Source organism: Halobacterium jilantaiense (assembly GCF_900110535.1).
Lineage (GTDB): Archaea > Halobacteriota > Halobacteria > Halobacteriales > Halobacteriaceae > Halobacterium > Halobacterium jilantaiense.
The window spans coordinates 1-437,621 of the sequence record NZ_FOJA01000001.1 but is presented as its reverse complement, the minus strand read 5'-3'; the positions used below and the strand labels follow the sequence as shown (position 1 = coordinate 437,621).

At 67.9% G+C, this 437,621-nt stretch carries 471 protein-coding genes, 7 tRNA genes and 4 pseudogenes (1 of these 482 running past the window's edge); 243 read left to right on the top strand and 239 right to left on the bottom strand.

Annotated features, from left to right (window positions below):
• The 9 genes from flaJ to BMW35_RS02290 form a co-directional block, all read right to left on the bottom strand.
• On the bottom strand, nt 1–1,066 hold the 5' portion of the coding sequence (flaJ, locus tag BMW35_RS02330) for an archaellar assembly protein FlaJ (protein WP_089667688.1). Its footprint begins 680 nt before the window's first position; the window shows 1,066 of its 1,746 coding nt (coding positions 1–1,066); its start codon is at nt 1,064–1,066; its stop codon lies off the left edge, out of view.
• A 2-nt stretch (nt 1,067–1,068) separates the two neighbouring features.
• Nucleotides 1,069–2,790 (bottom strand): type II/IV secretion system ATPase subunit, encoded by a 1,722-nt coding sequence (locus BMW35_RS02325; RefSeq protein WP_394327259.1) that lies wholly within the window; start codon nt 2,788–2,790, stop codon nt 1,069–1,071.
• A gap of 186 nt (nt 2,791–2,976) precedes the next feature.
• Entirely contained in the window at nt 2,977–3,747 is a 771-nt protein-coding gene (locus BMW35_RS02320; RefSeq protein ID WP_089667684.1) for an archaellum protein ArlH, read from the bottom strand.
• Nucleotides 3,744–4,196 (bottom strand): archaellum stator protein ArlG, encoded by a 453-nt coding sequence (locus tag BMW35_RS02315; RefSeq protein ID WP_089667683.1) that lies wholly within the window; start codon nt 4,194–4,196, stop codon nt 3,744–3,746. Before BMW35_RS02315 ends, BMW35_RS02320 begins: the two co-directional genes overlap by 4 nt.
• Complete coding sequence (locus BMW35_RS02310) at nt 4,197–4,646, bottom strand: archaellum stator protein ArlF (protein WP_089667680.1); 450 nt, start codon at nt 4,644–4,646, stop codon at nt 4,197–4,199. It abuts the gene before it with no gap.
• A complete protein-coding gene (locus tag BMW35_RS02305; protein ID WP_089667678.1) occupies nt 4,630–6,099 on the bottom strand; it encodes a FlaD/FlaE family flagellar protein in 1,470 nt (489 codons plus the stop codon). Before BMW35_RS02305 ends, BMW35_RS02310 begins: the two co-directional genes overlap by 17 nt.
• 101 nt (nt 6,100–6,200) lie before the next feature.
• A complete protein-coding gene (locus BMW35_RS02300) occupies nt 6,201–6,671 on the bottom strand; it encodes a FlaD/FlaE family flagellar protein (protein WP_089667677.1) in 471 nt (156 codons plus the stop codon).
• Nucleotides 6,668–8,551, bottom strand: coding sequence for a methyl-accepting chemotaxis protein (locus BMW35_RS02295; RefSeq protein ID WP_089667675.1), 1,884 nt, complete (start codon nt 8,549–8,551; stop codon nt 6,668–6,670). Before BMW35_RS02295 ends, BMW35_RS02300 begins: the two co-directional genes overlap by 4 nt.
• Nucleotides 8,552–8,605: 54 nt before the next feature.
• Nucleotides 8,606–8,845: a DUF7385 family protein gene (locus BMW35_RS02290; RefSeq protein ID WP_089667673.1), complete on the bottom strand. Its 240-nt coding sequence runs from the start codon at nt 8,843–8,845 to the stop codon at nt 8,606–8,608.
• 161 nt (nt 8,846–9,006) lie between these two features.
• Here BMW35_RS02290 and BMW35_RS02285 point away from each other — a divergent pair, with 161 nt between their 5' ends.
• The 5 genes from BMW35_RS02285 to cheF1 all read left to right on the top strand — a co-directional run bounded on the left by BMW35_RS02285 (nt 9,007) and on the right by cheF1 (nt 13,098).
• Complete coding sequence (locus BMW35_RS02285; protein WP_089667671.1) at nt 9,007–9,591, top strand: archaellin/type IV pilin N-terminal domain-containing protein; 585 nt, start codon at nt 9,007–9,009, stop codon at nt 9,589–9,591.
• Nucleotides 9,592–9,595: 4 nt separating this feature from the next.
• On the top strand, nt 9,596–10,183 hold the full coding sequence (locus BMW35_RS02280; protein ID WP_089667668.1) for an archaellin/type IV pilin N-terminal domain-containing protein: 588 nt from the start codon (nt 9,596–9,598) through the stop codon (nt 10,181–10,183).
• A 4-nt stretch (nt 10,184–10,187) separates the two neighbouring features.
• Nucleotides 10,188–10,790: an archaellin/type IV pilin N-terminal domain-containing protein gene (locus BMW35_RS02275; protein ID WP_089667666.1), complete on the top strand. Its 603-nt coding sequence runs from the start codon at nt 10,188–10,190 to the stop codon at nt 10,788–10,790.
• Between the two features lie 70 nt (nt 10,791–10,860).
• Entirely contained in the window at nt 10,861–12,081 is a 1,221-nt protein-coding gene (locus BMW35_RS02270; protein WP_089667665.1) for a HEAT repeat domain-containing protein, read from the top strand.
• Nucleotides 12,082–12,225: 144 nt separating this feature from the next.
• Nucleotides 12,226–13,098 (top strand): chemotaxis protein CheF1, encoded by an 873-nt coding sequence (cheF1, locus tag BMW35_RS02265; protein WP_089667662.1) that lies wholly within the window; start codon nt 12,226–12,228, stop codon nt 13,096–13,098.
• 30 nt (nt 13,099–13,128) lie between these two features.
• On the opposite strand, the gene cheF2 is transcribed toward cheF1, so the two are convergent.
• The 10 genes from cheF2 to BMW35_RS02215 all read right to left on the bottom strand — a co-directional run bounded on the left by cheF2 (nt 13,129) and on the right by BMW35_RS02215 (nt 21,891).
• Entirely contained in the window at nt 13,129–13,989 is an 861-nt protein-coding gene (gene cheF2, locus BMW35_RS02260) for a chemotaxis protein CheF2 (RefSeq protein ID WP_089667660.1), read from the bottom strand.
• Nucleotides 13,990–14,079: 90 nt separating this feature from the next.
• Nucleotides 14,080–14,886, bottom strand: coding sequence for a protein-glutamate O-methyltransferase CheR (cheR, locus tag BMW35_RS02255; RefSeq protein ID WP_089667658.1), 807 nt, complete (start codon nt 14,884–14,886; stop codon nt 14,080–14,082).
• Nucleotides 14,883–15,347, bottom strand: a complete 465-nt coding sequence (locus BMW35_RS02250) for a chemotaxis protein CheD (RefSeq protein WP_089667657.1) — start codon at nt 15,345–15,347, stop codon at nt 14,883–14,885. Before BMW35_RS02250 ends, cheR begins: the two co-directional genes overlap by 4 nt.
• Nucleotides 15,344–16,543: a chemotaxis protein CheC gene (locus tag BMW35_RS02245; protein WP_089667654.1), complete on the bottom strand. Its 1,200-nt coding sequence runs from the start codon at nt 16,541–16,543 to the stop codon at nt 15,344–15,346. Before BMW35_RS02245 ends, BMW35_RS02250 begins: the two co-directional genes overlap by 4 nt.
• Nucleotides 16,543–17,130, bottom strand: coding sequence for a chemotaxis protein CheC (locus tag BMW35_RS02240; RefSeq protein WP_089667652.1), 588 nt, complete (start codon nt 17,128–17,130; stop codon nt 16,543–16,545). Before BMW35_RS02240 ends, BMW35_RS02245 begins: the two co-directional genes overlap by 1 nt.
• Before the next feature lie 2 nt (nt 17,131–17,132).
• A complete protein-coding gene (gene cheA, locus BMW35_RS02235) occupies nt 17,133–19,157 on the bottom strand; it encodes a chemotaxis protein CheA (RefSeq protein ID WP_089667650.1) in 2,025 nt (674 codons plus the stop codon).
• A gap of 1 nt (nt 19,158) precedes the next feature.
• The gene (gene cheB / locus BMW35_RS02230) at nt 19,159–20,199 is read right to left on the bottom strand and encodes a protein-glutamate methylesterase CheB (RefSeq protein WP_089667648.1); all 1,041 of its coding nucleotides are present in this window, start codon (nt 20,197–20,199) and stop codon (nt 19,159–19,161) included.
• Nucleotides 20,196–20,558: a chemotaxis protein CheY gene (cheY, locus tag BMW35_RS02225; RefSeq protein ID WP_089667647.1), complete on the bottom strand. Its 363-nt coding sequence runs from the start codon at nt 20,556–20,558 to the stop codon at nt 20,196–20,198. Before cheY ends, cheB begins: the two co-directional genes overlap by 4 nt.
• Nucleotides 20,559–20,604: 46 nt before the next feature.
• Nucleotides 20,605–21,141, bottom strand: coding sequence for a chemotaxis protein CheW (locus tag BMW35_RS02220; protein WP_089667645.1), 537 nt, complete (start codon nt 21,139–21,141; stop codon nt 20,605–20,607).
• 99 nt (nt 21,142–21,240) lie between these two features.
• On the bottom strand, nt 21,241–21,891 hold the full coding sequence (locus tag BMW35_RS02215) for a DUF7500 family protein (RefSeq protein ID WP_089667643.1): 651 nt from the start codon (nt 21,889–21,891) through the stop codon (nt 21,241–21,243).
• Nucleotides 21,892–22,052: 161 nt separating this feature from the next.
• On the opposite strand from BMW35_RS02215, the gene BMW35_RS02210 reads away from it, so the two are divergent.
• Both BMW35_RS02210 and BMW35_RS02205 read left to right on the top strand, forming a co-directional pair.
• Entirely contained in the window at nt 22,053–23,528 is a 1,476-nt protein-coding gene (locus BMW35_RS02210) for a S8 family peptidase (protein ID WP_089667641.1), read from the top strand.
• 52 nt (nt 23,529–23,580) lie between these two features.
• On the top strand, nt 23,581–24,486 hold the full coding sequence (locus BMW35_RS02205; protein ID WP_089667639.1) for a DUF7544 domain-containing protein: 906 nt from the start codon (nt 23,581–23,583) through the stop codon (nt 24,484–24,486).
• Here the strand turns inward: BMW35_RS02205 and BMW35_RS02200 are convergent.
• Nucleotides 24,473–26,773 carry a DEAD/DEAH box helicase gene (locus BMW35_RS02200; protein ID WP_089667637.1) on the bottom strand — a complete coding sequence of 767 codons (2,301 nt, stop codon included), beginning with the start codon at nt 26,771–26,773 and terminating at the stop codon, nt 24,473–24,475. The two genes, BMW35_RS02205 and BMW35_RS02200, sit on opposite strands and share 14 nt — an antisense overlap.
• 165 nt (nt 26,774–26,938) lie before the next feature.
• Between BMW35_RS02200 and dps the strand changes: the two genes are divergently transcribed.
• From dps to BMW35_RS02180, 4 genes are all read left to right on the top strand, one after another.
• Nucleotides 26,939–27,565: a DNA protection during starvation protein gene (dps, locus tag BMW35_RS02195; protein WP_089667635.1), complete on the top strand. Its 627-nt coding sequence runs from the start codon at nt 26,939–26,941 to the stop codon at nt 27,563–27,565.
• 37 nt (nt 27,566–27,602) lie between these two features.
• Entirely contained in the window at nt 27,603–27,962 is a 360-nt protein-coding gene (locus tag BMW35_RS02190; RefSeq protein ID WP_089667633.1) for a 2Fe-2S iron-sulfur cluster-binding protein, read from the top strand.
• Between the two features lie 32 nt (nt 27,963–27,994).
• Nucleotides 27,995–29,131, top strand: coding sequence for a pyridoxal phosphate-dependent aminotransferase (locus BMW35_RS02185; RefSeq protein WP_089667631.1), 1,137 nt, complete (start codon nt 27,995–27,997; stop codon nt 29,129–29,131).
• A 90-nt stretch (nt 29,132–29,221) separates the two neighbouring features.
• Nucleotides 29,222–29,512: a PRC-barrel domain-containing protein gene (locus BMW35_RS02180; RefSeq protein ID WP_089667629.1), complete on the top strand. Its 291-nt coding sequence runs from the start codon at nt 29,222–29,224 to the stop codon at nt 29,510–29,512.
• A gap of 21 nt (nt 29,513–29,533) precedes the next feature.
• Here the strand turns inward: BMW35_RS02180 and BMW35_RS02175 are convergent, their stop codons facing one another.
• Together BMW35_RS02175 and BMW35_RS02170 are read right to left on the bottom strand one after the other, a co-directional pair.
• Nucleotides 29,534–30,019: a dual specificity protein phosphatase family protein gene (locus BMW35_RS02175; protein WP_089667627.1), complete on the bottom strand. Its 486-nt coding sequence runs from the start codon at nt 30,017–30,019 to the stop codon at nt 29,534–29,536.
• 32 nt (nt 30,020–30,051) lie between these two features.
• Nucleotides 30,052–31,503 carry a DHH family phosphoesterase gene (locus BMW35_RS02170; RefSeq protein ID WP_089667625.1) on the bottom strand — a complete coding sequence of 484 codons (1,452 nt, stop codon included), beginning with the start codon at nt 31,501–31,503 and terminating at the stop codon, nt 30,052–30,054.
• Nucleotides 31,504–31,728: 225 nt separating this feature from the next.
• Between BMW35_RS02170 and BMW35_RS02165 the strand changes: the two genes are divergently transcribed.
• Nucleotides 31,729–31,802, top strand: a tRNA-Lys gene (locus BMW35_RS02165).
• A gap of 123 nt (nt 31,803–31,925) precedes the next feature.
• Here BMW35_RS02165 and BMW35_RS15240 read toward each other — a convergent pair.
• The gene (locus BMW35_RS15240) at nt 31,926–32,528 is read right to left on the bottom strand and encodes a hypothetical protein (protein WP_143052132.1); all 603 of its coding nucleotides are present in this window, start codon (nt 32,526–32,528) and stop codon (nt 31,926–31,928) included.
• Between the two features lie 464 nt (nt 32,529–32,992).
• On the opposite strand from BMW35_RS15240, the gene BMW35_RS02155 reads away from it, so the two are divergent.
• From BMW35_RS02155 to BMW35_RS02145, 3 genes are all read left to right on the top strand, one after another.
• Entirely contained in the window at nt 32,993–33,313 is a 321-nt protein-coding gene (locus tag BMW35_RS02155; RefSeq protein ID WP_143052131.1) for a hypothetical protein, read from the top strand.
• Between the two features lie 188 nt (nt 33,314–33,501).
• Nucleotides 33,502–35,193 carry an ATP-binding protein gene (locus BMW35_RS02150; protein WP_089667620.1) on the top strand — a complete coding sequence of 564 codons (1,692 nt, stop codon included), beginning with the start codon at nt 33,502–33,504 and terminating at the stop codon, nt 35,191–35,193.
• A 103-nt stretch (nt 35,194–35,296) separates the two neighbouring features.
• Complete coding sequence (locus BMW35_RS02145) at nt 35,297–36,586, top strand: glycosyltransferase family 87 protein (RefSeq protein ID WP_089667618.1); 1,290 nt, start codon at nt 35,297–35,299, stop codon at nt 36,584–36,586.
• Between the two features lie 18 nt (nt 36,587–36,604).
• Here the strand turns inward: BMW35_RS02145 and BMW35_RS02140 are convergent, their stop codons facing one another.
• A complete protein-coding gene (locus BMW35_RS02140) occupies nt 36,605–38,260 on the bottom strand; it encodes an ATP-binding protein (RefSeq protein ID WP_089667616.1) in 1,656 nt (551 codons plus the stop codon).
• A gap of 148 nt (nt 38,261–38,408) precedes the next feature.
• On the opposite strand from BMW35_RS02140, the gene BMW35_RS02135 reads away from it, so the two are divergent.
• From BMW35_RS02135 to BMW35_RS02125, 3 genes are all read left to right on the top strand, one after another.
• A complete protein-coding gene (locus BMW35_RS02135) occupies nt 38,409–39,062 on the top strand; it encodes an AIM24 family protein (protein ID WP_089667614.1) in 654 nt (217 codons plus the stop codon).
• A gap of 221 nt (nt 39,063–39,283) precedes the next feature.
• Complete coding sequence (locus tag BMW35_RS02130; protein WP_089667613.1) at nt 39,284–40,366, top strand: sensor histidine kinase; 1,083 nt, start codon at nt 39,284–39,286, stop codon at nt 40,364–40,366.
• 48 nt (nt 40,367–40,414) lie between these two features.
• Nucleotides 40,415–41,944 carry a bacterio-opsin activator domain-containing protein gene (locus tag BMW35_RS02125; RefSeq protein ID WP_089667611.1) on the top strand — a complete coding sequence of 510 codons (1,530 nt, stop codon included), beginning with the start codon at nt 40,415–40,417 and terminating at the stop codon, nt 41,942–41,944.
• A gap of 1 nt (nt 41,945) precedes the next feature.
• Here the strand turns inward: BMW35_RS02125 and BMW35_RS02120 are convergent, their stop codons facing one another.
• A complete protein-coding gene (locus BMW35_RS02120) occupies nt 41,946–42,524 on the bottom strand; it encodes a response regulator transcription factor (RefSeq protein ID WP_089667609.1) in 579 nt (192 codons plus the stop codon).
• Nucleotides 42,525–42,678: 154 nt separating this feature from the next.
• On the opposite strand from BMW35_RS02120, the gene BMW35_RS02115 reads away from it, so the two are divergent.
• The 3 genes from BMW35_RS02115 (at nt 42,679) to BMW35_RS02105 (ending at nt 46,567) form a co-directional block, all read left to right on the top strand.
• Entirely contained in the window at nt 42,679–43,023 is a 345-nt protein-coding gene (locus BMW35_RS02115) for a winged helix-turn-helix domain-containing protein (RefSeq protein ID WP_089667607.1), read from the top strand.
• 462 nt (nt 43,024–43,485) lie between these two features.
• The gene (locus BMW35_RS02110; RefSeq protein ID WP_089667605.1) at nt 43,486–45,111 is read left to right on the top strand and encodes a hypothetical protein; all 1,626 of its coding nucleotides are present in this window, start codon (nt 43,486–43,488) and stop codon (nt 45,109–45,111) included.
• A 205-nt stretch (nt 45,112–45,316) separates the two neighbouring features.
• Nucleotides 45,317–46,567, top strand: a complete 1,251-nt coding sequence (locus tag BMW35_RS02105) for an outer membrane protein assembly factor BamB family protein (RefSeq protein ID WP_089667603.1) — start codon at nt 45,317–45,319, stop codon at nt 46,565–46,567.
• A 168-nt stretch (nt 46,568–46,735) separates the two neighbouring features.
• Here the strand turns inward: BMW35_RS02105 and BMW35_RS15235 are convergent, their stop codons facing one another.
• The 5 genes from BMW35_RS15235 to BMW35_RS02085 all read right to left on the bottom strand — a co-directional run bounded on the left by BMW35_RS15235 (nt 46,736) and on the right by BMW35_RS02085 (nt 50,012).
• A complete protein-coding gene (locus BMW35_RS15235) occupies nt 46,736–47,146 on the bottom strand; it encodes a hypothetical protein (RefSeq protein ID WP_143052130.1) in 411 nt (136 codons plus the stop codon).
• 197 nt (nt 47,147–47,343) lie between these two features.
• A complete protein-coding gene (locus BMW35_RS02100; protein ID WP_089667601.1) occupies nt 47,344–47,706 on the bottom strand; it encodes a hypothetical protein in 363 nt (120 codons plus the stop codon).
• Nucleotides 47,707–48,078: 372 nt separating this feature from the next.
• A complete protein-coding gene (locus tag BMW35_RS02095) occupies nt 48,079–48,864 on the bottom strand; it encodes a helix-turn-helix domain-containing protein (protein ID WP_089667598.1) in 786 nt (261 codons plus the stop codon).
• A 256-nt stretch (nt 48,865–49,120) separates the two neighbouring features.
• Nucleotides 49,121–49,525: a hypothetical protein gene (locus tag BMW35_RS02090; protein WP_218138583.1), complete on the bottom strand. Its 405-nt coding sequence runs from the start codon at nt 49,523–49,525 to the stop codon at nt 49,121–49,123.
• 4 nt (nt 49,526–49,529) lie between these two features.
• The gene (locus BMW35_RS02085; protein WP_089667596.1) at nt 49,530–50,012 is read right to left on the bottom strand and encodes a hypothetical protein; all 483 of its coding nucleotides are present in this window, start codon (nt 50,010–50,012) and stop codon (nt 49,530–49,532) included.
• 382 nt (nt 50,013–50,394) lie between these two features.
• On the opposite strand from BMW35_RS02085, the gene BMW35_RS02080 reads away from it, so the two are divergent.
• Together BMW35_RS02080 and BMW35_RS02075 are read left to right on the top strand one after the other, a co-directional pair.
• Nucleotides 50,395–51,195 (top strand): helix-turn-helix transcriptional regulator, encoded by an 801-nt coding sequence (locus tag BMW35_RS02080; RefSeq protein WP_089667594.1) that lies wholly within the window; start codon nt 50,395–50,397, stop codon nt 51,193–51,195.
• A gap of 71 nt (nt 51,196–51,266) precedes the next feature.
• Nucleotides 51,267–53,141, top strand: a complete 1,875-nt coding sequence (locus BMW35_RS02075) for an ABC transporter permease (protein ID WP_089667592.1) — start codon at nt 51,267–51,269, stop codon at nt 53,139–53,141.
• Here the strand turns inward: BMW35_RS02075 and BMW35_RS02070 are convergent.
• The 3 genes from BMW35_RS02070 to BMW35_RS15230 form a co-directional block, all read right to left on the bottom strand.
• Entirely contained in the window at nt 53,138–54,046 is a 909-nt protein-coding gene (locus BMW35_RS02070; RefSeq protein WP_089667590.1) for an ABC transporter ATP-binding protein, read from the bottom strand. The genes BMW35_RS02075 and BMW35_RS02070 overlap by 4 nt on opposite strands.
• Nucleotides 54,047–54,233: 187 nt before the next feature.
• Nucleotides 54,234–54,917 carry a hypothetical protein gene (locus tag BMW35_RS15805; RefSeq protein WP_218138582.1) on the bottom strand — a complete coding sequence of 228 codons (684 nt, stop codon included), beginning with the start codon at nt 54,915–54,917 and terminating at the stop codon, nt 54,234–54,236.
• Between the two features lie 226 nt (nt 54,918–55,143).
• Nucleotides 55,144–56,124, bottom strand: a complete 981-nt coding sequence (locus BMW35_RS15230) for a hypothetical protein (RefSeq protein WP_143052129.1) — start codon at nt 56,122–56,124, stop codon at nt 55,144–55,146.
• A gap of 425 nt (nt 56,125–56,549) precedes the next feature.
• Here BMW35_RS15230 and BMW35_RS02055 point away from each other — a divergent pair, with 425 nt between their 5' ends.
• Nucleotides 56,550–57,080 (top strand): ArsR/SmtB family transcription factor, encoded by a 531-nt coding sequence (locus BMW35_RS02055; RefSeq protein WP_177170758.1) that lies wholly within the window; start codon nt 56,550–56,552, stop codon nt 57,078–57,080.
• 239 nt (nt 57,081–57,319) lie between these two features.
• Here BMW35_RS02055 and BMW35_RS15465 read toward each other — a convergent pair whose 3' ends face one another.
• Nucleotides 57,320–57,586, bottom strand: a complete 267-nt coding sequence (locus BMW35_RS15465; protein ID WP_177170757.1) for a hypothetical protein — start codon at nt 57,584–57,586, stop codon at nt 57,320–57,322.
• A gap of 592 nt (nt 57,587–58,178) precedes the next feature.
• On the opposite strand from BMW35_RS15465, the gene BMW35_RS02050 reads away from it, so the two are divergent.
• From BMW35_RS02050 to BMW35_RS02015, 8 genes are all read left to right on the top strand, one after another.
• On the top strand, nt 58,179–58,706 hold the full coding sequence (locus BMW35_RS02050; protein WP_089667582.1) for a metal-dependent hydrolase: 528 nt from the start codon (nt 58,179–58,181) through the stop codon (nt 58,704–58,706).
• Between the two features lie 71 nt (nt 58,707–58,777).
• A complete protein-coding gene (gene acs, locus BMW35_RS02045) occupies nt 58,778–60,742 on the top strand; it encodes an acetate--CoA ligase (RefSeq protein ID WP_089667580.1) in 1,965 nt (654 codons plus the stop codon).
• Nucleotides 60,743–60,865: 123 nt separating this feature from the next.
• Nucleotides 60,866–62,677, top strand: a complete 1,812-nt coding sequence (locus BMW35_RS02040; RefSeq protein WP_089667578.1) for a bacterio-opsin activator domain-containing protein — start codon at nt 60,866–60,868, stop codon at nt 62,675–62,677.
• 205 nt (nt 62,678–62,882) lie between these two features.
• Nucleotides 62,883–64,886, top strand: coding sequence for an acetate--CoA ligase (gene acs, locus BMW35_RS02035; protein WP_089667576.1), 2,004 nt, complete (start codon nt 62,883–62,885; stop codon nt 64,884–64,886).
• 102 nt (nt 64,887–64,988) lie between these two features.
• On the top strand, nt 64,989–65,435 hold the full coding sequence (locus tag BMW35_RS02030; RefSeq protein ID WP_089667574.1) for a DUF4212 domain-containing protein: 447 nt from the start codon (nt 64,989–64,991) through the stop codon (nt 65,433–65,435).
• On the top strand, nt 65,432–67,150 hold the full coding sequence (locus BMW35_RS02025) for a sodium:solute symporter family transporter (RefSeq protein ID WP_177170756.1): 1,719 nt from the start codon (nt 65,432–65,434) through the stop codon (nt 67,148–67,150). Before BMW35_RS02030 ends, BMW35_RS02025 begins: the two co-directional genes overlap by 4 nt.
• Nucleotides 67,151–67,152: 2 nt before the next feature.
• Nucleotides 67,153–67,617: a universal stress protein gene (locus BMW35_RS02020; protein ID WP_089667571.1), complete on the top strand. Its 465-nt coding sequence runs from the start codon at nt 67,153–67,155 to the stop codon at nt 67,615–67,617.
• Between the two features lie 61 nt (nt 67,618–67,678).
• Entirely contained in the window at nt 67,679–67,900 is a 222-nt protein-coding gene (locus BMW35_RS02015; RefSeq protein WP_089667569.1) for a DUF8119 family protein, read from the top strand.
• A gap of 37 nt (nt 67,901–67,937) precedes the next feature.
• On the opposite strand, the gene BMW35_RS02010 is transcribed toward BMW35_RS02015, so the two are convergent.
• Together BMW35_RS02010 and BMW35_RS02005 are read right to left on the bottom strand one after the other, a co-directional pair.
• Nucleotides 67,938–68,948, bottom strand: a complete 1,011-nt coding sequence (locus BMW35_RS02010; protein WP_089670319.1) for an aldo/keto reductase — start codon at nt 68,946–68,948, stop codon at nt 67,938–67,940.
• Nucleotides 68,949–69,018: 70 nt separating this feature from the next.
• Complete coding sequence (locus BMW35_RS02005) at nt 69,019–70,080, bottom strand: zinc-dependent alcohol dehydrogenase family protein (RefSeq protein WP_089667568.1); 1,062 nt, start codon at nt 70,078–70,080, stop codon at nt 69,019–69,021.
• 132 nt (nt 70,081–70,212) lie between these two features.
• Between BMW35_RS02005 and BMW35_RS02000 the strand changes: the two genes are divergently transcribed.
• The 5 genes from BMW35_RS02000 to BMW35_RS01980 all read left to right on the top strand — a co-directional run bounded on the left by BMW35_RS02000 (nt 70,213) and on the right by BMW35_RS01980 (nt 72,732).
• On the top strand, nt 70,213–71,178 hold the full coding sequence (locus tag BMW35_RS02000; protein WP_089667565.1) for an NADPH:quinone reductase: 966 nt from the start codon (nt 70,213–70,215) through the stop codon (nt 71,176–71,178).
• A gap of 69 nt (nt 71,179–71,247) precedes the next feature.
• The gene (locus BMW35_RS01995; protein WP_089667563.1) at nt 71,248–71,448 is read left to right on the top strand and encodes a hypothetical protein; all 201 of its coding nucleotides are present in this window, start codon (nt 71,248–71,250) and stop codon (nt 71,446–71,448) included.
• Nucleotides 71,449–71,455: 7 nt separating this feature from the next.
• A complete protein-coding gene (locus BMW35_RS01990) occupies nt 71,456–71,665 on the top strand; it encodes a DUF2061 domain-containing protein (RefSeq protein ID WP_089667561.1) in 210 nt (69 codons plus the stop codon).
• A gap of 65 nt (nt 71,666–71,730) precedes the next feature.
• On the top strand, nt 71,731–72,150 hold the full coding sequence (locus BMW35_RS01985; protein WP_089667559.1) for a universal stress protein: 420 nt from the start codon (nt 71,731–71,733) through the stop codon (nt 72,148–72,150).
• Between the two features lie 249 nt (nt 72,151–72,399).
• Complete coding sequence (locus BMW35_RS01980; RefSeq protein WP_089667557.1) at nt 72,400–72,732, top strand: DUF8000 family membrane protein; 333 nt, start codon at nt 72,400–72,402, stop codon at nt 72,730–72,732.
• A 27-nt stretch (nt 72,733–72,759) separates the two neighbouring features.
• Here BMW35_RS01980 and guaB read toward each other — a convergent pair whose 3' ends face one another.
• Complete coding sequence (gene guaB / locus BMW35_RS01975) at nt 72,760–74,259, bottom strand: IMP dehydrogenase (protein WP_089667555.1); 1,500 nt, start codon at nt 74,257–74,259, stop codon at nt 72,760–72,762.
• Nucleotides 74,260–74,769: 510 nt separating this feature from the next.
• Here guaB and BMW35_RS01970 point away from each other — a divergent pair.
• Together BMW35_RS01970 and BMW35_RS01965 are read left to right on the top strand one after the other, a co-directional pair.
• A complete protein-coding gene (locus tag BMW35_RS01970) occupies nt 74,770–75,705 on the top strand; it encodes a DUF5794 domain-containing protein (RefSeq protein ID WP_089667553.1) in 936 nt (311 codons plus the stop codon).
• A 56-nt stretch (nt 75,706–75,761) separates the two neighbouring features.
• Complete coding sequence (locus tag BMW35_RS01965; RefSeq protein WP_089667551.1) at nt 75,762–75,986, top strand: DUF5795 family protein; 225 nt, start codon at nt 75,762–75,764, stop codon at nt 75,984–75,986.
• Between the two features lie 22 nt (nt 75,987–76,008).
• Here the strand turns inward: BMW35_RS01965 and BMW35_RS01960 are convergent, their stop codons facing one another.
• Nucleotides 76,009–76,215 (bottom strand): hypothetical protein, encoded by a 207-nt coding sequence (locus tag BMW35_RS01960; protein ID WP_089667549.1) that lies wholly within the window; start codon nt 76,213–76,215, stop codon nt 76,009–76,011.
• 37 nt (nt 76,216–76,252) lie between these two features.
• A complete protein-coding gene (locus tag BMW35_RS01955) occupies nt 76,253–76,579 on the bottom strand; it encodes an antibiotic biosynthesis monooxygenase (protein WP_143052127.1) in 327 nt (108 codons plus the stop codon).
• An 86-nt stretch (nt 76,580–76,665) separates the two neighbouring features.
• Here BMW35_RS01955 and BMW35_RS15460 point away from each other — a divergent pair.
• Nucleotides 76,666–76,842 (top strand) — tRNA-Trp (locus BMW35_RS15460).
• 52 nt (nt 76,843–76,894) lie between these two features.
• On the opposite strand, the gene BMW35_RS01950 is transcribed toward BMW35_RS15460, so the two are convergent.
• The 10 genes and pseudogenes from BMW35_RS01950 to BMW35_RS01905 all read right to left on the bottom strand — a co-directional run.
• Entirely contained in the window at nt 76,895–77,239 is a 345-nt protein-coding gene (locus tag BMW35_RS01950) for a DUF7522 family protein (protein WP_089667546.1), read from the bottom strand.
• A gap of 53 nt (nt 77,240–77,292) precedes the next feature.
• Entirely contained in the window at nt 77,293–79,005 is a 1,713-nt protein-coding gene (ilvD, locus tag BMW35_RS01945; protein WP_089667545.1) for a dihydroxy-acid dehydratase, read from the bottom strand.
• Between the two features lie 67 nt (nt 79,006–79,072).
• Nucleotides 79,073–80,041 (bottom strand): isocitrate/isopropylmalate dehydrogenase family protein, encoded by a 969-nt coding sequence (locus BMW35_RS01940; RefSeq protein ID WP_089667544.1) that lies wholly within the window; start codon nt 80,039–80,041, stop codon nt 79,073–79,075.
• Nucleotides 80,034–80,720 carry a 3-isopropylmalate dehydratase small subunit gene (gene leuD, locus BMW35_RS01935; RefSeq protein ID WP_089667541.1) on the bottom strand — a complete coding sequence of 229 codons (687 nt, stop codon included), beginning with the start codon at nt 80,718–80,720 and terminating at the stop codon, nt 80,034–80,036. Before leuD ends, BMW35_RS01940 begins: the two co-directional genes overlap by 8 nt.
• The gene (leuC, locus tag BMW35_RS01930; protein ID WP_089667539.1) at nt 80,717–82,141 is read right to left on the bottom strand and encodes a 3-isopropylmalate dehydratase large subunit; all 1,425 of its coding nucleotides are present in this window, start codon (nt 82,139–82,141) and stop codon (nt 80,717–80,719) included. The genes leuD and leuC overlap by 4 nt, the downstream gene beginning before the upstream one ends.
• Nucleotides 82,134–82,445 carry a DUF7989 family protein gene (locus BMW35_RS01925; RefSeq protein ID WP_177170755.1) on the bottom strand — a complete coding sequence of 104 codons (312 nt, stop codon included), beginning with the start codon at nt 82,443–82,445 and terminating at the stop codon, nt 82,134–82,136. The genes leuC and BMW35_RS01925 overlap by 8 nt, the downstream gene beginning before the upstream one ends.
• Complete coding sequence (gene ilvC / locus BMW35_RS01920) at nt 82,438–83,514, bottom strand: ketol-acid reductoisomerase (protein WP_089667537.1); 1,077 nt, start codon at nt 83,512–83,514, stop codon at nt 82,438–82,440. The genes BMW35_RS01925 and ilvC overlap by 8 nt, the downstream gene beginning before the upstream one ends.
• Nucleotides 83,511–84,137 (bottom strand): acetolactate synthase small subunit, encoded by a 627-nt coding sequence (gene ilvN / locus BMW35_RS01915; protein WP_089667535.1) that lies wholly within the window; start codon nt 84,135–84,137, stop codon nt 83,511–83,513. The genes ilvC and ilvN overlap by 4 nt, the downstream gene beginning before the upstream one ends.
• Complete coding sequence (gene ilvB, locus BMW35_RS01910) at nt 84,134–86,008, bottom strand: biosynthetic-type acetolactate synthase large subunit (RefSeq protein ID WP_089667534.1); 1,875 nt, start codon at nt 86,006–86,008, stop codon at nt 84,134–84,136. The genes ilvN and ilvB overlap by 4 nt, the downstream gene beginning before the upstream one ends.
• Nucleotides 86,009–86,275: 267 nt before the next feature.
• Nucleotides 86,276–87,454, bottom strand: a pseudogene (locus BMW35_RS01905) (LeuA family protein); the annotation flags it as partial.
• A gap of 208 nt (nt 87,455–87,662) precedes the next feature.
• Here BMW35_RS01905 and BMW35_RS01900 point away from each other — a divergent pair.
• From BMW35_RS01900 to BMW35_RS01885, 4 genes are all read left to right on the top strand, one after another.
• Nucleotides 87,663–89,084, top strand: coding sequence for a lamin tail domain-containing protein (locus tag BMW35_RS01900; RefSeq protein WP_089667532.1), 1,422 nt, complete (start codon nt 87,663–87,665; stop codon nt 89,082–89,084).
• On the top strand, nt 89,084–89,380 hold the full coding sequence (locus BMW35_RS01895; RefSeq protein WP_089667528.1) for a DUF3006 family protein: 297 nt from the start codon (nt 89,084–89,086) through the stop codon (nt 89,378–89,380). The genes BMW35_RS01900 and BMW35_RS01895 overlap by 1 nt, the downstream gene beginning before the upstream one ends.
• Nucleotides 89,381–89,449: 69 nt before the next feature.
• Complete coding sequence (locus BMW35_RS01890; RefSeq protein ID WP_089667527.1) at nt 89,450–89,809, top strand: hypothetical protein; 360 nt, start codon at nt 89,450–89,452, stop codon at nt 89,807–89,809.
• A 167-nt stretch (nt 89,810–89,976) separates the two neighbouring features.
• On the top strand, nt 89,977–90,570 hold the full coding sequence (locus BMW35_RS01885; protein WP_089670318.1) for an archaellin/type IV pilin N-terminal domain-containing protein: 594 nt from the start codon (nt 89,977–89,979) through the stop codon (nt 90,568–90,570).
• A 105-nt stretch (nt 90,571–90,675) separates the two neighbouring features.
• Here BMW35_RS01885 and BMW35_RS16025 read toward each other — a convergent pair whose 3' ends face one another.
• Both BMW35_RS16025 and BMW35_RS01875 read right to left on the bottom strand, forming a co-directional pair.
• Nucleotides 90,676–90,888, bottom strand: a complete 213-nt coding sequence (locus BMW35_RS16025; protein ID WP_089667525.1) for a hypothetical protein — start codon at nt 90,886–90,888, stop codon at nt 90,676–90,678.
• A gap of 65 nt (nt 90,889–90,953) precedes the next feature.
• Nucleotides 90,954–92,346 (bottom strand): annotated as a pseudogene (locus BMW35_RS01875) (PQQ-dependent sugar dehydrogenase).
• Between the two features lie 273 nt (nt 92,347–92,619).
• Here BMW35_RS01875 and BMW35_RS01870 point away from each other — a divergent pair.
• On the top strand, nt 92,620–93,384 hold the full coding sequence (locus BMW35_RS01870; protein ID WP_089667523.1) for a GTP cyclohydrolase III: 765 nt from the start codon (nt 92,620–92,622) through the stop codon (nt 93,382–93,384).
• 18 nt (nt 93,385–93,402) lie between these two features.
• Here the strand turns inward: BMW35_RS01870 and BMW35_RS01865 are convergent, their stop codons facing one another.
• Both BMW35_RS01865 and BMW35_RS15455 read right to left on the bottom strand, forming a co-directional pair.
• Complete coding sequence (locus BMW35_RS01865) at nt 93,403–94,854, bottom strand: RtcB family protein (protein WP_089667521.1); 1,452 nt, start codon at nt 94,852–94,854, stop codon at nt 93,403–93,405.
• Between the two features lie 135 nt (nt 94,855–94,989).
• On the bottom strand, nt 94,990–95,127 hold the full coding sequence (locus tag BMW35_RS15455) for a hypothetical protein (protein WP_177170754.1): 138 nt from the start codon (nt 95,125–95,127) through the stop codon (nt 94,990–94,992).
• A gap of 280 nt (nt 95,128–95,407) precedes the next feature.
• Here BMW35_RS15455 and dinB point away from each other — a divergent pair, with 280 nt between their 5' ends.
• Nucleotides 95,408–96,586, top strand: a complete 1,179-nt coding sequence (dinB, locus tag BMW35_RS01860) for a DNA polymerase IV (protein ID WP_089670317.1) — start codon at nt 95,408–95,410, stop codon at nt 96,584–96,586.
• 30 nt (nt 96,587–96,616) lie between these two features.
• Nucleotides 96,617–96,892, top strand: coding sequence for a hypothetical protein (locus BMW35_RS01855; RefSeq protein ID WP_089667518.1), 276 nt, complete (start codon nt 96,617–96,619; stop codon nt 96,890–96,892).
• Between the two features lie 76 nt (nt 96,893–96,968).
• Here the strand turns inward: BMW35_RS01855 and BMW35_RS15220 are convergent, their stop codons facing one another.
• Genes BMW35_RS15220 through hisC form a run of 6 tightly spaced genes read right to left on the bottom strand, consistent with a single transcriptional unit; the run spans nt 96,969 to nt 100,653 of the window.
• On the bottom strand, nt 96,969–97,148 hold the full coding sequence (locus BMW35_RS15220) for a hypothetical protein (RefSeq protein WP_143052126.1): 180 nt from the start codon (nt 97,146–97,148) through the stop codon (nt 96,969–96,971).
• 43 nt (nt 97,149–97,191) lie between these two features.
• Nucleotides 97,192–97,839 carry a triose-phosphate isomerase gene (gene tpiA, locus BMW35_RS01850; RefSeq protein ID WP_089667516.1) on the bottom strand — a complete coding sequence of 216 codons (648 nt, stop codon included), beginning with the start codon at nt 97,837–97,839 and terminating at the stop codon, nt 97,192–97,194.
• 54 nt (nt 97,840–97,893) lie between these two features.
• Nucleotides 97,894–98,433 (bottom strand): multiprotein bridging factor aMBF1, encoded by a 540-nt coding sequence (locus BMW35_RS01845; protein ID WP_089667514.1) that lies wholly within the window; start codon nt 98,431–98,433, stop codon nt 97,894–97,896.
• Between the two features lie 41 nt (nt 98,434–98,474).
• Entirely contained in the window at nt 98,475–99,074 is a 600-nt protein-coding gene (locus tag BMW35_RS01840; RefSeq protein ID WP_089667512.1) for a CDP-alcohol phosphatidyltransferase family protein, read from the bottom strand.
• Nucleotides 99,071–99,580 carry an adenylate kinase family protein gene (locus BMW35_RS01835; protein ID WP_089667510.1) on the bottom strand — a complete coding sequence of 170 codons (510 nt, stop codon included), beginning with the start codon at nt 99,578–99,580 and terminating at the stop codon, nt 99,071–99,073. Before BMW35_RS01835 ends, BMW35_RS01840 begins: the two co-directional genes overlap by 4 nt.
• Nucleotides 99,577–100,653, bottom strand: a complete 1,077-nt coding sequence (gene hisC / locus BMW35_RS01830; RefSeq protein ID WP_089667509.1) for a histidinol-phosphate transaminase — start codon at nt 100,651–100,653, stop codon at nt 99,577–99,579. Before hisC ends, BMW35_RS01835 begins: the two co-directional genes overlap by 4 nt.
• 101 nt (nt 100,654–100,754) lie before the next feature.
• On the opposite strand from hisC, the gene BMW35_RS01825 reads away from it, so the two are divergent.
• From BMW35_RS01825 to BMW35_RS01815, 3 genes are read left to right on the top strand one after another with little or no spacing between them, the layout of a single operon-like run.
• On the top strand, nt 100,755–101,174 hold the full coding sequence (locus BMW35_RS01825) for a hypothetical protein (RefSeq protein WP_089667508.1): 420 nt from the start codon (nt 100,755–100,757) through the stop codon (nt 101,172–101,174).
• Between the two features lie 46 nt (nt 101,175–101,220).
• The gene (locus BMW35_RS01820) at nt 101,221–101,646 is read left to right on the top strand and encodes a hypothetical protein (RefSeq protein ID WP_089667507.1); all 426 of its coding nucleotides are present in this window, start codon (nt 101,221–101,223) and stop codon (nt 101,644–101,646) included.
• A 39-nt stretch (nt 101,647–101,685) separates the two neighbouring features.
• Complete coding sequence (locus tag BMW35_RS01815) at nt 101,686–102,120, top strand: Rieske (2Fe-2S) protein (RefSeq protein ID WP_089667504.1); 435 nt, start codon at nt 101,686–101,688, stop codon at nt 102,118–102,120.
• Between the two features lie 17 nt (nt 102,121–102,137).
• On the opposite strand, the gene BMW35_RS01810 is transcribed toward BMW35_RS01815, so the two are convergent.
• From BMW35_RS01810 to BMW35_RS01795, 4 genes are all read right to left on the bottom strand, one after another.
• Entirely contained in the window at nt 102,138–103,736 is a 1,599-nt protein-coding gene (locus BMW35_RS01810) for a GMC family oxidoreductase (RefSeq protein ID WP_089667502.1), read from the bottom strand.
• The gene (locus BMW35_RS01805; protein ID WP_089667499.1) at nt 103,733–104,251 is read right to left on the bottom strand and encodes a gluconate 2-dehydrogenase subunit 3 family protein; all 519 of its coding nucleotides are present in this window, start codon (nt 104,249–104,251) and stop codon (nt 103,733–103,735) included. Before BMW35_RS01805 ends, BMW35_RS01810 begins: the two co-directional genes overlap by 4 nt.
• 59 nt (nt 104,252–104,310) lie before the next feature.
• Nucleotides 104,311–105,045, bottom strand: a complete 735-nt coding sequence (locus BMW35_RS01800; protein WP_089667497.1) for a fumarylacetoacetate hydrolase family protein — start codon at nt 105,043–105,045, stop codon at nt 104,311–104,313.
• Between the two features lie 61 nt (nt 105,046–105,106).
• The gene (locus BMW35_RS01795) at nt 105,107–106,090 is read right to left on the bottom strand and encodes an aldo/keto reductase (protein WP_089667495.1); all 984 of its coding nucleotides are present in this window, start codon (nt 106,088–106,090) and stop codon (nt 105,107–105,109) included.
• A gap of 99 nt (nt 106,091–106,189) precedes the next feature.
• Here BMW35_RS01795 and BMW35_RS01790 point away from each other — a divergent pair, with 99 nt between their 5' ends.
• The 6 genes from BMW35_RS01790 to BMW35_RS01770 all read left to right on the top strand — a co-directional run bounded on the left by BMW35_RS01790 (nt 106,190) and on the right by BMW35_RS01770 (nt 109,534).
• Nucleotides 106,190–106,912 carry a metal-dependent hydrolase gene (locus BMW35_RS01790; RefSeq protein WP_089667494.1) on the top strand — a complete coding sequence of 241 codons (723 nt, stop codon included), beginning with the start codon at nt 106,190–106,192 and terminating at the stop codon, nt 106,910–106,912.
• Nucleotides 106,913–107,062: 150 nt separating this feature from the next.
• On the top strand, nt 107,063–107,611 hold the full coding sequence (locus BMW35_RS01785) for a hypothetical protein (RefSeq protein ID WP_089667493.1): 549 nt from the start codon (nt 107,063–107,065) through the stop codon (nt 107,609–107,611).
• A 136-nt stretch (nt 107,612–107,747) separates the two neighbouring features.
• Nucleotides 107,748–107,906, top strand: a complete 159-nt coding sequence (locus tag BMW35_RS15450; RefSeq protein ID WP_177170753.1) for a hypothetical protein — start codon at nt 107,748–107,750, stop codon at nt 107,904–107,906.
• A gap of 130 nt (nt 107,907–108,036) precedes the next feature.
• Entirely contained in the window at nt 108,037–108,435 is a 399-nt protein-coding gene (locus tag BMW35_RS01780) for a hypothetical protein (RefSeq protein ID WP_089667490.1), read from the top strand.
• A 174-nt stretch (nt 108,436–108,609) separates the two neighbouring features.
• Nucleotides 108,610–109,005 carry an OsmC family protein gene (locus BMW35_RS01775; protein WP_089667489.1) on the top strand — a complete coding sequence of 132 codons (396 nt, stop codon included), beginning with the start codon at nt 108,610–108,612 and terminating at the stop codon, nt 109,003–109,005.
• 82 nt (nt 109,006–109,087) lie between these two features.
• Nucleotides 109,088–109,534, top strand: a complete 447-nt coding sequence (locus BMW35_RS01770; protein ID WP_089667487.1) for a DUF5799 family protein — start codon at nt 109,088–109,090, stop codon at nt 109,532–109,534.
• A 42-nt stretch (nt 109,535–109,576) separates the two neighbouring features.
• On the opposite strand, the gene BMW35_RS15445 is transcribed toward BMW35_RS01770, so the two are convergent.
• Nucleotides 109,577–109,723, bottom strand: a complete 147-nt coding sequence (locus tag BMW35_RS15445) for a DUF7557 family protein (protein WP_177170752.1) — start codon at nt 109,721–109,723, stop codon at nt 109,577–109,579.
• A 76-nt stretch (nt 109,724–109,799) separates the two neighbouring features.
• Here BMW35_RS15445 and BMW35_RS01765 point away from each other — a divergent pair, with 76 nt between their 5' ends.
• Nucleotides 109,800–110,093, top strand: coding sequence for a DUF5779 family protein (locus tag BMW35_RS01765; RefSeq protein ID WP_089667485.1), 294 nt, complete (start codon nt 109,800–109,802; stop codon nt 110,091–110,093).
• A 36-nt stretch (nt 110,094–110,129) separates the two neighbouring features.
• Here BMW35_RS01765 and aglM read toward each other — a convergent pair whose 3' ends face one another.
• The 3 genes from aglM to BMW35_RS01750 all read right to left on the bottom strand — a co-directional run bounded on the left by aglM (nt 110,130) and on the right by BMW35_RS01750 (nt 112,619).
• Nucleotides 110,130–111,431 (bottom strand): UDP-glucose 6-dehydrogenase AglM, encoded by a 1,302-nt coding sequence (aglM, locus tag BMW35_RS01760; RefSeq protein WP_089667483.1) that lies wholly within the window; start codon nt 111,429–111,431, stop codon nt 110,130–110,132.
• A gap of 75 nt (nt 111,432–111,506) precedes the next feature.
• Nucleotides 111,507–111,857 carry a TRAM domain-containing protein gene (locus BMW35_RS01755; protein WP_089667481.1) on the bottom strand — a complete coding sequence of 117 codons (351 nt, stop codon included), beginning with the start codon at nt 111,855–111,857 and terminating at the stop codon, nt 111,507–111,509.
• A 57-nt stretch (nt 111,858–111,914) separates the two neighbouring features.
• A complete protein-coding gene (locus BMW35_RS01750) occupies nt 111,915–112,619 on the bottom strand; it encodes a VOC family protein (RefSeq protein ID WP_089667479.1) in 705 nt (234 codons plus the stop codon).
• Between the two features lie 68 nt (nt 112,620–112,687).
• Here BMW35_RS01750 and BMW35_RS01745 point away from each other — a divergent pair, with 68 nt between their 5' ends.
• Complete coding sequence (locus BMW35_RS01745) at nt 112,688–113,368, top strand: hypothetical protein (RefSeq protein ID WP_089667476.1); 681 nt, start codon at nt 112,688–112,690, stop codon at nt 113,366–113,368.
• Nucleotides 113,369–113,385: 17 nt separating this feature from the next.
• Here the strand turns inward: BMW35_RS01745 and aglJ are convergent, their stop codons facing one another.
• Nucleotides 113,386–114,306 carry an S-layer glycoprotein N-glycosyltransferase AglJ gene (gene aglJ / locus BMW35_RS01740; protein WP_089667474.1) on the bottom strand — a complete coding sequence of 307 codons (921 nt, stop codon included), beginning with the start codon at nt 114,304–114,306 and terminating at the stop codon, nt 113,386–113,388.
• A 136-nt stretch (nt 114,307–114,442) separates the two neighbouring features.
• Between aglJ and BMW35_RS01735 the strand changes: the two genes are divergently transcribed.
• The 9 genes from BMW35_RS01735 to BMW35_RS01695 all read left to right on the top strand — a co-directional run bounded on the left by BMW35_RS01735 (nt 114,443) and on the right by BMW35_RS01695 (nt 124,409).
• The gene (locus BMW35_RS01735) at nt 114,443–115,849 is read left to right on the top strand and encodes an oligosaccharide flippase family protein (RefSeq protein WP_089670316.1); all 1,407 of its coding nucleotides are present in this window, start codon (nt 114,443–114,445) and stop codon (nt 115,847–115,849) included.
• A 641-nt stretch (nt 115,850–116,490) separates the two neighbouring features.
• Entirely contained in the window at nt 116,491–117,210 is a 720-nt protein-coding gene (aglF, locus tag BMW35_RS01730) for a UTP--glucose-1-phosphate uridylyltransferase AglF (RefSeq protein WP_089667472.1), read from the top strand.
• A complete protein-coding gene (glmU, locus tag BMW35_RS01725; protein WP_089667470.1) occupies nt 117,207–118,403 on the top strand; it encodes a bifunctional sugar-1-phosphate nucleotidylyltransferase/acetyltransferase in 1,197 nt (398 codons plus the stop codon). Before aglF ends, glmU begins: the two co-directional genes overlap by 4 nt.
• On the top strand, nt 118,400–119,548 hold the full coding sequence (locus BMW35_RS01720; RefSeq protein ID WP_089667468.1) for a sugar phosphate nucleotidyltransferase: 1,149 nt from the start codon (nt 118,400–118,402) through the stop codon (nt 119,546–119,548). The genes glmU and BMW35_RS01720 overlap by 4 nt, the downstream gene beginning before the upstream one ends.
• A 2-nt stretch (nt 119,549–119,550) precedes the next feature.
• Complete coding sequence (gene glmS, locus BMW35_RS01715; protein ID WP_089667466.1) at nt 119,551–121,353, top strand: glutamine--fructose-6-phosphate transaminase (isomerizing); 1,803 nt, start codon at nt 119,551–119,553, stop codon at nt 121,351–121,353.
• Nucleotide 121,354: 1 nt separating this feature from the next.
• Nucleotides 121,355–122,296: a Gfo/Idh/MocA family protein gene (locus BMW35_RS01710; RefSeq protein WP_177170751.1), complete on the top strand. Its 942-nt coding sequence runs from the start codon at nt 121,355–121,357 to the stop codon at nt 122,294–122,296.
• A complete protein-coding gene (locus BMW35_RS01705; RefSeq protein ID WP_089667461.1) occupies nt 122,293–122,994 on the top strand; it encodes an acylneuraminate cytidylyltransferase family protein in 702 nt (233 codons plus the stop codon). The genes BMW35_RS01710 and BMW35_RS01705 overlap by 4 nt, the downstream gene beginning before the upstream one ends.
• A complete protein-coding gene (locus tag BMW35_RS01700; protein ID WP_089667460.1) occupies nt 122,987–123,763 on the top strand; it encodes an oxidoreductase in 777 nt (258 codons plus the stop codon). Before BMW35_RS01705 ends, BMW35_RS01700 begins: the two co-directional genes overlap by 8 nt.
• Nucleotides 123,764–123,797: 34 nt before the next feature.
• The gene (locus tag BMW35_RS01695; protein WP_089667458.1) at nt 123,798–124,409 is read left to right on the top strand and encodes a NeuD/PglB/VioB family sugar acetyltransferase; all 612 of its coding nucleotides are present in this window, start codon (nt 123,798–123,800) and stop codon (nt 124,407–124,409) included.
• 1 nt (nt 124,410) lies between these two features.
• Here the strand turns inward: BMW35_RS01695 and neuC are convergent, their stop codons facing one another.
• The gene (neuC, locus tag BMW35_RS01690; protein WP_089667456.1) at nt 124,411–125,571 is read right to left on the bottom strand and encodes a UDP-N-acetylglucosamine 2-epimerase; all 1,161 of its coding nucleotides are present in this window, start codon (nt 125,569–125,571) and stop codon (nt 124,411–124,413) included.
• Nucleotides 125,568–126,611, bottom strand: a complete 1,044-nt coding sequence (neuB, locus tag BMW35_RS01685; protein WP_089667454.1) for an N-acetylneuraminate synthase — start codon at nt 126,609–126,611, stop codon at nt 125,568–125,570. Before neuB ends, neuC begins: the two co-directional genes overlap by 4 nt.
• A gap of 103 nt (nt 126,612–126,714) precedes the next feature.
• Here neuB and BMW35_RS01680 point away from each other — a divergent pair, with 103 nt between their 5' ends.
• Genes BMW35_RS01680 through BMW35_RS15210 form a run of 5 tightly spaced genes read left to right on the top strand, consistent with a single transcriptional unit; the run spans nt 126,715 to nt 132,164 of the window.
• Nucleotides 126,715–127,758, top strand: coding sequence for an SDR family NAD(P)-dependent oxidoreductase (locus BMW35_RS01680; protein ID WP_089667452.1), 1,044 nt, complete (start codon nt 126,715–126,717; stop codon nt 127,756–127,758).
• Nucleotides 127,755–128,888 (top strand): DegT/DnrJ/EryC1/StrS family aminotransferase, encoded by a 1,134-nt coding sequence (locus BMW35_RS01675; RefSeq protein WP_089667449.1) that lies wholly within the window; start codon nt 127,755–127,757, stop codon nt 128,886–128,888. Before BMW35_RS01680 ends, BMW35_RS01675 begins: the two co-directional genes overlap by 4 nt.
• A 57-nt stretch (nt 128,889–128,945) precedes the next feature.
• Nucleotides 128,946–129,650, top strand: coding sequence for a phytanoyl-CoA dioxygenase family protein (locus BMW35_RS15215; protein WP_143052125.1), 705 nt, complete (start codon nt 128,946–128,948; stop codon nt 129,648–129,650).
• 50 nt (nt 129,651–129,700) lie between these two features.
• Entirely contained in the window at nt 129,701–130,873 is a 1,173-nt protein-coding gene (rffA, locus tag BMW35_RS01670; protein WP_089667447.1) for a dTDP-4-amino-4,6-dideoxygalactose transaminase, read from the top strand.
• Between the two features lie 25 nt (nt 130,874–130,898).
• Complete coding sequence (locus tag BMW35_RS15210) at nt 130,899–132,164, top strand: glycosyltransferase (protein WP_143052124.1); 1,266 nt, start codon at nt 130,899–130,901, stop codon at nt 132,162–132,164.
• A 30-nt stretch (nt 132,165–132,194) separates the two neighbouring features.
• Here the strand turns inward: BMW35_RS15210 and BMW35_RS01660 are convergent, their stop codons facing one another.
• Both BMW35_RS01660 and BMW35_RS01655 read right to left on the bottom strand, forming a co-directional pair.
• Nucleotides 132,195–134,009, bottom strand: a complete 1,815-nt coding sequence (locus BMW35_RS01660) for a sulfatase-like hydrolase/transferase (protein WP_089667443.1) — start codon at nt 134,007–134,009, stop codon at nt 132,195–132,197.
• Nucleotides 134,010–134,095: 86 nt separating this feature from the next.
• Complete coding sequence (locus BMW35_RS01655) at nt 134,096–134,959, bottom strand: class I SAM-dependent methyltransferase (protein ID WP_089667441.1); 864 nt, start codon at nt 134,957–134,959, stop codon at nt 134,096–134,098.
• A gap of 304 nt (nt 134,960–135,263) precedes the next feature.
• On the opposite strand from BMW35_RS01655, the gene BMW35_RS01650 reads away from it, so the two are divergent.
• Nucleotides 135,264–135,980 (top strand): methionyl-tRNA formyltransferase, encoded by a 717-nt coding sequence (locus BMW35_RS01650; protein ID WP_089667440.1) that lies wholly within the window; start codon nt 135,264–135,266, stop codon nt 135,978–135,980.
• Nucleotides 135,981–136,007: 27 nt separating this feature from the next.
• Here BMW35_RS01650 and BMW35_RS01645 read toward each other — a convergent pair whose 3' ends face one another.
• Nucleotides 136,008–136,724, bottom strand: coding sequence for a sugar nucleotidyltransferase (locus tag BMW35_RS01645; protein WP_089667438.1), 717 nt, complete (start codon nt 136,722–136,724; stop codon nt 136,008–136,010).
• Between the two features lie 137 nt (nt 136,725–136,861).
• Here BMW35_RS01645 and rfbB point away from each other — a divergent pair, with 137 nt between their 5' ends.
• A complete protein-coding gene (gene rfbB / locus BMW35_RS01640; RefSeq protein ID WP_089667436.1) occupies nt 136,862–137,809 on the top strand; it encodes a dTDP-glucose 4,6-dehydratase in 948 nt (315 codons plus the stop codon).
• Nucleotides 137,810–137,892: 83 nt separating this feature from the next.
• On the opposite strand, the gene BMW35_RS01635 is transcribed toward rfbB, so the two are convergent.
• Nucleotides 137,893–139,281, bottom strand: a complete 1,389-nt coding sequence (locus BMW35_RS01635) for a hypothetical protein (RefSeq protein WP_089667435.1) — start codon at nt 139,279–139,281, stop codon at nt 137,893–137,895.
• 224 nt (nt 139,282–139,505) lie between these two features.
• Here BMW35_RS01635 and BMW35_RS01630 point away from each other — a divergent pair, with 224 nt between their 5' ends.
• Entirely contained in the window at nt 139,506–140,390 is an 885-nt protein-coding gene (locus tag BMW35_RS01630; RefSeq protein ID WP_245708113.1) for a glycosyltransferase family 2 protein, read from the top strand.
• On the opposite strand, the gene aglG is transcribed toward BMW35_RS01630, so the two are convergent.
• The gene (aglG, locus tag BMW35_RS01625; RefSeq protein WP_089667431.1) at nt 140,380–141,318 is read right to left on the bottom strand and encodes a glucosyl-dolichyl phosphate glucuronosyltransferase; all 939 of its coding nucleotides are present in this window, start codon (nt 141,316–141,318) and stop codon (nt 140,380–140,382) included. The two genes, BMW35_RS01630 and aglG, sit on opposite strands and share 11 nt — an antisense overlap.
• A gap of 108 nt (nt 141,319–141,426) precedes the next feature.
• On the opposite strand from aglG, the gene BMW35_RS01620 reads away from it, so the two are divergent.
• From BMW35_RS01620 to BMW35_RS01610, 3 genes are read left to right on the top strand one after another with little or no spacing between them, the layout of a single operon-like run.
• Nucleotides 141,427–144,708 carry an oligosaccharyl transferase, archaeosortase A system-associated gene (locus BMW35_RS01620; RefSeq protein ID WP_089667429.1) on the top strand — a complete coding sequence of 1,094 codons (3,282 nt, stop codon included), beginning with the start codon at nt 141,427–141,429 and terminating at the stop codon, nt 144,706–144,708.
• Nucleotides 144,708–145,643: a DUF368 domain-containing protein gene (locus BMW35_RS01615; RefSeq protein WP_089667427.1), complete on the top strand. Its 936-nt coding sequence runs from the start codon at nt 144,708–144,710 to the stop codon at nt 145,641–145,643. The genes BMW35_RS01620 and BMW35_RS01615 overlap by 1 nt, the downstream gene beginning before the upstream one ends.
• A 31-nt stretch (nt 145,644–145,674) precedes the next feature.
• Nucleotides 145,675–146,049: a DUF8048 family protein gene (locus tag BMW35_RS01610; RefSeq protein ID WP_089667425.1), complete on the top strand. Its 375-nt coding sequence runs from the start codon at nt 145,675–145,677 to the stop codon at nt 146,047–146,049.
• A 10-nt stretch (nt 146,050–146,059) separates the two neighbouring features.
• On the opposite strand, the gene BMW35_RS01605 is transcribed toward BMW35_RS01610, so the two are convergent.
• On the bottom strand, nt 146,060–147,271 hold the full coding sequence (locus BMW35_RS01605; RefSeq protein ID WP_089667424.1) for an FAD-dependent oxidoreductase: 1,212 nt from the start codon (nt 147,269–147,271) through the stop codon (nt 146,060–146,062).
• Between the two features lie 192 nt (nt 147,272–147,463).
• Here BMW35_RS01605 and BMW35_RS15205 point away from each other — a divergent pair, with 192 nt between their 5' ends.
• Nucleotides 147,464–147,604, top strand: a complete 141-nt coding sequence (locus BMW35_RS15205; protein WP_143052122.1) for a rubrerythrin-like domain-containing protein — start codon at nt 147,464–147,466, stop codon at nt 147,602–147,604.
• 76 nt (nt 147,605–147,680) lie between these two features.
• On the opposite strand, the gene BMW35_RS01600 is transcribed toward BMW35_RS15205, so the two are convergent.
• The 6 genes from BMW35_RS01600 to BMW35_RS01575 all read right to left on the bottom strand — a co-directional run bounded on the left by BMW35_RS01600 (nt 147,681) and on the right by BMW35_RS01575 (nt 152,507).
• A complete protein-coding gene (locus BMW35_RS01600) occupies nt 147,681–148,073 on the bottom strand; it encodes a helix-turn-helix transcriptional regulator (RefSeq protein ID WP_089667422.1) in 393 nt (130 codons plus the stop codon).
• Nucleotides 148,074–148,098: 25 nt separating this feature from the next.
• Nucleotides 148,099–148,788, bottom strand: a complete 690-nt coding sequence (locus tag BMW35_RS01595) for an NRDE family protein (RefSeq protein ID WP_089667419.1) — start codon at nt 148,786–148,788, stop codon at nt 148,099–148,101.
• A gap of 25 nt (nt 148,789–148,813) precedes the next feature.
• The gene (locus tag BMW35_RS01590) at nt 148,814–150,298 is read right to left on the bottom strand and encodes a class I adenylate-forming enzyme family protein (RefSeq protein WP_089667418.1); all 1,485 of its coding nucleotides are present in this window, start codon (nt 150,296–150,298) and stop codon (nt 148,814–148,816) included.
• The gene (locus tag BMW35_RS01585) at nt 150,291–151,277 is read right to left on the bottom strand and encodes a mandelate racemase/muconate lactonizing enzyme family protein (protein ID WP_089667417.1); all 987 of its coding nucleotides are present in this window, start codon (nt 151,275–151,277) and stop codon (nt 150,291–150,293) included. Before BMW35_RS01585 ends, BMW35_RS01590 begins: the two co-directional genes overlap by 8 nt.
• Nucleotides 151,274–152,209 (bottom strand): 1,4-dihydroxy-2-naphthoate polyprenyltransferase, encoded by a 936-nt coding sequence (locus BMW35_RS01580; protein ID WP_089667416.1) that lies wholly within the window; start codon nt 152,207–152,209, stop codon nt 151,274–151,276. Before BMW35_RS01580 ends, BMW35_RS01585 begins: the two co-directional genes overlap by 4 nt.
• A gap of 73 nt (nt 152,210–152,282) precedes the next feature.
• Complete coding sequence (locus BMW35_RS01575) at nt 152,283–152,507, bottom strand: hypothetical protein (protein ID WP_089670315.1); 225 nt, start codon at nt 152,505–152,507, stop codon at nt 152,283–152,285.
• A gap of 116 nt (nt 152,508–152,623) precedes the next feature.
• Between BMW35_RS01575 and BMW35_RS01570 the strand changes: the two genes are divergently transcribed.
• Nucleotides 152,624–153,787 (top strand): sensor histidine kinase, encoded by a 1,164-nt coding sequence (locus BMW35_RS01570; protein WP_177170750.1) that lies wholly within the window; start codon nt 152,624–152,626, stop codon nt 153,785–153,787.
• Nucleotides 153,788–154,000: 213 nt separating this feature from the next.
• Complete coding sequence (locus BMW35_RS01565) at nt 154,001–154,843, top strand: twin-arginine translocation signal domain-containing protein (RefSeq protein WP_089667411.1); 843 nt, start codon at nt 154,001–154,003, stop codon at nt 154,841–154,843.
• A gap of 99 nt (nt 154,844–154,942) precedes the next feature.
• Here BMW35_RS01565 and BMW35_RS01560 read toward each other — a convergent pair whose 3' ends face one another.
• Nucleotides 154,943–155,857 (bottom strand): 1,4-dihydroxy-2-naphthoyl-CoA synthase, encoded by a 915-nt coding sequence (locus BMW35_RS01560; protein ID WP_089667409.1) that lies wholly within the window; start codon nt 155,855–155,857, stop codon nt 154,943–154,945.
• A 75-nt stretch (nt 155,858–155,932) separates the two neighbouring features.
• Between BMW35_RS01560 and BMW35_RS01555 the strand changes: the two genes are divergently transcribed.
• Complete coding sequence (locus BMW35_RS01555) at nt 155,933–156,595, top strand: DUF7978 family protein (RefSeq protein ID WP_089667407.1); 663 nt, start codon at nt 155,933–155,935, stop codon at nt 156,593–156,595.
• On the opposite strand, the gene menD is transcribed toward BMW35_RS01555, so the two are convergent.
• From menD to BMW35_RS01540, 3 genes are read right to left on the bottom strand one after another with little or no spacing between them, the layout of a single operon-like run.
• Entirely contained in the window at nt 156,575–158,326 is a 1,752-nt protein-coding gene (menD, locus tag BMW35_RS01550) for a 2-succinyl-5-enolpyruvyl-6-hydroxy-3-cyclohexene-1-carboxylic-acid synthase (RefSeq protein ID WP_089667404.1), read from the bottom strand. The two genes, BMW35_RS01555 and menD, sit on opposite strands and share 21 nt — an antisense overlap.
• On the bottom strand, nt 158,323–159,648 hold the full coding sequence (locus BMW35_RS01545) for an isochorismate synthase (protein WP_089667401.1): 1,326 nt from the start codon (nt 159,646–159,648) through the stop codon (nt 158,323–158,325). The genes menD and BMW35_RS01545 overlap by 4 nt, the downstream gene beginning before the upstream one ends.
• A gap of 44 nt (nt 159,649–159,692) precedes the next feature.
• On the bottom strand, nt 159,693–160,289 hold the full coding sequence (locus BMW35_RS01540; protein WP_089667400.1) for a sulfite oxidase-like oxidoreductase: 597 nt from the start codon (nt 160,287–160,289) through the stop codon (nt 159,693–159,695).
• 164 nt (nt 160,290–160,453) lie between these two features.
• Between BMW35_RS01540 and BMW35_RS01535 the strand changes: the two genes are divergently transcribed.
• The 3 genes from BMW35_RS01535 (at nt 160,454) to BMW35_RS01525 (ending at nt 163,221) form a co-directional block, all read left to right on the top strand.
• Nucleotides 160,454–160,675 carry a DUF7120 family protein gene (locus BMW35_RS01535; protein ID WP_089667397.1) on the top strand — a complete coding sequence of 74 codons (222 nt, stop codon included), beginning with the start codon at nt 160,454–160,456 and terminating at the stop codon, nt 160,673–160,675.
• 55 nt (nt 160,676–160,730) lie between these two features.
• Nucleotides 160,731–161,009, top strand: coding sequence for a UPF0058 family protein (locus tag BMW35_RS01530; protein ID WP_089667395.1), 279 nt, complete (start codon nt 160,731–160,733; stop codon nt 161,007–161,009).
• Between the two features lie 100 nt (nt 161,010–161,109).
• Nucleotides 161,110–163,221 carry a DUF7527 domain-containing protein gene (locus BMW35_RS01525; protein WP_089667394.1) on the top strand — a complete coding sequence of 704 codons (2,112 nt, stop codon included), beginning with the start codon at nt 161,110–161,112 and terminating at the stop codon, nt 163,219–163,221.
• Between the two features lie 51 nt (nt 163,222–163,272).
• Here BMW35_RS01525 and BMW35_RS01520 read toward each other — a convergent pair whose 3' ends face one another.
• Nucleotides 163,273–163,575 (bottom strand): hypothetical protein, encoded by a 303-nt coding sequence (locus tag BMW35_RS01520; RefSeq protein WP_089667391.1) that lies wholly within the window; start codon nt 163,573–163,575, stop codon nt 163,273–163,275.
• A gap of 207 nt (nt 163,576–163,782) precedes the next feature.
• Between BMW35_RS01520 and BMW35_RS01515 the strand changes: the two genes are divergently transcribed.
• From BMW35_RS01515 to BMW35_RS01505, 3 genes are all read left to right on the top strand, one after another.
• The gene (locus BMW35_RS01515; protein WP_089667389.1) at nt 163,783–165,105 is read left to right on the top strand and encodes an adenylosuccinate synthase; all 1,323 of its coding nucleotides are present in this window, start codon (nt 163,783–163,785) and stop codon (nt 165,103–165,105) included.
• Between the two features lie 83 nt (nt 165,106–165,188).
• Complete coding sequence (locus BMW35_RS01510; protein WP_089667387.1) at nt 165,189–165,383, top strand: methytransferase partner Trm112; 195 nt, start codon at nt 165,189–165,191, stop codon at nt 165,381–165,383.
• A 41-nt stretch (nt 165,384–165,424) separates the two neighbouring features.
• On the top strand, nt 165,425–165,982 hold the full coding sequence (locus BMW35_RS01505) for a DUF7524 family protein (protein WP_089667384.1): 558 nt from the start codon (nt 165,425–165,427) through the stop codon (nt 165,980–165,982).
• Nucleotides 165,983–166,033: 51 nt separating this feature from the next.
• Here the strand turns inward: BMW35_RS01505 and BMW35_RS01500 are convergent, their stop codons facing one another.
• Nucleotides 166,034–167,137 carry a DR2241 family protein gene (locus tag BMW35_RS01500; protein WP_089667383.1) on the bottom strand — a complete coding sequence of 368 codons (1,104 nt, stop codon included), beginning with the start codon at nt 167,135–167,137 and terminating at the stop codon, nt 166,034–166,036.
• Nucleotides 167,138–168,016, bottom strand: a complete 879-nt coding sequence (locus BMW35_RS01495; RefSeq protein WP_089670314.1) for a CbiX/SirB N-terminal domain-containing protein — start codon at nt 168,014–168,016, stop codon at nt 167,138–167,140.
• A 126-nt stretch (nt 168,017–168,142) separates the two neighbouring features.
• Here BMW35_RS01495 and BMW35_RS01490 point away from each other — a divergent pair, with 126 nt between their 5' ends.
• Nucleotides 168,143–169,327 (top strand): LolA family protein, encoded by a 1,185-nt coding sequence (locus tag BMW35_RS01490; RefSeq protein ID WP_089667382.1) that lies wholly within the window; start codon nt 168,143–168,145, stop codon nt 169,325–169,327.
• A gap of 6 nt (nt 169,328–169,333) precedes the next feature.
• On the opposite strand, the gene BMW35_RS01485 is transcribed toward BMW35_RS01490, so the two are convergent.
• Together BMW35_RS01485 and BMW35_RS01480 are read right to left on the bottom strand one after the other, a co-directional pair.
• On the bottom strand, nt 169,334–169,630 hold the full coding sequence (locus tag BMW35_RS01485; protein ID WP_089667381.1) for a DUF7521 family protein: 297 nt from the start codon (nt 169,628–169,630) through the stop codon (nt 169,334–169,336).
• Complete coding sequence (locus BMW35_RS01480; protein ID WP_089667380.1) at nt 169,627–169,971, bottom strand: ArsR/SmtB family transcription factor; 345 nt, start codon at nt 169,969–169,971, stop codon at nt 169,627–169,629. Before BMW35_RS01480 ends, BMW35_RS01485 begins: the two co-directional genes overlap by 4 nt.
• Before the next feature lie 87 nt (nt 169,972–170,058).
• Here BMW35_RS01480 and BMW35_RS01475 point away from each other — a divergent pair, with 87 nt between their 5' ends.
• The 4 genes from BMW35_RS01475 (at nt 170,059) to BMW35_RS01460 (ending at nt 173,336) form a co-directional block, all read left to right on the top strand.
• Nucleotides 170,059–170,553, top strand: a complete 495-nt coding sequence (locus BMW35_RS01475; protein ID WP_089667379.1) for a DUF7523 family protein — start codon at nt 170,059–170,061, stop codon at nt 170,551–170,553.
• 43 nt (nt 170,554–170,596) lie between these two features.
• The gene (gene cysS / locus BMW35_RS01470; protein ID WP_089667378.1) at nt 170,597–172,081 is read left to right on the top strand and encodes a cysteine--tRNA ligase; all 1,485 of its coding nucleotides are present in this window, start codon (nt 170,597–170,599) and stop codon (nt 172,079–172,081) included.
• Between the two features lie 75 nt (nt 172,082–172,156).
• On the top strand, nt 172,157–172,783 hold the full coding sequence (locus BMW35_RS01465; RefSeq protein WP_089667377.1) for a DUF6517 family protein: 627 nt from the start codon (nt 172,157–172,159) through the stop codon (nt 172,781–172,783).
• A gap of 55 nt (nt 172,784–172,838) precedes the next feature.
• Nucleotides 172,839–173,336, top strand: a complete 498-nt coding sequence (locus tag BMW35_RS01460; RefSeq protein WP_089667376.1) for a peroxiredoxin family protein — start codon at nt 172,839–172,841, stop codon at nt 173,334–173,336.
• A 40-nt stretch (nt 173,337–173,376) separates the two neighbouring features.
• Here BMW35_RS01460 and BMW35_RS01455 read toward each other — a convergent pair whose 3' ends face one another.
• Together BMW35_RS01455 and BMW35_RS01450 are read right to left on the bottom strand one after the other, a co-directional pair.
• Nucleotides 173,377–174,294, bottom strand: a complete 918-nt coding sequence (locus BMW35_RS01455) for a prenyltransferase (RefSeq protein WP_245708112.1) — start codon at nt 174,292–174,294, stop codon at nt 173,377–173,379.
• Nucleotides 174,291–175,121: a DUF547 domain-containing protein gene (locus tag BMW35_RS01450; protein ID WP_245708111.1), complete on the bottom strand. Its 831-nt coding sequence runs from the start codon at nt 175,119–175,121 to the stop codon at nt 174,291–174,293. The genes BMW35_RS01455 and BMW35_RS01450 overlap by 4 nt, the downstream gene beginning before the upstream one ends.
• A gap of 47 nt (nt 175,122–175,168) precedes the next feature.
• Here BMW35_RS01450 and BMW35_RS01445 point away from each other — a divergent pair, with 47 nt between their 5' ends.
• The 3 genes from BMW35_RS01445 (at nt 175,169) to BMW35_RS01435 (ending at nt 177,609) form a co-directional block, all read left to right on the top strand.
• A complete protein-coding gene (locus BMW35_RS01445) occupies nt 175,169–176,008 on the top strand; it encodes a YqcI/YcgG family protein (RefSeq protein WP_089667374.1) in 840 nt (279 codons plus the stop codon).
• Nucleotides 176,001–176,549, top strand: coding sequence for a cysteine hydrolase family protein (locus tag BMW35_RS01440; RefSeq protein WP_089667373.1), 549 nt, complete (start codon nt 176,001–176,003; stop codon nt 176,547–176,549). Before BMW35_RS01445 ends, BMW35_RS01440 begins: the two co-directional genes overlap by 8 nt.
• Nucleotides 176,550–177,246: 697 nt before the next feature.
• Entirely contained in the window at nt 177,247–177,609 is a 363-nt protein-coding gene (locus tag BMW35_RS01435; RefSeq protein ID WP_143052121.1) for a DUF5658 family protein, read from the top strand.
• 133 nt (nt 177,610–177,742) lie between these two features.
• On the opposite strand, the gene BMW35_RS01430 is transcribed toward BMW35_RS01435, so the two are convergent.
• The 3 genes from BMW35_RS01430 to glmS (BMW35_RS01420) form a co-directional block, all read right to left on the bottom strand.
• Nucleotides 177,743–178,021, bottom strand: coding sequence for a winged helix-turn-helix domain-containing protein (locus BMW35_RS01430; RefSeq protein ID WP_089667371.1), 279 nt, complete (start codon nt 178,019–178,021; stop codon nt 177,743–177,745).
• 25 nt (nt 178,022–178,046) lie between these two features.
• Nucleotides 178,047–178,562 (bottom strand): DUF7344 domain-containing protein, encoded by a 516-nt coding sequence (locus tag BMW35_RS01425; protein ID WP_089667370.1) that lies wholly within the window; start codon nt 178,560–178,562, stop codon nt 178,047–178,049.
• Nucleotides 178,563–178,677: 115 nt separating this feature from the next.
• Nucleotides 178,678–180,492, bottom strand: a complete 1,815-nt coding sequence (gene glmS, locus BMW35_RS01420) for a glutamine--fructose-6-phosphate transaminase (isomerizing) (protein ID WP_089667369.1) — start codon at nt 180,490–180,492, stop codon at nt 178,678–178,680.
• A gap of 367 nt (nt 180,493–180,859) precedes the next feature.
• Between glmS (BMW35_RS01420) and BMW35_RS15800 the strand changes: the two genes are divergently transcribed.
• Complete coding sequence (locus BMW35_RS15800; protein ID WP_245708110.1) at nt 180,860–181,906, top strand: glucose-1-phosphate thymidylyltransferase; 1,047 nt, start codon at nt 180,860–180,862, stop codon at nt 181,904–181,906.
• A 66-nt stretch (nt 181,907–181,972) separates the two neighbouring features.
• On the top strand, nt 181,973–182,590 hold the full coding sequence (locus BMW35_RS01410; RefSeq protein ID WP_143052120.1) for a DUF7344 domain-containing protein: 618 nt from the start codon (nt 181,973–181,975) through the stop codon (nt 182,588–182,590).
• Here BMW35_RS01410 and BMW35_RS01405 read toward each other — a convergent pair.
• Genes BMW35_RS01405 through BMW35_RS16005 form a run of 3 tightly spaced genes read right to left on the bottom strand, consistent with a single transcriptional unit; the run spans nt 182,587 to nt 186,295 of the window.
• Nucleotides 182,587–183,606, bottom strand: coding sequence for a sugar phosphate nucleotidyltransferase (locus BMW35_RS01405; protein WP_089667366.1), 1,020 nt, complete (start codon nt 183,604–183,606; stop codon nt 182,587–182,589). The two genes, BMW35_RS01410 and BMW35_RS01405, sit on opposite strands and share 4 nt — an antisense overlap.
• Nucleotides 183,607–183,649: 43 nt before the next feature.
• Nucleotides 183,650–184,990 carry a phosphoglucosamine mutase gene (gene glmM, locus BMW35_RS01400; RefSeq protein WP_089667365.1) on the bottom strand — a complete coding sequence of 447 codons (1,341 nt, stop codon included), beginning with the start codon at nt 184,988–184,990 and terminating at the stop codon, nt 183,650–183,652.
• Between the two features lie 45 nt (nt 184,991–185,035).
• The gene (locus tag BMW35_RS16005) at nt 185,036–186,295 is read right to left on the bottom strand and encodes a glycosyltransferase family 2 protein (RefSeq protein ID WP_089667364.1); all 1,260 of its coding nucleotides are present in this window, start codon (nt 186,293–186,295) and stop codon (nt 185,036–185,038) included.
• 209 nt (nt 186,296–186,504) lie between these two features.
• On the opposite strand from BMW35_RS16005, the gene BMW35_RS01390 reads away from it, so the two are divergent.
• The gene (locus BMW35_RS01390; protein WP_143052212.1) at nt 186,505–187,407 is read left to right on the top strand and encodes a CARDB domain-containing protein; all 903 of its coding nucleotides are present in this window, start codon (nt 186,505–186,507) and stop codon (nt 187,405–187,407) included.
• Between the two features lie 25 nt (nt 187,408–187,432).
• On the opposite strand, the gene BMW35_RS01385 is transcribed toward BMW35_RS01390, so the two are convergent.
• Nucleotides 187,433–188,863, bottom strand: coding sequence for a right-handed parallel beta-helix repeat-containing protein (locus BMW35_RS01385; RefSeq protein ID WP_089667362.1), 1,431 nt, complete (start codon nt 188,861–188,863; stop codon nt 187,433–187,435).
• Nucleotides 188,864–189,147: 284 nt separating this feature from the next.
• Here BMW35_RS01385 and BMW35_RS01380 point away from each other — a divergent pair, with 284 nt between their 5' ends.
• The 5 genes from BMW35_RS01380 (at nt 189,148) to BMW35_RS01360 (ending at nt 194,403) form a co-directional block, all read left to right on the top strand.
• Nucleotides 189,148–190,179 carry a DUF1616 domain-containing protein gene (locus tag BMW35_RS01380; protein WP_089667361.1) on the top strand — a complete coding sequence of 344 codons (1,032 nt, stop codon included), beginning with the start codon at nt 189,148–189,150 and terminating at the stop codon, nt 190,177–190,179.
• A 1-nt stretch (nt 190,180) separates the two neighbouring features.
• The gene (locus BMW35_RS01375; protein WP_089667360.1) at nt 190,181–190,759 is read left to right on the top strand and encodes a metal-dependent hydrolase; all 579 of its coding nucleotides are present in this window, start codon (nt 190,181–190,183) and stop codon (nt 190,757–190,759) included.
• A gap of 62 nt (nt 190,760–190,821) precedes the next feature.
• Nucleotides 190,822–191,937, top strand: a complete 1,116-nt coding sequence (locus BMW35_RS01370; RefSeq protein ID WP_089667359.1) for a Gfo/Idh/MocA family protein — start codon at nt 190,822–190,824, stop codon at nt 191,935–191,937.
• Nucleotides 191,938–191,940: 3 nt separating this feature from the next.
• On the top strand, nt 191,941–192,759 hold the full coding sequence (locus BMW35_RS01365; RefSeq protein ID WP_089667358.1) for a ParB N-terminal domain-containing protein: 819 nt from the start codon (nt 191,941–191,943) through the stop codon (nt 192,757–192,759).
• Between the two features lie 30 nt (nt 192,760–192,789).
• Nucleotides 192,790–194,403: an alkaline phosphatase family protein gene (locus BMW35_RS01360; RefSeq protein WP_089667357.1), complete on the top strand. Its 1,614-nt coding sequence runs from the start codon at nt 192,790–192,792 to the stop codon at nt 194,401–194,403.
• 42 nt (nt 194,404–194,445) lie between these two features.
• On the opposite strand, the gene BMW35_RS01355 is transcribed toward BMW35_RS01360, so the two are convergent.
• The 14 genes from BMW35_RS01355 to BMW35_RS01290 form a co-directional block, all read right to left on the bottom strand.
• Nucleotides 194,446–195,627, bottom strand: coding sequence for a carboxylate--amine ligase (locus tag BMW35_RS01355; protein ID WP_089667356.1), 1,182 nt, complete (start codon nt 195,625–195,627; stop codon nt 194,446–194,448).
• 58 nt (nt 195,628–195,685) lie between these two features.
• The gene (locus BMW35_RS01350; protein WP_089667355.1) at nt 195,686–196,645 is read right to left on the bottom strand and encodes an NAD-dependent epimerase/dehydratase family protein; all 960 of its coding nucleotides are present in this window, start codon (nt 196,643–196,645) and stop codon (nt 195,686–195,688) included.
• 40 nt (nt 196,646–196,685) lie between these two features.
• The gene (locus BMW35_RS01345) at nt 196,686–198,155 is read right to left on the bottom strand and encodes an oligosaccharide flippase family protein (protein ID WP_089667354.1); all 1,470 of its coding nucleotides are present in this window, start codon (nt 198,153–198,155) and stop codon (nt 196,686–196,688) included.
• Nucleotides 198,152–199,981 carry a hypothetical protein gene (locus BMW35_RS01340; RefSeq protein WP_089667353.1) on the bottom strand — a complete coding sequence of 610 codons (1,830 nt, stop codon included), beginning with the start codon at nt 199,979–199,981 and terminating at the stop codon, nt 198,152–198,154. The genes BMW35_RS01345 and BMW35_RS01340 overlap by 4 nt, the downstream gene beginning before the upstream one ends.
• 101 nt (nt 199,982–200,082) lie before the next feature.
• Nucleotides 200,083–201,018, bottom strand: a complete 936-nt coding sequence (locus tag BMW35_RS01335) for a glycosyltransferase family 4 protein (RefSeq protein ID WP_089667352.1) — start codon at nt 201,016–201,018, stop codon at nt 200,083–200,085.
• 2 nt (nt 201,019–201,020) lie between these two features.
• Nucleotides 201,021–202,028 (bottom strand): lipid II:glycine glycyltransferase FemX, encoded by a 1,008-nt coding sequence (locus BMW35_RS01330; protein ID WP_089667351.1) that lies wholly within the window; start codon nt 202,026–202,028, stop codon nt 201,021–201,023.
• A 41-nt stretch (nt 202,029–202,069) separates the two neighbouring features.
• Nucleotides 202,070–203,008 carry a polysaccharide deacetylase family protein gene (locus BMW35_RS01325; RefSeq protein WP_089667350.1) on the bottom strand — a complete coding sequence of 313 codons (939 nt, stop codon included), beginning with the start codon at nt 203,006–203,008 and terminating at the stop codon, nt 202,070–202,072.
• Nucleotides 203,005–204,048, bottom strand: coding sequence for a DUF354 domain-containing protein (locus BMW35_RS01320; protein ID WP_245708109.1), 1,044 nt, complete (start codon nt 204,046–204,048; stop codon nt 203,005–203,007). The genes BMW35_RS01325 and BMW35_RS01320 overlap by 4 nt, the downstream gene beginning before the upstream one ends.
• Complete coding sequence (locus tag BMW35_RS01315) at nt 204,045–204,821, bottom strand: hypothetical protein (protein WP_089670311.1); 777 nt, start codon at nt 204,819–204,821, stop codon at nt 204,045–204,047. Before BMW35_RS01315 ends, BMW35_RS01320 begins: the two co-directional genes overlap by 4 nt.
• Nucleotides 204,818–206,209, bottom strand: coding sequence for a nucleotide sugar dehydrogenase (locus BMW35_RS01310; protein ID WP_089667349.1), 1,392 nt, complete (start codon nt 206,207–206,209; stop codon nt 204,818–204,820). Before BMW35_RS01310 ends, BMW35_RS01315 begins: the two co-directional genes overlap by 4 nt.
• Nucleotides 206,206–207,174 carry a Gfo/Idh/MocA family protein gene (locus tag BMW35_RS01305; protein WP_218138578.1) on the bottom strand — a complete coding sequence of 323 codons (969 nt, stop codon included), beginning with the start codon at nt 207,172–207,174 and terminating at the stop codon, nt 206,206–206,208. The genes BMW35_RS01310 and BMW35_RS01305 overlap by 4 nt, the downstream gene beginning before the upstream one ends.
• Nucleotides 207,171–208,286, bottom strand: a complete 1,116-nt coding sequence (locus BMW35_RS01300) for a DegT/DnrJ/EryC1/StrS family aminotransferase (protein WP_089667348.1) — start codon at nt 208,284–208,286, stop codon at nt 207,171–207,173. Before BMW35_RS01300 ends, BMW35_RS01305 begins: the two co-directional genes overlap by 4 nt.
• The gene (locus BMW35_RS01295) at nt 208,283–208,852 is read right to left on the bottom strand and encodes an acyltransferase (RefSeq protein ID WP_089667347.1); all 570 of its coding nucleotides are present in this window, start codon (nt 208,850–208,852) and stop codon (nt 208,283–208,285) included. The genes BMW35_RS01300 and BMW35_RS01295 overlap by 4 nt, the downstream gene beginning before the upstream one ends.
• Nucleotides 208,853–209,009: 157 nt before the next feature.
• Nucleotides 209,010–210,431: a hypothetical protein gene (locus BMW35_RS01290; RefSeq protein WP_089667346.1), complete on the bottom strand. Its 1,422-nt coding sequence runs from the start codon at nt 210,429–210,431 to the stop codon at nt 209,010–209,012.
• A gap of 135 nt (nt 210,432–210,566) precedes the next feature.
• Here BMW35_RS01290 and BMW35_RS01285 point away from each other — a divergent pair, with 135 nt between their 5' ends.
• A complete protein-coding gene (locus BMW35_RS01285) occupies nt 210,567–211,313 on the top strand; it encodes a hypothetical protein (RefSeq protein WP_089667345.1) in 747 nt (248 codons plus the stop codon).
• Nucleotides 211,314–211,423: 110 nt separating this feature from the next.
• Here the strand turns inward: BMW35_RS01285 and BMW35_RS01280 are convergent, their stop codons facing one another.
• Nucleotides 211,424–211,660: a PRC-barrel domain-containing protein gene (locus tag BMW35_RS01280; RefSeq protein WP_089667344.1), complete on the bottom strand. Its 237-nt coding sequence runs from the start codon at nt 211,658–211,660 to the stop codon at nt 211,424–211,426.
• A 349-nt stretch (nt 211,661–212,009) separates the two neighbouring features.
• Between BMW35_RS01280 and BMW35_RS15440 the strand changes: the two genes are divergently transcribed.
• Nucleotides 212,010–212,186 carry a DUF7563 family protein gene (locus BMW35_RS15440; protein ID WP_449404977.1) on the top strand — a complete coding sequence of 59 codons (177 nt, stop codon included), beginning with the start codon at nt 212,010–212,012 and terminating at the stop codon, nt 212,184–212,186.
• 73 nt (nt 212,187–212,259) lie between these two features.
• Nucleotides 212,260–212,544, top strand: coding sequence for a HalOD1 output domain-containing protein (locus tag BMW35_RS01275; RefSeq protein WP_089667343.1), 285 nt, complete (start codon nt 212,260–212,262; stop codon nt 212,542–212,544).
• A gap of 21 nt (nt 212,545–212,565) precedes the next feature.
• Here the strand turns inward: BMW35_RS01275 and BMW35_RS01270 are convergent, their stop codons facing one another.
• Nucleotides 212,566–214,197 carry an alkaline phosphatase family protein gene (locus BMW35_RS01270; RefSeq protein ID WP_089667342.1) on the bottom strand — a complete coding sequence of 544 codons (1,632 nt, stop codon included), beginning with the start codon at nt 214,195–214,197 and terminating at the stop codon, nt 212,566–212,568.
• A 339-nt stretch (nt 214,198–214,536) separates the two neighbouring features.
• On the opposite strand from BMW35_RS01270, the gene BMW35_RS01265 reads away from it, so the two are divergent.
• A complete protein-coding gene (locus BMW35_RS01265) occupies nt 214,537–216,324 on the top strand; it encodes a right-handed parallel beta-helix repeat-containing protein (RefSeq protein ID WP_089667341.1) in 1,788 nt (595 codons plus the stop codon).
• Between the two features lie 2 nt (nt 216,325–216,326).
• Complete coding sequence (locus BMW35_RS01260; protein ID WP_089667340.1) at nt 216,327–216,563, top strand: hypothetical protein; 237 nt, start codon at nt 216,327–216,329, stop codon at nt 216,561–216,563.
• A gap of 120 nt (nt 216,564–216,683) precedes the next feature.
• Here BMW35_RS01260 and BMW35_RS01255 read toward each other — a convergent pair whose 3' ends face one another.
• From BMW35_RS01255 to BMW35_RS01230, 6 genes are all read right to left on the bottom strand, one after another.
• Entirely contained in the window at nt 216,684–217,925 is a 1,242-nt protein-coding gene (locus tag BMW35_RS01255; protein ID WP_089667339.1) for a tripartite tricarboxylate transporter permease, read from the bottom strand.
• Between the two features lie 108 nt (nt 217,926–218,033).
• Nucleotides 218,034–218,375: a 50S ribosomal protein P1 gene (gene rpl12p, locus BMW35_RS01250; RefSeq protein ID WP_089667338.1), complete on the bottom strand. Its 342-nt coding sequence runs from the start codon at nt 218,373–218,375 to the stop codon at nt 218,034–218,036.
• Nucleotides 218,376–218,377: 2 nt separating this feature from the next.
• Nucleotides 218,378–219,424 (bottom strand): 50S ribosomal protein L10, encoded by a 1,047-nt coding sequence (locus BMW35_RS01245; RefSeq protein WP_089667337.1) that lies wholly within the window; start codon nt 219,422–219,424, stop codon nt 218,378–218,380.
• The gene (locus BMW35_RS01240; protein ID WP_089667336.1) at nt 219,424–220,062 is read right to left on the bottom strand and encodes a 50S ribosomal protein L1; all 639 of its coding nucleotides are present in this window, start codon (nt 220,060–220,062) and stop codon (nt 219,424–219,426) included. The genes BMW35_RS01245 and BMW35_RS01240 overlap by 1 nt, the downstream gene beginning before the upstream one ends.
• Before the next feature lie 213 nt (nt 220,063–220,275).
• Entirely contained in the window at nt 220,276–220,767 is a 492-nt protein-coding gene (locus BMW35_RS01235) for a 50S ribosomal protein L11 (RefSeq protein WP_089667335.1), read from the bottom strand.
• An 83-nt stretch (nt 220,768–220,850) separates the two neighbouring features.
• A complete protein-coding gene (locus BMW35_RS01230) occupies nt 220,851–221,057 on the bottom strand; it encodes a VNG_1110C family protein (RefSeq protein ID WP_089667334.1) in 207 nt (68 codons plus the stop codon).
• A gap of 100 nt (nt 221,058–221,157) precedes the next feature.
• On the opposite strand from BMW35_RS01230, the gene BMW35_RS01225 reads away from it, so the two are divergent.
• The 5 genes from BMW35_RS01225 (at nt 221,158) to BMW35_RS01205 (ending at nt 224,221) form a co-directional block, all read left to right on the top strand.
• The gene (locus BMW35_RS01225) at nt 221,158–222,270 is read left to right on the top strand and encodes an OBG GTPase family GTP-binding protein (RefSeq protein WP_089667333.1); all 1,113 of its coding nucleotides are present in this window, start codon (nt 221,158–221,160) and stop codon (nt 222,268–222,270) included.
• 45 nt (nt 222,271–222,315) lie between these two features.
• Nucleotides 222,316–222,693 carry a DUF8050 family protein gene (locus tag BMW35_RS01220; protein ID WP_245708108.1) on the top strand — a complete coding sequence of 126 codons (378 nt, stop codon included), beginning with the start codon at nt 222,316–222,318 and terminating at the stop codon, nt 222,691–222,693.
• A 56-nt stretch (nt 222,694–222,749) separates the two neighbouring features.
• Nucleotides 222,750–223,532, top strand: a complete 783-nt coding sequence (locus BMW35_RS01215) for a VOC family protein (protein ID WP_089667332.1) — start codon at nt 222,750–222,752, stop codon at nt 223,530–223,532.
• A gap of 93 nt (nt 223,533–223,625) precedes the next feature.
• A complete protein-coding gene (locus tag BMW35_RS01210) occupies nt 223,626–223,844 on the top strand; it encodes a hypothetical protein (RefSeq protein WP_089667331.1) in 219 nt (72 codons plus the stop codon).
• The gene (locus tag BMW35_RS01205) at nt 223,841–224,221 is read left to right on the top strand and encodes an SAM-dependent methyltransferase (protein ID WP_089667330.1); all 381 of its coding nucleotides are present in this window, start codon (nt 223,841–223,843) and stop codon (nt 224,219–224,221) included. Before BMW35_RS01210 ends, BMW35_RS01205 begins: the two co-directional genes overlap by 4 nt.
• A gap of 6 nt (nt 224,222–224,227) precedes the next feature.
• Here the strand turns inward: BMW35_RS01205 and dph5 are convergent, their stop codons facing one another.
• Nucleotides 224,228–225,010, bottom strand: a complete 783-nt coding sequence (dph5, locus tag BMW35_RS01200; RefSeq protein WP_089667329.1) for a diphthine synthase — start codon at nt 225,008–225,010, stop codon at nt 224,228–224,230.
• A 96-nt stretch (nt 225,011–225,106) separates the two neighbouring features.
• Between dph5 and BMW35_RS01195 the strand changes: the two genes are divergently transcribed.
• The 3 genes from BMW35_RS01195 (at nt 225,107) to BMW35_RS01185 (ending at nt 227,309) form a co-directional block, all read left to right on the top strand.
• Nucleotides 225,107–226,138 carry a class I SAM-dependent methyltransferase gene (locus BMW35_RS01195; RefSeq protein ID WP_089667328.1) on the top strand — a complete coding sequence of 344 codons (1,032 nt, stop codon included), beginning with the start codon at nt 225,107–225,109 and terminating at the stop codon, nt 226,136–226,138.
• 77 nt (nt 226,139–226,215) lie between these two features.
• A tRNA-Thr gene (locus BMW35_RS01190) sits at nt 226,216–226,287 on the top strand.
• Nucleotides 226,288–226,535: 248 nt separating this feature from the next.
• Entirely contained in the window at nt 226,536–227,309 is a 774-nt protein-coding gene (locus BMW35_RS01185; protein ID WP_089667327.1) for a hypothetical protein, read from the top strand.
• 12 nt (nt 227,310–227,321) lie between these two features.
• On the opposite strand, the gene BMW35_RS01180 is transcribed toward BMW35_RS01185, so the two are convergent.
• From BMW35_RS01180 to btuC, 5 genes are all read right to left on the bottom strand, one after another.
• Nucleotides 227,322–228,959, bottom strand: a complete 1,638-nt coding sequence (locus BMW35_RS01180; RefSeq protein ID WP_245708107.1) for a sensor histidine kinase — start codon at nt 228,957–228,959, stop codon at nt 227,322–227,324.
• A gap of 2 nt (nt 228,960–228,961) precedes the next feature.
• Complete coding sequence (locus BMW35_RS01175) at nt 228,962–230,713, bottom strand: PAS domain S-box protein (RefSeq protein WP_089667326.1); 1,752 nt, start codon at nt 230,711–230,713, stop codon at nt 228,962–228,964.
• A gap of 222 nt (nt 230,714–230,935) precedes the next feature.
• A complete protein-coding gene (locus tag BMW35_RS01170; RefSeq protein WP_089667325.1) occupies nt 230,936–232,957 on the bottom strand; it encodes a hypothetical protein in 2,022 nt (673 codons plus the stop codon).
• A 43-nt stretch (nt 232,958–233,000) separates the two neighbouring features.
• Nucleotides 233,001–234,215, bottom strand: coding sequence for a heme ABC transporter ATP-binding protein (locus tag BMW35_RS01165; protein WP_089667324.1), 1,215 nt, complete (start codon nt 234,213–234,215; stop codon nt 233,001–233,003).
• Nucleotides 234,212–235,315 (bottom strand): vitamin B12 ABC transporter permease BtuC, encoded by a 1,104-nt coding sequence (gene btuC / locus BMW35_RS01160; RefSeq protein WP_089667323.1) that lies wholly within the window; start codon nt 235,313–235,315, stop codon nt 234,212–234,214. Before btuC ends, BMW35_RS01165 begins: the two co-directional genes overlap by 4 nt.
• A gap of 60 nt (nt 235,316–235,375) precedes the next feature.
• Between btuC and BMW35_RS01155 the strand changes: the two genes are divergently transcribed.
• The 5 genes from BMW35_RS01155 to BMW35_RS01135 are packed head-to-tail and all read left to right on the top strand — an operon-like array spanning nt 235,376 to nt 238,272.
• Entirely contained in the window at nt 235,376–236,503 is a 1,128-nt protein-coding gene (locus BMW35_RS01155; RefSeq protein ID WP_089667322.1) for a PGF-CTERM-anchored ABC transporter substrate-binding protein, read from the top strand.
• 39 nt (nt 236,504–236,542) lie between these two features.
• Nucleotides 236,543–236,821, top strand: a complete 279-nt coding sequence (gene srp19 / locus BMW35_RS01150; protein WP_089667321.1) for a signal recognition particle subunit SRP19 — start codon at nt 236,543–236,545, stop codon at nt 236,819–236,821.
• Nucleotides 236,821–237,048, top strand: a complete 228-nt coding sequence (locus BMW35_RS01145) for an H/ACA ribonucleoprotein complex subunit GAR1 (protein ID WP_245708106.1) — start codon at nt 236,821–236,823, stop codon at nt 237,046–237,048. The genes srp19 and BMW35_RS01145 overlap by 1 nt, the downstream gene beginning before the upstream one ends.
• A gap of 39 nt (nt 237,049–237,087) precedes the next feature.
• Entirely contained in the window at nt 237,088–238,044 is a 957-nt protein-coding gene (locus BMW35_RS01140) for a presenilin family intramembrane aspartyl protease PSH (protein WP_089667319.1), read from the top strand.
• Between the two features lie 48 nt (nt 238,045–238,092).
• The gene (locus BMW35_RS01135) at nt 238,093–238,272 is read left to right on the top strand and encodes a hypothetical protein (RefSeq protein WP_089667318.1); all 180 of its coding nucleotides are present in this window, start codon (nt 238,093–238,095) and stop codon (nt 238,270–238,272) included.
• A gap of 18 nt (nt 238,273–238,290) precedes the next feature.
• On the opposite strand, the gene BMW35_RS01130 is transcribed toward BMW35_RS01135, so the two are convergent.
• The 3 genes from BMW35_RS01130 to BMW35_RS01120 form a co-directional block, all read right to left on the bottom strand.
• The gene (locus tag BMW35_RS01130) at nt 238,291–239,289 is read right to left on the bottom strand and encodes an ornithine cyclodeaminase family protein (RefSeq protein WP_089667317.1); all 999 of its coding nucleotides are present in this window, start codon (nt 239,287–239,289) and stop codon (nt 238,291–238,293) included.
• A 168-nt stretch (nt 239,290–239,457) separates the two neighbouring features.
• Complete coding sequence (locus tag BMW35_RS01125) at nt 239,458–239,859, bottom strand: DUF3054 domain-containing protein (RefSeq protein ID WP_089667316.1); 402 nt, start codon at nt 239,857–239,859, stop codon at nt 239,458–239,460.
• 22 nt (nt 239,860–239,881) lie between these two features.
• Entirely contained in the window at nt 239,882–240,451 is a 570-nt protein-coding gene (locus BMW35_RS01120) for a class I SAM-dependent methyltransferase (RefSeq protein WP_089667315.1), read from the bottom strand.
• A 58-nt stretch (nt 240,452–240,509) separates the two neighbouring features.
• Between BMW35_RS01120 and BMW35_RS01115 the strand changes: the two genes are divergently transcribed.
• The 5 genes from BMW35_RS01115 to BMW35_RS01095 all read left to right on the top strand — a co-directional run bounded on the left by BMW35_RS01115 (nt 240,510) and on the right by BMW35_RS01095 (nt 244,172).
• Entirely contained in the window at nt 240,510–241,088 is a 579-nt protein-coding gene (locus BMW35_RS01115) for a GNAT family N-acetyltransferase (protein WP_089667314.1), read from the top strand.
• A gap of 31 nt (nt 241,089–241,119) precedes the next feature.
• A complete protein-coding gene (locus BMW35_RS01110; RefSeq protein WP_089667313.1) occupies nt 241,120–241,344 on the top strand; it encodes a hypothetical protein in 225 nt (74 codons plus the stop codon).
• A 25-nt stretch (nt 241,345–241,369) separates the two neighbouring features.
• Nucleotides 241,370–242,353: a flap endonuclease-1 gene (gene fen / locus BMW35_RS01105; protein WP_089667312.1), complete on the top strand. Its 984-nt coding sequence runs from the start codon at nt 241,370–241,372 to the stop codon at nt 242,351–242,353.
• Between the two features lie 244 nt (nt 242,354–242,597).
• Complete coding sequence (locus BMW35_RS01100; RefSeq protein WP_089667311.1) at nt 242,598–242,855, top strand: BolA/IbaG family iron-sulfur metabolism protein; 258 nt, start codon at nt 242,598–242,600, stop codon at nt 242,853–242,855.
• A gap of 48 nt (nt 242,856–242,903) precedes the next feature.
• The gene (locus BMW35_RS01095; protein WP_089667310.1) at nt 242,904–244,172 is read left to right on the top strand and encodes an AGE family epimerase/isomerase; all 1,269 of its coding nucleotides are present in this window, start codon (nt 242,904–242,906) and stop codon (nt 244,170–244,172) included.
• On the opposite strand, the gene BMW35_RS01090 is transcribed toward BMW35_RS01095, so the two are convergent.
• From BMW35_RS01090 to BMW35_RS01070, 5 genes are read right to left on the bottom strand one after another with little or no spacing between them, the layout of a single operon-like run.
• The gene (locus BMW35_RS01090; protein ID WP_089667309.1) at nt 244,173–244,859 is read right to left on the bottom strand and encodes a DUF4013 domain-containing protein; all 687 of its coding nucleotides are present in this window, start codon (nt 244,857–244,859) and stop codon (nt 244,173–244,175) included.
• Between the two features lie 56 nt (nt 244,860–244,915).
• The gene (locus BMW35_RS01085) at nt 244,916–246,061 is read right to left on the bottom strand and encodes an ABC transporter ATP-binding protein (protein WP_089667308.1); all 1,146 of its coding nucleotides are present in this window, start codon (nt 246,059–246,061) and stop codon (nt 244,916–244,918) included.
• A 1-nt stretch (nt 246,062) separates the two neighbouring features.
• Nucleotides 246,063–246,938 (bottom strand): carbohydrate ABC transporter permease, encoded by an 876-nt coding sequence (locus tag BMW35_RS01080; RefSeq protein ID WP_089667307.1) that lies wholly within the window; start codon nt 246,936–246,938, stop codon nt 246,063–246,065.
• A complete protein-coding gene (locus tag BMW35_RS01075) occupies nt 246,938–247,984 on the bottom strand; it encodes a carbohydrate ABC transporter permease (protein ID WP_089667306.1) in 1,047 nt (348 codons plus the stop codon). The genes BMW35_RS01080 and BMW35_RS01075 overlap by 1 nt, the downstream gene beginning before the upstream one ends.
• Nucleotides 247,985–247,993: 9 nt before the next feature.
• Complete coding sequence (locus BMW35_RS01070; protein ID WP_089667305.1) at nt 247,994–249,316, bottom strand: ABC transporter substrate-binding protein; 1,323 nt, start codon at nt 249,314–249,316, stop codon at nt 247,994–247,996.
• Between the two features lie 178 nt (nt 249,317–249,494).
• On the opposite strand from BMW35_RS01070, the gene BMW35_RS01065 reads away from it, so the two are divergent.
• The 4 genes from BMW35_RS01065 (at nt 249,495) to gatE (ending at nt 254,911) form a co-directional block, all read left to right on the top strand.
• Nucleotides 249,495–250,907: a class II fumarate hydratase gene (locus tag BMW35_RS01065; protein WP_089667304.1), complete on the top strand. Its 1,413-nt coding sequence runs from the start codon at nt 249,495–249,497 to the stop codon at nt 250,905–250,907.
• 66 nt (nt 250,908–250,973) lie between these two features.
• The gene (locus BMW35_RS01060; protein ID WP_089667303.1) at nt 250,974–251,453 is read left to right on the top strand and encodes a PH domain-containing protein; all 480 of its coding nucleotides are present in this window, start codon (nt 250,974–250,976) and stop codon (nt 251,451–251,453) included.
• Entirely contained in the window at nt 251,450–253,006 is a 1,557-nt protein-coding gene (locus tag BMW35_RS01055; protein ID WP_089667302.1) for a PH domain-containing protein, read from the top strand. Before BMW35_RS01060 ends, BMW35_RS01055 begins: the two co-directional genes overlap by 4 nt.
• A 36-nt stretch (nt 253,007–253,042) precedes the next feature.
• The gene (gene gatE / locus BMW35_RS01050; protein WP_089667301.1) at nt 253,043–254,911 is read left to right on the top strand and encodes a Glu-tRNA(Gln) amidotransferase subunit GatE; all 1,869 of its coding nucleotides are present in this window, start codon (nt 253,043–253,045) and stop codon (nt 254,909–254,911) included.
• Nucleotide 254,912: 1 nt separating this feature from the next.
• On the opposite strand, the gene BMW35_RS01045 is transcribed toward gatE, so the two are convergent.
• The gene (locus BMW35_RS01045) at nt 254,913–255,398 is read right to left on the bottom strand and encodes an Lrp/AsnC family transcriptional regulator (protein WP_089667300.1); all 486 of its coding nucleotides are present in this window, start codon (nt 255,396–255,398) and stop codon (nt 254,913–254,915) included.
• Nucleotides 255,399–255,542: 144 nt separating this feature from the next.
• On the opposite strand from BMW35_RS01045, the gene BMW35_RS01040 reads away from it, so the two are divergent.
• From BMW35_RS01040 to BMW35_RS01030, 3 genes are all read left to right on the top strand, one after another.
• Nucleotides 255,543–256,481, top strand: coding sequence for a DMT family transporter (locus tag BMW35_RS01040; protein WP_089667299.1), 939 nt, complete (start codon nt 255,543–255,545; stop codon nt 256,479–256,481).
• A gap of 63 nt (nt 256,482–256,544) precedes the next feature.
• Nucleotides 256,545–257,000, top strand: coding sequence for a MaoC family dehydratase (locus BMW35_RS01035; protein WP_089667298.1), 456 nt, complete (start codon nt 256,545–256,547; stop codon nt 256,998–257,000).
• A 120-nt stretch (nt 257,001–257,120) separates the two neighbouring features.
• Nucleotides 257,121–257,840 carry a helix-turn-helix domain-containing protein gene (locus tag BMW35_RS01030; protein WP_089667297.1) on the top strand — a complete coding sequence of 240 codons (720 nt, stop codon included), beginning with the start codon at nt 257,121–257,123 and terminating at the stop codon, nt 257,838–257,840.
• A gap of 21 nt (nt 257,841–257,861) precedes the next feature.
• On the opposite strand, the gene BMW35_RS01025 is transcribed toward BMW35_RS01030, so the two are convergent.
• From BMW35_RS01025 to BMW35_RS01015, 3 genes are all read right to left on the bottom strand, one after another.
• Complete coding sequence (locus BMW35_RS01025; RefSeq protein ID WP_177170749.1) at nt 257,862–258,158, bottom strand: HalOD1 output domain-containing protein; 297 nt, start codon at nt 258,156–258,158, stop codon at nt 257,862–257,864.
• Nucleotides 258,159–258,280: 122 nt separating this feature from the next.
• A complete protein-coding gene (locus BMW35_RS01020; protein WP_089667295.1) occupies nt 258,281–259,027 on the bottom strand; it encodes an RNA methyltransferase in 747 nt (248 codons plus the stop codon).
• A complete protein-coding gene (locus tag BMW35_RS01015; RefSeq protein WP_089667294.1) occupies nt 259,020–259,583 on the bottom strand; it encodes a DUF8114 family protein in 564 nt (187 codons plus the stop codon). Before BMW35_RS01015 ends, BMW35_RS01020 begins: the two co-directional genes overlap by 8 nt.
• A gap of 90 nt (nt 259,584–259,673) precedes the next feature.
• Here BMW35_RS01015 and folP point away from each other — a divergent pair, with 90 nt between their 5' ends.
• Together folP and BMW35_RS01005 are read left to right on the top strand one after the other, a co-directional pair.
• Nucleotides 259,674–260,789: a dihydropteroate synthase gene (folP, locus tag BMW35_RS01010; RefSeq protein WP_089667293.1), complete on the top strand. Its 1,116-nt coding sequence runs from the start codon at nt 259,674–259,676 to the stop codon at nt 260,787–260,789.
• Nucleotides 260,790–260,920: 131 nt separating this feature from the next.
• Nucleotides 260,921–261,598 carry a 6-hydroxymethylpterin diphosphokinase MptE-like protein gene (locus BMW35_RS01005; protein WP_089667292.1) on the top strand — a complete coding sequence of 226 codons (678 nt, stop codon included), beginning with the start codon at nt 260,921–260,923 and terminating at the stop codon, nt 261,596–261,598.
• Between the two features lie 6 nt (nt 261,599–261,604).
• Here BMW35_RS01005 and BMW35_RS01000 read toward each other — a convergent pair whose 3' ends face one another.
• From BMW35_RS01000 to BMW35_RS00990, 3 genes are all read right to left on the bottom strand, one after another.
• Nucleotides 261,605–262,576 (bottom strand): quinone oxidoreductase family protein, encoded by a 972-nt coding sequence (locus BMW35_RS01000; RefSeq protein WP_089667291.1) that lies wholly within the window; start codon nt 262,574–262,576, stop codon nt 261,605–261,607.
• A gap of 102 nt (nt 262,577–262,678) precedes the next feature.
• Nucleotides 262,679–263,683 carry a TIGR04024 family LLM class F420-dependent oxidoreductase gene (locus BMW35_RS00995; protein ID WP_089667290.1) on the bottom strand — a complete coding sequence of 335 codons (1,005 nt, stop codon included), beginning with the start codon at nt 263,681–263,683 and terminating at the stop codon, nt 262,679–262,681.
• Complete coding sequence (locus tag BMW35_RS00990) at nt 263,680–264,444, bottom strand: SDR family NAD(P)-dependent oxidoreductase (RefSeq protein WP_089667289.1); 765 nt, start codon at nt 264,442–264,444, stop codon at nt 263,680–263,682. The genes BMW35_RS00995 and BMW35_RS00990 overlap by 4 nt, the downstream gene beginning before the upstream one ends.
• Before the next feature lie 111 nt (nt 264,445–264,555).
• Between BMW35_RS00990 and BMW35_RS00985 the strand changes: the two genes are divergently transcribed.
• A complete protein-coding gene (locus BMW35_RS00985) occupies nt 264,556–265,452 on the top strand; it encodes a winged helix-turn-helix domain-containing protein (RefSeq protein WP_089667288.1) in 897 nt (298 codons plus the stop codon).
• A gap of 52 nt (nt 265,453–265,504) precedes the next feature.
• Here the strand turns inward: BMW35_RS00985 and BMW35_RS15200 are convergent, their stop codons facing one another.
• Nucleotides 265,505–265,924: a hypothetical protein gene (locus tag BMW35_RS15200; protein ID WP_143052119.1), complete on the bottom strand. Its 420-nt coding sequence runs from the start codon at nt 265,922–265,924 to the stop codon at nt 265,505–265,507.
• Between BMW35_RS15200 and BMW35_RS00975 the strand changes: the two are divergent.
• Both BMW35_RS00975 and BMW35_RS00970 read left to right on the top strand, forming a co-directional pair.
• Nucleotides 265,814–266,374: pseudogene (locus BMW35_RS00975) on the top strand (DUF5694 domain-containing protein); the annotation flags it as partial. The gene BMW35_RS15200 and the pseudogene BMW35_RS00975 sit on opposite strands and share 111 nt — an antisense overlap.
• A 53-nt stretch (nt 266,375–266,427) precedes the next feature.
• Nucleotides 266,428–267,219 carry an N-acyl homoserine lactonase family protein gene (locus BMW35_RS00970; RefSeq protein WP_089667285.1) on the top strand — a complete coding sequence of 264 codons (792 nt, stop codon included), beginning with the start codon at nt 266,428–266,430 and terminating at the stop codon, nt 267,217–267,219.
• A gap of 8 nt (nt 267,220–267,227) precedes the next feature.
• Here the strand turns inward: BMW35_RS00970 and BMW35_RS00965 are convergent, their stop codons facing one another.
• The 3 genes from BMW35_RS00965 to BMW35_RS00955 form a co-directional block, all read right to left on the bottom strand.
• Nucleotides 267,228–268,787 (bottom strand): long-chain-fatty-acid--CoA ligase, encoded by a 1,560-nt coding sequence (locus BMW35_RS00965; RefSeq protein WP_089667284.1) that lies wholly within the window; start codon nt 268,785–268,787, stop codon nt 267,228–267,230.
• 138 nt (nt 268,788–268,925) lie between these two features.
• A complete protein-coding gene (locus BMW35_RS00960; RefSeq protein WP_089667283.1) occupies nt 268,926–270,482 on the bottom strand; it encodes a long-chain-fatty-acid--CoA ligase in 1,557 nt (518 codons plus the stop codon).
• Between the two features lie 107 nt (nt 270,483–270,589).
• The gene (locus BMW35_RS00955) at nt 270,590–271,957 is read right to left on the bottom strand and encodes a sulfatase (protein ID WP_089667282.1); all 1,368 of its coding nucleotides are present in this window, start codon (nt 271,955–271,957) and stop codon (nt 270,590–270,592) included.
• A 136-nt stretch (nt 271,958–272,093) separates the two neighbouring features.
• Between BMW35_RS00955 and BMW35_RS00950 the strand changes: the two genes are divergently transcribed.
• From BMW35_RS00950 to sod (BMW35_RS00935), 4 genes are all read left to right on the top strand, one after another.
• Entirely contained in the window at nt 272,094–272,555 is a 462-nt protein-coding gene (locus BMW35_RS00950; protein WP_089667281.1) for a PaaI family thioesterase, read from the top strand.
• Between the two features lie 66 nt (nt 272,556–272,621).
• A complete protein-coding gene (locus BMW35_RS00945) occupies nt 272,622–273,335 on the top strand; it encodes a DUF2270 domain-containing protein (protein WP_089667280.1) in 714 nt (237 codons plus the stop codon).
• A 75-nt stretch (nt 273,336–273,410) separates the two neighbouring features.
• Nucleotides 273,411–274,838, top strand: a complete 1,428-nt coding sequence (locus tag BMW35_RS00940) for a cryptochrome/photolyase family protein (protein WP_089667279.1) — start codon at nt 273,411–273,413, stop codon at nt 274,836–274,838.
• Between the two features lie 381 nt (nt 274,839–275,219).
• On the top strand, nt 275,220–275,822 hold the full coding sequence (sod, locus tag BMW35_RS00935; RefSeq protein WP_089667278.1) for a superoxide dismutase: 603 nt from the start codon (nt 275,220–275,222) through the stop codon (nt 275,820–275,822).
• A gap of 32 nt (nt 275,823–275,854) precedes the next feature.
• Here sod (BMW35_RS00935) and BMW35_RS00930 read toward each other — a convergent pair whose 3' ends face one another.
• Entirely contained in the window at nt 275,855–276,307 is a 453-nt protein-coding gene (locus BMW35_RS00930) for a DUF7522 family protein (RefSeq protein ID WP_089667277.1), read from the bottom strand.
• A gap of 90 nt (nt 276,308–276,397) precedes the next feature.
• Between BMW35_RS00930 and BMW35_RS00925 the strand changes: the two genes are divergently transcribed.
• Nucleotides 276,398–276,670 carry a DUF5827 family protein gene (locus BMW35_RS00925; RefSeq protein ID WP_089667276.1) on the top strand — a complete coding sequence of 91 codons (273 nt, stop codon included), beginning with the start codon at nt 276,398–276,400 and terminating at the stop codon, nt 276,668–276,670.
• A 67-nt stretch (nt 276,671–276,737) separates the two neighbouring features.
• Here BMW35_RS00925 and BMW35_RS00920 read toward each other — a convergent pair whose 3' ends face one another.
• Together BMW35_RS00920 and BMW35_RS00915 are read right to left on the bottom strand one after the other, a co-directional pair.
• A complete protein-coding gene (locus tag BMW35_RS00920; protein WP_089667275.1) occupies nt 276,738–277,313 on the bottom strand; it encodes an MBL fold metallo-hydrolase in 576 nt (191 codons plus the stop codon).
• A gap of 61 nt (nt 277,314–277,374) precedes the next feature.
• The gene (locus BMW35_RS00915) at nt 277,375–277,713 is read right to left on the bottom strand and encodes a cupin domain-containing protein (protein WP_089667274.1); all 339 of its coding nucleotides are present in this window, start codon (nt 277,711–277,713) and stop codon (nt 277,375–277,377) included.
• 109 nt (nt 277,714–277,822) lie between these two features.
• Between BMW35_RS00915 and thyX the strand changes: the two genes are divergently transcribed.
• Nucleotides 277,823–278,566, top strand: a complete 744-nt coding sequence (thyX, locus tag BMW35_RS00910) for an FAD-dependent thymidylate synthase (RefSeq protein ID WP_089667273.1) — start codon at nt 277,823–277,825, stop codon at nt 278,564–278,566.
• A gap of 21 nt (nt 278,567–278,587) precedes the next feature.
• Here the strand turns inward: thyX and BMW35_RS00905 are convergent, their stop codons facing one another.
• Nucleotides 278,588–278,869, bottom strand: coding sequence for a hypothetical protein (locus BMW35_RS00905; protein WP_089667272.1), 282 nt, complete (start codon nt 278,867–278,869; stop codon nt 278,588–278,590).
• An 84-nt stretch (nt 278,870–278,953) separates the two neighbouring features.
• Complete coding sequence (locus BMW35_RS00900) at nt 278,954–279,223, bottom strand: hypothetical protein (RefSeq protein WP_089667271.1); 270 nt, start codon at nt 279,221–279,223, stop codon at nt 278,954–278,956.
• A gap of 140 nt (nt 279,224–279,363) precedes the next feature.
• On the opposite strand from BMW35_RS00900, the gene BMW35_RS00895 reads away from it, so the two are divergent.
• Nucleotides 279,364–279,438, top strand: a tRNA-Glu gene (locus BMW35_RS00895).
• 144 nt (nt 279,439–279,582) lie between these two features.
• On the opposite strand, the gene BMW35_RS00890 is transcribed toward BMW35_RS00895, so the two are convergent.
• Nucleotides 279,583–280,155 carry a type IV pilin domain-containing protein gene (locus BMW35_RS00890; RefSeq protein ID WP_245708105.1) on the bottom strand — a complete coding sequence of 191 codons (573 nt, stop codon included), beginning with the start codon at nt 280,153–280,155 and terminating at the stop codon, nt 279,583–279,585.
• A 45-nt stretch (nt 280,156–280,200) separates the two neighbouring features.
• Between BMW35_RS00890 and BMW35_RS00885 the strand changes: the two genes are divergently transcribed.
• Both BMW35_RS00885 and BMW35_RS00880 read left to right on the top strand, forming a co-directional pair.
• On the top strand, nt 280,201–280,557 hold the full coding sequence (locus BMW35_RS00885; protein WP_177170748.1) for a DUF1616 domain-containing protein: 357 nt from the start codon (nt 280,201–280,203) through the stop codon (nt 280,555–280,557).
• 167 nt (nt 280,558–280,724) lie between these two features.
• Nucleotides 280,725–281,147, top strand: coding sequence for a GtrA family protein (locus BMW35_RS00880; RefSeq protein ID WP_089667268.1), 423 nt, complete (start codon nt 280,725–280,727; stop codon nt 281,145–281,147).
• Nucleotides 281,148–281,349: 202 nt separating this feature from the next.
• Here BMW35_RS00880 and BMW35_RS00875 read toward each other — a convergent pair whose 3' ends face one another.
• The 3 genes from BMW35_RS00875 to BMW35_RS00865 form a co-directional block, all read right to left on the bottom strand.
• Nucleotides 281,350–281,571, bottom strand: coding sequence for a hypothetical protein (locus BMW35_RS00875; RefSeq protein ID WP_089667267.1), 222 nt, complete (start codon nt 281,569–281,571; stop codon nt 281,350–281,352).
• 62 nt (nt 281,572–281,633) lie between these two features.
• Nucleotides 281,634–284,132, bottom strand: coding sequence for a right-handed parallel beta-helix repeat-containing protein (locus tag BMW35_RS00870; protein ID WP_089667266.1), 2,499 nt, complete (start codon nt 284,130–284,132; stop codon nt 281,634–281,636).
• Nucleotides 284,129–285,280, bottom strand: coding sequence for a calcium-binding protein (locus tag BMW35_RS00865; RefSeq protein WP_143052117.1), 1,152 nt, complete (start codon nt 285,278–285,280; stop codon nt 284,129–284,131). Before BMW35_RS00865 ends, BMW35_RS00870 begins: the two co-directional genes overlap by 4 nt.
• 125 nt (nt 285,281–285,405) lie before the next feature.
• Here BMW35_RS00865 and BMW35_RS00860 point away from each other — a divergent pair, with 125 nt between their 5' ends.
• The 3 genes from BMW35_RS00860 to BMW35_RS00850 all read left to right on the top strand — a co-directional run bounded on the left by BMW35_RS00860 (nt 285,406) and on the right by BMW35_RS00850 (nt 289,859).
• Complete coding sequence (locus BMW35_RS00860) at nt 285,406–287,220, top strand: S9 family peptidase (protein WP_089667264.1); 1,815 nt, start codon at nt 285,406–285,408, stop codon at nt 287,218–287,220.
• Nucleotides 287,221–287,287: 67 nt separating this feature from the next.
• Complete coding sequence (locus tag BMW35_RS00855) at nt 287,288–288,097, top strand: hypothetical protein (RefSeq protein ID WP_089667263.1); 810 nt, start codon at nt 287,288–287,290, stop codon at nt 288,095–288,097.
• Nucleotides 288,098–288,146: 49 nt separating this feature from the next.
• Nucleotides 288,147–289,859: a hypothetical protein gene (locus BMW35_RS00850; RefSeq protein WP_089667262.1), complete on the top strand. Its 1,713-nt coding sequence runs from the start codon at nt 288,147–288,149 to the stop codon at nt 289,857–289,859.
• Here the strand turns inward: BMW35_RS00850 and BMW35_RS00845 are convergent.
• From BMW35_RS00845 to BMW35_RS00830, 4 genes are all read right to left on the bottom strand, one after another.
• The gene (locus BMW35_RS00845; RefSeq protein WP_089667261.1) at nt 289,856–290,353 is read right to left on the bottom strand and encodes a GNAT family N-acetyltransferase; all 498 of its coding nucleotides are present in this window, start codon (nt 290,351–290,353) and stop codon (nt 289,856–289,858) included. The two genes, BMW35_RS00850 and BMW35_RS00845, sit on opposite strands and share 4 nt — an antisense overlap.
• 84 nt (nt 290,354–290,437) lie before the next feature.
• The gene (locus tag BMW35_RS00840; RefSeq protein ID WP_089670307.1) at nt 290,438–290,779 is read right to left on the bottom strand and encodes a hypothetical protein; all 342 of its coding nucleotides are present in this window, start codon (nt 290,777–290,779) and stop codon (nt 290,438–290,440) included.
• 447 nt (nt 290,780–291,226) lie between these two features.
• On the bottom strand, nt 291,227–291,616 hold the full coding sequence (locus BMW35_RS00835) for a hypothetical protein (RefSeq protein WP_089667260.1): 390 nt from the start codon (nt 291,614–291,616) through the stop codon (nt 291,227–291,229).
• Nucleotides 291,603–291,824, bottom strand: coding sequence for a hypothetical protein (locus BMW35_RS00830; RefSeq protein WP_089667259.1), 222 nt, complete (start codon nt 291,822–291,824; stop codon nt 291,603–291,605). The genes BMW35_RS00835 and BMW35_RS00830 overlap by 14 nt, the downstream gene beginning before the upstream one ends.
• Before the next feature lie 174 nt (nt 291,825–291,998).
• Between BMW35_RS00830 and BMW35_RS00825 the strand changes: the two genes are divergently transcribed.
• Genes BMW35_RS00825 through BMW35_RS00815 form a run of 3 tightly spaced genes read left to right on the top strand, consistent with a single transcriptional unit; the run spans nt 291,999 to nt 295,575 of the window.
• Nucleotides 291,999–293,636, top strand: a complete 1,638-nt coding sequence (locus tag BMW35_RS00825; RefSeq protein ID WP_089667258.1) for an acetate--CoA ligase — start codon at nt 291,999–292,001, stop codon at nt 293,634–293,636.
• A gap of 44 nt (nt 293,637–293,680) precedes the next feature.
• Nucleotides 293,681–294,262: a hypothetical protein gene (locus BMW35_RS00820; protein WP_089667257.1), complete on the top strand. Its 582-nt coding sequence runs from the start codon at nt 293,681–293,683 to the stop codon at nt 294,260–294,262.
• Nucleotides 294,259–295,575 carry a hypothetical protein gene (locus BMW35_RS00815; protein WP_089667256.1) on the top strand — a complete coding sequence of 439 codons (1,317 nt, stop codon included), beginning with the start codon at nt 294,259–294,261 and terminating at the stop codon, nt 295,573–295,575. Before BMW35_RS00820 ends, BMW35_RS00815 begins: the two co-directional genes overlap by 4 nt.
• A gap of 35 nt (nt 295,576–295,610) precedes the next feature.
• On the opposite strand, the gene BMW35_RS00810 is transcribed toward BMW35_RS00815, so the two are convergent.
• Together BMW35_RS00810 and BMW35_RS00805 are read right to left on the bottom strand one after the other, a co-directional pair.
• Nucleotides 295,611–295,685 (bottom strand) — tRNA-Glu (locus BMW35_RS00810).
• Between the two features lie 193 nt (nt 295,686–295,878).
• The gene (locus BMW35_RS00805) at nt 295,879–297,852 is read right to left on the bottom strand and encodes a 3-hydroxyacyl-CoA dehydrogenase/enoyl-CoA hydratase family protein (protein ID WP_089667255.1); all 1,974 of its coding nucleotides are present in this window, start codon (nt 297,850–297,852) and stop codon (nt 295,879–295,881) included.
• Between the two features lie 216 nt (nt 297,853–298,068).
• On the opposite strand from BMW35_RS00805, the gene BMW35_RS00800 reads away from it, so the two are divergent.
• On the top strand, nt 298,069–298,497 hold the full coding sequence (locus BMW35_RS00800; protein WP_089667254.1) for a hypothetical protein: 429 nt from the start codon (nt 298,069–298,071) through the stop codon (nt 298,495–298,497).
• Nucleotides 298,498–298,522: 25 nt separating this feature from the next.
• Entirely contained in the window at nt 298,523–299,098 is a 576-nt protein-coding gene (locus tag BMW35_RS00795) for a DNA-3-methyladenine glycosylase family protein (RefSeq protein WP_089667253.1), read from the top strand.
• A gap of 9 nt (nt 299,099–299,107) precedes the next feature.
• Here BMW35_RS00795 and BMW35_RS00790 read toward each other — a convergent pair whose 3' ends face one another.
• Nucleotides 299,108–300,442, bottom strand: coding sequence for a putative ATP-dependent zinc protease (locus tag BMW35_RS00790; protein ID WP_089667252.1), 1,335 nt, complete (start codon nt 300,440–300,442; stop codon nt 299,108–299,110).
• Nucleotides 300,443–300,544: 102 nt separating this feature from the next.
• On the opposite strand from BMW35_RS00790, the gene BMW35_RS00785 reads away from it, so the two are divergent.
• Genes BMW35_RS00785 through BMW35_RS00765 form a run of 5 tightly spaced genes read left to right on the top strand, consistent with a single transcriptional unit; the run spans nt 300,545 to nt 305,100 of the window.
• On the top strand, nt 300,545–301,567 hold the full coding sequence (locus BMW35_RS00785; RefSeq protein WP_089667251.1) for a succinylglutamate desuccinylase/aspartoacylase family protein: 1,023 nt from the start codon (nt 300,545–300,547) through the stop codon (nt 301,565–301,567).
• A 53-nt stretch (nt 301,568–301,620) separates the two neighbouring features.
• Nucleotides 301,621–302,013: a succinate dehydrogenase, cytochrome b556 subunit gene (gene sdhC / locus BMW35_RS00780; RefSeq protein ID WP_089667250.1), complete on the top strand. Its 393-nt coding sequence runs from the start codon at nt 301,621–301,623 to the stop codon at nt 302,011–302,013.
• 1 nt (nt 302,014) lies between these two features.
• Nucleotides 302,015–302,377: a succinate dehydrogenase hydrophobic membrane anchor subunit gene (locus BMW35_RS00775; RefSeq protein WP_089667249.1), complete on the top strand. Its 363-nt coding sequence runs from the start codon at nt 302,015–302,017 to the stop codon at nt 302,375–302,377.
• 1 nt (nt 302,378) lies between these two features.
• On the top strand, nt 302,379–303,260 hold the full coding sequence (locus BMW35_RS00770; protein WP_089667248.1) for a succinate dehydrogenase/fumarate reductase iron-sulfur subunit: 882 nt from the start codon (nt 302,379–302,381) through the stop codon (nt 303,258–303,260).
• 1 nt (nt 303,261) lies between these two features.
• Nucleotides 303,262–305,100 carry an FAD-binding protein gene (locus BMW35_RS00765; protein ID WP_089667247.1) on the top strand — a complete coding sequence of 613 codons (1,839 nt, stop codon included), beginning with the start codon at nt 303,262–303,264 and terminating at the stop codon, nt 305,098–305,100.
• Nucleotides 305,101–305,139: 39 nt separating this feature from the next.
• Here the strand turns inward: BMW35_RS00765 and BMW35_RS00760 are convergent, their stop codons facing one another.
• Together BMW35_RS00760 and BMW35_RS00755 are read right to left on the bottom strand one after the other, a co-directional pair.
• Complete coding sequence (locus tag BMW35_RS00760) at nt 305,140–305,334, bottom strand: XapX domain-containing protein (RefSeq protein WP_089667246.1); 195 nt, start codon at nt 305,332–305,334, stop codon at nt 305,140–305,142.
• 53 nt (nt 305,335–305,387) lie between these two features.
• Complete coding sequence (locus tag BMW35_RS00755; protein ID WP_089667245.1) at nt 305,388–305,843, bottom strand: ferritin-like domain-containing protein; 456 nt, start codon at nt 305,841–305,843, stop codon at nt 305,388–305,390.
• Nucleotides 305,844–305,942: 99 nt separating this feature from the next.
• Here BMW35_RS00755 and BMW35_RS00750 point away from each other — a divergent pair, with 99 nt between their 5' ends.
• From BMW35_RS00750 to BMW35_RS00740, 3 genes are all read left to right on the top strand, one after another.
• Nucleotides 305,943–306,830: a mechanosensitive ion channel family protein gene (locus BMW35_RS00750; RefSeq protein ID WP_089667244.1), complete on the top strand. Its 888-nt coding sequence runs from the start codon at nt 305,943–305,945 to the stop codon at nt 306,828–306,830.
• A 61-nt stretch (nt 306,831–306,891) separates the two neighbouring features.
• Nucleotides 306,892–307,113: a DUF1328 family protein gene (locus BMW35_RS00745; RefSeq protein WP_089667243.1), complete on the top strand. Its 222-nt coding sequence runs from the start codon at nt 306,892–306,894 to the stop codon at nt 307,111–307,113.
• Entirely contained in the window at nt 307,110–307,964 is an 855-nt protein-coding gene (locus BMW35_RS00740) for a M14 family metallopeptidase (RefSeq protein ID WP_089667242.1), read from the top strand. Before BMW35_RS00745 ends, BMW35_RS00740 begins: the two co-directional genes overlap by 4 nt.
• Nucleotides 307,965–307,975: 11 nt before the next feature.
• Here the strand turns inward: BMW35_RS00740 and BMW35_RS00735 are convergent, their stop codons facing one another.
• Entirely contained in the window at nt 307,976–308,764 is a 789-nt protein-coding gene (locus tag BMW35_RS00735; RefSeq protein ID WP_089667241.1) for a formate/nitrite transporter family protein, read from the bottom strand.
• 198 nt (nt 308,765–308,962) lie between these two features.
• Here BMW35_RS00735 and BMW35_RS00730 point away from each other — a divergent pair, with 198 nt between their 5' ends.
• Together BMW35_RS00730 and BMW35_RS00725 are read left to right on the top strand one after the other, a co-directional pair.
• Nucleotides 308,963–309,889: a diacylglycerol/lipid kinase family protein gene (locus tag BMW35_RS00730; protein ID WP_089667240.1), complete on the top strand. Its 927-nt coding sequence runs from the start codon at nt 308,963–308,965 to the stop codon at nt 309,887–309,889.
• Nucleotides 309,890–309,929: 40 nt separating this feature from the next.
• Nucleotides 309,930–310,616, top strand: coding sequence for a PHP domain-containing protein (locus BMW35_RS00725; RefSeq protein WP_089667239.1), 687 nt, complete (start codon nt 309,930–309,932; stop codon nt 310,614–310,616).
• Between the two features lie 55 nt (nt 310,617–310,671).
• Here the strand turns inward: BMW35_RS00725 and BMW35_RS00720 are convergent, their stop codons facing one another.
• Both BMW35_RS00720 and BMW35_RS00715 read right to left on the bottom strand, forming a co-directional pair.
• Nucleotides 310,672–311,019 (bottom strand): DUF7130 family rubredoxin-like protein, encoded by a 348-nt coding sequence (locus BMW35_RS00720; RefSeq protein ID WP_089667238.1) that lies wholly within the window; start codon nt 311,017–311,019, stop codon nt 310,672–310,674.
• A 60-nt stretch (nt 311,020–311,079) separates the two neighbouring features.
• The gene (locus BMW35_RS00715; protein ID WP_089667237.1) at nt 311,080–311,436 is read right to left on the bottom strand and encodes a DUF5789 family protein; all 357 of its coding nucleotides are present in this window, start codon (nt 311,434–311,436) and stop codon (nt 311,080–311,082) included.
• A gap of 401 nt (nt 311,437–311,837) precedes the next feature.
• Here BMW35_RS00715 and BMW35_RS00710 point away from each other — a divergent pair, with 401 nt between their 5' ends.
• The 4 genes from BMW35_RS00710 to BMW35_RS00695 all read left to right on the top strand — a co-directional run bounded on the left by BMW35_RS00710 (nt 311,838) and on the right by BMW35_RS00695 (nt 315,426).
• On the top strand, nt 311,838–312,503 hold the full coding sequence (locus tag BMW35_RS00710; protein ID WP_143052115.1) for a helix-turn-helix domain-containing protein: 666 nt from the start codon (nt 311,838–311,840) through the stop codon (nt 312,501–312,503).
• Nucleotides 312,504–312,635: 132 nt separating this feature from the next.
• The gene (locus BMW35_RS00705; protein ID WP_089667235.1) at nt 312,636–313,739 is read left to right on the top strand and encodes a glutamate-cysteine ligase family protein; all 1,104 of its coding nucleotides are present in this window, start codon (nt 312,636–312,638) and stop codon (nt 313,737–313,739) included.
• Between the two features lie 144 nt (nt 313,740–313,883).
• Nucleotides 313,884–314,885 (top strand): potassium channel family protein, encoded by a 1,002-nt coding sequence (locus BMW35_RS00700; protein ID WP_089667234.1) that lies wholly within the window; start codon nt 313,884–313,886, stop codon nt 314,883–314,885.
• Nucleotides 314,878–315,426 carry a DUF421 domain-containing protein gene (locus BMW35_RS00695; RefSeq protein ID WP_089667233.1) on the top strand — a complete coding sequence of 183 codons (549 nt, stop codon included), beginning with the start codon at nt 314,878–314,880 and terminating at the stop codon, nt 315,424–315,426. The genes BMW35_RS00700 and BMW35_RS00695 overlap by 8 nt, the downstream gene beginning before the upstream one ends.
• 9 nt (nt 315,427–315,435) lie before the next feature.
• Here the strand turns inward: BMW35_RS00695 and BMW35_RS00690 are convergent, their stop codons facing one another.
• Nucleotides 315,436–316,455, bottom strand: coding sequence for a DUF7972 family membrane protein (locus BMW35_RS00690; RefSeq protein ID WP_089667232.1), 1,020 nt, complete (start codon nt 316,453–316,455; stop codon nt 315,436–315,438).
• Nucleotides 316,456–316,587: 132 nt separating this feature from the next.
• Entirely contained in the window at nt 316,588–316,944 is a 357-nt protein-coding gene (locus BMW35_RS00685) for a four-helix bundle copper-binding protein (protein ID WP_089667231.1), read from the bottom strand.
• Nucleotides 316,945–317,105: 161 nt separating this feature from the next.
• On the opposite strand from BMW35_RS00685, the gene BMW35_RS00680 reads away from it, so the two are divergent.
• Entirely contained in the window at nt 317,106–317,375 is a 270-nt protein-coding gene (locus BMW35_RS00680) for a hypothetical protein (protein ID WP_089667230.1), read from the top strand.
• A 47-nt stretch (nt 317,376–317,422) separates the two neighbouring features.
• Here the strand turns inward: BMW35_RS00680 and BMW35_RS00675 are convergent, their stop codons facing one another.
• Nucleotides 317,423–317,686: a hypothetical protein gene (locus tag BMW35_RS00675; protein ID WP_245708104.1), complete on the bottom strand. Its 264-nt coding sequence runs from the start codon at nt 317,684–317,686 to the stop codon at nt 317,423–317,425.
• Between the two features lie 455 nt (nt 317,687–318,141).
• On the opposite strand from BMW35_RS00675, the gene BMW35_RS00670 reads away from it, so the two are divergent.
• The 4 genes from BMW35_RS00670 to BMW35_RS00655 are packed head-to-tail and all read left to right on the top strand — an operon-like array spanning nt 318,142 to nt 320,336.
• The gene (locus BMW35_RS00670; RefSeq protein ID WP_089667229.1) at nt 318,142–318,501 is read left to right on the top strand and encodes a hypothetical protein; all 360 of its coding nucleotides are present in this window, start codon (nt 318,142–318,144) and stop codon (nt 318,499–318,501) included.
• Between the two features lie 33 nt (nt 318,502–318,534).
• Nucleotides 318,535–319,095: an Ntn hydrolase family protein gene (locus BMW35_RS00665; protein ID WP_089667228.1), complete on the top strand. Its 561-nt coding sequence runs from the start codon at nt 318,535–318,537 to the stop codon at nt 319,093–319,095.
• Nucleotides 319,096–319,134: 39 nt separating this feature from the next.
• A complete protein-coding gene (locus BMW35_RS00660; protein ID WP_089667227.1) occupies nt 319,135–319,719 on the top strand; it encodes a hypothetical protein in 585 nt (194 codons plus the stop codon).
• Nucleotides 319,716–320,336: a DUF2238 domain-containing protein gene (locus BMW35_RS00655; protein WP_245708103.1), complete on the top strand. Its 621-nt coding sequence runs from the start codon at nt 319,716–319,718 to the stop codon at nt 320,334–320,336. The genes BMW35_RS00660 and BMW35_RS00655 overlap by 4 nt, the downstream gene beginning before the upstream one ends.
• A 1-nt stretch (nt 320,337) precedes the next feature.
• Here the strand turns inward: BMW35_RS00655 and purD are convergent, their stop codons facing one another.
• Nucleotides 320,338–321,624, bottom strand: coding sequence for a phosphoribosylamine--glycine ligase (gene purD, locus BMW35_RS00650; protein ID WP_089667225.1), 1,287 nt, complete (start codon nt 321,622–321,624; stop codon nt 320,338–320,340).
• A gap of 179 nt (nt 321,625–321,803) precedes the next feature.
• On the opposite strand from purD, the gene BMW35_RS00645 reads away from it, so the two are divergent.
• Nucleotides 321,804–324,005, top strand: coding sequence for a thioredoxin domain-containing protein (locus BMW35_RS00645; protein ID WP_089667224.1), 2,202 nt, complete (start codon nt 321,804–321,806; stop codon nt 324,003–324,005).
• Here the strand turns inward: BMW35_RS00645 and BMW35_RS00640 are convergent.
• Nucleotides 323,995–324,360, bottom strand: a complete 366-nt coding sequence (locus tag BMW35_RS00640; protein ID WP_089667223.1) for a TlpA family protein disulfide reductase — start codon at nt 324,358–324,360, stop codon at nt 323,995–323,997. The two genes, BMW35_RS00645 and BMW35_RS00640, sit on opposite strands and share 11 nt — an antisense overlap.
• A gap of 107 nt (nt 324,361–324,467) precedes the next feature.
• On the opposite strand from BMW35_RS00640, the gene BMW35_RS00635 reads away from it, so the two are divergent.
• Nucleotides 324,468–325,457 carry a PLP-dependent cysteine synthase family protein gene (locus BMW35_RS00635; RefSeq protein WP_089667222.1) on the top strand — a complete coding sequence of 330 codons (990 nt, stop codon included), beginning with the start codon at nt 324,468–324,470 and terminating at the stop codon, nt 325,455–325,457.
• A 3-nt stretch (nt 325,458–325,460) separates the two neighbouring features.
• Here the strand turns inward: BMW35_RS00635 and BMW35_RS00630 are convergent, their stop codons facing one another.
• The 4 genes from BMW35_RS00630 to cyaB all read right to left on the bottom strand — a co-directional run bounded on the left by BMW35_RS00630 (nt 325,461) and on the right by cyaB (nt 329,471).
• The gene (locus BMW35_RS00630) at nt 325,461–325,910 is read right to left on the bottom strand and encodes a DUF5804 family protein (protein ID WP_089667221.1); all 450 of its coding nucleotides are present in this window, start codon (nt 325,908–325,910) and stop codon (nt 325,461–325,463) included.
• Nucleotides 325,907–327,085, bottom strand: coding sequence for a tRNA sulfurtransferase (locus BMW35_RS00625; RefSeq protein ID WP_089667220.1), 1,179 nt, complete (start codon nt 327,083–327,085; stop codon nt 325,907–325,909). The genes BMW35_RS00630 and BMW35_RS00625 overlap by 4 nt, the downstream gene beginning before the upstream one ends.
• 467 nt (nt 327,086–327,552) lie before the next feature.
• Nucleotides 327,553–328,773 carry a methionine adenosyltransferase gene (locus BMW35_RS00620; protein ID WP_089667219.1) on the bottom strand — a complete coding sequence of 407 codons (1,221 nt, stop codon included), beginning with the start codon at nt 328,771–328,773 and terminating at the stop codon, nt 327,553–327,555.
• 65 nt (nt 328,774–328,838) lie between these two features.
• Nucleotides 328,839–329,471, bottom strand: coding sequence for a class IV adenylate cyclase (gene cyaB / locus BMW35_RS00615; RefSeq protein ID WP_089667218.1), 633 nt, complete (start codon nt 329,469–329,471; stop codon nt 328,839–328,841).
• A 110-nt stretch (nt 329,472–329,581) separates the two neighbouring features.
• On the opposite strand from cyaB, the gene BMW35_RS00610 reads away from it, so the two are divergent.
• Nucleotides 329,582–329,779, top strand: coding sequence for a DUF7511 domain-containing protein (locus tag BMW35_RS00610; protein ID WP_089667217.1), 198 nt, complete (start codon nt 329,582–329,584; stop codon nt 329,777–329,779).
• A gap of 60 nt (nt 329,780–329,839) precedes the next feature.
• Nucleotides 329,840–330,772 (top strand): FKBP-type peptidyl-prolyl cis-trans isomerase, encoded by a 933-nt coding sequence (locus BMW35_RS00605; RefSeq protein WP_089667216.1) that lies wholly within the window; start codon nt 329,840–329,842, stop codon nt 330,770–330,772.
• Between the two features lie 75 nt (nt 330,773–330,847).
• On the opposite strand, the gene BMW35_RS00600 is transcribed toward BMW35_RS00605, so the two are convergent.
• Nucleotides 330,848–331,474: an RAD55 family ATPase gene (locus tag BMW35_RS00600; RefSeq protein ID WP_089667215.1), complete on the bottom strand. Its 627-nt coding sequence runs from the start codon at nt 331,472–331,474 to the stop codon at nt 330,848–330,850.
• Between the two features lie 463 nt (nt 331,475–331,937).
• Here BMW35_RS00600 and BMW35_RS00595 point away from each other — a divergent pair, with 463 nt between their 5' ends.
• Entirely contained in the window at nt 331,938–332,201 is a 264-nt protein-coding gene (locus BMW35_RS00595) for a hypothetical protein (RefSeq protein ID WP_143052114.1), read from the top strand.
• A 28-nt stretch (nt 332,202–332,229) separates the two neighbouring features.
• Here the strand turns inward: BMW35_RS00595 and BMW35_RS00590 are convergent, their stop codons facing one another.
• Nucleotides 332,230–332,865 carry a MinD/ParA family ATP-binding protein gene (locus tag BMW35_RS00590; protein WP_089667213.1) on the bottom strand — a complete coding sequence of 212 codons (636 nt, stop codon included), beginning with the start codon at nt 332,863–332,865 and terminating at the stop codon, nt 332,230–332,232.
• 82 nt (nt 332,866–332,947) lie between these two features.
• Between BMW35_RS00590 and pyrB the strand changes: the two genes are divergently transcribed.
• From pyrB to BMW35_RS00575, 3 genes are all read left to right on the top strand, one after another.
• Nucleotides 332,948–333,853 (top strand): aspartate carbamoyltransferase, encoded by a 906-nt coding sequence (pyrB, locus tag BMW35_RS00585; RefSeq protein ID WP_089667212.1) that lies wholly within the window; start codon nt 332,948–332,950, stop codon nt 333,851–333,853.
• Complete coding sequence (gene pyrI / locus BMW35_RS00580; RefSeq protein ID WP_089667211.1) at nt 333,850–334,323, top strand: aspartate carbamoyltransferase regulatory subunit; 474 nt, start codon at nt 333,850–333,852, stop codon at nt 334,321–334,323. The genes pyrB and pyrI overlap by 4 nt, the downstream gene beginning before the upstream one ends.
• A gap of 177 nt (nt 334,324–334,500) precedes the next feature.
• Nucleotides 334,501–335,331 carry a hypothetical protein gene (locus BMW35_RS00575; protein ID WP_089667210.1) on the top strand — a complete coding sequence of 277 codons (831 nt, stop codon included), beginning with the start codon at nt 334,501–334,503 and terminating at the stop codon, nt 335,329–335,331.
• Nucleotides 335,332–335,334: 3 nt separating this feature from the next.
• Here BMW35_RS00575 and BMW35_RS00570 read toward each other — a convergent pair whose 3' ends face one another.
• Nucleotides 335,335–336,138 (bottom strand): hypothetical protein, encoded by an 804-nt coding sequence (locus BMW35_RS00570; protein WP_089667209.1) that lies wholly within the window; start codon nt 336,136–336,138, stop codon nt 335,335–335,337.
• 87 nt (nt 336,139–336,225) lie between these two features.
• The gene (locus BMW35_RS00565; RefSeq protein WP_089667208.1) at nt 336,226–336,801 is read right to left on the bottom strand and encodes an NUDIX hydrolase; all 576 of its coding nucleotides are present in this window, start codon (nt 336,799–336,801) and stop codon (nt 336,226–336,228) included.
• Nucleotides 336,802–337,008: 207 nt separating this feature from the next.
• Here BMW35_RS00565 and BMW35_RS00560 point away from each other — a divergent pair, with 207 nt between their 5' ends.
• The 7 genes from BMW35_RS00560 (at nt 337,009) to BMW35_RS00530 (ending at nt 341,097) form a co-directional block, all read left to right on the top strand.
• Complete coding sequence (locus BMW35_RS00560; RefSeq protein ID WP_089667207.1) at nt 337,009–337,248, top strand: DUF1918 domain-containing protein; 240 nt, start codon at nt 337,009–337,011, stop codon at nt 337,246–337,248.
• Nucleotides 337,249–337,284: 36 nt separating this feature from the next.
• Nucleotides 337,285–337,704 carry an RNA-binding protein gene (locus tag BMW35_RS00555; protein ID WP_089667206.1) on the top strand — a complete coding sequence of 140 codons (420 nt, stop codon included), beginning with the start codon at nt 337,285–337,287 and terminating at the stop codon, nt 337,702–337,704.
• Between the two features lie 96 nt (nt 337,705–337,800).
• A complete protein-coding gene (locus BMW35_RS00550; RefSeq protein ID WP_089667205.1) occupies nt 337,801–338,484 on the top strand; it encodes a hypothetical protein in 684 nt (227 codons plus the stop codon).
• 46 nt (nt 338,485–338,530) lie between these two features.
• Nucleotides 338,531–339,235 carry an RNase P subunit p30 family protein gene (locus BMW35_RS00545; protein ID WP_089667204.1) on the top strand — a complete coding sequence of 235 codons (705 nt, stop codon included), beginning with the start codon at nt 338,531–338,533 and terminating at the stop codon, nt 339,233–339,235.
• Nucleotides 339,219–339,821 carry a class I SAM-dependent methyltransferase gene (locus BMW35_RS00540; RefSeq protein WP_089667203.1) on the top strand — a complete coding sequence of 201 codons (603 nt, stop codon included), beginning with the start codon at nt 339,219–339,221 and terminating at the stop codon, nt 339,819–339,821. Before BMW35_RS00545 ends, BMW35_RS00540 begins: the two co-directional genes overlap by 17 nt.
• The gene (locus BMW35_RS00535) at nt 339,818–340,294 is read left to right on the top strand and encodes an Rpp14/Pop5 family protein (RefSeq protein ID WP_089667202.1); all 477 of its coding nucleotides are present in this window, start codon (nt 339,818–339,820) and stop codon (nt 340,292–340,294) included. Before BMW35_RS00540 ends, BMW35_RS00535 begins: the two co-directional genes overlap by 4 nt.
• Before the next feature lie 77 nt (nt 340,295–340,371).
• On the top strand, nt 340,372–341,097 hold the full coding sequence (locus tag BMW35_RS00530) for a ribosome assembly factor SBDS (protein WP_089667201.1): 726 nt from the start codon (nt 340,372–340,374) through the stop codon (nt 341,095–341,097).
• Here the strand turns inward: BMW35_RS00530 and BMW35_RS00525 are convergent, their stop codons facing one another.
• A complete protein-coding gene (locus tag BMW35_RS00525) occupies nt 341,098–341,415 on the bottom strand; it encodes an FUN14 domain-containing protein (protein WP_089667200.1) in 318 nt (105 codons plus the stop codon).
• A gap of 94 nt (nt 341,416–341,509) precedes the next feature.
• Here BMW35_RS00525 and hflX point away from each other — a divergent pair, with 94 nt between their 5' ends.
• Complete coding sequence (hflX, locus tag BMW35_RS00520) at nt 341,510–342,817, top strand: GTPase HflX (protein WP_089667199.1); 1,308 nt, start codon at nt 341,510–341,512, stop codon at nt 342,815–342,817.
• Here hflX and moaC read toward each other — a convergent pair whose 3' ends face one another.
• The 4 genes and pseudogenes from moaC to BMW35_RS15190 form a co-directional block, all read right to left on the bottom strand.
• Nucleotides 342,818–343,375 carry a cyclic pyranopterin monophosphate synthase MoaC gene (moaC, locus tag BMW35_RS00515; RefSeq protein WP_281242459.1) on the bottom strand — a complete coding sequence of 186 codons (558 nt, stop codon included), beginning with the start codon at nt 343,373–343,375 and terminating at the stop codon, nt 342,818–342,820.
• Complete coding sequence (locus tag BMW35_RS00510; RefSeq protein ID WP_089667198.1) at nt 343,368–344,804, bottom strand: NAD(P)H-hydrate dehydratase; 1,437 nt, start codon at nt 344,802–344,804, stop codon at nt 343,368–343,370. Before BMW35_RS00510 ends, moaC begins: the two co-directional genes overlap by 8 nt.
• A 114-nt stretch (nt 344,805–344,918) precedes the next feature.
• Nucleotides 344,919–345,232, bottom strand: a pseudogene (locus BMW35_RS00505) (acylphosphatase).
• 561 nt (nt 345,233–345,793) lie between these two features.
• Nucleotides 345,794–346,882: a hypothetical protein gene (locus BMW35_RS15190; RefSeq protein ID WP_143052113.1), complete on the bottom strand. Its 1,089-nt coding sequence runs from the start codon at nt 346,880–346,882 to the stop codon at nt 345,794–345,796.
• A 227-nt stretch (nt 346,883–347,109) separates the two neighbouring features.
• Here BMW35_RS15190 and BMW35_RS00500 point away from each other — a divergent pair, with 227 nt between their 5' ends.
• Nucleotides 347,110–347,463: a hypothetical protein gene (locus BMW35_RS00500; RefSeq protein WP_089667197.1), complete on the top strand. Its 354-nt coding sequence runs from the start codon at nt 347,110–347,112 to the stop codon at nt 347,461–347,463.
• 156 nt (nt 347,464–347,619) lie between these two features.
• Here BMW35_RS00500 and BMW35_RS15435 read toward each other — a convergent pair whose 3' ends face one another.
• The 3 genes from BMW35_RS15435 to BMW35_RS00490 form a co-directional block, all read right to left on the bottom strand.
• On the bottom strand, nt 347,620–347,760 hold the full coding sequence (locus tag BMW35_RS15435) for a hypothetical protein (RefSeq protein ID WP_177170747.1): 141 nt from the start codon (nt 347,758–347,760) through the stop codon (nt 347,620–347,622).
• 377 nt (nt 347,761–348,137) lie between these two features.
• Nucleotides 348,138–348,560: a hypothetical protein gene (locus tag BMW35_RS00495; RefSeq protein ID WP_089667196.1), complete on the bottom strand. Its 423-nt coding sequence runs from the start codon at nt 348,558–348,560 to the stop codon at nt 348,138–348,140.
• A 219-nt stretch (nt 348,561–348,779) separates the two neighbouring features.
• Nucleotides 348,780–349,673: a DNA-3-methyladenine glycosylase family protein gene (locus BMW35_RS00490; RefSeq protein WP_089667195.1), complete on the bottom strand. Its 894-nt coding sequence runs from the start codon at nt 349,671–349,673 to the stop codon at nt 348,780–348,782.
• A gap of 87 nt (nt 349,674–349,760) precedes the next feature.
• Here BMW35_RS00490 and BMW35_RS00485 point away from each other — a divergent pair, with 87 nt between their 5' ends.
• On the top strand, nt 349,761–350,138 hold the full coding sequence (locus BMW35_RS00485; RefSeq protein ID WP_089667194.1) for a DUF555 domain-containing protein: 378 nt from the start codon (nt 349,761–349,763) through the stop codon (nt 350,136–350,138).
• 105 nt (nt 350,139–350,243) lie between these two features.
• On the opposite strand, the gene BMW35_RS00480 is transcribed toward BMW35_RS00485, so the two are convergent.
• Complete coding sequence (locus tag BMW35_RS00480; RefSeq protein ID WP_089667193.1) at nt 350,244–350,489, bottom strand: UPF0058 family protein; 246 nt, start codon at nt 350,487–350,489, stop codon at nt 350,244–350,246.
• Between the two features lie 143 nt (nt 350,490–350,632).
• On the opposite strand from BMW35_RS00480, the gene BMW35_RS00475 reads away from it, so the two are divergent.
• Nucleotides 350,633–351,031, top strand: a complete 399-nt coding sequence (locus tag BMW35_RS00475) for a translation initiation factor IF-2 subunit beta (RefSeq protein ID WP_089667192.1) — start codon at nt 350,633–350,635, stop codon at nt 351,029–351,031.
• 18 nt (nt 351,032–351,049) lie between these two features.
• On the opposite strand, the gene BMW35_RS00470 is transcribed toward BMW35_RS00475, so the two are convergent.
• The 4 genes from BMW35_RS00470 to BMW35_RS00455 all read right to left on the bottom strand — a co-directional run bounded on the left by BMW35_RS00470 (nt 351,050) and on the right by BMW35_RS00455 (nt 352,382).
• Nucleotides 351,050–351,232: a DUF7836 family putative zinc-binding protein gene (locus BMW35_RS00470; RefSeq protein ID WP_089667191.1), complete on the bottom strand. Its 183-nt coding sequence runs from the start codon at nt 351,230–351,232 to the stop codon at nt 351,050–351,052.
• A 120-nt stretch (nt 351,233–351,352) separates the two neighbouring features.
• The gene (locus BMW35_RS00465; RefSeq protein WP_089667190.1) at nt 351,353–351,655 is read right to left on the bottom strand and encodes a DUF8036 family membrane protein; all 303 of its coding nucleotides are present in this window, start codon (nt 351,653–351,655) and stop codon (nt 351,353–351,355) included.
• A gap of 85 nt (nt 351,656–351,740) precedes the next feature.
• Nucleotides 351,741–352,034: an ArsR/SmtB family transcription factor gene (locus tag BMW35_RS00460; RefSeq protein ID WP_089667189.1), complete on the bottom strand. Its 294-nt coding sequence runs from the start codon at nt 352,032–352,034 to the stop codon at nt 351,741–351,743.
• A 63-nt stretch (nt 352,035–352,097) separates the two neighbouring features.
• A complete protein-coding gene (locus BMW35_RS00455) occupies nt 352,098–352,382 on the bottom strand; it encodes a DUF357 domain-containing protein (RefSeq protein ID WP_089667188.1) in 285 nt (94 codons plus the stop codon).
• A 139-nt stretch (nt 352,383–352,521) separates the two neighbouring features.
• Here BMW35_RS00455 and BMW35_RS00450 point away from each other — a divergent pair, with 139 nt between their 5' ends.
• From BMW35_RS00450 to BMW35_RS15185, 3 genes are all read left to right on the top strand, one after another.
• Nucleotides 352,522–353,625, top strand: coding sequence for an NAD(P)/FAD-dependent oxidoreductase (locus BMW35_RS00450; protein ID WP_089667187.1), 1,104 nt, complete (start codon nt 352,522–352,524; stop codon nt 353,623–353,625).
• A gap of 71 nt (nt 353,626–353,696) precedes the next feature.
• On the top strand, nt 353,697–353,981 hold the full coding sequence (locus tag BMW35_RS00445; protein WP_089667186.1) for a DUF7545 family protein: 285 nt from the start codon (nt 353,697–353,699) through the stop codon (nt 353,979–353,981).
• A gap of 158 nt (nt 353,982–354,139) precedes the next feature.
• Nucleotides 354,140–354,343, top strand: coding sequence for a hypothetical protein (locus tag BMW35_RS15185; protein WP_143052112.1), 204 nt, complete (start codon nt 354,140–354,142; stop codon nt 354,341–354,343).
• Between the two features lie 93 nt (nt 354,344–354,436).
• On the opposite strand, the gene BMW35_RS00440 is transcribed toward BMW35_RS15185, so the two are convergent.
• The 3 genes from BMW35_RS00440 to BMW35_RS00430 are packed head-to-tail and all read right to left on the bottom strand — an operon-like array spanning nt 354,437 to nt 356,165.
• On the bottom strand, nt 354,437–355,096 hold the full coding sequence (locus BMW35_RS00440; protein ID WP_089667185.1) for a 2,5-diamino-6-(ribosylamino)-4(3H)-pyrimidinone 5'-phosphate reductase: 660 nt from the start codon (nt 355,094–355,096) through the stop codon (nt 354,437–354,439).
• Nucleotides 355,081–355,362 (bottom strand): hypothetical protein, encoded by a 282-nt coding sequence (locus BMW35_RS00435; protein ID WP_089667184.1) that lies wholly within the window; start codon nt 355,360–355,362, stop codon nt 355,081–355,083. The genes BMW35_RS00440 and BMW35_RS00435 overlap by 16 nt, the downstream gene beginning before the upstream one ends.
• Nucleotides 355,363–355,421: 59 nt before the next feature.
• A complete protein-coding gene (locus tag BMW35_RS00430) occupies nt 355,422–356,165 on the bottom strand; it encodes an SDR family NAD(P)-dependent oxidoreductase (protein WP_177170746.1) in 744 nt (247 codons plus the stop codon).
• A 109-nt stretch (nt 356,166–356,274) separates the two neighbouring features.
• On the opposite strand from BMW35_RS00430, the gene BMW35_RS00425 reads away from it, so the two are divergent.
• The 7 genes from BMW35_RS00425 to BMW35_RS15965 all read left to right on the top strand — a co-directional run bounded on the left by BMW35_RS00425 (nt 356,275) and on the right by BMW35_RS15965 (nt 364,847).
• Nucleotides 356,275–357,543, top strand: coding sequence for a Single-stranded DNA binding protein (locus tag BMW35_RS00425; protein WP_089667182.1), 1,269 nt, complete (start codon nt 356,275–356,277; stop codon nt 357,541–357,543).
• Complete coding sequence (locus BMW35_RS00420) at nt 357,540–359,177, top strand: hypothetical protein (protein WP_089667181.1); 1,638 nt, start codon at nt 357,540–357,542, stop codon at nt 359,175–359,177. Before BMW35_RS00425 ends, BMW35_RS00420 begins: the two co-directional genes overlap by 4 nt.
• Nucleotides 359,177–359,917: a metallophosphoesterase gene (locus BMW35_RS00415; RefSeq protein ID WP_089667180.1), complete on the top strand. Its 741-nt coding sequence runs from the start codon at nt 359,177–359,179 to the stop codon at nt 359,915–359,917. The genes BMW35_RS00420 and BMW35_RS00415 overlap by 1 nt, the downstream gene beginning before the upstream one ends.
• 84 nt (nt 359,918–360,001) lie before the next feature.
• A complete protein-coding gene (locus BMW35_RS00410; protein WP_089667179.1) occupies nt 360,002–362,833 on the top strand; it encodes a DEAD/DEAH box helicase in 2,832 nt (943 codons plus the stop codon).
• A gap of 67 nt (nt 362,834–362,900) precedes the next feature.
• Entirely contained in the window at nt 362,901–363,473 is a 573-nt protein-coding gene (locus BMW35_RS00405) for a DUF7978 family protein (protein ID WP_089667178.1), read from the top strand.
• 70 nt (nt 363,474–363,543) lie between these two features.
• A complete protein-coding gene (locus BMW35_RS00400) occupies nt 363,544–364,641 on the top strand; it encodes a hypothetical protein (RefSeq protein ID WP_089667177.1) in 1,098 nt (365 codons plus the stop codon).
• A 71-nt stretch (nt 364,642–364,712) separates the two neighbouring features.
• Nucleotides 364,713–364,847, top strand: a complete 135-nt coding sequence (locus tag BMW35_RS15965) for a DUF7128 family protein (RefSeq protein ID WP_281242458.1) — start codon at nt 364,713–364,715, stop codon at nt 364,845–364,847.
• Here the strand turns inward: BMW35_RS15965 and BMW35_RS00395 are convergent, their stop codons facing one another.
• A complete protein-coding gene (locus BMW35_RS00395; protein ID WP_089667176.1) occupies nt 364,848–365,273 on the bottom strand; it encodes a DUF5796 family protein in 426 nt (141 codons plus the stop codon). It abuts the gene before it with no gap.
• A gap of 123 nt (nt 365,274–365,396) precedes the next feature.
• On the opposite strand from BMW35_RS00395, the gene BMW35_RS00390 reads away from it, so the two are divergent.
• Together BMW35_RS00390 and BMW35_RS00385 are read left to right on the top strand one after the other, a co-directional pair.
• A complete protein-coding gene (locus BMW35_RS00390; protein ID WP_089667175.1) occupies nt 365,397–366,251 on the top strand; it encodes a shikimate kinase in 855 nt (284 codons plus the stop codon).
• Nucleotides 366,185–366,514 carry a chorismate mutase gene (locus tag BMW35_RS00385; RefSeq protein ID WP_089667174.1) on the top strand — a complete coding sequence of 110 codons (330 nt, stop codon included), beginning with the start codon at nt 366,185–366,187 and terminating at the stop codon, nt 366,512–366,514. The genes BMW35_RS00390 and BMW35_RS00385 overlap by 67 nt, the downstream gene beginning before the upstream one ends.
• A gap of 25 nt (nt 366,515–366,539) precedes the next feature.
• On the opposite strand, the gene BMW35_RS00380 is transcribed toward BMW35_RS00385, so the two are convergent.
• From BMW35_RS00380 to BMW35_RS00370, 3 genes are all read right to left on the bottom strand, one after another.
• A complete protein-coding gene (locus tag BMW35_RS00380; RefSeq protein ID WP_089667173.1) occupies nt 366,540–366,977 on the bottom strand; it encodes a hypothetical protein in 438 nt (145 codons plus the stop codon).
• Nucleotides 366,978–367,060: 83 nt separating this feature from the next.
• Entirely contained in the window at nt 367,061–367,783 is a 723-nt protein-coding gene (locus BMW35_RS00375; protein WP_089667172.1) for a cohesin domain-containing protein, read from the bottom strand.
• Nucleotides 367,784–367,886: 103 nt separating this feature from the next.
• Nucleotides 367,887–371,180 carry a S8 family serine peptidase gene (locus BMW35_RS00370; protein ID WP_218138576.1) on the bottom strand — a complete coding sequence of 1,098 codons (3,294 nt, stop codon included), beginning with the start codon at nt 371,178–371,180 and terminating at the stop codon, nt 367,887–367,889.
• A 430-nt stretch (nt 371,181–371,610) separates the two neighbouring features.
• Between BMW35_RS00370 and BMW35_RS00365 the strand changes: the two genes are divergently transcribed.
• Together BMW35_RS00365 and BMW35_RS00360 are read left to right on the top strand one after the other, a co-directional pair.
• Nucleotides 371,611–372,219: a DUF7344 domain-containing protein gene (locus tag BMW35_RS00365; protein ID WP_143052111.1), complete on the top strand. Its 609-nt coding sequence runs from the start codon at nt 371,611–371,613 to the stop codon at nt 372,217–372,219.
• A gap of 134 nt (nt 372,220–372,353) precedes the next feature.
• Nucleotides 372,354–372,851, top strand: coding sequence for an NUDIX hydrolase (locus BMW35_RS00360; protein WP_089667170.1), 498 nt, complete (start codon nt 372,354–372,356; stop codon nt 372,849–372,851).
• Between the two features lie 5 nt (nt 372,852–372,856).
• Here BMW35_RS00360 and surE read toward each other — a convergent pair whose 3' ends face one another.
• Nucleotides 372,857–373,630 (bottom strand): 5'/3'-nucleotidase SurE, encoded by a 774-nt coding sequence (gene surE, locus BMW35_RS00355; protein WP_089667169.1) that lies wholly within the window; start codon nt 373,628–373,630, stop codon nt 372,857–372,859.
• A gap of 93 nt (nt 373,631–373,723) precedes the next feature.
• On the opposite strand from surE, the gene BMW35_RS00350 reads away from it, so the two are divergent.
• A complete protein-coding gene (locus BMW35_RS00350) occupies nt 373,724–374,308 on the top strand; it encodes an NUDIX hydrolase (RefSeq protein WP_143052110.1) in 585 nt (194 codons plus the stop codon).
• A 28-nt stretch (nt 374,309–374,336) separates the two neighbouring features.
• Here BMW35_RS00350 and BMW35_RS00345 read toward each other — a convergent pair whose 3' ends face one another.
• From BMW35_RS00345 to BMW35_RS00325, 5 genes are all read right to left on the bottom strand, one after another.
• Complete coding sequence (locus tag BMW35_RS00345; RefSeq protein ID WP_089667167.1) at nt 374,337–376,526, bottom strand: amino acid permease; 2,190 nt, start codon at nt 376,524–376,526, stop codon at nt 374,337–374,339.
• Nucleotides 376,527–376,599: 73 nt separating this feature from the next.
• Complete coding sequence (locus BMW35_RS00340; protein ID WP_143052109.1) at nt 376,600–377,028, bottom strand: NAD-binding protein; 429 nt, start codon at nt 377,026–377,028, stop codon at nt 376,600–376,602.
• 111 nt (nt 377,029–377,139) lie between these two features.
• Nucleotides 377,140–377,613, bottom strand: coding sequence for an Lrp/AsnC family transcriptional regulator (locus BMW35_RS00335; protein WP_089667165.1), 474 nt, complete (start codon nt 377,611–377,613; stop codon nt 377,140–377,142).
• Nucleotides 377,614–377,684: 71 nt separating this feature from the next.
• On the bottom strand, nt 377,685–379,079 hold the full coding sequence (locus tag BMW35_RS00330) for a small ribosomal subunit Rsm22 family protein (RefSeq protein WP_089667164.1): 1,395 nt from the start codon (nt 379,077–379,079) through the stop codon (nt 377,685–377,687).
• Nucleotides 379,066–379,800, bottom strand: coding sequence for an NAD(P)-binding domain-containing protein (locus BMW35_RS00325; RefSeq protein WP_089667163.1), 735 nt, complete (start codon nt 379,798–379,800; stop codon nt 379,066–379,068). The genes BMW35_RS00330 and BMW35_RS00325 overlap by 14 nt, the downstream gene beginning before the upstream one ends.
• A gap of 127 nt (nt 379,801–379,927) precedes the next feature.
• On the opposite strand from BMW35_RS00325, the gene BMW35_RS00320 reads away from it, so the two are divergent.
• Both BMW35_RS00320 and BMW35_RS00315 read left to right on the top strand, forming a co-directional pair.
• Nucleotides 379,928–380,512 (top strand): response regulator transcription factor, encoded by a 585-nt coding sequence (locus tag BMW35_RS00320; RefSeq protein WP_089667162.1) that lies wholly within the window; start codon nt 379,928–379,930, stop codon nt 380,510–380,512.
• A gap of 24 nt (nt 380,513–380,536) precedes the next feature.
• A complete protein-coding gene (locus tag BMW35_RS00315; protein ID WP_089667161.1) occupies nt 380,537–381,520 on the top strand; it encodes a PAS domain-containing protein in 984 nt (327 codons plus the stop codon).
• Between the two features lie 13 nt (nt 381,521–381,533).
• Here the strand turns inward: BMW35_RS00315 and BMW35_RS00310 are convergent, their stop codons facing one another.
• The gene (locus BMW35_RS00310; RefSeq protein ID WP_089667160.1) at nt 381,534–382,706 is read right to left on the bottom strand and encodes a M24 family metallopeptidase; all 1,173 of its coding nucleotides are present in this window, start codon (nt 382,704–382,706) and stop codon (nt 381,534–381,536) included.
• Nucleotides 382,707–382,831: 125 nt separating this feature from the next.
• Here BMW35_RS00310 and BMW35_RS00305 point away from each other — a divergent pair, with 125 nt between their 5' ends.
• From BMW35_RS00305 to BMW35_RS00290, 4 genes are all read left to right on the top strand, one after another.
• The gene (locus BMW35_RS00305) at nt 382,832–383,461 is read left to right on the top strand and encodes a hypothetical protein (RefSeq protein WP_089667159.1); all 630 of its coding nucleotides are present in this window, start codon (nt 382,832–382,834) and stop codon (nt 383,459–383,461) included.
• A 139-nt stretch (nt 383,462–383,600) separates the two neighbouring features.
• Nucleotides 383,601–384,890 carry a 3-phosphoshikimate 1-carboxyvinyltransferase gene (gene aroA / locus BMW35_RS00300; protein ID WP_089667158.1) on the top strand — a complete coding sequence of 430 codons (1,290 nt, stop codon included), beginning with the start codon at nt 383,601–383,603 and terminating at the stop codon, nt 384,888–384,890.
• Nucleotides 384,891–384,935: 45 nt separating this feature from the next.
• Nucleotides 384,936–386,165 carry an alkaline phosphatase family protein gene (locus tag BMW35_RS00295; protein WP_089667157.1) on the top strand — a complete coding sequence of 410 codons (1,230 nt, stop codon included), beginning with the start codon at nt 384,936–384,938 and terminating at the stop codon, nt 386,163–386,165.
• Nucleotides 386,166–386,249: 84 nt separating this feature from the next.
• On the top strand, nt 386,250–387,737 hold the full coding sequence (locus tag BMW35_RS00290) for a sensor histidine kinase (protein ID WP_089667156.1): 1,488 nt from the start codon (nt 386,250–386,252) through the stop codon (nt 387,735–387,737).
• Between the two features lie 81 nt (nt 387,738–387,818).
• Here the strand turns inward: BMW35_RS00290 and BMW35_RS00285 are convergent, their stop codons facing one another.
• The gene (locus BMW35_RS00285; RefSeq protein WP_089667155.1) at nt 387,819–388,886 is read right to left on the bottom strand and encodes a guanosine monophosphate reductase; all 1,068 of its coding nucleotides are present in this window, start codon (nt 388,884–388,886) and stop codon (nt 387,819–387,821) included.
• 158 nt (nt 388,887–389,044) lie between these two features.
• Between BMW35_RS00285 and aroC the strand changes: the two genes are divergently transcribed.
• The gene (gene aroC, locus BMW35_RS00280; RefSeq protein ID WP_089667154.1) at nt 389,045–390,232 is read left to right on the top strand and encodes a chorismate synthase; all 1,188 of its coding nucleotides are present in this window, start codon (nt 389,045–389,047) and stop codon (nt 390,230–390,232) included.
• 69 nt (nt 390,233–390,301) lie between these two features.
• Nucleotides 390,302–390,934, top strand: coding sequence for a uracil-DNA glycosylase (locus tag BMW35_RS00275; protein WP_089667153.1), 633 nt, complete (start codon nt 390,302–390,304; stop codon nt 390,932–390,934).
• A gap of 21 nt (nt 390,935–390,955) precedes the next feature.
• Here BMW35_RS00275 and BMW35_RS00270 read toward each other — a convergent pair whose 3' ends face one another.
• Nucleotides 390,956–391,165 (bottom strand): hypothetical protein, encoded by a 210-nt coding sequence (locus BMW35_RS00270; RefSeq protein WP_089667152.1) that lies wholly within the window; start codon nt 391,163–391,165, stop codon nt 390,956–390,958.
• 153 nt (nt 391,166–391,318) lie between these two features.
• Here BMW35_RS00270 and BMW35_RS00265 point away from each other — a divergent pair, with 153 nt between their 5' ends.
• Entirely contained in the window at nt 391,319–392,086 is a 768-nt protein-coding gene (locus BMW35_RS00265; RefSeq protein ID WP_089667151.1) for a DUF2064 domain-containing protein, read from the top strand.
• 235 nt (nt 392,087–392,321) lie between these two features.
• On the opposite strand, the gene orc8 is transcribed toward BMW35_RS00265, so the two are convergent.
• The gene (gene orc8 / locus BMW35_RS00260; protein WP_089667150.1) at nt 392,322–393,515 is read right to left on the bottom strand and encodes a DNA replication protein Orc8; all 1,194 of its coding nucleotides are present in this window, start codon (nt 393,513–393,515) and stop codon (nt 392,322–392,324) included.
• Between the two features lie 348 nt (nt 393,516–393,863).
• On the opposite strand from orc8, the gene BMW35_RS00255 reads away from it, so the two are divergent.
• A tRNA-Ser gene (locus BMW35_RS00255) sits at nt 393,864–393,946 on the top strand.
• Nucleotides 393,947–393,971: 25 nt separating this feature from the next.
• Here BMW35_RS00255 and BMW35_RS00250 read toward each other — a convergent pair.
• On the bottom strand, nt 393,972–394,592 hold the full coding sequence (locus BMW35_RS00250) for a class I SAM-dependent methyltransferase (protein ID WP_245708102.1): 621 nt from the start codon (nt 394,590–394,592) through the stop codon (nt 393,972–393,974).
• A 365-nt stretch (nt 394,593–394,957) separates the two neighbouring features.
• Here BMW35_RS00250 and BMW35_RS00245 point away from each other — a divergent pair, with 365 nt between their 5' ends.
• Both BMW35_RS00245 and BMW35_RS00240 read left to right on the top strand, forming a co-directional pair.
• Complete coding sequence (locus BMW35_RS00245; RefSeq protein ID WP_089667149.1) at nt 394,958–395,986, top strand: arsenic resistance protein; 1,029 nt, start codon at nt 394,958–394,960, stop codon at nt 395,984–395,986.
• Between the two features lie 52 nt (nt 395,987–396,038).
• The gene (locus BMW35_RS00240) at nt 396,039–396,362 is read left to right on the top strand and encodes a DUF5785 family protein (RefSeq protein WP_089667148.1); all 324 of its coding nucleotides are present in this window, start codon (nt 396,039–396,041) and stop codon (nt 396,360–396,362) included.
• Nucleotides 396,363–396,411: 49 nt separating this feature from the next.
• Here BMW35_RS00240 and udk read toward each other — a convergent pair whose 3' ends face one another.
• Nucleotides 396,412–397,074, bottom strand: coding sequence for a uridine kinase (udk, locus tag BMW35_RS00235; RefSeq protein WP_089667147.1), 663 nt, complete (start codon nt 397,072–397,074; stop codon nt 396,412–396,414).
• 153 nt (nt 397,075–397,227) lie between these two features.
• On the opposite strand from udk, the gene BMW35_RS00230 reads away from it, so the two are divergent.
• The 5 genes from BMW35_RS00230 to BMW35_RS00210 all read left to right on the top strand — a co-directional run bounded on the left by BMW35_RS00230 (nt 397,228) and on the right by BMW35_RS00210 (nt 401,198).
• A complete protein-coding gene (locus BMW35_RS00230) occupies nt 397,228–397,857 on the top strand; it encodes a CBS domain-containing protein (RefSeq protein ID WP_177170745.1) in 630 nt (209 codons plus the stop codon).
• A 147-nt stretch (nt 397,858–398,004) separates the two neighbouring features.
• Nucleotides 398,005–399,201 carry a phosphoglycerate kinase gene (locus BMW35_RS00225; protein WP_089667145.1) on the top strand — a complete coding sequence of 399 codons (1,197 nt, stop codon included), beginning with the start codon at nt 398,005–398,007 and terminating at the stop codon, nt 399,199–399,201.
• A 2-nt stretch (nt 399,202–399,203) separates the two neighbouring features.
• Nucleotides 399,204–399,695: a GNAT family N-acetyltransferase gene (locus BMW35_RS00220; RefSeq protein ID WP_089667144.1), complete on the top strand. Its 492-nt coding sequence runs from the start codon at nt 399,204–399,206 to the stop codon at nt 399,693–399,695.
• An 11-nt stretch (nt 399,696–399,706) separates the two neighbouring features.
• Nucleotides 399,707–399,780: transfer RNA gene (locus BMW35_RS00215), tRNA-Thr, on the top strand.
• A gap of 185 nt (nt 399,781–399,965) precedes the next feature.
• On the top strand, nt 399,966–401,198 hold the full coding sequence (locus tag BMW35_RS00210) for a sensor histidine kinase (RefSeq protein WP_089667143.1): 1,233 nt from the start codon (nt 399,966–399,968) through the stop codon (nt 401,196–401,198).
• Nucleotides 401,199–401,221: 23 nt separating this feature from the next.
• On the opposite strand, the gene BMW35_RS00205 is transcribed toward BMW35_RS00210, so the two are convergent.
• Entirely contained in the window at nt 401,222–402,367 is a 1,146-nt protein-coding gene (locus BMW35_RS00205; RefSeq protein ID WP_089667142.1) for an acyl-CoA dehydrogenase family protein, read from the bottom strand.
• A gap of 150 nt (nt 402,368–402,517) precedes the next feature.
• Here BMW35_RS00205 and sod (BMW35_RS00200) point away from each other — a divergent pair, with 150 nt between their 5' ends.
• Both sod (BMW35_RS00200) and BMW35_RS00195 read left to right on the top strand, forming a co-directional pair.
• Nucleotides 402,518–403,120, top strand: a complete 603-nt coding sequence (gene sod, locus BMW35_RS00200) for a superoxide dismutase (RefSeq protein ID WP_089667141.1) — start codon at nt 402,518–402,520, stop codon at nt 403,118–403,120.
• 145 nt (nt 403,121–403,265) lie between these two features.
• The gene (locus BMW35_RS00195) at nt 403,266–403,646 is read left to right on the top strand and encodes a hypothetical protein (protein ID WP_089667140.1); all 381 of its coding nucleotides are present in this window, start codon (nt 403,266–403,268) and stop codon (nt 403,644–403,646) included.
• A 32-nt stretch (nt 403,647–403,678) separates the two neighbouring features.
• Here BMW35_RS00195 and BMW35_RS00190 read toward each other — a convergent pair whose 3' ends face one another.
• From BMW35_RS00190 to BMW35_RS00180, 3 genes are all read right to left on the bottom strand, one after another.
• Entirely contained in the window at nt 403,679–404,224 is a 546-nt protein-coding gene (locus BMW35_RS00190) for a halocyanin domain-containing protein (protein ID WP_245708101.1), read from the bottom strand.
• A gap of 78 nt (nt 404,225–404,302) precedes the next feature.
• Nucleotides 404,303–405,457 (bottom strand): multicopper oxidase domain-containing protein, encoded by a 1,155-nt coding sequence (locus BMW35_RS00185; protein WP_089667138.1) that lies wholly within the window; start codon nt 405,455–405,457, stop codon nt 404,303–404,305.
• A 242-nt stretch (nt 405,458–405,699) separates the two neighbouring features.
• Nucleotides 405,700–406,782: a radical SAM protein gene (locus BMW35_RS00180; protein ID WP_089667137.1), complete on the bottom strand. Its 1,083-nt coding sequence runs from the start codon at nt 406,780–406,782 to the stop codon at nt 405,700–405,702.
• Nucleotides 406,783–406,932: 150 nt separating this feature from the next.
• On the opposite strand from BMW35_RS00180, the gene BMW35_RS00175 reads away from it, so the two are divergent.
• Both BMW35_RS00175 and BMW35_RS00170 read left to right on the top strand, forming a co-directional pair.
• Nucleotides 406,933–407,184 carry an Htur_1727 family rSAM-partnered candidate RiPP gene (locus tag BMW35_RS00175; RefSeq protein WP_089667136.1) on the top strand — a complete coding sequence of 84 codons (252 nt, stop codon included), beginning with the start codon at nt 406,933–406,935 and terminating at the stop codon, nt 407,182–407,184.
• Nucleotides 407,181–408,398, top strand: coding sequence for a TIGR04347 family pseudo-SAM/SPASM protein (locus BMW35_RS00170; protein ID WP_089667135.1), 1,218 nt, complete (start codon nt 407,181–407,183; stop codon nt 408,396–408,398). The genes BMW35_RS00175 and BMW35_RS00170 overlap by 4 nt, the downstream gene beginning before the upstream one ends.
• Before the next feature lie 40 nt (nt 408,399–408,438).
• On the opposite strand, the gene BMW35_RS00165 is transcribed toward BMW35_RS00170, so the two are convergent.
• The 5 genes from BMW35_RS00165 to BMW35_RS00145 all read right to left on the bottom strand — a co-directional run bounded on the left by BMW35_RS00165 (nt 408,439) and on the right by BMW35_RS00145 (nt 412,849).
• Complete coding sequence (locus BMW35_RS00165; protein WP_089667134.1) at nt 408,439–408,660, bottom strand: DUF2249 domain-containing protein; 222 nt, start codon at nt 408,658–408,660, stop codon at nt 408,439–408,441.
• Nucleotides 408,661–408,712: 52 nt separating this feature from the next.
• A complete protein-coding gene (locus BMW35_RS00160) occupies nt 408,713–409,267 on the bottom strand; it encodes a DUF7998 family protein (protein ID WP_089667133.1) in 555 nt (184 codons plus the stop codon).
• A 181-nt stretch (nt 409,268–409,448) separates the two neighbouring features.
• On the bottom strand, nt 409,449–410,537 hold the full coding sequence (gene nirK, locus BMW35_RS00155) for a copper-containing nitrite reductase (protein WP_089667132.1): 1,089 nt from the start codon (nt 410,535–410,537) through the stop codon (nt 409,449–409,451).
• Nucleotides 410,538–410,817: 280 nt separating this feature from the next.
• On the bottom strand, nt 410,818–412,140 hold the full coding sequence (locus BMW35_RS00150; protein WP_089667131.1) for a hypothetical protein: 1,323 nt from the start codon (nt 412,138–412,140) through the stop codon (nt 410,818–410,820).
• Nucleotides 412,141–412,192: 52 nt separating this feature from the next.
• On the bottom strand, nt 412,193–412,849 hold the full coding sequence (locus tag BMW35_RS00145) for a helix-turn-helix domain-containing protein (protein WP_089667130.1): 657 nt from the start codon (nt 412,847–412,849) through the stop codon (nt 412,193–412,195).
• 96 nt (nt 412,850–412,945) lie between these two features.
• Here BMW35_RS00145 and BMW35_RS00140 point away from each other — a divergent pair, with 96 nt between their 5' ends.
• Nucleotides 412,946–413,218, top strand: a complete 273-nt coding sequence (locus BMW35_RS00140) for a DUF2249 domain-containing protein (RefSeq protein WP_089667129.1) — start codon at nt 412,946–412,948, stop codon at nt 413,216–413,218.
• Nucleotides 413,219–413,235: 17 nt separating this feature from the next.
• Here BMW35_RS00140 and BMW35_RS00135 read toward each other — a convergent pair whose 3' ends face one another.
• The 4 genes from BMW35_RS00135 to msrA all read right to left on the bottom strand — a co-directional run bounded on the left by BMW35_RS00135 (nt 413,236) and on the right by msrA (nt 414,925).
• Nucleotides 413,236–413,541 (bottom strand): cupin domain-containing protein, encoded by a 306-nt coding sequence (locus BMW35_RS00135; RefSeq protein ID WP_089667128.1) that lies wholly within the window; start codon nt 413,539–413,541, stop codon nt 413,236–413,238.
• Nucleotides 413,538–413,765 (bottom strand): DUF2249 domain-containing protein, encoded by a 228-nt coding sequence (locus BMW35_RS00130; RefSeq protein ID WP_089667127.1) that lies wholly within the window; start codon nt 413,763–413,765, stop codon nt 413,538–413,540. Before BMW35_RS00130 ends, BMW35_RS00135 begins: the two co-directional genes overlap by 4 nt.
• Nucleotides 413,766–413,789: 24 nt before the next feature.
• The gene (locus BMW35_RS00125; protein WP_177170744.1) at nt 413,790–414,233 is read right to left on the bottom strand and encodes a pyridoxamine 5'-phosphate oxidase family protein; all 444 of its coding nucleotides are present in this window, start codon (nt 414,231–414,233) and stop codon (nt 413,790–413,792) included.
• Between the two features lie 158 nt (nt 414,234–414,391).
• Entirely contained in the window at nt 414,392–414,925 is a 534-nt protein-coding gene (msrA, locus tag BMW35_RS00120; RefSeq protein ID WP_089667125.1) for a peptide-methionine (S)-S-oxide reductase MsrA, read from the bottom strand.
• A gap of 211 nt (nt 414,926–415,136) precedes the next feature.
• On the opposite strand from msrA, the gene BMW35_RS00115 reads away from it, so the two are divergent.
• The 8 genes from BMW35_RS00115 (at nt 415,137) to BMW35_RS00085 (ending at nt 423,827) form a co-directional block, all read left to right on the top strand.
• On the top strand, nt 415,137–416,342 hold the full coding sequence (locus BMW35_RS00115; RefSeq protein WP_089667124.1) for a serine hydrolase domain-containing protein: 1,206 nt from the start codon (nt 415,137–415,139) through the stop codon (nt 416,340–416,342).
• A 197-nt stretch (nt 416,343–416,539) separates the two neighbouring features.
• Nucleotides 416,540–417,130, top strand: a complete 591-nt coding sequence (locus tag BMW35_RS00110) for an AsnC family transcriptional regulator (protein WP_089667123.1) — start codon at nt 416,540–416,542, stop codon at nt 417,128–417,130.
• Entirely contained in the window at nt 417,130–417,339 is a 210-nt protein-coding gene (locus BMW35_RS00105; protein ID WP_089667122.1) for a hypothetical protein, read from the top strand. Before BMW35_RS00110 ends, BMW35_RS00105 begins: the two co-directional genes overlap by 1 nt.
• A gap of 58 nt (nt 417,340–417,397) precedes the next feature.
• The gene (locus BMW35_RS00100) at nt 417,398–419,926 is read left to right on the top strand and encodes a transglutaminase family protein (protein WP_143052108.1); all 2,529 of its coding nucleotides are present in this window, start codon (nt 417,398–417,400) and stop codon (nt 419,924–419,926) included.
• Entirely contained in the window at nt 419,923–420,513 is a 591-nt protein-coding gene (locus BMW35_RS15430; protein WP_177170743.1) for a DUF7269 family protein, read from the top strand. Before BMW35_RS00100 ends, BMW35_RS15430 begins: the two co-directional genes overlap by 4 nt.
• Complete coding sequence (locus tag BMW35_RS00095; RefSeq protein WP_177170742.1) at nt 420,510–421,895, top strand: DUF58 domain-containing protein; 1,386 nt, start codon at nt 420,510–420,512, stop codon at nt 421,893–421,895. The genes BMW35_RS15430 and BMW35_RS00095 overlap by 4 nt, the downstream gene beginning before the upstream one ends.
• Complete coding sequence (locus BMW35_RS00090; RefSeq protein ID WP_089667119.1) at nt 421,892–423,412, top strand: DUF7519 family protein; 1,521 nt, start codon at nt 421,892–421,894, stop codon at nt 423,410–423,412. The genes BMW35_RS00095 and BMW35_RS00090 overlap by 4 nt, the downstream gene beginning before the upstream one ends.
• A 37-nt stretch (nt 423,413–423,449) precedes the next feature.
• Nucleotides 423,450–423,827: a DUF7522 family protein gene (locus tag BMW35_RS00085; RefSeq protein WP_089667118.1), complete on the top strand. Its 378-nt coding sequence runs from the start codon at nt 423,450–423,452 to the stop codon at nt 423,825–423,827.
• Here BMW35_RS00085 and BMW35_RS00080 read toward each other — a convergent pair whose 3' ends face one another.
• The 5 genes from BMW35_RS00080 to BMW35_RS00060 form a co-directional block, all read right to left on the bottom strand.
• Nucleotides 423,828–424,778: an AAA family ATPase gene (locus BMW35_RS00080; RefSeq protein ID WP_089667117.1), complete on the bottom strand. Its 951-nt coding sequence runs from the start codon at nt 424,776–424,778 to the stop codon at nt 423,828–423,830. It abuts the gene before it with no gap.
• 158 nt (nt 424,779–424,936) lie between these two features.
• Nucleotides 424,937–425,359 (bottom strand): GNAT family N-acetyltransferase, encoded by a 423-nt coding sequence (locus BMW35_RS00075; RefSeq protein WP_089667116.1) that lies wholly within the window; start codon nt 425,357–425,359, stop codon nt 424,937–424,939.
• Between the two features lie 31 nt (nt 425,360–425,390).
• Complete coding sequence (locus BMW35_RS00070; protein ID WP_089667115.1) at nt 425,391–426,146, bottom strand: TrmB family transcriptional regulator; 756 nt, start codon at nt 426,144–426,146, stop codon at nt 425,391–425,393.
• Entirely contained in the window at nt 426,143–429,643 is a 3,501-nt protein-coding gene (locus tag BMW35_RS00065; protein ID WP_089670304.1) for an efflux RND transporter permease subunit, read from the bottom strand. Before BMW35_RS00065 ends, BMW35_RS00070 begins: the two co-directional genes overlap by 4 nt.
• A 514-nt stretch (nt 429,644–430,157) precedes the next feature.
• The gene (locus BMW35_RS00060) at nt 430,158–430,640 is read right to left on the bottom strand and encodes a DUF309 domain-containing protein (RefSeq protein ID WP_089667114.1); all 483 of its coding nucleotides are present in this window, start codon (nt 430,638–430,640) and stop codon (nt 430,158–430,160) included.
• A 109-nt stretch (nt 430,641–430,749) separates the two neighbouring features.
• Here BMW35_RS00060 and BMW35_RS00055 point away from each other — a divergent pair, with 109 nt between their 5' ends.
• Complete coding sequence (locus BMW35_RS00055; protein ID WP_089667113.1) at nt 430,750–431,583, top strand: M14 family metallopeptidase; 834 nt, start codon at nt 430,750–430,752, stop codon at nt 431,581–431,583.
• On the opposite strand, the gene BMW35_RS00050 is transcribed toward BMW35_RS00055, so the two are convergent.
• The 4 genes from BMW35_RS00050 to BMW35_RS00035 form a co-directional block, all read right to left on the bottom strand.
• Nucleotides 431,526–431,972 carry a UPF0179 family protein gene (locus BMW35_RS00050; RefSeq protein WP_089667112.1) on the bottom strand — a complete coding sequence of 149 codons (447 nt, stop codon included), beginning with the start codon at nt 431,970–431,972 and terminating at the stop codon, nt 431,526–431,528. The two genes, BMW35_RS00055 and BMW35_RS00050, sit on opposite strands and share 58 nt — an antisense overlap.
• A 25-nt stretch (nt 431,973–431,997) precedes the next feature.
• Nucleotides 431,998–432,393, bottom strand: coding sequence for a DUF5820 family protein (locus BMW35_RS00045; protein WP_089667111.1), 396 nt, complete (start codon nt 432,391–432,393; stop codon nt 431,998–432,000).
• A gap of 185 nt (nt 432,394–432,578) precedes the next feature.
• Nucleotides 432,579–433,253, bottom strand: coding sequence for a DUF2270 domain-containing protein (locus tag BMW35_RS00040; RefSeq protein WP_089667110.1), 675 nt, complete (start codon nt 433,251–433,253; stop codon nt 432,579–432,581).
• 75 nt (nt 433,254–433,328) lie between these two features.
• Nucleotides 433,329–433,706 (bottom strand): winged helix-turn-helix transcriptional regulator, encoded by a 378-nt coding sequence (locus tag BMW35_RS00035; protein ID WP_089667109.1) that lies wholly within the window; start codon nt 433,704–433,706, stop codon nt 433,329–433,331.
• 147 nt (nt 433,707–433,853) lie between these two features.
• On the opposite strand from BMW35_RS00035, the gene BMW35_RS00030 reads away from it, so the two are divergent.
• Nucleotides 433,854–434,492 carry an alpha/beta hydrolase gene (locus BMW35_RS00030; RefSeq protein ID WP_089667108.1) on the top strand — a complete coding sequence of 213 codons (639 nt, stop codon included), beginning with the start codon at nt 433,854–433,856 and terminating at the stop codon, nt 434,490–434,492.
• A 30-nt stretch (nt 434,493–434,522) separates the two neighbouring features.
• Nucleotides 434,523–434,924 carry a peptide-methionine (R)-S-oxide reductase MsrB gene (gene msrB / locus BMW35_RS00025; protein WP_089667107.1) on the top strand — a complete coding sequence of 134 codons (402 nt, stop codon included), beginning with the start codon at nt 434,523–434,525 and terminating at the stop codon, nt 434,922–434,924.
• A 2-nt stretch (nt 434,925–434,926) separates the two neighbouring features.
• On the opposite strand, the gene BMW35_RS15425 is transcribed toward msrB, so the two are convergent.
• Nucleotides 434,927–435,070 (bottom strand): hypothetical protein, encoded by a 144-nt coding sequence (locus BMW35_RS15425; protein WP_177170741.1) that lies wholly within the window; start codon nt 435,068–435,070, stop codon nt 434,927–434,929.
• A 105-nt stretch (nt 435,071–435,175) separates the two neighbouring features.
• On the opposite strand from BMW35_RS15425, the gene BMW35_RS00020 reads away from it, so the two are divergent.
• Entirely contained in the window at nt 435,176–435,433 is a 258-nt protein-coding gene (locus BMW35_RS00020; RefSeq protein WP_218138575.1) for a M48 family metallopeptidase, read from the top strand.
• 58 nt (nt 435,434–435,491) lie between these two features.
• On the opposite strand, the gene BMW35_RS00015 is transcribed toward BMW35_RS00020, so the two are convergent.
• From BMW35_RS00015 to BMW35_RS00005, 3 genes are all read right to left on the bottom strand, one after another.
• Nucleotides 435,492–435,698 carry a hypothetical protein gene (locus BMW35_RS00015; protein WP_089667106.1) on the bottom strand — a complete coding sequence of 69 codons (207 nt, stop codon included), beginning with the start codon at nt 435,696–435,698 and terminating at the stop codon, nt 435,492–435,494.
• Between the two features lie 130 nt (nt 435,699–435,828).
• On the bottom strand, nt 435,829–436,431 hold the full coding sequence (locus BMW35_RS00010; protein ID WP_089667105.1) for a TetR/AcrR family transcriptional regulator: 603 nt from the start codon (nt 436,429–436,431) through the stop codon (nt 435,829–435,831).
• A gap of 236 nt (nt 436,432–436,667) precedes the next feature.
• Nucleotides 436,668–437,441 carry a TrmB family transcriptional regulator gene (locus BMW35_RS00005; RefSeq protein ID WP_089667104.1) on the bottom strand — a complete coding sequence of 258 codons (774 nt, stop codon included), beginning with the start codon at nt 437,439–437,441 and terminating at the stop codon, nt 436,668–436,670.
• Nucleotides 437,442–437,621 lie beyond the last annotated feature (180 nt).

Below are 437,621 nucleotides of genomic sequence, written 5' to 3'. Positions count from 1 at the left end.
CGCGGTCCTTCACGCGCTCCTCCTCGGCGTGCGCCACCAGCCCCGGAATGAGCAGCGGCGTCGTCGGGACCGCTGCGTACATCGGCAGCGGCAGCACGTCGGCCGCCAGCGGCGTCCACTCCATCTGGATAGCAACCACGACCAGCGCCAGCACCACCGCCAGCCCGCCGCCGATGGCCGTCGCGATGCGCAGCCGCCACTCAGCGGACGTCGTTCTGTCTTCCGGGAAGTACCACAGCGGGTCGCTCGGCGCGAGCGTGTACATCGTGTACAGGAACCCGACCTGGATGAAGGTGTACAGCACGACGACCGCAGAGACAGTCATCGTCGGGTCCGTCCCCGACAGGATGGGGAGGACGGTCGCGAACACGAGCGCGAACGTCACGGACAGGACCATCGACAGGTAGAGGTCCTTCATGACCTCGATGTTCTCCAGTTGCCCCTCGTAGGTCGTCGCGTAGTTCCGGATGATGGCCTCCTGCTCGCTCACCAGGTAGGACTCCAGGCTCTCACCGGAGTTGATGGTGTACGCGAGCCGGTCGAGGAAGTCCGCCACGAGGTCGCTTGGCACCCGGTTCGCGCGCATCCGGCACGCGTCGTCGAGGCTCTGGTTCCACGCGTCGATGAGCTGGACGATGCGCCGCGCCTCCTCCGCGAGCGGCCCGTACTCCTCCTCCGCGCCGATGCGGCGGAACACCTCCACGCGGTCGATGTTCGTCGTCGACAACACCGTCATGTGCGTGATGAACAAGTGGAAGCGATTCTCCATGCGCGTGCGGCGCTGGTCCTGTCGAATCTTCGGGTAGAGCACCGCCGCGACGAGCGCCAGCAGCCCCAGCATCGGAATCGGGAAGACTAGGAACGTCGGCAGGTCGAGGACGACCACCGTGACGACGCACGTCAGGAGGAACAGCACCGACGGCACGACGATGAAGGCGATGTACTTGAACGTCGGCATCGGCATCGCCCGGTAGGAGTCAACGACTGAGTCGACGAACTCCCCCCAGTCGATGTCCCTCACCGAGCCCTCGGCCTCGACGCCCTCCGTCTCGGCTTCGGCCGCCATGATCAGAACCCGCGCGAGATGGTGAACGGGAGCCCCTCGACGCCGTCCCGCTGGAACGCCGCGATGGTGTCGTTGAAGTCGTGGTACCCGATGAGGTCCTCCTGAATGATGCGTTCGATGATCTCCGCGCGGAAGTCCATCTCGTCGTAGATCTCCCTCGTGTCCGCGTACCCCAGCAGCGTCGCGATTTGCTCTTCGAGGACGTAGGAGTTGTTCCGGCCCTGGAAGACGATCTCGTCCTCAACGGGGTCCCAGTAGAACGCCTGGCGGGTGACGACACCGCCCATCTCCTTCGAGTACCCCTCGATCTCCTGGACGGACGTGACGCGGCGCAGCACGTCGTCGCCCTGCTTCACGCGGTTCTGGAACAGCGCCACGTCGGCGTTGTCCATGAACGTCTCCGGGACGTTGATTGGCTCCCCGGTGAAGCGCTGAATCATCGAGACGATGTCGCTGGCGTGGAACGTCAGCATCACCGGGTGGCCGGTCTGGGCCGCCTGGAACGCCATCCGACCCTCCTCACCACGCACCTCACCGACGATGATGTAGTCGGGGCGGGAACGCAGCGCGGCCGCGACCAGGTCGAACATGTCCACGTCCGCGGAGTTCTCGCCCTGCCCCTCCCGGGTGAGGAGCTGCTGCCAGGTGTCGTGGGGGGGAATGACCTCCGCGGTGTCCTCCGCGGTGTAGATCTTCGAGTCCCGGGGGATGAACGCCATGATGGAGTTCAGCGTCGTCGTCTTCCCGGACGCCGTCTCCCCGACCACGAACACCGTCTGCTCGTTCTCCAGGCAGAGCCAGAGGTACGCAGACAGTTCGGGGGAGAGCGTCCCCCACTTCGTAATCTGGCCGACGGACAGCGGCACGTCGTCGCCCTGACGGATGGTGAGCGACGGCCCCTTCAGCGACACGTCGTCGCTGTAGATGATGTTGATACGGGAGCCGTCGGGCAGCGTCGAGTCAACAATCGGGTCGCTGTCGGAGACCGGGTCGCCCATCCGCTCGCCCATGTTCCGAAGCCAACCGTCGAACTCCTGGGGCGTCCCGAAGTCCACGGTCGTCTCCAGCATCCCGTACGTCCCGTGGTCCACGTAACAGCCGTTCGGGCCGATGACGTGAATGTCCTCGTTGTACGGGTCACGCATCACCGGTTCCAGCGGTCCGAACCCGACGATGTCGCGGTTCAGCTGGTAGCGGATGTTCTCGTAGGTCGTCTCCGACACCGGGATGCGACCGAACCCGAACGCCTCTTCGAGAGCTTCCCGCACCATCGGCACGGCCGCCCGGAACTGGTTCGCGAAGTTCCGGGGCTTCGACGCGACCTTCCGCGCTCCGGCCGCCACCTGCTCGGTGGAGAGGTCGCCCGAATCCAGCGACATCTGTCCCCTGTCGTCGTCCGTCCCCACCATCTGGTCGGCGACCGACGACGCGTCGAAGTTCTTCACCAGCGACCCGAGGTTGTTCGGCAACTGCCGGACGCGGTGGAAGACGTCCTCGGACTTGTCGTCCGAAATCCGTACCGTCTCCTCCAGGAGCTCCTCGATACGGTCGTCGTACTCCGCCTCCGCCTCAGGTGCCGGCTTGTTCACCGACTTCTCCAGGATGCGCTCCTGGACGTTCTTGAAGACGGTCGCCTCCGGGCCGGAGAGCTCCGGCTCGATGGTGTAGTACTTCGTGTCCTTGCCTAGGTCGCCGTACACGTGACAGTAAATCGGGCCACCCACGGGGTAGACGACGTTCGGCTTGTCGGCTTCCCAGTCGTCGGTCGGTTCGTCGATCAGCTCCGGGAACTCGCCCGTGAACTGCTTGAACCGCTGGAGGTACTCCCGGAGGTGCGTGTAGCGGGTCGCTGTCTCCCGGAGTTCGTGACCGATTTGCCGATTCCCGTGATCTGCCATGGTAGGTTCTCCTTACGCCACACTACGGCTCTCGATGACGATACCTGTACCGGACCGAACCGAGTACCCGATTGTGTCACCGACCTGCTCGCCCATCCCCGCGAACCGCCTGACGGCGATGGACCGACGGACGTCGTTCCCGACTTCCACCATCTGTAGCTCTAGGTAGACGTCGGCAATCGACCGGAACGGCCCGATTGCCTCCTCGTCAACAGTAGAGGGGTCCACAGTCAAAACGATGACCTTTCCTTGCGAGACCAGATCCCTAAAGAAAGAGATAATTTCGAGGGCGGCTTGCCGCTCCTCGTTCTGGCGGACTAGCGCCTCGAAGTTCGGGTCGTTCCGGAGGATGGCGTCGAACGTGTCGACGACCACCACGTCCGCGTCCCACATCTTGTCTGCCTCCATCAGGCGCTTCAGGAGCTTCCGACGGCTGCTGTCGTCCTCTTCGGTGCCGGCGCCACCGCGCAGTGCGCTCCCGCCGGTGTCCACGTCTGCCTCCAAGAACAGCAGGTCCTCGTTCAGGAGGTGTTCTTCGACGTCGTAACTCAGTGAGTGCATCTGGTCGATGAACCCCCTGACGGTCAACTCCGTCGACACGAGCGTCACCGAGTTCCCCTCCTCACAGAGCCCGTAGGAGAACCGCTGGCTCATCGCGGACTTCCCAGCGCCGTAGTCGCCCTCGATGAGGACGATACTGCCGCCCGGGATGCCGCCACCTAGCTCGTTGTTCAACCGGTCGTGCTCGTCGAGTCCGAGCGAGTAGAGAGTACGAGTGCTCATGTTCTCAGCTCCAGCACCTCGCGATCGTCGTTCACGATGACCACCACACGGTGGTCGCCATTCGACAGGCTCACGCCCGACGCGTCCACGCGCACGACGTTGCCGGGGCTCCAGCTGGACCCGTCGACGACCGTCACCGTCAGATTCGTGGCGTACTCGCCGTCGACGATGATGTCGAAGGTCCCCGGCGCAGCCGGCAGGGACTTCGAGCCCGTGTTCTTCACCAGCAGCGTCAGTTCGGAGTCGGTCTCGTTGTACACCGATCCCGGACTCCCCGGATCGCTGATGATCTCGACGTCCGTCTCGATGTTCGTACTGACGTCGACGCTCCGGTCGCTCAACGCACCGCTCAGCCGCTGCACGCCGCTCGTCATCGTCCCCGCAACTGACGCGGCCACCAGAATCGACGCGATGAATATGATTAGCGTCGACGAGGACACGCTAGCCACTCACACCACCTCCGTCGCCGCCACGCCGTTCGACGTGACAACCTTGACTCGGCTCGGTTCGGGTTCCTGGTAGACGGTCATCGAGTACGTCTCCCCCGGCAGCCAGAGGTCGGTCTCGCTGTTCCCGTCGACCGAACTCTCCGCCTGAATGTACGCACCGTCGGAAACGTAGCTCCCGTCAGTAATCAGGTCTGTGCCCGACACCGACAATGTCGTCGACCCGTTGTTCGTCACGTTCACGGTCAACTTTCCGTTCCCGCTCGAATCATTGTAGCTGACGTTCGCAACCTCGATGGCGGTGTTCTTCGCTTCCAGCACTCTGTCGTTGCGAGCGCTCTCCGCATCCTGGACCTGCTCGTAGCCGTTGAACGCAGCCGAGTACAGGATACCGACGCTGACGAACGCGGCGATGAACAGAATCGCCGCGGAGCCACTAACGCTGAATCCCATTCCTGTGGAGGTCCTCGCACCGGTCGACTATGACCCGCTCGATGTCTTCGCTGGTCAGCTCCTCGATGTAGTCGAGGCTCTTCAGGTGGTCGTCCATCGTCAACTCGGTGCTCCCGAACTCCTCTCGGTAGAGGTAGTCCGAGTCGGTGAGCCCCTCCAGGAAGTCAAAGAGCTGATCGCGAACTGGCTCTCCGATCCAGCCGATGCGCTCGTAGTAGTTGATGGTGCGGACGGTGTTCTTCGGCCCGAACTCGGTCAGCAAGTAGTCGAGCCACTCCAGACAAATCACGTCCGAGAGGTATCCCTTCGGCGGCTCCGCCAGGTGCGGGCCGTCGTCGCCACCGAGTGCCAGCCCCGGGCCGGGCGCTGCGCCCGCCGCCTCGTCGATAGACGGTTCGGGCTCAGGTTCCGGCTCTGGCTCAGGCTCAGGTTCCGGCTCTGGTTCGGGCTCGAGGTCAGTTGGCTCAGCGTCGTCCTCGGCGTCGGCCTCCAAGTCCGAGTCGTCGAACCCGATATCGGGCTTGTTCTCGGCCTCGATGCCCTCGTCCTCCGGCGCTTCGCCCTCGGCCCAGTCAGCGTCCCCGGACTCGTACTCCTCTTTGAGCTCCTCGAAGGACGTTCCGCCACCGTCTCCGGCGGCCTCTTCGCCCTCGTCCCCGAGGTCGTCGCCCATCATCTCGTCTTCGTCTTCCTCCGACTCCTCGAAGTCATCGTCGAAACCGCCCATGTCGTCGTCCATCATGTCGTCGCCCTCCTCGAAGTCATCGTCGAAACCGCCCATATCGTCGTCCATCATCCCGTCGTCTGCGTCCTCCTCGAAGTCGTCGTCGAAGCCACCCATGTCGTCGCCTTCCTCTTCCTCGAAGTCGTCGTCGAAGGCGTCGTCCTCGAAGAACTCCTCGGCCTCCGCGTCCGCGACATCGGAGTCGAGGTCGTCGTCGGCAGCTCCGTCGTCCTCGTCCTCGTCGAACAGCCCGAAGCTCTGGTCTCCCGCGCCCGGACCGCCCCCAGCCGCGTTCGGGTCGACGTCGTCGACGAACGGGTTCACGCCGCGCGTGACCATCTCGTAGATCTCCAGAAGCTTTCGGACGTTCTCCTCGACGTCCTCGACGCTCTCGCTTATCTGTTCGTTCTCGCTCCGGACGGTGTTGGCCTTCGACGCGACGTTCGAGACTTCGGTTTCGAGTTCCTCGATGCGGTTCTCGAGCTCGTTGACAGACGAATCCGCGGCACCCGCACCATCGCCACCACCGCCGCTGTCCATGTCGTCGAACGACCCGAAGTCGTCGTCGAAGTCGTCGTCGAAGTCGTCGTCAACGTCGAAGTCGTCGCCCTCACCGCCACCGCCGGAGTCCCCTGACCCCTCGTCGTCGAGCCAACTGGCCATCCCGACGGCCAGTGCCCCGAACTGCAGGAAGACAGCCACAGTCGGGGTGAGGTCGATAATCGTCATCGGGTGAGATAACGAGGGCCCCACGTAATTAATGTTCTCCCCCAGTTCTCAGATAGATGAATCGGGCACGGGGAAGTTAATCGAACGTGAACAGCTACTGCTCACTCCATCGACGACAGCCGGGCGATGTACACCAGGCTCAGCACGTGGTCCGCCATCTCCAGGTCGGTGTGTGAGTTGTCGTCTGCAGGCCCCGAGAAGCCGCGAACGTGACTCTGCAGGCGTTCGGCGGCGCTCTCGCTCACCCACCCGATGGTCTCGTAGTACTCAATTGCCTTCAGCGCGCGCTTCACGCCGCCCCGTTCCAGCAGGAAGTCCAGCCACTCGAACAGCGTGATTTCGGCCGCGTACTTCCCCGGCATCGACTCCAAGTACGGGCGCTCGAGCTCAGCCTCGGACGCGCTCGAATGCATGAACAACAGCTGTTTCAGCTGTTCCGAACGCACCGACTCCTCGGTGGTCTGCTCGTGCTCTTTCAGGCGTTCTTTCAGCTCCCGGATGTTCTCGTCCCCGCCAGCTCTGGCCGCACTGCGCAACTCCTCGGGATCGTACTCGCGTGGGTTCAGCGTCATTGGCTATCGTTGGTGAGTCTGTCGACGCGATCGCTCAGCTCCGCGACCGCCTCCGACTGGTTTCTCGTCGCGGAGACGATGCGCTCGGACGCGTCGGCGGCTTCGCGGGCCTGCCCCTGCACTTCTTCGATTGTGACGATGACGTCCTCGACGGTCGACGCCTGCTCGTCGTTCGCCCGTGCGACCTCGGTGATGCCGGTCGCCGCCTCGTCGACCGACTCAGCGATTTCCTCGAGTGCAGTCAGCGCGTCGTCGATCTCGTCGCCAGCCCGGTGAATCTGCTCGTGGGATTCCTCGACGGCCAACACGGTCTCGTTGGCCTGCTGCTGGACGTCGTCGATGCGCTCAGCGATACGTTCCGTGTGTTCACGCGTTTCGTTCGCGAGCTCCTTGACCTCGTCGGCGACGACGGCGAACCCGCTGCCGGCCTCACCTGCACGCGCCGCTTCGATATTCGCGTTCAGTGCGAGGAGATTCGTCTGGTCGGCGACTTCCGCGATGACCTCGACGACGCCCTCGATTTCCTCCATCTTCGACTCCAGCTCGGAGACGCTGTCCACGAGGTCGTCGCTGATGTCGATGACCTCGTTAGTCGCCCGGCTCGCTCCCTCACTGGCGTCCAATCCGCTCTTGGCGGCGGCCTGGGCCTGCTCTGCTGCGGACGCTACCTGGTCGGAGCTCGCCGCGACCTCTTCCATGCTCGCCGAGAAGTTCTCCATCTCGCTGGCCGCACCCGACAGCATGTCGTTCTGCTCGTTCACGGTCTCCGCGATCTCGTTGGCGTCGTCGGTCGCGCGCCGGATGGATTCGGCGAGCTCCTGAGTCTGTCCGTCGACCTGCCCGACGAGACGCTCGAACTGATCCGCCATTCCATTCAGGTCGTCGACGACGTTCACGAGCCGCTTGTCGATGATGCCCTGGTGTTCGAACGACGCGCGGCGCTCCAGGTGACCGTTCGATAGCGCGTCGATGGTCGAACTCAGCTCGGTGACGAGCCCCTCGACCGCATCCGCCCGACGGATGTCTTCAGTGCGGTCTTCGACGGTCTCGACGACAGCCATCAGCTCGCCGTCGTCGTCGAAGATGGGGCTGGCCTTGAACCGGATGTCGCGCTCCTCGCCGTCCGCGGTCACCATCGTACTCGAGTCCACGTACAGTGCGTTCGTCGCGTCGGCACGCTCGACGTCGAACTCGGTGTCGGCGGTCTCCGGTGCCTCGACGACCTTGTCCGCGAGAGTCATAGCCCGGCGGCCGTCCGGGTAGAATCCTTCGCTCGCGTGCTGCAGGCCGAGGGCTTCCTTGGCCGAACACTTCGTGAGCTCCGCGAGGGCCTGGTTCCACGCCACGACCTCGCCGTCGGCATCGAGCATGAACACGGGCATCCCGACGCCGTCGAGGAGTTCGTCGTCTTCGACGTTCAGTTCTTCTTCATCCTCCTCGCCCGTGTCGAAAGCTGCGACGCCATCAGCGGCGTCCTCGACGACCTTGTGCATCCCGAAGCGAATCTGGCTCTCAGCGCGCGCGATCGCGGCCTCGTCGACGCCCTCTTCACGGAGTTGGTCGAACGCCGCATCGACGACGCCGTCGACGGCTGCACGGTGGGCCGATACGAACTCACTCGGGGAGACCGCGGCAGCCTGATAGGCGGGAACGTACGATTCGGTGCTCGGGCTCTGATCCTCGAACAGCGACCCGAGGTGATCGTTCGCCTCTTCGGGTAGTTCGGGGTCGAGGTGTACTGCGTCGACATCGTAGCGCTCCCGGAGCGCTGACCCGCCACGGCCGGGTTCGTCGATAGACACGGCACCGACTTCGGTGCCGCCGTCCGGTGCCGGCGTCGTGGACTGCCGGCGAAGCAATTTGCGAAGGATGCTCAACATTCGTCGGTAGTTGGCAGCAACCACGTATAAAATGTTTCCCACCCGGTATCATCTCTAAGAATCGGTCGCGTGCGTGAATAGGATTATTTTGTCCGTTCCGTTGACGAGGCAGAACGACAGGTCGCTCTGCGGGCTCAACTGTTCTGTTCGCCGCTCTGTCTCGAGCGCTTCGTCGAAGGGGCGCTCGCAGACGGGGCACTGAACGTCGTCTCGGTTGTCGAACAGGCGAGAATCACCCGTATCTTCGAGTAGTTTCACTCTGTGGCGGATTGCGTCGAAGTCCACGTTCTCCATATTTCTCCCGAACACCAACAGCCGCTTAACGGTTCGGTACGCGCCGATTTCGTGGTTTTCACTGGTGATAACCGCACCCCTACCTTTTTGTAGAGATACCCGATTTGTGGTGGTAAGCCCCAGATGCCCGGACCGGGTGGGGGCAGATAACAACCGAAACAATGTTCGAATTCATCAACGACGAGGACGAGCGCGGTCAGGTCGGGATTGGCACACTCATCGTGTTCATCGCGATGGTGCTGGTCGCGGCAATCGCCGCCGGCGTCCTCATCAACACGGCCGGCTTCCTCCAGTCCAAAGGCGCAGCGACTGGCGAGGAAGCCAGTGCACAGGTCTCTAACCGTATCGACGTCGTCTCCGCCTACGGCAACGTCACCAGCGAGTCGGTCGACTTCGCGAACCTGACGGTGCGTCAGGCCGCAGGGGCTGACAACATCAACCTCAGCAAGTCCACTATCCAGTGGATCGGCCCGAACACGGCCACGACGCTGACGCACACCGACGCTACGGTCGCAAACATGAGTGGTGACTCGTTCAACACGACGGCAATCAAGGGCAACAACGACAACGTGCTGGTCCAGCAGTCCGACCGCATCAAGATTGTCATCCAGCCTAGCACCTTTGCGTCCAACCTCTCCGCCGGTGACGAGGTTCAGCTGACGATTACGACCCAGTACGGTTCGAAAACGTCCTACTGGGCGAACGTTCCCGAGTCCCTGAAGGACAAGAACGCGGTGAACCTCTAAACCAATGTTCGAATTTATCAACGACGAGGACGAGCGCGGTCAGGTCGGGATTGGCACACTCATCGTGTTCATCGCGATGGTGCTGGTCGCGGCGATCGCCGCCGGCGTCCTCATTAATACTGCTGGGTTCCTCCAGTCAAAGGGTGCAGCGACTGGCGAGGAAGCCTCCGCACAGGTCTCCAATCGCATCAACGTCGTCTCCGCATACGGCAACGTTAATTCAACTGACGGCGAGACTGTGGACTACGTGAACCTGACGGTTCGGCAGGCTGCAGGTGCCGACAACATCAACCTCAGCAAGTCCACCATCCAGTGGATCGGCCCGGACACCGCCACCACCCTCGTCTACGACAGCGGTGCGGCCAACGCTGAGAACTTCACGACCGAGCAGATCAAGGGCAACAACAACCCCGTGCTCGTCGACCAGTCCGACCGCCTGAAAGTCGTCATGGATTCGGCATCCATCACGACGGACGGGCTGAAGGCGGGCGAGGAGGTCCAGCTCACGCTGACCACCCAGTACGGTTCGAAAACGTCCTACTGGGCGAACGTTCCCGAGTCCCTCAAAGACAAGAACGCGGTGAACCTCTAAACTAATGTTCGAGTTCATCAACGACGAGGACGAGCGGGGTCAGGTCGGGATCGGCACGCTCATCGTGTTCATCGCGATGGTGCTGGTCGCAGCGATCGCCGCTGGCGTCCTCATTAATACTGCTGGGTTCCTCCAGTCGAAGGGTGCAGCGACTGGCGAGGAAGCCTCCGCACAGGTCTCTAATCGTATCGACGTCGTCTCCGCCTACGGCAACGTCACCAGCGAGACGGTCGACTACGCGAACCTGACGGTGCGTCAGGCCGCAGGTGCCGACAACATCAACCTCAGCAAGTCCACAATCCAATGGATCGGCCCAGACAAGGCTCTCACACTGACTCACGGGTCGTTGGGCGATGCACAGAGTGCTGACAGTGACACGTTCAACACGACGGCAATCAAGGGCAACAACGACAACGTGCTGGTCCAGCAGTCCGACCGCATCAAGGTCATCATGTTCGCTGGCAACGGCTCAACATCCGGTATCACGAGCGGTCTCGGAGCCGGCGACGAGGTCCAGCTGACCGTCACGACGCAGTACGGTTCGAAAACGTCCTACTGGGCGAACGTTCCCGAGTCCCTGAAGGACAAGAACGCCGTCAACCTGTAAGACGGATCGCCCCTTCCCGGACCGCTTTCTGAACGTCATCATTTTGTAGTCGCGTCGCGTTCCACTAGTCGTGCCATCGCTGTACGGACTGGAGCGCTCCGGCGACGTCGAGAAGCTCGTGGAGTTGCTCCAGGAGAGCGAGAAGGAGACGGTGCGTCGACGCGCCGCCGAAATCCTGGGGAACCTCGACGAGCCGGGGTCCGAGGGGTTAGAGGCGCTGGTCGACGCGATGAGCGACGACCACGAGACCGTGCGGGCGGCGGCCATCGACGCGTTGACACAGCAGGAGGCGGTCGACGCGCTGATGCGGGGGCTGGGGAAAGAAGTCCCCGAGTCGGGTGCGACGTGGGCGCAGGCAGAAGCGTTCGTGGAGAGCCTGGGCTCCGAGACCCCCGAACTACGGATGGCGTCTGCGAACGTGCTCGGGCTGCTCGGCGTGGAGGACTCCGCGAGGCCACTCGCGCAGCGGCTGCAACGCGAGGAGCACCCCGGCGTGCGGGCCCGGATTGCTCGCGCACTGGGTCGCGTGGAGCAGCCGGCAGCGACCGGCGTGCTGGTGGACTGCCTGCACGGCGAGCCCCTGAAGGTCCGCCGGGAGGCCGCCGAGTCACTGGGCCGGCTGACGACGGATGAGGCCTTGAGTGGGCTGCTGTCCGTCGTCGAGGACGACAGCGAGGCGATGCGTCGGACGGCAGTCAGCTCGCTGGGGAAGTTCGGGACGGCCGAGCCGGTGGACGCGCTCGTGGAGCGCCTCGGCGACCAGAGCGACCTGGTGCGGCGGGCGGCCGTGTTCTCTCTGATCGAGATTCTCTCGAACGTTCCGCCGGACCAGAGCCACGAACTCCGGGAGACCATCGTCGACCGGATGGCGGCGCGGTCGGACCCGAGCATCGTGGAGTCGCTCATCGAGATCATCGAGGAGGGAACGCAGCTCCACCAGCGCCGGAATGCGACGTGGATGCTGGGTCGCGTGGCTGGCGACCAGCGGACGAAGATGGACGCTATCGAGGCGCTTCGGGATCTGCTCGGAGAGGACGACGACCTCATCGCACAGTTCGCGGCGACCGGGCTCTCCGAAATCGGCGGGGCGTCCGTGGAGACGTCGCTGCTGGAGGTCGTGGAGACCGACGAGTACGGGGAAGACGCGGTCGCGATGGCGGCGTTCGCGCTCGGGAAAGTCGGCGGTGACCGGTCACGCCAGCGGCTGGAGCGACTCGTGGAGGAGACTGAGAGCGAGGAAGTCCGGCGGCGGTCGTTCTCGGCGATATCGAAACTCGGTGGGCACACGTAGCTCACGCTGGCGGTTTCAGAGGCGAGAATTGCACGCAAAGCATTAAATACGCCAGTTGAAAAGGGATGTGTGAATGAGTACGGCTGGGTCGTGTCGGCGTAGAGCCAACGGGGGCATCTCGGCGGTTGCGGCCGCAGGTGAGGAATGAGCGAGTCCGAGTACAAGATAGCCGACGGGTCAGGAAAGTTCCTGCAGGCGGTGAAGGACGGCCGGCGCATGAAGGACGCCCAGTGGACGAACGGGCGCATCCTCCTCTCGAACAAGCGCATCGTGCTCGCCGGCAACGACGGGAAGCGAAACCTTCCACTGTCGGAGGTGCAGGGCCTGAGCGGCCGCTACGACGTGAACCAGACCGTCGCAGAGGTCGGTGACTACGTGAGCATCCGGATGAGTTCGGAGAGCGTCGTGCTGGTTTCGCTCGGCAGCAACACGGAGACGTTCGAGAGCAAGCTCTACGGCGCGTTACTCGACCAGACCGAGCTACAGGTGAAACACCCGGCGGTGAAGGGCGGTGTGGTGACAGACGAGCAGTTCGAGCGCGCTCGCATCAAGGTCGACGAGGAAGAGTTGAGCGTCGCGATGTCGAACGGGTCGTTCGTCTCCGTCGAGCTCGACGACGTGGGGTCGGCGGAGGCGGCGTCGCTCGACGTGAACGGCCAGAAGAAGCCCGTGTTGAAGGTCGAGCATACCGTCGACCAGGACACGAGCGTGCAGACGTACTTCGCGACCGATACGCACACGGCGTCCATTCTGGAGTCACTGCTGACGAAAGAGGCACAGAAGAGCCAGGGGTCCGTGGAGCTCTCCGAGACGGAGAAGCGCGTGCTGATGGCGCTGTACTCGGGCGTGTCGTCGTTCGAGATTCCGGATTTCCTGGGGATGGACGTCGACGAAGTCGAGAGCATTTTCGAGCGCCTCATCGAGGTCGACGTCCTCGAGGAGGTACGCAAGCGACGCGAGGTGACGATGAAGACGCGCGGCCGGAACATCGCGAGCGAAGCGATCAACGAAGAGTAGCGCCCGCGTGATGCGGTCCGCGGCTCGGTCTCAGAAGTTGACGTCTTCGATGTGTTCGCTGACGGCGGCTCGGCCGAGCGAGGTGAGCGTGATGCCGTCGTCGTCGGCGACGAGGTCTTTCTCGATGAGGTCGTTGAGCAGCATCGTGACTCGTGACGCGTCGACGCCGAGGACGCCGGCGAGGCTCGCGTCGGGGCCACTGGAGTAGGTTGCGACCAGCGCCTCGATCTCTTCGTCCGTGAGCGAGACGTCCTTGAGCTCCTGCTTGAGGTGGGTGTACTGCAGGCGGATGTAGCGACCGAGGAGATTCATCTTCCGCCCGGAGTCCAGCGCGAGTTCGGTGGTGATGGGTCCGGCGTCACCCATGTGGCGGACGGACAGTAGCTGGCGATTCGTGCCGTTCAGGTCGCGCTCGACTCGTTCGAAGTCCGAGACCGTCGACAGGTCGACGGTCGCGCCGGTGCCCTTGATGACGAGTTTCCCGGGCGCGAGCGCGAGATTACCCGCTTGGAACGACTGGTCGGTGACGCGGCCGCCCCGGCGCGCGGGGTGCTTGACGTAGACGGACGTGCCGTGCAGGAGGCCCTTGAAGACGAGCGTGACGAAACGGTCGACCGTGTCGCCGCCGCCCTCGACGACGGCGACGTGGCGCTGGTCGTCGCGCTCGTAGGCGATTGTGACGGTGTCCTCGAAGAAGCGCGCGAGGTCGCCGGGAGCTGTCTCGTGTTGGACGTCGAAGACGCCTTGCAGGGGGATGGTGGTTTTCGCGTCGTCTGTCGCGAGCACGATGCGGCGTTTGCTCATCACGACACGGCCACGCACCGGCTCGGCGTGCGTGGCGGTGTCCGGAATGAACGACGAGACGAAGTCCGCGATAGCTGATTCCGACATGTCCCCCGAGGTTCAGTTACCTGTCGTCGTGGCGAGCGAATAAGCGTTACTCCTCTGCCCTGACGACGGTGGGGGTGACGCCCGGTTCGTTCAGGTGTCGGGCACCCGACGGTAGATGCGGATGCGTGGGTCGGCCGCCTCGAACCGTTCTTTGACTTCACCGGGGAGGGTCTCGGTCTGTCCGAGGACGAGGTGGCCGCCCTCCCGGATGGACTGGCTGACCGTGTCGAGGATGGGGAGTTTGTACTGCTTGTCGATGTAGATGCAGACGTTCCGGCACGCGACGAGGTCGAACCCGGATTTCGGGTCGTCCGTGATGAGGTCGTGGCGCTCGAACGTGACGAGGTCCTTGACGTGGTCGGCGACCTGGAAGCCGCGGTCGCCGTCGCGGTCCACGTACTCGCCGGGGTTATCGAGGAAGCTCAGTTGGTCGCTGATGTCCGCGGTGCGCGTACTCTCGTACCAGCCCGCGCGTGCACGGGAGAGCGCGTCTTCGTCGATGTCAGTCGCGAGGATGTTCACGTTCCGTGGGTCGAGGCCGGCGTCGAGGGCGAGCATCGCGATGGAGTACGGTTCGCGGCCGTCGGCGCACGCCGCGCTCCAGATGTCGACCGTGCGGACGTCGTCGGCGGTCTCGACAAGTACGTCCCGGAGCGCGGCCCAGACCTTCTCGTCGCGGAAGAACTGGGTGACGTTCACGGAGAGCGTGTCGAGGAGCTCGGCGCGTTCGCCGGCGTCGTCTTCGCGGAGGAGGTCGAGGTACTCGCCGTAGGTGTCGACGCCCCGTCGACGCATGCGGGCCGATATCCGCCGGTCGAGGTAGGATTCGTCGTAGTAGCTGGTGGCGAAGCCGGTTTCGTTCTCGACGAAGTCGAGTAAGTCTCCAAATTCTGTCAAATTACGAGCACCTCTGCATCCACTCTATCTATCGTCACGTCGCCGCTCGTCGGACTAAAGGACACCGACCGACCACTGTCCCCACCGGTCTCGGACGAGAGCAAGTCGATGCCCGCGTCCGCGAGCGCTCGCTCCGCCGCGGCGACGTTGCGTGCACCTACGCTGTCCCCGATGGAGAGGTCGAGCATCGAGGAGCCGCCCGCCAGCTTCGCGATGAGGTTGCCCGGAGACGCACCCAGTCGCATCATCGCCGACAGCATCTCGTCGAGGCCGGAGTCCACGTACTTCGCGGGGTTTTCGACCGGGCCGTCGGCCTCCGGGAGCATCGCGTGCAGGAGGCCGCCGACTTCGGCGTCCGCGTCGTGGACAGCGACCGCGACACAGGAGCCGAGCCCGCTCGTGACCAGCAGGGAATCGTCGTCGGTCACCCGCCAGTCCGCGACACCGACTCGGATAGTCACGCGTCTTCACCTGCGTCGTCGTCACCGGTGTCGTCGCCGAACACGGCGTCGATAGCGTCCTCGTCACTCGTGTCCTCGGCGAGGCCGTCGGCGATGTCCCCGAGCTGGTCGGCGTCCTCTGGGCTGGGGAACGTGCAGACGCGGCAGGTCACGTCCGGCCCGAGTTCGATGCTCGCGTTCACGACGGCGATGGTGTCCGCGAGCTCGCCGTACGCCGCCGCGACGGTGTCGAGGACGGCCGTACCCGCGTCCCGGACGTGCGAGGGGGTGGAGATGTCGATGGTCGTCTCGAGCGCGTTCGCCCACTCGTCGAGGAAGCCGCTCGCGGTGATGTTTCCGAGTTCGGTGATCGCGCTCTCGGCCATCGCGGAGCCGGCGTCCGGGTCGTCGAGCAGGAGCGCCGCCACTGCCCCGGGTTCGGCCTCGTCGAAGAGGATGGCGACGACGCTGTCGACGACGCCTTCGCTCTCGAAGATGGCTCCCTCGTAGGCGGCGTCGTCGAGCAGCGACGGCACCCGTTCGACCGGCACGAAGTCGACGTGTGACTCGACGAGCGTGGCGTCGACGCCGGTCATCGCTTCGAGATGCGAGGCGACGGCGTCCGCGCTGACCGACGCCACCCGGATGTGGGCCGCGAGGTCGGCCAGCGAGAACTCGGCGTCCGACTCGGCGACGTACGACTCGAAGGAGTCCACGTCCGGCAGCACCGCGAACCGGCACGTCCCGCGGGTCCCCGAGAGCACCACTCGGCTCTCGAAGACGAACGCGCAGTCGTCGAGGACCGCTGCTTCCTGAACGACGTCCTGCTCGCTGCTGATGCGCTCAGGCGGCTGGATTTCGATGGTGTCCTCGCCGTCTGCCGCCCACGCGTCGACGAAGCCGCTCGTGAGGATGTTCGCGACTTCCGGGAGTGCCAGTTCGGCACCGACGCCGAGCTCGTCGGCGACGTGGTCGGCGAACGTCTCGTCGAACGACAGCACCGCGCGCCCCGCCAGCGCACCGTCGAACGAGACGGTGACGCGCTCGCTCGTCGTGCCGAGGAACACCGAGAGACCGTCCGCGTCCACGAGCGTCGTCCGGGTCAGTTCGCAGGTCGCGGGGATGCCAGTCAGGCCTTCCAGCGAGTCCGCGGCCCGCTGGCCACCCTCGTCGCCCGTCTGACTGAAGGACGCGACTGCGTCGAGGTCTACGCGCATCAGATGTTATTGATCATCGACACGAACGCCTCGATGTCTGGGAACGAGTAGATTTTCGCCTCGACGTCCGCGTCCGGGGCGTGCAGTGTCGCGTCGAACACCATCGCGATCTCGTGCTCGCCGGGGTCGACGCAGTGCGCGGCGATGTCCTCGCCGGACGCCCGGATGAGCTGCGGCGTCGAGATGTCGATGGTGCGGCCGAGCACGTTCGCCCAGCCGTCGATGAAGCCGCTGGTCATGATGTTCCCGACCTCCCGGATGGCGGAACGCTCCATGTCACTGTACCCGCCGCCGTCGCTCTCGATGCCGCCCATCATGGTGCCTGCGACCCGGCGCGCGCTCTCGTCGTCGAAGAGCACGAGCACGGAGCCGTAGGGCTGCTCTTTCAGGGGGACGTTCACACCGACCTGTTTGGCCGACCCCAGGTGCGCGCCGAGGTCCTCGACGTCGATGACGTTGATCTTCGTGATCTGCATCTCCGTCTCGACGCCGGTCAGCTGACTCATGTTCTCAGCGACCGTCGACGCCCCCTCCTGGGCGAGTTCGTTCACCGTCTGCAGCCGTCGTATGTCGATCATCGTACTCATAGTTACAGCGTCGCCACGTCCAGGATGGTCACCACGTCGCCCTCACCGAGCACCGCGGCACCCGACAGTCCGGGAATGCCCGAGAGGATGCCCTCGAAGGGCTTGACGACGACCTCCTCCTGGCCGCGGACGTCGTCGCAGTGGACGGCGACTTGGCGCTCCGAGTCCCGGATGCGGACGAGCATCCCGTCGCCGTTCTTCGTCTCCCCGGGGACGTTCAGCGCGTTCCCAAGCCGGACGAGCGGGTAGACCGTCTCGTCGTAGGTGATGACCTCCTCCCCGTCGACGCGTTTGACCGGCTTCATCCGCGAAATCTCGTCGACGGTCTTGATAGGGATGCCGTACTCCTCGCCGCCGCTCTCCACGAACAACACCTTCACGATGGCCACCGTCACCGGCAGCGTCATCGTGAACGTCGTCCCCTCGCCGGGGACGCTGTCGACCGAGACGCTGCCGTCCAGGCGCGTCACCGTGTCCCGGACGACGTCCATGCCGACGCCGCGTCCCGAGACGTCCGTCACCTCGTCGTTCGTGGAGAAGCCGGGGTGGAAGACGAGGTCTTCGACGGCGTCGTCGCTCATCTCCTGAACTTCCTCCTGGGACTTGACGCCCTTCTCGACGGCTTTCTCCCGCATCGTCTCGTGGTCGATGCCGGCACCGTCGTCCCGGACCTGAATGAGCACGCGGTCGCGGTCGCGCTCCGCGGACAGCGTGATGGTGCCCTCGGGGTCCTTGCCGTTCTCCTCGCGCACCTCGGGCTGCTCGATGCCGTGGTCGACGGCGTTCCGCAGCAGGTGCATCAGCGGGTCGCTGATCTCCGTGAGGATGGTGCGGTCGAGTTCGACATCGTCGCCCTCAACGACGAAGTCGATGTCCTTGCTCTGCTCGCGGGCGAGGTCCCGGACGAGCCGCGGGAACTTCCCGACGATCTTCTTCATCGGGACGAGCCGCATGTCCATCACGGTGTCTTGGAGGCTCCCCGATATCTTGTCGAGTTCGTCGAGCTCGTCGAACACCTGCCGGTCGCTGTCCTCGACGCCCCGCCGGAGCTTGATGCGCGTGGTGACGAGTTGTTCGACGAGCCCGTGGAGTTCGTCGAGCTGGTCGACGTCCACGCGCACGGACTGGATTTCGGTGTCCGTGTTGTCGATGGCCGAGGAGCCGTCGTCTCCGTCGTCGCCGCCCCCGCCACTGCTGGACGCGCCGGAATCGTCGTCGGCGTCGTCTGCCGCGTCGGCTTCGGTGGCTTCGTCCGCGTCGGCGGTCGCAGACTCGTCGTCGCCGGCCGCGTCGTCGCCGTCGATTTCGGTGACGGTCGCGTCCGTGAGCTTCGGGAACGAGTGGACCGTCTCCTCGATGTCGGTCTGCTCGGTCGCCACGACGAGGTCGAAGCCGTCCTCGTAGTCGCCGTCGTTGATGGCGTCCGGGGACGGCTCAGACCCGAGCAGGTCGAACGTCTCGGTCGCCTCCTCCAGGACGAACATCCCGTCGACGCCCTTCATCTGGGAGTCGCTCATGTCCACGCGGACGTGATAGACGGGACGGTCGCTGTCCTCGATGACGTCGGCGTCGACGATCGTCGTCGGGTCGACGCTCGCGGTCGGCGCGGACGCCTCGGCGTCCGCCGCATCGGCGCCGTCACTGTCCTCGTCGGCGGCTTCGAGGACGCCCCGGACGGCCTCGATGGTGTCAGTCACGTCGCGGGTGACCTCGCCGTTGGCCTCGATGTCGTCGAGGCAGGCCTCGATGTCGTCGATGCCCGCGAACACGACGTCCATCCGGTCGCCGGTCACGCTGAGGTCTCCCTGTCGCATCTCGTCGAGGAGGTCCTCGACGGCGTGCGCGAGGTCGCTGGCGTCCTCGAATCCCATCGCGCCGAAGTTCCCTTTCAGCGTGTGGGCAGTCCGGAAGATTTCGTCCATCGCCTCCTCGTTGCCCGGGTCGGACTCCAGTTCCAGCAGGGCGTTGTTGAGGCTGGTTACGTGCTCTTCTCCTTCGCGAACGAACGCTTCGAGGTAGTCGTCCATGTCACGTACTCCTCCGTACTGAATCCGCGATGCCCTCGGTCAGGCGGTCCGCCGGCAGCACCTCGTCGACGCAGCCGGTCTCGATGGCGCGCTCCGGGATGCCGAACACGGCGCTGGTCGCCTCGTCCTGCGCCAGGGTCGTGCCGCCGGCCTCCTTGACGGCCCGGATGCCGTCCGCGCCGTCGCTTCCCATCCCCGTCAGCACGACGCCGACGAGCGGGTCCGTGACCCGTTCGGCCGCGCTCTCGAAGGTCACGTCGATTGCGGGCCGGACGCTGTGGCGGCGCTCGCTCTGGTCCAGCCGAACCCGCAGACGGCCGTTTGAGTAGCCCGAGACGCGCATGTGGTAGTCGCCGGCCGCGACCAGCCCCTCGCCACCACCGATTCGCGAGCCGTCCTCGGCCTCGCTGATGTCGTACTCGCTCGCGCTGTCCAGCCGGTCCGCGAACCGGGTCGTGAACTGGTCCGGCATGTGCTGGACGACCAGCACCCGGAAGTCAGCCTCCCGCGGGAGCGACGCCAGAATCGACTCGACGACGTTCGGCCCGCCCGTCGACGCCCCGATGAGTAGCGTGGGGTTGTTAACGTACTCGGTGGCCGTCTCCGGAGACGCCGCCGGTTCCATGTCGACGTCGTGGCCCGCAGTCGGGTCGGCTGCCGCGACGCGCTCGACGGCCGCGACCAGTTCCTCGCTGTGGCCGGAGAGCTCCGTGGAGATTGTCCCGCCGGGCTTCGCGAACGTGTCGATAGCGCCCTTCTGCATCGCCTCCAGACTCGCTTCGGCGTCCTCCGTCGTCAGCGCCGACACCATCAACACTGGCGTCGGCTGCCGGTCCATAATCTCCTCGACGGCCTCGATGCCGTTCATCTCCGGCATCTCCACGTCCATCGTCACCACGTCGGGCTCGACAGACTCGACCTGCTCGACGGCTCGAACGCCGTTCTCTGCGGTGGCGACGACCTCGACGCCCCCGTCTTCGAGGATGTCGCTGATGACGGTTCGCATGAAGTGCGAGTCGTCGACCACCAGCGCCCGCGTCATGCCGTGAGCACGTCGGAGATGGCGTCCATCACACTGGGCTTCTGGAAGGGCTTCGTGATGTAGCCGTCGGCCCCCGCCTTCACGGCCTTCTTCATCTTCTCCTCTTGGCCGATGCTGGTACACATGATGACGTGGGCGCTCGAGTCGAACTCCTTGATCTCGGATGTCGCCTCGATGCCGTCCCGGATGGGCATCACGATGTCCATCATGACGAGGTCGGGCTCGTACTCTTTGTACATCTCGACTGCCTCGACCCCGTTCTCGGCTTCGTCTGCGATTTCGAACTCCTCTTCGAGAATCTCTCGGAGGAGATTCCGCATAAATTCGGAGTCGTCTACCAGTAAGACCTGCTTCGCCATGCCCAGCCTTTGAGCGAAGGGGCTAATAAACCCAACTGACCGATTATCAGACCTGATTGTCCGCGTTCTCGTCCGCCGACACAGCGTCGATGAGTTTGTCGATGTCCAGCCACAGCACGAGCTGGACCTCGTCGTCCGGAGCGTCTTCCTCGCCGGGCGGCGTCGCGCCTTTCCGGATGACGCCGCGGACGAGTTCGCTCTCGATTGCGGACGTGCCGATGCGTTCCAGCCGGTCGCCGCGGTCGATCTGGTGTTCGGCGTACCCCGAGACCTCCGTGACCTCCGCGACACGCAGGCCGATCTTCTGCTTGTCGTCGGCGCGGTCCAGCACGAGGATGTTGTCCGAGGAGAGGTCGCCCTCGATGGCGAGGAACTCCCGTGGGTCGACGATGGCGGTGGTCTCTCCGCGCAGGTCCATCACGCCCTCGACGGCATCGGGTGCCCGGGGCACGCGAGTGACCTGCTTGGATTCGACGATGCTGTCGACTGCGCCGATGTCGATGGCGCAGACCTCGTCGCCGAGCTGGAACTCCACGACGTGTGCGGCGTCCTCGACCACCTGGTCGGCGTCTTCGAGGTTCATCAGTGGCTGAAACAGGGGAGAGCAGACTCAAAACTGTTTCGTGGGTACGGCCGACAGGAATCGGCGTTCGCCTCGCTCGAGCGCGCGCGACGGCCGGCGCTACCGGGGGAACGACAGGCCGTCCTGTTCGTCGACGGTCTCGACGAGCTCCCGGATGGAGTCCTCGGGGCCGAGGTCGTTGGCTTCCAGATAGGCGACGAGTCGCTTCGTCGGGTACTTCACCTGGACGCTGGACTCCCCGAGAAGGATGCCGAGCGCGCGGTCGATGGACGTGGACCCCGCGAGCTGGCGGGCGTACCACACGAGGAGGCCGTCGAACGCGGCACCGACGTCGTCGGTCGCGAGCTGCTGGTGGGCGACGCTGTCGCCGTACTTCGCGGCGATGTGGTAGGCGTACTGTGCGTCGTGGCTCTCCAGTTCCTCGCCGAGCCACTCTTTGACGTCTCGGCCCGTCACCTGTGGTTCGGGCGGCGTCTGGGTCTGCGGTGGCGCTCTGGACTGTGATTGGGTCTGTGGTTCGGACGCCTCCTGGCTCGCGGCTGGCTCCGGCGCGCCGGCGTTCCCCTGGCTCTCGGCGTCGGAGCCGTCGTCGGTGTCCTCGCGTTCGCTCTCCGCGGGTGCGTTCGGCGGGCCGTCGGGACCGATGACGTAGCGGCCCTCCCCGATTGCCGCGACCTCCTCCTGTTCCTCGATGTCGAGTTCCTCGGGGGAGAGTACGCGGTCGTCGTCCTGGTCGCCACCGGATACCATGCACTGGGGTTAGCTGTGCGCCGTCTAAAGTCTTGTCGCGGTCGCCGGTCGACGTACTCAGACCCCCCTCTCGAAGCCAGCGGTCACCTGTCACTAAAATTTAAGTTTCTATTTTCAGTCGGAACGTATTTTGTAGGTCAAAAGAAACGGAAACAGTAGCCATGGCAGGCTATCACAGGCGGACGTTTCTGAAGGGCACGGGCGTAGCACTGAGCGGGCTCGCGGTCGGGGCGGGGGGCGCGTCGGCGACGAGCGCCGACGAGCGATTCCTCATCAATCTCCGGAAAGTAGATCGGGGTGACGTTCCCGAGGACGTGGAAGTCATCCACGACCTCTCGGCGGCCGACGTGCTGGTCGCTCGCGGCGACCAGTCCCGGGTCGGGAGCGCGACGGCGACCGCGCCAGACGTGAAAATCGACCGCAGCGACGACGAAGCCGGTGCGGTCGTCGACGCCGCTGGCCCGACTGCCGCGGGTGACTCCGCGAGCCACAACCACGACGGGCCGGCGAGCAACACCGAGTACCAGTGGGACAAACGCGAGCAGGACCTCAGCGGCGAACTCACCGACAAGCCCGGCGGCGGCAACTTCGTCCACGACACGGCGACAGGCGAGGGGACCCGCGTCGCCGTCGTCGACTCCGGCGTGTACGACGACCACCCCGACCTGGCGGGCGTGGTGAACGCGGACCTCTCGAAGAACATCACGGGCGACGGCTTCGACTTCCGTCCGAACGGCGCGGGGAGCCACGGCACCCACGTCGCGGGCACGATCGCCGCGACGAACGACAACGACGGCCCCGGTGGCGGTGTCCTCGGAACGGCCCCGGACACCGAAATCGTCGCCGTCCGGATGTTCTCCGGACTGCAGGGCTACGCAGGCGACGGTCTCGCCGGCTGGCAGTACGCCGCCCAGGTCGGCTGTGACGCGATCAACTACAGCGTCGGGTACACGGTCGCCGACACCGTCGAGTATCCGAGCCTGATCGCGCTGGAGCAGATCATCAGTCAGGTCGCGGCGTACGTCCGCTCGCAGGGGACGGTAATCGTCAACTCCGCGGGCAACGCGTCGCTGGACATGGACGCCGAGAACACGCTCAGCCTCCCGACGGAGGCCGACGGCGTCTTCGGCGTGAGCGCGACCGGCCCCATCGGCTACGGCTGGGGCGGCAAGCACAGCGACAACGAGGCCAAGTGGCTCACCGGCAACCGCCTCGACGAGCCGACGACCGACCCGGCACCGTACACGAACTACGGGTCTGCGGTCGACGTGAGCGCGGGCGGCGGGAACTACGACGTCGACGCCATCAGCGCCGGGAACGCCGACGCGTACAACGACCTCGTGTACTCGACGGTCAACGAGACCACTCCGGACGGGGAGGTCGTCGCGGGCTACGGCTGGAAAGCCGGCACCTCGATGGCCGCGCCGCAGGTCACCGGTGCGGTCGCACTCGTCCGGTCACTGCGGCCGGACGCCAGCGTCGAGGCGGTCGAGTCACTCGTCCGAGAAACCGCGAGCCTGCCGGACGAGGGCGAGACCTACCACGGTGCCGGCCACCTCGACCTCGAAGCGCTCGTGGAAGCCGCCAGCGACGGCGGCAACGGCGAGAAGAAGGGGAAGAAGAAGAAGCGGAAGTAGGCGCACGGCTCTCTCCTGCACTTTTTTCGCGGCCGGCGGTGAACGCGTCTGCATGAGGTGGTACGCCGTCGACGCGCTCGACGAGGCGTTCGCGGAGACCCGCGACCTCCTGTTGCCGTTCGACCTGGGGGCGTGGCTCCGGCTTGCGGTCATCACGGCGTTCGCGGGGCTGTCCGCGCCCCAGACCCCGACGTTCTCCGCCGAAGCCCCGCCGGAAGCGGTCGTGGAGTTCACGCGAGAGTACACGGTCGGGGAGTTCGTCGCCGCGTTCGCCCTGCTCGGCGCGGCCTTGGTCGCCGCTGCGGCCGTCGTCGCGGCCGTCGGCGCAGTCATGGAGTTCGTCCTCGTGGACGTCGCACGCTCCCGTGACGTGCGGGTCGCGACACCGTTCCGTCGGTGGCTGGGGGCGGGACTGCGGCTGCTCGGTTTCCGGCTCGCCGTGGTGTTCGCGGGCCTCCTCGCGGTGGCGCTCGTCGTCGCCCCCGTCGCCGCAGCCCTGCTCGTCGGACCGGTGGCCTGGCTCGCGCTGCTGGTCGTCACGGTGCCGCTGGCGGCGGTCGTCGGCGCTGCGTCCGCGGTCGCTTCGGAGTTCACGACGGCGTTCGTGGTGCCGCTGATGGTCGACGACGGCGTCGGTGTCGTCGCGGGCTGGCGGCGGCTCTGGCCCGAGGTCCGCGCTGACTGGCGGCAGTTCGGCGTCTACGTGCTCGTGAAGGCCGTGTTGCTGTTCGGCGCGAGTCTCGCGCTGGGCTTCGCGGTGGCCGTCGTCGCCGTGCCGTTCGGCCTCGGCGGTCTGTTCGTCGGCGCGGTGTCGCCGCTCGGCGCGCTGTCACTCGCGGTGGCGGCTGTCGTCGGCCTGCTCGCCGTCGGCGCGGTGAGCGTGCCGACGATGACGTTCCTCCGGTACCACTCTCTGGCCGTCCTCGACCGGTCGGCCGTCGCGTTCAGTCTCCGGTGAGCGCAGCCAGACAGTCGACTGCGAGGTCCTTGTCCAGTGGGTCGTTGGCGTTCCCGCACTGCGGGGACTGCACGCACGCCGGACAGCCGTCCGCGCAGTCACACGCTCGGAGCATCGAGAGCGTGCTGTCGGCCAGACTCCCCATCGCCCGGAAGCCCTCGCGGGTGAGGCCGACGCCGCCCGGGTAGCCGTCGTAGACGAAGATGGTCGGCCGACCCGTGTGGGGGTGGACCGGCGTCGACAGGCCGCCGATGTCGCCGCGGTCGCAGAGGAACTCCGTCGGGAACATCGAGATGAGCGCGTGTTCGGCGGCGTGGATGCCGCCCGGGAGGTCGCCGCCGGCGAGCAACTGCTGCTCTATGTCGGGGGGCAGCGCGAAGTACAGCGCCTTCGTCTCCAGTTCCTGGGGCGGCATGTCGAGCGAGATGGTGTCGAGGGCTTCGCCGCGCTTGGCGTCCCGGCGCTGGTAGCCCGTGACCTGCGTCGTGAGTGTGATGTCCGCGAACCCGACCGGAACGTCGTCTCTGCCGAACGGCGTGCGTTCGTCGAGGTCTGCGTGCACCTCGATGTCCTTCTCGGTGAGCACCCGCGTGTAGTGGTCGGCCCACGTCGGGGAGAGCTTCGCCACGCCCCGGTCGAGGTCGAGGTCCGAGACCTCGTAGCGCTGGCCCTGGTGGTGGTAGATTGCGCCCGGGTGGGCGTCCCGCACCGCGTCCGCCTGTTCCAGGGTGGCGAGCGTGTCGTTGCTCGGGTCGAGCAACTGGACCTCGGCGTCGTCGATGGTGCGCAGGCTCATCTCGTGCTGGGGGCTGCCGTCGGTGTCGTCGACCCACCGCAGTCCGTACTTCGTCGCGCGCTGTTCGAGGTCCCCCGCAGATTCGAGGCGCTTCACTCGCTCCTCGAACCGCGGGAAGTACTCGCGGTCCTCGGGCTTCAGCCAGTTCTCGCTGGCCGCACACCGCAGGTGGTCGTCGAGCAGGAACTCGTTTGCGGGGTCGACCACCGCGCGCTCCGGGTCGCCGTCGAACAGCGCCCCCGGGTTGGCGGCGACGTACTGGTCGAGCTGGTCCTCGCCCGCGACGAGGACGACGGCGGCGTCGTCGGTGCCGCGGCCCGCCCGGCCGGCGCGCTGGAACGTGTTCATCCGGGTGCCGGGGTAGCCGTCCAGCAGGACGGCGTCGAGGCCGCCCACGTCGACGCCGAGTTCGAGCGCGTTCGTGCTCCAGACGCCCCGGAGGCTGCCGTCGTGGAGCCCGGCTTCGAGGCTGCGGCGGCGGTCGTCGGTCAGGGAGCCCTGATAGGCGGCGATGTCGTCTGCGAGGTCGTGTTCGCCGCGCTCGCGGAGGTCGTCGCTCGTCGCGGTGGCGTTGCGTTCGGCCCCCTGCCGGGAGCGCGTGAAGGCGAGCGTCTGGTAGCCCTCGGAGACGAAGTCCGCCATCAGGTGGCGGGTTTCGACGTGTGAGGAGCGCCGCCGTCCCTCCCCACCGTCCTGCTTCGGGGGGTTCCAGACGAACCAGTGCGTGTCGCCCGTGGCGCTGGTGTCCTCGTCGACGAGCCGGAACCCCGACTCGTCCTTGCCGGTGACGCGGCTGGCGTGCTCGACTGGGTTGCCGATGGTCGCCGAGCAGCAGACGAACTGGGGATCGGCGTCGAACCGCTCGCAGACCCTGCGGAGCCGCCGCAGCAACAGCGAGACGTGGCCGCCGAAGACGCCGCGGTACTCGTGGACCTCGTCTATCACGACCGTCTCCAGCCCCGAGAAGAACCACTCCCAGAGCCGGTGGGCGTGCGGGAGCAGGGCGTAGTGCAGCATGTCGGGATTCGACAGCAGGACCGTCGGCTGTCTGTCGCGGACGCTCCGCTTCTCGGATTTCGACAGCCGGCCGGTGTAGGTGTCGACCTGCACGCGGCTGCCGAACCCGAGGTCTCTCGCGAGGCCCGAGAGGGTGTCTGACTGGTCCGCGACGAGCGCGTTCTGCGGGCCGAGGTAGAGCGTGCGGCCGCCGTGGTCCATCGCGCGCTCGAACGCCGGCACCGTGTACGCGAGGCTCTTCCCGCTCGCCGTCGGGGTTGCGATGACCACGTCACGGCCGTCCCTGACCGCCTCGACAGCGTCTGCCTGATGTTCGTAGAGGGCGTCGATGCCCCGGTCGGCGAGCGCCGAGTCGAGGCGGCCTTCGACGTCGATGTCCCGCGTTCGGGCGTCGCGACCCGGGCGCGTTCGCTCGTCGACAATCTGGTCGACGTACCACGGCCGTCCCCGGAGCCAGTCGGCGAGGTCGTCCACAACTCGGGTAGGGAGCGCCGTCGGCAAACGGTTTCCGGTGGTCTCGTCTTCCGGGCGAGTCGCCGCTGTGCGTAGGCTGCCACCGTCCGGGAACCGTCTGGCCGCCAACGCGAATTCTGTCGGCTGAAGGCCACTAAGGGGCCGCTCCGAGTACGTGTGAGTGCCATGTCCGACGAGAAACGCCACGGCAGCGGCAGCGTCCAGCCCGGCGACACGTCCAAGCGCGTCGGGGCTGAGGTCGTGCGCGAGCGCGGCGGCGACCCAGAGGAGATTCGAGAGACGCTCATCGACGCCATCGGAGCCGAGTTCACGACGTACTACTACTACACGAACCTCCGGTGTTTCCTCGCCGGAGAAGAGGACCTCAAGGAGATTACCGAGGACGCGCGCCTGGAGGACCGCGCGCACTTCGAACTCGTGATGCCCCGAGTGTTCGAACTCGGCGGCAAACTCCCGAACGACATCCGGGATTTCGCCGACCGCGCGTCCTGCCCGGACGCCTACCTCCCCGACGACCCGACGCCGGCGAACATCCTGGAGACGCTGCTGGAGGCCGAGCGCTGTGCCATCCGGACGTGGGCGGAGGTCTGTGACATGACCCGCGACTGCGACCCCCGCACGTACGACATGGCCCAGCGCATCTACAACGAGGAGGTCGACCACGAGGCGTGGTTCATCGAACTCCTCAGCCGGGAGCGCGACGGCGAAGCCAACCCCGCCGGCCACTTCGCGCGCGGCGAACCCGGGGACGCGCCGTACTCCACGAACAACCGCATGAACGACTCGGCGTGACGGCGGCGACCCACGGGCAGACGCCGCCGAACGCGGCGTGACCTACACCGTCGAACTCGTCGTGCCCGAGGGCTGTGGCACCGACGCGGACGGCCAGTCAGTCGCCGTCGACGTTCGGGACGGCGAGTACGTGCTGTGGGCGGCCCGGAACGCCGGCGTCTGGCTGCCGGCGGACTGCCAGCAGGGCTGGTGCTGTCGCTGCGCGGGCTACCTGCTGTCCGGGTCCCTCGACCAGTCCGACTCGCGGCGGTACTACGACAGCGACCGGGACGCCGAACTCCACCTGCTCTGCACCGCGGTTCCGCAGTCGGACTGCCGCATCCTCGTCTGCCAGTACGAGGCGATGCTCGACGAGCGCGCGAGCCACGACCTCCCGCCCGGCCGGTCGAAGCGATAACTTCTTTCCCGCCAGCCGCCGGACTGCGAGACATGTTCCCGCGGCTGGACTACATCGAGTGGATCGCCGGCCGGCCGGAGGTCGCGCTCTACGACCTCGGGTCGAGTGACCTGCGCGGCGACCGCGACCACGAACCCACGGTCGTCCCAGCGCCCCTGGAGGGGCTCTCCGACCCGCCCGCCGGTGCCACGCTGGAGACACAGATTGCCGGCGAGTACGGCGTCCACCCGGAGCGCGTGCTGGTGACGCCCGGGGCGTCGACAGCGAACTTCGTCGCGACCGCCGCGGCGCTCTACCCCGACGCGGGCACGAACGGCGACGGTGAGCCGGACGACGGCGACAGCGACGAGGACGCAGCGCCGACCGCACTCGTCGAGAAGCCGGGGTACGAGCCGCTCGTCGAAGCGCCGCGCGCCATCGGAGGAACGACGAACCGCTTCCTGCGCCCGGAGGACGAGGACTACCTTCTCGACCCCGACCGGGTCGCCGCCGCCATCGACGAGCACACGAAGCTCGTTACGGTGACCAACCGCCACAACCCCAGCGGTCGGCTCGCCGACCACGACGCGCTCGCCGAGGCCGCTGCCGCCGCCGCCGACGCCGACGCGCGCCTCCTCGTCGACGAAGTGTACGCGCCGTTCGGTTCGGACACGGACGACGGCCCGTTCGGCGGACCGACCGCCGCAGACCTCGACGCCGCAGTCGTCACCGGGTCGCTCACGAAGCTCTTCGGGCTCGGCGACCTCTCCGTCGGCTGGCTGATCGCCGACCCCGAGTTCGTGGAACGCGCCCGCTCGGTCCTCTACCACCTCCCCGGGAACGCCGGCCCGAGTCGCGCGCTCGGGATGCGAGCGTTCCACAACGTCGACGCGCTCACGGAGCGCGCCCACGGACTCATCGCGGAGAACCACGCGCTCCTCGCGTCGTTCGTCGACGCCCACGACACGGTCGACGCAGTCGTCCCGGACGGCTCGACGTACGCGTTCCTCGACGTCGACGGCGTGGACGGCGACGAACTCGCGACTGCCGCCTGGGACGAGGGTGTGCTCGTCGCCCCCGGCCGGTTCTTCGACGACCGCGAGCGGGTCCGAGTGAGCCTCGGCCGCACCCCCGACCACTCCGCCGCCGCCCTCGACGCACTCGGCGGCGTCATCGCGGACCTCGACTGACCCTGCCCGCGCGGAGGCCAGTTGCGGGCGTCTGACGCCGGTCATCCGCGGCTTCAAGACTTAAGGTTCCCCCCGCGCAATCCACGTAGCATGGACGCAGACGCAGACGAGATTACGTCTCTGGTCGGCCGCGAGGTGTACTCCAACAACGGCGTGTTCGTCGGCGAAGTCGAGGACATCCAGCTGAATCTGGACGCCGAAACCGTCACCGGACTGGCGCTCTCCGAACTCAACCGCGACCTGTTCTCGCCCGAGATGACCGGCAAGAAGGGTGTCATTGTCCCCTACCGCTGGGTGCGCGCGGTCGGCGACGTCGTCCTCATCAACGACGTCGTCGAGCGCTACGACACGGGCGAACCGGAAGACGAAGTCGCGGTCTGAACCGTCGACGCCGCTGCTCTCTCACTGCTGTGCTGCGACGTACTCGACGCCGAGTTCGTGCAGCGCCGGGTGCGGCACGGCGTGCGGGCGAGCGTCCTGGACCTCGTGGAGGGCGTCCACGAACGGACGGCTCTCGGCGACCGCGAGCGCCGCCGCGGCGACCGCGCTGCTCCGCGAGACGCCGGCTTCACAGTGCACGAGCAGCGACCCGTCCCGCGCGAGCAGTCGACGTGCGGTGTCGACCGCGGCCGCGAACGCGGCCCAGTCGTTGTTCGCGTCGTCCGTCAGCGGCCGGTGGTGTGTCGTCGCCGGCTGTGGCGTCTCGGTCAGCGACAGCACGTGCTCGAAGGTACGCTCGCAGTCGGGTGACGCCGCGGTGGCGTTCCCGAGGAAGCAGTTTCTGTCGCCGAGCCGCCGCACGACCGGCGTATCGTTGACGTAGCCGAAGGGACGGACGAACAGTTCAGCTCGGGGGTCGTCGCCGTCAGGTGTCGAGTCGTCGCTCATCGAGAGGCGGTGCCGACGACCGCAACGCGCCGTCAGTTCCCGTTGCTCCCGCTCTCGGACTCGACGCCCATCGCGTCGAAGAGCTTCCGCGTGACCGCCTCCTCGGTGAGTTCCAGCAGCGTGTTGCGGTTGTCCTCGGTCGTCTCGATGCCGGTGAAGATGCCGAGCGGAATCTCCGCGCTGGCCTGCGTCGAGTGACCGGCGGACTCCCCGATGTCGACGAACGCGTCGGCGAGCACGCGCCCGATGTTCAGTCGGATGTCCTTCGAGCGCGCGGCGAGGTAGATGGTGTCCTCGACGATGCCGAACACCGCGGTGGTCGTGATGCCCTCCAGATTCAGGAGCTGGCTGGCGGCCTGCGAGAGCGCGTCCCGGTCGCTGATGAACCCCGCGTTCGACACGAGGTGGCTGCCCTGAACCTCGCGGCTCGCGATGGCCTCGGCGAGCACGTCGAGGGTCTCCGGGCTCATGTTCGGGGACTCCACCTGTTCGAGGGTGTCGTGGTCCGCGAACGGGTAGAGGTACGCCGCCGCCGTGAGGTCCGCCGGCGTCGTGTCCCGGCGGAAGTCCAGCGTCTCCGCGCGGATGCCGTACAGCAGCGCGGTCGCGACCGCCTGGCTGACGGAGAGGTCGAACTCCTGGATGTACTTCGTGAGGATGGTGGAGGTCGCGGAGACGTTCGGGCGGACGTCTGCGAACTCCGCCTCGATGTCGCCCTCGAACTCGAAGTGGTCGATGAAGATGTCGACGTCGCGGTCTACCTCGACCTCGCCGGCCTTCGCCGGGTCCACGAGCGCGACGGTCTCGTAGTCGTCGATGTCCACGTCGCCGTAGTGCGTCAACTCGATGTCCAGCAGATTCACGAACGCGCGGTTCTCCTGGTGGCCGATGTCCCCGAAGTAGAGGATGTCCGCCTCCACGCCGAGGTGGCCGGCGATGGCCTGCAGCGCGGCCGCGGCCGCAATCGAGTCCGGGTCAGGGTTGTCGTGTGTGACGATTGCAAGCCGGCCCTCAGTCGCCGACACCACGTCGCCGAGCTGGCGGGCCTTGTATTCGAGCTCGCCGGACTCCAGCGCGCGCAGCGCCGCGTCCGAGATGACCGACGACGGATTGATGACGACGTCCGCCCCGAGCTCGGTGAGCTCGTCACTCGTCACTGGGTCGCTCGCACGCACCACCACGAACTGGTCGTCGTTCCGGCCGCGGATGTTCTCCACCGCGGCCTCGTTGGCGTCGACGTCCGACGCCATGATGAGGACGACGTCGCGGTCCTCGACGAGTCCCGCAACCGCCTCGTCCCGGACGTCCGCGACCTGTGCGTTCAGGTCTTGATCGCGGAGCGCCTCCACCCGCGACTCGTCCTTGTCGACGATGAGGACGTCTTTCCCCCGTTCGACCAACTCCTCTGCGACGGCGTGCCCCACGCTGCCACAGCCAAGAATGGCGTACGTGGACATCGAGGAGATGGTGGCCCGGCTGCTCATGTTGTGCCCGAATTGCGGAGGCCGTCACTTACCCTTTCCGACCTCCCGCAGTCACGCGGCACGCAACGCTCAACTGTCGGGCATCAGTGTCACTGAGCGCGTGTCCGTGCTGACGGGCTGGTTGGCCAACCACATCATCTCAACGCACCTACTGGTACCGTCGGCCGGTGATTGTTCCGAATCAGAACGTATTTTAGTATCACCCGGCAAGGACTGGATGCGTTCGGGCCGGTAGCTCAGTCTGGCAGAGCGACGGACTCTTAATCCGTCGGTCGCGTGTTCAAATCGCGCCCGGCCCGCTTTCTCGAAGACGGATACTGAGTCAGGCTGCTAGCGGCTTGGCTGTTACTTTGTAGGGTTTCGGGATTAGACGGTACAGATACGCTCGTTTTTCGACGTTAGTTCGTTTCGAGGTACAGGAGTTATTGCTTTGTTCGCTCAATTACCACGACCGGATACGTATGTGTATATTCTCTTCCGTCAACAATGAGGGACACATCGACGGTGTCTGGGAGATAAGTGCGTAGCGCGTCTTGTGGAATCCTCGGTGTTTCGGTAACGTCAGCGACCGCATATCGCTCCCATACGACTGCTATTTGTAGCGTTGAGTTCTCATAGGAGGCCGTAGAAATGTGCTCCAGAGACTGGTTCTGGAAGTGAGTATTGAGGGCACCATTAACTTGGCTCGCTCCAACTGATGGGGCTGTATATTTGAGCCACGTGTCCGCATCCGCAGTCCCGTACACTGGCTCCGTCACCCTCTCTCCTGACGTGGTATTCTCCTCAACCCGATACTCCTCTATGTATTCGATGGTGTCGTTCTTCTCGTGGTACGTGTACGTCTCGTTCAGTGTCTTTGTTACGGTAAGCGTGCTATTCATCGGTTCGGCTGGCAATTCCGACTCAGCCGTAGTGTGGGCACTTGTCGTCTGTGGGCCATCCCCGATTGGGGTTCCAAGACACCCGGCCGTCACCAAGATAACAAAGAGGGCGACCAACAATTTTGACCGCGAGGACGTGTGCATATTCCACCTCGATGACAGTAAGTGAAACGCTTTGTGGGGAGTCAGAAAACTAACCCTACGCACACCCACCTAGATCGTGTTCCATACACGAAGATGTGAAACGAACCTGTCCATAGACATTCTTGTCGACTTCTGTCACATACCACTAAGCTTCCGTAGAGAGTGTGACGCGTGGGAGAAAAGACACGCAACAACGGGATGCCGGACTTGCCGATTATTTGCGGTAATCTTTGCTGACTACAGAGGACGACACAAAACTTTCATCTTAGCTGCAACAATCACGCAATATGGCTTCTTCATCCCGATTGGTCCCCATGCTGCTGGCGGTGGTATTCCTGACTGCTGGTTGTCTATCGCCGGCCGCGGCACCTCAAGACTCGCCATCGACGACCGACACTGTTCCAACGACGACTGAACCGACGACAAGCCGAACAGTAACCACGACGGTCTGTGGATGGAGTTGTTTGGACGACCAACCCGACCCACACCACTCTGTGCAGTTGGAGAATAACTGGAACCAGCGTGTAGATGTCCACGTGCGAGTCATCCGTAGCGGCACGAACACGACAGTCCACAACGAGACCTACGCTCTCGAACCCGGTTCGGAACGCACTGCATACGACGTTGCGGAGATTGAGCCGGAGGGAATCGAGACCTTCGACGTTGCCATCACAGCGCTGAATACTACCGAGAATACCGAAATCCGAACCACCAAATGCTTCGGCAACGCGTTCGCACGAATCCGAGATGATGGAGCACTCTTCGCTTCGTACTCCATCTGCTAGCTGCCGTTGCGGACAGCTCGCAGACGGTACTGACCAAGTTCGGCCGTTCGATTACCGGTCCACTACGTGCTAGGTTCGCAGCTCGTATTCAGACGGGATTCGAGGGCTTGCTTCTATCACCGTTCCTGCTGGATGCCCTGTTCGGTACCGTCAAGTGCTTCTTCGACCACTCTTCGGGATGAACACTGATGCCGCTGGGCGAGACAGTCAGCGCGATTGCGCTCGACGCGACGGCAGCAGGCCTGCTGGGCTGGACGACTCTGACGGTCTACCGGAACCGGAATCGTCCGAACGCCTCCATGTTCGCGTGGACCATCGGTGCGCTGACTGCGTGGGCTGTCGCGGCTCTCGGTGGCGAGTTCGGCGGATTGCTCTGGGGGCAGCAGGCGGCCGACGCGATCGAGTTCACGAGTCTCTTCCCGGCGTTGTTCGCTCCCGTCGCGTGGACTGTCTACGTCCTCGGGTATGCTGGTCGAGGCACGAAGTTGACGCGTCGGCGACTGCTCATCCTCTCCGGTGCGGCCCTCCCCGTCGTCTTCGGCATCGCGATAATGGCTGTCATCGTCTCGGACCCGGCCGAAGCTAAGGGGAGTTTGATACTGGCTGTGTTGCTGTCGCTGCTCGCCGCCGCGCTCTTCTACATACTCGCGTCACTGGTCTACGGCTCGTTCGTGCTCGCTCGGCTCGGCTACCGGCATGCGGCGCTTCCGACGGCGCAGGTCGTGGCGCTACTGGGCGCGATAAGCGGACCGTATCTGGATACCGTGCTCGGGAGACAGGGCATCGTCGACAGCGGCGCGACCACCGGGCTGCTGGTGTCTGGTGTGCTGTTCACGCTTGCGGTGCGCCGATATCCGGTGCTGACTGGGTTTCCAGCGTCCGAGTCCGTCGCACGGACCCGCGTCGTCGAATCGCTTCAGGAGGCCGTCGTGGTACTCAGCTGGGAGGGGAAAGTGGTCGACGCCAACGAGTCGATGGCGCAACTCTTCGGCGCGTCGACAGAGGACGTAGTGGGGGAGCCGGTTCAGTCCGTTGCGGACGGTCTGGCGGACGCTGACCTCTCATCGGGTGAGACCGGACTCGTGACACTCACTACAGTGGACGGTCGCCGCCGGTTCCAGTACAGCGTGTCGGCTGTCGATGCGCAGAACGAAGACCCAGACGAGGCCGACCCGGTGGCTCGCGCAGTCGTTCTTCGAGATGTGACCGAGCGGCAGACGAGGGAGCAGCGCCTCACCGTCCTCAATCGTATTCTACGCCACAACGTCCGGAACCAGCTCGACGTCGTCCTCGCGAACGCCGGGCACGTCAGCGAGGAGCCATTACGGACCGGAATTCGTGACAGCGCGACCGAGCTCGTCGAACTCAGTGACAAAGCCAGAGAGGCAGAGCGGATAATGGACACGAGTACGGGGAGGCCGGAGCGCGTCGATCTCGTCGCTGTTGTCAACGATGTCGCGGACGAATACCGGTCGGAAGCGACCGACCGTGAGGTAACCGTCGACAGTCCGAGTGAGGTATCGATTCTGTCGCATCGAACGGTCGTCCGCACGCTGATTTCGGAGGTCGTCGAGAACGCAGTGACACACACGGAGGAGCCGCCAGCTCGTGTCGAAATCACTGTCCGAGCGAGCGGAGAGCAGATGGTAGCGGTGGTCGTCGCGGACGACGGTCCGGGTATCCCCGACCACGAGCGGGAGGTGCTGTTCGAGGAGACGGAAGCACAGCTCAAACACGGCCACGGCATCGGGCTCTGGCTCGTCAAATGGAGCGTGACGCGACTCGGCGGCGAGATCTCCATCGAAGCGAACGACTCCGAAGGCAGTGTCGTCCGTGTGCGTCTCCCCCGTGGTGAGACTCCGCGTCGAACACGGCGGTGAAACGCGCCAGATTGGGGCGGGCGAGGCCGGCGTGTCTACCAAATTCTCTACCCCTGCAACACCACGTCGCTTCTTAACCCCCTGGGGGTCGCAGCGCCACAAGATGCCCAACCGCCGCCTGATCGGCTCCTCCACTATTCGCCGTCTCTCCCGGCTGGACCCGAGACGAGCCCTCCTGTTCGCGAGTATCGCAGGCGGGCTGCTGGTGCCGCTGTACTTCTTCGTGCTTGCACCGACCACGTACCTCGGCTGGGATTTCCACGCCTACTACGCCGCTGCGTCGGCAGCACTAACTGGCAGCTCCTTCGTCGGCGTCGACACCGGCATCACGGGCGTGACGTACGTCTATCCGCCGCCGTCTGTGCTCGTGTTCCTCCCGCTGGCCCCAGTCGAGAACTGGCTGGTGGCGTTCGCGCTCCAGTCAGTGGTCAACGTCGCTGCTGCGCTCGGCGTCGCGGCTCTCGTCGTCCACGTCGTCGAGCGCCAGCGGGGTCGGCTTCCGAGTTCGGACCGCCTCCTGATTACCGGATGTTGTGTCGGCAGCGCGCCGGTCGCCGCCTCGCTCGGCCTCGGCCAAGTCGACACACTCGTCGCACTGGCCCTAGCGTCCGCGTTCCTCGCTCTCGAGTACGGCCGGGAGTCAGCCGCTGGGACCCTGCTCGGAGCCGCAGCACTCGTGAAAATGTTCCCCGCGGCTCTGGGCGTGTGGCTCCTCTATCGGCGTGCTTGGCGGGCGCTTGCCGCCGCGACTGCGACGGGCGTGACTGGGCTCGCGGTCGGTGCCGTCCTCTTCGGCGTCGACTCCTACCGGCGCTTCCTGACGGTACTTGCCTCCCGGAGCCGCCTCGACGCCTTCGCCGAGACGGTCTCCCCGAACTTCTTCGCGATGTCCCTGTCGCGGCCGCTCTCACAGCTGTTACCGCCCGTCCCGCCGGTGACGTACATCGTGGTTTCGGTGCTGCTAGTGACACCAGTTCTGTGGCGCGCCGCGAACAGCGGAGCGACGGTCGCCGACCGCCTCGCGACGTTTCTCGCGTTCCTCACCGCGATACTGGTCGTGTCCCCGGCGTCGAACACGACGTACGTTCTCTACCTGTACTTCCCCGTGCTCTGTCTGTTCTACCTCGACACTGGTCGTCACCAGCCGCTGCTCTTCGCCGGGTTCGCTGCGCTCTCGTTCCCGATACAGCCAGCCCAGGTCAGCGCGGTGCTGGCCGCGGCCGGGACGCCGACGGCCGTCCAGCAGTCCGTCTCGGCGGTCGCAACGTCGTCGCTCACGGTGGTCTCTGTCCCGCTGCTCGGCTGCCTCTCGATACTCGCGTGGTGTGGGGCGCGCGGGTTCGACACCGCGCAGACGCGCCACTCGGGTGCCGTGTCGAAGGCGGACGACTGACGAGCGAGACGGCCCGCGTCACGCCGACTGACGGTTCCCAGACGCAGTGAGACGAACGGTGACGACGCTCCCCGACGGGTCGTTCTCCTCGAAGTCGACTGTGCCGCCCAGCCGTGTGACGGCCCACGTCACGAACCAGAGCCCGATACCGTGGCCGTGTTCGAGTTGCGTTTCGGTCCCGGACGCGAGCACTGCGCGCTCCTCCTCGGGGATTCCCGGACCGTCGTCGGCGACGACGATTTCCGCCCACTCGCCGTCACAGTCACGGACGACGACCTCGACTGCGACCGAATCGCTGCTGTGGACGAACGCGTTCTCGACGAGTTCGACGAGAACGCGCCGAACCACCGACCGGTGTGACTGGACGACGGGCTCGTCGACAGACGTGACCGAGACTGTGCCCGCGTACTCACCGGTCCGAAACTGGTCGGCGACTGTGGCTGCCACGTCGGCCAGCCGAACCGGCTCCGAGTCGTCGGTCACCGAGTTCATCACTTCCTCCGCGTCCCGGGCTTTCGACGCGACGTCCAGCGTCTCCCGCACGTTGTCCGTAATTCCTTCGCGCATCTCGTCGTCGGTCACGCGGTCGGCGTACGCCAGCGCGGCATCCAGATTGTTTCTGACGTTGTGTCGCAGGATTCGATTGAGCACCGTCAATCGCTGCTGGCGGGTCACGCTCCCCGTCACGTCCCGCAGCAGCAGCGTTCGCGCGACCTCTCCCGCGTCGCCGTCTGACGCGTCGGTGACGGCGGAGACGCTGTACTGGAAGCGGCGGCGGCCCCGCGCCGTCTGCAGTGACACTCGCCCTGTCGCGCCCGCCGCGAGGTCGGTGTCGGCGAGCCCGCCGACGACCCCGTGGACGGACTCGCCGACCATCGCGTCCGCGGTGGTTCCGAACCACTCGGCTGTCGTGTCGTTCACGTCGAGCACGTGGTCGTCCCAGTCGAGGACGAGGACGGCTTCCTGGAGCGTTTCGACGACTCGGGTCCGGGCGACGTGGTCGGCTTCCGGGAAGCCCGACGCGACCGGGTAGCGGCGGACTGCGGCGACCAACAGCAGGCCCGAGGCGAGCAGCCCGATGTCCGTACCCCTGAGAACCGACCCGTCCCACAGCACGACGAGGAGATAGGGTGCAGTGATGCCCCCGGTCACGACAGCCACCTGTCGCTCGGCGATTCGCGGGTGGCTCCACCCGAATCTGACGAGACGGTACACCCCGTATACGAGGAGGGCAACGGCGTGGAACAGTATCGTTCCGAACAGCGGGGCGAGCAGCACCTCGGCCGACTCTCCCGGTTCCATGACGGCGAGAACGACCCCACTCAACACGGCCGGAACCACCAGCGGGACGAACAGCGCGACCCGCCACACGTTCAGTCCGCTCCCGCGACCGGTGTAGCTGAGCGCGTACACGACCCAGACGCCGGGGAAGACAATCCCGGCACCGAGATGACCGAGGGAGAACACAGTCGAGACGACGTCGAGTTCGGACAGGACGGGGAGTACACTCCCGAGTGCGAAGAGCGCCCACACCGTTAGCAGGCCGAGCACTGCGAGCAGCGGGCCCGCGCTCGGTCGCTCGCGGTTCTGGGCCGTCCGCCACGTGCCGTACCCGAACAGCGCACTGGCTGTCGCGAGTGCAGTGACCGACGCGAGCGTCGAGAGGAGGGCCATCGCTTCTGGTTCGAGTCAGAACTGACTCGCAGTGCCGACAAGAAGCTGGTGGTTAGGGACAACTCTGAACGGAGTGGCTCACGGGCTCGCTCGCTGGCGCTGAAACAGCGGGTCTGGATTTATCCGGCGGCCCGCAGTGCGATAGCGTATGGACGTCTCACAGTTCACGTCCGAACACGGACCGACGGAGAGCGACGAGCAGTTCCAGCTCGAGAACCAGTACCTGCTCGACGTCGCCGTCGACGGGAGCTTGGTGGCAAAAGCAGGGTCGATGGTGGCGTTCACGGGAGACCTCTCGTTTACCGGCTCGGCCTCAGCCGAAGGCGGAATCAAGGGATTCCTCAAGGAAGCCGCGAGCGGCGAAGGGACGCCGGTCATGACTGTCGAGGGGCAGGGAGACGTCTATCTCGCGGACCAGCAGAAGAAGATACAGGTCCTGCAGCTCGACGCCGGTGAGGCCATCACAGTCAACGGCGAAGACGTACTCGCGTTCGAGGACGGCGTCGATTACGAGATCAGCACCATCGACAGTCTGGCCGGCTCGTTCGCAGGCGGCTTCACCAACGTCTATCTCGAAGGCCCCGGGACAGTCGCGATTACCACGCACGGTGACCCGGTCGTTCTCGAACCGCCGGTGTCGACCGACCCGAGCGCGACGGTCGCGTGGAGTGGCGTCTCACCCGAGGTCGAGGTGAACACGAACCTCTCGGACATGGTCGGTCAGGAGTCCGGTGAGCGCTTCCAGATGGACTTCGACGGTGCCAGCGGGTTCGTCGTGGTCCAGCCGCACGAGGAACTGTAGCCTGTCGGCCGTCGAGGCTCTGCTCTCCGCGAACGTAGGAGAGACAGAGACGCGTTTCCACCCCGGTCTGGTGTCGTCGCGGTTCGTTTCCGGGGCTGTTGCAGACTCGGAATCATGGAGTAACGTTAAATGAGGCTCCCCGTTCAACGCTGACGTATGCCGAGTGGCGCTCTCGTGCCGCAGCGGACGGCGGCGGTCGATACCGAGGGAGGGACTGCGTGATGACCGCCGACGAGCGCGTCTCGATTCCCATCGACGCGCTTCCGCAGCCAGTCGTGCGCTACACCGAGGCAGACGACCGACTGACGGTCACAGCGACCAACGACGCGTTCGGGGACGCGTTCGGAGACGCTGCGGCTGGAACGCCGATTGAGGACCTGCTTGCGACACTGAGCGCGAGTGACAGCCCCCCAGTCGACCGAGTCGTCCGCGGGGACAGCGTGGAGACGACGCTCAGCACGCAGGACGGGACGCAGACGTACCACCTGCAGCGGTCTGTCGGCGAGCAATCCGGCCCGTTTCTGGTGTTCTCACCGGTGGAACGCGAGCGAGCAAGCGGTGATTCGGTGGGTATCGGGACCGTTGCGAGCGCACTCACGCACGACCTCCGGAACCCGCTGGACGTGGCGAAGGCGCGGCTTCGAGCGGCCGAAGAGACGGGAGACAGCGAGCACTTCGACGCCGCGGCCCGGGCTCACGACCGAATGGAGCAACTTATTCAGGATGTTCTGACGCTCGCACGCGGGGACGCGGTCGTGCAGCCGGAACCGGACGTCGACGTGGCCGAAGCAGTCGCCGACGCGTGGGAGTCGGTCGATACGCAGTCGGCCGAACTCGACAGCACCGACGCGCTCCCACGAGTGACTGCCGACCCGGGACGCGTCCGCCGAGTGTTCGAGAACCTGTTCCGGAACGCTGTCGAACATGGTTCGACACGCAATCGGACTGCAGAGCAGTCCGATGACGCCGTAGAGCACGGCTCGACGAGTCCTGACTCGCAGGCTCGGCAGGACGCTGTCGAACACGGTCACCGCGACGGGGCCCGCGAGCGACAGACCGACGACGGGAGCGCGGCGATTACGGTGACCGTCGGCGCGCTCGAGAACGGCGTCTACGTCGCCGACGACGGCAACGGGATTCCACCGTCCGAACGGGAGACGGTCTTCGAACCGGGGTACACGCGAACGGAACAGGGAACCGGGCTGGGCCTGGCAATTGTCGAACGCATCGTCGAGGCGCACGACTGGCAGGTCTCGGTCACCGAATCCGAACACGGCGGTGCGCGCTTCGAAATCCGATGCTGAACGCTAGCACGACTGACACGGGTCGACTGCTCACAGAGGCCGGTTGCGATGGATGACCACCTTCGCGGTGCGCCAGTCGGCGTTCTCGAAGTGAACGAGGACGGCATCATCGCAGCGGCCAACGACGCCGTCCGGGACACCCTCGTTACGGATAGTCCAGTCGGGGACGCCCTCTCGGACGCGTTTCCGCAATCCGTCGAAGACCCCCTACGCGCCGCGTTCGCCGACGAATCCATCGACGAGACCGACTTCGAGCAGTACTATCCCGGACCCGACAAGTGGCTCTCGGTGACGGTGGTGCCGGGCGAAACGACTGCGGCCGTCTACGTGGCCGACGTGACCGACCGGCGGCGTCGCGAACAAGCGATGAGCCGCCTCCGGGCGGAACGCGACCGCACCGCCGTCGTCGAGGGGGTGCTCGCAGACGTGCTCCGGGGGCTCGTCGGTGCGCAGTCCCGTGACGAGATTGCGGACGCAATCTGTGCGGCATTCGGTGCGGCCGAACTGTTCACGGTCGCGTGGGTCGGCGAGCGCGCGGTCGATGGCGACGAACTCGAAGTCCGTGCTGCTGCGGACGACACCGAGAGAACGTTCGACGCCGTCCGTGACGCGCTCGCGGACAGCGAGCAGACCCCGGAGGAGGTCGCCGTCGACACGGGACAACTGGAAGTCCGACAGGAACTCCCCGAGAACCCCGAGGTGCCGAGACCGGTACGGCGAGCGGCGTTCGCAGACGGCGTCCAGTCGGCGCTGGCCATCCCGCTCCGATACGGGTCGAACGTCCACGGCGTCGTCGGCGTCTACACGGACGAGTTCGACACGGTGTCCGAGCGCGAGCGCACCAGCTTCGAGACGCTGGGGGAGGTCGCTGGGTTCGCCGTGACCGCAGCGCGGAACCGGAGTCTCTTGCTCTCGGACACGGTGACAGAGGTCGTCTTCGACGTGAGTGACACGGCATTGGCGTCGCTGAGTCGACGTGCCGACACGACGCTTAGTCTCGATGGGCTCGTCGCCGAGCAGGCGGACGAACTCCTGTGCTACGTCTCGGCGGACGACGCGAACGCGGCCGCGGTGGCGGCCGCTGCCGAAGAGACGGCGGGTATCACTCGCGGCCGCGTCGTCGGAGCCGACCCCAGCAGCCGACTAGAACTCGCGGTGACCGGGAAGACCCCGCTGGTGACAGTCACCTCGCTCGGGGGCACGGTCCGAGCCGCGGAATTCGAGTCCGGGAGTGGCCGCCTCGTCGTCGAGCTACCGGCGAGCAGTGACGTTCGACGGATGGTGCACGCGGTCACCCGAGAGTACGACGTGAGCGTCACAGCGAAACGCGAACGGGAACACTCGGTGTCGACGAGCAGGGAGTTCCGCGACGAGGTCGGTGACGAGCTGACTGAACGCCAGGAGACGGTGCTCCGGACGGCGTACTTCGCCGACTACTTCGAGTCACCGCGTGGCAGCACCGCCGAGGAGGTCGGTGATTCGCTGGACATCACGGGGTCGACGCTGCTCCACCATCTCCGTACCGGACAGCGGAAGCTCCTCGACGCGTACTTCGAGGCTGACGGCGAACGCCAGTGATTCAGAGTTTGCCGCGGTCGATACTCTCGAACGCGTCGAGCGCACTGGTGTCGTTGAGGAGTCGGCCCACGCGTTCTCGCAGCGTGTCCGCGCGTGTCGACACCGACTGGTAGCCTTCGTGGTTCGTGCGTGTCTCCGGCGGCAGTTCGGCTTCGATGACCTCGCGTTTCGATTGCGCGCTGAAGTACTCGCCGAGCAGGTCGTACGCGAGCACGCGCCGCTGCTGGTCGACTGCGTCCCGGAGGTCTTCCTGGTCGACCGGCTTGCAGAGGTAGTCGTCGAACGGCAGTTCCAGGACGTCGAGCTCCGGGTCGATCGCGGTGACCATGATGACGCGACCCCGGTAGTCGCGGTCGTCGAGTTCGGCGAGCACCTCGTCGCCCGACAACCCCGGCATGCGACGGTCCAGCAACACGACGTCTATCGTTTCGTCCTCGACGACGGCGAGGGCGTCTCTGCCGTCGTACGCGGTCTCGAACGAGCAGAACCCACGGAGGCGGAGCGCGTACGCGTCGGCCACTTCTTTCTCGTCGTCGACGACGAGAGCGCGCACGTCCGCGGAGGATTCGGAGTCCGTCATGCTGGCAGGGCTGTTGTCGTACTGTCGACTCTCTGTGACTATAACTGGTTGGCTTTTCCTCACAGGGGCCGTCTGCATAACTAGAGTGCGCTGCGTTCCGCAGTCTGGATAGCTGGCAGCAGAACCCAACTCGATCTCCGCCGTCCAACGTAGTATGTCGACTCACGCTACGCTGCGCGGTCCGAGTCAGGAGACGCAGGCCACCCAACCAGACCCGTCGACCGAGGAGCTCCTCGACCTCTTCGGCGACGAACACACGCGCCAGACGCTCGAAGCCATCGCTGCCGCACCCAAGTGCGGGCAGTCGATTGCCGAGGAACTCGACGTCTCCCGCGCGACCGTGTACCGTCGCCTCAACACGCTCGTCGATGCCGGACTCGCCACAGCCGAACTCACTGTCGCCGAGGACGGCAACCACCGAAATCGCTACGAAGCGACTGTGAACAGCGTCTCGGTCACGGTCGACGACGGGGAACTCGAAGCGACGGTCGACGGGTAGCGGCGGTGTTCTTCTGGCCGAGTCTTCTCGTCGACCCGGCTGGGTCACCTCGGCCTCGGTGTCCACCGATTAGAGGACGACGAGCATCACGTACCCCGCGACGACCGCGACCGCGGTCCAGAAGAGATACTGCGTTACGATGTCTTTCTGTTCGGCGCTGAGGTCGTCTATCGACACTACCCGGGACTTGTCCTCGACGCGATTCAATCTTCCCCCGACGACGTTCCTCCTCGTCTACCGGCGAGTGATACTCCCACGCTCGACGCGGCCGAGAGAACCCTGACAAGCTGTGTCCGTCGCTGTTGCTGGGTCTGAAACCACGCTCGGGAGCTTGTTATCCAGCATACCCTACCCTCTCGTGTGACCGGCTCCCCAGACACGTCTCCGCGTTCGACCAGCGACAGTGGCGAGACGCAACCCAACCAGAGTCGACGCCGGTTCGTACTCGGTGTCGGTGCTGCGATGGCAGCAGCGGCCGGCTGTCTCGGCCGTGAGGACACCGACGGCGACAGCACAACCGATAACGCCACGACAGCGTCGTTCGACCCGGCGACTGACCTCCCGTACGGCGAGTGGCTGAGGACCGCCGCCGACGACTTGTTGTTCGCGTACGCCGACCTCGACGCCGTCCCGACCATCGGGTCCGATGCAGCGCTCGACGAGTCACTCGAAGACCCGCTGGTCACGTACCCGCTGCGACTGAATCAGGCAGTGATCGGTCTCGGCCAGCTCCAGCTCTCGTTCGCCGGGCTCACGTCTGCGATCTCCTCCGAGACCGAATCAGAATCGACGGTCAGTGAGGTGACTGTACTCGACCGGACAATCGTCGCTGAGGGGGCGTTCGCCACCGATACCCTCGACGAACGGTTGGTCGAACCCACAGACCAGACGTGGGGTATCGCCTACGAGCAGACCGACCAGGTGCAGGGCTACGACCAGTACGAGCCCGCCGAGATTCCGGATTCGTTCGACGACGACCCGCCGGTGGTCGCCGTCTCACCTGAGGCGGTCGTTGTCGGTCCAGACGCCAACCGCGTCCAGGCGCTGATCACTGGTCGGAACGGACGAGACGCTGGCTTCTTCGAGGCCGACGAGACCCTCGCGCAGTTATTCGAACTCGCGGGCGCTGGTGACCTCGTGGTCGGTGAAATCGGGGCGCGCAGCGACCGTTCGCTCGGTGTCAGAGAGACGTTCGATGGCGAGCTCCACTTCGAGCCGCGTGCGGGCGAGGACAGCCTCGCGTCACTCGCCTTCGGCGACAGCGGGGACACCGTCTCCTCGCAGTTCGCGCTCAGTGCCGACGACCGCACCGAGGACAGACGGGACACGATCGAGTCGCGCTTCGGGACGGCAGCCGTCGAAGACTCGGTGTCTGTCAGTGCAACCGACGGCCGAATCACGGTGGACGGCACGTACACGCTTCAGCGCCTGGGGCTGACGAACGGCCAGCGTTCCGAATCTGGGGCGCTCTCGCAGGAGGACGCTGCTGAACTGGTCTCTCCGGACGCGCTGGCCTTCCAGTACGAACCGCCCGGTGAACAGCAGTTCGGCGAGCTCTGGGTGTCAGTCACCGAAGAGACCGACGCTGCGGCGCTCCGGGTCGACGCTGCGTCGGGCGGCTACACTGAGATTCAGCCGCAGGACCGCCCCATCGGGACCGGGGACAGTGTCGCCGTTCAGGTCGACCCCAACGGAGACTCGGTGACCGTCTCCGTGGTCGACGACGACGGGGCCGCAGGGGAACTCACGTCACAGTCCGTTCCGACCGACGAACTGTCCGAGACGGCAGCCAGCCGGGCGGTTCCGACAGACGCCCTGTCGTTCAGCTACGAATCGCCCAATTCCGGTGAGTACGGCTCACTGACTGTCGAGGTCGTCGCAGACGTCAGTGCCGAGACGCTCGTCGCACGGCCACAGAACGCACCGGGTGTCTTCACCGACCGCACAGGGTCGCTGGCCAGCGACAGCCCCGTCGAAACCGGCACCACGCTCGAGACGGCAGTGAGCCCGGACGGCGACGAGGTGACCGTCTACGCGACAGTCGACGACGCTACCGGCGTCGTCGCTCGGTGGCAGGGGCCCGAGTGAGCACCGGTGCATCGAGGCTCGCAGAGACTCCCTAAATCGGCGCTATTCCACCGACAATACTGGCTAGTGGCGGAACCCGGACAATACCCCCCATTATCGGTGAGAACGGCTACCACGAAGAAAGCGAGTACGGAACCGGCTACTGGTCCGTCTGAACAGTATCCGGCATAAAGTTCTTTTCGTCGTTTGGTTTCATGATTGTATAATGCCCCTCCAACTATCACGCAGAGAGCTGCTTGGTGTCGCCGCAGGTGGGATAACCACCCTTGCAGGCTGTGCTCGTTTCGGTAACGAGACAGACACAGCAACGCTATCGGAACCCGAATTTGGCACTACTGACTCGGTTTGGCCGATGTTAAGCCAGAACCCGGCAAATACGGCATTCGCTGACATACAGTTTCCTGAAACAGACTTCCAGAGTCAACAGCTCTGCACCGCAGGAAACGCCGACCGTACTGACGCACCAATCCTCGCAGGTCAGAACCTCCTCATATCCCGAACAAGCGATGGCGACGGGTCGGGTGGGGTCTTCGGGATCGACCCCGAAACAGGAGACGAAAACTGGCAGAATTCAGACCACGTTAGCTACACGACGCCATCTGTCTATGGCCAGACAGCCATCTTCTCTGGGAGCGGAACGACCGCTGCACTGGACGTAAATTCGGGTGAACTCCACTGGGAACAGTCAGTCGGCGGTAGTGGGTTTTACAAGACACACCTGAAAGTTGAAGACAGTATCATCGTCAGTACCGGGTCAGGGCAGAATCTTGTCGCCTTGGACGCATACACGGGTGATAAACAGTGGTCGTCTCCTGAGCTCGGTGTCGTCTTCGGACTAGCAACCCTCGGAAGCAAAGTGGTTGCCGCCCGGTCGTCCAACGACGAATCTGGCTTGGTTGCCATCGATACCAGCTCAGGTGAAATCGACTGGACAAACAACACAACGTCAGCTGTTAGTCAACCAGTCGCAGCAAGTGGCTTGGTTCTCCATACCGACGTTGTGACCGGCGTGCTGCACGCCTTCGATATAGAGACCGGAGAACAGGAGTGGCAGTATTCGACTGATAGTGATGCTAGTGCTCCTCCTGCTGGTGATGCTAATGCTCCTCCTGCTGGTGATGCTAATGCTCCTCCTGCGGTTGATACTGATGCTGGCCGTGTATTCCTCCCTGTGTCGAACATCGGACTGCACGTGCTGGATTTACAGACAGGCGAACGGCGGTGGTCTGCGGAAGCATTTGGATCATCGAAACAACCAGTTGTCACGGAAAATTCGGTCCTGGTTTGTGCAGCGGTGGAAATTTCCCAAGTGTCGCGTTCCGACCGGACGACAACAGCAGTCACAACACCGAGAAAGTCGATTTCATCCCCACTTGCGATCGGGTCGGACCAGATTTTCTTCACCGCTCGAAGCACCAAAGGCAGTGGTGCTCTCATGTACACAGTCACCCCCTAGAGGAGCGTTCTCCTCTCTTCTGTGGGATACACTACAGCCGCTTTGACGCCCTGCTAGTGCATTCTACACCGGCAGAGAGTTCCATCACACTCTGATTATTCTCCGCGTCGTGGACGCCCAATCCAGTCCACCTGATTCGGGCAGTATATCGTGGTCGGGTAGGGCCGCTCAAGTGGTAACCAGATATTCGATGACAGCGTCTGCGAGGACAGCAAACGCCAGTATCGTACCAGCGACGAGTGTTAGCAACCCACCCCAGTAGATACCGGGAGTCGCGAGAACGTGCTGGTAGAGTGCGAAGAGACCGGCAAGCAGGCATGGCACTGCGAGAGCCCCAAGAACGATGTCTGTCGGTGCTCGTGTGGCTGCGCGTGCGATCGCGGAGAGAGTGAGGGCAATCGGGAGAACGACAAACGCAACAATCGAGAGGTCCACCTGAACTGGGATTGGGGCCACGTTGGGGAGTGGAACTCCATTGAGGAGACCACTAACAAGTGCGGTGACGAAGAGTACACAGTCCGCCAAGATATAGGAAGTGACTCGAACACTCCGATATCGAGTTGCGTTTTGTGCGTTCATTTGGTAGGAGTGGGACGTGTAGCGTGTTAAAATTGGGCCGTGAGTGAGCGTTCAACAAGCGGGTTGTATCGACTCTAGTACGCTTCACGCTCGCTGTGGCTCTGCCAGCGAAGCAGTACAGAACACCGTCGCAGAGTGGTTCTCTAGATTCTGCTTGAAACTGGTGTATTGCCTACCGCCGCCGATACGTGGTCAGCTCAGTCCTGTGCCCAGTCGACTGCCTCGTCGACCGTCTCGAAGTGTCCGGTCTCGAAGTCGCCGGTGTCGAGGTTGGACTGAACTGCCATCGCTTTGATTCTGTCCGAGACGACGGCGCTCTTTTCGAGCGACGCCCCCTCGGCGAGGTCTGTCCAGATCTCTGCAATGTGTGACTGTGTGTCGCTCCCGAGGTCAAGACTGCCACCGATCTTCGTGACGGTCGCAGTGATGTGGGACTTGTTTGCAGCCCGTACCCACTGCTCTTTGATATCTGCGATCTCGTCGGGGTCTCCCGTCCAATCCGAAAGGTCCCATATCACGACGTTGTCCTGAACCTCATACTGGAATTGTGCCTGTGACATATTTGGGGTTGTAGTCGTCGAGGAAAGCGAGTTTCCGCTCTGAGACATCTTTCCTCACTGCATCGTAGTGACTGCACGAGCAAAGATTCGTTCTTGGCATGTACCAACTGACGAGATCGCCCCAGTACGGACACTCCGTACTCGCCTGCTCTCACCTCTAGTTCGGGTATATCACAGCCCACGTACCGTCTGTGTTCGCGTTCGAGACTGTCGTCTACTCGCTACTCTGGACCACAATCAATCTCATTCTCAATTACCACCTCTCCCTGTCTCGGGACCGATCCACTCACCGTGTTGGCACATAGTGGACGCCTCAGACGGCATCAACTGGCGTCTGACTGCATCTCGTCGTCACATATCAGCTAGGTTGCTTCAGGCCGCACCTTCTGATTCGAGTGGGATGTCTTCTGGTTCGCGCTGATCATCTGGTTGGGCACCGAGCGAACCCGAGACGAACTCCGTCGCGAGCCACGCTTCGGCGCGCGTGATGCGGTACTGGAGGGTCGACGTCGGAACGTCAATCATGTCTGCGATCGACTGGAGAGAGTTGCGTCGTGGCGTCTCGTAGTAGCCGTGCTCGGCTGCGGCTTCGAGGGCGGCCTGTTGCTTGGGCGGCAGTTCGTCCTCGCGGACCCCGTTGTCAATCCCACACTCCGGTTCACTCAACCGCTGAACGTTGATGGAGAGCCCGTCACAGAGCCCGCGCTCGACCTCGTCGTAGATGGCTCCCACCGTCTCCTCGTCGTCCATGAGCAGCCGCCACTGATACTGATTTCCGCGGCGTTCCGCTTGCATCAGCAATCCGTCACCGATGTGTTTTGCAGCGACGTGGGGAATCGAGTGGACGCCGGTCCCCTCCTTCTGAGACGTATAGACGAGGCGGTGGGTCTGTGAACTCGAGAGGATTTCGTAGTCCCACTCTACGAGGGGCGACCCACACATCCCGGTGGTTTGGTTATCGCGGGTGACGCGACCGAGCAAGTCGTCGAAGGCTTCGAGAACTTCTTTCGAACCAGTAACGTGGTCGAGACGCCACATCGATTCACTCGTCGCGTGAACCGCTGTCGTTCTGGCATGGAGCTCTGGATTTTCCATGAACAGGTCCATGACCTCGTCGACTCCCCTCTCGTATTCGATTGTGAAGACGAACTCCCGCATACGGGACTGATTAGGAACTGGACTCCTATAGGTTCGGTTGGTATGTACCAACTACCGGCGGTCCCGTTGGGTAAACTAAACAGACCGGTGAGGCCAGTCCGAGCCAGCTACCGTGTTCAGTAGCTGTCTCAACCGAGAGACCTGCCAAGTGCCGTGGTCAGTCCGGATTCAGATGCAGTCCCTCGCGCGTGACGTACTCCGAGACGCTTCGGTCGAAGCTACCCTTGGCGTCCGCATTGAGTAATTCTGCCTGCTGCTATGAGAACGTAATCTCGCCACCGTCGAGTTCTATCGAGTGGCTATCCGAGTCATCGTCCGTCCCTGTCACGTCCAGTTCTTCGGTAGCTGAAGGCCCATCTGTGACATCGACGGAGACGGTGTACTGACCATCGCTCTCGAAGACGTCGTCGATCGACGCATTTGGTTCCGTGTTCCGTTCGACGACTGGGACTTCAAGCTCCGTGGAGGTGAGAGTCTCTCCGTTGCTGTTGGTCACGGAGACGGTGGCTGTGACTGGATTCTCGTTGTGATTGATGAGTACCAAGTCGGGTGAGCCTTCGGGGGACGCGGAGAGACAGCCGGCGATTCCTCCGAGCAGTCCGGTAGCCGCACCGGCGAGTACTGTTCGTCGAACAAAAGTTGGTGGTTGTCTGTCACTCATCGGTCTACGTGATGATAGGGACGAGCAGGGCAGAGAGGCTGAATGCGATGAACTGTGTCACTGGAGCTAACAGTACGGCCGCGCGGGAGTTATACGACCCAGCGGCGGCGTACAGCCCAGAGAGCGTAACCACACCGAGCACGAAGTTAGTAATCGTGCTCGCGAACAGCGACGAGCTCAGCGGGGCGTCCGAAACGGTAGCTGGGTTATCCATGACAACGAAGAAAGTGCCGAACAGGGCAATCGCACCGGCGACAACGCCCCAGATTCCGAGGGCGACAGTGATGGCGGGTTCTTCGTCCCGGTTGTAGTGGAGGTACGCGAGTGTCGCGATTACGGCAGGGAAGCCTATCGCGATAACGAAGTCCAGATTCCCCATTTTGAGGATTCGCAGCCCCCTCACGACCGCTAGGAGGCTGCCGATGATGGCAAATCCAGTAATTGCTCCGTCGATACTTCTGCGGCCGGTTGCGGCGGGACTACTCATAGGGAGGAAATGATTTTGGTCTGATAAAAGTTTTCGGGCGGTGCTTCCTCAGAAGATTTCCTTCAGGAAGCCCTTGTTGTAGTAGTCCGTCTTTAGAGAGCGTTCCCAGTCGCGTCGATGACATCGTCGTCCTTCCACGAGTCAGGGTTGTTGTTGATCGTATCGAAGACCGCGACGTAGTCGCGGGAGACCCCAGCCGGGGCGTTCGGATTACGGAGGTGTTAGTTCAGAATCCCGGACCCAGTCTCTTTGTGGCTGCTCTCGTTGTGAGTCTCGGACGCGTCGCGTTCGTGTGGCTCCAGAGTCGGTAGGCCGGTGGGACGTTCAAATCGCGATTTGAGCTTACACACGCTTCATTTGATTCTGTTTTGAACTACAAACTATGTCTAGCGGGGCTGAAGAGCTAGTCGAGGTCGTATACAAACGATTCGAGGTCCTGCAGTTGGTCTGTGAGGATTCCCCTGAAAAGCGAGCGTTAGTCGAGAGCGTGTCGAAATCGCGTCCGACAGTGGACCGTGCGATTCGAGAGCTCGAGAGCCACGGGCTCGTCCATCGAGAGAGTGGCGTCTGTAAACCGACCTACACCGGGCGAGTGGCATACGACCTATATTCGGGGTTAGCGGAGTCTTTCGCTACGCTCGAAGACACGAGAGGTGAGTTGTTGTCGTTGCCACGGGACGCCGATTTAGACGAAGTCGTGTTTCAGGGCGGAACTGTCCTCGAACCGCCAGAACACGCTCCGTATACGCGAATTGAGCCGATGTACGAGGACGTTTCGAGCTGTGACGAACTCGTCGGGGTTACGCGAGTCGTCCTCCCGCCGTATATCGACCGAATCATCGAATATGGCGCCAGAGACGTCGCCGACACTGAGTTAGTCGTTAACACCGATATCCTGGACGTTCTCCTGGAAAATCAACAGGACCGAACTCTGGACTGCATCGAATCAGGTAACACAATCTATACAGCGGAGCGCCTCCCGAACTACTGTCTCTTTCTCGTCGATGACACCATTCTCTATATCGCACTGTACTCCGGTTCGAATCACTTGTCCACAGTCATCCGGAACACCGATTCCCAGGCCGTCCAGTGGGCGGAAAACAAAATATCGAAAATTAAATCGGAAGCGTCGCCAGTGAAACGGACAGACCACGAAAGACAGCTCGAACGGCACAGTCCCTGACTCGCGCTCGAATTGCAGCCGGTCTGCGAAGACAGTCCCCGAACCAGACGCCCGCAAGCAGAATCCCACACATGCCCTCCACGACAATCGCACGAACTGAATGCCGGCGGCATCTGCGCGGGAAAGGCCCGTGGCTCGTCGCCCTGTGTGTCATCGCTTTCAGTCGACTAACGACTCAACCAGACCCAGCAGGCACACGAATCATCGGTAACGCGATGCCGCTGATTCACGCACAGCCCGCAGTCGCATTCGTCGTTCCCTTCGCTGCTGCCATCATCAACGTTCGGTCAATCACTCGGGAACGCGAATCCGGGACCGCTCGAATCCTCCTCGGCACCAAGACGACCCGCCCCCGCCTGGTCCTGGGGATGGTTCTCGGACGCGGGATGGCACTCCTCGCGCCAGTCTTGGTAGCTGTCGTACTCGTAGTTGGGTACGATACGTTCCAGTACGGCCACTTTTCTCCGCTGTTGTCCCTCGGATTTCTCGCACTCACAGCGGCGTACGTGTTCGCGTGGACCGGACTAATCGTCGCGCTTTCGGCCGCCAGCTCGTCGACGACCCGCGCAGTCATTCTCGGGACCGTGGTGACCATTGCGTTCACCCTCTGGAATGGCATTACGCTCCCCGTTCTGTGGCAGTTCGCGACTGGTAGTACTCTTGGGACCGACCTCACGCACCCCAGGGCGTTCGCGATAGCAGGCTGGCTCTCACCTGTAAGCGCCTTCCAAGTCCTCACAAACTGGCTGTTCAGTGTCCCGATTGGCGCTGATGGAGCCATCACACAGGTCGCCGACGCGCTACGTGAGTCCGGGGAGTTCGCCCCGACGCCCCCGCCGATTTCCCCGTGGTGGGCGTTGGGATTCCTACTAGCGTGGCCAGCGCTCGCACTCGTCGCCGGGACTGCGCTATTCCAGCGGGGAGACCTCGCCCCTCGAAGTCGGTCCGAACCGTTCCGTCGCCTCGTCGACGCCGTGCCATCGCTGCCCCGACTCGGTGGACGAACTTCCGGTTGGCTGCCCGGATGCGGTCGCGTCGCCGAGTCGCTGCCCGGCTCGTGGCAGCCACTCGCCCGTCGCGAATTTCATCGGCTCGCCCGCAGTCCGCTCGTCTGGGTGGCCGGCGCGCTCGTATTCGTCGCCGCGTTCCTCAGTCTCTCACAGCCCACGTACGTCCGGCAGGCGCTCGGCTCCCGCGTTCCGCTGGCCGTCCTTCAGACACCGCTGGCGTTCATCGGTGGAATCAGTGTGCTCTTCGGGACGTTCCGGGCTGTGATTCACGACAGAGACACGGGCGCGATTCGGTTCACCGCCGGCACCGCGACCTCACGCATGGAAACCCTCGTTGGCTTCACTCTCGGCCGGGCGGTCGCATTCGCTGTTCCGATGGTTCTCGCGGTCGTGCTCACCTGCCTCGTCGCAATCCCACAGTACGGCGTCGTTCCCCTCGGTACACTCGCTGCCTTCCTCTCGTACACCGTCCTGTTCGTCGCCGTGATTGCTGGAATCGGCGTGTCGCTGTCAACGATACTGCGGAGTCAAGCGGTCGCCGGATTCGCGGTTCTCGTCTTCACCGCAGTCCACGTCACGTGGCTCCAACTCTCGAACACGCTTTACGGAGCGATGTCGGGAGCGAGTGTCTCTGGGTTCTCCCCGCCGAGCAATCCCCTCTACATGGTCGTCCGGTGGCTCGCACCGTTCCAGCTCTCGAACGTCGTGACGAATGCGATTATCGACGTTCCGAACTCCGCAGCTCCCGCCACCGCAGTTATCAGTAACCTCCAGCCGAATCACTTCTCGAATCAGGTAGTCGTACAATTAGAGTATGGCTCCGACGTGCCGGTCTGGTACCTGCATCCGTCCGTCGCCCTTGTCGAATTACTCCTCTGGGTACTCGTTCCGTTCGCGGTCGCCGTCGTTATCTATCGCAGCCGAAGCATCGATTAATCCGCTCGGGCGTCGGCCAGTTCGACGAACGCATCCTCAGTCGTTCCGTGGTCGATGTCGAACGACTGGATGCCGACCCCTGCGTCTTCCAGTTGCCGCAGGATTTCGTTGCCGGCAGTTCGTGGACACGTGACCACGAGTTCGCCGCCCTGATAAGTGACATCCGTGACGCCGTCGAGGTCGCGGATACCGTCTACCGCCGGGTCGTGGTCGGTCGTTTCGATGCGGAGGCGGGTCTGGACACCTGCTATGTCACGGAGTTCCGTCGGCGTGCCTTCGGCAATCAGGTGGCCGTCGGCGAGCAAGCCAACTTGGTCACAGACCCGTTCGACTTGGTCGAGGACGTGACTGGAGAAGAAGACAGTCGCGCCCCGGTCACGTTCCTCCTCGACGACTTCCCTGACCAGTCGGACGCCGTACGGGTCGAGGCCGGAGAACGGTTCGTCGAGAACGAGAAGCTCGGGCTCGCCGGCGATTGCCATTGCGAGCCCGAGTCGTTGTTCCATGCCCTTCGAGTAACCGCCGGCACGCTGGTCGATTGCGTCTCCGAGGCCGACGCGGTCGAGGACTGCTTCAGGGTCTCCGATGGCGTCGTTAGCGTCGAGGACGTATTTGACGTGTTCGCGTCCGGTGAGGGTGCGATAGACGCCGAATCGGTCAGGCAGGATGCCGGTTCGAGCGTGAATGCGGCTGGCGTCTTCTTGGGCGTCCAGTCCGAGAACGGTAATACTGCCCGTGGACGGGCGTGTGTAGTTCATCAGCATGTCGATGGTGGTGGACTTTCCCGCACCGTTTGGCCCGAGGAACCCGTAGACGATGCCGTCGTCGACTGTGAGGTCGAGGTCCACGACGGCTGGCTCGCCACCGTAGCGTTTGGTGACCTCGGCCATCTGAATCGCAGTCATTGCAGTCCCTCCTGCGGGGTGTCGAGACCACGAATCGGGTGTGGGCGGTCTGCTTGGAGGACCATATTCTCGATATGGCGGATGAATGTAAAATATTTGCCGTTTAGTGGGCTACAAGTAGCGGACACCACCACAGAAACAGCTCGGACTAAAAACAAGACGGGGGTGTTCGTGGACTCCGGTGCAGTCAGCTGGTCGGCGCGTCTTTCTCTATCACTTCGTAGTCGCCATTCTCCTTCCCTTCGGTGACAATCGTGGCCTCGCCACCACGCTCGATTCCGAAGAGCTTGAAGGCGTACTCGGCGGACAGAGATCCGACGAACGAAGAGGAATTCTCGTCGATGTCGTCTTCGGTCTTCCCCTGAAACGTCGCGTACGGACCAGGAAGCGAGTACTCGAGATCCTGAGAGGGGTCTTTGTAGTCGTCCCCGTTGTAGTCCCAACTGAGAACCTGCTTGTGAACGTAGACCGTGCCGAAGCCTGCAACTTTCCCTTTCGCTTCGATGGCTTCGGTCGCAGTCGTGTAACTGTTCGTGGCCTGGAGGTCACGCGGTTCAGAGTGCATGGTGATCTCCACGTTGGCGTTCATATAGAGGTCCGCGATCGCCTCTTTCTGGGCCTTGGACAGTTCTTTCGCGTACCGGTTCTGCTTCTGTTCGGAGAGTCCGTCGACGTCGTTGAGGAACCCAACAACTTCGTCACGAGTGTCGGGGTCGAAGTCGGTATCGACATCGTCGCCGGCGAGTGCCGAGCTCGCGCCCGCACCACCGATTCCGGCGAGGGATGCGAGTGCGACACCGCCGACTTTCAGGGCACTTCTCCGGCTGCTCTTCGGCTGCTCGCTCTGTCGATTGGGACGCTTCCCTGTCATATCTATCTCGTGTTCGGTTGCCCGAACACATCTACCCACACAAGTCATAATCCAATACCATTATCTAGTGAAATATTGCACACAGGGTGGGTCTACGGTCACTACACGAACAAACTCCGATGTCCTGAACAACTGAACTCCTCTGAACGAAACCAGCCCGTGAAATCCCAGAAGAAATCAGTCTGATGGTTCCGATTACCGTTCTGTATTCAGATAGTAATTATGCTCAGATGGTGATGTCGTACTCATTGTTCTTGTGGAACCAAGCGTGGCCAGCCGCCTTCCGGCCGATATCACGGTCCTCTCCGATACAGGACGCGGTATCATTGATGTTCGTCGCGTGAGTTGTGTGGCCGACGAGAACGGCGTGTTTGGTCCCGAGGACGTCCTCGATGCGGTACATCGGACCACCTGAATCTCCCTCGCCAACTTCGATGCCGTTGACGACCACTCCCCGATTCTCGAGGTTGCCACAACCGTTCCCGAGTGACTGGTTCATCGCGTCAATCGTTCCCGTCGTCTTCCCAGTCGTGACTCCCATTTTGTGAACGGATTTCCCCTCAGAGACGAGTTCACTAATGGCCTCTTCCGGGAACCATCCAGAGACAGATAGCGTGCGATTCTCTTCGTGGATTCCATCCGATAGGCTCAAAGAGCTATTCGTTTTCTCTACGAGAGCAAAATCCGGTTCGGCCTGTGATTCTGCCACCTTCCCGAAGTCCTGCGTGTACTGTGTGGCTTCCTCACCTTCACTGGACTGACAGGGTTTGTTCTCCCAGAGATGATCAGCCGTGAGTAGTCGTTCATTCCCATTACTGTCTTTTACAGGCAAGCCCGCAGTCCCCCAACCAGTGTACGACTGGCCACCCTCTTCCCACCGAGCTTCGATGGGGAGACCGCCAGTAATGTTATCCGGAGTATCGTAGTAGCAGGCCGTCCGCCAGTCCTCTTTTTCCACGGCCTCGACTTCGACACCTCTGACATCCGACGGCACGACAGATTGGGCGCGAGCGTCAGTTGCTACCTGAATTTTGAGTCCAGGCTTGCCGCCGTACGTTTCCGACGACCGAGCGACACCAACTGACTGACTACCGGACGTTGGCTCGACCGGGTCCTCGAGATCGGCTCTCGCGTGGAGAACGTGTCGGGTATGCTCCAGCCACGGCTGAGGGACCTTTTTGTGCTTGAGCACCTCGTCATCTGTCACGACGTATGGAATTTCCGTGGTGTCATCTCTCTTGGCGACAGCCGGGGTTGCAGAGAGAGTGAGTGCAGTACCGACACTCGCGATTACTCCTCGACGAGACACAGTAAGCGTCTCTGTACTATCGTTCCCGCCGTTGGACGACATGTTCGTTTTCGTAGTGCCAATATATTGTACTTACATTATCTAGTGAGTACCTGAAGGCCGACAATTATTTTTAAAACTAGTTGATTAAATGTGGAGTCTTGCTACACCGTTCACATTGCGATTTTTAGTGTGGGCTCGCTGAGAAACTGGCAATGAGATCGTGCGGTTGTGATAAGTGAGGTGAGCATGACATAATCCAGTACACGAGAATGGCTTCACCCCGTGACCTCGCACAAAACGACCGCCCACTCGGTCGTAATGAGCCACTCCGAATCGTCGATATGAACGAGAAGGATGCAATCTCACTGTTCGAGACACTAGGCGACGAGACGACGCTCAAAATCTACACGGCGATCCAGCAGGACCCACAGACACCGTCCGAATTACGGGAGGTTACGGACACGTCACTTCAGAATACACACTATCATCTGAACAAACTGGAGGATGCAGGTCTCGTTGAGCCTGTTGACACATGGGTATCCAAACGAGGGAAAGACATGGACGTCTACGGTCCAACGAACAGCCCACTGATTCTGAGCTTCGCTGCTGAAGAGCGTACGTCGCGTATCCGATCCCGGATCAAGAATGCTCTCAGTATCCTTGGTGTCATCTCGTTCTTCAGCTTGCTCGTCGAGTACGCTGTTGCCGTCTTCGCGGAGCCAGCGTCCGATTGGCAGCAGGTTGGAGCAGGTGGGTATGGTGAGCAGCGTTCGCTGACTGAGCTGTTCTTCCAATATCCGGGCCTCTGCGTGTTTGTCGTGGGTCTCTTGGTTGTTCTCGCTTACGTGGCTTTTGTTTCGTCAAGGAGGTGAAGATTTTACTTTGTGAATGTCAAATCTGCTTTGAAGTGCCTCAGCGTTTTTTCTATACACTATCACGAGTACGATATGGCATCCGGGATCTCTGAGGTCCTCGATGTTGTCCTCGAACGGGGGCAGACGAGAACGCTAATATCAGCCTGTTCGTGAACGACGGAGAACATCAGATCCGGTTCGCAATCGCGGCCGGCCCCTATTCAGCTTCTACCGACTACGCGTGACTTCCGTGGCACTCACGCCGTGTCACTATTGGTGGCGTTCACGCCCATCGACCACCAGTCCCCGAGTTGGTCGTAGGATTCCCAGTGGGCCAGATAAATCGACGACGGTCGTTCCCGGAACGACACCGCTGCCTCGTATTGGTAGTATCGGGTGCAATTGGGACAGCTTACCGTATCAACTGGAGTTACATCGACAACCACGTGCTTCGATTCCTCGAAGTAGTTTGATTCGACCGAGAGATCCCCGCATCGCTGCGTTCCGGACAGCGTGCCAGTCATCTGGAGACGATTCTCGGTATCATCGTAGTCGAGTGACGCGGTGTGCTGTCGTTCTTCGCAGCCGCGGTCGAGTACGTCGATTGACTGGTCCCGAATCGGAGATGGAGGGGTCCCGAAACCGAGGCAGCCAGCCGTGGCAGTGACGCCACTGGCGGCCGCCGCTCTGAGGAACGTTCGACGGTTCATCGATTGCGGGCGCTGGTAGTTCGTGCCATGTCGCTTGGCTGTTCAACGATTTGAGGGCTGGTTCCGTCACACGTGCTGCTTCTGGGGCCGAAGCCGATTACCCATGCGGGACCATGTGGGTGTTGCTGCGGACGTCGAACGCGGGTCGGGTAAGTCTACCGGCAGTAGTTCTACGACCCGTTATCTCGACGGAGGGGCAGGGACGAACTGGGGCGTTCTGCCCGACGCGGTGGCGTCGCGTTTCGGTGTCGCTGCTGGCCGCAGTACTGTCCGAATCTGGTGTTGGCCTCTGCATGTGGACGGGACTCCGCCAGCGCGGTATCTGTCGGCGGTGCAAGCATCTACGGGTCCGTGGACCGATTCCGAACCGAACTGGTTTTGCTCGCGGTTTGCGTCCTTGCAGACGATGTGGCCCTGGGGACACCTCGGTCTCGGCTACCTGCTCGCGCTCCCGCTTCTGACGAGGGTGGACCTCGACGACGACTACGCGGCGCTCGCCGCGCTCGCGGTGGGCACGCAGCTCCCCGACCTCGTGGACAAGCCGCTGGCGTGGACGTTCGAAGTCATGCCCTATGGGCGCGCCGCGGCGCACTCGCTGCTCGTGCTCGCTGCGGCCGCCGTCGTGCTTGCGGTCCTGCGGTCGGTCAGCGTGGGGGTACCGCTGCTCGTCGGGTGGGCGGCGCACATCCTCGGTGACGTGGTCTACCCGCTGGCCGAGGGAGCGGTCGGCGACGTGACGTTCCTCGCGTGGCCGCTGCTCGCGCTCCCGGAGCCGGCGGGCGACCACGGCATCCTCGCGTACTTCCGGACGCTCTCGCTGACCGGCGAGACCGCGCTGGAAGTCGGGCTCTTCGCGTTCGCTGCCGGGATATTCCTCGTTCGCGAGTGGCGGACGCGGCGGCCGGCGGCTGGGGCTGTCGGGCGGACGGACTGAGGGAGATAGAGCCCCCGAGCGTCGGCGCAGGCCGAACGTTTATTCGCGTTCCGCGCCGAGTTGGGAGTCGAATGCCGGACGACGAGCGCGACGGCGCACGGGGGGCGCTCAGCGACGAGCGCGTGTCCCCGCCGGCGTCGTTCGTCGAGCAGGCGAACGTCGCCGAACCGGACGTCAGGGAGGCCTTCGACGCTGACTGGCCCGAGTGCTGGGCGCGCGCGGCCGACCTCCTCGACTGGGACAGCGACTACGACCGAGTGCTGGGCGGCGGCGGGCCGCCGTTCCGGTGGTTCGAGGGCGGCAGCCTGAACGCGAGCGCGAACTGTCTCGACCGACACCTCGACGAGCGGAAGAATCAGGTCGCGCTCCAGTGGGAAGGCCGACTGGGGGAGTCGCGGACGTACTCCTATCTCGACCTCCACCGGGAAGTCAACGAGTTCGCGGCCGCCCTCCGCGACCTAGGTGTCGAGGAGGACGACGTGGTGACACTCTACCTCCCAGTCGTGCCAGAGCTCCCGATAGCGATGCTGGCGTGTGCCCGTATCGGCGCGCCCCACTCCGTGGTGTTCGCGGGGTTCTCCGCGGACGCGCTCGCGACGCGGATGGACGCCGCGGACTCGGAGTACCTCGTGACCTGCGACGGCTACTATCGCCGCGGGGCACCCATCCACCAGAAGAACAAGGCCGACAACGCCGCCATCGAGCGCGACGGCGACGTCGAGGCGACGGTGGTCGTCGATCGCCTCGGGGGCGAGACGCCGCTCGGAGAGGGCGAACACGACTACGACGACCTGGTCACCGAGCACAGGGGCGCAGACGTGGAGCCCGTCCCCCGGGCGGCGAGCGACCAGTTGTTCCTCATCTACACGTCGGGGACGACTGGCGAGCCGACTGGCGTGCGGCACACGACCGGCGGCTACCTCGCGCACGCGGCGTGGACGAGCCACGCTGTCCTCGATTTGCGGCCGGAGGACACGCACTGGTGTTCGGCGGACATCGGCTGGATTACGGGCCACACGTACACCGTCTACGGGCCGCTCGCGCTCGGCGCGACCACGATGCTGTACGAGGGCACGCCGGACCACCCCGAGAAGGACCGCGTCTGGGACCTCATCGAGCGCAACGCAGTCGACGTGTTCTACACGGCCCCGACGGCGGTGCGGGCGTTCATGAAGTGGGGCGAGGAACACCCCGAGGCGCACGACCTCTCGAGTCTGCGCTTGCTGGGAACGGTCGGCGAGCCGATCAATCCGCGCGCCTGGAAGTGGTACCACGACCACATCGGGGACGGCGAGTGCCCCGTCGTGGACACGTGGTGGCAGACCGAGACCGGCGGCATGATGGTGTCGACGCTGCCGGGCGTCGACGACATGAAGCCCGGGTCGGCGGGCCGAAGGCTCCCGGGCGTCGGGGCCGAAGTCGTGGACGCCGACGGCGAGCCCGTGGAACCCGGTGAGTCGGGCTATCTCGTGCTCACGCGGCCGTGGCCGGGGATGCCGCTGTCGATGGCCGAGAACGAGGGCTGGTTCGCCGACCACGGCCCCGTCCGGCCGTCGCTAGAGCGCTTCGACTGGGCGTACTTCACGGAGGACGGCGCGACCGTCGACGAGGACGGCTACGTCACGCTGCTCGGGCGCGTGGACGACGTGGTGAACGTCGCCGGCCACCGCTTCGGGACGATGGAAATCGAGAGCGTGCTCGCGGACGTGGAGGGCGTCGCGGAGGCCGCAGTGGTCAGCGGCCCCGACGACACGAAGGGCGAAGCCGTCTACGCGTACGTCAGCGCGGCGGGCGGCGTCGACGAGGAGCGGCTCCGGGCGGCGGTCAACGACGCCGTCGAGGACGCAATCGGTGGCATCGCGGCCCCGGACGTGGTGGTGTTCACGCCGGACCTCCCGAAGACGCGCTCCGGGAAAGTGATGCGACGCCTGCTGGAAGCCGTCACACACGACGACGACTTGGGCGACACGAGCGCGCTCCGAAACCCCGAGGTCGTGGGGGAACTGGAGTCGGCGCTCGACGGCCTCCGGCAGTAGTTTCGGAAACTACGGCGAACTCGAAACTATTTGCCGGAAATCGGTACGGCGCGACTGGAATAGGCCTGTCTCGGGCCTGCAAACACAATTTTGATTGTTCGGGGCTAGAAACTACCGCGAAACGTGACTGCGCGAGGCGACGACCAGACCGAGCTGTCGGCCGCGGACTACCGTCGGCTGCGGCGCGCGACCGAGACTCACCGCGAGGAGCTCGTGCTCCGGCTCGCCGCCGAAGTCGGACTCACACCCGCGGAGGTGGCTCGGGTGCGACCGGGCGACGCCGCGAGCCACGAGCGCGACGGCGTCGACCACCACTTCCTCGCCGTGCCGGACGCCGAGGAGGGCGTCGACCGCCATGCCTACCTGCCGCCGGACGTCGAACACGACCTCCGGCAGTACGCGCGGACGGCCGACCTGACGGCCGACGACCGGCTCGTCGACGTGTCGGCGCGCCGCGTCCAGATGCTCGTCTCGGACGTCGCCGACCGCGCCGCCGACCGGACCGACACCCCTCGGCTGCGGGCGGTTTCGACCCGCACGCTCCGCGCGTTCTTCGCGCGGCGGCTGCTCGCCGACGAGGGCGTCGACCCCCGCGTCGTGGCGGCCGTCGGCGGCTGGTCGCGGCTCGCCAGCCTCGACCCCTACGTCGACCCGACGACACTCGGCCGGGACGCCGTCGCCGCGGCGTTCAGCGGAACGGAGCCCGCGCCCGAACAGCCGTCGAGAGCGACGGAACCGGACGGCTCGCGCTTCGGTGACGTCTTCGACGCCGTGCACACCGTGACCGACGTGCTGGGGGAGACCGCGACGCGCGAGGACATCGAGACGGCGGTCTGTGACGCGCTCGTCGACGGCGACGCCTACGAGGCGGCGTGGGTCGCGCGACCGGCCGCCGACTCCCCCGACGTGGTGGCCTCTGGCGACCAGCCGCCGGCCCTCGGCGAGGGCGGCGCAGAGGCCGTCGCCGCCGTCGTGGACACCGGCGAACCGCGCGTGGTGGAGGACGCCCGCGCGGCCCCCGAGTTCGAGGGGCTCCGGGAGCACGTGAGCGCAGCCGGCTACCGGGCGGCCGCTGTCGTTCCGCTGTCGGACGGCGACACGCAGCGGGGCGTGCTCGGCGTCGGCGCGGCCGCCGAGGGCTTCGGAGAGCGCGAGCGCGCCCTGCTGGCGGACCTCGGGCGGCACGTCGGGCAGGCCATCGCGCTCGCGGAGCAGCGCCGCCTCCTGCTCGCGGACACCGTCGTCGAGGTCGCCTTCGAGGTCGGTGGGGCGTCGCTGTTCGCGCGCGCCGCGGCCGAACACGGCTGCTCGTTCTCGTTCGAGGGCGTCGTCCCCGGCGAGGACCGCTCGCTCGTGTTCTTCGTCACTCTCGACGGCGCGACCCCCGACGCCGTGCTGTCGTGGGCAGGGGAACGCGACGCGGTCGTGGACTCCCGGCTGGTCCGCGACCACGGCGACGAGGCGCTGGTCGAACTCGTGCTGTCGGGCGGCGACCTCGCGACCGAACTCGCCGCCCACGGCGCGACCGTCCGGGACCTCTCGGCGGACCCGTCCGGGGAGCGCGTCGTCGCCGAGGTGTCTCCGGAGGCGGACGTGCGCGCGCTCGCTGACGACCTCGCCGCCGAGTTCCCCGGCGTCGAATTCGCGTCGAAGCGCGAGCGCGAGCGCGCCGGCCAGACTTCGACCGCGTTCCGCGCGTCTCTCCACGAGTCCCTGACGGACAAGCAGGCCGCCGTCCTGCGGGCGGCGTTCCACGCGGGGTACTTCGAGTGGCCGCGCGGGTCGACCGCCGAGGAGCTCGCGGACGCCATCGGCGTCACGTCGCCAACGCTGCACAACCACCTGCGGCGCGCCCAGCAGAAGCTGCTCTCGGAGTTCGTCGACGACGACGCGGCCGGTCGGGCTGCCGAATCCCCGTGGGACGACAGAGACTAACTATCTAGGGAGTCGGCCGCGGCGTTCCCCTCTCGGCGACGTTTGCTGGACGCCGTCTCTCGGCGCGTCGGCGGCGGAGACGCCGCGCCGTCTCCGGATTCGGTGGTTACCAGCTGTCGTCGCGGTGCCGCCGGGCCGCGTGCGTCTGGTTGGCATAATTAGCGCCCGTTCTTAACACGGTTCTCGGGGTGTATCGAACTGGACAATGACAGACGAGGCCGAATCCACCGAACTGGAGGCCAGACTGGAGGAACAGGACGAGTTCGACCCGCCAGCGGAGTTCGTCGACCAGGCCAACGTCTCGGACTCCGGCATCTACGAGGAGTTCGAGCAGAACTGGCCCGAGTGCTGGACGGGGGCGGCGGACCTGCTGGACTGGTCCTCGGAGTACGACCAGGTGCTCGACGACTCGAACCCGCCGTTCTACGAGTGGTTCGAGGGCGGCAGCCTGAACGCGAGCGCGAACTGCCTCGACCGACACCTCGACGAGCGCGGCGACGAGGCCGCCATCGAGTGGGTCGGCGAGCCGGTCGACGAGGACGACCGGACGTTCACCTACGAGGAGCTCCACCGAGAGGTCAACGAGTTCGCGGCCGCGCTCCGGGACATGGGCGTCGGCGAGGACGACGTCGTCACGATGTACATGCCGATGGTACCCGAGCTCCCCATTGCCATGCTGGCGTGCGCCCGCATCGGTGCGCCGCACTCGGTCGTGTTCGCGGGGTTCTCCGCGGACGCGCTCGCGACCCGGATGAACGCCGCGGACTCGGAGTACCTCGTGACCTGCGACGGCTACTACCGGCGCGGTGATCCCCTCGACCACTACGAGAAGGCCGACGAGGGTCTCGGCGGCGTCGACCACGATGTCAGCGACGTGGTCGTCGTCGACCGACTCGGGAAGAACGGCGACAGCTTCGGGCACGACCTGCCCGAGGGCCGCCACGACTACGACGACCTCGTCGCCGACCACGAGGGCGCGACGGTCGAGCCGGTCGAGCGCGACGCGACGGACATGCTGTTCCTGATGTACACGTCGGGGACGACCGGCGAGCCGAAGGGCGTGAAACACTCCACGGGCGGGTACCTCTCCTGGGCGGCCTGGACGAGTCAGGCGGTCCTGGACATCAAGCCCGAGGACACGTACTTCTGCTCGGCCGACATCGGCTGGATTACCGGCCACTCCTACATCGTCTACGGGCCGCTGGCGCTCGGTACGACGACGATGATGTACGAGGGCACGCCGGACCACCCCGAGAAGGACCGGCTCTGGGAGATCGTCGAGGAGTACGAGGCCACGCAACTCTACACCGCGCCCACGGCGATTCGCGCGTTCATGAAGTGGGGCACGGAGTACCCCGAGGCGCACGACCTCTCCAGCCTGCGCTTGCTGGGGACGGTCGGCGAGCCCATCAATCCGCGCGCCTGGAAGTGGTACTACCAGCACATCGGCGACGAGTCCGCGCCCATCGTGGACACGTGGTGGCAGACCGAGACCGGCGGCATGATGGTCACCGGACTGCCCGGCGTCTCCACGATGAAGCCCGGGTCGGCGGGCCGGCCGCTGCCCGGCGTCGACGCACGCGTCGTCGACGTGTCCGGCGAGGAGGTCGAGGCCGGCCGCGCCGGCTATCTCACAGTCGACAAGCCGTGGCCGGGGATGCTCCAGACGCTGTACAAGAACGACGAGCGGTTCGTGAACGAGTACTGGGCGGAGTACTCGGACACGGACAGCGACGACCCCGACGACTGGGTGTACTTCCCGGAGGACGGCGCGAAAATCGACGGCGACGGCTACATCACGGTGCTCGGGCGCGTCGACGACGTGCTGAACGTCTCTGGGCACCGCCTCGGCACGATGGAGATCGAGTCCGCCATCGTCGACGTGGCGGGCGTCGCCGAGGCCGCCGTCGTCGGCGGCGACCACGACGTGAAAGGAGAAGCCGTCTACGCGTACGTCCTCACCGAGGACGGTCAGGACGGCACCGACGAGCTCCGCGACCGCATCGTGGAGAGCGTGGAGGACGCAATCGGCCCCATCGCGCGGCCGGAGGCGGTCGTGTTCTCGCCGGAGTTGCCGAAGACGCGCTCCGGGAAGATCATGCGGCGGCTCCTCGAGGACATCGCGAACGGCGAAGAGCTGGGTGACACGTCGACGCTCCGCAACCCGGACGTCGTCGAGGACATCCAGGCGAAGGTCGGCGAGGAGTAGCGGCTCCTCGTTCTCGGCAGTCACAGACACGCAGACAACCCTGCGGGACGCGAGAACCGTGACAGAAAACGACACGTACGCGGCTCGACTACGACAACGACAATGACAGACAACGACACGCACGATTCGACGGACGAACCGACGGCTGCGGCCGACGGCGTCCCCGGGAGCGAAGCGACCGGGGGCTCGTCAGACTTAAAGTCTGACGGCGGCGTCGCGAGCGCCGGCCAGACCCACGCCGACACCGACTACCTCAGCTCGGAAGTGAACCTCTTGAACCCGAGCACGCCGTTCATGCGCGACCACCTCCGCATCATCTGGACGGGGTTCGCCATCTGGGCGGTCGTCGTCTTCGTCCCGGTGACGGCGACGATGCTCGCGCCCGACGCGATGACGGCGACGATGCCCGTCATCGGCTTCCCGCTGCACTACTTCCTGGTCGCCATCGGCGCGCCGGGCGGCGCACTGATTCTCGCGTTCTGGTACGCCAGGAAGCGCGACCAACTCGACGAGAAGTACGGCATCACCCACGGAGGTGACGGCGCGTGACCCCCGGCGTCGCCGCGGCTGCCGGGCTTGTTCCGGCGCAGGCCGGCATCCTCCCGGAAGGACTGAACGTCTCGTTCAAGCTGCTGCCAGCCATTCTCGTCTCGGGGATGCTCGGCATCTTCCTCGTCATCGGCTACGTGTTCAAGGTCGCCGACACCGAGGGCATGTGGGTCGCCGGGCGCTCCATCGGGAACGTCGAGAACGGCATGGCCATCGGCGCGAACTGGATGTCCGCCGCGAGCTACCTCGGGATGGCGGCGCTCATCGCCACCTCCGGGTTCTACGGCCTCTCCTTCGTCGTCGGCTGGTCGACGGGGTACTTCATCCTCCTCATCTTCATGGCCGCCCAGATGCGGCGGTTCGGGAAGTACACCGCGCCGGACTTCGTCGGCGACCGCTTCAACTCCGACACCGCACGCGCAATCGGCGCGATTACGACCTTCCTCATCGGGTTCGTGTACGCCATCGGGCAGGCCCGCGGCATGGGACTGGTCGGCCTCTACATCTTCGGCGACCTCGGCCTCCTCGGCCTGTCGGGCTACCAGTCGATGGTCGTCGCGATGATGGCCATCACGGTCGGCTACCTCACCCTCTCCGGGATGCTCGGCGCGACGAAGAACATGGCCGTCCAGTACGTCATCCTCATCGTCGCGTTCCTCGCCGGCCTCTACGTCGTCGGCTTCTCGAACGGCTACTCGACCGTGCTCCCCCACATCGAGTACGGCGCGCTGTTCAGCGAACTCGGCCGCGAGTTCAGCGAGCCGTTCGTGAACGGCGGCTACTACCTCTGGATCGCCACCGCCTTCTCGCTCGTGGTCGGGACCTGTGGACTCCCGCACGTGCTCGTCCGGTTCTACACCGTCGAGAACGAGCGCACGGCGCGCTGGTCGACGGTCTGGGGGCTCGGCTTCATCTGTCTGCTGTACTTCAGTGCGCCCGCATTCGCCGCGTTCGGCACCGACCTCTACGCCAGCGAAATCGGGCCCGTGTACGGCGACCCCGGCATGACGACGGCGGCCGGTGACGTCATCGTCGTGCTCGCCGCGCAGCTCTCGAACCTCCCGACGTGGTTCGTCGGGTTCGTCGCGGCGGGCGGCATCGCGGCCGCCATCGCGACCACCGCCGGCCTGTTCATCACCGGGTCGTCGGCCATCTCCCACGACATCTACAAGAACCTCATCAACGAGGACGCGACGCAGCGCCAGCAGGTCCTCGTCGGTCGGCTCAGCATCGTCGCGCTCGGGGTCATCACGACGCTCGCCGCGCTCGACCCCGCCGCGCCCATCGCGGCGCTCGTCTCCTACGCGTTCTCGCTGGCCGGAGCCGTGCTGTTCCCGATGTTCTTCCTCGGGCTCTGGTGGGAGAACACGAACCGCCAGGGCGCGCTCGCCGGCATGACCACCGGCCTGATCGTCTGGACGATTCCGATGATCAACGAGGTCGTGCCGTCGTACGGCATCCTCTCGGGTGCCGCCGGCAGCGACGGCGTGATTTCGCCGCTGCTCGCGCAGTGGGTGCCCGCCATCGGGTCGGCGCTCGTCGCGGTGCCGCTCGTGTTCGCGGTCACCATCGGCGTCTCCCTCGCCACTCCGGAACCCCCGGAGAAGACCAAGCAGATGGTCCGGCAGTGCCACAGCCCCGAGCCGATGGGCCAGCAGCAGACCGCGGAAGAGGCGATCACCGGTGACGACGGTCCGAGCCCGGCAGACGACTGACAATGTACGACAACATCCTCATTCCGACAGACGGCAGCGAGGCGGCCCAGAACGCGGTCGCGCAGGCGGTCGACCTCGCGGAGCAGTACGACGCGACCGTCCACGCGCTCTACGTCGTGGACGTGGACGCGACCAACCTCACCCTCGGCACCGAGCAGGTCGACCGCATCCGGCAGGGCCGCATCGACGAGATGCCGGAGGTCAAAGCCGAAGCCGACGACGCGACCGGCTACGTCGCGGACGCCGCGGCGGCGCGGGGCGTCTCCGTCGAGGAGCACGTCACCGCCGGGTCGCCGTCGCGGGCCATCCGGAACTTCGTCGAGAGCAACGACATCGACCTCGTCGTCATGGGGAGCCACGGCCGCTCGGGGCTCTCCCGGGTGGTGCTCGGCAGCGTCGCCGAGAAGGTGCTGCGGCGCACCCGCGTCCCGGTGCTCGTGGTCGACCTGCACGAGGCGGACGAATAATCGAGCAGCCGCTACAGGACACAATGACACACACTGCACCGGCGACTGGCGGAGGGCGGCGATGAGCCTCGTCGATACCGTCGTCGACCACGTCGCCGAACACCACGACGGCATGCTGTTCGACATGGTGTTCGCCATCGCGTGGGTCACCGTCGTCACCCTGCTGTTCCGCGGGTTCGGCGCGCCCCAAGTGGTCTACTACGGCGCGCTCGCGGCCGGCGTCGTCGCGTACTACGGGTTCGTGACGTCCCTGGAGTACGCGCGAGAATCGAGCGGCGAGTAGCCGCGGTCGCCGTCCTATTCTTCGACGCGCTGCGACTTCACAGCCCGGCGTACGGGCCGCCTTTCGCGTCCGTCAGACGGTCGACCTGCTCGTCGCTGAGGTCGATGGCCGCGGCGGCGAGGTTCTCTTCGAGCTGGTCGACCGTGCGCGCGCCGACGATGGGCGCGGTGACGCCGTCCCGGTGGACGAGCCACGCCAGCGCGACCTGCGCGGGCGACGCGTCGACCTCGTCGGCGACGGCGTCCAGTTCGTCGTGAACGTCGAAGTTCGCCTCGGTGAGGTAGTTGTCCTCCCAGCGCGTGGAGTCGCTGGCCTTCGACTCCCCCGTGAGGCCGTCCTCGCGGTCGTACTTCCCGGTGAGGAAGCCCTGGCCGAGCGGACTCCACGGACACACGGCGAGCCCCTCCTCGCGGGCGAACTCCAGGTAGTCTCCCTCGATTTCGCGGTCGACGAGGTTGTACCGCGGCTGGAGCACGGTGAACGGCTCCCAGCCCTCGTTGCGCGCGAGTTCGTTGGCTTTCGCGACCTTCCAGGCGTTCGGCCGGAACGTCGACGCGCCGAGGTAGTGGACCTTCCCGTCCTCGACGAGGCCGTTCAGGGTCTTCATCATCTCGCGGGTCGGCGTCTCGTCGTCCCACCGGTGGATGTACAGCACGTCGATGTAGTCCGTGCCGAGGCGGTCGAGCAGCGCGTCGATGCGGTTCCGGAGCGTCTTCCGGTTCGTGCCGCGGCTGTTCGGGTCGCCGTCCCGAATCTGCCAGTAGATTTTCGACGCGATGGTGTAGCGCTCGCGGTCGCGGTTCGACAGCCAGTCGCCGATCCACTCCTCGCTGTCGCCGCCGCCGTACACGTCCGCGGTGTCGATGTATCGGCCGCCGGCGTCGGCGTACGCGTCGAGGAGGTCGTGGGCGCGGTCCTCGCCGATTTCGATGTCGCCGGATTCGGTCTGTTTGCCGAAGCGCCACGTCCCGAACTGGAGTTCACTCGTCTGGATGCCCGTCTGCCCGAGTCGCACGAAGTCCACGGGCGTCTCGTCGCTGTCACTCATTGTCGTCTCCGAGTACACCCGACCCACGCAAAGGCGTTCAGCAACCGGCAAGTCCCATGTCGGTCGCACCTCAGACGTCCGTCGCGAGTTCGATGCCGCTGGTCTCGTACTCAGTCATCGCCGCGAGCCGACCGGAGACGTCGTCGAGGCCGACGCGCTGCGTGACGAGCGCGCCGGGGTCGAGGCGACCGGAGGCGACCAGCCGCAGCAGTTCGTCGTACCGCGACGGCGGCATCCCCCGGGACCCGAGCACGGAGACATCCCAGCGCGTGATTTCGTCGACGGGCAGCGAGATTTCGCCCTGCTCGGCCTCGGTTGTCAGCCCGACCTGCACGTGCTTGCCTCTGGCGCGGAGGCTGTCGACGCTGTTCCGACAGGTCTCCGCGCGGCCGAGCGCGTCCACGGAGACGTGCGCGCCGCCGTCCGTGAGCGCCCGGACCGCGCCCGGCACGTCGTCGGTCTGGTCGGCCCGGACGGTCTCGACGGCTCCGACCTGCTCGGCGAGGTCGAGGGGGTCGTCGCGGACGTCGACCGCGACGACGCTGCCGCCGAGCGCGGTCGCAATCTGGACGGCGGCGAGGCCGAGGCCGCCGCAGCCGTGGACCGCCACCCAGTCGCCGCCGGCGACGTCGGCGCGGTGGGCGAGCGCGTGGAACGCGGTCGCGTACCGGCAGCCGAGCGCCGCGACGGCGTCCAGGGCGACGCCGTCCGGGACCCGAGCGACGTTGAACGCCGCGTGCGGGACGTGGACTTGCTCGGCGAACGCGCCCTGTGCGGCCTGCTCGAAGCCGAGCGCGTAGCCGTCCTCGCAGACGTTCCCGTGGCCGCGCCGGCACGCCGGACACGACCCCTCCCCGAGATTGAACGGGACCGCCACGCGGTCGCCGACCGAGAGGGCGTCGACGTCCTCGCTGACCGCCGCGACCGTGCCGGCCGGCTCGTGACCGAGAATCTGGCCGGGGTCGACGCGGTCGTCCGCCCACTCGCCGTGCCCCATCCAGGCGTGCCAGTCGCTCCGGCAGATGCCACAGGCCGCGACGTCGACGACGACGCCGTGGCTTGCCGGCTCGGGTCTGGCTACGTCCTCGACGGACAGCGGTTCCCCGTACTCCCGCAGAACTGCCGCGCGCATACCCGAAGCTCACCCCAGGCACCCGTAACTGTACCGCAGGCGGCGACCAGCCGGGGGCACTGGTCGCCGAGTGCGGGGGCGACGACTGCAGGGACGCCCACGCTTATTCCCGAGTACGGTGATGACTCGCACATGCGCGCAGTCCGACTCCACGAGCACGGCGGACCGGACGTACTGACAGTCGAGGACGTCGAACGCCCCGAACCGGGCGACGGTGAGGTCCTCGTCGCGGTCGAGGCGGCTGGCGTCAACCCCGTGGACACGTACTTCCGGGACGGCTCCTACGAGCCGGTCGGGCTGCCGTTCACGCCGGGCGTCGACTACGCCGGCACGGTCGCGGCGGTCGGCGACGGCGTCGAGGCGTTCGCGGAGGGCGACCGGGTGTTCGGTACCGGCATCGGGAACGCCGGCTCTCAGGGCGCGTACGCCGAGTACGCGACCGTGCCGACCGACCGCACCGTCCACCTGCCGGACGGAGCTGACTTCACTGAGGCCGGGGCGGCGGGCGTCGTAGCGGTGACCGCGTGGCGCGCGCTCGTGGACCACGCCGACCTGAACCCGGCCGAGGACGTGCTCGTCCACGGCGGCTCCGGCGGCGTCGGGCACGCCGCCGTCCAGATTGCGGACGCCGTCAGCGCGAGGGTCCACACGACTGCCGGGCCCGACTACCACGACCACGTCGCCGACCTCGGTGCCGACACGGTCTTGGACTACGGTCGCGACGACCTCGCGGACGCGGTCCGGGACGCTGCGGGCGGCGGCGTCGACGCGGTCCTCGACCACCGCCTCGACGACTACCTCCAGTTCGACGCGGACGTGGCCGCGCAGGGCGCTCGGGTCGTCGGCATCGGGGAGAACAGCCCGGACCCGGGGTTCTCGAACGACGGCGCGGCGCGCTCGAAGGACGTCTCCTACCAGTTCATGAGCATGTTTAACACGCCGGACCTGCGCGTGCCGCTCCGCGGCGTCGCGCACCTGCTGGCCGAGGACCGACTCTCCATCGAACTCGCGGAGACCTACGACCTCGACGAGGCCGGCGAGGCGCAGCGCGCCGTCCTGGAGGACTCGTTCCTCGGGAAACTCGCCGTCACGCCGTAAGCCGGCGGGACCGCGGCTGGTTAATTACATGTAACAACTATTAATGCAGTGGGCGTCGACAGTCGTGCTGTGTCCGACTACACCACCATCTCCCTGAAAAAGGAGTTCGTGCGCGACGTCGAGGCGTACATCGAAGACGAGCCGTTCTCCTCCCCGAAGGAGTTCGTCAAACACCTCGTGGTCAGGGAGATGGAGGACGACGACGAAATCACCGAGGCGGAAGCCCGCGAACTCGGCCGGAAGCTCGCCGAACTGGGCTACGTGGAGTGAGTCGCCGATGGCCGACTCCCGCTACCGCTCCGTCGTGAAGGCGGCGTCCTACCGCGTGTTCGCGACCGGGATGGTGTTCACCATCGCGTTCCTCTACACGGGCGAGTTCGGCTCCGCCGCGAAAATCGGGGTCTCCGCAGCAGTCGGAAAGACGGCGCTGTACTACGTCTGGGAGCGCCTCTGGAGCAACATCGAGTGGGGCCGCCGGCCCGCCTGAGACCGGTGGTCCAGCGCCCGGAACCGGGGCGTGGTTTTATGACCCGTAGCGGCCTGTCTACGCGTATGTACCGCGTACTCGTGCCGGTCGACGACGACGTCGACCGCGCGCTCACCCAGGCCCGATACGTCGCCGACATGCCCGCAGCCGGCGAGGCGGTCGAGGCCACGCTGCTGTTCGTGTTCACGGGCGACAGCGACGACATCCCCTCGGAGTACCGGCAGTTCAAGACCGCCGACCGCATCCAGTCGGTGCGTCGCGCACGCGACTTCTTGGAGGACGAAGGCGTCGCCGTCGAGGTGCGGGACGACTCCGGGGACACCACCGACGACATCATCCGGGTCGCCGACGACATCGACGCCGACGCCGTCGTCCTCGGCGGCCGGAAGCGGTCGCCAGCGGGGAAGGCAATCTTCGGGTCGACGACGCAGTCGGTCATCCTCAACACCGACCGGCCCGTCGTCGTCACCGGCGACGGCTCCTAACTGGACGAAACGGACGCCTAGTTCGAAACCCAACTGTTTGCTATGCCCCTCGAAGACTACGAGTGCCGACAATGCGAGCGGTGGTCCCGCGCGGAAGCGGATTCGAACGCGGCGGGGAACAGCTACTGCAGTCCGCGCTGTGAGACGTCCGGGACGGGTCTACGACACGTCAGCCACAGTGCCGGAGAGCGATCGCCGGAGGCGAGGCAGGACATAAGTATCACCGTCGAATGAGTCCCCGGTACGGAGATGCGACGCACAGTCGAGATGTCCGGCAGTTCGCTCCTGTACGTCTTCTACGCCGTCTCGGTAGCCGGGCTCGTGGGGGTGTTAGCCGTCGCGGTGTGGCCGCTCGACGACGCCGCCAGCGTCGCGTTCGCCGTCCTCATCTCGGGGCTCGTGGGCTCGTTCGCGGTCGGCGCGTGGCGACAGCACACCGGCCGGGACAGCGAACACCTCGGCACGGCCGAGGACATCGCGTACGATCCGATTGCGTACCCCGGACACGCGGCCAAGGACCGGTGGCTGAAGGCAGTCCGGCGACTACCGGGTAGAGCGGACGACGAAAGCGACGACGACTGACACCTGCTCGGTCAGTCGCGAAGAACGCTACTCGTTCTGCGGGCTGTAGTTCGGCGCTTCGTCCGTAATCATCACGTCGTGGGGGTGGCCTTCGGTCTGACCGGCCGAGGACACGCGGACGAACTCGGCGTCCCGCTTGAACGCCGGAATCGTCTCCGCGCCGACGTAGCCCATCCCGGACTGGATGCCGCCGACGAGCTGGTGGAGCTCCGAGGCCAGCGACCCCTTGTACGGAGTGGCCGCCTCGACGCCCTCGGGCACGTACTCCTCGTCTTCCTCGTCTTCCTTGAGGTAGCGGTCGCCGCCGCCGGACTGCATCGCGCCGACGGAGCCCATGCCACGGTACTGCTTGTACTTCTTGCCGTTCATCGTGATGACGCGGCCCGGGGCCTCGTCGGTCCCCGCGAAGTACGACCCGAGCATCACGGCGTCGGCTCCCGCGGCGATGGCCTTCGCGGCGTCGCCGGAGTACCGGATGCCGCCGTCCGCGATGACCGGGACGCCCTCGGGCGCGGCGACGTCGGCGACCTCTGAGACGGCCGTGATCTGGGGCATACCGGCACCGGTGACGACCCGGGTCGTGCAGATAGAGCCCGGGCCGATGCCGACCTTGATGCCGTCCGCGAAGTCGACGACGGCCTCTGCGGCCTCACGGGTGCCGACGTTCCCGACGACGACGTCCGCGTCGACAGACGCCGTGATGTCGCGCGCGGAGTCGATGACGTTCATGTTGTGGGCGTGCGCGCAGTCGATGAAGACGACGTCAGCGCCGGCCTCGTCGACGGCGGTCGCGCGCTCGGTCTCGAACGGACCGACCGCGACGCCGACGCGGAGGCGGCCGTCGTCGTCGCGGGCAGCGTTGCCGTGTTCGCGCCGCGCGAGGATGCCCTGCATCGTGACGAGCCCGACGAGGTGGTCGTCGCCGTCCACGATGGGCACGCGCTCGATTTTGTGCTCGTACATGAGTTCGAGCGCGTCACGAGCGGTGACGTCCTCGGGCGCGGTGATGACTTCGTCGGTCATCGCCTCGCGGACGGCGTCGGACTCGCCGACCTCGATGTAGGGGCGGATGTCGGTGCCGGAGATGATACCGAGCACCGTGTCGTCGTCGTCGACGACGGGTGCGCCGGAGACGTCGGCGCGGTTCATCATCGCGTCGACCTCGTCGACCGTCTGGTCGGGGTCGGCGGTGACGACGTTCTCGCGGCCGATGACGAGCTCGTCGGCGTGCTTGACGCGCTCGACTTCGGTGACGACCGTCTCGGTGTCCATGTTCTGGTGGAGGACGCCGAGGCCGCCCTCGCGCGCCATCGCGATGGCGAGGTCGGACTCGGTGACGGTGTCCATCGCCGCCGAGAGGACGGGGACTTCGAGTTCGACGTTCGTGGAGACGCGCGTCGCCACGTCGGCCTCGTCGGGCTCGACCCGGCTCTCTGCGGGCCGCAGCAGCACGTCGTCGAACGTCAGCGCTTCCGGTACGCGGAGCTTCTCGGAGAATCGGCCGTCCGTCGAGGAATCGTTCGCCATGTCAATCGGTGTTGCCCGGCTTCCAAAAACGTTGCGAGATTGGGCGAACGTGACCGATTCGGAACTGTGGGACAGCGAGACAATCACGGTCGTGCATTCACTTGGGGTTCGACACCGGTGTGGCCTCGGGGCCCAACGCGCGTCCAATCGACAGCCGCCTTCCGCCCCTCGGGCCGCACAGCCGTCGAAATTACCACCGATTTATCGCCGAACGGCAAAACTCCCCGACAATCCCAAACCCAGTACTTAAAGTAGGGCGTCGTTCCGACACCATTTGTGGTCGCTTGTCACACAATCTTTATACTTCCAACCGTTGTCGTTGCGTGTATGGACTCCACCAGTCCGCAGACGACGCGTACGGCAGGCGACCAGACGACGCTCGCCCCATCCGTACCGAAATTTATGCTTGGACTGGTGGCCCGATTTACACGCTGGCTCGGACACAATACGCTCCACGACGCGTATCGCCGCTCCGACCAGACCCCGTCACCCGCGTTGGCCCCGTAGTACATGAGTAGCTCACGTCACCCCGTCGCGCTCCGCCTCGAGCAGCAGGTGGGCGGCGCTACGAAGCTCCTGGCCACCGTCATGCTGCTGCCGCTCGTCGACGGCATCTTCGCCGCCCTCGTGCTCGCCGGCCAGCTCGACACCTGGGCCGGCGTCCTTCAGGTCGGCCTGCTCGTCTTCGGCGGGAGCGCGACCCTCGCCGTCATCCTCGCCGAGATGGGTGGCAGCCGCCGCCAGCAGGCGACCAGCGTCCTGCTCGTCGGGCTCCCCCTCATCGTCATCGCCACCGTCGAAGCGGCGCTCGCGCCCACCGTCGCGACCGTCCTCGACATCCCGACCTTCGAGCGGTTCGCCGCGCTGGTCATCCTCGCCATCGCCGCGAAGACCGCCAGCGCCACCATCGGCGAGTACCTCCCCTCGCCGGGTGTCATCATCGGTCTGGGCTTCCTCGCGAGCATCCGCCCCGACGGCGCAGCGCTCGTCACCAACTACGACGTCAGCCTGCTGTTGCACGCCGTCGCCGCAGCCGGCGTCGCCGTCACGTTCGCGCTCGGCGTCGTCGCGCTCGCCCCAATCCTGCGCGGCGTCGTCGACATCGACCGGTTCCGGTTCGGCTCCGCTGTCGCGCTCGCCACGCTCGCGCTGTCGGTGTTCCACCTCGTCCCCTCGCAGGCACCGCTGATGGTGTTCGCCGTCGCCGGCGTGCTCGCGTTCGACCCCGACCAAGCAGGAGACGCTGACGCCGCCAGCGACGACCACGGAGACGACGCCACCGGCTCCAGCCACCCCGACGACGTCACCGTCGACGCGGACGACGGCCCCGACCCGCAGCCGAACACGCCGGCCGCGACCGACGGCGGTAACGGCACGGACCCCGACGAGGCCGCCTACGGCTACCCCGGCGAGGACGCCGCAGAGGAGCGCGCCCCCTGGCTGTAGCGACGGCAGTTCTCCCGCGACGACAGGCTTTCCCGTCCCCGAGACGAGGCTCCGGTATGGCTGACAACCGGGTCGTGCAGGGCCGCATGGTCACCCCGAAGAAACTCGCAGAACTCGTCGAAGGCGAGTCCGTCATGGACGCCGAACCCATCGAGGACACGGACCGCGACTGCCCCGACTGCGGCAGCGACGTCATCTCCGTCGGCTACATGCCCTCGGTCACCGAATTCGTCACTGGCTACAAGTGCCAGGACTGCGACTGGAGCGAACGCGACGCCTGACGACGGACTACTGACAGACTCGTTACTGCCAGCGGACGTCCTCGATTTCGGTCTCCGACGCAGCGACGACCGTTCCGACGACCTCGCCGTCCTCGCAGCTCTCGACGTCCACGCGCTCGTAGCCCTCCACGACCACGTCACGCAGGTCGCCCTCGAACTCGTCGGCCTCCTCGACGCCCAGCCGGTTCTCCCCGCCGAGCTCCCGCACGACTATCGGGTACTCCGTCATGCTCGGTCGTTTGCTCTCAGCCCGGAAAATCCAATCGCTACCCGAACGCACCGTCGCGGCTCCCGCCCCGACTCTCGTAGTGTCGCACCGCCTCCTCGTAGTCCGCGAGCAGTTCCTCGGCCCGGTCGGGAACGTGAGCCTGTTCGTAGTCTGGGCCCGCGAACGCCTCGACAGCCGCCCACGACTCGAAGCGTGCGACAGTCACGAACTCCACCCGCGAACCGTCCTCCCGCCGGAGCACCTCCCAGTCCGCCAGCCCCGGAATCTCGGCTCCAGCGTCCGGAAACACCGTCTCCGTCGCGAACGACTCGTACTCGTCGGCGTCCGATTCCTCGGTCCAGCCCCGCCACACGCGTACAATCACGGCGACGGCTTCGGCCCCTATCGACTTCACTCCCGGCCCCCGAACCGAAACGCTCTTGAAGAAAATCGCCTAACGATGGAACGCGAGGGGCTGTGGCCAAGCCAGGGATGGCGACTGACTCCAGAGGCCACGCGCCCGGGACGACACTCCAGACTGGTATACCGAGCGGCAGGCTGATCACCGCGCCGCGTTGACGACCCTCTGGAGTTCCGAGGCGCACCGGAGATATCAGTCGATCGGGGGTTCAAATCCCTCCGGCCCCACTTCTTCAAGATTACATCACGGAGCGACGCGTGCGTCGCGCGGTGGTCCCGTTCAGACGTGGTCGCAGGCCTTGGCGACGGCTTCCAGGTCCACGCCGGCGTCGGTGTCGACGCTCACGAGGATGCCCTTGTAGTCGCCGGTGGCGTGGTGGATGCAGATGGCGTGCTCGAAGCGGTGCATCGTGCAGTGCCACTTGGCGACCCGGAAGAGCTGTTCGAGGCGGCCGATGCCGATGTCGTTGAGGATGAGTTCCTCGTGGATGTCGTCGACGACGCGGTCTTTGGTGGAGACGTCGTCGCGTTCGTACACGAGTTCGACGTCCTCGCGGTCGTAGGCCGCGAGTGACCGGAGTGCTGGCCCGGCGGCGTCCCGGAACGGGGGTACGCGGACCTCCATATCTGGAGGTACTCACAGCAGCTTGAAAAAAGTGCCAGGTGGTTTTCACCGGGTCAGGGGTCGCGTTTCGCGCCGGGGTCGGTGACCGCACCGTCGGCGGCCGAGGCGAAGAGGTCGCCGTACTTCCGGAGGACGCCGGCGTCGTAACGGGGGTCGGGTTCGCTCCAGTCCTCACGGCGGGCCGCGAGCTCGTCGTCGGGGACTGCCACTGAGAGCTCTCGGTTGGGGACGTCGACGGTCACTTCGTCGCCGTCTTCGAGGAGCGCGATCGGGCCGCCGACCGCGGCTTCGGGCGCGACGTGGCCGACCATGGGGCCGCGAGTGGCACCCGAGAACCGCCCGTCGGTCAGCAGCGCGACGTCGTCCTCGTGGCCCTGGCCGACGACGGCGGCAGTGACCCCTAGCATCTCGCGCATCCCGGGGCCGCCCCTCGGGCCCTCGTTCCGAATGGCGATGACGTCGCCGGACTCGATGTGGCCATCCTGGACGTACGCCATGGCGTCCTCTTCGGATTCGAAGACGCGGGCCGGGCCGGTGTGCTGGGTCTCGTCTTTGCCGGTGACTTTGAGAACTGCGCCGTCTGGCGCGAGATTCCCGGTGAGGACGGTGATTGCGCCGGTCTCGTGGAACGGGTCGTCGACCGGGCGGAGGAAGTCCACGTCACCGTCCACGCTGCCGTCTTCACCGAGGTGTTCGAGTTCCTCGGTGATAGTGCGGCCGGTCACGGTCATCGCGTCGCCGTGAATCAGGCCGGCGTCGAGCAGGCGCGCGAGGACGACCGGAACGCCGCCGACCTCGTGGAGGTCGTTCATGACGCGCGTGCCGCCGGGCTGGAGGTTCGCAATCTTCGGGGTGCGGTCGCTGATGTCGTTGAAGTCCTCGACGTCGAGGTCGACGCCCGCCTCGGCGGCGAGCGCGAGCAGGTGCAGCACGGCGTTCGTCGAGCCGCCGAGCGCGACCTGGACGGCGATGGCGTTCTCGAAGCTCTCTCTGGTGAGGATATCCGAAGGTCGGCGGTCCTCGCGGACGCACTCCGCCGCGAGACGGCCGGCGCGCTCGGCGACATCGTACCGGCCATTGCTCTCTGCGGGCGGGCTCGCAGAGCCGAGCGGTGCGAGTCCGATGGCTTCCGAGATGGACGCCATCGTGTTCGCGGTGAACATCCCGCCGCAAGCGCCCGCGCCGGGGCAGGCGTCGCGCTCCATCGACTCGAGTTCGTCCTCGGTCATGTCACCGGAGGCGACGGCTCCGACGCCCTCGAAGACGTTCTGGACGGTTATCTCGCGGCCGTCGTGTTCGCCGGGCATGATGGAGCCGCCGTAGAGGAACACCGACGGGAGGTCGGTGCGGATGGCGGCCATCATCATCCCGGGGAGGTTCTTGTCGCAGCCCGCGACTGTGACGAGCGCGTCCATGCGCTCGCCGAACGCCACGAGCTCGACGGAGTCGGCGATGACCTCTCGGGAGACGAGGGAGGCCCGCATCCCCTCGGTCCCCATCGAGATGGCGTCCGAGATGGTGATTGTGCCGAACTCGATTGGCATCCCGTCGCCGGCCTCGACGCCGTCGACGGCCGACTCGGCCACGTCGTCGAGGTGGACGTTGCAGGGCGTGATGTCGGCGGCGGGGTTCGCGACCCCGACCATCGGCGAGGAGAAGTCGGCGTCGTCGTAGCCCATCGCGCGGAACATCGCGCGGTGCGGGGCGCGCTCGGGCCCCTCGGTCACGTCCGCGCTCGGCAGGTCCGGGTCCTTCTGTCCGGTCATGGTGCCACCTCGCACCGCGCAGCGGTAAATGTCGCGGACCGCGCAGTCGCTGCCAGCGAGCGCCCCGTCATCGGACCACCTCCCGGATGGCGTCGCCGACCGCGCGGGTTGTCGCCTCGCCACCGAGGTCGGGCGTCGTCGGCCCGTCTTCCAGTACGTCCTCGACCGCGCTGCGGACGCGCTCGCCAGCGGCGTCGTGGCCGAGGAACTCCAAGAGCATCGCCGCCGACAGCACGGCGGCTGCGGGGTTCGCGACGCCGTCGCCCGCGATGTCCGGCGCGGTGCCGTGGACGGGCTCGAAGACGCCGCGCTCCGGGCCGATGTTCGCGGACGGCAGCAGACCGAGGCCGCCGACGAGCCCCGCCGCGAGGTCCGAGAGCACGTCCCCGGCGAGGTTCGGGCAGACGACTACGTCGTAGTCCGCCGGATTCTCCACGAGGTGCATGGCGAGCGCGTCCATCAGCGCCGCGTCCGTCTCGACGCCGTGCTCGGCCGCCACGTTCTCGACAGTCTCGCGGAAGAGGCCGTCCGTCACGCGCATCACGTTCGCCTTGTGCGCGACGGTGAACCCCTCGGGCGCGTACTCGCAGGCGTACTCCGCGAGCCGTCGGCTCGCCTCCTCGGTGACGACGCGCGTGCAGGTCGTCACGCCGTCCGCGAGTTCGGCCTCGTGGCCGGCGTAGACGCCCTCCGTGTTCTCCCGGAGGAAGACGAGGTCCGTCTCCGGCTGGACCGCGTCCACGCCGGGGTACGTCCGCGCGGGCCGGACGTTCACGAAGGAGTCGACGGCCGCCCGCAGCGGGAGGATGACGTCCGCGGCCGTCTCGCCCGCCGCGCCGAACAGCGTCGCGTCCGCCGTCTCGACCGCCTCCCGAGTCTCCGCCGGGAGCGGCGTCCCCTGCTCGTCGGCGACCTCGTCGCCCGCCTCGGCGTGGACGAACTCGAAGTCGCCGACGGCGTCCAGCACGTCGACGGCGACCGGTGTGACCTCGCGACCGATGCCGTCCCCGGGAACAACCGCAATTTCCTCAGTCATCGGTGTAGGGGAGGCTGGCAGCGGTCGCTTCGACGCTGTCGGCGTTCGCGGCCATCAGCGCGGTGGTGTCCCAGACGCCGTCGACGAGCGCCCGCCGCTGAGCGTCGTCCACCGAGGCGTCGATGGTAGTGTCGCCGTAGCGGACCTCCTCGGCGGCGACGTCTACTTCGATTTCGGCGTCGGGGTGCTCGTCGACGTAGTCCTGGAGCGCCTCGACGTCTTCCTGCGAGGCCGTGACCGTGGGGATGCCGAGTGCGAGGCAGTTCCCCGCGAAGATCTCGGCGAACGACTCGCCCACGATTGCGTCGATGCCCCACCGCATCAGCGCCTGCGGCGCGTGCTCGCGTGACGAGCCACAGCCGAAGTTCGCGTTCACGGCGAGCACGGACGCCCCTCGGAAGCACTCGGCGTTGAACGGGTGGTCCAGCGGCTCGTCTGCTCTGACGGCTCCGCCGTCTCCGTCTCGCGACTCCTCCGGAGTCGCGCTGTCGAACCGCTCGTCGAAGAACGCGAACTGCCCGAGGCCGTCGAACGTGACGACCTTGAGGAAGCGCGCCGGGATGATTTCGTCCGTGTCCACGTCGTTCCCCCGGACTGGAACGCCCGTGCCGGTGACTCGGCGGACCGTATCAGCCGGACCGGAGCTGCTCGTCGCGTCACCCCCGGCGTTCGGGCTCACGCTCGCACCTCCCTGACCGCCTCCAGTTCGCGCACGTCGGTTACTTCCCCCTCGACGGCCGCGGCGGCGACCATCGGGGGACTCATCAGGACCGTTCGGCCGTCCTTCGAGCCCTGTCGGCCGACGAAGTTGCGGTTCGACGAGGAAGCGCAGCGCTCGTCGCCGACCAGCTGGTCCTCGTTCATGCCGAGGCACATCGAGCAGCCCGCGCCCCGCCAGTCGAAGCCCGCCTCGGTGAACACCTCGTCGAGACCCTCCGCTTCGGCGGCGGCCTTCACGCGCTGGCTGCCGGGAACGACCATCGCCCGGACATCGTCGTGGACCTCGCGGCCGGCGACCACGTCGGCGGCCTCGCGGAGGTCCGGGAGCCGGGCGTTCGTACAACTCCCGAGGAACGCCACGTCGATTGGGTAGCCCGCCATCGTGTCGCCCGGTTCGACGCCCATGTGTTTCTGGGCACTGCGCGCGGACTCCCGTTTGTCCGCCGGGAGGTCCTCGGGTGCGGGAATCTCCTCCGAGATGCCGACGCCCTGCCCCGGCGTCGTCCCCCAGGTCACGACCGGTTCGAGGGCGTTGCCGTCGACGGTGACAACATCGTCGTACTCGGCGTTCGGGTCGCTGGCGACCGACTCCCAGTACGCCCGCAGTTCCTCGAAGGCGTCGCCCTGGGGGACTGCGTCGCGGGCCCGCAGGTACTCGTAGGTGGTCCCGTCTGGGTTCACGTATCCCGCGCGAGCGCCGCCCTCGATGCTCATGTTGCAGATGCTCATCCGGCCCGCCATGTCCATCGCCTCGACGGCCTCGCCGCCGTACTCGTAGACGTAGCCGACGCCGCCGTCGGTGCCCAGCTTCCGGATGACGGTCAGAATGACGTCCTTGGGCGTGACGCCGTCGCCCAGTTCGCCGGTGACCTCGATGCGGCGGACCTGTTTCTTCTCCATCGCGACGCAGCCAGTCGCCAGCACGTCCCGAATCTGGGAGGTGCCGATACCGAACGCCAGCGCGCCGAACGCGCCGTGGGTGGCCGTGTGGGAGTCACCGCAGACGATGGTCATCCCGGGCTGGGTGAGCCCCTGTTCCGGCCCGACCACGTGAACGATGCCCTGCCGGCCGGTCGTCGGGTCGTCGAAGTCGATGCCGGCCTCGCCGACGTTCGCCTCCAGTTCCGCCATCATCTCCTCGGCGGCGTCGTCGCTGTACGGCCGGGACTGGTCGGCGGTCGGGACGATGTGGTCGACGGTCGCGTGGGTCCGCTCCGGGTACGCCACGTCCAGCCCGCGCTCCCGCAGCGTCCCGAACGCCTGCGGGCTCGTCACCTCGTGGACGAGGTGGAGCCCGACGAACAGCTGGGTCTGGCCCGTCGGCAGTTCGGTGACCGCGTGGCGGTCCCAGACGTGGTCGTACAGCGTCCCCTCACTCATCGTCTACGGAGTCGTCCTCGTCGCCGTCGGCGGCGGTCTCATCGTCGCCGGCGGGCGGTTCGCCGCCGCGCTCCCAGACGCGGTTCGCGCTCGCGTCCTCGTCCGGCGGCGTCTGGTCGACGTCCTTCATCTTCGGGTCGCCGTCGGCGTCCTCGTCGCCGCCGTCGGGGCGCTGGGTCGCGGCCGCGCCGCGCTCGCCGCCGTCCGCGACGACCGCCGGCCCGCGTCGGAACACCGTGCCGACGGCGTGGTCGGGGTCGGCGGGGTTGCGCTGGCTGACCGACCGCATCGTGCGCTCAGTCATCGGCGGACACCTCCGGCTCCCGCTCGGCCTCGGACGCGGTCTCGTCGGCCCACGCGAACAGGCTGCGGAGCCGCTCCCCGACGTCCTCGATGTCGTGTTCCTGCTCCGCTTTGCGGCGCTGCTTGTACGACGGCCGGCCGGCCTGATTCTCCGCGACCCACTCGGTCGCGAACGCGCCGTTCTGGACCTCTTCGAGGACTTCCTCCATGTTCTCGCGGACCGACTCGTCGACGACCGCGTCGCCGCGCGTCAGCCCGCCGTACTCGGCCGTGTCGGAGACCGAATCCCACATCGCGCCGATACCGCCCTCGTACATCAGGTCCACGATGAGTTTGAGCTCGTTCAGACACTCGAAGTACGCCATCTCGGGGCTGTACCCGGCGTCCACGAGCGTCTCGTAGCCCGCCTTCGTGAGTTCGGCGACGCCGCCACAGAGCACGGCCTGCTCGCCGAACAGGTCGGTCTCGGTCTCCTCGCGGAACGTCGTCTCCACGACGCCAGCACGCGCGCAGCCGATGGCGTCGGCGTACGCTAGGGCCTCCTGCCGCGCCTCGCCGGTGGCGTTCTGGTAGACCGCCAGCAGCGCGGGCGTGCCCTCGCCTGCCTCGTAGTTCCGGCGGACGAGGTGGCCGGGAGACTTCGGCGCAATCATCGTCACGTCGACGCGCTCCGGCGGCTCTATCTGGCCGTAGTGGACGTTGAACCCGTGCGCGAACTGGAGCGTGTCGCCCGCGTCGAGTTCGGGCTCGATGGCGTCGAACACGTCCGGCTGCACGGTGTCCGGCACGAGCACGGAGACGACGTCGGCCTCGCTGGCTGCCTCGACTGGGGTCGCTACGCGCAGCCCGTCGGCTTCGGCCGCCCTCCGGGAGTCGGAGGTCTCCCGCAGGCCGACGACCACGTCGACGTCGCTGTCGGCGAGGTTCTGGGCGTGCGCGTGCCCCTGACTGCCGTAGCCGAGGACGGCGACCGTCTTGTCGTCGACGTGTCGTCGGTCCGCGTCGGACTCGTGGTACACTGGTTGCGTGAACTGCTCGTCTCCGCTCGGACTGCTGTCTGTCTCTGTCATTTGAGGTGGTCTGGAACGACTGCTGTTTTCGTCTCGCCACGGGCCAGTGCCGTCTGGCCGGTGCGGGCGATCTCGCGGATACCGAACTGGCGGAACGCGTCGATGGCGTCGTCGATTTTCTGTTCGTCACCGGTGAGTTCGACCGTCACCGTCCGCGGGCCGGCGTCGAGGGTGGTCCCGCCGTACATCTCGGTGATTGCGTGGACCGCCTCCGGGCGGTCGGCGTCCACTTTCACGACGACGAGTTCGCGGGCGAGCGCGTCGGCTTCGAGTTCCCGGACGTGGATGACGGGGACGACCTTCGCGAGCTGCTTCTCGACCTGGTCGATGCCCGGGTCCGGCTCCTCCACGACGACGGTGATGCGCGCCCAGTCGTCGTTCTGCGTGTCCGCCACGGTCAGCGACTCGATGTTGAACTGCCGGCGGCTGAACAGCCCGGAGACCCGCGCCAGCACGCCCGGCTCGTGTTCGACGAGCGCGGAGATGACCGTGCGCCGCGCCGGATGCTCGGCTTCCGCCTCCGGGTCGACGCGGACGCCCTGGGCCGTCCGCCGGCCCCGCGGCCGCTGGCGGTCCTCGGGCGCGGGACCCGGGAGCCCCCGCTGTTCGTTCCGGCCGCTCATAGGTGGGCCTCCGAGAGCGCGAACTGGCCGTTGTCGCCGCCAGACGGGACCATCGGGTAGACCTCCTCGGTCGGGTCGATGTAGACGTCCACGACCGCCGGTCCGTCGGTGGCGAGCGCCGCCCCGACGGTGTCAGCGACGTCGTCGTAGCGCTCGATGCGGAAGCCGTCGGCACCGAACGCCTCGGCGAGCGCGTCGAACTCCGGCACCCAGGGGTACTCCGAGGCCATCCGCCGGCCGTCGAAGAAGGCGTCCTGCCACTGCTTGACCATCCCGATGGCCTCGTTGTTCAGCACGAAGACGGTGATGTCGAGGTTCTCGCGGGCCGCGACGACGAGTTCCTGACACGTCATCAGGAACGAGCCGTCGCCGTCGAAGCAGACGACGGACTGGTCGTCGTCTGCGGCCAGCCGTGCGCCGATGGCGGACGGCAGTCCGTACCCCATCGCGCCGAGGCCGTGGCTCGACACCCACGTCCGGGGCTCGGTGTACGTCCAGTACTGGCAGGCCCACATCTGGTGCTGGCCGACGCCGGTCGTGACGACGGTGTCGTCGTCGGTCGCGGCGTCGACGGCCTCGACGACGAACTGCGGTTTCACCGGCTCGTCGTCGGGGAACGCCGACGCGTCGGGCGCGCCGTCGTCGGTATCGGCCGCGGGCACCGCGTAGTCCATCGGGTACTCCGTCTGCCAGTCGCGACACTGCGACAACCACTCGTCCGTGTCCGGCGAGCCGTCCATCGCGGCCGCGAGCTGGTCGAGGACGGTACCAGCGTCCCCGACCAGCGGGTGGTCGGCCTCGACGTTCTTCGAAATCTCTGCCGGGTCGATGTCGACGTGGACGACGGTCGCCTCCGGCGCGAACGAGTCGACGCCGCCGGTCAGCCGGTCGTCGAATCTGGTGCCGACCGCCAGCAGGCAGTCGGTCATCGTCGTCGCCATGTTCGCGTACCCGGTGCCGTGCATCCCCGCCATCTCCAGTGCGAGGTCGTGGTCTTCCGGGAACGCGCCGATGCCGGGCATCGTCGTCGCCACCGGAATCTCGTGGTCTTTCGCGAACGCCCGCAGTTCGTCTGTGGCGTCGCCCTTCACGACGCCGCCGCCCGCGAGAATCACGGGTCGGTCGGCGGCAGCGATGGTAGCTGCGGCGGCGTCGACTGCGGCCTCGTCGGCTCGCTCAGGGACCGAGACGGTGCCGGGAACCGTCGGCTCGGTCGGTTCGGCGTCCGTCTCGTCGGTCGTCACGTCTTTCGGGAGGTCGACGAGGGTCGGCCCCTGTCGACCGCTGGCCGCCAGCGCGAACGCCGTCGACACGTCCTCGCCGACCTCGTCGGCGCTCGACGCGAACGTGTTGGACTTCGTGATGGGGGTCGTGACGCCGACCGTGTCCGTCTCCTGGAACGCGTCGTTGCCGACCAAATCGGAAGGGACCTGCCCGGTGAGCGCGACGACCGGCTCGGAGTCCATGTCGGCGTCCGCGATGCCAGTCACGAGGTTCGTCGCGCCGGGCCCCGAGGTCGCCATGCAGACGCCCGGCTCGCCCGTGACTGCGCCGTACGCGTCCGCGGCGTGGGCCGCGCCCTGCTCGTGGGCCATCGTCACGTGGGACACGTCGTCGGCGTCGTACAGCGCGTCGTAGACCGGCATGATAGCGCCGCCCTGCACGCCGAACACCGTCTCTGCACCGGCTGCTTCGAGCGCGGCGACGACCGCGTCAGCGCCGGTCGGTGTCGTCTCGTCGGTGCTGTCCTCCCGCTCCGGGTCGCGGCCGTCGTTCGTCTCCCCCTCGGGAGTCGGCGCGTCCGCGTCGGGCGTCGGTTCGCCCGGCGCGTCCGCGTCGTCGAACTCCGGCACTGCGCCGTGGTCTGTCATCGATACCCCTCGGTCGCTGTCGTGTCTCGGGTGTCTGCTGCGTGTGTCATTGCGGATGCTGCGGTGGCTATCGGTCTGGAAATTCGGTACCGGTCGGGTCGGTGAGAAGTGTAGGTAGGGAGCTTACGCCCCTACAATACCGAGTCCGACAGCCACACCGCTGCCCGCGAGAACGGCCGAGCGTGCGGTGTGAGACTGCATCGTACACCCCGCTATCGCGCGGCCACGTATAGATGTGACTGGTGGCGCAAGGCTTGCCGGCCGGCGTCACGCCGTCACCTCACCCCGTTCGCGTCGGACGCCCACCTCGCCGGCGAACGCCCGTAGCATGGTTTCGGTGACGGCCCTGTCGTCGGCGGCGTGCGCTTTCACCTTCCGGGTGACCGCACGCACCTCCTCGTCGGTCGGCTCGAAGCCGGCGTCCTCCAGGTGCTGGCGGACGGCGTGTGTCCCCGAGTGCTTCCCGAGCACGACTTCGCGCTCCGCGCCCACCATCTCCGGCGTCATCACGCCGGGCTCGAAGGTCTCGCTGTTCTCGATGACGCCCGCGGCGTGGATGCCGGACTCGTGGGCGAACGCGTTCGTGCCCACCACCGGCTTGTTCACCGGCACCGGGACCGACGACCGGTCGGCGACGGTCGCCGCGATGTCGGCGATGGCGGTCGTATCGACGCCGGAGTCGGCACCGTAGACGCTCTCGGCGGACATCACGACCTCCTCGAACGCCGCGTTGCCGGCGCGCTCGCCGATGCCGTTGACCGACACCTGGACCTGGTCTGCGCCCGCCTCCACGCCCGCGAGGGCGTTCGCGGTGGCGAGTCCGAAGTCGTCGTGCGTGTGCACGTCGACTCGGGCGTCGGTGTGGTCGCCGACGAACTCGACCAGTTCACCGAACCGGCGCGGGGTCGCGACCCCGCACGTGTCCGGGACGTTCACCCAGTCCACGCCGGCGTCGTCGACGGCCTCGACGACCTCGGCGAGGTACTCGGGGTCGGTCCGAGTGGCGTCCATCGGCGAGAACATCACCTCGACGCCCGCCGCCTCGGCGCGCTCGACGGCCGCCACGGACTGGTCGACGACCTCGGTGCGCGTGCTGTGCATCGAGTCCTCGATCTGGACGTCGCTGGTGGACGCGAACACGTGGACCATGTCCACGCCGGCGTCCACCGCCGCGTCCACGTCCGAGGCGACGACGCGGGCGAGCCCGCAGGTCGTCGCCTCGGTCGCGTCGGCGACGTCCGCCACGGCCTCCGCTTCCGCCTCGCCGTTGGCCGGGAACCCGGCCTCGACGACGTCGACGTTCGCGTCGTCGAGCGCGGCGGCTATGTCGCGCTTGTCGTCGTAGCTGAACGACGTGCGTGGCGTCTGCTCGCCGTCGCGGAGCGTGGTGTCGAAAACTCGGACTGACTCGAACTCGTTACGCTGGGCTAACGTGCCCTCGAAGAACCCGTTCCCCCGGACTTACACCGGGCGTCTCGTTGTGAGACATCGTATCGCTCCCCAGTCCGCGGTTGCACTTACGTCTTCCCCCGCTGGCAGACGTTGCCAAAGGACGCACCCTCTCGTTGGTGCCGCGACTGCGGCCTGCTCGCCCGAGAATCGGACGCGAGTGCGCCCAGAACACCTATTCGCGCGGGGAGTGTTGGAATAACACATGGACCGGCGTCGAGTCATCGTCGTTCTCGGTGTGGTCGCCCTCGTCGCCCTCGCGGGGTGTACGGGCGCGGTCAGCGACGGGGCCGTCGCGCCGAGCGAGCAGACCGACGCACCGCCCGATTCCCAGTCCGCGTCGGGGAGCCAGCCAACCGTCGACTCGCCGAACGGCACGCTGTCTGTCCACTTTCTCGACGTCGGCCAGGGGTCGAGTGTCTTCGTCGAGGGTCCGACGGGCGAGACGATGCTCATGGACTCGGGGGACTGGCGCGACGACGGCGAGGACGTCCTCGCGTACCTCGACGCCCGGGGCGTGGAGCGCCTCGACTACCTCGTGACGAGTCACGCCGACGCCGACCACATCGGCGGCCACGCCGCGGTCATCGAACACTTCGAGACCGAGAGCGAGGGCGTCGGTGCCGTCTACGACCCCGGCATCACGGCGTCATCCCAGACCTACGATAACTACCTCGACGCCGTCGAAGCCCACGACGTGCCCCTGTACGAGACGCGCGCCGGCGACCCGATTCCGATGGCCGGCGTCGACATCGAAGTGCTCGCGCCGCCGCGCCGCCACCTCGCGGGCGGCGACCGCAACGAGAACAGCGTCGTCCTCCGACTCGGGTTCGGGAACACGACGCTGTTGCTGCCGGGCGACGGCGAAGACGAAAGCGAAGCGTTCCTCGTCGACGAGTACGGCGACGGACTGAACGCGACCGTGCTGAGCGCGGGCCACCACGGCAGCGCGTCGAGTTCGGGCGCGACGTTCCTCGACGCCGCGACGCCGCGGGTCGCCGTCGTCTCCAGCGCGTACGACTCCCAGTACGGCCACCCCCACGAGGCGGTGCTCTCGCGGCTCGCCGAGCGCGGCGTTCGGACGTACTGGACGGCCACCCACGGCGCGGTGCGCGTGACCAGTAACGGGTCCGCCGTCACCGTCGCGACACAGCGCGACGCGCCGACGGGCCCGCTGGCCCTCCGAGACGGAGCCCCGAGCGACGCCGAACCGGCGGACGACCTCGCGGTCCGGGCCGTGATTCCGGTGGCGGGGCCGGTGGCGGACGTGCCGCCGACCACCACCGAGCAGATGGACGGTTCGCTCTCGGTCGTGGACGTCCACGAAGACGCACCCGGCGACGACAACGAGAACCCGAACGGCGAGTACGTCGTCTTCGAGAACGACGGCGCGGAGCCACTGAACCTCGGCGGGTGGACTGTCACCGACAAGGCCGGCCACGAGTACGTGTTCCCGACCGGGCTCGAACTCGGACCCGGCGAGCGCGTGACGCTGTACACGGGCACCGGAACGGACACACGGACGGCGGTCTACTGGGGACTGGACCGCGCGGTGTGGAACAACGCTGGGGACATCGTTACGGTGCAGGACGACGACGGGTCGACTGTGACCCGGGAGGCGTACTGATGCCGGCAGACGGAACCTACACGGGCGTCGTGGACCGCTTCGAGGGGGATCTGGCGGTCGTGCTGCTGGAAGTCGACGGCGAGACAGTCGGCGAGCGCGCGCTGGATAGGGCTCGGCTACCCGAAGCCGGCCGCAGCGTGGACGCCGTCCTGCGCGTCGAGGTCGAGGACGGCCGGGTAGCTGCGGTGTCGTACGACCCCGACGAGTCCGAGCGGCGCTCCGGGCGTGCACGCCGGCGATTCGGCGAGCTGTCCAGCCGACCGCCGGCAGCCGACGACGACCCGGACTCGGACTGACCCGGGATCCCACCGGCGGGTCGCGAAACGCGGAACTAACAATCAGTGCGTCCGTCGACGGTAGCCGGTATGGCGCTCCTCGACTCTCTGGTCGTCTTCGTCGTCAGCCTCCTGGTCGGCGCGCTCGGCATCTACGTCGGCGCGCGGGTCGTCACCGACCGCGAGGACTACACGTACGCCATCGTGACGGCGCTGCTCGGTGCCATCATCTGGGCAGTCGTCGGCTTCCTGTTGGGCTGGATTCCGCTGCTCGGACCGTTGCTGGTGTTGCTCGCGTACGTCGCCGTCATCAACTCCCGGTATCCCGGCGGCTGGGGGAGCGCCGTCCTCATCGCGTTCGTCGCCTGGCTCACCGTCCTCGTCGTGCTCTACGCGCTCGCGTTCCTCGGCCTCTCGACGTTCGATGCGGTGGGCGTCCCCGGCGTCTGAACCGGAACTCTGAGAAGAACGAGCGCGGGAGACACCGCGATGGTAGTGTCTGACCCGAGCGCCCGCCATACCGTGGTTTTCACGCCAGATAATCGGAGCGAACGTTTATGAGTGCCCTGCGACTCCAGTCGAGTACTCGCGTCGGTATCCGCGCGGGCACTACGCACATGTTCGAATTCATCAACGACGAGGACGAGCGCGGTCAGGTCGGGATCGGCACGCTCATCGTGTTCATCGCGATGGTGCTGGTCGCAGCGATCGCCGCCGGCGTCCTCATCAACACGGCCGGCTTCCTCCAGTCCAAAGGCGCAGCCACGGGCGAGGAAGCCAGTGCACAGGTCTCTAACCGCATCGACGTCGTCTCCGCCTACGGCAACGTCAACGACTCCGCGCTCTCGAGCGAGGTCGTCGACTACGTGAACCTGACGGTTCGGCAGGCTGCAGGTGCCGACAACATCAACCTCAGCAAGTCCACCATCCAGTGGATCGGCCCGGACACCGCCACCACCCTCGTCTACAACAGCAGTGCGGCCAACGCTGAGAACTTCACGACCGAGCAGATCAAGGGCAACAACAACCCCGTGCTCGTCGACCAGTCCGACCGCGTCAAAGTCGTCATGAGTTCCTACGACATCACGGAGGACGGGCTGAAGGCCGGCGAGGAGGTCCAGCTCACGCTGACCACCCAGTACGGCTCGAAAACGTCCTACTGGGCGAACGTTCCCGAGTCCCTCAAGGACAAGAACGCCGTCAATCTGTAACGGTCCCTCTCCTCTGTCGTTTTTCGGACTCGACAGACACAGCCCGGTCCAGCGTCGGTTTCCGGCGCGTCGTACTGACGCTTTCCAGTGGCCGCTGCGACTGCGCTAGTTGGTGAACGCCCAGTGCCCGGACGGCGTCCGTTCGACCGTGCCGATTTCGCTGGCGGCTTCGAGGACGCGCCGCACTTCCTCGTCGCTAGGGCGGTGGTCGAAGTGGATGTCGTTGCGGACGTTCGAGATAGAGAGCGGGTCGTCTCGCTGAGCGTGCCGCAGTACCGACGCCCAGATGCGGTCTCTCGTGGTGACGTCGCGGTCCATGGACTGTGCTGGAAGCCCGTCGTCTTTGGTGTTCGGTACCCGGACCGGGTTGCCGGGACGACCCGTCACGCGGTCGAGACGAGTCGGTGCACCGCACCCGACTGCCCCGTCGGCGTCCCGGAGTCGGTGGTGGCGACGTACAGTTCGTCGTCGGCGTCCCGGCCGAACGCGAGCAGGTACTGGCCCAAGCCGGTGTCGCTGCCCGCGAGGTCGACCGTCTCGGTCTCCCAGAGGCCGTCGTCCGGTCGTGCGAGGAAGAGGCGGCCGTCGGCCTGCCAGTCGCCGGAAGACGTATGCGCCGGCGAGCCCCGGGAGCGCGTCGCCGGTGTAGCGGTAGCCGCCGATGACCGAGACGCCGGAGAGGTCGTCCCCGTCGTGGGCGTACTCGACGATGGGGTCGCGGAGCGGGTCGCCGTCGGCTGTCTCTGTGGGGCAGTCGTCGGGGGGCGACCCGGGTGTCTCCGGGTCGAAGCAGTGGGTGCCCTCCCGGACGTTCCAGCCGTAGTTTCCGCCGGCCTCGACGACGCTCACCTCCTCGAAGCGGTTCTGACCGACGTCCGCGACGAAGAGGTCGCCGTCGGTGAACGAGAACCGCCAGGGGTTCCGGAACCCCCAGGCGTACTGCTCGTCGAGCCCCGGCCGGCCGACGAGTGGGTTGTCCTCGGGAATGCCGTAGGGCTGGTCGCCGTCGGTGTCGACGTCGATGCGGAGAACACTCCCCAGGAGGTTCTCCGTGACGTCTTGGCCGTTCCCGCCGTCGGTAGCGTCGTACCAGTCCGCGACGTGGCCGGTCCCGACGTCGTTCGCGCCGCCGCCGTCGCCGGTGCCGACGTGGAGGAAGCCGTCCGGACCGAAGGCGACGCTCCCGGCGTTGTGGTTCGCCTGAGGCTGTGGGAGTTCCAGGAGGCGTGTCTCGCTGTCGGGGTCGGCGCTGCCTTCGGTGACTCGGAACGACGACAGGACGAAGCGGTGGCTGTAGTTCGGCGGCGTGTCGGCGGTCGCTGGCGCGCTGTATCGCGCGAAGACGCGTCTGTCGGCCTCGAAGTCGGGGTGGAAGGCGAGGCCGAGCAGGCCGCGCTCCTCGTAGCCCGAGAGGTCGACCAGCCGGTCGCGCACGTCGAGGAACGGCTCCTCGCGGACGCCGTCGCGACCGACTGCGTACACGACGCCGGGCTGGTCGACGACGTACGGCGTCCCCGTGTCGCCTGGTGCGAACTCGACGCCGAGCGGGTTCGCGAAGCCGCCGGCGACGAACTCGGTGCCGACGGCGTCGGGCGTCTCGCTTCGACTACCCGTCGGCGTCGTCCCGCCGTCCCGGACGGTCGTCGTTCGGCTGGGCTGGTCGGACGACCCGAAGCCGGTGTCGAGTGTCAGGCAGCCTGCGAGCGCGCTGCCCGCGCCGAGGGCGAACCCCGCGCGGAGGACCTGGCGGCGGGTGTGCCGACGGTCGTCAGTCATCAGTCCACCCCGGGAGCGTGTCGGACGACGCGAGTGCGCGGCTGAGTGGTCGCATACCATCCACGAGGGCCGCAACCATGTTAGGTTTTGACGGGGCGTGTCTGGACCCGGTCGGAAACCGGCCGACAGCCGGGGCGTAACCCCAGCTGGCGTTCGACGCGCACGTGGAGATCGGCACCGGTGAGGAACAGGTCTCGGTCTCCACCCCACGTACCCAAATATGGAACGCAATCCAAAACCGATATATCCGGCGCGCGGTGAGTGTCCGGTATCGTGACGAACACGCAGGTCACTCTCGTCCAACTCGACAACTACGGACCGTGGACCGTGACGCCGTCCCCCCGGCGGGAAGTCGACCTCCAGACGCTCCAGTCGCGGCTGTACGCCGACCTCTCGCAGGCCATCGGGATGCGTGACGGCTACACCTTCTTCACGCGCTTCGACAACATGGTCGCGGTCACGAACGGCCTCGACCTCGAAGACCACGCCCGCATCCAGGAGTCGATTCGGAACCGCTACCCCGTCACCGTCAGCCTCTCCATCGGGACGGGAGCCACCCCCGCAGACGCGCTCGTCGAAGCCACCGCGGCCATCCAAGACGAGGGCAGCGCCCAAGACGCCGACCGCAGCGAACTCCTGCTCGGCCAGCCGGTCCCCGAGTCCGAGCGCAGCGACGACGACGTCCAGATCGCGCACTTCGACGTCGTCGACGCCACGGGCAAGTACACCGACGAACTGGACGCGTTCTCCTCGTTCATCCACATCGAGCAGGGGTACGCCGAACTCATGAAGCACATGCACGTCGCCCACGACTCGCTGTCGTTCTTCGTCGGCGGCGACAACATCATCGCCGTCTGCCCCGGTCTCTCCGAGGACGACTACGCCGAGGCCGTCGAACACGTGCGCGAGACCGCCGGCGTCGACCTCCGGGTGGGTGTCGGAACGGGCGCGTCACCCCACGACGCCGGCATGGGAGCCAAGCACGCGCTCGAACTCGCACGCGAGGACGAGACCGACGTCGAAGGCGACCTGCACTGACCGCGACCGGCCGCCAGACTACTCCTCGGCTTTCACGTTCAGCACCGGCGTCAGCGTCTCCTCGACGGTCGCCGTCGCCTCCAGCGCGGACAGGATGCCGTCGGTGTCCTTGTACGCCATCGGAGCCTCGTCGAGCGTCGCCTCGGTCACGCTCGACGAGTACACGTCCCGCATCTCCTCGCGGAACGTCTTCACGTCGAACTCGTCGAACGCCCACCGGCGGCTCCCCCGGCGACCCGCGCCGTGTGGCGCGCTCCGGTGCCAGTCCTCGTTGCCGAGCCCTCGGACGAGGACGGCTCCGTCCCGCATGTTGAACGGGATGACCCCGCGCTCGCCCTCGTGGACGCGCGTCGCGCCCTTCCGAATCACGAGGTCCTCGAAGTCGACGTAGTTGTGCGTCGACACGACGCTGTCCAGCACCTCGGCGTCCAGCACGTCGGCGACGGCCTCGGCCATCCGACGCCGAGACACCGCCGCGTACGTCTGCGCGAACACCATGTCGCGGAGGTACCCCTCGCGGGCCGCCCCGGAGAGGTAGTCGAGGTCGTCGCCGTCGTCGTCGCCGGCGGCCTCGACCATCCGCCCGATGTCGCGGAGGTCGTCCACGAGGTCACTGATTTCCTCGCCGTTGAGTCGCGTCCGAATCTCGTCGGTTGCCTTCCAGTCCTCGCCCCGGCCGCCGAGCAGCCACGTGACGAGCGTCGCGTCCGAGACCGAGTCGAGGTCGAACTTGTACGCGAACTCGGGGACCTCCGCCAGCGCCTCGCGAGCGCGGTCGGCGCGGTCGTCACAGAGCTCCGTCGCCCGGTCCTGCCAGTACTGGGCGATGGTCAGCCCGATGCCGCGCGAGCCGCTGTGGACGACGACCCAGTAGTGGCCGGTCTCCTCGCTGCGCGCGACCTCCACGAAGTGGTTGCCGCCGCCGAGCGTCCCGACGGAGTTGATGGCCCGCCGCTGGCTGTACCCGACTCGCTCGCAGAGGTCGGTGAAGTACTCGCCGCCGAACTCCGCGTCGACGCTGATGCCGACGTCGTTGTGCTCGGTGAGCTGGCGCACCTTCCGCTCGCACTCGTCCCACGGGAAGTCGTCTATCATGTGGAAGTCGACGGCTTCGTCGACGTCCCCGAACGTGTCCGCGCCGAGGGGCACCCGCTCCCGGATGGCCCGGTCTACGGCTGCCGGGTCGTCCTGGAGCCGGTCGTGTGGCTGCTCGCCGAGGTCGAACGCGGTCATCCCGCAGCCGATGTCGACGCCGACCGTGTTCGGGCAGATGCGCTCGCCGAGCGGCATCGTGAACCCGATGACGGCACCAGCGCCAGCGTGCGCGTCGGGCATCACGCGGATGTCGTTCCGGAACGCCTCGTGGTCGGCGATCGACTCGACCTGGTCGAGCGTGGCCTCGTCGACGTTCGTCGCCTTGATTTCGACTGTCGCGTACTCTCCGTCGATCGTGATTGTGTCTTCGGGCATCGTCTCACCAACTGGGGTCGTCGCCCGCAGTGCGGACGCGACTACAGGTACTGCGACGGGCTACTGGAACTTGAACACTCGCGTCGTGTGACAGAAATTAACGTCGGTGGCCGTGGTCCGTCCGCGACGCCAGAGCTACGCTTCGCCGGTCGTGCCGGCGTCGGCCGGCGCAACGGGGTCGGAGTGGTCTACAGTGTCGTCCAGTCCCTTCTTGAGAACGTAGGCGATGCTGGCGATGCCGAGCAGGAAGCCGAGTTGTCGGAGTCGACCCATGCGTGGGCGTAGCTGGTGCCGGCAGTAACCAGTTCTGGTGTCGGCCCGGCCACCGCGAGCACGGTCGTCAACGTCTTTTCGGTGTGGGCCGAACCTCTCCGCGTCACGTGACCGCTGCGACGCACACTGCGGGCAGCCGTTCGAGCGCTCGGACAGTGGCCGGAACGCGCAGTGGACCGGGCTCGGGTGACCGGAGCCGGGGTGAGAGGCGCTGACGCTGGACGAGTACACGCAGGACGCGAGTTCGACACGCGAGGAGCGCATCGTCCTCCACGTGGACATGGACTGCTTCTACGCGTCCTGCGAGCGCCGCCGCGAACCCGAGCTCGCGGGCGAGCCGCTCGTCGTCGGCATGGGCTACGAGGCGGGCAAGACCGTCGGCGCGGTCGCCACCGCGAGCTACGAGGCCCGGGAGTACGGCGTGGAGAGCGCGCAAGCCATCTCGGCCGCCCTCGACCGGCTCCCCCGGAAGGCCAACGACCCCGACAACCCCGAGGCGGGCTACTACCGGCCGGTCGACATCGACTACTACCAGAACGTGGCGAGCGAGGTCAAGGAGATTCTGTACGAACTCGGGGACACCGTCCGGGAGGTGAGCATCGACGAGGCCTACCTGGATGTCACCGAGCGGACCGCGTGGGAGGTCGCCGAGGGGTTCGGCCGCCACGTCAAACAGCGCATCTCGCGGGAGGTCGGCGTCCCCGCGAGCGTCGGCGTCGCCCCCGACATGAGCACGGCGAAGCTCGCGAGCGACTACGACAAGCCCGACGGCCTCGTCGTCGTCCAGCCCGAGGAGGTCCGGAAGTTCCTCGCGCCCATCGACATCGCGGACGTCCACGGCGTCGGTCCCGTCCGCGCGAGGGAACTCCGCGCGCTCGACATCGAGACGGCCGGCGACCTTGCCGACGCCGACCCCTACGAGCTCGAAGCCGAGTTCGGCGACCGCGGCCGGGAGCTCCGCCGGCGCGCCCGCGGCGAGGACGACCGACCGGTCGAGCCACGGGGCGACCCGAAGAGCCTCTCCCGGGAGTCCTCCTTCGACGGTGCCACCCAGGACTTCGACGCGGTCCGCGAGCAGGCCGCCGCGCTCGGCGAGGCGGTCGCCGACCGCGCCAGCCGCAAGAACGCCTTCTACCGCACCATCGGCGTGAAAGTCGTCACGCCCCCCTACGACGTCCACACGCGCGCCGAGTCGCTGCCCGGACCCGTCGACGACCCGGACCTCGTTCACGACGTGTCACAGGGCCTCCTCGACGAGTTCGCGGACGAGGCCGTCCGGAAGGTCGGCGTCCGCGTCTCGAATCTGGACTTCTCCGAGCGCGACCAGACCAGCCTCACCGGGTTCGGCGGCGACGAGCCGTCGACCGGAGGCGAGGACGGCGACGCCGACGAGGGCGACCGCGACTGGAGCCGTGACGACGAGCGCGAGGGGCAGGCGAGTCTCGGCGAGTTCGAGTAGGCTTTTGTCTGGGCGGGCGTAGCCAGCGGTGTGAACAAGCTCCCGAGCGCGGGCGAAGACACCTGGACGCTGGCCCGCCACGCCCACGTCGTGGTCTACGAGGCGCTGGACGGCGGTGAACTGCTGACCATCTACGACTGCGGCGCGGCCCAGGCCCCGCCGAGCGCACAGATTGTCGGCCACCTCGTGCGCACGACGGCCGACCACGAGACCGAACAGCAGCCCACGGGCCACATCGTCAAACTGCGGGAGGACAGCGTGCTTCGCGAGCAAACTGAGGGCCACTACGTCATCGAACCCGCCTGATTCTCGAACTGATCTCGTGACCCCGCCATCGATGCCGACAGTGCGGTCACTGGCCGTAGTCACAAGCAGTGTGCTCTCAGCTCGGTTCCTCGGGGAGGCCCGCCACTGCCCCGAGGAACGAGACGACGAGCCCGCCGAGCACGCCGTAGACAGAGAGCGACGTCGGATTGCCTCGTTGAATCAGGTCGTTCACCATGAAGAACCCGGCAGCGAGTATCAGAGCGATACCGAATAGAGTCGCATCTCTGGCGGCCATACCGGTGGGTCGCTGCGACCGCACTTCGGCGTTGTGACTGTTCTCAGTCCAGCGGCGCGACGAGGTCTTCGAGCGCCGTGCGCGGGTCGTCGGCTTTCGCGACGCCCGACGCGAGCAGGACGCCGCTCGCGCCCAGTTCCTCTGCGGCGACGACGTCATCGCCCGTGCTGATGCCGGCACCGCAGTAGACGTCGACGCTCGGGTCGACGGCCGCCGCGGCGTCGACAGCGTCCTCCACGACGTCCGGGTCGGCCTGCGAGACCGGTGTCCCGGTGCCGATGAGCTCCGGCGGCTCGACGGCGACGGCGTCCGGGCCGAGCGCCGCGGCGGCCGCCACCTGCTCGGGGTTGTTCGCGCAGACGACCGTGTCGAGGTCGGCGCGCGCCGCTGCGTCGAGGCTGCCGTCGATGTCCGCGAGCTTCCGGCGGGCCTCGGAGTGGTTCAGGAGCGTGCCGACGGCACCGTTGTCGGCGACGGACTCGGCGAGCGTGCTGCCGGTGTGGCTGCCGTGGCCGTTCGGGCTGACGTGCTGTGCGTACGTGGTGACGCCGGTGTCGGCGACCCGCGCGAGGTCGGCGGCCTGCGGGGCGACCGCGACCGTCGCCTCGGTGTCGCCGGCGACGTCCGCTGCGGCCTCGGCGACCGCGACCGGGTCACAGGGGTACGCCTTCAGATTGACGAGTACGAACACAGGCGTTTCGGGGATCGCACGCGGCAAAAAGGTAGCTATCGCGTCGGTCCGCGCTCAGCCGTCGTCGCCCTTGCGCCGGACCTTGTCGCCGAGCGTTAGGCCGGCGCTGCCGCCGCTCGACGACCAGTCCTCGTCGGCGTCCGCGTCGCCGCTCTCGGTGAGCGAGATGCCGAGGTGGTTCTCCAGCTTCTCCCGCACGTCGTCGCTCGGGAGGCTGTCGCCGCGCTCCAGCTTCCGGATGACGCTGGCCTTCTCGTTGAGTTCGTCGGCGAGCTCCTCCTGGCTCAGCCCCTCCTGCTCGCGGGCGTTCCGCAGCCGGTCGTCGTAGTCGCCGGCCAGTTCCTCCATCTCGTCGAACATGTCCCGGCGTCGTCGGCCGCCCGAGGACCCTCCGGAGGACTGCGAGCTACCGGAGGACCCGGAGGACTGGCTGGACGAGGACGTCGAGTACTTCGTGCTGGTGGACGAGGACGAGTCCGTCTTGACTTCCGTGCCGAAGTCGGCACAGTCGTCGCAGACGTCGATCTCTGCTCCCTCGACCTTCACGGTCTTCGGGTTCGAGACCTCCTTGCCACACATCTCGCACTGGGCCATGGAGAAGGGTAGCCGTGGCCGACGCTTAAAATGCACGCCCGTCAGGCGAGCTGCCGCCACGCCGAGACGAACCGCTGGACCGCCGTGAGGTGGCCGACGACCGCGAACACGACCAGCAGCGCCGCCACCGGCGAGTAGCCCGCGACGGTCGGGACGAGCGCGGTCACGGCGGTCGTCGCGCCGACGAGCGCGAGGCGGTCCGCGCGCCCGAGCAGCCCGCCGTACACCCTGTCGAGGCCGACTGCCTGCGCCTGCGTGCCGAGGTAGGAGGTGAGCAGCACGCCCGTGACGGCCGCCAGCCCGAGCCCGAACTGGTCGAGGCCCGCGGCGAGCCCCGACACCACGACCACGTCGGCGTACCGGTCGAGGACGTGGTCGAGCATGTCCCCGGCCTCCGATTCCGTGCCGAGTTCCCGGGCGAGCGCGCCGTCCAGCAGGTCCAGCCAGCCGTTCAGGAACACCAGCAGCGCGCCACCGGCGTACGCCAGCGGCGTCGCCACCCAGAACGCGGCACCCGCCCCGACTGCGAGCCCGAACGCGACGACGCTCACGGCGTTCGGCGTCGCGCCGACGGCCTTCGCGGCGCGCACCCAGGGCGCGAGCAGTCGGTCGGCGATGTCCCGGTACTGGTCGAGTGTCATAGGTAGTCGGTGAAGTCCACGTCGCCGGCCGACGGGTCCCGGTCGCCGTCCAAGACGGCCTGCACGTCGCTCGCGACCGCCTCCGGGTCGCGGCCGGTCGTGTCTATCTCGTACACCGTCTCCCGGCCGTGGTCGCGGACGGCCTCCGAGAGGATGACGTCGAGCGCCTCGCTCTCGGCGTTCTCGCCCGCTTTCTCGGGTGGTTCGCCGCGGTCCTGGAGCCGGTCGTCCAGTTCGCCGGGCTCGCACCGCAACACGACCACGCGGTCCAGGTCGTCGAGGTGGTGTGCGAGGTGGGACTCCACGAGCAGGTCGTCGCGCCCTTCGAAGTACGCACGGGCGGCGTCGACGTCCACGACCTTGCTGCCCCGGGCGTCGTCGACCTCGTTGTAGAGGCCCTCCGAGGCGACCAGGTCGTTGAGGTGTTCGACATCGAGGTCGGTGTCGAGTAGCTCTGTGGCGGTCGTCTTCCCGGTGCCCGGGGTGCCCGTGACCGCGACTCTCACTCGCCCAGCACCTCGTTCAGCGTGTCGACGGCGCGATCCGTCTCCGCGCGGGTGCCGACCGTGACGCGGACGTGTTCGGGCAGCCCGAAGCTCGTGCAGTCCCGAATCAGGACGCCATCGCGTTTCGCCGCCTCGGTGACGCTCGCCGCGTCGCCGACGTTCGCGAGCACGAAGTTCCCGTGGCTCTCGTAGGTGCGGGCGTCGAGTTCATCGTGGATGTACTCGCGGCCCCACTCGACGCTCTCGGTCGTCTTCGCCACGTGCTCGTCGTCGCCCAGTGCGGCGAGCCCGGCCTCGCAGGCGACCACGCTCGCCGCGAACGGCGTCTGCACGCGAGCGTACGCGTCGCCCCACGACCCGGGGACGACCGCGTAGCCGAGCCGGGTGCCGGCCAGCCCGTACGCCTTCGAGAACGTCCGGAGGACGGCGACGTCATCGCGCTCGTCCAGCAGCGAGACGGCGGAGGGCGCGTCCGCGAACTCGCCGTAGGCCTCGTCGACGACCACGAGCGTGTCCTCGTCGGTCTCGTCGGCGACCGTCTCGACTTCGTCGAGCGTGAACCGAGCGCCCGTCGGATTGTGCGGGCTCGTGAGGTAGACGACGCGCTCGCCGTCGTACGCGTCGAGGACGGCCTCGGGCGTCATCTCGAAGCCATCACCCCCCTCTTCGACGGCGTACTCCGACACCCTGCCGTGGTGGAAGCGCGCGCTCATACCATAGTACGTGAACCCCGGCGTGGGGACGAGCACCTCGTCGTCCGGGTCGAGGGTGGCTCGCGCGAGGTAGTCCAGCGCGCCGTCGCCGCCGTTCGCCAGCCAGACCTGTTCGTCGGTGACGCCCCACTGCTCGGCGAGCGCGGCCGTCAGGTCCGCGTGGACGGCTTTCGGGTAGCGGTGGACCTCCGTCGCGGCCTCCCGGATTGCGACCGCCGCCTTCGGGCTCGGGCCGTGGGGGTTCTCGTTCGACGAGAGCTTCACGAAGTCCGAGGGGTCGCGCCCGAGTTCGCGCGCGACTTCCTCGATGCCCCGACCCGCCCGGTACTCGACGTGGTCGGAGAGGTCCCGTAGTTCCATGTCCGAGGGGAGTGGCGGACGGGCCTTAAGCGTGCCTTCACGGGATGACGGGCGGCCGCGGTGTGAAGCTATATTTCCCCCCAGTCCGACACGTCTGTACGATGCGAGCGCGGCTGGAACTGCTCGGGAGTATCGCAGTGCTCTGGGTCGTCGGTGTCGCTCTCGGAACGGCCGCGAAGGCGGTCGCAAGCGGAATCCCCCCGAAGACGGTCGTCGTCTTCGCCAGCGCGGTCGCGCCGACGTACGCGCTGCGAGTCGGGCTGCGATCCGCGCCCGAGCGGTTCGACTTCGAGCAGTTCGCCGACGAGGTCGAGCGGAGTACGCAGGTCGTCCGGCACGCGAATGCCGCTGCGCTCGGAGTTGCTGCCGGCACGGCCACCGGGCTCGTCGTCGGAGGCGTGGTGGCGGGGACAGTCGAGAGTCTCAGTCCGACGCCCGAGATGCTGGCGGCGATAGCGGTCTCCTGGGTCGTCGGCCTCCGCGCGCTGGTCTCGCTGAACGCCGCGTACCGAGTGTCGTGATTCCGCCATCACCGCTTTTAGGAGCGTGCCGTCCCTCGGCCAGCACATGACAGTCATCGAGACAGCAGTCTACGCGACGCACATGGTGTTCGCCGGGCTCCTCACCGGCAGCGTGCTGTTCGCTGCGCTCACGGTGCCCGGTATCGCCGCGAACGTCTCCACGAGCGTTCGGGAGTCCATCGCGGGCACGCTCCGCAACGTCTCCCGGGCCTCCGCGGTCCTGCTCGTCCTGACGGGCGGCTACATGCTCACGCTCGGCGGGTACACCGACAGCGGCGTTCTGACCGGCTCGGGCCGCGGGCACGCCGTCCTCGGCATGGTCGTGCTCTGGTTCCTGCTCACGGGCATCACGGAGGTCGCCGGCAGCCGCATCGAGTCCGGCGACGACGCGACGACGTTCCTCTACGGCGGTGCGGTGCTCGCCGTCGCGCTCCTGCTGGACGCCGGCTACCTCGTCTCGCTGGCGCTCTGAGCGGGAGGACTAACTGACAGGCGCGCACTCGCTTCTCCTATGGCCGACCGCTACCGACTGACGAGTGTCGACACCGTCACCGAGGAGGGCGCGTGGGCGTTCACCGTGCGGGACGAACACGACGACACGGCGAGCTACTTCCTCGTGCCCTGCGAGGACGACGACCGGCCGCCAGTGCAGGCATGGGTGAACCGCTGCACGCACGAGGCACAGCGACTCTACCGTGAGGACGTCGGTGCCGTTACGCGCGAGGGCGGTGTCGTCTGCCCGAAACACGGGTCGATGTTCGACACGTGTTCGGGGCACTGCGACAACGGGGACGCCGCGGACACGACGCTGCCCTCGGTGGACGTCGACGTCGAGGACGGGCAGGTGTACCTTGTCGACGACGACGTCCGGTACCTCTACGACGGCCTCCCGAACGACGACGGGGACGACGACGGCTCGAGTTCGACGAGCCACCTCCAGTTCTGAGCTGCCGCGGGTCCCACTCAGAGCCGGTCGTCGACGTGGTCGGCGGCCTTCAGCGCGAGCGCCGCGATGGTGAGCGTCGGGTTCATCGCGCCGCCCGTCGGGAAGACACTCGACGACGCGACGGTGAGGTTCCCGAGGTCGTGGGTCCGGAGCTCTGCGTCCACCACGCTCGACTCGGGGTCGTCGCCCATCCGGGTCGTGCCCATGTGGTGGTACGCCGGGCCCGTGTTCTCGGGGCCGACGGTCCACTCGACGTCCGCGCCGAGTTCGCCGAGAATCGAACGCTGAATCTCGTTCGCGCGCTCGATGGCCCGCCGCTCGTAGTCGGACAGCGACCACACCACGTCCGGCACGGGGTTGCCGTGGTCGTCGGTGCGCTCGGGGTGGAGCCGAACCCGGTTCTCCGCCCGGGGCTGCTGCTCGACGAGCGCGCCGACTGCGACGTGCGTTCCGTAGTCGTCCCGAATCCGGTCGAGCATCGCGTCCCCCCAGTCCTCGCCACCGAGCGCCATCTCGACGGGGCTCGGGCCGGCGTAGTTCAGGAACTCCAGTTTGATGGCTCCGCGCGAGCCGTCCGCCGGCTGGTCGTAGAACTGGTGGCTCTCGGTCGTGTTGAAGCCCACGTGGTTCTGGCGGGTCGGCTCGTCGAGTGTGCCGCCGACGCCCGCGAACAGGTGGTCGTGGAAGAACCGCCCCACGAGTCCCGAGGAGTTCGCGAGGCCGTCGGGGTACTGCTCGCTCTCCGAGAGCAGGAGCAGCCGGGGGTTCTCCACGCCGCCCGCCGCGAGCACGAACTCGCGGGCTTCCTGGCGGTGCTCGTCGCCGTCCGGCGTGGCGTAGACGGCAGCCGTCACGCGGTCACCCGCGTCGCCGTGAACGAGGCGCTGCACGGGCGCTCGGTCGAGGACTCGCGCCCCGGCGTCCTCGGCGCGCTCGACGTGGATCGTCGCGTCGTACTTCGCGCCCGACGGACAGACCGGCTGGCAGGTGCCGTAGCCGACGCACGCGCTGCGGTCCTCGCGGCCCGCAGACAGCCTGGCGTTCGGCACGGAGTGCGTCGAAATTCCGAGGTCCTCGCAGGCGTCGGCGAACAGCGAGTCGGAGTAGCTCGGCTCGAACGCCGGCTGCGGGTGGGGCTGCTCGCGGGGCGGCGCGAAGGGGTTGTCGCTGGCCCCCGCCACCCCGAGTTCGTCTTCGGCGTCGGCGTAGTAGGACTGCAGGTCCCCGTAGCCGATGGGCCAATCCGAACCGACGCCGGCCGCCGATTCGAGCCGGAAGTCCCGCTCGTGGAGCCGCATCACCATCCCCTGCCAGTGGAGCGTCGACCCGCCGACGCCCTTCACGCGGGCCGCGTTCAGGGGGTAGTGACGCTCGCCGGTCGACGCGTAAGCGTCGCGGTCGCCGCCCATCCCCCACACCGAGTTCGGGCCGTGGGCGGGCCGAATCGAGCGCTCCATCCGACGCTCGCGGTCGTCGCGGTCGGCGTCGAACCGCGGGCCCGCTTCCAGCACGACCACGTCGTGGCCGCGGCTGGCGAGCCTGTGCGCCATCAGTCCGCCGGCGGGGCCCGCACCGACGATGCAGACGTCGACGCGCTCCGAGGGCTGGCGGTTCATTCGGGCCCCCGCTGGTAGGAGGCGCTGCCGCCGGGGTGGCCCTGCGGGTTCTCGATGCCCGCCAGTCTGCCGCCGGTCGGCGTCGAGAACAGCGCGTACAGCAGTTCGTTCACGAGGTAGTACCGGACGCGCTCGCGGTCACTGCCGTCCGGGTCGGGGTCGGCAGTGTCGACCTCGAACCCCGAGAGCGTGCGGTCCGCGCGCTCGGTGTCGAGGTCGGCGAAGTCGGCGTCAGACCACGTCCGACTGTACTCGTCGAGGACGGCGACGGCGTCCGCCACGCCCGCTGCGTACTCGGGTCGGTCGCGGGCGCGCTCGACGCTGTACTGTCGGACGAACGACTCGACGCCGGCGACCTCGGTCGGGTAGACGACGCGGGCGACGGCGACGAGCGTGTCGATCTCGTGGTCGCCGACCGGGCCCTCGCCGGGGCCACTGGACAGCGAGACACCGGCACCAGCGGCCGCACCACCGGCGGCGAGCGCGGCCAGCACGTCGCGGCGCGTCAGCTCCATCTACCCGCGGCTTAGGCGAGCCTAAACTTCAGGGTTGCGTTCGCAGCGAAAGCCCGGACTCAGGCGCGCTCGACAGTGTGTTCGAGCGTCCCGACGCCCTCGACTTCGACCGTCACGCTGTCGCCGTCGGTGAGTTCGTCAACGCCCTCGGGCGTCCCCGTGAGCACCACGTCACCGGGTTCGAGCGTCAGGTACCCCGTAATCTCGGCCAGCAGTGCGGGAACATCGAAAACAAAGTGCTCAGTGGACGACGACTGCCGCGTCTCGCCGTTCACGCGGAGTTCGACGGCGGCGTCCTCGGGCACCTCATCGGGCGTCGCCAGCACCGGTCCCAGCGGGCACGCCCCGTCGAAGGCCTTGCCGCGCACCCAGTTCTGCTCGCGGTCCTGATCGGTGCGGTTCGACACGTCGTTGGCGACCGTGTAGCCCGCAACGGCGTCCAGCGCATCCGCCTCGTCGAGGTTCCGGGCCTGCTCGCCGACGACGACGGCGAGTTCGGCCTCGTGCTCGACGTACCGGTCCGCCGGCAGCGGTGTGGTGTCGCCGTGGCCGGCGACGGCGTTCGGCGGCTTCAGGAACAGCAGCGGGCGGTCGGGGACATCCTCGTCGCGCTCGTCGGCGTGCTTGACGTAGTTCCGGCCGACGCAGACGACCTTCGACGGCTCGCAGGGCGGCAGCACGTCTACGTCGTCGACATCGTAGGTGCGGCCGGCCGCGGTGACGGCGTCGGACTCCTCGTCGTACTCGCCCGTCCGGACGGCACCGGCGGGGTCTCTGAAGCGCATCTGGTGCATGACCGCCGATTCCCCCGGTGGCCGCTTGAGGGTTCCGGGAGCGGCAGCCCGCTCGGGCGTGTTACCAGCGCTGGTGGACGTGCTCCTCGACAGTGAGCTCGTAGACGTCCCGGACTGCGCCGTGGGTCTGGTGGGTGAGCGGTGCGGCGTTGGAGGCGGCGACGTTGCTCTCGATGTGCTCGGGTGTCGTCGACCCCGGGATGACCGTGGAGACGGCGTCGAAGTCGAGAATCCAGCGGAGCGCGAACTGCGCCATCGTGAGGTGGTCGGGGACGTGCTCGCGCAGCGCCTCGACGGCCCGCACGCCGTCGTCGAGGGGGACACCAGCGAACGTCTCACCGACGTCGAAGGCATCGCCGTCGCGGTTGAAGTTCCGGTGGTCGTTCTCCGGGAACTCCGCGTCCGCGTCGATGTTCCCCGTGAGCAGGCCGGAGGCCAGTGGGACGCGTACGATGACGCCCACGTCGTTCCGGTAGGCGGCGTCGAGGAACGCCTCGGCGGGCCGCTGGCGGAACGGATTGAAGATTATCTGGACGGTCTCCACGCCCGGGTACTCCATTGCCTTCATCCCCTCCTCGACGCGTTCGACGCTCACACCGTAGTGGTCGAGTTTGCCCGCTGCCTTCAGGTCGGCGAGCGCGTCGAACGTCTCGGGCTGGTAGTAGACGTCCGTCGGCGGACAGTGCAACTGGAGCAGGTCGAGGCTGTCCACGCCGAGATTCTCGCGAGAGCGGTCGACGAACTGTTCGAGATTCTCTCGGTTGTACCGGTCGGCGTCGTGCGGGTCGAGTCGGCGACCCGCCTTCGTGGCGACCACGGGGTCCTCGTCGGGCTCAGAGAGGACCTCGCTGATGAGGCGTTCGCTGCGGCCGTCGCCGTAGACGTCCGCCGTGTCGAGGACGTTCACGCCCGCGTCGAGCGCGGCGCGGACGGCGTGCTTGGCTTCGTCCTCGCCGACCTCGCCCCATTCGCCGCCGATCTCCCACGTGCCCAGGCCGACCTCGGTCACGTCGAAGCCGGTCGAGCCGAGTGGTCGCGTGTCCATACTGGAACGTCTCCGTCCCCGCACGTAACGGTGTGGGAAGCGGTCCAGCCGACCCCGCCGCCACCTTTTAAGTGTTCTTCAGGAGAACAGTGAATCGGCATGGAACTCACCTGGTACGGTCACTCGACGTGGGGCGTAACGGTCGGCGAGACGGACTTCCTCATCGACCCGTTCTTCGACAATCCGCACACGGACACGGACCCCGAGGAGCTCGACCCCGACCACGTCCTGCTCACGCACGGCCACGCGGACCACATCGCGCACGTCGGTGCGTTCGCCGACGTTCACACGGTCGGCACACCCGAACTCACGGGCTACGTCGCCGACGAGTACGGCGTCGAGGACACCACCGGCATGAACCTCGGCGGCACCGTCGAACTCGGCGACGCGTTCGTCACGATGGTGCGCGCGGACCACACCAACGGCCTGGACACCGGCTACGAGCACTCCGCTGGGACGCCCGCCGGCTACGTCGTCTCGGACACCAAGCCGACGCAGGTCGCCGACGAGGACTCGACGACGTTCTACCACGCCGGCGACACCAGCCTCCAGACCGAGATGCGGGACGTCACCGCGACCTTCCTCGAACCGGACGCCGCCGCGGTCCCGGTCGGTGACCACTTCACCATGGGGCCGATGCAGGCCGCCGTCGCTGTCGACTGGCTCGACGTCGACGTCGCGTTCCCGATGCACTACGACACCTTCCCGCCAATCGAGGTCGACATCGAGGACTTCGAGCGCGAAGTGGCGGCCACCGGCAGTCAGGCCGACGTCCGCGTCCTCGACGGCGACGAGACGGTCGACCTCTCGGACGCGCGATAGCACCGAGAACACAGGCCGAGTAGCGAATTCCGGCTTTCGAGCATCGAGCCAGTCGCAGCGCCGATTCTAGCAGGGTACAGGCTCACGGTCCCGTCTAGCTTCGCTACCGGAACCAGCCGTTATTTTAACCTATTGATTCTGCGTCGGAACATGCGCCACACTACCCGTCGAACGGTCCTCGCTGCCGTTGGCGCGAGCGTCTCGCTGTCCGGTTGTGCCGGACTGATTCCCTCCTCGCCAGCGGGAGCCGAGCCCACCACTGAAGCGCCGAGTGAACGCAATTCCAAAGTCGAGACTCGCTCTGAGCCCGCATTCGTCGGCGAGGGGTTCCCACTCTCACTGGAACCAGATGCAAACACCGTCGACGAGCTAGCGGACGCCACGCTCGTGCTCGTGGCCGCTGAGACATCGTCGAGGGACAGGAAGCTCGTCGACGCCGTCTGTGGCGGGTCGCTACTCGTTTTCGTTGGCCCCGACGCTGGCGGGAAAATGGAGACCGCGCTCGCCGAAGGGAATGCCCGCCGGTGTCTCCCGTACGCCACAGAAGGTCGAAGCGGAGCCGTTGTCGCGGGCGTCCATCCGGCGTCCGGGGAGCTGGTGACACACTACTACGGCTCTTCCGGGGAGAACACCCAGCAGTACAGATACAGCTCGGCAAACGACCTGATATCGTACTACACGGAAAACAGCCAGCGGTGAAACGTCCGTTCAGCACGTCTGTAGAACGCCGAATATCTGGGTTCGCCGCTCTTGGTACCAGCCACGGCGACCGAACGAGGACAAACAGCGGTCGCAACCCCCAAGCACTATCCTAAATCAAGAACGCAATAGTTCTATGAATAAACAAATCGAAGTTGAACTGGGGATTCTGCTCGTATTGTTCGGTGGATTCATTCTCGTTAGCAGTAGCTCACTCCCGATGGACTTTGAGTTCGGAATCATGCTGATTGGATTAGCGGTGGGCGTCGTCGGCGCGCTCCGTCCCGGCGAGTGAGTTCAGCGTCGCCTCTGCGAATCTCCCCTCGGAAAATCCCGATTCCTTGGCACGGCGCATCACTCGCTCGTTCCGTCTGAGTGGCTCAGTCTGGGATATGATTACGGACTCGTGGGACTGATGACCACGTATGGCTGGCCTCCGCTCGCTCCGGCTCGTCGTCACGGCTTCCGTGTACTTCACGGCAGTCTCTCTCGGTGCTGGTATCTTCGTGGTGGACCCCGTTCGACCCCTCCTCTTCGTGCCAGTCTGTACCGGTGCAGTGCTTCTCGGGCACGCAGTAACGACTGCCAATCTCGACGAGCTCGGATACGCAATTATGGGGTTGTGGACCGGTGTCCTCTCCCTCAGCGTGCTCGGGGCGGTGACTGACGCGTTCCTCAGTCAGAGAGCTGTTCCACCAGTGGTTACACTCCCTGCTGCTCGTGTTCTCGGTACCGTCGGTCTCGTTGCCATCCTTGTCGCGGCCTACGTACATCGCGTACGGAGAGACAGACCAGTGGAGCACCAGCGTTCTCCCGGAGCCTGAATACAGTCAGGTCTCTGAACCGTCGGAGTTGCACAGCCCACGCTGGTGGCGATGGACGCCGAGGCCGTGAGGAATCAGACAGTCGGACCGATTCCATTTGCCGGTGACGGCACTCGAAATAACCCCACCGGAAGAACAACGCTTACACCGCGGGCGGGCGACTATCCGGACGCAATGACCATCGAAGTTACCAGCACATCCGAGGAAGGCTACACCACGCGGTCCCGCGTCGGGGACTTCGAACTGACCATCGACGCCACGGACGAGGACGGTCCGAACCCGAACGCGACGCTGCTCGCGGACTACGCGTCCTGTTTCATCCCGGCGTTCCGCGTCGGCGGCCAGCAGGAGGGCTTCGACGACCTCGGCCGCATCGACATCGACGTGGAGGGTGACCTCGACGACGACGACGACCTCACCGCCATCCGCTTCCACCTGCTCGTGGAAGCCGACCTCGACGACGACGAGTTCGACGCAGTCGTCGACCGCGCCGAGGACATCTGCCACGTCCACAGCGCGCTCCGCGAGGCCCTTCACGCCGAGATTTCCGGCGAGACCGGCGCGTTCTAACGGGACACGGGCCCGCAGCGGCCCAGACACACACTGTTCTTTGGTCGCAGCATACAAGCCAGCGCCCCGCGTAGCCGTGGGTATGACTGACGGATGGCAGGACCTCATCGTCGGCGCGCGAATGAGCGTCGACCAGCAGTTCGCGGACCGCGTGCAGGCGTCGGGACTCTCCCGGCCCCAGTGGGGACTCGTGATGACCGCCGTCGAGTTCGAGTTCGAGGACGCCGACGACCCCGAGGCGGCCCGCATCGTCGCGAACACGTCCAGCCTGGAGCACGTGCTGCCGGAGATGGACAACGTCGACCAGCAGATGGGCGGGATGGGGCCCGGCGGCGACTCCTCGGGCGGCAGCGGCGTCGTCGGCGGTATCAAGGACGCGCTCGGCATCGGCGGTGACGACGACGACCACGAGGAGCTGGCGGACGAATCACAGGAGCTCGCCCAGGCCTACGCCGACGAACTGCAGGCGTTCCTCGAGGAGGAGGGCCGCTTCGAAGAAGTCCGGCGCGCCGCTGCCGGCGAGTCGTAGCCGCGCCGACCGCCGGTCTCGGGCAGCGTCGCCGGTGCGTTCTCAGCCGTCGCCGGACCGGAACATCGTGAGTTCCTCGGCCTCGTAGATGTTCAACAGCTCCGCGACGAGCTCGTCGTAGGACTCGTCGTCGGTCCGGAGGCCGTCGAGCCGTTCGACCGTCTCCTCGCTGAGCATGATCTTCGGCATACGAGACGCTACGCTACCGGACGGCATAAGCGCGGGGGCGGGAAGGTTTTTGCCGGCGAAGCGCCCACACCCGGACATGAGCGACGGCTTCAACCTCGACCTGCGGCGCGCCGAGGAGGAGATCGACATCCCCGACGACTTCGAGGGCGGCGTCACACTCGGCGTACTGGACGGCGACACGTCCGACTCGGAGTGGCTGGACGAGATTCAGCGCGGGTGCGTGCTCTTCCTCGCCGTCGAGGGCGACCTGAACGAACTCGCTGCCGGGTTCGCGGGCGACGTGAAGGACGCCGGCGGGTCGCTCGTCCACTTCCGGGAATTCCTCGTTGTCGCACCGCCCGGCGTCGACGTCGACGCCGGGCGGCTGTGACCACCGCCGAGTGCTGCCGCGAGCAGTCGACTCCCGTTACCAGGTGAGGCCTTCGTAGGTGAGGCCGTCCCGCGGCTCGACGATGCGCCGCCCGTCGACGACGACGCGTTCGGCCATCGCCTCGAACTCGTCGTCGAGCGCCGCGAACTCGTCCCAGTCAGTGACGACGACCGCACCGGACGCGCCGTCGAGTGCGTCGCGTGCGCTGTCGGCGTACGCGACGTCCGGACGTTTCTCGGCCATCTTCTCCGCCGCCACCGGGTCGTAGGCGACGACGTCCGCGCCGCGCTCCTGGAGGCCGTCGATGACCGGAATCGCTCGCGTGCCCCGGATGTCGTCGGTCCCCGGCTTGAACGACAGCCCGAGCACGGCGACGCGCTCGCCGGACACGTCCACGTGGTCGTCCAGCAGCGACAGGAGGCGTTCGGGCTGCCCGTCGTTGACCTCGACGGCCGCCTCCAGCATCGCCGGGTCGTAGCCCTCGGCCTTCGCCGCGGCCGTGATGGCGGCGACGTCTTTCGGGAAGCAGCTGCCGCCCCAGCCGACGCCCGAGCGCAGGAACCGGCCGCTGATTCGGTCGTCGTGGGCGATGGCGTCTGCGACCTCGTAGGCGTCGACGCCGAACTCCTTGCAGACGTTCCCGAGGTCGTTGACGAGACTGACCTTCGACGCGAGGAAGGCGTTGTTCGCGTACTTTATCATCTCGGCCTCCCGAAGCCCGGTCTCGACGACGGCCGCGTCGGGTGCCTCGTCCAGCAGTGGTGCGTACACCTCGCGGAGCACCTCGTAGGCCGCCTCGCCGTCGGTGTCGTCGCCCTCAGTGCGCGCGCCGAACACGACCTTGTCGGGGTCGAGGAAGTCCTCGACGGCCGACCCCATCCGGAGGAACTCCGGGTTCATCGCGAGCGTCGCGCCGTCGAACCCGCCGCGTTCGAGCGCGGGCTCGACGACATCTTCGGTCGTCCCGGGGACGACAGTGCTCTTGACGACGACTGTGTGGTCGTCCTTCCCGGCGAGCGCTTCCCCGAGGGACTCCGAGCCGGACTCCATGATTGACGTGTCGATGCTGCCGTCCTCGCGGGACGGCGTCGGGAGCGCGAGGAACGTCACGTCCGTCTCCCGCACCTCGTCGTAGTCGGTGGTCGCGCGCAGCCGACCGCCGGCGTGCGCGGCGATGCGTTCTTCGAGCCCCGGCTCGTGGATCGGGGCCTCGCCGTCGTTGATAGTCGCCACCAAGTCCTCGTCGACGTCCACGTTCACAACCTCGTGGCCGAGCTCGGCGAAACACGCCGCGATTGTCGTGCCGACGTAGCCGCTGCCGACGATGCTCACGCGCACAGGGAAGTCACCTTGCCTCCGAGTAGACCGGGACCCTACAAATGTCGTTCGTCACTCCCGAACGGCCCGCGAGAGCTACGCCGTGCCCTCGAAGATGGCGTCTGCGGACGTCTCGTCCCGATTGAACGACGTGACCGTCGCGCGGATGACGTCGCCCTCGGAGACTCGCGTCGGAACGTCCTCCGTGAAGACGACGAACCCCTCGACCTTCCCGACGGCCACCCGGTCCCCGGAGTGGTGGTCCGCGAACTCGGTCACGCCGAACTCGTAGGTCTCACCGAGCGCCACGGGCGGCTCGCGCTTCTGGGCGGCGTCGTGTGCGCGCTTCGACTGGCGTGCCCCCGACGACCGCCGCCGCACCAGCACGACGACGACGAGCAGCAGGACGGCGACCCCGGCACCTGCGCCGACGACTGTGTAATCCATGTCCGCCCCATGATGGCCGGGGTCCTACAACCCATCGGCTCCGGCGCGCGCTCGCGCCTACTCCGCGTGGAACGTCAGGTAGTGCCCGTCCGGGTCGCGGACGCGGCGCGCTTCCGGTCCGCTGGCTCCGTCGCCACCGACCGTCTCGACGCTGCACGCCCGGTCAGCGACGGCGTCGACGGCCGCGTCGGGGTCCGGCGTCTCGAACCGGAGGTCGGCGTGGACGCCGCCCCGGGCGTCCGCGATGCCGCGCTGGGGCTCCCAGAGCTCCAGCGCCATCGGGCCGGCGAGCCGCGTTCGCTCGCGGCCCTCCCCGCGGTCCACGACATCGAAGCCCAGCGCCTCGTAGCACGCCTCGGCGCGCGCCAGGTCCTCGACCTCCAGTGCGACCTCGAAGACCCCCGTCAGGGGAGCGTCGCCGTCCCGCCCGCCGGTCCCGATTTCGACGCAGTGGTCGTCCGGGTCGTCGACGTAGAGGCTGCGCGCGCTCCCGAAGTCGAACTCCACCACGTCGAACTCCCGCTGCAGGTCGGCGAGCCACTCCCCGTATCGGTCCTCGGGCGTCGCCAGCGCGTAGTGGACATGCAGGCCGCCGCGCGGGACAGTCGACGGCTCCCGGAGGACGAGCGCGGTCTCTCCCACCCGGTAGCGTGCCTCGTGGTCGCTGCGGACCCCGTCCAGCCCGAGGTGGGTCTCGTACCAGTCGGCCGCCGGTTCCAGGTGGTGGACTTCGAGGGCGAGTTCGGAGAGCGACGAGAGCATACCGGACAGAAGGCGGCAACGACCATAGGCGTAGCCCGTTTTAAGTTCGTGGTCCCACTATCGGGTGTATGCCCATGAAGCAGTCCGGCCGGGCGACCGACATCCGAGTCATCGACCGATTCGACCGCGGCGTCGGCTGGATCGCGTACCCCGAGGAAGGAATGCAGCGCGCGAGCCACGCCGTGGCAGTGCCAAGCGAGGACGGCGACGAAGACGACGTCTGGGTCGTCGACCCCGTGGACGGCGAGGGCGTCGACGACCTCCTCGACGACCTCGGTGACGTCCGCGGCGTCGTCGTGTTGATGGACCGCCACGCCCGGGACGCCAAAGCAGTCGCCGACCGCCACGACGTCCCCGTCTTCGTCCCGTCGTTCGTCGACCCCGGGATGGACGCACCGACACAGCCCCTCGGCGACACGCTCCCCGGCAGCGACTTCCGAGTGGTCCGCACTGTCGACTGGCCCATCTGGGACGAAGCCGCGCTCTACGACGGCGAAACCCTCGTCGTCGGCGACCTCGTCGGCACCGTCGACTACTTCCGAACCGACCGCGAGCGTGTCGGCGTCCACCCGATGCTCCGGGTCTCACCGCCGGACGCCCTCCGGCAGTTCACGCCGGACCGCATCCTCTCCGGCCACGGAGAAGGCATCATGACGGACGCCACGCGGAAGCTCGAAGCCGCCACCGACGGCACCCGCCGGCGAGCCCCGAAACTCTGGCTGAAAAGCGCGACCTCCTTCCTCTCGTAGCGCCACCTGGCTCTCCGTCAGTCCTCTTCGTTCAGGCGCTCGATACGGCGGGTCTGCTCGCGATGCAGCGTCACCACCAGATCCGAAAGCACCCCGAAGATGAGTAGCTGGACGCCCAGCAGCAACACGACGCCCGCGACCACTGTGAGCGCCTCGTGGGAGATACCCCGGCCGAACCACTCGTAGCCGATCCAGACGGCGAGCGCGGTACCGACCGCACCGAATCCCGCGCCAATGCTCCCGAAGTAGAACAGGGGATTCGACGTCTTCGCCAGACTGTACAGCGTGACGATGATGCGCGCGCCGTCCGATATCGGGTGGAGGTTCGTCTCCGACCCCTCGGGGCGCGGGCGGTACGTCGTCGGGACGACCTCGACCGGAATCTCGTGGCGCGCGCACTCCACGGCCATCTCCGTCTCGATGCCGAACCCCTCCGCCGAGAGGAACATCCGGTCGAACGACTCGGCCGTGAACGCCCGATACCCCGAGAGAATGTCGCCGTAGTCCTCGCCGTGGATGCGCCGGAAGGCGCGGTTGATGAGTCGATTGCCGAACTGGTTGAGCCCCGACATCGCACCCGGCTGCATGTCCGCCGTCCGGTCGCCGACGACGTGCTCGGCGTCCCCGCCGACCAGCGGGCCGAGGAGACGCGGGGCTTGCTCCGGCGGGTTCGTCCCGTCACCGTCCAGGAGGAGAATGTAGGATTCGTCGATTCGTTCGACGCCCTGTCGGACCGCCTGCCCCTTCCCGTCGCCCGTCTGCTGGACGACCTCTGCGCCGTGCGCCTCGGCGATCTGGGGCGTGTCGTCTCTGGAGTTCCCATCCACGACGAGGACGTGGCCGATACCGACGTCGTACAGGCCATCCACGACGTCGGCGATGGTCGCCGCCTCGTTCCGCGTCGGAACGAGCGCACACACGTCCTCGTACTCGCTCATTGGGATTGGGTGGACGGGGGGAGCGCAAAAGCGTTTTCTTCGACTGCGAGGAAACGAGGTATTGATACGTGGTCGACCAGAAAGCGGCTACTCACGAACACGCTGTGAGCTATCAATGAGATACGGTCGTACCTCGATGGTCAACTTCCTGTCGAACCTCGTTATGTCGTTCTCCGGATTCGTCGCGACCATCTTCCTGACACGGACTCTCGGCCAGGAGCAGTACGGGGCCTACGTGGTCGTGTTGTCGGTCCTTTCCTGGGTTGCTATTGCTGGAACACTCGGCCTTCCGCAGGCTGTTCGGAAGCGGGTCAGCGAGTCAGACGATGGAAATTACGTCGTTTCCGGAGCATTGGCGCAGCTCGGCCTGTACGCTGTGGTGGCTGTCTTCCTCTGGATTGCGCGACCCTACCTGAACGCCTTCATGGGCCTCGACGCCACCTGGATACTCATCCTGATGCTCGCAGTTCGGCTCGGACTCGGGTTCGTACGAAACGTTCTCGATGGACAACACCTCGTTCACGTCACGAGTGTCCTCTCGCCCATCGAATGGACGAGTCGTAGTATCGTTCAGGTCGCACTCGTTCTCTCTGGCTTCGGTATTGCTGGTGCGTTTGCTGGATACATTGTCGGTGCTATCGTGGGATCCATCATCGGCATGTACTTCGTCTCCATTCCAGATAGACTCCCGTCTCGGCACGAATTCTATCGGCTGAAATCATACGCGCAGTTCTCTTGGCTCAGCTCAGTCAAGGGGCGGACGTTCCTCTCGATGGACACTATCATTCTCGCTGTGTTCGTCTCCAACAGCCTCATCGCCGTCTACGAAGTGGCGTGGAACCTGGCTTCGCTGTTCGCAATTTTCGGCGCTTCGATCTCGAAAACGCTATTTCCCGAGATGAGCAAAATTTCGTCCGATGAGGGGACGGTTGACGAGATTGCTGGACTGCTTCAAGTCAGTCTTGCGTATTCTGGGCTTTTCATCATTCCCGGATTGGTCGGGGCCGCCCTCCTCGGCGACATCGTTCTCACTATCTACGGTCCCGATTTCGACGTTGGTTACTACATCCTCCTCGTTCTTACCTTCGCCCGGCTCTTGTACGGATATATGGGCCAATTCCTCTCCACGATTAATGCGCTAAATTATCCGGACTTAACCTTCTACATCAACGTCATCTTCATCGTCGTAAACCTCACACTGAACGTTATCCTGACGTGGCAATTCGGCTGGTATGGAGCAGCAGCAGCGACAATGATGTCAGCTGGCATTGGCCTAATTTTGGGTTACTACTTTGCGAAGCAGGTAATCAACGTGAGTATTCCCTTCTCCGAGGTTGGAAAGCAGTGTCTGTCAGCTGGAATTATGGCTACTGTCGTGATCATCGGCCGATTCAATACTGCCGACTCACTCCCCGTAGTCGTCGTCCTCGTCGGGATTGGTGCCGCAGTCTACTTCGCTTCGTTACTCGTTCTCTCCGAAGAGTTCCGTACGACTGTGGCGGATAACCTCCCGTTCCAGCTCCCCTCCATTGTATCGAAGTAGACCAGCTGTTTGACTATTCCCGCTCCTGCTAGCCAGGGGTTCGTGGAACTCTTGACGTGTGGTATCCGCCAGATGGTGTGGCAGGACCACTACGACGACGCGTACGAAGTCGTCCCCCTCCCCCCACGACGCGTAAGCGACTACACGATTCTGGGTTCAGGAAAGAGAGTACAAGGCCTCTGCTGACCCACCATCTGTAGTCCTCACTACCGATATCGAGCACGCGGTCTGGGAGGGGGGCCACCAACTTGTCTTGGAACTAGCAGTCCGAACATCTCGTTGGTGGCCTTCTGTGGACATGTGCCTATCCGTCGAAGATAACCGCCTCCAGCCCTACCTAGGTGGTATTGAGCGACTGCTGAGAGCATAATGCAGAGCCTATTGGTTCCGGCAGTTCTCGTGGAGATGTACGGGGAGTTTCGAACTGCGCAACCCAGAAGCGTCTCCCCCACCGTGGAGAGAGTCTTCGGACGGAGATAGCCCCAACGGACCAGATAGAGAATAGAACAGGGAACCTGATACGACTGCTCAGAACGGTGGTGAAGTACTCCGTCAGGACCACGGGATACCGCTAATTCGGCCGACAACACTATCGAATCGGCGTACGAACGTATTTAACCGTTCGTCTGTAACCGCGGTTTATGCAAGCAGTCGTACTCGCTGCAGGCGAGGGGACTCGTCTCCGCCCTCTCACAGAAAATAAACCGAAGGGTATGGTCGAAGTAGCAGGGAAACCCATTCTCACCCACTGCTTCGAACAACTCGTCGAACTCGGTGCTGAAAAGCTCGTCGTCATTGTGGGGTACCGGAAGCAGAACATCATCAGCCACTACGGCGACGAGTTCGAGGGAGCGCCCATCACGTACGCTCACCAGCGCGAGCAGAAGGGACTCGCTGATGCGCTCCTCAAGGCCGAAGAGCACGTCGACGACGACTTCATGCTGATGCTCGGGGACAATATCTTTCAGGCGAACCTCGAGGACGTAGTCAGCCGACAACAGGAGGCGCGGGCAGACGCGGCGTTCCTCGTCGAGGAAGTCGACTGGGAGGAAGCGAGCCGATACGGCGTCTGTGACACGAACGACTACGGTGAGATAGAGGAAGTGGTGGAGAAGCCCGACGACCCGCCGAGCAACCTCGTGATGACTGGTTTCTACACGTTCTCACCTGCGATTTTCCACGCCTGCAAACTAGTTCAGCCGTCTGACCGGGGCGAGTACGAACTCTCCGACGCGGTGGATCTGCTCATCAAGAGTGGTCGGACCATCGACGCAATTCCGATGGACGGTTGGCGGATCGACATTGGGTATCCGGAGGACAGGGACGAAGCAGAGCGTCGGTTGCAGGAGGCCGAGGCGTGAAAGCGGTTGTTCTCGCGGCGGGCGAAGGGACGCGGCTCCGACCACTGACAGTGACGCGACCGAAACCGCTCGTTCCAGTGGCTGGCCGGCCACTTGTGGAGCACGTCATGGACGCGAGCAGCGATGTCGTCGACGAGTTCGTCCTCGTCGTTGGGTACGGTGCAGAAAACGTGCAGTCACGAATCGGGAGCGAGTTCGGCGATACACCCGTCTCCTACGTCGAGCAGCGCGAGCAGCGGGGGACTGCACACGCGATAGCGTGCGTGAGGGAGGAAATAAACGGACAGTTTCTGGTGTTGAACGGCGACGTCGTCGTCGACCAGTCGCTGGTCTCGAAGTTAGCGACCTCAAGCGGCCACGCAGTGGCGACGATGCCAGTCGACGACCCCTCGAATTACGGCGTGGTGTCGGTCGACGACGAAGCGTTGTCGGGCCTTGTAGAGAAGCCTGATAATCCACCGAGCTCACTAGCAAATCTCGGCCTCTACGCCTTTGAGCCGGCAATCTTCGAGGCTATCGACGCCGTGGACGAGAGTGAGCGTGGCGAGTACGAAGTGACAGATGCTGTCACGACTCTCTTGGAGTGGGGAGAGACGGTATCTGTCGTAGAACACGACGGAACGTGGCTCGATGTCGGTCGCCCCTGGGAGATCATCGAAGCGACCGAACGGTTGCTCTCAGAGCTCGGCCAGTCGATCGAGGGGATCGTTGAGGACAGAGTGACTCTGGAAGGCCCAGTGGTCGTCGAGGAGGGAGCGCGCGTCCGTGACGGGACGTACATCGAGGGCCCGGTCGTCGTGAAGGCCGGTGCCGACGTCGGTCCGAACGCCTACGTTCGTGGGGCGACAGTGCTCGGCGAGGACAGCCGGGTCGGGAACGCGGTGGAGGTCAAGAACTCGGTGCTGTTCCCGGAAGCGACTGTCGGCCACCTCTCGTACGTGGGTGACAGTGTTCTAGGGGCGGGAGTGAACTTCGGTGCCGGGACCAAAGTAGCGAACCTCCGGCACGACGACGCGAACATCCGGATGCGCGTCAAGGGTTCGTCGGTCGACACCGGCCGGCGGAAACTCGGCGTGGTGTGTGGCGACGACGTAAAGACTGGTATTAACACGAGCCTAAATGCAGGCGTGAAACTGGCCCGCGGTGCAACAACGACGCCAGGGGAGACAATCATGGAGGATGACAACGAATGAAGGCAGTAATACTCGCAGCAGGTGAGGGGAATCGACTCCGTCCGTTGACCGAGCGCAGACCGAAGCCGATGCTCCCGGTCGGGAATCGGCCGGTGCTTGAACACGTCTTGGAAGCGGTCGTCGACGCGGGAATCCAAGAAATAGTCTTCGTGGTCGGCTACGAGCGAAATCGCATTCAGACGCACTTCGGAGACGGTGACGACTGGGGTGTGGAAATCGAGTACGCTGTCCAAGACACGCAGCTCGGGACCGGCCACGCAGTCCTACAGGCCGAGGAGTTCGTGTCGGATTCATTCGTCGTGCTGAACGGCGACCGAGTCATCGACGATTCGCTCGTTTCTGTTGTCGTAGACCGCGTCCGTACTGGTGAGTCTCCAGTGGTCAGTGTCACGCGAGTGGACAACGCACGGAACTACGGCGTCGTGGAGTTGGATGGCGATCTGGTCCATGCGATTTACGAAAAGCCCGGGGTCGGCGGATCTCGCTCGGACGTCATCAACGCCGGCGTGTACGGATTCGAGCAGGGCATCTTCGACGAGATTCGCGACACAGAAACGTCACCGTCCGGCGAGCTCGAGTTGACCAGCACGCTCGACACAATGGCGCGAGACGGTGGCGTCGGAGCTGTCCGCTATGGCGACTACTGGCTGGACATCTCCTACCTTTGGGACCTCCTGTCGGTGAACGCGGCCGTGGTGTCGCAAGTGGGCGAGCGGGCGACCGGCGAGCGCATTCCGAATCAATCTGTGGCCGCGGATTCGGCGCAAGTCGCCGAGAGCGCGACTGTTCAGCCCAGAGTCGCACTCGGCGAGAACGTCTCGGTTGGCCCGAACGCCGTCGTCTCGAACGCCGTTGTCCTGCCAGACGCAACTATCGAGGCAGGAACCGTCGTCAAAGACTGCATCGTCGGCGAGAATGCCACTATCGGGCCGAACTCGACTGTCGTAGGGGGTAACGCTCGCGTAGTCGTCGAGGACGAAGTCCATCGAGACGTCAGACTCGGCGGGGTTATCGGGGACAACGCCGTGCTCGGCGGCGGCGTCGTGCTAGACCCCGGTACCGTGGTCGGGAATCACGCGAGGGTCGCCTCTAGCGTTTCAGTCAGTGATCGGGTGCCGTCCGGTGCGGAGGTGCGGAGGGGATAACGATGTGTGGAATCGTCGGATACGCAGGCGACAATGAGGCGCTTCCAGTGGTCGCGAGCGGCCTGAAGAACCTCGAGTACCGCGGCTACGACTCCGCGGGTGTGGCCTTGCTCGACGGCGACATCGACGTGTTCAAGAGTTCGGGTGAAATCGACGATCTGACGCTGCCGGACAACCACGATGCCTCGGTCGGCGTCGGTCACACCCGCTGGAGCACGCACGGGAAGCCGACTGACGCGAACGCCCACCCGCACACGGCCTGCTCAGGTGACATCGCTGTCGTCCACAACGGTATCATCGACAACTATGAGGCCCTGAAGGCGGCCCTCGTCGAGGACGGCCACGAGTTTCTCAGTGAGACCGACACGGAGGTTGTCCCGCACTTGCTCGAAGAACGCTACGACGACGAGAATCTAATTGCGGCCGTCGAAGACGTCGTGAATCAACTTGACGGGAGCTTCGCACTCGCGGTCACCGCCGTCGGATACGACGGTATTGTGGTCGCGCGAAAGGACAGCCCGCTCGTCGTGGGCGTCTCGCCGACCCGGAACTTCGTGGCCAGCGACGTCACTGCGTTCCTTGAGCACACTCAGGACGTGGTCTTCTTGGAGGACGGCGACGTCGCCGCAGTGACGAGAGACAGCGTCGATGTTCGCAACGGTGGCGAGCAGGTGACCAGAGAGACGCGGACGGTCGACTGGGAGGCTGATAGCGCTGGGAAGGCGGGCTACGATCACTACATGCTGAAAGAGATCCACGAGCAGCCCCAGGCGCTCCGACAGACGATTTCGGGGCGACTGGACGTCGCGCGCGGAACTGTGGACCTCGACCTCGACCTCCCCGAGAACTACCTGAAGAGCCTGGAAGAGATCCAGATTGTCGCCTGTGGGACGTCGTATCACGCGGGGCTCTACGCGAGACGGCTCCTCGAAGAGTACGCCGATGTCCGGTGTTCAGTCGAAGTCGCGAGCGAGTACGAGTTCACGGGCGGCCGTGACCCGTGGCGGACGCTCGTCGTTGCCGTCACGCAGAGCGGCGAGACTGCAGATACGCTGAGAGCGATGCGAAAGGCCGACGCGGCCGGTGCACGCACGCTTGCCGTGACGAACACGGTTGGCAGCACGGCCGCCCGCGAGGCGAATGACGTCGTCTACATCAGGGCGGGTCCAGAGATTGGCGTGGCTGCGACGAAGACGTTCGCCGCGCAGGTTACGACTCTCTCGATGTTGACGGTCGCAATCGGGCTTGAGCGCGGAGCACTTGCAGGGGACCGGGCGAGCACACTCTTGCATAACGTCAGAGGGCTCCCCGGGGCGGTCCAGCAAGCGCTGGACGACGCCGACCGTGTCCGAGAGACGGCGAGCGAGTTGGCGGACAGTGAGGCATTTTTCTTCATCGGTCGCCGCCTCGGCATGCCAGTCTCTCTGGAGGGCGCACTCAAGCTCAAGGAGATTAGCTACGTGCACGCCGAGGGCTTCGCTGGCGGTGAACTGAAACACGGGACGCTTGCTCTGGTAACCGAGGATACCCCAGTGCTCGCCACACTAACCGACGGTGCGAACCCGCAAGAGACGCTCAACAACGTCAAAGAGGTCCAGTCGCGGGGCGCACCTGTTGTCGGAATTTCCTCAATAGACGCTGCTGAATCGTACCTCGATGTTGGCTTTGCTGTCCCAGAGTTAGGTGAACTGGAGCCGCTAGTTGCGAATGTCTACCTCCAGTTGTTCGCGTACCATGTTGCGGACACGCTGGGACGGGACATCGACAAACCGCGTAACTTGGCGAAGAGCGTCACGGTGGAGTAACATGCGAGTGCTCGTAGCGGGCGTGGGATCTATCGGACGCCGTCATCTTCGTCTCCTCAGAGAGCATCAAGAAGTAACGGACATCGTCGCGTACCGCCGCTCTGTAGTAGGGGATATCGATGGAGTCAACGAGTTCGACGATATTGATGAGGTTCTCGATTTAGATCCAGATGTAGCTTTCATAACTAACCCGACTCACCTTCACGTCAAAACCGCAATTAGGTGTGCCCGTGCGGGGTGTGATATATTCATCGAGAAACCGCTATCGAACGACCGCGAAGGGGTTGACGAACTCTGCTCTCTGGCGGTGGAACGGGATTTAGTAACGATGGTTGGGTGCCAACTTCGGTTTACGCCAATTCTCGACTTTGTCAACGAGCTCATCGCCAACAAAGAGTTGGGCAGTGTCCTATCTTTTGAGGCGTACTCCGGTTCGTACCTTCCGGATTGGCGTCCAAACCAAGATTATCGTGAGTCGTACAGCGCCGACCCAGACGCTGGGGGTGGAGCGGTTCTGGATTTAATCCACGAAATTGACTACACTCACTGGTTGTTTGGTCCCTTTGACGAAATTTGTGGCCGGGTCGGACGAGTTAGTTCGCTAAAAATAGACTCCGAGGACACTGCCCTGATGACACTTCGTTCCAACCAAGTCCTCGGTTCAATTCATGTAGACTATTGTCGGCCGGTCCCTCGGCGAACACTTGAGGTGGTTTTCGATGAGGGCGTCGTGACTGCGGACTTCATCGAACAGACAGTAACGGTAGAAGGCCGAGATGGAGGTAAGAAAGAATCCTTCAACTACGAGAGAGACGAGATATTTCGCCGGCAACTGAACCACTTCTTCAAATCGGTTGACCAACGTAAATCGACGTTCAACGATGTACAGGAAGGAAAAGAGGTATTGAACTTGGCACTCAAGGCGAAGTCAAGTCACAGATGACAGACGTACTCTGCACTATCTGCGCTCGCAGTGGATCTAAAGGCGTCCCGCGGAAAAACATCCGCGAGGTTGGTGGAAAACCCTTAATTGCTCATTCTATCGAACAGGCCCTCGCATGGGACCGTGCTAACGAAGTCGTTGTTTCTACTGATGACGACGAGATTCGAACCATCGCCAATGAATATGGCGCTTCTGCACCGTTTCTCCGGCCCGAGAAGCTTTCAACGGACGAAGCTGCAAAAGTCCCGGTCATCCAACACGCACTTACGGAGACAGAAAAGCGAGAAAGAAAAGAGTACGACTACATCGTTGACATCGACGCGACTGCACCACTTCGGGATGTTACGGATATCGAGGATTGTTTTCAGGTGGCCCTCGAAGACAGTGTTTCAAACGCGTACACGGTGACCGATGCGGACAAGAATCCGTACTTCAACTTGGTGGAACTCGACGAAGATGACTACGCCCACCTCTCTAAGGAACTACCGGACGACGTAATTCGGCGTCAGGAAGCTCCCCCTGTGTACGCGATGAACGCGTCCGTATACGTTTACGAACGCGACTTCTTAGTGCGTACAGACACCGTTCACGGAGAACGCACAAAAGTGTCAATAATGCCGCGGGAACGGTCTGTTGATATCGATACACCACTTGACTTACGTTTCGTCGAATTCCTCATGGAGTGCAAGGATGTGTGACCGCTTCACCCTGAACGGGCAGACAGCAATCGTCACTGGAGGTGCCGGCTTGCTTGGCGCGGAGACGTGTGCTGTGCTCGGAGAATACGGTGCGAACGTGATTGTCGCGGATAACAACCGGGGGCGTGGTACGGCTGTAGAAGAGCGTCTCGGAGACTGGGCTGAATTTCGGCATCTCGACATAACCGACGAGGACTCAATAAAGAATCTTGTGCACGAAGTGGACGCAGATTTCGAGGGTATCGACGCACTCGTAAACTGTGCGTACCCACGGACGGAAACGTACGGCCAGCAGTTTGAGGACGTGACGTTGCGTGAGTGGAACGAGAACCTCTCAATGCACCTTGGCGGGTATTATGCCACCTGCCATCATGTCGCGAAAGAGATGATCGAACGAGATGCAGGAGGATGCATCGTGAACCTCGGTTCGATTTACGGCGTTCGTGCACCCGACTTCTCAGTGTATGACGGAACAGATATGACTACCCCCGTCGAATACGCGGGAATCAAAGGCGGCGTAATCAACCTCACCCGATATCTCGCCTCATACCTCGGCGACCATGGTATTCGAGCGAACACAGTCAGTCCTGGCGGTGTGTTCAACGATCAAAAGGAACGATTCGTCAGAAACTACGAGGAACGCACACCCCTTGGACGGATGGCGGAACCAGAAGACGTGGCGAACACAATCCTCTACTTAGTGTCTGATGCTGCCTCGTACGTCACCGGACAAAATATCGTCGTAGATGGGGGGTTTAGCATACAGTGAACGAGTTAAAATTTCAATCCGAAAGTATTGAGCGATGAAAGTAATTTACTGCGCGGGTGAACTTGGTCGAACGATTCTGGACTCTATCAGACGAACTACAGGATTGGAGGACATCGCCTTCATCGACGACGATGAATCGCTACACGGGGATGTCGTCGCTGGTATCCCGGTCCTCGGCAGCATGAGTGGGGTCCGCAGTGATGGAACGCTCATTATCGGCTATGGAGCGAACACGGAGACACGGGCGGGGCTCGTTGAGAACGCCGAGGAAGAAGGATGGGGGTTTTTTTCGCTAGTAGACCGCGACACGACGACTGCAGCGTCCGTTTCTGTCGGCGAAGGAGTTTACGTTAATGGCCAGTGCTATCTTGGACCCGGGGCAAAGCTTGGAGATCACTCTCTCGTGGATAGTTGCGTGAACATTTCGCACGACGTGGTCATCAGTGAAGGTGCTGTCGTTACGCCGGGCGCCACACTTGCTGGGAACGTCACCGTCGGAGAGAAGGCGTACATCGGTCCGAACGCGACGGTATTGAAGCAACGAACAGTCGGAGAGAACGCAGTTGTCGGGGCTGGTGCGGTCGTCACTGACGACGTGGCACCTGGCGAGACAGTCGTTGGAGTACCTGCGCGCCCGATTAGTTGAATCAGTATGTTATCTGTTTCTCAAGTAGACGAGCACCTAGTTCGACTGAGGAGAGTCGGTCAGCGATAGTGTCTCCCGCACCGCCGTAGTCGTACGGGTTCGAAGTCCGCTCTGCACGCGCCTGCGCCGATTCATCCAACGCGTTGGCAACCGCATCTCGAATTGCTTTCTCGTCGTGTTTGCAGGAGACCGTGTTCTCCGCACGTTCTCTTTCGGCTTGCCTCGGGCCGACGTCGACGACAGGTAAACCGAGAGACGGTGCTTCGATGATTCCCGAACTGGAATTTCCAACCAGGACATCCGCCAAGTCTAGAAGAGCGAGATATTCACACCGCGGCAAGTTTTCGAACACCCACACGTTCTCCTGGTCCTCGACTGACTCGATTTCAGAGACTATGTCTGCTCTACCCGCGTCGGAGTTCGGGTGAATGAATATGAGCTGTGCGTCGAAAGATTGGATTGCCTGCAGCGTCTGACGCATCTGTCGACCGGCATCTCCCGGAGCGCGGGTGAGTGGATGCTGGACGACCAGAATCGTGGACTGTTCGGTGTCTAATCCGTACCCCTTTGCGAGTGCCTCTGGGTCTTCGTACCGATCATCGGTTATCCGGTCTAATCCTGGCGCCCCAACGGTTGTTACACGCCACGGCTCCTCACCTAGCCGCTCAATTCGGGTGGCGCTCGCTTTCGAGGCGGGGAAGTGCAAGTGGGAAAATTTCGTGAGGGCGTGCCGAATACTCTCGTCGATGGTCGCACCTTTCGCCGCGTCACCACCGTGAATATGGGCGACGGGCGTGTTCATGTGAGCACTTGCCAGTGCAGCGGCTAGTGGTTCGTCTCGGTCGCCCAACACCAACACGATGTCGGGGTCCAATAATTCGAATGTGTCGACGAACGCTTGCACGCCGACACCGAGCGATTTCGCCATCGCGGCACCGGTATCTCCCTCAACGAGCATTCTCGGCGTTGCATTCACCTCGAAGCCGTCAGCTCGTATCTCGTCGATGGTGGAACCGTAGCGGTCCGATAGGTGCATGCCCGTGGCGACCACCTGTAACTCGAGGTCGGCGTGGTCCCGGATGGCCTGCATCGACGACCTCAGCAGACCATATTCTGCACGCGTTCCCGTGACGACCGCTATGCGACGTTGATTCTCACTCATTGCTTCCCGAAATGTGCTCCGGTGAGCGGGTCGTCTGGAGAAGCTGGTTTCACGAGCCTGCGTCCGACTACCCACTCAAACTCTGTCGGCGGAAGTCCCGTCGGTGGCCGTTTAATCGCTACGTCTGATTTCGTAATTCTGTCCCCCGCCTCCAGTCGGTTCGCTGCGAACAAGCCTTTTCGCGAGACGTTCCGCGTCTCCTCCTCTGCAGGTGTCGGCTGTTTGGTGCCATCACCAAGTACGTCAGTCGCATCACGAACTAAGCTCACAGCACGAGTCAGCTCGTCGGGTTCGAGTGATGTTGTTTGGTCGGGGCCAGAGAGCGCCCGGTCCAGAGTGAAGTGCTTCTCCACGATGCGTGCACCTGCGGTGACCGAGAGTGCCGGCATCTCAACCGCAGTTGTGTGGTCGGAGAACCCAATCGGTACTCCGAATTCGTCGGCTAGCGTATCGATCGCTCTGAGGTTCACCTCCGCTAATGGTGTCGGGTACGCCGAGACACAGTGGAGCAGGGCAACTGGAACGTCTGGGTTTACGTCTTTAATCGTCTGAAACGCACTCCGGACCTCGTCAATCGAGCTCATGCCAGTGCTGACAATCATCGGTCGTCCGTAGGACGCGATTTGCCGGAGGAGTGGATGATTCGTCAGATCGCCAGAACCGACCTTGTAGGCGCCGACTTCGAGTGATTCCAGGAACGAGGCAGTCTCGAACCCGAACGGCGTGGAGAGAAATTCGATGCCTCGTTCTCCGCAATACTTCATCAGAGACTCGTGCGCTTCCGTGTCTAACTCTAAATCCGCGAGCAGTTCGTGTTGGCTCTGTCCTTCAGTTGCGTCCTCTTGGTATTCGGCAGTGGGGGCGGAATCTGTGACGATTTCGTCTGCCCGAAACGTTTGGAACTTCACGGCGTCTGCACCCGCATCCGCCGCTGCGTCTACCAATCTGCGTGCGAGAGACAAGTCACCGTTGTGGTTGACGCCAGCCTCGGCGATGAAGTAGGCCGAGTCTGATTCTGAAGACCAATCCCCGATTTCCATACAGTAAGTAACACCGTCACATGTAATTAGTCTGTTCACGCGAACAGGACGCCGATTCGAACACTATAACAGCCTTCGAGTGTGTTAACCCGCGTATAAACCAATGAGCGAGACTACCAATCGTTCACTCGCCGGAAATCAGGTGCTCGTCACCGGCGGTTGTGGATCTATCGGGTCAAAGATCGTCTCGAAGCTGTTGGAGACCGAGGCTGAGACGGTGAGGGTCCTCGATACCGACGAGGAGGCACTGTTCGCTCTCAAGCAGGAACATACGGACAACCGTCTCCGGTTTTTATTGGGGGACATCCGGGACAGAAACCGCCTCAAGATGGCCATTGAGGATATTGATGTTGTGTTTCACGCCGCGGCGTTAAAACATGTTGAGTTGAACGAATACAATCCGTTCGAAACGGTTCAAACGAACGTTCAGGGCACGCAGAACCTCATCCGCGCAGCCCTCGAAGAGTCGGTCGACTCGTTCGTCGCAGTAAGCACCGATAAAGCCTCCAATCCGGCCTCTGTGATGGGGGCAACGAAACTACTGTCCGAACGACTCGTTACCGCCGCAAACACGTACAAGGGGGAACGGAACACGTCTTTCGCGTGCGTCAGGTTCGGGAACGTCCTCGGTTCCAGCGGGTCAGTGATTCCGGTGTTCATGGAACAGATCGAGGACGGTGGCCCCGTCACAGTTACCGACCCCGAGATGACGAGGTTCATCATGCCGACGGAGAAAGCCGTCGAGTTGGTCTTCCGAGCACAGGAGCGCATGCGAGGGGGAGAAGTGTTCGTACTGAAGATGCCGGGAATCCGCGTTGGAACTCTTGCAGATGCCATGATAGCGGAATACGCGCCCCGAGCAGGCTACGAACCTGGTGAGATTGAGCGCGAGATCATCGGGGCCCGACCGGGTGAACGAACCCACGAAAAACTGATCTCAGAGGACGAACTCCAGTACGCCAGAGAATTAGAGGAGATGTACGTGATTTTCCCTCAAATCGACCTCCCGAGCTATCGCCAGGAAGACTACGAAAAGGAACCCCCCGTAGACGAAGAGTACACCTCAGAGAACTCCAACCTGTTAGGTGAATCCGAGATTGTCGAGCTTATCGAAGAAATGGATACCATCGCTACGATAGGAACATGAGTGACATCCCTCTCTTCGAGATACCCTGGGACGAGAACGACATTAGCAACGTCGTGGAGTCGGTGAGTCGCGGTAGTTACTGGGCGAAGGGCCCGTACGTGGATGAGTTTGAGTCCAAACTTGCCGAGTATTTTGACGTCGAACATGCACTGGTCGTGAATTCGGGAACGACTGCACTCGAATGTCTCCTTCGTGCGTACGACATCGGAGAGGGGGACGAAGTTCTCGTTCCCTCGTTCACCTTCATCGCAACCGCAAACGTGGTAGAACTATTGGGGGCAGAACCAGTGTTTGTCGACATCGAACGTGAGACCCTGGGTATGGACCCCAAGGACGCACGTAAGAAACTCACGGACGACACTGCCATGATTCTCCCGATACATTGCTACGGGAGTGCGTGCCTCGTTGAAGACCTAACTGACTTGGCAAACGAAGCGGGTGTGCCGCTCGTTGAGGATGCGGCCGAAGCCTTCGGTGCCATCGCCGGCGGGCAGAAAGTAGGCACATTTGGCGACGCAGCGGCCCTCAGCTTCTGTCAGAACAAAATCCTTCCGACCGGTGAAGGTGGCGCAATACTCACGGAAGATGACACCATCGCGAGACGGGTCGCACAGTATCGGTCCCACGGTCGCGAGCCGAATTCGAACTACTTCCAATCTGCTGATAGCGGCCAGTACACTACAACAGGTTCGAACTATCGAATGCCTGACGTAGTGGCTGCCCTCGGTTGTTCGCAGTTCGAGAAGGTAGGCGAACTCGTAGACTCGCGCCGTGAAGTCGCAGAGACCTACAACAACAGTTTAGGCGAGCTAGACGGGGTTGTGCCTGTTCGGGGGAGAAATTCCGGTAGTAACCAGCACGTCTTCCAACTGTACTCTGTACTATTCGATAATGAGTCAGTTCGAACCTCTGTCGTCGACGAGTTAGAACGTAGGGGCATAGCATGCAAGATATATTGGGATCCGCCAGTGCACCAGACAGAAGTGTACAAAAACGGAGAACATCCTGCACTCCCGACTACCGAGGATGTGTCCAGCCGTGTGCTCTCGCTCCCCATGTACGCAGGGCTACCAGAGCGACAGATACTCCGAGTCGTTGACGGCGTAGAAGCGGCCGTGAAAACAGCCTAAGGGATAGGGGTGCGTTCAGCACAACGGTTATGTAGAGTGGCTGTGTAGCAACTCCAAATGTCGGTTCCCACTTCGCAATTGGCAACTCAGCTCAGGAAAGACGGTGTCGTTTCGTACGAAGGGTTCTGGGATGCGGAACGGTGTGACCGTGTCCGTAAGGAGATCGAATCGGTTCTGGGAGGAGACGGATTGACAGTTTCAAACGAACACGACTCCTACGAGGAACTGGCGAGCGCAGAAGAAGCCATTCTGTTGGACCGGTCGGGTACAGCTGACGAGGGGATGATTGACATTTTCAATATTGATTACGCTGTGGACGACGTGCGAGAGTACAAGACAAACCCAGACATTCTCGAAATCATCAATCGAGCAACTGGAAACGAGTACAGTGTGGACAATTCTAATGCGTACGTCAACAAGTCTGTCACAAGCACCCGTGGATTCCATGCAGACACATACAGTGGGAAATTCAAGTCATTCGTCTACTTGACAGATGTTCCCGATGAGAGTTACGGTCCGTTCTCGTACGTGAAGGGGAGCCACGACAAGTCGAAGCTACAGCAAACGACTAATTCACTAATCAACCGTGTCAAAGGGAACCGGTCTACCGATGCTCGGAACGTTGAAGAATCCGAAATTACGAAATTCACAGCTGAGAAAGGAACGTTGATTATCGGCAACCAAGCTGGATATCACCGCGGCTGGCCACAGGAGGAGGGGTACGAGCGTATGTTAATAACGAACTCGTACACATCGGCCTAATCGCTCCTTGGGCGGCGTCAAGTCGTAAAGTAGCAATTTCAACACTATAAATGAAAATTCCCCTACACAATCCATCCATCGGTGAGACAGAAGTAAGCAACGTTGTGTCAGTTCTTGAGTCCGCCGAAATAAAAGGCGGTGGCAAATTTGACTCGGAGTGTGCACGATTTCTTGAAGACCGCTTTGGGACAGCGCGCGCGATGATGACGACTTCGTGTACCCACTCGCTGGAGATGGCAGCGATTTTGATGGATATTGGACCCCAAGATACGGTCGTCGTCCCTTCGTACACATTCACTTCGACTGCGACTGCCTTCGCCCTCCACGGCGCAAATATAGAGTTCTGTGACGTGGACCCAGATTCGTTAAATATGGATCCCGATTCGCTACGTGAGACGATTACTGAGGACACAGCGGCAGTCGTTCCAGTTCACTATGGAGGGGTGGCGTGCGAGATGGATGAGATCACAGCTATCGCAGATGACCACGACGCTCTCGTAGTCGAAGACGCCGCACAGGCACTCAACGCCTCGTACAAAGGAGAGCCGCTCGGGACGGTCGGCGATATTGGTTGTTTCAGCTTCCACGGGACCAAGAGTTACGTCGCAGGGGAAGGCGGCGCGATATTTTTGAACGACGAGTCGTTCATCGATAGAGCCGAAAAAATTCGGCAGAAGGGAACGAACTACGAGGCATTCAGACGTGGAGAGGTGGACCGATACACGTGGGTCGATGCTGGATCAAGTTACGTCCCGTCTGAGCTCCAAACGGCATTGCTTCGAGCGCAACTTGAGCGAATAGACGAGATAACAAGCGTGCAGAAAGGCGTTCACGATAGGTACGTTTCTGAACTGAAACCTCTGGAGAGAGAAGGACTACTTGAACTGCCGACAATTCCGGCGCACGCCGACCCGAACTACCATCTGTTCCCGGTTCTGGCCCGGACCGAGAGCGAGAGAGAGGCACTCGTCACCCACTTGCGAGAAGAGGGCGTTGAAGCAGCGTCACACTACGAACCCCTTCATACCTCACCGTACGGGCGAGAGTACGGTTACCAGAAAGGTGATTTGCCAGAAACCGAGTCCGTATCGAAGCGTCTACTCAGGCTCCCGATTCACACGGCCGTCTCGGACACAGATGTAGACGCTATTGGTGAGTCTATCTACGAGTTCTACGAAAGTGCGACGCCGGAACTGGAGGGGCCAACAGACGGAATCGATTAATACCCCACGACGCCACATGTGATTGATGGCATGTATTCTGAAACTTCCGGATGATTCTAAGGGCGTCCTCGTCTTCACCACGGTCGAACATGACAGTGTGTACCATCCAAAACAACATAGGCAGCTACTGGAGTCACTGAAGGACGACTGGATACTCGGGCTACACTACAATGGACCGAAAAAGAATCACCCCGAGATTTACGATTTTGCGGTTACCGGACTGAACTTCGTTGAGGACCTGAACGGTGCTCCACTTGTTAATGTTGACGCGGGAAAACTCGCGCCGCCGTGCTTCAAGTCAGACGGCCGTGAGAAACACTGGGATGTTTTGTACGTCGGTCGATGTACGCGAAGGAAGAACGTCGAATTCTTCTTCAACGTAGTCAAGAAATTATTTGAACAGGGGTACGACTATCGGATTCTCTTGATAGTGACTGTGCCGGAGAAGAAGCGTGAACGGGTCCCATCTAATCCTAGCGATATGTACCTAGATATGTTTACTGAAGAAGAACGCAATATTTTCACTTACCTGCCGCTGTACCACGACTCCCCGTTCCCGTTTGACCGCGAGACGCTGGCCGAGTTCTACAAAAGCTCCAGGGTCTACGTCCATCCTTCCGATGCCGAGGGGGGTCGTGCTCGGAACATCGGGTACGCTTGGGCGTCTGAGATGCCAGTCGTTGGGCTGAACATGTACCACCCAGATCTCGACGAGAAGGGATTGAGGGCTCCTCCGTACTACTACGAGGCCGAAGATTACACCGATATTCCGGAGAAGGTTGTGGGTGCGGTCGAAATGTGTAGAGAAGGAGACCCCGACCTCAGTGCGGCCAGAGAATCATTCTCGGTAGTGCATTCAACAGAGAACCTGAAAGCGGATCTAAGGGACGTATTTCGGAGACTCGACGAACCGTTCAGCGATAACGGGTTCTTCTTCGATAATCTCGACATCAGAATCGCTCGTCACCACGGGATGGAAACTGCAAACAAGAACCGGTTCGAGTGCTCGTTTGGAGCGTTCTTGAAGCAGTTACGGGCGACCGATGAGGTCGCTCAAGTGATTACGAGCGAAGACCCAGAAGTAGACGTTGCCGAAGAACTGTTCGGACGAACTAACAGTATCGCCGACGAGGGTGAAGATAGCGGTGACGTTACACTTCCGACACCCGCGTCGGAGAGGACCACGCCAGTTGTCTCTCTCCTGAAAGCGAGTAACCTCTACGGCACCGCGAGAAGGATACATGACAATTCCCGACTTGTCAAACGATTGTACCGGTACTTCTACCCCTAATCACGCTAGCCGTTGGTGTCAAAGATACTACTACTCGATGTATCCCAAATCCTGCAATTGACTCCGCGTTTCGTCTGACATCCGGGTGAGATGTGATCCCTCGTTCGCAGTGCCTGTGCTCAGGAACTCTCGGGCAGTCGCGAGCAACTCTGTTCTCCGCTCGTCACCAATGGAATCTACTTGGTTGATGTAAGTGCCACTCCTGACCGATTGGATCTCGTAGTACTCCTCGCAAACCAAGTTTTCGAGTGCTTCGGGGTCGGGACGGTCAGGATGGTTCTCCTCACACGTGAATATACCCTTCCACCCGCCGATTTCGACGCTGACGTTGTAGTAGTCGGACCCGATTCGTTCAGCTATTCGCGGCCGATTAGACTCACCGCGCTGGATCGGCAGACCCTCGCACTCGTCTGGTACGTCTGAACCGACGAATTTCGCGATAGTCGGCAGTATATCGATGAAATCGACATCGTCCCGTACTGGCCAAGATTCTGTCTCTGGCGGTTTGACTGCCATGAACGGGCGAATATTGTCGTCGTTCAGACTATTGTGGCCGTAGAAGCCACGCTCCCCGAACTCTTCGCCGTGGTCTCCGAGAATGATGACAAGAGCATCCTCAAAGAGACCACGATTCTTCAAGGTTCGAAGGAAGGTCGAAACCTGCGCGTCAACGAACTCAACACAGGCATCGTACATTTCGAGCACGCGTTGGTATTCCGCATCGTGGTCCCGTGGTTCTCTGTGAATCCAGTCCAGATAGTCGCCTGTTGTGTCCCTGAAACTGCTGCTTAGGTCAATGTTCTCTGGCCGGTTCTCGGCCGGGGGAACATACGGCCAGTGCGGCGGGAATATGTGCCAAAAGTAGAATAGGTTCGTGAACCCCTTGGCCGCGTCTTCGTTGACCCACCGGTTGACTGTCGATGTCGCATCTCGAAGGCCGTTGTCAGCACTGAGGTAGTGAGTCTCATTAGCTGTACACTCGAATCGGTCGAAGCCGTCCCCGAAGCCGAGTTCTGGACGGAGGTAACGGGAGGTGGTGATTGCGGAAGACTTGTATCCCTGTTCGGACATAATCTTCCCGATAGTTGGCAACGAGGGATCAATTTTCGCGATCTGTGACCCAGTGCTTCCGATGTTCGAGTGGACTCCAGGATAGGTCCCAGTGAACATCGAAGCGTGCGACGGCGGTGTCCAACACCCCTGTGTCCTGGGCTCTTCCGGAAAGTACGCAGACCCGCCGAGCTCGTCAATCAGATTTGGGAGGTTTTCGCGCGCATCGTGACGAAGGGAGTCGATTGAGATTAGGAAGACCGGCGTAGCGTTCGCGTTCGGGATAGCCGGTTTGGTGAGCCTAGGGCAATGCTCATTCGGAGAAATCCGCTTTAGCGTGTCTGAGAGTGGATTGGTATTGTAGTCAACTTCGACTTTGGCTCTCGTCGTCGGGTCCTCCAGTTGAATCGAAACTGGGACAGTCGGTTCTTGTTTGACCCCTGTATCGATGGTACAGACTTTCTCCCCCGAATCGTACTTACAGGTAATGGTCAGTGATTTTACGTTATCGGTGCCTATAATCTTGAATTCGAGGGATTCGAAGTCACTCTTGGACTCAACTTCGAATTCGTCTCCCGACACCGAGGGATAGTGAACTCGATCGTCGTCGTTCAGCGTAATATACTCGATTTCCGGGGCCTGGGTCAACCCAGATGGGGAATACGAGTACCGTGCGTTGATACTCGGTGGTAGCGAGGCGTTCCGCCGATAGTTGGATATGTAATCAGTGACTTTTCCATACTCTCCCTGAGAGAGGTAGTATAACGCTTTTCGGATTTTCGAGGAAGATTGCATATGCCACCCTTAAGGAATTGGCGTACTTAGCTAACCGGGTGTTCAGTGAACTCAGGTGAGAAGATTCGTACGAGGTACCAGAAATATCAACGGGATGTCATCGAGTGGAGCCGGCGAGCGGTATCTAAGACCCCGAGACGTCGCGCGACCAGACCACCATAGTACTCGATTTGGTCTTTCTTTACCTGAATATCGAAACTGAGTTCGGCTGAATATTCAATGTCGTCGTCGTCGTGTCGTGACCGCCAGTAACTCTGAACGGGCGCACGCGCGTGCTGTGAGTCTGGACATTTTTGTGCGCAGTAGTGAATGTTCGCACGCGGATGTTCGGTGAGGACGTGTTCAATACCGTCCGTACGGTAAATGTCGTGGTCGTAGTCCCTGACACGGACGTTGTATCGGGAGCGTGGGTTTGTGTCTGCGATGCCCGCACCAATGACGTTGTAGCCGCTCGCTCTGTAGTAGTCGTGATAGAACGTCGGGGAAATCTGGTAGAACCCGTGATCGAGCATCCCGTTCGTGGGATTCACGTGGTAGGCGATGCCGCCATCGGAGAGGAGGCGGTGAATGTTCTTGAGGGCACTGTCAAGGTTGTAGACGTGTTCAAGCGTCCCCGTGTCGTAAACGAGGTCAGCCACACCACAGTGTTCGTCGTCTAACGAGTCCTCACTGAGGTTTTGAACAATGCCCGCGCCCTGATAGTCGTCGATATCGAGGACGCGAAAGTCCGGAAAGCCGATAGCCTCAAAGAACGCTCGTACTTCGAGTTCGCCGTCCGGGTGGTTCCTAATCGTGTCAGGAACTTCGATATCGAGGGCAGCTGCTTTCCTAGTGTAGTCTTCGTATGTGACGAGGGTGTGGGGGTTGCCGAGGCACACCACCGTCTCGGTGTCTTCAAGCTCATTGGCAACTCGGGTGAGTAGAAGTGCACACGTGGTAGTAAGGCCCATACACGGTACTGTGCGGCACCCGGTATACACTTTCGCAGATTGGACAGCGGTAGTGTCGGCCCCCAGACATCAGGGCATTTTCGATTCCGCCCTTGCACACGTTTCAGGCACTGTGCTTGAAGTTGGCGTCCTCACTCTCGGAAACTAGACAATCTCTAGAATTTGGGCGTGGAGTCAAATATAATAAATATTATTATTTCAAGTTTGTATCCACGGGCGATTCAGGCGTCGGTTGTTGTATGATTGGGGTAGTTCGACTCGGTCCGTCGGATAGCTTTTGTGCCCACGACTATTCCGGGCGAGTATGCCGTCTGTAGCCGTTCTTGGAATGAATCGGTTCGGTGAGCAGGTGTACAATTACCTCATCGAACACGAGGACACGACTGTGCTGGGGGCGTTTACTGAGCCGAGCCAGTACGAGTGTATCGAGAAGCTAGAGCCGGATTTTCTAGTGTCTGCAGGCTTTGACCACATTATTCCGCCAGAAGTCCTCCAAATCCCGGACTCAGGAGCTATCAACCTTCACCCCTCTTACTTACCGCACAACAAGGGGGTCAACCCCGATGTTTGGAGCATCATCGAAGACCGGCCAGCCGGCGTCTCGATACACTATATGACCCCCGAGGTAGATGCAGGAGACCTCATCGCTCGGGAGCGAGTCGACGTGGAACCAAGTGACACGGGAAGGTCGCTCCGGAAGCGCCTCGACCGCCGAATTGTCGAATTGTTCGAAGAATCCTGGGAGGACATTTACAACGAGACCGTTCAAGCGGAGCCACAGGACTACGAGAAGGGGAACATCAACACCAGCGACGAATTCGGGGCGGTCTGTGAACTCAACCTCAGTGAGGAGGCCCGAATCGGTGATGTCATAGATACGCTTCGTGCACTCACGTTCCCCCCTTACTACAATGCGTACTTCGAACAGGACGGTGAACGGTACTATGTCCGGGTCTCAATTGAGCCAGAGAGCGAGATATCGACACAGGACCAGGAGTGGGACACGCCGACGCTGTTCTAGTCACGCCGCTGCGGGTCGTCCCGTGAGTCACTCCTTGTCGCGATGGTCATCGCGCACGTGCTTCGACGCTTGAAAAACGCCTTCAGGAGTCCCAGCGTCGAACCACTCGCTGGATATCATCTCGTAATCGAGCGTGCCTTCAACGGCGTACTGGTTATTGATATCCGAGATCTCATATTCCCCGCGCTCGGAGGGTTCAAGCGATTCGATACGGTCGAAGACCTCAGTGGTGTAAACGTAGAGGCCGATAACCGCGAGATTGGATTCGGGCGAATCTGGCTTCTCTCGGATTTCAGTCACCTCGCCATCTGCTGTAGATGCGACGCCGTAAGCTGCGGGACGATCAACTTCTTTGACGAAGATTTTCGCATCGGCGTCCGAGGTAGGGAATGACTGAATCTCGTCGGACAAATCGTCGAATAAGATGTTGTCGCCGAGAACGACGGCAAACGAATCGTCCACGAAGCCTTTTGCCAGTTGAACGGCGTCTGCAATCCCTTTCGCCTCCGTTTGAACTTTGTAGCTAAAGTCCGCATCGAAGTCTCGTTCGAGGAGCTGTATATACTTGCCAATGTGCTCGGAGTTGCTTATGACGAGAATCTCGTCGATCTCACTCTCGACGAGCGTTTCGACGGGGTAGTAAATCATTGGCTTGTCGTATATTGGGATGACGTGTTTGTTGACCACGTGCGTCATCGGTCGTAGTCGAGTACCGGAACCCCCAGCGAGGATAACGCCTTTCATGAGTTGGGGTTTCTTGGGAGCCACTCTTTAGCATTTCGCTCTCCTCACCGTCGATGCTTGGCCCAAACGTACTGCTCCTACCGCTAATCAAATTTCCCGACGAAAACCTCATGGCCACCCACTGAGTTGCTCAAACCGTGCAAACCAAATCGGTACTCCTGACCGGTGGTGCTGGGTTCATCGGCTCGAATTTCGCCCACCAGGCAGTAGCGGCGTTCGACGAGGTTCACGTGCTGGACAAGTTAACATATGCTGGCTCTCCAGACAACCTGACTTCGATACGAGACGAGATTAACTTCGTTGAAGGAGACATTTCCGACCGGGAGATGTTAGGGCAGTTGTACGAGAAAGTTGATTACGTGATTAACTTCGCGGCTGAATCTCACGTCGATCGTAGTATATCGGGTGGTGAGAAGTTTATCGAGACAAACACTCTCGGGGCGTACGTCGCCATGGACGCGCTTCGGGACGCGAGCGTCGAGCGTTTCATTCAGATATCGACAGACGAGGTTTATGGCAGTATCGCGGACGGGGCGTTCACTGAAGGTGATAGATTAAATCCGAGCTCCCCCTATTCGGCGAGTAAAGCGAGTACAGACCTGTTCGTGAACGCGATGTGGGAAACCTACGGGCTCCCGATCACAATAGTTCGCCCAACTAACGTGTTTGGTCCGAGACAGCACCCCGAGAAGTTGATTCCCAAGTTCACGCTCCGCGCGATGGAAGGGAAGCAACTCCCCGTGTATGGGGACGGACAGAACGTTCGCCAGTGGCTCTACGTCACGGACTTGTGCGATGCATTGCTCGACGTTCTAGACAGTGGCCGCGATACAGTGTACAACGTAGCCGGCATGAGCAAAGAGTCCAATCTGGATGTTGTCGAGGCTATCCTAGACCGAACCAGTGCGTCCCAGGACCTGGTTGAATTCGTGGAGGACCGCAAAGGGCACGACTATCGGTACGCACTATCTGGAACCAAAATCAGTGAGGAGTTCGACTTCGAACCAACAGTGAATTTTCAAGAAGGGATGACGCAGACGGTCTCTTGGTATCGTGAGAATGCCGACCGCTTCGAGTCTACGTAGACTAGAACACTCACCGACATTGTTCGGATACACTATGACCAGAACTCAGTCGTGACTGTTGTGGACAGCGTTCTCAGGTTCGGTTACTTCCTGAGGTCGTCGAAGACTTCACAAGCTTTTTCGACTGAGTTGCTCTCGAAGTAGTAGCTTTGGTCGAACTGAGGACTTGCGGTACCGAGGCTGCTCGCGAGCTCATCAGTTGTTGAAATTTTTGTTGCGGCGTTTTCATCGACGAGTGGCTCCATCACCTCTGCGTCCGGACAGTCGTATATGAACGTTTGCAGGTCAAATGCCAGCCCTTCATAGATAGCCGTCGACCCAACACCGATCTGCGCAGACGCTTCTGAGAATAGCCGATAGAGGTTCTTTCCATCCTCTACCACTTCAAGTTCCGTGGTTTCGAGCCACGGATATTCGGTCCGCCACCGGTCGTACTCCCCTGGATGTAACTTATAAATTATATCGTAATCGGCATTTGGATGCTGGTTTAGTTCAACTGCGAACTTCGACAGAGTCCGTCCGACCGTGCCCTGGGAGATGAAAATTAACTTGTCGGTTGCTTCTGCATCGGAGTATTTTCCGATAGATTGTTCCAAGAAGGGGTATCCAACCGGGATAACGTGGCTCTCAGGAACCGGGAAGTCAACTGACTGTTTCCAGAAATCACCGAACGCCAAGAAGTAGTCTGGGAACGTCGTTTTCGTCCGCGGCCCCGGGAACGAGTACCCGAAGTGGTGTTTAGAGACCACACCGTGCTGGAGCTCCGCGACTGGCACGTCTTGTGACTTGCAGGCTTCGATGAGCGTCTCACGACCGTAGCTCACGACTACAACCACAAGTTCGGGGTCGACTCGCTTCACCAGTCGCTTGTAGAGCGGGAGTTTTGCACGTCGCTCGTGGAGGACTTTTTTGACTTTTGCCACCAAATCGATGTCCGCATCAAACCGGGAAAGAAGAGCTTTTCTGGCACGCTCTAACGTATCCTTCGTCTTCGGTGGGATCACCGGAGAGTTGATCTTCAGTACGCGTTGAATGTTGCTCACTTGCTCAATGAGGTCGAGATATCGGAGATTCGCCGTTCGTGGCGGTGAAGCGTGAGATAGCATATGATCTTTCTCAAAGTGGGTGAAATCGTAGCTACCCGCCTCGTGAATTGGGTCACAGTATATGTCCCACCAGTACCCGTCGTCCAACTGTTTCCTCCTGTGGTGCCCGACGAACAACAAGTCCGATTCCTCAGAGAAGTATGGGTTCTTGATTACGAGATTTCGTAGTAAGAGACTGGTTCCTCGCGCGTAGTCCCGCCAATCATTACCAACAGCCGTATGTGCCCGCCCGGTTCCATTTTGCCTCCGAATCTCTTGGAAAACTTCGAAGCGAATCCGCTCCCAGACTGGTACCTCACGAACCTGTAGGTCGAACAGAGATTGTTCGAGTTCGAACTTCTCGAAGGCTGTTGGGGCAGCTTTCATGTGAACCAGATACCACTACCGGTGATTCAGAGTTCCGCTCATCAGGCGCTCTGAGAACTGATGGTTGATGGAAAGATATTGGTGTTTCGAATTACGTTACAAACTCTGTCTCCGTCTGTGAGTTCTCAACCGCGTACACAGGAGCAGAAGTGATTTGCTCCTGTCGGTTTGAGGGCATCACGGAACCAACAGCTATGACTGAGGTAGGAAACCAGCCCACATCAGTGGACCTGATAATTCCCGTTTACAACGATTCCACAGGAATTCGTGAAACCTTGAGCTCAGTCACTGAGTTGTCTTCTAAGGCGGTGGAGTTGCGAGTGTTTGTGGTGGACAACGGGTCTAGCGACGAGACACCAACCGTGTCGATGGAATTAGCTGAAGACCACGAGTTCGTAAATGTGCTTATAGAGGACGAGATTCAGGGCTCCTACGCTGCTCGGAATGCGGGTATCAGAAACTCGAATGGTGAGGTGATTGTGTTTCTTGACGCTGACGAACGCGTCCCGCCGAACTTCGTGGAGAACGTTCTTTCTACGGTAGAAACCCAGAACGTTTCGTATCTGGGCTGTAACGTCGAAGTCTGTAATTCAGCGCCAGGTATTACTGCAAAATACAACCAGCAAAATGCATTCCCCGTTGAACAGTACCTGAGCCAAGAGCACTACGCTCCAACCTGTGCGTTGGTAGTGCGACGCGAAGTTTTTGAGGACGTCGGACTGTTCGACGCTCGACTGATCTCTGGCGGCGACCGGGAGTTCGGTGAGCGCGTCCACGAGGCAGGCTACAAACAGGGCTACGCGGAGGACGCAACCGTCTACCACCCAGCCCGAACATCCTTCGAGTCGCTCGCGAAGAAGAACTTCCGCGTCGGGCGCGGATTCTGCCAAAAACAACGGTACTACCCGGAGCGTTACGGCAATCCGGGCATCCCGCCGAAGCCCAATGGTCCGAGTGGCGGCGACGACGGGGACGAACCGGATTCCATCTTCACTCGGCTCGCGTTCATGTTCCTCTCGGTCGCGATGCTGGCCTGCAGAGGGGTGGGCTACTACTACGAGTTCTTCTTCGGCGAGGGGCGGGACGACATCCCAGCGCCTACGAGTTAGCCTTCTCGACGAGGTCCGGTGTTGCCATGGCGTATACGTACCCGAGTCCCACAGCCGCCGTGAACACAAAAATTGCCACGAGCTGCTGCAACCGCACCAGCGACGGCGACCGAGCCAGATTCTTCACACGTTTCGGCACGAATCTAGTCAACAGCTGCCTCAGGTAGCTGCTCTTGTTGTCCTCTGCATCGGGATACAGCAGGTCCATGACGCGCTTGGAGTACCCCTGCCAGAACGATCGGAACACCAGCCAGCCGAATTCGCCGCGGTAGTCGAATAGTTTGTGGTGGACTCGTGCGTCCCGCGTGAACACCATCCCGCGACCGTACTCCTCTCGCAGTCGGATGCCAACAGGCGCTTCGTGTGCCTGCAGGTGCTTGTCGCCCTTCCGGCCGGTGTTCGGGTCGTACCCGCCGACTTCCAGGAACTGCTCCCGTCGGTACGAGATGTTCGAGCCGTACGTGTTCCGAACTTCCTCGCCGTCCTCCGCGAAGCCGAGTTCGACACACCCGACGAGCCAGTAGAACTCGGCGGGGAAGAAGTCGGGTTTCTCGGTCTGCCAGTCGGGGACGACGTCGCCGCCGACGGCGATAGCGTCTGTCTCCTCGTACACCTTGACGAGCCGTGCCACCCACTCTTCTTCGGCAGTCGCGTCGTCGTCGATGAACGCGACGACATCTCCGCTCGCGAGTTCGGCACCCTTCGTGCGGCTATACGAGATGCCCTGATTTTCGTCGTTACAGTGGAGGACGACGTTCTCCTCGTCACCGAAGTCCTCGCGGACGCGCTCGAAGACGTCGTCGTTGCCGTCGACGACGAGGACGACTTCGAGGTCGCCGTGAGTCTGGGCGAGCACGCTCTCGACGGCTTCGGAGAAGGGACCGTAGCGGTCCATCGAGTACGTGCAGACGACGACTGAGACCTTCATCACCGGGAGTGCGCTCGTGTCGCGAATAAGGATTGTGCTTTCGGGGGCGTGCGGCCGTGGCGGGTGCTTTCACAAGGCTTATTCGCGTTCTTTTTGTCCCTACCATCAATGAGCGAGAAGACCGAAGCGTCGGGGCTCTCCTCCGTTTCCGTCGACGCAGCCCTCGACGCACTCGAAGACTGGTACCACGTGCCCGCCCTGGGCGCGGTGCTCGCGTTCATGTTCTGGGTGCGCGTGCAAGCATGGGAGAACTTCACCCGGGACGGTCAGGTGTATCTCTCCGGGAACGACGCGTACTACCACCTCCGGCAGGTGACGTACACGGTCCGGAACTTCCCGGACACCATGCCGTTCGACGTCTGGACGAACTTCCCGAACGGCACGCTCGCGGGCCAGTTCGGTACGCTGTTCGACCAGCTCCTGGCGACAGTCGCACTGATTGTCGGTCTGGGGAGTCCGTCGGAGCAGACGATCGGGATGGTTCTCGTGATCGCGCCGCCCGTCTTCGGCGCACTGCTCGCGATCCCGGTCTACTTCATGGGGAAGCGCCTCGGCGGTCGGCTCGGTGGCGTCTTCTCGGCGGTCATCCTCGGGCTACTGCCCGGCTACTTCCTGCAGCGAACGCTGGCGGGTGCCGCAGACCACAACGGTGCGGAGCCGCTATTCATGGCGCTGGCCGTCCTCGCGATGATGGTCGCGCTGACGGTCGCAGAGCGCGAGAAGCCGGTGTTCGAGCAGTTCCTCGACCGCGATGTCGCGGGGCTTCGCCGGGTCGTCGGCTGGAGCGTTCTCGCCGGCGTCGCCACCGCAGTCTACATGTGGGTGTGGCCGCCGGGCGTGCTGCTTGTCGGTATCTTCGGTGCGTTCTTCCTCGTGAAGCTCGTCGGCGACTACGTCACCGGCACGAGCCCGGACCACGTCGCGGTCGTCGGTGCCGTTTCGATGGCGACGACCGGCCTCATGATGTTCGTGAAGATCGCGGAGAGCGGCTTCGGCGTCTCCGGGTTCTCATTCCTCCAGCCGCTGTTCTCGTTCGCGGTGGCGTTCGGCTGTGTGTTCCTCGCGTGGCTCGCCCGTGAGTTCGACGACCGAGAGCTCTCGACGTCCGGCTACGTCGGTGCTGTCGTCGGCATCCTCGTGGTGGCTGTCGGCATCATCGCCGTCGTCCTTCCGGACTTCTGGTCGATGCTTCAGGACCAGCTCCTGAACTATCTCGGCCTGAGTGCGAACGCGAGCAGGCGAACCATCGGCGAGGCGCAGCCCTTCCTGGCTCGGGAGGCCCAGTACGGTCTCGGGATGTTCGGCGTCATCTTCCTCGAGTACGGGCTGGCGTTCTTCTCGGCGCTCGTCGGCGCGGTCGCCATCCTCCTGAAGCCCCACGTCACGAGCGGGAGCCCCCGCCGCATCGCCGGTGCTGCGGCCGCTGTCGGGTTCGTCGCGTTGCTGTTCGTGTCGCCGCCGCTCGCGTCGTCCATCGGCGGCATCTTCGGACTGGGTGGACAGTTGACCGCGCTGCTACTGGTCGCCGGGACGCTGGCCGCGGTCGCGATGACCGGCGACTACGAGGCGGAGCAGCTTCTGGTCGTCGTCTGGGGGGCCTTCATCACGTCGGCGGCGTTCACGCAGGTGCGGTTCAACTACTACCTCATCGTGCCAGTCGTCGTGTTGAACGCGTACGTCCTGAAGGGCGTGCTCGGGCTGGTCAACCTCGACAAGCCGGCGTCGACGATCGAGGACGTGCGCTGGCATCAGGTGGCGACGGTGACGATGGTCGCCCTCCTGATTCTCGTGCCGGTCGCGGCACCGGCCGTCGCAGAAGCGACGAACAACGACTCGCAGCGAGGGTCGGCGACGCCGATTACGCTGACGAACAGTCAGGACCAGCAAGTGCCACTTCAGTCGGCTATCACGGTCGGGCAGAACAACGGTCCCGGTGGCGTCACCGAGTGGGCTGACGTGATGGAGTGGTACGACGAGCACACGCCGACCCAGGGGACGTACGACGGTGCAGACAACGCCGACGAGATGCGGTATTACGGGACGTACGCCCAGACCGACGACTTCGACTATCCCGAGGGCGCGTTCGGCGTGATGTCCTGGTGGGACTACGGTCACTGGATGACCGTCGAGGGCAACGCTGTGCCACACGCGAATCCGTTCCAGCAGGGTGCCACGACGGCGGCGAACTTCCTCCTGGCTGACAACGAGAGCCGGGCGCAGGCCGTCCTCGAAGGCATCGAGGAGGACGACGCGAAGAATCGGTACGTCGCAGTCGACTGGAAGATGATCATGCCGCCGCGGCCTGGTCTTCAGGCCGGCCAATCGAAGTTCGGTGCGCCGCTCGTGTTCTACGACGGCCCGCGAGACCTCTCCACGGGAGAGTTCTACCAGCAGGCGTACAACGCGCAGTGGGAGGACGGCCAGATCACGAACGCACAGTACCTCCAGCAGTCGCCGCTGCTGAAGAAGCAGGCGTACTTCGAGTCGATGATGGTCCGGCTGTACCGTTACCACGGCTCCGCGAAGCAGGCGCAGCCCGTCGTGCTGGACTGGCGGGAGACGCTGACCCGCCTGCGTGGGCAGCCGGCGGCGTTCGACGCGGCGACGAACAACACCCGCCAGTTCGATTCGATGGCCGAAGCCGAGGCGTACGTCCAGAACGACTCGACGTCCCAGATCGGCGGGTTCCAGGACCTGCCCCAGGAGGACATCGCGGCGCTCGAGCACTACCGGCTGGTGGGTGTGAGCGACGACCACACCGCGCCGGCGAACCTCTGGTACTTCGGCGGGGAGCTGAACCCGGCGTACTACCCGACCTCCGTGAAGATGTTCGAGCGGGTCGAGGGCGCTGAGGTCACGGGCACCGGCCCGGCGAACACGACGGTTCGGGCGTCGGTGGAGATGAACATCTCCCAGATGGTCAACGATCAGGGCCAGAGCCCCACGTTCACCTACACGCAGTACGCGGAGACGGGGGCGGACGGCGAGTTCACGATGACCCTGCCGTACTCGACGACCGGCTACGAGAACTACGGGCCGGAGAACGGGCACACGAACGTCTCGGTGCGTGCTGCAGGCTCCTACGAGTTCACGACGGGGAACCAGACCGCCGACGACGGGCTGACCGTCGTGGAGTACGCGAACTCCGCTGACGTCTCCGAGGCGCAGGTGCTCGGCGAGGGCGACGAGCCTGTGGCGGTGAACCTGGAGCGCCAGATTGTCGACGAGCCCGAGGGCGCGAACACCTCCGCGAGCGAGTCGCTGACGGCACCGTCGGAACTGGCTGACGCTGCCGACGGGAGCGAGGACTCGCAGTCCGGCGGCGTCGACCTGACGACCGGCGCGGTGCCGGCGCTCGCGGGCGCTGTGGCGCTCGGACGGCTGCGGTGATGGCGGTGCGGGAGTGGGCCGCGGTCTACCTGAAGGGCGCGGCGATGGGCGCGGCAGACGCCGTTCCCGGCGTTTCCGGCGGGACGATTGCGCTCATCACGGGCATCTACGAGCGCCTCGTTGGTGCCATCGCGTCCCTCGACCCAGGGGAGGCGCTGGCGCTACTCCCGTTGCTCCCGCGACTCGGCGATGCGAGCGCGCGCCGGGAGTTCGGCGACGCGCTGACGGACATGGAAGTGCCGTTTCTGGTCGTCCTCGGCGTCGGCGTGCTGACGGCTGTTGTCACGGTGGCGAACGTCGTCGACGTGGCCTACCACGAGTACCCCGGCCTGACGTTCGCGTTCTTCTTCGGCCTCATCGCGGCGTCCGTCGTCGTGTTGCTCGGTGAGGTGTCCGCAGACACGCCCGGCCGAATCCTGGCGGGCGTCGCGGGGTTCGCGCTCGCGTTCCTGCTCAGCGGGCAGGCCAGCGCGGACGTCCTCCCGGGGGGACTGGCGATGATGTTCGTCACGGGCGCGTTCGCCATCTGTGCGATGGTGCTGCCGGGCGTGTCCGGGTCGCTCATACTGTTGACGCTCGGGAAGTACGAGACGATGACGGGCGCGGTCAGCGAGGCGACGGACGCCCTGTTCGCTGGCGCACTCGGTGACGCCGTCGACCCGCTGTCGACGCTCGTGGTGTTCTCGGGCGGTGCGCTCGTCGGTATTCTGACGTTCGCACGCGCCGTGGAGTGGGCGCTCGACCACTACCGGGCCGCCACGCTCACGTTCCTCGTGGCGCTGATGGCGGGTGCGCTCCGGGCCCCGGCAATCAAGATCTCGGACGCGACGAGCGCGTGGACGGCAGCGTCGGTCGCACCGTTGCTCGTCGCGGGCGTACTCGGCGCGGGCGCGGTGCTGGCGCTGGACGCGACGACCGACGACCTCGACTACTGAACTTTTCTCGGCGGCCGTCGTAGCACCCGGTATGCAGGGCCCGTTCGACGACCAGACAGTCACGCGAGTGGCGGACACGCTGGGCGTGCGCGAATCGGTGCTGGCCGAGGCCGCCGAGTCGGTGCAGGCCGCGGTGTCGGAGTACCCGGGTGTGAGCGTCGACGGCCTCGTCTACGAGTGGCGGCAGGCGTTCGCGGACGACCCGCTCGTCGAGCGCACGCCGACCGCGTGGGTGCTTCGGGTGCCCGAGCGCGTCTGGCGGGACGTGACGGAGCGTGCGGGCGTCAGGGACGACGTGGAGCCGGCGTTGCGGGCGCTCCACGGCACCGAGACGCCCGACAATATCGAGGAGACCGAACCGGACGACACCGAACGGGTGGCACTCGTTCTGTCGCGCGTCGAGTGAGGCGGTCGAGTCAGCGGAGGTCGGCGTCCGCCGGATGGTCTGCGTCGAACTCGGCGACGAGTCCGTCGAGGCGTTCGGGGTCGTCGTGGGCGACGAGTGGCTGGTCATCGGTCTGACAGGGCGCGTCGACGCCGAGGCGCTCGGCGACCAGGTCGGCAGTCGCTTCGGCCATCAGCCGGTAAGTCGTGAGCTTCCCGCCGACGACCGTGGTGAGGCCGGCGACGCCGTCGCGGTCGGCGTGGTCGAGCACGTAGAACCCCCGGGAGATGCCGCGGGCGTCCTCGCCGTAGTCGCTCGGACTGTACAGCGGTCGGACGCCCGAGTACGTGCGCACCACTCGGGCGTCGGCAGCGCCGGGGAGGAGTGCGCTGCACTCGTCGACGACCGTCTCGACCTCCACGGGCGTGGCGGTCGCGTCGTCCGGGCTGTCGATATCGACGCTCGTCGTCCCGAGGACGGCCGTATCGGCGTGGGGGACGACGATGTCGCCGTCGCTCGCGGGCCGACACCTGTTCAGGACGGTGTCGACGCCGGGGGCGTCGACCGTGACCATCGCGCCCTTGGCGGGATGCATGTCGACGTCGACGCCGGCGGTCGCGGCGAGATCGCCGGCCCACGCGCCCGCGGCGTTCACGGCGTGGTCGGCTTCGAGAGCCGTGCCGTCGGCGAGACGCGCACCGGTCACGCGGTCGCCGTCGGTCGTCAGCGAGTCGACCGGCGTGTGGGTCCGGACGGTCGCGCCGTGTTCGCGGGCGTCGGCCGCAGTCGCGGCGACGAGTCGGGACGGGTAGACGACGCCGTCCGGGACGGCGGCGACGCGCTCGGCGTCCGCAGCGAGTGTCGGCTCTCGCTCGCGAGCGGTCTCCCCGTCGGCGACGGAGACGGGGACGCCGGCGTCCTCGCAGGCGGACACTTTCTCGTCGAAGTAGTCGGGGTCGTCGTCGGCGAACTGGACGAAGAAACCGCCGGTGTCGCGGATGCACGCGCCCGCGACCGCACGGAGAGTCTCGTTCTCCCGGACGCACTCTCGGGCGTCCTCGGGGCTGGTGTCGGCGTAGCGCGCGCCGCTGTGCAGGAGGCCGTGCGAGCGCCCGGTCGTGCCGCTTCCGAGGCCGCCGCGGTCCACGAGTGTCACGTCGACGCCCCGGAGCGCGAGGTCGCGGGCGACGCCGGTACCGGTCGCGCCGCCACCGACCACCAGAACGCTGGTGTGTTCCGTCACGGCTGGCGCTTGGTCGGGTGTCTACTTGGGCGTACCGAGGTGTCACTGGGCACGGTGGTGACGATAGTCGATACGACCGCACGCGGCTCCGGAGGCCGAAACGGTCCGGTCCTTAGACGTCCTAGAACAGTCGATACGTCCTTGGTGTGTGGTGACGTAACACACTTCAGTCGGGGCGAGGTAACGTCTCATATGGGAGCGAGTACAGCCCACGGCCGACGGACGTACGAGTGCGTGAACTGCGCGGAGCGAACGACCAGCGACGAGTACGTCGGCGAGTGCCCGTCGTGTGGCGGCCGCATGCGCAACATCGCCGTGCCGCGAGCCCAGTAGCGACCGACGGCCCAGCCAGCCACCGCCCTCCACCACACTCCTGTCGCCAGAAGTAGTACCGCAGTCTCGTCGTTCGTTACTGCTCGGGCTCGGGCTCGGGTTCGGGACTCGGCATGTCCTCGTACGCGAGGTTCATAATCCACTGCGAGAAGGCGTCGCCCTGCGGGTCGACCTCTTCCTCGCCGACGAACGGCGACAGCATCTCGCCGGCCATCAGCAGCATGAAGTCGAGGTCGCGCTCGTCGACGACCGGCGTGATGTAGTACGTCGTGTTCCCGCCGTGGACGGTCTCCTCGCGTTCCACGAACCCCTTCTCCTCCAGCTTGGAGGCGATGCGGCTGCCCTTCCGGGAGGAGACGTCGAGGGCCTTCCAGAACTCGCTCTGGTGGATGCCGAGTTCCTCGCGGACGAGTTCCAGGGCGCGGCGTTCGTCCTCGGAGAGGTCGGCCTCCGTGACTTCGGCGCTCATGTACGCCACACGGTCCGCGACCCGTTTAAAGCTGGTCGTTCACGGGTTCGTACGCCGCTTCGCACGGCGGCCCGTCTGCGAACTCGTAGGCGACGCTGCCGTCGGCCGCCAGCGTCACGAGCGACGACGACCGCGTCCCGTAGCCGTCCCGGTGGACGCACGCGCCGGTCTCGTGACTCCGGAGCGCCGACTTCGCGGCCGACAGCCACTCGGCGGTCGACTCGTGGCCAGTGAGGGGTGCCCGGACGTCGCGGGACTTCTCCGTCCCCTCGTCGAAGCCGGCGTTCACGACGACGTGGACACCGGGGTCGAGCTCGTGGCGTTCGAGGCTGCCGTCCCAGACGGACAGCAGGCAGTCCTCGCTGTCGGCCAGCACCAGATTGAACCCCGAGTACGGCCGCTCGTCCAACTCGCGCGCCACCAGCTCGGCCGCTTCGGTGGCGCTCTCGGCCCCGAGCGCGTCCCGCACGAGCAGCCCCCGAGACCGGTCGCCCTCGACGTCAGCCCGCCGGTTCGTGATGCCGACGAACAGCCCGTCGTCCGTGACCCCCATCCACGTGCCGCCGGCTTCCCCGTCCCGCGGCATCAGGATTCCGGGGTGGTCGGGCCGGACGGCCGGCGGCTCCGCCGGTCGACCGAGCGCCTCGTCGCGGTTGGCCGCCACGACGAGCGGCGCGTCCTCGAACTCTCGCCAGGCGAACGCGAGCGTACACACGTCCGGGAGTAGACGGCGGCCGCACTTAGGTGTCGCCGACCAGGCAGTCTCTGGCCGCCGCCCGGTCGACCGTCCCCGACGGCGTCCGCGGGAGTTCGTCGACGACGGCGACCACGCGCGGGTGCTTGTAGCCCGCGAGTCGCCCCTCGCAGACTGACCGGAGTGCGTCGACCGACAGTGCCGCCCGGCCACTTTCAGGAGCCGGGACGACGAGCGCGCCGACCGTCTCCCCCCACTCGTCGTCCGGCACGCCGACGACGGCCACGTCGCCGACATCGGGGTGGTCGCGGAGCACGTCGGCGACCTCGGCGGGGTGGACGTTCTCCCCGCCCGTGACAATCTGGTCGGACTGCCGGCCGCCGACGTGCAGGAAGCCCTCGTCGTCCAGCCAGCCGCGGTCCCCGGTCAGGAGCCCGTACTCGCAGAACCGATCGGTCGTCGCGTCCGCTGATACGTATCCGGGCGTCACCGTCGGCCCCGAGACGGCGAGTGCACCGGTCTCTCCCGGTTCGACCGGCTCGCCGTCCTCGTCGAGGGCCGTGACCGTGGTGCCGAGCAGCGGCCGCCCGACGCTGTCCGAGCGGACAGGCACCTGCTCGGGCCGGAGCGTCGCCACCTGGGACGCGGTCTCGGTCGCGCCGTACGTCGGGCAGACCGGGACGCCGGCGTCCAGTGCGCGCTCGGCCAGCTCGGGCGGCGTCGGCGCGCCGCCGACGAGCGCGAACCGCAGCGTCTCGGGACAGCCCCCGGCCTCCAGCAGCCTATCGAGCATCGTCGGCACCAGCGAAACACCGGTGCAGTCGTAGTCGCCGAGGGCGTCCCGAACCGCCGCCGGGTCGAACCCCGGTGTCCGCACGAGCACTGCCGTCGTTCCGTACAGCGCCGATCGCAGGACGACCGAGAGCCCGCCCGTGTGGTACATCGACAGCGGGCACAGCCAGCGGTCGTCCGGGAGCACGCCGAGGCGGAACGCGGACGCGACGGCGCTCGCGCCGAAGTTCCCGTACGTCAGCCGGACCGCCTTCGGCGCGCCCGTGGTCCCCGACGTGAACAGCAGGAGCCGGGTGTCGGTCCACGCCGACGCGACGGGGTCGACGGGAGCGGGGTCGACGCCCGCGAGGCTCCGCACCTGCTGGCTGTCGTCGACGCTGACCGCTGGCGGCGACAGCGCGTCCGCGTTCGCGTCGGTGTCGGCCCCGCAGACGACCAGCACCGGGCTCACTGCGTCCGCCTGCTGGACGAGTTCTTCCCGAGAGAGGCGGGCGTTCAGCGGGACGAGGACGGCCCCGAGCCGCGCAGCCGCGAACACCAGCCGGACGAACGCCGGCCGCGTCTCCAGCAGCACCGCGACGCGGTCGCCGGCTTCGACGCCGAGTGCGGCGAGCCGTCCGGCGGTCTCCGCGACGGCGTCGTCGAGGTCGGCGTACGTCCACGCGCGGTCCGTCTCGGCGTCCACGAGCGCGGTCCGGTCGGGGTTCGCGGCCGCCTGCAGGTGGACCTCGTCACGCATCGCGTTCGACCTCCACGCCGTGCCCCGGACCGTCAGGGACCCGAATGTGGCCGTCGGCGACCGGCGTCGGGTCGGCCGCGAGGTCGTCGGCCAGTCGGTCCGCCGTGGCGAGCCCGCAGGTCGGAACGTCCGGGACGCTGGCGGCGAGGTGGACGGCCGCGGCGCGCGCGACGGCCGCGTCGATGGTCGTCGTAAACACTGGCTCGACGCCGGCGTCCCGGGCGCGGACGGCGGCCTCGCGGGCGCGGTCGACGCCGCCGAGCGCCATCGGCTTGAGGACGACGTAGTCCGCAACGTCGAGGACGGCGTCGAGGTCGTGGTGGACGAGTGCCTCGTCGAGGGCGACGTCGACGGCGTCGATGCCGCGGTAGCCGTCGAGCGTCGACGCCGAGATTGGCTGTTCGAGGTACTCCAAGTCGATTTCGGCCAGGTCGTCCGCGATTCGCCGGGTCTGCTTCGCGCTCCACGCGCCGTTCGCGTCCGCGCGCAGCGTCACGTCCGCCGCCTCGCTGGCGGCCCGAAGCCGGGCGACGTCCTCTTCGACCGGGCGCGCACCGACTTTCACCTTCACCGTCTCGAAGCCGGCGTCGGCCGCGTCTGCCACCGCGTCTCCGGTGGCTTCGACGCTACCGTCGCCGACCGTCGCGTTCACCGGGACGGCGTCGGCGGGGTCGTCACCGAGTTCGCGCGCCAGCGACCGGTCTGTGCGTCTCGCGCTGGCGTCGAGTCGGGCGAGGGAGACGCCGTGACGGGCGGCAGGCGTACCCTCGCAGGCGGCGAGTGCTGCGTCCCAGTCGGCGGCGTCGGCGGCCTCGCGGAGCGCCTCGCCGCACGCCCCGTGGGGCTCCGTCCAGCCGGGGAGCGGCGTCGACTCGCCGAGGCCACCCTCGCGGTCGAAGAGGAACCCCGTACGGGCGTCGATGGTCCCCGAGGCCGTCGACAGCGGCCGAGACAGGTCCAGAGAGAACGGCCGTATCATAGCGCCAGCCCCACGGCGAACAGCCCCGAGTACGCCGCCAGCAGCTGACCGGTCCGGGTGAGCGCGGGGTTCAGGGCGTCCCCGTCAGTCCGCTCGAAGATCGTCTGCGTGACCGAGGCGGCGAGCGGGAGCGTGAGCAGCGGGAGGAACACCGCCGGGCTGTATCCCTCGAGGTAGAACCAGACTGGCGTGACGTACGCGAGGCCGAGCAGGCCCGCGTACTCCAGCCGCGAGAACCGGTAGCCGAACCGGACTGCGAGCGTGCGCTTGCCGGTCGTCTCGTCCTCGTCCTTGTCCCGGACGTTGTTCACGACGATGATGTTCGTGGAGATGGCTGCCACAGGGAGGCTGGCGACGACCGCGGCCAGCGGGAGCGTCCCTGTCGGAATCGCCGTCGCCAGCGGGTCGGCGAGCACGGCGGCGGCCTGCACGTAGAACGTTCCCGTGACGGCGATGACGCCAAAGAACAGGAACACGAACAGGTCGCCGAGGCCGTGGTACCCCAGCGGGTAGGGGCCGCCGGTGTACGCGAACCCGGACGCGACGGACAGCAGGCCGATGACGAGAATCGGCAGGCCGCCGACGTAGACGAGGTAGACGCCGACGAGGACGGCGAGGGCGAACGTCGCATACGTCGCCTGCTTGACGCGCTCCGGCTCGATGAGGCCGCCGGCCGTGACGCGCGTGAACCCCTCGCGGTCCTCGGTGTCAGCGCCCTGCACGGCGTCGTAGTAGTCGTTCGCAAAGTTCGTCCCGACCTGGATGAGCGCCGCGCCGACGAACGCCGCGAGCGCGGGCAACACGGCGAGCACCTCGGCGTGGACCGCAAGCCCCGTTCCGACGGCGACGGGGGCGGCGGCGGCCGGTAGCGTGTGCGGGCGTGCGGCGATGAGCCACGCCTCCCGCCGAGAGACGTCAGCTGTCTCGGTCATGTCCCCAGATTGGGCGAGCGCGCCCATAGCGGTGGTGGTCCCGGCGCTCGCAGAGTGGTTTCGTCGCTCCGCTTCAGAGCCCGAGTTTCACGAGGGCGTACCACGTGGCCGTCGGTACGACGCCAGCCGCGGCGATAGCTCCCGTGACCGCGACGGACTCGGGCATCCCCGCCGAGAGGAGTGTCTCGCCTGCTCCCCACACGCCGAGCCCGGTGGTCACGCCGAGCAGGGCGTAGCCGAGACGCTGGTGCTGGAGGTCAGTTTCGAGTACGTCCCGGATGTCGGCTGCCGCTATCATTGCCAGCACGTAGAGACACGGGCGGCAAAGCAGTGGCGGTCACAGCGGTTCCGCGGCTGGTCGGACGGGTGAATCGGCCGGACGACATATGTAGGTCCAGTGCATCGGTCGTTGTCGTGACACTGCTCGGGGGGGTGTCGTCGAGCCGGCCCGCTTGGCGGCTCGTCGAATTCGCCGTTGTGCTGGCGGCAGCGGTCGTCGTCGAGGCCGTGGTTCGGGTAGCTACGGGAGTCGGCCTCACCCTCCCGTTCCTCGCAGGGCTCGTGACGTTGCTGCCGTTTCTGGCCGGAATCGCGTACGCCGGCCAGTGGCTGGCGGACTCGAAGGTGGACGCCGCCCGCCACGGTCGCGTGCTCCGGTGGACGACCAGTTCGGCAGCCGCGTCGGTCGTGGTGAACGTCGTGTTGATGGCCGTGCTGCCGGTCGCGTCGACGATGCAGGCGGTCGCGTGGCTGCGGTGGGCGCTAGTCATCGGCGCTGGCGTCGGCGCGCTCATCGGCGTCACCGAGGCCCGAGCCGTCCAGCACGCCAGCGACGCCGCGCGCAGCGAGACGCGCGCGGCGCACTTCGAGCGCGAACGGGACCGCCTCGACTACCTGAACAGCCTGCTCCGCCACGAGATTCTCAACGCCACCAACGAAATCTCGGGGTACGCCAGACTGCTCCACGAGAGCCACGAGCCGGGCAGTCGCGTCCACGAGTTCAGCGGCCGCATCGACAGCCGAACGAGCGCGCTCACGTCCGTCATCGACGACGTCAGCGTGCTCCTGCAGGCGTCCCGGGAGCCGGACGACGTCGGCACCGTGGACGCGGTGGCCGTCGTCCTCGACGAGACCGCGCGGCTGGAGGACACCTACGACGCCGCGGACGTCTCCGTGGACGCGCCGGCCACGGCGACGGTGGCGGCCGACTGCCTCGTCTCCCGGGCAGTCCGCGCTCTGCTGGAGAACGCCGTGGTCCACGACGACGCGACCGAAACCAGCGTCTCGGTCACGGTCGACGCGAGCGTGGACTGGGTGACAGTCCGGGTGCGAGACGACAGCGGCGGTATCTCCGAGGACGCAGTCGAGTCGCTGTTCGAGCGCCCGTCGCGACGGACCGCCGACCACCAGCTCGGGCTCTACACCGCCACGAAACTCGTGGAGGGATACGGCGGTGACCTCGAACTGGTCGAGACCGGCGACGACGGGTCGACGTTCGAGGTGCGGCTACCGGCTGCAGGTTCGAACCCCACGGTCGAGCCACAGCACGGCCCGAAACAGCCGGTCGACCTCGGCTGACCGGTTCGGCGAGTAGCCGCCGACCCGAGCGTCGAAGAGCGTCGGTCGGGCGCGTAGGGCCTCTGTATCTCCGGCTCGACTCCGAGAAAGCCGAGCTTAGCTCCGTCGCCACGCCTCGGACCCGCAGCGAACCGGCAGTACGGCAAATACGAGTTCCGAAACCCGCGAAACCCGGCGTTACTCGCTTAAGTATCTCCCCGACTTTTCCGTCTCATGAGCGAACACTGGCCCGTGGTGTTCGAACGAATGTCCGGAAACGACAGTGCAGAGGACGGTCCACAGAGTTCGCGTCGAAGCGTGCTGAAAGCCGGCGGTGCCGCGACAGTCGCCTCCCTGTTCGGAGTCTCCGGGAGCGCCGTCGCCCGGCAGAACGGCGACACCCAGGGCGGGATGTCCGCCTGGGTGTTCAACGACGAGGTACGCCCGGGTGCCGCCTTCCGCGTCGCGTCCCCGGAGCTCGCCGACCAGCCGAACGTGAACGAAGCTGTTGCCGGCGCGCTCCCCTCGGGGTCGACGACCCGGATAATCGAGTACTTCAACACGCAGGAAGAGGCGACTCTGCTGTTGCCAGAGGACGCCGACGTCGAAGCGGGACAACGCTACCAGTTCACCGAGACGATGACGTTCGTCGAGGGCGCGAGCGGCGAGGGGCTCGTCCGGGTCGAGTTCCAGCCGATCGAGAACGACGAGTTCTCCTTCGACCTCGTCGAGAGTGACGAGATCGAACTCCTCGACGAGGGCGGAGAGGGAGCCGTTCGCCCGCGGAACTTCTCCGCCGGGTCGATTTTTCGCGTGACCTCGGGGCCACAGGGCTGGGTGCCTGACGACATCGAGCAGAGCGGCTACTTCACCGAGTACAACACGCTGCACGGCGAGTACCTCGGGACCGACGACGAGTTCCTGTTCTTCCCGCAGGAGGACGCCGAGGTGGAGACCGACGCGCTCTACACCGTGGAGCAGGAGTGGGAGATGTTCGACCCAGTGGGGAACCTCGTCGCCGTAGAGTTCGACCGCGTCGAGGAGGACAGCGTCCCCGTCGACGAGGAGTACCTCTGACCGAGACCGGTCCGACCTACTGACTCCGGGGCTGGCGGCGGCCTGCCGTGACGGTCGCCGGTTCCCGCGACACGCGACGGAGGGGTCGGGCGCGCTCGCTCAGTAGTGCCAGGGGTAGTCGTCGAAGTCCGGGTCCCGTCCTTCGAGGAAGGCGTCCCGGCCCTCCTGGGCTTCGTCAGTCATGTACGCGAGCCGCGTGGCCTCACCGGCGAACGTCTGCTGGCCGACCATGCCGTCGTCGGTCATGTTGAACGCGTACTTCAGCATCCGCATCGCCGTGGGGGACTTCCCGGTCATCTCGTCGGCCCACTCCAGGGCCGTCGCCTCCAGTTCGTCGTGCGGCACGGCCTCGTTGATCATCCCCATGTCGGCGGCCTCTTCGGCGTCGTAGGTCTTCCCGAGGAAGAATATCTCGCGGGCCTTCTTCTGGCCGACCTGCTTGGCGAGGTACGCCGACCCGAAGCCGCCGTCGAAGCTCGCGACGTCCGGGTCGGTCTGCTTGAACTTGGCGTGCTCGCGGCTCGCGAGCGTCATGTCACAGACGACGTGGAGACTGTGGCCGCCGCCGACCGCCCACCCGGGGACGACAGCGACCACTGGCTTCGGCATCGTACGGATGAGCCGCTGGACTTCGAGGATGTGCAGCCGACCGGCCTTCGCTTCCCGGACCTGGGGGTCGTCGTCGCTGGCGGCTTCGTCGTCGCCGCGGTACTCGTAGCCCGAGTCGCCCCGCACGGACTGGTCGCCGCCCGCGCAGAACGCCCAGCCGCCGTCCTTCGAGGACGGGCCGTTGCCAGTCAGGAGGACACACCCGACGTTGGCCTGCTTGCGCGCGTGGTCGAGGGCCGTGTACAGTTCGTCGACCGTGCCCGGCCGGAACGCGTTCCGGACGTCGGGGCGGTCGAAGGCGATGCGGACGGCCGGCACGTCGACCCCGCGGTGGTACGTGATGTCGTCGAAGTCGAAGCCGTCGACGGTCGTCCACGCGTCGGCGTCGAAGGTGTCCGAGACCATACCGGAGCGGTCGGCCGGCGCGCGCAAAAGGGTTCCCACCCGCAGCCTGAAGTGGGCCGGCAACGACCCGAGCGTATGGACGCTGACCGGGCGACGGCGGACGGGTCGAGTGGGACAGACGGCTGGCTCGCGGCGGCCGCCGGCCTCGTCGCCGGCGCGCTCGGCTTCGCCGCGGTGTTCGGCGTGACGGCCCTCCAGCAGCGCGACCGGGCCGCCCGCGAGCCCGACTTCGCGGACGCGCTCGCCGCGGCGTTCGGCTCTGACGCCGGCCGCGTGCTCTCGGGCATCGCTGACTGGCTGGAGCCCGACCCGACACAGGTCGTCGCGTGGGTCACGTACGCGAGCCACCGGATTCCGCTCCGGGTCGACGCCGAGGCGTTCGGGAACACCGCCCGGCGGACCGTCGACGTCCAGTCGCTGTCCGTCTGGAGTGACTTCCTCGCGTACCTGCCACCGGTCGTCCTCTTCGCGGCCGGCGTTGCTGTCGTCGGACTCGCCGGCGTCGACCGGCTCTCCCGGGCGTGGCAGCCGGGCGTCGCGGTCGCCGCGGGCTACGTGGCGGCCGCCCTCGTCGCGTTCCGCGCCGCCAGCTACGAGCGCAGCCTCGGCGTCGCCGCACTGGCGGTCGCACCGGACCCCGTCACGGTCGCCCTCCACACCGCCGCCTACGCCGTCGTGTTCGGGCTCGGGGGCGCGCTCGCGGCCGCCATCGTGCGGTCAGCGCTCGCCGACGGCTGACTGGAGGCGCTCGCGCTCCCGGTGGCTCGCGGCGGCGTCGGTCTCCACCTCGATGACCTGCGTCCCGGGCGCGCCCACGGAGTCCCGGTACGCCGTGCGGAAGCCGTCGACTGACTCGACGCGCGCGAACTCCAAGTCGTAGGTGTCGCCGGTCGGCGCGAAGTCCAGGCCGTGAGGGGTCTTGAACTGGCCCGTGAACGGCGGGTCGAAGGACTCGATTGGGAGCATGTGGAAGATGCCGCCCCCGTCGTTGTTCACGAGCACGACCGTCGCGTCGACGCCGCAGCGCTCCAGTGCGAGCAGGCCGTTCGAGTCGTGGTAGTACGCGAGGTCGCCGGTCAGCACGACCAGCGGCTCGTCGGTCGCGCTGCCGGCACCCAGCGCCGAGGAGACGACGCCGTCGATGCCCGACGCGCCGCGGTTCCCGAGCACGGTGAGGTCGGCGCTGCGGGGCTCGGCGAAGCGGTCGAAGTCCCGGACCGGCATGCTGTTCGAGACGAACACCGTCGCCGGGTCGGGCGCGTCAGCGGCGACCACGCGGGACACGTCGCCTTCGAGGAACGCGTCGGGTTCGAACGCCGCGACCGTCTGCCAGTAGTCGGCCTCCCGGTCGAGGACGCGCTCGGTCCAGGCTCCGGGCCCAGATTCGACGCGGTCGGCGAGTGCGCGGGCCGTCTCGTCCGGGTCGGCGACGACGAGGTCGGCGGCCGTGAACTCGGCCTCCCGCCACTCACCGGCCGGGTCCACGACGACCTGCCGGGCGTCGCTGGCCGCGAGGGCCTTCCGGAGCGGCTTCGAGGTCGGAGAGGCTCCGAACCGCAGGACGAACTCCGGCTCCGGGTCGAGCGCGGGCGCGTCCGTCGCGAGCAGGCCGTCGTAGCCGCCGACGACCGGCGCGTCCGCGACGTGCGGGCCGAATCGCAGGTCCGAGAGCGGGTCGGCGAACAGGGGGAAGCCGGTCGCGTCAGCAAGCGCGCTCGCGGCGTCGGCAGAGAGCCCGCCGTCATCGGGGCCGGCGACGAGCAGGCCGCGGTCGGCGTTCCCGGCCGCGTCGGCCAGCGCGTCGAGCGTCGACGCTCGCGGGGTGGCCAGTGCGTGGTCGACCGACACGAACGGCCGACCGTCCCGCCCGCTCGCAGCGAGCGGGTGGTCGTCGGCGAAACCCTCGGGCACGTCGCCCGGCACCTCGGTCGGCTCCAGGGGCTTCCGGAACGGGGCGTTCAGGTGGACCGGGCCGGGGTTCGCGCCCGTCGTCTCGCCGACGGCCCGACAGACGGCCGTCCGCAGCGAGCGCAGCTTCCGGTCGTCGGCCTCGGGCTCTGGGAGGTCCCGGTAGTGCCGGACAGCGTCCCCGTAGAGCTTCTGCTGGTCGACGGTCTGGTTCGCGCCCGAATCCCGGAGTTCCGGCGGGCGGTCGGCGGTCAACACGAGCAGCGGGACGCGGGCCTGATTCGCTTCCATCACAGCCGGGTGGAGGTTCGCGGTGGCGGTCCCAGACGTGGTGACGACGGCCGTCGGTTCGCCAGTGCGCTTCCCGCGGCCGAGCGCGAAGAACGCCGCCGAGCGCTCGTCGAGGTGCGAGTACACCGTGAGGTCGTCGTGGGCGTCGACGGCGACCGTCAGCGGCGTCGACCGGCTGCCCGGGCAGACGCAGACGCCGTCGACGCCGGCTCGCGCGAGCTCCTCGGCGACGGCGCGCCCCCAGAGGGTGTTCCGGTTCGGGACCGTCATTCCAGCTCGTCGAGGACGGGTCGGTACTTGAGCTGGACTTCGTCCCACTCGTCGTCGGGGTCGCTGTCGGCGACGATGCCGTTGCCCGCGAACAGCGTCACCGAGTCGCCGCTCGCGACGGCCGACCGCAGTCCCACACCGAACGTGCCGTCGCCGTCGGCGTCGAACCAGCCCACGGGCGCGGCGTACCAGCCGCGCTCGAACGCCTCCGTCTCCCGGATGGTGTCGAGCGCGGCCGCGGGCGGCAGGCCGTTGACGGCGGGCGTCGGGTGCAGCGTCGCCACCACGTCGAGAACGTGCGTTTCCTCGCCGACGGCGGCCGAGATGGGCGTCTCCAGGTGCTGGATGTTCGACAGCGTGCGGACGCCGCGGTCGCCGACGGCGACCTCGCCGAGTTCCTCCAGCCGGCGCGCGATGGTGTCGACGACGACGCCCTGCTCGTGGCGGAGTTTGTCGCTCTCGCGGAGCCGTTCGGCGAGCCGGGCGTCCTCGGCCGGCGAGTCGCCGCGGCCGACGGAGCCGGCCAGCGCCACTGTCTCCACGCGGCCGTCGCGGAGCGTGGCGAGGCGCTCCGGGGTCGCGCCGAGGAACGCCGCGGACTCGGTCGGGGCGACGAGGAACCGGAAGCACTGCGAGTACCGCTGTCGCAGGCGTTCGAGCAGGTCGCGGGGGTCGACCGGCGCGTCGAGGTCGGCGCGCAGCGCCGTCGCCAACACGACCTTCCGGAGGTCGCCGGCCTCGATGCGGGCGAGCGCGTCACGCACCCCGGTCGTCCACTCGTCTCTGCCCGGCGTCGGCGTGGTCCCCGAGACCCCGGGACGGGGGCCGCTCGGCCGCATCGCGGGCAGCGACTCGACGGCCTCTCGTGCGTCGGCGAGCGCGCGCTCGACGCCCGCCGCGGTCGCGTCCTCGCCGGCGCGAGCCACCGTCAGCCACGTCTCGTCGCCGACGCTCGCGAGCTGGCACTCCGGCAGCACGAACTGGGCGGCCGGGAACCCGGTCCAGGGTGCGCCCGGCTCGTGGTCGTCGAAGAACGCGAACCCGCCGAGGAGACGGGGACGAGCGGCCTCCGGGCCGTCGTAGTCGACGGCGTCGAAGAGGTCGTCGGCCCACGCCCGCACGGTCGCGAAGCGGTCCTCGCCAGACGCCGTCACGGCGGCCGCGGTGCCGGCCCCCGACACCTCGAGGCCGTCGGGGTCGGCCCAGTGGAATCCGGGCGCGTCCCGCGCAGCGAGGAACGCCCGGTAGGAGACGTCGGCGACCCGGCAGCTCCTGGCGACGACCGGCCCGTCAGCGGTCGTCTCCCCGGCAAGCGAACTCATTACCGCCCGTTAGGACTGCCGCGCCAAATAGCCTGTTCTTCGGGCTAGCTGTACCGCTGCTCGTCCCACGGGTCGGCCGTGTTCGAGTAGCCGCGCTTCTCCCAGTAGCCGCGCTCGGGTTCAGTGAGGAACTCGACGCCGTCCACCCACTTCGCGCCCTTGTAGGCGTACTTGTGCGGGGTGACGACCCGCAGCGGACCGCCGTGTTCGGGCGCGAGGTCGTCGCCGTCGAACGCCCACGTGAACAGCACCTCGTCGCGCATGCAGTCCTCCAGCGGGAGGTTCGTCGTGTACCCGTCGAGCGCGTGGAACATGACGTGGACGGCGTCGGGCTCGACGCCTGCGAGTTCCGCGAGGTGTGTGAACGAGACGCCCGTGAACTCGCAGTCGAGTTTCGACCAGCCGGTGACGCAGTGGAAGTCCTGACGCTGCGTGACGGTGTCGAGGTCCCGGAACTCGTCGTAGGACAGCGAGAGCTCGTCTTCGACGGCCCCCGTGACGGTGAACTCCCACGTCTCCGGGTCCCAGCTCGGGGTGTCGCCCTTCGAGAGCACGGGGAACTTCGAGGTCTCTCGCTGGCCGGGCGGCAGTCGGTCGTCGCCGAACTCCCGGTAGAGGTCGGTTACGTCGTCGACAGTCATAGCCGACTGTAGCGCCCCCGGACACGTATTCCTGCCGGAACGCCGACTCCAGACTCGCGAAACGCCAACGGGAGTTCGCGGTTCGCGTAGTTCACTTTTGCTTACCTGAAGAATGTCCCCCCGTCAGGCTTATCAATGGAGGCGTCGAAGCCTCTCCCGTTACGATGCCCACCGTCGAAATCAACATCCCCGACCAGATCGAGATGCAGATCGCCCAGCTCGTCGAGCAGGGCGAGTTCGTGAGCCGGGAGGAGGCTGTCGAACAGCTGCTGTCCTCGGGGATTCGTGCCTACAAGACCAGCGGCCCCAGCGACGAGGAGGAGGAGGGCGTCGGCTTCGAGAACGAAGGCGGCATGATGGGGCACGACGACGAGTACGTCTTCTAGCGTGTGAACCGGTCCCGGAGAACGCTTAAAACCACGAATTCCTTACGCTGACCCAATGCACAAGGACGAGCTCCTCGAACTGCACGAACAGATGGTCGACATCAAAGACCAGTTCCTCGGTTTCGACCACGTCGGCGAAGACGCGTTCGCCGCCTACGAGGAACTCGAAGTCGAACCCTCGCACGTCCACAAGTCCAAGAGCGAGCACAAACACGCAGTCTTCCTGCTCGGGAACGCGCTTGCCGCGGCCATGAGCGAAGACGAGTTCTCCAGCGCCGGCCGTATCAGCAAGCGGATGGAGGAGCTCGCAGACGACGCCTCGAACCAGCTGTAGCCGGCCCCGAACTGCGGTCGTCGCTGTTACTGCGAGACACGTTCTGAGCCGCTCGTCCGGCCCGAAAAGGCTTATACGCGCCCCTCGCATTCTCCCGCACATGCAGGCACGAATTGTCGAGCGAGTGGAGAACTGGGGCTCCCGGCCGTTCACGGGCGGAGTCCGGGAACTCCACGAGCTCGCGGACGCGGACTTCTCGGGCGCGGTGTCCGTCGGGGCGACGTGGCTGTTCCTGTTGAACGGCCGCGTCGTCGGGGTCTTCGGGGGCGAGGTCGAGGACGTCGTCGACGCCGACGGCACGGTCTACGAGGCACCCCACGAGTCGCTCGTGTTGCTGTACTCGATGCAGGAACGCGGCGGGGAGACGCAGGCGAAGTACTACACGAACGACACGCCGCTGTCGGAGGCGAGCGAGACGCTCTCCGACGCGAACTTCACGGGCTACATCGAACTCTCGGAGAACGTCCTCTCCGGCGACTACTACGTGGTGTACTACGGCGGCCGGTCGATGAGCGCGGCGTTCGTCGGTGCCAGCGAGGAGCTGATCACCGGCGACGAGGCCTTCGAGCGGGCCGACGACGAGGTGGGCGTCTACGAAGTGTTGAAGACACCGGTGAGCGTCACCGAACTCCCGCCGCTCGACGACGAGCGCGGAGACGAGTCGGAGGGTCAGAGCGACGCGGAGACGCCGTCCGCGACCGACGCGGACGACGAGGCCGCCGGCGAGGCGGACGCCAGTACGGCGCTGTCCACTGGAGACACGGAGGAGGGCCAAGACGACGAGCCACGCGAGGACGCTGCCGGCGACGAGTCCGCGACCCGGAGCCAGCCGCGCGCGGAGGCCGAGGCGTCCAACTCGGAGCCCCGGGCGTCCGGTAGTCCGAACAGTCGTTCGACCGACGCGTCCGAGCCGACCCGCCAGCCGTCTTCGTCCCGAGAGTCGACCGCCAACGCGGAGCAGACGCGCGCTGCCGGGTCGCGCGGAGCTACCGCCGAGAGCGAGGCCCGTGGGGCCGCCACCGAGAGCGAGTCAGTCGCCGCCAACGACGGCGGAACGGCGACCCAGGAGGGCGAACAGGCCTTCGACGAGGAACGAGAGTGGCGGAAGACGACATCGGTGCCGACTATCGACCCCGGCGACAGCGAGGGCGGCAGCGACGGCGACGACGCGAGCAGTGCGTCGTCCTCGGGGTCGAGTCGCTCCCGGAGCGCGAACACGTCCGCCGGGGCGCGGACGAAGCGCTCGCAGTCCCGGACTGGCGGCAAGTCCACCGTCGAGAAGCTGAAGCAGGCGGTCAAGCAGCGCGAGCAGAAACTCCAGGCGGCCAGCGAGCGCATCGACGCTCTGGAGGGGGAACGAGACGACCTGCAGGAACGCGTCGAAGCGCTGGAGTCCGAGCGCGGCGACCTGCAGGCGGAAATCGAGGACCTCGAAGCCGAACTGTCCGCGATGGAAGCCGCCGACGCGAGCAGCGACACGGAGCCGTCGGCGACGGACCTGAACGCGGTGGACGCGCTCTCGGGCACGAACCTCTTCGTGCGCTACGACTCGAAGGGGCAGCCGACGCTGGACGAACTCGACCGGTCGACGGACCCCGACGCGGTCAACGAGAACCTCCGCATCGACCATCACACGCAGTTCGACGCCGAGTCGGCGACCGTCGACGGCGAGCCGTTCGAGTCCTACCTCCACGACACGACCGTCTACCAATTCGTGTCGTGGGCAGTGCGCGCGCTCCCCTACGAGGTCAGGGACTCCGGCCACCAGTCGGGGCTCTCGGACCTCTACGAGGCGCTGCCGCGGGTCGACCGCGCGGAGCTCAACGGCACCGTCGACGTCGAACCCGACGAGGAGACGTCGGTCTCGCGGACGTTCGACGTGGTGCTTCGGGACCGCATGGGGAATCCGCTCGTGGTCGCGGACGTGAACACGGGCCGCGACCCGGTGACGGGCGACCAGATGGACGCGCTCGTCTCGGACGCGACTGCCATCCGGGAGGGCAGCGACGACCTCTCGGCGGCGATGTACGTCACGGGGTCGTTCTTCGAGCCGGCTGCGCTCGAAACCGCAGACGAGGAGACCAGCGGCGGCGGCTTCCTCTCGCGGAGCGACAGAGAGAGCTTCGTGAAGGTGGGCCGGAAGGCCGGCTACCACCTGTGTCTGGTCGAGGACCGGAACGACGCGTTCCACCTCACCGTCCCGGAGCTCTGAACAGCGACGCCCGCACTGGGCGGTTCACGAACGCAGAAAGCAGAAAGCGAGTTACTCGGCTTCCGCGGCGGCGTCGATCTTCATCGACTCCATCTTGTCGATGATCTCGTCGACTTTCCCGTCGAGTTCTTCGACGAACTCGTGGGTGCGTTCGGTGGTGATGGCACCCTGGCTGGACGGCTCGATGAGGTTCTCCTCTTCGAGGACGCGCAGCGAGTACCGGACCTTGTGGTGCGGGTAGCCCGTCTCGTTGGACATCTTGACGATGCCGATGGGCTCGTTCTCGATGACCATCCGGAGGACCTGCAGATGCCGCTCCAGCATGTCGACTTCCTTCTCAAGCCGGTCTATCATGACGTTTGTTAACTTGTCAGGGCGGGCCTTTAAAGGTTGTCACACCAGCGGGCGAGAATCGCGTCGCATCGGACTATGCGGGTGCTAGCAATTAACGATTGCGCTCCGGCACGAGACGCGGGATTCGCCGTCCGAGTGTGCGTGTTCGTGGACACTTTGAGCGGGGAGACCGTAACCGGTATCACGACTGTGGGTGAATCGTCGGGTATGACCGTCACTATCGTCGGCGCTCAGTTGGGTGACGAAGGCAAGGGCGGAGTCGTCGACCTGTTCGGCGACGCCGCCGACGTCGTCGTCCGGTATCAGGGCGGCGACAACGCCGGGCACACCGTTGTCGCCGGCGGCGAGGAGTACAAGCTCTCGCTGGTCCCCTCCGGAGTCGTGCGCGGGAAGACCGGCGTGCTCGGCAACGGCTGCGTCGTGAACCCCGAGACGCTGTTCGAGGAGGTCGACGCGCTCCGCGAGCGCGGCCTCGACCCGGACGTCCGCCTCGCGAAGCGCGCCCACGTCATCCTGCCGTTCCACCGCGAGCTCGACGGTGCCGAGGAGGCCGCGAAGGCTGACTCCGACCAAGAAATCGGGACGACGGGCCGCGGCATCGGGCCGACGTACGAGGACAAGGTCGGCCGCCGCGGCGTCCGCGTCGGCGACCTCCTGAACGAGGACGCGCTGCGCGAGCGCCTGGAGTACCTCGTGGACGCCAAGCGCGCCATCTACGAGGACGTCTACGGCTTCGACGCCGAGGACGCGGACGGCGCGTTCGACTTCGACGAGGTCTTCGAGCAGTGTCTGGCGTACGCCGACCGCATCCGCGAGGAGGACCTCGCGGTGAACGCCGGCGACTACCTCGCCGACCGCATCGCGGACGGCGACGAAGTGATGCTGGAAGGCGCACAGGGCACCAGCCTCGACATCGACCACGGGAACTTCCCGTACGTCACGTCCTCGAACCCGACGGCGGGCTACGCCGCCACTGGGTCCGGCCTCGGCCCGACGACCGTCGGGCAGGGCGAGGTCGTCGGCATCGTGAAGGGGTACCTCTCCCGCGTCGGAAGCGGCCCGATGCCGACCGAGCTGGACGGCGACCTCGCCGAGTACATCCGCGACGAGGGCGGCGAGTACGGCACCGTCACCGGCCGGCCGCGCCGCGTCGGCTGGCTCGACATCCCGATGCTCCGGCACGCCGCGCGCGTCAGCGGCTTCACCGGCATCGCCATCAACCACCTCGACGTGCTCGCGGGCATCGACGAGGTGAAAGTCGGGCACGCTTACGAGCGCGACGGCGAGACCATCGAGACGCTGCCCGCGACGACCGAGGACTGGGGCGAGTGCGAGCCCGTCCTGAAGACGTTCGACGGCTGGGCGGAGTTCGACCCGGAGACGGTCTCAGAGCAGGGCTACGACGCCCTCCCGAGCGAAGCACAGGCGTACGTCGAGTACGTCGAGGACGAACTCGACACCCCCGCCTACGTGCTGGGCGTCGGCCCCGGCCGCGAGGAGTCCATCGTTCGGCACAACCCCTTCGAGTAACTGCGACCCCAACTCGTTCCCGGAACGGTCACCACCGGCCCGGAACCCGCACGTTTTTGCCGGGCGGCCGCTACGCACGAGGTATGAAAGAGGACCTGATGGACATCATCTGCTGTCCGCTGGACAAACACGACCTGGAACTGGACGTGGACGCGGAGGAGGACGGTGAGGTGATGGCGGGGACGCTGACGTGTACGGACTGCGGGGAGACCTACCCCGTCGAGGACGGCATCCCGAACCTCCTGCCGCCGGACATGCGGGAGGAAGCGTCAGCCTGACGCAGGGAACCTTTTTGTCGCGACGGCGGGATGCTTCGACCGTGCCGGAGACGCTGTCGGTCCACCTCAACCGCGAGGGTCCGCGCGAGCTTGACGTGGAGCGAGCAGCGCTTGAGACCGACCGGTCGTTCGTTCTGGAGTTCGTGAACCACGGCCAGCCGCTGCACGTCCACCTCCACCCGAGCGAGACGCTGGACGGCGTCGTGACGCCGGCGGAGACACAGGTGTACGTCGACGAGGGGGAGACACGGCCCGTCGACGTCTCGGTCCCCCGGCAGTCGGGCCCCGTCGAGGGGACGCTGGACGTGGTGACCGGCTACGGTGCCGAGGAAGCGACCGTCGCGGTTTCGGTGACGAGCGAGCGGAAGGACGGCGGGCCGGACGTCGCCGTCGACGACACGCTGGCAGAGAAGACGGGGGCGGAGTCCGAGGCGACGACCTCGATGACGGCGGTGGTGACGCCCGTAGTGCTCGCGGCGACGGTCGTCGTGGTCGCCGCGGCTGTCGCCATCGCGGTGCCGGACGCGGGCGCGCTCGCAGTCGGGGTCGCAGGCGTCCTCGCGGGCGTCGCGGTGGCGGCGTACGAGCTGTTCCGGTGACGCGTCGGTAGGACGAACAGCACGGGAAAACCGCGAGCAGCGCCGCTGCCGTCAGTGGTGGTCGTCGTGGTCGTCGTGGTCGTGGTCTTCGGGGTACGTCGGCGTCCCGGAGAGGCCGTGGTCGTCCATGCGTTTCGCGCGCAGGAACCGGGCGCGGTAGCGGTTCGCGCCCTCGTAGACGTCGGCCTCCCTGATGTCGTCGGTGCGGCCGTCGGCGACTGCGTCGATGATGTCCTCGACCTGTTCTTTCTCCTCGGGCGTGAGTTCGAACGTGTACTCCCGGGACTCCTCGCGTTCGAGGGTCGTGAACTTCCGGGCGGCGGCGACGAACAGCGAGCAGGGTTCGCGACACGGGAACTCGCCGTCGCCGCGCGGCACGTCGAGTTCCTCGTCGCCGTTCTCGTCCCACTCGCGGCGCTTCAGGCACTGGGAGTCCACACAACAGGCCTCGGCGGCCCACTCCAGGGCCTCGTCGTCGAGTTCGGAGACGATGCCGTAGATGCCGGTCTGGCGGCCGGCGGCGTCCTCCCAGTGGTCGACGTCGAGGTCGCCCTCGCGCTCGCGGTGCCAGTTCGCGACCGTCGCCGGGTAGATGTACTCCACCGTCTCGACGAGGTCCCGGCCGTCGAGGTCGACGAACGCCCAGCCGTGGGGGAGCGACGGAGCCGTCGAGAGCGGTCGGTACCGGCCGTCGTCGTCGTGTTTGACGAGTTCGCGCGCGTCGAGGGGGTCGGTGTAGGCGTCCACGTTCTCGCCGACATCGTCCTCGTGGCGGACCTCGTACCGGCGCTGACCCTCACTGTCGAGGACGACCGTGACGGCAAGTTCGCCCCAGTGGCGGGTGTGGCCGCCCCGGAGCGCGTCGTAGCGCTCGGGGACCGGGAGACGGTCCTCGTCAGCACCGCCGGCGGCGGTGCCCTCCAGCCACCGGAGGAAGGCTCGGCGGGCGGTGCCGTGCCCCTCGACCTCGTGCTCCCAGTAGTACCAGTTCGTCGCGAACGGGTCGTCCGCGCGTTCGCGCAGTTCCTCGCTCGCGAGGACGGCTTCGTCGTCGGGCGTCGCGAAGCGGTAGGCGTCTCGGTGCGGTTCGACGGTGAGACCGTCGAATTCGATGCCGTCGTCGGCGGCGTCGACGAGCGCGTCGGCGACGGACATCTAGTCCCCCGCGGCGGCGTCGGCCCCGCCGGTGCGCTCTCGGACTGCTTCGACGGCGTCGTCGACCGGTGCGCCGGCGTCCGCTGCGCGTTCGAGGACGACGTCCGCGACCAGCGGCTCGGTGCCGACCGCGCCCGAGTACCAGATGTGGTGGCCGTCGACCTCGCTGGGAATGTCGTAGCCGGTGCGGTAGTCGTCGGTGAGCCCCATGTCCTCGGGGATGTCCTCCTGCGTGTGGAAGCCGTCGGAGACGAACAGCGGCACGACGACGATGTCCTCGGTCTCGAAGAAGTCAGTGACGTCGTCGACCTCCGGGTCTTCGTCCATGAACACGGCCTGTACCTCGCCGAAGACGCCCATCTCGCGGATGCGGTCGGCGTGGTAGTGGATGGCCTTCGCGGAGTTCTCGTTGCGCTCGGTGCCGTGACCGACGACGGCGAGCCCGAAGTCGTCGCCGAACTCCTCGCGGTCGGTGACGGACTTCGCGCGCTGGACGATGACGTCGCTCATCGAATCGTGGGTGCCGACGGGGCCGCAGTAGTGGATGGTCTTCTCGACGTCGTCGGCGTCGAGGGTGACGTGGTCGGCGTCGGTGCCGTCGGAGTCCCAGTCCTCGGGGTCCCAGTCGTCGAGCCGCAGTTCGCGGGGGATGACCTGTTCGGTGAAGTACCCCTCCGAGATGAACAGCGGCACGACGTACACCTCGTCCGATTCGAGGGTGCGGAGGACGTTCCGGAACGACGGTTCCTCCTTCCAGAACGCCTCGCGGACCTCGTCGAACGCGCCCGACTCTCGGATGGTGTCGGCGTGCGAGTACGCCGGCTCCGAGGAACCGGGGTTGAGGTGCGAGCCGTGTCCGACGATGACCAGCGCTTGCATGCCCATCGGTTGGAACGACACGTCCTTAGGGACTTCGGGAGGGGCGGCGTCTTCGGCGAGTCGACCGGCAATTCCGAGATGTTTCGTCTCTTTTATCATCACCGAAGTCACAGGTTAGTGGTACTAATGCGTACGTCGCCCTGGCTCCCGCTGGCGTTCGCCGCCCTGGTCGCCGCCAGCGGCTGCGCCGCCCTCCCCGGTCTCGACAGTGGCGCTGACACGCCCCCCACGGAGGACGTCGCCGCGGCGTTCGGTGACCTCGAAACGGTGTCTACGACGCAGGTGTCGAGTACCGAATTGAACAGCACGACCAGCGAGACGCGGATGGAGATTCGTCTCGCAGTCGACGAGAACCGCGTCCGGCGGTTCAGCCGCGTACTCGAACCCGAGTCGCAGGCCGGCGACGTTACCGTCGCCACAGGCGGGGAGTCGCTGATGTACGACGCCAGCGAGAACACCGTCACGCGAGTCGAGCAAACCGAGACCGCGATGACGTTCGCGGACCGCGGCGAGTACTACGCGAGCGTCGTCGCGGCTGCCCGTAACGGTTCGACTATTTCGCTGCCGGACCGCGGCGTGTCGCCGCTGCCGGTGGTTCCGGCCGAGTCGACCGGAACGGGCGTGGAGAGCGACGACATCCAGGGCTACGCGGTCGAGTACCTGGGCACCGACGAGGTCGCGGACCGGCGCGTACACGGCTTCCGGATGACCGCCGTGGCGGACGCCGCCATCGACATGAACCAGACCGTGTGGTTGGACGCCGAGTTCTACTACCCGCTGCGCAGCGAGCAGACGGTCACGCTCGATAACCAGACCTACGAGTTCGATACCCGCATGGAGAGCGTCGAGTTCAACGCCGACCTCCCGTCGGACACATTCGACTGGACGCCGCCCGCGAACGCCACCGAGGAGACAATCAGCGTCGACACGGAGCGCTTCGACTCGCTGGACGCGCTGGCCGAGGCCGCACCGCTGTCCGTCCCCGAGCCCGACCTGCCCGAGGACTACGCGTTCGACTCGGGGCGGCTGGCCGGCGAGAACGTCACGCAGGTCACGGCCGAGTACGGGAACGGCGACGGCGACACGGTCACCGTCTCGAAGTTCCTGAGCGGTCAGAACGGGTCCTCTGGCGGCTTCAGCCCCGATATCGGCGAGAACGTCACGGTCGCCGGGCAGAACGGGACCTATCTGGTCACCGGTCGGTCGTCGATGGTGTCCTGGGGCTGTGGGGACATCCAGTACAGCGTGCTGGCGACGGATCTCGACCGCGAGGCGCTGCTGGCGGCCGCCGAGTCGCTCGCCTGCCGGTAGCCGAACCTACGGCCGCCGGTACAGCGAGTACGCGATGCAGACCAGGCCCGCGAACTGGAGCAGGCGGACCGCGAGCGTCAGCGGCGACTGGAGGCCGCCGTCGATGACGCCGAGCCGCAGCAGCCCCGTCCCGACGAACGCTGCCGTGTTCGTGACCGCCGTGACGAGGATGAGCCCGGCAGAGAGGTACTGCATCGCCGTGCTCTGGTGTCGACGGAAGCCCCGGTAGGCCTGGTAGCCGATGAAGAGCCCGACGATGGTCGACGCCATCGACACCACGACAATCGCTACGAACCAGGTCATAGTCCCTCCCACATGCGCGTGAATCGGTCGGCGACGTCCTCTGTTTCGACCTCCACCTCGGTCGTGAACTCGCCGTCTTCGAGTTCGATGCTGAACCGCGTGAGCGTCGCCCGGTAGACGCTGTGGTGGTTGCCGTCCGGGCGGACGTTTATCGACTCCTCCAGGAGGCCGAGGTCGGTCAGGTCGTCGATGCGCCTGTAGACGGTCGCTGTCGACGCGTCGCAGGCCTCGCTGAGTTGGCTCGCGGACATTGGTTCTCTGCTTGCCGCGGCGAGGATGGCTCGGGCGTGCTCGTCGTCGAGCACGGAGAGCACCGCCGTCGGGTCGCTGTCCTCGCTCACAGCACCGATTCACACGCCCGTCATTTAAACGCAGGCTCTGAGTCGCAGACACTGAGAGTTAAGCCCGTCGGGCGTGGAGTCGCCGGTATGACGCTGGCTGGTGAGACGCGGGCGGCAGTCGACGACCACCCGTTCCTGCGGCGGGCGCTGCGCGCGGGTGTCGTGAACCACGCCGCTGCTGCGCGCTTTCTTGACATCGACGGCGACGAGGAGGCGGTGGCGGCGGCCGTCCGCCGGTACGCCGAGGACCTCCCCGCGTTCACCACCGAGGACGCCGGAGCGCGGGTCTCCATGGAGTCCGGGCTCTCCCGCGTCGAGGGGGGCGACGAGGGACTGCTCGCCGTCGGCGACGAGGCGTTCAGCGCGAACGGCGGCGACCTGACCGCGCTCGTCGCCGCCGGCGACGTGGACACCCGCGCGCTCGCGGTCGCCCTGGAGCGCCTGCACGTCGCCGGCGTCGACCCCGTCGCGGCGGGCGTCGCGGACTCGCTCGCCGTCGTGGTCGAGCGGCGGGACGGCGCGGACGCGCTGCGACTCCTCGAAGACGCGCTCGCCTCGGTCCCGCAGCGCAGCGACGGGTGACGATTCCGACGCCTTGAAGCGCTGGCCGCCGTAGGTTCGGGGGATGACGCAGTACGTGACGAACACCCTCTCCGGCGAGCGAGAGTCCTTCGAGCCACGCGACCCCGAGAACGTCCTCGTGTACACGTGTGGCCTGACGGTCTCCGACGACGCCCACCTGGGCCACGCTCGCCTCTGGGTGCAGTCGGACGTCGTGGCGCGGTGGCTCTCGCACGCGGGGTACGGCGTGCGACACGTGCAGAACTTCACCGACGTGAACGAGAAGATCGTCGCGCGCGTCGGCGAGGACGACCTCGGCGACACCGAGGCCGAGGTCGCCGCCCACTACACGCAGTCGGTCATCGACGACATGCGCGCGCTGAACCTCGAACGCGCCGACGTCTACCCGCGTGTCTCCGAGCACGTCCCCGAAATCGTCGCGCTCGTCGAGGACCTCATCGACGCGGGCTACGCCTACGAGGCGAACGGTTCGGTCTACTTCGACGTGACGAGCTTCGAGGACTACGGGAAGCTCTCGGGCCAGCAGGTCGACGAACTGGACGCGCAGGGCCCCGAGGACGAGCAGGCCGAGAAGCGCCACCCGGCGGACTTCGCGCTCTGGAAGGCCGGCGGCGTCAGTCCCGAAGACGCCAACGAGCACCGCGGCGACGACCTCCCGGCCCTCGACCACGAGTGCGGTCAGACGTGGGACTCGCCGTGGAGCGAGGGGCGGCCGGGCTGGCACATCGAGTGCTCCGCGATGGCGACCACGCACCTCGACGAGCACATCGACGTCCACGTCGGCGGTCAGGACCTCGTGTTCCCCCACCACGAGAACGAAATCGCGCAGAGCGAGGCGGCGTCCGGCGAGCAGTTCGCGGACTACTGGCTGCACGTCCGCCTGCTGGAGACCGACGGCGAGAAGATGTCCTCCAGCCTCGGGAACTTCTTCACTGCGAAGAACGCCGTCGCGGAGTTCGGCGCGAACGTCGTCCGGATGTTCCTCGTCTCCACCTCGTACACGCAGCGCCAGACGTACTCCGAGGCCACCGTCTCGGAGGCCGAGGAGCGCTGGGACCGACTGGAGCGCGCCTACGACCGCGCGACTGACGCCGCCGACGACGTGGCGGCGTACGCGAAGGGCGAAGACGGAGACCTGCGCGCGGCGGTCGCCGACGCCCGCGCGGACTTCGAAACCGCGATGCAGGACGACTTCAACACCCGTGGAGCGGTGTCCGCGCTGCTGGAACTCGCGACCGCCGTGAACCGCCACGTCGACGGCCACGACGACTACGACTACCGCGGGCTCGTCGACGCCATCGAGACCTTCGAGGAGCTGGGCGGCGGCGTGCTCGGCTTCCAGTTCGGAGACGAGGAGGTCGGCGGCGACGTCTCCATCGCCGAGGACGTCGTCGACCTCGTGCTGGACGTCCGCGAGGAGGAGCGCGACGCCGGCAACTACGACCGCGCCGACGACCTCCGGGACCGGCTGGAGGCCCTCGGCGTCACCGTCGAGGACACCGACGACGGCGCGACGTTCCGGCTGTAGCGCGCCGGGACCGGCCGGTTCTGAGCGGATAGGATTGCCATAAGGGTTATTCTCGGTGGGCGGCTCCGGACGGGTATGCAACGACACACCCTCACGGCGGCGGCACTCGCCGTCCTCGTCGCGCTCGCCGGCTGCGGGATGCTCACCGGCGACCTCTCGTACGCCGCGTCCCCGGCGACCGTCGACGACGCGACCCTCGACGAGACGGGCTACGAGGAGGCGAACGTCGCCGAGCAGGAGGTCACTCGGGAGTTCGAGGCGGCGGGGCAGTCCCGGAACGTCACGGTGACGAACCACGTCGCGATGTACGAGCGCAGCGTCGACGTGCCCGTCGTGGGCGAGCAGCGCGCGGCCGTCTTCGGCGCGTTCGCCAGCCCCGAGGTGAGCGTACTCGGCCAGTCGTTCAACCCCATCGAGGACTACAGCAACCGGGAGCTGGTGTCGCTCGCCCAGCAGCAGTACAGCGGCCTCGCGGTCGGCGACGAGGTCGGCACTCGGAGCGTCACCGTGCTGGGCGAGTCGGCGAACGTGACGATGTTCGACGGCGAGGCGTCCATCGGCGGCACGAGCGTGGACGTCTTCGTCCACGTCACGAAGGTGAAACACGACGGCGACTACGTCGTCGGCGTCGCCATCCACCCGCAGGCCCTCGACGGCGAACGGGCGACCGTCGACGACCTGCTCGCGGGCCTCGACCACTAGGGCGAGTCCCGGTCGCTCCCGAACTGTTAGGGCCGTCGCGCCCCTCAGTCTGTGTATGACTCCCACGCTCGCGCCCGACTTCGAGCTGCCGAACGCCGGAGCCGGCCCGGACCCTTACCGGCTCGCCGACCGGGCGGCAGCCGACGACGTGGATTTCGTCGTGTTGCTGTTCCAGCGGGACTACCACTGCGGGAACTGCAGGGAACAGGTCCAGCAGGTCGCCGAGCGGTACGAGGAGTTCGTCGCTCGGAACGCCGAGGTCGCGTCCGTGCTCCCGGAGCCACGGGAGCGCGCCGCCTCCTGGCAGGACAGCTACGGGCTGCCGTTCGCGCTGCTGGCCGACGAGTCGAAGGCCGTCGGCGACGACTACGACCAGCCGACCCGGTTCGGCGTGCTGGGCAGCCTCCACGACCTCGTCGGCCGGATGCCGGAGACCGTGGTGCTGGACGTGCGCGGCGACGAACCGACCGTCGCCTACGAACACCGCGGGTCGTCGCCGAGCGACCGCCCGAGCGTCGACGAGCTGCTCGCCGAAATCGACGCCCTCGCGTAGCTCGTACGCCTACGGCCGCCTCGGCTCTGTGACCCTCGATTCAGGCAGCGGCGACGGCCAGCCACGCCGCTGTCTGCGCGACCGCGAGTGCGACCATCGCCGCCACGGTGGGGGCCGGCGACCGGGCGGTGGTGTACCGGCTGCCGGCGTACGCCAGCACCGGCAGAACGCCGACAGTCGCCAGCCAGACGGCCGACGGCAGGGTATCCGCGAGCGCGACGGTCGCCGCGGCGAAGGCGACGACCCCGGACCAGTACGTCCCGCGCAGTCGGTTCGTCGACCAGCGCGTCGCCAGCGTGCGCTTGCCCACGGCTGCGTCGGCCCGGCGGTCGGGCCACGTGGTGTCGAGGAGGTTCAGAAACACCACGACGGCGAACGGCAGACAGGCCGCGACCGCCGGGAGCGTGACGCGGCCGGTCGCCACTGAGACGGCGTACACCGGCAACAGCAGCCCGCCGAGTACGGCGTTGACGAGTTCGCCGAGGCCGCGCCACGCGAACGCCAGCGGGCCGACGGAGTACTGCCAGCCCAGCACTGCGACGGCGGCGAGCAGGCAGACCGACAGCCACGGGAGCACCGAGCCGGCCGTCGCGGCGACGAGGCCGACCCCGGCAGCGAGTGCGACTGCGCCGGCCGCCAGCGCGACGCGCCGGGAGAGCCCGGTCCGCGGCAGCGCGCCGCTCCCGCCGGAGAACGGCGTCCGGTCGGTCAGCCGGTCGGTCTCGGCGTCGGCGTACTCGTTGGCGTAGTGGACGCTCGCGGCGACCAGCGCCATCGCCGCGAGGCCGACCGCGTGCGCTCGAACGGGGAACCGGCCGGTCTCGGCGAACGCGAGGCTCGCGCCCATGGCGTAGACGAGCCCGATCAGCAGCAGCTGTGCGGGCCGCGCCGCCTTCCAGACGACCCAGGCCACGGTCCGGGCGTCGGTCGTCGGCCGGCCGGAGTCCGTCTCGTTCACGGCTCGGGGTCCTCCGCGTGCGCCGTTTCTGCCGCGTCCGACCCAGACTCACTGTCGGCGAAGTACCCGAGCTTGCGGGACCAGTCGTAGGGCTGGTACGTGACCCGCGGTCGCTCCCCGTTCTCGAGGACGCCGTGTTCGCGGAGGAACGCGTAGATGCCCGACCGGCCGCCGAAGTCCCCGCGGTGGTAGAGAAACAACCGGGAGACTGCCAGTCGGCCGCGGTCGTCGTACTCGCAGTCGCTGGCGAGGAACGACGCGGTGCTGCGGTCCAGCTCGTCGTCGACGCCGTCCGCGGTGTAGGCCGCTATCGGGGGACAGGAGGCGGCCGCGCAGTTCAGCGCGAAGTGGATTCGGGGGTCGGCGTCGGACAGCCGGTGGCGGCGCTGGAAGTCGTCGAACCGGACTCGCGGCAGGTAGCCGAGGCCGTACTTCGACTTCGACCCGCGGAGGATGCCGTGTTCCACGTCGTCGAGGCTCAGGTCGTGGCCGGCGACGGTCAGCCGTCGCTCGCCGAACAGCCGGCGCTGATCCTCGAAGATGTCGGGGTTCCGCTGGAGGTCGTCCTGCACAGCGGCGTTGTAGACGTTCAGCCAGAACGCAGTGGCTGGCCCCCGGGCGAGCGCCGCGAGCCGTGACTCGTCGAGGGCCGCGAGTGCCGTCCGGAACGGCTCGGTGGGGTCGCCGCGTCTGGTCGCGAGGACGTACTCGCGGGCGCAAGCGACCGGCGCGGACGGGGGCGCTGTCGGCGACACGCTCACCGCTACGGGCGCGAGAGACTCGAAGGTTCGGGCGACGACAGCGTGCGCTCCGAGTGGTGCTCGCACTGACGCAACCGCAACACTCAATCCGAACACGTTCGCTAGCTAGCGGTATGAACGAGGGGGAGCTGCAGGCACTCGTGGACCAGGAGACGCTGGCCGACCGCGTCGACGCCGGCGAGTACCCCGAGTGGGTGGGCCGGCACTGGGAGAGCTTCTACGAGGGCGTCACGGGCGAGCGCGACGGGTCGCCGTTCCCGTGTTACTTCGGCGTGGAGTCCGTGGAGAACGGCGACCCCGTCTACACGGCGGTGCCGTCGCTCACCGACCCGGACGCGCTGCTGTCGTTCCGCGACGCGCTGCTGGAGTACCTCGACACGTACGAGGAGAAGGACGGCGACGTGTCGTTCGTGACGTTCTGGAGGCCGCCGGAGGGATCGTTCTCGGAGGGGGACTACCACGAGGCGCTGTGGCACGTCCTGAACTTCCTGCACGTCCACGACCCCGAGCCGTGGCCGGAGGACATCCCGACGGACACCGACGACCCGCGCTGGGAGTTCTGCTTCGGCGGCGAACCGCTGTTCCCGACGTGTCGCGCGCCGTTCTACGACGAACACGACCGAATGTCCCGGTACTGTCCGGTCGGGCTGGAGATTACGTTCCAGCCGCGCTCGCTGTTCGAGGGCATCACCGCAGACACGGAGGCCGGCCAGCACGCCCGGGAGGTCATCCAGGACCGGGTCGAGGACTACGACGGCGTCTGTCCGCACGCCGACCTCGGGGACTGGGGCGTCGAGGGCGACCGCGAGTGGGTGCAGTACCTCTTCCGCGAGGACGAGGACCAGGCACCCGACGAGTGCCCGGTGACGTTCACGCGCGACCACCCGAAGGCGACGGCGGGCGTGGACGCGCTCGTCGCCGAGCAGGCCTCCGAGGAGCGCGCCAGTGACTGACGCGGCGCTCGTCCTCGTCGACTTCCAGGTCGGGTTCGGCGACCCGTCGTGGGGCGACCGGAACAACCCCGAGGCCGAAGCCCGCGCCCGCGACCTGCTGGCGTCGTGGCGGGAGCGCGGCGCGCCCGTCGCGCACGTCCGCCACGACTCGACGGAGCCGGAGTCGCCACTGCGCAGCGGCGAACCCGGGTTCGCGTTCGTCGAGGGGCTGGAACCGGACGCGGACGCGCCGAGCGAGCGCGAGTTCGTGAAGTCGGTCAACGGCGCGTTCGTCGACACCGGTCTGGCGTCGTGGCTCCGGGACCGGGACGCGACCGAGGTGGTGGTCTGCGGGCTGACGACCGACCACTGCGTGTCGACGACGGTCCGGATGGCCGAGAACAGGGGGTTCGACGTGACGCTCGTGCGGGACGCGACGGCCACCCACGACCGGGCGTTCGACGGCGAGGTGCTGCCCGCCGGCGAGGTCCATCGGACGGCGCTGGCACACCTCGACGGCGAGTTCGCCACCGTCGCGACGACGGCCGACGTTCGCCGGTAGTCGGGCTGGTGTGTCGCGCGGTCGAAGAAGAGAAGGGCGGGCTCGGGGCCGAGGTTACTGCGTCCTGTCCACCGACTAGCGCCGGTTTGCGTGTCGTTACTGGTTGCTCTCTGCGTCGTCGTCTTCGCTCGAAGCGGGCTGCAGGAGGTGGGGGCCCCGACGGTACTTCGGCGTACTGGCGAACTCTTCCATCCGCCGCTGTTCCGACTCGGTGATTCGGTGTGACATCAGCGCCTACTATACACAGGCAGGGTATAGTAATAATTCAGGTAATTCGCCGGTGGTAACGTTATGAAGCCGCTTCGCGGGTAGTCTGCGTCTCAACCGGGGCGTCGGAGACCGGGCTCGATAGTGGCGGCGGCACGCTAGCGCGGGCCGCGGTAAGCTGGCGTTACGCGCTCCTGGGAGCCGTGCTGCCTGCGCAGGCGACTCCTGACGCCCGTACGCTCCGAAAGAAGGTCGGCGGGCCCTCGACGGCGTCAGTCGCCGTGTTCGTCTGCGAGCGTCGGGCGGGTGCGGCGTTCGGCGAACAGTGCCATCACGAGTGCGACCGCGGCGAGCGTCGACATCGCTGCGAGCTTGAGGCGCATTGCAGTCACCACCAGACGGGCGCGGGGCTTCGTTATACCGCGACTTCCGGCGGCGCTCCGCGCCAGTCGGCTCCATAACAATCGCCGGCGCGCACCCAAATGGTAGCGTGCCACACGATTACTGGGGCCGGGCGGCGTCCCCGTTCCTCGCAGTGCTGGCCGCCACGAAGCTCGCCGACGCAGCCACCACGTACGCCGGCCTCGAAGTGGTGGCTGGCGTCCGGGAGGCCAACCCCTTCGTCGCCGCGCTCGTCAGCACGCACGGCACGCTCCCGGCGCTCGTCGCAGTCACGGTTGCGGTCGTCTGCGTCATCGGCGTCGTCACGGAGTCCGCGGTGCTGGTCGTCGGGCGGTTCGACGACGCCACACGGGAGTCGCGGCTGGCGCTCCGGCTGGTCGGATACGGACTGCCGTCGCTGTTCCACGTCGCCGTCGCAGCCCAGAACACCGCTGTCCTCGCGGGGTCGTGACAGCTACCCACTAACAATGACGTGGGGACACGAACGAACGAGTGGGGAGCATCCCCGTTCCGTTCTCCCCCGGAACACTCCCCATCCGCCCCCGACCGGACCCACCGCTCTCTCCCATCCCCGTTCTTTTCCGCTACTTGGAGAGGTCCTTCGTCTTGATCGTCTCCCAGGCCTCCGTCCCCTCGGCCGTGATGCCGTACACTCGTCCCTTCCGCCGGTCCTCGGGGACCAGCAACTCGACGAGGTCGCGGTCCCGCAGCGAACTCAGCGCCCGGGAGACGTGTGTCACCGAGAGGTCGACGTCGCTCGCAATCTGTGTCGGTGTCGCCGGCCCCTCTGCGAGCCGCCCGAGCACCATCGTTCGGTGGTCGGAGCTGATGACGTACCCGACCACGTCCCAGTCTGGACTCATTCGTTCCTCCGTTGTGTTGTGGTGTTCACGATGGACCTCCGTACAGGTAGTGTGCGGTGGCGACCGCGGCGAACGCCACCATCAGCGCCGCGCCGAGCCACGCCAGCGACACCCAGGCGAACGCCGCCGGGAGCAGCGACACCGCCGCGTACGCGGCGAGGCCGACCACCGCGATGGCCGCGTACACGAACTGCCACGGCCGACCGGCCCCGCCGCTGTCGGGGAGGTAGGTGTCCAGCGTGCTGACGTTCGACGTCAACACGACCTCGCCCGAGTCCTGGTCGTACTCGACGATGCCGGACTCGCTGAGCTTCGGCACGTGTGTCTGGTACAGCGAGACGTACACGCGCTTGATCTGCTGGTCGGTGAGGTTCTCGACGTCGGTGTCGTTCTCCCACGCCGCGACGTCCCGGGAGAGGTCGTTCAACTCCACGGGCTCGTCGCAGTCCCGCAGGTACGAGATGACGAACCGCCGGCGTGCGTTGCTCAGGAGGTCGTAGACCTCGCCTTGAGTCAACGAGTCTTGGTCTTGCTTTGACATCGGTTGGGTCGGCGGGTCGGCGGACACTGAGGCGGCCGCTTGACTCCCGGGGGCCGGCCCGGCTCCACGCCGGCGGGCTGCCGGCGGCGCGGCGTCGCTGGCGGTCCTGGTCGCATCACTCTACAGTCACGCTCTTCGCGAGGTTGCGGGGTTTGTCGATCGAACGACCGAGCAGGTCGGCGACGTGGTACGAGACCAGCTGGAGCTGGACGTTCGCGAGCACGCCCGCGGCGGCCGGGTGGGTGTCCGGAATCGGCAGGAAGTCGTCGACGGTCGCGGCGACCTCCGGGGTCGCCTCGCTGCCGACGCCGACCACCGTCGCGCCCCGGGACTGGACTTCCTCGACGTTGTGCAGGGTCTTCTCGTCGTGGCGGCCCGTGAACACCGCGAACACGGGCGTGTCCGGCGTGACGAGCGCGAGCGGGCCGTGTTTGAGTTCGCCGGCCGCGAACCCCTCGGCGTGCTCGTAGGTGATCTCCTTGAACTTCAGCGCGCCCTCCAGCGCGACCGGGAAGCCGACGCCCCGCCCGATAAAGAAGTGGCCTTCGCGGTCCCGGAAGCGGTCGGCGAGTCCGGCGGGCCCGGACTGGTCGATGACCTGCTGCACGTCGCCCGGCAGCCGGTCGAGCGCCCGCAGCAGGCCGGCGCGGTCCTCGCCGGGCGACCCGGTGATGTCCTCGGTGAGCCGCTCGACGAGCAGCGACAGCACGGCGACCTGCGAGGAGAACGTCTTGGTCGCGGCCACGCCGATTTCTGGGCCGGCGCGGATGAACAGCGCGTCGTCGCACTCGCGGGCTGCCGTCGACCCGACGACGTTCGTGACGGCGAGTGTGCGAGCGCCAGCCGCGTCCGCTTGCCGCACGGACGCCAGCGTGTCCGCCGTCTCACCGCTCTGCGTGACGGCGACGACAAGCGTGTTCTCGTCGACGGGCGCGGGCGTCGTGGCGTACTCGCCCGCGCTGAACACCTGGGCCGGGACGCCGCGCTCGGCGAGCAGCTGGCGGGCGTACAGCGCCGCGTGATAGGAGGTCCCGCACGCGACGAACTGGACGTCGTCGACGCCCGCGAAGCTGCCGCTGGGGAAGTCCTCTAAGTGCACGTCGCCCTCGGCCGTCACCCGGCCGTTGACCGCGCGTTCGAGCGCCGACGGCTGCTCGTGAATCTCCTTGAGCATGTAGTGCTCGAAGCCGTCGCGTTCGGCGTCCTCGGCCTGCCAGTCGACGGACTCGACGGCGCGCTCGACCGGCCGGCCCTCGCGGTCGGTGACCTCGTGGCTGTCCGCTGTCGCCCGCACCACGTCGCCGTCTTCGAGGTAGACCACGTCGCGCGTGTGTTCGAGGAACGACGGCACGTCGCTGGCGAGGAACCGGCAGCCGTCCGCGACGCCGACCACGAGGGGCGACCCCTGGCGGACGGCGTAGACGGCGTCCTCGCCGCGGACCACCATCGCGATTGCGAAGCTCCCGTCGAGGCGGTCGGCGGCCGCGCGGAGCGCCGCGCTCGGGTCTGCTCCGCCGGCCAGCTCCTCGGCGACGAGGTGCGGGACGACCTCGGTGTCCGTCTCGCTCGTGAACGCGTGGCCGTCCGCGCCGAGTTCGTCCTTGAGCGCCTGATAGTTCTCGATGATGCCGTTGTGGACGACGGCAACCCGGTTCCCGCAGTCGGTGTGCGGGTGGGCGTTCGCGTCCGTGGGCGCGCCGTGCGTACTCCAGCGGGTGTGACCGACGCCAGCGACTCCGCTCGGCCCGACCGCGTCGACGGCGTCCGCGAGCTCGTCGATGCCCCCCTCGCGTTTGATGACGGTGACGCCGGTCCCGGTTCGGGTGGCGATGCCGGCCGAGTCGTACCCCCGGTACTCGAGGTTCCGGAGGCCGTCGAGGAGCGTGTCGACCACGTCGCGCTCGGCGATGCAGGCCGTTATTCCGCACATGCTGTGCCTCCCTGACGGTGGGCCGGCACGTGCAGCGGCGCGTCCGCTTCGGGGCTCGGTCCGGGAACGAGCGCGTCAGTCAACGGCCGAGGCGTCGTCGCACGCGGGTTCGGTGTGTTCCAGGTCATGGTAGGATGGGGTCGCGTTCGCCGTGTCAGACAACACTCTGGAATCACGGCTTCCGCGCATTGTTATTCGGAGATTGCGGGGAGTTGGCTGACAGCTACCGCCCTCGTTCGGCATCGTGAGCCCCCGACACCCCGGAAATCCCTCGTGTCAACCAACCGTTTGTGAGACACTACCCCGCGTAAACCGACGGATAACTAAGTAGGTAGTCTGACCTTTGTCTGACGAGATGTTGGGTGTGATGCGACTGACGCGGAACACAGGCCCCGCCTTCGCTCCGTCCACGCCGGCTGCGCTCTGCCCCGTTGCGGGCGCGCCGGTCGTGGAACGAGCGGCGATGCGGCTGGCGCGAGCCGGGGCCGACGAGGTGTTGGTAGTGTCCGGCGACACGCGAATCGAGTCGTGGGCGGACGGAGCGGACGCGCCGGTCGACGGCGTGACACGCGACCCGGAAGTGGTCCGAGAGTGCGCCGCCGGACACGACCGCGTGGTCGTCGTGGACGGCGCGACGCTCGTTCCGTCGGTCGCGCTCGCGACGGCAGCGGACGCCGTTCCGGCGGCCGATGGAGCAGCGACCGACGGCGGGAGCAAGACAGTCCCTGCGGCCTTCGCCGTGCCGGCGGCCGCCCTCGCGGATGCGGCGTCCGAGGACGCCCTCGACGACCTCGGTCGGAGCGCACCGACATCCGCTCGCGTCGCACCCGCATCCGTCTCAGACGTGCGGCGTCCGTGGGAACTGCTAGCAGCGAACGAGTCGGTCCTCCGTGACGTCGACCGCGCCATCGAGGGCGAGGTCCACCCGGACGCCGAGTGCCGGGGCGCGGTCGTCGTCGAGGACGGCGCTGAAATCGACGCCGGCGTCGTGGTCGAGGGACCCGCATTCGTCTCGTCAGGGACGACAATCGGGCCAAACGCTTATGTCAGGGGACGCACGTTCTTCGACACGAACGTTCACGTGGGACATAGTGTCGAAATAAAGAACAGTGTCGTGCTGCGGGACGCCGACGTCCCCCACCTCTCGTACGTCGGAGACAGCGTCGTCGGGCCGGACGCCAACTTCGGAGCCGGAACCATCGTGGCGAACGTTCGCCACGACGACGCCGACGTGCAGGTCGCCTACGACGGTGACAGAGTGTCGACGGGTCGACGGAAGTTCGGTGCCGTCGTCGGCGAGGGCGCGAAGCTCGGCATCGGCACACACCTCAACGCGGGGGTGACAGTCGGGCCGGACGCCACCACCCACCCCGGCGAAGTACTCACCAGAGACAGACGCGCCGAGGGGGGCTGACCGATGGCCACCCACCAGGAACGGAAGCACAGTGCGACGACAGTCACGGACGACACCAACTCAACCATGCTCGAGGGAACTCACGAAACGGTCGATTCGGGGAGTCAGGCGGAACCAGCGACGCAGTCACCGGACTCGCCTGACACTCCGAACGTCGACGACAGTCACGAGGAGGAGGAGGAAGCCGAACAGACCACCGAACTGCCGCTCGACGTGACGTTCGAGGTGCTGAAGAACAAGCGTCGGCGGCTCGTACTCGAGTACCTTCGAGACACCGAGGAGACCGTGACCATCGGCGAACTCGCCGAACACATCGCGGCCATCGAGAACGACACCACGGTGAAGCAGCTGAACGCCCAGCAGCGCAAGCGCGTCTACATCGGACTCTACCAGTGCCACCTCCCGAAGATGGACGACGCGGGCGTCGTGGCGTTCGACCAGAACCGCGGTCGCATCGAGCCCGGCGACAACGTCGACGGCCTCTACGACTACCTGGACGTCGGCGAGGAGATGGAGTCGGAGTCGATGAACCGGGTCTACCTCGGGAGTTCCCTCGGTTTCGGCGTTCTGTTCCTCGGCGCGCAGGCGGCCGGCGCGGCGACGCTCGCGACCGCACTCGTGGTCGTCTTCCTCGCGTTCGCCCTCTGTCTCTCCGGCTGGCAGCGGCTCTTCGAGGAGGACTAGTACCGGAGCGGGCCTGCTCCCGGTTCGCCCGCCACCACTGACGCCGCGCCGCGGCCGTTCTCTCTGGTCACGCCGGCGATGCAGTTGCCCGTGAGCCGGCAGTCCGGCCCGACGACGACTCCGCGGAGCGTCACCTCCGGCGCGACGCTCGCACCCGCCAGCAGCACCGAGCGCTCCACCGACGCGCCGCCCGAGACCGCGGCGTCAGGGCCGACGACGGCCGGCCCGGTCACGGTGGCGTTGGCTCCGATTGTCGCACCCTGCCGGACGACGACCGGCCCCTCGATGGTGGCGTCCGGGTGGACGACCGCGCCGGCAGCGACACCTGTGCAGCCCTCGTCACCGAGCACGAGCTCCGTCGCGGACAGCAGGTCGCCGGGTCGAGCGACGTCGAGCCACCGGTCGACCTCGACGGCCGCCACGTCCTCGCGGTCGATGACTCTCGTGAGCACGTCGGTGAGTTCGCGTTCGCCGCGCTCGCTCTCCGGGACGTCGAGGTCGTCGACGGTCGACGCCGGGAAGACGTACGCGCCGGCGTTCGCGAGCGTCGACGGCGGGTCGTCCGGCTTCTCCACGACCCGCGTCACGCGCCCGTCCTCGGTCGACAGCACGCCGTACTCGGAGGGGTCAGCGACCTGGTGGGCCGCGACGGCGGCGTCCTCCTCGAAGAGGGCGGCGACGCTCTCCCGGTCGAAGAGGTTGTCCCCGTTCAGGACGGCGAACCGGCCGTCGAGGAACTCGCGGGCGGCGCGCACGGCGTCCGCGGTCCCCTCCGCCGACGCCTGCGTGGCGTAGCGGACGGGGACGCCCCGGTACTCGCGGCCGAAGTGCGCGCGGACGTGGCTCGCCCGGTAGCCGACGACGAACAGCAGTTCGTCTGTGCCGGCGGCGACGGCGGCGTCGGCCGCGTGCGCGGCCAGCGGTCGGTCGCCGACCGGCAGCATCGGTTTCGGTGTGACGTCCGAGAGCGGACGCATCCGCGTCCCGCACCCCGCAGCGAGGATGACTGTCTGCATGACGACGGACGCGACGCCCGGAACGCTCCTCGTTATTCGCGCGCTATCGCTTCACGCCGGCGTCGAGGTCGTCGATGGCGGCCTCGACGAGTTCGCTGGCGGTGTCGAACAGCGACGTCATCCGCGCGTCGTCGTCGGCCTGGGCCGTGATGCGGACGAGCGGCTGGGTGCCGCTGGCGCGCACCAGGAACCAGCCGTCGTCGTGGTCGACGCGCACGCCGTCGACGTTCGTGACGTTCTCGTAGCGGTCGGCGATGCGGCTGCGCACGCGCTCGACGACGGCGTCGTTGTCGGCTGCGGGGACGTTCTCGCGGCGGATGGGGACGGACGGGACGCCCGCGACCAGGTCGGACAGCGGGCCGCGGTCGGCGACCAGCGCGGCGAGCTTGGCGGCGGCGAGCGTGCCGTCGGGGCACAGCGAGAGCGCCGGCCAGATCCAGGCACCGCTGGGTTCGCCGCCGAACGCGACGCCGTCGTCGCTGGCGCGGTCCGCGACGAAGCCGTCCCCGACGCGGGTGAACGTCACCGTCGCGCCGACGCCGGCGAGCGCCTCTCTGACGGCCATGCTGGTGTCGATCGGGACGGCGACCTGCTCGCCGGGGCTGGCCTCCCGGCGCGCGAACAGCGCGAGCAGGACGTCCCCGGAGACGAACGCGCCGTCGCCCGTGACCGCGAGCATCCGGTCGGCGTCGCCGTCGTGGGCGACCCCGAAGTCCGCGTCGCCGTCCGCGACGACCTCGCAGAGCGCCTCGCAGTGGTCGGCGGTCGGTTCGCTGGGCCGCGCCGGGAAGGAGCCGTCGGGCCTGGCGTGCAGCGCCGTCACCTCGCAGCCGAGCCGCCGGAGTGCGTCCGTCGTCAGCCGGCCGCTGCCGTGCCCGACGTCCACGACCACCTCCGGGCGGCCGTCCACGTCGACCGCGTCGACGACGGCATCGACGTGTCGGCGGCGGGCGTCGGGTTCGGTCCACCGGTCGCCGACGTCCCGCCACCCAACGGACTCGTAGTCGTCGCGCTCGACGCGCTCGACGACCGCGGTCTGGTCGCCGCTCGTGAACGCCGCCCCGTCGGCGTCCCAGAGCTTGATGCCGTTGTCCTCGGGCGGGTTGTGGGAGGCAGTGACGGCGACGCCGGCGTCGGCGTCGAGCCAGCCGACCGCCCTCGCGACTGTCGGCGTCGGTACCTCGCCGAGGTCCGCCACGTCCGCGCCGCACTCCCGGAGTCCCGCAGCGAGTGCGTCCACGAGGGGCGCGCCGGTCTCTCTCGGGTCCCGGCCGACGACGACCCGGGACCGGCCCGTGGAGGCGAGCGCGCGCCCGACGTCGACCGCGAGCGCCGCCGTCACGTCGGTGCCGAACTCGCCGCGGATACCGCTGGTTCCGAACATGCCCGAACTGCCACCGGGGACGGAGTTAGTTAGTCCCCGCGTAGGTCACTCTGCGGCCCGTTCCTCGTCGCGGAGGCGGTCTCTGACGCGTTCTCTGACTCGCCTGGCGGCCGCCGCCTCGTCGGCGTCCCCGCCGTCCGTCACGGCGGCGTCGAGCAGCGACGACCACTCGTCGGGTGCCAGCTCGACCGCGACCGTCCCGTCGTCGTTCGCCGACACGGACCCGGGGTCGGCGGTCCCCCCGCCGGTCTCCGTGCCGGTGTCTGCGGTCGCCGCCGACTCGGGGCGCTCGGGCTTCGAGGCCACCGGCTCCGGGTCGTTCGGCAGCACGGTGCCGCCGAGGTGGTCGTTCGCTCGCATGTCCATCCACATCGCCGCGACGAACGCCAGCGCGCCGACCAGCAGGACGGAGACGGCGGCACCGAACCTCGCCAGCGGGGACGCGACGCTGCCGACGCCGGGCAGCGCCCACGCCAGCCCCGCCAGCCCCACGGCGGAGGCGGCAGCACCGGCGGCGTACGCGCCGACGAGCGGGTGGAAGTCGAAGACGAGGTACTTCGTCTTCAGCCGCCAGAGGAAGTTCCGCGCGAGCATCCCCGACACCTTCGGGACGTACGTGTGGTACCTGATGTGGCTCTCCTCGTCGCCGTACACCGGCGGGTGGGGGACGTCGAGGACGCGCATCCCGGCGACGTTCAGCTTCACGAGGAGGTCGTTGCAGTAGCCGTAGAACTCGTACATGTCCTCGATGGGCACGGCGTCCAGGGCGTCGCCCGAGATGACGGTGTAGCCGCTCTGCGGGTCGCCCGTCTTCCAGTACCCGCTCGCGACCTTCGTGAGCGCACCCAGCATCGCGTTCCCGACGAACCGCAGCCTCGGCATGTCGCCCCGCGAGGTCCGGCCGAGGAAGCGGTTGGCCTTCACGTAGTCGGCGCGGTCGTCAACGACGGGGTCGAGGAGGTCGGCGAGCGCGTCCGGCTCCATCTGGCCGTCCGCGCCCATCACCGCCACGAGGTCGACGTCCTCCTCGCGGGCCCGGAGGTACCCCGTCTTGATAGCACCCCCGACGCCGCGGTTCTCGTCGTGCCTGATGGGGACCACGCGGTCCGGGAAGACGCCGGCGTCGTGGTGGTCGTTCTCGGCGCGCGCCGCCGCCCGAATCTCGCGCCACGTGCCGTCAGTAGAGCCGTCCTCGACGACGTACACGCGGTCCACGAACGCCGGGACGGACGCGATGGTGTCGCCGACGAACCCCGCCTCGTTGTACGCCGGGACGACGACCCCGACGGTGTGTGCTCGGTACATTCCGCGTTCGGCGCGAGGTAGGCCCGGCCAGCGTATTGTTATCGAGCGCTTGGCGGCCCGAGCCGGGGGTTCGGCGGCTGCTACTCGCGGTGACTGGCGAGCCCCCGAGACAGCCAAATCGGATTTCTCAGCGGTCAAGAGACCGTTTCCGGGATAGGCTCGGCGAAACGCACTCATAACAAAGCCGCGCTCGCCGGGAGTGGAACGGCATGCATCCCCGCGCTCGTTCAGTCCTCGTGGTCGCCGCCGTCGTGCTGGTACTCGCCGCGCCCGTGGCCGGGCTCGCTCCAGCGGCCGCCGCGGCCGGCGACGCCGCGGAGACACTCGGTCCCGGCGACGACGGTGCCACGAGTGGCGACGCGCCGATGGGCGTCGACGCCCAGGAGGACGACGACGGCGAGCGGAACGCGACCAGCGACGAGCCCGGACCGGACGTCGGCAGCGCGAACGTGACAGTGTTGCAGACGCCCGAGGTGGTCGGACAGCCGCTGGTCGTGGAGGCGACGACGACCAACGAGGGGACGGAGGCCGGGCGGAAGGTCGTGCAGTTCGAGGTCGAGCACGAGATCGTCGACCGGGCGGTGTTCGTGCTCCAGCCGAACGAGACGAAGACGGTGACGTTCAGGCACGTCTTCGAGACGCCCGGGAACAAGACCTTCGAGGTCGACTCGGGCGTCAACCGCTTCGTGACCGTCGAGGAGCGTCGGCCGGAGCTCTCCGTGTCCAGCGTCAGGGTCGAGCCGGCGTCCGTCGAGGCCGGCGGGGACGTGACCGTCACGGCGCTCGTGCGCAACACCGGGTACGCGAACGGCAGCCTCCCGGTCGCGCTGGAGCTGTTCGGAGAGGTGGCGGGCGTGAAGAACGTGACGCTGGCGACCGGCGAGTCCGCCGAGGTGACGTTCACGCGGAGCGTCCACACGCCCGGCAGCTACGAGGCGACGGTCGCGAACGCGTCAGCCGAGTTCCGGGTGACGGGCGCGGAGTCGACCGCGTCGGCGAGGACGACCGACTCGGTGCTGGAGTCGGCCTCCGAGACGCCGGGATTCGGACCGGTCGTGGCGCTCGCCGCGATGCTGGCCGCGGCCCTCCTCATCGTCGGCCGGCGAGCGTAGGACTGCCCGCCGGGGCCGCCACCGGTCAGCAGCCGACGGTGGTGTTCGCGACCGTGTTGTTGGCGGCACCGCGGCGCTGGACGACCGGAACGTCGACCGCGTCACAGACTCGGTTCTCCACGACGCTGCTGTTCGTGACGCCGCGGAGGTCGACGCCGTCGTCGCCGCTGTCCGCGAGGACGTTCCCCGCGATGGTGGCGTTGTGCGCGTTCCGCAGGAACAGCGCGTCGTCGCCGCTGTCGGTGACGTGGTTGTCGACGAGCGCGGCGAGCGCGCCGTTCTGGACGTCGACGCCGTCGTCGGTCGCGTTCGCGAGCGTGTTGTTCGCGACCCGGTTTCGGTCGCCGACGACGTAGACGCCGTCGTCGCCGGTGCCGTCGATGGTGTTCCACGCGAACACGGTGCCGTCGGCGTTCGCGAGGTGGACGCCGTCGTCGCCGACGGCCGTCACCGAGTTGTTCGCGACGCGGACGCCCTCGGTGTGTCCGAGCCCGATGCCGTCCTCGGTGTCGGTCACGTCGTTCCCGGTGATTTCGGCGTCCACCGCGTCGACGACGAGCACGCCGTAGTCGTTGCCGCCGGCGACCGTGTTGTTCGTCACCTCGTGGCCGACGCGATTCGGCTGGAACGCCGTCGCGTGGAACACCTGGCTGCCGTCGGGTGCGCGCGGCGGTTCGACGTACCTGGGCGACAGGTCGCCGCCGACGAAGATGGCGCGCCCGCCGACGTAGGTCACCTCGTTGCTCTCGACGTCGACGCCGCCGGCCTCCTCGACGGCGATACCGGTTGTCGCGTTCGCGACGGTGTTCCGAGTGACGGCCGCGTCGTACGCAGTCGTCACGCGGACGCCAGTGCTGGCGTTCGCGACAGTGGTCGCGACGACCGTCGACGCATCGCTGTGGACGGCGACGCCCGTGCCGTTCGGGGCGTCGACGCTGCTCCGAGAGAGGACGCTGTCGCCGTCGCCAGCGAGCCGGACGCCCGTCGACGCGTTCGTGACCGTGGCGGAGTCGACGGTGACGTCCGCCGTGGCGTCGGTGAGGCCGACACCCGTAGTGCTGTTCCGGACCGTCACGTCGAGGACCCCGCCACCGGAGACGTTCCGGTAGGCCACGCCGGTCGCCCAGCCGTCGAGGACGAGCCCGTCGACGCTCACGCGGCTGGCGTCACGCACGAGGACGCCCGGTCCGGTGCCGTTCGCGGTGGCGACGCGGTGGCCGTTCCCGGCGAGGACGACGTCGTCCGCGGTGACGACGATGCAGCCGTCGGTGGGCGCGTCCGTGACGTTCGCGGTGATCTCGTAGACGCCGGGTGAGTCGATGGTCCCGCAGGCCGAGACCTGAGTCGCCGTGGTGGTGCTGGTGGCGGTCGCGACCGGGATGCCGGCGGTTGCGACGAGCGCTGCGACGACCAGCGCCGTCACACCGCGGCCCCCGGAGGTGTGTACGTCGAGCATACGACACCGGTCAGATGTAGTAAGCACACATTGTAAGCCGGAGCTTTCGCCGTCTGACGGCCTCTGCTTTCCGAACTGTCGAAGGTAGTGCTTACGCGGCCCAGTGACGCCGGCGTGTCACGCCGCGCTGCAGGCGCGCAGCGACGGCAGCGCGGGCGCACGGATTCGGGACCGCTGGCGGACGGTCGACGCGATACCCGCTCCATAACAAACCACCCGGTCGGCGTGCACTCCGACGTTCAGATGCTTCGGTACGCGACCGAGCCGACGATGGGGGAACCGCGATGAGGCGTGCGACGGCGACCGAGAACGCGCACGGCCCGGCGCGGGGCTTCCTCCGCGAGTTCGGCGACCTCGGCGCGGTGCTAGCGTACGCCCTGACTGGCGGCTTCCTCGTGCTGTCCGGGGTCGTCGAGGGGCCGATGCGAGTGCTGGTCGCAGGTCCGTTGTTGTTCTTCCTGCCCGGCTACGCGGTCGTCGCCGCGCTGTTCCCCGCCGAGCCGCCGGACGGCGGCGGGGACGGGACGGTGCTGTCCGCGGCGGTGCTGCGGCGGCCGGGCGTTGAGTGGGTCGAGCGCGTCGCGCTCTCGCTGGCCGTCTCCGTCGTCGTCCTGGTGTTGCTCGCGCTCGCGCTCTCGCTGGCCGGGTCGTCGTTCGCCACCGCGCCGCTGGTGACAGTCGTCGTCGCGCTGACGGCCGTCGCCGCGCTGGCCGCCGGCGGCCTGCGAGCCCGGCTGGCCCCCGGCGACCGCGCGACCGCGCCGGTCGACCGCTGGCACGACGAAGCCCGGGCGGCGACTGTCGACGCGGGCTCCGGCGTGGACGCGGCGCTGAACGTCGCGCTCGCCGTCGCGGTGGTCGCCGCGGTGGCCGCGCTCGCGGTCGGGCTGGCCGCCCCGCAGTCCGGAGAGGCCTACACCGAGGCCGCGCTGCTCACGGAGTCGGACGGCAAGCTGGTCGCGGGCGACTACCCGACGGACCTGACCGCGGGCGAGCCCGCGTCGTTCACGCTCGTCGTCGAGAACCACGAGGGGGCGGCCACCGACTACACGACGGTGGTGGTCCTCCAGCGCGTGCAGACGGACGGCGAGTCTGTGAGCGTCCTCGAACAGCAGGAGCTCGGCCGCGAGTCGCTGTCGCTCGGAGACGGCGAGCGCGCCCAGCAGGCCGTCTCCGTGACGCCGGACCTGCTCGGGGAGGACCTCCGGCTGCGCGTGCTCGTCTACGCAGGCGACCCGCCGGCGGAGCCCACCGGGGCGTCCGCGACCGAGCACCTCACGCTCTGGGTCGACGTCTCGCCCGCCGACGGGGCCTGAGATGTGGCCGTGGGAACACGTCGCCGTGGGCTACCTCGCGTACTCGGCGTGCAGCCGTCTGGTCTGGGGTGAGCCGCCGTCGACCCGGGGCGCGCTCGTCGTGGGCGTCGCGGCGGTCGCGCCCGACCTCGTCGACAAGCCGCTGGCGTGGATCCTCGACGTGCTGCCGGCCGGGAAGTCCCTGGCGCACTCGCTGTTCGCGCTGCTCCCGCTGGCCGCCGTCGCCACGGCACTGGGCGTCCGCCGCGGGTCACTGCGCGGTACCGCCGCGTTCGTCGTCGGCTGGGCCGGCCACCTCGCTGGCGACGTCCTCTACCCGCTCGCGGTCCGCGGTGACCTCCGAGCCGGGTTCCTGTTCTGGCCGCTCGTCCCCGTCGGCGGCGGCGCGGACGGCGCGCTGCCGCACGTCCGCGAACTCCTGGGCTCGTTCGCCGCCTTCCTCTCGACGCCCCGTGGTGCGGTCTATCTGGCGGCCGAACTGGGGCTGCTGGCGGTCGCACTCGCCGTCTGGGTCGCGGACGGCACCCCCGTGTTGGGCGCGCTGCGGCGGCGTCTCCGCCGGCCGACCGCCAACTCGTGAGCCCCGTCCGGCCGCCGGATAGCGGCTCTATAACAATGCCTCGACGCCGGGTGCATCCGACGATGACACTGCGAACTGCTGTCGCCGGTGGCGGTACGGTCTCGGGGAAACACCTCGCTGCGCTCGACGACAACCCCCGGACTGACCTTGTCGCCATCTGCGACCTCGACGAGGAGACGGCCGACGACATCGCGGCCGACTGGGACGTCGACGCCTACTACGACACCGAGACGCTGCTCGACGAGGCCGACCTCGACTGGCTGCACGTCTGCACGCCCGTCCAGAGCCACCTCGCAATCGCGAAACTCGCCATCGAGGCGGGCGTCCCGGTCCAGATAGAGAAGCCGATTACGGAGACCGTCGCGGAGTTCGAGGAGCTGGCCGCCCACAGCGAGCGCCACGGCGTCCCCGTCACGGAGGTCCACAACCACAACTTCGTGCCGGTGATGCGGGCGGCGATGGCGCAGAAACGCGCCGGCGAACTCGGCGAGGTTCGGGGCGTCGACGTGGTGTACACGGCGTCCAGCCGGCCGGACGACCCGAACCGCGGTCCGTGGAACTTCGAGCTGGCGGGCGGCGAGTTCGAGGAGGGGCTCCCGCACCCGTTCTACCTCGCGCTGCGGGCGGCGGGCTACCCGCGCGGCGAGGGCGACATCCAGGCGATGACCGCCCTCCAGGACGACTACGAGCGGGACTTCTCGTACGACGCCACCCAGCTCCAGTTCGTGACCGACGAGGACGTGCTGTGTTCGGTGCAGGTCCTCGGAGACACGCAGCCGGTGCGCATGGTGCTGATTCACGGCTCGGAGAAGTCCCTGACCGTGGACCTCATCTCCCAGACCCTCATCGAGCACGACCGGGACTACAAGGCGTCGGCGGCGGCCCGCGCCCTGAACAACGTCGACCAGGCCGTCGACCGGGTGGCCGGCACGGTCCAGAACGCCCGCGCCGTGTTGCGCCGCAAGCGCGACGACACCTGGGAGTCCAAGCGCCTCCTGAACCCCCACTACTACCAGACCGACACGGAGGCCCGCGCCCTGCTGGGCGACGGCGAGATGCCGGTGCCCCTAGAGGAGTCCCGCTGGATGGTCCAGTTGATGGCCGCGGTGCGCTCCGCGGCCGACCGGGACGCGGGCGCGGTCGAGGAGAACGTCGGCGCGGCCGCCGACGACGACTGACCGATGGCGCTCGGGTCGGTCCAGCGGACGGTCGATGCGCTGGTCACCGGGGCTGGTCGCCGGCTCGCAGCGACCACGCCGGCGGCCGAACGCTGGCTGCTGGTCGCCCGCGACCGCTACGCTCGCGCCTACGTCGCCGCCACGCGCCTGCGGAACCGGCTGCGGTACGACGCGCCGCCCGACCCGTACCGCCTTGTTCACGTTGACCCCGCCGACGTGCAGGGGATGGTGGGTCGGGACCGGCCGATGTACCGGGCCGCGGGCGTGGTCGAGGACGGTGACTGGGACCGCGTCGACGAGCGGTTCGACGACACCGACGTCTACCGAGCCTACCGGGCGCACTTCGAGGACGGCGTCCCGTGGCGGGACACGGCCTTCTACGACCGGATTCTGGACGAACTCGACTCGGGGCGCGTCCGGTGGGGCTGTTCCACTCGCGCGGAGTTCGACGCGCGCTGCGAGCGCCTCGACGACCTCTACGAGGCCATCGCCAGCGACGGCTTCCGCTCGCAGGCGGCGCTCGCTGGCGACGGCGGCGGCACACTCGGCGAGCCGTCGCGGCTGCCGACGGAGCGCCGCAAACGCGAGGTCGCCGTCCACGTCGGCCGGGACGGCGCGGTGCTGTTCGCGGACGGCCGGAACCGGCTCTCGATCGCGAAGCTGCTGGGTCTGGACTCGGTTCCGGTCCGGGTGTTGCGACGGCACGCCGACTGGCAGGCCACCCGGGACGCGGTCGCCCGGGGGGAGGCCGTCGACGCCGACTCGGACCACCCGGACCTGCCGGACGGAGCCGGGGACGGGTCCGGCACAGGCGGCGGGTAACGAAGCCCCATCGCCGAGTCTGGCCCGACGATGAGCGACACCGACAGCGACCGAGCAGCGCCGTCCGGGCAGCCCGACCGCGCGTTCGTCCTCGGGCTCGACGGCGTCCCCTGGGGACTCCTGCGAGACTGGGTCGAGGACGGCCACCTCCCGAACTTCGCGCGGCTGTTCGACGAGGGTGCCAGCGGCGTCCTCGAGAGCACGACGCCCGCGCACACCGCCCTCGCGTGGCCCTCCATCGCGACGGGGACGTGGCCGGACCAGCACGGCGTCTACGGCTTCCAGCGCCTCGGGCCCGACTACACGCACCGCATGAACACGAGCGGGGACGTCTCCCGGCCGGCGCTCTGGGAGCTGGTCTCGCCGTCCGTCACCGCGAACGTCCCGATGACGTACCCCGCGACAGCGGTCGACGGCGAACTCGTCGCGGGGATGATGACGCCGCGCCGCGACGAGGGGTTCACCCACCCGTCCTCGCTGGGCGAGACGGTCGACGACGAGCTTCCGGACTACGAAATCGGCCTGGACTGGGGCGAGTACGCCGACCGCGAGGGCGCGTTCCAGGACGACCTCGACGACCTCCTGGCGGCGCGGAACGCGCTCCGGGAGAAACTCGAAGCCCGGTCGGACTGGTCGCTGTTCTTCTTCGTGTACACGGCACCCGACCGCCTCCAGCACCTCGTCTGGAACGAGGCGGTGTTGCTGGCGTGGTACGAGCGCTTCGACGACATCGTCGGGGAGGTGATGGACTACGCCGAGGAGCGGAACGCGATGCTGACGGTCGTCTCGGACCACGGCTTCGGGCCGAACGAGACGGTCGTCTCCGCGGCGACCGTGCTGGAGCGGGCGGGCTACCTCTCCCGGCGCGAGCAGTCCGGAATGCGCGGCGTGCTCGCGAACCTCGGCATCGACAAGGACAGCGTCCTCTCGAAACTGAACCGGGTCGGCATCAGCGAGCAGGCCATCGTGGACTACGTCCCACAGGGGTTCGTGGACGTGGCGGCGATGCAGGTGCCGGGCGAACACAGCCTCTACGACGTCGACCACGCGAACACGACGGCGTTCGTCCACGGCGCGGGCAACGTCTACGTGAACGACACCGGGCGCTTCGAGGACGGCGTCGTCGCCCCGGCCGAGCGCGCGACCGTGAAAGCCGAGCTCGTCGACCTCTTCGAGGGGGTCACGGGCCCGGAGACTGGCGACCGCGTCTTCGACGTGGCCGACGGTGACGACGTCTTCCCGCGGGACGAGGACGCGCCCGACCTCGTGCTGTCGGGCCGCGACGGCTACGAGGTGTTGACGATGCTGACCGACGAGACCTTCCACGAGGCCGAGACGAAGGCCGCCGGCCACCGGCCCGAGGGCGTGTTCTTCGCCTGGGGGCCGGGCGTCCAGTCCGGCGCGCGAACCGAGGACGCCACCGTCGTGGACGTGGCACCGACCGTCCTGCACGCCATCGGCGAACCGGTCCCCGACCACGTCGACGGCCGCGTGCTGTCCGAGGCGTTCGACCCGGACGCCGCGCCCGCCAGCCGGGACGTGGCGAGTGTCGACCTCGACTACGACGCGAGCGGCGGCGAGACGACGGACGGTGACGTGAGCGACGTGGAGGACCGCTTGCGCGGCCTCGGCTACATCGAGTAGGTCGCGCGGGCTGCGCGAGCGTACCGGAACGTGGACGCCCAGTCAGGAGACCACGGTTCGCAGGCCGGCGAGGAACGGCCCGGGGTCGTCGCGCTTGAGGTAGTCGAAGTGGGGTTCGGTGACCATCGACGCGGCGATGGTCCACGCCGTCCCGGAAAGCGACGGTCGGACGACGTTCGGCGAGTCGTCCGTGAGAACGCTCGCGAGGTGCCCGACCTCGCCGTGCAGGTAGTGCGTGCCGACGCCCATCTCGTAGTCGTCGACGACGTCGTCGGTGCGGCCGGCGGCGGCGAGCCAGTAGTACCACGGGAAGTCCGCGCCCGCGTGAACGGTCGACGGCAGCGACTGCCACATCCGGGGGTTGATTTCGGTGAGGACGTAGTCGCCGGTGCCGGCCTCCTGCATGTACTCGATGCAGGCGAGCCCGTGGAACTCCAGTTCTTCGAGGAGGTCGACGGCCACCGATTCGAGGTCGGGGTCGTACATCGAGCGCCGGTAGACGCCGCCGCCGCCCGTGTAGGAGTTCCCGCGGAGCTGGTGGTGCTGGAAGGACGAGACGACCTCGCCGTCCTCGCAGAGCGCCGCCACCATGTACTCGCCGTCGCGCTCCACGAACGACTGCACGATGGGGTCGTGATGCATCTCCGCGCGGACCGCGTCGGCGTCGATGCGCTCGCCGGCCTCGACGTGGTGGAGGGCTTTCACCACGTCCACGTCGCGCTCGCCGAAGTCGTCGACGTAGGCGTCGGTGAGGACGTTGTACCGCGACTTCACGATGCGGGCGTCGGCCCAGTCGTCCGCCTCGGAGAGCAGCCGGGTCTCGGGGACCGGGACGCCGGCCGCCTCTGCGGCGTCGGCGAGTGCGAGGCGGTCGTGGACGCTGGCGAGGGCGTCCGTCGGCGGCACCACGAGCGAGACGTGGGCCTCGAAGGCGTCGCGGTACTTCGAGAGGACGTAGCCGTCCTCGCAGCGGATGGGAATCACGGTCTGCACGTCCTCGCGAGCCGCGAGGTCCAGTAGCGCGTCGCGGTACGCGAGCAGGTCGGCCCGGGGGTCGGGCAGGGCCGCGAACTCGTCGCAGTACTTCGAGGCCGCGGCCGGCGGGTTCGACTTCTCGGACGCGACGACGGAGCCGACGCCGTGCTTCGCGAGCGACCGCACGCAGGTGTACGCCGAGGCGTCGTTGCCGGCCGGCACCAGCGCCCGGTTGCGGGGGCGTTCCATACCACGGCAGACGAACCGGGCGGCTATCAGTAGCCACAGCCAAACGCCGTGACTCGGCCTACTGCACGCGGGCAGCGGTCTCCGCGAGCCCGCGCAGGCCGTCGGCTAGCCGCACCGTCGACGCCCAGTCGAGGTCGCGGCGCGCCCGGGCGGCGTCGGCCTCGCTGCGCGCGATGTCGCCGTCCCGGGCCTCGGTGTGGACGACGTCGACGTCCGCGCCGGTGACCGACCGGACGAGTTCGGCGAGCTCCCGGATCTGGATGCTGTCGCCGGTGCCGACGTTGTACGCCCGGCCGACGTTCTCTGTAGTGGCGGCGGCGACGTTGGCCCGGACGACGTCCGAGACGTGGACGAAGTCCCGGGTCTGAGCACCGCTGCCGTGGACAGTCAGCGGCTGCCCGCAGCCCGCCTGTTCGAGGAACGTGGAGACGACGCCGCTGTAGTCGCCGGCCTGCTGACCGGGGCCGTAGACGTTGAAGTACCGGAGCGCGACGGTGTCGAGGCCGTAGAGGTCGTGGTAGCGCCGCGTGTAGTGGTCGATGGCGAGCTTGTCGACGCCGTACGGGGACAGCGGTCGCTTCGGGTCGTCCTCCGAGATGGGGGTGTCGACCGGGTCGCCGTAGACGGCGACGCTGGACGCGACCACGACGCGGGCGTCGGCCTCGCGGGCGGCTTCGAGGACGTGCAGCGTCCCGGTGACGTTCGCGGACTGGCTCGCTCGCGGGTCCTCGACGGAAGCCGGGACCGAGACGAGGCCGGCCTGGTGGAAGACCACGTCGACGCCGTCGACGGCCGCCCGGACGGTGTCGGCGTCCCGGACGTCGCCCTCGATTACGGCGGCTCCCTCGGGGATAGTCTCGCGCCGGCCGTTCGAGAAGTCGTCGAGGACGCGCACGTCGTTGTCGTCGACGAGCGCGTCGGCGAGGTGGCCGCCGACGAAGCCCGCGCCCCCGGTGACGAGGACCGTCTGGTTCCGGAGGTCGCCCGCGTCGACCCGCTGGTGTGGCGTGCCTGGCATGGCCGGTGCGACGGTCAGCGCGGGAATTGTTATGGCCCGGCTACGCCACGAACCGGCGGACCGCGTCCGGGTCGACCGCGCCGCTGGCGACCGCCAGCACGGCCCAGATGCCGGCACCCAGCCCGACGGTGGCGAGCAGGGTGACGACGCCGGAGACGTACGGGAGCGCGAGCACGACCGCGGACGCCATCCCGACGGAGACCAGACACGCCACGCCGACGCGGCGGCCGACGCGCCGGAGGTGGACGCCGAGTTCACTGTGGATGATGTAGACGTTCGCGAGCGTGTACGTCGTGTAGGTCGCGACGGTCGCGGCGGCGGCCCCGGTCGCGCCGTAGACGGGGATGAGCACGAGGTTCAACAGGAGGTTCGCGACTGCGGTCGCGGCCTTCACGACCGCGCGAGCGCGGGCCCGGCCGAGGTAGTCGAGGGCGTCGGTCGTGATCTTGTTGACGGCGTTCACGAGCACGAACCCGGCGAACACTTGAACCACGGGGACCGCGCCGATGTAGTCGGTGCCGAAGACGTACCGAACCATCGGCTCGGCGACGAGCACGAGGCCGACCGACGCCGGGATGTACGCCAGCAGGACGTACGAGAGGGACTGCTCGTAGAGGCGGGCGGCGCGCTCGCCGTTCTCCCGGTTGGCCTGCTCGCCGAGCGCCGGGGAGAGCGTGAAGCCGAAGGAGGCCGCGGGCATCGACGCGAAGTTCGACACCTGCTTGGCGACGGTGTAGAACCCCGCGCCCGACAGCCCCGTGATTGCGCCGACGAGCAGCGTGTCCACTTTCTTGTCGAGGACGTTCGCGCCCCGGGTCGCCGTCAGCGGGACGCTGTACTCCAGGAGCCGACGGGAGAGTCCCGCCACCGGCTCGGTGGCCGCCTCGTAGTCGGTGTAGAACTTCGTGTACGCGACGAAGCCGCCGACGCCGGCCGCGACGAGCAGGCCGGCGACGTAGCCGGCGAACGCGCCCAGCACGCCAAACCCGAGGGCGACGAACGCGACGACGAACACGAACTGTCCGGCCCGGGTGACGACGCGCAGAGTCGCGCTGTACTGGACGCGATTGAACCCCTGGAACAGCGCGCCGAAGTACGACGTGAACGCGCGGGCGGCGACCCAGGCGGCACCGAGGCCGACGAACGGCACGAGCGACGGCGTGCCGACGAGCCGCGCGACGGGGCCGCCGAACAGCAGCGTGGTGCCCGCGACGACGGCGACGAGCGCGGCGAGATAGCCGACTGACAGCCGGAGGACGTGGGGGACCTGTCCGGGGTCCCGTTCCGCGAACTCGGTGACGTAGCGCGCCGCGGACTTCGGGAGGCCGAGCGTCGCGAGGATGACCACGACGCCGAACGCGGACAGCGCGACGTTCAGTTCGCCGTACTCGTCGGGCGTCATGAACACCCGCGTGAGCACGAGCACCAGCCCGCCCTGCGCGAGCATCCCGATCAGGTTCCCGCCGAAGACGGCCTTCGTGCCGCTGGCGAGGCGGTCTGCGAGCGTCATTCGGCGTCGACCCGGTAGAGCGTGAAGCCGCCGTTCGCGCGCACCCGGTTCACGCCGGGCGTGGCGTCGAGCGCCGCGAACCCGGACTGGGGGTACCTGAAGCTCCGCCACATCACGACCTCGCGGAGGTACGCGCCCCGGGTGACGGTGAGGTAGCGGTCGGCCTCGTACGCCGACGTGTAGTTCCCGGCCGCGAACACCCCCTCGGGGATGCCGGTGCGGTCACCCGGGAATTCGAGCTGTTCGTCCGTGTACTCGGTGCCGTAGTGGTAGTCGACGAACCGCCGCGGCCCGCCGCGGACGCCCGCGAACGGGACGTTCTCCTCACGGGCGTCGAACGTGTTGCTGTAGCCGTTGAACTCGGTGTCCGCCACCTGGCTGTTCGCCTGATACATGTACGGCGACGGGTGGACGGCGAGCACGCCCACGGGCACCAGACCGACCAGCAGGACGACGGCGACGACGGTGCCGACCCGCCGCCCGGACTGGGCGTCGAGTCCGTCCGCGAGCCGGGCGGCCGCGGCGGCCCCGAGGACGGTCACGGGCACCATCAGGAAGCCCAGATACCGGAAGTACTGGTCGCCGATGTCGGCCGCGAACATCACGAGGAACGCGCCCGCCAGCGGGACCATGCCGGCGACGACGTAGCCGGCGAGCGTGTCGTCGTCGCTGCGCAGCCGCCGGTACGCGACGAACGCGACCAGCCCTGCGGCGAGCGCGGACAGCACCGTCGCCGGCAGGAACAGCTTCACGAACAGCTCGCCGATGCTGCCGCCGACCTCGGTGAGCGACGTGGAGCGCTGGGAGACGACCTCGCCGGCGGTGGCACCGCTCGCCAGCAGGCTGCCGAACGTCGCCTCCGTCGCGCCGCCGACGCGCTCGAAGCGCGGTGCCCACGCGGCGAGCGCGACGACGAGCACGCCGGTCTGCGCGTAGATGCCGCGGTGGCGGGTGGCCGGGCCGTCCGTCCACCGCCGGAGGACCGCGCGGAGCGCGGCGACGGCGACGAACACGAGCGCGAGGTTCACCGCCTGCTGGGGGTGGACGAGCACGACGGCGACCCCCGCGGCAGCGAGCAGCACGCCGAGCCCGGAGACGCCGTCGAACCGCGACCGCGACCCGGAGGGCGCGGGGCTGGCGGTGGTGCTGGTGGCGCTCGGCCCCGAGACGTACGAGAGCAGGAGGTAGAGCACGAACGCCGACAGCATGATGGCCTGACTGGTCGGGTGCGCGACTGGGTGGACGCTGACGTTGTTGACGGGGACGAACAGCGCGGCGGCGAGGAGACCGGCGGCGAGCGCGCGGCGGCCGCCGCCCAGCACCTGGACGGTCAGCGGGACGAACAGGAGGTACACCAGCGGGACGGCGACGAGCACGACGTACATGATGGCTCGCGGCAGGCCGACGCCGGCCGCCTCGGCGACGAACACGCTGGTGGTGTGGACGCCCGGGTAGAGCAGTTCGGTGACGGCGAGGCTGCCGTCCGCGAGTTCGGACGCCCAGCCGAGGTGCGTCAGGGAGTCGCCGCCGCCGTAGTACGCGTACCCCCGGAGGACGGGGAGCGCGAACACGGTGAGGCCGGCCGCGCCGACGGCGACGAGGCCGGCGTCGTGGAGCCGTCCGTCCCGGGGTGCGGTGAGCGCGACGGCACCGCCGACGACGAGCGCGGTGCCGACGCCGACCCAGGTGGCGTCCGGGGTGGCGGCGTAGAGTGACAGTTCGTAGCCGGTCGTGGGCGCTCGGTGGGCGGCCCAGACGCCGGCGGTGAACGCGACCAGGGCGGCGGCGAGCGCGAGCTTCGCGAGGCGGTGTGTGAGTCGTGCCATGTGTCTCCCCGTGGGGTAGTTGGTGTGAGTCCGGCGCGTCGGGGGATTGTTATGCGGAGCGTAGCCCCGGGCGGGTCGCTGCGACGGCCGCGGCCCCGGGGTCAGGCGGCGTCGAGGACGGACCGGTACACGTCGAGCAATCGCTCCGTGCAGCGCTCTCTGCCGACGGTCCGGGCGGCCGCTCGGCCGTCGGGTGCTCCGTCGACCCCGACGGCTTCGACGACCCCGTCGGCGAGCTCGTCGTCGTCGTCGGAGACCCGGGAGGCGGTGACGCCGGCGACTCGCTCGCGGACGTCTCCCACGTCGGTGGAGACGACGGGGAGGTTGCAGGCGAGGGCCTCTTTCACGACGTTCGGGGAGCCCTCGCGGCGAGAGGTCAACAGCAGCACGTCGGCGGCGTTGAAGTACGTCGCCATGTCCTCGTGGTCGACGCCCTGCACCGACTGGAGGACGAGGTCGCCGTCGACGCGGTCGCGGGCGGCGTCGACGACCCGGTCGGCCCGCGGGTAGTTCTTGACCGCTCGGCCCTGCGGGTAGGGGAAGAGAACGTAGCGGGCGTCGTCGCGCCAGCCGAGGCGGTCGCGGGCCGCTCCGGTGGGCTCCGGTCGGAACATGTCGAGGTCGACGCCGTGCGGGACGACGTGGCAGTCGCGGCCGAGGTCGTCGGCCATCGCCTCGGACATCACGACGACGGCGTCCGCGAACCGGGTGGCGAGCCGGGACACCTGCCCGTAGCGCCCGGCGAGGTCCGACCCCCACAGCGAGACGACGACCGGGAGGCGGGCCTGGAGGACGGCGTGTGGCGCGGTCAGCCCGTAGTTCGCGTGGACGAGGTCGTAGTTCCCGGCGGCGTGCCGGAGCACGGTCGGCAGGAACCGGGCGTAGTCGAAGACCGTCCGGCCGTTGTCGGACTCCCCGTACTCGTGGTGGCCGGGGACGGCCAGCGTGGTCTCCTCGACGCCGTGCCCGGTGAGTGCCTCGACCTGCTGGCGGTAGAACCGCGACCGCGGCGTCGTCACGAGGTTGAGGACGCGCACGACTACCGGGACACGAGGCGGTAGGCGGTCTTCGCGGCCGTCGTCGCCGCACCCCCGGATTCGAGGCTGTAGTAGGGGACGAGGTCAGCGCCGAACTTCGCCTTGTACCGGCAGAGCCGCTCGGTGTTCGCGCCCATCAGGTCGTAGGTGTCGACGGACTCGCGGGGGACGCCCGCCGCGATGTCCCGGATGATGTGCCAGTGCAGGAGGCTGTTGACGCTGACGCCGTCGTGGACGGTGCGAGCGCCGCCGAGCCAGTAGTGGGCGGCGTCGTTGCTGTACAGGACGACGATGCCCGACAGCGGCTTGCCGTCCGCGTCTCTCACGAGGTACGTCCGGCAGCGGTCGGTCTCCGCGAGCGCGTCCGTGAGGTCGGCGACGTACGGCCACGTCAGCCGGAACGGCCGGTCCTGTTCGTCGTAGCGGTCGCGCGTGCGCTCGAACACCGCCCGGGGTCCGTCGTCGTTGTCGACCTCGACGGTGACGTCCAGCTCTTTCGCGTCCCGAATCTCCCGGCGGAGGCTCTTCGAGAACGACTTGAGCAGCGCGTCGGTGTCCTCGGGGACGTCCAGGTGGTACGTGAACGAGGTGTCGAGGTCGAGGTCGGACCAGACGTACGGTCTGGGGTCCGGGTACGCGGTCGGGCAGACCGTTCGGAACACCGTCAGGGAGTCCTCGACGTCGATCTCGTCGAGGACGGCCTCCGCGAACCGGCCGTTGACCTTCTCGCGTTTGCGGCGTTTCGGCGAACTCGGCATCACGAGCGGGCCGAGCCGCGGCACGCCCCGGCCGGGCGGCGGCGACAGCAGGGCGCGACCGACGGCCTGCTCGCGCACGAAGACGGGGAACAGGCCGACCGGCTGGTCGCCCTTGAAGCCGCCGTACAGCCGCATCTCCCCGGCGGTGTGTTCGTCGAGCGTGCGCAGTGCCTCGGGCGCGTGGAAGAGTTCGAACCCCGTGTCCGGGAGCGCGTCTGCCCACTCGTCGAGCGTGAGGACCTCGATGTCCATTGGCAGTCAGGGGGGACGGCATCCCCATCGTTATGCCCCGACTACGGGGTGTGGGCGGCCGGGTCGACGCGCTCGCCGAGGTCGGCCGCGTCGTAGAAGTCCGCGGGCGAGCCGACCCAGGCACCGTGGTCGAGCGCCCACGCCACCAGCTCCCGGTAGACGGCGGCGTAGCCGGGGAAGTCCCGCTCCGTGAAGTACCGGGGGTGCCAGAGCACCGACATGACCGCGCGGTTGTCGCGGGCCTCTGTGAGGAGGTCCTCGCAGACCGCCCAGGCCGCGTCGTAGTCCTCGCCGGGGTCAGGGAGGGCGGTCTCCATGAGCGTCAGCGGGAAGACGACGAACTCGTCGTCGAAGGGGCGGTGGACGCCGTGGCCGTACCGGAAGCCGGCCTCGCTGCTGGACCCGGGGCTGGCGTCGTACTGGAGGCCGAGCGCCCGGTGGTGCGCCCACGTCTCGGGGACGTCGAGGTTGAGGTAGTGCTGGCGGCCGCCACGCACGGGCTCGCCGACCACCGACTCGACGCGGGCCTTCTCGCGGCGGAGTCGCTCGCGGTCGTCGAACGACTCGTAGGAGCCGTGGAGCCCGACCTCCCAGCCGCCGGCCCGGAGGTCGTCGACGACCGACCGGATTGCAGGGTCGGTGAGGTCGTACCGGCCGCCGTACAGCCGCCAGGCGTCCATCGACAGCCACTCGCCGGGCGGGCGCTCGCGGAGCGGCTGTTCGTCGAGCAGGTAGAACGCCGAGCGCACGCCGAGTTTGTCCTCGATGCGCGCCACGCGGTCGAACTGCCAGTAGGGGTTGCGGCCCGGCAGCAGGTCGCGGAGGTGCTGGAGCCGCCGCCCGGAGTCCGAGAGCGCGTAGTACAGCGACTGGTGGGTCTTGTACGGCCGGTCGACGTCGTGCGTGAGCAGCAGCGCGAAGTCGTGGCCGTCGGGAATCGGGCGTTCGCCGTCGCCGTCGGGGTCCCAGTCGGTGGTCACGCGCCGGCCACCTCCTCGGCGAGCGCGACGGTGAACGCGGTCACGTCGACCTTGTCCGCGAGCAGGTCGCGCCTGCGCCGCCGCCACCGCCGCCCGGCGTCCGGGTCGCCCGCGAGTTCGACGGCCCGCTCGACCGCGGCCCGCTGGTCCGTCGTCGACTCGACGAGCCCGTAGTCGGCGAGCGCGGCGAAGTTCCCCATCTCGGCGTCGAGGGGGTCGTAGCGAACGGCGGGCGTACCGAGGACGCCCGCCTCGGTCGCCATCGTGCCGGAGTCGCCGACGTAGCAGTCCGCGAACGCCAGCAGGTCGAGGAGCTCGTGGCTTCTGACCGGGAGCGCGTGGTCGGCGAACTCCGCGGGGAGGTCGCCCTCGGTGGAGAGGTAGACCTCGCCGTGGTCGGCGAGCCCGTCGACCAGCCGCCGCACCGTCCCGCGGCCGAAGCCGTCGGTGCCGACGTCGTGGTGGGCGTCCATCGAGACGAGCCGCACCACCGAGAACGGCGAGTCGGGGTCGACCCCGTTGCGGGCCAGCACGTCGGGGTCGGGGTCGAAGCGCGCCGGGTGGAGGTACGCCAGTTCGTGGAAGCCCGCGTACCGGACGTGGTCGCCCGGGAGGTCCCGGGAGAACTCGGTCGGCGTGCAGACCACGTCCACGAACGGGAGCGTGAACCGCTCGACCGCGCCCGCGACCTCGGTGTCGTGGAACACGACGCTCTCCGCGCCGACCGCCGCGGCGACGTGCGCCGCAGCCGGGTTCAGGTGGCTGAGGACGACGTCCGGGGCGAAACTGCGGGCGTACCGGTACAGCGACACCTCGCGGAGCGCCCACTCCCGGGGCAGCGCCAGCGCGCCCTCGCGTTTCGCCGAGCAGACCGCGTAGTCGAGGCCGTGGGCGTCCAGGAGGTCGGTCGTCACGTCCTTCTCGCGGGCGGCGACGCGGACCTCGTGGCCGCTGGCGTCGAGGGCGTCGACGGCGTTCCGGAACAGGTGGACGTGCGCCGGGTGGGTGACGTCCACCAGCACGCGCAGGCCGTCGCTCATGACCCCGTCCCGGCGAACAGCAGCGCGCCCCGGTGGACGAGCGTCGCGGCGCGGTCCCGGGACCGCGACAGCACCCGGGCCGGCAGCGAGTTCGTCCACCGCCGCGGGTGCGTGAGCAGACACGCCCGCTCGATGGCTCCCTCGCGGAACTGGGCCGCGAGCGCGTCGGTGGTGTCGGCGGTGGCGGGCTGGTCGCGCTCGCCGAGCGCCCGGGCGCGGTCGGCGGGTCGCTCCCGGAACGTCCGGCCGGCGTCCGAGAGGAACGCCAGGTCGACGTAGTCCACCGAGCGGTCGGCGTCCCCGAGCAGGTCGAAGTCCTCGATTGCCGGCCCGTCCGCCCAGAGGCCGGTGTTGTCGTGGGCCGACAGCGCCGCCGCGTGCGGGCTCACCGTGTCGACGTCGCACGCCCGCCGGAACACCCGGAGGTTGTTCGCGAACAGCGCCCGGGCCGTCCGGAGGTTGCCGCGGGCGGTGGCGACGTCGTCGTAGTGGTAGCCGACCTCGTGGCCGAGGTCGACGACGCGCTCGGCCCGCGTCTCCCGGAACGCGCTCGGGTGGAAGTAGTACGACGCGGAGACGCCGAGGTCGGCTTCCAGACGCGCCAGCGCCTCCGCTCGCTGTGGCTTCCGGTCGACGTCGTGGCGCAGCACGACGAAGCGCTCGGGGAGGCGGCCCGGCGAGAGGTACTCGCGGACGGTGAGCGTCTCGTAGCCGGCGTCGTCGAGCGCGTCGACGAGTTCGGCGTAGGCGGCGTGCGTGAAGTCCTCGGTCACTGCCACCCCCTCCCCACGACGTAGCGGCGGTGGTCCGTCCCCGACAGGTCGACGGCGTTCCGGCCGTCGACGACGACCATCGGCGCGAACGCCCGCCAGTCCACGGCCCCGAACTCGTCGTGGTCGGTGGCGAGGACGGCGGCGTCCAGGTCCAGCACGGGCAAGTCTTCGATTGCCACGTCGGTGGCGGGAACGCCGTCGGCGGTGACGAGCGGGTCGGCGGCGTGGACCGTGGCACCGCGCTCGGCGAGCTGTTCGCAGATGTCGACGCCGGGGCTGGCCCGCGTCTCCTTCACACCGGCCCGGTACGTGAGTCCGAGCACGGCGACGCTCGCGCCCGCGAGGTCGTCCGCGTCGCCGGGCGAATCCGCAGCGACGCCGCCGTCGACCGCCGCGCGCTGGTCGGCCGCCAGCCCCTCGGCCACCCGGTCGGCGACGAACCCGGGCATCGCGTCGTTGACCTCGCGACCGGTCCGCACCAGGGGCACGTCGCGGTCGAGCCACCCGAGTACGAAGTACGGGTAGTAGGGGATGCAGTGGCCGCCGACGCCCGGCCCCGGCGTGTGAATCTCGCAGTACGGCTGCGTGTTGGCGGCGTCGATGGCCTCCCGGACGTCCACCGAGAGGTCGTCGGCGGCCCGCGCCAGGTCGTTCGCCAGCGCGATGTTCGCGTCCCGGTACAGGCCCTCGAAGACCTTCACCGCTTCAGCCGTGCGGGCGTCCGAGACCGGGACGACCTCGTTGTCGACGAGTTCGCCGTAGACGAGTTCGGCGACCCGGGTGGCCTCGGCGTCGGTGCCGCCGACGACCTTCGGGTGGGTCCCCCGGACGTCGGCGAGCGCGCGCCCGCTGGACGTCCGCTCCGGGCAGAACGCCACGCCGAACGCGTCCGCGTCGAGCCCGCTCTCGTCGGCGAGCAGCCCGACGAGCACGTCCTCGGTCGCACCGGGCGGGAGCGTCGACTCGAAGACGACGGTGTCCCCGGCCTCCAGGCCGGCCGCCACGTCCCGGGCGACCGCCTCGACGGCCGAGAGGTCCGGCTCGCCGTCCGCGACGAGCGTCGGCACGATGACGACGTGGAGGCTGGCCTCGGCGGCCGCCGCCGGACCGTCGGTGGTCGCGGCGAACGCGCCCCGGCTCACGAGCGAGGCCACCAGTTCGGGGAGCCCGGGCTCGCGCTCCACGGGACACTCCCCGGCGTTGACGGCGTCGACGACCGTCTCGTCGATGTCGACGCCGGTGACGTTCCCGGTGGTCTCGGCGTAGACGGCGGCCAGCGGCAGCCCCATCTTCCCGAGCCCGTAGACGGCGACGGGGACCTCGGCGGTGCGGAGCCAGCCGCGCTGGACCTCCTCGTCGGCGCGAGCGCCGTACAGCGCGCGGCTCACGGAGCCACCTCCGTCAGCCGGCGGCTGGCGAGGTCGTCCACTCTGGTCGCGAGTTCGAGCGCGCGCAGGCCGTCCTCGGCGGAGACCACGGGCTCGGTGGCGTCGCGGGCGGCCGCCAGGAACGCCCGGAGTTCGTGGGCGAGCGGCTCGCCGTTGTCGACCATCGGGCGCTCGACGACGCTCTCCGTGCGGTGACGGAACCCCTCACTGCTCGCGATGTACTCGGGGGCCGACGACCGGTGAATCTCGACGGACTGGCCCGTGTAGTCGACGAGCACCTGACACTCGCGGGCGGTGATGGCGAGCCGGCGGACCTTCTGCTGGGTGACCCGAGACGCCGTGAACGACGCCACGACGCCGTCCGGGAACGTGCAGGTCGCGGTGGCGTACTGGCCATCGTGGCCGCCGGCGGCCGTCACCGAGTCCGGGGTGGCGTCGAGCAACGCACACACCACGTCGAGGTCGTGAATCATCAGGTCGTGGACGACGTTCGACCCGAGGTCGCGGTCCAGCGGCGGGCCGAGGCGTTCGGCGTCGACGGCGAGCACGTCGAGGTTCGCGACGATGTCCGCGACCGTCCGGACCGCGGGGTTGAACCGCTCGATGTGGCCGACCTGAAGCGTGACGCCGGCGTCCCGTGCGCGGGCCGCGAGGTCGCGGCCGGTCTCCACGTCGGCGACGAACGGCTTCTCGACGAGCGCGTGGACGTCCGCCTCGATGCAGTCCGCGAGCACGTCGGCGTGGTAGGCGGTCGGCACGACCACCGAGACGGCGTCCACGATCTCCAGCAGCGTCTGCGCGTCGTAGGCGCGGGTGGCGTGGGCGTCGGCGACCTCGCTCGCGCGCTCCACGTCGGCGTCCGCAACGCCGACGAGTTCGGCGTCCGGCAGGCCGCTGTAGACGCGGGCGTGGTTGCGGCCCATACTCCCGACGCCGACGACGCCGACCCGCAGCGGGTCGCTCACGAGTCCACCACCTCCGGTTCCGGGGCGTCCAGCACGGCGGCGTCGAACGACGCCACGGCGTCCGCAATCGCGTCGACGTCCGCGTCGTCGAGGGCGGGGTGGACCGGCAGCGAGAGCACGCGGTCGGCGGCGCGCTCCGCGGCCGGGAAGTCGCCGTCCCAGCCGTCGTAGGCGGGCTGCTCGTGGATGGGCGTCGGGTAGTAGACGCCCGTCTGGACGCCTTCGTCGGCGAGGTGCGCGCGCAGGTCCTCGCGGTGGTCGGTCCGAATCGTGTACTGGTGGTAGACCGACGTGCCGTCCGCGGGCTCGGTCGGCGTCTCGACGTGCGTGTCCGCGAGCCGTTCCGTGAGCCGCTCGGCGTGCTCGCGGCGCGCCGTGTTGAACGCCGGGAGCCGGCGGAGCTGTTCGCGGCCGATGGCGGCACACAGGCTCGTCATCCGGAAGTTGTGGCCGACCTCGCTGTGGGCGTACCCCTCGGTGCGGCCGTGGTCGGCGAACCGCCGCACGCGCTCGGCGACGGCGTCGTGGTCGGTGGTGACCATCCCGCCCTCGCCGCTGGTCATGTTCTTCGTCGGGTAGAACGAGAAGCACGCCGCGTCCGACAGCGACCCGACCGGCTCCCCGCGGTAGCGCGCGCCGTGGGCCTGCGCGGCGTCCTCCACGAGCGCGAGTCCGTAGTCGTCGGCGATGTCGCGGAGGTCGCGCATGTCGGCGGGCGTGCCGTAGAGGTGGACCGCGAGAATCGCAGCCACGTCGTCGGTGCGGGCGACCACATCGGCGACGGCGTCGGGGTCGAGCGTGAGCGTCTCCGGGTCGACGTCCGCGAACACCGGCGTACCGCCGGCGAGCCGGACGGCGTTCGCGCTCGCGACGAACGAGAACGGCGTGGTCACGACTCTGTCGCCGTCGCCGACGCCGAGCGCCTCGAAGACGGCGTGGAGGGCGGTCGTGCCGTTCGTCGTCGCGACGCCGTGCCCGACGCCGGTGTGGTCGGCGAACTCTGCCTCGAACTGGCGGACGACCGGGCCGTCCGCGAGCTGTCCGTCGTCGACGACCGACCGAACGGCCTCCCGTTCGGCGTCGCCGAGCTGTGGGTCTGCGAGAGGAATCATTGTGTGTTCCGCCCCTGGAGGGGCTCCGGCAGTGGTTCGTGGCTGGCGGGCGCGCCGACGGCCAGCGTCTCGGGCGGCACGTCCTCGGTGACGACGGCGTTCGCAGCGACGAACGCGCGCTCGCCGACGGTCACGCCCGGTAACACGGTGGCGTTCGCGCCGATGGAGGCGTCGGCCTCGACGGTCGGCGCGGTCAGGCCGCCGTCCCCGCGCAGCGGGTACGGGTCGTTCGTCAGGACCGCGTGCGGGCCGAAGAACGCCCGGTCGCCGACAGTCGTCCCGGTCGGCAGGTAGACGCCGGTCTGGAGGCTCACTCCGTCCCCGAGCCGACAGGACCCGTCGACGACGGCGTGCGTACCGACGAGCACGTCGTCCCCGATTGTCGTGTCCTCGCGGACGACCGCACCGTGACCAGTCGTGAATCCGTCCCCGATGCGCACGTCGGCGTAGACGACCGCCCCGCTGCGAATCGTGGGGTCCGCCCCGATGGTCGGTTCGCCGTCGCCGGCTTCCCCGACGGTGGCGTCCGGGTGGACGCCGTCCGGGCTCGTCCCGGCGTCTGTCATCGCCGCCCCCGACCGGCCTGCGTTGCTGTCAGCTCGGTCCCACGCGCGTCTTCCGCTGAGTAATCCTTCATTGTGAACACCGCGCTGGCGGTTGTCGGTGCATGCCAGCGTCAGGCCATTGTTATAGACGCGTTTGACAGCGTTAGCAGCCGCCTGGCTACTCTCCGGACGGTACGGAACAGCGACGCTGGACGTCATCGTCGCTGTTCTCCGGCGACCGGTCGACGACGACGTTCTTCCGGCTGATGGACGAGCCCGAGAACGACAGCGGCGTCCCGGTGACCGAGACGTAGGAGTCGTGTACTTCGCCGTGGACGTTCTCGGCGACGATGCCGTCCCGGCGCTGCCCGGGCTGGTGGACGCAGAGATTCGAGAACTCGCAGCCTTGACGGTTCGCCGCCGCGACGGCCGCCCCGCCCGCGGCGTTCCCCGTCACGAGGACGTTCTCACAGCGGAACGGCCCGTGGTGTGCGTCGTCGGCGGTGCCGTCGCCCGGGCTCTTGATGCGGATGGCGTTGATGTCGTCGGCGTCCACGCGCACCTGGCAGTTCTGGACGGTCGCGGACCCGAGCTCCGAGGAGAACACGATGCCGCCGTCGCTGGACGTGACCTCCAGCATCTCCACGAGGCAGTCCTCGACGAGCAGCGACTCGCCGCTGCGCAGCCGGATGCCGCGCATGTTCTCCCCGGCCCCGCTGCCGTCGTCACAGCGCACGTGGACGCCGCGGACGACGCTGGCGTCTCTCGTCTCGATGCGGACGCCCGAGATGCCGTTGTTCAGGTAGGAGCCGCCGAGGACGGACACCTCGCCCTCCGGCGGGTTCGCGTAGAGGCCGTTGTCCGGGAAGCCGGCGACGTGGCAGTCCGCGAACGTCAGGTCGCCGTGGTTCTGATCACCGACCTCCATACCGGTCACGCCCGTCCCGGGAACCGCCCCGTCCGGCAGTCTCACGTCCTCGACGAGCGCCGTCCCCTTGGGGTCGGTGACGTCGAAGCGCAACTGGTCCTGCTCGACGTCGACCTCGCCCCTGACCTCGATTTCGCGGGCGGCGATGCGGTCGCTCGCCATCGCGTACAGCGGCCGCGCACCGGTGTTCTCGGCGCGGAAGTCGAAGGTCAGACCCTCGATGACCACGTCCGAGAGCGTCTCCGGGTAGCCGAACGCGAACAGGGTGCCGTCGAAGCCGTCGGGCGGGACGATGGTCGCGTTCTCTCCCACCACACCGACTCGGCCGCCGTCCGCCCGCACCGTCCGGCCGAGCCTGTAGCGACCCGGCGGGAGGTAGACGAGGGTGCCGTCCCGGAGGTGGTCGTCGAAGTAGTCGGCGGTCTCCCGAGCGCCGGACTGGTCAGCGCCCTCCGTGGCGAGGTTCACGACCCGGTCCAGTCCCCACTCCTCGGCCATCGAAGCGGGGTACGGGCCCTGCTCGCCCTGCGTGGGCTGTGTGCTCGGCGGCTGGTCGGTCGGCCGCGACGGACCGCCCTCCGGGGTCGTCGTGTCCTGACTGCGGTCGCCACACCCGGCGAGTCCGACTGTGGCGGCCGCTGCCGCGGCGGCCAGGAATTTCCGGCGTCGCATTATCGTCCGGACTCAGACATCCGGAGGGGATTGTTATGGAGGGCGACAGCACCCGGTAAGTCGACCGTACGCCGCCGGGAAACGTAAGTAGGCACAGCCGATAACGAGGCCAACGGTCGTCCTCGACCACTTCCCGTGACGACAGACAACCCACCGCTCCGCCGCCGGCTCGACGGTCTCGCCGGCGACGACCCGCGACTCGACGGACAGTACGTTCGGCTTGTCGACGCGACGCCGGAGCCGGTCGTCCTCGTCGGCGTCGTCCACGACCACCCAGCGAGTGTCTACCGCGCCCGACGCACCGTCGCCGCCCTCGACCCGGGCGTGGTCGCGCTCGAAGCACCCGACGCGGTCACACCGGTGTTTGCTTCGCACGCGCGGGCCGGCGACGCGACCGGCGGCGAGATGACTGCAGCCGTCGCCGCCGCCGGAGATGCCGACGTCGTCGGCGTCGACGCGCCCAGCCGAGGAACGCTGTCGTCGCTCGCGGCCGTGCTGGCCGACGACAAGCCCGGCCCGTCGGCCGTCGCCGGCACGCTCCGGAGCCTGGCTCGCATCGGCGCGCACGCTGCCCGCGACCGACTCCGGGCCGCCGGCGTCCCGGCGCGCTGGCTCGGCGGCGAGTTCGACCGCGCTCAGGAGTACGACTGCGCGACCACCGACCCCGCGAGCGAGCAGGCCGCCGACGAGACGGCCCGGCTGGAGCGCAGCACGTCGCTGCTGCGCGCGTTCGACCCGCCGCCCGCGACGCGCGTCCTCGACGCCGTCCGCGAGCGCCAGATGGGGCGGCGAATCGCCGGGCTCGCCGCCGACGACGTGGTCGTGGCCGTCGTCGGCTTCAGTCACCTCGACGGCGTGGAAAACGAGATACGGAACTGCTGACCGCGAGGCGGACGAACGCCCCCGAGTCGGGTCGCCGCCCGGCCATGCCGCGGCCGGCGACCGCTACCGGGGCGCTCGCTGTCTGACAGTCGGGTGTGCCCCGCTCTCACTCAGTCCTGGAGGTGAATCTTGTTCCCGGAGAACGACTGCACGCGGCTGTGCGAGAGCTCGTACGTGTCGTTGTCGTCGTCCCCCCAGCCGAGTCGCTGCCGGATGCTCTCGCCCAGTCCGGACTCCGGCGTCACGTGCGCTTTGTCCCCGTGTACCTCCGCGACTGTCCCGATTTCGTCGCCGTCGCTGGTCACTACTTTCATGCCTTCGTCGCTGTCTCTGAATGCTCGTGCCATTGGTGAATCTGCGGCCGTCTGGCCGCTACAGGCACCACGCTGCGAGACGGCATTGTAATAACTCGGCTACGAGAATCGGCCCGACGCTACTCGACCGCGCTGGGGTCGCCGCCACCTCCGCTCGACGGCTGCCAGCGGCGCGCAGCGCCGCGGTCTCGGGTAGGGGCGTCTTTCCGAACGGCCCTCGATGGCTTGGTTATTGGGTGGTTAGCACCCGTCGAATGGCTGCCAAGCAGCGCCATAGCGACCGTTACCGGGGCGCGCTGGACGGCCGTGAGACGCCGTAACCCCGTCCTGCGGCGCATTCGGGGGTGTATAACCAAACCAGTGGCGGGCGCGTTGTTCTACGATGCCTCAGTGTAGAAACTGCGGGAGCCACGTGACAGTCCAGTTCGCCAAGGTGTTCGGGGACAACCAGGACACCGTCCACAACTGCATGAGCTGTGTGCCGAACGCGGAGCTCGACGACGGTGCCGCCTCGAACGCCGACGGGACCGTGGACGCGCGCCACGCCTGGAGCGACTGAGCGACGAACACCGCCGGATCCCGGGAATATTTACCGGAGAGCGCGTTACCACTGACAACTGGCCGATTTACTGATGAGTCCCGACCACGACCTCGACGAAGACGTGCCGAGCGCGGACACGAAGATCTCCTCCGTCGACCGAACGACCTTCGACGGCGCAGCGGCAGCCGTCTCCAGAGCGGTCGCGACCGCTCTGGACTGCGACCAGACCGACCTGGAGCCGCTCCAGTACACCATCGACGCCGACGCGCTCGACCGCCTGTTCGACGGTGCCGACGCCGACGATCTGGTGGTCACGTTCTCGTACGAGGAAGTCCAGGTCCGCGTGAGCCAGCGAGCCGTCGAGGTCTGGCAGTAACCGGCCCACTCGTTTTCCCGGTCAGGGCTCCTCGCCGTCGGGCTGCCCCGGCCGCGACAGCCGCCGACTCGGCCCGCTGTCGCCGGGCGGCCCGTCGGTGAACGGCGCGTACTCTGTCGATTCCAGAGTGTCGACTGGCGCGAGCACGTCCCCGTCCATGCGAGTACTCGGTGGGACTCCCAGCGACGCCAGCACGGTCGGCGCGACGTCGAAGAGGTGTGGTTCGGAGACGGACGCCGACTCGTCGACGCCGTCGCCAGCGAGCGCGAGCAGCCCTCTGGGAACGTTCGCGTACGCTCTCTCGGGGTCGCCGAACTGGGTGCCGCACAACGCCGCGTCCAGGTGGACGTCGAAGCGCCGCGGCACCGTCACCACGTCCGGGCCCGCCTCGACGTGCGGGCCGCCGAAGAACTGCTCCGCGGGTCCGACGGCCGAGAACACGCGCTCACCGTCCGGCGTGCGCACGGTCCGGAGCGCGTCCACGAGGTCCGAACGCACGCTCTGGTACTCCGCGGGCGAGACGACGCCGTCCGGGTCGCGGCCGGCGCAGTTGACGCGGACTCCGTACCGCTCGCCGGAGCGCGCGTACGCCACCGACGCGTCGCGGTCCACGCGCTCGGTGGCCGCCCACACGACTCGGCGCGGGAGGACGCCGCCGGCGAGTCCATCGAGGCCGACGCGGTCGAGGAGCGACGCCACGCGCTGGCTCGTCGCGCCCGCCTTCGCCGCGAGCCCCGCCAGCCGCGCCCCGAGGCTCCGGCCGTCCGGTTCGTGGCCGGAGTCAGCTGCCGGCCGCGGCGGGAGCGCGTCCGTGCCGCCGCGCGTCGTCGACAGCAGGTCGCGGTCGTGGAGGAAATCGTTGACACGGAACGACGGGCCGTCCAGCGGCGCGACCCCGTGGTCGCTGGCGAGCACGACGGTATCCGGGTCGGTCGCCTCGACGGCAGTCGCCACGGCGTCGTCGACGGCGTCGAAGACGGCGGCCTGCGCACTCGGGTCGTCGGGACAGTCCCGGAAGACGGTCTTCGTCTGGTGGAACCCCAGGAAGCCGAAGTCGGGGCCGACTCGGTCGACGAGCCGGACGAACGCCGTCGCGCGAGCGGCGGCGAGCCGACGCGACCACGCCACGCGCTCGTCACCGGTGGCGTCCCCGGGGACGTACACGCGGTAGTCGTCGGGCATGCCGTCGAGGGCCGCCAGCGCGCCCTCCGGGTGGCAGGCCGGCCGGTCCGGGCCGCCCCACCCCGACACGAGTGCACCGTCGAACGGGCTGGGGGGCGCGGTCACGGGGACGTTCACGACGACGCTGGAGCGCCCGCGGCGGTCCAGCAGCTCCCAGAGCGCGTGCTCGCGGACGTCCCGGAACGTCGCGCGCGAGCACTCGCGGCCGTCGAAGGCTCGCCGACCGAAGACGCCGTGACGGCCGGGGTTCACGCCCGTGTACAGCGACGGCCACGCGCTGTGTGTCTCCGGCACCACCTGAGACGCCATCGACGCGGCCGCGCCGTCGGCGATCAGGTCGCCGACGGTCGACGCACGCCCGGCCTCGACGTGCGGACGGAGCGTGCGCTCGCAGACACCGCCGAGCCCCACGAGCAGCGTCCGCAGGCCGGACTGGTCGGTCACACCGTAGGCGTCCGCCGGTCGGCGCATTGTTATTGGGTGCGCACACAGCCAGTAGGCTCGTGCTTCGCCAGTAGAGCCGTCCGTAATGCGGTCCTACCGGGCCAACAGGCCAGACGCCCGTGGACACGGCCGGCTCGGCGACTCCCGACGCACGGCGTTCACCACAGCCTACCGAGAGTTGGGAGTGGCTACTGGCGTTCCGCGGACCCTACTCGCGGGTCGGACAACGATACAGCGGCTGGTAATTACGTGGTAACTATTCTGTAACGATTCGGCCGATATCCGCCGCAAAGTAGGGCCTACGTACCGTTTCTGTACCTCGAACTCGTCAGAATTCCTTTTTAGGTAACGTTGCTCTACTGCGCCATGTCGGAACCCAACGCCGACGACGAATCGCGTAACGACCACCCTACCGACGAGAAGGACGCGTCTACCACCCGCCGCACCTTCGTGAAGGGCCTCGCCGCCGCGGCGACCGTCGGTGGCTCTGCCTCTCTCTTCGGCCGCGCGTCGGCCCAGGAGTCACTCGACGGCTACCTCCCCCCGGACGGCACCCAGACGATTCCCGCCGGCGAGTACGACTGGGACGGCGACGGCCTCTCCGTCGGCAGCGGCGACACGCTCGCCGGCGGCGGCGAGGCGGGCGACGTCGTCTGGAACCTGAACTCGGACACGATGGACGGAACCGTCTCCGGCCGCCTCGAGAACGTGGTCGTCCGCGGCGACAACCCCGCCCCGAAGGCGGGCATCGATCTGGCACCCGGCGGCGTCATCGACGGCTTCGTCTGGCCCGAGGGCGGCGGCCAGAGCGAGGACCGCGCACTCTACCACCCGGACGGCGGCTCCCGAACCGAAGTGCACAACTCGGCGTTCGGCTGGATGGCGAACAACGGCGCGTACATCGACAAAGCACCCGTGACGATGGAGAACGTCGCCGCGGTGAACAACAACATCGCGAACATCCGTGTCGGCCACTGGGAGCGGAAGGGCACCTCGAACCCCCGCGAGAAGACCACCTACATCCGGAACTGTCTGGTCGCGGTCACGGAGACCCCGCGCCACGACGACGAAGCCGGGTCGCACGCGCGAGGCATTCGTCTCCGCCACCCCGCGCACCTCGTCATCGAGAACTGCTACGTCGTCTTCCTCGACGTCGACGGCACCGCGGACCTCGTCGAGCTCCACGACGAGGCTCCCGGCTCCACCGTCGAAATCCGGAACACGCACTTCTACAACGACAGCGGCGGCCGCATCGTCCGGGACAAGTCCGGCGGCGAGATGGACGTCACCATCGAGGACTGCACCATCGCGGGCTCCGGCAACCGCGAGGTCCAGCCGAGCTTCGACGGCAACGGGTTCACTGAGGAGTCAGTTACGGTCCCCCTACCGTCCGAAATCACGGGCTACGACGCGGCCGACGAAATCGACGGCATCGGCCCGGACGTCGGCCCGTTTAGTAGCGACGCCACCGGCTCGGGTGGCACGAGCGAGTCGGACAGCTACGACCACACGCTCGTCGTGCACGCCGACCCCGAGAATCCGCTTTCCGACGACGCCGCGCCCGGCGACCTCGACATGCTGGTCACCGTCTCCGGGAGCGCCGACTACGGCGAGGACGCGGAACCGGACTCCGACAGGGTCTACACGAACGCCGACGGCACGACCACGATCAAGGTCAACAACCTCAAGCCAGACGAGTTCGACTCCTTCGAGTTCGACGGCGAGGTCACGGACTACGTGGTCGACGACGGCTACGGGTACACCGTCTCCGTCGACGGGAAGACGACCACCTTCGAGAACCTCACCGACGGAACGTTCGACTACAACGGCTCGGGCACGCCCGACGGCTCGACGGACACGAGTACGGGCGAGGACGACAGCACCTCGCTGCCGAAGTCCATCGTCATCGACGGCCAGTCCGCGACCGACGTGACCACGTACACGTTCACCGTCACCGGGGACGTCAACCGGGACGCCGAGAACAGCACGTCCAGCGACGACGGCCTCACGTGGTGTGCCATCGAGGACGTCGCAGAGGGCGGGAAAGTCGTCGGCCTCGTCGGCGACGGCGTCGACGTGTTCCAGCACAGTGGCGACGTGACCGACCTCACCGTCGACGGCGACGCCGCGGTGTACATGGCGCGCAACGACTGACAGTGTCCCCAGCCACATCCACGGAGGACGGCGAGGAGACCAACTGGTGGGACGTCGGTCAGAACCCCGACGTCCACGACGACCTCGGCTACGAGATGGTCGACCTCGACGTCATCCACCACGACCCGGGCCAGCGAGACCAGGTGCTCGTCCTCCCCGCGGACGAGGACATGCTCCGCGACGACGCGTTCATGGTCGCCGACGCGGACGACATCCTCGACCTCGAAACGATGGTCTGACCCCGTCGACACCGTGAAGTCGCGGTAACCTCCCCCTACCGGCGGATTCTAACACGACCCTCCACACGCACTCGACCGGTCTGCGTTCAGCCCGCGGGACTGGTCGCACCTCGACCGAGCTCAGCCCGCCTGAAGCGCGACCGGAACCAGGAGGACGGCCATCAGGTGGACGCGGCGCGCGCCGACGGCGGGCGGAATCAGTCCGACGACGGTCGCCGCGCCGAGCAACACGACGCCGGTGAGGCCAGCGAGCAGCCACGCCAGCGCGACCAGTAGCACGCAGACCGCGGCCGTCAGCCAGCGGTGGTCGACCGCTCGCACGAGCCGGAAGTAGCGGTCGCCGAGCACCGGCACCAGCACGGCGGCGACGACGGCCGCGAGCGCGACACTCGCGAGTAGCAGCGGCAGCGTCCGCGGGAGGCTCGCCCGCTCGAACGCCACGAGTACGCCCGTCCGCGGCGAGCCGAGTGCGAACAGCGCGAACAGCGCGAAGATGGTGTTCGCCGTGTTCACGCCGGAGAGCGCCGCGACAAACGCCCGGTCTCCCTCTGCACTAGTGAAATCGAGCGCGAATATCGCGGCGATAGCGCCCGAGACGCCCGGAACGTAGGCGACAGCCGCGCCAGCCAGACTGCCGGCGACACCGGGCCGGACGACGGCTCCGGGCGGGACTGCGACCGCCGAGTCTGCCTGCGCGGGCACGCCGGCACCGCGGAACGCCGCCAGCAACACTGGTGCGCCGAACAGCCCCGCGAACAGCGGCGACAGCACGTCGCCTGTCGGGACGACGCCGTCTGGCTGCATCGGGAGCGCGACGACGCCGAGGAGGCCGCTCGCGACCACCGCGAGGACTGCGCCCGCTCGGGCGCGCCACGAGTCCTCGCGGAGGACGAGCGTCCCCAGGAGGACGGCCACGACGAGCGGAAGGTGGTCGTACACCGCTGGCGCGGCTCGGACGGCGAGCCACGTGACCGGCGCACCGAGGACGAACGCGACGGCGACGGCCGCAGCGCTACCGAGTGCGGACACGCGGAGTGCCTCCCTCCCGCGACCGCCGAGCACGAGGCGGTGGCCGGGCAGCGTGCTCACCGCCATCGCGGCGTCGGGGACGCCGAGCGCGAGCATCGGCACGACGTCCAGAAACGAGTGCGTGACGCCGGCCGCGAGCAGCGCCGCGCCGACGAGGTGTGGTGGGCCGGGAGCCAGCGGTGCCGCTGCGGCGAGCAGGAGCGCGAGCGTGTTCACGTGCAACCCCGGCACCAGCCCCGAACACGTCCCGAGCGCGATACCCGCTGACACCGCGGCCAGCGCCGCCACCGTTCCGGCCGGCGACAGGAGTACTCGGGCACCCAGAACGTCCATACTCTCGGGTGGCCGCGCTCCCCTACTTCAAGCTACGTAGCCCTGCGCAACGCTGCCGCTGGTCGACGCAGCGCGCGAAAGAAAATTCGTGGGTGTAGTCGAACCGGATTAGCCGAAGAGGTCGCCCAGACCCTCGCCGCTGGGCTCCTCGTCGTCGTCGTCGCCAGCGTCCTCGGCCTCGGCGGCCTCGTCGGCTTCCTCCTCGTCGTCGCCGCCCTCGTCGGCGTCCGCCTCGTCGGCGGACCCGGACGCGGCGGGCGCGGCGGCAGGCGCGGCGGCGGCCTGCTCGACGGCCTCCTCGATGTCGACGTCCTCGAGCGCGGCCACCAGGGCCTTGACACGGGACTCCTCGACATCGACGCCGGCGGCCTCGAGGACGCCGGTAATGTTCTCTTCGTTCAGCTCTTCACCAGACTCGTTCAGGATGAGTGCTGCGTAGACGTATTCCATGGTTATCCGAACATCTCCCCGAGGCCTTCTGCGCCGGCGTCTCCGTCGTCGTCATCGTCGTCGTCGGAGTCGTCGGCGTCCGCCTCGGAATCAGTCGTTTCGTCGCTCTGTTCCTCACTGCTGTCGTCGCCACCCTCGGCCGGAGCCGCGGGGGCGTCGACGTCCTGGAGCTCCTCAGGGAGCGCCTCCTCGTCGTCGATCTGCGCGGCGAGCGCCCGCACCTGGGCGTCCGCCTTGCTGACGAGGTCGTCGGCGAGGTCCGGGCTCTCCACGGCGGCCTGCAGGCCGAGGCTCTTCGCCTCGCCTTGGGCCTTCGAGATGAGCGCCGGTGCCGTCTGCTCCGTCGGGTACGCCGCGTTCACGGAGAGGTTCCGTGCGGACGCGGCCGCGGACTTGATGTCCGCGCGGTACTCCTCGACGTCGATCTCGAGCTCGTCCGGCGTGAACAGGACGCCCTCGGAGTAGACGCCGCGCAGGTCCAGGCCGACCTCCTTCGGCTCGATGCCGAGTTCGGAGAGGACGTTGGCGACGTCGTCGGAGACGACCTCGCCTTCCTCGGTGACGACCGAGTCTTCGAGGACCTGGATGGAGCCCTCCTGAATGCGTGCGTTCGCGCCGATGGTCTGCAGTTCGCCGACGAAGGGACCCGGGTCGATGCCCGTGTCGCCTTCGGGGACGACGATGTCGTTCGGCGCGACTTCGCCGGCGTTGATGGGTGCCGGCGTCTTCGACGCTTCGAGCTGCTGGAACAGCCCGAAGGGGTTGTCGTTGGTCGCGACGAGCCCGACCTCACCCTCGATGTACTGGGTCAGGTCCTCCAGGCCGTCGTCGACCTCTTCGAGCGCGCGGACCAGGAGCGTGTTCCGGCTCATCCGGAGCGCCGCCTGCCCGTGCAGGCCGCGTCGCATGTCCTGGAGCTGCTTGCTCGGGATGCCCGTGACGTTCACGACACCGACGCTGTCGTGGGCTTCCAGGAGGTCGACGAGCTCGTCGACCTCGCGCTGCTTCCACTCGGGAACCTCGTCGGTGGTGCGTTCTTCGGCGGACATTAAGCAACCTCCACGGCAGGCCCCATCGTGGTCTTCACGTAGACGGAGTCCACGTTCAGCGGGCCCTTCTCGAGGTTCGCGTGCAGACGACGCATGACGACGTCGATGTTACTCGCGATGTCCTCCGCGGACATGTCCTCCGCGCCGACGCGCGTGTGGAACGTGCGGCGGTCGCGGCTGCGGAGCTGCACGGTGTTTTTCATTCGGTTGATCGTCTCGACGGCGTCGTCGCCGGGCTGGAGCGGAGTCGGCATCTTGCCGCGCGGACCGAGAACCTGACCGAGCTTCGTCCCGATATCAGGCATCATCGGAGCCTCCGCCACGAAGAAGTCGGTCTCGTCTGCGAGGTCCTTCGCGGCGTCGTTGTCGTCCGCGAGGTCGTCGAGGTCGTCCTCGTCGAGGACTTCGTCGGCGACCTCCTCTGCGCGAACCGCGGTCTCGCCCTCTGCGAAGACCACGATCTGCGTCTCCTGTCCGGTGCCCGACGGCAGCACGACGCCCTCGTCGACACGTTTCGACGGGTCGTTGAGGTCGAGGTCGCGCAGGTTGATAGCGAGGTCCACGGTCTCACGGAAATTCCGCTCTGGGGCCTCCTCAAGTGCGCTGGATACGGCCTCTTCTATATCGTTGTCTGCCATCTTTCACCTCCGTAGTGCGTGACCCTGTGAAGGTCGGATCTCCTACGGGTCAGTGAAACAGGCGAAGCCTGTCTCGCTTCGACAGACGGCCATCCCGTGCTTAAAAGCGTCGAAGCGCACCGGGCGTGAGAGCCGTCCACGCAACCCCACGAGGCCGAGCCGCCGGCTACCGAATCGACTGCGAAGAGAAACTGAACCGGGTCGAAGAACCGATTATGCGGCCGCCGCTTCCTCGCCGAGGACGTCGTCGTAGTCGCCGTCGTCGACGCGCTCCTTGAAGGTGCGGGCGTCCTCGCCCTCGATGGTGACGCCGAGGGACGCACACGTACCGGCGACCTCCTTCGCGGCGTTCCGCGTGTCGTAGGAGAGGAGGTCGGGCTTCTTCTGCTCCGCGATGGTCTTCAGCTGTTCGATGGAGAGGTCCGCGACGAAGTCCTCCTGCGGTTCGCCGGAGCCCGTCTCGAAGCCGGCCTCGTCCTTCACGAGTGCGGCCGTCGGCGGGACACCGACTTCGATGGAGAACGAACCGTCGTCCTCGTACTCGATGGTGACGGGGACTTCTGTTCCGTCGAACGCTTCGGTCTGGTCGTTGATCTCCTGGACGACCGCCTGTACGTCGACGGGTGTGGGACCGAGCTCGGGACCGAGGGGCGGACCAGGGTCGGCCTGCCCACCGGCGACGAGCACTTCTATCGTCTCAGCCATACTCCGAGAAACCGCCGCCGCGGGTTTAACCCTTGTCTTTCGTGGGAGGCGGGGGAGCGAGCGCCCCGTCCGGTGCCTCGAACTCAGGGCAGGTGGACGCCCTGGCGCGCGAGGAAGTCACTGACCTCCTTGATGACCACGGGACTCCCGATGATGCGGACCACGGCGGCGTCCTCGGGTTCGAAGACGGAGACCATGAACTCCGCTTCGAGGTCGGTGTCGAGTCCCTCCACTGTGGACTCCGGCAGCACGATCTGCGTGCTGTCTCGGAACGTGGAGGGGTCTCCCATCACTTCGTCGTGGCTTCAGCCGGCGTATTAACGTGTCGAAACGAATTCACGGGGCCGCGGAGGAAAGCGCTTTTCGGCACCTGCGGTCTACGAGCGAGTAATGGGGCTCGAGGAGGATATCGAATCGCTCGAAGAAGAAATCGCCGAGACGCCGTACAACAAGTCGACGGAGGCCCACATCGGCCGCCTGAAGGCGAAGCTCGCCGAGCTGAAGGAGAAACTGGAGGCCCAGGAGGCGGGCGGGAGCGGCGGTGGCGGCTACGCCGTCGAGCAGCACGGCGACGCGACGGTGGCGCTGGTCGGCTTCCCGTCGGTCGGGAAGTCCTCGCTCATCAACGCGATGACGAACGCGGACAGCGAGGTCGGTGCCTACGAGTTCACGACCCTCGACGTGAACCCCGGAATGTTGGAGTACCGCGGCGCGAACATCCAGTTGCTGGACGTGCCGGGGCTCATCGAGGGCGCGGCCGGCGGCCGCGGCGGCGGGAAAGAGATTCTCTCCGTCATCCGCGCCGCCGACCTGGTCATTTTCATGCTGTCGGCGTTCGAGGTCGAGCAGTACGAGCGGCTCTCCGAGGAACTGTACAACGTGAACATCCGCGTGGACGAGGAGCCGCCGTCGGTGACGGTTCGGCGGAAGGGGAAGGACGGCATCGACGTGAACACGTCCGGCGACATGGACCTCGACGAGGACACCGTCAAGGAGATTCTCCGCGAGCGCGGGTTCATCAACGCCGACGTGACCATCCGCGGCAACCCCTCGGTGGACAAGCTCATCGACGGCGTGATGGACAACCGCGTCTACATGCCGTCGCTCGTCGCCGTGAACAAAGTCGACCTCATCGAGCCGTCGTACGTGGACACGATGAAGGCCCAGTTGCGCGAGCAGGGCATCGACCCCGACGAGGCCATCTTCATCTCCGCGGCGGAGGAGAAGGGTCTGGACTCGCTCAAAGACCAGATGTGGGCGGAGCTCGGGCTCATCCGCATCTACATGGACAAGCCCGGCCGGGGCATCGACTGGGAGGAGCCGCTGATAATCCGGGAGGGCGAGACTGTCGACGACGCCCTCCAGAAGCTCGGCGGCACCCTCGACGAGCGCTTCCGGTTCGCGCGCGTGACGGGACCGTCGGCGATACACGACGAGCAGCAGGTCGGCCGCGACCACGTTCTCGAAGACGAGGACGTGTTGCGCGTGGTCGCCCGCCGGTAGATGGCCGGTGGCTTGCTGGGCACCGCGCGACGGCGAGTCGTCGCAGTGGCCGTCCTCGTAGGCCTTCTCCCATGGGTCGTGGTCGTGCTGGAGAACGGCGTGTATCCCCTATTCTCCGTGGGCTTCCTCTACACCGAGCCGTTGACGTTCACCTCACTGCCGGTATGGGTCGAGCGCACGGGCACCGTCCCACCCCAGTACCGGGCGTGGCCCGTTGCGACGACGCTCTGGCTGGCGGGCATCGCCGCTGCGGGGCTGGACATGGACCGGAAGATGACCGCCGGATTGCTCGCGCTCGCGGCCGGGAGCGTCGGGTCGCTGGCGCTGGCGCTGTCCCGCCATCGGACCGTCACCGGGATTCCGGTGGGCGCGCTCGCGCTCGGCGCGGCCGCCGTCTACGCGTTCGCGGCGGGCCGCGAGTAGCCGACGCTGGTTCCGGCTCCGGTACGCTTTTCGACGCGCCTCGTGACCGTTCTGGTATGGCAGACTTCGTACTCGACCACGTGATGATGCGCGTCGGCGACCTCGAGGAGTCCCTCGACTGGTACGGCGAGCACCTCGATTACATCGAACACGCGCGCTGGGAGGCCGACACGTTCACGAACGTCTACCTCGGTCCCGAGGACCCCGGCGAGGACGGCGCGTTCCTCGAACTGACCGAGAACCACGACACCGACGAGTACGACAACGGCGACGCGTTCGGTCACATCGCCGTGCGCGTCGAGGACGTCTTCGACGCCTACGAGGAGCTGATGGACGCGGGCGTCGCGGACTACCGCGACCCCGAGTCCTGTGGCGGCAGCTACGCCTTCGTGAAAGACCCCGACGGCCACGAGATAGAAATCGTCGAGCGCGAGGTCGGGCCGCGCTGGAGCATCGACCACACGATGGTGCGCGTCGAGGACGCCGACCAGCACCTCGGCTACTGGACGCGGAAGTTCGAGTACGAGCACACGGGCCGCTGGGAGGCCGACTCCTTCGCGAACTACTTCCTGAAGCCCGAGGACGGCGGCGACGAGGCGATGGCCGTCGAGCTCACGTACAACTACGACGGCCGGAGCTACACGCTCGGCGACGGCTGGGGCCACCTCGCCGTGCGCGTCGACGACCTCCACGACGACTGGGCGACCCTGATGACGCGGGAGTCTGAGGACTACCGCGACCCCGAGTCCTGCGACGACAACTACGCGTTCACGAAGACGCCGGACGGCCACGAGATCGAGGTTCTGAACCCCGACGCGTCGCCGATGGACCGCTCGTAGTCGACAGGCCGACACCGCACCGCGGACGCAGACCGCTTGCAGGCGACGCGACCGACCCCCTCTCTTTTGTAGGGCGACGGCGTGCAGCCAGATATGGCAGACACCCCGTTCCGAGAGCGGCTGGCGACGGCCACGGACGGCAACGAGTGGGGCGTGTTCCTCGTCGCCCTCGGCGTCCTGTTCCTCTTGCTCGGGTACGCGGGCGGCAGCGTGCTGGCCGGCGAGGGGCTGGGCGGCCAGCTGTGGGCCGTCCCGGTCACCGGACTCAGCGTCGTCGTGCTGGCCCTGCTCGCCCAGCAGGTGATTCGATGAGCGCGGACGTCGTGCCAATCGGCCGCGTGGAGACACCGTTCGAGACGACGAGCGAGGCCCCGCCGCAGGGCGAGGAGACGGCGTACTGCGGGAACGTGCGCGTCGACGAGCAGTTCCGGGACGGAATCGGCGAGTTCGCGCACGGCGACAGCGTGGTCGTGGTGTGGTGGGCGGACCGCGCCGACCGCGACGTGTTGCGGGTCAGGGACGGCGAGCGCGGCGTCTTCTCGACGCGCTCGCCGGCGCGCCCGAACCCCATCTGTTTCACCGAGTGCGAGGTCGTCGCCGTCGACACCGACGACGGAACACTCGCAGTCCGGGGGGTGGATATGGCGGACGGCAGTCCCGTCCTCGACCTCAAGCCGCCACTCGACTGACCGGTCTCAGAGGGCGTCTTCGGGCGCGCCCGCGAGTCCGGCGAGTGCGTCCGCCTCGACGTGGTGGAGGTCGCCCGGCACCACGAGCAGGTGTAGCGGGTCGCCGAAGTCCGACTCCGCGAGCGCACCGAGGCGGTCGGCGCGCACGGTCGCGTCCGGAGCGCCGGCGCGCGCGACGACGACGCCGAGGGCGTCCGGGTCCCAGTGTTCGGCGAGCAGCCCCGCGGCCTCGCTGGCGGTCATGTAGGCGTCGCCGTCGACGCTCGGGTGGTCGACCTTGATGTCGAGGTAGACCAGGGTGTGGAGGCCGCGCTCGCGGTTCGCTTCGACGGTCTCGACGACCGAGGCCGGGACGCCGTCGGCCCCGTGCGCCCACTCGAAGGGGAGCGTCGTCGCCTTCCCGAACCGGTAGTTCTGGAGGCCGGTCAGGCTCGACGCGGCGGACTCGGCGGTCGGCGCGTGGACGACGCGCGTCTCGATGCCGCGGTCGGCGGCGCGCAGCCGGAGGTCGACGTGCGTCGTCGAAATCATCGTGTCCCCGGCCGTGAGGAAGACGGCGTCGCCGTCCTCGGCGGCGTCCAGGATGGGCTCAGGGTTCTGTTCGACGCCCGCGCGGTCGCGGACCTCGATGGTCGTGTCGTGGTAGTCCTCGAGGTCGTCGACGCCGGCCCCGACGAGGCGGCTGGTGTAGAACTCGGCGAACGCGCGGTCGGCGGCCGCGATGGCGTCCCGCCCCTCGACGGTGACCGACCGCTCGTCGTAGAGCCCGAGTCCGACGAACGTGAGCATACCTACGCTTCGCGCGGGCCGTCCCTATGGGTTTCGAGTCGTCCCGGCCGTGGTGCAAGCGACACCGGTAAGGCCCGCGCCGACCGAGTTTCGGCGATGGCAGTACCCTGCGTCCGCGTCCCGGTCGAGGACGGTGAAGCCACCCGGCAGCGCCTCGCCGACGCCGACCTCGTGGACGCCGACTACGCGATAACGGGCGACGACGACGCGCTCTACATCCCCGTCACCGCCCCCGAATCTGTCTCCGACGACCTGGACGTCGTCGAGTTCGACGCGCCCGAGCGCCGGACCCAGACCACGCCCGCGGACATTCTGGGCTTCGACCCCTCGTACGAGCGCCTCGGAGACATCGTGGTCGTCGACGAGGACGACGACGAGCGCGCCCGTGACATCGCTGACGCGGTCGTCGACTCGGACATCCCCGTCGAGACGGTGCTGAACCGCGCGTCGAAGATCAAGGGCGAGCAGCGCGTCCGCGACTGGGACGTGCTCGTCGGCGACTCGACGGAGACCGTCCACCGGGAGTACGGCCACGAGTTCGCGCTCGACCTCGACGCCGTCTACTTCTCGCCCCGGCTCGCGACCGAGCGCCACCGCGTAATCGAGCAGGTCAGTCCCGGCGAGCACGCTTTCGACATGTTCGCGGGCGTCGGGCCGTACGCGGTCCCGATGGCGTCGGCCGGTGCCGAGGTCGTCGCGACCGACGTGAACGAGACCGCAATCGAGTACCTGCACGAGAACGCCCGGCGGAACGGCGTCGGCGACCGCGTGACCGCTATCGCGGGGGACGTCCGAGACGTAGTCTCGGGCTCGTCACGAGCGGATCGAAGTGACGGCGTCCGCGAGGTCACTGGCGAGTACGAGGACTGGGCCGACCGCGTTGTGATGAATCTCCCGCACACCGCGGGCGAGTTCCTCGACACCGCCGTCGCGCTCGCGGGCGACGACTGCGTGCTGCACTACTACGACATCCAGCACGAGGACGGGCGCTTCGAGGCCGGCGAGACCGCGATTCGGGCGGCAGCCGAGCCCGAGTACGACGTGGCAGTCGAGACCCGGCACACGGTCCGGTCGTACGCGCCCCACGAGTTCAACGTCGTGCTGGACGTCCGCCTGACGCGCCGGTGATTCGCAAGCCTTATTTCTCGTATCCGGCTACGATTGGGTGCGAAGAGGAGTCGGCACGCGATGCACTGTCGCGCCGTGCCGGTGTAGCTCAGCGGTAGAGCGATTCCTTCGTAAGGAATAGGCCGAGGGTTCAAATCCCTCCACCGGCTTGCTTCTGCGACGAACTTCGGGGAGGAGCGGAGCGACCGTCGGGATTCGAACCAGGGGAGTCGCAACCGCGAGCAGCGCGAGCGGTTCGTCTTCCCGTGGTTCAAATCCCTCCACCGGCTCTTCTGGTACTGTTTCACCGCGGAGAGACGGCCGTGTCGCTTCTCGTGGGCAGTCGTGATGTCGTCGACACGGACGCGTCGAGGCGAGAGCGGGCATTTATGTTACCTGTCTATCTATTGTCGGCGAGATGGTCGTGAAGCCGGACGGGCGAGTCGGATTGACAGACGACGAGACGGCAGTCGAGCGGGCGGCGGACGCGTGCTCGGAACACCTCAGCGAGGAGACACCAGAGCTGTTCGACGCGATGCGCGAGCACAGTTCTGGGGTCGCGTCGGCCGTGGCGGACAGCGACGGTGTCCCGGGGGCTGCGCTCGACGACGAGGACGCGGTCGCGCACCTCCGAGAGTTCGTGCGGGCGCAGTACGACGACGACTGGTTCGGAACGCTCGGCGAACACGGCAGCGAACAGGGCCTGACGTGGGCGGCGTTCCGGACGGCGGCGCGGCGGTTCGGCGAGTTACTGGCGCTGCAGTCGTTCGCGCGGTTCCACACCGCCGAGGCCGCGTTCCGCGAGGCCAGAGGCCGGCGGAGCGACGGCGAGACGGCCGTCGAGGAGGCCGAGGAGGCGCTGCAGTACCGGAACGAGATGGGTGGCGTGCAGGGCGAGGAGTCCTTCGAGTCGCTCGTCGACGACGCCCGCGAGGCGTACACTGCGGCTCAGAACCACCTCGAATCCGGGGCGGCGGCGATGCGGCGGGCGCACGCGCTCCGGACGGCGTCGGCGTGCTACCGCGAGGAGTACGACGTCGAGTCCGACGAACTGGCGTTCGTGTCGCTGGACGACGACCTGGACTGGGAGTACCGCGAGCTCCGCCACGGCCGAGACCGGCTCGCGAACCGGCTCAGTCGCCTGGAGAGCGACGTGGGCGACCTCGTCGACCACCCGCGGTACGGCCGCTGACTCGCGAGGTGGTCAGGGGCCCTCCGGCGGGACGGGGAGGGTGATAGTGACGACCGACCCCCGGGGGTCGTTGTCGGCGAACGAGAGGTCGCCCCCGGAGTGCGCGACAGTCCAGTGGACGAGCCAGAGGCCGAGGCCTTGGCTGTGGTGGAGTTCGTCGATGGCGTCCTCGCCGCTGAGGACGCGGCGTTCCATCTCGGGGATGCCGGGGCCGTGATCAGTCACGCGGACGCGGACGACGTCCTCGTCGGCGGTGACGTCGACGGCGACCTGTGCGGGGCCGCGGTCGGCGTGTCGGATGCCGTTCTCGACGAGCTCCCGGACCGCGACTCCGAACTGTGGCACGGTGACGGCGCGCGCGTGGTCGGGGGCGTCGAGGGCGATGGCCGCGTCCGGATAGTCGTCGCGAGCGGTTTCGACCGCGCGCTCGACGGCGTGCGGGATGTCGACCGGGCCCGCGCTGGTGTCGGTGTCGAGCACCTGATTGATGACGCGTTCTTTCTCCGCGGTTTCGAGCAGGTCGTCGCATCGCTCGACGATGTGGGCGGCGTGGCCGGCGACTCCGGGGTCGTCGGCGTCGGCGAGGAGTTCGGCGCGTCCGCGGACGACGTTCAGTTCGTTCCGGAGCGTATGTCTGAGCACGCGGTCGAGCACCTGGAGCTGGCGCGCTCGCTCGCGGCTCTCGTCGACAGACCGGCGGACGGTGTCGCTCATCTCGTCGAAGCCGCGGCCGATGCGCTCCCACTCGTCGGGGCCGCCGACGTCGATGTGGGTGCCGTACTCGCCGTTCTGCAGCGCCTCGAATCCGTCGCGGAGCGCCTCGAACTGGGAGACGTTCCGGCGGTAGTTCCACCAGCCGAAGCCGGCGACGACCGCCAGCACGGCCGCCACGCTGCCGGCCTGAAGCAGGCTGAGCCGGCGGATTGCCGGCTGGACGCTGGCCCGTGACTCCGACACCGTCACCCGCCACGGCACCTCCGAGAGGGACACGCGGGCCGTGGTGAGCGACGTGTTCGGGGACGGCGCTCTCTCGTAGATGACGGTGCCGTCACTCGCGGTGACCGTCACGCCGGTCTCTGCGTCGAGGCTTCCAGTCGCCGCGTCGAAGAATTCGGTCTCCGAGAGGTGCAGCGCCGCGTTCAGGGTGGCGACGACCTCGCCGTCGTGGCGCACTGGCGCGCTCACGGTGACGACCGTGTTGCCGGTCTGAGCCGCGACGGGGTCGCTGACGTACGTCTCGCCGGCCATCGCGCGCTGGACGTACGTCCGGTCGCCGAAGTTCGTGCCGACGACCGCGTCGCGGTCCGCCGGCGAGAGGTCGGAGACGAGCGCCGTCATCGTGCCGTTCGCGGCGACCACGGACGCGCCCGAGAACAGCGTGTCCCCGACGAGTCGGTCGAGCGCCGCGCGCTGCCCGTCAGTGCCGTGGTCGGCGACCGCGGGGACACCGGACCAGAGTTCGACCGTCTGTCGCTGAGCGGCCAGCCGCGCGTCGAGGCCCACGCGGACGAGGTCGCCGCTGCGCTCGACGTCGGCGTGGTGTTCGTCCATGACGGCGTCCTGGTACGCCTGGAAGCCCGCCCACGTCGCCCCGGACAGGACGACCGCTGACGTGACCAGCAGGACGACGAAGATGCGGCGCGACCGCATCGTCAGTCAGCGACCCGGAGTGTCACCGCGAACACCGCTCCCTCGGGGTCGTTGTCGGCGACCGATACGTCGCCGCCGACAGCGTCCACGAGCGTCTCTACGAGGTACAGCCCCATGCCGGTGCCGTCGCTTTCGAGCCCGGTCTCGCCCTTCCCGAAGATGGCGTCCTTGTGCGGGTCGGGGACCCCCGGTCCGTTGTCGGCGACTCTGACAGTGGCGGTGTCGCCGTTCCGCTCGGCGCTGACGGTCACCTCCGGCACCGGCTTGTCGTTGTGCTGGACAGCGTTCTTCAGGAGGTTCCGGAACACCGAGTCGAGCATGTCGTTGCCGTGGACGGTGGCGTCCGGGATGGAGCCGGCGACGGTGACTGCGGCTCCGGGGAACGATGTCCGGACCTCCTCGAGTTCGGTCTCCAGCGTCGACCGGAGCGCCACCGGGTGGTTGTTGTCCGTCTCGGTCAGCATCACGTCCGCGATGTCGCGGGCGGTCTTCGTCAGTTCGACGGCGTGGTCCGCGCTGTCCAGGATGCGTTCGACGTAGTCGTCTTGCTCGTCGGCCACCTCGCCGGCGAGCATCTCGGCGTACGCCAGCACGAGCTGGAGGTCGTTGCGGATGTCGTGGCGCAACACCTGATTGAGGACTTCGAGGTTGTCCCGCTGGGTTTCGAGGCGCTGCTCGTAGTCCGCGCGGTCGGTGACGTCGACGACGATGGAGAACAGCAGCGCGTCGTCTTCGAGTTCGATGGGGGAGGAGTGGACCTCGACCGTCCGCATCTGGCCGTCCGCGAGTTCGTGCTCGAAGAGGAAGTGGTTGCGCTCGCGGGCCTCGGCGCGTTCACGCTCCGCTTCGAGTTCGTCGGGCGGCATGACGTTGAGGTCGTCGACGGTCATGCCCGCGAGTTCGCCGGTCGAGTAGCCGTAGAACTCCGCGGCGGCGTCGTTGGCGTTCCGGATGCCGCCGGTGTCCGGGTCGACGAGCAGCATCGGCGCGGAGTGGCGTCTGAACATCCGGCGGAACTGCTCGGCGCGCTGTCGGAGTTCCGTCTCGAGTTCGCGGCGCTCGGTGACGTCCTGGACGACGCCGTCGATGACGACCTCGTCGCCGAGGTCGTCAGTCACGGCACTGAGCGACCCCCAGAAGGTGTCGCCGGAGAGCGTCTCTAGCTCCACTTCCGTCTCCTGGAGCACACCGTCTTCGCGGAGCGTGTCGGCGACGGCCTCCCGGGCCTCCGGGTCGGCGTAGAGTATCTCGGTGTCGCGACCGCGAAGGTCGGCCTTCGAGTCGGCGTCGGCGAGCGCCACCAGTTCGTCGTTCGCGGCGAGGAGTTCGCCGTCCGTGAGCCGCGCTCTGAAGACGCCGACCGGGAGAGCGTCGAGGATTCGCTCCTGATGCGTCCACGCGCTGTCGGTCTCCAGCGAGTCGACGACGACGAGTGCCGTGGCGTGGCCGTCGTCGTCGGAGCCGATTCGCGTGGCGTCGACGGTGACGAGACGGCGGTCGCCCCCGTCGCCGGCGAACACGAGTCTCGCGCGGTCGTCCACCGTCGCGCCCGTCGCGACGGCGTCACAGAACCGTTCGACGTCGGCGGCGGTGTCTCTCGGAGCGAACGACCGAATCGGCTCACCGACGGGGTCCACCGAGTCGGTCAGTTCGCTGAACGACGTGTTGGCGTACGTGACGGTGCCGTCGCGGACGACAACGACCGGGTCGGTCACACTGTCGAGCACGGCGGCGTATGTGTCAGAGGGTGTCATCGGCGAGTACCTCGGTGAGGCGGCGGCGTTGTCCGAATGTGTGCGGGTCCGCTCACTTAAGCCGGCAGTTTACTTCCCGAGGGCTGGGACGCAACTGGACTGGCGAACGATATTAATCCAGCGTTGCGTCCTCGTCAGCCGGCCCCACAGACGCCGGTCACGTCCGCGCGAGCGAACGCGCAGACGGCCGTGGGCGGGCTCGACAGACGGCCACTGGGTCCGTCACCGCGCTCTGGCGGCAACGAGTGCGGCCGCCGAGGCAGCGAGTGCTGCGACCGTGAGCCCGAATCCGGGCGCTGTCCCACTGCTCTCGCCCGAACGCACGGTGACCATCTGGTCTCCCGCGCCGACCTCGTACCGGCCCGCCGCGGAGAGCGTGAGTGTCGTCGTCCTGGTCGTGGACGCGCCCGCCGCGAGCGTGACGTTCAGCGCGGCGACCCGCTCGTCGTCGAGTGTCACTGCGACCGGCCCTCTGGCGGGGTCTGCTGTCGGGTTCGCGAGGGTCGCGGTGACGTTGACGCGTCCCCCGACCGGCACGCGGTCGGGGTCCACCGAGAGGTCCTGTACTCGGACGGTCGCCGGCGACCGTACCGTCACCGGCCGCGTGTCGCGGCCGAGCGTGAGATTGTAGGTGCCGGCCGACGCGAGCATGTGCTCGACGGCGAGTTCCGTCGACTCGTCGCCCGCCAGCGAGCCCGAGTCGACGGCCACGGTCCGGTTACCGTCGTCGAGTCGCGCCTCGTACTCGCCCCGGGTGCCGCCGGCGTTGGTCACCGTCGCGGTGACAGTCAGTGTCTCCCCGACGTACAGCGTCGGCACCGTCTGGAACGTCTCGTTCCGGAACGGCCCGGCGACGCTGTACTCGGTGTCGGCGACGGTCAGCCGCGGCGGCTCCACGGAGAACGCCGCCGAGTACTCGCCCCGCGACCACATCTCGGGCGTGGCGTCCGTGGTCGTGAACCGTTCGGCCGCGCTCGCGACGGCCGGCGTCGACGCGTTCCGCACGGCGTCCACCACGTCCCCGTTAGAGACGTCGCCGTCCTGCCGGTTCAGCGCCCAGAGGACGTCCCGCATCGCCGCCCGGTGGTCGGTCGCCAGCCGCACCCGACGGTCGAGGTCGCCCCAGACGAGGCTGCCTTTCAGGTAGTTCGCGCCCGACGACCACGTCGACGGCGAGGCGAGGACGGCCTCGCGCCAGGGGTCCCGGCCGCCGTACCCGAGGTACTCGCGGTACTGCGAGAAGTCGACGTAGTCGAGGTCCAGAGAGAGCGCGGCGGCGTAGTACTCGGCGGCCGCCTCCATCGTCCACCGCCCGGACTCGGCCGTGGTGTAGCCCTGCCGGGTGTGGACGTACTCGTGGAGCCAGACGTTCGACGGTTCGTCCAGCCGGGCGTCGGCGAGCACCCAGGCGTCGTTGCCGCCGTACTCGACGCCGCGGACGCCCCACTCGGCGTCGGTCGGCGCGACCCCAATCCAGACTCGGTCGTCGCGGTCCCCGACCTGCATGCGCTGTGAGGCGGCCGCGAGCGCGTCGAGCACGTCGTCCACGCCCTCTGCCATGTCGGCGCGCGCCGGGACGGCGAGGGTGAACGTCTGGCCGCTGGCGGTCCGCGTGTACTCGGTCACGTCGCCGAGCAGCGCCAGTTCGCCGCCGGTCGACCCCTCGCCGGCGACACTCGTCGTCTCCGAGATGTCGACGGTCAGGCCCTCGGGGCCCGACCAGCCCCAGCCGGTGCGGAACGTCGGCACGGTGACGACCGCCCAGTCGCCAGCGTCCAGGAACGAGTACTCGCCCTCCTGGGCGAGCGCGCCCGACCGCGACCCGCTCGCGCTGCGGTTCGCGTCGACAGTGACGCGGAGCTGTGCGGCGTCGTCCTCGCCGTCCCACTCGTAGTCGTCGCTGGTCTGCTCGAAGTCGCTGGTCTCGACACCGACGGTGCGGTCGGGCACCCGGACCGACAGCGACGAGACGGCGTCCGGGAGCGTGTACGCCACGACGACGTCGATGCGGCCGGGCTCCTCGGGCGTGAGGAACAGTTCGACGCGCTTCTGGATGGTTGCCGTCTGTCCGTCCGAGTCCGCGTCGGCGGCCGACAGCGCGTCGGTCGCGGACTGGCGGACGAGTTCGGTGTCGGCCTCGACGGCAGTCGAGTGGTCGTCGGCTGCGGGGGCTGGCTGGCCGGCGACGGGGGCGGCGAGCGACGCGACGAGCAGGGCGACGACAGCGACGGCCGCGCGGTCCATGCGACACACTCCGGGCGCGAGCCACATAGGGCGACTGGCTAGCTCAGTCGCTGCCGCCGTCCGCGACTGCGGGTCGCCCCCCGGCGTCGTCGAGCGCGGCGACCGCGTCCGCCACGTCGCCCGTCGCGACCCGAGTGCTGGCGGTGCCCGCGTCGCCGAGGGCCGTCTCACCGACGACGACGGCGCGTTCGGCCGCGCTCCGGAGACTCGCGTTCGCGCCCCAGTCGGCGGCGTCGGCGGCCACGACGACGGCGTCCGCGGCCGCGACGTGCTCGCGGGCCCGGGCGTCCGCTTCGTCACCCGGCGGCCCGAACGGGTCGACGGTGACGCAGTCGAGGCCGAATCGCTCGGCGGTCTCGTGGTCGGTGTCGCCAGCCACGACCGGCCCGACGGAGACGGCCGCGCCGGCGTCGACCAGTTCCCGGACGAGCGGGGTCGCGGTGTCGCCGCCGCCGAGGACGTGGACGCGAGCGTCGAGGTCGGCGTCGGCGTCCGGCAGCGGTGTCACAGTCGGGGACCCGGTCGCCGGGTCGGTGCCGACGGCCACCCGGGCGTCGAAGGCCGACCGGATTGCCTCGGGTGTGAGTACGTCCCGGGGCAGGCCGCTGTCCAGTACTTCGCCGTCGGCGACCAGCACGAGTTCGTCGCAGTACCGTGCGGCGAGGTCGAGGTCGTGGATGGCGGCGACGACGGCCCGGTCGTCGCTGTCGGCGAGCCCCCGGACGAGTTCGAGCGTGCGCACCTGGTGGTTCACGTCCAGGCTCGCCGTCGGCTCGTCCAGCAGCAGGATCGGGGCGTCCTGAGCGAGCGCGCGAGCCAGCAGGACGCGCTGTTTCTCGCCGCCGGACAGCGAGGTCACGTCCCGGTCGGCGAACTGCGCGACTTCTGCGCGCTCCATCGCGCGGTCGACCGCGTCCGGGTCGCTGTCGCTCCCGAACCGGGGCTGGTGGGGGTGTCGCCCCATCTCGACGGTCTGCCGGACGGTGAAGTCGAAGGAGACGTGCGTGTCCTGCGGAACGGTCGCGATGCGGCGGCTGGCGGCCTTCGAGGAGAGGTCGTGGACAGCCTCGCCGTCGACCAGCACCGTGCCGGCGTCGGGGTCGACGACGCCGTTCATCGCGCGCAGCAGCGTCGACTTGCCCGCGCCGTTCGGGCCGACGACGCCGACGAGCCGGCCGTCCGGAACGGTCGTGCTCACGTCGTCCAGAATCCGGGTGCCGGCGAGAGACACGTCGACGCCGGAGACGTCGAGGGTCACAGCGCGTGCACCTCCCGGTCGCGGAGCAGGTAGAGGAAGAAGGGCGCGCCGACGAACGCGGTGACGATGCCGACCGGGAGGTTCCCCGCGCCCGACCGGGCGATGGTGTCGGCGGCGACGAGGAACGCGCCGCCGACGAAGGCGCTGACGGGCAGCAGGACGCGGTGGTCGGGGCCGACGACGAGGCGGACGCCGTGCGGGACGATGAGCCCGACGAAGCCGATTGCGCCCGCGAACGAGACGGCCGCGGCGGTGACGACGCTGGCGACCGCCAGGAGGAGGCGCTTGGTGCGTTCGACCTCGACGCCGAGCGTGTGGGCGTCCTCCTCGCCGGCCAGCAGGACGTTCATGTCACGGGCGTACGCGAGCAGGGCGAGGCTGCCGAGGACGACGACCGGGAGCGCGGCCTCGGCCTCGTGCCAGCGGCTGCCGTGGAGGTTCCCCATCATCCAGTACATCGCCTCCCGAATCTCCCGGCCGGAGTTCACGATGAGAAAGGAGGTGAACGCGCCGAGCAGCGTCTGGACGGCGACGCCCGCGAGCAGCAGCGTGGCGACGGGCGTGCGGCCGTTCTCGGTGGCGACGAGGTAGACGGTGAACGCGGCGACGAGCGCGCCGACGAAGGCGGCGGGCTGGATGCCGATGGTGACGACCGTGGGGGCCGTGATGGCGGCGACAGCGCCGACGGCGGCACCCGAGGAGACGCCGACGATGGAGGGGTCTGCCATCGGATTCCGGAAGAACCCCTGCATGACGGCCCCCGAGATGGCGAGCGAGGCACCGACGGTCGCGCCGAGCACGATGCGGGGGAGGCGGAGTTGCCCGACGATGTACTGCTTGGTGTCGGGGACGGCGAAGTGCAGCGGCGACGTGTAGCCGACATCGAACGCGGGCCAGGGGACGCCGCCGAGCGCGGGGACGGCGTGGTCGCGGAACGCGACCGAGACCGAGGAGGGAACGGCGAACACGTCGAGAGCGGCGAGCGCGACCTCCGGCAGCGAGATGGAGGCGTGACCGATGGTGGCGCTCACCAGGGCGACGGCGACGAGCAGCCCGGCCGACGCCACGGTCCAGACCGTCGCCCTGGTGTAGACGCTCATTGTTGGTCAATCCTATTTGGTTTAGCCAAATATTTATTGCGCTACTGGCCTCTACCACACATGCGCAGACCCGCAATCGTACTCGGAGTCGTTCTACTGGTTCTGAGTGCCACAGTCCCCGCAGCCGGCGCGTTCGACGCACCGGCCGCTCAGGAAGACCCGTCCTGCGAGTTCCCCGTCACGATGACCGACGCCAGCGACGCTAACGTCACCGTCGACGCCGAACCCGAGCGCGTCGTCACGCTGAACCCGAGCGCCGCCCAGACCATGTGGGAACTCGACGCGCGCGAGAAAGTCGTCGGCGTCTCCCAGTTCGCCGGCTACCTCGAGGACGCCGGCGACCGCGAGGTCGTCACCTCCGGGAGCCCCTCACAGGTGAACGCCGAGCAGGTCATCTCGCTCGAACCCGACCTCGTGCTCGCGCCGAACACCATCGACAACGACTCCGTCACCCAGCTCCGTGACGCCGGCGTCACGGTCTACCGCTTCCAGTTCGCGAACTCCCTGGACGCCGTCTACGAGAAGACCGAGACTATCGGCAGGCTCGTCGGCGCGTGCGACGCCGCCGAAACCACCGTCTCGGACATGCGCGACCGCGTCGACACCATCCGGCAGGCCGTCGACGGGCAGGAGCGCCCGAGCGTCTACTACGCCCTCGGTGGCGGCTACACCGCCGGCCCGAGCACCTTCATCGGCTCGATGATCGACACGGCGGGCGGCCACAACATCGCCGCTGACGGGAACTTCAGCAAACCGTACCCGCAGCCGTCCGAGGAGTTCGTCGCCGAGCAGGACCCCGAGCACGTCGTCGTCGGCGTGCCCGCCGCGCAGATGAACGCCGACAAGTCCGAACTCATCGGCGCGGACTCCGTCGTCCGGAACACGACTGCCTACGAGGAGGGCAACATCGTCGCGGTGAACGTCAACCACATCAATCAGCCCGCCCCCCGGGTCGTCGAACCGATGACGCAGATGGCGCAGGCGTTCCACCCCGACGCGTACGCCGAGGCCAACACGACGACCACGGCGACGACCGCCGAACCGACGACCCAGACCGAGACCGCCACCACGGCCGCCGCCACGACGACCGACGGCGGTGACGGCTCCTCCGGTGGCTCCGCGCCCGGCTTCGGCGTCGCCACGGGCGTCGTCGCCGTGCTCGGTGCCGCTCTGTTCGCGCGCCGGTAGGCCGACACCGTTTCCTTTCTCCGTCTGGTAGCGGCGGGCATGGTCGAGAACGTCATCTGGCCCGCCTACTTCGACGCGGCGCTCTCCCGCCGCGAGGGCCGCCGTGTCCCCGAGGACCTCGCCGTCGAGGAGCCCACCGTCGACGAAATCGCGACCGCCGTCCAGCAGGTCGGCTACGACGCCGTCGTCGAACGCGACGTGGCCTACCCCCGGCAGCACTGGACGGACTCGGGGCGCGTTCTGGTGAAGGACGCCGACGACTCGAAGAACGACCTCGTGCAGGCCGTCGCCGCCTACGTCGGCGCGCTCCGGAGCTGATGGAGCGAGCCGGCAGCGTCACGCGGACCGCGGGCAACGTCGCCGTCGTGCGCAGCGACGACGACGCCCACCCCGGAATCGGGGCCGCGCTCGTCGACCAGAACCTCGACGCCGTCGGTCGAGTCGTCGACGTCTTCGGGCCCGTCGAGCGCCCCTACCTCGCGGTGACGCCCCAGTCCGGCGTCCACCTCGCCGGCCTCGTCGGGGAGACGCTGTACGTCCGGTAGACGGAAAAGGCAAGACGGGGGCGCTCCCAGGGAGAGTACATGAACGACTCGACGCGGGTCGCCGGCGTGCTCGCCGGCGTCGTCGCCCTGTTCGTCGTCGTCCAGGTCGGCGCGCTCGCGCTCGTCGAACCCTTCCAGAGCGCGGGCCTGCAGTCCACCGAGGACCCCCAGAATCCGCTGAACAGCATCGTCTACGTCGCCTTCCTGCTGGTCGCCACCGGCGGTATCCTGCTCGTCATCAAGTACGACCAGCAGTGGGTGCTGAAGGGCTTCGTCCTCCTGACGAGCGGCCTCGTCGCCTCCTACGTGTTCGCCGTCGTCTTCCCCGCCGTCACGGTCGCGGGCGTGAACCTCGCCGTCTGGGTGCCGGCCGTCGCGCTCGTCGTCGCGCTGTACGCCTACCCCGAGTGGTGGGTCATCGACTCGGCGGGCGCACTCATGGGGATGGGTGCCGCCGCGCTGTTCGGCATCAGCTTCGGCGTCCTGCCGGCGCTCGTCCTGTTGACCGCGCTGGCGGTGTACGACGCCATCAGCGTCTACGGCACCGAACACATGCTCACGCTCGCCTCCGGCGTGATGGAGCTCCAACTGCCAATCGTCCTCGTCGTCCCGACCACGCTGGAGTACTCGTTCGTGGACGATGCCCAGGAGACCGCCGACGAGGCCGGTGAGGGCGAGCGTGAGGCCAGTAATCCCGCCGACCGCCCCGCGTACTTCATCGGCCTCGGCGACGCCGTGATGCCCTCGATTCTCGTCGCCAGCGCCGCGTTCTTCCTCGACACTCCCGAGGTCCTCCCGGGCGTCGAACTCGCCCCCCTCACCGCGATGGTCGGCACCATCCTCGGGCTGCTCGTCCTGATGCGGATGGTGTTCAAGGGCCGGGCGCACGCCGGCCTCCCGCTGTTGAACGGCGGCGCAATCGCCGGCTACCTCGCCGGCGCGCTCGCCGCCGGCATCCCCCTCGTCGAGGCGCTCGGGCTCGCGCCGTACCTCTGACGGCGACCACCCCAACCTTTGAGCCGCGCCGGACCCAACGGCTAGGCGATGCCGGGGAAAACTGTCGCCGCGATAGCTGGCTGGAACGCCCTGTTCGCCGCGTTCTGCTTCGGCGGCGCGGTCACCGTGACCGAGCCGTGGCAGCGCGCGCTGCTCGTCGTGCTGGGCGCTTCGGCGCTCGCGTCAGCCGCCAGCCGGGCGCGGGGCGGAGACCTGCTTCCGGACTGAGTCCGGACCGGGTACTGATTACTCCCCAGTGAGCGCTTCGCTCGCGGGCGCGAACGGAATCTCGGTGCCGAGCCCCTGCTCGACGGCGCGCTCGTAGAGCATGTGGGCGGCCGCCACCGTCTCGATGCCCGTGCCGCCGCTGTCGAACACAGTCACGTCCTCGGGCCCCTGGCGGCCCTCTGCCTCCCCGGCAACGACTTCGCCGAGTTCCGCGTGGACGTGGTCCTCGTCGACGACGCCCGCCTCGACGGCCGCGAGGAACGAGCCGGCGTCCTGACTGACTCGGGCGCGGAGGTCGGGGACGTAGGTCGCGCGCTCGATGGTCGTCGCGTCCAGTTCGCGCTTCTCCGGGTGGTACTGACCCATCGCCGTGACGTGCGCGCCGTCGTCGAGGTGTTCGCCGTCGAAGACCGGCTCGCTGGCGTTCGTCGCCGTGACGACGATGTCCGCGCCCTCGACGGCGGCTGCGCTCGACGCCACCGCCGCGACCGAGGCGTCGAGGGAGTCGTTCAGCTCCGCGGCGAACGCCTCGCGGCTCTCCTTCGTCCGCGAGTACACCCAGACGGTGTCAAGGTCACGGACCGTCGCCACCGCCTTCAGCTGTCCGCGTGCCTGCGCGCCGCTCCCGACGACGGCCATCGTCGAGGCGTCCCGGCGGGCGAGCGCGTCGACACCGACGGCACCGGTCGCGCCGGTCTTGAAGGGGTTCATGCGTGCGCCGTCCAGCAGCGCCAGCGGCTCGCCGGATTCGGCGTCGAACAGCGGCGTGACGAACCACGCGTCCTCGGCTCCGAACCCCGCGCTGTACGTGTACCCGCCCATCGCGCCGGTCTCCGGGAGAATGGCGGAGTAGTCGGTGAGCATCCCCGGCGGGTCGCCCCGGACGAGCTTCGTTCGGGGTTCGGCCGGCGCGCCCTCGCCGCGCTGGCGGTACCCGTCTCGGACGGCGTTCACGTAGTCAGCGAGGTCAGCGAGCCCGGCAAGGTCGTCGTCGGAGAGGAACAGCGTCTCTGTCACGCCCGGTTGTTCGGCCGACGGCACGAAAAGGATTGAGGCCCCGGCGGCGAACTCTGGGGCATTACAGAGCGCTACGCGACAAGCCGCGGTGCCCCGACAGAGACGCCGTGAACGGGAACGGCCGTGCTGTCGCCGGTTTCGCGGTCGCCGCCGATATCTCGGCGCGGGTCAGTTCCCGACGAGGTCGGCGACCACCAGCGACCCGAACCGCACGACCGACAGCAGCAGCGCGCCCACGAGGAACATCACGAGGAAGAACGTCGGGTCGGCGTTCCCGGGGAACAGCGACGTGTTCCGCAGCAGTTGGCCGACGAGGTCCCCGAGGAGCCACGTGCCGGCAGCGAGCAGCAGCGCCGCGCGAGAGGACTCCGCGGCGCGCGAACTGTACGCGCCGACGAGCGGCGCGGCCGCCAGCCAGCCGACGAGGAACGGCAGCAGGACGCCCGCGTAGTGCTGTGGGTTCAGTGTCCCGTGCTGTACCGTCCCCACGAGCACGAGTGCGAGGATAGCGAGCACGTCGCCGGGTAGGAATCGGGTGACTGCGCGCTCGTCGACGTCGGTCAGCTTCATGGGCGGGCTTCGAACGGGTGGGTCAAGGCTGTCCCGGTTTCACGCCCGCGACGGTGAACGCGAACCCCGTGTCGACGAGTCGCGCGTCCAGACCCGCGTCGGCGAGTCGGCGGCCGCACTCGTCGGCGGTGTCGAAGCGCGACCCCATCCCGAGGAGGTGTTCGCCGGCGACCAGCAGCCAGCCGCGGAGCGTCGCGGGGTCGAAGTCCCGCACGACGACCACCCCACCGGGGCGCAGCGCGCGCGCCGCCTCCTCGATTGCCGTGCTGCGCGCGGGGAAGTGGTGGAGCGCGTCCACAATCACGACGGCGTCGACGGACTCGTCGGCGACTGCGAGCCGCCGGACGTCGGTCTGGACGGTTTCGAGACCCGCGCCGCGGGCTTCTGAAAGCATCCCGCGGCTGGCGTCCGCGACGACGGCGTCGCCGCCGAGCGCGCGGGCGACCCGGCCAGTCCCCCCGCCGAGGTCCAGCACGCGCTCGACTGGCCGGTCGGCGAGCGCGAGCGCCAGGGCGAGGTCCGCCCGGTCGGCCGCCGGCATCGCGAGGTCGTACAACGGCGCGAACCGGTCGAAGTAGGGCACGTCGTGCATACCGACTCCGACGCGACCGAGGCAGGCAATACTTTGTGTCGCTGCGCGAAGAGCGAGTGTGCGTTACGCAGTCCTCGGCGGCCCCGACGACGGCCCGACGCTCCTCCTGGACTGGGAGGCGTTCAGCTACGCGGGCAAGTTCGTGATGTCGAACACGGGGAAGGCAGTCGCCTACGAGGGTCCGCCGGTCGGGGAGCGCGACGGCTGGCCGCCGGCCGCCAGGGAGGCCGACGACCCGGTCGCGGACGTGGTCGGCGCGGTCTCGTTCAACGAGGACCGCACCGACCCGGGGACGGCGTGGCTGCGGTACGTCACCGTCCGCGGCGACCGACGGGGCGACGGCGTGGGTGCGCGGCTCTGCGCGTTCGCGGCCGACCGCCTGCTCGACGACTGCGACCGCGTCCGCATCGCCGTGAACAATCCGTTCGCGTACGAGGCGCTCCACAAGGCCGGCTTCGGATTCACGGGCGAGGAGACGGGCATCGCCGAACTCGTGCTGGAACGCCCCTGCGAGGACCGCGCGGCCGGCTATCAGGACGGCCTCGACCGGTACCGGGAGCGGGACCTCTCGCCCGAGGAGGAGGCGTTCCTCGACCGCAAGCGCGGGCAGTCCCCGCCGGTCCGCGTCGACTGGTAGTCTTTTTCTCGCTGCGGCCGCGACTCTCTACATGGCGCTGCTTCCGACGGCCCTGATTGCGGTCGGCGCGGTCCACCTCGCCGCCGGCCTGCCGGCGCTGCTCGCGCCGGAATTCGTCTGCAGCCGGCTCCCGCAGAGGTACGCCGAGGCGGTCGGTGACCGCCGCGAGTGGCGCGGCTTCGGGGCCGGTGTCACGTCCGTCGGCATCTCGCTGGTGACCATCGGGTACGGGCTGCCGGCGTTGCTCAACGGTTAAATCCGGGGAGCCCGAACTCCGGGTGATGGGTAACGCGGACCTCCGGCAGCTCGCGGCCATCGAGGAGACTCCCTTCGCGGACCTCCAGGGGAGCGTGGTGGCCGTCGACGCCCACAACTGGCTGTACAAGTACCTCACGACGACCGTCCAGTGGACCAGCGAGGACATCTACACCACGAGCGACGGCACCGAGGTGGCGAACCTCGTCGGCGCCGTCCAGGGCCTCCCGAAGTTCTTCGAGCACGATTTGACGCCCGTGTTCGTCTGGGACGGCGGCGTCACCGAACTCAAGGACGAGGAAGTGGCCGAGCGACGCGAGCAACGCGAGAGCTACGAGGAACAACTGGAAGAAGCCCGCGAGGAAGGCGACGCCGTCGAAGCCGCCCGTCTGGAGGCGCGCACGCAGCGGCTCACGGACACCATCCACGAGACCACGCGGGCGCTGTTCGACCTGCTGGACGTGCCGCAGGTCGAAGCGCCCGCCGAGGGGGAGGCGCAGGCGTCGTACATGGCGAGAGTCGACGACGACGTGGACTGCGTGGGCAGCGACGACTACGACTGCCTGCTGCTCGGGTCGCCCGTGACGCTCCGCCAGCTCACGAGCTCCGGCGATCCCGAGCGCATGGACTTCGAGGCGACGCTCGCCGAACACGACCTCACGTGGGAGCAACTGGTCGACGTGGGCATCCTCTGCGGCACGGACTTCAACCCCGGCATCGACGGCTTCGGCCCGAAGACCGCGCTGAACGCCATTCGCGAACACGGCGACCTCTGGAGCGTCCTCGACGCCGAGGGCGAGCACGTCGAGTCCGGCGACCGCATCCGCGAACTGTTCCTGAACCCCGAGGTCACCGACGACTACAGCGTCCACACCGACCTCTCTCCGGACGTCGAGGCGGCCCGCGAGTTCGTCACCGACGAGTGGGAGGTCGACGCCGACGAGGTCGCCCGCGGGTTCGAACGCATCGAGGAGTCGGTCGTCCAGACCGGCCTCGACCAGTGGACCTGAAGTAGATAGAGGCCGCCGACGGCGAGGGTTCCTCCGGAGACCAGCAGGAAGCCGACTGACTGTTCGAGGTAGATGCGTCAGGGCGTGAACTCGAAGATCAATCCATGCGCACGACTGCCGGTGGCGCTCACAAATACGTACGGGTGCGGGCGGAACCAAGTCGCCGGCCGCCTCTCGTCACTCCGCGACCACGGTGGCCGCCGCGGACCCCCGCGCTTTTCTCGCCGGCCGACCGAGGACGCGTATGGACCTCTCCGACGTGGAAGCGCGAATCGAGGACGGTTTCGAGGCGGACTGCGAGGCGACGGTGACCCGCGCCCGCGGCGACCACGACGACGACCACTTGGCGGCGACCGTCGTCTCGTCGGCCTTCGAGGGCGAGTCGCTGGTCGCCCAGCACGACCTGGTGTACGACGCGCTCGGCGACGCGATGACCACCGAGATTCACGCGCTCGAACTGACGACGTACACGCCGTCGGAAGCCGACGAACGAGCGGACTGAGCGGGAGCGACAGCGCTTAGTGGCGGTTCTGTGAACACTCACTCGACAATGAGTACTGGCTCCGACGACCTCGCCGCGGAGTACGTCCCGAAGCTCCGCCGGAACCTCGAAGACGTGGTGCTGGACTTCTGGCTGCCGCGGTGTCTCGACGACGAACACGGCGGCTACGTCCTGAGTTACGACGAGACCGGAGCCTTCGCGGGCAACGACCACAAGATGCTCGTCACGCAGTCGCGGATGCTGTGGCTGTTCTCCCGGCTCTCGCGCTCCGACGTCGTCGACGGCGACTACCTCGACGAGGCGGAACTGGGCTACGAGTTCCTCCGCGACGAGATGCACGACGACGAACACGGGGGCTTCGTCTGGGAGGTAGACCGGACCGGTGACGTTCTGAAACCCCGGAAACACCTTTACGGCCAGTCGTTCGCGCTCTACGGCCTCTCGGAGTACTACCGCGCGACCGGCGACGAGGCCGCCCGCGACCTCGCAGTCGACCTCTTCGAGACCGTCGACGACGCCGCGAAAGACCACGCGAACGGCGGCTACCGGGAGTACTTCGAGGCCGACTGGACGCAGGTCACGGAGGGCACGACCTACCTCGCGAACATCGAGCCGGACTGGTCGCCGAAGGAGTCCGGGGACAGCGTCCTCGACCCGACGCTGAAGCTGATGAATACCCACCTCCACCTCATGGAGGCGTTCACGACATTCTACCGCGCGACGGGCCACGAGACCGCACGGGCGCGCCTCCACGAACTTCTCGATATCTGCACGAACACGGTCGTCCGGAAGGACCGCACGGCGTGCACGGACAAGTACGACCCCGACTGGACGCCGCGCCTCAACGACGAGGACTTCCGCGTCGTGTCGTACGGCCACGACCTGGAGAACGTCTGGCTGACGATGGAGGCCGCCGACGCCCTGGACGTCTCCGACCGGCTCTTCGTCGACCTCTACGAGGCGCTGTTCGAGTTCTCCCTCGACCACGGCTACGACGACGACCGCGGCGGCTTCTACTTCTTCGGGCCGCTCGACGGCGACGCGACGAACCGCATCAAGGCGTGGTGGGTGCAGGCCGAGTGCATGACCAGCGCGCTCCGCATGTACGAGGCGACCGGCGCGCAGCGGTACCGCGAGGTCTTCGAGGAGACTTACGACTTCGTCGAGACCCACCACGTCGACGACGAACACGGCGAGTGGCACTCCGGCGTGAACGACGACCTCGAACCGGTCGGCCGGAAGGGCGCGATGTACAAGGGAGCCTACCACAACGGCCGCGCGCTCCTGGAGTGCATCGAGACGCTGGAGTCGCTGTAGTCACGCCGCAGCGACCACGTCCGGGAGCGCGCGGCTGACGCCGCGACTCCAGAAGCCGACGGCGACGAGTTCGGCGTAGAACGCGACGAAGAAGCCGACGGCGACCGAGACGGTGGCACCCGCGACAGTGAGCAGAACCGCACCGGCGACGAGTCCGACGAGCACGTCGTAGAAGTACGCGCCGTGGCCCGCTGCGCGAGCCAGCACGTCGGTGTCGTAGGCCGCGAGAATCCGGCCGTTCGCGAGGAAGTTCGCGAGCGCCGCCGGGAGCAAGTAGACGCAGACGACGGCGAGCAGCAGCGATGTCGTCGACCCGAGCGCGAACGCCACAGACGTCCCCGCGCTCACGTCACCGGGGGTCAGCGTGAGCTGTGACGCGCCGGCGACCGTCACGAGCAAGACGACCGTGGCCGGCACCAGGAACGACGCGACGACGACCGCGCCGCGGAGACCGGTCCGCAGGACGCTGCGGACGCCGGGGTACGCCGGCAGGGAGTCGAAGCGGTCGGCGGGCTCGCGGGTCGAGAGCGCCGCGAAGACGACGAGGAGGTAGCCGAGCACGGGGACCAGCGGAATCAACGGGACGACCGGCACGTAGACAGTCAGCAAGTGGAGCGCACCGCCGACGAGCAGCGCGTCGACCGCGCGCTCGCCGCGGAACGGGTACCGGAAAGGTGCCGGGAGCATCGACGCCTCCGAGAATTCGCTCCCGCCGCAAGGGCGTTCCGGAACGGGACGACCCGCTACGACGTGAGTTCGGGGTCCTCGACCGCTTCCAGCGAGCGGTTGTGCAGCGCTCGGCCCGTGTCCGCGTCGAAGAGGTGGACGGCCTCCGGCGGGAACCGGGCGACGACGCGCGCGCCCTCGTCGACCCGTTCGAGGCCGCCGACGGCCGCGACGAACTTCTCCCGGTCTTCGGCGGCCCCGTCGAACGTCATGTGGACGTAGTTCTCGTTGCCCTTCGGCTCCACGACGTCGACGTCGACGGCGTAGCTGTGGGCGTCCTCGGGGTCCGCGTCGATCTCGATGTCCTCTGGTCTGACGCCGAAGACGACCCGGTCGGCGTCCCCGATGGCGTCGGCGTGGCTCGCCGAGAGCGGGTACTCGAAGTCGTCGTCGGCGAGCGAGTCGCCCTCGACGCGCATCTCGAAGGTGTTCATCGACGGTTCGCCGATGAACTCCGCGACGAAGAGGTTCGCGGGCTCGTGGTAGCACTCCAGCGGCGTCCCGACCTGCTGGAGCTCCCCGTCGTCGAGGATAGCGATGCGGTCGCTCATCGTCATCGCCTCGGTCTGGTCGTGCGTGACGTAGACGGTCGTCACGCCGAGTTCCTCCTGGATGCGCTGGAGTTCCGTCCGCATCTGCGCGCGCAGCTTCGCGTCGAGGTTCGCGAGCGGTTCGTCCATCAGGAACGCCGCGGGGTTGCGGACGATGGCGCGGCCGAGCGCGACGCGCTGCTGCTGGCCGCCGGAGAGCTCGCTGGGTTTGCGGTCCAGAAGGTCGGCGATGCCCATCATCTCGGTGGCTTCCGTGACGCGCTCGTCGATCTCGTCGTCGGAGAGGTCCGTCGACTCCTCGAGCCCGAACGACATGTTGCCGCGCACGGTCATGTGCGGGTACAGCGCGTACGACTGGAACACCATCGCGATGTTGCGGTCCTGCGGGCGCTTGTCGTTGATGACCTCGCCGTCGAGCCGGATGTCGCCGTCGGTGATGGACTCGAGGCCCGCGATGGTCCGCAGCGTGGTCGATTTCCCGCAGCCGGACGGCCCGACGAGCACGAGGAACTCGCCGTCCTCGATGTCGATGGACACGTCGTCGACTGCGACGATCTCGTCGCCTCCGTCGTCGAACGTCTTGGTGATGTGGTCGAGTTGTAGTTCAGCCATGTTAGGCACCTCCGCCGGCGACTCCTTCGGCGAACTGGTCGCCGAAGAAGATGTACACGAGCAGGGTGGGCAGCGCGGTGATGAACGCGCCCGCCATCTGCAGGTTGTACTGGCTCACCATAGACCCCTGGAGGGAGGTCAGGGAGATTGTCACCACGTCGCTGCTCGGGTTCTGGATGAGCACGAGCGCGAACAGCAGGTCGTTCCAGATGTTCGTGAACTGGTAAATCAGCGCGACTGCGAACATCGGAATCGAGAGCGGCAACACGATACGCGTGTAGATTTTCCGAATCGTCGCGCCGTCCAGCCGCGCGGCCTCCAGCATGGAGTCGTCCAGCGACTGGTAGTGCGCGCGGAACAGCAGCGTCGTGATCGGGACGCCGTACGCGGTGTGGGTGATCGCGAGCGCGACCAGCCCCGAGCGGTCCGCGACCGGCGGCAGCCACGACAGGAGGCTGCCGAGGTCGACGATGGACCAGAACCGGGACAGCGGCACGAGCACGGACTGGTACGGGATGAAGATGCCCGCGATGAGCAACACCAACACGACGGACTGCCCGCGCCACTTCGTGTTCGTGAGGCCGTACGCGACGAAGCTACCGAGCGTCGCCGACAGCACCGTCGCGGGAATCGTGAACAGGAGGCTGTTCACGAGTCCGTCCTGGAGCCGCGAGAACGCGTCGCCCCAGGCCGCCAGAGTGAACGTCGACGGTCCCGGCGGCGCAATCGGCGACGTCTGGAAGAACCCGGTCTGGGACTTGAACGCGGTCATGACTGCGCTCTCCAACGGCGAGAGGTAGAACGCGACCAGCGCCAAGAGCGCCGCGTACAGGCCGATTCGGTTCCACGAGCGGCCGGAGGAACTGTCGGAAGCCATCAGAGTTCACCTCGCTTGAACTGCAGGTAGAGGTACGGTGCGATGACGCCGAGCGCGAGCGCGAACAGAATCATCGCGATCGCGGAGCCGTACGCCCAGTTGGTCGTGCCGAACGACTCGCGGTACATCATCATCGCGAGGATGTCCGCCGACGGGCCGGGCCGCGTGCCGAACATCACGTACAGGAAGTCGAACGCCTTCAGCGCGAACACCATCAGCACGACGGCGGCGCTGGTCGTGGACGCCCGCAGCTGCGGGATGATGGTCCGCCAGTACATCTTCACGAGGCCGGCACCGTCGACTTTCGCCGCCTCGTACTGCTCGGTCGGGATGGCGCGCAGGCCGGCGAGGTAGACGACCATCGCGTAGCCGCTGAACTGCCAGACGAGCGCGAACATCACCGCGAACAGCTTGAGCTGCGGGTCGCTGATCCACTGCTGAGTGAGCGACCCGAGGCCGAACAGGCGGAGCCCCTCGTTTATCAGTCCGGTCGTGGGGTTGTACATCCACGCCCAGAAGATGGCGGTCACGACGAACGACAGGCTCATCGGCAGCAGGTAGATTGTGCGGAACGTGTTCTCGAAGCGGATGTCCCGGTCGACGAGAATCGCCAGCAGCAGCCCGACGGCGAGCGCTGCCACCGTGAACACGACCAGCAACACGAACGTGTTCCGGAGCGCCCAGTACTCCTGGGGGCCGGAGAACAGTCCGCCCCGTGCGACGGCCTCGAAGAACCGCGTGTACATCTCGAAGTCGAACGACTCGTACGTGGGCGTCCGGAGCCCCGACCAGTCCGTCAGCGAGATGAGGAAGTTCCACCCGATAGCGCCGTAGACGAACAGCCCGACGAGCAGGGTCGCGGGCAGCCAGAACGGCAGTGACTGCGCGAACTCGGTTTCGAGCAGTCGGCCGACCCGGGAGCGCGCGCCGGTCGACTCGGCACCGTCGCTGGTCGCCGTGCCGCCGTCCGTTCGGACGGCTCCGTCCTCGGCGTCCGGGTCGCGCTCGCCGTCCGCGCGGAACAGCCGAAAAATGCGTGAACCCATTTCTCGCGTCTAGAACGCGTTCGTGAGTCCGTTGTACGCGCTGTCGACGTTCCAGCTACCGTTGAACGACGAGAACACGCCCTCGACGTTGCTCTTGACTTCCGGCGTGACGCCGGTCCCGTGCGCGATGGACGGGGGCTGGGCGTCGGAGTTGTCGAAGTCCTCACGCTGCGTGGTGAGGAACGGGCCGAACTCGTCGTTCGGCACGTCGGTGCGGGGCGGGATGGAGCCCTTGACGGGGTTGAACCGCTCCTGGCCGTCGACGGACCCACAGTAGCTCAGCCACTTCTCGGTCGCCTCCGGGGACGGGTTCGAGGTCGGCATCACGAACGAGTCCGTGACGACGTGGTAGACGCCGTCCGTGCCGGGGAACGGCACGTAGCTCCAGTCGGAGTCGTACTCGAAGCCGTCGGCGGCCTGATACTGGCCGGCGGCCCAGTCGCCCTGATGGAGGAACGCGGCTTCGCCCTGGATGACGCCGTTGTTCGCTTCGTCCCACGCGACGGAGCCGGCGTCGTCGTTGAAGTACTCGCTGTAGTCGGCGACGAGCTGGAGCGACTCGCGGACGGCGTCTTCGTTGTCCGAGACGTTCCCGGCGAGGACGTCCTGGTAGACGTCGACGCCGCCGACGCCGATGAGGACGCTCTCCCAGAGCTGGATGGTCGACCACGGGGCCTGCGTCTGGTGGGCCATCGGGGTCGCGTCCGTCTCCGAGTCGATGGTCTCCATCGCGTCGAGGAGCGCCGACGGCGAGTCGATAGCGGCTGGGTCCACGCCGGCGTCCTCGAGGACGGAGGCGTTGTAGAAGAGGTTGTTGAGGCGGTGGATGTTCAGCGGGACGGCGACGAAGTCGCCGGCCGGCTGGGAGAGCTGCTTGACGCCGTCGAGGTACGCGTCGCGCATCTCCTCGTCCCAGACGCTGTCGCCGATGTCTTCGAGGACTTCGGACTCCGTGTACGTGTCCAGTGCCTTCCCGGGCCAGATCTGGAACGTGCTCGGCGGGTCGTTGTTGAGGACGCGGCTCTGAATCTCGGTGTCCAGGGCGCTCCCCGCGCCGCCGGGTGCGGCGTTGTTGTTGACGGTGACGTCGGGGTACTCCTCCTCGAACCCGTCGATGAGCGCTTCGAGCGCGTCGGCTTCACCGCCCGCGGTCCACCAGTGTACGATTTCGAGTTCCTGCTCGCCCGAGCCGGACGACTCCTCGCCGTCGTCGGTCGAGTCCCCGTCTCCGCCGCCGCCCATGCAGCCCGCCATCGCGATGACTGCGCCCGCGGCACCGCTCGCTTCCAGATACCGTCGTCGCGTCAGATTGCTGTTGTTATCGGATGTCATTGTAGTGAGCCTGTGTAGAACCTACTCAGAGGGTTCGTAGCGGCGCACTTAATTGTTACTCATATTTAATCCAGAACCGAGTAAAGGGTGGTTCCGGGGGCGCGATGGTCGTCGCATCCCGTCCGACCGTCGGGGCCGTTTCGGGAGTTTTACGCGCCGGCACTTCGACCACTCGAACATGGCAGACGACTACCGAACGGAGCAGGACAGCCTCGGCGAGATGCAGGTCCCGGCCGACGCCTACTGGGGCGCGCAGACCCAGCGCGCGGTCGAGAACTTCCCCATCTCCGGCATCGCGTTCGGCCGCCGGTTCGTGCGCGCGCTCGGCGTCGTGAAGAAGGCCGCCGCACAGGCGAACCGCGACCTCGGCCTCGTCGGCGAGGAGAAGGCCGACGCCATCGTCGAGGCGGCCGACGAGGTCATCGCGGGCGAACACGACGACCAGTTCCCCGTGGACGTCTTCCAGACCGGGTCCGGGACGTCCTCGAACATGAACGCCAACGAAGTCATCGCGAACCGCGCCGCGGAGATTCTCGGCGAGGACATCGGCGACCGCGTCGTCCACCCGAACGACCACGTCAACTACGGCCAGTCCAGCAACGACGTCATCCCAACCGCGATGCACGTCGCGAGCCTGGAGGCGCTCGTGAAGGACGTGAAGCCCGGTCTGGAGACGCTTCGCGACGAACTCGACGCGAAGGCCGACGAGTTCGACGGCGTCGTGAAGACCGGCCGCACCCACCTCCAGGACGCCACGCCCGTCCGCCTCGGCCAGGAGTTCGGCGGCTACCGCACGCAGGTCGAGAAGGGCATCGAGCGCGCCGAGTCCGTGAAGCCCCGGCTCGCCGAGCTCGCGCTCGGCGGGACGGCCGTCGGCACCGGTCTCAACACGCACCCCGAGTTCCCCGAGAAGGCCGCGGCGTACATCAGCGAGGAGACGGGCGTCGAGTTCCGCGAGGCCGACGACCACTTCGAGGCGCAGGCCGCCCACGACGCCATGAGCGAGGCCCACGGCGCGCTCCGCACCATCGCGGGCTCGCTGAACAAGATTGCGAACGACCTCCGCCTGCTTGCGTCCGGCCCGCGCAACGGGCTCGGCGAAATCGAGCAGCCCGAGAACCAGCCCGGGTCCTCGATCATGCCCGGCAAAATCAACCCGGTCGTGGCGGAGGCCGTCAACCAGGTCCACAAGCAGGTCGTCGGCAACGACGCCGCCGTCTCCGCGGGCGCGGCCGAGGGCCAGATCGACCTGAACCTCTACAAGCCCGTCCTCGCGCACAACTTCCTGCAGTCGGCGGACATGCTCGCGAACGCGAGCGAGGCGTTCGGCGAGAAGTTCGTCGCGAAACTCGAAGCCAACGAGGACGCCTGTGAGGCACAGGTCCAGCGTTCGATGGCCCTCGCCACCGCGCTCAACCCCACCATCGGCTACGACAAGGCCAGCGAGGTCGCGAAGGCCGCGCTCAAGGAGGGCAAGACTGTCGAGGAAGTCGTCGTGGAGAAGGGCTACCTCAACGCCGACGAGGCCGCAGACGTCCTCGACCCCGAGCGCATGACCCACCGCGGCATCCTCTCCGGCGACGACGAGTAATCTGCCGAGCGCGGTTCCCGCAGTCACCCGCCTACCTTCTTGTACCGCGAGTCCGGAGCCCGTGGCATGGAGCGACTCGACCGGAGGGTTGTCGTCGTCTGGCTGTGGCGCGTCGCCGTGTACGCCGCCGTGCTCGCTGGCATCGCGGGGGTCGCCGTCACTGCCCTGAACGTCGACGTGAACCGGCTCGTCGCGGCGGCCGGCGTCTTCGTCGCCGTCGCCGCACTCGGCTCCCTCCACGTCGCCTTGCGGTATCGCGCGTGGCGCTTCGACGTCCGCGAGGACACCCTCTACATCGAACGGGGCGTGCTCGTGACCGTCCGAACCACCGTCCCCTACGTGCGCGTCCAGCACGTCGACTCCCGGCGCGGCCCTCTCGAGCGCGTGCTCGGCCTCGGGCGCGTCGTCGTCTACACCGCGGGCTCGCGGGGCGCAGACGTCTCGATTCCCGGCCTCGAAGTCGCGCGTGCGGACGACGTGCAGGAGACGCTGCGGCACCTCGCCATCGAGAGCGAGCCCGAAGACGGCGAGGGTGACGCGGTATGAGACTCCACCCGCTGTCGGTGCCGGTGCGCGCGGTCTCCCGCGGCATCGGGTTCGCGTGGGCGTTCCTCATCGGCGGGGTTGCGCTCTCGCAGGGCGACCCCGTGCTGACCGGCGGGGCTGTCGTCGCCGCGGTGCTGGCCGTCGTCGCCGTCGTCGGCTACGAGCTCGCGTACTACCGGCGCTTCGAGTACGAACTCACCGAGGACAGCCTCGACATCGCTTCGGGCGTGTTCTCCCGGCGCGAGCGCGAGATTCCGCTGCGGCGCGTCCAGAACGTCGACGTGACGCGGTCGCTGGTCGCCCGGCTGCTCGGCCTCGCAGAAGTGGACGTCGAGACTGCGGGCGGCGGCAGCACGGAGGCGAACCTGCGGTTCGTCAGCCGCGAGGAGGCCGGCCGGCTCCAGGAGGAGGTCCGGGAGCGCCGCGCCGCCCGAGAGCGGCGCGGTGACTCGCGGCCTGAAACAGACGAGCGCGACGACGACGCGGAACTCGCGGAGAACGAGGTGCCGGTCGACGACGCGGAGCGCGCGCCCCGCGGGGAGCGCGGCGAACTCCTCTTCGAACTCTCGGACCGCGACCTCCTGCTGTACGGCCTGCTCTCGTTCGACCCGCGCTTGCTCTCCGGCGTCGTGGCGTTCGCGACGTTCGTCGTGCCGAGTCTCGGGCAGCGCGTCGACATCCCGAACGTCGGGCTCGCCGTGCTCGCCGCGGGCATCCTCGTGCTCGCGGTTGGCATCTGGCTGGTGTCGGCGGTGCTGCGAATCATCCAGTTCTACGGCTTCCGGCTGCGCCGGGTGGGCGACGACCTCCGGTACGAGCGCGGGCTCTTCGAGCGCCGGGACGGCACCATCCCGCTGTCGAAGCTCCAGACCGTCTCCGTCGAGGAGAACGTCCTGATGCGGCGGTACGGCTTCGCGTCGCTGGCGGTCGAGACCGCGGGGTACGCGCCCGGCCAGTCCCCGAGCGGCGGGTCGGAGGCCGCCGTCCCGCTGGCGTCCCGCCGAGACATCCTCGCGCTCGCTCGGGACGTCGAGCCGTTCGGCGACTACGACCTGACGCGGCCGCCGGAGCGCGCCCGCAAGCGCTACGTCCGCCGGTACGCGCTGGCGGGCCTCGCCGTCGTCGCCGCCGGCTTCCTCGTGAGCCGGTTCGCCGTGGCGTTCCCGTGGTACGCGCTGTTCGCGCTCGTGCCACTGGCGGTGCCCGCCGCCCGCCGCGCGCACGCTACCCGTGGATTCCACGCCGACGACGACCACGTCGTGACCCAGCAGGGCTGGTGGCGGCGGCAGACCACGGTCGTCCCGAACCACCGCGTCCAGACCGTCATCGAGCAACAGACCGTCTTCCAGCGTCGCTGGGACCTGACGAGCGTCGTCGTCGACACCGCGGGCTCGCGGTCCCTCTCCGGAGGTGGGGCTGTCGCCATCGACCGGGACGACGGGGAAGCCGACGCGCTCACAGAGCGGCTCGTCGACCGCGCGCTCGTAGCCGTCGGCGTGCGCAGCGACGGCGACGACGCGAGTGCGGGCGCGACACCGACAAGCGCAGACTGAACGGTTTTTTACCGTTCGCCGTCCCACGGTCGGGTAATGACCGAGTTCGACTACGACGAGCTGGGACTGGTCGCCGGGCTGGAAATCCACCAGCAACTGGACACGGCGACCAAGCTGTTCTGCGCGTGCCCGACCGACCTCCGGGAGCCCGAGGAGTCCACGCGGTCGTTCACGCGGTACCTCCACCCGACGCGCTCGGAGCTGGGTGAAATAGACGAGGCGGCGCTGGAGGAGAGCAAGGTCGAGCGGGAGTTCGAGTACCTCGCGTACGACTCGACCTGCCTCGTCGAGGACGACGACGAGCCGCCCCACCGCATGGACGAGGAGGCGCTGGAGGCCGCGATGGAAATCGCCCAGTTGCTGGACATGACGGCCGTCGACCGCGCGCACGTGATGCGGAAGGTCGTCATCGACGGGTCGAACACCGGCGGGTTCCAGCGGTCGTCGCTGGTCGCCGAGGACGGCGCTATCGAGACGAGCGAGGGCCCTGTCGGCATCGAGGACCTGATGCTCGAAGAGGAGTCCGCACAGCGGGTCGAGGACCGCGAGGACGGCGTGCTGTACTCGCTGGACCGGCTCGGCATCCCGCTGGTCGAAATCGGGACGAAGCCGGACATCTCGTCGCCCGAGCAGGCCCGCGAGGCCGCCGAGCGCATCGGGATGTTGCTGCGGTCGACGGGGAAGGTCAAGCGCGGGCTGGGGACCATCCGGCAGGACGTGAACGTCTCCATCGCGGAGGGCGCGCGCGTGGAGATGAAAGGCGTCCAGAGCCTCGACGACATCGACGACCTGGTGCGGGAGGAGGTCCGCCGGCAGGTCGAACTGCTGGGCATCGCCGACGAGCTGGACGAGCGAGACGCGAGCGTCGGCGGGACGCAGGACGTGACGGACGTGTTCGCCGACACCGACTCTGGCGTCATTCGGGGTGCGCTCGATGCGGGTGGCGAGGTCCACGCCGTCCCCCTGTTCGGTTTCGACGGGCTCGTCGGCCGCGAGCTGCAGGACGACCGGCGACTGGGCACGGAGTTCTCCGACCACGCGAAGCGCCACGGCGCTGGCGGCATCTTCCACACCGACGAACTGCCCGCGTACGGCGTCACCGAGGACGAAGTGGCGTCGCTCCGCGAGGCCGTCGGTGCGGGCGAGACTGACGCCGTCGCCATCGTCGCCGACGACCCGGAGACCGCGGCGCAGTCCATCGAGGCGGTCGCAGAGCGTGCAGAGACGGCGATGGCGGGCGTGCCGGAGGAGACCCGGGGCGCGAACGACGACGGCACCTCGCGGTACCTGCGCCCGCTGCCGGGCGCGGCGCGGATGTACCCCGAGACCGACGTGCCGCCCGTCGACCCGGACCCCTCGGACGTGGCGACGCCGGAACTGCTCACGGAGAAAGTCGAGCGCTACCAGGACGAGTTCGGGCTGGACGCCGGGCTCGCCGAGCAGGTGGCGTACGGCCGGCGGTGGCCGCTGTTCGAGGAGCAGGTCGGAGCGGGCGTCGACGCGACGCTCGCCGCGCAGACGCTTGAGTCGACGGTCACGGAACTCCGCCGGGACGACGTGCCCGTCAACCAGCTGACGGACGACCACTTCCGGGGTGTGCTGGGGCTCGTCACCGAGGGCGACCTGGCCCAGGAGGGCGTCCCCGAGCTCCTCGGTGGGCTTGCGGAGAACCCGGACAGCGACCCCGCCGAACTCGCGGAGGAACTCGGGCTCGGCTCGGCCGCCGAGGACGAGGTCCGCGAGGCCGTCGTCGAGGTCGTCGAGCGGAACAGCGACCAGGTCGAGGCCGAGGGCATGGGCGCGTTCTCGGCACTGATGGGCGAGTGCATGGGCGCGCTGCGCGGGAAAGCGGACGGCGACCTCGTCAGCGAGGTGCTGCGCGAGGAGATTCAGCAGCGGGCGTAGCTTACTCGTCGACGAGCGCCTCGAGGAGGCTGTCGAGGCTGTAGCTCTCGAGGGCGCGCTGGGAGTCCTTCTGGCGGTCGATGACGAACGTGGAGTTCGTCCGGTCGACGGGGTCGAGGGCCTCGAAGTCGGAGATGAGGCGTTCGACCTCGTCGGAGTCCGGGAGCCGAGCGACGACGACGAAGTCCGTCTCACCCATCGTGAAGAACGTCTGGGTGACGCCCTCGATCGTGCTGATTTCGTCGGCGACGTCCTCGTAGCTGCCGTCGTAGCTCGTGAGCACTTCGAGGACGACGGTGACGTCGAGGCCGACGGCGTCGAGGTCGACGTCGTAGAGGTCGTTCGTGAGCACGCCGTCCTCGCGGAGGTTGTTCAGCCGGTAGTGGATGGTTGAGACGGGGATGTCCGTCTCCTCGTGGAGCGCCTCCGGGCTGCCGGTGCCGAGGTCGGCGATGGCCTTCAGGAGTGTGACGTCGCGTTCGTCCATCGTGCGTTCGGTCGGTGAGCGCGGACAAAAGCCTGTGGGAGTGAGACTCACCCCCAACCGAGGCAGCAGTATTGATGTGAAAAATCGATACGGACACGACTCTTGAAGATAAGTCTAAAGTACTACAGCCTGTTTGGAGTTTTCATGAGCTTTCACCGACCCTCCTTGGGTACCTCTCCTACCGCCGTGCTGTTCGTGCTGCTGGCGGCCATCTGGGGCACCTCGTTCGTCGCTATCGAAGTCGGCCTCCACGAGATTCCGGCGCTGTCGTTCGCAGCCATCCGGTACTCCATCGCCGGCGCAATCGTCCTCGCGTACGCCGCCCACACCACCGATCGCTGGCGGCCCCGCGGCCGTCGCGAGTGGTTCGCCGTCAGCGTCGTCGGCGTCTTCGTCATCGCCATCTACCACGGCGCGCTCTACCTCGGCGAGCGCCACGTCTCCGGCGCAATCGCAGCCATCGTCATCAGCCTCGCACCGGTTCTGACCGCCGGGTTCGCGGCCAAACTCTCCGAGGGCGCGAGCATCGACGGCACGCAAGCGGCCGGACTGCTCGCCGGCCTCGCGGGCGTCGTCGTCGTCGCCGACCCGAGCGGTGCGAACGGCGTCCACCTCGGCGGACTCCTGCTGGTCTTCCTCGCCGCGGCGAGCTTCGCGTTCGGTGGCGTCCTCACGAGCCAGCTCCCCGGCGGCGGCCTCCCGATCGAGACACTGGAGGCGTGGGGGATGCTTGTCGGCTCGCTCGTCCTCTGGGTCGGCGCTAGCGCTCGCGGCGAGAGCCTCGGTGCGGTCCACTGGACGCCCACCGCGCTCGCCAGCCTCGCGTACCTCACGCTGGTCGCCGGGGCCGGCGGCTTCCTGCTGTACTTCGTCCTGCTGGACCGCGTCGGTGCGACCGAAATCAACCTCGTCTCCTACCTCGAACCGGTCGGTGCCGCGGCCGCCGCGTGGCTGCTGCTCGGCGACGTCGTCGCCCCCCGCGCACTCGTTGGGTTCGCCGTCATCTTCGCCGGGTTCGCGCTCGTCAAACACGACTACGTCGGCACCGTCGTCCGCGACACCGCCGACGAGGTCAGCCGCTAGCACCACCGGACCGCGCCGCCGCTGGCACAACAGCTAACGCGACCGCCGCCGAACCCCGGTCGTGTGACCGACTACTTCGAGGACATGTCCGTCGGCGAGCAGCGCTCGTTCGGCAGCTACGACGTGACCGACGAGGAGATTCTCGCGTTCGCCGAACAGTACGACCCCCAGTGGTTCCACACCGACCCCGAACGCGCCCGCGAGGAGTCGCTGTTCGGCGGGCTCGCGGCCTCCGGCTGGCACACGACGGCGATGACGATGCGCATGCTCGTCGACCACCACTTCTCCGACGCCGCGAGCTACGGCGCTGTCGGCGTCGACGAACTCCGGTGGCCGAACCCCACGCTCCCCGGTGAGACGCTGTCGGTCACCGTCGACGTGTTGGGGAAGACGCCCTCGGAGAGCAAGCCCGACCGCGGCACCGTACGGACGCGCGTCACGACCGCGAACGAGGACGGCGACCCGAAGCTCACGATGGAACCCATCGTGCTCTACGCCCGCCGGAATCCCGGGGAGTGACTGGTCTAGCGGCGTCGACGACTGCTGCCTCCGACCGCCGGAGACAGCACTCCCGCCAGTACTGTGGTAAACGGCCACAAGGCTAATCGGCGGACCGGCGCAACTCCCGGTCGAAGAACAATGAGCAGGACGGCGCATCCCGGTGACGCGGACACGGTCGTCGAAGTCGAGTTCCGCACGGAGAGCCCGACGCACCCGTTCGTCCGCGGGTCCGCCGAGGCCTCCTGTACGTTCGACCTCGCGAAGATGATTCCGCGCCAGAACGGTGCGCACGCGGAGTTTTTCACCGTACTCGGGGCCGACGCGGACGGCATCCAGCGCCTCGTCGAGGACCGCGACACGGTCGAGGCGGAACTCCTCGTGGAACACGAGGACGCCACGCTCGTGGAGTTTCTCGTGTCCGGTGGCTGCCCCGCCCGCCGACTCGCCGAACTCGGTGCCCTGCCCCAGACGGTGTGGGCCCGAGACGGTGAAGGCCGCATCGTCGCGGACATCCCCTCTACCCGGGACGCCCCGGCAGTCACCGAGGCGTTCCTCGCCGAGAACCCCGACCTGGAGCTCGTCACGAAACGCGAGAAGTCGGCGCTCGTCCCACCGTTCAGCAACTCCGGAGTGCGGCAGACGCTCCGTATGCATCTCACCGACCGGCAACTCGACGTCGTGCAGACCGCCTTCGAGATGGGGTACTACGACTGGCCCCGCGGCTGCACCGGCGAGGACGTCGCTGCGGCCCTCGACATTTCCTCGGCGACGTTCGCCGAACACGTCCGAACCGCAGAGCGGAAGCTCCTCGGTGTCCTCTTCGAGCAGGTCGGTGCGGCAGCGCCCGACCTGCAGTGACGGGCGCGCCCCGAACCGTTCTCAGAGCTGTGCCCCGTCTGACTGCGAGACGACCGTGTAGCCGTCGGAGTGGACCGTCACGTCACAGCCGTTGAAGCGAAACGACAGCGTTCCCGTGCCGTCGTCACCGGGGAAGAGCGCGTCGAGGGCGTCCGGGTCGAGGACGTCCGCGAGCCGCGCCATCTCCAGAGGGTCCGTGTCGGTCGCCTCGCTGACCGCGAGAACTACGCTCTCCGAGACTGACTCGCCGCGCTCGCGGCTGCGTATCACTGGGTCAGCGTCGGTTCCCACGCCGGCGTCGTAGTTTGCATCAGTCATCGTGTTTCACGGTCGGTCCGACAGTCCGGTTTGGGAGCGAACACCCTTACGTGCCGTCCCTACTGCTCAAGGCAGGCCGAACTGACACCGGCTCAGGGACCCGTGGAGGGCCGACGAGAGCGTCACTCGATTCGGTTCTCGGCGCGCCGCAGCAGCCCGTGGACCGTGTTTATCTCTCGGCCTGTCGGGTGCGTGCGGCCGAGCATCCGGCGGAGCATCCGCATGGTCTTCTCGCGTTTCTCCTCCGGGTAGTCGACCGCGTCGAGGAACTCGGCGGCGTGCTCGTAGAACTGCTCGATTTCCGCCTCGTCGGCGCGGTGGCGTTCGATATCCGGGAGTTGCGTCTCGCGCATCGCGAGGTCACGGAGTTCGTACAGGGCGACGGTCGCGGCCTGCCCGAGGTTCATCACCGGGTAGTCCGCGCTCGCGGGAATCGCGCCGACCTCGTCGAGCTGCGCGAGTTCGTCGTTCGTCAGGCCGACGCGCTCCCGGCCGAACACGAGCGCCGTCGGCGCGTCCACGTCCGCCAGACTCTCGCCGAGTTCGGCGGGCGTCCGGAACGGGAACCGCGTGTGGCTCGTCGCGTCCTCGTTCGTGATGGCGGTGAAGCCGACCGTGTGGAACTCCGCGGCGAGTTCGTCGAACGTGAGTTCGCGGGCCTCGGGGAGGACGTCCTCGCGGGCGTGGCCCGCGAACCCGTAGGCCTCGGAGTCCCGGCCGAGGTACGGCGGGTCCACGAGGAGGAGGTCCTCGAACCCGAAGTTCTTCATCGCCCGAGCGATGGTGCCGACGTTCCCGGAGGTCTTCGCGTCGACGATTGCGACTGCGGGCGGCGTCCGGTCGCCGCCTGCGTCGTCGCGGTCACTCATCGGCGGTCGGGTAGTCGGCGTCCAGGTCGAGGTCGCCGTCGATGGCGTCGGGGTCCTGGCCTTCCAGGAGGTCCAGGCGCGCCTGTTCGTCTTCCGGCAGGTCCACCGGGAGACCGTAGAGGTCGTCGGCGTCCGGTGCCGGGATGTTCTCCGGGTCGGTCTCGACGTGGTCGGGGCCCTCGTAGTGGTCGGGCTCGCGGTGCCCGGCAGCCACCCACTCGTGGAAGGCGTCCTGGAGTTCGGGCTCTCCCTCGTGTGCGTCGCCGCCCGCGTCGAGGAACCAGTAGTAGAACGTCGCCTCGTGTTCGTCGCAGACCAGCACCTCGGCACCGGGCTCGCCGTAGACCGCGGTCGGCTCGTTGCGCGAGTCGCGCTCGCCGGCTTCGTCCTCCAGATAGCAGACGTCGCAGGGCTGGCCGGAGAGCGTCGGGATGCGCTCGATGCGCTCGCGAGTGTCCTCGTCCATCTCCGGGAGCGGGCGGTAGCCACCGTCCTCGTCGAACACCTCGCTCTCTTCGAAACGCCACCCCCTGAACCCGATGCTCACCTTCGTCATGGCCCAGAGTTGGCCGCGCACGCACAAAAGACGCCCGAAGCCAGCGCCGATTCCACACCACCTTTGGTCGTGCCGCCCCGCCGTAGTGGTATGCGAACCGTCGACGCCGCCGGACTGCCCATCGGCGACGGCCACCCGCCGCGCATCATGGGCGTGCTGAACGTCTCAGAGGAGTCGCCGTACGACCCGAGCGTCTACGACGACCCCGACGAGGCGGCGGCCTACGTCGAGGAAGAGCTCATCGGACAGGGTGCGGACATCGTCGACGTCGGCCTGGAGTCCGCGAACAAGGACTTCGACGTGCTCACCGCGGACCAGGAACTCGACCGCCTGGAGACGGCAATCGAGACCATCGAGCGCGTCGAGGGCGACGCCGTCTTCTCCATCGAGACCCGGTACAGCGAGGTCGCCGACGAGGCGCTCTCCCGGGGCTTCGACATGGTCAACGACGTCTGCGGGTTCGCCGACCCGGAGATGCCCGAGGTATGCGAGGCCCACGACGTGGCCGTCGCGAAGATGGCGAGTCCGCCGGACCTCGAACGCCCGGGGGCCGTCGAGGACGTCGACGACATCTACGACGCGCTCTCCCTGAACGGCTTCACCGACAAGACCATCGTCGACCCGGCGTTCGGCGGCTGGAGCGAGGCGAAGACCCTCGAAGACGACCGGGAGACCTTCGACCGCCTGCGGGAGTTCCGCGGGTACGGCTACCCCATTCTGGTCTCCATCAACCGGAAGAACTTCCTCCGGGAGGTCGCCGGGCGCGACACCGAGGGAGCGCTGCCCGTCTCGCTGGCCGCCACGTCGATGGCGGTCGAACGCGGCGCACACGTGATTCGCACCCACGACGTGGCCGAGACCCGGGACGCGGCGCTCATCGGCCACGAGTTCACGCGGCAGCGCGCGAGCACCGACCACGCCGAGGAGCTGGACGTGACGACTGTTCGGGAGGCCCAGCGCCACGTCGACGACGTGGACGGCGACAGCGCGGCGGCGGCGTCGGGCGTCGCGCGCGCCTTCGAGGTCGAAGGGCTGGACGACGACGACCGGGCCGCGCTCGCTGACGCCGGGCTCGCGGTCACCGGCACCGACGCCGTGGTGGTGGCTGGCACGGCCGCCGAACTTCGGGCGGCTGGCCGGTCGCTCTCCGACGAGAACGGCGTTCTCGGGGCCCTCGCGGCCACCCTGCGGGAAGCCGGTAACTAACGGGAAAGCTTATACCGACAGCGCAAAAACGCGGAGATGGAAGCCGGACCCCCGTCGGGTAGGGGTACTTTGCGGGGCGTCTCGGCTCGGACCACGGAATCCTCATTATTTCCAGTCGCGTAGTGACCACCATGGAGTACGACGACTGGCTGCCGGTGTACGACGCCGTCCTCGACGACTTCGGCTACGACCGCGCCGGCGACGAGCGGGCGCGAGACGTGCTCGCCGAGTTCGTCGGGGATTTCGACGTAGCTCGTCTCGACTGCACCGGGGAGACGGTGGCAGTCGCCGGGGGTGCCCCGTCACTCGCCGACGAAACCGCGCTCGCGGCCGACGCCGACCGCGTGTTCGCCGCGTCGACGGCGGTCGACGTCCTCACCGACTCGGGAGTCGACACCGACCTGATGGTCACAGACCTCGACAAGAACCCGGAGACTGCTCGCCGACTCACCGAATCGGGGACGCCGGTCGCGGCGCACGCCCACGGCGACAACGTCCCGGCCGTCCGCGAACACGTCCCGACCTTCGATACCGACCACGTCCTCGGGACGACGCAGGCCGAACCGGTCGGCCCGGTCCGGAACTTCGGCGGGTTCACGGACGGCGACCGGGCGGCGTTCCTCGCCGACCACCTCGGCGCGGAGACGCTGGTGTTCCCGGGCTGGGACTTCGACGACCCCGACGTGGACGCGGAGAAGGCCCAGAAGCTCGACTGGGCCGAACGACTGCTGTACTGGCTCGAAACGCTGCGCGGCGACGATTTCGACGTCCTCGACGGCCGCCGCGACGGCATCGACGCCGTTCCGTGACCCGGGCTACGGCTCCAGAACGACCTTTCCGGTCGTCTCCCGGTTCTCCAGTGCGCGGTGGGCGTCGACCGCGTCGGCGAGATCGAACGTCTGCCCGACGACGACTTCGAGGTCGCCGGACGCGAGCATCGCCGAGAGCTCGGGAACGGCCGCAAACACGCGTTCGGGGTCGAGTTGGGTCGCACGACCGAGGTGGAAGCCCTCGACGGACTTGTTCCCGAACAGTAGTGTCGCGGAGTCGACGGTGCCCGGCTCCCCGGAGGCAGCGCCGTACGCGACGATGGTCCCGAACGGCGCGAGCGCGTCGACGCTCTCCCGGAAGGTGTCGCCGCCCACGCCGTCGAGAATCAGGTCCAGCCCCTCGCCGTCTGTGAGGTCGGCCGTCTCCTCGGCGAAGTCGGTCTCCGTGTAGTTGATGGGGTGGTCACAGCCCAGTCGCTCTGCGAGTTCGAGCTTCTCGGTCGTGCTCGCGGTGCCGTACACCTCGGCACCGTGCTTGCTCGCGAGCTGGACGGCCGCCGTCCCGACACCGCCAGCGGCGGCCTGCACGAGCACGTCGTCGTCCTCGTCGAGGCCGCCCCAGTCGTGGAGACAGAGGTACGCCGTGAGGAACTGCACGGGGAAGCCCGCGGCTTCCGCGAACGAGATGGACTCCGGCACGTCGAAGAGGGCCTGCGCGGGCGCGGTCGCGTACTCGGCGTACCCGCCGCCGTCGAGCATCGCGACGACGCGCTCGCCGGGCTCGCGGTCGACGCCGTCGCCGGTCGCTTCGATGGTGCCCGCGGCTTCCATACCGGGGACGTAGGGCGGCTCGGGGCCGCCGTGGTAGTGGCCGCGGCGCTGCATCACGTCGGCGAAGTTCACGCCGACGGCCTCGACGTCGAGCAGCACCTCGCCGGGGCCGGGCTCGGGCTGCTCGCGCTCCACTTGCTGGAGGACACTGTCGTCGCCGAACTCGGAGACTTCGATTGCTAGCACGCTCCGGACTACGACGGCCAGCCGGAAAAGGGAGGGCAAACACGGGGCAACGCACTGGTCGTTCCAGGCAGCACGCGCCGCTTCGCCGCCGGAGCGGCCGGTTCAGGCGTCGGGCGCGACCGCCTGCAGCGTCGCGTCGATGACGTCGGGGTCGGCCGCACGCGGGAACGAGACGGCGACGGCGTCGACGCCCTCGATGGCCGCGAACTCGTCGAAGCGCTGCCGGACCTCGTCGGGAGTGCCGGCGGCTGCGAGCGCGTCCAGCAGGTCGTCGTCGACGAGGCCGACGGCGCGCTCGTGGTCGCCGTCCTGCCACGCGTCGTGGATGGCGACGGCGGCGTCCTCGTGGCCCTGACGGGCGAGCGCGTCCCGGTAGAAGTCACCCATGCCGCCGACGTAGAACGCGAGGTGCTGGCGGGTGAGGTCGCGGGCGGCGTCGCCGTCAGGGAGCGCACAGCACGGCAGCACGAACGTCGTCTGGACCTCGTCGGCGTCCCGGTCGCCGAGATCAGCGCCGCGCCGGAGGTCGTCCAGTCGGTCGCGGATGCCGTCCTCGGTGAACATGAGCGCGTGCCAGCCGTCGGCGAACCGGCCCGCGAGTTCGACGGCCTTCGGCCCCATGCCGGTCACGTCGATGTCGGGCGCGGGCTCCGGCGGGTCCTGACGAAGCCGGAAGCCGCGGGTCTGAATCATGTCGCCGTCGTAGTCGACCTGCTCGCCGGACAGCACCTGCCGGACGATTTCGACGTACTCGCGGGTGCGGCGCAGCGGCCGCGAGAACTCCTCGCCGTGCCAGCCCTGGATGACGGCGGGGCCGCTGGGCCCCATGCCGAGTCGGAACCGGCCCTCGGAGTGCTCCTGGAGCGTGGCGGCGGTCTGCCCGACGAGCGCGGGGCTCCGCGAGTACGTGTTCACGATGCTCGTCCCGATGCCGATGGACTCGGTGTTGTCGGCGATGGCGGCGAGCGTCGTCGCGGCGTCCCGACCCCAGGTCTCCGGGAACCAGACGCGGTCGTAGCCGAGGGCTTCGGCGCGCTCCGCGATGTCCGTGAAGTCCCCGAGCGACTCTTGCGCGGCGACCGGCAGGTGGACGGTGTGTCGGGTCACGGCGACGGCACCTCCTCGCCCTGCGGGACGCCGCCAGCGGTCAGCGTCTCACCCACGACGAACGACGCCGCGGGGCTCGCGAGGAACCGGACGGAGTCCGCGATCTCCTCGCTGACGCCGATGCGACGGTCCACGTCCTCGCGCTCGATATCGTCGGCGGAGACGCCCATCTGGGCTTCGAGCCCGGGCGTGGCGACGAAGCCGGGCGCGATGCAGTTCACGCGCACGTCGTCGCCCGCCCACTCGATGGCGAGCGTCCGCGTGAGGTTGATGATGGCGGCCTTCGCGGCGGCGTAGTGGCTCATGTACGGTGCGCCCTCCTGGCCCGCGACGCTCGCGACGTTCACCACGGCACCCCCACCGTCTTTCAGGTGTTCTGCGGCTGCGTGCGTGCAGTGGTAGGTGCCGCCGAGGTTGACGTCCATGATGGTGTCCCAGCCGTTCGGTGAGATGTCGTCGAAGCCCGCGACGAAGCTCGCGCCCGCGTTGTTCACGAGGACGTCCAGCCCGCCGAACTCCTCGACGGTCGCCTCGATCAGCGCGTCGACGGCGTCGCGGTCGGTGACGTCGCACTCGACGGCGAGCGCGCTGCCGCCGTCCTCGCGGATGCCCTCGGCGACCGGGTCGACGTTCTCCTGTTCGCGCGAACACACCACGACGTCGGCCCCGTCGGCGGCGAAGCGCTCTGCAACGGCTCGGCCGATACCGCTGGACGCTCCGGTGACGACTGCCGTCCCGGAGACCGAGAATCTGTCTGGCATGGTCTCTACTTCCCCGCCTCCCCGCATAAAACTGTGTCAACAACTGGCAACGCCCGGCGGGTTTCGTCGCCGGACCGAACGCTGAAGAACGGTCCCGTCCTGACACCGACTATGAGCGACGACGACCCGCGTACCGAGCGACTGACCGCGGACGCGGCGTTCTCGCTGGTCAGCGACGAGACGCGGTTCGCGATTCTCCGGGAACTCCAGCGCGCCGACGGGCCAATGGCGTTCTCGGCCCTCCGGGAAGCGGTCGGCGTCGACGACCCCGGCCGGTTCAACTATCACCTCGGCGAGCTCCGGGGCCAGTTCGTCGCCAAACGCGACGACGGCTACGCGATACTGCCGCCCGGGAAACGGCTCGTCGGCGCAGTGCTCGCCGGCGGCTACACGAGCGCACTGGACGCGGACATGGACCCAGTTCCGGTCGAGGGCGAGTGTCTGGACTGCGGCGGTGACCTCGAAGCGGTGTTCCGCGACCACGGCGTCGGCATCGACTGCACGGAGTGTGCCGCGTCCGTCACCAGCCCCGACGTGCCTCCGGGACTGCTCGCGGGCAGCGACGCCGACGCGGTCCCCGGGCTCGTCGGCCGGTGGAACCACATCCAGTTCGCCGCGAACGACGCCGGTGTCTGCCGGAACTGCTACCACGAGACGGAGCGCACGCTCCACCTCGCGGACGCGGAGGACGACGACGCACCCGAGTGGCTCGCGGACAGCGACTTGCTGGGGATGGTGTTCCACGACTGTCCCCGCTGCGGCGGGCGGTTCAACGTCGCCGTGCAGGCCGCGGTGCTCTCGCACCCTCGGGTCGCGGCCTACCACTACGAACACGGTATCGACGTTCGCGAGACGCCGACGTGGCAGTACGACTGGCTCGGAACGGGCCGGGGAACCGTCGAGAGCCACGACCCGGTCCGTATCGCGCTCCCCATTCCACTGGGAGACGAGCGTCGGACGTTCGTCTTCGACGCGGACCTCGACGTGGGCGACGTCCGCGGAGAGTGACAGAATCCGAATAGAAGCGGAGTTCTACTCCACCTCCAACAGAAGTAGCATTCTACAGACATTTACGGTCGGTGACGCCGTCCGGTCGAGGGTGACACCGACACACCAACACGGCGACTGGCCGACGCCCCACCCCGAACAGACGCGCGTGCTGTTGCTCGGCACGAGCCACTTCGACAGCCCTCGCGTCGAGGGTATCCTTTCCGACGACCGCCAGCGAGAGTTCGAGACTCTGGCGACTCGTCTCGCTGACTTCGAACCAGACGGCGTCTGCGTCGAGCGCTCCCACCGCCACTAGGAGCACGTAGACAGCGTCTACGACGACTACCGGACCGGCGAGCGCGACTACGCCGACCAGACGACGTTCGAATCCCCGCGACCGGGAGCGGACAACCCGGAAGCGACCTGCCACAGCGAGGTCGTCCAGATCGGCTACCGGCTCGCGGACCGTCTCGGCCGCGAGCGCGTACACGCCGTCGACTCACTGATGGATATGGCTACCCACCTCGACCGGGAGGTCGACGACGAGTGGCTCCAGACGCAGATCGACGCCGCGAGCGAGGCGCTCCCCGACGCACTCGTCCCGGAGCACCCCGACCACGTCCCGGCCTGGAGTGACACCACAGTCCCGGAGTTCCTCTCGTGGTGCAACCGCGAGGCCCACCTCCGGGCCAGCGACCACGCGCACTTCGCCGGGGCGTTCGGCGGCCCCGAGGACCGCTACGTCGGGGCGCGGCTGCTCACCGGCTGGTACGAGCGCAACCTCAGGATTGCCGAGAACCTCCGCCTCGTCGCCGACGACACGGACGCCGACCGACTGATTATCGCCGTCGGCCTGGCACACGTCCACGTCCTCCGGCATCTCCTCGGCAACGTGCCGCTGCTCTGCCCGGTGACCCCCATCCCGGTTCTGGCGGCGTGACCACCGCCCTACTCGGAACAGGAGTTTTGTCCCGGCGGCTCCATGCCGTCGGCATGGACGTCCACTTCCTCGACCGCGGCACCATCACCGCCGACCGCGCGTACATGCTCGACTCGTCGACGATGGCGTCCGTCGACGACCCCGCGCCCGACCACGCGCTCGTCGAGTGTCCCGTCTACAACGTCCTCGTCGACCACCCCGCGGGCACCGTGCTCTGGGACACCGGCAGCCACCCAGAGGCCGGCGACGGCTACTGGCCCGCCCCGCTCTTCTCGGCGTTCAACCACGCCGACGCCGACGAGCGCACGCTCCCCACCGCGCTCGACGAGGCCGGCTACGAAGTCGGAGACGTCGACGCGGTCGTGGCGAGTCACCTCCACCTCGACCACGCCGGCGGGCTGCGACACTTCGCGGGCACCGACACCCCGGTGTACGTCCACGAGCGCGAACTGGAGTACGCGTACCGCTGTGCGACCACCGACACGGGGTCTATCGCGTACCTCAAGTCGGACTTCGACCGGGACCTGAACTGGCGGGTCGTCTCGGTGGACCGCGACCGCCGGCAGCTCTACCCCGGACTGGACCTACTCCACCTTCCCGGGCACACGCCCGGACTGCTCGGGCTCTACCTCGACCTCGACGACCCGGTCGTCGTCGCGGGCGACGAGGCCTACCAGCGCGAGAACTACGAGGACGGCGTACCGATGGCGACCAGTCTCCTCTCGTCAGTGGCGGACTGGCGGGAGAGCCGCCGGCGCGTCCGCGACCTCGCTCGCCGCACGGGCGCGGACGTGTTCTGCGGGCACGAGGCCCGCGACGCGGACCGGCTCAGAGAACGGTTCTGACTGGCTCGCTACTCTTCGACGAGTTCGTACTTCTGGACCTTCCCGGTGGTCGTGCGCGGGAGTTCGTCGACGAACTCGACCTCGCGCGGGTGCTTGTACTCGGCCATGCTCTCGAGGCAGTAGTCTCGAATCTCGTCGGCAGTCACGTCCGAGTCTGGCCGCCGAACCACGAACGCCTTGATGGTCTCACCGCGTCGCTCGTCCGGGATGCCGACGACCGCGGCGTCGGCCACGGCTTCGTGCTCGAAGAGTAGCTCTTCGACTTCGCGGGGGTAGACGTTGTAGCCCGCGGTGTTGATCATGTGCTTCTTCCGGTCCACGACGTAGAAGTAGCCGTCCTCGTCGTGGTACCCGATGTCGCCGGTGTGGAACCAGCGCTTGCCGTCGGCCTCCGTGAACGCCTCGCGGTTCGCCTCGGGCAGCCCCAGATAGCCCTTCATCACGTTCGGGCCGGAGACCACGAGTTCACCCGTAATCTCGTCCATGTCGTAGTCCGCTTCGTCGACCGGGCCCTCGTCGACCGGCGCAATCTCCTCGAAGTCCTCGGTGACGATGCGGGCGTCGATGCCCTCCAGCGTCTTCCCGATGGAGCCGACGCGACGCCCCCAGTTCGGGCTGTTGAAGTGCGTGACGGGGCTGGTCTCGGTCAGCCCGTACCCTTCGTCGATGCGGATGGGATAGATCTCCTCGAAGCGCCGCAGCACCTCGATGGGGATGCCCGACCCGCCGACGGTGCACTGCCGGAGCGTGGACAGGTCGAAGTCCTCGGGGTTCGGCTGGTTCACGATGTCGTTGTACATCGCGGGGACGGCGTCGAACAGCGTGAGCTCGGCGTCCTCCACGAGCGACAGCGCCTCTTCTGCGTCCCAGGCCGGCAGCGGGTAGAACGTCGCCCCGCCGAACAGCGCGGCGTTCATCCCGACGGTCATGCCGTAGATGTGGAACAGCGGCAACACGCCGATTTTGCGGTCCTCCGGCTGGAGGCCGTCGGGCACGATGTCCATCGACTGCTTGGCGTTCGACGCGAGGTTGCGGTGCGTGAGCTGGACGCCCTTCGGCTGGCCGGTGGTTCCCGACGTGTACGGCTGGACCGCCAGGTCGTCGTCGGCGCGCTCCGTGACACTGGTATCGCCGTCTTCGACGAGGAACTCGCGGAACGGCGTTCCGGCGTCGGCCTCACCGCCGACCGTGACGAGGTTCTCCACGTCGGTGTCGTCGCGGACCTCCTCGACGAACGGTACGACATCCGCGAGCGCGACGACGGTCGTCGCCCCGGAGTCGGAGAGCAGGTGGCTGATCTCCCGGCTCTTGTACTGGGGGTTCATCGGCACCACCACACACCCCGCGCGCAGCGCCCCGTGGAACGCGGCCACGAGCTGCGGGAGGTTCGGCAGGTACAGCGCCACTCGCTCGCCGGGCTCGACGCCTCGGTCCCGGAGCGCAGCCGCGAACTGGCCGGTCTGCGCCCAGAACTCCTCGTACGAGAACTCGTGGTCGTCGTAGACGACCGCTGGCGCTTCCGGACGCGCCTCGACAGAAGACTGAACGTTCGTGACGAGATTCGTCATGCACCATCGTACAGGATAGTCTGTCGCAAATACGTTTGGTCAGCCCCGGTACGGTGCCGGTATCACCCCGGCGCGTGCCGGTGGTTCAATCGGGTCGCGGTGCGGCCGCAGCCCGCGGGCCAGCGTCCCGCGAGCGGGCTATTCCTCGACGAGTTCGTGTTTCTTGACTTTCCCGGTGGTCGTGCGCGGGAGTTCGTCGACGAACTCGACCTCGCGCGGGTGCTTGTACTCGGCCATGCTGTCCAGACAGTACTGCCTGATTTCGTCGGCAGTCACGTCGGCGTCCGGTGTCGGGACGACGAAGGCTTTCACCGTCTCGCCGCGACGGTCGTCCGGGATGCCGACGACCGCGGCGTCGGCCACGGCCTCGTGCTCGAAGAGGAGTTCCTCGACTTCGCGGGGGTAGACGTTGTAGCCCGCGGTGTTGATCATGTGCTTCTTCCGGTCGACAACGTAGAAGTAGCCGTCCTCGTCGTGGTACCCGAGGTCACCGGTGTGGAACCACTTCTGCCCGTCAGCCTCCGTGAACGCCTCGCGGTTCGCTTCTGGGAGTCCCGAGTACCCCTTCATGACGTTCGGGCCGGAGACCACGAGTTCCCCCGTAATCTCGTCCGTGTCGACCGCGTCCTCGTCGACCGGACCCTCCGCGACCGGCGCGACTTCCTCGAAGTCGCCCGTAACCACTCTCGCGTGGACGCCCTCCAGCGGCTTCCCGATGGAGCCGACGCGCCGCCCCCAGTTCGGGCTGTTGAAGTGCGTGATGGGACTGGTTTCGGTCAGTCCGTACCCCTCGTAGATTTTCACCGGGTAGAGCTCCTCGAAGCGCCGCAGCACCTCGACGGGGATGCCCGACCCGCCGACGCCGCAGAGCCGCAGCGAGGAGAGGTCGAAGTCCTCGGCGTTCGGCTGGTTGATGACGTCGTTGTACATCGCGGGGACGCCGTGCATCAGCGTGAGTTCGGCGTCCTCCACGAGGGATAGCGCCGTCTGGGCGTCCCACTCCGGGACCGGGTAGTACGCGCCGCCGCCGAACAGGGTCGCGTTCATCACGACCGTCATGCCGTAGATGTGGAACAGCGGCAGCACGCCCAGTTGCCGGTCGCCGGGGCCGATGCCGTCCGGGATGATGTCGATGGACTGGCTGGCGTTCGACGCGAGGTTGTGGTGCGTGAGCTGGACGCCCTTCGGCTGCCCGGTGGTCCCCGACGTGTACGGCTGAACCGCTACGTCGTCGTCGGCACGCTCCGCGACACCGTCGTCTCCCGCGGTGAGGAACTCGCGGAACGGCGTCCCGGCGTCGGCCTCACCGCCGACCGTGACGAGAGTCTCCACGTCGGTGTCGTCGCGGACCTCCTCGACGAACGGCACGAGGTCGGCGAGCGCGACGACCGTCTCTGCGCCGGAGTCGGAGAGCAGGTGGCTGATCTCCCGGCTCTTGTACTGGGGGTTCATCGGCACCACCACGCACCCCGCGCGCAGCGCCCCGTGGAACGCGACGACGAACTGCGGGAGGTTCGGCAGGTAGACCGCGACGCGGTCCCCGGGTTCCGCGCCCGCCTCTCGCAGCGCGGCCGCGAACTGCCCGGTCTGGGCCCACAACTCCCCGTACGTGATTTCGGTGTCCTCGTAGACGACGGCCGGTTCGTCGGGGTGGTCGCTGGCGACAGTCTGGACGCTCGTGACGAGATTCGTCATGAGTTACACAGTACCACGATAGTTCGTGACAAATACGTTTGGTTGGCGACGGCCGAATCGGAGCAGCGGACCGGAGTGAACAGTGTGCGTAGCGCGCAGCCCGCTCCTCAGCGGTAGCCGAGCGCGGCGAGCTGTCGTTCGACATCGTCGGGCGCGTCGCCCTCGCCGTCGTCGCCGTTCCCGCCGAGCGCGTCCAGACGGTCGTGGGCCGCCGACACCAGGGCGTCGAGGGGCGCACGGCTCTCCGGATAGACGTCCTCCTGCTCGCCGGGGTCGCGCTCCCGGTCGTAGAGCTCGTGGTCGTCGCGCTCCGGGTCGAAGATGTACGTCCAGCGGTCGTCGCGCGCGCTCACGAGCGGCCGACCGTCCGCCAGCCGCCGCGGAATCGGCTGCTGGGTCACGGAGTCGCCGCGGACCGCGATGGACGTGACCGGCTCGCGGTCGGGCTCCTCGCCGCTCACGACGGCGTCCAGAACGCTCTCGCCGTTGAACCCCTCGGTCGACGCGCCCATCGCGTCCAGCACGGTCGCAGGCACGTCCGCGAGCCCCACGGCTGTCGAGACGTTCCCGCCAGCGCCCTCGGGGTGGTCGACAATCAGGGGGACGTGAGCGAGCTCGTCGTAGAGCTTCGGGTAGTGGGCGAGGTGGCCGTGTTCGAGGAACTCCTCGCCGTGGTCGCCCGCCACCACGACCATCGTGTCGTCCCGGCGCTCCCCGAGCGCGTCCAGCACGCGCTCGATACTGCCGTCGACCTGCCGCACCGTCGCGTCGTACAGCGTGTGGAGTTCCGCCGCCGTCCCGTCGCTGACGCCCGCACCGAGGCCGACGCGGAGGTGCGCGTACAGCATCCCGAGCATCGCCCCGCGGCGCTCGGTGGTCGCCTTGAGGTGTCGGGGAGCCGGCACGTACGGCGTGTGGGTGTCCATGTAGTGCAGCCAGAGGAAGAACGGCTGGTCGCCGCCGTCGGCCTCGTCGAGGAACTCGACCGCGCGGTCCTCGACGTCCAGCATCCGGGAGGCGTCCACGCGCTCCCGGTCGTCGTCCCGCCGCCGGAACGGCGACGCGCCGACCTGCAGCCAGCCCTGGACGGTCGGGTGCGCGGCGAGCTTGCGGCCGAGCCAGGAGTTCGTGTCCGTGAACGCGTCGTACTCGTCGAACCCGTCGTCGTAGTCCCAGTGGGTCGTCAGGAAGCCGTTGGCGGCGTTGAAGCCGCCCGTCCGCACGCCCTCGTCGGCGAGCCGGTCAGCGAGCGTCGGCGACGCCACGCCGATTGCGCCGTCGTCCTCGAAGACGTGGCTGCCGCCGAGGATGCTCGGGAAGGAAAACGGCGTCCAGTTGCCGTGCGCGTACGCGTGCTCGAACTCGGTACCGCGGTCGGCGAGGCTGTCGAGCGTCGGCGTCTCTGCTCTGGACCGCGCGTCGGCTCGCAGCGAGTCCACCGTCACGAGTATCGTCCCGGCCACCTCCCCAGTCACTACCCCGTACTCCGCACTCACGCGCTTTATCGTTTACTTACGGGTGTGTTGTGTGCTTTCACGGGACATGTATTCCCCGTACGTCGCGGCGCTGGTCCTCGGTGGGCTTATGCGGGACGCCGTTGGATTCGGGAGCATGACAGCGTTCGACGCCGACGACGCGCGGGCGTTCATCCAGTCGTACGTCGACGACCACGGGTTCCTCTCCTTCCTGGACCTCTCCGTGGAGTCCGTCGACGACGGCGAGATGACGATGCGCGTCCCCTACCACGAGAAGCTCACGAACCACGGCCCCGGCCGCGGGGACGTCCACGGCGGCATCGCCGCGACGCTCATCGACACCGCGGGCGGGCTCGCGGTCCGAACCGCTCTCGACGACCCCGTGGACGCGGGCGTCGCGACCATCGACCTGAACGTCTCCTACCTCCGACCCGCGCGCGGCGACCTGGTCGCCGAGGCCGAAATCGTGCGCGTCGGCTCGACCGTCGGCGTCGCCGAGGTCACCGTCGAAGCCCACCCGACCGAGGACGACGACCGCGACGAGGCCACCGAGGTCGCTGTCGGCCGCGGCTCCTTCCGCGTGTTCCGGAGCGACTGACGCCCGCAGACGACAGGACCGACCGCCGGAGGTGGGTTTACCCGGACGGCACGCGTGGCCTGCGGCATGACCGAGCAGCCGTCCGACTTCGACCCGGATTCCCGCGAGGAGCGGGAGGTCGCGGGCGAAGCGGCGACCGACCGCGACGAGTTCCTCTCGCTGATGGGACACACCTACCGCGGTGAGTTGAGCCGCACGACCTCCTGGCGGACCCGCATCGACCGGACGACCAACTGGGCGGTCGTGCTGACGGCGAGCCTGCTGACGTGGGCGTTCTCCACAGACACCCGACCGCACTACGTCCTGCTCGTCGGGGTGGTGATGGTCACGGTGTTCCTCGGCATCGAGGCGCGCCGATACCGCGTCTACGACATCTGGCGGTCCCGCGTGCGGCTACTCGAAGAGAACGTGTTCGCGAACGCGCTGGACCCGGAGGGCGTCGAGCAGTCCAACTGGCGGGAACTCCTGAGCAGCGACCTCCGGGAGCCGACTATCAAGACGCCGGCGGTTGAGGCCGTCGGACGGCGGCTCCGCCGGGTCTACTTCCCGCTGCTCTCCGTGCTCGTGGGCGCGTGGGTCGTCCGCATCACGGTGTTCGCGGAGTCGGCGGAATCCGCCGTTGCGACCGCCGCCGTCGGCAGCGTTCCCGGGACTGCGGTCGTCGGGGGCGTCGCCGTTTACTACGCGGCTGTCGCCGCCGCGACAGTCTGGCCGAGCGGCCGGCAGGCGAAAGGCGCGCTGGAGAGCGACGACGACACCGTCGGCAAGGAGTGGAAGTAGGCAGCGAAGCGGCCCCGGACTCGACGCGCCGCCGAGACCCGTACATTGAGGAAGCGGGACGCCGAATCCCGCGGCATGCAGGTGTTCTGGCACCGGCGGGACCTCCGCACGACCGACAATCTGGGACTCGCGGCCGCCGGCGAGGCGGACTCGGGGGACGGCGTCCTCCCCGTCTTCTGTTTCGACGACGCCGTTCTGGACCACGCGGGACCGCCGCGCGTGGCGTTCATGCTCGACGCGCTCGCGGAGTTGCGCGACCGCTACCGCGAACTCGGCAGCGACCTCGTGGTTCGCTATGGCGACCCGTCGGCCGTGATTCCGGCGGTCGCCGAGACGGTGGACGCCGACCGCGTGGTCTGGAACCACGACTACTCCGGGCTCGCCGAGGAACGGGACGAGGCCGTCCGCGCCGCCCTCGACGAGGACGGAGTCGCCCACGAGCAGTACCACGACGCGGTCCACCACCGGCCGGGCGCGATTCGGACGAACGCCGGCGACCCGTACTCCGTCTACACGTACTTCTGGAAGAAGTGGCGGGACCGCGAGAAGGACGCGCCCGCCCCCGAACCTGATGCTGGCGCGCTCGCCGACCCCGCCCCCCTCGACGGCATCGAGGGCGGAACCGTTCCGAGCGTCGGTGACCTCGGGTTCGACGAGCCGGAGGCGGACGTGCCCGAGGCGGGGATGGAGCGCGCGCGAGCGCTCCTCGACGACTTCTGTGACGAGGGCGTCTACCGGTACGAGGAGCGCCGGGACTACCCCGACGACGGAACCACGTCCCGGCTGTCGCCCCACCTGAAGTTCGGTACCATCGGCGTGCGGACAGTCTACGAGCGCGCACAGGCCGCCAGGGACGCGGCCGGCTCGGAGAGCGCCCGGGAGAGCGTCGACGAGTTCGTGGGCCAGCTCGCGTGGCGCGAGTTCTACGCGCAGGTGCTGTACTTCAATCAGAACGTCGTCACCCGGAACTTCAAGGACTACGAGCGGCCCATCGAGTGGCGCGACGACCCCGAGGCGCTGCAGGCGTGGAAAGACGGCGAGACGGGGTACCCCATCGTGGACGCCGGGATGCGCCAGCTCCGCGAGGAGGCGTTCGTCCACAATCGGGTGCGGATGATTGTCGCCGCCTTCCTCACGAAGGACCTCCTAGTCGACTGGCGCGAGGGCTACGATTGGTACCGGGAGAAGCTCGCGGACCACGACACCGCCAACGACAACGGCGGCTGGCAGTGGGCGGCGTCGACGGGCACCGACGCCCAGCCGTACTTCCGGGTGTTCAACCCCACGACACAGGGCGAGCGCTACGACCCGGACGCCGAGTACATCAAAGAGTACGTCCCGGAACTCCGGGACGCGCCCGCCGACGCGATTCACGACTGGCCGGAGCTCTCGCTGTCAGAGCGCCGCAAGCACGCGCCCGACTATCCCGACCCAATCGTGGACCACAGCGAGCGCCGCGAGGAAGCGATAGCGATGTTCGAGCGCGCGAGGGGCGACGACTGACCAGAGGGAAGGAGTCGGCCCTCGGTATGGTGGAGTGGCGAGCAGCGCGAGTCGCGGAACGCGCGAGAGGAGATGAGTGACCGCAGGGAACGAATCTGCTCTCGGAGTGGCGGAACGGCGAGTGAAACGAGCCGTGAAGCGCGCGAGGGGCGACGAGTGACCGGGGGGAGTGACCCCGTGCCAGACAGTCAGTCGACACGTCACCGAGAGTGAAAGACCGCCGGAACGAGTCGGGGTGGTGTCAAGTGTCGGGCCGGCGGGTCGGTGCCGTCGGGCGACCGTCGAATCCGGCGAGAACTCTGTCGTGAGGCGTGCTAACTACCGCCGCCTCAACCTTTAACAGCACTCCGACACACCGTACACTCGGAGGTTTCCACCACAATGAGCCAGCACGAACTACCACCGCTCCCCTACGACTACGACGCACTCGAACCGCACATCAGCGAACAGGTCCTCACGTGGCATCACGACACCCACCATCAGGGCTACGTGAACGGACTGAACAGCGCCGAGGAGACGCTGGCGGAGAACCGCGACTCCGAGGACTACGGTTCCACCGCGGGCGCGCTCGGGAACGTCACCCACAACGGCAGCGGCCACTACCTCCACACGCTGTTCTGGGAGAACATGGACCCGAACGGCGGCGGTGAGCCGTCCGGCGAACTCGCCGACCGCATCGCCGAGGACTTCGGCTCCTACGAGGGCTGGAAGGGCGAGTTCGAGGCCGCAGCCTCGGCCGCCGGTGGCTGGGCGCTCCTCGTCTACGACCCGGTCGCCAAGCAGCTCCGCAACGTCGCCGTCGACAAGCACGACCAGGGCGCGCTCTGGGGTAGCCACCCCATCATGGCGCTGGACGTCTGGGAGCACTCCTACTACCACGACTACGGCCCGGACCGCGGCAGCTTCATCGACGCCTTCTTCGAGGTCGTCGACTGGGACGAGGTCGCAGCGAACTACGACGACGTCGTCTCGCTGTTCGAGTAACCGGGTCAACCCCACCGCATTTCTTTCGCGTGCTACTCGCCGTCAGCGACGGGTACGAGCGCACCGATGCCGTGTTCGTCCGCGACTGCGTGCACGTCGTCGGTGAGCGCACCGAAGTCGTAGTTCGAGCCGTCCGCGTCCACGCCGACGACGACGCCGACCTGCTGGTCGTCGTGTTCGACGAACGTCCGGAACAGCTCCCAGGTGTCGAAGCCGCGGTGCGTGTAGCGGAACTCGGAGTAGTGCAGGAGGTCGTACGTCTCGCGGGTGACGAAGCCGTAGCGTTCGTTGTCCAGATACTTCTCGACGTCAACGTCAGAGATGCGGTCGGCGACGTCCTCGCGGAGGAACAGCGGTTCCTGAGTGCGCTGGTCGAGTACCCAGACGTCGCGGAGTCTGTCGCCGACAGCGTCTTGAATGGCCTCCACCAGGGCGGCTTTGGCGTCGCCGACGTCCGACCGGACTCGCGTGCCGTTGCCTGTCATGGCTCTGCGTGTCCCAACAGCCATCGGTCGGACGGTTAAGCGTTCCCCTAGCCCCGGGGGTTTTTCGGTGCTGTGGGTGCGAGCGTTCGTATGCCGATTCCGAAAGACGACTTCGAAGGGCTGTACCCGTGTGACTTCTACGAGCCCGACGAGCTGATGGACGCCGACCAGATGTACACCGTCTACGAGATTGCGCGCCTGCTCCAGGACCTCGAACCGGACGCCGACCTCGACCGGGGCGTGGAGGACGTCCTGCTGGACTGGGCGATTCCGTGGGTGATGGTCCACAGCGACGACCTGGTCGTCGCTGAACCGCGGGACGACGACGAGCCCGGCTACTACGGCGTCGCAGAGGACGACTGAGCAGTCACTCGGCGTCGATGCAGTCGGCGTCAGGCGGGAATCGAACCGAACGGAGCGAAGCGCGCGATTACTGGAACTGTGCGGTGCGGCCGGCGAGTTCGATGTCGAAGTACGGGTCGTCCGTGACGCTCGGCCCGTGGCCCGAGTGCATCGCGTCGAGGTCCTCGTCGACGACGTCGAGCAGCCGCTCGATACTGTCGACGAGCACCTCGCGGTCGCCGCCGTCGAGGTCCGTGCGACCGAACCCGCCGTTGGCGAACACGAGGTCTGCTGCGAACAGCACGCCCGCACTAGCGGAGTAGAAGCAGAGGTGGTGGGGTTCGTGGCCGGGCGTGTGCAGCGCCTCGTAGTCACTGTCCCCGATCTGGACGGTGTCGCCGTCGGCGAGTTCCCGGTCGACCCCGTCGACGCCCTCGAACCCGAGAATGGTCGGGTCGAAGGCGTCGCTCACGGCGTCGAGGTTCCCGACGTGGTCGGGGTGCGGGTGCGTGACGAGAACGGCGTCGAGGTCGTCGACGTGCTCGCGGACGGCTGCGACGACGTCGTAGTTCGCGCCCGGGTCGACCAGCACCGTGTGCTCGCCGGTGACGAGGAAGGCGTTGCTCGTGAACGCCTGGACGCCCGCAGAGAGATTTGTCGGCATACCACTGGGTACGCCGGCCACCACTTAGGGGTTGCCGGCTCGACCGACCGGAGTGCGGCGGTCAGCGCGGCGCGCCCACGAGCACGAGTTCGGAGTAGTGGTCGCGGTTCAGAATCTGTCGCTCCTCCTCTGGGTCGATGCGGACGGCCTCGTTCTCGTCCAGTGAGACGGTGGTTTCGCCGAACTGGACGTCGACACCGCCCTCCACGACGTAGTACACTTCCTCCTGGCCGGCGCTGCCGTGGTCGTGTTCCATACCTCGGGCGTTCGGCTCCATCCGGTACACCGAGAACGCGACCTCGTCGGTGTCCAGCGCGTCCTTCATGAAGTACAGGTCGGCCCCGGCGTCCTCCGGCAGGTCGGAGCCCGCTTCCTCGACGGACGTGGTCTGGTACGGCATGCGAGACGATACACTGTGCCGACACTTCACGCTGCCGGCGGCGGCGGCGAGTGCGGTGTTCCGGGTTCGCGTCGGAACCGTTTTCACCACGGGAAGAGCATCCCCGAGCATGCGCGTACGCCTCCTCGAAGCCACCGAGAATCCGGAGGAACTCGTCTGTCTGGGTGCCCGCAACGACTACATGAGCGAGTGGGTCGGCGACCGGTCGTTCGAGGACGCCATGGCCGGCGTCGAGGGCGACACGAGAGACGAACAGATCTCGAACTTCGTCGCGAAACTCCTCAAGCGCGGTCACTACGGCCCCTTCGAGCACCCGAGTGCGACGTTCGCCATCGAGGGCGTGAGCCGCTCCTGCATGGCGCAGCTCACCCGCCACCGCCACGCGAGCTTCGACGTGCAGTCGATGCGGTACGTCTCCTTCGACGAGGTCGACCCCGAGGACGTAGCGGACGGCGAGATGGTCGTCACGCCGCCCTCGGCGACCGACCCGGACTGGGTCGGCCGCAATCAGGACGCCGGCGACGTCGACGAGGAGACCGTCGAGAAACGCGAGGAAGTCTTCCGACGGTCCGTCCGCCAGTCCGTCGAGGACTACCAGGAACTCCTCGACCTCGGGATGCCGCCCGAGGACGCCCGGTTCGTCCTCCCAATCGGCACCGAAGTGAACATCGTCGTCACGCTCAATCCGCGGTCGCTGATGCACATCGCTGACATGCGCGCCGCGGCCGACGCCCAGTGGGAGATTCGAGAGCTCACCGAGCAGCTGCTGGACATCGCGGCCGACTGGTGTCCGCACATCTTCGAGTACTACGAGTCCGAGATGAAACACCGGAAGAACCGACTCGCGCCCTGAGCGACGGACGCACTGGCCGCGTCAGTACCCGCCGTTCCCGCCCATCCCGCCGGCCCGTCCCTTCATCTCCTGTTGTTTCCGCTTCGTCTCGTCGTCGGGTTCGTCACTGGCTTCGCCGTCGTCCCCGCGCCGCTGCCCGTGGACGTAGAGTACGCCGAGCGTCGCTGCCACGGCCACACCGGCGAAGACGCCCGTGACCTGCTCGACCGCGGCCCCTTCGAGGACGTGGAGCACAGCGGCTATCGCAGCGCTCACCGCGGCGACGACTGCGAGCAGACGCTGCCCAGTGGAGGGCTCGTACATACGCTATCTTGTCTGCTGAGATACAAGTACTTTGAGACCCCAGACCACTGGTCGCCAGGACGCGTCGAAACGTCGATTCCGGTATCAGAGGAAGTCGCCGCCGCTCTTCCGGGCCTCGGCTTCCTGCTTGCGGCGTTCGCTGCTCTCGTCAGCGTCTTCCTTACTGTCTCCGGAGCCACGGCGCTGGCCGTGAATGTAGAGGACCGCGAGCGTCGCGACCACCGCGACGCCAACGGAGACGCCTGTCACTTGTTCGACGGCCGCTCCACCGAGGACGTGGAGAGCGACCGCCATCGCACCACTCAGGGCGGCGAGCGCTGCGAGTTGGCTCTGTCGAGTGGAGGGCTCGTACATGTACGACCGTTTCGCGTCCTCCGCTAAGTGTCTACCGGGCGACTAGACGCCTCGTTCGGTCACAACTCCGTCACGCAGTACCAGTCCGGCCGCGAGACGAAACCGTTATTTGTACAACCCGGCTATCCGGAAGTGGACGCGCTCCGTTGGTGTAGTCCGGCCAATCATCTTGCCCTCTCACGGCAAGGACTAGGGTTCAAATCCCTGACGGAGCATTCCAACTTCTTGCCGTCCAGTCGTTTACGCTCGCAGCCAGTGGCTACTCCAGCGTGCGTTCCGGTGCGCTGGGTCAGTCCACCCTCGGTCGGCAGTCTTCAGTCGAGCAGCGGTGCGTCGGCGGCGAGCTACGACGGCACTCGTCAGGCGTGACGCCGGAGCGGCGGAGACACCAGACTCCTGTTGGGAGCGAACTGCGTCACGGTCAGCGATTGGTCGATGACGACTGTTCGTGACGGAGTGTGAACGACACGAACCGTGATCGTGTCCCCGCGGGTGAGCGCACACTCGCTGCTGGCCAGTCGGAACGTCACCGTTTCGCCCGGCGTCCACTCGCCGCCCGCTTCGCCAATCGGTCCACTCACCGAGTTGGCCGAGTTGTCGAAGACGTCCTCGCCGCGGACGTACTCGCTCTCCGGGTCCGGGTCGTCGCCTTCGGCCGGGAGGTTCACCAGCCGTCCCGTCTTGCCGCAGGCGGCGTCGGCGTCGACGACGATTTCGAGGTCGGCGGCGACGAGCGTGTCGCCCGCGATGTGCGTGATGCTGACGATGCCACCGCCGTTGCCGTCCTGTGTCGTGAGGTCGCCGCTCGACTGTCCGACGACGGGCGCGGGGTCCTCGATGGTGTTCGAAATGTCGAGCACGAACACTGCAGTCGTGGCAGCAGCCACGACGACGACAGCAACCAGCAGCACGGTCGCGATAACCGGCGACACAGCGCGTGATGACGACCCATTCACTCTGCCAGACATAACGGTGTGGTGATATTAATCGTTGGCGCTCGCAGCCGAGCGCGTCTCGGGCTGTGCGTTCCCGAAGCCACGGTCGGGGGCGACACGGCGTCCGGGCCGGCGGCACTGTGGCTGGTGAACGTGGTTCTCGTCGTGTCGCTGGTGGTCGGCGCGGCGAGCGCGGGGTGCGCGGCAACGGAGCGGTCCCGCGACAACCAGTACTGGGAGCTGTATCTGCTGTCGGCCGACGGCGGACCGTTCGCCGACGGCGAGAAGTCTTCCGTTGTCGCAGTCGGCGGCCCACAGACGGTCCGGATGGCTGCCAGCAACCACGAGGGGCGGCCGACGAATCACACCGTACCCGGGGGCGTCGAATCGAAAGCGTGAAACAGCGTGGCGACTGTTCGGTTTGCACAACCGTGGTACACGCGACAGGGGCGTCTACGGCGGCACGGGGGCATCACGGTCCGGCCCGGGGACCGGACGAGGCTGTCGACGAGGGCGCGCCACCTGACCGGGTTCGGAGTCGGCCGGTCGGCGGGACGGAGCCGTAGATGCTCCGCACGCTCCTCCGTGACCTCCTGGACAGCCCGGTCGCCACCCAGATGCGTCGGTTCGTCGTCGTGGGTGCGTTCACGGCGGGCGTCCAGATGGTGTTGCTGTGGCTGTTCGTGGACACCGGCGGCCTGAACTATCTCGTCGGCGCGGTGATCGCGATCGAGATCACCATCGTTCTGACGTACGTGCTGAACAACGCGTGGACCTTCAAGGCGATACAGAACACGGGCCGGGCTGAGTACTGGACCGGGCTCCTGAAGACGAACGTCGTCCGCGGGACGGCGATTCCCATCCAGCTCGCCGTCCTGTTCGTGCTTGTCGAGTGGCAGAGCGTCCCCTACCTCGGCTCGAACGCGGTCGCTATCGTCGTCAGCGGGCTCTATCGGTTCGTGCTGGACGCCCGCTGGACATGGGGCTGACCGGCGGTCCGGCCGGGTACTCACTACGCCGCAGTGGTCACCGGTACACACCCGGCGAGCCGAGCGCTCATCGCGGTGGGACCGGCGATGCTCGACACGCCGTGTACTGGCGAGAAATAGACTGGCGTCGATGTCGTCGACGTGGACGGCCACGAGGCGGCCTGCCTGCGGCTCACAAGCGACTACGAGCCGGACGACGCCGTCAGTCGTGGCGGCGTTCGGACTCGATTTCTCGCGCCCGCTCGTCGACCTCTGCGAGCGCACGCACTCGCTCGCTCTCCGAGCCGCCGTGGCCGATGCGGACAGACAGGTCCAGCGGGGACGGGCGGAAGCGGTGCTCGTCGTCGCTGGTCTCGGCGTCCTCGTCGCGCTCCGGCTCGTCACCGAACATGGCGAGGAGGACCTCCCAGACGCTACGAGCCATGTCTCCTGTTACGAACGGCCGCGGAATAAGTGTTCCCGGCGAATCACGTTCCGGCCGATGCGTCAGCGCGTCGCCAGCACGTAGAGGCCGCCGGTGAGGCCGGCCCACAGCAGTGCCGCGCCGAGCCCGACGAACAGCAGCGGTCCCTGCCCGAGCAGCCACCCGAGCAGCCAGACGAGTACACCGAGTCCAGCCAGCGCGTGGATGTTCCGGCCGCGGGTCGGCGGCCCCTCGCCCTGCAAGGTCGCCCACGTGCCGTAGGCCCCCACGACGAGCGCTGCGAGGTACAGCAGGCCGCCGAGGAGCCCGAACAGCGACAGGAGACTGGACACCAGTGACTGGTCGCCGTCACCGCCGTTCTCGCCGCCCTGCGGCGGCGCGGTCGTCGTGGTGTCGTTGCCGGCAGCCGGCGTGGTCGTCATCGGAGCCGCCGTGGTCGTGTCGAACTCGCTGGCGTTCCGCACGTCCACCGACACGCGCCCTTCGGGGACGCTCTCGACGCCGTTCCCGTCCTCGACGGTGACGGCGACCTCGTGGATCCCGTTCGCGTCGAAGGTGCGGGTGACGACCGGCGACGGCTGCGGCGGCAGCGGCTCGCCGTCGACGAGGAAGTGGTAGGTCACGTCGTCGCCCGAGCGGACTTTGGAGGCCGCCGCGGAGAACCGGACGGCACCGCCGGTCGGCGCGACGGTCCGGTTGGCGTCGAGGGCGGCGGTCGGCCGCTGCAGTTCGTCGTGGTGGCTGGCCGACGCGAATGGGACGATGTCGGCGACGGCCCCCTCGGTCTCGACGGCGTTCCCGTCGCCGTCGGGGTTCACGCTCGCGTAGAACGGACCGTTCTCGGCACCCCAGTAGTTGTCCGCCACGTCGAGTGTCTCCTCGGTCTCGGCCCGCAGACCGACGATGTGTCCGTAGACGTCGTTGTCCGTGACGCGTCCCGACCCGGAGGCGTTGGTGACGACGACCCCTGTCGCGGGGCCGACGGTGTCGAACGTCTCCTCGCGGCCCTCGTTTCGGGTGTTGAACGCCACCGTGTTGTTCGTCACGCGCACTGGCGAGGGCCCGGACAGCCGAACGCCGACCGTGTTCGCGGCGATCGTGTTGTTCCGGACGGCGACCGGACCGGCCGCGGTCGAGCCGGTGACTCTGGTGCCCGCGCCGCCGTTGTCCAGCAGGTCGTTGCCGGCGACGGTGACCCCGCCGAGGTCGCTCGTCGCACGGACGCGGAGGCCGTCGTCCCCGTTCGCTGTCAGCGCGTTCCCGGTGACAGACACGCCCTCGACGCGGCCGGCGGCCAGTTCGACACCGCTACCCGCGTTGTCGCGGGCGACGTTGTCCGCGAACGCGGCGGCCGTGAGCGCCGGCGTCGAGACGCGGGCCCCGTCGCCCCCGTTCCCGGCGAGCGTGTTGTTCCGGACGGCGAACCGGTCGACGGTCAGCAGATCGGTGTTCACGCCGATTCCGGCCCGGTCGTTGTTCCGGAGGTCGTTGCCGGACAGCTCGACGGAGACGCTCATCACCGGCCCGCTGCTGCGGCGGTGCGTGAGCGAGACGCCGGTCGTCGCTTCCGCAACCGTGTTGCCGGACACGGAGACATCGTCGAGGTCCGCGGCCCGCTGGACGCTGACGCCGTCGCCGTCGATTCGGCGAATCTCGTTGCCCGTGACGGCGACCTCGTCGAGGTGACCGCTCTCGACGGTCACGGCGTGTCCGGTTCCGTCGGTGAGCGACGCGCCGCGGACTGCGAGGTCGGAGACGCTACGCGTGTTCTCCGTCGGCACCTCGGCCACGAGCGCGCCGGTCGACACCACGACGCCGCCGGCCTCGTAGCCCGTGACGGAGCCGCCGGTGACGGTCACGTCACGGACGTGGCGCGAACGCACGAGCACGCCGTACTGGCCGGTGTCCTCGAAGTCGGTGCCGCGGACGGCGACGTTCGACACGCGGTCGACGTGGGGGTTCGTCGCCGGCACCTCGATGGCGACACCGGCGTACCCGGTCCCCGAGACCCGCGAGTCGACGAGTCGGAGCCGCGGCGTGCCCTCGCGTTCCGTCGCCGTGACGCCGGCGCGAACGTGGTTCTCGAGGGCCGAGTCCCGCACCGTCACCCGGCCTGCGGTCGACTCGATGGAGATGCCGGTGTTCGCGTACTCGACGGTCGCGTTCGCGAGCCGGAGCCGCGAGTCGTCGTCACCGGTGTACCTAATGGTGTCCCACGACCCGGGCTGTGGGTCCGGTCGAGCCGTCGTGAACGCCACGGGGTCGTCGGCAGTGCCGGCCGCGACCAGACTCCCAGCGACCGTGATTGTCCCGCCGTCGGCGACCTGCACGGTGGTTCCCTCGGCGACGGTGAGCGTCGCGCCGTCGGTGACGGTCACGTCGGCCGTGACGACGTACGGGCCGTCGTCGGCGGCCCAAGTCGTGTCCGACGTGACGTTCGCCTCGACGAACGTCGGGCTGGCGGCAGCACTCGGTGCCGCTCCGGCCGCTAGCCCGAGGCCCGCGACGACGGCGACGCCCACGACGACGGCGGCGACGGCTGCGACCGGTCGTCGGGTCACAGCCCACCACCCACCAGTCCCGTGACGACCCGGGCGAGCACGGCTCCGAGTTCCTGCAGCGGCGTCAACGCACCGAACAGCGACTCGCTGTCCGCCTCGGTGTCGTCCTCGTTGTCGGTGGGTGCTTCGGCCGGGTCGGTGCCCGCGAGCACCTCGTGGCCGTCCGGCGTCCCGTCCCCGTCGGTGTCGGCGTCGGTCGGGTCGGTGCCGAACCGCTCGACCTCCTCGCCGTCAGCGAGCCCGTCACCGTCGCTGTCGACCACGGTCGCATTCGTCCCGTAGACGGCGACCTCTACTGGGTCAGCGAGCCCGTCACCGTCGGTGTCACGCTCCTGTGAATCTGTGCCGAGCTCGCGCTCGACGGGGTCCGGGAGGCCGTCGAGGTCGGCGTCCGCGGCGGACGGCGACGTGCGGTCCAGAATCTCTTCGAGGTCCACGAGCCCGTCCCCGTCGGTGTCCACGAGGCCGGGCGCGCTCGCGTTCTGGACCTCGTGCGCGTCCCGAACGCCGTCGTCGTCCGTGTCGACAGCCGTCGGGTCGCTCCCGAACACGCGGACTTCCAGACCGTCCACGAGCCCGTCCTCGTCGGTGTCCGCTGTCAACAGCTCCGTCCCCTCGTCGACCTCGTCGACGTTCCGCAGGCCGTCGCGGTCGAGGTCGCCGCTCTCTCTGGCCACGCGCACCGACAGCGTCGTCTCGTTCACGCGGGCGTTCGCGCCCGTAGACGGCTCGTACATCGACACGTGGAGTTCGTGGACGCCCCTCGACAGCTCGCTCGGCGGCACTGACAGCGTCACGTTGCGCTTCTCGAGTTCCCGCAGCGTCACCTTCTCGACGGCGATGGAGTCGTCAGTCCGGGGTTGATACTCCCGGTCGGCGTCCCGTGTCAGCCGCACCCAGTACGTGTCGTACCGGCTGTCAGACTGCTCGACAAAGTCGACGACCGTCGCCACGACGTCTGTCTGTCTGTCCTGCCAGACGAACTGCTGGTCGTCCTCGACGGTCGCTGCGCCCGCCCCGGTGACTGCTACGTCGACCACGCCGGAGTCGGCGTCGTCACCGACGGCTGCCGGAACCCCCCCGACCGCCAGCCCGGCGACGACCAGCGCGACGACGACCGTGACGACACGGCGGCGTGACCTGAACACGACTCTGATTCTATCCGTGGCGTACTTGAACATAGTGGTGGGTGCGGCGGGACAGAATCGCCGGAAGCGCCCCGAAACTGTCGCCTACCCGGAGAGTTTTGGCGCTGTCCTGTCAGTGTGAGTGCGTGACAGACGACGACCTCCTCGAAGCAGTCGCACGACTCCCCACCGTCTCCCAGCCCACGCCGTCCCCCGACGGCGACGCGGTGGCGTTCGTCTGGGACGACACCGGACGCAACGAGCTCCACCTCGCGGCCCTCGACACGGGCGAGACGACACAGCTCAGCGACGGCGAGCTACCGCGCAGCACCGTCCTCCCGCTGCTCTGGAGCGAGGACGGCGAGCGCGTCTACTACCACCGCGACGACGCCGGCGACGAGCAGTTCGACCTCTGTGCCGCCGACCGCGACGGCACCCACGAGACGGTCGTCGACCTCGACGGCCAGAACCGCCTGCTCGCGACCGACGGCGACGACCTCCTGTTCGCGTCGACGGCCAGCGGCCAACTGAACGTCCACCGCTACGACGCCGACGCGGGCGAGCAGCGACAGCTTACCGACCGCGACCGCCCGGTCTACAGCGCCACACCGTCCCCGTCCGACGAGCGCATCGCTGTCACCGGCGTCCACCCGGAAGACCTCGACGGTCACGAAGTCGTCCTCGTCGACGCCGAGGGCAACCGGGAACGGACCCTCGACCTCGGCGACGCGTCCTCGGAGTTCTCGGCGGCCGACTGGCACCCGGACGGCGACCGGCTGCTCGTCGGCGACGACTCGACCGGCGTCCACCGCGTCGGCGTCTACGACCTCGCGGACGACAGCGTCGACTGGCTCTCGGACGGCACCGACCCCGAACAGGCCGCCGCGGTCTCCCCTGACGGCCGACACGCGCTGGCGACCCGGATGCGGGACGCGAGCGCCGTCCCCGTCGTCTACGACCTGGAGACCGGCGACGGCCGCGAACTCGACCTGCCGGACGGCGTCACGTGGCCCTGCGGCATGGGCGCGGTGGCCGACCCGTTCGTCGACGACGGCACCGTCGTCTTCACCCACCAGACCGCGGCCGAACGCCCGAGCGCGATTACCTACGACCTCGCGAGCGACGACGCGACGACGGTCCAGCCCGCCGACTACGGCGACCTCGACCCCGACACCTTCGTCGACGCGACCTACCACACCTACGAGGCCCCGGACGGCACCGAAATCGGCGGCCTGCTGTACGAGCCGGAACGCGAGGACGGCGAGGCGGTGCCGGGCGTCGTTCAGGTCCACGGCGGCCCGCACTGGCAGTCGATGCGGCGGTTCAACACCACCGTCCAGTTCCTCGCGACCCAGGGGTACGCGGTCTTCCGGCCGAACTACCGGGGGTCGACGGGCCGCGGCCGCGAGTTCAAGCACGCCGTCCGCGGCGACTGGGGCGGAGCCGAGCAGGACGACATCGCCGAGGCGGGCCGCTGGCTCGCCGACCGCGACGGCGTCGACGCCGACCGAATCGCAGTCACCGGCGCGTCCTACGGCGGCTACTCGGCGTACTGCCAGCTCGTCCAGCAGCCGGACCTCTGGGACGCCGTCGTCGCGCGCGTCGGCATCACCGACCTCCACGCGCTCTACGAGGAGGACATGCCGCACTTCAAGACGTCGCTGCGCCAGCAGATGGGCGACCCCGAGGAGAACCGCGACCTCTGGCGGGACCGGTCGCCGGTCGAACACGTCGAACGCGCGGAGTCCCCGCTCTGCGTCGTCCACGGCGTGAACGACCCGCGCTGCCCGATCTCGCAGGCCCGCATCTTCAGGGATGCTCTCGAGTCCGAGCGCGGCTGGACGGCCGGCGAGGAGTTCGAGTACCACGAGCTCGGCGCGGAAGGCCACGGCTCCGCCGACCAGGAGCAGAAGGTCCGGACGTTCGAACTGCTCGGGTCGTTCCTCGACGACCGGCTCTGAGCGCGAGCCCCGTTCGCCACCCGGAGAGTCGCACAACCCTTACCCGACGCCTCGGAGAACACCCGCTATGCGAGACTTCCCGGCACTCCCCGACGTCGCGGACGTCCCCGAGTCGCTGTTCGACGGCGGCCACCTCTGGGTGCAGGAGTGGGTGCCCGGCGGACTGCTGCGGTTCCGGCTCCAGCCCTCCGGGCTGCTGTCGTTCGGCGACGACCGGCGCGCGTTCGGCGACGGGATTCCGCTGGGGTACCGGCACGCCGTCTCTCACGTCCGGGAGTCCTTCGACCGGCAGCGCCTCCGGGACGCGCTGGACGACGTCTCCGAAGCGGTATTCTTCGGCGTCGCCACCCGCCACGAGGGCCTCGACTACGACTGGGACCGGACGCCGTCGTTCCTCGGTGTGGACGTCTGGACGCCCGACGGCGGCTTCCGGCCGCCGGACGCCGCCGAGGCGCTGTTCGAAGAACTCGGGCTCGCGCCCGTGACCGCCGTCGCGAAGGAACTCCGCGCCGACAGCTTCGACCCGGCGAGCTACGCGCTCCCCGAGTCGGCGTGGCGGGACGGCGAGGCAGCGGGCGTGCTGGTCCGGAACAAGACCGGCGACCGCGGGCGGCTCGTCCGTGGCTGGGAGCGGCCGGAGGCCTATCGTGGCGACGAATCCGACCTCGCCGCCGAACTGGCGACCGACGCCAGAATCGAGGCGGCTGCTGCCCGCCTGGAACGCGAGAACGGGGCGGCCACCGTCGACGCCGTGACGGACCGCGTGGTCGCCGTCGCCGCCCGGGAGGCGTACGCTCGCGCGTTCGACGACAGCCTCGACGAGGCGGCGTTCCGGTCGGCGGTCGCCGAACGCGTGAGTCGCGCGCTCGGGGCGTGACGGTGGCGGTCCGGAGCCCTGAAACCCTCGGGCGCGCTACGGGACCGCCATGACACAGCGGTTCCGCTGGGAGCGCCCGCTCCCCGGCGACGCGACGGCCACGGTCACGCGCGTGGTCGGCGACCACGAACTGCCCGAGGAGGGCGGCGAGCGGCGGTTCCGGGTCGACTGCTCGGAGCGCGCAGCGAACGCGACCGTCGAGCCGGGCACTGCGACCGTCGACGGCGCGGACCGTGTGACGGTCGTCCTCCCCGGAGACGCCGGGCTCGCGCGGCTCCGAGTCGACGTTCCCGCCGGGACGGGGCGGCTCTCGCTGCCGGGCCCGGCGTTCGAGGACCGGCTGACCGCCGCCCTCGACGGCGACGCGGGTGCCGCTCGGGCACTCGTCCGAGACGCCGGCGGGGTCGTCGCGCTCGCGCTCTCGGCCGGCGAGTTCTGCGCCGCGGACGACCTCGTGGCCCTGCTGGACACCGCGGCGGCGGCCTCGGGCAGCACCGCCGACGACCTGCACGCGCGGCGCTACGACCTCTCGCGGGCCGTGCTGGCGACCGACGCCGGTCCCGCGGTCACGGACCGGGAGTCCGTGACGGCGCTCGTCGACGGACTGGACGGCATCGACGCAATCGGTGACGTGGCGCTGGACGCCGCCGTCGCCGACGCGATGCACCTCGCTGCGACGACCCCTCGGGGCGCTCGCGCGTTCCTCGACGACCTCGGCGTCGACCCGCGGGCGCTGGCCGACCGGGGCGACGGCTCGTTCCTCGCGGCGCTGCTCGCGCACGCGACGGTTACGCGGGGCGTCGCCGCGGCGAAGCGCCTGGCGAGCGGCTGGCCCGCGGAGAAGACCTTCGACGCGGCGGAGGCGGACGCCGAGGCGGCGGAGTACTGGGAGCGCGGGGAGGCGTGGCGCGCGGTGGTGCCGACGGCCGCCGACCGCGGCGACGAGACGTTCGCGTACGTGCTGGCGAACGCGCTGTACTGGAGCGGCGAGGTCGACCGCGGGGACAGCCGGCTGGCAGAACTGTGCTTCGACGGTGCGGAGATAGCGGGCCGCGAGGTCGGTCTGGAGTGGGTCGCCGGGCACGCTCGCTTCGAGCGGGCGCGGACGCGCGGGCACCGCCACCGCACCAGCCGGAACCACGCGCTCGCCATCGCCGCGTTCGACGAGGCGCGCGCGGTCGCCGACGAGTACGGCTCTCTCGACGCCTGGGAGCCCGTGTACACGCGGACGGTGGTGGCGTCGAACATGCACTCGGCGCGCGGCGACCACGACGCGGCCGTCGCTGCGCTGGACGAGGGCGAAACAGCCCTCTCGGCGCTCGACGTTCCCGAGGGCCGCTGGGAGGAGATGCTGGCACATCTCGACGCGCAGCGCCACGAGCGCCGCGCCATCCAGACCGGGAACCCGGCCGAACGGCGCTCGCACCTCGAATCCGCGCTGGAGAACTACGAGCGCGTGGGGTTCGAGCGCTCCGTCGAGCGCGTCCGGGAGAAGCTGGCTGACGACCCCGACGACAACCCGAGCGAGGACGACGAGGCGCTCTCGGGGAGCGAGCGCGCGGCGGTTGCGACCCGACAGGCGCTCGCGGGCGAGCAGCGCGGGCCGAGTCTCGCTGACATCCCGGCGCTCCACGACTTCCTGACAGAGACGGACCCGAACGCGGTCGGCAGCCCGGACCCCGGCGTGCTGCCGGGCGAACGAGCGGGCGACGAGTTCGGTGACCCCGACGACTCCGGTGGCCCGCGCGACCCGCGTCGCTAGAGGCGTTTCGTCATCTGCTCGATGTCGAGTTCGACGGTCTCGCCGTCGTGGATTGTCGAGTACGTGTCCCGTCCCGCGCGCTCGTAGCCCGCCTGCTCGTAGAAGTCGACGGCGTTCAGTGACGCCGTCAGCGAGAGCGAGTCGAGTCTGAGGTCGCGAGCGCGTGCTTCGAGCGCGTCGAGGAGCGCGCTGCCGACGCTCCGGCCGCCGGCGTCGGGGTGGACGTAGACCGCCCGAATCTCGCCCTCGGTCGGGACGAGGTGGCCGTAGCCCACCACGTCGGCGTTAGTCGCGGTCACGTCGTGGAGTTCCGCGACGACCAGATAGTGGCCGTCGCTCTCCACGGGGTAGTCCTCGACCGGTTCGCCCGTGTCCGCCCACGCCGCGACCTGCCGCTCGTCGTAGGCGTCGGGGCCGGACTCGCGGACGGCGGCGACGTGGCACTCGCGGATGCGAGGGCGGTCGTCCGGGGCTGCGGGACGGACGGTGACCATCGGTGTGGAGTCCGGGAACGGCGACAAAGAGTGTAGCGGTCGGACAGGTCGAGGGTCCGGGATGCGGTGTCAGCGGGACCGCTGCTAGCCGTACTCCTGGACGCGTTCGGGCGAGTCGGCGGCCGCGCGGTCGGACTCGACGTTCTCGACGGTCTCGATGCCGAAGCCGTCACTGAGCGCGGTGGTGCCCGCGCGCTCGGCGTCGGGCGCGTCCTCGACAGTCATCTCGACGGCGACCGTGGCGTCGACCCGGAGGTCGTTCAACCGGGGCTGTAGGTTCGTGACGTCGACCTCGTCGACGCGAGCGACGGCGTCGACGCCGCGGACGACGTTGGTGACGCCCTGCGCCAGGTCGCCGGTGGCGTTTCGGGGGACTTGCATCGTGAGGTCTGCGGTGACGCGGACCGTCTGGCTGGCAGTTGCCATACGCTCCCGCCGAGAGTCGAACTCGGCCGGGACGGGACCGCCCGTCGGGAGCGACGGACAGCCCGCGAACACCCTCGGCTGGGGAAGACGGGAACGCCGGCGGCAGTAACAGTACTGGCGTCGGCGTCCGCGTCCTCCCCGGGTGGTGTGCCGCATTACGCGGCGAGGGTGGACGCGGACGCCGTCTTCGGTCCGAACCCTGCCGCCACCGCCCCAAGAGAGCACTCGTACCCTCCGCTAATCGCGGAGGCGAGCGTCCCGTGGAGTGTGGTGGCGGTCATGGGTGGGTTCGGGTCGGGTGGGACTCGCTGGCGACGAGTCCCGCTTCGTCAACACAATTCAGAGCGTGGACAATAAACTTTGTCTCGGTGTGTGGCGTGCTGGCAATGCTTTCTCAGCGTGCCGGCAGCCGTCGACCACACGAGACCGGATTGCTGCGGCGGCCGGTCACCAGGGGTCGCGGACGGCGGCCGCGAGCGCCGCGAGTTCGCGGCCGAGCGCGCCGAGCGCGCCGCCGAGTCGGAACTCCGCGGGTGCGAGGTCGAGTCGACGCGAGAGGACGCCGGACCGCGCCCCGGCACCGACGACGAGTACGGTCCGGTCTCGGACCCTGAGTTCCGCTGTCAGGCCGGCCGCATCGAGGGTGGCCGCTGCGGCGCGGATTCGGTCGACGCCGCCGGAGCGGGCCGCGATGCGCGCGGTTTCGAGCGTCGGGAACTCCACGAACACCCGGTCGCCGGTCGATTCGACGTCGACCGGACGGCCCGCGACAGTCACGTCGAGGTCGGTCTCGACCGCGAGCGGCGCGGGGGTGGAGCGGTCGCTACTCCTCTTCACGAGTCGTGATTCGGACGGTGCCGTCGACGTGCCACGGGGCGTGTTCGACGTCCTCGCCGGTGCCGCTCGGAACGTCGACGTGCATGTCCTCGAATTCGTAGACGATCTCCGCGTTTCGACCAGTCAGTCGGTCGTAGAGGCCGATTGCGAGGTCGGGCCAGGTCGTCGTCTCGTCGACTGATTCGGGGCTGGAGTCTGAGTCGCTCATCGGTTACATCGAGGAGCGCAGAGAAGTTAAACCTAGTTACACGTTGGCGTGTTGTTAATTCGTGTTCGGTAGCGGGAGCAACGAGCCGACGTATCGAGTGCCGGAGCGGTAGGCGAGCCCTGAATCGTGGGACGTGCCGACACATTGAATACCGGGCCCGTCGCACGCACCCACGTGTCAACGACATACGAAGAAGCCGTCAGTTCCTTCGAGTGGGACGTGCCCGACGACTTCGCGCTCCCGAACGTGCTCGCCGACCACGCCGCCGAGTTCGGGAACCGACTCGCCGTCCGGTTCCGGCACGAGGACGGCTGGCTGGCCGAACGGACCTTCGGAGAGATTCACGAGGACGCCCAGCGGTTCGCGAACGCGCTCGCAGACCTCGGTGTCGATCAGGGCGACCGCGTGATGCACCTCTTCCCCCGGCACCCGGACGCGTTCGCCATTCAGGCCGGCGTCCTCGCCCGGGGCGCGCTGCTCGTGCCGTGTTCGGCGATGCTCCAGTCGAAAGACGTCTCGTTCCGCGCCGAGGACTGCGAAGCCACGACCGTCGTGGTCCACGAGTCGCTCACGGACATGGTCGAACAGGCCCTCGACGAGACGGCGCTGGAGACTGTCGTCGTCCTCGACGCCAACGGGGACCCCGAGCCCGAGAACTGGCACGCCTACGGCTCGCTCGTCGACGACCAGTCGACGGACCACGACGGCCCCGACCTGGCGGCCGACGACCCGATGTCAATCAACTACACGAGCGGCACCACCGGCCGCCCCAAGCCCGTCCTCCACAAGCACCGGTGGCTGCACTGCTTCGAGCGCGTGAACGGCCCGTACTGGTGGGGCGTCGACCGCGACACCGACGTCGAGGACGAGCTGCTGTGGGCGACGACCGGAACCGGCTGGGCGAAGTGGTTCTGGAGCCCCGTCGGCGTCGCGCTCGTCACGGGCGCTCCGCAGTTCGTGTACGAGGGCGAGTTCGACGCCGGCACCTACCTCGACCTCCTCGAATCCGAGGGCGTCACGCGGCTCTGCGCGGTCCCGACCCAGTACCGGATGTTCACGCAGCGCGACGACCTCGACGACTACGACCTCGCGCTGGCGGAAGCCCTCTCCGCCGGCGAGCCGCTGAACCGCGAGCCAATCGCGGCGTTCGAGGACGCGTTCGGTCTCACGCCCCGCGACGGCTACGGGCAGACGGAGACCGTCGCGCTCGTCACGAACTACCCCGGCATCGACGTGAAGCCCGGAAGCATGGGCAAGCCCGCACCCGGCGTCGGCACCACCATCATCGACACCCGCGACGAGGAAGAGGTCGACGTCGGCGAAACCGGCGAAATCGCAGTCCCCATCGACTCGCCGGCCATCTTCGACGGCTACTACGAGAGCCCCGACCTCGACGACCGGACGTTCCACGGCGACTACTACCGGACTGGCGACCTCGCGCGCCGCGACGAAGACGGCTACTTCTTCTTCGAGGGGCGCGCCGACGACATCATCATCTCCTCGGGCTACCGAATCGGCCCCTTCGAGGTCGAGGACGCGCTCGTCGGCCACGACGCCGTCGCCGAAGCAGCCGCTGTCGCCAGCCCCCACGACGAGCGCGGGAACGTCGTCAAAGCCTACGTCGTACTCGCTGACGGCCACGACGGTAGCGACGACCTCGTCGACGACCTCCAGGACTACATGAAATCGGAGACGGCCCCGTACAAGTACCCGCGCCGCATCGAGTTCGTCGACGAACTCCCAACCACGTCCAGCGGGAAGATTCGCCGCATCGAACTCCGCGAGCGCGAACAGTCGAAGTTCGGAGAGTAACTCCCCCGAAACGCACTTGTCGACGCGCCGAGACGTTCGAGCCGATGCAACGGTGGTCCCGGCGGCGAGCCCTCCACGCAGTCGCGGCGACCGCGTCGGTCGCGCTTGCAGGCTGCACCGACAGCACAGAACAGTCAGACCCAACGACGGCTAACGGCGACAGCGCGCCGGTCACCGGCAACGACGTCGAAATGACCCGCGACCCACGGGGCAGGAGACTGTTCTGGGAGACAGACGAACAGACCGCCGTGCGGCTACTGACCGACCCGCCCGACGAGAGTGCTTTGACGTTCGCCGAATCGGTCTCGGCGGCGACCGAACTCCGGGCGTTCGCGGCCGACAGCGACTTCGAGACGGAGTCGGTGGTGCTGTTCGCCACGCGACTGTCCGCCTGTCGGCACCTCCAGTTCGTCGGCGTCAGTCGGGGCTCAGACCACGTCGATGTCTCGCTGTGCGAAGCACTCCGGCCTGCGGACGCCGTCTGCGAGCACGACGCCGACCACACGGCCGGCGTCGCCGTCCGACTCCCGTTCGCCGCCGATACGGACGAGACGAGCGTCCAAATCAGCGGCGACTGCCGCGAGACTGCGGAGCCGGTGACGCTGTCCGGGAGTGAGCAGTCGTGACTCGACACACGCGACGCACCGCGCTCGCGACCGGCGCGTCGACACTTGCCGTGCTCGCCGGCTGCGGGTCGATTTCGGAGACGAGCGGCGAACGCGGCGACGACCTGCCGGAGTACGACACGGCGACGCTCGCGGCGGCGGTCGACGAACGCGAGTACGAACAGCCCGAGACCTACCCCGGACCCGTCCCGCAATCGTTGGTCGATACCCACCGGTCGCGGACGCGTGAATTGCTCGACACCGTGCCACGCGATCCGGCGGTGCCGAACGGCGCGGTGAGCGAGCGACTCCACCGCCTGCGCGAGCAGACAGCCGACCGACTCCCCGAAGACGGCGCTCGCCGACGGGGCCTCGAACACGTCGACGAGTGGCGGCACGCCCGCAGTGACGCCGCCGAGGTCGCGTTCGCGTATCTGGCGGCCGTCGGTGATTTCGACCGGGGCGACCTGACCGAACGACGCCTCGACGTGCGCGACGACTACCGTGAGGCGGGTGCCCGCTGGTCGTACCACGGCAAGGACACCGTCGACGCGCTGGCCGTCGCCAAACGCTGGGAGACGGCGCTCACCAACGCCGGCTGGGCACTCACCCCAGACGCGTCGTTCCCCCGGGAGGCGCGGGCTGCACCATTCGACGCAGGCGAAATCGCGGCCAGGGTCGAGGCAGCCAGCGGACGTCTGGATACCGCGAGCGGGCTGCATGCTGCCCACTACGAGGACGGAATGACGGACTACTGGACGACTGTCTCGACTGCCGGCGAGCAACTTCTCGACGCTGCCGAGAGTACCATGGCGCAGTCGGCTCAGTTCCTCGTCCGGGACGATGACGCCACCGACATCTTCGAGCGCGACATCGTGAACACACCAATCTACGACCTGTTCCGGTGGGGTGACACGATGGCAACCACGAACCGTCAGACGGCCGAGAAGGCTGCCCGCCGGGGCGACTACGCGGTCGCGGCTGTGCTGGCCGGTCGTTCGATTGTCGCGACCCTCGCACTCTCGCGCGCCGTCGACGCCGTCGAGAACGGAGACCACGGCGTGCCACCGGACGTGGACGCGGTACTGGCCCGACGTAACGCTGCCATCGACGCCGTCCGGGACGCCCGGTCGCTCGAACCGCAGCCCCTCGCACCACTGCTCTCTACGGCGGTTCACGGACTACAGTTCCTGGACCGGCGACTCACCGCCGACCCCAACGCGCGAGACATCGTGCAGACTGTCGGACGGTACGCGTTCGCCGAGTACGCCGCCGAGGTCCTCCCAGCGGTCGTCGACCGCGTCGCCAGCGAACTCGGCGTCGACGGCGAGTAGCGGAGCCGGGGCTGGGCGGGTGAGCAGCAGAGAAGTGCTCGGTCAGGGATTTGAACCCTGGTCGTCGGCTCGAAAGGCCAACATGATTGGCCGGACTACACCAACCGAGCGCCCGCACTCGGAACGAACGACCGCTCACGTATAAATCTCTCCAATCGGAACCGTCGGGAGAGCATCTGTCATGCATCCGCTGCTCCGGCGTGATTCGTTGGGTTTCGCCGGACTGCGGACAGTCGGGGGAAGGAGAAGCGTCGCGGAATCGGGGGGTTGCGGACGGCGGTAGACCGGGTGGTGGTCGTGGCGTTACTCGCCCTGGAAGTCGGGGTCGCGGTCCGCGGAGAACGCGCTGACGCCCTCCATGAGGTCCTGCGTGTTCATCAGCTGGCCGAAGGACTGCGCTTCGACTTGGAGGCCGGCGTCGGTGTCGTCGCGGCCGGCGAGCATCGCGCGCTTCGTGTACTTCATGGCGATGGGCGGGCCGGCGGCGAGGTCGCGGGCGAGTTCCCACGCGCGGTCCTCGAACTCGTCGTTGGCGACAACCTCGTTGATGAAGCCGTAGTCGGCCATCGTCTCGGGGTCGAAGCGGTCGGCGGTGAAGATAATCTCCTTCGCGCGGCCCTCACCGACGATGTTCTTCAGGCGCTGCGTGCCGCCCCAGCCCGGGAGGAGGCCGAGGTCGTGCTCGGGCTGCCCGAGTTCGCTGCGTTCGGTCGCGAGACGCATGTCGGCGCACGTCGCCATCTCCATCCCGCCGCCGAGACAGTAGCCGTCGATGGCGGCGAGTACGGGCTCGTCGGCCGCTTCGAGCTTGCCGAACGTCTGCTGGCCCTTCCGGGAGAGCTCGACGGCGTCGACGGGGTCGGCGTTGCCGGCCATCGAGGTGACGTCGGCTCCCGCGGAGAACGCCTTGTCGCCGGCACCCGTCAGCAGAATCGCGCGAACGTCCTCGTCGTCGGCGACCACGTCGATGGCGTCGGAGAGGTCGTCGAGCAGTTCGCCGCTGATGGTGTTCATGCGGTGCGGGCGGTCGAGTTCGATGTGCCCGACGTTGCCGTCGACCGTGACGGTGACAGCGTCGAAGTCGCGGCCGTCACCGGCGTCCTCGTCGCCGCTCCCGTGGAACGTCTCGTCGGACTCGGCCATCTCGGCGAGCGTCTCGGCGGGCTCGTAGCGGGGGTGGTCGCTGGCCTCGTGGGCGTCGACGAGCGTCTCGTGGAGGTGCGCGAGCCCGGCCGCGTCGGCCATCTTCGCGGGGCCGTCGGGGTAGCCCGCGCCGAGCATCACTGCCTCGTCGATTTCCGCGGGGTCCGCGACGTCGCCGCCGACGAGCTTCGCGACCTCGTTGGCCATCACGGCCGTGAGGCGGTCGGCGACGTCCTGACGAATCTCGTCCGTCGGGACGTCTGCGCCGCCGTTCTCGTAGTCGTAGAAGCCGGCTCCGGACTTCTTCCCGAGGTCTTCGGCCTCGACCTTCTCGACGAGCAGCGGGCACGGCTCGTAGGTGTCACCGAGCACGTCCTGCATGTAGTCGAGGACGTCCAGTGAGACGTCGATGCCGACCTGGTCGGCGAGCTCGAAGGCACCCATCGGCAGCCCGAGGTCGTACTTCGTCGTGGAGTCGACTTCGGCGATGGTGGCGACGTCGTCGTGGACGAGCCACGCAGCCTCGTTCAGGAGCGGGACGAGGATGCGGTTGACGATGAAGCCCGGCGAATCCTTGCGGACGCGGACGGGCGTCTTCCCCATCTCCTCCGCGAGGTCCTCGGTGAGGTCGAGCACCTCGTCGTCGGTGTGCCCGCCGGAGATGACCTCGACGAGCTGCATCCGGACCGGCGGGTTGAAGAAGTGCATCCCGCAGAAGCGCTCGGGGCGCTCGGTGAACTCGGAGAGGTCGGTGATGGAGAGGCTGGACGTGTTCGTCGCGAACACGGCGTCCTCGGGCGCGGCCGCTTCGAGGTCCGTGTACACGTCCTCCTTGATCTCCATCTTCTCGGGGACCGCTTCGATGACGAAGTCGACGTCCTCGACGGCCGCTTCGAGGTCTACGTACGCCTCGACGCGGTCGAGTGCGGCGTCGGCTTCCGCCTCGGAGAGCTGGTCGTTCTCGGCGAGCTTGCCGAGCGACCACTCGATCTGGTCGTAGCCGTTCTGCACGAACTCCTCGTTGATGTCCCGGAGGTGGACGTCGAAGCCGGCCATGGCCGCGACCTCCGCGATGCCGTGGCCCATGTTGCCAGCGCCGAGCACTGCAATCGTGTCGATGTCGTCTACGTCCATGGGCGAAGAGTCACCGGCTGCCCCGTTCAAACTTTCCCTCTCGCGGGCTGACAACCGGAAACGCGTTTACACGCGTGGAACTGCGGAGACGGCCGCTGGCCGACAGCCACAGCGTTCGTCCGTCAGGCGCACCGCGTCGGAGCGCCCGAGCAGAATTCTGCACGTCCGATGAGTTCAAACAGAAGATACTTCCTACTCCCTCAGACAGGCGGAGGCGTGACCCGAAGCAACACGTCTCTCGTGGCCGGGTTCGTCATCGGCCTCGTCTACAATCCCTTTCGCGTCGCGCTGCTCGACATCGTCTCACCCCTCGGTGGCGGCCCACTAGGGATGGAGAACTCGGCCATCGTCGTCACGCTACTGCCGCTGGTCGTTATTCCGGGCGCGGCGGTCGGCGCTGGCTACGTCCTCGGAAACCGCAGCCCGAACGGCGCTCTGGGACTGCCGATGGTAGCGTTCAGCGTCGCCGTAGTCCTCGGCCTGGCCGCGGGAATATGGGTCGCCAGTGTCGTCTTCCCCGACGCTGCGACCGTCCCGACGAACTGGAGGTCAGTCGGCTTCATCGCCGCATCGTTCGCCCCACCGACGGTACACGCGGGCGTCGCCGCACTCGCCGGCGTGCTCGTCGCGGACCGCAACAGGTAGTTCTCTCCGAGTCCTGTCTGGCGGCGTGAGCGACCCACACGAACTCCTGCGCGACGATCCCGACCTTGGGCCGCTGGTCGACGAGCACGGGGCGCTCGTCGTCGAACCCCACGCGGACCCCTTCGAGCGACTCGTCGTCTCTATCGTCCGCCAGCAGGTGTCGATGGACGCCGCGGACGCCATCGAACAGCGGCTGTTCGACGCCGTCGAGGCGACCCCGGAAGCGATGGCGGCCGCCGACCCTGCCGTCCTCCGGGACGCGGGGCTCTCCAGCCAGAAGACCGAGTACGTGCGGAACGTCGCCGAGGCGTTCACCGAGCGCGGCTACGACCACGACTACTTCCGCGACCTGACCGACGACGCCGTCCGCGACGAACTCACGTCCATCTCCGGTGTCGGCCCGTGGACGGCGGACATGTTCCTCATGTTCGGCCTCGGCCGCGAGGACGTCTTCCCGGTCGGCGACCTCGGCATCCGGAAGGGGATGCAGTCACTGTTCGGGGAAGGCACGACACGCGCCGAGATGCGGGACATCGCGGAGCGCTGGCAGCCGTACCGGTCGTACGCGGCGCTGTACGTCTGGCGGGCGTACGAGGGGTAGCGGGGCGCTCTACTCTTCTTCGTCGTCGCTCGGTTCGTCGCCGTCGATGCGGCGGCGGACGTCCACCTGGTAGTGCTGGAGGATGTCCCGCCCGAGCAGGAGCGGGTAGTCCATGTGGCCGCGGTCCTCGAGAGACGCCGCGACCGTGTGGCGGTCGCCCGCCAGCCCGACCACGATGTCGACGACCGGGCGGGCCTTCCCGGACTTCACGCTCCCCGAGCGCACCTTCGTCATCGACTTGATAGGGCCAGCGCCGATTTCGGCGGCGAGCCGGGTGTCGATGCTCGTCCGGGACGCACCCGTGTCGGACTTCGCGACGACGCGCTCGGTGCCGCTGGTGCCCGAGACGAGCACCTCCTCCGTGTAGCCGACGACGGACGTCTCCTCGCCGCCCCGCATCCGCGGGGTGCCCGCGGCGTGCTCCGGCGTGGAGTCGTCGAGCGTACGCGCGACCCGCTGGACGGCGTCGTCGTCGACCTCGCCGCCGCCCGTCTCGATAGCGAGTTTGGCGATGTGCGGCGCGGGACTCACGCCCGTCGCCTCGAACAGCCCCTTGAACCCCGCCGTGGGGTTGACTTCGAGGAGGTGCCAGCCGTCGTCGCCCTCCACGAGGTCCACGCCAGCGTAGTCCAGGCCGACGAGGTCGGCGGCCTCCAGCGCCATGTCGGCGGCCGCCTCGGGGAGGTCGTCGACGCCCTCGACGGCACCGCCGAGCGCGACGTTCGTCCGCCAGTCGTTGTCGGGCGCGTACCGGCGCATCGTCCCGACGATGACGTCGTCGACGACGTACACGCGGAGGTCGCGGTGGCGGCCCTCGTCGCGGTCGACGAGCTCCTGGAGGAACGCAAACCGGTCGCCGACGCGCGGATTCACGCGCTCGTCGGCGCTAATCTTCCACGTACCGCCGCCGTGCGTGCCGATGGCGGTCTTGTAGACGACTTCGTCGCCGTACTTCGCTTTCTCGTCGTTCAGCCGGTCGGCGTCCAGCGCCAGCGTGGCGTCCGGCAGCTGAACGTCGGAGCCGGCAATCGCGGTCGCGGTCGCGAACTTGTGGAACGCCGTGAGGACGTTCTCCGGGCGGTTCAGCGTCGGCCGCAGCCGGCTCAGCGAGAGCGCCAGCCCGAGCAGTTCGGCGGGCTGCTCGGTCTTCGACAGCAGCAGACGGTTCGCGACGACGTCGACGTCCGGGTCGAGGGTGACGTGGCCGTCCTCGATGTCCACCGCGAGGTTGTCCTCGCGCAGCCAGACGCCGTCGTGGCCGAGGTCGTCGACGGCGTTCACGATGGCTTTCGTCTCCTTGCTGTTGTGGAGACTGAGTACGCCCACAGAGACAGGTTCGTCCATTGTCGTGATTGTCGCGTGGCACTGGCAAAATGGTGCCGGTGAGCCGGTGGTGTCGCGGCCCGCGACAACTCCTTTTTGCGTGTCGACACCCAACGCCGGTGCATGACCGACGGGGCGTTCACGTACGAGGACGGGCGCGTCGAACCGGGGGAGCGCGCCGACATCCGGTTCACGGTGAGTGAGACGTACCTCGGCGACCCGGTCCGGGTGCCCGTCTCCATTATCAACGGCGAGCACGACGGGCCGACGGTATTCCTCTCGGCCGCCATCCACGGCGACGAGCTGAACGGCATCGAGGTGGTGCGGGAGGTCGCCCACGACTGGCCGCACGGCAACCTCCACGGCACGCTCGTCTGCATGCCGGTCGTGAACGTCCCCGCGTTCATGGCCCAGCAGCGCTACCTCCCCGTCTACGACCGCGACCTGAACCGGTCGTTCCCGGGCCGCAGCGGCTCGACGAGCTCTCAGCGCATCGCGAAGCGGCTGTTCGAGAACTTCATCGAGCCCTGCGACGTCGGCATCGACTTTCACACCTCCACGCGGGGTCGCACGAACATCCTGCACGTCCGCGCGGAGATGGACGACCCCGGCGTCGACCGGCTCGCCCGGTCGTTCGGGTCGAACGTCGTCATCGACACGGCGGGCTCCGAGGGCACGCTCCGCCGGGAAGCCACGCGCACCGGCGTCCCCACGATTACTGTCGAGATGGGGGAGGCCCACCGATTCCAGCGCAAACTCATCGACCGCGCCATCGACGGCGTCGCGAGCGTGCTCGCCGAGTACGAGTTCTACCCGGCCGAGCCCGTGGACTGGCCGGGTTGGCGGACCATCGTCTCCAGCGACGAGAAGACGTGGCTGCGCGCGGACGTCGGCGGCCTCGTCGAGATGCACGTCCGCCGCGGGTCCCTCGTCGAGGAAGGCGACCGGGTCTGCACCATCACGAACCCGTTCAAGACCGACGTCGTGACGGTCGAAGCGCCGTTCACCGGGCTGCTCGTCGGCGCGCTGGAGAATCCGCTCGTGTATCCGGGGAACCCGCTCTGTCACCTCGTGGAACTGGAGGACCCGACGCTGCGGGCCATCCGGCACGACCGCTCGGGAACGATGCCGGCAGGCCCGGGCTGACGCCGAGCGTGTAGTAACTTCTATGTGCGGCCGGGCCTGACCATCCACTTGGTATGAGCGAGTCGTATGACCGAGGCCTCGTGGAGGATTTCGGCCGGTGGACCGAATTCTCCGCCGGTATGTGGGCCTGGGTGTTTCACAAGTTCACGGGGTGGGTTCTCGTCGGCTACCTGTTCACCCACATCTCGGTCCTGAGCACGTCGCTTCAGGGGGCACAGACGTACAACAACACGCTGAGCGGGCTGGAGAGCCTCGCCGTGGTCCGACTCCTCGAGGTGGGGCTGCTGGCGGTGGCCGTCTTCCACATCCTGAACGGCATCCGGCTGCTGTTCGTGGACCTCGGCGTGGGGCTGGAGGCACAGGACAAGAGTTTCTACGCGTCGCTGGTGTTGACGGGCGTAATCGTCGTCGCCAGTGTCCCGACCTTCCTCGCGGGGGCGTTCTAACATGGCTGAGCGCTACTCCTCGTTCCGGTCGGGGTCGACGACGTGGCTGCTGCAGCGGCTCACCGCGGCGTTCCTCGTAGTCGTGCTGGCGTTCCACTTCTTCAATCTGCACTTCGTCCACCACGCCTACGAGATCGACTTCGCGGGCAGCCAGGTCCGCATGGAGAGCCTGGGCTACTACGTCACGATGATTCTGTTCCTCGTGACGGCGACGTTCCACGGCGTGAACGGCGTCTACAACGCGCTGGTGAACCAGGGTATCGACGGGAAAGCGAAGCGGGCCGCGCAGCTCGTTCTGGGAGTGGCCGGCATCCTGCTGGTCGTCCAGGGCGTCCGCGTGGCGAACGCGCTCGCGGGGTTCTAATATGAGTACGCAGACACCAGAATCCGAGACCGAGTCCGAGACCGAGCCGGAGGCACCGGCGACCACCGACCACCAGCAGCGCCGGATGGACGACAAGCGCGTCCGAGCGGAGGCCCGCGACGAGGCCGCCGCGCAGGCCGCGACGGAGTTCGAAGGCGAGACGGTCGAGCTGAAGGTCTTCCGGTACGACCCCGAGATCGAGGGCAAGGAGGAGCCGCGCTTCGACTCCTTCACCGTCCCGTTCGAGAAGGGGATGACCGTGCTGGACGCGCTCATCTTCGCGCGCGACGAGTACGACTCCAGTCTGACCTTCCGGCACTCCTGCCGGCAGGCGGTCTGTGGCTCGGACGCGTTCTTCGTGAACGGCAGCCAGCGCCTCGGCTGCCAGACCCAGATGGGGGACCTGGAGTGGCCGGTGCGCGTCGAGCCGCTGCCCCACCAGGACGTCGTGAAAGACCTCGTGGTGGAGATGGACCACTTCTACGACCAGATGGAGTCCGTCCAGCCGTTCTTCGACCCGGACGACCTGCCGGACGGGGAGCTAGAAGAGCAGCGACAGGACCGGTCGAACCGCGAGAACATCAAGCTCTCGACGCGCTGCATCTGGTGCGGTGCCTGTATGTCCTCCTGCAACATCGCCGCGGGGGACAACCAGTACCTCGGGCCGGCGGCCATCAACGCGGCTTACCGGTTCTACATGGACGAGCGCGAGGGCGAGCAGAAGCGACAGGAGCGCCTGGAGATCATCGAGCAGGAGCACGGCGTGTGGCGCTGCCAGACGCAGTTCTCCTGCACGGAGGTCTGTCCGAAGGACATCCCGCTGACCGAGCACATCCAGGAGCTCAAGCGAGAAGCGGTCAAGGAGAACCTGAAGTTCTGGTAACATGTACGAGCACGACGTCATCGTGGTCGGCGGCGGCGGCGCGGGGCTCCGCGCGGCCATCGCCGCCCAGGAACAGGGCGCAGACGTAGCGATCGTCACGAAGCTCCACCCGGTCCGCAGCCACACCGGGGCGGCGGAGGGCGGCATCAACGCCGCGCTCCGCGACGGAGACTCGTGGGAGGACCACGCGTACGACACGATGAAGGGGTCGGACTACCTCGGCGACGCCCCCGCAATCGACACGTTCGCGAAGACCGCTCCGGAGGAGGTCATCCAGCTGGAGCACTGGGGGATGCCGTTCTCGCGAGAGGACGACGGCCGCGTGAGCCAGCGGCCGTTCGGCGGCCTGTCGTTCCCGCGGACGACGTACGCGGGCGCGGAGACCGGCCACCACATGCTCCACACGCTGTACCAGCAGGTCGTGAAACGGGGCATCGAGGTGTACGACGAGTGGTACGTCTCGAACCTCGCCGTCACCGACGAGCCGGACCCGAACGACCGCGAGTGCCACGGCGTCGTCGCCTGGGACGTCCAGTCCGGCGAGATTTCGGGCTTCAAGGCCCGCGACGGTGTCATCCTCGCGACCGGCGGGCTCGGGCAGGCCTACGACCACACGACGAACGCCGTCGCGAACACGGGCGACGGCGTCGCGATGGCGTACCGCGCCGGCGTCCCCATCGAGGACATGGAGATGATTCAGTTCCACCCGACAACGCTCCCGTCGACGGGCGTCCTCATCAGCGAGGGTGTGCGCGGTGAAGGTGGTATCCTCTACAACTCGGAGGGCGAGCGCTTCATGTTCGAGTACGGGTACGCGACGAACGACGGCGAACTCGCGTCCCGAGACGTCGTCTCCCGCGCGGAACTCACCGAAATCAACGAGGGCCGCGGCATCGACGACGAGTACGTCTACCTCGACATGCGCCACCTCGGCGAGGAGCGCATCACCGACCGCCTGGAGAACATCCTCCACCTCGCGGAGGACTTCGAGGGCGTCGACGGGCTCGAGGAGCCGATGCCGGTCAAGCCCGGCCAGCACTACGCGATGGGCGGCATCGAGACCAACGAGTTCGGCGAGACGTGCGTCGACGGGCTGTACGCCGCCGGCGAGTGTGGCTGCGTGAGCCTGCACGGCGCGAACCGCCTCGGCGGGAACGCGCTCCCCGAGCTCATCGTGTTCGGCGCGCTCGCGGGCCGACACGCCGCGGGCGAGGACATGGGCGAGGCGCTCATCGAGACCGGCCCGAGCGAGGAGCTCGAACGCGAGGAACTCGGCGTCCCGACCGGCGCGCCGGACGTGGACTCCGCGGAGCCGGCCGCCGACGGCGGCGAGCCGGTCGTCGACGCGCGCTCCCCGGAGGACGTCGTGGCCGACGCCGAAGTCACCGAGGAGGAGCGCATCGAGACGCTGCTCGGGCGCGAGGACGGCGTGAACCACGCCGACGTGCGCGCGGAGCTCCAGCAGTCGATGACGGAGAACGTGAACGTGTTCCGTCAGGAGGAGAACCTCGAACAGGCCTTAGAAGACATCCAAGAGGCCCGGGAGCGCTACCAGGACGTCTACGTCGCTGACAAGTCCCGGACGTTCAACACGGACCTCCAGCACACCATCGAGACGCGGAATCTGCTGGACGTCGCCGAAGCCATCACGATGGGCGCGCTCGCCCGCGACGAGTTCCGTGGCGCGCACTGGCGGAAGGAACACCAGGAGCGCAAGGACGACGAGTGGCTCAAGCACACGATGGTGTCGTGGAACGACGGCGACCCCGAACTCTGGTACCGGCCGGTGCTGCTCGAAGGGCACGACCAGACCTACGAGCCGAAGAACCGCTCGTACTGAGCCCCCGACGCGACTCGTTTTCGCCGCTGTTCGCTGCGGTTACAGGCCGAGGTACTCGACGGCGTCGAAGCCGACGCCGACGTGGTCGATGATGCGGTAGCCGAGCCAGATACCGAAGACGCCCATGACGCCGCCGAGCGAGTGCGGGGCGGGCACGGGGATTCGGAGGAACGCGAAGATAGCGCCGATGGTGACGCCGGCGAGCGTTGCGAGCACGACGAACGTGGTGTTCATGCTCGCGGCGTAGTCGCCGGCCGGCGGAAAACCCAGCGGTTTCGGCGACGCAGTTAGTTCGACGCGTACTCGGTGCGGAAGCCCCGGAACTCGGTGCGGTGGGCTTCCTCGTCGGCGAGAATGGTGACGGCGATGTCCTCGGTCACGGGGTCGTCGGCGTCCTCGGCGGCGTGGACGAGCGACCGGTACGTCTCGATAGCGTCTTCCTCTGCTTCCAGGACGCCGTCGATGACGGAGAGCACGTCCGTGCTGTCCTCGGGCGGCTGGAGGGAGTCCTGGTGGGCTTCGAACTCGCCGGACGCGGGCGGGGCCTCGTCGAGCTGTTTGAGGCGGTGACCGAGCTGTTCGGCGTGCCCGAGTTCCTCCTGGATGTCCGTCTCGAGGGACTCCTTGATGGCTTCCGCGCGGACGCCGTCGAGCACGATGGAGTTCGTCATGTAGTTCATGACGGTCTCGATTTCGTCTTGGTAGGCGGTGCGGAGCAGTCGGGTGACCTCGTCACTCGTCATGATTCTAACAACGCGAGCGAGACGTATAGTGGTGTGTGTCGGTCTGTGGCGTACTCACTGCATAACATTGGCTCGCCGAGCGCGTCCACCGGCAGGGAGATGACCGCGATACGCGCCCCCGGGCTGTCGTCGACGGTCACGCCCAGTGACCCGGGTCCGGAGGAGGTCCTCGACCTGGTGCCTGTGGTCGTCGACCTGTCGTGGTTCCTCGCGGGGCTCGTCGTCGTCGTGGCCGTCGGCTGGCTCGTCGTGGAGCCGTTGGTCGGTCGCGCGGTGCGACGCCGAAACCGCGAGAACCCAACCGTGCAAGAGGCCATCGAGCGCTACGTCCGCGTGGTGTTCGTCGCGCTCGGCGCGGTGGTGGGTGTGTCTGTCGCGGGCTACGGGCAGTTCCTCTCGGACTCCGCGCTCGTGGTGGCGGCCGGTACGCTGGCCGTCGGTGTCGCGGCCCAGACGGTCCTCGGGTCGCTCGTGAGCGGGCTAGTGCTGGTGTTCGACCGGGAGTTCAGCGTCGGGAACTACATCGAGTGGGGCGACCACGAGGGCACCGTCCAGTCTATCCAGTTGCGTGCGACCCGCGTCGAGACGCCGAACGGCGACCTCGTGACGGTGCCGAACACCGTGCTCACGAGCGAGGCCATCGTGCGGCCGTACGGCCGCGAGCGCCACCGGCTCACGACACGCGTGGCCGTGGACTACGAGGAGGACCTGGCGGACGTGCTGGAGTACGTCACCGACGCCGCCGAGGGCGTCGAGGACGTGGTCGAGGACCCCGCGCCGAGGGCGTACGTCGGCGAAATCGGCGAGGGCGTCGTGTTTGTGGACGTCCACTACTGGCTGGAACGCCCGCGGCCCGCGGACGTGTTGGCGGCGCGGTCGGTGTACACGGCGGCGGTGAAGGCCAGACTCGCGAGCGAGGACGTCACCGTCAGCCCGCCGTCCGAGCACGAACTCGGTGGCCGACTCACCGTCGACCGCTGCGAGTAGTCCGCGGCCACCGACCGCCTATGGATGGTGTAACAAACTGCCCCGAGGCCGACACACGGGTATGGTGTTCACACCGACAGCGGGACGGGGAGCCGGGTTGCTGGCGCAGGTGACGCCGCTCCAGTTCGGCGGCGACCTCATCGGGCTCGCTGTCCTGTTCCTGGTGCTCGCGCTGGTCGCAGCGGTCCTGGGTGCGCGCGGCATCGCCGGGCTGAGCATGAGCATCGCGAAGTGGCTGGTCGTCATCTTCGTCGTGCTCGCGGTCGTCACGTTCCTGCTGTGACGGCCGGCGGCGACCCCGGGCAGCCGGGGACAGAGTACGTGCCGCCCGAGGTGACAGTCGCCGGACCGGGCGAACCGGAGGTGGCGGTCGTCGGTGGCGTCCACGGCGACGAGCCCAGCGGCGTCCGGGCGGTGCGGCGGCTCCGCGCCGCCGACCTCGACCTGCGTCGCGGCGTGCTGTTCGTCGTCGCGAACCCGGCGGCGGTCGCGGCCGGGACGCGGTATCTGGACTCCGACCTGAACCGCGTGTTCCCGGGCGACCCCCGCGGCGACCGGGAGCACCGGCTCGCGGCCGACCTCTGCGAGCTGCTCGGGTCCGTCACGACGCTATCCATCCACGGCACGCACTCGCAACGGGAGCCGTTCGCCCTCGTCCACCGCTCGCAGCCGGCCGAGTACGACCTGGCGGCCGCGCTGCCGGTGGAGCACGCCGTCGACCACTCGGGCGTGAACGAGGGGACCATCACGACGTGTGGCTGCCTCGTGGAGGTCGAAGTCGGCATCCAGGGGACCGACGCGGCGGCGGACACGGCCGAGTTTCAGGCGCGGTCGTTCCTCCAGGTGGTCGACGCGCTACCCGGTGAGCCGCCGCCGAGCACGCCGTCGTTCTTCCACATGACCGGGCGCGTGCCGAAACCGCCGGGCGCTCGCGGCGAGCTGTTCGTCGAGAACTTCGAGTCCGTCCCCGAGGGTGCCGTCTACGGCCGGGTTGACGGCCGCGAGCTCGTCGCCGAAGCGGCGTTCTACCCGATTCTGATGTCCGAGACCGGCTACGCGGACATCTTCGGCTACCGCGGTCGGAAGCTCGGAGACTCGCTGGCGGGCGTGCCCGCGAGCTGGCTCGGACGGTGAGCGCGGCCGGGTCAGTCGCCGGGGCTGCGGGCACCCACGACCTGCGTGACGTGCGAGAGCGTCACCAGCCCGAGGCCGCCGACGAGGTTGCCGGCCGTCGAGACAGCCAGTACCTCCGCGAGTGTCGCGTACCCGACGTTCCCACCGAACAGCATCCCGACGTACACGTGGACGACGGTGACGACGACGTGGTGGAACGGCCCGAGCGCGAGCAGGAACCCCACCATGAACGACAGCGAGATGCGAGCGCCGGCGGTGTCGACGGCCTGCAGCATGAACGACAGCAGGGCGACGAGCGCGCCGCCGATGACCGCGCTCCCGAACGCCGCAGCGGGCTGGCGGCCCGCGACTGTCTCCGCGGTGTCGACGAGGGCCGTGACCGACGGAGACGGGATGGCACCCTCGACGGCGACGAACGCGGCGAGCGCGACCGCACCCGCGAAGTTGAACGCGAGCGTGACGGTCCAGAGGCGGACGAGGGGGCCGACGAGCCAGGTGTCGTCGGCGTCGAAGGCGGCGGCGACCGGGTCGAAGAAGTTCTCGTTGAACAGCTCTGTGCGACCGACGACGAGGAAGACGAGCGACGGTGCGAACGCGAGCGACCCGGCGACGGCGGCGAGCTCCTCGAATTCGGGTTCGACGGCGGCGTGGACGATGCCGAGCGCGACGATACCGAACACGACGGTGAAGCCGGCGATGAAACTCGTCGAGAGCAGTTCCAGGGTGGACTGGTCGAGACGCCGGTCGCCCTCGTCGACGGCGCGGTCGAATATCTCCTCGGGGTCGGGGGCACTGCTCACGCAGAGCTAGTCGACTGGCGCGGCGAAAAGAGTGGGCGACGCTTTCGGGCGACACAGCCGCCGTACGCCGTTCATAACAAAGCCTGCGGACCGACACAGCCCTTGGAAGACGGTCCGGTGAGCGCGGGGGCGAGTCTGGGTGGTCCGGAGTGAGCAGTCCGGGCCGCCGCCGCGACTCATCTGGGACCGGTGTCAACCATGCCAGCGACAGACGCCTCGGAGACGGTCGTCATCGTGAACCCGAACAGCGGCGACGCCGACCACGCGGACGCGGTGCGACACCGAACCGAGCTGCTGGGGTACGACTACCGCGAGACGGAGGCCGCGGAGGACACCGTGACGTTCGCCCGGGAAGCCGCGGCAGACGGTGCCGACACCGTCGTCGCGGTGGGCGGGGACGGCACCGTCAACGAAGTGGTGCGGGGCCTCGACGAGGCCGACGCCCTCGACAGCGTCACGCTCGGCGTCGTCCCCGCCGGCACCGGGAACAGCTTCGCCGGCAACATCGGGGTGGAGAGCATCGACCACGCCTTCGACGTGGTCGAGGACGGCCGGCGGCGTCGCATCGACCTGGGGCGTGCCGACGATTCGGTGTTCGTGAACTCCTGTGTCGCGGGGTTGACCGCGGAAGCGAGCGCCGACGCGTCCAGCGACATGAAGAGCCAGCTGGGGGTGCTCGCGTACGTCGTGTCGACCGTGCGGTCGGTCTCCGAGTTCGACGCGCTCCCGCTGGCCGTCGACGCCTACGGAGACGGCGGGGAGACGACCGCCTGGGAGGGGGAGGCGCTGATGGTGCTCGTGGGGAACGCGCGGCGGTTCGTTCGGGGCGACGACACGCAGGCGGCCGTCGAGGACGGCGAGTTCGAGGTGACGGTCGTGGAAGACGTCTCGACGCTGGACGTGATGGGGGAGGCCGTCACGTCGGGGTTGTTCGCGGCGGACTCCGAGTACGTCCAGCGGTTCCGAGCGCCGGCCCTCGAACTCACGCTCCGGGAGTCGGAGTCGGTCCGGTTCAGTCTGGACGGCGAGATGCTGTCCCGGAGTTCGCTGTCCGTTCGCACCGACCCGGGTGCCCTCGAGGTGGCGGTCGGAGACGGCTACGACCCCGACCCGGGGGGACTGTGAGCCGGCTCCCACTCCCAGTGGGGCCCCGGGAGGTGGTCGCGTGTTCGACGTAGACCTCCACGCCCACACGCGGTTCTTCCACTGGGCGGCGGGCCGGCCGACGGCCTACGACCCCGTGGGGGCGCGGGCGCTGGCGGCGATGAGCCGTCAGCGCGGCCTGGACGGCGTCGCGCTCACGAACCACGACTACTACCGCGCACTCTCGGCGGGCGGCGACACCCCGGTGTTTCTGCCCGGTGTCGAGGTGTCGACCACGCGCGGTCACGCGCTCGTGGTCGGCCCGGACCCGCCGACGGCCACGAACCCCAGAGCGATGACGCCAGCACAGGTCGTGTCGATGGCCCACGACAGGGGCTGTGCTGCCATCATCCCGCACCCCTACCGGCGCGGGACGGTCCTGGACGCCGAGGCCGACTTCGACGCCGTCGAGATCAACGGCAAGCACCCGAGCAGCGCGGACCGGGTGCGGCGGCTCGCCGACGACCTCGACCTCCCCATCGTCGCGGGCAGCGACGCGCACTTCCCGTTCGAGGCGGGGCGGGCGTACACCCGCATCGACGCCGACGAACTCACTCCGGAGGCGGTCGTCGAAGCGATACGCGACGGGCGCGTGGAGCCGAAAGTCAACCCCGTGCCCGGCCACCGGCTGCTCCAGCGAGCCTACCACTACGTCCACCTCGCGAAACGGCGCACGAGCCGCGAGTCACTGCTCCCCGGCGGCTGGTAGCCGCTGCGTCCGAGCGACTGGTCCCGGCGCTCGGGGACGCGCCGTCGGTCCGCGGTCAGTCCTCCTGAGCCATGTGGATGTGTTCTTTCGGCGCGCCACAGCTCGGGCACTCCTCGGGGATGCCGTCGTCGTCGAGTTCGCCCATCTCGCCGCAGTCCTCGCAGCGCCACATCAGGTACCCCTCGCCGAAGTCCTTCCCGGGGATGTCCTCGGTGTCGGTCTCTGCGGCGGGGCCGGCGTTCTCGGACTGCGCGACGTCCGCGCCGGCCTGAACGACTTCGACCGCGAACCCCTCGTCAGTGAAGTCGGTGACGATACCGAGCACGCGGCCGTCGTCGTCGTAGACGGTGTCTCCGGACTCGATGCTGGCGGTCTCCTCGGCGTCGTCGTGGGTCTCGTTCATTGTGGGTTGGTGTGTCGCGTCGGTCGGTTCACGCGCGATGCCGGCTCGGGTCGGCGGCGTTCAGAACGACTCGTGCTCGTCGTCGGTGCTCTCGTCTGGCGTCGACCCGCCGCGGTCGCTGTAGTTGTCGCGGCCGACGGCCTCGGTACCGACGAGATTGTGGATGGCCGTCCGGACTGCCTCGGCGTCGTCGAACTCCTGGTCGTCCTCCTCGTAGAGTCCGAGCACCTCCCCGACGCGCTGGGACCCGCCCGGCAACTCGATTTCGCGGTCGCCGTACTCGTCGACGAGCGCCGACGCCGACGCCGGGTAGTCGTGGGCCTCCAGGTCGTCGTCGAGGGCCCCGAGTTCGATACCCTGGCTCCGGCTGTCGTCGCTGTCCGTCGAATCCGCTTCCGGCTCGTCCTCGGGTGCCATACGGCCAGGTACGGCGACTCGCGGTAAACGTGTTGTTTCAGATTACGTTCCTTGCGACTGCAACAGGGCGGCGGTAGACCGCGAACGATACTCGACAGCCCGACCCTACTCGCGTCCGCCGCCAGCAGCGGGCGTACAGCGGCCAGTTAGCAGCGACCGCGTCGCCGCGTAGCGCCGCGTTTCTCGCGCTACACGCCAAATAACATTGCCGCTGTCGCTGGTAGCGGTTCCACCACACCGAGGGTCGAAACAATGGAGACACGGGGTACCACGGACGTCGGTTCCGGTCGCACTGGTCGGTCGAGCACTCGCAGCGTCGGCTCGGTCGAGTCACGAGCGAGACAACGCGAGACGCGGGCCGAGAGGCCACTTGGGCAGGGAGCCGTGGAGGTGGGCGGCCGGTGACCTCTGTCGTGGAGGCGGCGGTGCCGGCCGACCAGCTCGCGCTCGCGGCGACGCTCCGGACGGTCCCGGACGCCCGGGTGGACGCCGTCCGGACGGTGGCCGCCGGGTCTGACTCGATGCTGCCCGTCCTCGTCTTCGACGGCCACTACGAGGACGTGGAGCCCGCGCTCCGCGACGACCCGAGCGTGGCGTCCGTCTCGCCGCTGGCGACGCTGGAGAAGGAGTGCGTCTATCAGGTGGAGTGGGCGGACGACGCGAGCGACCGCCTCGAAACGATGTTCCCGGAGGCGGGAGCCGTGATGCGCACGCGGGCCGCCGACGAGAAGTGGTGTTTCCGGGCGCTGTTCGCCGACCGCGGCCCGATGGAGGACTGGTACCACGGCTGCCGGGACGCCGGGCTGGACGTCGACGTGGAGTCCGTCCACGACCCGACGGAGTCGGTGCGCTCGCGCCAGCACGGACTCAGCCGCAAGCAGTACGTCGCTCTGGAGACCGCGCTCCAGCACGGCTTCTACGACATCCCGCGGAAGGTCACGCTCGAAGAGCTCGCTGACGAGTTCGACGTCAGCCACCAGGCGCTCTCCGAGCGGCTCTCGCGCGCCCACCGGTCGACGATAGCGAACGTCGTCGCGGCGGACTTCCCGGTCGCACGCGTCGAGTGACAGCGGGGTGTCCGACCCCTCGTGAAGGGGTTGCACTCGAAAGGGACGAGCGCAACCGTGCGCTCGGTGTTCTGTCGTGGTACGAACGACGGGTCACGGGGTGGTCGGAGTGGACGTCGTTCGGGGACACCAATGACACTCACAACGGGCATTGAGCTCGAGCTATGGGTAATCGACGAGCACGGCTGCCTGTGCGGCGGTCGGCAGATAGCCGACGCCCACGAGCGAATCGAACCCGAGTTCGTGGGGCCGCTGCTGGAGGTCCGGACCGCGCCCCGGGACTCGGAGGTCGCGCTCCGGCGTGACCTCGAAGACGTCCTCGGGACCGCCATCCGGGCGGCCCGGGCCGAGGGCAAGCGCCTCGTCCCGCTCGGAACCCCACTGACAGAGGTGGACGACCCAGCGCCGTCCGAGCGCGGCGAACTCTTCGAGCGCATCTACGGCGACGGCGTGCGGGCGGCGAAGAACTGCGCGGGCACGCACCTCCACTTCGAGCGCACCGAGCCGACCAGCCAGCTGAACCTCCTGACCGCGCTCGACCCGGCGCTGGCGCTCGTCAGCTCCTCGCCGTACTACTGCGGGCAGCGCTCCCAGCGCTCCGCTCGCGCCCACGCCTACCGGCGCGAGTGCGGGACGGCGTTCACGCCGTACTGCGACCTCTGGTCGTACGTCGACTCGGTCGCGGAGTGGGAGGACCGCGTCGACCGCGCCTTCGAGTCGTTCACGTCGCTCGCCGCCGAGCGCGGCGTCTCGCCGTCACGCGTGGAGCGCGCGTTCACGCCGGAGGATGCCGTGTTGAACCCGGTTCGGCTGCGGCGCTGTCAGCCGACCGTGGAGTGGCGGGCACCGGACGCGGCGCTCCCGTCGGAGGTCGTCTCGCTGGCCGCCGACGTCGGCGGCCTCGTCGCCCAGACCGAGGAGGCCCCCGTGACGGTCGGCGACCCCGGCGTCTACGACGACCGCGTCGGCGTGCCGGCGTTCGACGACCTCTACGACCTGAGCCGGGTGGCAATCGCGTTCGGGCTGTCGCCCGAGCCAGTGCGTGACTACCTGCAGCGGTTCGGCTTCGGCTGCTCGACGTACGACCCGCTCTCGGAGCGCCTCGGCGGCTCGGAGGCCGTCAGCGAGGAACGGGCCCGAGAGATGCGTCTGGAGCAGGCTCGCCGCCTGGAGGCGGACGTGGCGGGGTTGCTGGACGTCGAACCGTCGCCGCCGAGCCGAGTCGAGGAGGCCTGACGCCGCGCCTTGCAGGTGCCAGTCCCGGGCTTATCAGGCGGTAACACGTAGGTATGAGGTGTCGATGCATTCCTGTCAGGAACGACGGAGCGGCGGTCTCGAAGCGAACGCGGGCCGTGACCGGCGCTCCGTCCGGACGCCGCGATGAACTACGTCTACCTCGCTGCGGGGGTGGCGGTGCTGGTGCTGGCCGTCGTCGACATCCTCTGGACGACACTGTGGGTCGACGGCGGCGCTGGCCCCATCTCCACCCGACTGATACCCGGGCTCTGGGCGGTGATTCGGCGACTCGGCGGCCGCCGCTCGCGGGCGCTCAGCCTCGCCGGGCCCGTCATCCTCACGCTGACGCTCGTCACGTGGGTGGCGCTCATCTGGGGCGGCTGGACGCTCGTGTTCGGGGCCGGCGGGGACGCACTCGTCAACGCCCGCGACAGCCGCCCTATCACGTGGGCGAACCGGTTATACTTCGTCGCGTACACGATGTTCACGATGGGGAACGGAGACTACTACCCGCCGACCGGCGGTTGGCAGGTCGCGGCGTCCCTGACGACCGCCAGCGGGATGCTGTTCGTCACGATGGGCGTCTCCTACGTGTTCTCCGTGTTGAGCGCGGTCACAGAGAAGCGGTCGTTCGCGAGCAGCGTCACCGGCCTCGGAGACTCCGCCGAGGCGGCCGTGGAGACCGGCTGGGACGCGGGCGGGTTCCGTGGACTCGACCTCCCGCTGAACTCGCTGGCCACCGAGCTCGACACGCTCGCGACCCAGCACAAGGCCTACCCGATCCTGCACTACTACCACAGCGAGGAGGCGACCCAGGCGTCCGCGATGGGGGTCGCCATCTTCGACGAGGCGCTGACGGTGCTGCGGTTCGGCGTCCAGCGGGACGCCCAGCCGAACCGCGCGCTCGTGGCGAACGCCCGCAGCGCCGTCGACAACTACCTGGAGACCCTGAACGAGTCGTTTTTCGACCCGGCAGCGAACGCCCCGGACCCGCCGGACCTCGACCGCGTGCAGGAAGCGGGCGTGCCGACAGTCCAAGACGAGGAGTTCGCGGCGGCCGTCGACGGGCAGGCGGACCGCCGCCGGAAGCTGCTCGGCGTCGTGCACAGCGACGCCTGGCGCTGGCCGCCCTCCGACGATGACTGAGCCGCTGTTCTTCGACGGCTGGGAGCCGCTCGTCCGCATCACAGTCGTCGGTGTCAGCATGTACGTCACGCTGGTGTTGTTCCTGCGACTGTCCGGGAGCCGGACGCTGTCGACGATGAACGCCTTCGACTTCATCGTCACTGTCGCCATCGGCTCCGTGTTCGGCCGCGCGCTCACGGCGAAAGCCGTCTCGCTGACGGAGGCCGTCGTGGCGTTCGCCCTGCTCATCGCGCTCCAGTTCGTCGTCACGAAGCTGCAGGTGCGCTGGCCGGTGTTCGGGCGCGCCGTGACGAACCCGCCGACGCTGCTGTACTTCCGCGGGCAGTTCCTCCGGCCGGCGATGCGCGAGCAGCGCGTCACCGAGTCCGAACTCCAGACGGCGGCCCGGAAGAAAGACCACAGCTCGCTGGACGAGGTGGAGGCCGTCGTCCTGGAGGCCAGCGGCGAGTTCTCGGTCGTGGCGTCCGTCGAGAACCCCGAAACGTTCGGTGCGAACCTCGACGAGAACATCCTCGACGAGGAGTTCTTCGACGACTCGTAGCCGGCTCGGTCAGTCCAGCACGAAGGGACCGCTGGAGGTGGTGTGGCGGGCGACCGTCGCCGTCCGCAGGACGTACGCCGTCAGGGTGAGGTAGGGTGCCAGGGAGACGGTGAACGTCGTCGCGATGAAGACCTGCAGCGGCGGGAGGCCGAACAGCCAGACGCGCGGGACACTGCCGGCGTCCAGCGCGAGGATGGTCCAGGCGGTCACCAGCACCGCCGGCAGCGAGATGACCAGCAGCGTCCGCGAGAACGCCGATATCTCGCGCGTGTAGTACAGCGTCTTGAAGTACTCGCGGCCGGTCTCGAACAGCTCGACGCCTTCGAGGAGTGCGTCGAAGCGCGCCTCGTGGACGTCCTCGATGTGGTCGGCGTGCCGCAGCCGGATGGCCGCCAGTTCGTCTGTGACCTCGCCGAAGTTCGCGTTCAGCGCGACCCACAGCGTGCCGAAGTCAGCGCCGCCGACCTGCTCGGTTGGCGCGTCCAGGCTCCCGACGGAGTCGTCGACGAGGTCGGCGAACGATTCGACGTCCTCGACGAACTCCTCGGGCTCCCCGTCGGACAGCGAGTCCTCGAGGGCGCGCGTCCGCTCCTGCATCGCGGTGACCACCTGTTCGAGGAACCGCTCGGGAGTGGTGGGGCCGCGCTCCCCGCCGACCAGTTGGCCGACGGCACGTCGGAAGTCGGTCGTGCCCTCCACGCGGTCCTTCTGAGCGGTCAGCGACGTGATGTCGTGCGTGAGGACGATGGAGTTGATGGAGACGACGATGGACACCAGGAGGATGATGCCGCTGAGTAGCTGCGTGAGCACCGTCTGGACGCTGTCGGTCTCCGTCAACAGCTGCTGCATCTCGATGGTCCAGAGGTAGCTGACGCCGAGGGTGGCGGCGAACGTGACTGTGAGCAGCGCGCCGGTGACGGCCCGCCGGTCCGCGTCGAGGAGTACCCACCGGAACAGTCGCACGCGGTAGCCGCCGACCGGGACTGGGACCCAGTCCCGCAGCCCGTAGACGCGGTCCGCGAGGCTCATCGCGTGGCCGCCGCGCCGAGCGCTGGGGCTCCGCGAGGCACTGCTCGGCTCCGGACGCCGACGCGGCGCGCAGTCGCCGCGGGACGGCGGGGGCCGTCGGTCGCGTCCGCGGGCGTCGGCAGGCGGTCTCGCCTACGCACTCGCCATGTCGCGGCAGGTCTCAGCGCAGTCCCGGAGGACGTCGGCACAGACCTGGCAGTGGTCGGCGTCGTGTTGCTCGCACTCGTCGGCGCAGGCCTCGCAGGCGTCTGCGCAGACTGCTGCGAGGTCCCCGCTGTACTGGGAGTCTCGCGCCATGAAGCGGGCGTGCAGGGAGGTGAGGTCCGCGACGTCCCGGCAGAGTCGGGCGCACTCCTCCATCTCGTCGTCGGCGAGGCACTCGTCTGCGCACCACTCACAGACCTCGCTGGCCTCGTTGCAGTTCTCGATGCAGTCGCGCTGGTCGTCGCTCAGGTGGTCGATTTCGGAGACGGTCTCTGCGAGTGACATGCGGGCAGACGTTCGCCGGCCAGCGTGTTGACCGCGTGGCTTGCCACGACAAGCCAGCCAAGTCGGGGCATAGAATAGAGTGGTTCTAATGCCTCAATAACCCCTATCGCGTTATTTACAACGTCAAAACGACTTTTAGAGTCGGCGGCGAAGACAGCTACATGGCCGACCACCCAGCCCCGCAGGCGGTCGAGACCGGCGACGACTACATCCACGTCCGGTACCGCGACCCCGACGAGTTCGAGACGATTCGCACCCCGGAGTGGGCCGACGAGGTCTCGGACACCGTCTCCGAGGGGAGCGAGGTCCGCACGGGGAAGCGCGCGGACAGCGACGACTGGGCGGTCCAGTCCGTGCTCGTCGACAAACACGTCGGCGAGGAGACCGCGCGCGAGCAGGCCGACAGAATCGTGGCGAAAATCGAGGACTGAGCCCGGGCCCGAGGACGCCACGAGAACGCCGGACGCGTGGCCGACGGCTACGGTTTCAGGTCCTCGTACGTCGACCCGGAGGCGACCCACGACCCGAGGGAGAGCCCGTAGACGAGGTGGCCGACGTGGAACACGAGCGACTCCGTCGCGTCGAGGTCCGTCGACAGCAGGCCGCCGAGGAGGACGCGCTCCCCGACGACGGACAACGCGAGGCCGTACAGCGCGCCGAGGACGACGCCGCCGGCCTCCTGCTCGTTCTCGCTGTCCGTGGCCCGCGCCGAACGGCCGGAACAGCGCCCCGAAGACGACACCGGCGGCCGCGCCGTAGGCGGCGTGCAGAACGAGCGCGGGGATTGGATGGTCGTCCGGGTCGCCGCCAGCGACGTACGTCGACCAGAACTTCGCGGTCGGCGGGAGCGAGGCGGCGACAGGCATCCGGTAGGCGGTCATCACTGCCGTGGCCACCGTGCCGCCGACGGCACCGTTCAGCAGCCACCGCAGCGCCCCGCGTTCCCGCTGGTCTGTCGCAGGCGACGCCTGCGAGTCCTCGGTCGACGACTCCGTTCCCGTGGGTAGACGCATCGGCGGAACTACGGCGGGCGGCCCGAAAGCTCCCGGCCGGCACAGCAAAGCCGCCTAAGAGCCGTGCTGCCGGCGGGAAACAGACACAGGCCATCTCGGAAGCCGGCCGCGGACCGGTAGGCGCGGCTTTGCGCCGCGTGGGTGCCGGCTAACTATACCCGCCGCCGGCCTTCGACGCGATGCAATGAGCAGCCTCCTGTCGGCAGTCACGGGACCGACCGACGAGACGACGGCGAACCGGGGGACAGAACAGCCGGGGGCGGCGACCACCGACGGCAGCGACGGGAGCGGGGGCTCTCGGCGGCGGACCCTCGCGCTCGCGGCCGCCGGCCTCGGGGCGGCGTATCTCGTGCGCCGACGACGAGCGAGCCAGCGCGCCGCCGACCAGGAGACGGACGCCACGAGCGCGGGCGAGCGGGACGCCAGCGAGACCGCTGACGGCAGCCGGGGCAGCGGCATCCGCGGCCGCCTGGTGCGGACGGTGGCCGGCTTCGCAGCCAGCATCCTCGTTCGGCGCGCCATCCGGCGCTGGAGGGCGCGATGACGGGACTCCGGAGCCCGACTGAGAGGTGATTCGATGGGGACTGTCGTCGCCATCGAGACCGAGGGCGGGGTCGCGTTCGCCGCGGACACGGGCGTCGTCGACGACAGCGACGCGACCAGCGAGGGCGCACACCGCCTGTTCGCGTTCGACGAGGCGCTCGCGGGCGCGGTCGGCGACCCCGGCGACGTCGGCGAGTTCGGCCGCCGCGTGGACGCGACGCTCCGCGAACTCGACGTCGAGGCGGGCCGCGACATCGGCATCACGTCGTTCGCGCGGCTGGCCGCGGACGCCGCGGAGGACCTCGGCGTCGAGGCGGTCGTGGCGGCCCGCGACGGCGACGGGCGCGCCTGGTTCCGCCGCGTCGGGCCGGAGGGCGGCGCGCTCGGGGACAGCCAGCAGACGGCCATCGGCAGCGGCGCGGCCGTCGCGCTCGGCCACCTGGACAGCGCCACCGCCGGCCCGGAACTGTCCGACGCCGTCGAACTCGCGCGCGAGAGCGTCGACGCAGCGCGGGACTGCGACCCGGAGACGACCGCAGACGTCGAGGTCGCCGAACTCCCGTCACGGGAGTACGCCGGGCCGACCGGCGAGTAACCGGCCCATATCTTTAGGCGGCTCCGCCGAAGAACGGGTGTGTCGGACCCCACAGCAGAGGCCAGCGCCGACCGGACGAACGCCGCCATCGGGTGGGTGCTGGTCGCGGCCGTCGCGCTCTCGGCCGTCCACAGCGCGCTCACTCGCCAGTTCCTCTGGAGCGGCTTCGAGGTCGGGTTCGTCGTGCTCGTCGCGCTCCCGGCGGCGGTGGCCGACGACTGGCGCGTGCTGGCACCGTGGCCGCTGTTGCTCGTCGGAGCCGCATCGTTCGTCGGCCAGTCCGTCGGCCTCCATCAGGAGTTCACCGGGTACACGGCCGTCGCGGCGTTCGCGCTCGTCGGCGTCGCCCAGTTAGACGCGTTCACGGGCGTGGAGATGAGCCGGCGGTTCTCCATCGCGTTCGCCGCGCTGACGACGATGGCCGTCCAGGGCGTCTGGACCATCGGCCGGTACGCCTCGGACCAGTTGCTCGGCTCGGACTACATCCGGAGCCAGGCCCAGATTCAGTGGGACTTCGTCTACGTCACCCTCGTCGCTGTCGTGATCGGGGGCGTCTTCGAGTTGTACTTCCGGCGCACCGAGACCGACGGCAGCCCGGACGAACCCACGCTCAGAGACTCGTGACTCCCACGCCAGACTCCCCCGAACGCGTCCAGCGACTCGCCGTCAGAGCCATGCAGGTCGTGTTGCTCGTGCTGTTCGGGTACACGCTCGCCACGGTCCGGCTCGGGCTCGCGCTCGGCGTCGGCTTCAGCCTGTTCGTGACCCTGCTGCCGGCACTGGTCCGCCGCGAGTACGACTACTCGATGGACCCCCCGCTCGTGCTCTGGGTCACGCTGTCGGTGTTCCTGCACACGGTCGGGTCGCTGGGCCCCTACGACTGGTTCGGGTGGTACGACAGCGTCACGCACACCGTCTCGGCCGTGCTCATCGCGGGCATCGGCTACGTCACGCTACGGACCTTCGAGGAACACTCCGACGAAATCGACGTTCCGGGCGAGTTCCGCGCGGTGTTCATCGTCGTGTTCGTGCTCGCCGCGGGCGTGTTCTGGGAGCTGCTGGAGTTCGCGTCCGGCGTGCTCGCCACCGAACTCGGTGCCAGCCAACCGCTGGCCGTGCGAGGCGTCAGCGACATCGTCAACGACCTCGTGTTCAACACGCTCGGCGCGGTGCTGCTCGCGGCGTTCGGCACGGGCTACCTCGACCGTCCGGTCAGGTACGCCCGGAGCCTGCTGGAGTGACTCAGTCCCCGCGCAGGTCGGCCATCGTCGCTTCGCGCGCCTGCAGCAGCGCCTCGGAGCCGACGTCGCGGCGGGCGCGCAGGCCCTCGGGGAGGTCGCCGAGCGCGGCGTCGGCGGCGTCGTTCGCCGCCGCGAGCGAGTCGCCCGTCCCGACGACCGCGTACGACCGCGAGGTCGTGGTGTAGACGCCGTCCGCGCGCTCGTCGACGCTGGCGTAGTAGAGCCGGGCGTCGCGCAGGTCCTCGGGGTCGACGGTGAGCTTCGTGCCGCCCTCGGGGTCCGTCGGGTAGTCCTCGGGAACGACGTACTTGCAGACCGTCGCCGTCTCGGAGAAAGAGAGGTCCGGCAGCGGCTCCCCGTCGCGGGCGGCGACGAGTACCTCCAGCAGCGGCGTCTCCATCGCGGGCAGCGTGTTCATCGCCTCCGGGTCGCCGAACCGGGCGTTGAACTCCACGACTTTCGGCCCGTCGGCGGTGAGCATGAACTGGCCGTAGAGCACGCCGCGGTAGTCGTCCAGCCCCTCGACGACGGCCTCGATGGTGTCGACGGCCGCCGCGTAGTCGTCCTCGGTGACGAACGGGAGGAGTTTGCCGGGACCGGCGACGCTGCCCATACCGCCCGTGTTCGGCCCCTCGTCGCCCTCGAAGGCGCGGCCGTGGTCGTGTGCGACCGGCGTGACGCGCACGTCGCCGTTCGCGACGAGCGCCTGCACGGTGACCTCGACGCCCTCCAGACGCTCCTCGATGACCCACTCGTCGTGGCCGCTCTCGCGGACGTACTCGGCGGCCTCGGCTTTCGACACCTGGTCGCCGGTGACGCGGACGCCCTTCCCGCCGGTGAGACCAGCGGGCTTGACGGCGACGTGACCGTCGACGGACTCGACGTAGTCGGCGGCCGCCGCGGAGTCGTCGAACGCCGCGAACTCGGCCTGCCCGGGGACGTCGTTGTCGGCCATGAACTGCCGCTGGAACGGCTTGTCCGTCTCGATGCGCGCGTCGGCCTGTTTCGGGCCGAACGCGTAGATGCCCGCGTCCTCCAGAGCGTCGACGACGCCCGCGGCCAGCGGGCTCTCCGGCCCGACCACCACGAGCGTCGCGTCGACTGACTCCGCGTGGTCGAGCACGGCGTCGGGGTCGGTCGTGTCCAGTTCGGTGAACCCGTCGGCGAGTCCGGCGACGCCGGGGTTTCGGTTGCCCGCCGCGGCGTACAGCTCGCAGTCGGACGCCAGGGCTTCGGCGACGGCGTGCTCGCGGCCGCCGCCGCCGAGCAGGAGGACGCGCTCTGTCATACCCGCACCGAGTAAGCACGAGAGTGTAAGCGTTGCCCTTCGACTAGCACTGAGTAGTCACGAACGTGCTTATAACGTGTGGGGGTGACAGCGGCCACCGGGACGGAGCCGAACGCGAGGGGGCAACGTCTAGTGACGCGACGCCGGGGTTTACCCGGGCCCGACGCCTACCGCCAGCCATGACCCAACCGACGGACGAGAACCGCCTCGACGAGGCGGCCAGCCCCTACCTCCGCCAGCACGCCGACAACCCCGTGAACTGGCAGGAGTGGGGCGAAGAGGCCTTCCGGAAAGCCCGCGAACACGACGCGCCCATCTTCCTCTCCATCGGCTACTCGGCGTGCCACTGGTGTCACGTCATGGCCGAGGAGTCCTTCGACGACCCCGAGGTCGCCGAGAAGCTCAACGACAACTTCGTTCCCGTGAAAGTCGACCGCGAGGAGCGCCCGGACGTCGACTCGCTGTACATGAAAGTCAGTCAGGTCGTCCGCGGCGGCGGCGGGTGGCCGCTGTCGGTGTTCCTCACGCCCGACCGGGAGCCGTTCTACGTCGGCACGTACTTCCCGAAACACCCCAAGCAGGGCCAGCCCGGCTTCCTCCAGTTGCTCGACGACGTCACCGAGAACTGGGCCGAGGACCGCGACGAACTCGAAGACCGCGCGGACCAGTGGCTGAGCGCCGCCCGCGGCGAACTCGAAGACCTCCCGGAGCCAGTCGACCTCGGCGCTGACTCCCCGCTCGGGGACGCCGCCGACGACATCGCCAGCGCCGCCGACCGCGCCAACGGCGGCTTCGGCCGCGGTCAGAAGTTCCCCCAGAGCGGCCGGCTGCACGTCCTCTTGCGGGCGAGCCACCTCGGCGACGAGTACGCCGAAGTCGCCCGCGAGACGCTAGACGCGATGGCCGACGGCGGGCTCTACGACCACGTCGGCGGCGGCTTCCACCGCTACTGCACCGACCGCGACTGGACCGTCCCGCACTTCGAGAAGATGCTGTACGACCAGGCCGAACTCGCGCGGCTCTACGTCGACGGCCACCGCGCGCTCGGCGACAGCCGGTACGTAGCGGTCGCCAGGGAGACCCTCGACTTCGTGGACCGCGAACTCGGCCACCCCGACGGCGGCTTCTACGCCACCCTCGACGCACGCAGTCCGCCCGTCGACGACCCCGACGGTGAGCGCGAAGAGGGCGCGTTCTACGTCTGGACGCCCGACCAGATTCGGGACGCCGTCCGAGAGTACGCCGAGGACGCTCCGAGCGACGCCAGCGACGACGTTCTCGCCGACGCCGTCTGCGAGCGCTACGGCGTCGACGACGCCGGCAACTTCGAGAACGGAACGACCGTCCTCACCGTCTCGGCGTCCGTCGGTGAAGTCGCCGACGGCTTCGACGCGGACCGGGAGACGGTCGGCGCGTGGCTGGACGCCGCCGAGACCCGACTGCGGGCCGCCCGCGCCGACCGGCCGCGACCCGCCCGCGACGACAAAGTACTCGCCGGCTGGAACGGCCTGATGGCGCGCGCTTACGCCGAAGCCGGGCTCGCGCTCGACGACCGGTTCGCCGACCGCGCCGCCGACGCCGTCGACTTCGTCCGCGAAGAACTCTGGGACGGCCACCGGCTCGCCCGCCGCACAATCGACGTTCGGAAGACGACGGAGTCGTCTTCCGCAGCCCGTCAGAACGCGGCGCGTTCTGAGGACGGCGAGGTGGCCGGCGTCGGCTACGCCGAGGACTACGCCTACCTCGCGGCCGGCGCGCTCGCCACCTACGAGGCGACCGGCGACCACCGCCACCTCGCGTTCGCGCTCGACCTCGCGGACGCCGTGCTCGACGCCTGCTACGACGACGGGAGCGGCGCGCTGTACGAGACCCCGGAGGAAATCGAGGACGTGGACGTTCGCTCGCAGGCGACCGGCGGCGGGTCGACGCCGTCGCCGGTCGGCGTCGCCAGCGAGACGCTGCTCGCGCTCGACGCCTTCGACCCCGAGGCCGGCTACGCCGAGGCCGCGACCGCGATGCTGCAGCGGTACGGCGGCCGCATCGACACCAATCCCGGCCGGCTCCCGGAACTCGCGCTCGCCGCGGACACGAACGCCACGGGGCACCGCGAGGTCACGGTCGCCGCCGACCGGACGCCCGACGACTGGCGCGCCGCGGTCGGCGAAGCGTACCTCCCCGACCGCCTGCTCACCCGTCGGCCGCCCACGGACGCCGGGCTCGCCGAGTGGCTCGCCGACCTCGAAATCGAGGACGCCCCACCCGTGTGGGCCGTCCGGAGCGCCGACGACGGCCCGCGCGCCTACGTCTGCCGGCGCGCGTGCTCGCCGCCGCTCGAGAGCGCCGCAGAAATCACGGAGTGGCTCGCCGAGTTCAGTCGGTGAGCTGCGCGGCGAGGAATTGGGCGGGCGGCTGGCGCTCCCGCTCCTCGAACCGCGCCAACTCCTCGCCGTCGGGGCTCTCCACCACGACGGTCGGAATCAGGTCGACGCCGTAGGCCTCGACGTTCGGCCCCGTCTTCCCGTCGTCGCCGCGCTCGACCGGGTACACTTCGGGGTCCACGCCCGACGCGTCCAGCGCAGCCGCGAAGTCCGGGAGCTGCGAGCGGCAGTCCCCGCACCAGTCCGCGCCCCAGACGTGGACGGTCGCGCCGTCGGCCAGACTCTCGAACGCGTCGACGACCGCCGGGTAGGAGTCGGCGTCCCACGCCGGGTTCGGCTCCATCGTACTCAGTGTCATACCACCAGTTGGCGGGACGCCGGCAAAAACCCGCCGCCAGCGGCAGAGCCGGCAGGCGCTGCCACGGCCCGATACACGTTTACTCCGGGGTCTCGTAAGATGAGACAATGAAGGACAGCATTCTGGACGCCATCGGGACGCCGCTCGTGCGCGTGCCAGCGCCCGAGGGCGCAACCATCGCGGCCAAACTCGAGGGGTTCAACCCCGGCGGGTCGGCGAAAGACCGGCCCGCGCGGGAGATGGTACTGGCCGCCGAGCGCGAGGGGGCGATCCAGCCGGGGGACCGACTCGTCGAAGCCACCAGCGGCAACACCGGCATCGGACTGGCGGTCGTCGCCGCCGCGCGCGGCTACGACCTCACCATCGCGATGCCCGCCGACATGTCCACGGAGCGCAAGCAGTTGCTGCGGGCGTACGGTGCCGACCTCGAACTCGTCGAGGGCGGGATGGAGACCGCAAACGGGGTCGCCGACCGTCTCGCCGCCGAGGACGGCGGCTTCCGCATCGGCCAGTTCGAGAACCCCGCGAACCCGCGAGCGCACTACCGGACGACCGCCGAGGAGATTCTGGACCAGGTGGAGGGCCGCGAAATCGACGCGTTCGTCGCGGGCGTCGGCACTGGTGGTACGATTACCGGCACCGCGACCCGGTTGAAAGAGGAGTACCCCGACATGGAGGTGGTCGCCGTCGAACCCGAATCAAACGCCGTGCTCTCGACCGGCGAATCAGGCGACGACGACTTCCAGGGGATGGGGCCGGGGTTCGTCAGCGACATCCTGGACAGAGACCTCATCGACACCGTCGAGACAGTCGACGTCGAGGACGCCGAGACCGCAGTTCAGACCCTCGCCCGCGAGGACGGCATCCTCGTCGGGCAGTCCAGCGGAGCCGTCTACCGGGCCGCCAGTCGGGTCGCCGAGCGAATCGCCGACCCCGGACTGAACTGCCCGGAGGTCGACTTCGACGCCGAGGACTTCGAGGACCTGAACGGCGACGCGCTCGCGGACGGCGGCGACCCCTACGACGACTGCCCGCTGGTCGTTACCGTCTTCCCCGACTCCGGCGAACGCTACCTCTCCGCCGGCGTCTTCGACTGAGGGCTACCGGAACTCGTCTTCGCTGACGCGCACCGTGAACGTCTCGTCGACCTCGCGGAGGTCGTACTCGGGGTGTTCGCCCTGCGTTCGTGTGACGTACATCGGCTCGACGAGCGCGCCGCCCTCGACGCCGTACACCTTCAGGTGCGCGTCGGTCTCGGCCGCCCGGACCTCGCCGTCCCGCACCTTCGCGGCGAGGTCGCGGGACAGCCACTCCGTCTCCGAGACCGACGGCTCCCGGACGAACGCGGCGTCGGCGAGCCGGACGAGATACCAGTTCAGGTCGTTCAGCAGCGAGACCGCGCCGCCGAGACTCACCGTGTCGACGGCGACCGTGTTCGCGTACGGCGACCGCACGTCGTAGGTGGCGAGCGCGCGGCGCGCGGTGTCGTAATCGAACAGGTCCAGCCGGAGGTCCGCGTCGTCGCTACCGAGGACCAGTACCTCCGTCACGCTCTCGGCACCTCCGCGCGCTCGACGACGTCGGCGACCTCCCGCGCCCACTCGAAGAGGTCGTCCGGCTCGTCTTTCCGAACGCTCTCGACCGGGGCGGCGGTGAGCGGCTGGCTCGGCGCGAGCCGGTTGCAGCCCACTTCGATGGTGGAGTCCCGGTAGGTGCCGATGTCGCGGGCGGCCCGGATTATCTCCTGTTTGTCCCAGGTGAGCAGCGGCCGGTGGACCGGAAGGTGCGTCGCGCGGTCGACGACGCCGAGGTTCGCCGTGGTCTGGCTGGACTTCTGGCCGATGGCCTCACCGGTGACGACGCCGACTGCACCGGCGTCTTCGGCGACGTGCTCGGCGACCCGGTACATGAACCGCCGGTAGGAGAGCATCCGGGTGCGGCCGACGGACTCCGCGAGTCGCCCGACCGCGTCGCCGGCCGGCGCGACCCGGAGGTCGAGGTCGCGGTTCGGCGCGTACGCGTCCAGTTTCCTGGCGGCTTCCTCGGCCCGAGCGAGGTGGTCGGGGCCGCCGTAGTCGCCGAGGTCGAGGTACAGCGGGACCACCGGCGCGCCGCGTTTCATCGCCTGCCAGGCGGCGACCGGTGAGTCGATGCCGCCGGAGAGGAGCGCCACGAGTGGTTTCTGCGTGCCCAGCGGCATGCCGCCGGGTCCGTCCCGGGTCTCTAGGAAGACGAACGCCTCCTCGTCGCGGACTTCGACAGAGAACGTCAAATCGGGGTCGTCGAGGTCCACTTCGGGTTCGAAGTCGTCCTCGACGGCCGCCCAGACGGCGTCGCCGCCCGCGCGGTTGACGTCGCGGCTGTCGAAGTCGTGGCTGCCGGCGCGGCGAGCGTCGACCGCGAACGCGCCCTCGCGGTAGTGTTCGCGGGCGGTATCGGCGAGCGCGTCCGTGATGGCGTCGAGATTCGAGGGAGCTGCGACGGCGGGGCTGGCGGAGACGACGCCGAAGGTGTCGGCCGCGGCGTCGGCCGCACGGTCCGGTTCGGGGGTGCGGACGAGGATGCGACCCCACTCGCGGTCGACCTCACCCGGAACGCCGCGGTCGGCGAGCATCGCGGCGACGTTCTCCCGGAGCGTCCGCTCCATCTCGGACTGGACGTGACTCGACTTCACGCCGACGTCGCCGTGCCGCACGACGACAGTGTCGGCTCCGGGCGGAAGCATAGACGGTGCAAGCCATCCCGGCAGTAAACACCTATCGCTACGGCCGAGAACACTCGCAGACCGGGGGCTGGCGAGCAGGCGGCTGGACTGCTGCGGGCCGGCACGCCGCACTCCCGTCTCGGCCGGACCCGCACGGATCGTCAGGTCACGACGGCTCTGGTCCCGGCCTGCTACTTGAACTTACGCAGCCGGCGGGATTCGGCCAGTCAATCAACTGGCAGCGGCTAGCATCCGCGAGCCGAGCGTTCACGAGAGCGAAGCTCTCGTGCAGCCCATCAGAAACGCGAAGCATTTCTGAGGACGCCGCGAAGAGGCCGGGGCGAGCGGTTCACCGAGCGCGACCAGCGGGAGCGCTCGGGCCGACGACTGAGGGGAGCGAGCGCAGCGAGCGAACCGAAGGAGGAGTGCTTTTGGCGTAGCTTTTGCCGAGCGAGGCGGCGAAGCCGCCGAGCGCAGCGCAAAAGGTACTAGAACGTAGTCAGTTCGCCGTCGATGACGCGTTTGGTGACGTCCGTGACGTTCGCGAGTTCGTCGTCGACGATGGCCTGAATCTCGGATTCGACGTCGGAGACGTCGAGGCCGTCTTCGGTGACGACGTGGACGTCGGCGACGTGGGGTTCGTCGATGGGGCGGCCGATCTGGGAGAGGAGGCGGACGCGGAGGTCGCGGATGCCATCGACTTCGGCGACGACTTCCTCGGCAATCTGAGTCGAGAGGAGGTTGTAGATTTTCCCGATGTGGTTGACGGGGTTCTTGCCGGAGGTGGCTTCCATGCTCATGGAGCGGTTCGGGGTGATGAGGCCGTTGGCGCGGTTGCCGCGGCCGACGCTGCCGTCGTCGCCCTGTTCGGCGCTGGTGCCGGTGGTGGTGAGGTAGATGGAGCCGGATTCGTAGTCGTCGGCGGTGTTGACGTGGACGGTGACCTCGCGGTCGGTGTGGTCGGTGGCGAGGTCGTGGACGTGGTCGCGGAGCGCCTCGATCTGGGCGGTGTAGGCGTCCATGTCGGGGACGTACGCGTCGACGAAGGCGGCGGCGACGGTGAGGTCGATGTGGTCGTCCTCGCGTTTGCCCATGACTTTGACGTCCTCGCCGACGGCGGGATTGTCGTCGGCGTAGTCGCCGTTGAGGGAGCGTTCGGTCTCGCGGACGATGCGCTCGGTCTCCGTGAGGGGGGCGTGGCCGACGCCGAAGGAGGTGTCGTTGGCCATCGGAACGTTCGGGCCGTCCTCAGTGAAGACCTCCTGGAGGTCGCCGGAGCCTTCGCCGAGTTTGACGTCGACGATGACGTCCGTCTCGAGGTCGAGGTTGGGGAGGGTCTCTCGGAGGTAGTCGCGGGCGGCTTCGAGGGCGATGGAGTCGACGGGGATGTGGTACTCGGTGCCGTCGTCGTCGACGTAGTGGCTGGTGGCGCGGCCGACGACGAGGATGTAGATGGGGTCGACGACTTCGCCGCCGCCGAAGGCGGGGGCGGCGTCACCGGCGACGAGCTGGGTCTCGTCGGTGTTGAAGTGGAGGACCGTGCCGACGCGGTCGAGGTACTCCTGAGCGAGGCGTTCACAGACGTGTTCGGCGATGCCGTCGCAGATGGAGTCGGGGTGGCCAAGGCCCTTTCGTTCGACGATTTCGACGGCCTCGTCCTCGACAGCACCGCGGTCGAGGGACTGCACCTGGATGTTCCGGTCGGTCATTGGCGAATCTACCAAGTCTCGGTTCCTATAACTTGCGAAAACGGTGACAGCCGGAATTATGCCCACTACGCATCTTCGGCGGCGACCTCGTCGTCGCCGAGCTTGAGGCCGAGATACGATGTCCGAATCTGCTCGGTCGGGTCCAGTCCGAGGTCCCGGAGCACCTCGTAGGCGTGCTCGCGGGCGGCCTCGACCTCGGCTTCCGTGTCCACCTCGGTCTCGATTTCGACGTAGTCGCCGACGCCCTCGACGGCATCCAGCAGGACGGTGAACTCCGCCAGCCGGAACTTCGCCCGGAGCTTCCGCACGTCGGCCGCCGGCTCGAAGCCGAGGCCGTCGAGGACCGCGGCCATCTCGTCTGCGTCGCCGACAGTCGTCTCGAACTCCTCACGGGTCTTCGACTCAGTCTCGACGAGCGGCCCCTTGTAGGTCACCCTGGTCTCGCCGCCGGCGCAAGCGCCACCCGAGAGAACGGCGTCGACATCCGCCGCGAGGTCGTCGCCACGCTCGAAGTCCGCGACGGCCGACGCGACAGTCCGGATGCGGAACGCCTCGTCGGTCGCCGCGAAGTCCCGGTGTGGCGCGTCGTAGTACGTGTCCGACTGCGCCACCGTCCCCAGGTACTCCGCGCCCGCCTCGTTGAGCGCCGTTCGGACGTCGTCGTGGTCTGCCGGCACCTTCACCTCCACCTCGTACATGACTGCTGGGTCGAGGTGCCGGGAGAAAAGGCCGGCGCTTGATGTCTCCATAGCCGTACGTTCGGCTCTTAGCAGCGTTCAAGGCGACTCCGGTGACACTCCCGACTGTCATGTCAGTCGACGCTCGCGGCGGCGACGCGTTCAGCGCGCCAGACGACGACCCCGACCTCCGCCTACACGTGGTCCGGTACACCGACCAGCCGGACCGCGTCACCGTCTCTCCGCGGGACGTCTCGGCCGCCGACTACACGACCACGTGGCTGTCCGTCGACGCCGACGCAGTCGTCTCCCTGACGGACGCGCGCTGACGCCCGTGCTCACAGGTGCGAAACGTGATTCTTAAGGGTGGAACGGGAGTGCGTATGGGTATGAGCGACGAAACCGAGGCCGAGCAGGCCGATGAATCCAGCGACGAACAGGGCGGCTTCGAGGAGGGAGACTTCGTAGAGCTCTCCTACACCGCCTACACCGTCGATAGCGAGGAACTCGTCGACACCACTGACGAGGAGGTCGCCGAGGACGAGGGCGTCGACACCGAGGAGCAGGACTTCTCACCGCGCACCATCGTCATCGGCGAGGGCCACATCTTCGAGGCCGTCGAGGACGACCTGAAGGGCAAGGACGTCGGTGACGAGGGTACCGTCGTCGCCGAGGAGGCCTTCGGCGAGTACGACGAGGAGGAGGTCCGCACCGTCTCCGCGAACAAGATTCCCGAAGACGAGCGCTACCCCGGCGCGCACGTCGACGTCGACGGCGAGCACGGCCACGTCGAAGCCATCATCGGCGGCCGCGCACGCGTCGACTTCAACCACCCGCTCGCGGGTGAGGACGTCGAGTACGACTACGAAGTCCTCGACGAGGTCACCGACCGCGAGGAGCAGGCCGTCGGCTTCCTGAAGATGATGTTCGACGTCGAACTCGACGTCGACCTAGAGACCGAGGAAGTCGAGGAGGAGGTCACCGAGGAGAACGAGGACGGCGAGACCGAGACCACCACGGAGACGGTCGAGAAGGAGACCCTCTACATCGAGCAGTCCCAGCAGCTCCAGTTCAACCAGCAGTGGATGATGGGCAAGAGCCAGGTGCTCAACCAGGTCATCGACATGCTGGGCATCGACCGCGTCATCGTCCAGGAGATTATCGACGGCCAGCCCGCCGGCATGCCCGGCATGGGCGGCATGATGGGCGGCGCAGGCGGCGACCTCGGCGACGTCGAGGACGCCCTCGAGGATGCGGACGTCGACGCCGACGAAATCGTCGAGGAACTCGACGACGAGGACCTCGACCTCGACGACGAGTAAGCAGCCCGGATTCTCTCCATTCTTCCCGACGCGTAGCGGCCGCGCTCGCCCCGGCTGTCGACGGCTGTTGGACACTCAGGCGATGTCGCGACTGGTGTCGACCTGGACGCGCTCGCGGAGCGTGAGCTTCACGGGCGTCTCCAGGGCAGCGCCCCCGCGGAACTTCGGCACCGTGAGTTGCGTCTCGATGTCGCCCGCGGCCTCCTCGAGCTCCAGCTGGAAGACGACGTCCGCGAGGTGTTCCGTCGTCCCTCGCAGCGGGGGAGTGTTGTCGGTGTCGAGGCAGTGGAGGACGGCGACGCTGCCGGTGTTCCGCACGTGGTTGCCGAGCTCGTTGAGGAAGTTCTCGTAGCGCGCGCGGTCGGCGCGCTCCAGGGCGTCGACGGGGTCGAAGATGACCGTCGACTGCTCGGGAATCGAGCGGAACGCGCGCCGGGCGTTCTCCAGTGAGTCCGCCGCGGGGATGTAGCCGAACCGGGGGTCGCCGGTCGGGGCGTTCGTCGCCTCGAAGGCGTCCCGGACGGCGTCTTCGGTGCGGTTCGTCGTGAGGTAGAGGGTGGGACGGGGTCGCGTGAGCTCGTACAGCAGGAGCTCTCCCTGGCTGGCCGGTGGGGCCTCGTAGGCGATGACCGTGCCCGGGGGGACGCCGCCGCCGAGCTCGCGGTCGAGCACGTCGACGCCAGTGGAGAGCCGGTCGTCCATGCGACCGTGTTAGTAGTCAGCGCACGTTAAGCGTTCGGGTGGCTGGGCTGGCTCGTATGCTCCGCTGAGGCGTAGTAGCGGGTGTGTCGTGGTCGGATGGCCGCTACGACGAGAGAACCGTCGCCCGTACGTCGACGCCACCTCCGCCCTGTTCTAGTCAGTCCGTCTTCGCCGACCTCTTCGAGGTTCCATCTCGCTGCGCTGGAAGTCATGGCATGTCCCCTCGCCAGAGTGCCTGAATCTATTATAGCCCTCATTTGTGGCACAAAATAGTTACTTCGCCGACCCAAACCGGCTCCACGTGCCTCGTCTCACCAGACGCCAGACGGTCGCCGCTGCTGCGGCGAGTGTCGGAGCCCTCTCGGGATGCGGGTCCCTCTCACAGGACCAGTCTACTCCCGCTGTGGAGATTACCGGCGGGCACATCAGCAGCGATGTACCCGAACAGCGCAGTATTTCAGTGGTGTTCGAGCGCGACGGAGAAATCGAGTACTGGCGGACGTTCGACGTCCCAGCAGACGACCCAGAAGACGACTCCGGCGGGTCCACCAATCTCCCCGTCGAAGCCATCGAGAACACCGCTGCAATCTGGACAGTCAGAGCATTCAATCACCACACTGAGCAGCACACGACGGCCGTCCTCGAAGACGAGACGGAGGACGAAGTTCGTGTGAGAGTCCACCTCCCACGAGACGGAGAAATACAGATCTGGAAGGGGCTAATCTGATACCATGCTCCAATAGCAGGTCAGCCACTTACGTTTGAGCTTCGCCCCCTGCGAAGGAGTCCGCTCCGGCAGCATCGGCGAGGCGCGCGTACGCGGCGGTCGCGGCGTCGGCAGTCAGCGGCGCAGGAACGTCGGGGACGGCGACGCACTCGGAGACGCCGAGCGCCGCCCGGAGGCCGTCGGTCACGCTCGGTTCGCGGGAGACGGCCGCGACGCAGGGAGCCGTCCCGACGGCGCGCGCCATCGCGGCGGTCTTGACAGCGTCCTCGACGCTCTCGTGGCCGAGTGTGGTGACGAGGACGGTGGCGTCGGCGACCCGGAGGGGGCGCGCAGCGGCCTCGCTCGCGCCCGCGGGACAGTCCAGCAGGACGGGGCGGTCCGCGGGGAGCGCGGCGAGTGCGGCTGCGAGGTCGTCACCGTCGGCGTCGCCGGCCGGCAGCACGTCCACGCCGGGAAGCGCGGCGGCTTTGCGACCGGCGGCTTCCGGGTCGGGTGCGTCGACACCGGGGTCGCGGTCGACGCCCGCACGCAGGTGGAGATTCGGCGCGTCGAGGTCGCAGTCCACGACCAGCGGGCGGCGGCGGCGCTGGGCGAGCGCGCCCGCGACGCCGAGTGCGGTCGTCGTCTTCCCGCTGCCGCCCTTCCCGCCCGCGATTGCCAGCACGGGGGTTGGTGGTCCCGTCCCGGTACTTCAACCTCGGGTAGGTTCGGGGGATTTACGCTCCCGGAGAGCGCGTGTTCACCCGATGCAACAGGACCACTTGCTGACCGCCAAACAGCTCTCCCGGTCGGACATCGAGGCAGTCCTGGAGCGGGCCGCCGAGTTCGACGACGACCCGGAGGCTGCTCGCGACCTGCACGCGGGCGAGTTGCTGGCGTTGTGCTTCTTCGAGCCGAGCACGCGCACGAAGATGAGCTTCGAGACGGCGGCCAAGCGCCTCGGCGCGGGCGTCGTCGACATGGGGTCGGTCGACGACTCCTCGGTGAAGAAAGGCGAGTCGCTGGCCGACACCGTCCGGGTCGTCGAGGGGTACGCCGACGGGCTGGTGCTCCGGCACCCCAAGCAGGGCGCGGCGAAGCTCGCGAGCGAGCGCGTCGACGTGCCCGTGGTGAACGCCGGCGACGGCGCGGGCCACCACCCGAGTCAGACGCTGCTTGACCTCTACACCATCCGCGAGCACGCCGGTCTGGAGGACCTCTCCATCGGCATCGTCGGCGACCTGAAGTACGGTCGGACGGTGCACTCGCTGGCGCACGCGCTCACGAACTTCGGCGCACGCCAGCACTTCGTCAGCCCGGAGAGCCTCCAGTTGCCGCGGTCGGTGCGCTACGACCTCCACGAGGCGGGCGCGCAGGTCCGGGAGCACGAGGACCTCGAAGCCGTGCTTCCGAACCTCGACGTGCTGTACGTCACGCGCATCCAGCGCGAGCGGTTCCCGGACGACGACGAGTACGAGGCCGTCGCGGGCGAGTACCGCGTCACGCCCGAACTCCTCGACGAACACGCGAAAGACGACCTCTCGGTGATGCATCCGCTGCCGCGCGTGGACGAAATCGCGCCGGAGATCGACGACACCGAGTACGCGACGTACTTCGAACAGGCCCACAACGGCGTCCCGGTGCGGATGGCGCTGCTCGACTCCCTGCTATGACAGACACCGAACTCCGCGTCTCCAAGATCGAGAACGGCACCGTCCTCGACCACCTCACGGCCGGCCAGGCCCTGCACGTGCTCGCGATGCTGGGCATCGACGGCTCGGGCGGCGAAGCGGTGAGCCTCGGGATGAACGTCCCGAGCGAGCGCCTCGGCCGCAAGGACGTGGTGAAAGTGGAGGGCCGCGAGCTCAGCGACTCGGAGGTCGAGGTGCTGTCGCTCATCGCGCCCGACGCCACCGTGAACATCGTCCGCGACTACGAGGTCGAAGCGAAGCGCCGCGTCGAGCGCCCGTCGAACGTCTCGGGCGTGTTGACGTGTCCGAACAGCGAGTGCATCACGAACGCGGGCGAGCCCGCCGACCCGACGTTCGAGGTGCTGGACGACGGCCTCCGCTGTGAGTACTGCGGCGACATCTTGCGGGACGACATCACGGCACACCTCGCGGATACCCCGCAAAGCCCTTAGTGCCGGCGTCGGTAGTGTCAGTCATGGCACGGAAGCTGGTCAAGGCCGCCGTCGCGTTGTTGTTGATCGCGCTCGTCTGGAAGGTCGTCCTCGGCGACGACGCAGAAGAACTCGAAGAAGTCGACCGCATCGACTGAGCCGAAACACGTAGGCGGTCCCCGTTCGTACCCGTTTTTCATGTACGGCGTCGTCACTCGGAACGCGGAGGAGCTCGACTGGCCGGAGTTCGACCGGGGGTTCTACGAGGTCAAGGACGTGACCGGCCGGCACGTCGACCCCGTGGAGAACGCGGTCAACATGGTGTCGTGTTTCGGTGACAACGCCACCGCCGGCACCGACCCCGAACTGGTCCCCGTCGACGACGAGGGGAAGAAGGCGACGCGGGACCGTCCGTACTTCGACTGGGCGTACATCTGCCCGCTGGCGGAGGACTACCGGAACGGCGTGCTCACCGTCGTCGAGACCTGTGCCGAACTGAACGAGGACGTGCGCTTAGACGACGTGGGGTTCCCGCGCGCCGAGTACTGCCACTGCGAGCGCTGCGAGGCGGCGTTCGCCGAGTCCGAGTTCGACGACTGGCAGGCGTGGCGCGCCGACGTCATCACCGAGTTCGTCGAGGAGGCGGTCGAGCGCATCCCCGGGAAGGCGTACCTCACGCTGTATCCCGACCCCTACCCGGGGCACCTCTACGAGCGCGCGGGCCTCGACCTGGAGGCGCTCTCCGAGGTCGTCGACGAGTTCGTCGTCCCCCTCTACGACACCGCCTACGAGACGACGTACTGGATCGAGACCATCGCGTCCGGCTTCGAGGACGCGCTGAGCGCGCCGTTCAGCGTCGAGCTGTACGCCGTGAACGTCGACGTGGAGAATCTGTTGCACGCCGCGGAGGTCGCCGAGGAGTACGGCGAGGACGTCTACTTCGGCTACGAGGCGAGCAACGCCCGCGCCGCGCTCCGCCGCAGGGGTGCCGAGGAGCGCGACGGGAAGTCCTTCGGCCCCGGCGAGTAGCACTCAGTCGCCGTACGCTTCGCAGGTGATTCTGTAACGGTCGCCGTCGTGGGCGGCGACGAACGACCCGCCCCAGTCGCGGGCGTCGGGCGCGTTCACGAGCGGACAGCGGACGCCGTTGTCGTCGAGGAATCGGCCGGCCGCGGCTTCGCGGTCGTAGGTTCGCAGCGCCAGCCGGCAGACGCCGTTCTCGCAGGCTTCGGGTGCGAACAGGTCGGCCTGCAGTTCGGGCGCGTCCGCGAAGTCGGCCGCGGCGTCGGCCGACTCGGGCGCTGGCTCGGCGACAATGTCGTAGCCGCCGCCCCAGCCGAGGCCGACGGCGAGCACCACGAGCAGCAGCGCGAGCGACGGGGTGCTGCCGACGAACGCGGCCCGGCCGGCGCGCGAGGCGTCGACGCGGCCGAGCGCGAGGAATCCCACGACGAGGAGGAGGAGGTCCGCGGCGGCGGTCGCGAGCAGCGCCGGCGCGCCGACGGCGACACCAGCGAAGACCGCGGCCACCAGCCCGAGGACGCCGACCGCGAGGACGGCCGCCACCGACTCGGTTCGGCCGCCGCCGAGGTGTTCCACGGCCAGCACGGCGGCCGAGAGCGCGAGCGCGCCGGCCAAGCCGAACTGCACGGCGGTCGCCGCGCTGGTCGCCGTCCACGGTCCGAGCGGCCGGTAGAGCGCGTCGTAGACCACTGGCTGGACGGGGTCGAGCGCGACGGGGAGGAGGAAGCCGGCGACGACGGTTCCGACGAGCCCCGCCACCCCGTAGCCGGTGAGCGCGAGCACGTCGCCCGGGGAGAGGTCTGAGCCGTCCATCTGCGCCTCCGCAGTTGGCTTCCCGTTCGGCGGGCACGGAGAAGGCTTTTGCGGGCCTGTGCCCGCGCTCGGTCCGTTACTGACCGGTTAGTCGCCGGCCGCGCGGCCGCCGAGCGCGCGCTCGCGCCACGCCCGCAGGTCGCCGCGGTCCCGGGTGTCCTCGGGCAGCGTGTCGAACCAGCGCGCGTCAGAAATCTCGCCGTCCGGGTCGTCGACGGTCGGGGTGGCGTCGTCGGCGCGCGCCGCGAACACCGGCAGGACGCCCCAGGCCTCGTGGCCCCCGGAGCGGAACGTGACGTCGGTCAGCATCGCCAGGCCCTCGTAGTCGGCTCCGACGCCCGCCTCCTCGCGGAGTTCGCGCTCGGCGGCCGCGCGATAGGACTCGTCCTCGTGGACGCCGCCGCCCGGCACCACCCAGCGGTCGACGCCCTCGTGGCGCACCAACAGCAGGTCGCCGTTCTCCCGGTAGACGACGGTGTGTGCGCCGTAGGGCGCGCCGGTCGCCGCGACGCGCTCGGCGAGCGTACGGAACTGGCAGCGGGAGACCGAGCGCTCGCGGTCGAACTCCACGAACCCCTCGCAGTCGGCCGTCAGGTCGTGGTACGCTCGCTCGGCCTGCTGGCTGGCGCGCTGCGCGAGGAACCAGAGGTCATCGACGGGCATCGGCCCGTGGAGCGCGGCGGCGGTCGCAGAGCGGCGCGAGCGAGTCCGAGCGAGAGACGGAGACGAGAGTCATTACCCACACTTCCACGGCGACACTCCTGACGGTTTCGGACGCCGTCAGCGCCTGCGAACGCGACGACGGACGGCGACCGGGCGGTGCCGCCGACAATCAATCGTTTTTTGCGTACCGCGGGGGAACAGCGTGGTATGAGCTTCGAGAAGGGCGACACGGTCGTGCTCCACGAGAAACACAGCGAGTACGACGGCCAGACGGGCAAGATCACGCAGACCGCCGAGACGATGTTCGGCGACGTCAACTACACCATCAGCTTCGAGGACGGCCAGGAGGCCGGCGTCCCCGAGGACAGCCTCGAAGCCGCCCCCGACGCCGAGGTCGGCGGCGACGACGAGGACGACGAGTCCGACGCGGACGAAGCCGACGAGTAGCGGGTCTTTTAGGCGTCGGCGGCGTACGCCGGCGCAATGAGCGAGGTTCCGTTCCACTACATCGACCTCCGAGCGTTCTGCTACGACACGGAGGGCGAATCCCGGGTCGAGGACGCACTCCGGCACTTCCTCCCCGAGGACGTCGAACTCGAACGCGCCGAGAGCGAAGGCCACCTCGGCGACCGCATCGTCGTGCTGTCCGCGCGCGTCGAACGCGCCGACGAGATGCGCCACGTCCTCGGCCAGCTCCGGGACGGCGCGGACATCGAGCAGATTCGCCGCGAACTCGACCAGCGCGTCGACGACAACTGCTCGCTGTTCGTCCACCTCGACAAGCAGGAGGCGTACCTCGGCGACGCCCAGCTCGGCGACGGCATCTCGCTGCGCGCGAAAGTCGAAGCCTACCCCGCGAAGAAGGAGTCCGCCGTCGAGAACGCGCGGGACGCGCTGTCGTAGCGGCTCCGTCCAATTGGCCGTCGACTGGTTGTTCGGGAACGCCAGACCGCCTAACAGCCCGGTATTTTGACAGGCGTCTGGTTTGAACCGCTGCCTATGTCGGCGCTGAACGTGTCGCTGCTGATTCCGCTGTTCCTGCTGGTGGCTACCGCACTGGCGACGGCTGCTCGCGAGGTCGAACTCGTGGACATCGCTGCGAGGACCGACAAAGACCTGCACCTCCTCGACTTCGAGCTACTGAACGTCGAACCCGAAGCCAGGCAGGTCATCCGGTGGAGTATCCGACCGGGCCGCTGGTTCGCAGAACGGGTGGGGACCGAAGCATCACTTCCCGAGAATGGCCCGAAGTTCGGGCGGTTCAGTCTCATCCACGGATTCAATACGTTCCTCGTCGTGGCCTCGCTGCTGCTCGTCGCGAACGGCATGGCGAGTCTCGACGGCGCGTTGGTAGCTGGCCTCATCGCCGTGTTCTGGCTGGTGTTGCCCATCATCGAAGTGAACGAGTACGACCAGATGATGGAGAGATTCAACTCCAGCGACCCTCTCGACTCGGTCGCGTTCCACATGATTGCATCGAGTGTACTCTCCACGACGGTCATTGCATTCGCGCTCCACGACCTGAGCCAGTACACGATGCGGACCCGGGTCGCTGGCCTCGTTGTCTACCTCGTGGCGGGCGTGTTCGTCGTGGGGAACTCCTACCAGTTGTTGCTTCGTCAGGAGGTCGACCGGCTCATCGAATACCGGTCCCGGGAGCAGTCGACGGGCGCGGAAGCGTAGGTCGCGGACCGCACCCGTTTTTACCGCGGCCCGCCAATCCCGGAGCGTGTACGAGGCGGTCCACGCCCACCCCGAGGGCGAGAGTACGGTGGCGCGGCTGGCGGCGACGGCCGGCAGCGACGGCTACGACGGCGTCGTGGTGCGGAACTGGCGGGACGCCGAGCCGGACCGGGACCGCGAGCGTATCGTCGAGGAGACGGGCGTGGACGTAGTCACCGGCGTCGAGTTGTCGGTGACGGACCGCTCGCAGGCCAGCGGGCACATCGCGAACGTCCGGGAGGAGGTGACCGTCCTCGCAGCGCGCGCGGACTCCCCGGCGACGAACCGGTTCGTGGCGGAGTCCGAGCGCGTGGACGTGCTGGCAGCGCCGATGGCGGGCGGCGGGGACGTCAATCACGTCGTCGTGAAGGCCGCGAGAGACCACGGCGTGCGTCTGGAGTTCGACTTCTCGCGGGTGCTGCGCGCGAGCGGCGGTGAGCGCGTGCAAGCCCTTCGAGGACTGCGGAAGCTCCGGGAGCTCGTGGCGCACTACGACGCGCCGTTCGTGGTGAGCGCGCGGCCGGCGAGCCACCTCCACCTGCGGGCACCCCGGGAGCTCGTCGCCGTCGGGACGGAAATCGGATTCAGCGAGGCCCAGATTCGGGCGGGGCTGAGCGAGTGGACGCACTTGGCGGCGCGGAACCGCCGGCTGCGCTCCGAGGAGTTCATTGCGCCGGGCGTCGAACGCGGCAGGTATGAAGAAGACGCTTGACGAGCACGCGGCGCGCTTCGACGACGTGGCGGCCGAGTACGACGACGAGAAGACTCCGGAGTACAACGAGTGCGTCGCGCTCGTGCTCGAACACGCCGACGCGACCGGCGAGGAGACGGTCCTCGACCTCGGGTGTGGGACGGGCGCTATCGCGCTCGGTCTGGCCGAGGACGCCGGCACGGTCGTGGGCCGCGACATCAGCGAGGGGATGATGGATCAGGGCCGCGAGAAGGCGGCCGACCGCGGGCTGGAGAACGTCGCGTTCGGCGAGGGGCGGTTCCGCGAGCCGAACTACGACGGTGACGTGGACGTGGTCACCTCGAACTTCGCGATGCACCACCTGAGCGACGCCGAGAAGCGCGAGGCCATCGACATCGTCGCCGACCTCGAACCCCGCCGCATCGTGCTCGGTGACGTGATGTTCTTCGGGGAGCCGAACCCCGACGACCCCTTCTACAGTCCCGAGGTCGACGACCCGGCGACTGTCGGCGTGCTCGCGGACGCGTTCACGGACGCCGGCTACGCGCTCACCGAGGTCGAGCTGGTCCACGACCAGGTCGGCGTGCTGATCGCCGACCGGCGATGAAACACCTCCCGAAGCACTTGCGGCCGCGCTGGCGGTATCTCGCGGTCGAACTGACGGCGTGGCCGGATGTCGTCCTCGACCGGAGCGACGTCCAGCGCGCGGTCTGGTTCGCGGCCGGGAACCTCCTCGGGGACCCGGGGAGCGCGGACGCCGACCTGCGCATCGTCGACTACGACTACGCCGACGGCGCGGGAGAGGCCCTGATTCGCGTGCGGCGAGGCGAGGTCGAGCGGGCGCGCGCTGCGCTGGCGTGCGTGAGCGAGGTGCGCGACCACCCCGTTCGCGTGTCCGTCAGGGGCGTGTCCGGAACGATGCGGGCGGCCAGAGAGAACTACCTCGGGCAGACCGCCGGCCCGTCGCGGGAGAACGGCGTCGCGTTCGGTGACGGCACGCACTCAGGGGTCGTGCGCGGCAACCGCGTGGACGTAGACGCGGAGGGGTGGGTCGGCGTGACGCGGCGCGACTGTCAGTGACAGTGCAGGCGGAATCCGTCACCGGCCGGTCGCCGTCCGGGAGAAGGTCTTTTTAGGCCCCCGTCGAAGGGTGTGGTATGATTTCGCTCGACGACGCCGTGACGGCTCGCCTGGAGACACACGGCGAGCGCTTCGAAGTGCTCGTTGACCCGGACGCCGCCCTGGAGATGAAACGCGACGAGTTCGAGGGCGAGCTCGAGGACGTCATCGCCGCCCGCGACGTCTTCGAGAACGCCTCCCGCGGGGACCGACCCGCCGAGGAGGACCTGAAGGAAGTGTTCGGGACGACCGAGCCCCTCGACATCATCCCGGAGGTCATCGGGCGCGGCGAGATTCAGATCACCGCCGAGCAGCGCGAGGAGATGGAGGAGCGCAAGAAGCGCAAGCTCATCAACACCATCTCGCGGAACGCCATCAACCCCCAGATGGACGACGCGCCCCACCCGCCGGACCGCATCGAGAGCGCGCTCGAAGAGGCCGGGTTCACCGTCGACCCGATGACCCCCGCCGAAGAACAGGTCGACGACGCCCTGGAGGCGCTGCGGCCCGTCATCCCCATCCGGTTCGAGGAGATGACCGTCGCGGTGAACCTCCCGGCGGACTACGCGGGCAGCGGTCAGGCGAAACTCCGGGAGTTCGGCGACCTCGAACGCGAGGAGTGGCAGGCCGACGGCTCGTGGGTGGGCGTCATCACGTTCCCCGCAGGGATGCAGGACGAACTCTACAGTCGCGTCAACGAAGTGACGGAGGGCGAGGGCGAGACACAGGTCGTGAAGGACAAAGACGACCTGAAGACGCGATAATTATCCCTTCCGGAAGCCGACGAGGAAGCCGCCCGTGAAGCCCGCGCTCACCGAGAGCGTCGAGAGGATCGTGCTCAGCCAGGACGGCGGAGTCGTCGCCGTCCCCATCTCCGCGGCCTCCATGAAGCCGCCGCTGAGTCGCTCCCAGTCGACGGTGAGGATGCCCCGCGATTCGAGGAACTTGAACAGCGCGAGCTCGAGGCCGACGATGACGGCGATGAGTTTCGCGACTTTCTTCGCCGCGAACCCGATGATTGCCCCGATGCCGGCCCCCGTGCCGAACTCGATGCCGAGGGCGGTTGGGTCGATGTCTACCATATGGAGTTCACTCTGCAACCAACTGGTAAGTCTCTTGTGCCCGACCCGGCCAGCGCCCGGGGCTTAAGTGGACCGGGCGCGTACCTCCGGCCGAGTGACAGGAGACACGACAGAGACGGCCGTCGTCGCCAAACGCGTCGACGACGGCGAGCCCGAGACCGCGGAGGTTCGGGAGCTGGTTCGAGCCGCTGGCTACGAGGTCGCGGGCGAGGTCACCCAGACCCGGACCGCCGACCCCGCGCTCCAGCTCGGCGAGGGGAAAGTCGCGGAGCTCGCCGAACTCGTCGCGGGCACGGACGCCGACCGCGTGGTTTTCGACAACCGCCTCGGCCCCTACCAGACGTACAACCTCGGCCAGCAGCTCCCGGACGGCACCGAGGTCGTCGACCGGTTCCGGCTGATTCTGGACATCTTCGGGCAGCGCGCGCAGACCCGGAAGGCCCAGCTCCAGGTGGAGCTCGCCGAGTTGCGTTACGAGCTGCCGCGCGCCGAGGCGAAGACGAGTCTGGCGAAACGCGACGAGCGCCCCGGGTTCATGGGGCTCGGCGAGTACGACGAGAGCCGCGAGCAGGACATCAAAGCCCAGATATCCAGGATTCGGGACGAACTGGAGAAGATCGAGAAGACGGAGGCCCAGCGCCGAGACACCCGCCGGGAGTCCGGCTTCGACCTCGTGGCGCTGGCGGGCTACACGAACGCCGGGAAGTCCACGCTGCTCCGGCGGCTCGCCGAGGACGTCGACGTGGACGAGAACGAGGACCTCCACCCGGACCTCGACACCACCGCGGAGTCCCAGGACCGGCTGTTCACGACGCTCGGCACGACGACGCGTCGGATGGAGCTGGACCGCCGGAACGTCCTGCTGACGGACACGGTCGGGTTCATCAGCGACCTCCCGCACTGGCTCGTGGAGTCGTTCAAGTCCACGCTCGAATCCGTCTACCAGGCGGACCTCGTGTTGCTGGTCGTGGACGCCAGCGAGTCCGTCGACGAGATTCGCGAGAAGCTCGTGACGAGCCACGACACGCTCTACGAGCGCAACGAAGCGCCCATCGTGACCGTCTTCAACAAGACCGACCGCGTCGACGACGACGAACTCGCCGAGAAGATGGCGGCGCTCTCGGCGCTCGCCCCCACCCCCGTCGCGGTCAGCGCCCTGGACGATATCAATCTCGGCGAACTCCGGGACCGCATCGACGCCGAACTTCCGGCTCGCGAGCGCGAGCGGCTCGTCCTCCCGATGACCGAGGACACCATGAGCGTCGTCTCCTGGGTCCACGACCACGCTTACGTCCGTGACGTCGACTACGGCGACGAACAGGTCGTCGTCGACTTCGAGGCGCGGCCCGCCATCGTGGAGCGCTCGCACGCGAAAGCCAGCGAACTCGTCGCCGAAGCCTGACTACTCCAGAGCGCGTTTCTCCTTCGACACCACTTCCACGTCCCGGATTGCCGTCCCCGGGTACTGGCCGTCGCCGTCTTTCTCCGCGGCCTTGACCATGTCCCAGACGACGTTCAGGCCGGTCGTCACGCCCTCCAGAGCCTCCATCTCGCAGCCCGTCTTCCCGGTCGTCTCGACGGCGACCTCCAGCACGACGCGGTCGTCTCGCACGCCGAAGTCGGTCTCGACGTTCGTGATGGGAATCTGGTGGCACATCGGGATGGTCTCCCAGGTGTGTTTGACGGCTTGCACGGCACCGACGCGGGCCGTCGCGAGCACGTCACCCTTCCCGATTTCGTCCGCTCGAATCGCGTCGACGGTGGACTCGGAGAGCCGTATCTCGCCGCGGGCGACTGCTCGACGTGCCGTGTCGGGCTTGTCGCCGACGTCCACCATCTGGACGTCGCCCTCGTCGGTCGTGTGCGTCAGGTCGTCGCCTGCGTCGTCGGCCTCGCGGGTCGCGTCACTCCCCGCTCGTCGTTCCGAGGCCTCCGTCTCGTCGGCCTTACGCTCACTCATCCTCACCACCCCAGAGCGCGTCGGGGAGCGCGTCCACGAGGTCGGTCGCGAGCAGGCCGTAACCGTGGTCGTCGACGACCAGGTCGCCCGCCGTTCCGTTCGCGTACGCGCCGACGCTCGCGGCGGAAACGGGGTCGAGCGCCGAGAGCATCGCGGCCGTCGCGCCGGCGAGCACGTCGCCGGTGCCGCCGACGGTCATGCCCGGATTCCCGGTGCGGTTCACGCGGGTCGTCTCGCCGTCCGAGACCACGTCGTGTGCGCCCTTCACGAGGAGTGGGTGGCCGATGTCGGCGGCGAACGCTTCGACCGCGTCGGCCCGCTCCCGCCAGTCCTCCGCACTGGGACCGCCCATCGCCTGGAGTTCACCCTGATGGGGCGTGCAGACGAGCGTGGCGTCGGTGTCGACGTCGGGGACGACCTGGAGGGCGTCGGCGTCGACGACGGCCCGGCCCTGGAACTCCGCGAGGAAGTCCGCGACGGCGTCGAGCGTGGTGTCCGCGTCGCCGAGCCCCGGGCCGAGGACGACCGCGTCGACATCGCTCGCGCGCTCCAGCAGCTCGGGGACGTGCTCGGGGACGAGTCGGGTGCCGACGAGGCCGTCGACGATGAGGTTCTCGCTGTACCCCTGGACCGCGTCGGCGACTCCGTCCGGCACGGCGAGGAACGCGAGGTCGGCACCGGCACGGAGCGCGGCCTGCGCGGAGAGCGCCGGTGCGCCCGTGTAGGGACCGCCTCCAATCACGAGCACGCGGCCGAAGTCGCCCTTGTGGCCGCGGGGGTCGCGTTCCAGGCCGAGGAGGTCGCCGGGGCCGACGAACAGTTCTGCCGCGTCCGGGATGCCGATGTCCGCGACGGTGACGTCCTCGCGGTCGGCGAGCGCGGGTTTCAGGTCGTGGAACGTGACGACGCGGTCGGCGTCGATGGCGACGCCCGGCGTCTCGCCCGTGTCGGCGTCCACTCCCGAGGGTACGTCGACGGCGACGACCAAGGCGTCCGAGTCGTTGATGGCTTCGATGGCGGACGCCTCGGGTTCCCGGGGCGCGCCGGAGACGCCGGTGCCGAGGAGGGCGTCGACGACGACGTCCGGGTCGCCGAGGTCGAGAGTGCGCGAGTCGGTCACGGCCTCGGTGTCGTAGTCGCCGGTCTGGAGCGCGTCCCAGTTCTCCCGGCTGATTGTCGAGTTGATGGACTCGGGCCGCCCGAGCAGGTGGACAGTGAAGTCGTAGTCGTCGAGGAAGCGCGCGGCGACGAACGCGTCCCCGCCGTTGTTCCCGCGGCCCGCGACGACGGCGACGCTCGCCCCGGGGCCCGCGATGTCACGGACTGCGCGCGCGATGGCGTTGCCACTCGACTCCATCAGCTGCTTCCGGGGGACGCCGAACGCCTCGGCGTTCCGGTCGACCGCCGCCATCCGGTCGCTGCGTATCATGGCCGCCACTTCGACGGCCGCCCTAAAAGGTCCGTGGTGGACGTGCCCGTCCGCTGTGCCCCGGTGTCTGGTCGGCCACCGGACCACTTGGCGTTCTAGCCGGATATGTCCGGACTACCAGCGGACCTCGAAGCCGTCGAGCCTCTCGGGGCCCTCGTAGTCGGCCGCGACGCCGTCGAGCTAGCGGCCGAGCTGCCCTCGTGGCACCACTCGACCATCGCCTCGACGGCCGCCTCGTCCCCCTCGAAGACGGTCTCGATGCGGCCGTCCGGGAGATTCCGCACCCAGCCGTCGACGCCGGCCTCCCGGGCGGCGTCGCGGGTGCTGACGCGGTAGTAACGCCCTGCACCGCCCCGTTCGACGCGGACTTCGCCTGTGGTGGCGCGTTCGGTGGCGTACTGGCAGCCGGTGACTGACTCTGGATCGATGATTTTCCCGTAGCCGCACGCGGTAGCGTCGAGGATGAGGCTGCCGCCGGCAGCCTGTTCGAAGGATGCGCCTTGGTCGAGCGCGATCTTCTGGGGCGTGCTCTTCCGGGTTCGCCACTCCTCAGTGGGCTCTTGGATGTCCTTGAGCCGACTGAAGCACGTGTAGCAGTACCGGTGGTCGTCCCGGACGAGGTTGAGGAGTCGCCGGCCGCCGTGGCGGTTGGCGCACACCCGAAAGCAGAACGACTCGGCGACAGTCGTGGATGCGGTGCGACTGCTATCTTACCTGTCACGCCTGCAGTCGTACTCGCGTTCTTTCGAGTGGGGTGTCTCTCGTGGGTGAGTGATGGTAGGTGGCTGTAGAGTAGCTCCTGCTGTGAGCAGGGACTAGAATGCGTGCTGTCGCGGCCTCTGGTGGGATTACGTGTGCTTGTATAAAGCCATGGAAGTGATCGTATTGACACTGGAGACTCCAGGGGATATACCAGGATTTCCGCCATCTCTGCACCGTTTCACTTATTTTAGCAATAATGTATTTAAAACAAAAGTTGTCTATAGTGATTACGTGCTAATCAGGGTGGCTTGGATAGAAATATTTAGTAGCTGCGGGAGGACGACACTGATTCCAATCTGCGTCCATGTGATGAATGTTGAGGGATATTCACGTGTAGATCTGACTTTTTCGAGATGATTTTGAATGCTGTTTAATTCCTCCTGATGTGGAGGATCGTCTAGTTCAATGTCGTACGGCTGGTCAAGTAACGTATGTAGCCGTTCATTTACTCGATCAAGTTCTTTATTTTTCTTCTTTAATATTACTCGGTGAGTGCGATACATAGAGGATGAAATCGAAAGTACACCAAATACCCACATAATCATGAATGCAATTGTCAGATAACGTGGTGCATTTGGGTATATACTTACAGCAAATTCTCCGGCTAACGGGGGCCCATAAATCACAAGCGAATACATCAGGAGACCAATTGAATAGAGATAATATGAGCGCTTGAATAGATTGCCGATCTTTCCAAACCCACCCATCCGTCGAGAATCATAGAAGAACAACTTAACATCAGCATTCTCAATTTTCCCCGGCATGAGAACAGTAATTCCAAAATACATTAACCCAAATTCAACAATAACTGGGAAAGTGGCGAGTGGGTTTGAGATGACGTTGACGACAATCGTTCCGAGAACACCCTCTAGCCTAATTGATTGTGATAGACCTTGGATAAAGAAAATATTGGAAAACGATATGATTATAAAAACACCCAATGCACAGAGCTTTGTGCGAAACGACACAATTTCTTCGAAATTACCGGTGAATTCGTTCTCATCAGCCCCTTCGGCGACACTGAGACTCTTGGCAGCGTCGACGTAGGTATCCCGCATCCAGTAAATACCATAAACACCAAAAACCAACCCGCCGAGCGTGATCAGTAATTGTGGCCTCTGTACAAACATCGGCTCGTCTGCAACGATGTACCGATAAGGGTCGATAATCCCAATATCAATAAAGGGCCCGAGGAAAGCAAGAATGTATGCAGGTTTTATATTTCCTGGTAGAAAATCAGAGATCTTCTTGAACCTGAGCTTCTCCGCAATGAAGTCAATTAATAGTGGTTCTTGACTCTTCCCACCATCTCTCATTGTACATAGTGTTTAGATATTGTGATGAATAAAGCTTTATCAGAGTTATTTATTTCAATATTATTTTGTGACTGTTAGTGATTTCTCAACCATGGGCTTAGCAGTAGTTGCCAATACGGTTTCTTTATTCAGTGATTGCGGTGAAACGCCCGTTCAGTACAGATAGACTACCAAACACTTCGAGAGGAGGACAAACAGTTTTTGAATTGGATGATGGATAGCAAATAATGCCCTCCCTCGTAAAGTCGGTCTCGCCGATTAGAGTCGCGTTCGGCGTGGGTATCACCGTTCTTCTGGTTGTGCTTGTTGGAAGTAATTACGTTCAATCACAGCCGGTTGTTCTCATAGCGACTGTCCTGTTGGGCCTTATCGTCGCCGCACAGGGGTTGCAGCCATTCGGGGAGACAGTCGGCTATATGCTCCTGCTCTCAGGTGGGTTCGCGTGTTGGGGCCTCACCGCACTTATCAGCGAAGAACTGACGGTGACCTCGGCTGGATTCGTAGCAGCCGGTTGCATCGGCTTACTCTACTATCTATCCCGAGCGATACAGCAAGGCGTCTGGACACCCCGTAGTCACTAATTCAGCGACGACTTTTCCGCGACACTCGCATCTATACGTACTGTTTCGCCCGTTTCAATTTCAGGGACTCGTCTGAATAAAGAAATCGCGCTAGCAACTACTGTTAGACGCGGAGTGTATCAACATCGCAGCTGAACACAACCACTCCCACCATCGCTATAGCACCCGCACCCCGTCCTGGCCATCCTTAGCTGGCTTGTACACGCCGCCGTTATCGAGGAAGTTCTCTACCGTCGACTCCACCTTCGCCTTCGACATGTCGCCTTTCTTCTGGCAGACGTAGATGATCGCCTCCATCGGGATGCCACCACGCCGGTTCTTTTGGAGGTCCTCGATGATTGAGCGGACCGGTGTAGAGATTCTACAGCACGGGTCCCGCGGTGTGGTCGGCGAACGATGCGAACGGTTTGTAATTGTACTCGTGACTACTGATACCGGGGTTACGAAACTGGACTTTTTCCCCGGTCAACTCGACTTAGGCTCAGCGAGCCGAATCAGGCCTCTGGCGGTGGCTCTTCCCTCTCCCCACCCCACTCGCGTGTTGTAGGATATCTACGGGGATAGTGATGTAGACGATTCCGGTCAGTCACCCTCTGCCGCCAGCGGGGCGGTGTCCTGGCCAGTCTCGAGCTCGCGGCCAGGCACCATCTCTGGCAGACCCCAATCCCCGAGGTTCAGCACGATCCGCGTGTTGTTCTGGCTGCTCCGTCCTCGCGAACGACCGAGAGCACGCTCCCGTCGACGTTGGAGTCGGGGGCTTCGGCGAGGTCATCGGTGGTGTCGAAGACCGGGTAAATGTGGTGGCGTTTCACGCTCTCGCCGAGAGCGGTAATCGTGCCCCTGACTTCCATCTCAGCGAGCTGCGGGCCGCAGTTGCTCGCCTCGTTGTAGAGCGTCTGGATACAGACGACGGCGCGCTCTTCGGGTTTCAGGTTGGACGCCTTCTGGACAGCCTGCAGGAACTCGGTGCGCTCATGCAGAGCGTCGATCTGCGAATGGACGTCCGCGATCTCGGACTCGAGGGCACGTTGGGCGATGCCAAGCGCTGCGTCCGCAGACTCCGCGATCTCCGCGAGGTCCGCCTGACCGTTAGACATCGCGGACCACCTCGTATTCCCCGACTTGAATCCGGCAGACGACGCGCTCGCCGTACTCGAGGGGCTGGATGACGACGAGGTCGCCGGACTAGCTGTCGGTGTAGCAGCCCATCGCGCCGTAGACGTGCTCGTGGGTAGCAGTGATCACGCGAGACCAGCCGCGCTGTGGCCGCAGCTGTGTCTGGAGTGCGTATCGTAGAATCGAGTTCATCAGGTCCGCTACGCTTCGTTTCTACCTGCTCTGAGGAAATGGAAGAGGTACGTCTGCGTGTAGCCGGCGTACGGCCCCAGTTGTTCGCGGAACGCCCGCGAGGTGTCGGCGTAGTTCCCCTGGTCGCAGTCCGGGTAGTGGTCCTCGATTGCGGTCTGCATCCACGTATCGAGCGGGACGGCTTCGAGGTATCCCAGCGAGAACAGCAACACGCAGTCCGCGACCTTGTCGCCGACGCCGACGAACCCGGTGAGTTCCTCGCGGGCGAGTTCGTACGCGCGGCCGCGGATGTCGGCCTCGGTGAGCTCGCCGGAGGCGACCATCTCGGCGGTCCGCTGGACGTACGGCGCGCGGTAGCCGAGTTTGAGGTCCCGGAGGTCCTGCTCGGTGGCGGCCGCGAGCGCGTCGGGCTCGGGGAAGCCGTGGACGGTCTCCCCATCGAAGTCGATGGGGGTGCCGTACTCGCGGCGCAGGCGTTCCTGCATCCCGAAGATGCGCTCGACGCGCATCTGCGCCGAGCAGATGAACGAGACGAGACAGCCGAAGAACGGGTCGCGGACGATGCGCAGGCCGTCGTAGGCGTCCCACGCCGCGCTCGTCAGGTCGTCGGTGTGCGTGGCGCGGCGTATCTCGTGGAGGTCGTCGTCCAGACCGAGCAGTTCGCGGACGAGCGGCGCGGCGTCGGTGGTCGCGCGCCACTCGACGGCGGTCTCGCTCTGCCGGACTTCGAGGACGTCGTCGCCGACGACGGTGCGGTACCAGGCGTCGCCGCCCGAGAGGCCGTCGGTTTGGTACGTGTCGCCGTCGGGCCGCCACCAGAGGTACGTCTGGCCGCTCTCCAGCGTCGCCTGGACGTCGACCGCGCCTGGGACCGAGTCGAGGGGAATCGCGCCGCGTTCCATCGTCCCTGTCTCGGGGGCGGCGGGTCAAGTTGCCGTCGGTTGCGGGCCAAGCTTCTTCTACGATGCTTGCGAATGTTTCACGTGGCTATGGATTGTAGGGTGGTCGTCGAGGCTGCAGTCCCAGTGTACGACGTGCAGTCCGCTGACGAGGCAGTACGCATCGCCATCTCGAAGACCGGTGAGATGTTGAACCCGGACCTGAACTACGTCGAAATCGAGATGGGACATCGGTCGTGTCCCCACTGCGGCGAGGAGATGGAGCCGGCGTTCGTCGCGGCCGACGAGAGTCTGGTGGCCCTCGAACTCGCGATGACGGTGTTCAACGTCGAACGGGAGGAACACGCGTCCCGCATCGCTCGCAAGGAGATCGGTCAACGACTGGAGAACATCCCGCTGGACGTACTGACCGTCGACGTCGTAGAGGAGGAGGAGGAAACCGCGGACGGGAACGGAGACGACGCGTAACGCGAAGAGAGGTGCGTCGCGGTGGGCGGGCAGCCGTCACGAGCAGCGGAACGGGAGCGCGGTCGCTAGTCAGTTCGAGCTACAGGGGGGCGCGTTGCGACGGATTCAGTCGGCAGAAGCGGGGACGGCTTCCGACTCTTCCTCGTCCTCTGTGGCCATCGTGGAGGTGATGCCTCCTGCGAGCGCGAACACGGCTGCTTTGTGGTCCGTCTTGGACTTGTGAATGGACGTCGGTCGTACCCCGAGATCCTCGTACTCGTCGAGGTCCACGTCCTCTGCTGCGTTCTGGTCGTAGTAGTTGCTGACCTCGGCGAGAAGGCCGTGAAGGTGGATGAGCTCCTGCTTCTTCATGACAACACGTCCTAACGGGCACGGGGTTATAGTATTATCCTGAGAATCGTTCGCACGGCCACACGTGAACGGTAAACGGGTTGTACCGAGTTTCGGGTTGCAGGGATGAAACCCTTTAGTGCGGCCCGCCACTTCGAGCGTGTATGGACTACGAAGAGCAACTCGACCGCGCGATGGACCAGAAACCCGACATCGCGGGCAACGAGAGCCGATTCGAGGTCGCCGACCCCGAGGTCCGGAAGGAGGGGAACGTCACGGTCTACGAGAACTTCCAGTCGACGCTGGACGACCTCAGCCGCGAGCAGGACCACGTCCTGAAGTTCCTGCAGAACGAGCTCGGAACGTCCGCGAGCATCGACGAGAGCGGGCGCGCGCGGCTCACGGGCGAGTTCGGTCAGACGCGGGTCGCCGACACGCTCGACGAGTACGTGGAGACGTACGTCATCTGTCCGGAGTGCGGGCTGCCGGACACGAATCTGGAGACGGTCGACGGCACCGAGCGCCTGCACTGTGAGGCCTGCGGCGCGCGGTCGGCGGTCTGATTCTGCGGTCGGCGGTAGCTACTGGAGTCGCTTCAGATTCTCGAGGTCGCGGTCAGTCCGCGTGAACAGCGCCATCCGGCGGGTGGCGTGGCACTCCGGACAGCTGAAGTTCTCGTCGTGAGCGGGCAACTCGCTGGGCGTACTCTCCCAGTTCTTCGAGCACTCGGGACAGGACAGCTGCACGAACGCCTCGTGTGCCATACTGTACCGTGGACGCGGCACGGCCAAAAGCCTTGTCGCCAGTCTCGGACGGCGGCAACGCCCGCGGGTAGATACGTGGTTCGAGAACAGAACACAGCGAGCCGTACGCAGGCGGACGCGTCAGTCCCAGGTAACCCAGAGCAGGAACGAGATAGCGAACGTCTCCAGCACCTGCAGCGACAGCATCGCCGACGCGGGTGTCTCCGGCAGCCCGAAGAACCAGCCCGCCATCATCGGATGCCACGTGAAGTAGTAGAGGCCGAGCGCGTTCTCCGCGAGCACCAGCGCCCCGAACGCCAGCAGCCCGAGCGAGTGCTTCGACCCGAACTCGGCGTAGTTCCGAGCCCAGATGCTGCACAGCACCGCCAGCAGCAGTACGTTCAGGCCCATCGCCACCCGCGACACTTCCGCCCAGACTGTCATCTACACCACCGTTGGTAGCAACCACGGTTATACACTTTCCCAAATTCCGCCGTGTTCTCGCTTCGCTGGCTGGTGTGCTGGTGTCTCATGTCGATTCCTCGTCGTCGGCCTGTTCGTCGACGATGTCCTCGACGGTGTCCCAGTGGTCGCGGACGCGGTCGGTCGGCAGGTAGACCGCGCCGTAGTCGTCCCCGCTGGACTCGACGATGTCGTTGTCGACGAGCACGTCGAGGTGGTGTCGCACCGTCTTGTAGTCCAGCTCGAGGTCCTCTGCGAGCTGGTTCGCGTTCCGCGGGCGGTCGTTCACCGCCCGCAGGAGCCGTACCCGGTTGGGGCCGCCCCGCGTCCCGGTCAAGACGTACCACAGCGCGGCCTCCATTGGTCTGAGCGTCGGGGGGAGGTACCGTAAAAGTACCCGAAGCGCTCGCGGTGGGTCACGGTATTACACGGTGAAGAGGTGGCCGGCCTCCGGCACGTCGAAGAGGCCGATGCGCGCACCGGCGTCGAGCCACGCGTGGCCGTAGGAGAACGCGGCGAGCGCGTTCACTGGGTCGTCGTGCTCGCGGAAGTGCCGGCCGTCTTTCAGGTAGGACTCGGCCATCTCGAGGTACTCTGCGGCAGCCTCCCCGAGCGGGGAGTCAGCCGGCGGGACGGGGTCGGCTTCGGCGAGCGCGTCGGCGAGCAGGCCCTCGTAGCGGTCGGTCTTCTCGTCGAGGTCGGCGGCCATACCGTCACTGGGTCGACGCCGGCGGTAAGTGCTTCGCTGCGGGGTCCCGGCCACAGGCGGGGCGGCAGCCGGCCGGCCGCTACCGGCACCGTCGGGGGCCAACACAACGTACAAACGCCCCCGTCGTCGATGTACATCCATGACTGACGACGAGAACGCCGCGGGCGGTGCGGCAGCGACCGACGGTGGTGCGAGCGGAGCGGACGTCGCGGAACACCGGAAGCTCATCATCACGGGAACCGGTATCGCGGCGCTGAGCGCAGCTATCTACGCGGCGCGCTCGAACAACGACCCGCTGCTGTTCGAGGGCGACGAGCCCGGCGGTCAGCTCACGCTCACGACCGAGGTGGAGAACTACCCCGGGTTCTCCGAGGGCATCTCCGGGCCGGAGCTCATCAACGAGATGAAAGACCAGGCCGGCCGATTCGGTGCCGAGTTCGAACACGGCATCGTCGAGTCTATCGACGACTCCGTGCGGCCGTTCCGCGTCGAACTCGCGAACGGCGACGTCTACACGGCGGACGCCGTTATCGTGGCGTCCGGGGCGAGCGCGCGCACGCTCGGCATCCCCGGCGAGGACGAACTGATGGGGCAGGGCGTCTCGACGTGTGCGACCTGCGACGGCGCGTTCTTCAAGGGCGAGGACATGGTCGTCGTGGGCGGCGGCGACGCGGCCGCCGAGGAGGCCAGCTTCCTCACGAAGTTCGCGGACACCGTCTATCTCGTCCACCGCCGCGACGAACTGCGCGCGGAGGACTACTGGGCCGACCGCATCGACGACCAGGTCGAGGCCGGCGACATCGAGGTGCTGTGGAACACGGAAGCCGTCGAGGTCCACGGCTCCGCCGAGGAGGGCGTGACGGGCGCGACGCTCGTTCGCCACCCCGAGGGCCACCCGACGGCGAAGCTCGACGACGACGCGACCGAGCAGTTCGAACTCGACGTCGGCGCGTTCTTCGTCGCCATCGGCCACACGCCGAACACCGACTTTCTCGAAGACACGGGCGTCGAACTGGACGACGACGGCTACCTCGACACCGTCGGCGGGAAGGGCGGCGGCCAGACCGCCACCGCCGTGGAGGGCATCTTCGGCGCGGGCGACGTCGTCGACTACCACTACCAGCAGGCCGTGACGGCGGCCGGCATGGGCTCGAAAGCCGCCCTCGACGCGGACGCGTATCTGGAGGAGCAGGCCGACGCGGCCGCCAGCGAGCACAGCGAGGCCGCGACCGCCGACGACTGAGCGCGGTACTCGGTCCCGGACAGCCGGCCCGTACCCACACCCATTTTAGTCGGGGCGTCCTGCGTGTGTCCATGGACGAAGCCACGTTTACCATCGAGGACCCGGACGGAAACACGAACGACGTCACGCTCCCTGCGGGGCTCGTGGACCTGTTCGCGGAGGAGGACGACGAGTCGAACGCGCAGGTCGTCGGCGACATCGCGCTGATGGCGTTCGCGCAGCGCGCCCACGCCGTCGTCCACCACAGCGAGGGGCAGGTCGACGACGAACTGGAAGCCATCGAGCAGGCGGCCCTCGACCAGTTCGAGGAGCGCTTCGGCCAGTCGTTCGGTGAAGCGACCGGCCACCAGCACTAGTCGACGCGCACTCGACCACCGAAGTCTGTTTCTGCGGTAGCAGCAGTCAACGATACGGTTTCTTTACTCAGTGCTAGCAGAGAAGCGACCGTTCAGTACATCTGCGCTAATCACCGAATCTGGCACAGCTTTTAGTTATCCGATTGCACCTTCGGAGTATGAGCAGCCAGCTCAAGTGGGGAATAGGAACGCTCATTCTTGGCGCAATCGGTCTTGCTCTTCTCGGAATTACTGGTGCATTTCAGAACCCACTTGCGCCAGAGATACAAAATAGACCAGTTAATTTGATTGCAATCGGTGGTAGCCTCCTTCTCGTTATCTCTGGAATCGCAACAGTCGTACAATCTCGACGGCTTGAGTAGTTTGCTAGCTGTGTGTACTGTTTTGGCCGTTCCAGTTTCATGGCTGGATTGAATAACGAAACCGCGCTGGCAACTAGCGGGAGACTGACGCCGTCAGCAGTCGTACGTGAGGAGGACGCCGTCGTCGACGCGCTCGACGCCCGCGAGGTCGAGTTCGGGGAAGTCGTCGACGAAGCCGTCGCCGTCGGCGAGCGTCGGGGCGTCCCGGCCGCCGATAATCTGGGGGGCGACGAAGACAGAGAGTTCGTCGACGAGGTCCTCGGCGAACAGCGAGAAGATGAGTTCGCCGCCGCCCTCCACCATGAGCCGGTCGACGCCCCGGGATTCGAGGGCGTCGAGGGCTGACGGCAGGTCGACGCGGTTCTCGCCGGCGACGACCACAGTCGCGCCCGCGGCCTCCAGGCTCTCCCGGTGTTCGACCGGCTCCGCCTCGGCGACGAGGACGTACGTGTCGGCAGCGCCGTCCAGCAGCCGGGCGTCCGGCGGCGTGCGGGCGTGGGAGTCCGCGACGACGCGCGCCGGGTGCGGGGACTCGCCGCGCTCCTCGCGGGCGGCGACGTGGTCGCTGTCGTCCAGCGTCAGGGAGGGGTTGTCGGCGAGGACGGTTCCGACGCCGACCATGACGGCGTCGACGCTCGCGCGCAGTTCGTCGACGCGCTCGAAGTCCTCGCTGCCGCTGATGGCGACCTGCTCGCGGCGGCGCGTGGAGAGCTTGCCGTCCGCGCTCATCGCTGCGTTCACGACGACGTGCATACGCTCGGATGGCGTCGCCAGCCCTGAAACCGGTTTCGTTGCCCGGAAGCGGGTGTCAAGGTCGTGTCGCTCGCGGGGTTGCCGCCGCGCCGCCGCGAGACGACGACAACGAGCGCGAGGACAGCGACCGCGACGGCGAGCGCGCCCGCGGTCCAGTAGCCGACGAGTTCGGCGGCGGCCACGTAGTTCGGGAGGACGAGCAGGGCGACCAGGAGGCGCTGCCGTCGCTCGATGCGGGAGAGCCGTGTCCGGAGAGCGTCGTCCATGTGGAGAGAACTTGCCGAGCGACTCCGTAATGGTTGGCTCTGTTCGCCCCGGCCCGCGCTCAGGTCCGCATCTCGTCGCCGTACGCCCGCAGGTCGAGTTCGAACGTCCACGCGCGCTCGTCTTGCTGGACGAGGTCGAGGTAGGTGTCGGCCATCGCTCCGGGGTCGAGGAGCTCGGACTCGTCGCGGGCGGTGTCGCTCTCTCCGGGGCCGCCGATTGCGCCGTCCACGACGACGTAGGAGACGTGGACGCCTTCCGGACCGAAGCGCCGGGCGAGCGACTGCGCAAATCCGCGGAGCCCGGGGCCGGCGAGGTCCCACGCGACGAGGTTCCCGAACGCGCGCTTCGCGATGGACGTCCCCGTGAACAGCACAGTCCCGCCGTCCGCGGCGTCTGCGCCGCGCTCCGTGCCCGGTGGGCGCTCCGTCATGTCGGCGACGGCTTCGCGGGCGGCGTGGAACGCGCCGCGGAGGACGACGTCGAGAACGGCGTCGAAGTCGTCGTCGTCGACCTCGAAGAGGTGCCCGGGCGCTGGGACACTCGGATTGTAGACGAACACGTCCGCGGGGCCGAGTTCGTCGCGGACGGTGTCGAACCCCTCGGTGATTGCGTCGGGGTCGGCGAGGTCTGTCGGCACCCCGAGCGCGTCGTGACCGTCCGCGCGCAGGTCGGATTCGAGGTCCGCGAGGTAGTCCGACGAGCGCGCGAACGCCGCGACGGCGTACCCCGCCTCGGCGAACCGCCTGACGAGCGTCTCGCCGAATCCGGGGCCGACGCCCGCGACGACAGCAGTATCCTGCATGGCGGAGCGTGCGGACGCCGCCCAGTTAGTCGCTCGGGCAGGAGAAGCGACAGCCCCCGCGCGCACGCTCGCGAACGCTTTTAGGCCAGGCCGACCGACACTAGGTCGCATGAACGTCGACGATCACGCCGAGGATCTCGCCTCCGACCTCGGTGTAGACAAAGCGGAGGTCAAAGAGAACCTGCAGAACCTCGTGGAGTACAGCGTGCCACTGGAGGAGGCCAAGCGCAGCCTCCGGCGGAAGTACGGCGACGAGGGGTCCAGCGCGTCGGAGGGCCCGACGGCCGCCGACATCGCGGACATCGGGCCGGACTCCGGGAACGTCACCGTCACCGCGAAGGTGCTGACGGCGGGGACGCGCTCGATTCGCTACCAGGGCGACGACCACGTCATCGGCGAGGGCGAGCTCGCCGACGAGACCGGCCGCATCTCCTACACGGCGTGGGAGGAGTTCGGTCTCGAACCGGGCGACACCGTGACCATCGGGAACGCGAGCGTCCGCGAGTGGGAGGGGCAGCCGGAACTGAACTTCGGGGAGTCCTCGACGGTCACGAAAGCCGACGACATCGACGTGCCCTACGAGGTGGGCGGCGACCGAGGTCTTGCCGACCTGTCGCCGGGCGACCGCGGGCGGAACGTCGAGGCGAAGGTGACCGAGGTGGAGACCCGGACCATCGACGGCCGCGACGGCGAGACGGAGATTCTCTCCGGCGTGCTGGGCGACGAGTCCGCGCGCCTGCCGTTCACGGACTGGGACCCCCACGCCGAAATCGAGTCGGGCGCGTCCATTCGCGCCGAGGATGTCTACGTCCGCGAGTTCCGCGGCGTGCCGTCGGTGAACGTCTCCGAGTTCTCGACCGTCGAGCGCCTCGACCGCGAGGTGGCCGTCGGTGGGCCGACCCGGCTCACCGTTCGAGAGGCCGTGGAGCGCGGCGGCGCGTACGACGTGGAACTCGTCGGGAACGTCATCGAGGTCCGGGACGGGTCCGGGCTCATCCAGCGCTGTCCCCAGTGCGGCCGCGTCGTCCAGAAGGGGCAGTGCCGGCAGCACGGCGAGGTCGACGCCGAGGACGACCTCCGAGTCAAGGCCATCCTCGACGACGGCACGGAGACCGTCACCGCAGTCCTCGACCGCGACCTGACAGAGGACGTCTACGGCGGGACGCTGGAGGACGCCCGCGAGCAGGCTCGCGAGGCGATGGACCAGTCCGTCGTCGCGGAGACCATCGCCGAGGGCGTGGTCGGCCGCGAGTTCACCGTCCGGGGCCACCTCTCCGTCGACGAGTACGGCGCGAACCTGGAGACCATCGACTTCGCGGAGAGCGACGACGACCCGGCCGCGCGTGCCGAGGCCTTCCTCCAGGAGGTGGACGCATGAGTCAGTCGGAGTCCGACGACGAGGTCAACCGCCGGGAGGTCGCCTATCGGCTGTTCGCGGCGGAGTTCGACGACGCTGACTTCTCGTACGCCGAGAGCGACGAGGAGCGCGCGCCGAACTACGTCGTGACGCCGACCGGCGCGCGCGTCAACCGCGTGTTCGTCGTGGGCGTGCTCACGGAGGTCGAGCAGGTCAACGACGACGTGGTGCGCGCCCGGGTCGTCGACCCGACGGGCGCGTTCGTCGTCTACGCCGGCCAGTACCAGCCGGAGGCGCTGGCGGCCCTCGAATCGGCGGAGACGCCGTCGTTCGTCGCCGTTACCGGGAAGGCCCGGACGTTCGAGCCGGACGACAGCGACATCGTCTACACCTCGATTCGGCCGGAGACCGTCAGCGAGGTCGACGCCGACACCCGGGACCGCTGGGTCGTCACGACCGCCGAGCGCACCGCCGACCGCGCCGCGACGGCGGCGGCTGCCCACGAGCGCGTGGAGCGCGGCGACAGCCTCCAGCGCGTGCTGGAGCAGGCGGACGTCGACAGCAGCCTCGCGTCGGGCATCCCGCGCGCGCTCGACCACTACGGCACGACGCCCGCGTACCTCGCCGGGGTCCGCGACCTCGCCGTCGACGCGGCCCGCGTCGTCTCCGGGGACGCAGACGCTGCCGGTGAACTCACTGTCCGGCCCGACCAGGAGGGCGACGCCGCCCTGGACTTCGCGGCCGACCTCGGAGTCGACGCCGAGCCGAGCGAGGAGTCCGTGGAGACGGCGGACGAGGCCACCGAAGCGCCGGGTTCCGTCGACGACACCGACGACACCGGCGACGAGCCGGACGCGGCGGTCGACACCGAGACCACGGACGAGACCGACGCTGCGAGCGAAGGCGAGACCGGTGTCGCGGACGAGACCCACACAACCGACGAGACCGGAGCGGACGAGCCGACCGGGCTCGCCGGCGACGAACCGAGCCCCGAGCCGGCGGCGGAGACGCCGTCGCCGAGCGAGGTCGCTGCGGAGGCGAGCCCGAACGAGGACGACGAGGCGACGCCCGAGTCCGCCGACGAGAGCGACGACGGCGGGACGGCCACCGAAGAGCCGGCGGCCGCCGACGCGAGCGCCGAGAACGACGGGGAAATGTACGAGCTCTCCGAGGAGGAGCGCGAGGAAGTCAAAGAGGAGTACGGCGTCGACTTCTCGACGGGCACCGAGATTCCGGACGCGGGCGAACACGACATCGACGCGCCCGGCCCCGACGACGGCATCGCTCCGGAGGAAGCCGAAGCCGACACCGAGTCCGCCGCGGGCGGTGCGGACGACGGGGACGGCCTCGGCGACTTCGACGCCGACGGCGACGAGGACGACGACCTCGACGACTTCACCGAGGACGAGTACGACGAACCCGAGTCCGACGCGGAGGACGACGAGTCCCCGCCGGCGGACCTCGACTTGGAGGACTACGTCGTCGACCTGATGAGTGACCTCGACGACGGCGACGGCGCGCCCCGCGACGAGGTCGTGACGAGCGCGGCCGACGATCTCGACGCCGACGAGGGCGACATCGAGGAGGCCATCCAGTCGGCGCTGATGAGCGGGCGGTGCTACGAGTCCGGCGACGACCACCTGAAGGCCATCTGATGGCGCTCGTCGAGCCCGTCCCCGGGGAGCCCGCAGCGACGGCGGAGTTGGGGGGCGAGCGCGGGCTCGTGGTCGCGGACTACCACGCCGGCATCGAGGTGTCGCTCCGACGCGAGGGGCTGGAAGTGCAGGGCAGGGGGCCGCAGCGCCGCCGCCGGCTCAGGCGGCTGGTCCGCGAGCGGGACGCCGACCGCGTGGTGTTCCTCGGCGACCTCGGTCACGCCATCGGCGTTCCGGACGGCGCGGAGTTCGACGAACTCGACGCGCTGTTCGATTCGCTGGACGTGCCGGTGACGCTGGTCGCGGGCAACCACGACGGCGGCATCGGCGAGGCCTTCCCGGACGTCGAAGTGACGCCGACCGACGGCGTCCGAATCGGTGACGTGGGGTTCGCGCACGGCCACACCTGGCCGAGCCCCGAGGTGCTGGAGGCCGAGACGGTCTGCGTCGGCCACGAGCACACCGCGGTCCGGCTGGAGGACGAGGTCGGCGGAACGCGCGTCGAGCGCGCGTGGCTTCGCGGGCCGCTGGCGGCCGAGCCGTTCGAGACCCACTACGACCGCAGCCTCGACGTGAACGGCGACCTCGCGGTGTTCCCGGCGTTCAACGACCTCTCCGGCGGGACGTGGGTGAACGTCGACGGCCAGGGGTTCCTCGCGCCGTTCCTCCCCGCGGGCTGTCCGGCCGCCGAGCTCTACCTGCTGGACGGCACGCGGCTCGGGCGCTACGACCGCGTGTAGGCCCGTTTCTGGCCGGCTGGCGTCGCCCCGAAATCGCTGCGAGCAACGTTCTTATTCGCGTCCCCGCCCTACCCAGAGCCCAGAATGTCGGAGTCCGAGGGGATGGACGCGTTCGCCCACCTGGGCGACGAACTCAGGCGCGCGCTCTCGGAGCGCGGGTTCACGACGCCGACGGAGCCACAGCGCCGCGCCATCCCGGCGCTCGCCGACGGCCGGAACGGGCTGGTGGTCGCGCCCACCGGCACCGGGAAGACGGAGACGGCGATGCTGCCGGTGCTGAACAGCCTCGTGTCCGGCGACGGGCCGCCCGAGGGGTTCGGCGCACTCTACGTGACGCCGCTGCGCGCGCTCAACCGGGACATGCGCGAGCGCCTGGACTGGTGGGGGGAGACGCTCGGGCTGGACGTGGACGTGCGGCACGGCGACACGACGGACTACCAGCGGAAGAAACAGGCCGACGACCCACCAGACGTGCTGGTGACGACGCCGGAGACGCTGCAGGCGATGCTGACAGGGGAGAAACTCCGGGACGGGCTGGCGGACGTCGAGCACGTCGTCGTCGACGAGGTCCACGAGCTCGCGGGCGCGAAACGCGGCGCACAGCTCTCCATCGGCATGGAGCGCCTCGTCGAGCTGGCGGGGGACTTCCAGCGCGTCGGGCTGTCGGCGACGGTCGGCGACCCCCACGAGGTCGGCGCGTTCCTCACGGGCGGCCGGGGCTGCGAGATCATCGAGGTCGACGTGGCGTCGAAGGTCGACTTCGAGGTCCGGGAGCCGGAGGTGACGGACGCGGACGAGCGGATGGCGAACGAACTGATGACGAGTCCCGAGATGGCGAGCCACGTCCGCGCTATCCGCGAACTCGTGGAGCGCCACGACTCCGTCCTGATTTTCGTGAACACGCGCCAGACGGCGGAGGCGCTGGGCTCGCGGTTCAAGGAACTCGGTGCGAACATCGGCGTCCACCACGGGTCGCTGTCGAAGGAGGCCCGCATCGACGTCGAGGACCGCTTCAAGGCAGGGGAGCTGGACGGCCTGCTCTGCACGTCGTCGATGGAGCTCGGCATCGACGTGGGCCGCATCGACCACGTCGTCCAGTACGCCTCCCCGCGTGAGGTCAAGCGGCTGCTGCAGCGGGTCGGGCGCGCGGGCCACCGACGCGACGAGGTCAGCGAAGGCACGGTGATTACCGGGAATCCCGACGACGCGCTGGAAGCGCTCGCAATCGCGCGACGGGCGAGCCACGGCGACGTGGAAGAGACTCAGATTCACCACGGCAGTCTGGACACCGTCGCGAATCAGATCGTCGGCGTCGCGATGGACTTCGGGGAGACCGAGGCGTGGCACGCGTACAAGATCATCACGCGAGCGTACCCGTTCAAGCAACTGCCCGAGGAGACGTTCCGGGAGGTGGCGATGGAACTCCACCGGAACCGTGTCGTGTACGTCGACGAGGACGAGGACACCATCTCGAAGTCCGGGGGGACGTGGCAGTACTACTACGCGAACCTCTCGATGATTCCGGACGAGGAGACCTACGACGTCTACGACATGGCGGCCGGTCGGCAGGTCGGTACGCTCGACGAGCGCTTCGTCGTGAACTTCGCCGAGCCGGGGGCGACGTTCGTGCAGCGCGGCGAGATGTGGCGCATCACCAACATCGACGAGGACGACCAGCAGGTCGAGGTCTCGCCCATCGAGGACCCGACGGGCGAAGTCCCCTCGTGGACGGGCCAAGAGATTCCGGTGCCCTACGAGGTCGCCAAGGAGGTCGGCGAGATGCGGGCGTCGGCCGGCGACCAGTTCGCCGCGGGCGGCACCGAGAACGCGGTCGCCCGGGAGTTCACCACCCGGTACCCGACCGACGACTACACCGCACGCGGCGCGCTCGGCCAGGTCTCCCGGCAGGTCGAGCAGGGGGTGCCGATTCCGAGCGACGACCGCCTCGTCGTCGAGCAGGCCGGGAAGACCATCGTCCTGAACGCCTGCCTCGGCCACGAGGCCAACGAAACGCTGGGGCGGCTGCTGTCGGCGCTGCTCGGCCAGCGAACCGGGTCCTCTGTCGGTATCGATGTCGGCCCGTACCGGGTCGAGCTTGAAGTTCCGGCGGGCGTCAGCGCCGACGACGTGGTCGACCTCCTGCACGAGACCGACCCCGGGCACGTCGAGGCCATTCTCGAACTGAGCCTGAAGCAGTCCGAGACGCTGAAGTTCACGCTCGCGCAGGTCGCCGCGAAGTTCGGCGCGCTCAAACGCTGGAAGGGCCGGGACGGCGTCGGGCTATCCCGGCTCCTGGGTGCGCTGGAGGACACACCCGTCTACGACGAGGCCGTCCGGGAGGTGTTCCACACGGACCTCGACGTGGAGCGCGCGAGCGAGGTGCTCGACGCCGTGCAGGCCGGCGACCTCGACGTCGAAGTCGTCGGGGAGCGTACGGCAATCGGGTCGGGCGGCCGGTCCTCGGGGACCGAACTGCTCACGCCCGAGAACGCGGACGCGAGCGTCGTCCAGACGGTCAAAGAACGCATCCAGGACGACCGCGTGAAGCTGTTCTGCGTCCACTGCACGGACTGGGAGCAGGAGACGAAGGTCCGCCGGGTCGCCGACCAGCCGGAGTGCCCGCGCTGTGGCTCCACTCGTATCGCCGCGCTCTCGCCGTGGGCCGACGAGGTCGTCACGGCCGTCCGCGCGACGGACAAAGACGACGAGCAGGACGAGCAGACCCAGCGCGCGTTCCGGAACGCGAGCATCGTCCAGAGCCACGGGAAGCCCGCGGTCGTCGCGCTGTCCGCGCGGGGTGTCGGCCCGCGGAACGCCGCGCGCGTCATCAACCGCCACCGGGAGGACGAGGCGGACTTCTACCGGGACATCCTCGAACGCGAGCGCGAGTACGCCCGCACGAAGGCGTTCTGGTAGCCGGGACCCCGCGGGACCCCAGTCCCGGTCCGAGTATTCAAGTACGGAGACGGGACCACTGCGGCCCGTGTTCGACAACGCGTACTCGAAGCGAGGCACCGCACTCGGTGCGCTCGCCGCGCTGCTCGGTTACGCCGCCACCTATCTGCTTCGCGTGGACGCTCTGGCGGCTGCTGTGGCGGCCCCCGCGGGCCGGTTCACCGCTCGCGAGGCCGGGCCCGCCGCCTGGCAGGTCGCCGGCTGGCTGTGGGTGGGCGCGCACCACGTCGCGCTCCGCGCGTCCAAGGGCACGATGGTCGACGGCTACGACCTCCCCGTCGCGCCGACGGCGACCGATCCCTGGGCGTGGTTCCTGTTCGCGGTGCCGCCGGTCCTGCTGGTCGCGGTGGGCGCGCTCGCCGCAGGAGACGCGGCCACCCCACGGCGCGCCGTCCGGCGCGGGGCCGGAATCGCGGCGGGCTACCTGCTCGCGGCGGCCTGCTCGCTGTACGCCTTCCGCTGGACCGGCGTCTTCCAGTACGACGGCATGCACCGGGTCGTCGCTCCGGAGCCGTTACCGACGCTGCTCGTCCTCGGCGTCGCGTTCCCCGCCGCGTTCGGCGCGCTCGGCGGTCGGCTGCGACACCTACTCGGCGAGTGATACAGCGCCGGATTCACAACGCGTGCGGGCTGTCACAAGCTATTCAAACGCTTCGTCCCTAGCTTGCAGTATGACAGGCAGACCCCGTTCGACGCGACGACTCGCGCTGCTGGCAGTCGCGCTCTCCGCGCTGCTCGTGACCGCCGGCTGCTTGGGCTCCGTCGGGAACCTCGGCGCGAACGACACCAGTGCCGAACCGCAACTGGATAGCATCCCGGCGTCCGCCGAGTACGTCTCGTACGTCGACGCGGCGGGGATGGCCGACGACGAGTCCCTGCGCTCCATCGCGAACACGGCGATGGAGGCCAGCGGTGAGTACGACGACGGCCCCACGGACGTCGACGGGGTGTTCGATCAGGCGGAGAACGACAGCGACCTCGACCCGTCGAAGTTCGACACGATGACCGCATTCGGCACCGCGCCCGAGAACCCGATGGAGGGCGAGGGTTCGGCCGCGGCGGTGCTGGCTACGTCGTACACCGAGGACGAAGTCGTCGCTGCGATCGAGAAGCAGGACGGCGAACTCACCGAGGAGACGTACGGCGACACGACGCTGTACGCCTACGAGAGCGACGAGGACGACGTCAGCGTGCTCGCCGTGCTCGGCGACGGCACGTTCGCCGCCGGCGACCGGAGCGCCGTCGAGAGTGTGATTGACGTGCGCAACGGCGACGCAGACGCCCTCAACGGCGACCTGAAAGCGACGTTCGAGGACACCGAGGACGGCTACGTCCGGTTCGCGATGGCGATGCCGAGCGAGGCGGACGTGCCGTCCGGCGAGCAGTCCGTGGTCGGCAACCAGATGGACGTCTCCGCGCTGGGGAACGTGACGCACGTCTCCGGATCGTTCGCGACGAGTGACGGGAACGTGACGACCACGATGAGTCTCGTCGCCGCGTCGGAGGGCGACGCCACGGAGGTCTACAACGCCTTCGACGGCGTGCTCTCGCTGTACGCGAGCATGGGTGAGGAAGACAGCGCGACCCAGTCTGTCCTCGACGCCGTCTCCGTCTCGCAGGACGGCGAGACGGTGACCGTCACGCACACGGACACCGTCGAGAACGTCGAGTCGCAGGTCGAGGCGTTCTACGACACGGAGCAGACCGGATACGGGTCCGGTTCGAACAGCACGAGCGCGTCCGTCGCGACGATTCCAGCCGGGGAATAGCAGAGTCGACCCGCCCGCGCTCGTGTGCCGCCGGGGCAACGGTTTTTAGCTCAGGTGCCGAGTCGTCCAGTATGGTCGAGGAGACAGAACGCGACGACATGACCTGGTACCGCTGCGAGGAGTGTGGCCTGATGTTCGACGACGCCGGCGACGCCGGCCAGCACGAGCAGAACTGCGACGCCGAGGAGCCGTCGTACCTCCAGTAGCTACTCGTCGAACAGCTCGTAGGCGTACTCGCCGAGTTCGTCTTCCTCGAAGACGAACACGCGGCCCCGGGCCGCCTCGGGGTCGGCCTCGACCTCCACCGCGTAGCCGTCCGCTCGCACTGTCACGCCCGGGAACAGCTCTTCTTCCTCGCCGGGGTCTAACATCACGCGTCCGACGCCCGTGGACTCCAGAATCTCGTCGTCGGTCTTGAGGTCGTTCACGTAGACGAGGACGCCCTCCGTCTCCGTCGGGTCAGTCACGAGCACGTGGACGTCCTTGCCGGGGTTCGTCCGCAGGGTGCCCTCGATTCGCTCGGGGACGCCGTTGTAGAACACGCGTCGACCGTCCGTGTACTCGACGTAGACGCCCTCTTCTGCCAGTTCGACGCCGAGGGTGCTCGGCGCGACGTCGTTACGGGCGCTCATCTCTTGGGCGTTGGTTGACGGCGAGCCGGTGAAAACCCCGCGGTTTGCCGGCGGTTCGCCGCGGCCGTTCGCCGGGGTTGCCCGGAGCGCCAGTCACAAGTACGGCCCTCGCCAGGACACCCCATGGACGGGCGTGCAGTCGCGCCGGCCGCCGGAACGGTGTTGAACGCGCTGGCGACCGGCGTCGGCTCGGCGTTCGCGCTGGACTTCGACGTCGAGGCGACCGTGTCCCTCGAACCGGAGCGCGAGAGCGTGTCCGGCGACATCGCCGACCACGCCGACGCCGACACCGGCCTCGTGGAGCGCTGCGTGGCGCTCGCGACCGAACGCTACGGCGACGGCGAGGGCGGCCACGTCCGCACCGACGGAGAGATTCCGCTCGCCGCGGGGCTGAAGAGTTCGAGTGCCGCGGCGAACGCGACGGTGCTCGCGACGCTGGACGCGCTCGGGGTCGCCGAGGACGTAGAGCGAATCGAAGCGGCTCGGCTGGGCGTGCAGGCCGCGCGAGACGCCGGCGTCACCGTGACGGGCGCGTTCGACGACGCGACCGCGAGCATGCTCGGTGGGCTAACGCTGACGGACAACCGCGAGGACGACCTCGTCGTCCGCGACGAGGTGGACTGGCACGCTGCGGTCTGGACGCCGCCGGAGCGCGCGTACTCCGCAGACGCCGACGTGTCGCGCTGCGAGCGCGTCGCGGGGCTCGCCGACCACGTCGCGGACCTCGCCGCGGCCGGCGACTACGGCACCGCGATGACGGTCAACGGGCTGGCGTTCTGTGCGGCACTCGACTTCCCGACCGACCCCGCGGTGGCGGCGCTCCCGCACGCGACCGGCGTGTCGCTGTCCGGGACGGGGCCGAGCTACGTGGCGGTCGGGGACGCCGACGGCATCCAGGAGGTGGCTACGCTATGGAACGAGAACCCGGGGACGGTCAGGGAGACGACGACGCAACTGACCGGGGCCCGAACGACATGACACTGGACGAACTCCGAGAGGAGATCGAGAGCATCGACCGCGAAATCGTCGACCTCATCGCGCGACGCACCTACGTCGCCGAGACCATCGCCGACGTGAAAGACGAACAGGGGCTGGCGACGACCGACGAGTCCCAGGAGCAGGCGGTGATGGAGCGCGCCGGGAAAAACGCCGCGGCGTTCGACGTCGACGACAACCTCGTGAAGGCCATCTTCCGGCTGCTCATCGAACTGAACAAGGTCGAGCAGCGGGAGAACCGGTAGCGACCGCGGACCGGCCACTATCGACTCACTCCGGCGGTCGCTTGGCGAGTCGCCGTCCCCACGTCCATACGGTAGCGCGGACTCGCTCACCGAGCGCCGTGAACGCGAGTGCGGCCAGAATCGCTATCGAGACGCATTGGAGCGCGACGACCTGCCACGGGGAGAGCCCCGAGTCGGGCGAGGTGAAAAACACCGAGCCGACGACGAGCAGGAACTGCAGGGTGTGCGTGGCGACGAAGTAGCCGGCGCTCGCGCGGAGCGACGGCCGGAAGCCACCAGTCCAGAGCGCGGCGACGAGGGCAGTCCCGAACAGCAAGCCGACGTTCACGGGAGCTACGGGAGTCGTGACGGGGAGAGCCTCGACGAGCGCGACGCCGAGGCCCGCGAGCGAGGACCCGACGAGGACCCAGACGAGCAGGAGGTGGCTGAGCGATGACCGGCGCTCGATGGAGGGCTGGGGCATCACGTCGTTGTTCTGTTTCCCTCGGCAAGAAATTTCGGTGGGTCGCGGTCCGCGTGCGCGCCGCGCTCCGGGTGCCGGGCGGGCTACCCGAGGCGCTGGCCGAGGTAGACGCCCGCCGCGGCGGTGCCGCCGAGGGCGGCCGCACCACCGCCGACGACGACCGGGTCGACGCCGCCGAGCGGGCCGCCACCCCCGCCGCCGTCACTGGCGTCGGATTTCTGCTTGTCGACGTCGTTCTGGCTGTCCTCGTTACTGCTGTCGCTACCGCTGGCGTCGCTGGACACGTCGCCGGCGGCGACCGTCACCTCGCCGGGCGACAGCGAGACCTCGACGGTCGTGGAGTCGGCGTCGTTGAGGACGGTCTCCTCGTCGACGAATCCGAGCGAGGAACGCGCGCCGTCGTCGCCGACGGCCGCGAACGTGATGGTGGCGAGGACGGGCTCGTCCGTGCCGTCGACCTGCGACTGCGTGACGAACACCCAGCCCTCGTCGTTGTTCACGTTCACGACCGGGTCGCCGAAGCTGTCGGAGCCGGCGACCGACTCGACGGAGACGACGGCCGGGTCGAACGTGACGTTCGCCTGGTAGCCGGCGACGCCGGTGGCGTCCGTGGCGAGTTCGACTGTCGTCGTCTCGCCGGGGTCGACGGTGGCGGACCCCAACTGCATCCGGGGCTGGTCCTGGCTGTCGAGCGTGCGTCCGTCAGTTCCGGCGGTCGCCGCGACGACTGGGGCGGCCGCCGTGGTGACGGCGACGGCCACGACGAGCGCCGCGACGGCGATCGAACGGTGTGTGGTGTCAATCATCGTATCGAAATGTCGCGTGGTGGGTATCAGTTTTTTGCAGACTCGGACCGCGGACGTACTGAAATATGGACCGGGTAGGGGTGTCGGCGGGTGGTTCGACCGGCTAGAGCGCGACTGCGCTCGGACCGGCGGTCGCTTCGAAGACCGAAGTGGCGACGGGCGACTGACTGCCGACCGCGTTCATCTCCGGCGGCTCCTCGATGCCGGCGACGATCTGCAGGATGTAGGTCACGTCGGCGGACGTGATCTGGCCGTCTTGGTTGACGTCGCCGAGCACTTCGATCTGTTCGTCCGGCACGTCGGTCGGCAGACCGGCGATGTACCGCTGGACGATGACCGCGTCACCAGCAGTGATCTCGCCGTCCGCGTTCACGTCACCGAGGTCGCCCTCGAGCACCATGACGTGGCCGTTGTCCCAGTTGGTGGTGTAGGCCTCACCGCTCGGGTCGTAGACCGCGGACTCGGAGCCGACGAGGCTGACGTCGGCCTCCTCGCCGTTCTGCATATCGATGACCTCGAACTCGATCTCGGCCATCTCGGGCGCGTCGGCACCCGACGCCTGCGCTTGCGTCAGGAATATCTCGCCGTCCTCGTTGTCGACCTCCATCACGGGGTCGGCCATGTTCTCACCGGACACGTCCTCGACCTGGAGCTTCTCCGGGTCGAATTCGATGGTGGCCTCGTAGCCCGTGGCGTTCGACACGTCGGTCTCGAGGGTCACGGTCGCCGAGCTGTCCGGCGTGACCATCGTGTCGGTGACGCTCACCGTGCCTGCCGGATCCGGCGTGTCCACGGCGAGGGTGACCATGTTGCCGAGGATGGTGTCCGCGTCCTCGGTGAAGTCGTCGTCGCCGACGAACGAGCTGTAGCCGAGAGACGCGCCGAGGATGTCCCAGCGCGCCTCGCTGACTGCGACGCCAGCGCCCTGGACCTCGCCGTTGGAGACGTCGGCCAGGACCTCGGCGTCGGTGCCGCTGAACCACGTCTTGTCCGAGAACGTGGCTTCGTGGAGGAGAATCGGCTCGTCACCGGTTCCCTCGAAGATGGGGTGGTCGGCGACGTTCACGTACTGCGGCTGCTCGCCGCTGAAGCCGTCGTCGGTCTCCGCCGGGTCGCCGAGCGCGGACGACCGCGCTTCGATGCCGTTGGAGTCCGACGCCCACTGGTCGAGGTAGACGGTCCCGACGCTGTAGCCCGCCGTTGCGGACGTGAACGCGTCGGCGTTGTCCTCGTCGATCTGCTGGACGACGTACGCGTCGTACTCGTCGACGGAGTCGATGGCGGTGTCGGAGCCGATGACGGACACCGAGTAGTTCCCGGGCGTCTCCGCCTCGATGGTGGAGGCGACCGCGCCGCCGTAGCCGCCGTCGTCGTCGACGACGCCGACCTGAACGAAGTTCTCGTAGACCTCGGTCGGGCCGGTGGTGACGTTGACGCTGTCACCGAGGCCCGCGAAGCTGTGTTCGATGGAGAGGCTCCCCGTCGTGTTCGCGGCCGTCTCGACAGTCACGGTCGCCGTGCCGCTGTAACCGCCGAGTTCGACCGTCTCGCCGAACTGAATCTCGTCGCCGTTGAGGTACAGCGTGGCGTCGGCCTCGCTGTAGCCGTCGGCGAGTTCGGCGGTGTACGAGTCGAGGTTCGCGACGTTGACAGTCGCGGAGGCGTTCTCACCGCCCTCGATGGCGCTGGCCTGTCCGGACTCCAGAGTGACACCGAGCGCGGGTTCGAGGCTGAAGTTCTGGACGGCGGTCTCGTTGTCGCCGACTTCGACGGTCTCGGTCGCGCTCTCCGCTCCGAAGGCGTCGGCGGTCACCGAGACGTTCCCGGTCTCCGCGAGCACCGTGTACTCGCCCTCGGCGTTCGTCGTCGCTTCGAAGCCCTGGTCGGTGGAGACGGTCGCGCCCGCGATGGGGCTGCCGTCGGTGTCAGTCACCGTGCCAGTGATCTCCTGTTCGAGTGCGACCTGGTCGGTCGCGTTGTAGATGTCGATGATGCCGTCACCGTACCGGGTCGGGTCGGGGTCCTCGGTGGGCGTCCACGCCGACTCGGTCAGCGCGTCCTCGACGGTCGCCTGGTCGATATCGCCCGCCGCGGACAGCATCAGCGCGACTGCGCCGCTCATGTGCGGCGCGGCCATCGACGTTCCGGACAGCTCCTGGTAGCCGCCGCCGGGCGCGGCGCTCTTCACGGCCACACCGGGCGCGGCGTAGTCGGGAACGGTGTAGGAGTCCGGCCAGTCGCTGGGCGCGGCGTCGCCCCACGCGGACTCGGTGTCGATCTCCTCGCCGCTGGAGAAGTCGGCGATGCCGCCGGCTTCGTTGCTCGCGCCGGCTGCGACTGCCTCGTAGACGTTCCCGGGGCTGCCGGAAGTCCCTGCGCCGCTGTTACCCGCCGAGGCAACGAGAATCTTGCCGGCGGCCTCGATGTTCTGCGTGGGCTCGATCATCTGCTCGGAGTACCCCTCTCCGCCGAGGCTCATCGACACGACGTCGACACCGGACTCGTTGGCGGCCCACTGCATCCCGTTGGCGACCTGCACGAACGAGCCGCTACCGCCCGAAATAACGAGGCCGTGATAGAGCGTCGCGTCGGGCGCGACGCCGATGTACTCGCCGCTGGCGTTCCCACCGGTGACGGTACCCGAAGTGTGGGTGCCGTGTTCAGCACTATCGTAGGGGTCGACGTTCTCCACGCCGTCCTCGGTGGCTTCGACGAAGTTGTCCGGGTCGATGTCGATGTCCGGGTGGTCCGGGTCGACACCGGTGTCGAGGACGGCGACGCCGACGCCGTCACCCATCGTGTTGTACTCGTCCCAGACCTCGGTAGCGTTGATCTGCGAGAGGCCGTAGGTGGTGTTGTAGGAGTCCACCTGCACGCCGTCCGCGCTGGCGGCGCGCTGCTGGGCGGGCTCGGGCACCGTGAGCTCGAAGTTCGCGTGCGCTCGCTCGACACCTTTGATCCGGGTCAGCTCTTCGATGCTGACCTCGTCGGTGTCGACTTCCGCGAGCACCGCGTTCGCGATCCAGAGCTGCTCGACGACCTCGACGCCGTCGGTCTGCCCGGCGAACCGAAGGAGGTTCTGCTGGGTCGCGGCGGCGTGGGTCTTCAGTGACTGAATCGCTGCCTGCCCGGTGACGTCCTGGATGCTGGCGCGGTCGATCGCTTCCAGCCGCAGGACGACTTCGACCGTGCCCTCGGCGTCCTGGAGGGCCGCGTCGACGTCACCTGGTGCGCCGAACTCGACGGCCGCGTTCGGGTTCTCTACGTCGCCGTCGAGTGCATTAGCTACTGCGTCTGTTCCCCCTGCTGGTGCCGCCGTAGCGCCCGCCATCCCCGCTGCGGGGGCGAGCGCGAGCAGCACCGCGAATATCGTGGCGAAGACTGCCTTCCGATTCATTGTACTGTGCGCGGCGGTACCACGCATCTCGACCAACTGCGGGAGGGTGAATCAGTAGTCGGCGGAATATGGAGACGCTACCACCCGATTATGCCGTTATTTCTCACTGGCGTCGGACGAAACGAGGTCGTTGGGTTGCACAGCGACCCGTATTCGGTTCGGGAGTGGCAGGGTTAGGAACTGGTTACAGTGGGCGACGGCCCCCTTCCCGCCGTCCGTATTCGGGTCACTGGGTGATTTCGTCGGAGTGATGAATCGGTTAAGCTGCGGTTAGCCCGACTTTTCGTGTTAACAACCACCATAACTAGCCGCTCCACCATTTTGCATAAAAAGATGTTTCAGCCCCCCAGTGTCGAAATTTCGACCCCGAATCGTCAGTTCATAAAGATTTAATGCGGCAGGGTGAGAGGATGCTACCGGGGAGAATCGTGTGAGTGTTTCACAAACTAAGCCCGACGAATCGGGGAGAGAACCGGACAATCAGGACGAGAGTGGTGTCGGCACACTCCAGCACCGGTCAGCCACGACCGACGACAACGCCGACGACGTAGACAGAGTGTTCGACGTCCTCGCGAACCGCCGCCGCCGTCAGATACTCTACCTGCTCGACGACGCCGAGAACAACGCAGCCGAGGTCCCGGAGCTCGCGTCCACCATCGCTGCCTGGGAGGAGGGAATCGCGGACCCGGTCTCCGTCACGTACGACGACCGCAAGTCCGTCCAGGCAGCCGTCTACCAGCATCACGCGCCGAAGATGGCGGCCGCAGACCTCGTGGAGTTCGACAAACGCGCCTGCCGCCTGGAACTGGACCCAGACGTCGACGTCGACGCCCTCCTCGACAGGACGCCCGAACCGGCCGACGACGGGGACAACCGAGCGCTGTCGGCCGTCTCCGTGTCCGCAGTCGCGCTCGCCACGACCGTGAGCCACCTCGCCTCGCCAGCCGTGGTCAGCGGACCGGTCGCGGTCGTCGTGCTCGTCGTCTGCGCCTGCGCGCTCGCCGGGCTCGCCCACGACGCCTACACGAACGACGACTGACGCCGCGAGGAGTACCGGTAGCAGCCACCGACCGTCCACTCGCAGAGACGAGCGTCGCCGACCCGCAGCCCGGCGGCCAGATTCGGCGTGCCGGTCGGGTCAGCTTTTTATCGGCCGGCAATCGAGGGTCGCGCATGAACGACGCGCTCGCCGGCCTCGTCGCGCGCTCTGACGCGACCCACGTGGTGCGCGAGTTCGAGGTGCCACCGGAAGACCTGTCGCCGGACGCGGACGGCTGGACGGCGGCCGGCGCGGTCGTCTGGAACCCCGACGGCGAGGTGGCGTTCGTCGAGACGCACTGGAGCGACGGCTGGGTGCTGCCGGGCGGCGGCGTCGAGGACGGCGAGACGTTCGCGGCCGCGGCGCGCCGCGAGGTCCGCGAGGAGACCGGGCTGGACTGTACCGTACTCGGCCCGCGGCGCGTCGAAGAACAGGTGTTCCGGTCGGGCGACGAGTCGATCCGGGGGTGGTTCGTGGCGTTCGCGGCGCGCACCGACGCCACCGAGTTCGGGGACGATCTCGGGGAGCGCGCGGACGAAATCGAGCGCGTGGGCTGGTTCGACGGCTCGCCCCCGAGCGTCGCTGGAGTGCTAGACGCCGAGGCGATGCTGCGGGACTGCCGGGTGGAGTAGTCGCGTCAGAACCGGTCGGCGAGGTCGTCGAGCGCGTCGTGGCGTTCGGTCGTGTGCGGTGCCGTCAGCGGCGACACAGAGACGTGGCCGTCGAGGACGGCCCGCCGGTCGGTCCCTTCCGGGTCGGGGATGTCGCCGGACGCCATCGCGTCCCAGAGCCGGTCCCGGAGCGCCACGGTGTCGCCGTGCTGGTCGGCGGTCATGTCGTACGCGTGGGAGGGGCGCGTGACGACCATCTCGCCGGTCGCGTCGGCCTCCGGGTGGGGCGCGTTCACGTTCAGGTAGTCCGCCGCCTCGAAGACGTCAGTCTCGACGGCGGCGTCGGCGAGGTGCGTGGTGGCGTCGACGGCGTGTTCGTAGTCTTCGACGGCCGTCGGCTCGCCGAACTGGTCTTCGCGCATGTACATCGAGACGGCGATGGCGGGCACGCCGAAGAACGCCGACTCGACGGCGGCGCTGACGGTGCCGGACCGGCCGAGGACGTACATCCCGAGGTTCCCGCCCTCGTTCACACCGGCGACCACGAGGTCGGGGTACGGCCCGAGCGCCTCCAGCCCGGCGACGACGCAGTCGGAAGGTGTCCCCTCGACGGCGTACCCGAGGTCGTGGTCGTGGACGCGGACCTCACTGGACATCGCGCGGCCGGTCGCGCTCTTGTCGTCGGCGGGCGCGACGACAGTGACGTTCCCGACGGCGTCGAGGCCCTCGGCGAGCGCGCGGATGCCGGGGGCGTCGATTCCATCGTCGTTCGTCACGAGAATCTCGGGCTCTGAGTCCATCGTGTGGTCGTCGGTCGGACGGCGAAAGAGCGTTTCGGGAGTGCGCGGTCGGCGGAAGCTACTTGCACGGACGCCAACACGGTGTGTCCAGCCGTGTCCAGCGAACACCTCAACCGCGGGTTCGTCGACGAACAGGTCGAACGGCTGCGGGCCGAGTACGGGCCGGTCCCCGTCAGCGAGGAGACAGTCGAGGTGGAGGCCGGCGCGTTCCCCGAGTACGTCGAGAACGCACGCGACGGCTACGTCGGGAGCGCGTACACGTGGACCGTGCGCGCCCCGGAGCAGGCCGCCGAGCGCAGCGAGTCGTACAGCGGCGGCGTCGAGGACCGTGAGCGCGCGCTGCTCGTTCTGCCGCGGGGAGAGTCAGCGTGGGGCGTCCCGGGCGGCGGCCTAGAGGGCGAGGAGTCCGTCGAGGACGCGGCCGTCCGAGAGACCCGAGAGGAGGCGGGCGTCGACTGCGAGATTGCCGGCCTCTGGCACCTCAACCGCTGCCGGTGGCGCAGCGAGGACGACGCCGACGGCCGGGTGAGTCACACACTGCACGTCTACTTCGACGCGGAGTACACCGGCGGCAGCGTCGCCGTGCAGGCCAGCGAAGTGAACGGTGCCGCGTGGTTCGCGGAGCGGCCCGCTCGACTGGGGGAGCCCAGCGGCGAGCGCGCCGACGCGTTCTTCTGAGCGACTGGACCCGCGACCGGCTGCCGGCTCAGAACACGAGCCGCTCGGCGAGCCGGCGGAGCAGTCCGGGCTGCCGGGACTCGTGCGGGTAGACTGTGACCTCCGTGCAGTCGACGGCCGTGGGCGTGTGGTCGCCGCGGCCGCCGCCGACGCGCTGCCGGAAGCCGGTGCGGACGACCACGTCCGGGTCGGGGGTCTGTCCGCCGTCCGGCCGCAGGTCGGCGGTCCGGACCGGTGCCGACAGCAGGCCCGCGAGTTCGTCCTGATAGGCGTGGATGGTCGCCTGGCGCGTGTCCGGGTGGGTCTCGGACAGCGGGAACCGGAGCGTGACGTGGCCGGCCGCCGCGCCGGCGAGCGTGTCCGCGACGGCGACCGTCGCGGGGTCGTAGGGACCGCCGTCGCCCTCCAGAACGACGTTCTGCGGGCTGTCGTAGCCGCGGTTCTCCACGAGCAACACGTCACACGGGGCGTGCCTGACGACCCAGTCGATGGGGTCGCCGAGCAGCCGCGAGCGGAGGCGCAGGCGCTCGTGTTCGGCGACGACGGTCTCGACGCCGCGGTGGTCGGCGAAGTTCACGATGGCGCGCTTGGTGTCGTGGCTGACGATTTCGCCGTACTCCACGTCGACATCGAACTCCGCGCTGAGGCCCTCGGTCTGCGCCTCGAAGCGCACGTCGGCCGGGGACTGGACCTCCGCGGCGTGGTCGAGGGGCGTCTGGTCGGGCACCTCGTCGAACCGCACGACGACGACCCTGCCGTCGGTCGGTCGCACGAGGTCGGCGGCCAGCGAGAGCAGCGAGCGTTCGCGCTCCTCGGTCGCGTCCCGGGTGAGCGCCACCAGCACCTCGGGCGTGTCGCCGGGCGCGTCGAGTGCTCCGACGGCGTCCGCGGTCTCCGTGAGCACGTCGCGGCCGAGGCGTCGCCGGATGACGTCGGTCGCGGCTCCCTCCCGGCGGATGCGCGGCCGGGCGTAGACGACGTACCAGACCACGCTCCCGGCGGTGATGACGACGGCACCGCCGAGCGCGACGAGCCCCATCTGGGTGAGCAGAGCGAGGCCGCTGAGGACCCCGAACACCTGCATCCAGGGGTACAGCGGTGCCGTGAACTCGGGGTCGTAGTCCTCGGTCGACCCCTCGCGGAACGCGACGAGCGCGACGTTCACCAGCACGAAGACGAGAATCTGGAACGCGCTGGCGAGCTTCGCGATTTCGAGGATGGGGACGAACGCGATGAGCACGAGCACGACCGCGCCCGTGAGCGTGATGGCGGTCGTCGGCGTGCCGAAACGCTCGTGAATCTCGGCGAACGTCGGCGGCGCGAGCTTGTCGCGGCTCATCGCGAACGGGTACCGCGAGGACGACAGGATGCCGGCGTTCGCCGTCGAGACCAGCGCGAGCAGGGCGGCCCCGATGACGGCGTAGACGCCCCACTCGCCGAGCGTGGCCTCGGCGGCGACTGCGACCGGCGTGGCGGAGCCCGCGACCGTGCCGGCGTCGGTGACGCCGACCATCACGGCGACGATGCCGACGTACAGCAGCGTGGTGAACACCAGCGACCCGAGGATGCCAAGCGGGATGTTCCGGCCGGGGTTCTCGACCTCCTCGGCGACGCTGGCGACCTTCGTGACGCCCGCGTAGGAGACGAACACGAGGCCGGTCGCGGCGAGCAGGCCCTCCCAGCCGCCGGCGAAGAAGTTCTGGTAGTTCGCCTGCTGGACCTTGCCGGCGCTACCGGCGACGAACCAGCCGAGCGCGACGAGCATGACGGAGACGATAATCGTCTGGAGGCGGCCGGTCTGTTTCGCGCCGACGAGGTTCACGACGACGAGGAACGCCGCCAGCCCGATCGCGACGGGCTTCACGGGGAGGTCGAACAACAGCACGAGGTAGGGGACGCCGCCGACGAGCGCGAGCGCGCTCTTGAACGACAGCGAGAACCAGGTGCCGACACCGGCGACGGTGCCGAGCAGGGGCCCCATGCCGCGCTCGATGTAGAGGTAGGTGCCGCCGGCCTCCGGCATCGCGGTCGCCATCTCGGACTTCGAGAGGGCGGCCGGGACGACCAGCAGGCCCGCGAGCAGGTAGGCGACGACGACGGCCGGGCCGGCAATCTTCAGCGCGAGCGCCGGCAGGATGAAGATGCCGCTGCCGATCATCGCGCCGACGCTGATGGCGAATACTGCTCCGATTCCGAGGTCGCGTTCGAGTGTCTTCATTGGGAGAGAGTGGGTCGCTTCGGGGTGGATAGTCGTGCTGTCGGTGCTGTCCGGTCGGCCACTGGAGCGTCGGTCACCACAGTTCGACGGCCGTGTGTGCGATGGCCTGGGTCGCGCAGACGACGTCGACGCCCTGGCGCTCGAACAGCGGTTTGCGGTCCGGGTCGTCGACGCGGGCAACCACCCGGTCGACGCCGAAGCGCGCATGAGCGAGCTGGGCGACGAGGAAGTTCCGGGCGTCGTCGGAGCCGAGGATGACAACCGCGCTAGCGTCGCGGAGGCCGGCTGCGTCGAGTGAGTCCGCCGCCAGCGTCTCGGTGACGTGGACGTCGAAACTCGGTGCCGCGTCGGTCTGTGGGGTGGTTGTGACGTGGGTCACCGACTTGCCCGACGCCGACAGCCGGGTCGCCACCTCGTGGCCGACGGCCCCGCCCTCGACGACGAAGATGGTCCCGTCGGTCGGCAGTCGGGGCGCGTCGGTGGTGTCTCGTGGTCTGGTCATGGTGTGTGGCGGCCGCCGGTTCGGCTGGCCGCGTCTCACCCCCTGCTTGTAGACGAAACCGCATAAAGTAACCGTATTTTCTGCTCGCCCGTGGAAATATAAGGAATATTATTACGATTCGTTTTTGGTGTCGAACCCCTCGAACGGGCCGGAGTGGACGCTCCGGAGGATGTCCTCGTCGGCGACCTCCAGCCCGAGGTCGTCGAGGTCCCGGCCGATACGGCTGAGGTCGTCGCTGTCCCGGCCGACCGCGAACACGTGGACGTTCTCGGCCCCCGTCATCACCTCCTCGACGCGCACCACGCCGGGGACGTCGACCGCCTCGGCCGCCAGCTCCTCGCGTCGCGGCACCGGGGCCGTACAGACGATGAGCGTGTACAGCTGGTAGCCCGCCTGCTCGTAGTCCACGTCCGCGTGGTAGCCCGTGATGATGCCGCGCTCCTCGAGGCGGCTGATGCGGTTCCGGACCGTGCTCGCCGAGACCCCCGCCTCGTCGGCGATGTCCTGCGAGGAGGTGCCGCGCGCGTCGGCCTGGAGTGAGTGCAGAATCGTCCGGTCGAGGTCGTCGAGGCCTTCCAGAGTCATGGCTCGTAGTCGCCGGCCGACCGCAAAAACACTATCCCCCTCGGCCGACCGTCACCGGGTCAGTCGCGGCCTCAGGCCCGGTCGACGACGGTCTCCTCGTCGAACACGAAGTTGTACGCCTCCTCGTCGTCGTTCCACAGCACGAGGGCGTCCTCGACGGAGAGCAGGTCGCCATACTCGGCGGCCGCCACGTCCCGGTTCAGCGACGTGGGGCGCACGAGGACAGCGTAACAGTCCGTGTCCTCGCTGCCGTCGCTCAGCTTGAACACGGGGTTGGCGTCCTCGCCCTCGGAGAGGTTCCGGGAGACCTTCGCGGCGACGACGTCGGCCCGGTCGGTCACGCGGTCGTCGACGTCCCCGAGCGCCAGCAGGCGGTCACCCGAGAGTTCGACCTCGTGCTGGCGGCGGCCGTCCAGCCGCAGCAGCGAGTACGAGTACCGGACGTCGGTGTGCCGGAACTCGCCCGGGTCCTGGCTGGCGTCGGCCAGCCGCGCCTGCACCGTCGGCGTCTCGACCGCGGGCTGCTCGTCGAACGTCCAGCCGCGGTCGCTCGGACGGCGGCCCGGCCACAGGCGCGGCGTCGGCCCGTACACCGTCGCGGGGTCGTCCTCGACGGCGCGTTCGACCCCGCGGAGGTGCGTGCTCGTGTGCTTGTCCGCGGGCGCGAGCCCCAGGAACGTCCCGTCGTCCGCGAGGTGGTCGAGATACTTGCGCACGACCGACTCGGCGTCGTCCAGCTCCGAGAGCACCGAGCACGCGAACACGAGGTCGTACTCGCCCTCGGGCTCGAAGGCCTCCGCCGTCTCCCGGTGAATCGTCGCGTGGACGTTCCGCGGCGTCTCCGCCAGCAGTTCGTCGAGGACGTCCGCGGCGGCGCTCGGCTCCACGGCGTGGTACTCCACGAGCGCGTCCTCGGGCAGGAAGTCGAAGAGCCCGAGCGCGGGCCCACCGACGCCCGCGCCGAGGTCCAGCACGCGCAGCGTCCCAGACAGCAGGCCGTCTCTCGCGAGTTCAGCGAGCACGTACTGGGCGGCCGCGTAGTAGCCAGCGAGGTGGTAGACCGCGTACCCGAGCGCGACCTCGCGGTCGTACTCGACGGGGTTCCGGCGGTAGTAGTCGTCCTTGAACCGCCGGATGGTCTCCCGCAAGCGGTCGCCGCTCTCCGCCCGGTACCACTCAGCGCCGTACTCGGCGACGAGCAGGTCCTCGACCGCGCGGTCGTAGCGCTCCGGGAGCGCGTTCACGCCGTGGAACGACGGCCGCACCGGCTCCTCGGGCGCAGGCACGAACGTGCCGTCGCTGCGCTCCACGAGTGCCAGTTCCGTCGCGTGCTCGCGGAGCACCTGCCGGACGACGGCGTCCCGGGGCTGCCCCTCGACGTACTCCCGGAGTTCGGCCGGGTCCAGCGGCCGCACGCCCCGCAGGTACTTCGCGGCGTCGAGGACGGCGTCCCTATCGACCGGCATCGTCGTACACCTCCGCGAACTCGCCGGCGTCGACCGCGTCCGCGACTCGCTCGGCGGCCGCAGCGACTTCGTCCGCGCCGCCGAACGCAGCCTGGATGTCGCCGTACACTCTGTCGTTGCCGCTCGTGACGCGTTCCGCGAGCGCGTCCAAATCCTCGTAAACCGGCGTGGCGAGTTCGTCGGGCACGTCGTCGGCGGCGAGCGCGAACGCCAGCACCGCGGCGTGCGCGCGCCCCTGAATCGTCGCCATCGCGTCGTCGTGCGTGTCCGGGTCGACTTCGACCAGTTCGTTGCCGGCGTCGGTCAGCCACGTCCGGACCCGCTCGGTGGCGGGCCCGGCGGCGGCCTCGCTGACGGCCACCCGACCCGGCGCGTGCTCGGGCGCGAACAGCGGGTGGAAGCTCGCTCGCTCGACGGTCGGAGCCGCCGCCGCCATCGCGGCCAGCGGCCCAGTCATCTCGCCCGTGAAGTCCACGACCGCGCGCTCGGCCCGCGGTGCGTGGCGCTCGACGGCCGCCGACGCCGCCCCGAGTGGGACGGCCACGGCGACCACGTCGGCGGTCGCCGAGCCGTCCAGCGGGACAGCGCGAGCGCGACTCCCCAGCGCCTCGGCGGCCGCTTCGGCGCGGTCATGGTCGACGTCGGCGAACGCGACCGGCGCGTCGGACGCGGCCGCGACCCACCGACCGACCGCCCCAGCGCCGACTACGAGTACGTCCATCGGCGGAGCGTAACGTCCCTGCCGGCAAAAGGAGTTCGCACCCCGCGTCCCACGGTCAGGTGGACGACAGCGTGATCGCGCGGCGAGCGGGAAAGAACTAAACCACCGCCACGTTTGGGTCACGGATATGACAGGGACGGCGACGGTTCTCGTGGTCGAAGACGAACGGGAGCTCGCGGACCTGTTCGCTGACTGGCTGGCCACGACGTACGACGTCCGGACGGCGTACACCGCTGCCGAGGCGCTTGACGAGTTCGACGAGGCCGTCGACGTCGTGTTGCTGGACCGCCGGCTGCCCGAGCGGTCCGGTGACGACGTTCTGGAGGAGATTCACGCCAGCGGCCACGACTGCCAGGTGGCCATGGTGACCGCCGTCGACCCAGACTTCGACATGCTCGAACTGGGCATCGACGCGTACGTCGTCAAGCCCGTCGACCGAGACGACCTGGAGGGGCTCGTGAGCCGGCTGCTGGCGCGGTCGCTGTACAGCGAGGAGGTCCAGGAGTACTTCGCGCTGGCGTCGAAGCGCGCGACCCTGGAGACGACGAAACAGCCCAAAGAGCTGGCGGCCAACGAGCGCTACCAGGAACTTCAGGACGCCATCGAGGAGAAACGCGAGGACCTGGACTCCCTGATGAGCGAACTCGACGACGAGGACTTCCTGGCGGTCATCCGCGGCCTCGACGACCGCGAGTCGGCCACAACTTCTTAGCGGCTGAAGCGCGCTGTCAGAGGCGTGTCGACGCTGACCAGCGAGCAGCCGGCCGTCGCGTACGTCGCAAGCACGGCCCGGAGCCGCGCCGCCGGCGAGCGCGCGCTCGCCCGCCACGGGACCGAGCCGGTCGCGGCCGCGGCCGACGCGGACGCGGCAGTCGAGGCCGTCGCCGCGGGCGCGGACTGCGTCGTCGTCGAACAGACCGACGACCCGCCCGGGACGGACGCGCTGGGGGCGCTCGCTGCCGTTCGCCGCGCCGACCCCGCCGTCCCCGTGGTGGTGTTCGAGCGCGAGCGCGCCGCGTCCATCGCCGCCGACGCCATCGACTTCGACGTCACCGAGTACGTCCGCGAGAGCGACGCAGCCGACGAGAGCGCGCTCGCAGCGGTGGCAGAAGCCGCCGAGCGCGCGGCCGACTCGTACCGCGCGGAGCAGGAGGTGGCGATGGTGAACGACCTCGCGCGCACCGTCTACGAGCGCGTCACGGACGGCTTCCTGGCGCTCGACGACGACTGGACGGTCACGTACCTCAACGCCGCCGCCGAGGACATCCTGGGGGTCGACCGCGAGGACGTGCTCGGAGAACGCCTCTGGGCGGCGTTCCCGGAGGCGACCGACTACGCGTTCCACCGGGAGTACCACCGCGCGATGACGACGCAGGAGCCGGTGGCGTTCCGCGAGCGCTTCCCGCCACTGGACGAGACCTTCGAGGTGCGGGTGTTCCCGGCCGACGACGGTCTCTCCGTCCACTTCCGGACCATCACCGAGGGCGAGTCGCCGGCTCGCGGCGACGACCCGTTGCTCGAACTGGCGAACGTCGTGTCCGCCGACCTCTCGGCGTCGCTGGACAGGGTCCGGTCGGACCTGGTCGCCGTCGAGGAGCACTGTGGCTGCGAGAGCGACGCGCTCGCGGACGCGCTGGCGTCCGTCGACCGGATGACCGACCTCGTTGCGCGCGCGGAGGCGCTGGCGGCCGGGCGGCCGGCCGACTGGACGAACGAGTAGCGGGCCGGGCCGCTCAGGTCAGCGAAATCTCGTAGTCCGTGAGGTTCTCGTAGCCGTCCTCGGTGACGACGACGATGTCCTCGATGCGGACGCCACCCTCACCGGGCTCGTAGAGACCGGGCTCGATGGTGATGACGTGGCCGGGCTGGAGTTCCTCGCCGCCGTGGGAGACGGAGGGCATCTCGTGGACGTCGAGGCCGACGCCGTGGCCCGTCGAGTGGATGAACCCGGACTCGGCGCTCGGGTCAGTGAAGATGGTCGGGTAGCCGTGGGCCTCGAAGACGTCGACGACCGCCTGATTGACTTCCTCGCCGGTGGTACCGGGTTCGACGGCGTCCAGCGCGGCCTCGAAGGCCTCCCGTGTGACCTCGTAGCGCTCCCGGTGGGCGTCGCTCGGGTCGCCGTTGACGAACGTCCGCGTCATGTCGCTGTGGTACTTCGAGTCCTTGTTCCGGGGGAAGATGTCGACGATGACGGGGTCGTCGGCCGGCAGCGGGCCGCTGCCGCGCTCGTGGGCGTCGGCGGCCTGCGGGCCGCCCGCGACGATGGTGTCGTCGAGCGCGCAGCCGTGGCGCAGCAACTCGATTTCGATCTCCTGCTGGACGTACTCACTGGTGAGTGGCTCGCCGTCCTCGCGGACGAGGACGCCGTCCTCGCGGTCGGCACCCCGGATGAGTTCCTCGGCGCGCGCCATCGCCGCTTCGTTCGCGCGCTGTGCCTCGCGGACGTGCTCGATTTCCGCCTCGGTCTTCGTCGCGCGGATGTCCTGAACGACGTTGTCCGGGTCCGGGTCCACAGTGATACCCTGCTCGCGGAGGCCGTCTGCGGTGCCGACCGGGAACTCGTCGCCGACGGCGACCGACTCGCAGCCGAGGTCGTCGAGGAATTCGGCGACCATCCGGTACTTCGCCGCCTGCGGGCCGTACTCCTCCCGCTTCGCCTGGAAGTCGTAGTCGGAGTGGCGGGCGACCACGTCAGCGCGGGCCTCCTTGCTCGCGCGACCGTACTCCAGCGAGGAGACGAGGACGCCGGTCTGCTCGGGCGTGTAGACGGCGAAGAACGGGTCGGGCGCGCCGAAGCCCGCGACGTAGTAGAGGTTGGAGTTCGAGTCGTCGTCGTGGAACGCGTACCCGTCGAGGCCGTTCTCGTCGAGGTACTCGTCGAGCCGCGAGAAGTCGGGGTCCATGCCTCGCAGTCCTCGGGGCGACGCCTAAACGCTACCGCCTCCGGAACCGGGTTGCTGTCGTACCCCCGGAACTCGGAGCGTCGACCCCCGAAACGGATTTGTCAGACAGCTGTATAGTGAGTCGTATGCGAAGCGTCCCCGCACTCGCAATGGCGACCCTCCTCCTCACCGCCGGCTGCGCGGAGTTCGTCGGGCCGGAGACAGAGCGAACTGACCAGTTCGACGGCGTCGACCTCTCGAACACATCTCAGGTGGACGGCCTCTTCGACCAGCACCGCGAGGCGCTGGCAGTCGCGTCGTCCTACACGGCCAACGCCACGTACTACCGCAACGGTTCGATACATCGGTACGAGCGCGTCGCCGTCGTTCGCTCGGACCGGACGGCCGAAATCGTCGACCGGTACTTCGAGTCCGGAGACAGGCAGGAACGGGTCGTCTCCGGCGAGGAGTTTCGCGAGGACGGCCCGTGGAGCGAAGCCGTACAGCTCCCGATACCGCAGTTCGTCGCCGGATTCCAGTTCGAGCAAGTGGAGACGGCGGACGACGCGGTACGCTACGAAGCAGACAGCCTGTACCCAGACGCACCCATCGAAGCGGCTGAGTCGGTCTCCGGGACGCTCGCTCTGAACAACGACGGCGTCGTCACTCGCCTCTCGGTGACGATTGACTACGAACCGGGGCACGAACTGGACCGTCAGCGGTACGTCTACGAGGTCGACGAGCTAGGTAGTACAGAGATAGACGAATCCGACTGAGGGCTTCGCGAAGCGCCCCGCAATCGCGTTTCGAGAGTGGCCGGTGGGGCACTCGCGGTGAGCGGTCCGAGACACCCGAGCCGCCGGGTGCGGTGTCGCCTCCGGAATCCTCATGCCGGGGGCCGCCCTCCCCGCGGGTATGCAGGCGACTATCACGGCGTCCCGGGTGAGCGGCCGGGCGCGCGCGCCGCCGTCGAAGAGCTACACGCATCGCGCGCTGCTGGCCGCCGGGTACGCCGACGGCGCGGTCGTCCGACACCCGCTCGTGAGCGCGGACACGCGCGCCACCGCCCGTGCCGTCGACCTGTTCGGCGGCGAGACGGAGCGACGGGACGGCGACTGGGACGTGTCCGGGTTCGGCGGCCGGCCCGGGGTTCCCGACGACGTCATCGACTGCGCGAACTCGGGGACGACGATGCGACTGGTGACCGCCTCGGCCGCGCTCGCCGACGGCACGACGGTCCTGACCGGGGATTCCTCACTGCGCTCGCGGCCCCACGGCCCGCTGCTCGACGCGCTCTCGGGACTCGGCGGGACGGCGCGCTCGACGCGCGAGAACGGTCAGGCACCGCTCGTCGTCGACGGCCCCATCGACGGCGGGACGGTATCGATGCCGGGCGACGTGTCCTCGCAGTTCGTCACCGCCCTGCTGCTGGCGGGTGCCGTGACCGAGGATGGAATCGAAATCGACCTGACGACCGAACTGAAGTCCGCGCCGTACGTCGACATCACGCTGGACGTACTGGACGCGTTCGGCGTCGACGCGAGCGAGACGACCGCCGGCTACCGGGTTCCGGGCGGGCAGACCTACGACCCCGAAGGCGGCGAGTACGCCGTCCCCGGTGACTTCTCGTCGGCATCGTACCTCCTGTCTGCGGGCGCGCTCGCCGCCGAGGACGGCGAGGCAGTCGTGGTCGAGGGGATGCACCCGAGCGCGCAGGGCGACGCCGCCATCGTCGACGTACTCGAACGTATGGGTGCCGACATCGACTGGGACACCGAGTCGGGCGTGATTACGGTGCGGCAGTCCGAGCTGTCCGGCGTCGAAGTCGGCGTCGCGGACACCCCGGACCTCCTGCCGACAATTGCGGTCCTCGGTGCTGCCGCGGACGGCACGACACACATCACGGACGCCGAGCACGTCCGGTACAAGGAGACAGACCGCGTGGCAGCGATGGCCGAGTCCCTGTCGAAGCTGGGCGCGAGCGTCGAGGAGGAACGCGACGAGCTGGTCGTCCACGGCGGCGACAGCGAACTCTCGGGCGCGAGCGTCGACGGCCGCGGCGACCACCGGCTCGTGATGGCGCTGTCGGTCGCCGGGCTCGTCGCCGACGGCGAGACCACCATCGCGGGCAGCGAGCACGTCGACGTCTCCTTCCCCGACTTCTTCGAGGTGTTGTCGGGGCTCGGCGCGAGCGCGGACGGCTGACACACCGCCCCACCGTTTTTGCCTCGGGTCCCCGTCAGTCGGGACGTGTTCGAAGACGACCGCGCGACCGCACTGGCCGCCGACGAGTTCGCCGACGGGATGGTGCGGCCCGACTACGGCGGTTACTGCTTCAGCGGCGTCCCCGCCGCCGCAGCCGACCGGCTCGGCGTCGATTTGGGGGACGGGCTCCCCGAGGACGCGTTCGCTGCGAGCCACACCGACCCCGCCCACGTCGTCGTGCTGTTCGTCGACGCGCTCGGCTACCGCCAGTTCGAGCGCGTCGCCGGCGACGTGCCGTTCCTGCGGGCGTTCCAGGAGTCCGGCCGCGTGACGCCGCTGACCTCGACGTACCCCTCGGAGACAGCTGCCTGCGTGACGACGATGGCGACCGCCACCGACCCCGTCGAGCACGGACTCCTCGGCTGGCACGGCTACGACCCCGAATCCGACGCCGTCTACGAGACGCTGCCGTACGCCGCGAGCGACGGCGGCGAGATTTCGGTCTCGCCCGAGGACCTGTTCGACGCGGAGCCCGTCTACGGACGGCTGGCCGACGCGGGCGTCAACCCGCACGTCGTCGGCCCCGACTACGGGTCGGGGTACGACGACGCCGGACAGTCCGTGGCGTCGGCCCACCACTACGAGCGGACGACCGAGTTCGCGCTCGCGCTCCGTGACACCCTCCGGGCGGCCGACGCGCCGTCGTACACGTACGCCTACTACCCGCTCGTGGACTCGGCCGCCCACGAGTACGGCCCGGGCAGCGACCACGCCGACGCGCAAGCAGCCGCCGTCGGAGACGCGCTGGAACGCGCGCTCGGGAGTCTGGACGACGCGGTCGCAGCGGAGACGCTGGTGTGTCTCGTCGCCGACCACGGACAGGTCGACGTGCGCGACTCGACAGCCAGTTTGGCCGAGACCGGCGTCTCAGAGCACGTCGAGACCGACCGGTCGGGGACGCCGCTGGCGCTCGGCGGCCCCCGGAACCTCCACCTCCGCGTCACCGACGAAGCCGCCGCCCGCGAGTCGCTGACCGACCTCGACGCGGTCGTCCTCGGTCGCGACGAGGCGCTGGACGCGGGGCTGTGGGGCAGGGGCGAACCGGGAGCCGCGTTCGAGCGCAACGCCGGTGACCTGCTGGTGATTCCGCGAGACGGGATGCTGCTGCCGTCGAGCGACGACGCGGACTGGGGGCTCGCCGGGATGCACGGCGGCCTCGACCCGCGGGAGGCCGTCGTGCCGTTCGGGGTCGCGTGGGCGTCTGCGCTCGCGTGACGGCTGCCGCGGAGGCCCCACCACGCAGGGGCGGTGGGAATCATTGATGGAGCGGGAGGGACAATTGGCCGTAATTACGACCAGATGACGGGTATTCCCGAAACAGAAGGGGCGACAGCGTTCTTCGAGGAGGGGCCGGACACGATTCTCGTCGTCAACGAGGACGGTCGAATCCGTCGAGCGAACGACCGCGTCGAGGACATGTTCGGGTACGAGCCCGACGAAATCGTGGGGGAACAGGTCAGCGTCCTCGTTCCCGAGGACGCCGCGGACCACTCCGAACTCGTCGCGTCGTACTTCGACGACCCCGAGAGGCGTCCGATGGGCGCGGGCCTCGAACTCCGCGGTCGACGGAAAGACGGGTCGACGTTCCCCGTCGACGTGAGCCTGAGTCCCCTCGAAGCCGACGACGGCTGGGCGGCGCTCGCCGCGGTCCGGGACATCAGCGAACAGCGGCTGCTCCGCCGGAAGTACCGGACACTGCTCGAGACAGCGCCAGACGCCGCGTTCGTCGTGGGTGTCGACGACGGCGCGGTGCTGGAGGCCAACGACGCGGCCGCCGCGCTCGTCGGCGAGCCCGAGGACGACCTCGTCGACCGCCACTACTCCGTCGTCTTCCCGGAGGGGCCGGACGCCCGGTACGTCGACCTGTTCTCGCTCGACCCCGGCGAGTGCGTGCGGTGCTCCCGGTTCGAGGACGGCGACGACATCTGTGTGGTGACCAGCGACGGCGAGCGCGTGCCCGTGGAAGTGAGCGCACAGCGCGTCACCGCCGCCGGCGAGGACGTCGTGCTGACGATGCTGCGGGACGTCTCCGAGCGCCGCCAGTACGAACGGGACCTGACCCGGCAGATAGACCGCCTTGAGCGGGTCGCTCGCGTGCTCTCCCACGACCTCCGGAATCCGCTGAACGTCGCCGAGGGGAACCTCGAACTCGCCGCCGAGACCGGCGACCTCGACCGCCTCGACGACGTGGAAACGGCCCACGACCGGATGCGGGAGATTATCGAAGAGGCGCTGACGATGGTGCGAAGCGGCGCTGACGTGGAGAGCGTCGACGCCGTGGAGCTCGCGGCGCTCGCGACCGAGTGCTGGGAGAACGTCACAACTGAGGGCGCCACCCTGAACGTCGTGTCGCCCGGCGTGGTGTACGCCGACGAAGACCGCCTGGCGCACGTCTTCGAGAACCTCTTCCGGAACGCCGTCGAGCACGGCGCTACGAGTCCTGGCTCGCAGGCTCGGCAGGACGGCGGCGGGTCCGTGACCGTCCGTGTCGGTGTCGAGGACGACCACTTCTTCGTCGAGGACGACGGTCCGGGCATTCCGCCCGAGGACCGCGAGTCGGTGTTCGAACTCGGGTGGACGACCGAGGAGTTCGGCAGCGGCCTCGGCCTGAACATCGTCGCCGACGTCGCCGCCGCCCACGGCTGGACGCCGACCGTGAGCGAGAGCGCGGACGGCGGCGCGCGCTTCGAGTTCCGGGACGCCAGAACCGCGCCCTACGACGACACGTTCGCAGTCGGTGACGACACCGACGGCGACGACGGCGAGACACCCATCGACAGCCACTGAATCGTCGGTTCGTCGGCGAGCGACTGAACCGTCACGGCAGGCGTCAGTCGTCGCCGAACGAGTAGGTCGTTGCAGTCGGCGTCAGTCGTCGGCGGTGGCTTCGGTTCGGACGAGCTCTTCGACGCCGGCGATACCGTGCGCGCCCTCGCGCTCGGCGGCGCTCGCCGCGACCTGAACGAACTCCGCCTGCTCGCGGGCCGCCGGAATCGTGTGGCCGCCACAGTAGCTCACACCCGAGCGCACGCCGGCGAGGAACTCGGCGACGGCGTCGGCGAGCGCGCCGCGGTACTGGCTCAGGCCGGCGACGCCCTCGTCGGCGGAAATCTCGATGTCCTTGTCCGTCCGGTCGTCGTTGGCGTCCGTCGACGCCATCCCGCGGGACTCCTTGTAGCGCGCGCCGTCGACCCGCACGACGCGGCCCGGGGCCTCGTCGGTCCCCGCGAAGAACGACCCCATCATCACGGTGTCAGCGCCCGCCATCAGCGCCTTCGCGGCGTCGCCGGACGACCGGATGCCGCCGTCCGCGATGACGGGGATACCGAGGTCGTCGGCGGCGTCGGCGCAGTCGTCGACCGCCGTGAGCTGCGGGACGCCAGCGCCGGCGACCTTCCGCGTGGTGCAGTGGCTGCCCGGCCCGATGCCGACTTTCACGCTGTCCGCGCCCGCCGCGTGGAGGTCGCGGACGCCCTCCGGCGTGGCGACGTTCCCGGCGACCAGCGGGACGTCCGGGAACTCGGATGCGATGGCGTCGACGGCGTCCAGACACGCCTCCATGTGGCCGTGCGCGACGTCGACCATCACGACGTCCGCGCCGGCGGCCACGACGGCCTCGGTCCGGTCGAGGAACGCTTCGTCGATGCCGACCGCAGCGCCGACGCGCTCGCCGGCGTCCGCGGCTGTCTCGACCTCGCTGGCCTGCTCGTCGACGCCGAGGAAGCGGTGAATCGTCCCGAGCCCACCAGCGGCCGAGAGCGCGACGGCCGTCTCCGACTCCGTCACCGAGTCCATCGGAGCAGACAGCAGCGGCACGTCGAGTTCCACGTCCGGCGTGAGCTGCGTGGAGAGGTCGACGTCGCTGCGGCTGTCGACTGGCGAGCGCTGCGGCACGAGGAGCACGTCCCCGTAAGACAGACCGGTTCGTACGTCCATAGGTGACCTTCACGGTCCAGGCCGCTGATTCACTTAGGCGTGTCGGTGTTCGCTACCGAGCGCGGCGACTGTCGGGTCGGGGTGTCGAGAGGGACGGCCGAGGGGCTGGGGTTGCGCGGACTGCAAGTCATAAGCCCCTCGCGCCGTATCCTCAGACAATGAACGGTAACCGGTTCGGGCGGCTGTTCCAGGTGACGACGTACGGCGAGAGCCACGGGGCCGGCATGGGGGTCACGGTGTCGGGCTGTCCGGCGGGCGTCAAACTCGACGAGGAGACGGTCCAGCGGGAGCTCGACCGCCGGAAGCCCGGCCAGTCCATGATCACGACCTCCCGGGGGGAGCCCGACGAGGTCACCATCCAGTCCGGCCTCCTGGACGGCTACACGACGGGGACGCCGCTCGGGATGACTATCGAGAACAAGGACGCCCAGTCCGGGAAGTACGAGCCGTTCGTGACGGCACCCCGGCCGTCGCACGGCGATTACACGTACTCGGCGAAGTTCGGCACGCGGAACTGGGGCGGCGGCGGCCGCTCGTCCGCCCGCGAGACGGTGAACTGGGTGGCCGCCGGCGCGGTCGCGAAGGCGGTCCTCGACCAGTCCGAGTACGACATCGAGGTGAAAGCGCACGTCAACCAGATTGGGGACATCGAGGCACCCGAGGTGTCCTTCGAGGAGCTGCTGGAGCACAGCGAAGAGAACGAGGTGCGGTGTGCCCACCCCGAGACCGCCGAGGCGATGCGCGAGGCCATCGACGACTACCAGGAGCGGGGCGATTCGATTGGCGGGTCCATCTACTTCGAGGCGCGGGGCGTGCCCCGGGGGCTCGGCGCGCCCAGGTTCGACGGCGTCCCGTCGCGACTGGGGCAGGCGCTGTTCTCGATTCCGGCGACCACGAGCGTCGAGTTCGGACTGGGGCGGGATGCCAGGTCGGTGGCGGGCAAAGAGCGCAACGAGGACTGGGAGTTCGCCGACGGCGACGAGGACCACGTGGTCGCCGACGAGGGCGACCCGATTCCGGAGGGCAACGACCACGGCGGCCTCCAGGGCGGCATCACCACCGGCGAACCCATCTACGGCGAGGCGTCCTGGCACGCGCCCACGTCGGTTCCGAAGACCCAGGAGACGGTCGACTGGGAGACCGGCGAGGAGAAGGAGGTCACTGTGACCGGACGCCACGACCCGTCGCTGCCGCCTCGGGCGGTACCGGTCGTTGAGGCGATGCTGTACTGCACGATTCTGGACTTCATGCTGCTCGGCGGGCGCATCAACCCCGACCGACTGGACGGGCGACCCGGAGCGTACGACACCGACTACCACCCGAGCAGCCCCCGGAACGACGAGTAGGATTGCCGGGGTGTCGGCCCCGATTCTGCAGCGAAGTTGCTTTCCCCGTGGCTCCCCGAGTCGTCGTCGATGGACGCCGAACAGGAGACGCGCCGGAACCCCTACGGGATGGACGAAGACTGCCGGAACTGTCCCGGCCTCTGCGACCAGCGGGAGCGCGTCGTCCACGGCTACGGCGACGTCGGCGCGGACTTCGTCTTCGTCGGGGCGTCGCCGAGCGCCGCCAGCGAGGCGGCCGGGGTGCCGTTCGTCGGCGACGAGGCGGGCGAACAGTTTCAATTCGTTCTGGGGAGCGTCGGGCTGAACTACTCGCTGCCGTCGAGCACGGAGCCGGAACTGGAGAACGCCTACGTGACCTACCTCTCGCGCTGCCGGCACCCCGACCGCGCGGCCACGGAAGACGAGGTTCGGACGTGCGAGCCCTACCTCAACGCGGACGTGCGGATGATAAATCCCGAGGTGCTGGTGCCCGTCGGACAGCGCGCGCTCACCGAGCTCGGCGAGGAGTACACGACTGAGCCCGCAGAGAACCTGGACGTCGAGGAACTGCACGCGTCGACGGTCCGAGGGCGGGGCTTCGAACTCGCGCCGATGATTCACCCACGTGAGCAGAGCGACAACGACGCCGACGAGTGGATAGCGTTCTTCCTAGCGCTCCAGGACACCGACTACCGGCAGACGAAGGGACGGCGCGGCCGGTAGACGGACAGGCTGCGGTCTGCGTTACCAGTACGGCGTGCGCCGGGTCTGCTCGGCGCTGGTGACGCCCGTGACGACGACGGCGAGCACGAGCACTGCGACGAGGCCGGCAGTGACGCCTGCGGGCAGCGACTCGGCCGTCGCGGGCAGGCCGGCGGCCGACCCGCCGACGAGGACGGCGATGGTGACGACGCCCGCGGCCGTCAGCGCGGCCAGCGACTTCGTGGAAGCCATGTGTCACTGTGCGACGGGCGTCGACTTAGACCCGTCGGCCGATGAGGCTGCCGCGCGTGTCCGCATCGTGTCCGTTCCGAGAGGTGTGTATGGTCTCCCAGCCGAGGACCGCGTACCACGACGTTCAAGCCACGGGAGCCCTGAGTCGGGGACATGACAGTCGTCGCCGTCGTCGTCGACCCGCCGCGTGACGGACTCGTGCTGCCAGCCCTCCCGGACGAGACACCGCTGTCCGCCGGCGAGGCGACCCGGCTCTACGAGGCGATGGTGTCGGACGCGCTGCTCGCGGCCGCCGAGAGCGGCGGCGACCTGCTCGTGAACTACCGGAGCGACGAGCAACTCCCGGACGAACACGTCCCCGAGGACGCGGACGCCGAGGCCGAGGTGCGGGCGCTCGTCGAGGACGTGCTGGACGACGACCAACTGGGGGACGTTCGAATCGAGGTGCAGGTCGGGTCCTCGCGGTCGGCGCGGGTCGGCAACACGGTCGCCCATCTGCTGGAGACCGAGGACGCGGGGTCTGTGGCGGTGCTGGAACCAGACGTGCCAACGCTCTTCCGGAAGGACGTCGACAGCGCCGCGATGAAGCTCCGACGCAGCGAGACCGTGCTCGGGCCCGCCGACGACGGCGACCTCTACTTCGCGGGGTTCAAAGCGCCGGTCGACTTCGAGGGCGCACTGGAGACGCCGGCGCTGGAGAACGTGAACGCTCGCGCGGTCGACGCCGGCCACGACGTGGACTTCCTCGCCACCCGACGTCGAGTACGGTCGGGCGGCGCGCTGCGCACGCTGGTCTCGGAACTGCGCGCCCGGCGGGCGTCCGGCCGGCTCGTCCCGGCGTACACGACGGCGCTCGTCGAGGACCTGGGGCTGCGAGTGGACGGCGACGAGGACGGCGAGCCCACGCTCGTGACGGAGTGAGGCGACTGCTTCCTCGACCGAGCCGCGGCCCGGAGTAGAGGCGGGCCCCGGATTTCGAGTGTTCTGTGTGCGTGCAGTGGGTGACCCGTGAGACGGGCACCCCAATCTGCAAGTGTTCTGCGTTGCGGGTCGGCGGGAGCGGCGAGTGGCGGTCGGTCCCCCACCCCGGGTTTCGAGTGTTCTGCGCGAGAGCAGCGGCGGGAGTGATTCCGAGCCGACCGTCAGGCGAAGGAAGTCAGGCCACCGGGTCGTCGGCGTCCGCGATGGCCTCCTGGACCATCGCCGCGTCGACGTCGAGTTCGTACTCGAAGAACTGCCCACCGCCGCGGCCGTAGTTACGGTCGTGCTGGCGGAGGAACCCCAGCATCGAGAGGTCGTTGAGGTGGTCGTGGACGCTGCGCTGACTGAGCGGCTCCGAGGCGTACTCGGCGGCCACGTCCTCGTAAACCTCGTACAGTTCCTTCGCGCGAACGGGCGTCTCACCCTCGATGGCGGTCTGGGTGACTGCGAGCAGGACGTACTGGCCGTGCGTCGTGAGGTCCTTGATGGAATCCTTGATGCGGCCGCGCTCCACGCGCTCGACGGCCGTATCCACATCTCCCTCGCTCACGGTCTCGCGCTCGTCCTCGATGGCGACGTTCACCGACTCGCGCAGGAGGTCGATTGCCTGCCGCGCGCTCCCCCGGTCGCGGGCCGCGAGTGCCGCACACTGCGGAATCACGCCCTCGTCGAGGACGCCGTCGCTGAGCGCGCGGTCGGCGCGGTCGTCCAGAATCGTAACGAGTTCGTTCGCGTCGTACGGCGGGAACTTGATCTCGCGCTCGCAGAGCGTGTCCTGGACTTTCGGCGAGAGGTCGTTCCGGAACGTGTAGTCGTTCGAGATACCGACGACCGCGACCTGCGAGTCCTCGATGTTGCCGTTCGTCTTCGCTCGCGGGAGCTGGTAGAGCAGCATGTCGTCGTCGCCGAGGTTGTCGATCTCGTCGAGGACGATGAGCACAGTCCCCTCGCGCGTTTCGATTTCGTCGAACAGGGCGTTCAGCACGTCCGACGTGGACAGCCCGGTCGTGAGCGGGTCGCGGTCGGTGTCCGCGCGGAGTTCGTTCACGAGCGCGATTGCCGCCTGGTACGACGACGGGTGGTGATGGCAGTTCACCTCGACACTCGTGACGCTGTCGACGCCGTCCCGGTCCTCGGCCTCGTACTCCAGGGCGTCCATCATGTACCGCGTGACCGCGGTCTTCCCGACGCCGGTCTTCCCGTAGACGAAGACGTTGTCGGGCTCCCAGCCGTCGACGACGTCCTGGAGGGCGTTGGCGTACTGGTCGATCTCCTCGTCGCGTTCGAGAATCTCGTCGGGCTCGTAGTGGTCTTTGAGGACGTCCTTGTTGGCGAACAGCTCGACGCGGTCCCGGAACGGCGTCTTCATCGCTACCTCCCGCTTCTTCGCACCCCACAATAATACTTTGGTTCTATTGTTTCTTTAGTTTCGGCTGTTCTGCCAGTGCCTGCGGTTTCACTCACCGGGCGAATAGCGACTCCAAGACGCTGAAGCCGAGGAAATCGAGGGAATCGCGGCCGGTCGGTTCGACACTCCGATTCGACGCACGTCGCGCGTCGGTCACTCCGACAGAACACTTGCAGACCGGGGTGCCCGTCCCGCTCGTCCCGATCGCCCTGGTGGGCGCTCGCGAGAACACTCGAAATCCGGGGTGGGGGCCGGAGCTTCCGCACAACGACAGTTTCAACCCTCCCCCGGGCGAACCCCCAGTTGCACGGTGAGGTGGCAGAGCGGCCTATTGCGCCGGTCTTGAAAACCGGTGGCGTCACGCCTCCTGGGTTCGAATCCCAGCCTCACCGCTTCTCTCGATACGCTCGTCCGGAGCTACCCGACCACCGCCAGCACGACGTGCTCCTCGCCCACTGCGACCCGATCCACTCCCCCGAATCCCGCCGCCGACAACTGCGGGCGGAAATCGAGGTCCCGGTGGTCGACGACCCACAGCGTCCCGTCGCTCGACAGCACGCGCCGAGCGCCCTCGAACAGGTCCCGGAGCACACCGTCGCCGGCGTGTGTCGGCGGATTACAGAGCACTGTATCGAAGCGCCGCTCCTCAACGCCCGCGGTCCCGTCAGCAGTCACGACCTCCCCGTCGACCCCCGACGCCGCGAGGCTGCACTCGGCACAGCGGGTAGCCGGTCGGTCGTCGTCGGTCAGCGTCACAGCCGACCCGCCAGTCTTCGCAGCCCAGACCCCCGCGGCTCCGTAGCCACAGCAGAGGCCCAGCACGCGGTCCCCGTCCATCACTCTCGCAGTCTCCAGTAGCAGCCGAGTTCCGTGGTCGAGCCCCGTCGCGGCGAACACGCCCGGCACGGACACCAGCGAGAGCGGGACGCCGTCGACAGTCGTGTCGACTTCGGCGTGTGCATCTCGGTCGGTGGTGGCTCGCTGACTGCGGTCTGCGGACGAACAGTACACGCGCCGCTCCGCAGCCGGCGTTCGCACCGAACGCTGGACCGTCCACGCGACGGGAGAAGACGGACCACGGGCTACGGGCGGCGCGTGCCCGGGTGCCGGACAGCGTGACGCCACGCACCGCGACCCCGGACGGGTCGGATTCCGTGACGCCCACAGCCGGCGAGCCAACCGAACAGTCGCCCCCCGACCGCTACTGGGAGACGACCGACGACCGAGAGGCCCTGTGCAATCTACCCCGGACTCCCGCCGACTAACACTTGAGACTTGGGGTGGGGTGCCCAATTGGGTTCAGCAGCCCTCCGAGCGACCCATCGGTGTCCCGGGACCGAACGGGGTCCCCGGTGTTCCGGGGTCGAAGGTGGTTTCAAAAGTCCATCCGAACGGCCACTCGAATGCGTGGTGACTCCGGACCCTCGTCTCTGCTCCCGCCGGACTGGCAGGCCGCCCTCCGGCGACGGCAGGTCGCCGTCTACGGAGTCGCCGTCGCACTCGCCGTACTCACCGCGACGACCACGCCCAGCGCCGCCGGGACGGTCGAGGCGTTCCTCGACCCCGTGCTCTCCGTTCTGCTCTACGTCACCTTTCTGGAAATCCCGTTCGTGCGGCTCCGCGAAGCGTTCACGAATGGCCGCTACCTCGGTGCCGCCCTCGGCTTGAACTTCCTCGCCGTGCCGGTCGTCGTCTGGGTGCTCGCGCAGTTCCTCCCCAGCGACCCCGCAGTGCTCGTCGGCGCACTCCTCGTCCTCCTCACGCCCTGCATCGACTACGTCATCACGTTCACCGACCTCGCCAACGGCGACGCCGAGCAGGTGACCGCGACGACACCGCTGTTGATGCTCGTCCAGTTGCTCCTGCTTCCGGTGTACCTCTGGCTGTTCGTCGGCCCGGACGTCGCCGGCGTCGTCGACGCCGGGCCGTTCGTCGACGCGTTCGTGACCATCATCTTCGTGCCGCTCGCGCTCGCGTGGCTCACCGAGTACTGGGCCGAACGGTCGACGTCCGGGGCGCGGTGGCAGGCGGCGATGGGCTGGCTACCGGTGCCGATGCTCGGCGTCACACTGTTCGTCGTCGTCACCTCGCAGCTCCCGCGCGTCCGGAGCGCCATCGGAGAGTTCGCCGCCGTCGTTCCCGTCTACGTCGCGTTCCTCGTCACGATGCCGGTGCTCGCCCGAGTGGTGGCCCACGCTCTCGACATGGACGCGGGTGAGGGGCGGGCGCTCGTGTTCACGTCGGTGACGCGGAACTCGCTGGTCGTCCTGCCGCTCGCACTCGCGCTGCCGCCCGAGTACGCGCTCGCGCCCGCCGTCGTCGTCACGCAGACGCTCGTCGAACTCGCTGGCATGGTCGCGCTGACGCGCGTCGTCCCCGCCTACCTCGTCCCGGAGCGCGCTCCGGACGGGCCCACCGAACAGTCGGACTGAGAGCCAGCCGGATTGAGAAACCGTTTTGAGGCCAGCGGCGGACCACTCACGTATGGCAGAGATGGAAGACCCCTCGGGGCGGGACTGGGTCCACGACCCTGACGGCGAGAAGGGCAGCGAGGGCGGCCGCAAGTACGGGCTCGCGGTGCTGTCGAAGATGACCACCGAGGGCGAGGACTTCCCGCTGGACGCGGCGGCGTTCGTCGAGGAGTACGGCGACTCGCCGGTCAGACTGAACCACCAGCGCGTGGTCTCGGTCTCCGAAATCTTCGAGCACGTCGACGCCGACGAGTTCGAGACGAAAGTCGACTTCCACAAGAAAGTCGGTGCGGCGCTGCAGGCGGCGGACTTCCTGGACTACCACCCCCAGGAGTAACGTCGGCGGCGATTGCTTTTCGGGTGTAGTTACTGCGGTTTTCGTCCAGCTACTGCCGTTCGTAGCGCGCGTCCTCGCGGGCGGCCCACGCGGCCATCTCGGAGCTCTCGGCCTGCACTTTCTCCTCGAGGAGGTTGACGGCGACGGAGTTCGCGCCCTCGGGGATGATGATGTCGGCGTGTTTCTTCGTCGGTTCGATGAACTGCTCGTGCATCGGCTTCACCGTCGAGAGGTACTGGTCCATGACGCCCTCGAGTTCGCGGCCGCGCTCGACCACGTCGCGTTCGATGCGCCGGAGAATACGGACGTCGGCGTCCGTCTCCACGTAGATGTGGAGGTCGAGCATCTCGTTGACGTCCTCGTCGTATAGCGCCAGAATTCCCTCCAGAACGATGACGTCCGTCGGTTCGACGGTGATGCGTTCCTCCTTCCGGACGTGCTGCTCGAAGTCGTACTGGGGCATCTCGACGGACTGCCCGGACAGCAGCGTGTCCATGTGGTCGCGGAGGAGGTCCCACTCGAACGCCGAAGGGTGGTCGTAGTTGGCCTTCGCGCGCTCCTCGAAGTCGAGGTGCGAGAGGTCCTCGTAGTAGTTGTCCAGCGGGATGAGCGTCACCGACTCACCGACCTCGTCGGTGATTTCGTGGGCGACGGTGGTCTTGCCAGCGCCCGTCCCACCCGCGATGCCGATGACGAACGACGGGATGGTCATTGCTACACCGAAATCAGTCGAGCGGTGTTGAATGCAGCGTTTCACGGCCTGGAGCGCCAGTCGGCGTGGTATCGTGCCCCACTGAGGTACGTCGCACTCGCTGAAACCACTTGCGGGGATAGCTTTTAGCTCGGGTGTATGTTACTGACACGCATGGATCAGTTAGCGCTCAGGGACGTGATGTCCCGCGACTTCGTCGGTGTCAGCGAGGCCGACGGACTGCTCGACGCCGTGTCGTTGCTACGCGAGGAGAACACCACTTCGGCGGTGGTGCTCCGTGGAACCGAACCGGTCGGGATGCTCACCGCAGACACGGTCATCGACGTCGTCGCCGACGACCGCGACCTCTCCTCGGTGGACGTCGCGGAGGTGATGACGGAGACGCCTGCGTCGCTGCCCCAGAGCGCGACGGTCACCGAGGCCGGTGACGTGATGGCGCGCACCGGCGACCACCGCGTGCTCGTGACGGCCGACGACAGCGTCGAAGGCGTGCTCGAAGCCCGCGACATCGCGCCGGCAGTAGCTGGCCGCACGGAGTCCGGCGGGAGCACGCCGGCCACGGGCGGTGCACCCGGCAGCGTCGCCGCCACTACCGACACACCCGTCGAGATGGCCGAGTCCACGAGCGAGGAGTTCGCTGACGGCCCGACCGACGAGTACGCCGACGGCGCAGCGCCCAACGACTACGCCGAGCAGGGCGTCTGCGAGAGTTGCGGAGGCCTCGCGGCCGAACTCGCGAGCGTCAACGGTCGGCTGCTCTGTACCGAGTGCCGGTCGGTCTGACGGGCCAGCGGCCGGCCCTCGGGTCGCGGTCCGGCCACGTCACTGTGGCGCTAGACCTGTCTATTTACTCGCATCCGAGTATTGCCAGCTGGCGGCGTCTCGCGCGACGGAAACGCATATACAGGCACACGAAGTCCGTTGGAATACATGCCGATACGGACCCTCGACGACCTGGCGGCGGCCGACCGCGCGGTCGGGGTGCGCGTCGACATCAACAGCCCGCTGACCGACGACGGTCGGCTGGCCGACGACGCTCGCCTCCGCGCGCACGTCGACACGCTGGCCGAACTGCTCGGCGACGACGCCCGCGTCGCCGTGCTCGCCCACCAGGGCCGTCCGGGCGGCGACGAGTTCGCGCGCCTCGAGTCCCACGCCGAACGACTCGACGACCTGCTCGAGTTCCCCGTGTCGTACTGTGACGCCACCTTCTCGCAGGACGCCCGAGACGCCATCGCCGAGTTGGACGGCGGCGAGGCCGTCATCCTGGAGAACACTCGGTTCTACAGCGAGGAGTACATGGAGTTCGAGCCGCCGCGTGCGGCCGAGACGTTCCTCGTCGACCGGCTCGCACCCGCCCTCGACGCCTACGTGAACGACGCGTTCGCGGCCGCGCACCGCTCCCAGCCTTCCCTCGTCGGGTTCCCCGAGCGCGTGCCGGCGTACGCCGGCCGCGTCATGGAGGAGGAACTCGCCGTGCTCGGTGCCATCGACGAGACGCCGACGCCCCGCACGTACGTCGTCGGCGGCGCGAAGGTCCCGGACTCGGTGATGGTCGCCGAACACGCCCTCGAACACGACCTCGCCGAGGACGTCCTCGTCACGGGCGTCGTCGCGAACGTCTTCCTCGCGGCCGCCGGGGTCGACGTCGGCCGGGAGTCGACCGCGTTCATCCACGACCGCGGCTACGAGAACGAGATTGCGCGCGCCGGCGACCTCCTCGCGGAGTACGGAGACCGTCTCCACCTCCCCGTCGACGTGGCCGTCGAACGCGACGGCGAGCGGGTCGAACTCTCCACGGACGACCTGCCGCCGGCGGACGACGAGGCGCTCCTCGACGTCGGCAGCGAGACCGTCGCGGCGTACGCAGACGTACTCGCAGAGACCGGTACCGCCGTCCTGAACGGCCCGGCCGGCGTCTTCGAGGACGACAAGTTCGCCGACGGCACCCGGGGTATCTTCGAGGCGGCATCCGGCGCGGTGTACAGCATCGTCGGCGGCGGCGACACCGCGGCCGCCATCCGCGAATTCGGGCTCTCCGGCTTCGACCACGTGAGCACTGGCGGCGGTGCCGCGCTCCGCATGCTCACCGGCGAGGAGCTGGCCGCTGTCGAAGCGCTCCGGTGACGATGCCGGACCCGCGCGTCCGGCCGGCGACCGGCGAGGACGTCGACGCCGTCGCCGACATGTGGGTCGCGCTCGCCGACGAGCAGCGCGCCCACGGCTCCCACCTGCTCGCCGCAGCGAACCGTAGTCAGGCCCGAGACCTGATAGCCCAGTACGTTCACGCCGACGGCGTCGCGGTCGCCACCCGAGGGAGCGTCCCCGTCGGATTCGTGATGTTCCACGCGGAGACTGGCTTCTACGAGACGGACGCCGCGAGAGGCGTCGTCGACAACATCTACGTCAGGCCCGACCTGCGCGGCGACGGACTCGGGTCCGCGCTCCTGGACTACGCCGAGGACGCGCTGCGCGACCGCGGCGTCGACGCGCTCGCGGTCGAAGCGCTCGCCGCCAACGAGGCCGCCCGCCGGCTCTACGAGTCCCGGGGGTACGAGGCACACCGGGTCACCCTGGAACGGTCGGCGGAAAACGATACGCACTCAAAGGACGACGCGTAATCTCGAATTGCGCCAAGGGAGCTTGGGTGGTCCAAGCACTCGATTTGTAATCGAGAGTTCGTGCGTTCAAATCGCACCCTTGGCTCTCACACCGGGAGCCCGCGCGTCCGTAGTCACGCCTGCTCAGCACCGTCGGTCGCGCGTTGAGCGGGTGTAGACCGACTCCACTCCCGCGTTCTCACTACCCAGTAACCGGATGGGCTCTACTTGATACCGGCGTCCGTAAGAAAGGGGTGCGCAGCGACCACTGCGACGCCACGAGAACGACAGATGACCCAGAGCCACTCCAGTCCGACAGAGGCACCGACCGGGGTCCGCGGGCGCTACGAGTCGTTCATCTGGTGGACGATGGACGTCGTCGGCGTCACCGGCTCCGTGCGCGCGAAAGTACTGATGGCAGTCGGTATCCAGTTCGCGGTGTCGGTCGCACAGGTGGCCGTGCCCCTGTACCTCTCGGGCACGGCGCGGGTAGTGACATCCGCGGTCCTCCTGCTCGGCGCGGGGCTGGCGTTCGCGAACACCGTCCTCGTCGTCGAACGGGACTTCGTCGAGCCGGTGACGAAGCTCCGGGCCGCTGCCACCAGCATCGCGGAGGGTGACCTCGTCGAGGACCCGCCGGCGACCGACCAGCGCGACGAAATCGGGGAGCTCGTCGACGCGTTCGCAGCGATGCACCACCACCTCGGCGTGGTCGCCGAGCAGGCCGAGGCGCTCGCTGACCACAACTTCGATGCGCCCGTACTCGAAGAGACGCTTCCCGGCCGGTTCGGGGCGTCGCTGCGCCGGATGACGGCGAGCCTCGACCGCCACATCGACCGCATCGAGGCCGACCGCGAGCGCTCCACGCTCCTGAACTATCTCGTCAGCCACGACGTTCCGAACGTCGTGAACGTCTTGCGCGGCCGGCTCGACCTCGCACAGCGCCGCACCGACGACCCGGAAGTCGAGGAACATCTGGACATTGCCGAGCAGCAGGTCGACGAGATACAGGACGTCTGTGGCGTCGTCGGGAAGCTGACGAGGGACGGCGGCGTCACCTCAGTCGATGTCGCGGACATCCTGCGGGGCGAGGTGTCCCGGGTCGAGGACACGTTCCCGGACGCTCGCGTCCGCGCCGACATCCCCGACGGTTCCTGTCACGTCCACGGCAACGAACTCCTGAACTCCGTGTTCCGGAACCTCGTGACGAACGGCATCGAACACAACGACGCCGACACGCCGGCGGTGTCGGTCGAGGTGACCCGCGAGAACGAGACCGTGGTGGTGCGCGTCGCCGACAACGGTCCGGGACTGGACGTCGAGGACAGCGAGGCGTTCTTCGAGAGCCGGCCGGTCGGCAGCGGCCTCAACATCGTTCACACCGCTGTCCGGACGTTCGGCGGGAACGTCACCGTCGGCGCAAGCGACGCCGGCGGCACGGAGTTCGTCACGGAACTCCCGCGACACGGGGAGACGGCGAAGCCGCCCGAGGGCGACAGCGTGCCCGTCCCACAGACCGACTGACCGGGCGCTCTGTGGTGGCTGCGTTACTCCAGCATCTCGCGGGCGATGACGTTCTTCTGGATCTCCGTGGTGCCCTCGTAGATCTGGGTGATCTTCGCGTCGCGGTAGAAGCGCTCGACGTCGAAGTCGTTGACGTAGCCGGCACCGCCGTGAATCTGGACGGCTTCGTCGGCGACCTCGACAGCGACGCGGGACGAGAACTCCTTGGCCATGGACGCGAGCGCGGTGAGCTGCTCGTCGCGGTTCTCGACGCTCCACGCGGACTTCTGGGTGAGCGTGCGCGCTGCCTCGGTCTGCGTGCGCATCTCGGCGAGCTTGTGCTCGATGGCCTGGAAGTCCGAGATGGGGCGGCCGAACTGCTCGCGTTCCTGGGCGTACTCCAGTGCGCGGTCGGTCGCGCCGCGGGCGATGCCGACGCCCTGCGCGGCGACCATCGTACGGGTCTCGTCGAAGAACTGCATGATCTGGAGAAAGCCGCCGCCCTCCGTACCGATGAGGTTCTCCTCGGGGACGCGGACGTCGTCGAGGATGAGTTCGGCGGTGTCCGAGGCGCGGATGCCGAGCTTTCCCGTGATCTTGTCCGCCTGGAAGCCGTCGCGGTCGGATTCGACGACGATCTGGCTGAAGCCGTTGTAGCGCCCGCTGGCGTCGGGGTCGGTCTTGCAGAGGACGACGAAGTAGTCGCCGACCGAACCGTTCGTGATCCACATCTTGTTGCCGTTGAGCACCCACTCGTCGCCGTCCTTCTCGGCGGTGGCAGCGACGCTGGAGACGTCCGACCCGGTGTCGGGCTCGGAGATGGCCGACCCCATGATGGCGTCACCGGACGGGATGGGTTCGAGGAAGCGCTCTTTCTGGTCCTCGGTGCCGAACGCCATGATGGCCTCGGCTCCGAAGCCGGCGCTTGAGATGCAGAGCCCGATCCCGGGGTCTGCGGCGAACAGTTCCTCGACGATGATCGCCGTCTCCAGCGGCGAGTAGCCGGCACCGCCGTACTCCAGAGGGATACCGGGGCCGAGGAGGCCGGCGTCGGCGGCCTTGTCCATGACCTCGTGGGGGAACTTCTCCGCCTGATCGTACTCGCTGGCGACCGGAATGATCTCGTTCTCGGCGAAGCGCCGCACTTCGTCTCGGATTGCCTGTTGCTCGTCGCTGAGTCCGAAGTCCATGTGTCGTTCTACCGCACACCGGGTCAAAAGTACTGGTAAACGGTGGACAATGTCACCACAGTTCCCCGCCCGCCCGGTTCTGTCACCGAGACAACTTAAATCGGGTTCCGGAAACCACCATAAGGCAGCCGTGTCACGGGGTTAACTGCAATGTCCGACTACGAACTGCCGCCGCTTCCCTACGACTACGACGCACTCGAACCGCACATCAGCGAACAGGTCCTCACGTGGCATCACGACACCCACCACCAGGGCTACGTGAACGGCTGGAACGCCGCCGAGGAGACCCTCGAAGAGAATCGCGAGTCCGACGACCACGGTTCCACCGCGGGCGCGCTCGGTGACGTCACCCACAACGGCTCCGGCCACATCCTCCACACCCTGTTCTGGCAGTCGATGAGCCCCGAGGGCGGCGACGAGCCGTCCGGCGCGCTCGCCGACCGCATCGCCGAGGACTTCGGCTCCTACGACGCCTGGCAGGCCGAGTTCGAGGCCGCAGCCTCGGCCGCCGGCGGCTGGGCGCTCCTCGTCTACGACCCGCACAGCGAACAGCTCCGCAACGTCGCCGTCGACAAGCACGACCAGGGCGCGCTCTGGGGCAGCCAGCCGATTCTCGCCCTCGACGTCTGGGAGCACTCCTACTACTACGACTACGGCCCGGACCGCGGCAGCTTCGTCGACGCCTTCTTCGAGGTCGTCGACTGGGAGGAACCCCGCGACCGCTTCGAGCAGGCCGTCGACCGCTTCGAGTAACGCGTCCGGCAGCTAGTCGCTGTCCACCCACGCCCGTCCGCCACCCGGTCCACCCGTCTTCTCGGCCCTGTTCTGCCGCCCGAACAACTGACAACGCCGGCAGTCCGGCCGTAAACGCTACAGTCGCTCGCTCGAACGTCTTCCTGTGGCTGCCTCTCCGTTCCTCGACGACGTCCGCCAGCGCCTGGTCGCGGAGGGCTGGGTGACGGCGAGCGCACGCGTCAACTCCGAGACGGTGGTGATGCGCGCGCTCCGCGAGGACGGCAAGGGGCCGTCGAAGCTCCTCGCGATGGTCGTCGACGACGCCGACGCCGCGGCGACCGCCGACCACGTCCAGTACCTGATTCGGGGCGCAGCAGAAGCGAGCGCGGACGCGACGCTGCTCACGTCGCTCGCGACGGTCACCGACCGCGCGCACCGGACTGCCGACGATGCGGGCGTGGCGGTCGTCGCGCCGTCGACGCTCCGCGACGACACCCTGGACACGACTGTCCTGGACGTCCTCGCGAACGTGCTGGACGCCTGACGACAGACCGGAGAACCGAACTCGCCGACCGACTATCGGTGCCGCCTGCCGCGCTCCGATTCACCGAGCGCTCGGGAGACCAGCGGAGACAGCAGCCCGAGCCCGAGGATGCCGGCGAAGCCGAGTACGCCGACCTCTGCCCAGTCGATGCCGCCGCCACCGCTCCCGCCGCCGACCTCGACGTCGCCGACGACGACAGCGCCTTTCATGCCCATGCTGCGGTGGGGGCCACAGAAGTACTGGTAGACGCCCTCGGTCTCGAAGGTGGCACTGTACGTGTAGCCCTCGTTGTTGATCTCCTCCTCGCCGCTCCAGTCGGCGTTCTCCGGCTGGCTCTCGACGACGACGTTGTGGGTGTTCGACACCCACTCGAACGTCACTTCGGTCCCCGGGTCGACGCGAACGGCCGCCGGCCCGAAGCCGTACGGCCCCCCGTTCGCCTCGACGCCGACTTCGACAGTGACCGAGTCACTCCCGGTCTCGTCGACGACGCCGTCGTAGTTGCTGACGCCGCTCAGCCACTCGGCGACGCCGGCGTCCTGTGCCGCCGCGCCGCCGGCGAGCGCGCTCGTGCCCACTGCAGCCGCTCCAGCGCCCGCAGACGCCCGGAGCAGGCTCCGTCTCGTGACCGCTGAATCGCTGTGAGTCATCCTCGTCTAGGCATCGTAGCCCGCGTACTCCATCAACTTCCCGAAGATGTCCGTGTCCATCGCCTCCTTGTAGACGATGCCGGTCAGCATCCCGCCAGGGTAGAAGTTCCCGTTCATCACGTGGTTGACTTTGTGGCAGTGCATCAGGTAGATGCCGGGCTCGGCGTTCGCCTCGAACTCGATGGTGTGGCGCTCCGCCGGTGCCATGTCACTGATGTCGTGTTCGTACTGGGCGGCCTCCGGAATCTGGCCGCCGTCTTTCTCCACGCGCTTGAAGCGGTGGTTGTGGATGTGCAGCGGGTGGTTCATGTAGCCGCCGTTGACGAGGTGGATGCGGACCGTGTCGCCCTGCTCGACGATGACGGGCGAGCCGTCCTCCGGGTGGAGGGTGCGGGGCGCGGACTTCCCGTTGACGGTGAACACGTCCGGATTGCGCGTGCGGGGACTGTACTCGACGTCCTCGCCGGCCATCTTCCGGTTCAGACGGCTGTCCCAGTCCTTGACCGTCATGAAGTACTCCTTGTCCGCCGGCTCGTACCCCTTCGGATCGACGCGGAAGATGCCGTACATCCCCATGTCGATGTGGCGGTGGGTCTGGTAGTGGCAGTGATAGATGTGCGTCCCGGGGACGTTGGCGGGAATGGTGTACGTGTGTTTCTCGCCGGCTGCCACGCGGATGCCGGTCGTCGTCGGGACGCCGTCGTTCTCCCACGAGGTCTGCGAGCCGTGGAAGTGCAGCGTGTGCGGGCGCTTGCCGTCCGTGTTGTCGAGTGTCACCTCGATGTCTTCGCCCTCCTCCGTGCGGACGATGGGGCCGGGAACGCTCGGGTCGCCGTCCTCCGTGGCGAACGCCCAGACGCGCGGGAGTTCGACGGGGCCACCCATCGTCTCCATCGGATGGACTTCGTGGACGGCGGGGACGCTCTTCAGCGTGACCTGATTGCCCTGCTCGGTCGCGTCGACGACTTCCGGCGGGCTCGTCGTCGGGAGCCCGGACTGCTGTACAGTGTCGGTCGCCGCGGTCTCCGTGGCGGTCTGCACGTCGTCGCCGCCGTCGGGTGCAGTGCAGCCGGCGAGAGCCGCCGTGCCGATACCACCGGTCGCCGCAACGAATTCGCGCCGCGAGATGCCGAGGCCTGGTGCGCCGAACTGGTTCGTCATACAGTTCGGGGTACGACCCCCCTACTTAATCGCGGCCCGCTGATTCCCTCTACTGGGGAACCGTTCCTACCGTCTGGGAACGCCTGAGCGCCTGAGCCGACCCGTTTGGCACTACCTAAACCCTTCGCCCGAACACGTTCGCTCACGGTTGATACACCCCACCGTCACGGGCGGCTCCGCGTCGCTGCCGCTGGCAGTCAGCGCCACGAGAATCGAGTAATCGGCCAGTCCGTCCGACGCCGTCAGTCGTCGGTGGCCGCCCGCTGCCGCTCGGGGAGCGGGCCGTCGTATCCCGCCGGCACGTACGGACACAGCGGGTCGCTGCCCATCGGGTCGCCGGTCGCGGCGTACGCCCGCGACCGGCTGCCGCCACACGAGTGCCGGAACTCGCAGGCCCCGCACTTCCCCCGGAGGTCGTCTTTCTCGCGCAGCGTCTCGAAGAGGTCGCTGTCCCGATACACGTCGACGACGGACTGCTCGCGGACGTTCCCCGCGGACTCGGGGAGGAACCCGGACGGGTACACCTCGCCCGTGTGCGAGACGAACGCGAAGCCGTCGCCGGCGGTGATGCCGCCCCGGCGCTGGGCACCGCCACCGTCGCGCGCCTGCGCCTGCTGTGCGCGCACGCGACGGTACATCGGGGCCTCAGTCGTCTTGATGCCGAAGTTCTCCTCGCGGGCGACCTCGTCGAGCCACTCCATGAGGCGCTCGGCGCGCTCCGGCGGGATGGCGTCGAGCGCGCGGCCGCGGCCGACCGGCACGAGGAAGAACACGCTCCACAGCGTCGCCCCGAGGTCGCGAACGAGGTCACGGACGGCCGGCAGGTCCTCGACGGTCCCTCCACAGACCGTCGTGTTCACCTGCAGCGGCACGCCCGCCTCGCGGGCGGCCCTGGCGGCGCGGACGGTTTCCACGAAGCTACCGGCCTCCCCACGGAACGAATCGTGCGCCGCCGGACTACCCCCGTCGATGCTCACGGCGAGCTGTTTGACGCCAGCGTCGGCGAGCGACGCCACGGCCTCCCGGGTCAGTGACTCCGTCCCACTGGGCGTCACCGTCATCCGGAGGCCCTGTTCGGTGCCGTACTCGACGAGCTCGACGGTGTCCGGTCTCGCCAGCGGGTCCCCGCCGGACAACACGACGAGCTGTCCGTCGCCGAAGTCGGCGGCGTCGTCGAGCAGGCGTTTCCCCTCCTCGGTCGTGAGCTCGTCGGGGTGTCGCCGGGGCTGTGCGTCCGCCCGGCAGTGCTCGCAGGCGAGTTCGCACGCCTGTGTCACTTCCCAGATGAGCACGAACGGTCGCTCGCTCGTATCTACTGGCGTCATGCTTGGGTCGGGGCCGACAGCCAGCGGTTCGCGTGCGGCTGTCCCGCCCCACGTCGACGTATCGGGTTCTGGGGCTTGTATCGGCGGGTGTGTTCCCAGCCGACGGGAACGTACGGGAGCCCCATTTGGGGCGCGCGGCTAGGGCGTGGTATGACAGCGGAACGAACGCGGGTGACCGACGAGCCGCGGAGCGCCACCGGCCGCGAGTGGGAGGTGTTCGTCCGCGAGGACGCCGACGGGCCGCTCAAGCACGTGGGCAGCGTGACCGCGGGCGACGCCGACGGCGCACACGACCACGCGTCGGCGCTGTTCGACTGGGTCGCCGAGACGGTCTGGGTGTGTCCGGCCGACGAGACGCGGCGGTACACCGCGGCCGGCGTCGACGGGGGGCGGTCGGCGTGATTTCCGTCAGCAAGCTGCTGTGTGACCTCGACGCGGAGAGCGACGGCCTGCGGTACGACGCCGCCGACGAGTCCTCCGAGGACCAGATTACCGAGGACAAACAGCAGCGGCCGGTCGTCGTCTGGAACCTCACGAAGCAGTGCAACCTCTACTGCTCGCACTGCTACGCCGCCGCCGACACCGAGACGGCACCCGGCGAACTCTCCACCGAGGAGGGGAAAGCGCTGCTCGACGACCTCGCGGACTTCGGTATCCCGGTCGTGCTGTTCTCGGGCGGCGAGCCGATGGTTCGGGATGACCTCGAAGAACTCATCGCGTACGCCGACGACGTCGGTATCCGGCCGGTCCTCTCGACGAACGGGACCCTCATCACCGAGGAGCGCGCCGAGGCGATGAAGGAGGCGGGCCTGAAGTACGCCGGCGTCTCCGTCGACGGGCTGCCGGAGCGCAACGACGAGTTCCGGGGCGAGGACGGCGCGTTCGACGCCGCGGTGCGCGGCATCGAGAACAGCCTCGACGCCGGCCTGAAGACCGGGCTGCGGTACACCATCACTGAGGCCAACGCCCCCGACCTGCCGGAGGTCGTCGACCTCCTGCACGACGTGGGCCTCGACCGCTTCTGCTTCTACCACCTCGACTACGGCGGCCGCGGCGCGGACATCTCGAACCTCGACCTCTCGCCGGCCGACACCCGGGAGGCGGTCGAGATGGTCTGTGACCTCACGCGCGAGTACCACGCCGAGGGGAAGGAAATCGAGACGCTGCTCGTCGGGAACTACGCGGACGCCGGGTTCCTCGTGGAGTACGCGCGCGAGGAACTCGGCGACGCGCAGGCCGACCGCATCCACCGCTACCTCGAAGCGAACGGCGGCGACCCGACCGGGGAGCGCATCGCCGACGTGGACTACCAGGGCAACGTCCACATGACGCAGTTCTGGCAGGGGTACAGCCTCGGGAACGTCCGCGACCGCCCGTTCAGTGACATCTGGACGGACGACACGAACCCCCTGCTGCGGGGGCTCCGTGACCGCGACAACCGCCTCACCGGGCGGTGTGCGTCCTGCCAGTACCAGTCCATCTGCCGGGGCGGGTCCCGGCTGCGCGCGCTGTCCGCCGGCGGCCCCTTCGACCCGGACCCGAAGTGCTACCTCACCGAGGACGAGCGGGAGCCGGAGGCGGCGGCCAGCGCGGTCGAGGACGCGTCGGCCGACTGACTGGCGACACCTGTTTTTCGAGAAGCGAGCTGGTCGACGGTCAATTCGGCGTGATGTAGACGCGCCACTCGTCGCCGGCCCGTTCGGTCTCGTAGTCGAAGCCGCGGTCGGTCAGCACGCCGTACAGCGGCTCCGGCTCGAAGCTGTTCACCAGCAGCAGCGTCTCCCGGTCGCCGAGCGTTTCGATGGCGGCGACGATGTCGCTGAACGGTTCGCCGTCGACTTCGCGAGCGTCGAGTCGTGCGTCCGGCTCGTCGTGCATGTGTCTGGGTACGAGACTGCCAGCGGAGTCGGTTCTCCCGAAGTAGTTCGGGTCAGAACGGTGCGTCCGTCGAGGTGGTCTCGTCGCGGGTCGGCGGTGCGCTCGCTTCGCCCGGACTCGCGTCCCCGTCGGGGAGTTCCCCGGTCTCCCGGAACTCGGCTTCCATGTCGGCGAGCGCGTCGTTGATGTCGGCGCTGCGCTGGTGCATCGGGGACACGCGCACGCGAACGAGGTCGTAGCCGTGGCGGTCCGCGAGGCCGTTCCACGCCCGGAACGACCCTCTGGTGAGCGTGTCGCTCTGCGGGCAGAACGGCGTCGTCGGGGTGAACTCCGCGAGCAACACGTCCGGGTCGTCGGCGGCCTCGGCGTACCGGTAGCCCGCGGAACTGTGGCGGGTGTCGCGGTTCAGGTCCGCGAGGTTGTAGCCGAAGGTCATGTCGTAGACGCCGCGCTCCTCGAAGAGCGCCCGGGTGGTGTCGTGGAACGCGACGTGAGCGTCGCCGGTCAGTACGTCGTGGCCGTCCAGGAACTCCCCGGGTGTCGGCTCGGTACTCGGGTCGAACTCGCCCTCGGGCGCGAGCGCGTCGTCAGAACTGGCTCCGAACATGCATCGAGGTAGGACGGCCACCCGGGAGGCCGTGGCCCCGAACGTGTTCGCGCCGCTCAGTGCGGCGTCAGTGGCTGGGGGAACAGACGACAGGAAGGATGACAGAGACGGCGTCGGCCGCGTCAACGGCCGGCCGGTCGCAGCGGGCGACGGTCAGGTGCCGCGGCGGTAGCCGGCGGCGTCACTCGTTCGGGTTCGGGTCGAAGATGTCCGGCTCCTCCTCGCCGAGCACGTCGATTTCGGCGAGCAGGCCCTTGCGAGCGACCCGGCTGAGCGCGTGGTCCACGAGCTTGATGCGCTCGGGCACCGGCGTCTCCATCGTCCCGACGAAACAGCTGCCGGGCGCGACCTTCATCGTCTGGACGTTCTTGTCCGGCTGGCTCTCGATAGCACCGTTCGGCCACGCCTCCGTCCAGACGTTCCCGATGGGGTGGAAGTTCGACGTGACGTTCGGACCGCCGGTCACCAGGTAGACGCGGACCGAGTCGCCCTTCTCGACCTCCAGCGGACCCTTCCGGGCCGCCGCGTACGCGTACTTCTCCCCGTTCAGGGTGACGTACGTCGGGTTCTCGTCGGCCATCGCGTCCATGCTGAACGCGTGGTGGCCCTCCGTGCCAGTCGACTTGTCCGTGTAGATTTCGTTCTGTCCGAAGTAGAACTCGTGGTCGACCTCGGGGAGCCCGTCCTCGGGCTCGACGAGAATCATCCCGTACATCCCCGACGAGATGTGCATGTCGAGGTTCGGGACGGCGCAGTGGTAGATGAACGCGCCCGGGTACTCCATCCGGACGGACACGCTCGCGCTCTCACCGGGGTTGACGTGCGTCGCCTCGGCGGCCCCGCCGGTCCCGTAGATGGCGTGGAAGTCGACGTTGTGGGGCATCGCGTTGCCCTCCGGGTTCTCGAGCGTGAGGTTGACCGTGTCGCCCTGCCGGACCCGGAGCATCGGCCCCGGCACCTGCCCGTCGAAGGTCATGTAGTCGAAGGTGACCCCGGGCTCGATTTCGGCCGTGACCTCCGTGGTTTCGAGTGTGATGTCGTGAGTCTTCGGCTGGTCACGGTCGATGGGGTCCGGAACGTCCGTCGGGTCCGCGGCGACCGTGTCGACGTCGACCTCGTTGGGCGTCGAGTTCTGCACCTGTTCGGCCAGTGACTGGGCTTCGGTCTCGGCGGTGTCGTCGGTTGGGGCTTCGGCACACCCCGCAATCGTCGCGGTCGCTCCGCCGACGCCCATCGCCTGCAGCATCTTCCGTCGAGTAGTGTCGAACATTGTGGGTCGCCCTCCACTTCGTCGTAGCGGGGCCACCCACTTCAACCGGGCTCGTGATTCCTGCGCCACGAGACCCATTCCCGGCGTCTGAGGGGCGCTACGAACGTATTCGGGCACTATACTTAAATGGCGGCCGAGGGGAATGAATGGGGGTCAGGGACAGGCAATATGTTCGCCCGACGCCCCCGAATCGAGCCGGTCACGGGCGAGCAGGCGCGGGGCCGCGGTCCACTGGGACGGCGAGGGCCCACTGTCAGTCCACACGCGAGGAGAATCTCCGTCAGTCCGCGTTTCCGGGCCGCGACCGGAGGCGCGCCGGCAGCACGTCGCCGTGCTTCCAGACGACGCCGACGACGTTCGCGGTGAACGCCAGCAGCCCGACGACCAGCAGCCCGCCGCCCGCCTGCCCGACCGCCTCGGGGAGCAGGTCGGCCTGCGCGGCGACGAACGCGAGCGTCCCGAGGGTGACGAGCGCGCCGTCGACGGCGGCCAGCCGGTCGCTGTAGAGGTCGTCGATCATGGGCACGGGCTCGAAGCCCAGCCGGTCGCTGTACCGGTGGTCCCAGACGATGAACGGGACGACGTGGTAGACCGAGCCGAGCAGGACGAAGCCGACGACGCCGACGAACAGCAGGTGGGTGGTGGCCCCGAACCCGAAGAGGGTCTGGCGGGCGAGCGGCTGCTCGACCCACGCGGCGAGCGCGAGCGGGCTCCACGCGGCCAGCGCGACGGCGGCGACGGCGTACCGTGTGAGCATCGGCGTGCGGTCGACCCGGCTCTCGTAGAGCTTCCGGGCGAGGATGCCGGCGAACGCCAGTGTCCCTGCGGTGAGGACGATAGCGCCGAGGACGGCGACCGGCCGGGAGCCGACGAGCCGGCCGCCCGCGAGCACGACGACGCCGACGGGGTAGCCGTACTCGACGCGCCGGAGCAGGTGGTCGACGCCGTGGAGGTCGGTCTGCGTGAACATGGTCCCGAGCTGGTAGAGCGCGCCGAGGATGGTCGCGAGCACGACGCCGAAGACGGCGAGCGTGGCGTGCGCACCGACGACCTGGGCGTGCGTGAGCCCCGCGACCGGGAGGACGCCCATCGAGAGGTCCATCGCGAGCACGAAGCCGAGCGTGACGACGACGGCGAACGCGGCGAGCGCGAACGCGAAGTGCGCCTCGGTGTGGTCGAGGTCGTCCACGCGGGCGAGCGTGCGGCCGAGGTTGTAGACGAACGCGTAGACGCCGAGCACGACGAAGCCGCCAAAGCCGTGAATCCAGTGGCCGCTGGCCGTCCAGAACGCCCAGCCGAGGCCGGCGACGCCGACGGTGACGAGCGCGAGCGCGGCGTTCGCCAGCCGCCGCGAGTGCAAGTCGACGTTCGACCAGACCGGCACAAACTGCGTCATCGCGCCCATGATGGTGACACAGACCCAGCCGACGAGCAGCAGGTGGACGTGGGCGAGCCCCGCCAGACCACTGGCGACCCCGAGTGCGCTCGCGAGACCGAGGCCGCCGCCTGCCAGCAGGAACGCGAGCGCGACGACGAAGTGTCGCAGGGGCACCGTCATCGGGGGCTGCTGGTCCGTGGCGAGGCCGCCGGGGATGGCGCTCATACTCCGGTGTTGGGTCGCCGCGACGCTCCCGGTTGTCCCGAACGTGTTCGCCTCATGCGGCGAGGTCCTCCTCGTCGAACGCCGGGAGGTTCGTCGCGAACTGCTTTATCGCTGTTTCCTCGGCGCGGTGCAGCGTCTCGCTGAGCGTGGACTTCGCGGTGTCGAGGTCGTCGGCGAGGTCCGTCAGCGTCGACTCCCGGGGCGTGTCGTAGTAGCCGGCCTCGATGGCGGCGACGAGGACTTCCTGCTGGCGCGGCGTGAGCAGGCGCTCGGAGTCCCCGGACTCGTAGAGGTAGCCGACCTCGAAGTCCATCCCGAAGGCGTCCAGTTGCTCGCGGAGCCCCGAGAGCTTCGCGTGGGGCGCGACGACCTCGAGTGTACCTCGGCCATCCTGGATTTCCAGCGGCGGGTCGAGGGGGAGTCCGGCCTCCCGCAGCGAGAACAGCAGCAGCGGTTCGTCGGTCTCGAACTGGACGAGCACCGAATCGTCGTTCTGTTCGAGGGGGTCGAGCTGGGTGACGGCGTCTGACTCGTGCATGTCCTGCAGCGCCTCGACCACGTCGGGGCCGCTGACTTCCAGCAGCGCGACGCCGTGGTCCTCGTCCGGGAAGGCCGCGAGCACGCTGAACCGGGTGTCCGGGTACGTCGTGGATATCCGGGATATCCAGACCGAGTCGGGCAGGTCGATGGTGAGTTCTGCGCGGGCCATGGCGAATATATTCGTTCGTACCCACCACAGACCCAAGGCGCTTTCCCGAACGTGTTCGGGACATCTCTCAGGGCTCGGGACGACCTACGTCCAGACGTGACCACGCCTATCGACTGGACGGCGGAACTGGCCGAGACGCCCGCGCCGACCGACCGCGACCGCGAGGTCATCGACGTCCGCGAGCTGGGGCCGCCGGACCCGATGGTCGAGACACTGGAGACGCTGCCCGAACTGGCGGGCGACGTGGTGCTCGTGCAGGTGAACGACCGCGCCCCACAGCACCTCTACCCGAAACTCGACGACCGCGGCTACGAGTACGCGTCCGTCGAGGTCGAGGACGCCGTCGTCACGGGTATCTGGGAGGCGTAAGCGGAGACGGCGGGTTCTCACTCGGGCCGCTCGGCGAGCACGAGCAGCGCGACGCTCGGCTCGACGGCCGTCGGCGAGATGTCCTGGCCGCCGTCGAAGCGCGCGACCTCGCCCGCGCCGACCGTCACCTCGTCGTCGCCGAGTGCCATCTCGACTTCGCCCGAGAGGACGTGGCAGACGACGGTCCGGCCGGGGTGCTGGTGGGCGGGCACCGACTCGCCGGCGTCGAGCGTGAGCCGCACGGTCTTGGGCTCCTCGCCGGGGAAGACGGCGGCGTGGGGGTCGCCGTCCAGGTCGTCGAGTGAGACGACGCTCGGACTCATCGTTTCGGGAACGTCGCGACGTACTCGTCGGGCTCGGTGCGGGTGACCTCGTACCCGTCCGCGTCGAACGACTGGACCTCCGACGCGAACTCGTAGAACAGCGGCTTCGGTTCGTAGTCGTTGACGAGTTCGAGCGTCTCGCCGCCGTCCAGTTCCTCGAAGGCCGTCCTGATTCGCGGGTGGCGCTGCGCCGGCGGAACGTCCCGAACGTCGAGTCGTGGCATGCCCAGAGATAGCGGGCCGGTCAGCTACCGCGTTTCCCCGAACGTGTTCCCCTCGTCCCAATCCGGGCCGCAGCGGCCGGTGACTGATTCCGGCCGGAGTTCGTACCACGTCCCGTCGAGGTCGCGGGGGTCGCTGTCGAAGACTTCCATCCCGACGGACTTCGCGTGGTCCGCGAACGCCGCCACGCGCTCCGGGGTGCGTTCGACGGCCACCAGTTCGCCCCTCGCGACTGCGCTCACCCAGTCGTCGGGCGTCGACCGCTCGAACGCCACCAGTGACGCACCCACGCCGTCCGCGAGGAACTCCGTCTTCGCGCTGTCCGGCCCGGAGAGCACCTGGACGACGACCCGGTCCGTCGACTGGTCGACGGCGAACGACATCGGCAGCGAGCAGGGCGGGTCACCGGTCAGTGACAGCACCCCGGCCCCCTGGGTTGCGAGGAACGCGAGCGCCTCGTCGCGCGTCATACCCACACCGCCCCCGACGGCGGACCGGTCACTGGAGGAGTCCTCGCTCATGCCTGTACCGAACTAGTGCGGGTCGACACCCATGAACCGTCGACGCGATTCCAGCAGGCTGGGACGCCGTCCGGTAGCGTCTCACATCCGTCCGGGGTCGACGCCGGTCACTGCACCTGGTCGGCGAACTGGTCGCGGACCTTCGACACCTTCGGCGCGACGTTCACGGTGCAGTACGCCGCGTTCGGGTTCTTCTCGAAGTAGTTCTGGTGTTTCTCCTCCGCCCGGTAGAACACGTCGAGGGGCTCGACGTCGGTGACGATGGGGTCGTCGAAAGCTCCCTGCGCGTCCAGTTCGTCGACGAACGCCTCGACGCGGTCGCGCTGGTCGTCGTCGTGGTAGAGCACGATGGAGCGGTACTGGCTGCCGACGTCCGGCCCCTCGCGGTCGACCGTCGTCGGGTCGTGGACGGTGAAGAACACCTCCAGGATGTCCTCGTAGGCGAGCTCGTCGGTGTCGTACTCGACCTGCACGACCTCGGCGTGACCGGTCGTCCCCGAGCAGACCGCACGGTAGGAGGGGTCCTCGGTGTCGCCGCCCGCGTACCCCGAGGTCACGTCGACGACGCCCGAGAGTTCCTCCATCGCCGCCTCGGTACACCAGAAGCAGCCGCCGCCGACCGTCGCTGTCTCCGTCGTCATATCACGTCGTTGGTGCGCACGTCAGTTAACAGACCCGGCACCGGAACGCGCCGGTCAGGCCGAGGCCCCGTAGCCGGCGTCCTCGACGGTCGCGGCGCTGTCCTCGCGGCTCGCGGTCACGAACTCGATATCTCTGCGCGCTGACGCCTGCGACCGAAGAAAGTAAGTGTCAGTGTAAGCCCCACTTTGGTGTAAAAGAGTCTTTACACCGATGCCACGAGACACCCCCGCTCTGACCCCCTCCAGGCGGCAGTTCCTCGCCGCGCTCGGCGCGACGGCCACCGCGACCGTCGCCGGCTGCACCGACGCGCAGACCGACCGACCGACGACCGAATCCGGGACCACCGAGACGACCGCCACACCCGACTACCCAGCCACCGGCGACCGCGTCCCGGAACTCGCGCCGCTCGACGACGCAGTCCGCGAGTTCGCGTTCGAGCACGACGTCCCCGCTGCCACGCTCGCCGTAGCGAAAGACGACGACGTCGTGCTCGAACGCGGTTACGGCTACAGCGACCCCGGCCGCAGCGAACAGACGCCGCCGGACGCACTGTTCCGGATCGCGAGCCTCTCGAAGTCGTTCACCTCGGCCGCCACGCGGTCGCTGTTCGGCGACGGCCTCTCACCGGAGACGCGCGTCCTCGACGTCCTCGACGTCGAACCCGCCGACGGCCTCGGCGACGACCGCCTCCAGTCAGTCACGGTCCAGCACCTCCTCGACCACTCGGCGGGCTGGGACCACTCGGCGGCCGCCGACCCGATGTTCCACCCGTTCGACGTTGCCGAGAAACTGGGGCTCGACGAGCCGCCGACCACGCGAGACTTCGCGCGGTACGTGCTCGGCCAGCCGCTCCAGTACGAGCCCGGCGAGCGCCACGCCTACTCGAACTTCGGGTACGCGCTGCTCGGCCTCGTCGTCGAGGCCGAGAGCGGCCAGTCGCTGCCCGCGTACGTCCGCGAACAGTTCTTCGGCGGCGACCCGCCCGACCCCCTCTACGAGGGGCGGGCGCTCCCCGAGAACCGCCGCGACCGCGAGGTGGCCTACGAGAGCGCGGCGAACTGCCCGAACGCGGCCGAACTCGACCGCAACGAAGCGGTCCCGTGCTCGGACGGCGGGTTTCTTGTCAGCGCGTTCGGGGGCGCGGGCGGCCTCGTGACCAGCGCGCGCACGCTGGTCGCGTTCGCCGCCGACCACCGCCTCGACGGGTTCGCGACCGCGGAGAACTTCGAGTACGCCACAGCGTACGGGTCGCTACCGGGATCGTACGGAATGTTGCAGCGCCGCCGGGACGGCGTCACCGTCGCGGTCCTCTTCAGCGACCGGGGCGGCTCGTCGAACGCGCTCGCGGACATCCAAACCACGGTGAACGACGCCGTCGCGGATGTCGATGCCTGGCCGTCGTCCGACGAGTCGTAGCCGGCGTCCTCGACGGGCGATTCGCAGCCGCCACACCTCATCGCTTCGACGATGATGTGTGGGGACAGATTCGCCCGTTAGTCCTACCGAACTACTGGAGTTCTCCGCCTCACGTCGCCCACCTCATCGTGCGCCGCACTTTGGATTCGAGCGTGGTTTGGGGAAACGACTTTGTGTTCACGGGGTCGAGTGGCGGTATGAGCGACCTCGACGACACCGACCGCCGCATCCTGGAGTTGCTGGCGACGGACGCGCGCCGGCCGTACAGCGACATCGCCGACGACGTGGACCTGTCGCCGCCAGCCGTCTCCGACCGCGTCGCGAAACTCCGGGAGGCGGGCGTGCTCCGGCGGTTCACGGTCGACCTCGACCGCGCCCGGCTTCGGGACGGCACGCAGGTCCTCGTGGAGTTCGCCGTCCGGCCCGGCCGAGAGGCCGAGGTACAGGCGGCCGTCGAGGGCGAGGACGCCGTCGAACACGTGTTCGTGACCGCCGCCGGCGACGTGGTCTGCTCGGCCCGGCTGCCGGTCGCGGACGTCTCCGCGTGGGTCGCGGACGCCGTCGCCCTCGACGCCGTCGACGACTACGACGTGACGGCGGTGGCGTCCTCGTCCTGGCAGCCGACTGTCGGTGGCGTCGACCTCGCGCTCGCCTGCGACGAGTGCGGAAACACCGTCACCAGCGAGGGCGAGACGGCGACCATCGACGGCGACCGCCACCACTTCTGCTGTGGGTCCTGCCGGAGCCAGTTCGTCGACCGCTACGAGCGCCTGGACGCCGACGCGTGATGGACCGGAGCCGGTTCACGTCGCTGTCGCTGGTCGCGTTCGGCCTCGTGCTCGTGGCGTTCTTCACGATGGGGTTCAGCCGCCTCGTCCTCCCCTACGAGACCGCCAGACTGCTCGCCGCGCCCGCGATGTTCGGTGCCGCTGCCCTGTTCGCCGGGCTGTTCGCGCAGGCGCTGCTCGTCGCCGTCGGCGTCCGAGAGTTCGAGTGATTGCGCGGCCAGCGACCCGCCGAACGTTATACGTGCCGTGGCCGACAACCCCCTCGTGATGTCTGACGCCGCCCCCGACGGTCCCGACACGCGCCGGGCGCTGCTGGCCGTCGCCGCAGCGTTCGCGCTCGTCGCCGCCGCCGCCGCGGCACCAGCCCTCGCGGGCGAGGCACCCCTCGGCGGCCTCGACTCCCCCGCTTCCGCCGAGGACCTCCCGAGGGCGCTGAGCCAGTTCGACTTCGTGCGCGACCTCGTCGGCGAGCCGTCCGACGCCGGCGGCCTCGAAGTGCCGGGCGGCGAGACGTTCGGCGCGCTCACGGCCGGCGGGAGCACCGACGTCGGCGGCCCAATCTCCGAGGAGCAACTCCGGGGAGCCGCCCGTCCGCACTTCCTCGCGACCAGCGAGGAACCCCAGTACTGGCGGACGACGGGCTACGTCGCGTACACGGGCGGCGGCTGGGCGCAGCGGCCCGTGAGCCGAGTCGCCCCGAGCCGGCCGCCGGACCAGCGCGAGGTGACCTGGCACACCGTCACGCTCCGGCAGCCCGCGAACAGGCTGCCAGCGCCGTGGCGACCCGTCGACCTCCGGTACGACCCGGGTCCGGAGACGGACCAGGAGACCACCTTCGACGCCACCGAGACGTCCGGAATCGCGGCCGACCCGCTGGTGCCGGCCGGTGAGACCTACGAGGTCAGCAGCCTCGAATCCGTCTCGGACCGCGGGCTGCTGCGGGAGGTGCGGGTCTCCGGCTCCGTCGCGTCGACGGAGTACACGACCGTCGACACCACACAGCGAGTCAGCCGACTCGCCGAGCGCATCGTCGGTGACGCCGACAACCGCTACGACGCCGCGGCGGCCGTCGAGGCCTACCTCGAAGGGGAGAAGACGTACTCGCTGCGGGACGCGCCGGAGACCGGCGACCAGGCCGCCGACGAGTTCCTCTTCGAGCACGACGTCGGCTACTGTGAGAACTTCGCAACGGCGATGACGGTCCTGCTGCGGACACAGGACGTGCCCGCGAGGTACGTCGCGGGCTACACGTCCGGCGAGCGCGTGGGCGACGACCAGTATCTCGTGCGCGGGGCCGACGCCCACGCCTGGGTCGAGGTGTTCTTCGAGGACTACGGCTGGGTGCGCTTCGACCCGACGCCGTCCGCCCCCCGCCAGCAGGCCGACAGCGACCTCGCCGCGGGCTCGGAGACGTTCCAGGTGCGCGTCAGCGGCGCGCTCGTGCCGGGCGAGTCGGTCGCCGCTACCGTGACGGCGGCCGGCAGCCCGGTCTCCGGTGCGGCGGTCTCGGTGAACGGCGGCTTCGCGAGCGTGACCAACGAGAGCGGCGCGGTGCGCTTCGTCGTGCCGTACGCCGAGTCCGTGAACGTCACCGTCGAGCCGTCGGCAAACCGGACGACGACTGGTGGCGCGGCCGGCGGCTACGGGCTGGCATCGCTGCCCGGCCGGGAGCAGCCGGACGACGGCCGGAACGGCTCGGCGAGCCGGGAGTTCGAGGTCCAGACCGACGTGTCCGTCGCGTTCGACAGTCCCCCGCAGCCCGGGGAGACACTCGACGCGCGGCTGACCGTCGGCGGCCGGCCGTTCGCCGACGCGGCCGTCTCGCTGGACGGCACCGACCAGGGTCGGACGAACGGAAACGGGGAGCTCACCGTGACAGTTCCCGAGACGGCGGCGGGCGTCGTGGACATCGCCGTCAGCCGCGACGACCTCTCGAAGACGGTGTCGTACCCGCTGGACGACCTCCAGGTCGCCGTCTCCCCGGACCTGGTCGCGCCACTGCCGACGACGGGCGCGACCGCGAAAGTGACCTCGGGCGGCGAGCCGGTCGTCGGCGCACCGGTTCAGCTGAACGGCAAGCAGGTCGGTGTCACCGACGCGGACGGCGCGGTCCGACTGACCATCCCGCTCGACCGCGCGCCCTCCGTGACGGCGACCGCCAGCGGGAAGACCGCGACTGCGGCCGTCGACTGGGTGCTCGTGTCGCTCGCGCTCGCGGTCCTCGCGGCCGCCGGCGTCCTCGCCGGCGTCGCGCTCGCGGCGCGGCGGCGCGGCCTGACACTCGCCAGGGTCGTCGCCGCGCTCCGGTACGCGGCCCGCGAGGCGCTCGCCGCGGCCGTGGACGCCATCTCCGGACTCGGGGACGCGCTCGACGACCTCGCCGCCGAGTTCCGGGCGGCCGCGGCCGACGGCTGGCGCGAGGTGCTCGCGTGGCTCACCGGGCTGCCGGCTCGCCTCCGGCTGCCGGACCTCGCGGGGTTCGTCGAGCGCGTCGCGGCTGCGGCCCGCGCCGGGAGCCGGACGGCAGCAGACGGGACGGCAGACGACGATACCCCGGCACCCCTCCAGCGGGTGTGGGCGCGCTTCGTCGCGCTCGTCGGCGTCGAGGGCTGGCGCACGAAGACGCCCGTAGAGGTGGCGCAGGCCGCCGTCGACGCCGGATTCCCGCGGGAGCCAGTGACCCGGGTGGCGTCGTCGTTCCGGGACGCCGCCTACGGGGGTCGGGACACGGACGCCGCCGCCGAGGAGGCGGCCGACGCGCTCGGCGACCTCGACGCCGAGGAGGGCGAGCAGTGACGACCGCTCGCGAGACGCTGCTGGGTGCGCTCGGCGTCCTCGCCGCGGCGGTCGCGGTCGGCGTCGTCGTCGGCCTCACACCGGCGAGCGCGCTCGGACCCGCGGACAGCGTCGACGCCACCCTCGGGACGGGCGTGCTCGGCCTCGGCCTGCTCGCGTACGCGCTCCACCGCCGCCGCAGCGCCGACGGGTCCGACGACGACCTCCTGCTGGCCGACCACGACCAGTCCGACCGAGACGCGCCGGGCGAACGCGTCGACGCGGCGCTCGCGCGAGTGGCAGCGGACAGCTCCGGGCGCGCCAGCACCGACGCTCGCGCCCTCGTCCGGGAGCGAGTGCGCGTGACCGCAGAGCGCGCGTACGCCCAGGGTGCCGGCCCGGGCGATGCGGACGCCGCGGACGCGGTGGCAGCCGGCGAGTGGACCGACGACCGCGTCGCCGCGGCGTTCCTCGGCGACGAGCGCGCCCCACGGCTCCCACTTCGGGAGCGTCTGCGGGGCTGGCTCCACCCCGGGCAGGCGTTCGAGCGCCGCGCGCGCCGGGCGGCGGCGGCGGCCCACGCCCTCGCGGCGGAGGTGACGGAGTGAGCCGCGACACCGGCGGGCTGCTGGCGACGCTCGCGCTCGCCGCCGCCGGGGTCGCGAGCGGGCAGCGCGTGCTGTTCGTCGCCGCCGCGATTCCGCTCGCGTTCGTCGTGTTCGCGGCCGTCTCAACGCCTCGCGACCCCGGGTCGCTGGACGTTGAGCGCACGCTGTCGGCGTCGTCGCCGCTGCCCGGCGACCGCGTGGCAGTGACGCTGACCGTCGAGAACACGGGGGACGCGGCGCTCACCGACGTCCGGGTCGCGGACGCCGTCCCCGAGGGGCTCCGGGTCGTCGGAGGCGCGACCGGCGGCGGGTTCGCGCTGGCGGCCGGCGACACCGCGACCGTCGAGTACGAGGTCGTCGCCGACCGCGGCCAGTTCCCGTTCGGCGACCCGACCGTGCGGCTGCGCGGAACGGGGGGCGCGACCAGTCGAACCGCGAACGTTCCGGCGGACGGCGACGCGTCGCTGGACTGCCAGGTGGCAGTCGCGGACATCCCGCTGCGCCGGCAGACGACCCAGCACGCCGGGAGTCTGCCGACGGACACCGGCGGCCCCGGCATCGAGTTCCACTCCACGCGGGACTACCAGCCCGGCGACCCCGTCTCCCGCATCGACTGGCGGCAGTACGCCAAGACCGGCGACCTCACGACCGTGAACTACCGCGAGCGCCGCGCCGCGGCTGTCGTCCTCGCCGTCGACGCGCGCGCGGACACCGACGTGACTGCCCGGGAGGGAGCGCCGTCGGGCGCTGCGCTGTCGGCGTACGCCGCCGCGCAGGCCGTCGAACCGCTGGAGACCGCGGGCCACCAGGTCGGACTCGCCGTGTTCGGGCTGGACGACCCGGTCGCGGACGCCCCGGACCCCGCGTGGGTGCCGCCGGGGACCGGGGACGCCCACCACGCGCGACTGGCGGCCGTCCTCGACGCCGCCGTCGGCAGCCGGGACGACGGACGGACGGACTCCGGGGACGGTGCGGAGTCGGACACAGTGAGCGAGCAGGCCGACGCGACGCGCGAGCGCGCCGCCGCAGCGGACGGCGGCGAGACGACGTGGCTCGGCGGCGACACCGACGCTCGCGTGCGGCAGTTCGCGGCGCGCGTCGACCCCGGGACGCAGGTGGTGGTCTGCTCGCCCGTCTTCGACGACTTCCCGGTGGCGCTGGCGCGCCGGCTGGCCGCCGACGACCACCGCGTGACGGCCGTCTCGCCGGACGTGACCGCGACGGACACGCCCGGCCGGACGCTGGCCGCGGCCGACCGCGTTCTCGCCCTGGACCGCCTGCGGGCGACGGGCGCGCAGGTCGTCGACTGGTCGCTCGACGAGTCCCTGGCGAGCGCCGTGTCGCGGGCCACGACCGCGGTGACGGGAGGTGGCCGCCAGTGAGCGCGACCGACACCCCGACCCGGCGACCGACGCTCGTCGCCGGCGTGGTGGCGCTCGTCGTGGTCGCGTTCGCCGCGAACGACGCCAGCGCGACCTACGGCACCCCGGCGCTGCTCGCGGTCGCCGGTGGCGCGGTGCTGGCGGCGGCGACCGGGCTCGCCGGCCGCGAGGAGCCGCTGGCGGTGCTGGCAGCGTCCGTGCTGGCTCCCGCCGGTGGCGTTGCGGTGCTGGCCGCGGTCGCGCTCTCGCTGGCCGACCCCCTGCTGCTCGACGGCCTCCTCGACCCGTTCGTGGTACTCGGGCTGGCGGCCGCCGGCTTCGGTGCGACGGCTGCGTTCACCGGCGGCGTCGGCGGCGGCGCGGTCGGCCGCGCGTTCTCGGTCGTCTCCGCGACGACGACCCTGCCACTCCTCGCGGTGTTCGCGGCCGGAGCCTCCCGGGTCGGCCGCGAGGCGGGCGTGGTGAACGACTTCGGCGCGCTCCTCGGCGGGTTCGCACGGCTGCTCGTCGAGCCGACGGGCACCACCGTCGACGTCGCGGCGTTCCTCGTCCTGTTCGCGGTGACGACGCGGGCGCTCGCCGCGGGCGTCGACGCCGCACCGGTCGTCGCACTCGCACCGCGGGCGTACCGGGACACAGCCGCGCGAGCCACCGAACTCACTGTGGTCGTCTGCCTCTCCGCGTGGCGGCTCGCCGCGCTCGCGTGGCCGGTCACCGCCGTCGTCGCCATCAGCGGGGTCGCCGACCGCATCGCAGCCCGGGCCCCGGACCCGCTCGCGGCCACGGCCGGCGCAGTCGCGTCCAGCGGCGGCCTCCGGGTCGCTATGCTCGCCGCCGTCGTCGTCTCGCTGGCCGTCTACGCCGTGCTCCGGGTCGGCCGTCTGGCGACCGGCGACCACCGCGAGAGCCTCCAGCGGGTCGCGCCGACCGTCGGCGGCGGCCTGCTCGCGGCGGCAGTCGGCGTCGTGTTCGCCGGTCGAGTTGTCGCCGCCGCGCGCCGCGCCGCTCCGGAGCCCGCGCGCCCGGTCCTCGACAACGCGGTCGAACTCGCCGGCGAACCGACGCTCGCGCTCGTCGCGCTCGTCGTCCCGCTGCTCGGGCTCGGCGGCCTCCTCGTCGCGTTCGCGGTGCTCGGCAGCCTCCGGGTCGTCCCCCAGCGCGCCGCGCCCGCGGCCGTCGCCGCCGCCGGCCTCGTCCTCGCGGGCGCTGCGGCTGGCGTGCAGGCCGCCAACCCGGGGTTCGTGTTCGGCCTCGTCGCGGCCGGGATGGTCGTCTGGGACGTCGGCGAGCACGGCGTCGGCCTCGCAGCCGAACTCGGCCGCCGGGCACCCACGGCGCGCGTCGAACTCGTTCACGTCGCCGCGAGCGTCGCGCTCGGTGCGCTCGCGTACTACGGCGCGCAGCGGCTGTACGACGCCACTGCCGGACTCGACGCGCCCGACCAGACCGGGGCGTTCGTCGCGCTCGCCGCGGCGGGCATCGCGCTCGCCGCGCTCGTCGCCGCGCTGGCGGATTGATACAGAGTTACGTAGTGTCAGTTCCTGTCCACACGAGATGGACGACCGAATCGAGACCCTCGTGGACCTGCTCGAATCGCAGGCCGGAGACGGGCTCAGGGGCGTGTTCTACGGTGATTTCCGGGAGCGGGACTACGCGATAGCGCACGCGAGCGAGGACGCACTCGAGGGCTACGAGCCCGGCCACGTCGACGAAGTGGTCGACGAGGTGGTGTTGGACGTGCTGTCCGCGGACCGGAAAGAAGCCCTCCACGACCCGGTGGGGCCGCTCCGGTGTACGGTGGAAGTGTACGACGACGGCGTGAACGTCATCGTGCTCGGCTACGAGGACGCGCCGACCATCTTCGTCGGCCTCGACGGCGACGTGTCGAACGTGACGCCGGTGCTGGAGGCCGTCCAGGAGACGCTCGCCTGACTACGTGACTGCGGGGACTTCGACGCGGTTGAGGACGTCCGCGACGACGGCCGCCGGGTCGACGCCCTCGACGTTGGCTTCACCCGTCAGAACGATTCGGTGGACGAGCACCGGTTCGGCGACGGCCTTCACGTCGTCGGGCGTGACGTAGTCCCGGCCCTGGAAGACGGCTCTGGCGCGGGCCACCTCGAAGAGCTTCTGCGTGCCACGCGGACTCACGCCGACCTCGACGCGCGGGTCGGCGCGCGTACCGCGGCCGACGTCCACGACGTAGTCCCGGACGCCGTCGGAGACGGAGACGGTCTCTGGCACCCGCTGGAGGGCGGGCAGCGCGTCCTCGGGGACGACCTGAGAGACCTCGGGGGTCGTGGCGGTGCGGTCGGCGCGGCGGTCGACGAGCTCTCGTTCGCCAGCCCGGTCCGGGTAGCCGATGGCGGCCTTCACCGCGAAGCGGTCGCGCTGGGCCTCCGGCAGCCGGAACGTCCCCTCCTGTTCGACGGGGTTCTGGGTCGCGATGACGAAAAACGGGTCCGGGAGTTGGCGGGTCTCGCCGTCGATGCTCACCTGTCCCTCCTCCATCGCTTCGAGGAGCGCCGCCTGCGTCTTCGGCGGTGCGCGGTTGATTTCGTCCGCCAGCACCACGTTCGCGAACACGGGGCCGCGGTTGAAGCTGAACGACTCCGTGGCGGCGTCGTAGACGTGCGAGCCGGTGATGTCCGACGGGAGCAGGTCGGGGGTGAACTGGATGCGCGTGAACTCCAGGCCGAGGGCGTTCGCGAGGCTGCGCGCTGTCAGGGTCTTCCCCGTCCCGGGGACGTCCTCGAGGAGGACGTGACCGCGGGCGAGCGCACCGGAGAGCACAGTTTCGAGGAACTCGCTGTCGGTGACGACGGCGCCGGAGACGGCCTCGACGACGTCGGTACAGGTCTGGGCGGCTGTGTCGACGTCCATTCAGTGGTGGGTCGCCGCGACGGCTCTTGTAGCTGTCGGGACCCTTACTACCCTGGACGATGTAGACGCGTCTGGCGTGGTCTCCGGACGCCCCACGCCAGTCAGTATCTGTCCGGTCCCCGCTTCTCCGCGCGCCGACGCTGGCGTCCCGACTCGGGCTACAGCCGCGTTCGCATCGCGACGTGTTCGATGCCCGCCTCGGTGAACGCCTCGCCGTCGCGCTCGTAGCCGCGGTCGGCGTAGAACTCCTCGACGTGTAGCTGGGCGTGGAGGTACAGCTCGTCGAACGCTCCGGTGGCGGCGTCCTCGACGGCGTCCATCACGGCCGCGCCGAACCCCTCGCCGCGTCTGGACGCCCGGACCGCGACGCGCTCGACCTTCCCGACGCCGGGCTCGTACTCGCGGAGCCGGGCGGCCGCCACCGGCTCGCCGTCGTCGTAGCCGACGAAGTGCGTCGCGGTCTCCTCGTACTCGTCGACCTCCAGGTCCTCGGGGACGCCCTGCTCGTCGACGAACACGTCGTAGCGAACGCCCAGTGCGTCCTCGTACTCGGATTCGGTGTCAGCCCGTTCCACCCGCATACGTGGACGGACGAGCCGGCGGGAGAAACGCCTACTGGTCGCCGGCGACCGTCGCCACGAACTCGCCCAGCAGGCTCGACAGCATCGTCGCGAACGCCGTGTCGCGGCTCCAGAACGCCGTCTCAGAGCCGTCGTCGGCACCCACGGAGACGAGCACGGCGTCGTCGTCCGCCATCACGACGCGCTCGGTCCCCATCTCCGGCATCAGCTCGTGGCCGACCGCGACTGCTCGCGCACCGATTTCGCGGGCCACGTCTAGCACGTCGTCTGCTTCACTGATAACCGTCACAGCCACGCCCGCTTCGACGGCGTCCGCGAGCGCCTCGCGGACGCTCGGACCGAGCCGCTGCACGTGTTCGGTGCCGTACACCACGCGGTTCTCGGCCGACGCGACGAGCCGGGTCGCGCGGGCGGCGACGTTCGCCGACCCTCGGACGGTCCAGATGGCCTCGCTCTCCTCCTCGTCGGTGCCGTACTCCGACCGCACGGATTCGAGGTAGTCGAACGCCGCGTCGCTCTCCGACCGGAGCTGCCGGTAGAGGCGCTCGCGGGCCTCCTCGATGCCGACCGGCCGGTACCGCGTCGGGTTCGACTGCTCGACGTCGACGAGCCCGCGGCCCTCCAGGTCCTCGGCCGCACCGTACACCTGCGAGCGCGGCACCTCGGCGATTTCGGCGACCTCGCTGGCGGTGCCGGCTCCGAGCTTCTGGAGCGCCACGAACGTCCGGGCCTCGTAGGTCGTCAGCCCGAGGGATTTGAGCGCGTCGACAGCGTCCCCCTCGTTCATTCTCCCTCCGGGCGGTCGCGCGCCCACTCCCGCACGACCCGGTCGTACTGGTCGGCGGAGAGTTCGCCCTCGCGGAACGCCTCGCTGGCCGCCGCGAGGTCGTCGTCGGTGACCTCGGCCTGCGCGAACACGCGCTCGAAGATGTCCGAAACGACCGTCGCCTCGGTGTCTCCGGCCACGTCGCGTTCGCTGTCGCCGAGCGCCTCGCCGACGAACGAGACGGCCGTCCCGTCCACCGCGTCCCCGTCGACCACGACGTCGTAGGTCGCGGTCGCCGCAGTCGCGTCGTCGAGACGCCACGCCACGTGGACGCCGTCGTCGGTGACGACCGCGTTCACGGGTTCGGGGTCGGCCTCGACGGCCGTGACGGTGCCGCCCCGGACGGACTCCGAGAGCGCCACGCGGCCGTCGCCGGTCAGCCGCACCGTCGCGGTGAGGCTGCCCGCCGGCTGCACGAGGTCACGGGACAGCGTCCGCGTCGGCGCGTCCGCCGCAGCGGCCGGTGCCGCCTGCTGCGTCGCGCCCGCGCCGTTCGCCGCGACCGCCGCGCCGGACTCCTCGCTGTCGTCGTCGGTGTCGTCGGCGAAGTCGTCGGCCGTCCAGTCGGGGCCGAGGTACTTCGTCCACACCACGAGCAGGCTGGGGAGTACGAGCACGCTGGCGAGGAACGCGTAGATGATGGTGAGTCCGGTGATGATGCCGAACTGCTGGAGCGGCGGCAAAATGGCGAACGCCAGCACGCCGAAGCCGCCGACCGTCGTCGCCGCCGACCCCAGCAGCGCACCGCCGGTGCCCGTGACGGCAGTCTGCATCGCGTCCCAGACGGAGTCTGCGCTCTCTAGCTCCTGCATGTACCGTTCGCTGAGGTGGATGCTGTACGCCACCCCGAGCCCGACAGTCAGGCTCGTGATCATCCCCGTCAGGACGTTGAACGGGATGTCGGTCAGGTACATCGTCCCGAGAATCCACGCGACGCTCAGGACGACGGGCAGCAGCGTCACCGCACCGAGCGTCGCGCTGCCGTCGGTGAACCGGTAGGTCAACATCAGGAACGCGAAGACGGCGACGAGCGTGATGAGCAGGCTCTCGACGACCGTGTCCAGCAGCTGGTCCTGCACAATCTTGTTCAGGATGGCGCTGCCGGTGGCGGTCGCCGTGATACCGTCACCTTCGGCAGTCTCAGCCACGTCTCGCATCTGCTCGGTGATGTCGTCGCTGGACGAGCCACCCTGGATGGAGACGACCATCCGCAGCGCCTCGGCGTTCCCGTCGTCGTCCTGTGCGATGTACGAGGACGCCTGGTCGGGTGCCGCGTCGAAGAACGCGTCGTACACGCCCGTGACGTTCTGGTCGGGCACGCCGTTACCGTCAGTGTCCGCTGCCTCGAACGTCTCGGCGAACGAGTCGTTGGCTGCTGCGGTCGACCGCATCGCCGACAGCACGCCCTCGATACCGGGTTCGCCGTTCGTGAGTTCCGTCGTGACGTTCTTGTTGCTGGCTGCGTCGCGGGCGTCCTGCACGCGTTCGAGCGCAGTGTCGCGTTGCACGCCGTCGCCCTCGAGCAGAATCTGGGCCTGTAAGTCCTCGCGAACGAACCGGTCGTTCACGTACTCGAGGTTCTCTTTCGCGGTGTACTCGCTCGGTGCGAACGGCTCGGGGAGGTTCTGCTGCCACTCCGCCGGTTCGTCCGCCAGGAAGTCCTCCTGGTCGAAGGACGTGTCCACTTGCGTCCCGCCGTACGCGCCGGCTGCCGTCACCAGCAGCGCGAGCACGATGACGACGGCGGGTGCCTTCTGTGCAGCCGTCGCGCCGAACGAGAGCGCGTCACTGAACCGGCCGCCGCCGGTGCCGAACGCGCGTTTCTTGCGGTCCCAGCCCCGGCCTTCGAGGTAGTCGTCGAGCTCGACTTTCAGCGCGGGAATCAGGACGCCGAAGACGAGCAGCGCTGCCGTGATGCCGACCGCACTCACGATACCGAACTCCTGGATGGGCGGCACCGGGCTCGTGAGGTTCGACAGGAACCCGATGACGGTGGTGGCAGTCACCAGAACGAGAGCGACGCCGACACCGCTGAGTGCCACTTTCATCGACCCACGAACGGAGGCCGGCGCGTCGTCGTCGTGGCGCTCCTCGCGGTGCCGCATGAAGATGTGGATGGCGTAGTCGATGGACAGCCCGATCAACAACACGGGCACCGCGATGAAGATCTGGTTGAAGTCGATGTCCGTCCAGCCCATGAAGCCGAACGCCCACGCGAGGACGGCAGCGATGCCGAACAGCCCGAGGACGATGTCGAGCGCGTCGCGGTAGGCGACGGTGAGCGCGAGCAGGACGAACACGACGGCCAGCGGCCCGACGATGAGCAGGCTGTCGGCCATCGAGTTGTTGATCTCGTCCGTGATGATGCCGCCGCCGAAGATGAGGTACTCGAGGTCGCGGTCCTCGGCGAGGTCCTGCATCGCGAGCTGGGCGTCGACGACATCGTCGTCGGTCACCTGCCCGCCGCCGGGAACGGCGTCGGCGTTCTGCTGGACGATGAACATCGTCGCGTTCGCGGAAGTGTCACCGGGTTCGAAGCTATCGGACGGCATCAGCTCGAACGGGGACGGGCCGGTCCCGCTGCTGGCAGCGTCCGCGCTGAGTACCCGCGCAACGACGTCCTCGACCTCGCTGTCGTTCATCTCCTCCAGTTGCGCGCGCTGCTCCGCGAGCGACGCGTTCCGCGCGTCCTGCAGTTCGGCGCGCTCGGCTTCGAGGTCGTCCGCCAGCGACTGGAGGTCGCTCCCGCGCTGTTCGAGCGCCTGGAACTCCTCGCGCAGCACGCCGACCGTACCGGCCTCGTAGGCCTGCTGGGCCTCTTCTTCGCTGGTGGCTGCCCGGAGCGCCTCGGCGGCCCCGGCGAACGTCTGTGCGTCCTCGTCGTCGAGTTCGACCGAGGAGTTCGCGGCCACCGACTCGAAGGCGGCTTGCGGGTCCGCGCTGGGGTTCTGCCTGAGGACTGTGAGCTCGCCGCGGAGCGCCTCGGCGGTCTCGTTCAGCGCCGTCCGGCGCTCCTCGATGGCGGCCCGTTCGGCCTCGATTTCGCTGGCGAGCGACCGCACGTCCTCGCCTTCTTCCATCTGGATGGCGGCGATGCCGACGATGTTCGCCACACCGGTAATCGCGTCGTCGCCGGACAGCGTGGGTCCGACTGTCTCGTTGTCGTGTAGCGCCTGTTCGTAGGCGAGTGTCTCTATCAGCGAGGACCGCGAGAGGACATCATCGCCTTGGACGATGACCTGGGCAGTCGTCGTGTTCTCCTCGCCGGTCTCGAAGTGCTCGTCGATGTAGTCGAGCTTCTGGGACTCGTCGCTCTCGGACTGGAACTGGTCGAGCGACGAGGACTGGTCGACCATCGGCGCGCCGGCGCTGACGGCGAGTGTCAGCACCAGCATGATTGCGATGGCGGCTCTGCTGTGGTCGGTTACGAAGTCGGCGATTCGTTCGATGGTCTTCACCGGGACCACCCCGGAAGGTTTGTTGGTAGTATCATACTGACAGCGATGTTCTCAGAACCTACTCACAGCTTCGCATACATAAGCACACCGGAAGAAGCAGCCATCGCGACGCCGGGGGGAAGAGTGACTGAGACCACGATTAACGGCCGCTAGAGCTGCGTGTACCCAGAGAATAGACCGGAGTGCAGTGCCCCGCTTAGGCTTGGGTCGACCGACCGCCGCGGTACCGATAGTCACCGAATCGGAGAACCGGCAGCATCACGAGCGGCAGCAGGAGGGACGCGATGCCGAACAGGACGCTCCGGCCGAACAGTCCCGCGAAGTCAGGGAAATCGCCGCCAGCGCCTTCCAGTAGCCGGCGACGGTCGCGAGCGTCAGTGTCGGCCTGAGCAGCCCGCTCATAACTCCGAATCTACCCACGGCACCACCGAGGCCCAAGAGCCGAGCAGTGCGGCGTCGAGCAGCGTAAGCGACGTGGCCGAGTCAGGTCAGACAGAACGACTGCGGCTCACGGTCACTCCAGACTCTCGGCGTACTCGTAGTCCGCCGGGTACGCCGTGGGCTCCGCGTCGTCGACGGCGATTCGCCAGCCGTCGAGCGCCCCGGGGTCGTCGAGTGCCGCACGGAGCCGACGGCGCACATCGTCGACGTCGACGCCGTAGTAGTCACCGGGAACGCCGTCGAGGTACTGGAGCGCCGTTCTGAACAGGCTCCGCATCCCGTCGTCGTTCTCGAAGTCGTAGTGCTTGTACGCGCCGGCGGCCACCTGCACCATCCCGTGGAGGAACGCGGACTCCGTGGTGCCTGACCCGTAGTTGTACCACTCGTCCTCGAAGCAGTCGTGGGACTCGTGGAAGTCGCCGCTGTTGTAGAGGCGCACGCCGTGCTCGACCGCCCGCCGCAGCGTCGCGTGCTCCCACACCCGGCGGTCGGCCCGCCACCCGGTCGGGTCACCGAGCGGGGGCGCGACGCCCGGGTCGCGGGTGTGGTCGTCCATACGCCGGCTACAGCGTCCGACCACCTAATCCCGTCGACGGCTACCGCGAGCCCGGCAATTGGCGAGCCAACGACAATCCATTTCAACGACGCGCGGCTATGATGGCCACATGCGTGTCGAGCAGTTGGGCGACGGCGAGCCGTCGGTCGCGGTCGTCGTGGGCGTCCACGGCGACGAACCCTGTGGCGTCCGCGCCGTCGAGCGACTGCTGGACGACGACCCCGCGGTCCTGTCGCCCGTGAAACTCGTCGTGGCGAACGAGCGCGCGCTCGACGCCGGCGTCCGGTACGTGGACGCCGACCTGAACCGGTCGTTCACGGACGACGTGCCCGAGGACGCCCACGAGCGACGGCTCGCGGAGCGACTCGCCGACGAGATACGCGGCTGCACGGTGCTGTCCGTCCACTCCACGCAGTCCCACGCCGACCCGTTCGCCATCTCCAGCGGGGTCGACGCGCCGGTGCCGTCGGTCGTCCCGGCGCTCTCGGTGGCGGCGCTCGTCGACACCGGGGACTTCGGCGACGGGCGCATCTTCGCCGCGGACGCCGACATCCTCGAAGTCGAGGCCGGCCTGCAGGGCAGCGAGCCGGCCGCGGAGAACGCCTACACCCTCGTCCGGGAGTTCCTCACGGCGACCGAGGTGCTCCCCGGTGACCCGGCCCGCCGCGAGGTCCCGGTCTTCGAGATGGGCGAGTCCATCCCGAAGCCGTCGGGCGACGAGTACGAGGTGTTCGTCGAGAACTTCCAGGAGGTCGCGGCCGGCGAGGCGTACGCCGCCGCCGACGGCGAGCCGCTGGTCGCAGACGAGCCGTTCTGGCCCGTGTTGCTGTCGCCGTACGGCTACAAGAACCAGTTCGGCTACCGGGGGGAGCCGGCGGGCGTGCTTCAGTCCTCGGACGGCGCGAACTCCACGAGCGTCAGCTCCCTGTCGAGCGCGCAGTAGTCGTGGGGCGGGTCCCCGAGAATCTCCCCGATCTGGTACTCCTCGTCGAAGTCCGCGCCGGCCGGCTCGCAGTACTCGTGACTCGGGCACTCCGTGTGCGGGCACGGCCCCGCGAGCTTCCCCTTGCTCCCGGCGTACGCGCCCTTCGATGGGACGTTCGCGGTGACGGACGCCGGCTCGACGTCGACCGCGACCACGCCCTCGTCGTGGACGCCGCAGTCCAGCACCTGACCGCCCTCCCGGACATCTGTCACCTCGTAGCGGACGCCCTCGGTGAGATTCAGGCACTGCTTGCGGTACGGGCAGCCCTCACAGGCGTCGGCCTCGCCGCGGTAGACGAACTCGGTGCCCGGGTCGGCGAGCCGCGCCCCGAGCAGCGTGATTGGCATGTGCGTCGGTTGGCCGGCCGCCGGGTTAAGCCTCCCGCCCCGTGCGGTCGTCCAGTTCGTCGAGGTAGTCCTCGCGGGGAATCTGGTAGGCCCCGCGGTAGTCCACGTCGCCTGCGGCGAACCGTTCGGCGAGGTCGACCGCGCCGGCGACCGCGGCCGTCCGCGAGTCGAAGCGCGCGTCGGCGTCCCGCACCCGGACCTCGGGTTCGAGGGTGAGCGACACCCACCAGCCGTCGGGGTTCGAGCCCGCGCGGCGCTTCTGCTGGGTCGGCGGCCGCTGTGCGACCTGAATCGTGGGGAGGCACGGCGACGGGTACTCGTGGCTGTCGAAGACGTCCGGCCGGTAGACGAGAATGTCGCCGCCGTCCGCGTCTTCGGTCCACACCTGCCAGCCCTCGGGGAGGTCGCCGTACCCGCTCATGGTCGATGCGTGGTCGGGACCGACCTAAGGAGTGCCGGTCCGCGAGTGAAAGTGAAACAGTGAGTTGTCGAGCCGCGGTCGGAAGATAGGACGCACGTAACGCGCCAATTCTGCAAATAACGGAATCGAACACCGGCGTTTCACTTTCACTCCGCAGGGGGTGTGCTCCCGACACCGAGTCCTCGTCACACCTCGAACTCCTGGGTTCGACCGCCCCGAACGGACCAGACCGTGACCACGACGACCGCGAGGTAGAACACGCCGACTGCTCCCGCGACGAGTTCACCGGGCAAGAACAGAATCGCCGCCGACTGCCGCCACGGTTCGTCGGCGGTGTACACCGTGACGCGGGCGACCCACGCGACGACGAGCACGGACAGGAGTGCGAAGTACGAGCGCCGGAGCCGGTGGTTCACGGCGTGTCGGTAGGACATGTGGAACGAGGGATTCCGAAGCTCGTCGGCGAGGTGCGCCGTCCAGTCGTCCGACGCGCCCGCCGACTCGAACAGCTCGGCCAGCAGGCCCGTCTGCACGGTCCGAACGCGGTCGCGCCACACGTCGTACTCCCGGTAGCGGTTCGCCTCCATGAGGAGGAACGCGGTGACCGCGAGCACGCCGATGAGGACCACGTAGTGCGGTCGGCTCTCGCTGGAGAACGACCACGTGAGCACCGCCGCCACGACGACGACCGCCCAGTTCGTCGTCTGGTCGAGCCTGGACCGCCAGGTGGTCGCGCGGTCGACCTCGCCACGGTAGAAGCCCGTCGTGGCCCTGGTGAACGCCGAGCGGTCGCCGGACACCCGGTCCGCGATGGTCTCCCCGTCCCCGTCTCCCGCTGACTCGTGGTCGTCGCCGGTCATCACGGTGTCGGGGTTGCGCCGAGCCCACAAAATTAGGAACCGGATACCGGGCGGTCGCCGACCGAGCGAGTAGTCCTAGCTGTCTGCGAGCGACCCAACGGCCTCGACGCCGTCCTCGTCGTCGGCGAGCCACTCGTCCGCCCAGGACTCGATGGCGTCGAAGACGGGGAACAGCGACTCGCCTTTCGCGGTCAGCGAGTAGTACGTCGCGACGGGGGACTCCTCCTCCAGCCGGCGGTTCACGAACCCGAGTTCCTGGAGGTCGTCGAGCACCCGGGAGAGCGTCCGCGAACTGGCGTCCGTCGAGCGCTTGAGTTCGTTGAAGCGCTTCTCACCCTCCTGGAGGTCGTGGAGCACGATGAGCCGCCACTGGCTGCCGATCTGTTCGAGCGAGTCGATGACGTGGCAGGCCTCCTCGCTGTACCGGTCGTCCCCGTCGGCACCGTCGTTCATGGTCTCGCTTCGGCATCCAGTGACATAGTGGTTCCGGCACGCACCTGGTGTCGCCCCGATACCAGCATCGGCCGGGGTGACGTGGACGCCACCCGGTGGCCCGGTGGTTAGCCGAGACGTTTACGTCGGCGGGCCGTACCGGACTGCATGTCAGCCGACGCCGACCCTCACGCGGGACAGCCGGTCGAACACCGCGGCGCGGCCCTGGAAGACGCCGAGCGCGCAGTCGTCCTCCTGCACGGCCGTGGTGCTCGCGCGCTCGGAATGTTGCAGTTCGCAGACGACCTCCCGAGCGAGGACACCGCCTTCCTCGCGCCGCAGGCCACGCGCGCCACCTGGTACCCGAACTCCTTCCTCGAACCGACGACGGAGAACGACCCGCACTTCTCGTCGGGGCTCGCGCTCGTCGGCGACGTCCTCGACGACGTCACCGACCACGTCCCCCGCGAGCGCGTGCTCCTGCTCGGGTTCTCGCAGGGCGCGTGTCTCGGCAGCGAGTTCGTCGCCCGCAACCCCGGACGGTACGGCGGCTTCGTCGCGTTCTCCGGCGGACTCCACGGCCCCGAGGGCACCAGCTGGGAGTACGACGGCGACCTCGACGGCACACCGGTCTTCCTCGGGTGCAGCGACCGCGACCCCCACATCCCCGAACAGCGCGTCCACGACACCCGCGACGTCTTCGAATCGATGGGCGCGGACGTGACGGAGCGCATCTACGAGGGCATGGGCCACGGCGTCAACGACGACGAACTGGAGTTCGCGGCCGAGATGGTCGCCGACCTCTAGGTTTACCCGGAGTCGCCACCTAGGTCTGGTATGGCCGAGACGCCCGACACCGAGGAAATCGACTGGCGAGAGACGCTCTCCGACGAACAGTACCGCGTGCTGCGCGAGCAGGGCACCGAACGCCCGTACTCCGGCGACCACGTCGACCGCGACGAGGACGGCACGTACTCGTGTGCGGGGTGTGGCGCGGAACTGTTCTCCGGGGAGACGAAGTTCGACGCGCACTGCGGCTGGCCGAGCTTCTGGGACGCCGCCGACGCGGACGCCGTGGAGCGACGCCCCGACCACAGCCAGGGGATGGAGCGCACGGAAGTCGTCTGCGCCGAGTGCGGCGGCCACCTCGGGCACGTCTTCCAGGACGGTCCGGAACCGACGGGCGAGCGCTTCTGCATCAACTCCGTCGCGCTCGACTTCGAGCCCGACGAGGAGTAGGGCTACCGGTCGCTCTGGACGTTCGTCGACCCGCAGCCCGGGCACTGCGTCATGTCGCCGAGCTTCGGGTCGGTCGCCGTCTCCCAGTCGTCTCGCGAGGCTGTGCGTCCACACTCGTGGCACCGCAGCTGGGTTGCAGCGGACATACGAGTCGCTACCGCACGGACCACCAAAATAGTTCCCGGCGACCCGCGACCGGTCCGAACGAGAACACCCCCTCACACGTGCGACACTTCGGACTCAAAGTACGGATGGCCGTCGTCGGGACAGTGCTGGCTGGGTTCTATCTCGTCGCCGTGGCAGCAGCCATGGCTGCCTTCGGTCGCGGCGTGCTCCCCATCGCCGTTCTGGGCAGCGTGGTGCTCGTCGTCGCCCAGTACAAGGTCGGGAAGTGGTCCGCGTTACGCAGCGTCGGCGCTGAGGACCTCCCCGAAACGCAGTACAGGGAACTCCACCAGTTCGTCGAACGCGTGTGTCGGCAGAAAGACCTGGAGATGTCGACCCACTGAACCACTTCAGATGAGTCCGGGACTTCCAGAACTGCTCGTCCAGTTGCGACGAGCGGTGTCAGAGTGACAGCAGGTACGTCACCCAGAGCGCGACCGAGAACGCGCCGACGCCGCCGATGAGGAGGCTGTACACCCGAGACACCTCCCCGTGCACTCTGTACGCGCTGTACATGCCGACCACTCCGGCGAGCGGAATCAGGAGCAGCGAGACGACGTCGCTGACTACACCGAGTCCGAGGTATCGTCGTGTCGTCGTGGAGTCCATACCCGTATTAACTGAACGTTCGGTAATCAATGGGCGCTTCGGTTCTGCTCGACAGGACTATCGGTCAGACGAAACACGCCGACCCGCTCCGTGAAATCCGTCGCCTCACGGCTCGCCGCCCCTCCCCCGATTACTTGTAGACGTGCTCGGAGATGTACGTGTGAATCTGCTCTCGCGTCAACTCGGTCACTGCCTCGTCACCGAGCGGTACGTCACGCTCCAGCGCACCGTACACGAGCGTGTACAGGAACTGACTCGTCTCCGCGGGGTCCACGTCCTGGAACTCCCCGGCCTCGATGCCAGCCTCGATGGTGTCGCGTAACTCCTGCAGAATCAGCTCGTCGGAGTGAACGAACCGGTCGTGGTACGCCTCGTGGTACGGTGCCTGGGAGCGCATTTCGAGGAGTGCCCGGCGGAACTGGAACTCGTCGGCCTCACCGACTTCGGGGAGCGCCTGGTCGACGACTGACGTGAGTCGTTGTCGGTGGTCGGTCGGCAGATTCTGTTCGAGTTCGGTCTCGAACTGGTCGAGCAGATAGGTGAGAAAGTGCGCGAGCAGGTCCTCTTTGTCGTCGTAGTGGTGGTAGAGCAGGGCCTTGCTCTTCTCGAACTCGTCGGCGATCTTGGAGATACTCGTGGCGGGGTAGCCGTGTTCGCATAACGCTCGGTAGGTCGCCTGCATGATGAGGTCCTCTGTGTCGAGGTCCTCGCCCTCCGCGTCGGCTTCACTCATGCCAGACGGTACGCCGAGTAGCGTGTAAAAGGTTGCCCGGTCGCGCCTGACAGAGATTCGACCGACACGATTAAGGTAACTGTACGTTTATTCAGCAACGCTGGGGTCGCCGACGTCGCACCGCTCCTGCGTGCGACCACTGGCTGGCCTACCCCAGCCCCGTCGTCCCCGCTCGAACCAACCCACCTACTACTCTCGCCACGGTCCACCCCATACGAGCGGGGACGGACGGTTCGTTACAGCACCGCGCGACCCAGATGCATCTCGAACCAGCTCGACAGGAGCACGATGAAGGTCACCGCGAATCCGGTCCCACTGCTCCAGATTGCCGTCTCCTCCGGCACCGCGGGCGCGACTGGGCCGCCAAGCACACTCAGCAGAATCGTGTCGCCGTCCGCCGAGAGGACGCGACCGGCCTGACTCCGTGAGGAGTCCACCTCGCTGGGGAACGCGAGCGTGTCGACAGCGGTGTCTGCGAACCGCGACCGCACTGCTTCGTCCCGGCTCATGACGGTCACCGCGATGCCGTCGTCGGCTCGGCCGACCAGCGTCTCGGCGGTCCGCTCGTCGAACAGCGCGCCGCCACAGCCGTAGACGACGCGCTCGGTCGCGTCGGCGGCCAGCTGCTCGACCCGCGTGTCGATGTGGTCCGACCCGCGGACGGTCCAGATGTCTTCTTGCTGTTCCGCACTGTGTGGCTGCTGCTGGACCGACTCCAGGTAGTCGAAGGCGTTGCGCTGGTGCGTCTCGTACTGCTCGCGGAGCGTCTGCTGTGCCTCCTCTAGTCCGACCGGACGGTACCGAATCGGGTTCGACTGCTGCACTTCGACGAGGCCGCGTTCTTCGAGCGACTCCGCGGTGCCGTACACCTGCGACCGGGGAACGTCGGTCGCCTGACCGATTTCGCTCGCTGACGCGACACCCAACTGCTGGAGCGCGATGAACACCTGGGCCTCGTACTGGGTGAGGCCGAGTTCCCCCATCGCGTCTATCGCGTCAGTTTCGTCCATCGGTCAGTCCTCCGGTGTGGGCGTCGCTGCGTCGACGTTCGTCGTGGACTCGTCGACGCTCGGACCGAGGTACCTCGTCCAGATGACGAGCAGGCTGGGGAGTACGAGCACGCTGGCGAGGAACGCGTAGATGATGGTGAGTCCGGTGATGATGCCGAACTGCTGGAGCGGCGGCAAAAT

Bases quoted from the DNA above. Each gene is read 5' to 3' on its own strand.
- BMW35_RS02320 (WP_089667684.1), bottom strand. From the start codon at position 3,747: ATGAGCACTCGTACTCTCTACTCGCTCGGACTCGACGAGCACGACCGG.
- BMW35_RS02310 (WP_089667680.1), bottom strand. From the start codon at position 4,646: ATGGGATTCAGCGTTAGTGGCTCCGCGGCGATTCTGTTCATCGCCGCG.
- BMW35_RS02305 (WP_089667678.1), bottom strand. From the start codon at position 6,099: ATGACGATTATCGACCTCACCCCGACTGTGGCTGTCTTCCTGCAGTTC.
- BMW35_RS02300 (WP_089667677.1), bottom strand. From the start codon at position 6,671: ATGACGCTGAACCCACGCGAGTACGATCCCGAGGAGTTGCGCAGTGCG.
- BMW35_RS02295 (WP_089667675.1), bottom strand. From the start codon at position 8,551: ATGTTGAGCATCCTTCGCAAATTGCTTCGCCGGCAGTCCACGACGCCG.
- BMW35_RS02290 (WP_089667673.1), bottom strand. From the start codon at position 8,845: ATGGAGAACGTGGACTTCGACGCAATCCGCCACAGAGTGAAACTACTC.
- BMW35_RS02285 (WP_089667671.1), top strand. From the start codon at position 9,007: ATGTTCGAATTCATCAACGACGAGGACGAGCGCGGTCAGGTCGGGATT.
- BMW35_RS02280 (WP_089667668.1), top strand. From the start codon at position 9,596: ATGTTCGAATTTATCAACGACGAGGACGAGCGCGGTCAGGTCGGGATT.
- BMW35_RS02275 (WP_089667666.1), top strand. From the start codon at position 10,188: ATGTTCGAGTTCATCAACGACGAGGACGAGCGGGGTCAGGTCGGGATC.
- cheF1 (WP_089667662.1), top strand. From the start codon at position 12,226: ATGAGCGAGTCCGAGTACAAGATAGCCGACGGGTCAGGAAAGTTCCTG.
- cheF2 (WP_089667660.1), bottom strand. From the start codon at position 13,989: ATGTCGGAATCAGCTATCGCGGACTTCGTCTCGTCGTTCATTCCGGAC.
- BMW35_RS02245 (WP_089667654.1), bottom strand. From the start codon at position 16,543: ATGCGCGTAGACCTCGACGCAGTCGCGTCCTTCAGTCAGACGGGCGAC.
- BMW35_RS02240 (WP_089667652.1), bottom strand. From the start codon at position 17,130: ATGAGTACGATGATCGACATACGACGGCTGCAGACGGTGAACGAACTC.
- cheA (WP_089667650.1), bottom strand. From the start codon at position 19,157: ATGGACGACTACCTCGAAGCGTTCGTTCGCGAAGGAGAAGAGCACGTA.
- cheB (WP_089667648.1), bottom strand. From the start codon at position 20,199: ATGACGCGGGCGCTGGTGGTCGACGACTCGCACTTCATGCGAACCGTC.
- cheY (WP_089667647.1), bottom strand. From the start codon at position 20,558: ATGGCGAAGCAGGTCTTACTGGTAGACGACTCCGAATTTATGCGGAAT.
- BMW35_RS02220 (WP_089667645.1), bottom strand. From the start codon at position 21,141: ATGAACCTCGAAGACGCCGACCAGGTGGTCGAGGACGCCGCACACGTC.
- BMW35_RS02215 (WP_089667643.1), bottom strand. From the start codon at position 21,891: ATGGTATCCGGTGGCGACCAGGACGACGACCGCGTACTCTCCCCCGAG.
- BMW35_RS02210 (WP_089667641.1), top strand. From the start codon at position 22,053: ATGGCAGGCTATCACAGGCGGACGTTTCTGAAGGGCACGGGCGTAGCA.
- BMW35_RS02205 (WP_089667639.1), top strand. From the start codon at position 23,581: ATGAGGTGGTACGCCGTCGACGCGCTCGACGAGGCGTTCGCGGAGACC.
- dps (WP_089667635.1), top strand. From the start codon at position 26,939: ATGTCCGACGAGAAACGCCACGGCAGCGGCAGCGTCCAGCCCGGCGAC.
- BMW35_RS02185 (WP_089667631.1), top strand. From the start codon at position 27,995: ATGTTCCCGCGGCTGGACTACATCGAGTGGATCGCCGGCCGGCCGGAG.
- BMW35_RS02180 (WP_089667629.1), top strand. From the start codon at position 29,222: ATGGACGCAGACGCAGACGAGATTACGTCTCTGGTCGGCCGCGAGGTG.
- BMW35_RS02175 (WP_089667627.1), bottom strand. From the start codon at position 30,019: ATGAGCGACGACTCGACACCTGACGGCGACGACCCCCGAGCTGAACTG.
- BMW35_RS02170 (WP_089667625.1), bottom strand. From the start codon at position 31,503: ATGAGCAGCCGGGCCACCATCTCCTCGATGTCCACGTACGCCATTCTT.
- BMW35_RS15240 (WP_143052132.1), bottom strand. From the start codon at position 32,528: ATGCACACGTCCTCGCGGTCAAAATTGTTGGTCGCCCTCTTTGTTATC.
- BMW35_RS02150 (WP_089667620.1), top strand. From the start codon at position 33,502: ATGCCGCTGGGCGAGACAGTCAGCGCGATTGCGCTCGACGCGACGGCA.
- BMW35_RS02145 (WP_089667618.1), top strand. From the start codon at position 35,297: ATGCCCAACCGCCGCCTGATCGGCTCCTCCACTATTCGCCGTCTCTCC.
- BMW35_RS02140 (WP_089667616.1), bottom strand. From the start codon at position 38,260: ATGGCCCTCCTCTCGACGCTCGCGTCGGTCACTGCACTCGCGACAGCC.
- BMW35_RS02135 (WP_089667614.1), top strand. From the start codon at position 38,409: ATGGACGTCTCACAGTTCACGTCCGAACACGGACCGACGGAGAGCGAC.
- BMW35_RS02130 (WP_089667613.1), top strand. From the start codon at position 39,284: ATGACCGCCGACGAGCGCGTCTCGATTCCCATCGACGCGCTTCCGCAG.
- BMW35_RS02125 (WP_089667611.1), top strand. From the start codon at position 40,415: ATGGATGACCACCTTCGCGGTGCGCCAGTCGGCGTTCTCGAAGTGAAC.
- BMW35_RS02120 (WP_089667609.1), bottom strand. From the start codon at position 42,524: ATGACGGACTCCGAATCCTCCGCGGACGTGCGCGCTCTCGTCGTCGAC.
- BMW35_RS02115 (WP_089667607.1), top strand. From the start codon at position 42,679: ATGTCGACTCACGCTACGCTGCGCGGTCCGAGTCAGGAGACGCAGGCC.
- BMW35_RS02110 (WP_089667605.1), top strand. From the start codon at position 43,486: ATGGCAGCAGCGGCCGGCTGTCTCGGCCGTGAGGACACCGACGGCGAC.
- BMW35_RS02105 (WP_089667603.1), top strand. From the start codon at position 45,317: ATGCCCCTCCAACTATCACGCAGAGAGCTGCTTGGTGTCGCCGCAGGT.
- BMW35_RS15235 (WP_143052130.1), bottom strand. From the start codon at position 47,146: ATGAACGCACAAAACGCAACTCGATATCGGAGTGTTCGAGTCACTTCC.
- BMW35_RS02100 (WP_089667601.1), bottom strand. From the start codon at position 47,706: ATGTCACAGGCACAATTCCAGTATGAGGTTCAGGACAACGTCGTGATA.
- BMW35_RS02095 (WP_089667598.1), bottom strand. From the start codon at position 48,864: ATGCGGGAGTTCGTCTTCACAATCGAATACGAGAGGGGAGTCGACGAG.
- BMW35_RS02090 (WP_218138583.1), bottom strand. From the start codon at position 49,525: ATGAGTGACAGACAACCACCAACTTTTGTTCGACGAACAGTACTCGCC.
- BMW35_RS02085 (WP_089667596.1), bottom strand. From the start codon at position 50,012: ATGAGTAGTCCCGCCGCAACCGGCCGCAGAAGTATCGACGGAGCAATT.
- BMW35_RS02080 (WP_089667594.1), top strand. From the start codon at position 50,395: ATGTCTAGCGGGGCTGAAGAGCTAGTCGAGGTCGTATACAAACGATTC.
- BMW35_RS02075 (WP_089667592.1), top strand. From the start codon at position 51,267: ATGCCCTCCACGACAATCGCACGAACTGAATGCCGGCGGCATCTGCGC.
- BMW35_RS02070 (WP_089667590.1), bottom strand. From the start codon at position 54,046: ATGACTGCGATTCAGATGGCCGAGGTCACCAAACGCTACGGTGGCGAG.
- BMW35_RS15805 (WP_218138582.1), bottom strand. From the start codon at position 54,917: ATGACAGGGAAGCGTCCCAATCGACAGAGCGAGCAGCCGAAGAGCAGC.
- BMW35_RS02055 (WP_177170758.1), top strand. From the start codon at position 56,550: ATGAACGAGAAGGATGCAATCTCACTGTTCGAGACACTAGGCGACGAG.
- BMW35_RS15465 (WP_177170757.1), bottom strand. From the start codon at position 57,586: ATGACTGGCACGCTGTCCGGAACGCAGCGATGCGGGGATCTCTCGGTC.
- BMW35_RS02050 (WP_089667582.1), top strand. From the start codon at position 58,179: ATGTGGCCCTGGGGACACCTCGGTCTCGGCTACCTGCTCGCGCTCCCG.
- acs (WP_089667580.1), top strand. From the start codon at position 58,778: ATGCCGGACGACGAGCGCGACGGCGCACGGGGGGCGCTCAGCGACGAG.
- acs (WP_089667576.1), top strand. From the start codon at position 62,883: ATGACAGACGAGGCCGAATCCACCGAACTGGAGGCCAGACTGGAGGAA.
- BMW35_RS02030 (WP_089667574.1), top strand. From the start codon at position 64,989: ATGACAGACAACGACACGCACGATTCGACGGACGAACCGACGGCTGCG.
- BMW35_RS02020 (WP_089667571.1), top strand. From the start codon at position 67,153: ATGTACGACAACATCCTCATTCCGACAGACGGCAGCGAGGCGGCCCAG.
- BMW35_RS02015 (WP_089667569.1), top strand. From the start codon at position 67,679: ATGAGCCTCGTCGATACCGTCGTCGACCACGTCGCCGAACACCACGAC.
- BMW35_RS02010 (WP_089670319.1), bottom strand. From the start codon at position 68,948: ATGAGTGACAGCGACGAGACGCCCGTGGACTTCGTGCGACTCGGGCAG.
- BMW35_RS02005 (WP_089667568.1), bottom strand. From the start codon at position 70,080: ATGCGCGCGGCAGTTCTGCGGGAGTACGGGGAACCGCTGTCCGTCGAG.
- BMW35_RS02000 (WP_089667565.1), top strand. From the start codon at position 70,213: ATGCGCGCAGTCCGACTCCACGAGCACGGCGGACCGGACGTACTGACA.
- BMW35_RS01990 (WP_089667561.1), top strand. From the start codon at position 71,456: ATGGCCGACTCCCGCTACCGCTCCGTCGTGAAGGCGGCGTCCTACCGC.
- BMW35_RS01985 (WP_089667559.1), top strand. From the start codon at position 71,731: ATGTACCGCGTACTCGTGCCGGTCGACGACGACGTCGACCGCGCGCTC.
- BMW35_RS01980 (WP_089667557.1), top strand. From the start codon at position 72,400: ATGCGACGCACAGTCGAGATGTCCGGCAGTTCGCTCCTGTACGTCTTC.
- guaB (WP_089667555.1), bottom strand. From the start codon at position 74,259: ATGGCGAACGATTCCTCGACGGACGGCCGATTCTCCGAGAAGCTCCGC.
- BMW35_RS01970 (WP_089667553.1), top strand. From the start codon at position 74,770: ATGAGTAGCTCACGTCACCCCGTCGCGCTCCGCCTCGAGCAGCAGGTG.
- BMW35_RS01965 (WP_089667551.1), top strand. From the start codon at position 75,762: ATGGCTGACAACCGGGTCGTGCAGGGCCGCATGGTCACCCCGAAGAAA.
- BMW35_RS01960 (WP_089667549.1), bottom strand. From the start codon at position 76,215: ATGACGGAGTACCCGATAGTCGTGCGGGAGCTCGGCGGGGAGAACCGG.
- BMW35_RS01950 (WP_089667546.1), bottom strand. From the start codon at position 77,239: ATGGAGGTCCGCGTACCCCCGTTCCGGGACGCCGCCGGGCCAGCACTC.
- ilvD (WP_089667545.1), bottom strand. From the start codon at position 79,005: ATGACCGGACAGAAGGACCCGGACCTGCCGAGCGCGGACGTGACCGAG.
- BMW35_RS01940 (WP_089667544.1), bottom strand. From the start codon at position 80,041: ATGACTGAGGAAATTGCGGTTGTTCCCGGGGACGGCATCGGTCGCGAG.
- leuC (WP_089667539.1), bottom strand. From the start codon at position 82,141: ATGAGTGAGGGGACGCTGTACGACCACGTCTGGGACCGCCACGCGGTC.
- BMW35_RS01925 (WP_177170755.1), bottom strand. From the start codon at position 82,445: ATGACTGAGCGCACGATGCGGTCGGTCAGCCAGCGCAACCCCGCCGAC.
- ilvC (WP_089667537.1), bottom strand. From the start codon at position 83,514: ATGACAGAGACAGACAGCAGTCCGAGCGGAGACGAGCAGTTCACGCAA.
- ilvN (WP_089667535.1), bottom strand. From the start codon at position 84,137: ATGAGCGGCCGGAACGAACAGCGGGGGCTCCCGGGTCCCGCGCCCGAG.
- ilvB (WP_089667534.1), bottom strand. From the start codon at position 86,008: ATGACAGACCACGGCGCAGTGCCGGAGTTCGACGACGCGGACGCGCCG.
- BMW35_RS01900 (WP_089667532.1), top strand. From the start codon at position 87,663: ATGGACCGGCGTCGAGTCATCGTCGTTCTCGGTGTGGTCGCCCTCGTC.
- BMW35_RS01895 (WP_089667528.1), top strand. From the start codon at position 89,084: ATGCCGGCAGACGGAACCTACACGGGCGTCGTGGACCGCTTCGAGGGG.
- BMW35_RS01890 (WP_089667527.1), top strand. From the start codon at position 89,450: ATGGCGCTCCTCGACTCTCTGGTCGTCTTCGTCGTCAGCCTCCTGGTC.
- BMW35_RS01885 (WP_089670318.1), top strand. From the start codon at position 89,977: ATGTTCGAATTCATCAACGACGAGGACGAGCGCGGTCAGGTCGGGATC.
- BMW35_RS16025 (WP_089667525.1), bottom strand. From the start codon at position 90,888: ATGGACCGCGACGTCACCACGAGAGACCGCATCTGGGCGTCGGTACTG.
- BMW35_RS01865 (WP_089667521.1), bottom strand. From the start codon at position 94,854: ATGCCCGAAGACACAATCACGATCGACGGAGAGTACGCGACAGTCGAA.
- BMW35_RS15455 (WP_177170754.1), bottom strand. From the start codon at position 95,127: ATGGGTCGACTCCGACAACTCGGCTTCCTGCTCGGCATCGCCAGCATC.
- dinB (WP_089670317.1), top strand. From the start codon at position 95,408: ATGGACTGCTTCTACGCGTCCTGCGAGCGCCGCCGCGAACCCGAGCTC.
- BMW35_RS15220 (WP_143052126.1), bottom strand. From the start codon at position 97,148: ATGGCCGCCAGAGATGCGACTCTATTCGGTATCGCTCTGATACTCGCT.
- BMW35_RS01845 (WP_089667514.1), bottom strand. From the start codon at position 98,433: ATGGCCCAGTGCGAGATGTGTGGCAAGGAGGTCTCGAACCCGAAGACC.
- BMW35_RS01840 (WP_089667512.1), bottom strand. From the start codon at position 99,074: ATGACACTCGACCAGTACCGGGACATCGCCGACCGACTGCTCGCGCCC.
- hisC (WP_089667509.1), bottom strand. From the start codon at position 100,653: ATGGAACTACGGGACCTCTCCGACCACGTCGAGTACCGGGCGGGTCGG.
- BMW35_RS01825 (WP_089667508.1), top strand. From the start codon at position 100,755: ATGCGAGCGCGGCTGGAACTGCTCGGGAGTATCGCAGTGCTCTGGGTC.
- BMW35_RS01820 (WP_089667507.1), top strand. From the start codon at position 101,221: ATGACAGTCATCGAGACAGCAGTCTACGCGACGCACATGGTGTTCGCC.
- BMW35_RS01815 (WP_089667504.1), top strand. From the start codon at position 101,686: ATGGCCGACCGCTACCGACTGACGAGTGTCGACACCGTCACCGAGGAG.
- BMW35_RS01810 (WP_089667502.1), bottom strand. From the start codon at position 103,736: ATGAACCGCCAGCCCTCGGAGCGCGTCGACGTCTGCATCGTCGGTGCG.
- BMW35_RS01805 (WP_089667499.1), bottom strand. From the start codon at position 104,251: ATGGAGCTGACGCGCCGCGACGTGCTGGCCGCGCTCGCCGCCGGTGGT.
- BMW35_RS01800 (WP_089667497.1), bottom strand. From the start codon at position 105,045: ATGCACCAGATGCGCTTCAGAGACCCCGCCGGTGCCGTCCGGACGGGC.
- BMW35_RS01795 (WP_089667495.1), bottom strand. From the start codon at position 106,090: ATGGACACGCGACCACTCGGCTCGACCGGCTTCGACGTGACCGAGGTC.
- BMW35_RS01790 (WP_089667494.1), top strand. From the start codon at position 106,190: ATGGAACTCACCTGGTACGGTCACTCGACGTGGGGCGTAACGGTCGGC.
- BMW35_RS01785 (WP_089667493.1), top strand. From the start codon at position 107,063: ATGCGCCACACTACCCGTCGAACGGTCCTCGCTGCCGTTGGCGCGAGC.
- BMW35_RS15450 (WP_177170753.1), top strand. From the start codon at position 107,748: ATGAATAAACAAATCGAAGTTGAACTGGGGATTCTGCTCGTATTGTTC.
- BMW35_RS01780 (WP_089667490.1), top strand. From the start codon at position 108,037: ATGGCTGGCCTCCGCTCGCTCCGGCTCGTCGTCACGGCTTCCGTGTAC.
- BMW35_RS01775 (WP_089667489.1), top strand. From the start codon at position 108,610: ATGACCATCGAAGTTACCAGCACATCCGAGGAAGGCTACACCACGCGG.
- BMW35_RS01770 (WP_089667487.1), top strand. From the start codon at position 109,088: ATGACTGACGGATGGCAGGACCTCATCGTCGGCGCGCGAATGAGCGTC.
- BMW35_RS15445 (WP_177170752.1), bottom strand. From the start codon at position 109,723: ATGCCGAAGATCATGCTCAGCGAGGAGACGGTCGAACGGCTCGACGGC.
- BMW35_RS01765 (WP_089667485.1), top strand. From the start codon at position 109,800: ATGAGCGACGGCTTCAACCTCGACCTGCGGCGCGCCGAGGAGGAGATC.
- BMW35_RS01755 (WP_089667481.1), bottom strand. From the start codon at position 111,857: ATGGATTACACAGTCGTCGGCGCAGGTGCCGGGGTCGCCGTCCTGCTG.
- BMW35_RS01750 (WP_089667479.1), bottom strand. From the start codon at position 112,619: ATGCTCTCGTCGCTCTCCGAACTCGCCCTCGAAGTCCACCACCTGGAA.
- BMW35_RS01745 (WP_089667476.1), top strand. From the start codon at position 112,688: ATGCCCATGAAGCAGTCCGGCCGGGCGACCGACATCCGAGTCATCGAC.
- aglJ (WP_089667474.1), bottom strand. From the start codon at position 114,306: ATGAGCGAGTACGAGGACGTGTGTGCGCTCGTTCCGACGCGGAACGAG.
- BMW35_RS01735 (WP_089670316.1), top strand. From the start codon at position 114,443: ATGGTCAACTTCCTGTCGAACCTCGTTATGTCGTTCTCCGGATTCGTC.
- aglF (WP_089667472.1), top strand. From the start codon at position 116,491: ATGCAAGCAGTCGTACTCGCTGCAGGCGAGGGGACTCGTCTCCGCCCT.
- BMW35_RS01720 (WP_089667468.1), top strand. From the start codon at position 118,400: ATGAAGGCAGTAATACTCGCAGCAGGTGAGGGGAATCGACTCCGTCCG.
- glmS (WP_089667466.1), top strand. From the start codon at position 119,551: ATGTGTGGAATCGTCGGATACGCAGGCGACAATGAGGCGCTTCCAGTG.
- BMW35_RS01710 (WP_177170751.1), top strand. From the start codon at position 121,355: ATGCGAGTGCTCGTAGCGGGCGTGGGATCTATCGGACGCCGTCATCTT.
- BMW35_RS01705 (WP_089667461.1), top strand. From the start codon at position 122,293: ATGACAGACGTACTCTGCACTATCTGCGCTCGCAGTGGATCTAAAGGC.
- BMW35_RS01700 (WP_089667460.1), top strand. From the start codon at position 122,987: ATGTGTGACCGCTTCACCCTGAACGGGCAGACAGCAATCGTCACTGGA.
- BMW35_RS01695 (WP_089667458.1), top strand. From the start codon at position 123,798: ATGAAAGTAATTTACTGCGCGGGTGAACTTGGTCGAACGATTCTGGAC.
- neuC (WP_089667456.1), bottom strand. From the start codon at position 125,571: ATGAGTGAGAATCAACGTCGCATAGCGGTCGTCACGGGAACGCGTGCA.
- neuB (WP_089667454.1), bottom strand. From the start codon at position 126,611: ATGGAAATCGGGGATTGGTCTTCAGAATCAGACTCGGCCTACTTCATC.
- BMW35_RS01680 (WP_089667452.1), top strand. From the start codon at position 126,715: ATGAGCGAGACTACCAATCGTTCACTCGCCGGAAATCAGGTGCTCGTC.
- BMW35_RS01675 (WP_089667449.1), top strand. From the start codon at position 127,755: ATGAGTGACATCCCTCTCTTCGAGATACCCTGGGACGAGAACGACATT.
- BMW35_RS15215 (WP_143052125.1), top strand. From the start codon at position 128,946: ATGTCGGTTCCCACTTCGCAATTGGCAACTCAGCTCAGGAAAGACGGT.
- rffA (WP_089667447.1), top strand. From the start codon at position 129,701: ATGAAAATTCCCCTACACAATCCATCCATCGGTGAGACAGAAGTAAGC.
- BMW35_RS15210 (WP_143052124.1), top strand. From the start codon at position 130,899: ATGGCATGTATTCTGAAACTTCCGGATGATTCTAAGGGCGTCCTCGTC.
- BMW35_RS01660 (WP_089667443.1), bottom strand. From the start codon at position 134,009: ATGCAATCTTCCTCGAAAATCCGAAAAGCGTTATACTACCTCTCTCAG.
- BMW35_RS01655 (WP_089667441.1), bottom strand. From the start codon at position 134,959: ATGGGCCTTACTACCACGTGTGCACTTCTACTCACCCGAGTTGCCAAT.
- BMW35_RS01650 (WP_089667440.1), top strand. From the start codon at position 135,264: ATGCCGTCTGTAGCCGTTCTTGGAATGAATCGGTTCGGTGAGCAGGTG.
- BMW35_RS01645 (WP_089667438.1), bottom strand. From the start codon at position 136,724: ATGAAAGGCGTTATCCTCGCTGGGGGTTCCGGTACTCGACTACGACCG.
- BMW35_RS01635 (WP_089667435.1), bottom strand. From the start codon at position 139,281: ATGAAAGCTGCCCCAACAGCCTTCGAGAAGTTCGAACTCGAACAATCT.
- aglG (WP_089667431.1), bottom strand. From the start codon at position 141,318: ATGAAGGTCTCAGTCGTCGTCTGCACGTACTCGATGGACCGCTACGGT.
- BMW35_RS01620 (WP_089667429.1), top strand. From the start codon at position 141,427: ATGAGCGAGAAGACCGAAGCGTCGGGGCTCTCCTCCGTTTCCGTCGAC.
- BMW35_RS01615 (WP_089667427.1), top strand. From the start codon at position 144,708: ATGGCGGTGCGGGAGTGGGCCGCGGTCTACCTGAAGGGCGCGGCGATG.
- BMW35_RS01610 (WP_089667425.1), top strand. From the start codon at position 145,675: ATGCAGGGCCCGTTCGACGACCAGACAGTCACGCGAGTGGCGGACACG.
- BMW35_RS15205 (WP_143052122.1), top strand. From the start codon at position 147,464: ATGGGAGCGAGTACAGCCCACGGCCGACGGACGTACGAGTGCGTGAAC.
- BMW35_RS01600 (WP_089667422.1), bottom strand. From the start codon at position 148,073: ATGAGCGCCGAAGTCACGGAGGCCGACCTCTCCGAGGACGAACGCCGC.
- BMW35_RS01590 (WP_089667418.1), bottom strand. From the start codon at position 150,298: ATGCGTGACGAGGTCCACCTGCAGGCGGCCGCGAACCCCGACCGGACC.
- BMW35_RS01585 (WP_089667417.1), bottom strand. From the start codon at position 151,277: ATGATACGGCCGTTCTCTCTGGACCTGTCTCGGCCGCTGTCGACGGCC.
- BMW35_RS01580 (WP_089667416.1), bottom strand. From the start codon at position 152,209: ATGACCGAGACAGCTGACGTCTCTCGGCGGGAGGCGTGGCTCATCGCC.
- BMW35_RS01575 (WP_089670315.1), bottom strand. From the start codon at position 152,507: ATGATAGCGGCAGCCGACATCCGGGACGTACTCGAAACTGACCTCCAG.
- BMW35_RS01565 (WP_089667411.1), top strand. From the start codon at position 154,001: ATGAGCGAACACTGGCCCGTGGTGTTCGAACGAATGTCCGGAAACGAC.
- BMW35_RS01560 (WP_089667409.1), bottom strand. From the start codon at position 155,857: ATGGTCTCGGACACCTTCGACGCCGACGCGTGGACGACCGTCGACGGC.
- BMW35_RS01555 (WP_089667407.1), top strand. From the start codon at position 155,933: ATGGACGCTGACCGGGCGACGGCGGACGGGTCGAGTGGGACAGACGGC.
- menD (WP_089667404.1), bottom strand. From the start codon at position 158,326: ATGACGGTCCCGAACCGGAACACCCTCTGGGGGCGCGCCGTCGCCGAG.
- BMW35_RS01545 (WP_089667401.1), bottom strand. From the start codon at position 159,648: ATGAGTTCGCTTGCCGGGGAGACGACCGCTGACGGGCCGGTCGTCGCC.
- BMW35_RS01540 (WP_089667400.1), bottom strand. From the start codon at position 160,289: ATGACTGTCGACGACGTAACCGACCTCTACCGGGAGTTCGGCGACGAC.
- BMW35_RS01535 (WP_089667397.1), top strand. From the start codon at position 160,454: ATGCCCACCGTCGAAATCAACATCCCCGACCAGATCGAGATGCAGATC.
- BMW35_RS01530 (WP_089667395.1), top strand. From the start codon at position 160,731: ATGCACAAGGACGAGCTCCTCGAACTGCACGAACAGATGGTCGACATC.
- BMW35_RS01525 (WP_089667394.1), top strand. From the start codon at position 161,110: ATGCAGGCACGAATTGTCGAGCGAGTGGAGAACTGGGGCTCCCGGCCG.
- BMW35_RS01520 (WP_089667391.1), bottom strand. From the start codon at position 163,575: ATGATAGACCGGCTTGAGAAGGAAGTCGACATGCTGGAGCGGCATCTG.
- BMW35_RS01515 (WP_089667389.1), top strand. From the start codon at position 163,783: ATGACCGTCACTATCGTCGGCGCTCAGTTGGGTGACGAAGGCAAGGGC.
- BMW35_RS01510 (WP_089667387.1), top strand. From the start codon at position 165,189: ATGAAAGAGGACCTGATGGACATCATCTGCTGTCCGCTGGACAAACAC.
- BMW35_RS01500 (WP_089667383.1), bottom strand. From the start codon at position 167,137: ATGTCCGTCGCCGACGCGCTCGTCGACGCCGCCGACGACGGCATCGAA.
- BMW35_RS01495 (WP_089670314.1), bottom strand. From the start codon at position 168,016: ATGCAAGCGCTGGTCATCGTCGGACACGGCTCGCACCTCAACCCCGGT.
- BMW35_RS01490 (WP_089667382.1), top strand. From the start codon at position 168,143: ATGCGTACGTCGCCCTGGCTCCCGCTGGCGTTCGCCGCCCTGGTCGCC.
- BMW35_RS01485 (WP_089667381.1), bottom strand. From the start codon at position 169,630: ATGACCTGGTTCGTAGCGATTGTCGTGGTGTCGATGGCGTCGACCATC.
- BMW35_RS01475 (WP_089667379.1), top strand. From the start codon at position 170,059: ATGACGCTGGCTGGTGAGACGCGGGCGGCAGTCGACGACCACCCGTTC.
- cysS (WP_089667378.1), top strand. From the start codon at position 170,597: ATGACGCAGTACGTGACGAACACCCTCTCCGGCGAGCGAGAGTCCTTC.
- BMW35_RS01465 (WP_089667377.1), top strand. From the start codon at position 172,157: ATGCAACGACACACCCTCACGGCGGCGGCACTCGCCGTCCTCGTCGCG.
- BMW35_RS01460 (WP_089667376.1), top strand. From the start codon at position 172,839: ATGACTCCCACGCTCGCGCCCGACTTCGAGCTGCCGAACGCCGGAGCC.
- BMW35_RS01445 (WP_089667374.1), top strand. From the start codon at position 175,169: ATGAACGAGGGGGAGCTGCAGGCACTCGTGGACCAGGAGACGCTGGCC.
- BMW35_RS01430 (WP_089667371.1), bottom strand. From the start codon at position 178,021: ATGAGTCCAGACTGGGACGTGGTCGGGTACGTCATCAGCTCCGACCAC.
- BMW35_RS01425 (WP_089667370.1), bottom strand. From the start codon at position 178,562: ATGTCAAAGCAAGACCAAGACTCGTTGACTCAAGGCGAGGTCTACGAC.
- glmS (WP_089667369.1), bottom strand. From the start codon at position 180,492: ATGTGCGGAATAACGGCCTGCATCGCCGAGCGCGACGTGGTCGACACG.
- BMW35_RS15800 (WP_245708110.1), top strand. From the start codon at position 180,860: ATGCGACTGACGCGGAACACAGGCCCCGCCTTCGCTCCGTCCACGCCG.
- BMW35_RS01410 (WP_143052120.1), top strand. From the start codon at position 181,973: ATGCTCGAGGGAACTCACGAAACGGTCGATTCGGGGAGTCAGGCGGAA.
- BMW35_RS01405 (WP_089667366.1), bottom strand. From the start codon at position 183,606: ATGCAGACAGTCATCCTCGCTGCGGGGTGCGGGACGCGGATGCGTCCG.
- glmM (WP_089667365.1), bottom strand. From the start codon at position 184,990: ATGTTCGGAACCAGCGGTATCCGCGGCGAGTTCGGCACCGACGTGACG.
- BMW35_RS16005 (WP_089667364.1), bottom strand. From the start codon at position 186,295: ATGTACCGAGCACACACCGTCGGGGTCGTCGTCCCGGCGTACAACGAG.
- BMW35_RS01390 (WP_143052212.1), top strand. From the start codon at position 186,505: ATGCATCCCCGCGCTCGTTCAGTCCTCGTGGTCGCCGCCGTCGTGCTG.
- BMW35_RS01385 (WP_089667362.1), bottom strand. From the start codon at position 188,863: ATGCTCGACGTACACACCTCCGGGGGCCGCGGTGTGACGGCGCTGGTC.
- BMW35_RS01380 (WP_089667361.1), top strand. From the start codon at position 189,148: ATGAGGCGTGCGACGGCGACCGAGAACGCGCACGGCCCGGCGCGGGGC.
- BMW35_RS01375 (WP_089667360.1), top strand. From the start codon at position 190,181: ATGTGGCCGTGGGAACACGTCGCCGTGGGCTACCTCGCGTACTCGGCG.
- BMW35_RS01370 (WP_089667359.1), top strand. From the start codon at position 190,822: ATGACACTGCGAACTGCTGTCGCCGGTGGCGGTACGGTCTCGGGGAAA.
- BMW35_RS01365 (WP_089667358.1), top strand. From the start codon at position 191,941: ATGGCGCTCGGGTCGGTCCAGCGGACGGTCGATGCGCTGGTCACCGGG.
- BMW35_RS01360 (WP_089667357.1), top strand. From the start codon at position 192,790: ATGAGCGACACCGACAGCGACCGAGCAGCGCCGTCCGGGCAGCCCGAC.
- BMW35_RS01355 (WP_089667356.1), bottom strand. From the start codon at position 195,627: ATGGAACGCCCCCGCAACCGGGCGCTGGTGCCGGCCGGCAACGACGCC.
- BMW35_RS01350 (WP_089667355.1), bottom strand. From the start codon at position 196,645: ATGCCAGGCACGCCACACCAGCGGGTCGACGCGGGCGACCTCCGGAAC.
- BMW35_RS01345 (WP_089667354.1), bottom strand. From the start codon at position 198,155: ATGACGCTCGCAGACCGCCTCGCCAGCGGCACGAAGGCCGTCTTCGGC.
- BMW35_RS01340 (WP_089667353.1), bottom strand. From the start codon at position 199,981: ATGGCACGACTCACACACCGCCTCGCGAAGCTCGCGCTCGCCGCCGCC.
- BMW35_RS01330 (WP_089667351.1), bottom strand. From the start codon at position 202,028: ATGGACATCGAGGTCCTCACGCTCGACGAGTGGGCAGACGCGCTCCCG.
- BMW35_RS01320 (WP_245708109.1), bottom strand. From the start codon at position 204,048: ATGAGCGACGGCCTGCGCGTGCTGGTGGACGTCACCCACCCGGCGCAC.
- BMW35_RS01300 (WP_089667348.1), bottom strand. From the start codon at position 208,286: ATGATTCCTCTCGCAGACCCACAGCTCGGCGACGCCGAACGGGAGGCC.
- BMW35_RS01295 (WP_089667347.1), bottom strand. From the start codon at position 208,852: ATGACAGACGCCGGGACGAGCCCGGACGGCGTCCACCCGGACGCCACC.
- BMW35_RS01290 (WP_089667346.1), bottom strand. From the start codon at position 210,431: ATGCGACGCCGGAAATTCCTGGCCGCCGCGGCAGCGGCCGCCACAGTC.
- BMW35_RS01280 (WP_089667344.1), bottom strand. From the start codon at position 211,660: ATGGCACGAGCATTCAGAGACAGCGACGAAGGCATGAAAGTAGTGACC.
- BMW35_RS15440 (WP_449404977.1), top strand. From the start codon at position 212,010: ATGCCTCAGTGTAGAAACTGCGGGAGCCACGTGACAGTCCAGTTCGCC.
- BMW35_RS01275 (WP_089667343.1), top strand. From the start codon at position 212,260: ATGAGTCCCGACCACGACCTCGACGAAGACGTGCCGAGCGCGGACACG.
- BMW35_RS01270 (WP_089667342.1), bottom strand. From the start codon at position 214,197: ATGCGCCGACCGGCGGACGCCTACGGTGTGACCGACCAGTCCGGCCTG.
- BMW35_RS01265 (WP_089667341.1), top strand. From the start codon at position 214,537: ATGTCGGAACCCAACGCCGACGACGAATCGCGTAACGACCACCCTACC.
- BMW35_RS01255 (WP_089667339.1), bottom strand. From the start codon at position 217,925: ATGGACGTTCTGGGTGCCCGAGTACTCCTGTCGCCGGCCGGAACGGTG.
- rpl12p (WP_089667338.1), bottom strand. From the start codon at position 218,375: ATGGAATACGTCTACGCAGCACTCATCCTGAACGAGTCTGGTGAAGAG.
- BMW35_RS01245 (WP_089667337.1), bottom strand. From the start codon at position 219,424: ATGTCCGCCGAAGAACGCACCACCGACGAGGTTCCCGAGTGGAAGCAG.
- BMW35_RS01240 (WP_089667336.1), bottom strand. From the start codon at position 220,062: ATGGCAGACAACGATATAGAAGAGGCCGTATCCAGCGCACTTGAGGAG.
- BMW35_RS01235 (WP_089667335.1), bottom strand. From the start codon at position 220,767: ATGGCTGAGACGATAGAAGTGCTCGTCGCCGGTGGGCAGGCCGACCCT.
- BMW35_RS01230 (WP_089667334.1), bottom strand. From the start codon at position 221,057: ATGGGAGACCCCTCCACGTTCCGAGACAGCACGCAGATCGTGCTGCCG.
- BMW35_RS01225 (WP_089667333.1), top strand. From the start codon at position 221,158: ATGGGGCTCGAGGAGGATATCGAATCGCTCGAAGAAGAAATCGCCGAG.
- BMW35_RS01215 (WP_089667332.1), top strand. From the start codon at position 222,750: ATGGCAGACTTCGTACTCGACCACGTGATGATGCGCGTCGGCGACCTC.
- BMW35_RS01210 (WP_089667331.1), top strand. From the start codon at position 223,626: ATGGCAGACACCCCGTTCCGAGAGCGGCTGGCGACGGCCACGGACGGC.
- BMW35_RS01205 (WP_089667330.1), top strand. From the start codon at position 223,841: ATGAGCGCGGACGTCGTGCCAATCGGCCGCGTGGAGACACCGTTCGAG.
- dph5 (WP_089667329.1), bottom strand. From the start codon at position 225,010: ATGCTCACGTTCGTCGGACTCGGGCTCTACGACGAGCGGTCGGTCACC.
- BMW35_RS01195 (WP_089667328.1), top strand. From the start codon at position 225,107: ATGGCAGTACCCTGCGTCCGCGTCCCGGTCGAGGACGGTGAAGCCACC.
- BMW35_RS01185 (WP_089667327.1), top strand. From the start codon at position 226,536: ATGGTCGTGAAGCCGGACGGGCGAGTCGGATTGACAGACGACGAGACG.
- BMW35_RS01180 (WP_245708107.1), bottom strand. From the start codon at position 228,959: ATGCGGTCGCGCCGCATCTTCGTCGTCCTGCTGGTCACGTCAGCGGTC.
- BMW35_RS01175 (WP_089667326.1), bottom strand. From the start codon at position 230,713: ATGACACCCTCTGACACATACGCCGCCGTGCTCGACAGTGTGACCGAC.
- BMW35_RS01170 (WP_089667325.1), bottom strand. From the start codon at position 232,957: ATGGACCGCGCGGCCGTCGCTGTCGTCGCCCTGCTCGTCGCGTCGCTC.
- btuC (WP_089667323.1), bottom strand. From the start codon at position 235,315: ATGAGCGTCTACACCAGGGCGACGGTCTGGACCGTGGCGTCGGCCGGG.
- BMW35_RS01155 (WP_089667322.1), top strand. From the start codon at position 235,376: ATGCGCAGACCCGCAATCGTACTCGGAGTCGTTCTACTGGTTCTGAGT.
- srp19 (WP_089667321.1), top strand. From the start codon at position 236,543: ATGGTCGAGAACGTCATCTGGCCCGCCTACTTCGACGCGGCGCTCTCC.
- BMW35_RS01145 (WP_245708106.1), top strand. From the start codon at position 236,821: ATGGAGCGAGCCGGCAGCGTCACGCGGACCGCGGGCAACGTCGCCGTC.
- BMW35_RS01140 (WP_089667319.1), top strand. From the start codon at position 237,088: ATGAACGACTCGACGCGGGTCGCCGGCGTGCTCGCCGGCGTCGTCGCC.
- BMW35_RS01135 (WP_089667318.1), top strand. From the start codon at position 238,093: ATGCCGGGGAAAACTGTCGCCGCGATAGCTGGCTGGAACGCCCTGTTC.
- BMW35_RS01125 (WP_089667316.1), bottom strand. From the start codon at position 239,859: ATGAAGCTGACCGACGTCGACGAGCGCGCAGTCACCCGATTCCTACCC.
- BMW35_RS01120 (WP_089667315.1), bottom strand. From the start codon at position 240,451: ATGCACGACGTGCCCTACTTCGACCGGTTCGCGCCGTTGTACGACCTC.
- BMW35_RS01110 (WP_089667313.1), top strand. From the start codon at position 241,120: ATGGCGCTGCTTCCGACGGCCCTGATTGCGGTCGGCGCGGTCCACCTC.
- fen (WP_089667312.1), top strand. From the start codon at position 241,370: ATGGGTAACGCGGACCTCCGGCAGCTCGCGGCCATCGAGGAGACTCCC.
- BMW35_RS01100 (WP_089667311.1), top strand. From the start codon at position 242,598: ATGGACCTCTCCGACGTGGAAGCGCGAATCGAGGACGGTTTCGAGGCG.
- BMW35_RS01095 (WP_089667310.1), top strand. From the start codon at position 242,904: ATGAGTACTGGCTCCGACGACCTCGCCGCGGAGTACGTCCCGAAGCTC.
- BMW35_RS01090 (WP_089667309.1), bottom strand. From the start codon at position 244,859: ATGCTCCCGGCACCTTTCCGGTACCCGTTCCGCGGCGAGCGCGCGGTC.
- BMW35_RS01085 (WP_089667308.1), bottom strand. From the start codon at position 246,061: ATGGCTGAACTACAACTCGACCACATCACCAAGACGTTCGACGACGGA.
- BMW35_RS01080 (WP_089667307.1), bottom strand. From the start codon at position 246,938: ATGGCTTCCGACAGTTCCTCCGGCCGCTCGTGGAACCGAATCGGCCTG.
- BMW35_RS01075 (WP_089667306.1), bottom strand. From the start codon at position 247,984: ATGGGTTCACGCATTTTTCGGCTGTTCCGCGCGGACGGCGAGCGCGAC.
- BMW35_RS01070 (WP_089667305.1), bottom strand. From the start codon at position 249,316: ATGACATCCGATAACAACAGCAATCTGACGCGACGACGGTATCTGGAA.
- BMW35_RS01065 (WP_089667304.1), top strand. From the start codon at position 249,495: ATGGCAGACGACTACCGAACGGAGCAGGACAGCCTCGGCGAGATGCAG.
- BMW35_RS01060 (WP_089667303.1), top strand. From the start codon at position 250,974: ATGGAGCGACTCGACCGGAGGGTTGTCGTCGTCTGGCTGTGGCGCGTC.
- BMW35_RS01055 (WP_089667302.1), top strand. From the start codon at position 251,450: ATGAGACTCCACCCGCTGTCGGTGCCGGTGCGCGCGGTCTCCCGCGGC.
- gatE (WP_089667301.1), top strand. From the start codon at position 253,043: ATGACCGAGTTCGACTACGACGAGCTGGGACTGGTCGCCGGGCTGGAA.
- BMW35_RS01045 (WP_089667300.1), bottom strand. From the start codon at position 255,398: ATGGACGAACGCGACGTCACACTCCTGAAGGCCATCGCCGACCTCGGC.
- BMW35_RS01040 (WP_089667299.1), top strand. From the start codon at position 255,543: ATGAGCTTTCACCGACCCTCCTTGGGTACCTCTCCTACCGCCGTGCTG.
- BMW35_RS01030 (WP_089667297.1), top strand. From the start codon at position 257,121: ATGAGCAGGACGGCGCATCCCGGTGACGCGGACACGGTCGTCGAAGTC.
- BMW35_RS01025 (WP_177170749.1), bottom strand. From the start codon at position 258,158: ATGACTGATGCAAACTACGACGCCGGCGTGGGAACCGACGCTGACCCA.
- BMW35_RS01020 (WP_089667295.1), bottom strand. From the start codon at position 259,027: ATGAGTGACCGCGACGACGCAGGCGGCGACCGGACGCCGCCCGCAGTC.
- BMW35_RS01015 (WP_089667294.1), bottom strand. From the start codon at position 259,583: ATGACGAAGGTGAGCATCGGGTTCAGGGGGTGGCGTTTCGAAGAGAGC.
- folP (WP_089667293.1), top strand. From the start codon at position 259,674: ATGCGAACCGTCGACGCCGCCGGACTGCCCATCGGCGACGGCCACCCG.
- BMW35_RS01005 (WP_089667292.1), top strand. From the start codon at position 260,921: ATGGAGTACGACGACTGGCTGCCGGTGTACGACGCCGTCCTCGACGAC.
- BMW35_RS00990 (WP_089667289.1), bottom strand. From the start codon at position 264,444: ATGCCAGACAGATTCTCGGTCTCCGGGACGGCAGTCGTCACCGGAGCG.
- BMW35_RS00985 (WP_089667288.1), top strand. From the start codon at position 264,556: ATGAGCGACGACGACCCGCGTACCGAGCGACTGACCGCGGACGCGGCG.
- BMW35_RS00970 (WP_089667285.1), top strand. From the start codon at position 266,428: ATGGACGTCCACTTCCTCGACCGCGGCACCATCACCGCCGACCGCGCG.
- BMW35_RS00965 (WP_089667284.1), bottom strand. From the start codon at position 268,787: ATGACGAATCTCGTCACGAACGTTCAGTCTTCTGTCGAGGCGCGTCCG.
- BMW35_RS00960 (WP_089667283.1), bottom strand. From the start codon at position 270,482: ATGACGAATCTCGTCACGAGCGTCCAGACTGTCGCCAGCGACCACCCC.
- BMW35_RS00950 (WP_089667281.1), top strand. From the start codon at position 272,094: ATGACAGCGTTCGACGCCGACGACGCGCGGGCGTTCATCCAGTCGTAC.
- BMW35_RS00945 (WP_089667280.1), top strand. From the start codon at position 272,622: ATGACCGAGCAGCCGTCCGACTTCGACCCGGATTCCCGCGAGGAGCGG.
- BMW35_RS00940 (WP_089667279.1), top strand. From the start codon at position 273,411: ATGCAGGTGTTCTGGCACCGGCGGGACCTCCGCACGACCGACAATCTG.
- sod (WP_089667278.1), top strand. From the start codon at position 275,220: ATGAGCCAGCACGAACTACCACCGCTCCCCTACGACTACGACGCACTC.
- BMW35_RS00930 (WP_089667277.1), bottom strand. From the start codon at position 276,307: ATGACAGGCAACGGCACGCGAGTCCGGTCGGACGTCGGCGACGCCAAA.
- BMW35_RS00925 (WP_089667276.1), top strand. From the start codon at position 276,398: ATGCCGATTCCGAAAGACGACTTCGAAGGGCTGTACCCGTGTGACTTC.
- BMW35_RS00920 (WP_089667275.1), bottom strand. From the start codon at position 277,313: ATGCCGACAAATCTCTCTGCGGGCGTCCAGGCGTTCACGAGCAACGCC.
- BMW35_RS00915 (WP_089667274.1), bottom strand. From the start codon at position 277,713: ATGCCGTACCAGACCACGTCCGTCGAGGAAGCGGGCTCCGACCTGCCG.
- thyX (WP_089667273.1), top strand. From the start codon at position 277,823: ATGCGCGTACGCCTCCTCGAAGCCACCGAGAATCCGGAGGAACTCGTC.
- BMW35_RS00905 (WP_089667272.1), bottom strand. From the start codon at position 278,869: ATGTACGAGCCCTCCACTGGGCAGCGTCTGCTCGCAGTCGTCGCCGCG.
- BMW35_RS00900 (WP_089667271.1), bottom strand. From the start codon at position 279,223: ATGTACGAGCCCTCCACTCGACAGAGCCAACTCGCAGCGCTCGCCGCC.
- BMW35_RS00880 (WP_089667268.1), top strand. From the start codon at position 280,725: ATGCTCCGCACGCTCCTCCGTGACCTCCTGGACAGCCCGGTCGCCACC.
- BMW35_RS00875 (WP_089667267.1), bottom strand. From the start codon at position 281,571: ATGGCTCGTAGCGTCTGGGAGGTCCTCCTCGCCATGTTCGGTGACGAG.
- BMW35_RS00855 (WP_089667263.1), top strand. From the start codon at position 287,288: ATGCGAGACTTCCCGGCACTCCCCGACGTCGCGGACGTCCCCGAGTCG.
- BMW35_RS00850 (WP_089667262.1), top strand. From the start codon at position 288,147: ATGACACAGCGGTTCCGCTGGGAGCGCCCGCTCCCCGGCGACGCGACG.
- BMW35_RS00845 (WP_089667261.1), bottom strand. From the start codon at position 290,353: ATGGTCACCGTCCGTCCCGCAGCCCCGGACGACCGCCCTCGCATCCGC.
- BMW35_RS00840 (WP_089670307.1), bottom strand. From the start codon at position 290,779: ATGGCAACTGCCAGCCAGACGGTCCGCGTCACCGCAGACCTCACGATG.
- BMW35_RS00830 (WP_089667259.1), bottom strand. From the start codon at position 291,824: ATGAGCGACTCAGACTCCAGCCCCGAATCAGTCGACGAGACGACGACC.
- BMW35_RS00820 (WP_089667257.1), top strand. From the start codon at position 293,681: ATGCAACGGTGGTCCCGGCGGCGAGCCCTCCACGCAGTCGCGGCGACC.
- BMW35_RS00805 (WP_089667255.1), bottom strand. From the start codon at position 297,852: ATGGACGTAGACGACATCGACACGATTGCAGTGCTCGGCGCTGGCAAC.
- BMW35_RS00790 (WP_089667252.1), bottom strand. From the start codon at position 300,442: ATGGACGAACCTGTCTCTGTGGGCGTACTCAGTCTCCACAACAGCAAG.
- BMW35_RS00785 (WP_089667251.1), top strand. From the start codon at position 300,545: ATGACCGACGGGGCGTTCACGTACGAGGACGGGCGCGTCGAACCGGGG.
- sdhC (WP_089667250.1), top strand. From the start codon at position 301,621: ATGAGCGAGTCGTATGACCGAGGCCTCGTGGAGGATTTCGGCCGGTGG.
- BMW35_RS00775 (WP_089667249.1), top strand. From the start codon at position 302,015: ATGGCTGAGCGCTACTCCTCGTTCCGGTCGGGGTCGACGACGTGGCTG.
- BMW35_RS00770 (WP_089667248.1), top strand. From the start codon at position 302,379: ATGAGTACGCAGACACCAGAATCCGAGACCGAGTCCGAGACCGAGCCG.
- BMW35_RS00765 (WP_089667247.1), top strand. From the start codon at position 303,262: ATGTACGAGCACGACGTCATCGTGGTCGGCGGCGGCGGCGCGGGGCTC.
- BMW35_RS00760 (WP_089667246.1), bottom strand. From the start codon at position 305,334: ATGAACACCACGTTCGTCGTGCTCGCAACGCTCGCCGGCGTCACCATC.
- BMW35_RS00755 (WP_089667245.1), bottom strand. From the start codon at position 305,843: ATGACGAGTGACGAGGTCACCCGACTGCTCCGCACCGCCTACCAAGAC.
- BMW35_RS00750 (WP_089667244.1), top strand. From the start codon at position 305,943: ATGACCGCGATACGCGCCCCCGGGCTGTCGTCGACGGTCACGCCCAGT.
- BMW35_RS00745 (WP_089667243.1), top strand. From the start codon at position 306,892: ATGGTGTTCACACCGACAGCGGGACGGGGAGCCGGGTTGCTGGCGCAG.
- BMW35_RS00730 (WP_089667240.1), top strand. From the start codon at position 308,963: ATGCCAGCGACAGACGCCTCGGAGACGGTCGTCATCGTGAACCCGAAC.
- BMW35_RS00720 (WP_089667238.1), bottom strand. From the start codon at position 311,019: ATGAACGAGACCCACGACGACGCCGAGGAGACCGCCAGCATCGAGTCC.
- BMW35_RS00715 (WP_089667237.1), bottom strand. From the start codon at position 311,436: ATGGCACCCGAGGACGAGCCGGAAGCGGATTCGACGGACAGCGACGAC.
- BMW35_RS00705 (WP_089667235.1), top strand. From the start codon at position 312,636: ATGACACTCACAACGGGCATTGAGCTCGAGCTATGGGTAATCGACGAG.
- BMW35_RS00700 (WP_089667234.1), top strand. From the start codon at position 313,884: ATGAACTACGTCTACCTCGCTGCGGGGGTGGCGGTGCTGGTGCTGGCC.
- BMW35_RS00695 (WP_089667233.1), top strand. From the start codon at position 314,878: ATGACTGAGCCGCTGTTCTTCGACGGCTGGGAGCCGCTCGTCCGCATC.
- BMW35_RS00690 (WP_089667232.1), bottom strand. From the start codon at position 316,455: ATGAGCCTCGCGGACCGCGTCTACGGGCTGCGGGACTGGGTCCCAGTC.
- BMW35_RS00685 (WP_089667231.1), bottom strand. From the start codon at position 316,944: ATGTCACTCGCAGAGACCGTCTCCGAAATCGACCACCTGAGCGACGAC.
- BMW35_RS00680 (WP_089667230.1), top strand. From the start codon at position 317,106: ATGGCCGACCACCCAGCCCCGCAGGCGGTCGAGACCGGCGACGACTAC.
- BMW35_RS00670 (WP_089667229.1), top strand. From the start codon at position 318,142: ATGAGCAGCCTCCTGTCGGCAGTCACGGGACCGACCGACGAGACGACG.
- BMW35_RS00665 (WP_089667228.1), top strand. From the start codon at position 318,535: ATGGGGACTGTCGTCGCCATCGAGACCGAGGGCGGGGTCGCGTTCGCC.
- purD (WP_089667225.1), bottom strand. From the start codon at position 321,624: ATGACAGAGCGCGTCCTCCTGCTCGGCGGCGGCGGCCGCGAGCACGCC.
- BMW35_RS00645 (WP_089667224.1), top strand. From the start codon at position 321,804: ATGACCCAACCGACGGACGAGAACCGCCTCGACGAGGCGGCCAGCCCC.
- BMW35_RS00640 (WP_089667223.1), bottom strand. From the start codon at position 324,360: ATGACACTGAGTACGATGGAGCCGAACCCGGCGTGGGACGCCGACTCC.
- BMW35_RS00635 (WP_089667222.1), top strand. From the start codon at position 324,468: ATGAAGGACAGCATTCTGGACGCCATCGGGACGCCGCTCGTGCGCGTG.
- BMW35_RS00625 (WP_089667220.1), bottom strand. From the start codon at position 327,085: ATGCTTCCGCCCGGAGCCGACACTGTCGTCGTGCGGCACGGCGACGTC.
- BMW35_RS00620 (WP_089667219.1), bottom strand. From the start codon at position 328,773: ATGACCGACCGGAACATCCAGGTGCAGTCCCTCGACCGCGGTGCTGTC.
- cyaB (WP_089667218.1), bottom strand. From the start codon at position 329,471: ATGTACGAGGTGGAGGTGAAGGTGCCGGCAGACCACGACGACGTCCGA.
- BMW35_RS00610 (WP_089667217.1), top strand. From the start codon at position 329,582: ATGTCAGTCGACGCTCGCGGCGGCGACGCGTTCAGCGCGCCAGACGAC.
- BMW35_RS00605 (WP_089667216.1), top strand. From the start codon at position 329,840: ATGAGCGACGAAACCGAGGCCGAGCAGGCCGATGAATCCAGCGACGAA.
- BMW35_RS00600 (WP_089667215.1), bottom strand. From the start codon at position 331,474: ATGGACGACCGGCTCTCCACTGGCGTCGACGTGCTCGACCGCGAGCTC.
- pyrB (WP_089667212.1), top strand. From the start codon at position 332,948: ATGCAACAGGACCACTTGCTGACCGCCAAACAGCTCTCCCGGTCGGAC.
- pyrI (WP_089667211.1), top strand. From the start codon at position 333,850: ATGACAGACACCGAACTCCGCGTCTCCAAGATCGAGAACGGCACCGTC.
- BMW35_RS00575 (WP_089667210.1), top strand. From the start codon at position 334,501: ATGTACGGCGTCGTCACTCGGAACGCGGAGGAGCTCGACTGGCCGGAG.
- BMW35_RS00570 (WP_089667209.1), bottom strand. From the start codon at position 336,138: ATGGACGGCTCAGACCTCTCCCCGGGCGACGTGCTCGCGCTCACCGGC.
- BMW35_RS00565 (WP_089667208.1), bottom strand. From the start codon at position 336,801: ATGCCCGTCGATGACCTCTGGTTCCTCGCGCAGCGCGCCAGCCAGCAG.
- BMW35_RS00560 (WP_089667207.1), top strand. From the start codon at position 337,009: ATGAGCTTCGAGAAGGGCGACACGGTCGTGCTCCACGAGAAACACAGC.
- BMW35_RS00555 (WP_089667206.1), top strand. From the start codon at position 337,285: ATGAGCGAGGTTCCGTTCCACTACATCGACCTCCGAGCGTTCTGCTAC.
- BMW35_RS00550 (WP_089667205.1), top strand. From the start codon at position 337,801: ATGTCGGCGCTGAACGTGTCGCTGCTGATTCCGCTGTTCCTGCTGGTG.
- BMW35_RS00540 (WP_089667203.1), top strand. From the start codon at position 339,219: ATGAAGAAGACGCTTGACGAGCACGCGGCGCGCTTCGACGACGTGGCG.
- BMW35_RS00535 (WP_089667202.1), top strand. From the start codon at position 339,818: ATGAAACACCTCCCGAAGCACTTGCGGCCGCGCTGGCGGTATCTCGCG.
- BMW35_RS00530 (WP_089667201.1), top strand. From the start codon at position 340,372: ATGATTTCGCTCGACGACGCCGTGACGGCTCGCCTGGAGACACACGGC.
- BMW35_RS00525 (WP_089667200.1), bottom strand. From the start codon at position 341,415: ATGGTAGACATCGACCCAACCGCCCTCGGCATCGAGTTCGGCACGGGG.
- moaC (WP_281242459.1), bottom strand. From the start codon at position 343,375: ATGAGTGAGCGTAAGGCCGACGAGACGGAGGCCTCGGAACGACGAGCG.
- BMW35_RS00510 (WP_089667198.1), bottom strand. From the start codon at position 344,804: ATGATACGCAGCGACCGGATGGCGGCGGTCGACCGGAACGCCGAGGCG.
- BMW35_RS15190 (WP_143052113.1), bottom strand. From the start codon at position 346,882: ATGAGAGATGGTGGGAAGAGTCAAGAACCACTATTAATTGACTTCATT.
- BMW35_RS00500 (WP_089667197.1), top strand. From the start codon at position 347,110: ATGCCCTCCCTCGTAAAGTCGGTCTCGCCGATTAGAGTCGCGTTCGGC.
- BMW35_RS15435 (WP_177170747.1), bottom strand. From the start codon at position 347,760: ATGGAGGCGATCATCTACGTCTGCCAGAAGAAAGGCGACATGTCGAAG.
- BMW35_RS00495 (WP_089667196.1), bottom strand. From the start codon at position 348,560: ATGTCTAACGGTCAGGCGGACCTCGCGGAGATCGCGGAGTCTGCGGAC.
- BMW35_RS00490 (WP_089667195.1), bottom strand. From the start codon at position 349,673: ATGGAACGCGGCGCGATTCCCCTCGACTCGGTCCCAGGCGCGGTCGAC.
- BMW35_RS00485 (WP_089667194.1), top strand. From the start codon at position 349,761: ATGGATTGTAGGGTGGTCGTCGAGGCTGCAGTCCCAGTGTACGACGTG.
- BMW35_RS00480 (WP_089667193.1), bottom strand. From the start codon at position 350,489: ATGAAGAAGCAGGAGCTCATCCACCTTCACGGCCTTCTCGCCGAGGTC.
- BMW35_RS00475 (WP_089667192.1), top strand. From the start codon at position 350,633: ATGGACTACGAAGAGCAACTCGACCGCGCGATGGACCAGAAACCCGAC.
- BMW35_RS00470 (WP_089667191.1), bottom strand. From the start codon at position 351,232: ATGGCACACGAGGCGTTCGTGCAGCTGTCCTGTCCCGAGTGCTCGAAG.
- BMW35_RS00465 (WP_089667190.1), bottom strand. From the start codon at position 351,655: ATGACAGTCTGGGCGGAAGTGTCGCGGGTGGCGATGGGCCTGAACGTA.
- BMW35_RS00460 (WP_089667189.1), bottom strand. From the start codon at position 352,034: ATGGAGGCCGCGCTGTGGTACGTCTTGACCGGGACGCGGGGCGGCCCC.
- BMW35_RS00455 (WP_089667188.1), bottom strand. From the start codon at position 352,382: ATGGCCGCCGACCTCGACGAGAAGACCGACCGCTACGAGGGCCTGCTC.
- BMW35_RS00450 (WP_089667187.1), top strand. From the start codon at position 352,522: ATGACTGACGACGAGAACGCCGCGGGCGGTGCGGCAGCGACCGACGGT.
- BMW35_RS00445 (WP_089667186.1), top strand. From the start codon at position 353,697: ATGGACGAAGCCACGTTTACCATCGAGGACCCGGACGGAAACACGAAC.
- BMW35_RS15185 (WP_143052112.1), top strand. From the start codon at position 354,140: ATGAGCAGCCAGCTCAAGTGGGGAATAGGAACGCTCATTCTTGGCGCA.
- BMW35_RS00440 (WP_089667185.1), bottom strand. From the start codon at position 355,096: ATGCACGTCGTCGTGAACGCAGCGATGAGCGCGGACGGCAAGCTCTCC.
- BMW35_RS00435 (WP_089667184.1), bottom strand. From the start codon at position 355,362: ATGGACGACGCTCTCCGGACACGGCTCTCCCGCATCGAGCGACGGCAG.
- BMW35_RS00430 (WP_177170746.1), bottom strand. From the start codon at position 356,165: ATGCAGGATACTGCTGTCGTCGCGGGCGTCGGCCCCGGATTCGGCGAG.
- BMW35_RS00425 (WP_089667182.1), top strand. From the start codon at position 356,275: ATGAACGTCGACGATCACGCCGAGGATCTCGCCTCCGACCTCGGTGTA.
- BMW35_RS00420 (WP_089667181.1), top strand. From the start codon at position 357,540: ATGAGTCAGTCGGAGTCCGACGACGAGGTCAACCGCCGGGAGGTCGCC.
- BMW35_RS00415 (WP_089667180.1), top strand. From the start codon at position 359,177: ATGGCGCTCGTCGAGCCCGTCCCCGGGGAGCCCGCAGCGACGGCGGAG.
- BMW35_RS00410 (WP_089667179.1), top strand. From the start codon at position 360,002: ATGTCGGAGTCCGAGGGGATGGACGCGTTCGCCCACCTGGGCGACGAA.
- BMW35_RS00400 (WP_089667177.1), top strand. From the start codon at position 363,544: ATGACAGGCAGACCCCGTTCGACGCGACGACTCGCGCTGCTGGCAGTC.
- BMW35_RS15965 (WP_281242458.1), top strand. From the start codon at position 364,713: ATGGTCGAGGAGACAGAACGCGACGACATGACCTGGTACCGCTGCGAG.
- BMW35_RS00395 (WP_089667176.1), bottom strand. From the start codon at position 365,273: ATGAGCGCCCGTAACGACGTCGCGCCGAGCACCCTCGGCGTCGAACTG.
- BMW35_RS00390 (WP_089667175.1), top strand. From the start codon at position 365,397: ATGGACGGGCGTGCAGTCGCGCCGGCCGCCGGAACGGTGTTGAACGCG.
- BMW35_RS00385 (WP_089667174.1), top strand. From the start codon at position 366,185: ATGGAACGAGAACCCGGGGACGGTCAGGGAGACGACGACGCAACTGAC.
- BMW35_RS00380 (WP_089667173.1), bottom strand. From the start codon at position 366,977: ATGCCCCAGCCCTCCATCGAGCGCCGGTCATCGCTCAGCCACCTCCTG.
- BMW35_RS00375 (WP_089667172.1), bottom strand. From the start codon at position 367,783: ATGATTGACACCACACACCGTTCGATCGCCGTCGCGGCGCTCGTCGTG.
- BMW35_RS00370 (WP_218138576.1), bottom strand. From the start codon at position 371,180: ATGAATCGGAAGGCAGTCTTCGCCACGATATTCGCGGTGCTGCTCGCG.
- BMW35_RS00360 (WP_089667170.1), top strand. From the start codon at position 372,354: ATGAACGACGCGCTCGCCGGCCTCGTCGCGCGCTCTGACGCGACCCAC.
- surE (WP_089667169.1), bottom strand. From the start codon at position 373,630: ATGGACTCAGAGCCCGAGATTCTCGTGACGAACGACGATGGAATCGAC.
- BMW35_RS00345 (WP_089667167.1), bottom strand. From the start codon at position 376,526: ATGAAGACACTCGAACGCGACCTCGGAATCGGAGCAGTATTCGCCATC.
- BMW35_RS00340 (WP_143052109.1), bottom strand. From the start codon at position 377,028: ATGACCAGACCACGAGACACCACCGACGCGCCCCGACTGCCGACCGAC.
- BMW35_RS00335 (WP_089667165.1), bottom strand. From the start codon at position 377,613: ATGACTCTGGAAGGCCTCGACGACCTCGACCGGACGATTCTGCACTCA.
- BMW35_RS00330 (WP_089667164.1), bottom strand. From the start codon at position 379,079: ATGCCGGTCGATAGGGACGCCGTCCTCGACGCCGCGAAGTACCTGCGG.
- BMW35_RS00325 (WP_089667163.1), bottom strand. From the start codon at position 379,800: ATGGACGTACTCGTAGTCGGCGCTGGGGCGGTCGGTCGGTGGGTCGCG.
- BMW35_RS00320 (WP_089667162.1), top strand. From the start codon at position 379,928: ATGACAGGGACGGCGACGGTTCTCGTGGTCGAAGACGAACGGGAGCTC.
- BMW35_RS00310 (WP_089667160.1), bottom strand. From the start codon at position 382,706: ATGGACCCCGACTTCTCGCGGCTCGACGAGTACCTCGACGAGAACGGC.
- BMW35_RS00305 (WP_089667159.1), top strand. From the start codon at position 382,832: ATGCGAAGCGTCCCCGCACTCGCAATGGCGACCCTCCTCCTCACCGCC.
- aroA (WP_089667158.1), top strand. From the start codon at position 383,601: ATGCAGGCGACTATCACGGCGTCCCGGGTGAGCGGCCGGGCGCGCGCG.
- BMW35_RS00290 (WP_089667156.1), top strand. From the start codon at position 386,250: ATGACGGGTATTCCCGAAACAGAAGGGGCGACAGCGTTCTTCGAGGAG.
- BMW35_RS00285 (WP_089667155.1), bottom strand. From the start codon at position 388,886: ATGGACGTACGAACCGGTCTGTCTTACGGGGACGTGCTCCTCGTGCCG.
- aroC (WP_089667154.1), top strand. From the start codon at position 389,045: ATGAACGGTAACCGGTTCGGGCGGCTGTTCCAGGTGACGACGTACGGC.
- BMW35_RS00275 (WP_089667153.1), top strand. From the start codon at position 390,302: ATGGACGCCGAACAGGAGACGCGCCGGAACCCCTACGGGATGGACGAA.
- BMW35_RS00270 (WP_089667152.1), bottom strand. From the start codon at position 391,165: ATGGCTTCCACGAAGTCGCTGGCCGCGCTGACGGCCGCGGGCGTCGTC.
- BMW35_RS00265 (WP_089667151.1), top strand. From the start codon at position 391,319: ATGACAGTCGTCGCCGTCGTCGTCGACCCGCCGCGTGACGGACTCGTG.
- orc8 (WP_089667150.1), bottom strand. From the start codon at position 393,515: ATGAAGACGCCGTTCCGGGACCGCGTCGAGCTGTTCGCCAACAAGGAC.
- BMW35_RS00245 (WP_089667149.1), top strand. From the start codon at position 394,958: ATGCGTGGTGACTCCGGACCCTCGTCTCTGCTCCCGCCGGACTGGCAG.
- BMW35_RS00240 (WP_089667148.1), top strand. From the start codon at position 396,039: ATGGCAGAGATGGAAGACCCCTCGGGGCGGGACTGGGTCCACGACCCT.
- udk (WP_089667147.1), bottom strand. From the start codon at position 397,074: ATGACCATCCCGTCGTTCGTCATCGGCATCGCGGGTGGGACGGGCGCT.
- BMW35_RS00230 (WP_177170745.1), top strand. From the start codon at position 397,228: ATGGATCAGTTAGCGCTCAGGGACGTGATGTCCCGCGACTTCGTCGGT.
- BMW35_RS00225 (WP_089667145.1), top strand. From the start codon at position 398,005: ATGCCGATACGGACCCTCGACGACCTGGCGGCGGCCGACCGCGCGGTC.
- BMW35_RS00220 (WP_089667144.1), top strand. From the start codon at position 399,204: ATGCCGGACCCGCGCGTCCGGCCGGCGACCGGCGAGGACGTCGACGCC.
- BMW35_RS00210 (WP_089667143.1), top strand. From the start codon at position 399,966: ATGACCCAGAGCCACTCCAGTCCGACAGAGGCACCGACCGGGGTCCGC.
- BMW35_RS00205 (WP_089667142.1), bottom strand. From the start codon at position 402,367: ATGGACTTCGGACTCAGCGACGAGCAACAGGCAATCCGAGACGAAGTG.
- sod (WP_089667141.1), top strand. From the start codon at position 402,518: ATGTCCGACTACGAACTGCCGCCGCTTCCCTACGACTACGACGCACTC.
- BMW35_RS00185 (WP_089667138.1), bottom strand. From the start codon at position 405,457: ATGACGAACCAGTTCGGCGCACCAGGCCTCGGCATCTCGCGGCGCGAA.
- BMW35_RS00180 (WP_089667137.1), bottom strand. From the start codon at position 406,782: ATGACGCCAGTAGATACGAGCGAGCGACCGTTCGTGCTCATCTGGGAA.
- BMW35_RS00175 (WP_089667136.1), top strand. From the start codon at position 406,933: ATGACAGCGGAACGAACGCGGGTGACCGACGAGCCGCGGAGCGCCACC.
- BMW35_RS00165 (WP_089667134.1), bottom strand. From the start codon at position 408,660: ATGCACGACGAGCCGGACGCACGACTCGACGCTCGCGAAGTCGACGGC.
- BMW35_RS00160 (WP_089667133.1), bottom strand. From the start codon at position 409,267: ATGTTCGGAGCCAGTTCTGACGACGCGCTCGCGCCCGAGGGCGAGTTC.
- nirK (WP_089667132.1), bottom strand. From the start codon at position 410,537: ATGTTCGACACTACTCGACGGAAGATGCTGCAGGCGATGGGCGTCGGC.
- BMW35_RS00150 (WP_089667131.1), bottom strand. From the start codon at position 412,140: ATGAGCGCCATCCCCGGCGGCCTCGCCACGGACCAGCAGCCCCCGATG.
- BMW35_RS00145 (WP_089667130.1), bottom strand. From the start codon at position 412,849: ATGGCCCGCGCAGAACTCACCATCGACCTGCCCGACTCGGTCTGGATA.
- BMW35_RS00135 (WP_089667128.1), bottom strand. From the start codon at position 413,541: ATGAGTCCGAGCGTCGTCTCACTCGACGACCTGGACGGCGACCCCCAC.
- BMW35_RS00130 (WP_089667127.1), bottom strand. From the start codon at position 413,765: ATGCCACGACTCGACGTTCGGGACGTTCCGCCGGCGCAGCGCCACCCG.
- BMW35_RS00125 (WP_177170744.1), bottom strand. From the start codon at position 414,233: ATGACGCGCGACGAGGCGCTCGCGTTCCTCGCAACCCAGGGGGCCGGG.
- msrA (WP_089667125.1), bottom strand. From the start codon at position 414,925: ATGACGACGGAGACAGCGACGGTCGGCGGCGGCTGCTTCTGGTGTACC.
- BMW35_RS00115 (WP_089667124.1), top strand. From the start codon at position 415,137: ATGCCACGAGACACCCCCGCTCTGACCCCCTCCAGGCGGCAGTTCCTC.
- BMW35_RS00110 (WP_089667123.1), top strand. From the start codon at position 416,540: ATGAGCGACCTCGACGACACCGACCGCCGCATCCTGGAGTTGCTGGCG.
- BMW35_RS00105 (WP_089667122.1), top strand. From the start codon at position 417,130: ATGGACCGGAGCCGGTTCACGTCGCTGTCGCTGGTCGCGTTCGGCCTC.
- BMW35_RS00100 (WP_143052108.1), top strand. From the start codon at position 417,398: ATGTCTGACGCCGCCCCCGACGGTCCCGACACGCGCCGGGCGCTGCTG.
- BMW35_RS00085 (WP_089667118.1), top strand. From the start codon at position 423,450: ATGGACGACCGAATCGAGACCCTCGTGGACCTGCTCGAATCGCAGGCC.
- BMW35_RS00080 (WP_089667117.1), bottom strand. From the start codon at position 424,778: ATGGACGTCGACACAGCCGCCCAGACCTGTACCGACGTCGTCGAGGCC.
- BMW35_RS00075 (WP_089667116.1), bottom strand. From the start codon at position 425,359: ATGCGGGTGGAACGGGCTGACACCGAATCCGAGTACGAGGACGCACTG.
- BMW35_RS00070 (WP_089667115.1), bottom strand. From the start codon at position 426,146: ATGAACGAGGGGGACGCTGTCGACGCGCTCAAATCCCTCGGGCTGACG.
- BMW35_RS00060 (WP_089667114.1), bottom strand. From the start codon at position 430,640: ATGGACGACCACACCCGCGACCCGGGCGTCGCGCCCCCGCTCGGTGAC.
- BMW35_RS00055 (WP_089667113.1), top strand. From the start codon at position 430,750: ATGCGTGTCGAGCAGTTGGGCGACGGCGAGCCGTCGGTCGCGGTCGTC.
- BMW35_RS00050 (WP_089667112.1), bottom strand. From the start codon at position 431,972: ATGCCAATCACGCTGCTCGGGGCGCGGCTCGCCGACCCGGGCACCGAG.
- BMW35_RS00045 (WP_089667111.1), bottom strand. From the start codon at position 432,393: ATGAGCGGGTACGGCGACCTCCCCGAGGGCTGGCAGGTGTGGACCGAA.
- BMW35_RS00040 (WP_089667110.1), bottom strand. From the start codon at position 433,253: ATGACCGGCGACGACCACGAGTCAGCGGGAGACGGGGACGGGGAGACC.
- BMW35_RS00035 (WP_089667109.1), bottom strand. From the start codon at position 433,706: ATGAACGACGGTGCCGACGGGGACGACCGGTACAGCGAGGAGGCCTGC.
- BMW35_RS00030 (WP_089667108.1), top strand. From the start codon at position 433,854: ATGTCAGCCGACGCCGACCCTCACGCGGGACAGCCGGTCGAACACCGC.
- msrB (WP_089667107.1), top strand. From the start codon at position 434,523: ATGGCCGAGACGCCCGACACCGAGGAAATCGACTGGCGAGAGACGCTC.
- BMW35_RS15425 (WP_177170741.1), bottom strand. From the start codon at position 435,070: ATGTCCGCTGCAACCCAGCTGCGGTGCCACGAGTGTGGACGCACAGCC.
- BMW35_RS00020 (WP_218138575.1), top strand. From the start codon at position 435,176: ATGGCCGTCGTCGGGACAGTGCTGGCTGGGTTCTATCTCGTCGCCGTG.
- BMW35_RS00015 (WP_089667106.1), bottom strand. From the start codon at position 435,698: ATGGACTCCACGACGACACGACGATACCTCGGACTCGGTGTAGTCAGC.
- BMW35_RS00010 (WP_089667105.1), bottom strand. From the start codon at position 436,431: ATGAGTGAAGCCGACGCGGAGGGCGAGGACCTCGACACAGAGGACCTC.
- BMW35_RS00005 (WP_089667104.1), bottom strand. From the start codon at position 437,441: ATGGACGAAACTGACGCGATAGACGCGATGGGGGAACTCGGCCTCACC.